This is a genomic window from Nitrospira sp. NS4 (assembly GCF_049546785.1).
Taxonomy (GTDB): Bacteria; Nitrospirota; Nitrospiria; order Nitrospirales; family Nitrospiraceae; genus Nitrospira_D.
The window spans coordinates 456996-918368 of the sequence record NZ_JBMWAN010000001.1 but is presented as its reverse complement, the minus strand read 5'-3'; the positions used below and the strand labels follow the sequence as shown (position 1 = coordinate 918368).

Sequence of the window (461373 nt, the reverse complement as noted above, 5' to 3'; positions counted from 1 at the left end):
CGACTATTTGGAGGGAAGCTCGTCTTTGGAAGATTTTCTGGAGGACTTCCCCTCGGTCTCTCGTGAAGCGGCTATCAAAGGAAAAGATTCCAGGGATTATTGAGCGCACTCTCTTCGGTCGAGCCCGTGCGGGCGGTCTGTTTACGGACAGGGTTTCTGTGGAAATAGGGCTATACGCTGGCGGTGCTGAGGGTCGATTCTGCGTAGGCTGAGACAGGGGCTTGATACGAGGGCATGGCTTCGACGAAATGCGTGACCCGTTCGCGATCTCCTTGGCGGTACCGAAGGAACTCAATTCCGAATTGGCCGTCTTTGCACCAGCGGACGACGGACACTTCTACGGCCAGCGGGGCTCGCTCCTGGGCCACTGCAATTTCCAACGCGAGATAGGTGCCCGCATCCAGCGTGATGTCGCTACGCATTCTGCAGCCTGTGGGCGAGAGATCGAGCAAGGTGCCTTCCCCCGCGCAGGTATCGCTTTGAATGTTGGCCGGATAGCCAACGGGAACTCGATGGCGGCCCCGTGACTGCATGGTATGGCCTCCTGTTAGATACGTATCGGCAGGGCTGGCGAAAACTTGATCTATGGACGTATTTGAGCTGGCTAGGCGGCTTACCTATGCCATCTTTTTGAATGATCGTCGAGGAGACTATCCGCGCCCGTCCTTGCTAGACTTCTGTTGCTCACGCCTGTATGTTTTGAGCCCTCACCAATCTGGAGAATGTTCGCATGACACAACCAGCCTATCCCCGCAGTCCCAAAGCCCTGCTTGGTGGCATTGCCCACTTGGGGCGGTTCATCGACAAGATCAAGCTCCGGAACGCCGGGCAGATTCAGGACTACAACTACATCACGGTCGGGTTCGATAAGTACCTGGTCGATTTTCTGGGGATCGATCCGAAGGCGTTTGAACAAAAAGTTTTAGCCGGTGGAACGGATGAGCAGTTGCTTGCCTGGGTCGTGGCTAATGGGAAGCCGCATTCGCACGAGGAGATCGCGCAATGGTCGCAGGGCCTGCTCTCCTCCGGTCCGAAGGATGACGCGGCTCGTGCGCGGTTTCAGGGGCGCCTGGATGAGATCGCGAAGAAGCGCGGCGTGCCGGTGAGCGCGCTCCCCAAGATCTCGACCTGGGCGGACGCGATCGAACTCGACGAAGGGCGGATGTAGCACCGCAATTGGGTTCAATGCCTGTCTAACCCTTTCCGTTCCATGAAGGGAGGCTATGGCGCGTCTGCTCATCGGCACGTCCGGTTGGGCCTACCCAAGCTGGAAGGGTTTCTTCTATCCCGAGGACCTGCCGGGCCGGCGCTACCTGGAGTTTTACTCCCGCTCGTTCGACAGCACCGAAGTCAATTACTCCTTCTACCATCTCCCCAAGCCCAGCACGTACGAGAAGTGGGCCGCACAGGTGCCCGAGGACTTTATCTTTGCTTTGAAGGCCAGCCGCTTCATTACCCATGTCAAACGTTTGGTTGATGTAGAGGAGGCCTGGACAACCTTCGTCCAAAATGCCCTGACGCTTGGTTCCCACCTTGGCCCGATTCTGCTCCAGTTTCCGCCGTCGTATCCGTGCGACCGAAAAAGGCTCGCCGCGTTTCTCAGGATTGCGCAGCGGTCTGTTCCCAAGTCTCATCCCTTGAGGCTGGTCTTTGAGTTTCGGCATGAGTCCTGGTTTTGCGAAGAAACCTCTGATCTCCTCCGACGGCATGGCGCTGCCCTGTGCATCGCGGATTCTCCCGGTTATCCCCGCTGTGAGGAAGTGACAGCCGATTTCGCCTATATGCGGTTTCACGGACGGACCGATCTATTTGCGTCATCCTATTCAGGTGCCGAGCTGGCCAGGGAGGCCAAGCTGATCAGGGGGTATCTTCGCAACGACCTGGACGTGTATGCCTACTTCAACAACGATGCGCTCGGCCATGCAGTGGCCAATGCCCGAACGCTCAATCAACTGCTCGAGAAGCAGGGGCGCGCCTGAGGCCGTGCGACGGTTGCAGGGAGGCAGGTCTGATAGTCTTCGACAGAACGCGAATATCCAGGGAGGTTTCTTATGCACATGGTGATGCTGACTTTTCGCTCGTCCCTCAAGGAGCGGATACATGCACTCCTGCATCAGTGCGATGTGAACGCGTTTACGGAAGTGCCCGAAACGGTCGGGTACGGCCAGACCGGTCCGGCTGAGGGGCTCTCGTTCTATCCCGGCACGAACTCGGTGATCCTCGTCGCGCTCGACGATGAGCACTTCGCCCGCGTCACGAAGGCGGTTACCGCATGGTGCGAGGATACTGCGAAACATCCCGGTTGGCGGAAGCCGTCTATCCGGGCCTTCTCCTGGCCCTGCGCGCAAATTGTGTAGGTGTATCGTTTCCCGTACTCCCTCTCTTGTGTGTGTCCCGGTATGAGGTGAGGCAATCTGGTCGGTCTGTAGCCGTATTGCTCTAAACCTCCGGTACAAAGTCCTAGAAAGATTGAGTGAATCCTTGGTGAATCATATGCATGCGCATTAACCGGATTCGATGGATTAATGGCATCGGGCTTGCTAGATTTCAGATTTCCTATACGCACTGTCCGGGGAAATACCCCGGGTGCACCATGATTCACTTCAATGCGGAGGATCAGCATGATTAAGACCGTTTCGACTGTCACCGCTGCGGCGGTGTTGTTGGCTTTCTCGAACTTGTTTGCCCAGGCTCCGGCGACGGAGCCGGCTCCTGCTCCCGCACCGCAGGCCACCACTCCGGCACCGACTCCCGCTCCGGCTCCGGCCGTCGAGGGTGAAAAGAAAGGCGAGAAGCACGAGGCAGGGGATGATGAGGGGAAGGGTAAAGGGAAGAAGAAAGGCAAAGGGAACGGCAAGGGGAAGAACAAGGACAAGAACAAGAATAAGAACAAGGATAAGAAGCACGGGCTCGATCGTGCCGATGAAGCAGCCGGCGAGCATGGCCAGCAGGGCCGGGACAACGCTCGCGAAAAGCAAGGCAAGGAATAAGACGAGTTTTCCGCTCCGAGGCGAGCGCACCAGGCGGCCGGCTCTTGTGAGCCGGCCGCCTGTGTTGTTTTAGGCCTTGAGGGGGGGGGGACCTGCCGCAGAGATATCAGACCCCGGAAAGGGTCAGCAGCTTTTTCATTTCGCAGTGGGCCATGACGACGTCAGGGGCCCGCTGGAGTGCCTCGTAGTAGCTTCGTTCAAACCCATCACCCGTCTCGGATGGCCGGATCATGCCTCTGACTTCGCTCAGGAGCACGGCCACTTCTTCGACGGTGAGGCGGTCCTCTTCCTCGAGCATCTCATCGATGCGCACCACCATATTCGACAGCGGATGGAGCCAGGTAAACCAGGGGTCGTTCATGACCAGTTGGAGCAGTTGTCCGGTGGAATCGACCCTTCCGTAAATCCGTTCAAAGGTCAGCTGTTCAGCGACAATCAGGGCTTTGTGGAGGCCCAAGAGGCCGTACCGGACACCCAAAAGGGTCTGGCGCAGAGGGGCGAATTTCTCCGTGGCCGGCTCTTTGGATGATGTTGCCATGAGGTCCTGCCTCCAAGTTGTACCAGCAGACCGGCGGTTCCAATGAACCTGCGATCGTGATCGGCATGGCTCTATTATCGGAAGGTATCTTACCAGACTGTAGCGCAGCCGGGGCGAAGACGGAGCTGTTCTGAACGAAGCTCATGGATGTGCCGGGATGGCGGGGGCTGTGTACTCAAGGCTGGAATAGGCGTCAAACAGACTGTCAGGGCGTGCCGTCTGAGCCGGGGAAGCGACATCGTGCTTGTGTCGAAAAAAGTCGTTTGTCCGGGGATCGTCTGTTCCGGCTTTGCCGGTGCAGTCACCGGCAGGCCTCTCCGAGGGTACCGTATCGTCTTCGTTCGTGACAAGGATCGGATGACCGGTCTCCGGCACTGTCTCCGGAAGGCTGTGAAGAAAGGCCGCCGGCGGCGTTCTCACGTAGCTTGGCACCTACGTGCTCGTGAGCAGGATGTGGCGATCGGAAGCAGCTATTCGTAGTAGACCACCACCGAGTCTTGTGCGCACTGTGCGCAGGTGCCCTGTTTCGTCATGGGCACTTTCCCTTCACTTTCCGCTGCTTTGACCAGTGCATCTTCGATGCGTCCCACCTTGTTGTAACAGTCACTGCAGTAGGCGGCGGTCTGTCCCATGGCAACTCCTTGGGTGAGGGTTAATTCGCGTAACCTGCTGCACTAAGTATAGCGGGTCGGGAGAAAGCTGCCGGTTGCCTGAAACATGATGGAATTCTGTAGGCTTATCAGGCGACGGGAATGGAAGACCGCACAGGATGCTTGATAGGAGTGTCCGGCGGTTCGGGAGAGGTTTCTGAGAGAGGGCCTTCCTCAGTTCTCCCGCTCACGGCTCACGAGACCGCCAGTGGTTCGTTGTCTCAGGTCCCTGCTACTGCCCCAATCTTGTTCCGTAGAAGGTGAACAGTTCACCGGTGAGGTGCCCCATGTCATCCGGGTCGCCGGGGCGTTTGCGGCGGATGTAGTCGTTCAACACGCGGCCGTCGGCGGTTTTGTGGACGTGGGGGAGGGCGAGGTTCATGTGGTGGCGTTCGATCGCATCGGCCACGCGGCTGATGAAGATGACCGTGCCATCGGGGTCGACCCGTTCGACCACACCGACATGGGTCAAGGGGTCGTTGAGCCTGCCGTCTCCGTTGAAATCCCAGGTGTTGTCGAAAAAGACCAGATCGCCTGGCTGGGGGACCGGGCTCTGGTGGACTGTTCCGTGCCGTCGAACATGGGCGAAGATAAGCCGGACCCCATTGGCGTTTGAATCGGCGGGACTGCCGTGGTACAGGTCGATGCCGTGTTCCAGGAAGATGGCGCGGGTTACGCCGGCGCAATCGTAGGCGATCCGCCGGCCGTTGCTCTGAAGCGTGGTGGCTCCAACGAGTTTGGCGGCTGTGCGGACGACGGCGGCTCTTGTGCGAGACAGTGCAGCGGGGGACTGTGCCGGGACGGTGTCGATTCGGGGGAGCGGCGCCTGTTCTACCGGGGCGGTCGCGCAGCCGACCAGCGTGAGCAGGGCGATGGTCGTTCCGATCACAAGCAGGCGCATCATATTCTTACCTGACACTCACAAAGCGGCCCTGGGCCGTTTCACGGAGGTGGTCGATGTCTTCCCGCCGCGTGACCGAGAGCGGAACCGTTTGGGTCAGCTCCTCGATCAACAATTCGGTCGTCAGGGCGGTCTTCTGATGCAGCGCTCGATAGAGGGCTGCGACGACCGCCTGTTCGATTTCCGATCCGCTGAATCCATCACTGGCGCTCACGACGTGCGTGAGGTTGATCGCCTTCACGTCCTGCTTGCGGAGTCCGAGATGAATTGTCCAGATGGCTTCCCGCTCCCGATCGTCCGGGAGGTCCACAAAAAAGATCTCATCGAACCGCCCCTTGCGGAGCAGCTCCGGCGGCAATGACGACAGGTCATTGGCCGTCGCCACGACGAAGACTTCTTCCTGCTTTTCCTGCAGCCAGGTGAGGAACGCGCCGAAGAGCCGGCGGCTGAGTCCCGCGTCGGCCTCGCCGTTGCCGCCGCCCGCCACCATGGCCTTCTCGATTTCGTCCACCCAGAGAATAATCGGGGCCAGGGATTCCGCCATCTCCACCGCTTTCCGAAAGTTCTTTTCCGATTCGCCGACGAATTTATCGAACAGCCGGCCGGCGTCGAGTTTCAGCAGCGGGAGCCGCCATTCGCGGGCGATCACTTTGGCCGCCAGCGACTTGCCGCAGCCCGGCACGCCGACCAGCAGAATGCCGCGGGGCGGTTGCAGGTTCAGCGCTTTGGCTTCCGGGGTGAAGCCCATCCTGGCGCGATCGAGCCAGCGCTGGAGATTGCCGAATCCGCCCAGCTCGAACCGATTGTCTTCGAGGGGGTAGTACTCCAGCAAGCCGCCGTCTTTGACCGCCTGCACCTTGCGGTCGAGGATCTTCTGCACGTCACCCGCCGAGAGGACGCCGTCGTCCATGACGCATTGCGTGATGACTTGCCGGGCCTGGTGCAGCGTCATGCCTTTGAGCGCCCGGAGAATGGCTGTGCGCTCCTGAGGCGGCAGGTTGTGCGTCTTGCCGTTGGTCCCCGTAATGGTTTCCGCAATGCTGTGCGCGAGGGTGGTGAAGCGGGGGCGGCCCTGGAGCCGCTGCCGGTTGAGCGACTGCAACACGCTGGTGAGCGTGGCGTCCAGCTCGTCCTGATCGGGCAGGCTCAGTTGATAGCGGACGGCGAGGCGTTCGAGATCCGGCGGCAGCGTGATTGGCTCTCCGGTGATCACGCAGGTTGCGTGGGATCGACTGTGGGCGGCGGCTACTTCACGGAGTTGGCGAGCGGCTGCGGCGTCTTGGAGATGAGGGGCCAGATCCTTGAGCCAGAAGATGCCTTCGACCGTCAGCCCTTGCAGATGCTGCAGCAGGGCGAGGGGGGTGGCGGTCATCTTGCTGAGCGTGGGGCCCTCTTCCTGGCGGGTCAAGCCCCGCGTTATGGACCACTCGAACAGGGGCATGCGTTCCTGGGCGCTCACCGATTGGAGCAGCGAGGCAATACGATCTTCCTCCACCGTTTCAATGACGATCAGCGGGTGGAATGACCGGATCAATGTGCGGAGGTCGTGGACGCTGGTTGAGAGTGCCATGTGGACGAAATGCTAACATGAGGCTCGCAGGGGACCAAGAAAAGGCCTCATTGCTGCGCGCAAGCTATGGCGGTGAGGGCGATTTCGCGCAGCGAAAGCCGATGGTGGGAGAGCGCTTCTCAGGCTCCGATCCGCTGCGCGTGGCGGTGCGCAGCATGATCACTTTGCTTTTCCACGATCCGCCGCGCACGCTGCGGTAGCGTCCGCTGGCCGGTCCCGGCGGATTCTTCTCCGGCATATAGGCGTAGTAGTCGAAGCCGAACCAGTCCTGCACCCATTCGGCCACGTTGCCCGCCATGTGGTGCAAGCCGAAGGGACTGCGTCCGTCATCGAGCGAATCCACTGCGGCAAGGATGGGGATCTCATGGACGTGGTGTTGGCCGAACATGGCGAGTTTCGAGTCGGGCATGGCGTTGCCCCATGGAAACAGGCCGCCGTCCGTTCCCCGCGCGGCCTTCTCCCATTCGGCTTCCGTCGGGAGGCGTTTCCCTTTGGACTGACAGAAATCCCGCGCCTCCGGCCAGGTCACGTAAAGAGCGGGCCAGCGGGTCAGCGTCTGGTCGGTGACGGAGTGGACGGTGATGACGTGCCAGATCAGCTTCTGCAGTTCATCCGACGGAGTGATCTTTTGCTGGGACAGGAACGCGAGATATTCGCCCAGGCTGACTTCGTCCCGATCCATCTCGAACGCGTCCAGCCACACACGATGTTGCGGGAGTTCCGTATCATCGAACTGCGTTCCGATGCCATAGGGGTCGTCGTCGATACGTTTGCTGCCGAGCAGGAATGTGCCGGCCGGCACCGTGAGCATCGGGGAGGGTTTGGCCAGGGCGGCGATGGCGGCGAGATGCCGCGCCAGGTCCTGTGACGGTTTGGGGTGGGACGGTTTCGCGGCCATAACGGGGTGCGAGGACAGTGCCCAGGTAGTGAGGGTAAGCAGAAGAGCGGAGACCCAGCGCAGGGATGGCATCAGGCTTTGCCCTGAGCCGTGAGGGCCTTGCGGATTTCTCCGATCAGCCGCTGCTCGATCTCCGCCGTTTCTTCCTGGCTCACACTGAGAATGCGCCCTCCCTGAGCCACTTTTTCAAATTCGGCCCGCACGCTGAGGGTGGTGGTCTTGTCGGGGCGCGTCTGGAGGGTGATGAGGTATTGGTTGCGGGAGCCGGTCGCTTCGAGTGAGGCCGGATTGGAAGTTTTCCGCTCCGTTACATAGACGGCCCGCTGCTCGCTTTTGAAGCTGACCTTGAGCTGGTACCCGTTTCTGGCCAGCGCCTCTTCCACCGCCTTGGCGATTGCCGTGAGGGGGTGGGGCAGGGTCTCGGACTGGGCGCCTTTTTCTTCGACCCGCAGCTGTTGGGCTGCCTGAGTCGCGGCGGCCTTGTGCGCATCGGCACTCAGGCGCTTGGCTTGGGCCAGCTGGGCGTTCAATTGGCCGGACAACACATTCATCTCGGCCTTGGCCGATTCCGTCGCCTTCTTGGCATCGCGCAGTTCCTGATTCAACAGATCGATCTGCTGCTGCATGACCTTGTTGCCGTCTTGTAGCGAGGAGAGCAGGGATTCCTGCCTGGCCACTTGCTTCTTCAGCGATTCGTTTTCGGCTTTAAAGGGCGAATCGTCCGGCTTGCAGCCGGCGGTGAGCAGGCAGCCGGCGAGGAGACCGATGCCCGCCATCTGAAAACAATGTCTTGTCACGCTGCGCTCCCGATGAGGTTTGTCCGCCGATTATCCACGGTTCGCCCGAGCTTGTCCACGCAGTATTTCCCGAATTGACCGGCCTCCGGCCTGGCGGCTATGCTCCACTCATGCGTAGTGTCATCAACCTCATCCTGCTTGTGGTCGGCGTTGTCACGGTCTGGTCGGCTCACGCGATTGAGCCGCAGTCGGTTGCTGCGGCATTTCCGGATGATGAATATCGCCTCTATGATGAGATCATCGCGAGCAAGTTCCTCACGTCGGAGACCTCCCTCGTGCTCATCGAGCGCATGACGACGACGCAGCTGTCGCCCAAGCAGGAGGGATTGCTGACGATGCCGCTGTTCCAGGAGCAGGGGTACTTCGATGGGGTCCTGCCGACGGATCTGGTGCGCGAGTTCGTAGCCGTGAACCAAACGGCGATCAGGCTTGAAGGGCGATTTCAATTCGGTACCCGCTACCGGTTTGTATCTGGCAACACCGTCGAAGAGCCGGAGGTGTCGCTCGCTCGGCCTGTCCGCTGGGAGCAGCGCAGACCCGTGCAGGCCTTGCCGGTGTTGGATCGGCTCGTATTCTCCCGGGTGGCGTACAATCTCCGCCAGGACCAGGCCCTGGTGTATGTCGGTAACCCGCGGCCCGACGGGAGCGGCGCAGGGTTTCTGGTGTGGTTCCGGCGGCAAGGCATGATCTGGGCGATCTATGACACCGAGGTGATCTGGACGGTCCGCATCGAGCCGGAATCCGACGGCGGGCCGCTGCTTGCACCCTGAGCCGGTTGAACGGTAGCATACGTGCTCCATGCCGACCTTGATCCGCAAAACGTTTTCCGTTCCGCCGCTCGGGTGCAATTGCTCCATCATCGGCGATCCCGTCACGAAGCAGGCCATCGTGGTCGATCCCGGCGGCGCGCCCGAACGGATTCTGCACGAAGTCCGGCAACTCGGGCTGACCGTCAGCTATATTTTTCACACCCACGCGCACTTCGATCATTTTCTCGCCGCCGGCGAAATGAAGAAGGCGACCGGCGCGACGCTCTGCCTCCACCAAGACGATCTCGACCTCTGGCAGAATCTTGACGTCCAATGCCGCATGTTCGGCGTGCCGTACGTCGCGGTGCCGATGCCGGACTATTGGCTTAAGGATGATGAGAAGGTGCTTGTGGGGCAGGTGCCGATCGTGGCCCTCCATACGCCGGGCCACACGCCCGGCTCGATGAGTTTTCACGTGCCGGCTGACCGGCTGGTGCTGGCCGGCGACACCCTGTTTCGCGGCAGCATCGGGCGCACCGATCTGTGGGGCGGGGACTTCGACGCGATCGAGCGGTCGATTCGTGAACGGCTCTATACGCTCGACGATGCGACCGCGGTGGTGACCGGGCATGGGCCCGAAACTGAAATTGGAATTGAAAAAGAATCGAATCAGTTTTTTCGCGTGGGGTGATGAGGCCGGACCGCGAGCGGGAGTATACATTCGACCATGCGACGGCCGTGGTGACCGGGCATGGGCCGGACACGGAGATCGGGGTGGAAAAAGAATCGAACCGGTTCTTCCGCGTGACGTAACGCGTCTTCGTCATCAGCCACGGAGGTCTTTATGACTCAGCTCAGCCGGTTGATGCTCCCGTGCGTGCCTCTGGTCTCTCTGCTCCTCACCTCCAGCCCATCGTTCAGTCAGCAGGCGCCGCCGGCTTCCCCCGAACAGGTTGTCATTACGATGGTGACGGTTCGCATGTCGGACCATGGGCCGGTTGTGCTGCTGCATGCGGAAAACCGGGTGATTCCGGTCTTCGTCGACATGACGGTGGCGTTGTCGATTCAGGGGGCGCTCAAGGGTGAGAAGCTCCCCCGCCCCATGTCCCACGATCTCATGCATACGATCCTGGAGGCCTATGGCGGACGGGTTGTACGCACCGTCATCACGCTGAAAGGGAGTACCTATTACGGGGCGCTGACCGTGGCGTTTCAGGATCAGGTAAAGACCTTTGATAGCCGGTCGTCCGACTCGATCGCGCTCGCCGTTCATTTCAAGGCGCCGATCCTGGTCGGGAGGGATCTGCTGGAGTCGGCGGGGACAGTGCTTGAGAAGGCCGGAGGAGCGGAGTTGTGATGGCTATTCTGCTGCCATGCGCTCTTTCAACCGTGTGAGGCGCTTGTCGGTCGACTGTTTGATGAAGGCCATGTTTTCGGCCAGATGCTGCTGGGCGTTGATCTTCCCTTCTTCGCGCCGCTTCTGCTGGTCGAGGCCGAATTGGGCGATCGTCTGGCCGTCCTCCTTGTTCAGCTCTTTCCATATCGTCACGCAGCGGGCCTGTTTTGCCTGGGGATAGGCGTCGCAGGGGGGATCGACGGCGGCCGCGGGGCCCACGAAGCACAACAGGCAGGCTGATGCGAGACAGGGGATTATCCATCGAGTCATGGCCATCCTCATTTCACGGCATAGATGAGCACGCGTCACGCCGGCACCATACCACAAGTCGCATCGTTGCGCCGACCATCGAGGTGTACGAGCAAGGGGCCGGCACGTTTCTGAAGCGATGGGGTGCTCGACGCAAGCGGCCGCCCGCGCTGCTGCTGGAGTGGATGGCCGGTCTCTCACGCGGCGCGGTTTTGCTCGACCTCGGGTGTGGAGGTGGCCAGGATGCGGAGGAGCTGCGGCGCAAGGGCTATCGAGTCGTGGGGATGGATCTGACGGCGGCATTCCTGCGCACTGCGCGCGAGGAGGCCCCGTTGCTTCCCCTCGTCCGCGCCGACATGCGCGAGCTCCCGTTTCGAGCGGCAAGTTTCGACGGTGTGTGGGCGGCGGCTTCCCTGATCCATCTTCCCAAGACCGACGCGGCGCGAGTGCTGAAAGTGCTCAGTCAGATTGCCGGGCCTGGGGCGACGCTCGCTGCGACGCTGACTTACGGCACGAAGAGCGGCGTGCTGACGAAGGGCTGGATGCCGGGCCGCTACTTCGCCCGCTGGCAGAAGCCCGAACTGGCTCGCGTGGTCGAGCGCAGCGGGTGGACGATCGAGTCGGTCCGCGTCGTGTCGAATCAAGAACGCAAAGGCCGGTGGATTAATCTGATTGCGAGGCGAGGATGATGGGGCATGGTCATGCTGAGTGGGAGCTGACGGAAGAATGTTGCAGCCGTGTCGGGACTGTCTGTCCACTCAGAAATCATATCCGGCCCGGGCATTGACCAAGAGAAGTTGCCCGTCCCGGTTTCTTCGCCTACAGGCTTGACGCCTGAGACGGGTGCTGCCCGCATCGTTTTTGCGAACCGTGCATCAGAACTTAACTCCCAGATCAAGCTTGAAGACGGTGAAACTCGGGGTACTGGTGTTCGGCAGATCGAGGAACTGCTGACGGAAGCCTCCCCGGACGACGAACAAGTTATTGATGTCCCACCGCAGGCCTCCCCCAAACCCGTAGGAGAGAACCGTATCGTATTTGGTCGGCTGTGCTGTCCCGCAGATATAGCCATACCACGGATCCCAGTAGCAGCCCGCAACGGGCGGGCCGGATGCGATATCCGTATTGATATAGGTTCCCGCAACCAAGGCATCTACGTAAGGAGTCAGCGGACCGGAGAGGATGTTGTAGGTCAGTACCATTCCAAAGGTGGTGGTTTCAAGGGTGCCGGAGATCGAACGTGTCGCATTCCCGGATGCGGGCTGAACGGCGGCGTTGTAATCGGGGCGGTTCCATGAAAGGAGGCCGCCGAGGCTCACATGCTCGTTGAAGTTGTAGTTCAGTTGCATGCCGAAGCCCCAGGTCTCATTCATGTTCGCGGTCGTGCCGCCCTGAAACCCGAGGTTTCTGGACAAGGTGTATTGCGGTGCGAGCAGCAGTTCCCAGCGGCCGCTCCGGGTAGGTTCGGCGGTTTGGGCCAGGGCGGAGGACCAGGACCCTAAGACCGGAAGCGCCACGATCGTGAGGAGTGTGAGCCGCATGATCGGTCCGAAACGATGAGTCATGATGAATCTCCCACACGAGAATGTTGGGGATGGTACCGTCGCGCCGGTTGGCGTGGGCAATCACATCAAAGAAGGCATCGGGGAGGTCAATATGCGCTTGTGAGCTGTGCAGAGGCGCCCACATGTGTCTGCGACGGTTTGAGCTCTGTCATAGTTCGCCGCAGCGGCGGAAACTGATTCTGCAGCAAGAGGAGGAACGAATCATAACTCAACCCTCTGTTGCTAGACGGCGAGTCGTTGTGGGGCAACTGCATGAGTGTCCGTTTATCGTGCTACGCTGACTTCCCTATGGTATCTCGAATCAAATCTTCATCGCCTCGTTCACCTCGGCCAGAGTTGCTTTCGCAACCTTCGCGGCTCGCTCACTGCCGTCGTGAATGATCTCGTCGATGCGTGATGGGGTGCTCGTCAGTGCGGCGCGGGCGTCCCACATGGGGGCCATGCGCTCAACCATCTTATCCGCCACCTGTTTCTTGCAGTCGATGCAGCCGATCGCGGCGGTACGGCAGTCTGTGTTGATCTGATCCTGCACCGCTTGCGGTGAATAGATTTTGTGAAACTCGTAAACCGGGCAGACCTCGGGATTGCCGGGATCCGTCCGCCGCACGCGCGCCGGGTCCGTGACCATCGTCTTCAGCTTCTGCCGGACCACCGGTTCCGTATCCGAGAGATTGATCGTGTTGCCGTAGCTCTTGCTCATTTTGCGCCCGTCGGTTCCCAGCACCTTGGGGAACTTGGTGAGGTACTCTTTGGGCTCGGGGAAGACGGACTTCTTGTAGATGTCGTTAAAACGCCGGGCCACTTCCCGCGTGAGCTCCAGGTGCGGCAGTTGGTCTTTTCCGACCGGCACGAAGTCCGGCTTGTACAACAAGATATCTGCGGCCTGGAGAACGGGATAGCCGAGAAAGCCATAGGTGCTGAGGTCTTTTTCTTTGATCTCTTCCTGCTTTTCCTTGTAGGTCGGATTGCGCTCCAGCCAGGAGACGGGGATCATCATCGAAAACAGGAGATGCAGCACAGCGTGCTCGGGGATGTGCGATTGGATGAACACGGTCGAGCGTTTCGGGTCGATGCCGGCGGCGAACCAATCGATCAACAATTCGCGCACGAATTCTTTCAATCGGCTGGTGTCGGCGTAGTTGGTCGAGAGGGCGTGCCAGTCGGCGACGAAGAAGAAGCAGTCGTGCTGCTCTTGCAGGAGCTTCCAGTTTTCCAGGGCGCCGAGATAGTTGCCGAGGTGCATCAAGCCGCTGGGCTGCATGCCGCTGAGGACGCGTTTCCGTGGTGCATTGGTCATTGGATGACTCCTGTACCGAAGCCCTTTGTGATCGAAAAACCGGTGCCGGAGAGGGCCTCGACAAATGTGCCGGTGATAAGAGGGATGAGCCCCGTCGAGATCTGCATGCCGCTGAGGAAAGGTCCCCTTAGTGCAGTGGTCATTGCATGGCTCCTGTGCCGAAGCCCAGTGCCGTGGAGAGAAGGGTGCCGGACAGGGCGTTGGCGAATGTCCCGGTGATCGTATGAATCACGCGGAGTTCTTTGTCGAAGACGATGAGTCCCATGAGGATCATCATGCCATACGGCTCCAGCTTCGCCAGCGCGAGGGCCGGTTGGGGAGGCAGCAGGCAGGTCAGGATGCGCCCGCCGTCGAGCGGCGGGATGGGAATCAAATTGAAGAGCGCCAGAAAGACGTTAATGAGGACGGAGTACAGCGCCATGACGGAGATCGGCAGCAGGATCATGGTGGCCGGGCTCGATGGTTCGGCCTCGCGATCGGCGGCCTGTTGCTGCAACAGGGTGGGATCGAAGGCCAGGAGTCCTGCGACGACCAGGGCGCTGAGTGTCGCCAGAAGGAGATTCATCCCCGGCCCTGCGGCGGCGACGAGGGCCATATCGCGCCGGGGTTGCCGCATGTTCCGCAGATCGATGGGGACGGGTTTGGCCCAGCCGAGAAGGAAGCTCCCGGGCAGGGCGAGGCAGAGCAGCGGCAGAATGATCGTGCCGAGCGGATCGATGTGCGCCACCGGGTTGAAGGTAAGCCGCCCCTGAAGCTTGGCCGTGGGGTCGCCGCATTTGTCGGCCACCCACCCGTGGGCATATTCATGGAACACCATGGCGAAGAGCAGGGGGAGCCCCATGTAGGAAATTTTATGAATGATCGGGGCGAGGGTGTCCATGTACGGTCCGGTTAGTCGAGCTGCACAAACTTACCGTGTTTGACTTGCAGGAGAAAGAGGGGGCGGTGCAAGGTGCCTTCCGGTCCGAAGCCGGCCGGTCCCAGGAGGGTGGGCAAATCTTGTTGAGCTGAGAGGAACGCTCGAACCGCCTCGCCCGATGTGGCGCCATGGCGCACGGCTTCGAGAACGAGTCTGGCTGCGTCGTAGCCTTGCATGGTAAAGAGCGTCGGGGTCCCTGAAAAACGTTTCTGGTATCGCTGCACGAAATCCTGCACGTTCGAATTCGGACTGTCAACGAAGAATCCGTCCACAAAGACAGCGCCGTCCACGGTGCGGTCCGCCGTGCGGAGAAAGTCCTGGGAGTTCCAGCCATTGGTGCCCAGGAGCGGGACCTTCACATCGTGAAAGGCGAGCTGGGCCGCCAGGAGGCCGATCTCGCTGGCGCGACTGGGGATAAAGATTGCATCGAATCCGGGGGTATAGAGAATCCGCTTATCGTTCTTGCCGATCGGCTTCCCAGCCGGTCGTGACGGGTCGTAGGGGACCGCGAGGCCGAATTTCTTGAGATCCGCTTCCTTCAGCCGTTTGATCTGCGGGGCAAAGTCGGTGTCGCCTTCCTTGAAGGACTCCATGGCGATGATTTCGCCGTCATGCTGCCGGATTTCCTGCGCAAAGAGGCGGGCCTGCTCGCGCCCGTAGACGGTATCGGGATAGAGGATACAGAAACGCCGGTATTCTTGTTCTTTCGTGGCGTAGTCCGCGATGCGTTTGGCCTGCAGCGCGTAGGTCAGTGTCGTGCTGAAGACATAACCGCCCAGGCGGCGGACGTTGGGGAAGGTCGCTGCCGGTGTGATCAAGGGGATCCTGGTGCGCTCGGCCATTTCCGCCATCACCGGAAGGTTCTTCGACAACACCGGACCGATCACGGCCAGGGGGCGGTCGTCGGTTAGGAGGGTGGAGAGATCGTCGAGGAACGAGGGACGATCGGATTCGTTGTCTTTCACGAGCAGGCCGACCGAGGGAACGCCGGTTTGTTCGCGGGCCCGTTCGACCGCCAGCTGGATGCCTTCAAGTATTTCGTTGGCGAAGGGAGCGAGACGGCCGGAGAGCGGCAGGACGGTGGCAATGAAGTATTGGTTTGCCTTAAGCCTGGCCTTCAGTTGGGCCAGGGTTTCCGTCGCCCTGGGCTCATAGGGATGATTGGGAAACTGTTTGAGGAATTGCTGGATCTGCCGTTCCGCGAGATGGTCTTCCCCCCGCATGCTGTAGATCTCAATCAGCCGGATCGATGCGAGGTCTCCGGGAAAGGTTCTCGGGTACAGGTCGCGTACGCGGATGAGCGCCTTCTTATCGAGCTTCTCAGTGAGAAGTTCCTGAATCTGGTCCCGGGTGTCGGCGGTCTGTTGTTCCGTCCCTTCCGCGATGTCTTCGAGAAGGACCTGAATCGCCCGCACGTAGTCTTTTTTCTGCGCCAGAAACTCGGCGGTGAGCTTGCGGGCTTCCCGCTTCGTGTCGCTATCGGCCGCGCCGGTCCGGAGTTGCGCGAGGAGAGGCAGCGCCAGATCGATGTTACCCATGGCGGCATGAGTCTGGGCGAGCAGCACCTTGCCCCGGTCGCTCAACTCCGAGGCGGGAAACTCGGTGGCGAGCTGGGTCAAAACCTTCAAGGCTTCGGGATATTCCTTCATGTTGAGGAGGGCGGCCCCCAGGAGCAGATAAGTATCGTCGAGGTATTCGGGGCGGGGCGAGGTCGCCAGATACCGGCGGAGCATGGTGGAGGCGGATTCCGCATCCCCCTTGTCGATGAGGCGCTTCGCCTGGGCCAGGACGGGAGGATCGCTTGCCGGAGATTTGGGATCAATCGCTGCGGCCGCGTGCGTAGAGACGAAGAAGAGGGTGCTGCAGAGGACGAGGAGCGCCCCCATGACGCAGAGAAGCAGATATCGTCGGTCTGTGAGCTGAACCGGCATGTGGGTGTTGAATACGTGGGTGATTGTTGTTGTGGTACCGAGTGACTAGTATCGGAAAGGGTGCGGGGTGTCAAGGAGAACTGCCGGTCGTTTCATTGAGTTCATCGGGGAGAGTTGGCTATAGTTTGTCGCGGATGCGGATAGCCGGTTCGATTCTTGGCAACTCGGTGTGCCGCCTGTGCTCACTCATCTATGGCAGAACTTCCCGAACAGGTGCTTGACCCGCTGGCCGAGCGCTATCTCAGCCACCTCCGTGTCGAGGGAGGTTTGGCGACCAACACGTTGGAGGCGTACCGGCGCGATCTGTCCAAACTGCAAGCGTTTCTGAGCCGGCATCGACTCCACATGAATGCGCCGGTTTCCCCGCCGCAATTGGTCGGGTTTCTGGCTTCATTGAAAGCGGAGGGCCTGTCTCCGGCTTCGATGGCCAGAACGCTGTCCGCGATGCGCGGGTGGTTCCGCTTTCTCGTGCGCGAGAGGATCGCCGACATCAATCCGACGCGTGATCTCGCCACGGCGCGGCGGGGGACCAGGTTGCCGAGTACCTTGACGATGCAGGAAGTGACGGCCTTGCTGGAGTTGCCGGCCGTGCAGACCGTTGAAGATGCTCGGGACCGGACGATGCTCGAACTGATGTATGCCTCGGGATTGCGGGTGTCGGAACTCGTGGCGCTGGAAGTCGTCCGGCTGGATCTGGCCGTCGGATGTTTGCGCGTGCACGGGAAAGGCTCGAAGGAGCGACTGGTGCCGATCGGAGAGGCCGCGCGCGATGCGCTGGTGCACTATCTCGATCATGTGCGGCCGGTGATCTTGCAGCGACGATCATCGCGCGCGCTCTTCGTCTCGCGGCGCGGCGGGCCGCTGACCAGGCAGGCCTTCTGGAAAATCGTCCGGCAACGGGCCAGGCGGGCGGGCATCACCAAGCCGATTTCCCCCCACATGCTGCGGCATTCGTTTGCGACCCATTTACTGGAGGGCGGCGCCGATCTTCGCGCCGTGCAGGCCATGCTGGGCCACGCGAACATCGCGACCACGCAAATCTACACGCACGTCGAGCGCGGACGACTCACGCAGGTGCATCGGCGATTTTTCCCCCGTCAGGCGCGGCGCTCAAAAGTCTGAGGGGATGCGCCGCGAAAAATATTTCTGTGCGCGCCGGAAAACTGCAAGAATAGTGCGAGAATCGGTTGACAAGCTCAGAGGGACTTGATAGCATCCGCCAAGCTTGTGAGGAATAGCGGGCGGATAGCTCAGTTGGGAGAGCGCTGCCCTTACAAGGCAGAGGTCACAGGTTCGATCCCTGTTCCGCCTACCAGGGTAGACTGGTTCGCGTGGGCAGGTCGAAGAAAGAAGATAGAGCCATTCTAAGTGTTGGAAGCGACCGACCGCTAAATATCGTCTTGTCGTTCCGATCATCCGCCAAATGTAGAGTCTCGAGGGGCCGTCGTTCAGCCTGGTTAGGACGCCAGATTGTCAATCTGGAGGTCGCGGGTTCAAATCCCGTCGGCCCCGCCATTTTCTCCAGAGTTTGGTACACTCCATCACACTACGGTGTGTCGTGATTAAAGGAGGGAGACGCTAGCGCCTTATGTTCCAGTCAGGTCCCATGGGTCTTCTCGGATCGCTGGGGGTGGTGTCGAAAGTTGTTCTTCTGCTCCTGTTCCTCTTGTCGGTCCTGTCCTGGGCGGTCATTCTCCTCAAATGGAAAGTGTTCCGGGCGGCTGATGCGGAAGATCACCGCTTCATGGCCGTGTTGGCGAAGTCCAAGGATGTGGACGAGGTTGCGCGCCACGCCCATCGTTCGGCCGGGAGCCCCTGCGCGAAAATTTTTCACGGCGTGGTGGATCGGCTCGGGAGTGGACAGGAAGCGCATGAAGGTGGAAGCGCGCCGGCATTGGATCGCCACGTCGTGGAGCGCACCGCACAGCATCTTGCCCAGGGCCAGCTCTCGCAGCTCGAAGCCTACCTGCCGTTCCTGGCCACAACGGGAAACATCAGCCCCTTCGTCGGGTTGCTGGGGACCGTCATGGGCATCATCGATTCATTCAGAGAAATCGGCTCCCAGGGGACAGCCAGCATTGCGGCGGTGGCGCCGGGTGTGTCTGAAGCGCTGGTCGCCACGGCGGCCGGGCTCTTCACAGCGATTCCCGCGGTGATCGCCTACAATTATTTTCTTTCGCGTATTCGCGGCACGGCATTCCGGATGGATTCTGTGACCGTGGAACTCCTTGCCATGTTAGCGTCCAAACCGAAGCCGGGATCCGGCGGAGCCAAGGGATGATCCTCGAAACCCGCCAGCGCCGTTTCATGGCGGAGATCAATGTGATTCCGCTGGTCGACGTGGTGCTGGTTTTGCTTGTCATCTTCATGGTGACGGCGCCTATGTTGTATCGCGGGATGGACATCACCTTGCCGAAGTCGGCGTCGAATACGATCAAGCCGGAGATCCGAGCCGTGCTCACGATTGAAAAAGATCAACGGCTGTATCTGGACAAGGATCAGGTCAGCGTCGTGCAGCTAGAGCGGAAGCTCAGGCTCCTCAAGGAAGAGCATGCCGATGTGTCGCTGTATCTGCGCGCCGATCGCGACGTGCCCTACGGAGTCGTGGTGCAAGTGATGGACGGGGTGAAGAAGGCGGGCATCGAGAAGCTTGGGATGGTGACGGATCCCACAGGGCCGGAGCGGGTGACGGACCCTTCATCCGTTCGTCGCAAGAACTAGAGTCTTGAATTGCTATGGTGCAGGCTTCGGCACAATCACGCCTGTGGCTGGATGAAGATGCTCAAGGGCAGATCACCCGTCATCTCCGGCGGGCGGTGGTCTGGTCCATGGTCCTTCATCTGGTTGTGCTGGTTGCGGTGACGTGGGTCCGGTGGCCCCGGCATGGAGAGCAGCCGCTGGCATCCATCGAAATCTCGCTCGCGTCGTTGCCGACTCCGCCGGTGAACGTGGTGGAGCCGGTGAAGCCCCCCGTCAAACAGGTCGAGGTTGCCAAGGCGCCTGCTCCGGCCCCGCCGGTAAAAACGGCGCCGGTTGCGCCGCCGCCAGTCAGGCCTGCACCCGTTGCTCCGGCGCGGCCGGCGCATGATCCGATGCGTGACTTGATGAAGGGGATTGAGCTGCCTCCGGACGCGCCCAAGCTTGGAGATTTCAGCCCGACCGACAGGCCGAAAAAATCTCAGGAACCGGCGGTGCCCGCGGTCGCGAAGCTGAAGTTGCCCGACGTCCCGCTCGCTCAAGAGACGAAGGAGCTTCCGAAGACGCCGGCCGAGGCGAGGCCCAAGGCTGCGTTGAGCGAAGAGGTCAACCGGGAGCTGGACGAGGAGCTGAATAAGATCAAGAAGGTTGAGTTGCCGAAGGAGCCGAAGCCGCTTCCGGCGGAGGCGCAGCCCAAGCCTGCGTCACCGCGTGAGGCCAAGATTCCGAGTGTAAAAGCGGTCGATACCACGCTCAAGGTTCCCGGTATCGCTCCGGGATCCAATGCCTATCTGGCACGGGTGCGGCAACGAATCAGCGCGGTCTGGTCCGCGCCGCCGGTCGATGTGACGGCTCAGGTCTATTCGGTCGTGGTCAAGTTCCGGTTGCACCGGAACGGGACCGTGAGCGGGGTCGCGGTCGAGCAGTCTTCGGGGAATGAATATTACGATCTGGCCGGGAAGCGCGCGGTCATCAATGCCGAGCCGTTGCCGGGGTTTCCACCCGAGCTGACGGAGTCTTATTTTGATGCCCACTTTACCTTCACGGTCGGGGAGCAGAACGGATAAGCCATGAGACTCAGAACCGCTCTTCTGCTGATGTGTTGTGCGCTGGTGGGGGTGATCGGCATTATCGAGTCCGGCGCCACGGATGTGTTTCTGGAGGCGACACGCCCCGATTTTCAAAAAATTCCCGTGGGGGTGATCGGCATTCAGAATACCGGGGGGCCCGAGTGGCTGGGTGGCCGGTTGGAAGAAGTATTGAAGTCCGATATCCGCCGCTCGCTGGTGTTTGCCTTGCTGGATGTGCCGAACCTCGGACTCAAAGACGTGGGCACGGTCCCGAATCCGGCTTTCAAGCAGGCGGTGGCGAATGGCGCGTCTGTCCTGGTATGGGGGAAAGCGGGCCTGAAGGCGGGAGACAAAGATGCTGATGTCAGCATGGACGGCTTTGTCTACGACGGGGGGAGTAATGAGGTGGTCGGAGGCAAGCGCTACGTCGGCTCCTCCTCCGTCGTCCGCTTGATGGCCCACCGTTTCGCGGACGAGCTGGTCTTCCGGTACACAGGAGAGCCCGGTATCGCCAGAACGAAAATCGCCTATGTGTCCGAACAGGGATCGGCGCGAGAACTATTCGTCATGGATTACGACGGGTATGAGCCGCGCCAGTTGACGGCCGACGGGTTTCTGAACCTGATGCCCCGCTGGTCGCCCGACCGCCGGTTTCTCGTCTTCACGGCCTATCGCAACCGGAACACGCAGGATATCGACATGATCGAGCTGGCGACGGGGAAGCGCTGGACACTGGTGTCGCTCAGCGGGCTCAACATTACGCCCGCCCTTTCGCCGGACGGAAACTTCCTCGCCTTTGCGTCCAGTTATGAAGGGAATTCGGAACTCTATCGGCTGGATACCAGGACCAAGGCGTTGCATCGGTTGACGACCCATGCATCGGGCGACCTCTCGCCTTCCTGGGCTCCTTCGGGAAGGGAGCTGGCGTTCGCTTCGGATCGCAGCGGCGGGCCGCAGATCTTCCTGATGAGCTCGGACGGCTCGAATGTCCGACGCCTGACCTTTGAAGGCGATTATAATGCCGCGCCGGCCTGGTCGCCGCGAGGGAATTGGATCGCCTATGTCTGCCGGACTCCCAAAAAGGAGTATAAACTCTGTCTGATCACGCCGGACGGGCAGAAGCGGGTGCAGCTCACGACCGGCCCGGGGGTTGATGATTCGCCCTCGTGGTCGCCGGATGGACGCCATCTGGTCTTTAGTTCAACGGCCGACGGCAAAAGCCAGATTTACATGATCAACGCGGACGGCAAAGATCTTGAGCGAGTGACATTCACTGGGGTACATAACAGTGCGCCGGCCTGGTCGCCGGCCTCATAATGCGCAAGCAACGGCCACAGAGTACAACTATTTATGATGACGTTCTGCTGGGGTGCCCAGGGGATGTCCTTTTCTAGATGGAGGAGAGACGACATGCGGACAACACGAGTGATCTGGTATCTGCCGATGGTGGCCGGTTTGTTGCTGATGGCCGTGCCAGGCTGTTCAAAGAAAGGCGTACAATCCGGCGGGGATACCCAATCCTCGCAGAAGGGAGCCCAGGGATCCGCCGGTACTGCCGGTCCTGAGGGAGGGCCGAGCGGGGGAGTCGGGTCGAACTTTCCCGACACGACGCTCTCCAACAGAGATGAGAATGCGTCCAGCGGACTTCGCGGGCTGGATTCTGTCGGGGGAGGGAAGAGTCCCGCCGAAGAGCATGTCACGAATGGGACCATGATGGCCAAGGTGGAACCATCCCAGAGCAGTCGCGAAATGGATGCCACCCGTGCCGCAGAACAAGCAGCCGCCGAGGCCGCAGGATTGCGGGATGTCTTTTTCGCGTTTGATAGTTTTGTCATCACGGAAGAGGGGCGGCAGGCATTGTCGCGCGATGCAGAGTGGATCAAGGCCAATTCCGGCGCGGGCCTGAAAATTGAAGGACATTGCGACGAGCGCGGAACTTCCGCCTATAACCTGGTGCTCGGGGAAAGGCGCGCGAAGGCCGTCCGGAATTACCTGGTCGAACTCGGGGTGAGCGCCAGCCGATTGAGCGTGGTGTCTTTCGGCAAGGAGCGACCGTTCTGCAAAGAACAGAACGAATCCTGCTATGCGCAGAATCGTCGCGGCCACGTGGTGATCAAGTCCGGGAAGTAAGCGGGGCCAGTCGTTCTGATGCTGGAGCACGCGGTTGTGGCTAGTCACATCGATCATTACCGGCAAGTGAGGTGTTCCGTGGCTATTGTTCTAGTCCTGTTCATGATGCTGCTGTCAGGGTGTGTCGCTCAACAGGCTGATCTGAAGAAAGCCGAACGTGATCTTCAACAGAAGATGCGGCAACAGGATGAGCAATATTCGCAGGCCAGGGCCCGGCAGAGCCAGGAGATTTCCTCGCTACGGGAACAGGAATTGCCACAACTGCATGGTGAGCTGGAAAAGGTGCGGCATGAGGCGCAGGAACTCCATGCCAAGCAGGAGGACCTCAAGCATCGGTCGGCACAACTTGAAGTGCAGACCAAGAAGCTGGAGCAGTTGGCTGCCAAGCTTGAAGCTGATTCGAATACCCGGTATGCGTGGCTTCAAAAGAGTCTCGATACCCAGGATGCGAAGGTGAATGCCCGGCTCGATAAGATGTCCGAGGATGTCTCGAAAGCGATTGATGGGATGAAAGAGCATCTGGCCGGCGTGGTGAAGAAGACCAACGAGGATATGGCCAGGCGGGTGGATCTGAAGCTCGATGAGCAGCAAAAGGGGGCTGTCGAGAGTCAGCACCGCCTCGATCAGGTCTCTCAGAAGTTCACCCAATTCAATCAGGCCCTGACCGGGTTCAAGGAAGCGTTGAACGGATTGAATGAGAGGGTCGGGCAGGAAGAGCAGGCTTCGAAGGGATTGGCGGCCAAGCTGGACGCCAGCAGCCGGGAGACGACTGCCTATGTAAATGAGGCGAATAAGTCGACGACGGCGTATGTGGAGACGGTCAAGAGGAGTGTGGATTCCGTCGCGCGAACTTTGGATGCGATGAATCAAAAGGTGGTTTCTCGCTTCGAGGATCAGGATCGCCGGCTTGATGCCCTCACACGATCGGTCGATCAGGTGAGTCAGAAAACCGGGGGGCGTCAGTCGAATCCGAAGCATGTCCTGCGATCTCAGCCGGCCCCATCGGCGGAAGTCAGCGGGGTTGAACGGGCGTCGCAGGAGTTCGAGCAGAGCGTCGCAACGAGCCAGTCCCCGGCCTCCTCGAATGAGGACTCAGCGGCGGCGGCCACGCCGCCCGCTGCGCTGGTTGCTCCTGTGGAGGCGCCACAGGCTGGCGAGCCGGCGCGAGCGTCGGTCGCAGCGGACCGTGAACAGTATGAGCAGGTGTTGGGGCTCTTTCGTGGGGGCGATCTCGACGGGGCCCGGAGGGGGTTTTCGGCGTTTCTGGCCAGCTATCCGAATTCAGACCTGGCTCCCAACGCGCGCTATTGGCTCGGCGAAGCCTATTACGGCACGAAAGATTATAAGAAGGCGATCGATGCCTATGACAAGGTGGAGTTGGATTATCCCCGCAGCGAGAAAGTTCCGGCGGCCATTCTGAAGAAAGGCTATGCCTATCTCGCCTTAAAGGATAAAAAGCGGGCCTCCTCCGCTTTCAAGCAAGTGGTCACGTTGTATCCCAGGACTCCGGAGGCCGGTAAAGCATCCGACAAGCTGGCTCAGTTGAAGGAGGGGCGGTAGAGATGATGTCTTCACGTGCGCAGTCCTGTGTGTGGACGATGGCAGTCGCCGGCCAGGTGCTGATGCTGGCGGGTTGCGCCAAGCATGCCGATTTCATTGAACTGAGAGATCAAGTTTCGACAGTGGCCCGCTCGCAGGAGCAAGACCACCAGCGGGTCGATGCGGCATTGCGCCGGATGGAGTCCCTCGAGCGCATGAAGGACGGTGAGTCGGGTAAGGCCCGGCTAGATGAGTTCGCCGCGCGGCTTCAAAAGATCGAGACGCGACTGGCGAAGTTTGAGGAGGGGCAAGGGCTCTCGTCTTCCAAGCTGGAGCCGGCTCCGCCCGAGGTCCAGAAGCCGGCCAAGCCGGCCAAGCCTCAGAGCCAGGCGGAAAGTCCGACGATCGTTCCCAATGTCCCGGGCATTACTCCGACGTCGGCCTTCAATCTGGCCTACAACGATTACCTGAACGGAAAATATGAGTTGGCGGTCGCGGGATTCCAACGGTTCATCAAGGATTTTCCCGGCACGTCGCTGACCCCGAATGCCCATTACTGGCTTGGGGAGTCCTATTACAATCAGAAAGACTACACGCGGGCGATTCAGGCCTTCGAATATCTGGTCACCGAATATCCGGGGAATGAAAAGGTCCCGGCTGCGTTGTACAAGCTCGGCCTTGCGACGGCGGAAACCGGCGATCTGGTGAAATCACGGAAATATCTCAAGCATGTGCTGGAAGACTTTCCCGCATCCGACGAAGCCAAGCTCGCAAAGAATAAACTCGCCGAACTTCGATGACCGTCGCAGATATGCGACGGCCCGCCCGAATCACTCAGCCGGGCCTCATTCTTCGCGGAGCCTGACACTGTGGTGACCACCGGCCTCAGCGGAAAGATTCACGTCCTGCCGGGCGACGTCATCAGCCGGATCGCCGCCGGAGAGGTCATCGAACGGCCCGCGGCGGTGGTCAAGGAACTCATCGAAAACAGTCTTGATGCCGGCAGCCGCACGATCGCGGTCGATGTGAAAGACGGCGGGATGGCGATGATCCGCGTAACGGACGACGGCGAAGGGATGACCAGGACCGATGTCCCGCAGGCCTTTGAACGGCATGCCACCAGCAAGCTCCGGTCGGACCGGGATCTCTGGTCGATCCGCACGATGGGATTCCGCGGGGAGGCACTTCCGAGCATCGCCTCGGTGTCCAAGGTCCGGCTCGTGACCGCCACCAAGCTCGATGCCGTCGGGACCGATCTGCACCTGGCCGGGGGCCGTATCCAGCAGGTGCTCGACGCGCCGCCGGTCGTCGGGACCCGCATCGAAGTCACAGAGCTGTTTTATAACCAGCCGGCCCGGAAGAAGTTTCTGAAGTCGATGCCCACGGAATGTTCCCACATTACCCATGTGGTGCAGCAGGCCGCGCTGGCCTGGCCGTCGGTCCATTTCAAGCTTACGAGCAACGGGCAGGAGGTGTTGAATTGCCCGGCCGTATCCACGGCCAAGGATCGAATCGGCCAGATCTATCGGCGGCTGTTTCTCGATCACGCGGTGGCGGTGCAGGGAGAACAGCCCGGGGCGGCGATCAGCGGGCTGATCATCGACGCCAACCATGCAAAAGCGTCACGGACGCCGCAAGAACTCTTCGTCAACAGCCGGCCGGTCCGCAACGCCGCGATCCTCCATGCGGTGGCGGAGGGCTACGGCTCTTTTTTACCCAAAGGGCACCAGCCCCAATTTGTCCTCTTTCTGGAGATCGATCCCGACGGCGTGGATGTGAATGTCCATCCGGCGAAGCGGGAAATCCGGTTTGCCGCAACCGAAGCCATCCATCAACTCGTCCGTCGCGCAGTTCGTCAGGCGTTGGGCCGCAGCGAGGGGGCTTCTTCCCATCCGCATGATACGGTGCGTGAGCGGGGGGCGGTGGAGCCAGCGGGTATTCCGTCCTGGTCGCAGGGGGTGTCCGTCGGTACGCCGGGGGCCGCCCTGCAGGTCGGCTCAGGCGGATCGGCGGAAAGCATTCCTCGCGTGGAGCAATTGGCCTTTGTCAGTGAGGCGGCAGAGCCCTATGTTCGTGTGCCCTCGTCCGAAGTGGTCGCGCTGGGACAACTCAACCGCACGTATCTCGTCGTCCAGCTTGGCGGGGCCCTGACCATCGTCGATCAACATACGGCCCATGAACGGGTGTTGTTTGAACGGCTCTATCGTGCCTGGCAATCTCGCGGGATGTCGTCGCAGCCCTTGCTCATCCCCGAGTCGGTCGAACTCACGGCTCCCCAGGCCGCGTTACTGCAACGCTATCAGGGTGATCTTGAACAGCTCGGCCTCGGTCTCGAACCGTTCGGGCCCGCCACTGTGCTGGTCCGGAGCGTCCCGCTTGGTATCGGCAAGGTTGACGCGGGGGCGTTTCTGCAGGATGTGCTCGACGATCTGAGCCAGTGGGACCGGGCGTCGAGCCTGGAGGATCGGGTGCGTCCGGTTTTGGCGTCGCTGGCCTGCCATGGCGCCGTCAGAGCGGGGCGTGCCATGGAACTGCCCGAGATCAAGCACCTTGCCGAGGATTGGCTGGCGGAGGGAAAGATCCAGACCTGCCCGCACGGCAGGCGAACAGTGTTCCATCTGGGTGCGGAAGAGCTCGAGAAAATCTTCGGGCGCGTTGGGTGGAAGGGGGACGGGTCCGTCTAACCGCCATGCGTGTGTTATCCGAGAACGTGCGCCGGCATCGTCCCGTGGTCGTGTTGCTGGGGCCCACCGCGGTGGGGAAAAGCGCAGCGGGAGTGCAGGTGGCCAAGCGGTACGGCACGGAGATTCTGACGGCGGACTCGCGGCAGGTGTATCGGGGGATGGATATCGGGACGGACAAGCCGTCCATTGATGAGCGTCACGGCGTGCCTCATCGCCTGATCGACCTCGTCGAACCAGACGAGGTCTTCAATACCGGACGGTATCGGCGGGAAGCGTTGATCGAGATCGAACGGGCGTTCGGGGAGGCCCGGCTTCCATTCGTCGTCGGCGGGACGGGGCTCTATATCCGGACGCTCGTCCGCGGAATCTGCGAGGCGCCGCAGGCCGATCCGGAGATCCGGAAGGAACTCTTCCGGATCGTTCAAGCGCAGGGCCGCGACGGGCTGTATGCCGAGCTGGTTCGTGTGGATCCGGTGACGGCGGCGAAGCTGCATCCGAACGATGAGTCCAAGGTCATCCGGGCATTGGAGGTCTATCGTCTGTCCGGGGTGCCCCTCTCAAGCCTGCAAACGCGGCATGCGTTTCAGGATACGGCGTTCGCCGTGTTGCTCATCGGACTCCAGCGGCCGAAAGAATGCCTGTATCACCGGATCGAGGCGCGCATCGATTGGCAGTTGTCGCACGGCATGATAGAAGAGACGCGCGCATTGTTGGCGAAGGGGTACGGCAGGGAACTTGGCTCCATGAAGGGGCTTGGCTATCGGCATATCGCCGCGCATCTGGCGGGCGAATATGATGATGCCGAGATGGTGCGGCGGTTCAAGCAGGACACGAGACACTTCGCCAAGCGGCAGCTCACCTGGTTTCGGAAAGAGCCGGGCATTGTCTGGCTGCCTGTCGAGGAGCATGAATCGACTGAGGGGATTGCCGACCGCGTGATCGGACAGATCGAGCAGTTCCTGACGGCGTTGGAATCCACGAAGCCGCTGGCGAAAGCGGTTGGCCAGGACACATGAGGGGTCTACGGGGCATGGCACGGAAGGCGAGTCGCGGACAGGTCTCATTGGGGGTGATCGGCGGAAGCGGGTTGTATGACATCGAAGGGCTGACGGCTGTTCGTGATGCGCGTATGCGCACGCCGTTCGGCGTGCCCTCTGATGCGATCCGGATCGGGACGCTGGATGGCGTCGCCATCGCGTTTCTGTCCCGCCATGGGCGGGGACACCGGCTGAATCCCGGCGAGATTAACTATCGCGCCAACATCTATGCGATGAAAGCGCTGGGAGTCCAGCGGATCATTTCGGTCAGCGCGGTCGGCAGTATGAAAGAATCCATTAGGCCCGGCGATGTGGTGCTCCCCGATCAGTTCATCGACCTGACCAAACGCAGAGCGTCGACCTTCTTCGAGGGCGGCGTGGTGGCGCATGTCGGGTTCGGGGAGCCGGTTTGCCCCACGGTGGCGCATGCCCTGGCGGGGGCCGGACAGCAGACCGGGGCCTCGCTTCATGAAGGTGGAACCTATATCTGTATGGAGGGGCCCCAGTTTTCGACCAAGGCGGAATCGAGGCTGTATCGTCAATGGGGCGTCGATGTGATCGGCATGACGAATATGCCGGAGGCGAAGCTGGCCCGGGAGGCGGAGATCTGTTATGCCACGATGGCGCTGGTGACCGACTACGATTGCTGGCATGAGACGGAAGAAGCCGTCACGGTCGAGGCGATTCTCGCGACGCTGCATCAGAACGTGGCGCTGGCCAAACGGATGCTGCGGACGGTGGTGCCGCGCCTCGGGGCCGCGGCGTCAACCTGCGGCTGTCAGCAGGCGCTGCAAACCGCCATCGTCACAGCGCCTGACCGGATTTCTCCTGCGAGTCGGAAGAAGTTGGGATTGTTCCTTGATCGCCTGGCCTTACCGAAGAAAGGGAAAAGGTAACTCCATGGGCAAGTTGTTGGTGGTCGGGTCTGTGGCGTTGGACACCGTGAAAACGCCCTTCGGCGAGGGGACGGACATTCTCGGCGGGTCCGCGACCTATTTTTCGACGTCGGCCAGTTTCTTTACTGGGGTCAGCCTGATTGCGGTGGTGGGCGACGATTTCCCCAAGCAGCATACGGCTTTTCTCAAAAGCCGGGGGATCGATCTCACCGGCTTGGAGCAGAGGCCCGGGGCGACGTTCCGGTGGAAAGGGGAGTACACCCACCAGTTGAACGAAGCGCATACGCTGGACACGCAACTCAACGTGTTTGAAACGTTCCGGCCGAAGATCCCCGAAGCGTACCGGTCCCCCGATGTGTTGTTTCTCGGCAATATCGATCCCGAGTTGCAGCTGGATGTGTTGCAGAAGGTGGAGCGGCCCGGCCTGGTTGCCTGCGACACCATGAATTTCTGGATCAACGGGAAGCGGGATGCCTTGTGGAAAGTGCTGGAGAAGGTGGATGTGCTCATCATCAACGACGGCGAAGCCCGCGCGCTCGGCCAGGACTCGAATCTGGTGAAGGTGGCGAAGCAAGTGCTGTCACGAGGCCCGAAACATCTCATCATCAAGCGGGGCGAATACGGCGTGTTGATGTTCAACGAGAACCAGGTGTTCGGGGCTCCGGCGTTTCCGCTGGAGGATGTGCGGGATCCCACGGGGGCCGGCGACACTTTTGCGGGCGGTTTCCTGGGCTATCTGGCCGCGACGGGCAACTATTCTTCCGAGGCGATGAAGCAGGCCATCATCTTCGGAAGCGTGATGGCGTCGTTTACGGTGGAAGCCTTTAGTCTTGACCGTTTGCGTATCCTGGATTACAAAGAGATTCAAGATCGGTTTCGTGAGTTTAAACGCCTGACGCATTTTGAGGACCTTCCGTGAGCATCCGGCAAAACCGCCGTACCATACCATTGTTCAACGCAGTGGCGTCTGTCGTGTGCGTGGTTGCGGGACTGTGCCTGCTGAATGCCTGCGCTACGAGCGAAGACGCCACGAAGAAGTCCCAGGGGTACTACCAGGAAGGGCTCGCCAGCCTCAATAGCGACCGGCAGAAGGCGTTCGTCGCCTTCCAGAAATCGGTGCAAGCCGATCCGAACAATAAAGAGGCGCACTACGGTCTCGGCCATATTTATGTGTTGCAAGGGAAGTTGCCCCAGGCCGAACGACAATTTCGCGCGGCGATCTCAATTGACGATACCTATTCAGAAGCGCATACCTATCTGGGGCAGGTCCTGGCCACTCAGGGGAAATGGGACGAGGCGATTCGATCGTATCGAGCCGCGTTAGCCAATCCGCTCTATGTGACACCCGATCTGGCCCGGTTTCATTTGGGCCTGGCGCTCGCACATCAGGGAGACTTGCAGGGGGCGATGGAGGTGTTGGAGGATGCAGTGGCGGTGAACCCTCCCAGCGTGGCGCCCGCGTTGACTCATCTTGAACTAGGGCGGGTTTATTGGAAGCTGGGCTATAACGCGAAAGCCCGCGAGGCGCTGAACAAGGTCGTGACGATGGACAAGGGTGGAGAATATGCCGCCGCCGCGACGGAACTCTTGGCTCGGATAAAGTAGTTGAGGGCGTATGGAATCAGTCGGTGAATTTTTTAAGCAGGTCCGGGAAACGAAGGGGCTCACGGTCGACGAAGTGGCCTCGAAAACCCGTATCCGGTCGGATTTTGTCAAGGCCCTGGAGGACGGCAACTTCGCCAAGTTGCCCGATCAGGTGTTTGCCAAGGGATTCGTTCGATCCTATGCCCGTTCGCTCGGCCTGGATGAAGAAGACGCGATTCACCGGTTTACCCAGTCAGCCGGGGCGTTCTACGACAAGCAGGATGAGCGCGAGCGCCTGAAAGTCCGCCAGGTTGAAGAAGAACGCAAACGGCGGGCGAACCGGAAAGCCGTTGCGGTGGCTATCGGGATTGCGGTGTTGACGCTCATCTTTCTGCTCAGCCGCGAACAGTCGTCGGTGCTGAAGCGGAGTACATCCGAGTTGAATACTCCCAAGCGCACAACGTCCGCTTCGACGGAATCCGCCGACTCCGCGGCCGTTCCAGGGCAGGAGGTCGCACGGGGCCCCGCCGTTTCCGGCGAGATCCCTCCGGCTCCGACCAAGCCGGTTCAGGAGGCCCGCTCGAATGAGCCGGTCTCAACCGCCGGGATCACGACCAAGCCGGAATCCGAGCCGGTCTCGACGGCTTCGCCCGGGGCGGACGGTCCGTTGGGGGGGATCTCGATCGATGGAGGCGCGGGCAACCTGGCGGAGGACCAATTGGTCCTTGATCTTGAAGCGGTCGAACTGACGTGGGTGGTGGTGCAGATCGATGGCGGAAGCCCCCAGGAAGCCCTCTTGCGGCCCGGTGAGAAGGCGCATTGGAAAGGTCAGGACCAATTTGTATTGACGCTGGGCAATGCGGGCGGTGTGCGGGCCACGCTCAATGGACAGCCGCAAAAACCTTTCGGGCCCAGCGGAAAAGTTGCGCATGATGTCGTGCTAAAGCGCTAATTCAGTTTCCCCCTTCCCTTCAAGCTATTTCCAGTCCGCCCCTCCCGCGCCCTCCTTTCTCTTCAATGCCTATCTGAATTGTGCAGTGGTAGGTAACGGCTGATCGCTGGCCGGGAAGGTCTGAACAGTGACGGGGGTGCCTGGGCGCAGATATGGGGCATCCGTGGAAGGCTTGTGGCGCAAAGGTGTCTCGTGTTGTCGGGGTGAGCCTCGAGGATTTTTTCAGTGGCTGTAAGTGGTTCATTTATCTCATGCCTCGCGCATGGGGTTGTGGCACGGCCTTTGATAGATCTTCCAGTACGTAGAGCACCCAAGGTCTCGTGATGATGAGACCAGAGGATGGATGGCAAGAGATTGCAGCGGGCGGCCAAATCGCCGGGTGGATAAAGAGCCTGAAGGTTTCTTGACAAGAAACAAATGTGATTGCTATAGTCCGCCCGTTTCATCGCAGTCATTTTTGATGTGGGAATCAACGAGCCAGCGGCCTTAGGCCGAGTTCACGTGCGGTGCGTTCAACACAAAGGAGGATGTGCAATGGGTTATTTTTCAAAGTTTCTGGGAATCAGTGCGGCCCTGATGCTTATGTCGGCCACGGTGGTGGGTGCGGCGGAAAAGGATCCTCTGAAGCCCCGCGTTCCTGCCGACCAGATGGGCGATGCCAAGGCCATGAAGAACCCGGTTGCTTCGACCCCCGAGAGCATCGCCAAGGGCAAGGCGTTGTTTGAGGGCAAGGGCACCTGTTTCAATTGCCACGGTAAGGAAGGCAAGGGCGATGGACCGGCCGGCGCGATTCTTGATCCGAGCCCCCGGGACTTCACCAATTGCAAGTTCCATAAGAAGCGGAAAGACGGTGAGTTGTTCTGGGTCATCAAGAACGGCAGCGCGGGAACGGGAATGGTATCGTTGATCCCGGCCGCGATCAACGAAGAAGAAGCCTGGAACATCATCAACTACGAGCGGAGCTTCTGCAAGGGCGAGTAATTTCTCAAGCAGACAGCGGTTTTCAGAAAGGGGCGGGGGGATTTCCCTCCGCTCCTTTCCTTTTTGTGCGGCGTTCCCACCCCAGCTTTTCTTCCCCGGCTACCCGGTACGCCGATGTCCCGACCGATGCCGTCGCCTGTCGGTAGCCATCAAGAGTGGTGCCGGGGCCTGCTGAGAAAATGGACTCATCGGAGGGGTTCTGACGACCTTGGAATAACCGGAATTACGGTATTTCCTCTCCTCGAATCCCAGCCGGTTTGCTGAGAACGAGCGTCGATGAGAGAGGGTCCGATTTCATCGGCGGGAATATGAACGGATGTTGGTTGCCGCCGAATTGGGATTTTGACGCCCACATGACTTTCTGGCTGACGTAGCCGGCAACTTCTCCCAGCGTCACCGCGCCATCCCGATTTGAATCCGCCTCTCCGCGCAAGGCCCGCAAGAGATAGTAGGTAAAGAGGCCATGACGATGCTTGTCGTCCTCAAGGCCGTTGCTCAGGGCATCGTTACTGATCAGCCGAACTGTGGAGGAGCCGCTGCCGCCCCAGCGGGGAGACGGGTTCCCGGCCTTGGGATTGCTGTGAAGCGGCGAGACCATACCGTCGAACAGCAGGATCGTGTGGTTGGCCTTGAGCCGGGAAAGGGCCGACTCCAAATCTTTCAGGGGATACAAGCGAGTCGCTGTCGCGGGGCTTCCTTCGTACGGGACAAGGAGTATCTCGCCGTCCTGATTTACCATGGCCTGGCCTGAAAAGTAGATGATGACCAGGGCGTCCTTCGTCACGTGCGCAGGCAGCCAGGTCAAGAGGGCTTCGTCGATATCCGCTCGCAAGGCGGTCTGATCTTGAAACAGGCGCACATTCGAGGCGGGGAGGCCCCCGAGCGACCGGAAGTAATTGGCGACCATTCCCGCGTCCAGGGAGGCGAACTTCCGCGGCAAGATCTGCTGATTGCGGTATGAGCCGACGCCGATTGAGATGAGGTAGGTGTCTGGCTGCTGAAAGTCAGTTGCCGATGCCGGAATCTGGTCCACGTCGTCGGCCTTGATCCCGGTCGGTTGTATGGTGACGGCCAGGGTCTGTGTCGGAGCTTTTGTGTGGAGGATGGACTCTTCGACGGTCACGTGCAGTTCGGCTTTCCTGTCCGGGAGGGCAGGCGGAAGTGTGGCCAGGAACTCGACGGATTTCATCTCGCCCGGTTGCAGAGTGGGAAGCGAAAGGGTGGTTGCGGAGAACAGGCTGAGCAGCATGTGTTGGCCCGAGAGTGACACGAGGGCCTGTTCAATCGGCACGATGCCGGTGTTCATCACGTCCACGCGCACGCGAAAGCGTTCGCCGCCTTCGAGAGTGAGGTTGCTGTTTTCGTCCAGCACCATGGATGTGAAGCGCACATTCGATGTACGCGCTGCCGGTGCGGCCTGACGCGGGTGAGCCGGGACCGTTGAGTCCGATGGATCCGGGGGTGGAAAGTGGGGCGCGCCGGTACAGCCGACCGTGAGGCCGGCCAGAAGGCCGAGGAGTGCTTGTGAGCAGCGCATGTGCCGATGGCTCTCAAATGATGGTTGCGGTGCTGCCGGTCTGCGGGATTCTCCCCGCCCGCTTGTTACTGTACTGGAAGAAACTCAAGAACATAACGCAAGAGCCGGAAGCGGTTGCCCCGATGGTGCCGGAACATGAAAGGCATATCAAATGGATTCGGTTTGGAAAAGGAGAGTTGTGAATCCAAAGGTGCCCGGCCTGTCCCGCAGAGATGTCTGGAGGGGAGGGACTATTCCCAGACGGGGAAAGAGGATCTGAGGGGGGAGGGCGAGTCGGGTGCCCGGGGAGGTGAATAGGAGCCGTTGGCGGCGTTGCGATGGATGACGGCCAGTTCGCGGAACAACGCAACCCCATCCCGGAATAACCGCGTTTTCGATCCCGGTTGATCGGACCAGTTGTCCGGCACTTCGTCCCGCACCGCTCGTGTCATCGGCGTGCCTCTCCGCGCATCTTTGGCGCCCAGGTTACGCTGAAGCAGTCTCAGGCCTCATTCAAGTGGCCATGACAGCCTGAGTACTTTCTGAATGATGTCACGATCGGTCGGCCAAACGGGACTTTTCCTCTTTGAAGCCCAGGGAAAGATTAGTGTAAGATGCACTGCTTGGCTGGCTCTCCGGATTCAACCGGGCCGGTGTAGCTGGTTTCTGGTTTTATGTCAGATCAACCGTCGGGAGGAACTGAGTATGGTCATTCGGCGTCAGCAGACGACCAAGTTCATCATTGGTTGCGGACTTGTGTTGGCGACCACGGTCGCGTGCGGGTTCATGGGGAGTCCCGTCGCAACAGCGGCTTCTCCGGCCTTGGCCCAGGGCTTCTCTGAAATTGTAAAGAAAGTGAATCCGGCGGTCGTCAATATTGCTGTGACCGGAGGCGGCGGGGAAGGCCGCCGCCGTGGTCTTCCACCCGGTCCGTTCGGAGGACCTCCGGGAGATGAGCCGGGCGGGGGAGAACTCCCGACGCCGCCTCCGATGCCGCCGGGGCCTCCGGGCGGGCACGGGCGTCCCGAGCAAAGCGCCGGATCAGGAGTCATCTTCGATTCGAACGGGTATATCGTGACGAACAATCACGTCGTGGAGGGCGCGACCCAGATTACGGTCACACTGAGTGATCGGCGGGAGTTCTCGGCCAAGACGGTGGGGACTGATCCCAAGACCGATCTGGCGGTCATCAAGATCGAAGCCAAGGATTTGCCTTCCCTCAAGTGGGCGGAGTACGAGAAGCTGCAGGTCGGCGACCTGGTCCTGGCCGTCGGCAGCCCCTTCGGGCTGAGTTCCACGGTGACGCTGGGCATCATCAGCGCCCTGGGCCGCGGCAACGTGGGTATTGCGGATTATGAAGATTTCATTCAGACGGATGCCGCGATCAATCCCGGAAACTCCGGCGGCGCGCTGGTGAACATGAACGGCGAGCTGATCGGGATCAATACGGCGATTTTCTCGCGGACCGGCGGTTCGGAGGGCATCGGATTCGCGATTCCCAGCAGTATTGCCGTGGACATCGTCGACAGTCTCCAGAAGACGGGGAAAGTCGTCCGGGGTTGGATGGGCGTCGCGATTCAGGAGATTACGCCGGCGCTGGCCAAATCATTCAAGCTGTCGGAGCAGCGCAAAGGCGTGCTGATCAGCGATGTGAATGAGAACGGCCCGTCGCATGCGGCCGGCATCAGGCGCGGCGATGTGGTGATTGCGTTCAACGGGAAGGAAGTGCAGAGCGTCAGCCAGCTCCGGAATCTCGTGGCGCGCACCATGGTGGGGAAAGATGCGCAGGTCAAGATCATGCGCGACGGCAAAGAGCAGACCATCGCGGTGAAGGTGGCGGAACGGCCATCCGACGAGCTGTTAGCCAAGAAGGAAGCGGTTCCACAGAAGGACCAGGGCGAAACCATCAAGCCGCCGGACAATGTGCTGGCGTCGGTGAAGATTCAGGCGCTGGACAACGCGCTGATGAGCCAGTTGAATATTCCGGCCAAGACGACCGGTGTGGTGATCACCGCGGTGGAAGCGGGCGGCCCGGCCGAAGCGGCGGGATTGCAGCGCGGCGACGTGATTCAGGAAGTCAATCACGAGACGGTGAAAACGGTGGATGACTATTTGAAAGCGGCCAACAAGATCAAGAAGGACGAACTGGCGGTGCTGCTGGTCAGCCGGCAGGGCAACAGCCTGTTCGTGGCCGTCAATCCGAAGTAGACCGAGTATGCCGCGTCCGGTGATGGATCCATCGCCGGCGCGGCGTCGTCTTGTGCGGGTGGGGGCGCGGTGCTGAACGATTTCAACCGGTGGCTGCAAGACTCGGTCTTTAAGCCGCTGGAAGATAAAAAGATGCCGGTCATGGAGCACCTGGTTGAACTCCAGGTCCGGCTGACCCGCGCCGTCATCATCACGGCGATCGTGTTCGTCGCCACGTTTTTCTATGCCGATACCCTCGTCAAGTGGCTGCGCATCCCGCTGCAGAACATGTTCGTGCCCAGCACGTTGTCCTGGGAGCCGACCGATCTTCCCTCCGTGCCCTTCGTCTTTCTCGCGCCGGCTGAAGCCCTGTGGCAGAACGTCAAAGTGGCCGGCCTCTTTGCCGTCGTGCTGGCCATGCCCTATATCCTGCTGGAGGTCTGGCAGTTTGTCGTGCCGGGGCTCCATGTGCAGGAGCGCCGGTTTGTCGGGCCGTTTGTGCTGCTCAGCACGCTGGCGTTTTTTGCGGGCGTCTTCTTCTCCTTTTTCTTCGTCCTGCCTTTCGCCTTGAATTTTCTCATTTCCTATGGCGTGAGCGCGGGCTTTATTCCGCAGTTATCCATTGCGCAATACGTCGGCTTTGCTCTGTGGTTTCTGCTCGTCTTCGGGCTGATTTTTGAAGTCCCGCTGGCGATCACCTTGATGGCCAAGCTGGGATGGGTGGATGCGCCGTTCCTGCGGCGCTACCGGAAATGGGCGCTGCTCGGAGCCTTCATCATCGCGGCCATTCTGACGCCGACGCCGGATCCATTTAACCAATGTTTGATGGCGCTGCCGATGTACATTTTTTATGAAGTCGGCATCGTGAGCGCGGGGTTCTTCAATAAGAAGAAGCCGGCGCAGGAAGAGCCTGCCGAGGCTCCCGCAGCCGCGCCGGGTCCCGCAGGACGCGGTCCAGGCGGAGCCGGGATGCCGAAGTCGGCCGAAGGCGACTATGTCGCCGTACCGAGCGGGAGCCCGCGCCGGTAACCGGCAAACCCTGCCGCCCGGAATCACGTTACACAGAAGGATATCTTATGCCTCGTGAGTTGAATATCATCCAGACACCGACCTCGGGCGGCAGCGACGCCTGTACCTATATGTGGGCCTGCGCCATTTGCGACGAAAACGAATCCTGCCAGAAGGACAAGGAAGGCCACAGCCGCTGGCTCGTGGCGAAGCGCATGGAGAGGATCGAATACAAAGTCCTCATCATGAGCAACAAAGGCGGGGTCGGCAAAAGCACCTGCACGACGAATATCGCCGTGAGCCTCGCGCTGAAGGGGTGGCATGTCGGGATCTGCGACATGGATATCCATGGGCCCAACATTCCGAAGATGGTCGGGGCGGAAGGGCAGAAGCTGAAGATCAGCACGTCGGGTGGAATCATCCCTTTTCAAGCCTACAACCTCAAAATCGCCTCGATGTCGTTCCTGCTTCAGAACCCTGATGATCCGATCATCTGGCGCGACGCGTACAAGTATGAATTCATCAATCAGTTGCTGGGCGGCGTCGAGTGGCAGGACCTCAATTTTCTGCTGATCGATCTCCCGCCGGGCACCGGCAACGAGTCGGTCACGACGATCGATCTGTTGGGCAATGTCAGCGGAGCCGTGATTATTACGACGCCGCAGGAAGTGGCGCTCTTGGACTCGCGCAAGTCGGTGACCTTCTGCAAAGACAGCGAAGTGCCGATCATCGGCATCGTCGAAAACATGAGCGGCCTGGAGTGTCCGCATTGTCACAACCATATCGAGGTCTTTCGCAAGGGCGGAGGGGAGGCGTCGGCGAACGACATGGGCGTGCCGTTCCTCGGCCGGATTCCGCTCGATCCCGAAGTCGTGACGCAGTCGGATGCAGGCGAGCCTTATGCCATGTTCAATTCGGACACGGCGACGGCCGAGTGCTACCACGAGATTGCGAACAAGGTCGAAGCGTTCTGTAAGAAGAGCGGGTCGTTGCTCAAGGTCGCGCCCCGCCAACAACATTGACAGGAGTGAGATCGTGAAAGCCGCTGACGTCACTACAGGGTTGACCCCGCTTCACGCCGCGCAGAAAGTCGTGCTCGATGCCACGCCGACCCTCGGCCTGGAGAAGATTTCCATTCTGGATTCGTTGGGCCGGGTGCTCGGTGAAGACATCGTGGCCGAACGCGACAATCCGCCGTGGGACAACAGCGCGATGGACGGGTTTGCCGTGCGCTGGGAAGACATCAAGCAGGAGCATGCCATTGGAAAGCCGGTCACGCTGACGGTGATCGAAGATGTCCCGGCCGGGAAGATGCCTTCCAGGACGGTCGGTCCAGGCCAGGCGATCCGGATCATGACCGGCGCGCCGATCCCGCGCGGGGCTGATACCGTGCTGAAAGTCGAGGATACGGAGCATACACCGGATTCGGTCCGCGTGTTCAAGCCGGAGCCGCGCGGGGCCAACATTCGCCCCAAGGGCGAGGATGTGAAAAAGGGCGAATGCATCATCGCCAAAGGCACGCAGATTCGTCCCGGCGATGCCGGCATGCTGGCCATCCTTGCCAAGTCCTTCGTCTTCGTCTACCAGCGCCCGCGCGTGGCCATCCTTTCGACGGGCGATGAGCTGGCTGATCTGGACGAGCGCTTCAGCGAAGAGAAAATCATCAATTCCAACAGCTACGGCATTGCGGCGGCGGTGCAGGAGGCCGGCGGGATTCCGTTTCTCCTGGGAATCGCGCGGGACACCCCCGACGCCTTGAAGGAGAAGATCTCGCACGGGCTCAACGCCGATATTCTGGTGCTATCAGGTGGCGTGTCGATGGGCGATTATGACTTCACCAAGGCGGTGTTTCGGGACCTGGGCGCCGAGATGAATTTCTGGAAGCTCGCGATCCGCCCCGGCCAGCCGCTGGCCTTCGGCAAAATCCAAGGCAAGCTGGCCTTCGGGCTGCCGGGTAATCCCGTCTCGTCGATGGTGACGTTCGAGCAGCTGGTCCGACCGGCCATGCTGAAAATGTGCGGCCACCCCGCCTACGGGCGTCCGGTCGTGCATGCGGTTTTCCAGGAAAAGTTTTCGAAGCGGACGGACCGGAGGCATTTCCTTCGCGGCGTGCTGACGCGCGAAGAGGGCCAGTTCAAGGTGCGGACGACGGGCGATCAGGGATCCGGGATTCTGACCTCCATGGTGAAGGCCAATTGCCTGATCGATATTCCGGTGGAGGTCGAGCGGCTGAATCCGGGTGATCTGGTGACCGTGCAGTTGCTGAGCGGAGCAGCCTGGAGCACGCAAGCGGGGCAGACTCACAGCGGCGGCCATAAGACGTCGTGTTGTTGAGTCAGGAAAGGGATTGAATTGATGGCCGTGCCCATTGTCTCCTTCGTTGGACGGTCCAACAGCGGCAAGACGACGTTGATCGAACGGGTCATTCCCGAGCTGGTCCGGGCTGGGTATCGCGTAGCCACGGTCAAGCATGCGGGGCACGGATTCGATCTCGATACCGAAGGCAAGGACAGCTGGCGGCACAAGCGGGCGGGGGCCAGCAGCGTCATCGTGATATCCCGCGGCAGCCTGGCGATGTTTGCCGACGTGCCGGAAGAAATGAAGGTGGAGGAAGTGCGGGACCGGTTTCTGGATTCCTCCTATGATCTCATCATCGCCGAAGGCTGGAAAAGCGAAGGCTATCACAAGATTGTGGTGATCCGGGAACAGGTCGGGGAAGTGCCGGTGTCTCCCGACGGGCTCCTGGCGGTCGTCTCCGATAAGCCGATCGACCTGCCCGTTCCGGTGCTCGATCTGAACGATGTCGCGGGCGTGGCCGCCATCATCATGAAGCAGTTTCCTCGCGTCGCGCATGAACTGGAACCGTAAAGCGACGATCGTCCTGGCCCTCGTCGCCGGAGCCTTCGCGTTCGGCGGTCTCGCAATTCCTCTGACGAATCATCCGAAGTTTTGCGCCGGTTGCCACACCATCACTCCGTCCTATGAAAGCTGGACGAAGTCGTCCCATAAAGACGTCACCTGCGTGGCCTGCCATGTCCGTCCCGGCGTCGAGGGCTGGCTGCACGACAAGGTATGGAACGGGACGAAGGATACGGTGATCTATCTGTTCGGCACACCGACCGAAGTTCACAATCTCAAGGCCAAGGTGGATTCGGATGTGTGTGTGAGTTGCCACCGGAACATTCTGCGGGTTTCCGAGATCGCAACGCGGGACCTGCCTCCACCCGTGAAGGACGTGGGCCTGGTGATGAGCCATCGCGCCCACATGGAGGCGTTCGGTGTCAGGGGGCAGGGAGAGGGTTGTACCACCTGCCATTCCGGGGTCGTGCACGAACGGCCGATCAAAGGCTATCCGATTGTGATTCCGCGCGGGCATGTGTCGGCGGACAGCAAGCCCTGGAATCCGGAGCACCCGGAGGGCTCCTATCTGCGCACCCGCGCCCTGTCCGATTGTTTCCGGTGCCATGACGGGAAGACCGAGCATCAGGGCAAGCCGATCAGCCGGAAGTGCGAGACCTGTCATCTCCCAGAAAAAATCAGCGCTGACTTGTTGTTTTAACCGATGCGCATGGCTTGCCAATGATGCCACCCGTTCTCGAGGTTCGCGATCTCACCAAACAGTTTGGTGCGTTCACGGCGGTGAACGGGATTTCCTTCACGATCAGGCCGGGGGAGATCCTCGGGGTATTGGGGCCGAACGGAGCGGGCAAGACGACGACCATTCAGATGTTGCTGGGCCTGGTCACGCCGACGGCGGGGTCGATCCGCATGTTCGGGTTGGATCTGGAGACGCATCGGGAGGAGATCCTGCAGCAGGTCAATTTTTCCTCCACCTATATCTCGATGCCGATGTCCCTGACGGTGGAGGAGAACCTCCGGGTCGTGGCGCGGCTCTATGGAGTGGCGGAGGCTGAGCGCAGGATCGACGAGATTGTGCGCAAACTGGAGATGGGGGAGTTTCGTCAGAAGGTAACCCGGAAGCTCTCCTCCGGGCAGATGACGCGGCTGACCCTGGCGAAGGCCTTTCTGACCGAGCCGAAGATTCTCTTCCTGGATGAGCCGACGGCGAGCCTGGACCCTGATATTGCGCACAAGATCCGGGCCTTGCTAAAGGACGCGCGGCGGGTATCCGGCCTCAGCATGCTCTACACCTCGCACAATATGCAGGAAATGGAAGACATGTCGGACCGGATCATTTTTTTGCAGCGGGGCAAGATTGTCGCCGAGGGGACCGCTGCAGAAATCGTCGCCCGGTTCGGGCAGTCGGACCTTGAAGAGGTGTTTTTGAAACTGGCGAGAGAGCAATAGCAGCGGCGCGCTGCGAGGAAGGATCGGTCTCAGGAGATCATGATGGATACAGCGGTGTCGTTTCTGCTCGGTCTGGTGCTCGGCGGGTTCGGGGTCAGCGCCTGCTGGGGGCTCTTTTGGCTGGCCCTCGCGATGGTGGGCGCTGTGCGCGGCACCAGCGGGTGGAAGGTCGTGCGAGCCAGTTTCGCAGCGGGAACGGTTCCCCTGCTGCTGGCGCTGACGCTGTTGTGGATGACGGATGCCGCGCGTGTCTCCACGTGGCCCTTTCTGGTCGGGGTGCCGGCGGTGCCGACGATCCTGCTCGGGCTGGGATTGAGAAAATTGCCGGACGGGACGCGGGTCGGTCAGCGGCTGGTCGGAGGCGCGCAGAGCATGATGGATACCATCCTGGGCCGGCATGGTGACTGCGGGGGGTGTGGAGGGTGCGGCGAGGAGCATCATCACTAATCTCGTATGAAATTTCATCGCATCGCCGCCCTCATCCTCCGTCATCTCTATCTCTATCGCCGGAGTTTGCCCCGGATGATGGAGATCTTTTACTGGCCGTTTTTGGATCTGGTCATCTGGGGCTTCATCACGCTCTATCTGGTCCGCTATCAGACTCAGGTGCCCGGGTTCGTGACCTTCTTTCTCGGCGCATTGATCCTCTGGGACATGTTGTTTCGCTCACAGCAGGGAGTGACGATTTCGTTTCTCGAAGAGCTGTGGGCGCGCAACCTGATGAATCTCTTTGCGAGCCCGCTGAAGCCGAGCGAGTTTCTTGCCGCGACCATGATGATGAGCGTGTTGAAGGTGACCTGCGTGTCGGTCGTGATGGCGGTCTGCGCCTGGCTGTTCTACGGGTACAACATTTTTCTGATCGGGGTCTGGCTGTTCCCGTTCGTGCTGAGTCTCGTGGTGACGGGCTGGATCATCGGGGTGTTCACCACCTCGCTTATCATGCGGTTCGGGCAGGAGGCCGAAGTGCTGGCCTGGAGCATGGTCTTTCTCTTTCAGCCGATTTCCTGCGTGTTCTATCCCATGGATGTGCTGCCGGTCTGGCTGAAGCCGGTCGCCTGGGCCAACCCCGCGGCCCATATCTTCGAGGGCATGCGGGCGGTCCTGACCCCCGGCTCCTCGCCGCTCCCCCATCTCGCCTGGGCCTGCGGACTGAACCTGGTGCTGCTCGCCACAGTGATTGCCTGGTTCCACAGGACGTTCGCCTACTGCAAGGAGCAGGGGCTATTGGTCCGCGTGGGTGAGTAGGGTCCGTCTTATCCATCTGAAGTTGCAAGTGAAGCGGAAGTGTGGGGCATGGACTTCCTCTTCAAATGGACGCGATTGAGGCCCTGCGCCTGATGATCTGTGGCGGTTTGAACGGCTAGGCCGGATTGGTCCGGCTGTTTGCTATTGGGGTAGGCCTGTGGTAGGGTGAGCTCACTTCGCCGCACGGGCCTCGCGGTGAATCGTTCGACTGAAGCAGGCCCGCAACGATGTTGCCTTGCCCGGGAAGTTCGTCGGAAGTCAGACCTAAGTCGCCGCGTTGTTCGCGTCTTCGGCCCGCTCCTTCCTCCGTCACTCGAGTTCAAGACAATGTCAATATTCTAAAGGAGGAACCCACATGGGTTCGAAGATTTACGTCGGTGGGTTGCCGTATGCGGCGACCGAGCAGCAACTGAGTGAACTGTTTGCGGCGCATGGCGCGGTGGAATCTGCCCGCGTCATTACAGACAAGTTCACGGGCCAATCGCGGGGCTTCGGCTTCGTGGAGATGGCCTCTGATTCAGAAGCCCAAGCGGCGATCACGGCGTTGAACGGCACCGATTTCGGCGGCCGGACCTTGACCGTCAATGAAGCGCGTCCCCAAGAGCCCCGCACCGGCGGCGGCGGTGGTGGACGTGGAGGATTTGGCGGCGGCGGGGGACGGAGCGGCGGGGGCGGAAAGCGCGATCGCTGGTAATCCCAACGATACCCGATGAGCCTCAAGGGGTTGCTATCGCAAGGTAGCAACCCCTTCTTATTTACCGTCGCTGCACCGTCTTGTCATGGGAATCAGGATGATGATAAGAGAGCTGCATCCGGTCGTTCAGACGAAGGGAGAGAGAGCGTGAGTTCCCAGGGGAAGGTGCAATCGTCATCCGTGGCGCTCGGGGATCTGCAATCATTTTCCTTCCGCACAAGCCCCGTGCTCGTGGTTGAAAACTTCTGGTCCGCGGAAGAACGCCGGTTCTTTCGCGATGCCATGAATCAAGCCGCCTGGAAGAGCCTCTCGGATCTGCCGAATGTGCGGGAGGATTTTCCCGATTCAGGTAACTGGGCGAAGGCGGAGATCGGCCCTGCCCAGGGGCAGCGCTTTCTCTCGCGGCTGCAATTGCCCTGTATCCAGGAGCATATGGAATCGTTCCCGAACATCATCGGGCGCCACATGGGCTTCAGCTACTATTCGTACTCCGCCGGCGACTGTCTGCTGACGCATGACGATACCGATCAGGGCCATCCTGTGAGCGGCCGACGGCCGCCGCAGCGCCGGATTGCGCTTGTCAGCTATTTCCATGAGGAGTGGCAATCGGATTGGGGGGGAGAGCTGATTGTCTACGCCACGCGGCCAACCCATACAGCAGAAAAACCGGCGTTGGATATCACGCACTGCATCGAGCCGCGTCCCGGATCGTTGGTCATGTTTACCGTGCCCCGGTTCCACCGGGTCTGTCGCGTCGACCAAACCGCCGGGCAACACCGCAGACTCTCCATTGCCGGCTGGTTCATGACGGAACACCCCTAGCCTTTTCGCGAAGCCAAGGGGGAGGTTCAGCCGTAGCCGCGCCCCCAGCCTATTCAGAAGCGTCAGTCAAACCAGTCAACCTCGTTCGCGGTTCGTTCCCGGTTCTCGTTGATCGTCGGCGGGGGACTCTGGAGCACATCGCGGATCAGCTGAATCAAGGCAGCTGGTTCGAAGGGTTTCTGCACAAACGGGAGTGTGCCCGGCTTGATCCCATGGCTGTCGAGCTCTGTGTCCGGATTGCCGGACATCAACACGATTCTCAGCCCCTCACGAATCCTGGCGGCGCGAACCGCTAACTCGTACCCATGCACATGAGGAAATTCGTTGGCGCCCGATGCCAGGTGAAATCCAGGGGGCGGGAGGATCAAGTCGGTCAGCAGCAAGTCAATCGGTCCCTCATGCCTCGTACAGATCTTGAGCGCTTCCGAACTGCCGTCGGCTTCAAGGATGGTGAACCCGGCTTGTTCCAGGACGGCATGGCACAGATTCACGATCGACGGTTCGTCGTCGACGACGAGAATCGTTGGCGATGCGGGCGGTGACTGGGCGTCGGGCATCGGTACACCCTTTCAGATCCCATCATAATGAGATTTCCCTAGGGTTGCGAGAGTTTCTTGTGTTTGTGGGCGGCCGGGGAGAGTCCTGTGCGGCGAAGACCTGATGGCCAGGCTCGTGGCCGGTCCATCCGAGGCCGCCCGGTGTATTGGAGGAGAGGGTTTGGTTATTGGAACAGCCTCCCGGATCGAGCTGCCGGTAGATTGCCGCGGTTGCCGACATGATGGAGCCCTGTACTTCCAATACGAGGTGTTCATAGTCCCGGCTGCTGGATAGAGGCCGTCACCCTCAGGCGGCCCGACATGACGGTCTCTGTGTCCCGTCTCAGGATCATGGCCCGGCCTCCGGTTGGCGAGGGGCGGAGGGGCCAGCATCTGCGGGAGAGGCGGCCGTCTGGTCTCGCTGGATGAAGACATCGACCTGCTGGCCTGCATAGACCGGAAAGGGTGGCCGCTCGAACCGGTAGATGATTTGAAGCACACGAGTATCGACCCGCTCACTGTTGTCGCCGGTGAGTGACTTCTTGGGGACGACGTAGGGCTCGATACGGACGAAGGACAGGGCGAACTGGGTGTCTCCCCGCGACTTCAACGACGCCACTGCGGCCGCACGCGGGGCGACGAGCGGCGCGTTCACTTCGTCCACGTCTGCCCGGACCTGCAGTTGCTGCATGTCCCCGAGGAGGAGCAGCGGCTCCGCTGCTCCGGGCATGGCATATTCGCCTGCCCGTATGTTGACCTGAAGGATCGTCCCCGCGCGGGGGGCCCGGACCAGGAGGCGATCCAGGAGGATGTGGAGTTCATCCCGCCGGACGATTGCCTCCTGTAGATTGGCCTGGAAGCGGACGAGGCTCCGTTTCGCCATTTCCAGCGCATACCAGGTGCGTTGCACCTCGTCATCGCTGACCGCGCGGTGATCTTGCACGGATTTGAGCCGCTTCAGCTGGGTGTTCAGGTCGCCGATCCGGTACTGTTGTTCCTGGATCTGCGCCTGGATCGGCGGAATCGCCGCCTCGCGCGTGAGCAATTGGGCGCGCAGGTCACGATCGTCCAGCTGAAAGAGTGGAGCCTGCTCCGTGATCTGCTCGCCGACCGCGACGAAGACTTTGGTGATCAATCCCGCCACCGGAGGGGCGATGCGCACGTTCTCATTCACCGCCTCGATGATTCCCGACGCGGCGACGCTCTCGGTATAAGGAGAGCGCGGGGGCTCGGCGACCGGTGTCGGCATCGGCTCTTTCTTCGCCGCGCCCATGAGGACCCAGGTCGTGAATCCGAGACCGAGCAGCGCCATCCAGATGCTGAGCCGTTTCAGGATAATCATGCGGTTCCCTCGCGAGAAATCGTTTCTATACTGTCGATCCGGCCGTCGGTGAGGTGTGCCATCCGGTCGCCGAAGTGGAAGATGCGGCTGTCATGGGTGACGACGATGACGCAGCGATCCGGCGATCGTCCGACTTCCCGGAGCAACTCCATGATTTTCTGTCCGTTCGGGCCATCCAGCGCCGCGGTAGGCTCATCGCAGATCAGGAGGCGTGGTTCGTTGACCAGGGCCCGCGCAATGGCCACGCGCTGCTGCTGGCCGCCGGAAAGATTCTTCGGCAGGAACTCCGTCCGGTCGCCGAGTCCCACACGCTCCAGCATGAGCCGCGCGCGGCGGACGGCTTCCCGGCGGCCGACGTTCTGAATCAGCAGCGGGACGGCGACATTCTCCGCCGCCGTCAGGGCGGGGAGGAGATTGAACTGCTGGTAGATGAATCCCATGGTCTGGCCGCGGAACTGCGTCCGGCGCCTGGCCGGCAGTGCGCTGAGCGGGACGCCCAGCACGTCGATGTCCCCTTCGTCGATGTCGAGGATGCCGGCCAGCGCCGAGAGAAGGGTGGTCTTGCCCCCGCCCGACTCTCCGGCCAGCAGCAGCATCTCGCCCAGATAGATGTCGAGGTTGATGCCCTTGAGCACCGTCACCTGGGTCTCGCCGCTCCCGAAGGATTTCACGATGCCGCGTGCGCGCACAGCGGCCGGTTGATCATGTCCGTCCATGGCGCTCACCGGAAAACGATCGCCGGCTCCAGCCGGGCGAGTTTGATAATGCTGATCAGCGCGGAAAATGTGCAGATGGTCAGCAGCGCGACGAGCACCAGGACCAGCAGCTGCCAGGTTTCAATAAAGGGCAGCCCTCCACTGCGTGCGGTGAAGTAGCCGAACAGCGAGGCCAGTCCCACGCCGAGCCCGTATCCTGTCACTCCGACGGTGTAGGCCTGGAGCAGAATCATTCTTGCCAGCGTGAATGTCGATGTGCCCATGGCTTTCAAGGCGCCGAACTGCCGAAGGTTTTCAACCGTGAAGAGATAAAAGGTCTGGCCGGCGATGGCCATGCCGACGATGAATCCCAGCAGAATGGTGGTGCCGAAGTTGATGCCGATGCCCGTGTTCTTGAGCACCCAGTTAATCGTTTTCCAGCCGAACTGGTCATCGGTGAACGCGCCGAGGCCGGTCTGTTCCTGAATGCGTTGCGTGACCTCCTCCGGCGGTAGCCCGTCCTTGGCTTTGGCCAGCACGTAGGAGAGGGTCCGGCGTTCGCGCGGGACATAGCGCAACGCCCGCTCGTACGTGGTGTAGACGACGGGAATGTTGGTGAAGCTTTTCTGGGTGTCGGCAATCGCGACGACCCGGGCCAGTTTGTCGTTCAGTTCGAAAATGGTGCCGACCTTGATGACCTCCGGTCCGCCCATCCGTTCGACCGTCCATTGATCCACCACCACCGCATCCGGTTGCCGCAAGTCTTCAATGCGGCCTTCCTGCACTTTTGCCGGCCGTCCGATCAGAGTCGAAGATTCCAGGCCGACCAGGGAGATCTGATGGTATTCGCCGTTGGAGAGCCTGGCGCGTAACAGCCCCTTGTAGAGCGGGACCGCCCACTCGACGCCCGGCACGCTCCGGACACGATCGACCGCCGTATCGGCGATGGGTTTCACTTCATCGACCTGCGCGATGCCGGGGTCGGTCACCCAGATCGGCACGTTGACATTGGTCACACCCGATTGAGACCAGGTCATGAGTCCCCAGAAGATCGATCCCTGCTGCACGATGAGCATCACGGCGAAGGTGAGGCCGCAGAGCAGCATCAGATACTTCGCGCGGTCGCCGAAGAGCATCTTGAGCGCAACGTAGTTCATGCCGGCTCCTCTGTGTCGAGAATCGGATGGTCGGGAGGATAGGCCTGGACATGCGGGAGTTCCGGCAGGGTCACCTGGTCGTGCCGGTGGACGAAGGAGGTGCAGAGCTTTGCCACGGGGCAGCCGTGTTGCAACGCCGTCGTCCAGAATCGCCGGATGTGTTGGCCGTTCGCCCGCTGCTCCTCGTCGAGCAGGCGAAAGGGGCCGGGAAAGGTTTGGCTGAAAGTAATCCCGATGGCGGCGAGCCGTTCCGTAAGCCCTTCAGTCAGGTAGTCGAATACCTCACCGCACCAGATGAATTGACGTCCGTCCTGCGTCCGGTCACCGGAGGAGGCAAGATGCGCGTGCCGTTCGGCGAAATATCGTTCAACTGATTGGCTGAGATCCCATGGTGTCATGTCGCGATGATTAAGCAGGGACGGTGCCGAGTATGACCCTCTGGGCGAGCCGGGATGGAAGTGTATGGATGATCAAAGAAAAACGAGACGTCGATCGAGCGGGCGCCGATGCGACCGAATCTCATCTATGCCCATATGCTGGCAGCTATTCGAGCGTATGCCGATATATGGGCAGAGGGCTACGAGAGGCGGGTCGGGCGGCGTATGCCGAGCTTTCTCATGCGGTGTTGGAGGGTGGAGCGCTTCATCCCCAGACGCATGGCCGCCCCGTGGCGACCGGCCAGGACCCAATTGGTCTGGCCGAGGATGTTGAGGATATGCGCGCGCTCTGCCTCGGCCATGGTTCCGGGAGCGGCGGGCTCATCGGAGGCGGGCTGGGGCAGCAATCCATCGATCGTCAGCACCGGCCCTTGCGATACGATCACGGCTCGCTCGATGACATGCTGGAGCTCCCGGATATTTCCCGGCCAGTCATAGAGTTGCAATGATTTAAGCGTGGAGGCGCCGATGCGGGTGACGGATTTCCGGTGCAGCGCGCTGTATTTCCTGGCAAAGTGTTTGGCCAGCAGAGGAATGTCGTTCCGCCGTTCGCGCAGTGACGGCAGACGCAACGGGAACACGTTCAACCGGTAGAAGAGGTCGGGGCGGAAGCGTCCGGCTTTCACGGCTCGTTCCAGGTCGACATTGGTGGCGGCGAGCACGCGCACATTGAGCTTGATGGGGTGGGTGCCGCCGACTCGCTCGAGTTCCTGGGCCTCCAGGACGCGCAAGAGTTTGGCCTGCAGCTCGATCGGGATCTCGCCGACTTCGTCGAGAAAAATCGTTCCGCCATTCGCGAGTTCAAACCGGCCGATCTTTCGGGCGGTCGCATTGGTGAACGCGCCTTTTTCATGGCCGAAGAGCTCGGACTCAATCAGGGTCGGGGGCAGCGCCGCGCAATTGACGCGGACCAGGGGCTTGGTTTTGCGGGGCGAGACATGGTGGATGGCCTGGGCCGCCAGCTCTTTCCCGGTTCCCGTCTCGCCGGTGATCAGGACGGTGGAATCGGTCGGCGCCACCTGTTCGATGGCTTTCAGCGTCTTTTGCAGGGCGGCGCTTTCGCCGATCAGCTCCTTGAAGTCGACCGAGGCGCCGATTTCTTCCCTGAGATAGATGTTCTCCCGCTCCAGTTGGTCTTTGAGGGAGTGAATTTCCTCATACGCCGTCAGGTTCGCGATGGCTTGCGACAGGTGATAGCCGAACTGCTCCGCCATGCTGAGATCCCGCTCGGAGAAGGCGTTGGGCCTTCTGCTGCCGATGGCCAGAAATCCATAAGAGGCTCCGCGAACGATCAGCGGGCAAAGCATGCAGGACATGATGCCGACCGATTCGATATAGGACCGTTCGGGAAATCGTTCCCGGTTCTGGCCGGTCAGGAGTAAGGGCTTGCCGGTCGCCAGCATTTCGGCGGGCGCCATGCGGTCGAAGGGAAATTGTTTGAGCTGATCGAGGTCGATGGCCACGCCGTCCACATGGACGATGTCGAACCAGTGTCCTTCAGGCGAGCGGACAAACCGGACCAGCCCCCGCATGTCATGCGGAATGGCCCGCTGCAGCAGATCGAGCGTGGCCGGCAGCAGGCTGTCGATGGTGAAGCTGCCGACGACGAGCCGGCTGTTGATCGCGCGCAAGGCATCACGCTCCTCGGTCGCCAGCACGTTTTGCAGCACGGGGGCGATGGTCGCGCTCAAGGTTTCGATCAAACTGCGGTCCTGTTCGGTAAAGGCGGCGTTCGAGAGGGCGCCTATGAACATCACGGCGATCGGACGGGGCGGGGCCGTCAGTGTGGTCAGCCGCAGCGGCGCCACGATGCCGGAAATAGTCGCCGAGATCTGCCGCAGCAACGACCCCTCGGTCCATCCCGCTGCGAGCAGGTCATCGCAGAGCAGGGTCTGTCCGGCTTTGATCGCCGCTTCTTTCGCGGTGCCGGCGGCAGGGAGCTGCGACACTTCGCAGGTGACGTTCGGGGCAGGAATGGCGTGAACGAGCGTGAAGGTATGGACGGACTGATTATACAGGTAGAGGCCGGCGGCATCGAGCCGGATCTGTTTCCTCAGGAGTTCGACCAGCCTGACGCCGAAGTCCTGCGACCCGTTCGATCGCGCGAGTTCCGTGACTGCATGGAGCAGAAATTCAGTGTGTGCAGGAGTGCCCATATATGGGCACTCTACCATGGCAGAATCATGAGGGGAAAGGCGTCTACCTATTAAAAGGCCCCTCGGCCATTTAAGCCGACCTCGTCTTTAATTGTTCGAGGCGGTGGCGATCCAGCGACACAAAGATCGATTTGTCCTGCGTGACGGTCACCGCTCCGGCTGTCTGTCCTTTCGCCTTCTTGACCCATTTTCGCTTCGTATAAATGACGTCGCCTTTCCCGCTCTTCTTCAGGTCACTATAGAGCAGTGCGAGCGTGGCGGCATCGCGCAATGATTCGGGGGGGACCTCAGCCCCTTTCTCTAATCGCACAACCACGTGCGACCCCGGCGTCCCGCGGGCGTGCAGCCACAGATCCTCGCTTTTGGCGAGTCCAAATGTAAGTTCGTCGTTCTCTCGCGCATTGCGCCCGACAAAAATAGGCAGCCCGTCCGACGAGGTGAAGCGGCGGAAGGGACCGGACTTCGCTGATGGCTGATGGCTCATAACCGGTTGCCCTTGGCGGCGGGAAGGAGAGGGATTTGGCGAAGCAGCTGGTTGCCAGGTGCCTTGCTCGATCGATGTCAGCTCTCGGCGGAGCGCATCGAATTCCTGTTCTCCTTGGGCAATCCGGGGCCCGAGTTCCCGCTGGGCCGTGTCATATTTGCGCTGCTTTCGGAAGTAGTCGTCCATATTGCCTTGAGCCGATTTGGTCGGATCGAGCGGGATGCTAACCTGAGGGAGAGCCTCATCGAAATAATCGACGACGGTCACAGTCTCCTGTCCTTTCTTGATGGTCCCAAGGTTGGCTTTGAGCAACTCGCCGTAGCGCGCATAGTCCCGATACTTGTCGGCCTTGGCGAGGTCCGCATGCCAGGCGTCGATGCGGCGGCGCTGCTTCTTGATCGCTTTCTTGAGATGGTGCGCGCGCGCCTCTTTCAGGGCGGCGAACGCATCCGTCGATTCCTTCTCGTGATAGCACGATTCAATGGCCGCGGACACACTGAAGACGGACTGCTCGACAGGCTTGAAGCGCGCTTCGTGTTGCCGGTGTCCCGAGGCCATCGGTGCAGAGGGAAGCTGATAGGGCTGGCCATACAAGTCTGTCGAGTGATTCAAATCTTTTAGGACCCGGCTCTCAGCGTCAAGCACCAGCAGATTGGCTTTGTGGCCGGTCAACGCCGCGATCAACCGGACCGGGCCCTCTTTGGAGGTCAGACCGATTGAGACGATGCGATCGCCTGCTTCCTGGCGGACGTGATCGATGCGTGCGCCCTGGAGATGGGCGCGCAGGTATTGGCAGAAGCCCGGCGGTGTCGGCGGATTCTGCAGGGGCTGCGTGACCAGGTGCAGGCGGGAAGCGGAGGGATGCGCCGACAACAGGAGACGATGCGTGTGGCCCGGCGCCCGAACCTCCAACACAATGCTGCGCGGGGTCGGTTGAAAGACTTTCTGGATCCAGCCTCCGGTCAAGGCCGGAGCCAGCTCATCTACCACCAGGCTGATTTCTGTCGCGGTCAGTGACATAGACTATCTGTGCCGGTCTCGGGTTTCAGGATGCGCGCAGCCGCCGGTGTCCTGGGCTGACAACGGTCCTTCTCCATTTCTGTCCCATGGGGCCAATTCGGTCACATTGCCACCGGGCGTACTGTGCTGCGAATGGCTCCCACTCTACGATTCGCCGTGGAAACCCGCAAGAGTGCTGGTGGAGAAATTGGCATCATGATTGCTCCTCTGTCGGGGCAAGCGCGAACCCGGAAACCTGCTAGGCTTTAAGCGGGACGGGGCGTGTGAGGCAGTGGGCGATCATCCATTATCAGGAGGGGCGCTATGACATGCACGAGATGTAACGGCCTCATGGTTGTCGATGATCTGGTCGATCTACAAGAAAGCTGTCTGCCGATGTGGATGTGCGGGTTGCGCTGTGTGTCCTGCGGGAACGTCGTCGATCCGCTCATCATGCGCAACCGGATGATTCAGCGGTCCGGCGGCTTACGGATGCTGAAAACCGGGGTGCCTGTGCCGGCATTTGCGGCGTCGTTGAAAGCCACGGCCTGATCGAGCCCGGTTGATCTGATGATGGGCTGACCGGTATGTCGCCCGTCGTCAGGTCCGGTTGCCCAAAAGCCGCACGGCAGGTCTGTTGCCTGGCCGTCCTCTCCAGTCCCTCTTCGTTCTCTCCTTGCAGGCGCGTTTCTCCTACGATACAGTCGCCTCTTCTCTCACGACACACCCGCGAGGTTCTCATGTCTTTACTTGATCCGCAGATTCTTACCCAACTCACGGCCGAGCTCCGTCTGTCGATGCGGAGGCTGCTCCAGGACCTCTGCCGGGAGTTGCAAGATGACTATCCGGAGATGGCTTCGCAATTGGCATTTCCGACCGGCTACGCGCAGTTCCTCAGCCGTGCCCTCAATACTGAGCATCTGTCTCATTGGAAAGTCGTGGGGTGGATCGAGGCGCTGAACGACTTGGTGTACTTTCTGGATATCTGGCAGCAGTGGCGAAGGGAATCCGACCGCCGGGAGTTTGCCGAACAGCTGTTTGCCGAATGTCAGGAAAAGTTTTTCGAGAACAGTTACCTCGACGAACTCTTTCCCAAAGGCCAACCACAGGTCGGCGGTTTGGATACGAGGCTGGCGCGTCTCTGCAAGCGATTGGCCCAGGAGATTGCACAAGAGTCGCTGTGGCTCGATCCTGCCGCGGCGGCGGCCTGGTGTCGTGCGCGCAAGTTGCCGCGATGGGACGTGCCGGCCAGCCTTGTGCAGAACTTTGAAAAAGCGGAAGAGGCTTCTGCGGTGCCCCTCGGTGTCGCGGGGGATCGATGCGAAGCGCCACTCGCTGTGAAACGTGCGCTGACGCAGGCCGGTGGTCGAGCGACGTTCCGAGTCCATGCGCAGGGGATTGCCCTGAAAGTCGGACGAATGCTCTCGCCGGTGTGGTCCGCTCCTGGCGGGCAGGGCCAGTGGCATTGGACGGTGCGTCCGACCGCCGAAGCGCTCTGCACGACGCATGGCCCGGTCACCGTCGGCTCGACATTGGCCTACGGGAAAGACCGCCAGCCACACAAGGTGGTTCGTACAGAGCCGAAGCAGGTGGAGCGGGTCCGGCGCGCCTGGGAGACGATTCACGCAGCCTGGCCCGAAGGGCACGAGGTGTTGGCGTTGCTCACCTCACGCATCGTGCCCCTCAAAGCCAAGGGCGTCGTCAGCTTCAGCTACCGGCACAGGCCGGGACTGTCGTTCATCAATTGCTTCGACCGCGACAATCTCGATCTGATCGACGACCTGATCCACGAAAACAGCCATCACCATTTGAATCTGCTGCTCCGCAAGCATGTCATGTATCGCGGAGACCACAACCAGAAGATTTTCTACTCGCCCTGGCGACGGAGCCTGCGCCCGTTGCGCGGGATTCTGCACGCGACCTTTACCTTCACGATGGGGGCGATGCTGTTTGAGCGGTTGTCAACCTGGGGCGAGAGGCATGAGGCGTCGTGGCGAGAGGCAGGATTGACGAAACGCGATTTGGCCAGAGCGCGTTTCCGTTGTCTGGAAGAAGTGGAGTCGGTCCGCTACTCGCTCCAAGACCTGCACTATGCCGACCATCATCTCGGCTGGCTCACCGGATCAGGACGCCGCATGGTCGGCCAACTGACAGAGGCCATCGATCAAGTGGAACGCAGCATCGCGCCTCAACGCAAGGCAGTGCTGCAATCCAAGTTCGGCCCCGCCCTCCGCAAGCATGTCAAAGAACTCCAGCAAGCGCGCCAAGTTTTTGGGCCGGTGAGATTGGGGGAGGTGTAGCCTAGCGCATTCTTGGAATTAGTATGTGGGTTGAAAGTTGGGCGTCTTGCATAACGCCTCTCGGGCATGTGTCGGCCCCGGCTTCTAAGACAATATATTCGTGCGCGGTTCGTCCTGGAGGCATGTGAATTCTAGCTGGGTCTCTGCCAATTATGACTTCGTATGGAAGTGGAAGTGAGTGAGGGCCTGCGAAGAACTGGGCAAAGGTCTTGATATGTCCCCCGCTGCGCTCGGCGGCCAAGATGTGCATCCAGTTCGTTGGGCGGTATCCTAGTTTGAAATTCGCAACAAACTGATCTTTAAGCTGAATCACATAGCGGGATGCTCGGCCTCCCTGCCATATGAATTCCTTGATTCCGTCGAATTCACGCTCTAATCCAGTTAGTTCCGGAAACATCTTTAGGGCATAATGAAAAGCTATCTTTGCTACGGCTCGGAAGTAAGTCTCGGTTATGGTCGCTGACACAATTAGCTCTATTCGTTGCTGATGGGCGTCAATGCTAGTCCACTCTTTAGGTGGTTGCTGGCCGAGGCTTATAACGAGTGATTGCATCCACGGAATCTCGTCTTCTGTTCCAAATACGTGGATAGCCTTGGCATTCTGAAGGCCTTCCTCTTGTAAGTGCTCTCGGAGTTTGTCCGGGTGATTTCGAAATCTTTCCAAAATAGGAATGGCACGGTAGCCGAGAAGTGGGTGGTCGAAGATGATTTGTCGCAATGGGCAAACGCTTTCGGTCCCAGGTTCTAGTTCCAAGAGAATTTCGAAGGGCCAGTCTGGCGCCTTACCAACCATATAAATCGGTTCTGCACCGCCGGCACCTCGGTGAAACGGTGAAGGTGGGAGGCCATCGCGCCCTTGTATTCCCACCAACCATCTGAAGAAACCAGTAGGTCCAGCTCTCAGGAATTGAGTCTCTACTCGATTGCCGAGCTCGTTATTGCATCGGGTGCAAAGTCTATTCTCTAAGAGCTCCATGCCCTCGAATCTTCCAAGAGCAATTGGGAGGTAATGTTCGGGCGAGAATTGCTGGTTGTGTGGTCCGGGGTAAATACAAGAGTTCATCACAGACTGCTCAAAAAGGCCATTTGGCAAGGCCGCAAGGAGTAGGGCGACTGAGGCGTACCCGAGGGGTACGTCGCAGGGAGAAACACGAATTAGAGCGCTGCTGGGGGGTGGCAGCCGCCGTTACGGCTCCACCACGACATCCACAAATGCCGGCAGACTATCCGCGCCTTTCTTATCCGTCACGCGGAGCTTGAAACGGTAGGTGCGTTTTTCGGAGACGGTTGGGGCGAGGAAGGAGGCTTCGGCGTTGTTCACATCCAGCAGGGGCACTTTGCTGCCGCGAATTTGGCTCCACGCGTAGTACAGGGCTTCGCCTTCCGGATCGCGACTTTTCAACCCATTCAATTTCACCTTCGTGCCGGCTTTCACTGTCTTGTTCGGTCCTGCATCTGCCATCGGCGGTTCGTTCGGCTCGTCGTTCACGGTCACGTTGATATCGAGCGAAGCCTGCTTGCCCCGATTGGTCACGGTCAGTGTCGCCTTGCCGTTGCCCACGATCTGCAACATGCCGTCGCTCAGGACTTTGATGACCGTGGAGTCGGAACTCTGGTAGCTGGTGCCGCTCGACGGCGTGGGGATCGGCCGCACGACTCCGTCGGCGAACTCGCCGACGACCGGCAGTTCGAAGATCTTGCCCATCGAATCGACATGGCCGAATGCCGATGATTGTCCGGCGCGCCCCAGTTGCAACGGCTTGTCGGTCTCGAAGTCGATCGTTTGCAGCGCCGCTTCCGGCTCGACCTTCACGATGACCTCGTCGAACACTGTCCGCGTTCCCAGGCGCCCGCGTGAGATTTCTGCTACGGCTAAGAGCCGCATCGGTCCCACGGCGTCTTTCGGGACTTTCAGGGCGCCGCCGAACGGCGGGGTCTGGTCGAATCCGGACGATAGGGCGGCGACTGCGACGACCGGCGCGCCGGTGATGCTGTCTTTGTGCGAATACTTATCGTCCGCCAGCTTGTCCTGTTGCGGCATGATCGAGGCGTCGGAGTCGTCCTGCTGCACGAGGGTCTCGGCCTGTTCTCCGTACCAGTAGTAGCGGACTTTCACGATGGCGGTGTCCGCGCCGAGATCGACGCTGGCTGTGACGGTCTGTCCGGATTGCACTGTGGCGCCGTCAGCCGGGGTGAGGATCTTGAAAGCCCATGCCTGACTGGCGCTGAAAAGGACAACCAGTGTGCAGAGACTGCTGCTCAGTCTGCGCGAGCACCGCTTCAGGTGTGACGTTTCACGAGCCATCGTTACCTCGTCAGATGGTAGGGGACGTCGGTGAGCACGACACGATCTTTGAACAGGAGCGAGGCCTTCAGCATCAGCGCGCGCTGATTGTGCAGGATGTTCTGCCACCAGCGGGCGGGGAGTATTTCAGGAACGACGACGGTGATCCAGCATTCCGGATCCTGCTGTCGCTGGTCCTCGATGTAGTCCAATAGCGATCCCAGGATGGAGCGATAGGGAGAGGGCACGACGATCAGCGGGATTCCTCCGCCCCACTGGGCCCATTTGATTTGGATCAGCGCGGTTTCCTCCTTGTCCACATCCACGAGGAGGGCGCGGATTTCTCCACCCCGGCTCCGCGCATAGTCCACGGCGCGGACGACGGAACGGTTCACGTTGCCGATGGGAATGATGACGATATTCCTGCGGGGACGGGGAGGCCTGACGTCCCGCGTCAGCGCGACCTGTTCGGACACGGCCTTATAATGTGTCCGGATCCCCCGGAACATGACAATCAACAGCGCCACCAGGAGGAAAACGATCCAGGCGCCCTGCATGAATTTGGTGCTGGCGATAATGACGGTGGCGATGCCGGTCGTCACCGCGCCGACTCCGTTGACCACCAGCTTTTTGCGCCAATGCAGCCCTCGCTTGGCGAGCCAGCGCCTGACCATGCCGGCTTGCGACAAGGTAAACGACACGAACACGCCGATGGCATAGAGCGGAATCAGCGCATGGGTATCGCCGTGAAAGATGACGAGGAGCAGGCAGGCAAGAAACCCGAGGATCAGGATGCCGTTGGAAAACACCAATCGGTCGCCGAATGAGGCCATCTGGTGCGGCATGAATCCGTCGCGGGCCAGGATCGACGATAGATGCGGGAAGCCCGCGAAGGCGCTATTGGCCGCCAGGACGAGGAGCAGCATCGTGCTGATCTGGACGGTGTAATAAATCGCGCCGGAGCCGAAGGTGAGGCGGGCGAGTTGCGACACCACCGTTTCATCGGCCTTGGCGAGAATCCCATAATGGTAGGCCATCCAGCTGATCCCCATAAAGAGAAAGGCCAGAATGCCGGACATCCAGATCATCGTGGTCGCGGCGTTTTTCGATTCCGGCGCACGGAAGGCTTTGACACCGTTGGAGATAACTTCCATGCCGGTTACGGCCGAGCAGCCGGCGGCAAAGGCGCGGAGGACCAGGAAGAGGGTGATCCCCTCCATGGTTCCGGCCGTCTCGGCTGGCGGGGTAGCGGGAGAGGCTCCCGGATTCATCAACGACTGTACGGTGCCCAGCACCACCAGCAGGCCCAGGGCCACGATCGCGAAGTAGGTCGGAATGGCGAAAAACTTTCCCGATTCCCGCACACCGCGCAGGTTCATGACCACGATAAACAGAATCGCGAACAAGCCCAGCGCTTCCCGGTGGGGAAAGAGAACGGGGATGGCTGAGGTGAGCGCCGCGACGCCGGCCGCCACGCTGACGGCCACGGTCAGGATGTAGTCGATCATCAAGGCTCCGGCAGCGATCAGTGCCGGCAGTTCCCCCAGGTTACTGCGTGCGACAATGTAGGCGCCGCCGCCCTCCGGGTACTCATAAATGATCTGGCGGTAGGAGATGGTCAGGACCACCACTAAGAAGAGGATGGCGAGGCTGACGGGAATGGACCAGGCTACGGCGGCAGTCCCCGCGAGGATGAGCACCAGCAGGATTTCTTCGGTGGCGTAAGCGACGGAGGATATGGCGTTGGAGGAAAAGATGGCCAGGGCCAGGGTCTTGGAAAGCCGTTCGTGCGCCGCTTGAGCGGTCTTCAGAGGGTCGCCGACCAGCCAACGTTTTACGATCATGCGCGCATTATCTCACAATCCAGGGAAGGAGGAAAAAGATGAGGGCCTAGTTCGGGGTAGGCCGAAATACCCAGGCGCCGTCTTTGGGAGATCCCCCTTCTCGTCAAGATGATGCGTGATGGCATGACCGGCCGGATTGACCGATGCCGGGCAGATTGGCCTGGCGGGAGATGAAGGTCGTGTGGTCCGTCTCCCTCGAGTCGGGCACCGTCATCGACCGACTGACGGGCGGGGGGTGCAATCTCGTTTGAGCCGGCAATCCATTGTGCCCGGCAGCGACGGGTGCGAGTGTCCAAAGGGGTTGACATAGACTTTTAAGTTCAGTATCGTGCGGCCTCCCTGAGGCGGAATCTGTCGTCTTCGCCTGTCATCTGGAGGACGGAGTGCCTATGTAAGCAGCGTTATCTTCACAACTCGTATTTCAATTTTTGTTTCCGCACCGTTCATCATAACAAGGAGGCCGGTCCATGTTATCTTGTACAGCACGGGTGAGTGTACCTACCCGTATGCTTGGCGTGATGGCAGCGGTAGCCCTATTCGGGGCTCCGCTGGCATCGGCTGAGACTGCCAGCCATGGCGGTCACGCGGCACCGCAAGTCGCGATGACCCATCAACTGCCCGCCTGGGCAGAACAACTCAAAGGTCAAACGATCGTCGAAGACGCGATGTCCGGAAAGGGCGAGCGCTCTGCGATGGTCGAGCAGCAGCACCAACGCATCATGGAGCATATGACCCATGATCCGCAGGTGCAGGGTGTCAACACGGGCATGTACAACACCCAGTCCATGATGCACCAGTACGGGGCGGGCGGGCAGGACATGCTGTTGGTGTCCGATCCGCGCGTCGAGCCGGTGGCCATGACAGGCGGCGGCAAGTGCCCCGCGACGGCGCCGGTCAAGCAGTACAACGTGTCCGCGATCAACGTCGAGATCACCTTGAATCAGTGGCTCGATTTCTATCCCGGCTACATGTACGTGCTCGATGAGAATCTCGACCAGGTGCGCGCGGAAGAATCGAAGAACAAGGAAGCGCGGGAGAAGGAAGGCTTCGATCCCGGAGCCGTCATTCCCGGCGTGCAGGCCCAGTGGATTCAGCCGTTGACCATTCGCGCCAACCAGGGCGATTGCGTCAAGATCAAGCTGAGCAATAAGCTCGAAGGCGGCGAGGAAGTCAGCCTTCATATCCATGGTTCAGCCACGGTGGTGAGCGCCACCGGCGCGGCCGCCACCACGACGAACCCAGACACGATCGCCACGAAGGACAAGGCGGTCGAGCTCGAGTGGTACATCCACCCGAACACCCAGGAAGGCGTCCGGCAGTTCCACACCTACAGCAACGATCGCGAGCTGACGGTGATGGGCATGTTCGGCTCCTTCGTCGTTGAGCCTCGCGGATCCTCCTACTGGGAGGCGCTGGGCAGCGGTGAAGCGACCCCGGCCAGCAGCGGCTGGCAGGTCATGATCAAGAACGGCACAGGACCGGACTTCCGCGAATTCGTGCTCTACTATCACGAAGTCGGCGACGAAGCCTTCCGCCCGCTCAATAAGAAGGGCGACTTCCTGCCGCAGCGCGATCCGCTGACCGATGCCTATCGTCCGGGTGGCCGCGCGATCAACTATCGCAGCGAACCGTTCGGCATCAATAATATGCACGTGCAGCACGAGTACTTCGGGTTCGAGGACGAGTCGATGGGCTACAGCTCCTATACCTTCGGCGATCCGTCGCCGACGATTCCTCGTTCCTACATGGGCGACCCGGCGAAGTTCCGCCTGGTCCACGGCGGTTCCGAAGTGTTCCACTCGCACCATCCGCACGGAGGGACGATCCGGTGGCCGCGCAGCCCGCGGGCGATCGACGATATGAACCTCTGGGCGACCAGCACCAACGGTCCGGTCAAGTATCCGGTCATCCGCGCCAAGACCGACCGCGTGGACGTCGAGGTCATCGGCCCGTCCGAGTCTCTCGACCTCGAAACCGAGTGCGGTTCCGGTCTCTGCCAGCAGCTGGCCGGCGACTTCCTCTTCCACTGCCACGTCGCGCACCATTATGTGGCGGGAATGTGGGGCTACTGGCGCGTGTACAACACGATTCAGCAGGGCGACCTGCGGAACGACGTGATGCCGGATCTCCGCGAGTTGCCGGATCGCAAGGGGCGTATCAAGGCTCCGATTTCGTCCGACAAGCTCGTCGGGCAGACCGTCGATTGGTTCGGCAAGCAGTTCACGATTACCGATAAGGGCAAGAGCAACTGGAAGACCAACCCGGCCGTGATCAACGTCAAGGATTGGGTGGCGATGCAGTTGCCGACGATGGGCAAGCCCGGTCACAAGGATGACGAGAAGGGGCAGACCCAGTCGTATGACGCCACGGTGCTGGATTGGACCTGGAACGGCAACGTGGCGATGAGCGAAAAGGAAAGCGAGATCGATAATCCCAAGTACAAGTCCACCCATCCGGGCAAGCGGCACCCGATCATGTTCGAGCCGTTGACCGGAAAGGTGGCCTGGCCGCATCTGACGCCGCACTTCGGTCGGCGCGTGATGTTCTCGCCGAACCACGTCGGCGCGCCCTGGTTGGAGATGATCCGCCGGGATGCCAACGGGGACGAGAGCGTCGATCAGGCGCTTCCCGGAGAAAACGGCGTATGGAGCCTCTGCCCGGAGAATGCCGGACGGAAGCACTACAACGTCCACTTCGTGAAGATGCCGATCAAGATTGCCAAGGCACAGGGGAAAGAGCCGCCCGTGATCGATCCGAACGGCTTGATCTATGTGCTGCATGAAGAAGAGGCGGCCATCCGTGCCAACGACGACCTGAAGTATCCGCTGGTCGTGCGCGGCAACATTTATGACTGTCTCGATTGGACGTTGACCAGCGAATGGGACGACGACGACTACACGAATTTCCAGTCGTCGAAGATCAATACCCATTGGCATTTCCTGCAGTTCGACAACCAGGCGTCGGACGGCGTCATCACCGGTTTCTCCTATGAGCAGTCGGTGCGGCCGTTCACGATGCTGGAGAAAAAGAATCCGAAGGGTCTTCCGGCCCCGATGAACACGGTGTTGACGGGCGCGGTCAAGAAGGGCGCGACCAGCATCTCCGTGAAGAACGCGAAGCAGTATCACGAGGGCACCCTCATCATGGTGGGCGCCGATAACGTGAAGGGCAATGAAATCTCCCGCATCAAGGCGATCAAGGGCAACCAGATCACCCTGGCGAAGGGGTTGAAGAACGATCATCCGGCGAACGACATCGTGACGGTGGAGTTCGTCCGGCAGCGGTTCTGGGTCGATGCGGACGTGGGGACCGTGTTCTGGCACGACCATGCGTTCGGCGCGACCACCTGGCCGCACGGCGGGTTCGGCACGTTCATCGCCGAGCCGGTCGGGTCGACCTATCATGATCCGAAGACCGGCAAGGAAGTGCGGAGCGGCCCCATCGCCGACATCCGGACCGTCGAGCCGGTGGGTTATGGCGTGAACAACAGCTTCCGTGAGTTGATGGTGCAGGTGCACGACACCGTGCCGCACACCGTCAACGTCGTGACCGCGGGCAATCCTCCAGGGCAGCCGATCGAAGTGGCGCTTGAGGCCGGAAAGACCGTGTCGTTCATGATGCCGGACAAGATCTACATGACGCCGATGCCGTTCTTGAATGGTGGTACGCACACCACCGGCAGCGGGTTGAACTTCAGGGCGGCCCCGATCGCGCAGCGGTTGGCGACCAATCCTGATTCGTCGCAGATCTTCAACAGCAACATTCACGGCGATCCGTACACGCCGACCTTGAGGGCCTACGTGGGGGACACGATGGTGTTCCGTCTCCTGCACACCCTCATGAACGAGTCGATGGTCTGGACGATCTCCGGCCATACGTTCCTGTCGGAGCGGTATGCCGGTGACGCCAATCGCAAGAACTCGATCCATATCGGTATCGCGGAGCGCTACGATCTCGTGGTGCCGCAGGCCGGCGGATCCCGTTTGCAGGCCGGCGACTATATCCACTTCAACGGCCGCTCCTCGAAGTTCTCCGAGGGCGGATGGGGTATCATTCGCGTGTACGACAAGGAGCAGGCGGATCTGAAGAAGCTTCCAGCCGGCTTCTCGAACAAGGGCGAAATTCCCCAGGCGTTGCCGGTCTGTCCGGCGGATGCCCCGGTGAAGTCGTTCAACGTGGTGGCTTTGGATTATCCGTCCATGAAGTTCAACGCGAAGGCGCCTGAGACCATCGAGGTGGACTTCGAGCGGAAGATCCTCATGACCAACCCGGAAGCGAAGATCTATGCCTTGGAGGAAGATACGGCCAAGGTGGCCAGCGGTGCGCAACCGATGCCGCTGACGCTTCGCGTCAACGTGGGCGATTGCGTGAAGGTGAATCTGAAGAACAAGATGAAGGCCAGCAAGGCCTCCTTCTCGGCCATCGGGTTGTCCTTTGACCCGAAGGAGTCGATGGGTGCCAACATCGGCATGAACCAGGGCGATCAGACGATCGCTCCGGGCGGCGAACGCACCTATACCTACTATGCGGATCCGTTCAATGGCGAGACGACCTCGTTGGTGTGGGATTGGGGCAACGCGATGACCAATCCGCGCAACGGGCTGTTCGGCGCCATCGTGGTGGGTCCGAAGGGTGCCAAGTATCGCGATCCGAAGACCGGTGCCGATTTGACGAACAAGAATGCCTGGGCGGCCGACGTGATCCTCGATCACTCGTTGCCCGGCATGGAAAACCGGCCGAACTATCGTGACGTGGCGTTGTTCTTCCAGGACGAAGACAACATCATCGGCACGAGCTTCATGCCCTATGTGCAGAACGTGGCGGGTCTCACCGGCGTGAACTACCGGTCGGAGCCGTACAAGTTCCGTGAAGAGCAGGGCTGCTCGCTGGGCAAGGTGTTCCAGCCTTGCAAGGCGGACAAGCCCGAGGATCCCGCGACGCCTCTCATCGAGGCGCATGCCGGCGATCCTGTGCGGATTCACGTGCTGGGTGTGAGCAACGAGCAGAACGGCATGTTTAGCGTCGAGAAGCACGAGTGGCCGATTGAGCCGTTCATGCGCGGCGCGGATCAGATCAGTGTCGTGGAGTTCTCCGGCTCTGAGACGATCGATGCCTTTATCCCCTCTGCGGGCGGTCCGTATCGTCTGCCGGGTGACTACGTGTACAGCAACCAGCGGTTGCCGTACTCCCAGTCCGGTCAGTGGGGCTATGTGCGGGTGTTGCCGTCCGGTGATCAGCGGTTGTTGCCGCTGCACGGCGCGGCAGCCGGGATGAAGAGCGCATCGGCTGACCAGCCGTCGCTGGCGATCCCGGTGTCAGCGAAGTAATCTCCTGCGTTCCGCCTTGCGGCGGGATGCACGGGCGATAGGGAAGGGGGAGGCCGAAAGGCTTCCCCCTTTTTCTTTCTGGCGGCCTTTTGATACGATGCGCCTGCTGAAAATGTTCACTTCCGCAGGGAGGTTCCTACGGTGAATGCTCATACGGGTCTGAAGCGCAAAAACAACGGGACGATGGCGGCCCTCTGGCTGCTGGTCATGGCCGTGGGTGTCACCCCGGCGCTGGCCTATGATGTAGTTGATGTACAGCATGGCGGATCGATCGAAGGGGTGGTGAAGCTGACTGGCGCGATTCCTGAACCTAAGGGCTTCAACCTGATTACGTTTCCCGATCCTGCCTATTGCGGACGCATCTCGAACGGTCGAGGGTGGCGCCTGCTTCGCGATTTTGTGGTAGGTCCCAACGCTGGCTTAAAGGACGCGATCGTCCTGCTAGAAGGGGTGGAGTCCGGAAAACCGTTTGAAATGTCGGTGCCGTTGATCGAGGCGCGGGATTGTCTGTTTCAGCCGTTCATGACCGTTGTGAGAAATGGCCATGCGGTGGAAGTCATCAACATGGATCCCGTCATGCACGACATTCAAGGCTATGAAACCTCGTTGGAAGCGGGAGCGAGGACCTTGTTCAATACTCCGTTGGTCATGAATCACCAGCATCACCGGGGCGATATTCATGCCCTGCATAATCATGCGCCTGGCGCTTCCCTGGTCGGTCCAGTGTATCTGAATAAAGGGCGCCGGACATTTTATATGCAGTGCGGGTTTCATGCTTATATGGAAAGTTGGGCGATGGCGGTGAACAACCCCTACTATGCGCTTACCGATAGCACGGGCGCTTTCAAAATCGAGAACATCCCGCCGGGGACCTATCAGATGGTGGTGTGGCATCCACAGACCGGTCCAGGTTTGACGAAGATGGTGACGGTTCAGGCGGACGGCAAGATCCAGGAGCAGTTCTCGCTGCAGGCCCCTCAAGGGAACCGTTCCGCCTACAAGGTGATGGATAATCCCCGTTTCGGTCCGGAGTCCTTGGGCTACTCGATCGATATCCAGCCGCTTGTGGAACATCAACATTGAGCGTTTTCCCCGTCACCCATCGCCTGTGGGGGCACGGACGATCGGTCTGCCTTGCGCTTTCGCTCCTGGCAGGCATCACCATCAGCCCTGCCTGGGGTGCTGACTCGGCGGCGCCGGCTGTCGAGTTCTCCGGCACCCTCATCAAGCAAGTCGAGGGCCGGCGGCACCAGGCGCAGGTATTTGTGAAGGGTGACCGGATCCGTCTGGAGTATAAGTACGCCATCAAGACCGATTACGGGTATGCCGCGATTGAGATTATTCGCCTGGACAAAGCCGAAACCTGGTATCTTCTCGCGCAGCGGAAGGAGCTGCTGGTCACGCCGGTGGATGTCGATGATGTGCTGCCGGTTCGACCCGCGCTGCCGGGCGAAAAAGAACGGGTGTTAGTCGGAGATGCGACGGCGGTGGGGCGCGCGGCGCAATTGTTCGAGGTCCGTACGGATCGGCACGGGCGTGTCGAGCGGTTCTTCGAATGGGTCGATGTGGAAGCGGGCATTGTCTTGAAGCTGGTGAGTCGCGACCGGGATTGGTCGGTCGAGTACGAACGGATTCGCCTCTCTCCTCAGCCGGACTACTATTTCGACGAACCACACGGATATAAAAGACGACCGAGCCCCGCAGGGCCCAGGGTTCAAGGGTAACGGGGCGGCAAGGAACATCGATGACACGAAGGATTCTGAAACAGGGCGGAATGGCGGTCGCGGGCCTTCTGTGGGTGCTCGCATGGATGAGCCCCCCCGCACCCATGGCGGGGGCGTCGGCCGTTCCAAGGGAGGCCCAGGCTGCGTTTGAGAAAAAGGCGTATCAGCAGGCGCTTGATGAACTGGCCAAGCTCGACAAGGAAAGAAGCGCCGCTCCTGATGTCAGGCGCCTTAAGATTCGGTCGCTGATCAACATTGGGAAGCCGAAAGAGGCGTTGGATGAGTACGGTCTGCTGACCCAGTCTCTCAAGCGCGATGATGAGCTGGTCCTGCGCGAGGTGGCGCTCGGCATGATCGTGGTCCTCGTGAAGGATATGCGCGAACAGATGCGCGGGGCTGCCTATACAGCTCTGAAGGAGATCGACTCGGCTGACGCGGTGCCGTTTTTTGAAGACGGGTTGAGCGATGGGTCTGCGCCAGTTCGCGCGTTGGCGGTCGAAGGGCTGGGCCGCACTGAGGCCGGACGTAAGTCGAAAAAGCTGCGCGGGGCACTGGAGGATCCGGCTGGCGAGGTGAAGGCGCGAGTTGTCAAAGCGCTCGGACGGTCAGGCGATCATTCGGTGCTCCCGCTTATCGAAACGGCGGCGAAGGATGAACTGTCCCCTGTGCGGATTGCCGCGTACGCGGCGCTTATCAGGTTGGGAAAGAAAGAGGCCTGGGAAGATTTGCGAAAGGCCGCTGATGCGGCCAACCCGGACGATCGAACCGATGCCATACGGGCGATGGCCGACCTCAAGGATCAGCGGGGCGCCCCATTATTTATGGAGTTGCTGACCTACAGCCAGCCGTCTGTGCGGGGAATCGCGGCCAGAGGGTTGGGGCAACTGGGAAGGAAAGAGGCCCGCGAGAAGATTGAGCTTTTATTGAAAGATCCGATTCCGGGGGTGCGTGAATCCGCCGTGTCGAGTCTGGCCGATCTGCACAGCGTCGAATCGGTGCCGGCCATCTCGCTGCTGTTGAGCGATGGGCAGATGACGGTACGGGCGGCGGCCGTGGCGTCGTTGCTTCAGCTCGGCCAACCCTTTGAGACGGTGGTCGAGACGGCCCGAGCGCTGGCGCAGCAGAGCGATACGGCGGCCCGTGCCTCGATTGCGTTTGCACTAGGGAAGGCGAGTAAGCCGAATGCGAAAGCGGCAGTCTCATTTCTGGGCAGCCTCACGGCGGATCCGCTTCCGGGCCCCAAGATCGTCGCCCTCCGTTCATTGGGTCACATCGGAGATCGCGAGCTGATTCCCCTGATGAAAGATAGTATGCAGGACACGAACGAGGCGGTTCGGGCAACCGCGGCAGGAGCGCTGTTGCATCTGCTTCAATTGAAACCGTAGCGGCAGTTGTGGGGGTGTGTGCCCTCTTGTTTACGATTGACAGCGTGCGGTAGACTTTTATATACATACTCGGTCCAGATCAGCCTCGCCAGCACGATAGCGACTGAGTACACCAGAGAGGAAACGATCCCCTCCATTTTCTCTCGCGAGGCCGGTGGGAGGAGGGAATACCCTTTGAAAAAACAGGGGCGGTTAGTTAATCACAAGGAGGCAGTCACATGAAGAAGGGTGCGTTATCAGTTGTGTTCGGTGCGGCCGCAGTGGCGTTCATTGCAGCGCCGTTGGCCGCAAATGCCGGCGGAACCATTGCCGGGAAGGTTACGTATGCCGGGAAGTCTGAGCAGAAGGAATTCTCCTTCGCGAAGTTCCCGAATCCGAAGTTCTGCCCGAAGAACCCCAACAAGAGCCTGATGGACGGCGATAAGCGCTTCTTGAAGACCATCGAGGTGGGCAAGGATGGTGGTCTGAAGGGTGCGGTTGTGGCTGTGGTCGATATCGAAGACAAGGCGTTCATGGACTCCTATGCGGGCACGGATGTCGTGGCCGAATTCTGCGAATTCCTCCCGTACACGGGCGTGGTGGTCAACAATAAGAACTTCCGCGCCGTGAACAACGATGCCGATCCTGACGACCCCAAGTCGGTTGCGGGCGTGCTTCACAACCCGCACAGCTTTACCGTGAAGGGCTCCACCTCGGCGACCGGTTTCAACATCGGTCTCGCCAAGAAGGGTGACAAGCTCGAGAAGCCGGTGACCTTCCGCGGCGGCGCCGAAAAGGAAGGCTATTATCGGTTGCAGTGCGACCAGCATGAGTTCATGCAGTCCTTCTTCCTCCCGGTGTCAAATGCGCACTACGCAGTGGTGAAGGAAGACGGTTCGTTCGAGATCAAGGATGTCCCGGCCGGCAAGCACAAAGTGGTCGCCTGGCACCCCTTTGCCGCCAAGGGCAAGAAGATTGAGTTTGAGGTGGAAGTGGCGGACGGCGGAACCGCGAACCTCAAGGCTGAGATCAAGTAAGTTTTCTTTTCCGTCGGCGAGGTCACTCGCCTCATAGAGGGCAGCGGAGCAATCCGCTGCCCTTTGTGTTTCTGCCGGTCGTTCACTGCACCCGGCTGCCTTGCCTTTCACTTTCTGAACTGGGTAAGATGCCTAAATTTTAAGCTCGTCAGGCTCAAGGGGATTGGTGTGTCACGGGAACTCTCGCTCGCGGAAATCTTTCAGCTCGGCTACTACTGGGAAACCAAAATCCTTCTGACGGCGGTCCGTCTGGACGTCTTTTCCGCGCTGGATGGCAAGCGGAAGACGGTCGGAGAGATTGCTGCCAGGCTTGGCGCGCACGAACAGACGCTGAGTCTCTTGCTCAACGCGTTGGTGGCGATGCGCCTTCTGAGCAAGGAAGGGGACATCTATGGGAATTCAGCGGCAGCTGCCACCCATTTGGTGCGCCATGCTCCCCAATATATCGGGCATCTTCTGTTGCTGCATGATGCAGAATGGGAGAACTGGGGCAAGCTGGAACAGACCATAAAGACCGGGCAGCGGGCAGTCGACCGTCATGTGTTTGAAACCGATCCCGAACTCGGCGGCAATGTGCTGGCCGTGTTGCATCGAATCGGCCAGCAGAGCGGACCCGATTTTGCCAAGCGTCTCCAGCTGACGGGGCCGGTGCGAATGTTGGACTTGGGAGGCGGGGCAGGGACTAATGCCATCGCCTTCTGCCGGGTCTATCCTGATTTGACGGCGACGGTGTTTGATCTGCCCGCTACTCTGCGACTGACCGAGCGAACGGTGAAAGAGGCGGGGCTGGAGTCGCGGATTTCGCTCCACCCCGGGAATTTCAACCAGGATCCATTGGGCGGGCCCTACGATGTCGCTCTCATGTCGGACATTCTGCATTATCAGGATTTCGAGACGAATGCGGCGCTGGTGAAAAGGGTTTTCACGCACCTTGCGCCGGGGGGACGGTTGGTGATTAAGGATCGCTTTCTTGATGAGGCGGGGACCGGTCCGGCCTGGACCACGGCCTTCGCGGTTCACATTTTGGTCAACACCCAGCAGGGCGGTTGCTATAAGACCGGCGATGCGATCCAGTGGATGACGACGGCCGGGTTTGCGTCTGCGACCGAGTTGGAACGGACTGCCGTGGTGCAGGGCATCAAAGGATAAAAGGTAACAGCATTCATGGACTGGTTACGCAATCCGGGCTTCTTCGGCACGCATGCCACCGTCGGCGCCGACCTGAGTCAGCTGATGGCCACGCTCTTCACGGCGCTCTTCGTGATCGGATGGATTCAGGCAAAGCAGAAACAGGCGCATGCCCATCACTGGCTGATGCTGGGCGGCATGATCGCGATGTTGAGTTTCTTCGTCGCCTATTATCTTTTCCGCCAGCTCGGGGTCCTGGCATTCGAAGGGAAGGAAGGGTTCGGCGGCTCGCAGGCGCTCTATGATTATGTCTTTATACCCATCCTGACGCTCCACATTATTCTTGTGATTATCGGGTTGGTGATGGCGGTCTACATGATCGTCCTCGGATTCCGGTCCCAGCAAGTGGTGGACGGGATGCGATCGCTCAAGGAGTCGCTCCTGCTGACATCCTGGCGGAAGGTGGGCGTCATCTTCGGGGCGGTGACGGCTGTGGTGGCGCTGTTATTCCTCTCCCGGGTGGCGACGGCTGGATTTTCAATGAGAAAGCTTGAGGTCTATCTCGGCCTGCTTGTCCTCGTGGCGTTTGTCTTTTCGATCGAGATGACGATCCAGCGGATCTGGCCGAACGGCGCGCGGCGGCATCGGGCACTCGGCCTGTTCACGATGATCATTTATTGCGTGTTGTTCATCACGGGGACCACCACCTACGCGATGCTCTATATCTTTTACCCCGGCAAGATCGGCTGAGCGATGTTGACGTGCGGCTGCGGGCGCTGGATGCACACCGAGGGAGTCGAGGAGCGAACCTACGAGGACGGCTTGCCGCAGTGGTTCGTGCGCTCCGAGTGCCGGGGCTGCGGGCTGAAAGTCGGGGTGGATTTGCCTGCCGGCCAGATGGGCGGGCTGATCGATCGGTTGACCTGGACGGATGAGGCGCTGCATCGGCTGGATCGGATGCCGCCGTATCTGGCCCCGCTTGTTCGGGAGGAAGTGGAGCAGGATGTGCGAGCGCGCGGCGAGCGCGTGGTCGCCTATGACACCTTGCTGCGCCCTCGGACCGGCGAGCGGATTGTGTGGGATCCTGAAGCCGAACGGCGTCTGGACAACGTGCCGGCTCCGGTACGGGCGATGGCCCGTGTGGAGCTGGAACGAACGGCCGCAGAACGGGGAAGCGCCAGAATCACCGTCTCCTTGATGGAAGAAGTGAAGGCGAAGTACTTTGGAATGGGCGCGCAGAAGGCGTGATGAGTGATCTGTGATTGGTGATGAGCGAAGAAGATTGCACGTCACTCGGCACGCATCACTGGTGTTGTAATGTTGCATCGGATGGCATTGCGAGTGTTGCCCAGTCTGGCGCTGGCCGTCACTGAGGAGTCGGTCCGTAAGACCAAGCGGATCGTCATGTTCGTCCCCGGTCTCGTGGCGTTCGGCGTGTACCGGCTGGCGAAGCATCTGCTGCCGTTGACGGAGCCGGTTGTGTTGTTGGCGGTCAGCGGTATAGTGGCGATGGTGACGGCGCTGCTGGCCTATCGGGTAGGACGTGGAACCGGTTGGCGGGACATTCTGCAAGCCGATAGCCGTCGTCTGCTCGGCTGGTTGGCCGGCTGGATCGGGTTTGTATACGGGATTCAGTTGTCGCTGCTCGTGCTGGCGCTGCTCTGGCTGGTCGGGTACGACTATCTGAAACATCCGGATGGCCCTGCCATGATGGCGATCATCATTTCCTGCACGGCGGTGGCACGGGATGCGTTTGAAATCGGGCATGTGCGGAAAGTGGCCGTGCTGGGGCGGCCGTTTCCGACGTTTCCTGATGGCACGGAGCTTCGCGCGATGTTGGGCCCTCAGGCGGCGCAACTCGGCCCGTGGGTTGCAGCCGGTCTGGTGATCGGCGCGATAGGGGCAGCGTTCGGCAGTTTTGCGTCGGATCACCAGGTGGCCGCAGTCATCCAGTTGGCCGGCGTGACGGTGCTGGGTGGTGCGGTGGCCCTCTGTGCCTATTTCGGCGGGCTCCGTCCTACCGCTTCGTGGGCGCAAGCGCTCATGCAGACGAAGCCCGGCGAGCTGTTGAAGTATTGGTGGTGGCCTGGGCTGGCCTTCGCGTCGACCTATTATCTGGTTGCGGCGGGATTCGTGATCTTTCTGATAAGGCAGCCGGGCTTGCCCGCTCCCTATGCGGTGGTGAGTGGCGGGGCCGTGACGGCCATGATGGCGTTGTATTGTTACTATCTCGGATACCGGCGTCATGTCGAGGAAGCCCAAGGGCAAGGGCTCTCATCCGCGTTGCTCCGTTGTCCGTTTGTCATGGGAATTCTGGGGAAGACTATCGGCGGCACGGCTCCGGTCTCTGCTGCCCCTGGTTCAAAGGCGTAAGGACATGCAATTAACACGATTCGTATCTCGATCAGCGGGGTTCTGGGCGGGCTTGCTGCTTTTGGTCTGTATCGTGGGATTGGGGTGGGGGACGCAGAGTCTCTCATTCGCCGAGAGTCCGACCGACTTGTACTTTGGCACTGAGGGAACGCCGCAAGGGCCTTCCGCTCCGGGACCCCATGAAACCGTCTATTCACGGATCGGTTCATTCGATAGCCGGTTGTTGGTCTGGTTCGTGACGCAGCAGCATACCTATTTCGGCGGATTTGTCCTCGCGCTGCCGCTGTTTTGCGCCTTGCTGGAGTTCGTCGGGCTGATCACGAAAAAGCCGGCCTTGTCGCTACGATACGACGGGTTGGCCAGAGACTTGGCGAAGGTCGCGTTGTTGGCGCTCTCGGTGACGGCGGTGGTCGGAAGCCTGATGTTGTCCATGTTCATCTACTTCTACCCGTCGTTCATGAAGTATATGGGCGGGACGTTTAAGTCATTCATGCCGGCCTACGCCATTGTGTTTGTCGGAGAGTCCCTGCTGCTGATTCTCTATTACTACAGCTGGAATCAGATGGCCGAACGCGGGTTGAAGTGGATCCACGCCGCGATTGGCATCCTGACGAATATTTTCGGCACCTCATTGTTGCTGCTGGCGAATGCCTGGTCGGCATTTATGATGGCTCCGGCCGGAGTGGATGCGCAGGGCCGGTTCCTGGGGAACGTGTGGCATTTGCTCCATTCATCCCTGTGGAATCCCCTCAACGTCCATCGGTTTCTTGCGGACATTATGTCAGGCGGTGCGGTGGTGTTGGCCTATGCCTGCTACCGGTTTTTTACCAGCAGGACCAGTGAAGAGCGGGCCTATTTCGATTGGGTGGGCTACGTCTTCCTGTTCGTGACGGTCTGTGCCCTGCTGCCGATGCCGATTGCCGGATATTGGTTGATGCGCTCGGTGTATGCCTTCAGCCAGAGTATGGGCGTCACCATGATGGGCGGGTTGTTGACCTGGCTCTTTGTCGTGCAGGCGTTGTTGATCGGGGCCCTGCTCCTGGGGATCAACTATTACATCTGGCAAAGCATGGCACGGATCAAGGGGGGGGAGCGGTACCAGCCGTACTACCAGTCCCTGCTCGGTGTCCTGACGCTGGCGCTGTTTATCTGGTTGACGCCGCACACGGTGATGATGTCGGCCGGCGAAGTGAAAGCCATGGGCGGGGCGCAGCATCCGGTGGTCGGGAACTACGGGGTCATGTCGGCAAAGAACGGCGCGGTGAATGTGATGATTCTCATCACAGCCCTCAGCTTTCTCTACTATCGTCGGGCGAACCGAACCATGACCGTGTCGTGGGTCAAGACAGGCAATACGCTGATCGGGATACTGTACACGGCGGGCCTTGTGAATGTGATTTGGTTATCGATCTATGGCTTCTACCTGCCTGCAAAGATCCGGGTCGGACTCTCCTCGCCGCAGGCATTTACCACGCTGACGGTGATTGTGGCAGGTGTGGTGATCAATCGCCTCATGTTGAGGGGCTCGATTGTGCACGGTCCTGTGCAATGGGGAAAGATTTCCGTTCGCGGCATGGTGGTGCTCTTTGGGTTGGCCGCAGCGTTCACCTGGGTCATGGGTTTGATGGGCTATATTCGATCCTCGGGGCGTCTGGCCTGGCATGTGAGCGAACTGATGGCGGATGTGTCGCCCTGGGCCTTTACGCCGGATCTGGAATTTGCCGCTAAAATGGTGACGCTAAACATGGTGGTCTTTTGGGGGGCGGTGTTGGGGTTGTTCTGGATGTGTCAGCGCGGGCAGCAGCCGGTGATGGGGGAGGAGTTTTTTGAGGAGAAGCCCCCGGCCCTGGCTCCGTCGTCTTCGCAAGAAGCGTAAGAAAGAGGAAAGGTGAGGGAGGATATGAAGCGCAGAGCGGTGTGGAGCGGAGTGGCTGTTTTCAGTGCGGTGTTGTGCTTAATCGTGATGATGGGCGAGCGGGTCTCGGCTGAAGGCCAGGTGCTGGTGCTCGAAGATTTTCAAGGGAAAGAGGCCGACGGGTTTCCTTCCGCCTGGGACCATGAGAATCAGCGCAGTCATTCCAAAGGGCGCGAAGCGTATAAAGTGCAGACTGAAAACGGCGTCAATTTCCTGTCGGCGAAAGATGCCGGCCAGCGCATCAAGAAGAAGAAAATCGATTGGGATCCCAAAGCCTATCCGGTCCTCACATGGCGGTGGCGGTTGCAGAAAGCGCCTGCAGGAACCGATCAGATCGCGGCCATTTATGCCTCGCTGGATACGGATCTCTTGTTCATTCCTGTTTTTACGAAATATGTGTGGAGCGGGGCGAAGCCCGAAGGCACCTTGACGGAGGGCGGGATGTTCAGCGGCGCCGAGATCGTCGTGCAAAGCGGGACGAAGGAGGTCGGCCAGTGGTTTGAGGAGCGGGTGAACGTCTACGAAGATTTCAAGCGCATCCATCAGCATGAGCCCGCGGCAAAGGCGTGGGGGATTTCGATTATCGCCGCGCCGGGGGTCGAGATCGATTTTGGCTCGCTGGTTGCGAGTCCTGCAAAGTAACCTGTCGTAGAAATGATGACCATGACCGAGGCCGGATCGGGTCGCACGCTGTCGACCACGAAATTAATCGACATCATATTTGGTGTCGTCGTGATGGGGACGGTGGGAACCCTGATCGGTCTTATCATGGGGGGCGGTCTCGTGCCGTTGGCTATCGGGATTGGCCTGGTCATGGGAGGGGTCGTGGGGTTTTTGGGCGGCCGCCGCTTTTTGATCAGTATCCTGATCGGAACGGTTCTGGGGGGAGCGCTGGCCTGGTTGGTGGCGGGGCCGGATCGTATTTCGGTGGGTGCCGGAGCCGGGGCGGCGATGGGTGGGTTTCTGGGAGTACAGATTTCCATGCTGCTGGATATGCGTGCCGCACGCAAGGCTGCCGCAATAGAGACTCCCGATGAAGGCGCGACTCCCGGAGCAGGGGCGCAATAAGGCCGCGGCGGTGTAGCCGCGGAGACACACGGAGACGTATGGAAAACAGGGGCGTGCTGATCGGGTCGATCGTGTTTGTCTTTGGGTCCTTTATCCTCCTGATCGTGGGGCTGGTCTACGAGTCCTATAAGGCCAAGCAGATGCGTGACTTGGCCATGAGCATCAAGACGGAGTCTCGTCCGGTCGCGGCGAAGACCGTGGCGCAAGATTATTCCATGTACAAAACGAGAGTCGGGGACGAAGGTCGGGAGATGGTCCAAATTCCCGAGGGTCCCTTTACGATGGGCAGCAATGACGGTGATCCGGATGAGGCCCCTGAACATCAGGTGTTTTTGAAGGGCTACTATATCGATCGGAATGAAGTCACGCAGGATGAGTATCTGCGTTTTGCGAAAATGACCAAGCGGCCCGTGCCGAGAATCGAAGTCTTTGAAGACGATCAGTCAAAGGTGTTGAAGCCGGAGCTGGCCGCGATGAGCGTGTCGTGGGAAGATGCCAAAGCCTATTGCAAGTGGGCGGGGAAGCGGTTGCCGACTGAGGCGGAGTGGGAAAAAGCCGGCCGTGGCGAGGGCAAACGGAAATACCCCTGGGGGGATAAGTTTGTGCCGGGCATGGCCAATGTCGATGGCCCGGAAGATGGCTACAAGTACCTCGCTCCTCCCGGGTCATTCGAGGCCGGGCGCAGCCCGTACGGGTTGCATGACATGACCGGAAATGTCGCCGAGTGGGTCGCGGACTCCTACGACGAACATTTCTATAAAAAGGGGATTTATCGTGACCCGAAAGGGCCTGATGATGGCGATCTCAAGGTGGTTCGCGGCGGCTCATGGAGAGAGACGGAGCAAAATGCAAGGCTGTCCAAGCGGTTTGCCGCCAAGTATTGGCGGAATGACATCACGATCGGAATCCGATGCGCGAGCGATCTGGATTCCGGGTTGGAATCGGCAGGACAGTAACGGTCATGCTTGAGACGCGATTCAAGGTTGTTTTTGGGCTCACCGTGCTTGCCTTTGCCTCTCTCCCGATTATCGCCATTCTGCGCGGGACCACGATAACGCCCTTTGAAGACTCGTCTGAGGAATCGCAGGAGTTGTCGAAGTCGTCCGACGGTCTCGGAGGGATATCAGAGGAGCCGATTAAGGACGAGATGGTGCTTATCCCCGGGGGCGTGTTTATTCGCGGCACGAATGCCGGCGGGTTGGACGAGCAACCGGCCAGAGAGATCGCGCTCGACCCTTTTCTGATCGATCGATATGAAGTGACGAACTACCACTATGGGAAATTTGCCGCTGCCACAGGCCATCGCAAGGCCGGTCCTCCTGCACGATACGCGAAGAACGTGGGCAAGATGCGCGGGCCTAACCAGCCGGCAGTCTATGTATCGTGGGACGATGCCCAGGCCTATTGCCAATGGAAGGGCAAGCGTCTTCCAACTGAGGCGGAATGGGAAAAGGCTATGAGGGGAGTGGATGGGCGCCTCTGGCCGTGGGGAAATGTTGAGCGGGCCAACGGGGCCAATTGGGCGCGCGTCAATGACGGGCATGAAGTGGCGGCTCCGGTCGGAGCATTTCAGGCCGATGTGAGCCCCTTTGGTGTGATGGACGGGGCCGGGAATGTGATGGAGTGGGTTGAGGACTGGTATTCCGAGAGCTATTTCAAGGAATCTCCGGGCCAGAATCCCCCCAGCCCAGAGCATGGTGTATACCGAGTGCTCCGTGGCGGGGGCTATACCACAACCGGGGCCGATATCAGGATTACGAGTCGCAGTAAAATGGTGCCGGATTTTCGTGATGAAACGATTGGATTTCGATGCGCCAAAGAAGCCAACAAGGCTGAGGCTGCAGCATCAGCTGACCGGGTTAAATTTACAGGAAATCAAAGTAGTACAGAATCAGAAACACGGCCAAAATGATGTTGACAACCATTCCGGCCAAAACTATAATGTCGAACAATTTTGAGTTTTTAGTCATGATTTTCCCTTTGTTTTTAAGCCACTTGCGATGAATTTTGAATAGCACACAGTTTTTTGCGTGTCAAGGAATTCACCGATTTCGATCAATTCACTCGATTTAGGGAGGGGGAAGTACGATGGCGACAGCAACAGCCGATAGTGATTTGAAAGTTAAGATTGGGAAGATGATTTTCTACATCACTTGCGCCGTAGGTTTGTGGTTTTTTTATTGGTTCGCCGGCATTCAGTGCCCTTGCTAGTCTTGCATTGTCAAGCGCGATGACGTTAACGGTTTAGTACTGATTTGAGGGAGGCGGCGCGATGGGGCAGACAATTTTCTACGCGATAGTTTCAGTGGCGATTTGTGTGGCGTACTTTCTGGCGGTGGACCATTTCCTGATGGACGCGCAAGGGTTGGATTTCTGGTACATGTTCAGGAAGTAGTCCGGCCGAGTGTGAGTATGGTCGTTCGAAGATTGGTTCATCATATTTTTGGAGTGCATCAAGGAGGTTTGCCATGGGTTTTTTAACCCGTAAGAAGATGATGTCGATCATGGCGCTGGGCGCGATGGTCGGCCTCCTCCTGCTTCCCATTGTCATGTCGTTGCCCTCTTTGGCATCCGGTGAAGAGGCTCCTGCGGCAGACGGGAAGAAGGATGAGTCGAAGGTTGAGAAGGGCAGGGACGTTTACTACAAGACAGAAGGTATTGTGGCCGGTGCTCCAGCCCCGAAGACGACGGATGGTGTGAAGGACTATCCGCGGTATAACTTCGAGAGCCGGGTCTTGCTGTGGTTCGCGAATCAGCAGCACCTCTACTACGGCAGCTTCGTGTTGGCCGTCCCGATCTTCTGTATGGTGGTCGAGTTTATGGGGGTGGTGACGAAGGATAAGGCGATGGCCAAGCGGTATGATCAGCTGGCTTATGACTTTATTAAGATTAGCTTGACGGCCTATTCGCTGACTGCGGTTCTTGGCGGTATCCTTATTTTTACCTTCCTGACTCTCTATCCAGCCTTCTTCGGCTACCTGTCCAGCATCTTCCGTCCCGTCATGCATATCTACGCATTGATGTTTGTGGCTGAGAGCGGGACCCTCTACATCTACTATTATGGTTGGGACAAGATGAAGGAGGGGTTCTTGAAGTGGATCCATCTGAGCATGTCGGTCATTCTCAATATTATCGGCACCTTGCTCATGTTCCTCGCGAATTCATGGATCGGCTTCATGATGTCGCCTGCCGGCGTTGACGAGCAGGGGCGGTATCTGGGAAACATCTGGCACGTGCTTCACACCGCGTTGTGGAATCCTCTTAATCTTCACCGCATCCTGGGTAACATGGCCTTCGGTGGCGGTGTGGTCGCGGCGTATGCGGCCTACAAGTTCCTCGCGTCGAAGACCGATGAAGAACGCGCCCACTATGACTGGATGGGTTACATCGCGATGGCCCTCGGTGTCGCGTTCTTGATTCCCTTGCCTTTTGCTGGCTACTGGCTCATGCGCGAGGTATACGCGTATCGGCAGCAGATGGGTATTACGCTCATGGGTGGATTGCTTGCCTGGCTCTTTATCATTCAGGCAACCATGATCGGCATCCTATTCTTGAGCACGAACTACTACCTCTGGCAGGCAATGGGCCGGATGCGTGGTGCGGAAAAGTATCAAAGGTACATCAAGTATCTGGTCTTTATCCTCGCCTGCGGGTATCTCGTGTTCATCACTCCGCACACCATGGTTATGACTCCGGCGGAATTGAAGGCCATGGGAGGGCAACAGCATCCTGTTCTGGGTAACTACGGCGTTATGTCGGCCAAGAACGGCGGCATCAACGTCATTATTACCACCACGGTGTTGAGTTTCGTGTGGTACATGCGCGGTAATAAGGTTTCGACTGTCTCCTGGTCGAAATTTGGAAACATCTTTATGGGATGTTTCTTTTTCTTTGCGTATATCAACATCATTGGATTGGCCATTTACGGCTACTATATTCCCGCAAACGTCCGTGTGGGATTGTCCGTACCACAGGTGGCCACTACGCTCTCCTGTCTCTTCTTCATGTTTGCGCTCAACAGCGTCATGATGAAGGGGGCCAAGCAGGTGGGGCCGATCGAGTGGGGGAAGATTTCTGCCCGCTCGCAATACGCTCTGATTATGTTGGCGACTGCCTTTACCTGGATGATGGGATTGATGGGCTACATCCGCTCATCGGTCCGCCTCTTCTGGCATGTGAATGAAATCATGCGCGACAACTCGCCGTGGGCCTATACCCATACGGTGGGATTCGCCGCAAACATGATCTCGTTCAACGTGTTGTTCTTCTGGGTAAGCATTCTCTTTGTGTTCTGGCTCGGCAGCCTGGCGGCCAAGAAGGCCCCGGTTGAGGCAAAAGCGGCGGTTCCCGGTAGTGCGCCGCAGCCAGCAGGTAGCCACTAACTATCTTATTGAGCAACTTGCTCTTGGAAGGGTGGCGTGACAAACGCCTCCCTTCCTGAGTAGGCGCAGGAGGTCAAAACCGTGGGCGATTTGATTAAACAGGCGCTTGATATGGGGTGGCCAGCGTTGGCGTTGTTGGCCGGCCTTTTAGTGTATTTTCAGGTTTCCATCAGTGATCCTGCCGCCAAAAAGCGGGCAACGTTTAAAACGTTTATCGGTATGATCGCCACACTGATGTTGTTCATGGCGATCGCTAACTACGCAGAGAATTTCTACGGCGAAAATCGGCTCTTGCCGGTGTCCCTCGTCATGATCACCGCGGCCTCCTTTATGATGGCGATCTATTTCGCCAATCTCGGGGCGTTGCTGAAGATCGGCGGCTTCATGTTCTTCGTGGCCGCCTTCCTTTCCGGCTATGGAAATTGGCTGCCGCAGGTCGAGGGCGGATTTCCTCCGAAGGAAGAAAAGCTCGACTTCAGTTCAATGACCGCTCAGCAGTTGGCTGATGAGGGTGAGAAGATCATTTTCGGCGGAATTGGAAAAAATAAAGAGCAGGGTGCCATCGGGAAGGGGCAATGCCCGCTCTGCCATGCGTTCCATGCCGGTATGCTCGGAGAGCGTGCGCCTAACTTGCAGGGATTACCCGAGCGCGCAGGTAAAGAACGCCTTGAGGATCCAAAATACAGTAAGGGCAAGCCGGCTGGTCGTGACTATGCCCAGAAGGAAGCTTTCCCGGGTTCAGGGACTGCTGAGAATGGCATTGAATACATTGCAGAGTCGCATGCCTGTCCCAACTGCTATGTAGTGGCAGGCTACGGTGTCAAGGGCACCAACGATAAGGAAAGCCCGATGCCGTCCATTCATAAGCCGCCGATCTCGCTTAGCATTGAGGAACTTGCCGCTGTTGATACCTGGTTGTATGTCCGGGAAGGTCGTGATGCTCCGTCGTTTGAAGAGATTACGAAGGCCTACGAAAAGTTCATCCCCGAGGCTGATCGGCCTAAGAAGCAGGAAGAGAAGGCTGGTCCTGCCAGTGCGTTGATGGCAGACGGGACCGAGCCTGTCGATCAGATCTTTGCCAAAGCCCAGTGTGTGTCGTGTCATACGATTCCAGGGATTCCCGGTGCCACTGGTACGATCGGTCCGAAGCTTGTCGAAGGGACCAATGCGCCGACTCGCTTTAAGGACAAGGACTATAAGGGTACAGCGAAAACGACACCCGATTACATTATGGAGTCGATTATTAACCCGAGTGCCTATGTCGTGAAGCCGTTCCCCGATAACACGATGCCGAAGGTATTTGGTCAAAAACTCAGTGCCGGGGCCCTTAAGAAGATTGTGGACTACCTCTCGCAAGTGTACGAGGGGAAAGAGCCGCCGAAAATTTCCTAGAACTGAGTTGTGAACTTTTAGACTAAAGGGAGTGAACCCATGAAAGCATTGATGTCAGTCGGCGCACTAATTGGAGCAATCGGATTGCTCCTCTTGGTGGGGATGATCCTCGACGTCGTCCCATCAAATACTGTGCGCTTAGTCGAAGGCTACATGCCGATGCAGATGCTCTTCGAGATGGCCTGCTTTGTGGCGGGCTTTACCGGATTGAGCTTTCTTTTGAATTCGATGGGCATGGCGATCCCCCGCTTCTGGCAGGGGATCAGTTTCTGGGCCTTTGTCCTCTTGTACCTCAAGTTCCGCGTGTATCCTCCTATTCCGTTCAGCGTGCGCGCCATGTATGGCACCGTGTCTCTTGTCGCGGTGTTTATGTGGGTGTCTGCCAGTGAAGAGGATTGGAAGAAGTTCAAGCAGCCTATTATGAACGTCCTCGATGCGCAGTCTGGATCAAATAAGATGCTTCGATATGCGTATCTGGTCCTCATCCCGGTTTTGATCGGCTGGACTTCATTCAATTCGATGAAGCCGAAGTCTGAGGAGCCCATTGAGTTACGCACCGTTCACCCGGCCCCTCCGGCCAGTACCAAGGTGCACGGCAAGACCTATACGCTGCAAACCTCACAGAATCCGTATCGTGTCAATCCTGAGGGGAAGTTTGATCAGGAGTACAGCAACAAGCTGATCGTCGAGCAGGGCATGGGTCGCTTGATGGCGCCCAATGCCAACCCCTGGGATGAGAAGAATGAAGGATATCTTAAGTATGTCAGAGAGGGCGGAGAGATCTTCTTCCAAAACTGCCATTTCTGCCACGGAGATAACCTGAACGGCCGTGGGTTGCATGCGTTCGCCTTCAATCCGATTCCCGCGAACTTCACGGATCCGGGAACAATCGCCCAGCTCCAGGAGACCTTCATTTTCTGGCGCGTCGCCAAGGGTGGTATCGGGTTGCCGAATGAAGGATTCCCCTGGGCTTCTGTTATGCCGCCATGGGAGCAGCATCTGACCGTGGATGAAATTTGGAAAGTGATTCTGTTCGAATACTGGCACACGGGTTACTACCCAAGGACCTGGGACTAATCGTCCACCGGTTTTACGGATCACCCATGGATTATGAGATGAGGAAAAACATGATGAATACGTCGATGGGCAGAAAAGCAGGGGTCGTCCTTGCCTCGGCCTTCGGATTGGCACTGTTTTCTGCCAGTCCATTGGTCCTGACGGCATCTGCAGAAGAAATTCCGCAGGGGTTCAAGAAGGGTGAACTGGCGCCTGAACCAGCCGCCGATATGATCGAGGCCGGGAAGCGAGTCTATTTTACCAAGTGTGTGTGGTGTCATGGCGTCGATGGGGCCGGCGATGGACCTGGCGCCGACCGCCTGTGGCCACGTCCGCGCAACTTCAATCAGGGCACATTCAAGATCCGCCACACGGCCAGTGGTGAGTTGCCTTTGTTTGATGCCAAGAAGCCCATTCCCGGTCAAAACGACCTCTATGAAACCGTTACGCACGGATTGCCCGGGTCTGCGATGCCTTCCTGGGAAGGTATCTTGACCGAAGAGCAGCGGCTTCAGGTACTTGCCTTCGTCACCACTCAGTTGGTGAAGGACCGGAAGTTCACTGATAAACAGTCGGAAACCCAGACGATTCTCCAGCTTGCTGAACTGAAGCCGAAAGAGGCGAACGATGAAAGCAAGAAGAGAGGGTCTGAGCTGATCGTCGAAAAGAAGTGCGTCGAGTGTCACGGCATGGAAGGCCGGGGGGACGGAAACGCCTTCAACCTGAAGGATGACTGGGGCTTTTCTATCCAGCCGGCAAACTGGCACAAGTGCTGGAACTTCAGAGGAAGCCGCCAGGATCCATACAACGTGAAGAACATTTTCCGTACCTTTTCGACCGGTGTGAACGGGACGCCGATGCCGTCGTTCGCCGACAGCACCAGCATCGACGATCGTTGGGACATTGCCAACTTCGTCAATTCACTGTGCGAACGGGATGATCAAGGTCAGCCGCTTCCGATTGATCCTTTGACTGATAAGCCGAAGATCAATTTCGTGGTGCCATCGAGTGTCGTGGAGGGCGAGATTCCTGCCGACATTGAAAATGAAGCCTGGCAGAAGACCCCGAAGCGCTATGTGGCAATGGGTGGACAGATCACCCACAAGCCCCGCAACTTTGTGAACCGTATCGACGACATCTGGGTCCGTTCGCTCTATAACGATAAGAGCGTGGTTTATCTCCTTGAGTGGGATGACCGGACCAAGAGCGTGGCAGAAGGGAAGTTGCCCTGGGCCCCGACGGAAGTGAACCTTGACATCAAGGAACAGGAACCGAAGACGGGCGAGGAAGGATCCATTGCGGCCCGTCAGAACAACTACGCGGTCTATAATGATGCGATCGCCATCGAGACTCCAGTGAAGTGGCAGGAGCTCCCCGCTCCGATTAAGCCGCGCTATCTCTTCGGGAGCAACGAACAGTTCCCGGTCGATATCGTGAAGTGGGAAGCCGATGGGTCAATCCGGGCCTTCAAAGGAACCGGATGGGACAAGGACTTTGAAGAGCGGGATAGCTACGAAGAGAACCTGAAGGTTCTGAAGTCCGAGTGGAAGAATGGTCGCTGGTACGTCATGATTCAACGTCCGCTTGGCAACAAGAAGGATCAGGATTATGACGAAGACACGATTTTTGAGATGGGGAAATACATCCCCACGGTGTTCTTCGCGTGGGACGGTCATAATGGAGATGCGGGTCGCAAGATGGCCGTGTCGGCCTTCTACTACACGTTCCTGCAGCCTCCGATTCCTCAGGAAGTCTACATCTATCCGTTCGTGATTGCCGGTGGCATCGTGGTCCTGGAAGCCTGGGTCCTGACACGCCGCGCAAACAAGCGGAAGGGCAAGGCTCTCTAGTCTCAGGTTGAGAGTGATGGTAGTTTAAATCGAAGGGGGTGGGGCAACCCACCCCCTTCGTGCTTTTTGAGGTGGGAGAGGAACGGGGTGCCAATTGGATGCAACAGGTGTCATCCTCGCCGGCGGGAAAAGCCGGCGAATGGGTGAAGATAAGCGTTTTTTGAAGGTCGGAGAGGCCACTCTCCTTGAGCGCTCAATCAAGGCGATGGCTCAGGTCTTTTCCGAAGTCCTGGTCGTGATTGCCCAGGATAGTCCCCCATTGGAAATGACGGGTTGCGAGGTGTATCGGGACCTGATTGCAGATTGCGGCAGCCTGGGAGGTCTCTATACGGGGCTGACGCGAGCGTCCCGGAGCCGAATTTTTGCCGTGGCCTGCGATATGCCCTTTCTGAACCCCGATATGATTCGATGGTTTCTTGCGCGTGATCAAGAAGCCGATATCGTCATGGCGAAGCTCGAGGCCGGCTTACAGCCGCTGCACGCGGTCTATGGAAAGCGAGCTCTTCCGTATCTCCAGCAGATGGCAGAGGAGCGGCGTCTGAAAATCCAAAGCATTGCCGCAGAGCCGTCGTTGAGAGTCACCATTGTCTATCCCTCAGAGTGGCGAACGATGGATCCCATGTCGCGCTCCTTTCAGAATGTCAATTCACCAGCCGAACTGCAAGCGGCCAGAGCGGCGGCATCCGGGACTCCCCTTTCATAGCGATGGGCAGCGTTTTGCGTAGCGTCCTGGTCGTTCACCCGGGCGGGTTGGGTGATGTGCTCCTTGCAGTTCCTGCTCTTCAGGCGATCCGTTCACGCTATCCGAAGCATGAGTTGGTCCTGCTTGCAGGAACAGAAGTGGGGCGCTTGCTGCAGGCATGCGGGATTATCGATCGTATCCTCTCGATAGAAGCCGGCCACCTGGCCACGCTGTTTGCCGGTCCTCAACAATTCTCGGCTCAGGTGGAGAAATTAATAACGCGCTGCGACCTCGCTGTTGCGTGGTTGAGCGATTCCGATGGATCGCTTCAGGCCGCCTTGCAGAGCCGAGGGATTTCACGGATTATTGTGCAGCAGCCTGAGAGGGGGACTGCGTGTCATCAAAGTGATCGGTTTCTCGCCTCAGTGCAGGATCTGCCCGTCGCTCACGACGAGGGTTCTCTCAGACTGAACTTGCCCGAGCCATTTTGTGAAGGCGGTCTTGCGGAGTTGAAAGGGGCCGGTCTTGAAAAGGGGGCTCCCTATGTTGTGTGCCACCCTGGAAGCGGGAGCCCGCATAAGTGCATAAGGCCGGACATCTTGGTTGATATTCTTACCGGGTGCGGAGAGCGAGCCCTCGCGCCGGTTATTGCCGTGGGGCCGGCAGACGAGCAGGCCCTTCAAGCATTGGATAAAGAAGGTTTGAGCGGGGTGCCTGTCGTTCGTCCACAGAGTCTGGTCACTCTCGCAGGCATCCTTGCCCGAGCCAGTGCGTATATTGGACACGATTCAGGCGTGACGCATCTTGCGGCACTCCTCGGGATCCCGACCCTGGCGATGTTTGGCCCGACCGATCCTTGCCGATGGGCACCTCGAGGGGCTCACATTTCGGTGGTTACAGGTGCGGCCTGTTCCTGTAACGGGTGGGATGCGGTTCGGGCCTGTCGGGAGAAGCCCTGTCTCCAAGTGCCAGCGACGGAGGTTTTTCCTGCGCTGGACCGTCTCCTTTCCCGCTACCGTCAGGTAACAAATTCCTGATCCCTCACCTTGTCTCCCACTATGCCGTATGCTACAGTGCCGAATTGTTTTTCTCTTTCTTCTCTAAGTACTTAGGAGATTTTGTGACGCAGGGGGTCGTGCAGGAAAAGGTTGCCAACGCGCTCCAGGGTGCGCTGTCAGACGCCAAGGCCAAAGGCCAACTGAAGATCGAGTCCTGGCCGACCGTGACGTTGGACGCACCCAAGCGCCCTGAATGGGGCGACCTTGCCACGACTGTGGCCATGGCGTTGGCGGCATCGGAGAAGCGGGCCCCTCACGATATTGCCCAGATCATTGCCGATAACCTTTCTACCCGCGATCAGTTGTTCGAGCGAGTGGAGATCGTGCGGCCGGGCTTTCTCAACCTGACCGTCAAACCTTCTGTCTGGCTGGAAGTTCTCCGGGAGATCGAACGCCGTGGTTCAGCCTACGGGACCTCCGCATCGGGAGTCGGGAAGCGGGTATTGGTCGAATACGTGAGTGCCAATCCCACCGGGCCGCTGCATGTGGGGCATGGCCGAGGGGCTGCAGTGGGGCAGGCATTGGCGCGACTTCTGAAGGCGGTGGGATACGACGTCGTCAGTGAATATTACATCAACGATGCAGGCCGGCAGATGAAGCTGCTGGGAGCGTCGGTTTCCGCCCGCGTACAGGAACTTGCCGGGAAGCCGGTGACATTTCCCGAAGACGGATACCATGGCGAGTACATACGTGAAGTCGCCGAGCGGATTCATCAGTCCGAAGGCGCGCAACTGGCGGGGTTGGCCCCGGCCGAGGCGGAACAGCGCTGCCGCGATCTGGCCTACCAATCCTTGCTGCAGCTCATTCGAGAGGATCTGGCGGCCTTAGGGATCGAATTCGAGTCCTGGTTCAGCGAGGCCTCGCTGCTCGCGTCCGGAGCAGTGGAGCGGGCCTTTGCCGATCTGAAACAGCAGGACCTGCTGTTTGAGAACGAAGGGGCGCTCTGGTTCCGGTCGTCGAAATTCGGCGACGAGAAAGACCGGGTCGTGCGCAAACAGGACGGTGAATGTACGTATCTTGCCTCCGATATCGCCTACCATCGCGACAAGCTGCAGCGGGGTTACGACCTTCTGATCGATGTCTGGGGAGCGGATCATCACGGCTACATCCCGCGCATGCAGGCGGTGATGCAGGCCTACGGTCACCCGAAAGAGCGGCTCCAGGTCGTGCTGGTGCAGTTGGTCAAACTGCTGCGGGGCGGCGAGGAAGTCAAGATGTCGAAGCGCTCCGGCGAATTCATCACCATGCGTGAAGTGCTGGACGAAGTCGGCGCCGATGCGGCCAAGTTCTTCTTCCTGATGCGCGATTCAAAAACCCATTTGGATTTCGACCTCGAACTGGCGAAGCAGCGGTCGGCGGATAATCCCGTCTACTATGTGCAGTATGCCCATGCCAGAATATCGAGCCTCTGGCGCGTGGCTGCGGCGCGAGGCATCGTGTGCCCGCCGGCCGCTGAAGCCGATCTGACCGTGCTGACAGACCATGATGAACTGGGGCTGATCCGGAAACTGTCGGTCTATCCGGAAATCCTTGAAGCGAGCGCCCTGGCGTTTGAGCCGCACCGTCTGACCTACTATTTGCAGCAACTGGCGTCGCTGCTCCACACCTTTTACAACAAGCATCGGATTCTGCCGCCGGCGGTGGATCAGGAAACCGGGGAGACGCCCGTGGCCGAAGAGGTGTCGCCGAAGACCACGGCTGCGCGCCTGGTGTTGATGCGGGCGGTCCAGCAGGTCATCAAAAACGGATTAGGCGTGCTGGGGATTTCCGCGCCCGAGCAGATGTAGCGACACACGATCACGACATGATTCAGTTCACGCTCAGACAGCAAGACAGGCAGACGAAGGCGCGCTTGGGACAGCTGCGTACCGCGCGGGGAGTGATCGACACTCCGGCGTTCATGCCGGTGGGCTCCTTGGGGCCGGTCAAGGGACTGGAGCCGGATGATCTCCACAACCTTGGCTTCAGGCTGATGCTCAACAACGCCTACCATTTGTATCTGCGCCCCGGACACAAGGTGGTTGCCGAACTGGGCGGACTGCATGCGTTTACCGGCTGGCCGGGTGCGATCCTCACGGATAGCGGCGGGTTTCAGATTTTCAGCCTCGCGAAACTGTGCAAGATCACGGATGACGGCGTGACGTTTCAGTCGCATATCGACGGCTCGACCCATTTCATCACCCCCGAAACCGCCATCGAGATCGAAGAGGCGCTGGGCGCTGATATCATCATGGCGTTCGATCAATGCGTCGCCCTGCCGGCCTCGCGCGAGGCCATTCAGGAAGGGGTGCGCCGCACGACGGCATGGGCGAAGCGTTGCCAGGAGAGTCGCCGGCGTGCCGATCAGGCCCTCTTCGGCATCGTGCAGGGCGGGCTGGAGGCCGATCTGAGAAGGCGCTCGGCCCAGGAACTGGTCGCGCTCGATTTTGAAGGCTACGCCATCGGCGGGTTGTCGGTAGGGGAAAGCAAGGCGGATATGTACGCCATGCTGGATATCACCGCCCCCGAACTGCCCGAGGGCAAGCCGCGCTATCTCATGGGTGTCGGTCTGCCGGAGGATTTGATCGAAGGGGTGGCCCGCGGCGTCGACTTGTTCGATTGCGTGGTGCCGTCCCGGCATGGACGTACCGGCTGGCTCTTTACGGGGTTCGGGCGCGTGTCGATCAAGCAGGCGCAATATACGCGGGATGAACGGCCCATCGATCCCGACTGCGGATGTCCGGTCTGCAAACGGTACTCGCGGGCGTATCTGCACCACCTGTTCAACGTGAAAGAAATGTTGGGATCAAGGCTGAATACCATCCACAATCTCTGGTACTTTGCAGATCTCATGCAGCGGGTCCGGTCGTCGATCGAGCGCGGGACCTTCCTCGCATTGCGCGACGAATTTTACCGGGCGCGCGCCGCAGAGGCGCCGAACGGCGAAACTCGAGAGGGTGCCAACGATGACCGTCGGACCGGATTGGATTAAGACGTGATGAAAAGGAGCGCAGCGACATGGTGATGGCTTCCGTAGCATGGGCGCAGGGATTAGGGGGCGGCGGCGGATCCAGTTCAGGGACCCTGTTGTCCCTGGTGCCGTTCGTCCTGATCTTTGTGATTTTTTATTTCCTGCTCATTCTGCCGCAGCAGAAACGGCAGAAGGCGCAGAAGGCGATGCTCGATGATTTGAAAAAAGGCGACAAGATCATCACGGCGTCCGGCATCTGGGGCACGATCACCAATCTCGGGAAATCGACCGTGACGCTGCAGGTGGCCGACAACACGAAGATCAAGATTCAGAAAGAGCATATTGCCAAGTTGCGGGCGGATGACGACGACAAAGAGTAGTTGAGTCCAAGACAAGAGAGGGTGACGGGGACATGAAAAAAGTGAGCGGACGGTTTGCGTTACTCGCGTTGGTGCTGGTGCTGTCGGTGGTGTTTTTTCTGCCATCATACAAGCCGCTGTATCAGGCGTTGCCTGATTGGGCGCGCAAGGTCTTGCCGGATAAGGGCATCACGCTGGGGCTGGACCTCCAGGGCGGCATTCACATGGTGATGGAGGTCGATGAGGATCGCGCGGTCGAAATTGCCGTGGAGCGATCCGTCAATTCCCTCCAAGATCTGTTGGTCGATAAGAAGATTCCGGCCGAGTCGATCAAGCGGACGGCTCCGCAGCAGGTCACCATTCAGTTCGCCAACGGGGAGCTCAAGGCGCAGGTGCAGAAGCTGCTCGATGAGTATCCGACCTTCTTCGAGGTCGAGGCGGCCGGTTCGGCCAATACAGTTGTCTGGGAGCTGCGCGATACCGAAATCAAGCGCATCAAGGATTCCGCGATCAACCAGGCGTTGGAAACCATCCGGAACCGCATCGATCAGTTCGGCGTCTCGGAACCGCTGGTTCAGCGGCAGGGCCTGAAGCAGATTGTGGTGCAGTTGCCGGGCGTGAAAGAACCGAAGCGGGCGAAGGATCTCATCAAGGAGACCGCCTTGCTCGAGTTCAAGATGCTCGACGAAGACAATCAGTTGAAGATGGATTTCCCTGCCCGGGTCCCGAAGGAAAAAGAAGCCGAGACCGTCAAGCAGTTCGAGGGCAAAATCCCCGAGGGCGATCAAATCCTTTTCGAGCGCGTTGTCGAAAAGGACACCGGGAGGGAATTCCGCGTTCCCTATCTCGTGAAGAAGCGGGTCATGCTGACCGGCGACGTGCTGAGCGATGCGCGCGTGTCCATCGGGCAGTTCAATGATCCCTATGTGTCGATTGAGTTTGATAGCAAAGGTGGGCGCGAATTCGAGCGCATCACCGCCGAGAACGTGAAGAAGCGGATGGCCGTGGTGCTGGATAACACGATCTATTCCGCTCCGGTGATTCAAGAGCGCATCAGCGGCGGACGGGCGCAGATCACGGGCACGTTCAGCACGCAGGAAGCCAGCGATCTGGCCATCGTGCTGCGCGCCGGTGCGCTGCCGGCGCCGCTCAAGATCATTCAGGACCTGACGGTCGGCCCGTCGCTCGGCCAGGACTCCATCGACAAGGGCGTGCAATCGACGCTCATTGCCGGCGCGATCGTCGTGGTCTTCATGATCGTGTATTACCGCGTGTCCGGCGCGATTGCAGATTTCGCGCTGGTGCTCAATCTCGTCTGTTTGTTGGGCGCGCTGTCGGCCTTGAACGCGACGCTGACGCTGCCGGGCATCGCCGGCATCGTCTTGACGATCGGCATGGGCGTCGATTCCAACGTGCTCATCTTTGAACGCATTCGTGAAGAGTTACGCCAGGGCAAGGGTGTGCGCCTCGCGGTGGACGGCGGGTATAACAAGGCCTTGCTGACGATCATCGACTCGCACGTGACCACCTTGATTACCGGGGTTGCCTTGTTCCTCTTCGGCACCGGGCCGATCAAAGGATTTGCCGTGACCCTCTGCCTGGGCATCGCCATTAACTTGTTTACAGCCTTGGTGGGTACGAAGGTCATCTTCGATGTCCGCAACCAACGGTCAAAAGTTGAGACTCTCAGCATTTAAGGAGCGCGCATGTTAGAGATCCTGGGGAAAACCAATTTCGATTTCATGGGGAAGCGCAACATCTCGTTTCTCTTTTCCGGCATCATGGTCTTGCTCGGGCTGATCGCGGTCGTGCAGATCAGCCGCGGCGCGGCCAACCTCGGCATCGATTTCGCCGGCGGCACCGCAGTGCAGCTCAAGTTCGAGCAGCCGATCCGGATCGAGGAAGCGCGGCAGGCGCTGGACGCGAACGGAGTGACGAACGCGGAATTGCAGGAGTTCGGGCAGGAGAACAAGCTGCTGGTCCGCGTGAAGGCCTCGACGACCATCGAAGAAAAGACGGCCGAGCGAGTGATGGCGGTCTTCACCAAAGACTTTCCCAACAATAAATTCGCCGTCGAGGCGACGACGGAGATCGGTCCGACCATCGGGAAGAAGTTGCAGGAAGATGCGCTGATCGCCGTGGTCATCTCGTTTGCCGGCATCATTCTCTACATCGCGGCGCGATTCGAACTGCGATTCGGCGTGGCGGCGGCGCTGGCGACGTTCCACGACGTGCTGGCTGTGCTGGGCACCTTCTATATACTCGACAAAGAAATTACCCTCTTGGTCGTGACGGCCCTGTTGACCCTGGCAGGGTACTCGCTCACCGATACAGTTGTGGTGTTTGACCGGATTCGTGAAAACCTCCGTCTGCGCCGCCGGGAATCGGAAGAGGCCACGATCAACGGGGCGGTGAATCAGGTGTTGAGTCGGACGATTGTGACCAGCTTGACCGTCGTCCTGGTCTTGATTCCCTTGACGCTGGCTGGCGGGGAGGTGTTGCACGATTTCTCGTTGGCGTTGTTGTGGGGCGTCATCTTCGGCACCTTTTCGTCGGTGTTTGTCGCCAGCCCGTTGCTGTTGCTCTGGCCCGGCGCGAGCGGACGCATGATGAAGCGGGGCTAGAGTGGTCATTCTCAGGCACCCTGACACGATGACAGGGCAACCCAGGTAAGTCATCACGCGGCCCGGATGGGCACACCTCATGGCACTCTGGAGTCGGTCTCACAGTCTCCAGCAGAAGATCATCACGGCGATTGTGATGGTCGGCCTGCTCCCGCTCACTCTCTCCCTGTTTCTGAGCTATCTCGAAGAGCGGCGCGCATTGCGAGAGACGATCGGCGGCAACTTCAAGGAAGTGGCCGTCGAAGCCTCGCGCCGCATCGAGATGCATGTCACGCGCGGTATCAACGAGGCCCAGCAGCTCGCCACCACGCCCTTTCTCCGCACCGCCGTCACGGAATCCAATCGTACCTACGAGGGCAAAGACGAGCGCGCCATTGAGGAGATCATCAAGGATTGGCAGCAGCGGTGGCGGCAGCGCGACAAGCGGAGCGAGTTCCCGCTGTTCATCAACCGCATCGTGACGAACTATCTCATCCGCTGGCACGATATCCGCAAATCGGACTATGTGGGGATTCTCGTCACGGACGCGCGCGGGGCGCTGGTGGTGAGCTCCATTCCCCAGGTCGAGTATTACTACGGCAAGACGTCGTGGTGGACGGCGGTGGTGAAGTCGCAGGGGGCCAAGCCCTATGTGGGCGAGATTGCCTTCGATCCGGCGTTCGGCACCCACGTCGTGGTGGTGGCCGTGCCGATTCTGGACGACGGGAAGCGCGGCGTCATCGGCACTGCCACGATTCTGCTCCGGCGCGACACCCTGTTCCACTCGATTTCCGAAGTGTCGATCGGGTCATCCGGTCATGCCATGCTCTTTAGCACGGACGGGGCTCCGCTCATCTGCCCCATTCTCTCGCCGGAGGAACATACGGTCAAACCGGAGCTGATCCGCACGATCACTCAGGAGAAAGCGGGCTGGGCGCTGACACAGGACGACTCGCACGGCAGCCGCGATGCGCTGATCGGCTTTTCCCCCGTCCGCTTCAGCGAGCCGCTTGCGGCGGGCAGCATGGGCGGTAAGCAGTGGGTGACGGTCGTCCGGCAGGATCCGGAAGAGACCTATGCACCGCTGACCCGTCTCGTCGGCAAGACCCTGCTCTACGGAGTCCTGGTCTTCGCCGTATTGTGGGGGACGGGGTTGATCGTGGCCCGGAGGATCGCCCGACCGATCAAGGCCTTGCACGACGGCGTGCAGGAAATCGGCAGCGGCCGGCTCGACCAGCGGTTGGAGATCAGGACCGGGGACGAGATTGAGGATCTCGCTGAGGCCTTCAACCGCATGGCGGGGAATCTCAAGTTGTCCTTCGCGCAGATCGAGGCGCGGATGGGCGACGTGCGCCGTTTGGAGGAGAAGTACCGGGATCTGATCGAACACTCGCCGGAAATGATTTATCAGCTGGATCGGACCGGCCGCTTCGTCCACGTAAACCAGACAGGGCTCGACAAGCTGGGCTACACCCTGGACGAGATGCTGACGATGCGGTTGTGGGAACTGGTGCCGGAAGATCAGGGGGGGCATGTTCTGAGTTATCTCGAACGATTGATGGCGAAAGGGCGCAACACGATCGAAACCGTCTTCCTCGCCAAGGATGGCCGGTTGATCGACGTGGAGATCCATGCCACGGCACTGTTCGATCAGGAAAGCGGGGAGGTCGTTCATACGCGCGCCTTCGTCCGCGATGTGACGGAGCGGCATCAGTTGGAGCGGCAACTGCATCAGTACACCAGCAAGCTGGAAGTGGCCGTGTCCGAGCGGACCGAACAGCTGGTCGCGTCACAGGCGCGCTACAAGGCCCTCTTCGACCTGGTCGCCGATTCGGTCTTTATGGTGGACCGGCAGGGAACGGTGGTGGCCGTCAACAAACGGGAGGAGCAGGCGCTCGGCTATTCCGAATCGTCGGTGGTCGGGCGGAGCATTTTCGAGGTGGTGTTGCCCGCGTTTCATGATGGGGTGCGCGCGCTGCTGTTGGACCTGGCGGGAGGCCAGCGACAGGTGCCCACGCACGAAATCGCCGTCAGGAACGCAGCCGGCGTCGAAATGCCGGTGGAGATGGATTTGATTCGCGTCGGCTCCGACGAAACGCCGTTGGCCATGGTGCAGCTGCGCGATATTACCGACCGGAAGCGGATGGAACGGCAGCTCCAGTCGTACCGCGAGGAATTGGAACTGAAGGTGCGGGAGCGCACCAAGGAAATCGAAGAGACCAAGCAGTATCTGGAGAATCTGCTCGAAAATGCCAACGATGTCATCTATACCCTGGACAATGAGCAGCGCTTTACCTACGTCAACAGCAAGATCGAGGCGTGGGGCTACCGGAAAGAGGATTTGCTCGGGCGGCCTTATCTGGCGCTGCTGTCGAAGCGCCATCGCGGCCGCCGCCTCAAGAGCACGCTCGATATTGGCGCGAAACAGGTCTATGAAGTGGAGGTCCTGACGCGCATCGGGGAGGCCCGTTCTGTTATGGTGAGCGTGTCCCCGCTGCACGGAGCGGACGGGGAGATTCTGGGCGTGCTCGGCATCGCGCGCGATATGACGGACACGAAGAAGCTGGAGCAGCAGATCAGGAATTCAGAGAAACTGGCTTCAGTGGGGAAACTGGCCGCCGGCGTGGCGCACGAGATCAACAATCCGCTCGGGGGCATTTTGAACTGCCTGTACAACCTCGGCAAGGGGACGATTTCGCCTGCCCGGCGCGAGGAATATCTCGCCTCGATGGAGGACGGGCTGCGCCGTGTCCAGAAAATCGTGCGGCAGCTCCTCGATTTCTCACAACAGCATCAGCCGGAGTTCGCCTTGGCCGACATCAATGCCGTGATCGAGCGGGTTCTCGTGTTGACGAACCACCTGTTCGCTCCCAACCGGATTGCCCTTGAGACGAAGCTGGGGAAGACTCTGCCGAGCCTCATGATCGACCGGCATATGATCGAACAGGTGCTGATGAATCTGATTCTGAATGCGGTGCAGGCAATGAAGGACGGCGGCGTGCTCTCCATCCGGACGTGGGTGGAAGAGGGCATTTGCATGGTCGAGGTCCGGGATACGGGGGCCGGGATTCCGGCGTCGGTCCTGCCGAAAATATTCGACCCGTTCTTTACGACCAAGGGGCAGGGCGAAGGGACGGGGCTGGGGCTTTCGGTCAGTCTCGGTATTGTCGAGCGGCACGGCGGCAGGATCCTGGTGGAGAGCGAAGTCGGGAAGGGCACGGTCTTTACCCTCTGTCTGCCCGTCTCGCGCGAACGGCAGCCGGTGGAGCGGGTATCATGATGCCGATGACGATCCTCATTGTTGATGACGAACCCTTGATGCGGCTGTCCATCGTGGATGCGCTCGAAGCGGTCGGGCACGACGTCAGCGCGGCGGCATCCGGCACCGAAGGGATCGAGCAGGTGCGGCAGCGCGAGTTTGATCTTGTCATCACGGATCTTCGGCTCCCCGGCGCCGACGGACTATCGGTGCTCAAGGCCGCGAAAGAGGCCCGCGCGCAGACGGAAGTGGTGGTGATTACCGCGCACGGTTCCGTGGAGACGGCGGTGGGCGCCATGAAATTGGGGGCGTTCGATTACATCACCAAGCCGTTCAATATGGATGAGCTGCTGTTGATCGTGGAGCGGGCGGGGACCGTGGTGGCGTTGCGCAAAGAGAATCAGGATCTCAAGGCCACGCTGGAAAACAGATTCAGCTTCGGCGGGATTCTCGGGGCGAATACGCGGATGCGGGCCGTGCTGGAGAAGATCAAGTTGGTGGCGGCGACGGATTCCACGGTGCTGATCCTCGGCGAAAGCGGCACGGGAAAAGAGCTGGCCGCCAACGCGGTGCATCAGAACAGCCCGCGCCGCGACTATCCGCTGATCAAGGTGAGCTGTGCCGCGCTGCCCGAAACCCTCCTGGAGGCGGAACTGTTCGGCCATGAAAAGGGCGCCTTCACGGGCGCGTTGCGCCAGCGGCGGGGCCGGTTCGAGATGGCGAATCGCGGGACGCTCTTTCTCGATGAAATCGGGGAGATTTCGCCTGTCGTGCAGGTCAAGCTGCTGCGGGTGCTGCAAGAGCGGAAGTTCGAGCGGGTCGGCAGCAATCAAACCATCGATGTCGATGTGCGGCTGGTCTGCGCCACGCAGAAGGATTTGCGGAAAGAAGTCGCGGCAGGGCGTTTCCGCGACGATCTGTTCTACCGGTTGAATGTGGTCCAGGTCGTGATTCCGCCGCTGCGCGCACGGCAGGAAGACATCACCGTGATCGCGGATCACGTGTTGCAGACCTGCTCAGAGAAGATGAACAAGAAACTTCGAGGATTTTCTCAGCCGGCCCGGGAGCTGCTGTTGCGGTATTCCTATCCCGGGAACGTCCGGGAACTGGAGAATATGGTCGAACGGGCCGTGGCGCTGGGGCGCGACCGGGAGCCGATCCAGCCGGCCGATCTCTGCGGGTTTCAATCCTGCCCGTACTTGGGCGGCGAACCGCAAGAGTCCTGCGGGTTTTGCCAGGAAGGGCTGACCGGAGGCGGGAAGAAGAAAGAGGTGCCGCTCACCGCTCTTTCGACTGCGCGGGAAGGGTTTGAGAAGGAATACATCCTCTCCGTGCTGGAGCGCGTGGAGGGGAGTCGGACGACGGCTGCCAAAATTCTCGGCCTCTCCCGTAAAGCGCTCTGGGAGAAGTGCAAACGCTACGGCATTCCCTCCGCTCGCGATGAAAGCGAAGAGGACGAGGGATAGCGCGGCTGATTGCAGCGGCGCCCCCGGCGCCCGACTTCTCGTCGTTCGCAGGCCGGGCCCCCCATCAGATACGAGCGCGCACCTCGTGCCATGCACCATCGGCGCGGTGTGTCTCAGGCCCTTCCCCAAGGGCATTCGCCTTAGCCCGGGCAGTTTGCAATCGTGGCATCATGGCAGTAGCATGACCGGTAGGGATTAGGTCATGTGGTCGCTCAGTCCGCCCTAAGCGGCCGGAGAGGTCGGGTCACCGGTCGCCACGGTTATAACAGGCTCCACGATGCTTCGCCCTCCACTCCAAGATAACGAGACGGTCAGCCTCAACGCGCGCTTTAATTTCGCGGTGCTTGTTTCGCCTCCGCAGACACACGTAGACGATCTGATGTTGCGGGCCTCCCTGTTCGGGGAGTCGGGCAGAAGGATCGGATGATGAAAGCGGCCTCGCCCTTGAGAAGGCTTCTGGTCATTGATGATGACCACGGCATTCGGTATATCCTCGGAGAACTCCTGCGCTGGATGGGATATGAGGTTTCCCTGGCGGCTTCAGGGACCGATGCGCTGACCATGTTGTCGGACGGTCTGTTTGATGGCGTGTTGTTGGACCTTGTGATGCCGGGCATGTCCGGTAAAGAGGTGCTGCACGAAATACGAACCAGGGGATTCACGATGCCTGTCATTATTATCAGCGGGTATGAAGCGCTGGCTTCCGACATGCTGCGCGAAGGGGCGCAGGCCTTCCTTGTTAAGCCGATAGATACCGTGCGACTTCGGGATACCCTTGCCCTCCATCTGGGATAGCCGGACGGTACACAGCAGTCACGTGCATGATTGCCGGCGCCATCTGCTACCGCCCAAGGCAACGAAGCGATATCGGGAGCCTGTTGTCAGGCCTGTACCCACCGTAATCCGACCTGGCGCCCCACTTGTTCAAAAACCGGGCTGAAGTCGAATATGTGAGCTGCTCTTCAGGCGGAGAAAGGCGGAGGGGGGAGAATCGTTATGATTTGAATCATCCGCTGAACGCCTGGTAACGAATTCATCTCATCCAGGTCCTCTGTCCGGCTGATCGTTTTGGGCGAGGCCGGCGTTTTTTCGTCCGGTGGAGCAGGTGTAATCCCGATGAGGGGGCGCTACGAAGGAGATCGGCGCGCCCTGCAGGGGTTGCCACGCAGGGCGCGCGTAAGACAGTTTACTCTGCGGCTTGTTCTGCTCCGCCTTCCCACAGCTTGATCGTGCGATCCCAGGAGGCGCTGGCGAGGCGTTTTCCGTCCGGAGAGAAGGCGATGCAGCGGACGCCGGCGGTGTGGCCCTTCACGGTTTTGAAGTGGCGGCCCGCGGCGATGTCCCAGAACTTGATGGTGTTGTCGTCGCTGGCGCTGGCCAGCACTTTCCCGTCGGGCGAGACCGCCAGCGAACGGACCCAGCCGGCGTGGCCGGTCAGACATTTCTGCTCGACGACCTTCGGCATCTCAAAGAACTTGATGGTTTTGTCACGGCTGCCGGTGATGAGGGTCTTGCCGTCCGGCGTGTAGGTCATGGCGCCGATCCAGTAATCCATCGGCTTTTGGAATCCGCCGTCGTCTTCGATGAAGTATCCGCGCGTTTCAGTGGAGTCTTCGTTATCGCGCTGCCAATGTCCGTCGTGCAGGACTTTTTCTTCGCCGCTCGGCAGCACTTCCCAGACTTTGATCTTTCCGATGTCGGTGCCGCTGGCCAGGTGGATGCCGTCGGGCGAGAAGGCGACGCAGACCGACCAGTGGTGGTCATATTGATCTTTTCCCAGCAGCGTCATCAGTTCAGTGCCGGTGGTGACTTCCCAGATTTTAATGTCCTTATTGTGGCTGCCGCGCGCGAGCATGAGGCCGTCGGGAGACAGCGAGAGGCTGCACACGTTGTGATCGTAGCGGGTGAAGAGGAGTTTCGTGGGCTCGCCGGTCTTCGGGTTCCACAAGCGGATGGTCCGGTCTTCGCTTGCCGTCGCGAGGGTCTGGCCGTCCGGCGTATAGACGATGGCGCGGATGTCGTTGGTATGGCCGCGAAGGGAACGCAGGAGCCGGCCGGTTTCGATGTCCCAGATGCGGACGAGGCGTTCGGCGCCGCCGCTGGCGAGCGTCAACCCGTCCGGTGAGAAGGCCACGGCCCAGACGCCATGCGAATGGCCGCGAAAGGTTTTGATCTCGCGGCAATCGGTTTTCCAATAATCCAGAAAATCGATCGGCGCGGTCGGTGGCGTGTTCGGCTGCGTTCCGGGGGCGGCACTCGGCATCGGTGGCGTCATCGTGTGTTCAGGCATAAGATCTCCAGTAGCCGGGGCCGCGCTCACGGTCCCCCTTGATTGCAAATCGGCTTTTCGGGCCAGTATACTTCGATCGAATCTGAGAGATCGTAAGAGATGCTCAGCAGCCAAGTCAAGGTGGCTCCGGCTGCCGGCGAGAAGGATCTGAAGGACTCGACCGGTTCTCCAGTTTGATCTGACGCAACCCCAACTCTTCGAGGCTTCCAATGGAAATCAGGTTTCAGCCCGCATTGCTCCAAGAGGTCATTGACTCCTTTGTGGAAAAGACGGAACGCGAGGGCGATCCGACCTATTATAAGGAGTTTCATGAGTATGCCGACCCGATCTACGAGAAGTTTATCCTGGAGGATCGGGAAGGAGAGTTTAAGAAGCTCTACCAATACCTGTTCGGTACGTGGGGGTTTTCGGACATCATTCGCGATTCCTTCAACGAGTATCCGCTGCTGAAGGACAAGGTCGGCATCGTGCTGGTCAAGGGTGTGCTGAAGGAAGACCAGGAAGGTGTGGACATTCTTCGCAAGTGGGGCTCGGTCGAGCAGGAGCTGGCCAAGCAGTTCGAGGAAAAGGGGCTGAAAGGCGTGGGCATCAAGCTGATCCCCCGCCGGTTCTACGATCCCGCCCTGACGCGCTATTGCCGCCATGAGCTTATGCATATCTCCGATATGCTGGACCCGGTGTTCGGCTATGACCCCGATACGAAGGTCGGGCAGAACCCCGGAGAAGAAACGCTGATTCTTCAGCGCTACCGCGTGCTCTGGAGCTTGAGCGTCGATAGCCGGCTCAGTACCGCGGGCAAAGAGCCGATGCTCAGCAAGGAAGACCGTTTCAAGGAGTTCCGGTCCTGGTATCGGAAGATTCCGCCGCCCCAGTTGAAATCGGTGTTCGAGGGGTTGTGGCAGACATCCTACTTCACCCATTCCGAGCTGATTGAAATGTCGACCGATACCTTGCGCGTCATGGATCGCGCGGTCGATGTCGAGGGCGGAGAGCTCCCGGAATCAGAAAACAAAGTCATGCTCATGCCGGGATTCCCCTGTCCGTTGTGCCGTTTCCCGACCTACTCCTGGGTGGAGGATATGGGCACGAAACTGGAGCCCTACGTGTTGGACTTCATCCGGGAAAATCATCCGGGCTGGGACATCGAGTACGGCGCCTGTGATCGCTGCGTCGAAGTGTATAAGCTCCGCGCCGACGGCGTCATGTAGGTGCAGGTGGTGAAAACGCCGGCCAACTTCGTTCTCGCGTCGTTCAGGGCCTCCACGTACCACGAGCGTACGCGCCGGCTTTTCACTCGCTGCGGCCTCGTTGCACAAACGTTTTGACCATCTGCGAGAGCGACGAATACCATGGCTTCCAATCCATCATATGGGCGGCGGGATTTTCTGAAGGACTCCGTTCTGTCCGTAGCCAAGGCCGCCCAGGAATTTTCCAGGCAGACCGAGGAGGCCAAGCCGGAAGCGCCCGCCCCGGTTCTGCGGACGGATTGGTTGCGCCCGCCCGGTGCGGTTGAAGAGGCGCTGTTTCTGGATCGCTGCACAAAGTGCGGTGATTGCGTGAAGGCCTGCGATCCTGGCGCGATCGTGTGCCATCCGTCGGATGGTTCGCCGGTGTTGTACGCCGACCAGTCTCCCTGTCTTCTTTGCGAGGATCTGCCGTGTATTGCCGCCTGCGCGGCAGAGGCGTTGGAGCCGGTGGAGCAGGCGCGAGATATCCGGATGGGCAGCGCCGTCGTGACGCATCGGCTCTGTACCGCCGGACAGGGCTGTCACGCCTGCGTCTCCAAGTGTCCGGTCGATGCGTTGGCGATGGATTTCGGCGACATGCGTCTAATAGTGTCTTCAGAGCGCTGCGTCGGCTGCGGCATCTGCGAGCACGTGTGCAAGACGGTCAACGATCATGTCGCGATTCGGGTGACCCCCGTCCGGCAGTTGGCCGGCTTGTGGTGAAAAGTCAAGATGACGCCCGGTCGTGACCGGTAAAAAATGGTAGAATTCGCGAGATTGAAAGAGGAAATCAGGTCGTTCGATTTCGGTGTTTCGTGCAGGAGTTCTTGCTTGACATCCAGAGGGGCTTTACCTATCATACGCAGGCCCGTGAAGGAACGTGTTTGGTTGACGCGGGACTTGTGTGAGTTGTGAGGCCTGGGTTGAGTCCGACATCCAGGAGACAATTGCCATGACGAGTAAACAACCGGTGCAGAGCGCAACATCCACCACTGCCGCCGTTATTCCTACTGCCCCGACCATCAAAGATTCCCCCGCAGTCGAGCGAGCCCTTAATCGCAGCAAAATGTATCTCCTGATCTCCTGGAGTCTTTTGTACCCGGAGGATGAGGAGTTTCTTGACTATCTCCAATGCGGAGAGTTTGTCGAGGATGGCCGTGCCGCGCTGGACGCCCTGCAGGCTGCGTTGGAAGCGAATCAAGGGAGCGACCGAGCCAGGCAGAAGCTGGCGGCTCTCAAGAAGCAGCTCGATCATGTCGAAAAGCTGATTGCCTCCGAGTGCGTGAACTGGCAGCTGAGCGATCTCCAGTCGGAGCACCGGCGGGTGTTTAGCAATGTCATTACGCTCGATTGCCCACCCTACGAGACCCTTTTTGGTAACGATCACGTCTTTGCCCAATCGCACGTCATGGGCGATATTGCGGGCTTCTATAAAGCGTTCGGTGTCGAGCTGTCGAAGGATATCCACGAGCGTCTCGATCACCTGAGCGTTGAATTCGAGTTCATGCATTTTCTTGCCTATAAAGAATCGTATTCGCGCTGCCACGACGGGGCCGAAAAGACGCAGATCGTCGTCGATGCGCAGAAAAAGTTTGTCAAAAACCATATTGGGAGATGGGTTCCCCTCTTCTGTCGCATGTTGACGAAGAAGTCGGATTCCGGTCTCTTTAAAATCGTCGCCGATATGACGTCTGACTGGATGGAGTTTGAAACTGCGTTCCTGGGCGTGACCCCTCAACCCTACACGGAAACCGACTATCGTCCGGCCACCTTCAACTCACCGGAAGGCCAGACGTATGAGTGTGGCGCGCAAGACCAGGGCAATGAGTTGAGCATGCTGTTGAACGAAGTCGGGGCGCAATCGTTCATGGATGTGAAGGAAAAGGAGAAGGACAAAGAGGAGGGGGGACCGGTCGGAACCGCATAGGTTTCGAGCAATTATTTTCAGTTTTCTCGTCGGCAGTCTTATTGGGCGATGTCATTAATCTTTAATTGAGAGGAGGGATTAGTCGTATGAGAGTTGTGCAGACGACCAACAAGAAATTGGTGTTTGGCATTCTTCTCTCTGCCCTCGTCGTCGGCGTGATGCTGACGATTGGGCAAGTACCATTGGCCGTAAGCCAGCCGGTGACGATCCCGGCGAAGGCGGTCAAGGGACCGATTCCCATGGACGGCGCAAACCCTGTGTGGGAGAGCGTGCCTGGTGTGATCGTTCCGTTGAGCGGCCAGCTGATCACCACCCCGATGCACCCGAACATCTCTGTGAAGTCGATGTTCGTCAAGGCCATGAGCAATGGCAAGGAACTTGGGTTGCGGGTGGAGTGGAGCGATCAGACCAAGAATGATACGGCCATCGGTCCGCAGGATTTCCGTGACCAGGCTGCGATCATGTTCCCGGTGAACACCGCAGGGGCGCCGCCGTTCCAGTGCATGGGCCAGTCCGGCGGGACCACCAACATCTGGCGGTGGAACGCGGAATGGCAGAAGGACCTTGGTAAGGACAGCGCCGGTATGTGGGACGTGGACGATCAGTATCCCGGCATTTTCTGGGACTACTACTTTGAAGAGCCGGCCGGCGGCGTGACCTATCCTGACCGGATCGGTCGGAGCCTTGGGCCATTCAACTCAGGCATCTGGTCCGGCAACATCATGTCCGATCCGACGCTCCGCGTGAGCTCGGTTGAAGACCTGAATGCCAACGGATTCAGCACCTTGACCACGCAGGCCCATCAGGATGTGATCGGGAATGGCGTGTGGGAGCCGTCGGGTTCCGTCAAGGGCGGTGGGTACACTGGTCCGACCTGGCGCGTGGTCATCAAGCGCAGCCTGGAGACCGGCGATGCCAACGATACGCAATTCAAGGCGGGGATGTCTGTGCCCATCGCGTTTGCCGTGTGGGATGGGAACAACATTGAACGCAATGGTATGAAGGCGCTCTCCACCTGGTTTACGCTCAAGCTTCCGTGAGCCGACCGGTCTCCGGAGAGACCAACGCTCCTCGCGAATAGCGTCGAGTGTCGTGAGATAGAAAAGGCCCCGGGTCAGCGTCGCGAGAGCGACGAAGTGACCCGGGGCTTTTTCTTTCCGTCCATCTCCGAGTGTCAAGATATTCTTCCTGCCCGGGTTGAGATCCGATCGGGCGAGGGTTGCAAATGGGAAATGGGGGAGTGTATAAACGAACCATTGATTTACTCGAAACTATCTGATTTTCCGAAGATATTAGAAAGTGTCTTCCATGAAAGTTTCGTTGCTTTTCCCTCCGACGTGGCATCCTTCACAGCCCTATCTCAGTCTTCCCTCACTCACCGGATTTCTGCATCAGGCCGGAGTGACGAATGTCTCTCAGCGGGATCTAGGCATTGAATTGCTGGACCAGGTGCTGACGAGATCTTTCGGTGAAGAAGTTCATCAGCAGCTGTTGGACAAGCAGCGCGATCTTGAGAGAACTCAGTCCGGGGATGTCGGTCCTGGAAGCCGTGAGCATTATGCCAAGGTGGTCGAATCGCTGGATCGGTTTTCCTATTTGATCGATCGCGTAGAGCTGGCCAAGGAAACGCTGCGGGGTGAAGGATTTTACGATCTGGATGCCTATCGTGGCAGCCTCTTCATGATTGATAAGTGGCTGGAGCTCATCTCTTCGGTGTACTTCCCTACCCGCCTGACCGTCGTCGATAATCAGTTCAGCAACTATTCCATCTATTCCTCGAAAGATCTCATGAAGGTCATTCGGGATGAGGCGCAGAATCCCTACATCAGTCTGTTCCGTGACAGATTTATCCCTTCGATTGTCGGCGATCGTCCGGACATCATCGGGGTGTCGATTACCGCGACCTCGCAGATCATACCGGGGCTGACTTTGTGCCGTCTGATCAAGGAAACCGCGCCTGATCTGCATGTGACGATCGGCGGCAGCATTTTCACGCGTCTTGTCGATAATATCCGCCGCTGTCCCAGCCTGTTCGATATCACCGACGACATCGTGGTTTTTGAAGGAGAGACGGCTTTGCTGGAACTGGTCAATCAGATGGCCGGCAAGAAGGATTTCAGCAAGGTGCCGAATCTGATTTATCGTCAGAACGGCAAGATTACGGTCAATCAACCGTTCTACTCTGAAAATGTCAATCAGTTGCCCGCGCCGAATTACGACGGGTTTCCGCTCGACAAGTATCTGTCGCCTGAACCGGTCCTGCCCGTGCAGTTTTCCCGCGGGTGCTACTATAAAGACTGCGCGTTCTGCGCGCTCACGCTCGACCACCAGAATTTCAGGCAGAAAGATCCGGGGCGGACCATCGAAGAATTGGAGTGGCTCAAGCAGCGGTATGGCGCGCAGTATTTCTTCTTCACCGACGAATGTTTTGCCCTGGCTCCGACCAAGCGGCTCTGTCAGCAAATGATCGAGCGGAAGCTGGACATCAAATGGACCTGCGAGATGCGGTTTGAGAAGAACCTGTCGCGCGAGTTGCTGACGTCGATGCGGGATGCCGGCTGTCTTAAGATCGTGTTCGGGCTGGAGTCGTTCAATCAGCGCATCATGGATTTCATGAAGAAGGGCATCAAGCAGGAGTGGGTGCGGCGCATCGCCGACGACTGCGTGGATCTGGGAATAGCCGTCCACTGCTACATTATCGTGGGCTTCCCCACCGAAAAGGAGGAAGAAGCCCTCGAAACGATGAATTTCGTCGTGGAGAACAAGAAGCTGCACGACTCGTTCGGCTTCTCCTGCCAGCCCTGTCTGTTCGATCTCGAAAAAGAAGCCCCGATCATGAGCGATCCGGGCGGCTACGGAATCCGGCGCATCATGCGGCCGTCGGCGGAGGATCTCAGCCTGGGATTTTTCTACGAGGTGCAGGAAGGGATGACGCCGGAGCAGTCGGAGAAGCTGTATCAGTATGTGTACGAACGGATCAGCGAAGTCGTGTGCGAACTGCCCTTCAATTACTCGATGGCGGACGGATTGCTGTATATCGCCAGAGAAAAAGCTCAGGCAGGCCGGGCGCCTCAACCGATCGGCTCCGCGTAGGCGAGAGAGCCCGCGTAGGTGGTCGGGGCGGCATTGACCCCGTTTTTTTTCGACGGCTATAATCCGGTCTGATTCAGTCGGAGCACATGCGATGAAGATTGCGGCGATGGGAGAGCGGCTCACGGGCAGGATCAGCGATTACGGCCCGCTCTTCGAATACACGATCAAGCTCGTCCTCCTGACCTCCTTCCTTGAGCTGGTGCTGTATCGCCTGGTTTCGCGGTTGGGCATGCACCTCAGCAAATTGGCCGCGACGCACCCGTGGATTACCCCGACCTTCAGTACGCTGACCGAAATCGGAACCTGGCTGTTGAACATCGTCGCCATCCTCCTGTTTCTTGGCTTGATCGTGACCATGGTCAATCGGGGATCGGCGCCGGACACCGGCCGGGTAACCAAGGTGGCGATGGCCTGTGCCGTGCTCCTGCTGCTCCTTACGGCGGGGTTTTTGGTGGTCCCCCCGGGCATGGTGGGCTCCCTTGTGTATAACGGGATCGCGTTCGTGACGCTGGTCCTGTTGATGTTCGAGTACCTCGCGACCCATCACGGCCGGGCGCAACGGCTGTTGGGCATGACGTTCGCCGTCGGGATCTCGGGCTGGTTGTATTATCAGATCACCTCGACGGCCTACAGCGTGGCGGGCACGGTGGCGGCGCCGCCCTTCGTCTATGAAGCGCATCGCATCGGCGAAGGGTTGATGGTCCTGGCCAGTTATCTCACCTTTGTCGCCTATGGCCAGGGGCTGTCGCTCCGGACCAAGAATCGCCGCCAGCGCAACCGGGCCATCTGGTTCTGGGCGACGACCGGGACGATCTTTACCACGCTGATCTTTACCGACTATCTCCTCGGCCTGTATGATCCGGCCCTGGCCTCGGCGGTGCGTCAGGCCTCGCAGGGGATCGGGTGGATTTTCCAGTTCGGCATGGGCTATACCTTCTATCTCCCGTTTGCGATTTACATGGGGGGGTTGCTCTGCTGGTCCTACACGGTGATCAAGTTGCTCAATATGGGGCGGCTGGCCGGGTATGGCATCGGACTCATGTTCATCGCGGGGTATGCGTTGCTGTTTTCCAATCTCACCCTGATGGTGATTCTCGGGGTGATGTTATTGACGCTTGATCGGGCGAAGCCGGTGGCTGCCGAAACGGCAGTGCCGACTGAAAGCCCGTTGATGGGCGCATCGGATGCACTGGTCACGGAACAGGTATAACCCTCAGCACAGACACACAAGGTACATGTATGGACACAACGAAACCGACATCTGAGCCGACACCGACCGCTACTGCGCTTGATCCCGGAGATCAGCCGCTCTCTCCGGACGAAGAGATCGCCGAGATCGAGAAGCATCTGACCGCCGAGTCCGATGACTTTCAAGCCCGCTGCCGTCTGGGCGAATTATATTTCAGCAAGGGGCGCCTCGACGACGCGCTGGTCGAAGTGAAAAAATCGATCGAGATGGCCGAGGCGTTGCGGGCCGAGATGAATCGCTCCCTGGCGATGTACTACTCGAATCTCGGGACGATCTACGCGACCAAGAACATGGCGGACGAGGCCGAAACCGAGTTCAAGCATGCCCTCGACGTCTTCGCCCATGATGTGCTGGCCCTGTTCAATCTCGGCCGCCTCTGCGCGGACAAAAAGAAGTACATGGAAGCCAAGGACTACTATGAGCGGCTCGTCGAGATCACGCCGGACGACCCGATCGCCTGGTACAATCTGGCGGGTGTGTATATCGAACTGGATAATCCGCAGGTATCGGACTACAACACCATCGATATGGGCATTCAGTGCTACCTCCGGACACTGGAGCTTGAGCCCAAGCATTTGGAAGCCAGCTTCAAGCTGATGGAAATCGCGCTCAACCACAAGAAGACGGACCTGGCGATCAAGGTCATGGAAAGCGCGGTCGAGCACAATCCCGATGAACCGTTGGCGTATTACAACCTCATCAGCGTGTACGACAAGTGCAAGATGTTCGAGCAGGCCGAAGAGGCCCGCAAGCGGTTGAAAGAGCGGTTCGCGAAGAAAGCCAAAGAGAGTTCCGCATCCTGATTTACCCTTTACGAAGGAGTCCATCATGTTTGGGAGTCTTGGATTTACAGAGCTGATTCTCATCCTTGTGATCGTGTTGATTATTTTCGGCGCGGGCAAGTTGCCGCAGCTCGGAGAAGGATTGGGCAAGGCCATCAAGGGCTTCAAGAAGTCCGTACACGAAGCCGATGCCATTGAGGCGGAAGCGCAGGCGCAGGCCCAGGCGGCGCAGCAGCAAGCGGCGGCACCGGCTCAAGCCATCACCGCTGCTCCCGCGCAGGCAATGACCGTCGAGCAGCCGGCCGTGGTGGCCCAGCCGGCGACACGCGCGTAATCGACAGCAATACGGCGGCGGCCAGACGCACGAAGGATGGGCATGGACACAGAACTGCAGTTGGCAGGCGGGTACATCGAAACGTTTGCGGGCAACGGGAAGGCCCGCAGCACCGGTGACGGCAAGCGGGCGGTGAAGGCCGGGATTCCGCTGCCCCACCACGTGGCGCTCGACAAGGACGAAAAGTGGCTCTACTTCGCCGAGTCCGGGTCCGATCGCATCCGCCGCATCAATCTGCAGGAAGGCACGCTGCACAATTTCGCCGGGATCGGCGAAACGTGCTACAGCGGGGACGAGGGGCCTTGCGGAGAAGCCGGCTTGTATCTGCCGCTCGATGTCGCCTTCGATTCACAGAATCATCTCTATATTTGCGATTCCGGCAGCAACCGGATCCGGAAAGTGGATCGGGACACCGGCATCATCACGACCGTAGTCGGCACAGGCCAGCACGGGTTCAACGGGGATGGCCCGGCGCTCGAAGTCAATCTCACGTGGCCCGCCGCGATCGCCTTCGACCGTGACGACGTCATGTACATCGCCGATACCCAGGCGCATAAAGTCCGGCGCTACGATGCGAAGACCGGGATGGTGACGACCATCGCCGGAACCTGGACCGCCGAGGACGACGCGCGCGAACAGCCCTTGGTCGCCCGCAACCTCGTGGTGCTCTCCGGGGATGCCATCGGCATCGATTTCAGCGACGACCATGGCTGGCTCATGCCGGTCTGTTCGGACGGCCTGGACATGTCGATGTATCTGGACGACGGAAAGCCGGCGATGGAGGCGCGCCTCTACGACGTCGTCGGGATTGCGGTGAACAGCCAGGGCGATGTGCACATCGTCGATAAGGGGAGCAATCGCGTGCGGAAGATCGACGGCCGCACCGGGATCATCTCGACCGTGGCCGGAGTCTGCCGCTACGGATTCGACGGCGACGACAAGCCGGCCATCCGGGCCATGCTGCATGCCCCGGAAGCGGTGGTGTTCGACCAGCAGGATAATCTGTACGTGTCCGATACGATGAACCACCGGGTGCGGAAGGTCGATGCGCAGACCGGCATCATCACGACCGTCGCCGGAAACGGGGACAGCGGCTACGAAGACAAGAACATGGGGGGCTGTGGCGCCGCCCGCTTCGTGGCAAAAGAATCCGCCGGGACGCTCAAGCATGGCGACGGCTTGCTGGGGGTGGAGGCCGTGGTGAATTCACCCGTCGGCCTGGCGCTGGATTCCCAGGGGCATCTGTATATCTGCGAGCGGGGCGAAAACAAGATTCGCCGGGTGAAGCTGCCGTAAGTTCTGTTGGTCGCGCTCAACGCATCTGTCTCGTGCGGGTCTTGTGGTAGTGGGCAACCATCTCGACGGCCGCCGTCGACTTACTGATCTCCTGCATGGTGCGAATGACGAATCTCAATCGTTCCCGTCCTCTCCTCTTTTCTTTCCTCGCTTGTCTCCTGGTGATCGGTAGTGTGCTGGGCGGATCGGGCATCCCCTTGGTCAGTTCAGAGGGGATGATTATCCGTTCCCATCTGGTCGAGGGCGAGCTGCCTTCGGCGCCGGAAGATGCGGCCTGGGCGAAAGTCTCTCCGATGACCTTGCCGCTCAGCGGTCAGGTGATCACCCGTCCGGTCTGGCCTGAGCCGACGGCGCGGGCATTGGTCGTCCGGTCCGTCCATAACGGCACGGAGATCGCCTTTCTGCTGGAATGGCAGGACAACACGAAAAACGACCGTCTGACGCCGGGCACCTTCCGTGACGGCGTGGCGATCGGCCTCCCGCTCGGCGATGCGCCGGCTTTCTTCTGCATGGGGCAGCTGGATCACTACATCAACATCTGGCATTGGAAAGCGGACTGGCAGAGCGATCTCGACCGGCGCGCCGCGCGCCAATCGGAAAAGAAAGAGGGCGGCGTGCGCACGTTCGAAGTCATTCCCCGCCGGGTGTCCTCGGTGGAGGACCTGATCGGCGGCGGATTCAGCACGCTGACGACCAAGGAAAAGCAGGGGCGTATCCAGGGGAAAGCCCAATGGAAAGACGGCGTCTGGCACGTGGTCATGCGCCGGCCGCTCTCGAGCGAAGAGCAGGAGAATGAAGCCAAGCTCGTACCGGGCCGGATCCAGACGGTGTCGTTCGCCGTGTGGAACGGGGAGAACAAGGAGCGCAACGGGCAGAAATCCGTCGCGCCGTGGTTCCAGTTGCTGATCGATCCCGTTGCCAAGCTGTAGGCGTTCCGATTCGATCACGTCCGGGCCGGGTTGAGTCGGATTTCAGCCAAAGGGGGCGCCCATTCGAACCACAGGATTCGCAGAATCAGCCCTCCGGTGCGGGCGCGTAGTATGTCTGGCGGTCGGGCTCCTGACCCTCCTGCCGGGCGGGATGAAGGGAGTCGTCGCGGCGGCCGACGCCGGCGCGATGACCGACGAGGAAGCGGCGCGGTTGGGGGAAGAGTTCGGCGTAGTCGTCGGCGCGGTCGACGAAGAAATTCAGAAAGAGCTGAAGCTGCAGCAGCCCCAGGGCGTGGCGGTGTTCGAAGTCATCGGGAATTCCCGCGCGGATTATGCGGGCATCAAGGTGCGGTCGGTCATCAAGGAAATCGACAAACACGAGATCCGGACCATGATCGATTTCGGGCAGGCGATCAAGAGGGCCATGAAGGAATGCAATTTTACCGTCGGCACGTATGAGCCGGCCGATCCCGGCGATCCGGTCGGGTGGGGTGTGAATTTTCATTTCGTGGGCTGTAAACGGGACTAAGGGCGAACGATGCCGACACGACGACTGGCAATAGGGCTCTTCTTGCTGCTGGTGATCGGGCTGCAGGCGCTGGCTCACGAGCGGGCGATTGCGCAGAAGGCCGACGGGCAGGCCCCGGCCGATTGGGTCGCGGAGATCGAGAAGGTCTTCATCCGGTCCGAGGATTGTAAGCAATGTCATGACCGCCACTATGAAGAGTGGAAAGGGGTGCGCGAGCAGACGCCGGATCTGAAAACGTTCGGCCGGGTCGATGCGGCCCTCTTGCATGGCACCGCGCTGGAGTCGCCGGTGTTTCGTACCGTGTTGGGTGTCTGGATGCAGACCAATCCTACGCCGGACGAGCGCCGGCGTTGTCTTTCCTGCCATGTGCCCTCGACGACGGTGTTCCCGCAGCATGTCGAAAAGATCACCGCGCAGGTGCTGGCCGGGAAGCCGCAGGTCGAAGGGATCGGCTGCGCCTCCTGCCACATGATCAATGCCGTGGAGAAGACGCCGGGCCCCCCGCCGACCTTCAAGCTGTCGCCGGGGACCGCCATGTACGGCCCCTTTGCGGATCCGGAGGAGAATCTGGTCCATGCGGGCGTCCAATCGGAATTGTTCCGGGGCGCGAACTTCTGCGCCTCCTGCCACTTCGACAAAGTCAAAGACGTCACCCAGAAGGACCTGCCGGGAGAGATTCTACAGGGCACCATCTGCCAGGATTGCCACATGGAGCCCTCGACCGGCAGCTCGACCTCCCGGCGCGGGTCGATGACCCGGGCGATCGGCCGCCACTGGTTCAGAGGCGTCGTCATTCCGGGGACGCTCCTGAAGAACCGGAACCTGCAGGCTGAATGGATGCCGCGCGTCGATATCGATGTCGCCAAGTCGAGCGGCGCGGTGGAAGGCACGGCGCTGGTCAAGGTCGGCAGTCTGCCGCACAGTTTCCCGGACGGCGATCCGGTGTTGAAGCAGTTCATGCTGACCATTACGGTCAAGGACGCGCAGGGCAAGGTCCTGGGCGAAGAGACGAAACGCTTCGGCTTGCCCTATGACAAGATTCTCCGCGGTCCGATCCCCGATCCCTTCATCAAGGGCGGCAACACCCGCAAAGTGCCCTTCACGCTGCCGCTGGCGGCGGGGGTGACGCCGGCGACGGTCGAGGCCGTGCTGAACTATGCGCTGATCCCCACGCCGGAACCGGCGTTGCGCGACAGGTATCTCGCGACCCTGGCGAACGACAAGGAGCGGGACGAGGCCAAGAAAGTGCTCGACGAATATACTCAGCCGCGTCTCCTGACCTATCGGGCCAAGACTCTGTAGTTCAGTAAGTCGTGATGGGTGATGCGTGACTGGCTGGATGATAAGGAAACCGGAATGAAACAGGTGGTGAAGGCCGGCAAGAGATGGACCCTGTTTGCGGGGTTGCTGTCGATGGCTGTGATAGGACTGGGCCTCCTGTTTGTCGATGCACCATCGGCGCAGGATGCGAAGTCGCAGGCGGTCATCGAAAAGGCCTTCCCCAACTCCGGTAAGTGCAAGCGCTGCCATGAGCGCGTGTTCGAAGAGTGGGACACCTCGCCCCTCTCGAAGTCGATCCATTCCGCCGCCTTCCGGGCCTCGCTCGACGCCTATCTCAATTCATCGGCGGGCAAGGACAAAGCGCTCTGCTTCCGGTGCCACGCGCCGCACGTGCGCGAGTTTCCCGATCAGGCACAGCTCTTCGTCGATCAAGCGAAGTCGGGCGAGCCTTCGCTGGATGGCGTGGCCTGCGCGCAATGTCATTTGATCAAGCAGGTGGATCGCGCCAAGCATCCGCCGGAGCCGAAATACGAACTCGGTAGCAAGACCCTCTACGGTCCCTACAAGGACTTCGTGCAGAACCTGGCGCACCAGTCGATGGAGTTGGGTCTGTTTCAGAAGTCCGATCTCTGCCTGAATTGCCACCAGTCCGTGCCGTCAGCGGCGAATCTCGGCAAGAGCAACGATCTATTGGGCAACTGGGATCAGAGCAAGGCCGTGAAGTCCGGCAAGGAATGCCAGAGCTGCCACATGCCGGAGCAGGTCGGCGAATCGGCCAACGGCGAGAAGAAGCGGAAAACGGCGAACCATACCTTCCCCGGCCGCATCGGCAAGCTGCGTCAGGAAGCAGCCAAGCTGGACGTGCAAACGAAGGTCGAGGGAGAGAAGACCACGGTGACTGTGACGGTGCAGAGCCTCGTGCCGCACAACCTGCCTACGACCCATCCGGCCTGGGCCGGCGTCGCGCTGGATCTGGACATCAAGGGCAAGAACCTGAAGACGGTCTATACCGACAAGCGCGTGTACGGGCGGGTCTATCAGGACGCCAAGGGGCAGAAGACCAATTTCGACTTCGAGGCCGTCAAAGTGCTGGAAGATACGGTCCTGAAGCCGGAAGAAACCCGCGTCGAAACCTTCACCTTCCCCACGCCGAAAGACACCAGGACCTTCGACGTCGAAGTGACCCTCAACTATGCCCCGATCACCGGCCCGGCGCCGTTCCTCCAGCGGGTCGAAGCCGAGTCCTCCAAGGGGTCACAAGATCCCGTCTTCCAACCCATCGAAATCGTCAAGCGGACGGACAATATTCCGGTCAATAAGTGACCGTATCTCGTCGTTCGTGAAGCGTATCTCGTAGGATGAGACTGAATGGTCTCCGGTCATGCGAGAGACGAACGACGCTTCACGAGATACGATTTGGCTTATTCGAACACGATCCGCGAGCCAGGCGACTTCATCTTGAAGATCTGGAGGGCGCTGTAGATGCCCTTGGCGGGGTGGTTGAGGATGAGGCGTGAGTTCGTGATATGGGTATCGAGGAGTTCATACTGCCCGCCGCTGTAGTAGAGATCGCAGTCGTCGATCTGGCAATTCTTGTACACGTGATTGTCCAGCGACAACTTCGCCTTGCTGAAGGTCTGCCCGTCGATCACGATATAGTTCGGTTCCAGTCCCATAGAGCCCTCCGTGCGTCGCAGGGCAATATAGCAAAGCCCCATGTTTTCGTAAACCAGCCGGGAACCCTCTAGCCTATGAATCTGCAATCGGAAAAGTTGTGCGAGGTTCTTTGTTGAAGGAATGATTGTAAGCAAAAACGGCAGGTCTCACAGCGATTGGTGCCGAAGCTGGGATTTGATTTGATGCTAGTCACACAGCTTCAGCAATAACGAGGGTTTTGCAAACTTCCCTATCATCTTCAATTAATTACGGAGAGATTCCGAGTGAGACACAGAGAGACGGAATTTGCGGAAAGTAGCGCTGCTCTACGACCGTTTCACGACCGCCTTTCTTTTCTGGTTCGAGTTCTGCTCGGCTCACCACGTTGGACAGAAGACAGAATCTTCAAAACAGCCTTCAGCCTCTTCCCGTCTGCGTAATCGTTTTGGGCATCTTGTCCAAAACCCCATTTCACGGTGGAGTGCGAAGAAGTCGATTTTCCCGGTGGTTTGCCGTATTCTTCCGCCTGGCTCAAAACAAAGGATTTTGGCTATTCAAACCGAAAGCCTCTCAAGAACACATCGATCGGGACAATTCCCAAAAGACAAGAATTGATTTATGCAGATAATCTTACAGCGTCGAGCGGAAATAGCGCTCCGTTCTCTTAGCCCTCCAGAGCAGGGCAGCATTTACCGCGCCTTTGACAAACTCTCGAAACAACGCATGGAGCTGCTGCGGACTGATCCGAAGTTACACACGCTCCGTATGGGAGTACATCCCCAAAAGCTTTTTATATACAAAGGCAGTCCACGGATCAGAATTATATTTTCGATTGATAAGGACATTTGCACGATCGAGGACATAGTTCACCACGATCGCTTGGAGCGCCTGCTAAGCAAGCGGGAGCAGCAATGAAAAGGCTGCAGCCACACGTTCTCGATCCTGCAAGATGCCGCAAGGAATGGAATGAATACTCAGCACTTCTTGCATCGAAATCGGTTCTGTCGGAACGGCGAGATATTCTGCCATTTTTTAAGGATCGTCAAAATCTTTCGTTGCTAATATGCAGCTACTTTCCGCGGATCAAGACGCCAGATTTATTCGCTCATGAATATCAAATCGATGGAGACTTTGTTGCTGATCTCGTTGTAGGCGACTCGTCGGTTCAACATTATTTATTAATAGAATTCGAAAACGGTGCACCGGATAGTATCTTCAAGAAAAGGGCAAGTAAGGCAACTCCTGACTGGGCTTCCCGTTTCGAAGGCGCTCATTCTCAATTGATTGATTGGCTTTGGAAACTTGAGGATAAACGAAGTACCGGTGACTTCTTAAACACCTTCGGCAGCCGGCAGGCAAGTTTTCAGGGCCTCATCATTGTTGGGAAAGATATGCAACTTCTTCCACAAGAGAAGGCTCGTCTGAAATGGCGAATGAACCGCACAATGATCGATTCTAATGCTATCGCTTGTGTCTCATTTAACGAATTAAGCGATGACTTAGACCATTGGCTAAAGGCGTTTTATAACGTGTAGCCATTAGCTTCCATGGCATACCTTCGATGAGCATCCATGATTTAAGAATTGCTCTCTTTTCTGAAGCTTGATAATTGCGACTACCCCTACAGACAAGTAAGGGACTATCGATGCGATGTATTGCCAACTACGAGATCGAGTCAGAAATGTCGGTTACATCCGATAATATCCGGCTAGAACTTCAACATCCAAAGTGCGACTTCCAGGCGAGGATTAGAAATATAGTGCGTAACGATTATTCGGCGCCATTTCTCTTGTCCTTGGAGCTTATCTTCGAAGCGCCGAGTCTAAAGGAAGCCCCAGACATCGCGGACGAAAGATTAGCTGAGTGTCTCAATATGATAGCCCTTGTAACTGGCGCGGGGATACGTCGACATCGAATCAAGCAGATTGTTGATTGCACACCTGTGTCAGGAATGAGGGAATGTCTTGTATGGGTGGATTCAGCGGGGCATGAGGACCCTCAGCCGTTCCTAGACCAAAATATTATGGGGTCAATGGAGCGCTTGCTGCAGTCTGATTTACCCTCAGCAGTTCGCCGTGCAATGCGGTGGTATCGAATTGGCCTTCACGAGTCTATAGCAGATGATCAATTCCAATATTTTTGGTTTGCTCTGGAGATACTTGCTGAGCACCAGAAATCCACCGAAAAGGTGGCAGATAAATGTCCTCAGTGCAAATCTCCCCTTTATTGTGAAAACTGCAAGACGCATCCAACGCATAGGCCATATGCGAAGCAAGCAATCCGGGACTTGATTCAGGCGGCTGACAAGACCTGCAAGGAGGAAACTATAGAGGCACTAGATAAGACTAGAAACGCGCTTATGCATGGACGAACTTTAGCGGAGATCGAGGCAGACCGATTCAACACGGGTCAACACATCGTTGATGTGCTAGGTGAAATCGTGTTTAAGGCTCTAGTAAATCAGTTTCCCAAGGAAACATTCAAAGAGACGATCACTTTTGGCCGTCCAAACACCTATGTTCATTGGACTAGGACGGGATTTGTCCATATTAGTACGATCGTTCCTCAGGGCGAGGATGGCGAATTAGACCTGAGCTTCAAGGGGCTTACGGTAACCACGGTAACCGATGATCCACCTCAGAGTGGCCGGCCCAGCATCATTCCTATGACCCCTGCACAGCACAACCAACTAGAGCTCCTTTCGCGCAAGCAGGGTGATCATCAGGAGCTGTGTAAGCGCGTATGTAAGAGGGTGAAAGTGCAAGATGAAAAGAGGGTAACTCTAATACTCGCAACGGACATGGCGAGAATCCAGGGTGCACTCAAACGCGCTGAGACAGGAGACTGGCAAGACCTCTTCCGCGAGATCTTAAGCGCCAATGCCTCCGGAGGCATGCCCAAGGAGGGGAAGTAAGGTGACGGTTGCACATTACTCCCAGATACGGCGCATTGAAACACTACCCACCAGCGCCTCCCTCGAAGATTGTCCTCATTTTGTGCTCAACTTACTCTGACCCCATTCCAGCGTTCTTCAGGCGAACATTGAGTTGGGGTAAAACTCGCTGAATAGGCAAGAGTGAGCTTGGTATATGCGCGACTTGGGTAGCGGGATGGCTTTCCTAAACCAATGGCCCTACGACTGGATTTGTCCCTCAACCATCTGATTGATGGAAAGCGAAGGCGCTGTCTTGGATGCTTCATTGTTCAGGGTTTGGAGATTGGATTTGTTGAGGGGAGACACAAGTAGGAAAGATAAAGGTGCCACAAACCATTTTTTTCTGCTGGCATTGTTAGAGCCCTCGAATTCGCCGTCGTACAATTCCGAGAACAGAAAAGATGCGGGATGTCTTTTCTAGCAACCCAATAGCAATCTGCTGGTTTCCTTGAACGTTCTCCCGGTGCGCGTTCCTTCCCATTGCCCTTGAACAACTTTTCCCACACGATCCACCCATGGCTTCGGGGCAGGAGGCGGCGCTATGATGTTTAGGGGCTGTCTGGCCTCCGGACTGCTACGAATAACTCTGGGTTGAAGGCATCAGGAGGTGCTGACAGCCGCGAGGCCACCCTGATTGGAAGACAGGAGGTGAGCCATGAGTGTTGCAACTTACACAAGCATGACGGAAGCCATAGAGGAGTTACGGAAGAGAGGATTCACCGCGAATTTTGAGTTTCTCGATCAGGCGTTCCGGGACGTCGACAGCGGGAGAACCTTTAAGGCTGACGAGCTGACGATCGTGGAACACTACCGGTTCGAGGGAGCCAGCGATCCGGAGGACATGTCGGTCGTCTATGCCATCGAGAGTAGCGACGGCACCCGAGGGGTCATCGTGGACGCCTTTGGGACCTATGCCAATCCAGAGCTCGGCGGGTTTCTCAACAACGTGGTCCTTCATGAAGATCTGTGAGCCTGAGTGAACTCGATGGAGTCCCCCAGCTCGACGTTGCTGGTCAAACCGGCAAAGGATTCGTCTGATCAAAAGCCGATAGATCCTGCGTGCCGCGTGCGCGAACGACTGACAAGCCGCCCGTAGCCCCTCTTTTCATCTTGATCCATTTCCACCACCTCTATAGAATGGCCCAGTTTTTCGGCTAGTTAGCGACATAGCGGCACCTGCACCACCCTGCGGACTTCTCCTTTCAGGTTTGTCCTTCGGTTGGGTTGAAGGCCACGGGGAATTGAGCGACATCAACGGTCGTTTAACCACTAGGAGGGTATCCCGTGAGCGACTCAGCCATTGTTTCCTTTGCATTGATTGCGGCAGTAGCGGGCATTGCCTATGGCCTGTATCTGGCGATGTGGGTGTTCAAGCTGAACGCCGGCAACGCCAAGATGCAGGAAATTGCCAAGGCCATTCAGGAAGGGGCCGGCGCCTACATGAACCGTCAATACAAGACGGTGGGTGTGGTGGCGGCCGTCCTGTTCGTGGTGCTCCTGGGAGCCGGTGCGGTCTCCGATAAATTCGGATTGTTGACGGCGATCGGCTTCCTGGTCGGCGCCGGCGCGTCCTCACTGGCCGGCTATGTCGGCATGATCATCGCGGTGCGCGCCAACGTGCGGACGGCGCAGGCCGCGCACAATGGCATGAATGCCGCGTTGACGGTCGCCTTTCGCGGCGGCGCGGTGACGGGGCTCTTGTTGATAGGGTTGGGGCTGCTGGCGATCACCGGCTTCTATACGATTGCCATGTCGATGGCCGGTCAGGAGAAGGCGATTCATGCGCTGCTCAGCCTGGGATTCGGCGGCAGCTTGATTTCGGTCTTTGCCCGTGTGGGCGGCGGTATTTATACGAAAGCGGCGGACGTGGGCGCGGACCTCGTGGGCAAGGTCGAGGCGGGGATTCCGGAAGACGATCCACGCAACCCGGCGGTGATCGCGGACAATGTGGGCGACAACGTCGGCGACTGCGCCGGTATGGCGGCCGACCTCTTTGAAACCTATGCGGTGACGACCGTGGCGGCGATGGTGCTGGCCTTCACGCTGTTCAAGGGCGCGAGTGCGCCGATTCTCTATCCGCTCGCGTTGGGCGCGGTGACGATTTTCGCCACGATCATTGGAGTGCTATTCGTGAAAGTCAGCCCGGGCGGCGAGATCATGACGGCGCTGTATAAGGGCCTGTTCGTGGCCGGCGGGATCGCGGCGGTCGCGTTCTTTCCGATCACGAATATGATTATGGAAGGTGTTGGTGGTGTCAGCGGCATGAGCTACTACATCGCGGCGTTGATCGGATTGGCCGTGACGCTGGCGCTGGTGTTCATCACCGATTACTACACCTCCAAGAGCTATGCCCCGGTGAAGGCCATTGCCAAGGCCAGCGAAACGGGTCATGCGACGAACATCATAGCCGGTCTGGCGGTAGGCATGCAGTCCACGGCCGCCCCGGTGGTGGTTATCGGGGCTGCAATTCTGAGTAGTTACTGGATTTGTGGCGGTGCGGCTTCGGGTGGTTTGTACGGCGTGGCGGTGGCGGCGGTGTCGATGTTGTCGATGGCGGGGATCGTCGTGGCCATCGATGCCTTCGGCCCGATCACCGACAATGCCGGCGGCATTGCTGAAATGTCGCATCTCGGGAAAGAGGTGCGGGACATTACCGATCCGCTGGATGCCGTGGGGAACACGACCAAGGCCGTGACCAAAGGGTATGCGATCGGGTCGGCCGGGCTGGCGGCGGTGGTGCTGTTTGCCGAATACGCGCGCGAGGTCGGGAAAGGGAGCGGGGCGAGCACGTTCGACCTGTCGAACCCTTCCGTGCTGGTCGGACTCTTCCTGGGCGGGATGTTGCCGTTTATTTTCGGCGCTCTCTGTATGAAAGCGGTCGGTGAGGCAGCCGGTCTTGTCGTGGAAGAGGTGCGCAGACAGTTCAGGACAATCAAAGGGATCATGGAAGGCACCGGCAAGCCCGAATACGGCACCTGTGTCGATATCGTGACCCAGGCGGCCATCAAGAAGATGATGATACCGGGACTCATTCCGGTGATCTCACCGATCCTGGTCGGTGTGATCCTCGGGCCGCAGGCGCTCGGCGGCGTGTTGGTCGGCAGCATCGTGACCGGCCTCTTTGTCGCCATCTCGATGACGAGCGGCGGCGGCGCCTGGGATAATGCGAAGAAGTTCATCGAAGAACAGGGCCTGAAAGGCACTGATACGCATAAGGCGGCGGTCACGGGCGACACGGTCGGCGATCCGTACAAAGACACGGCCGGCCCGGCGATCAACCCGATGATCAAGGTCATCAACATCGTGGCCTTGTTGATCGTGTCGTTGATTGTGAAATAGCGTCGTTCGTGAAGCGTGAAGCGTATTTCGCAAGCGAGGAAGTTCGTTGGCCTACGAACGACGCGAGACGAGTGACGAGATACGGTTTTGCGCTCGGCTTGACGGCTGAAAGAACCCTGGGGTAAGGTGATCGCAGGGATCACGCTGGTGGCTGATCCACGAGAGTTTCCCTGATACACGGGAGGTGCTCGGATGGAGAAACAAGAGCGTAAGCAGGAGCCCAAACGAGAGCCCCAGTCCAAGGACGAGGTCAAGGCGAACCCCAAGGTCGTCGAGGCCGGCAAGAAGCTCAAAGAAGATATCGATAAGCTCGTGGACGAAATCGACGACGTGCTCGAAAAGAACGCCGAAGAATTCGTCAAGAACTACGTGCAAAAGGGAGGGGAGTAGCGGACCGTCGGTCCGCGCTCCCCTTTCTGTTTCCCGCCCGTTCCTCCGTCTTCATACCTCCGTCGTTCGTTCGTCGATTGGTCCCAACTCCCTTCCGCTGTCCGTTTTTGTGCGGTTTGACAAAGGGATAGGGAGCCATTACCATCCCGTTTCATCCGATTAGTCGGCTCATTTCAAGGCAGAGACCTGCACGAAGGCGAGGATGATGTCGAAGCTCTGGGTCTTTCGTGATATCGATCCCGGCCGGCGAGCCGCTCTCGCCCAGGCCCTCTCCATCGCTCCGGCCACGGCCTCGCTGTTGCTCGCGAGGGGCGTGACCACGGCGGACGAAGCGACGGCCTGGATGGCTCCGCTGCGCACCCATGACCCCTTTTTGATTCCTGACATCGAGGTGGCGATCGATCGCTTGCGCCATGCCATGCAGCAGGGCGAGCGCGTCTGTTTCTACGGCGACTATGACGTGGACGGCATGTCTGCGACGAGCATCTATCTCTCGTTTTTTCGCGGGCTGGGGGCCGATGTCCGGGCCTATGTGCCGCACCGGATACGCGAAGGCTATGGGTTGAACGAAGGGGCGATTCGCTCGCTGGCTGCCGACGGCGTGACGCTCCTGGTGACCTCCGATTGCGGCACGACATCTCATCGTGAAATTGCCTTGGCCAGGCAGCTTGGGATGGACGTCCTGGTCACGGACCACCATCAAACCGACGAGCACATGCCGCCCGCGTTGGCGGTGATGAATCCCCATCGGCGCGACGCGCGCTATCCCTTTCGCGGGCTCTGTTCCGGTGGACTGGCCTATAAGGTGGCCGACGCCTATCAGCAGCGTTATGGGCCCGGTTCGGTGGCGCTGGAGTCGCTGCTGGATCTCGTGGCCCTTTCGACGATCGCCGATGTGGTGCCGTTGCAGGACGAGAATCGCGGGTTTGTCCGTGCGGGCTTGCAGCAACTCTCGCGCGGGTCCCGGTGCGGCATTCGCGCGCTCAAGCTGGTGGCGGGCATCACGCGTGACTGTTCGGCGGAGACCGTCGGCTTCAAGCTGGGTCCCAGGCTCAATGCGGCCGGACGCATGGACCACGCGATCAAGGGGGTGCAGCTCCTGACGACCGAGTCCGAGGTGGAAGCCAGGATGCTGGCGCAGGAGCTTGATCAGCTGAACCGCCAGCGGCAGGATCTGGAAGCGGAGATCATGCGCGAGGGGTTGGCGTTATTGGGCGATGGCGAGATTCCCCCGGCGATTGTGCTGGGATCCCGCCGATGGCATCTGGGGGTGGTCGGCATTGTGGCGGCGCGGCTGGTCGAACGATTCCACCGTCCGGCCATCGTCATGGCGATCAATGAGCAGGGCATCGGCAAGGGGTCGGCCAGGACGATCCCCGGGTTCGATTTGTACCAGGCGCTGGCGGCTTGCAAGGATCTCCTGGTGGCGTTCGGCGGGCATCCGAGCGCGGCCGGGATGACGATTGAGGAAGCCCGCCTGCCGGAGTTTCAGGCCCGCTTTGCGGCGGTGGCCGGGGAATGGGCCTTGACGGGAAATGTGACCCCGACCTTACACGTGGATTCCGAAGTCGCGCTGGAGGAAGTGAATCTCCGGCTGATTCAGGAAATCGGCAGCCTCCATCCGTTCGGAGCCGGGAATCCCGAGCCGATGTTTGCGGTGAAAGGGCTGGCGATCATGGAGGCACGGGTCGTGGGCGAGAAGCATTTGAAGATGACGGTGCGGCAGGGGCGGTCGCTCCCGTTCGACAGCATCGGATTCGGGATGAAATCGCTCGCGGAGCAGGGGCTGTCGCTCAAGACGCCCGTCGATCTGGCCTTCACGCCCGAGCTCAACCATTGGAACGGGTACGACCGGATTCAGTTGCGCATCAGGGACATGCGCGCGACCTCCACCGGGTAGGACGACGATGGTCTACGAAACCGTCACCGACATCGATCAATTGCTCGAACGCGTTCGCGGCTACCAGCCGGATGCCGATCTGGGATTGGTGCGGAAAGCCTATGACTTTTCCGCGAAAGCGCATGCCGGACAAACGCGCCGATCGGGGGAGCCGTATGTGCAGCACCCCGTGGCGGTCGCGGGGGTCCTGACGCTGCTCAAAACCGACGTGGCGGCCGTCGTGGCCGGCCTGCTTCACGACACCCTGGAAGATACGGTGGCGACGCCGGACGAACTTGAACGCGAGTTCGGCAAGGAAGTCGTGCATCTCGTCGATGGCGTGACGAAGATCGGCAAGATCACGTTCCGCAGCTCCGAAGAAAAACAGGCGGAGAATTTCCGCAAGATGGTCTTGTCGATGGCGGACGATATCCGCGTCGTCATCATCAAGCTGGCCGACCGTCTCCACAATATGCGGACGCTTGAATACATGAGCGAGGCCAAGCGCCAGGAAATCGCGCAGGAAACGTTGGAGATCTATGCGCCGTTGGCGAACCGAATCGGCATCGGGTGGGTGAAGAACGAGTTGGAGGACCTGTGCCTGAAGCATCTCAAGCCCGACGTCTATGAGATGTTGCGCGTGCGCGTCGCGAAACGGGATGAGGACCGGCAGCAATATATTCAGGAAGTGCGGGAAGTGGTCGAAAAGGCGCTGGCCGAAGCCGGATTGCCGGGCACGGTGTATGGCCGTCCGAAGCATCTGTACGGCATCTACCAGAAAATGAACAAGCAGGATATTACCTTCGAGGAAGTGTACGATCTGACGGCCTTGCGGATCATCACCGACACGAAGATGAGTTGCTATGCGCTGCTCGGGGTCATCCATTCGTTGTGGCGTCCGCTGCCCGGACGGTTCAAAGACTACATCGCCATCCCGAAATCCAACCTCTATCAATCGCTGCACACGACGGTGGTGGGACCGAAGGGCGAGCATGTGGAGTTCCAGATCCGGACGGATGAGATGCATCGGGTGGCTGAATACGGGATTGCGGCCCATTGGAAGTACAAGGAGCAGGGCCGGGTGGCGGAGAAAGACAGCAAGGCCTTCGGCTGGCTCCACCAGTTCGTCGAATGGCACCAGGATCTGCCGGATAACCGGCAGTTCATGGATTCGGTTAAGCTGGATCTCTTCCATGACGTGGTCTACATCTTCACGCCGAAGGGCACCGTAAAGGAACTGCCGAAAGGCTCCACGCCGATCGACTTTGCCTATGCCATTCACACGGAAGTCGGCGATCACTGTGTGGGCGCGAAGGTCAACGGCAAGATTGTCCCCTTAAAGCATCAGGTCGAGAGCGGCGACACGGTCGAAATTCTCACCTCTCCCAATCAGACCCCGCACAAAGACTGGCTCAAGTTCGTCCGCACCTCGCGCGCGAAGACCAAGATCAAACATTGGATCAAATCCGAGGAGCAGGCGAGGAGCCTCGAAATCGGGCGTCGCCTCCTGGAGTCCGAACTGCGCCGGCACGGGCTCGCTCCGGCCCAGATGTTGAAGTCGGAGCAGTGGGCGGAGGTCGCTCGTCAATCGGGGTATGACACGGTCGACGAATTAACTGCCGCCGTGGGATTCGGTCATGTGGCCACCGCGGAGATCGTCGCCAGGCTCGCCTCGCCGGGAACGGGTGCGGCCGCGCCGGTGGCGGCACCGGCTCCGGCTCACAAGGTTCCGGGGGGGAAAGCGGACGACAAGGGTGTGCGAGTGAAAGGCGCGCGGGACCTGTTGATGCATCTGTCGCGCTGCTGCAATCCTGTGCCGGGGGATCGGATTCTCGGCTACATTACGAGAGGACGCGGCCTTACGATTCACTCGGTGGATTGTCCGAACCTCGAAGCCCTCGACTACGATCGGGAACGGCTGGTGGAGGTGGATTGGGACACGGGCACGCCGGGCCTCCATCCCGTGAAAGTGTCGGTGATGGCGGTGGACAAGACGGGCGTGCTGGCCAACGTCTCATCGGCGATTGCCGAATGTCATGCCAACATCAGCCGGGCGGAGATCACCACCCGCGAAGATCGGAAAGCGGTGCTGGATTTCGTCGTCGAGGTGAACGACACGAAGCACATCAATCAGGTGCTCAAGACGATTGAACGGATCGACGGGGTGATTTCAGCGCGGCGTATTCGGGCGTGGCAGGAAAAGTAAGGTCCGGCCTATCGACGAATCTTACGGATTCGGAAACTGCAGCTTCGTTCCCTTCTCGATCTTCAACCCGTCTACAGTCCCGGCGGCAATCTCCAGCACGAACATCGCGCCTTCGTTCGGGCGGTACTGGGGGCAGGAGTCGTCCGTTCTGGTGCAGATCGGCACGTTGCGTTCGATGTGGATGACGCGCTTCTTGGCGTCCATCCAAATCAGATCGAGCGCGATCTTGGTGTTCTTCATCCAGAAGGTCCACTCCTGGGCCTGATCGAAGAAGAACAGCATCCCGTGGTCCTTCTCCAGGTGGTCGCGGTACATGAGGCCCGTGGCGCGCTTTTGCGGGGTGTCGGCAACCTCGGCGTGGATCACAGTGCCGGACGGCGTTTGGACTCGAATCAGCTGTGAGGCGGCCGGCGCAGACATCGCTTCTCTGCCCCCTAGAGTGGTCAGAGCCAAGAGAAGGAGGCCGACGATGAGAGTGCGGGACATCATGGGGGCATGGTACTGGCCGGCATGACGGCAGTCAAGGCATGGTCGCATGCTGTTAATACGGGGAGAAATCAGGTTTTGCCTGCCTTGCATTCCCGGAGAGACCTGTGCGATTCTCGGCCATATCAGCCAGGAGGCCCGTATGAAAGAAGTTCGGAAGGTCCATTACGTCAAGGGTGTGTTTGTGTGCCCGAATTGCCGCCAGTCCTATGTCCAGGAAAAATGGATCGAAGCCTGGCGTGTTCGTTGCCACAAGTGCGACTACCGCGGGGCGCTCACGGACGTCTCCGTCGAAGAGCGGATGGAAGAGGAAACGTTTCGTCGGTGACCCGGCGCCCGCCTTGCGCGCCCGGTCCTGCTCCCTGTGAGCCGATGTTGCCTGCGCTCAGCTCCAGTCCACGATTCCGCTCCATTGTCTCCCTGTGTTTCTGCGTCTTTTTTGTGATATCGGGTGGCGGCTCCGGCGAGACCTTCGCCGAAGAGCCGACCCCCTTGGTGAAGGTGCTGGTCACCTACCATTCGCGCTCCGGCAATACCGAGCGGATGGCCGAAGCGGTGACGGAAGGGGCGAAGAGCGTCCCCGGGACGGAGGTCATGCTGAAGCGAGTCGGCCAGGTGACGGCGGAGGACTTGTTTTCCTCCGATGCGGTCGTGGTCGGTTCACCGGTTTATTGGTCCAATATGGCCGGTGAAGTGAAGACGTTTTTCGATAACTGGCAGTTCAAGTTCGGCGTCTTCCCCGAGTTCAAAATGAAGAATAAGGTCGGCGCGGCCTTTGCCACCGGAGGACAACTCTCCAGCGGCAAAGAAGTCACGATGCTGACTATCCTTGCGGCGATGCTCGGCAATCAGATGATCGTCGTCAGCGGAGGAGGGGCGTTCGGCGCGTCCGCCACCACGGAAGGCGACAGTCCCGGCATCGACAACAAGGAGCTGGCCGATGCCCGTACGCTAGGTCAGCGGGTGGCCGAAGTCGCGAAGCTCGTTCGGGGCCATTCGGCTCGATAGTCCGTTCTCACTTCTTTTTAGAACCACAAAGAAATGAATGAGGTATTCCCGATGTTGCGGGCATCGGCGCCAGCGGGTTTCTCTCTGTCACTTAAGCCAGGTGGCAGGAGCGTCGCAAACGGGAGGCGGCGTGCGACGCGGGTTAGCCGGAAGGAGAAGCGATCGAACACCCCTTTTGCGCGATGGCAACAAATTCCTGGACGTTCTTGGCGCAGCGGCCGCAACATCCTTTCTTCTTCAGCCCGAACTTCGCTTTGAGCTGGCAGGGGGTGACCAGGCCGGAACGCCCTGCTTCTCGAACTTCTGACTCGGTGATGCCGTTACAGAGACAGATGTACATCGTGGCGAATCCTCCGTCGTTGTCCGACTAGATCGATTCTGATAACTGTTCTCAACTTCAATGAGTATACGCTCGCCTCCGGATGCTGTCAAGCCATCGCTAAAAGGTTTTATCCGCGATCTTCCCGGAGCCGGAGAAGGAAGGTTTGGGTCAGGCCATGGTCTGTTCCAGCTCCCGCACCATATCCCGGATCGTGTCAAAGCCTGATTGCCAGAACCGTTCGGCTGTCATGTCGACGCCGACTTTGGCCAGGATGTCCCGGGGCGACTGCGATCCGCCGGTGGCAAGGAGATCAAGGTATTTGGGGACGAAGGCGGCGCCTTCCTCCTTGTACATCCGGTAGAGGGCCAGCACCAGCAGATTGCCAAAGCTGTAGGCGTAGCAATAGAAAGGGCTGGCGAAGAGGTGGGGAATCGAGAGCCATTCCCAGCGAAACTCGTCCGGCACTTTGACGGCCTTGCCGAATTGCTGCCGCAGCTCCGCGAGGTAGGTCTGAGAAAGGTCGTCGACCGTGGCGCCGTTTGCGATCATGCCATGGGCCTGATTTTCAAACCGGACAAAGTAGGATTGGCGCAGGACGGTCGCGTAGATGTCATCGAGCTGGCCGAGCAGCAGGCCCTGCCGGACCCGCTTGTCCTGCTCCTGCGCCATGAGGGCGTCGGAGAGAATGCGTTCGCCGAATACCGAGGCGGTTTCCGCCAGCGGGAGCGTGGAGTGGAAGGTATAGACCGAGTGATGTTCGGCGAGCATGCCGTGGACGGCGTGGCCGAGCTCGTGGGCCATCGTCGCGATATCGCGAGCTTCGCCGGTGAAGTTGAGGAGAACATAGGGCGTCATGCCGGGGACGACGCTATAGCAATAGGCGCCTCCGATTTTTCCCGGTCTTGTCGGGGCATCAATGTGCTGCTCGTGAAAGACCCGTTCCGCCAGCTCGGCGAGACGCGGAGAAAACCCGCGATAGGCCTCCAGCACCATCCGGACGGCATCGGCGTATCGGTAGGATTTCTGCTCGGTTCGATGCGGGGCATAGATATGGTACCGGTTCATCGGCTTAATCCTGCACAACCGGGCCTTCAGCTTGAAATACTGCTGAAAGACGTCAGCATTGTTCCGGCAGACCTCGAGCAGGACGTCGACCGCCCGATCCGGAATATCGTTGCCGAGATTTCTGGTGGCAATGGGAGACGTGAAGTGCCGCAGATGCAGATTCTCGGATTTCCAATCGTTGACCAGCGTCTTATAGATTTCTCCCAACAGGTCGTGATGGGACGAATAGACCCGGTAGAGTTCGCGATAGGCGGCCTCTCTGACACGCGGGTTTTGGCTGTGGACATACGGCGTGAGTTCCTCCCGTGAGAGCTGCTTCTTTTTGCCCTTCACGGTGAGGGTAAAGGTGAATCCGTTCGTGACCACGTCGTAAAGCGTATGAACCGCGCTGCGGCCGGTGACATTTTTCACATTAATGATCTTCTCTTCCGGTTCCGTCAGCGTATGGGGCTTGAAGCGGCGAATCGTTTCGAGGTGGTATCGCAGGTCGCCGGAGCTGTTCATAAGGCGTTCGGCGTTTGCCTGATCGACCGTCTGCCACCAGAGATCGAAAAAGAGAAGCCGATTGCTGAGCTCCGTGAGGCGTTCCTCGATTTTGGTTTTGAACGAGCGGGCCTGCAGATTTTTCGTGTTTTCGGAAAACCAGAGATAGGCATAGGCGCTCAGTCGGGAGGACTGTTGGGTAATCGATTGGCTGAGGTCGAGCAAGGATTGAAACGCGGCCACGTCCATTGTCGGGCTCAAGGCCGGGCGGCTCGATTCGAAATCCGTGACGAGGCGTTCGATCGCGCCCAGATGGGTGTCGACCGTGCGAACCGGATCTTCCGCCAGGTGGCTCAAGTTCCAACGGTCTGGAATTGCGGATTTCGCCGGGCGGGTCGTCTTTTTATGGGCTGTGCGTTTTGAGGAAGTTTTTGTTGCCATTGGTCTCTGCTCCTTCGCGAGTTGAATGCCGGCGATCATACCATTGCCGCGTTTTGGAAAGAGAGAAAAACTGAACTGTAGCTGGAGCCGTCCGTCACGCTATAATCCGGTAGGTTGTAAGAGGGGAACATGACGGAACAAGAAATCAATCGGGCGATCCAATATGTGACCGCCAGCACATCCTATGGGCGGGATACGGTCGCGGGAATTGTCAAAACCGGTCTGGGTGAGTTGGCCGATTTTGCGACCCACAGTTCGCAACGCTTCGACCGGAGTATCCTGCTGGAGTATGTCTGCCAGTGGACGATGAAGAGGACCGGCCAGCCCGAGCCGCTGGTACGTGAAATCCTCGGTTGCGCCGGGCGGTGGCTGGACGAAGTCTACGAAGAACTGGACAGGCAGAAGGCAGAGCCGCAGGGCGACACCTCCACGGATGACGAGGGGGCTGAGCCGGTTTAGAGCCCGGTGTTCGTGAAGCGTCGCTCGTTCCTCGCAATCTGAGGGGTGAACCGTGCCAGCTTTCCGGGCATGGTCCTTTCGGGCGAGGTGCGTTTCACGAGAGACGAATGACGGAAGTTACTATGGCGCGATTTCGCCCGCGAAAGACCGTCAAGCTGGTGTCCCATTTGCGGGAAGGGCTGCGCGCGCCCATCCCTGCCTGGAAGCGGGAAGAGCAGGGGCTTTCGCGCGAGCTCGAAGACCGGTGGTCGTCCCTGCATCGGCATTGTGCCGATCAATCGAGCCATCTCCGGCTCGGTCGTCTCGTGGATCGTCTGCTGCATTACGACTATGGGGTGCGGGAATCTGCCCTGGCGGAACTTGAACTCGCCACGCAGTTGATCCGCGTGGGGGTGCGCGTCAACTTCCTGCCGGAGTCGCAGGCGAGGACCGCTGACCTGGAATGCCGCCTGGGGGCGGAACGTTTCTTCGTAGAAGTGACGGCCATGGTGGGGTCGGCCGAGCGGCAGCGGCTTCCCCTGCGTGGCTTGATAGCGGACGAAGCGCTCGGAGACGAAGAGGATCGCGGTGTTATCCTCATCCATCGGATTCTCGCCCGCATTCAGCAGAAGGCCAAACAGCTCGCCGATTACTGCGACCCCGTGATCCTGAGCATTTCCATCCCACGGGCCGACCTGCAGGGCGAGAAAACCACCCGGCCTGACGCCATCTGGCTGGATCTCAAGACCCTCGCCGGATCGGTGACGGTCTTGCTCACGCGGCTGCGCTCGCTCAGCGCCGTGATGATTTCTCTTTGGGATGTCGAGCCGTTGCCGTCGAAGGCGGGGACGAGACTGGCGAATGTCGAGTTGGTCGAGCGGCCCAAGCATCGACGCAGCGAACCGCGCGCCCGGTTGTTGATTCGCAATCCCGGCACGATCGCTCCGCTCAGTGCAAGACAAGACGAGGCGTTTTACCAGGTCCTGTGAGCCGTGAACGGGAGCGTGATAGGATCGCTACGCCAGAGTTCCCCTCAACATCTCCAGATTCTTCGTCACCATCGCGTCGCCGTTTTTTGTGGAGACGTCGATGCCGGTTGCACAGATCGTCCGGCATTCGTCAATGCGACTCAGTTTCTGGAGCGATTGGGCGAGCGCATAGTAGGCCGCAGAGTAGGTGGGTTTCACCGTGATGCATTGCTGCAGGGCCTTGGCCGCTTCCTCGAAGTTTCCATCTTCCATATAGGCTTTGCCGAGACCGAACCAGGCCACGTCGTCGGTCGGTTCGATCGCGAGCACTCTCTTCAGCGGTTCGATGCGTGGATTGGGCATGTCGTCCTCCAGTTGAATCGACGATAGCAGCGGCGAACGCTCGTTGTCTATGCTCTTGGCTGCGTGCTAATCTGACGGCGTCGTTCGTCTCTCGTGAAGCGGGTCTCGTTGATTGCGAGCGACGCTTCACGTTTCACGCTTCACGGATTCTGTCATGGGCAAAACCGGCCTCGTTTATCATCCGGCCTACCTCGAGCACGATATGGGCCTGGGCCATCCCGAATCGCCCAGCCGGCTGCGAGCCATTATGCAGCAGCTGGAGCAGAGCGGAACCATGGCCCGGCTGACCAAGATCGAACCGAGAAAAGCTGAAAACGAGTGGATCACGCAGGTTCACACCTCAAGCTATGTCGCGTCGCTGGCAAAACATGCCCCTGCCAGCGGTCGGGTCTCGCTCGATCCCGATACCTCGATGTCCCCGGGCTCGTTGACCGCGGCCTATCTGGCGGCCGGCGGGGCGTTGGCGGCGGTCGATGCCATTGTGCAGCAGCAGGTCGATCATGTTTTTTGTGCCGTGCGGCCGCCCGGCCACCATGCCGAAGCCAACCGTGCCATGGGGTTCTGTCTCTTCAACAATGTGGCGATCGCCGCACGCTATGCGCAGAAGAAGCATGGGCTCGCCAGGGTTTTGATCGTCGATTGGGATGTCCATCATGGGAACGGCACCCAGCACAGTTTTGAGGATGATCCCTCGGTGCTCTTTTTCAGCACCCATCAATATCCGCACTATCCGGGCAGCGGTCGTGAATCGGAACGAGGGCAAGGGGCCGGCGAAGGCCACACGATCAATGTGCCGATGGAGGCGGGCGAGGGAGACGAGGAGTACCGCAGGATCTTTCAGGATGTCCTGGTGCCGGCGGCAGATGAGTTCAAGCCGGACTTCGTGATTATCTCAGCCGGTTTTGACGCGCACAAAGACGATCCCCTGGCCGGCATGGGACTGACCGAGGAGGGGTACCGCGATCTCACGGGGATTGTAACCGGGATCGCGAAGCGGCATGCGCAGGGGCGCGTGCTCTCGTCGCTTGAAGGCGGGTACAACCTCACGGCCTTGGCGGCTTCTGTTGAGGCCCACATCCAGGCCCTGTTGGACGCATGAACCGCGGAATCAAAATCGCCCTCGGCCTCGTGATACTTGCGGCGGCGATCTATGTCTACTACACCGAAATCAAGCCGGTCGTGATCTTCGGGCTACGCGATGAGTATGCCCATGCCATTCCTTTCCAAAAAATACCCGAGGGGCTGACAAGCCTCAGCGCGGAATCCTGCGGCCAGTGCCATCGCGAGATCTATGAGGAATGGAAGACCAGCATCCATGCCCATGCCTATGAAGATCCGTTTTTCCAGGCCTACTGGAAGAAGGACAAAAATATCTGGGTCTGTCTGAACTGCCACACGCCTCTTGAAAATCAACAGCCCACCCTGGTCAAAGAGATCCCGAGAGGACGCGTTGAAAAAGCCGTCCAGGAACCCAACCCGCACTACGATCCCGCCTATCAAAAAGAGGCAATCACCTGTGCGGCCTGCCATGTGCGGGATGGCGTCATCTATGGCCCGTTTGAAGATTCAGCGGCCCCCCATCCGACCAAGTTCGATCCTAATTTTCGCACCACGCAGGTCTGTCAGCGCTGCCACAATGTGGTGTCGGGCCCGGCGCAGTTCTACAATGTTGGACCCTGCGGGACCTATGCCGAGTACGAAGGCAAGTTTTTTATGCAGGAGCGGGGGTTCATCTGCCAGAGTTGTCATATGCCCGAGATCGACCGGCCGGTGGCGACGGACAGCCCGATCCGCCGGGGCCGCCAGCATCTGTGGCGCGGGGGGCACGATCCGGACATGATTCAGCGGGCGGTGGCCGTGCAGGTGAAGGCCGACCCGCCTGATCCGAAGCCGGGTGAGCCGGTGGCCTTTACCCTCACGCTGATCAACGCGGGCGCCGGCCATAAGATTCCCACGGGCGATCCCGACCGGCATTTCACCGTGGAGTTTTCGGTGGAGGACTCGCAGAAGAAGGTCCTGAAGGAGCAGCGCTCGACGATGGGCCGCTGGATTCTCTGGCAGCCGGCCATCATCGAACTCTATGACAACCGCCTCTTGCCGCTGGCGAGCCGGGAATACCGGTTTGATTATCAGGTGCCGGCCGCATCAGAGGGCTTGATTCTCAAGGCGCGGGTGCAGTACCACATTCTCACGGACGGCCAGCACAAGATGCTCGAAACCAAGTATGGTCTGACCGGGAACGATCCCTATCGGTTCGTGATTTATGAACGGGACTTCCCGTTGTCCGGCGCGCTCGCAGCGGCGCTGAGCGAGAGCAATCGACAATCGGCAACCAGCCGTCAGCAGGACGGAGGAAGTTGCAAAGCGAGCTGACGGTAAACGGTTCATTACACAAGGAACATCATGACACATCCACTGCTCATCGACACCGAAACCTTGCAGCAGCGTCTGGACCAGCCGGGCCTCGTGATTCTGGACGTCCGCGGCCGGTCGGCCTACGAATTCGGCGGCCATATTCCGGGGGCGGTCCATTCCACCTGGCATGAATACAGCGATCCCAACGCCATCCCCAAAGGGCTCCTCAATCCCGACGTCGCGCAGATCGAGCAGCGGCTGCGCGCGCTGGGGATCAGCAACGACAGCGAGGTCATCATCTACTCCAATCCCTTCGACAACTGGGGCGACGAGGGCCGCATGTTCTGGATGCTCGAATATCTCGGCCATCAGAACCTCAAGGTCCTCGACGGCGGGTGGGTGAAGTGGACGGCGGAGAAGCGCCCCTTCAGCCACGGCCTTGAGAAGCCCAAGCCCGGCACCTTCACGGCAGCGCCGGTCAAGCGGGTGATGATGACCAAAGACGAATTGAAACTGATCGTCCGGCAACCGCACCCGCAGACGGCTGTGCTCGATGCGCGCAGTCTGGAGGAATATCTCGGGAAGGAAATCTCGGGTATTCCGAGGCCCGGGCACATTCCCTCCGCGATCCTTGTGCCGTGGAACACGTTTCTCAACAAGGATGCGACGGTGAAGGATCTGGCAGTGATTCGAGAGTCGCTGGAAGACAAGGGCGTGCAGCCGTCGCAGGAGGTGGTGTGTTACTGCACCGGCGGCGTTCGGTCGGCGTGGCTCTACTTCATTTTGAAATTGGCCGGCTATGAAACGATCCGGAATTATCCCGGATCCTGGTGGGAGTGGAGCCGGGACTTTGCCTGTCCTGTAGAAAAGGACATTCAGGGATTGCAGAAGATTCTGGGATTCAATGAGGCGGCCCGGCCTTCTTGACAGGCAAAAACACGCTATGTAAGGTGAGTTCAGCAAAGCAATTATTTATAGCCGTATTTTTGTGCGACGACATCCAACCCTCAGGGAGGCCATTATGAACAGCACGTTTCGTTACGGGGTACTGGTTATGGCGGCAGTGGGCGCGCTGGTTGCCGGTCCGATGATGACCGGGCTTGCGCTGGCCGACAATAAGCACGTGGCTGAAGCCATTGAACATGCGAAGGAAGCCGTCGCCCATGGCAAGCAGGGGCATGGCGATGCCTTGGTGAAGCATGCGGAAGGCGCGCTTCATCATGCCGAAGCGGCACAGAAGGATGTGAAAGATCCGCATCTGGATGAAGGGGTCAAGCACCTGAAGGAAGCCGTCGAGCATGGGAAGGCCGGTCATGTCGAGGTGGCCACCAAGCATGCTGAAGGGGCTGTGACGCATCTGTCCGAAGTGAAGTAAGTTTGCAGGCGATGGGCAAGAGGCGAGGGGCAGGTAGAAGTGCCGCCCGTTGCCTCCTGCCCTTGCTGTTTTTCCCCCGGCCTCTTGCCTCGTACCTCTTGCCTGAATTACATGCGGATTGGATACTATCAATACGAGCCGGAGTTCGGCACGGTGGCCAAGAACCTGGAAGCGGTTCGCGCCAGGCTTGAACAGGCCGACGCCGATTTGATGGTGCTGCCGGAACTGTTCGCGTCCGGGTATCAGTTCGTCTCAGCGGAAGAGGCCCTGCGCCTGTCTGAGCCGGTGCCGGACGGGCCCACGACGCGGATGTTGGTCGAACTCGCTCAGCGCCGCCGGATGCACATTGTGGCCGGATTACCGGAGCGGGCCGGGTCGCAGGTGTACAATTCGGCCGTCGTGGTAGGGCCCTCCGGGTTTCTGGGGTGCTATCGCAAGAGCCATCTGTTTTTCGAGGAGACGCTCTGTTTCAGCCCGGGCGACAGCGGGTTTCAGGTGTGGGACATCGGCCAGGCCAGGATCGGCGTGATGATCTGCTTCGATTGGTACTATCCGGAATCCGCGCGGACGCTGGCGTTGATGGGGGCCGAGATCATCTGTCATCCGTCGAATCTGGTCTTGCCGAACTGTCCCGATTCCATGCCGGTGCGGTGCCTCGAAAATCGTGTCTTTGCCATTACGAGTAACCGCATCGGCACCGAGGCCCGTGGCGGCAAGGAGCCGCTTACCTTTATCGGCAACAGCGAAGTAGTCAGCCCTCGCGGCGTCATTCTGCGTCGCGCGCCGCGGGACGGCGAAGAGCTTGCGATTGTGGATATCGATCCGGCCGAGGCGCGGAGCAAGACCCTCAATCCCTACAATGATCTCCTGCGCGACCGGCGACCGGATCTGTACCATCAATAATAATTCAGGGAGCCGTCGGACGCCCTATACCCCTCAGGTGGAGGCTTGCGCCAGGGCAGGGGGCACGGTAGGATCTGCCTATGAATGTCGAACTGGGCAAAGGAATCTTTCTGGTCGCGGCTCCGAGTTTGCGCGATCCCAATTTCCGTCAGACGGTGGTCTTGCTCTGCGAGCACGGCGCCGAAGGGGCGTTGGGTGTCGTCGTGAACCGGCCCACCGCCATGTCCATCTCCGAAGCCCTGCCGCAGGTGCCGATCATCGAAGGCGCGGGCCATGTGCTCTACGCCGGCGGGCCGGTGCAGACCAATCAGGTCATGCTGCTCTATCGGGGGGATCAGCTCCCGGAGAACTCCCACCATGTCTTCGATGGGGTGTGTCTCGGCGGGGATATCGGGATGGTCGAGCGCATCCTGACCGGTTCTCCGACGAAAGAGTCGTTCCGTGCCTACCTCGGATACTCAGGGTGGGGGCCGGGCCAGCTGGAGTCGGAAATGAAAACCGGCTCCTGGATCACCTTGCCGGCCGATTCCCACATCGTGTTCGAAAAAGATCCGGCGCACGTCTGGCAGGAGATTCTGCTGACTCTCGGCGATGCCTACCGGCATTACGCCGATATGCCGTTCGATCCATCGTGTAATTAGCCAGGTACGAGGAGAGAGGTTCGATAACACGTTCACTCCCTCCTCCAGCCTCTGACCCCGCACCCCTTGCCATGATCCTCGGATAACTCCATTGAAGCCTTGGTCTAGCGGTGTTAGGCTCTGCTCATGGGACGCCTCTTCCCGGGCCGCCTGAACCTTCGCCGGATTGTGACGTTCATCAGTCTTCTGCTCGCCTCGATGTTGTCCTCCCATTGCGGAGTGGCCTACACCGTCTACAAATCTGAGTCGAAGCTGGATCGGCTCGCCGTTCCCATGACCAAAACGCAAATTCTCGATGAGATCGGCCGTCCGGATCGTGTGCTGCGCGACGACGGGCGGATGCTGGTGTGGGAATATTCTCTGACGGCGCGCCATCAATGGCTCTATGAACTCGGCCTCTGTCCGATTTCGGTCTGGATCGGCGGCTGCGTCATCTACCCGTTTACCAACGTGGCCATGGAGCGGCAGCGCGAATATCCCCAGCATGTCGTGCTTGTGAATGAGGAACTCTGTGCCTGGGGGCCACCGATTGCCATCTTGCAGCGGCGGCGGTCCTGTGAAGTGGCCGGCGTGCCACACGGCCGTCCGGGGGCTCTTCCGGGCAGGCCCGAGCCGGTGGTAACGGGGTTGGGCCCGATCGGCCGCGAGACGATCGATCGCTACCGCACGATGGCGGTCATGCTATTTGAGGATGCGCCGGGGGCGCAGGGATCGGGGGCGCGGGTAGCCGGGATTATGACGACCTTGTTGCTGGACCTCGATATGCAGATGGTGGAGCGGGCGAAGCTCGACGAAGTGCTGAAAGAGCAGGTGATTCAACTGACCCATGCCGACGATGCCAACGTCTTGAAAGTCGGCAAACTGGTTGGCGCGCAGGCCATCATCGTGGGCGGGGTGCAGCAATGGGAGCAGCAGGTCGAAGCCCGGAGCAATAGCGTGGCGCTCTCCATGCGCATGATCGATGTGGAAACCGGCCAGCTCCTCTTTAACGGCGAAGGCCACCTGACCGATCCGACGACCGACGATCCGGAGAGTTCGGCCCGCATCATCGTCCATCGCATTCTCGCCCGCTTCGGCTCGCAGACCGGCCTCTTGGGCTCCGGTCGCATCGGCGTGAACTGGGAATTACAGGAGACTGCGGGGGCACGCTACTACCTGGTGCGCGAGTTACGGAGCGGTCTCCCGGCTGAAAGGGCCGGACTGCATGTCGGGGATCAGGTCGTAGGCTGCAACGGGTCTGCACTGGCAGGAGTCAAATCCGAACGCGAAGCCAAGCGGCTCTGCCAGGTCGAAGCAGGCCAGGCCTTGAAGCTCGACATCCGACGCATTGGCTCCCCGCTAGAACTCGGCATCGTGGCGGAACTGAGACCGGGGTTGTAGCCTTACGAGAATAGCTTTGCGAGAAATCGTCCTGTATGAGATCCCGCCACCTTCGCCACCTGTTCCGGCCTGCCCTCCGCCACAATTTGACCGCCTGCTTCTCCTCCTTCGGGACCGAGATCGATAATCCAGTCTGCTGTTTTGATCACGTCGAGGTTGTGTTCGACGACGATGAGGGTGTTGCCGGCATTGACCAGCTTGTGCAGGACGGCGAGGAGTTTCTTGATGTCGTCGAAGTGCAAGCCGGTGGTCGGCTCATCCATGATGTAGAGCAGATCCTTCGCCGTCCCGTCCTTCAGCTCCGCCGCAACTTTCAGCCGTTGGGCTTCGCCGCCTGACAGGGTCGTGGCGGATTGTCCGAGGCGCAGATAGCCCAGTCCGATTGAAGAAAGGAGATGCAGCTTCTCGGAGAGTTTAGGTGTGCCGGAAAAGAATGCAAAGGCTTCATCGACGGTCATCGCCAGCACGTCGGCAATCGACTTTCCTTGGTAGCGAATGGCCAGCACTTCGGGTTTGAATCGCTTCCCCTCGCAGACTTCGCAGGGGACGTACATGTCTTCGAAGAAATACATCTCCAGCTTTTCGACGCCGGCTCCTTCGCATCGCTCGCAACGCCCGCCGGCGGCGTTGAAGGAGAAATGGCCGGAGGTCAGGCCTTGACGGAGCGCGGTGCGTTCCGACGCGAACAGTTGGCGGATCTCGTCGAAGGCTTTCAGGTAGGTGATGGGGTTCGATCTCGGCGTGCGCCCGATCGGCTGCTGATTGATGAGCCGGACGCCCTTGAGGTGCTCCAATCCCTTGATGGCTTTGAAGCGGCCTAAGGGTAGGGATTCGATACGGAATGCGCGAGCGATGGCGCGATAGAGCGTGTCTTCCACCAGCGTGCTCTTGCCTGATCCCGATACGCCGGTGACGCAGATGAACATGCCGAGCGGAAGGCGCACGACAAGGTCTTTCAGGTTGTGTTCGTTCGCTCCGGCCACCACGAGCACCTTTCCGGTTCCGGAGCGGCGCGACTTTGGCAGCGGGATGGACTCTTCACCACGCAGATAGCGGGCGGTGAGGGAACGGCGGTCCTGGAGAAATTCCTTCCGCGGTGCGGCGCAGACGATCTCGCCGCCTTTCTCACCTGAGCCGGGGCCCAGTTCCACGATGTGGTCGGCCGATTCGATCATCCGGCGATCGTGCTCGACGACGACGACCGTGTTGCCCACGGCGGCGAGATCGTTAAGGATGCCGGCCAGCAGATCGGTGTCTCTCGCATGCAGGCCGATCGTGGGCTCGTCGAGGACGTAGAGGGTGCCGACCAGGCGGGCGCCAAGTTGATTGGCGAGCGAGGCGCGCTGGGCTTCGCCGCCGGAGAGGGTTTTCGTCTGCCGCGACAGCGTGAGATAGCCGAGGCCGACGCGGAGCAGAAACCCCAGCTTGGCTGTCAGCATGCGCAGAATATCGGCCGCGATATCGCGCTCAAAGGAGCTGAGCGTCAGGGTATCGATCCAGCGTGCCGCTGCCTCCACTGTCAGGTCTGAGACTTCGTGGATGTCCTGCCCAACGATCTTCACATGCCGGGCCTCCGGCTTTAGGCGGCTGCCTTGGCAGCTTGGGCAGGGGATGGGCGTGCGGTAGCGGCTCAAGAGGACACGCACATGGAGCTTGTACCGTTTGCCTTCCAGGTATTCGAAGAAGTCATTGATGCCCTCGAACGACTGGTCTCCTTCCCAGAGCAGTTGCTGCGTTTTCTTCGACAGACTTCTGAATGGAGCGGTGATGTCGATGCCCTGTCGCTTCGCCGCCAGGAGCAGCTGTTTCTGCCACCACTCGGCGCTGGGTTTGCTCCAGGGCTCGATGGCGCCTTCGGCGAGCGACTTGGACTGGTCTGGAATCACCAGCTCGGGGTCATAGCGCAACACGTTGCCGAAGCCTTTGCATTCAGGACAGGCGCCGAGCGGGTGGTTGAAGGAAAAGAGGATGGGCCGGAGCGGCTCGAACGTGCGTCCGCATTGTTGACAGAGGAAGTGGGTGCTGTAGGGTCTCGTGCCCTGGCCGATGATGTCGATGCTGCAGCGGCCGTCGCCTTCGCGAAACGCCGTCTCGATGGCTTCGACGAGCCTGGTGCGGTTGTCCTCGCGGATCACCAGGCGGTCGAGCACCACGTGGAGTGCCCGGGCTTTAAGTGCGGCGGGCTTGATGGTCTCATGCAGCTCCAGGATGTCGTCCCCGGCCTTGATGCGGGAGAAGCCTCTCGTGAGCAGGGATTGCAGGAACGGCTGTTCCTGCTTGGCCGCCGGAGAGGCGACGGGAAAGAGGACCATGGCACGGGCATCGGGATAGCGCTCCAGGAGATCCTGCGCGACGCTCTGCGGCTGAAAGCTGCGGGCTTCGACGTGACAGTCCGGGCAGACCGGCCGGCCGATTTTCGCGAAGAGCAGGCGCAGAAGATCGGCGATTTCCGTGGTGGTTCCGACGGTCGAGCGGGCGGTGCGGACCTGGTTCTTCTGCTCGATGGCAATCGCCGGGCGCACATTGAGAATGCGATCCACATCCGGCCTCGCCACCTTCTCCAGAAACATCCGGGCGTAGGTGGAGAGGGACTCGACATAGCGCCACTGGCCTTCCGCGAAGAGCGTGTCGAAGGCGAGCGACGACTTGCCCGATCCTGACACACCGGTGATCGCCGTGACCCGGTTGTGCGGGATGCGGAGGGAGATGTTCTTGAGGTTATTCTGGCGCGCCCCCTCGACGACGAGGTCGGTGATGCGAGCGGGGGGCAGAGGGGTGGAGTCCACGATGCGCGCTCCGGGAATGCAAAGGCGCGATCCTATCAGTCGATACCGTAGGCTTCAACGGGGATTGGGGAAATACTTGGCGAATAATTCCGGAGATGAGAGGATGGCCTATCCACAAAGGAGGCGGTATGACTCTCTCCACGACACCGACGATCGAAGGCAAAAAGGCGGTCAAGTACTTGGGGCTCATCAGCGGCGATGCCATTCTCGGAGCCAACATCTTTCGTGACTTGTTCGCCTCGATTCGGGACATCGTGGGCGGCCGTTCGGCCGCCTATGAAGCGGAGCTCCGCAAGGCCAAGGACATTGCGTTGGGGGAGATGCGCGAGCAGGCCAGGCATCTGGGCGCAAACGCGATTGTCGGGATCGACATCGACTATGAAACTATCGGCGCCAGCAGCAGCATGCTCATGGTGAGTGCCAGCGGCACGGCTGTGGTCATCGAATAACAGGCGTCCCATGACACTCCTGTCGAATACGGAATATCTCAGTCTGGGCCGTCAGATCGCGCGGCTCTTGGGTTCCGCGTTAGAAGGGGCCTCAGCCGAGGCTCTCCGTGAGCTTGCCCGGGCCTACGATCCCTCCGCGAACGATGCGCGCATCAGCGCCGAAGTGTTTCTCTTCCACAAGTATTTGCTCATGCAGGCCTGCGTCGGCGTCTTCCCTGAGTCGCAGGTCGATCACATCGTCGGGGGATTTGTCGCGGCGCTCAACGAGCAGGCGAAAGGGTTGGAGATGACCCCCGAGCGGCAACGCGCCATGGAGCAGATGTGGCAGCTGCGGGCGGGCCAATTCGAGGGACCGTTCTCCAACGACCGGGCCCATTTTCTTGATGAGGCGCCGGGCGCCTACCATTGGAAGCAGACCATCTCACGCTTTTGTCAGAACGTGTGCGAGATCGCCAACCCGCCCGACATCTGGATTGGGGCCAACGGGCCTTCCCAAACCGCCAGCCGCTCAGTGACTTCGGCGCTCGATCAGATGGTGTCGGCGCTCGGTGAAATCAACCGGCTGCATTGCAGCGGCGCGGCCTGACGACGTGCTCTCAGGCACGGCCAACTTAGCGAAGCCACAATTTCAAGGCGCCTACGCAGCCCATATAGAGCGTCAGCGAGCCGATCATGGCCGGCCAGAAGCCGAAGCGCGGGATGCCGACGATCATAGACACGACATAGACCATCCAGGGCGGCACGAACCACAAGAGATTTTTTGCGTAGCCGACGATGGCGTCGTTGCCGCCGTTCAGATAGATCAGCACGAACGTGGCGCCGGTGATCGCGGGAAAGGTGCTGGCAAAGGCGGCAAGAAACGATTTGCCCTGAGAGCCGAGATAGGTCGAGACGCTCACGATCGTCCCTCCCAGCAGAAAATACAGGGCATACTTCACGAAGTCATTCACGTCACGTCCTCCTCAGGTTCCTTGAAATGCGTCCATCGCCTCCCGCTCCAGGGCCTCACCCTGCCCTGTATACCGCGGCGAGAAATGAAATACTACGAGGTCGCGTACCTGCGCTTTGCGCGCCATGAGGCCCGCTTGCCCGGCGGTGAGGTGATAGCGGTTGCGGGCTTTTTCGGCATCAACATCCAGGTAGGGCGACTCACAATAGAATACGTCTGCCCCATTGGCGAGGGCGACGATCTTTTCTTCGTTCTCTGCATCGTAGCGGGCGTCGACCACGTACGCGATCTTTTGCCCCCGTGAGATGGTCAGAAACCGCTCCCTCACCTCTCCCAACACAAACTCGCGCACGTCGCGGCGATGTTCGTCGTAGATCGTGGCCGTGAAGCGGAAGTCGTCCGGTTGGCCCTGCCAGATGTATTGCTTGACGTCTTTGAGCCACGCGCCGACCGGCAGGCCTGCCTCATGCAGCTTTTGCTTATTGACGTTAATGTGAAACTGCTCCTCCAGGGAGTAGGCCAACGAGGGGATGCGATGATTCAGAGCCACGGCCTTCACGGTGAACATGGGATCTTCCAGCACCGTGAAGAGCTGACCGTGGGATTGCTGCGCAGGCGGACGGGCCGGTTGTTCGGATAATTGGAAGCCGGTGTTGGCGTGAAAGCAGGCCTGTCTGGTTTCCTGCTGATGAAACTCCCGGACTTCGATGGTGAGGGGATACCCATCGACGAGATTCCAGGTGTAGCCGCGCAGCTTCCCCTGCACATTGTCGATCAGCCCCGGCGGGCCGAACAGGCGAAGGGTCTTGCCTCGTCCCAGGGCGACACGCAGCACGGCGTCGAATCCGATGAAGTGGTCCATGTGCGTGTGGGACACGAAGATCTCGCTGGCCCTCAGCAGCCTGGTCGGCCCCAATCCGTCGTTGTGCCCGAGGTCGAAGAGCAGAGCCCGCTTGGACCAGCGGATTTCCACATAGACGCCGGGGTCGCCGAAGACGTCATTGACGAGATAGCTGGAAAAGGACGGGTTCATCGGTGCGCTGCCGATCTAGGGTTGCTTAACTCAGAGCTGTCCGGACCGCCAGGTACAGCACGATGACTTCGACGGCATGCGCGACGATGGTGCTGTACAGATTACGCGTGCGCAGCCAGATCATCCCCCAGATCATGCCGTCCCACAGGGCAATCCAGTGGAGATGGCGGAAAGTATTCACCATGAAGGGGTCAAATGCAAATACCAGGGCGCTGACGATGAGCGCGAGAGGCGAGGGGCATGCGGCGAGGCCGGATTTCCAAACGCGGGACTCAAGCATTGCGAGCCGGCCCAGAACAAATCCCCGGAAGTTCACTTCGACGAAGAGGGCGATCCCGCAGATGAACCAGGGCATCATGATCGCGAGCGGGATGTGCGCGTGGGGCGTGTCTTGCAGGAAGGTGAGGTCATAACCCAGCGCGGGAACGATTTTCAGGATGACGAGGGCATTGCTCGCTCCGAGCATGATTCCGACGAGGAGGCCCCACCGCAGGCCATTGCGGAGTCCGGCCGTGTCTAGTCCCAGACGCGAAATAGCCGGATGATTCTGTGCCGCCCATAGGGTCAATGCAAGGTACGCGAGGAGTTGCGGCGCGAACTGCGCCGGCGTCTGCGCTTGGAGCGAAGCGGGGAGCACGTAGTAGGCGAGGGTTGCGGCGATGGGGAGCAGCGCCAAGGCTGCTCCCCGTTCCGGGACCTGAGGTGAACTGAGATGAGCCGGCCCCTGCGCCATGGCGGGCGGCTACTGCACTTGGAGATTGTAGCGGTCCAGCGTCGTGGCTTTATGGCGCGCCAGGTTTGACAGCGACTTGTTGTAATCGACGGTCGCGCGCAGTTCGTTGCCTTGCGCGGTGGCGAGGTCGCGCTGGAAGTCGAGCACGAAGCGGGTGGTGCTCAAGCCCACTTTCAAGCGCTCTTGCTCGGCCTGCAATTGTTTTTCGGCCATGATTCTGGCTGAGCGGGTGGTTTCGATGCGCTTGAAATCAGTTTGCACGCGGCGGACGGCTTCGCGCACGCCGATGATGATTTGCTGGCGGACGCTGGCGAGCGTGGTTTCGGCATTGCGGGATTCGAGCTGACGCTTATTGTACGTGCTGACGGCGGAGCGGTTGCCGAGCGGATAACTGAGGACAAGACCGGCGCCGTAGTTATAGTAATCGCCGCTCAGGTTCCGTTGGACCGACTGGGGGTAGTCTCCCCCTAGTCCTGCCAGCCCCATGGTTCCCTGAAACGACAATGTCGGGAGTAATTGATTCTTGGCGAATTGCTTGTTGAGCTCGCCCGACTCGACGTTTTTCTTCGCCTGCACGATTTCGGGGCGTTGCTCGATGGCGATGTCGATGGCCTCCTGGAGGCTCAGGGGCTCCAGGACGGTGACGGGAGCATCGGTGGGGGTGAGCCGCATGTCTTGCCGGAGGTCCTCCTCCCCAGGGTTCAGAAGGCGGCGCAGCTGATCTTCCTGGTCGCGGATGGATTTCTCCGCCACCAGCACCTGCTCGACACGCGAGGCGACGGCGGCTTCGGCTTGCAGGACATCGACAATGGACATGACGCCGGCTTTGGCCTTGGCCCGATTGGTGGCCAGCAATTCTTCGGCCGCTTTGAGGGCGGCCTGCGCCACTTGCAAGTTCTCGTTTGCAAACACGACTTCCCAGTACGTCTGCTCGACAGTCGCTAACACGGTGAGCACGCGATCGCGGAACACGTGCTGCTCCACGTCGGCATTGTTCTGGGCCACTTTGATGAAGGTCTTGGTCACGTCGATACCGGCGTTCCGGAGCAACGGCTGCGTGATGGTGAGCGCCAGGCCTCCGGTATAGGCCGGATTATACAAAAATCCCCGCGCCACGTCCGGATTCACGTTTGACCGGGCGGGGCTATAATTCAAGTCGATGTTACCGCCGGTGATGAGGTTTTGTGTCGCATCGACGGTGACGGAGGTGTTGCGCTGATCGAAAATCTGGATGTCCGTCAGGTTGGGAATGGTTCCTCCGAACACGGGTCGATTCAAGGGATTCACGGTGCGATTGTACTGGCCGTTGACGCTCAACGTCGGGTCGAACTTGGCCTGCTCGACGGTGATATCGAACAAACGGCTTTCTTTTGTCTGGCGGCTGATGGAAATGTCGAGGTTGCTTTGCAGCGCACGGACGGCGGCCTCAGCCAGGGAGATGGTCTGATGTCGCTCTCCCGACGGGGCGGGGTTTGATGGGGTCTGACTCCAGCAGGGGGTGGAGACCAGTAGCAGAACGGCTAAGGTCAGGCAACCTCCCCATGAGGGGAGGATAGGATAGTGGATGCGCATAGATCCTCCTTGATCGCCAGCGTCGAACGGCTCATATTATACTGGGCGCGGGGAGCTTGTCATGAATCAAGTCGTTAGACAGCGAGGGCGTAGAGGTCGAGTGATCACCGCGAGTGCCTGTCTCGGCAGTCTATTGTGTGTCAGCATCATGATCGGCGGATCGTCCGTCGCGCTCGCTCAAAGTGTGTCCGGTGTCCGCTCGTTTGACGGCGGCGTGGGTCCGCTCTTCAATCTGACCGGTCCGGGCAATCTCTACCTCGATGGGCAGGGGACACAGGGGTATATTTATACGCCCGGCGGCAATCTCGAAACCTACAGCTTCAGAAATCCGACGACCGGCCAAGCTTGGAGCGGCGCGGTGATGACCTTCGGGCCGCAGCTTTCCATCGGCCTCATCCAGGGCGCTGTCCAAAGCGGAACCTCAGTGGTTTTGCCCGGTCCGCCGCGTCAGACTGCTCCGCTTCCCTCCATCCAATCCACGATCCTCGACGACATCCCGTTTTAAGCTGCTGGTCAGAAGACGTGCCCCTGCCGCCATCTCTGGCTAGGGGAAGGTGGCGAGTTGCCATGCGAGGGTGAGCACGTACCGGGCCACGATCCGGAGAATATCCGGATTGATCGTTTCGGGGGTGTCGGTGGGCTGGTGGTAGTGGGGATGAATCCCGCCGCTGACCACCGTGATAGTCGGGACGCCCGATTCTTTGAACGGCACGTGATCGCCTCCGGGAAAGAATCCGAAGACATCGAGTTGTGATCCAAGGTCTGCAGTCTCTCCCGCCTGCTGTGCCACGCGCTTGTCGAGTCCCGTCACCCCGACGGTCAGCCGTCCAGTTCCGATGCCCGCGTGGTCGATATTGATCATCGCCTTGGTTGAGTCGAGCGGGACGATGGGTCGGGACGTGTACAGGCGAGATCCCAGCAAATCTTCTTCTTCACCGCTAAAGGACACGAATAGAATGGTGCGTTGCGGACGCAACCCGGTCTTGACCAGGGCGCGAGCCACTTCCAGCATGACAGCGGTGCCCGAGGCATTGTCATCTGCGCCGGGGAAGAGGAGTCCCGCCGGTCGTCCGAAGTGATCCCGATGGGCCCCGATGATGATGGTGTCCGGTCCTGTTCCGGGAATCAGCCCCACCACGTTTGTCAGCAGGCCTTCCTGGGTCGTGCTCTTCCAGTGAAGCCCGGCATAGCGATCGGTGTGATTCGACCCTGTCGCAGGGGTGGTATTGAGTTGCTCCTGGAGTATGCGAAGGCGGTCAGGGCTTGTCCCGTTCGGTCCGCTGAGGATGCGCTCCGCGAGGGCGGTGCTGATCCAGGCGCCGGGGATGGCCCGGCCAGGGGGCAGTTGTCCGTAAAAAGCACTGGGCCTGCCCGTGATTCCGCGCCGGGTTTCGTAGGGATGGAGAATCGGTCCTGTCGCAGTCAGATAGGCCAGGGCTCCGCGGTCGCGCGCAAAGCGCACTTTGTCGGCATGGCTGACGGGACGCTGGTAATGAGCCGGCTTGCCGCGCAGGAAGAGCACGACGCTGTTGGTCACATCGATCCCGGCGTAGTCGTCGATCCCCTGGGCGGCATCGACGATGCCGTAGCCCACGAAGACGACGGGTCCCTGGACATCAGCGGTCGGCGAATCAAAGACAGGGAGATAATCGGTTCCCAACTGTGCGGCGGCAAACTGATCCGCTGTTCCCGTGTGAAGCGCCGGGTTAGGGGCGATCAAGGGTGTGGAAACCATTGAGGCCATGACGCCTGGAGGTACTTCCTCTGTTGTGCCGGCGGGGAACATCAGAGGGCCGTTGGGAATGAGCGGTAGGCGTACCCCCGCCGCCGTCATCTCCTGCGCGAGCCATTGGGCCGATCGCAGATCATCGGCTGTCCCGGCTTGTCGCCCATTGAACGAAGGGGCACTGAGGGTACGAATATCCGCGAGCATCCGTTCCGGAGACAGAGACTCGATGGCCGTCTGAATAGCAGCGTCGGATGCTTGTGCGTGCGCGGGTTCCGTGTGAAGAAGGAGCCCGGCGGTGGCGCAGAGGACGATACGGTAGATCCAGAAAATTACAATGGTTGAGACACGATGCATGTCGATATCCGTCTGAATGTGAGACGCTGGTTGCGATGATAACACAGGGGGGAAGGCGGGTTGCAGAGCAGGTTTGGGCTAGGTACTATTTGCAGCGGAAGGATTGTACGTAACGACGATGACGCAGACCGATTCGTTTCCCAACCGTCTCATCACGGAATCCAGTCCCTACCTGAGGCAACACGCATTGAACCCCGTGGAATGGTATCCCTGGGGGACGGAGGCGCTGTCAAAGGCCAGGGCGGAGAATAAGCCTATCTTGCTGTCGATCGGTTATTCGGCCTGCCACTGGTGTCATGTGATGTCGCACGAATGTTTTGAGAGTCGCGAGATCGCCGCGCTGATGAACGAGCACTTCATCAATGTCAAAGTGGATCGTGAGGAGCGTCCGGATCTGGACGATCTCTACCAGAAGGCTGCGCAGGTGTTTCTCGGACGAGGCGGCGGATGGCCGTTGACGATGTTTCTCACGCCGGACCAGGAGCCATTTTATGGCGGAACCTATTTCCCTCCGGTGCCGCGTCACAATCTGCCGGGATTTCCGCAAGTGCTGCTCGGTGTGGTGGAAGCCTATCGGAACCATCGTGAAGATGTGGCCAAGAACGTCGAGCGGGTGAAGGCCGGACTGGTCCGGGTCAGTTCGCATCAGCCGTCCTCTGAACCGCTATCGGATGTCTTGTTGGATGACGGGGTGAAGGATCTGGGAATGTTTTTCGATACTGTGCACGGCGGGTTCGGGGAAGGGCCCAAATTCCCCACGGTGCCGCCGCTCAGTCTGCTATTGCGGCAAACCTATCGGACGAAAGAGGCCGGCCATCAGGAGAAGGTGCTGCATCAACTGCGGACGATGGCGGCCGGGGGGATCTACGACCATCTCGGCGGCGGGTTCCACCGCTATTCGGTCGACGGGCAATGGCTCATCCCGCATTTCGAGAAGATGCTCTATGACAATGCGCAATTGGTGCGGATCTACCTCGATGGCTGGCGCCTCACCAAAGATCCGGGATTTCGTCAGGTCGTGGAAGAGACGCTCGACTATGTGCGCCGTGAACTGACGCATCCTGACGGGGCCCTGTTCGCGGCGCAGGATGCGGACAGTGAAGGCGAAGAAGGGCGGTTTTTCCTGTGGGACCCCGGCGAGATCCTGGCTGTGCTCGGGCAGGACCTTGGCCAGGCGTTTTGCCAGGCCTATGGCGTGACGGAAGGCGGCAATTTCGAAGGCAAGACGGTCTTGAATCGTTTGGGCGGCCCCCCGCTGTCCGGAGACGACTATGAAGGGTTTGAGGCGCTGTTCCGTCCGGCGAGGAAAAAGCTTCTGGCAGCCCGCGAGCAACGGGTCAAGCCGCAGCGCGACGAGAATATCCTCACGAGTTGGAATGCGCTGGCGGTGTCGGCCTTGCTCGACGCCTACCGGACGTTCGGCACGCCGTGGTATCTGTCGTCTGCCGAGCAGGCGTTGACCTTCCTGATCGACTATGCCGTTGCCGATGGGCGGGTGTTCCGCACGGTGACCGGCGGGAGCGGACGGATCGCCGGCTATCTCGACGACCATGCGTACCTGGCCGCGGCGCTGCTCGATGCCTTCGAGACGACCTCGCACGGCTGGTATCTGGAGCAGGCCCAGGTTGTGACGGACCGGATGCTGGCGCAGTTCTGGGACGATGCGGTCGGCGGATTGTTCTTTACGGCCAAGGATCATGAGCCCCTCATTCACCGGATGAAGACGGGCACGGACAGTGCCATGCCCTCGGGTAATGCCGTGGCTGTGCAGCTGCTGATCAGGCTCTTCTCTTTGACGGGTGTGCGATTGTATGATGAGCGGGCGGAGCAGACGTTGCGCGTGTTTCGCAAGCTGATGGATCAGAACGCGTACGGGGCCTCGGCGTTGCTCTGTGGCTTGGATTTGTACCTGTCGCGGCCGCAAGAGGTCGTGATAGTGGGGGAGCGCGGCCATCCTGTGACGGAGTCGTTGCTGGCCACGGTGCATCAGCGGTATGTGCCGAACAAGGTGCTTCTGGTGATCGACGAGTCCTGCGGCGGCAGGGAATGTGAACTGCCCATGGCTGCGGGGAAGACGAGTGTGAACGGTCAGCCGACCGCGTATGTCTGTCGGCGCTCGACCTGTTCGACGCCGGTCACGGACCCTGCGCAGTTGGCGTGGTTGCTGTAGAAAGGAGTCTCTGTGGCTGCAGGTGGATCCGGTAATGGATTGTACGATCATCTCTACACGCGTTTCTTCGCCAATCGCGAGCGCCACCAGGGCTATGACTTTCAGCATGCGCCCGGCGGGAGTGCTGCGCCTCCGACCGTGACCTTTGCGCAGAAGCTCCGATGGTGGACGTGGGATCGCTGGCAGCGGCGGAAGCGAATTCTGGCTGAGCGCGACCGTTTGCAGCAGGACATTATCAATATCCGGAAAACCCCCAAGCCGGGTTCTCGGACCTAGATAGAATATTCGAACTCAGAGAGGGAGTGGGACATGGTTCGTACAGGTATTCGGATGCCTCTAATCCATAGATCGCTGCTTGTGTGCGGCTTCTGTGCGGTGGCGGTGTTGCTGGCCGCCGCACAGCCGGTTTCTGCCGTTCCTTTGGAAAGCCATGAGGAGAAGGAATCGAATCTGAAGAAGCAAGCGACCGGCGGGCTGTTTAAGAAGTGGACCTTCGATACGGATTCCGCGAACGCTGTCCCGGCAGGGTTCTCTCCCCTTTCGTTAGAAGAGGCATCTCAGGCGGCCTGGGCGGTTGCGTCTGATGCGACGGCTCCGTCGGTTCCCAACGTAGTGGCGGTCACGTCGGGTTGTGACGACACGTCCTGTTTCCGATTACTGGTTGCGCAGGGGCTTGAGTACGAGTATCCCGACCTGACGGTGCGGTTTCGAGCTGCCGACGGGTCGGACGGCATAGGTGGGATGGTGTTCGGTGTGAAGGATGCCAGGAATTTCTATGCGGCGCTCGTCGATGTGGGGCGCCGGTCTGCCCAAGTAATCCGGATGGTTGATGGAGCCATCGTGGTGTTGGGACAGACTCCTGTCACGCTCAAGGCGATTGATTGGCACAGTCTTCGGGTTCAGCGGAATACCATCATCAGCAAAGACTTCATCGAGACGTTTGTCGATGGGGTGCTGGTGCTGTCGGTCGAAGACCAGGCCCTTGGGACGGGTCAGGTCGGGCTGTTGACTCAGGGAAAAACATCCTTGTTTTTCGACACGTTCCACGCGGTACCCTTGTTCTCCCATCGCCCCCTGTCCGCACCGGCCGCTTATTGAATGAGGTAGGATGGCGAAAAGAACGATTCTAAGCTTGCCTTTTCCTGCAAGGCTGGAGTAGCATCAATTTGCTTGATTGCGAGAGGCCTGGTGATCGAGCATTGAGAGTGACAAGGCCTGAACCGATGTTGTTTTGGTCCTGCCCGGGAATCTGATCGGAAGCCAGAGCTAAGCGCCGCTGTGTTGACGTCTTCGCCCCATTCCTTCCTCACTTCGTTCTCGAGTCCAAGACAACACCATTTTCTCAAAGGAGGAACCCAATGGGTTCGAAGATCTACGTTGGTGGATTGCCTTATTCAACAACCGAGCAGCAACTGAGCGATCTGTTCGCTGCGCACGGAGCCGTGACGTCGGCGCGCATTATCACGGACAAGTTCACGGGTCAGTCCCGTGGGTTCGGGTTCGTTGAAATGTCGGCTGACTCTGAGGCACAGGCGGCGATTACCGCGTTGAACGGCACCCAGCTGGGCGGCCGGACATTGACTGTGAATGAAGCCCGTCCTCAAGAGCCGCGGACTGGTGGCGGCGGCGGAGGTCGCGGCGGATTTGGTGGCGGCCGGCGCTAAGCCGCTCGCTGCATGTTCGTCATCGGGAGGGCTGCCGGACACTCCGGCAGCCCTCTTTTTTTCGCGTCCGGCTTCATGTGGGGCAAGATCGTGTTGACGCAGTGCCTTTGGTAAGATGACGGTCGGAGGTACCAGTGCCAGCCTTTACGCTTGAAGCTCCCTTCAAACCCTGCGGTCATCAGGCTGAGGCGATTGCCAAGCTGACGGCCGGTATTCATGCAGGCAAGAAACATCAAGTTCTGCTTGGGGTGACGGGATCAGGGAAGACCTTTACGATGGCTAACCTGATCGAGAAGGTGCAAAAGCCTACCCTAGTTCTCGTCCACAATAAGACGCTGGCCGGGCAGCTGTATCAGGAGTTTAAACAGTTTTTCCCCCGCAACGCCGTCGAGTATTTCATCAGTTATTACGACTACTACCAGCCCGAGGCCTACATTCCCCAGAGCGATACCTACATTGCCAAGGACGCGTCCATCAATGACGCCATCGATCAAATGCGCCACTCGGCGACCAGGTCGCTGCTTGAGCGCAACGACGTGGTAATCGTGTCCTCCGTGTCTTGTATCTACGGCCTGGGCTCGCCGGAGATTTATCACGGCATGTTGCTCTATCTGGAAGAGGGCATGGAGATTCGTCGCGAGAAGATGCTGGCCAAGCTGGTCGAGATTCAATATGCCCGGAACGACGTCGATTTTCATCGCGGGACCTTTCGCGCGCGCGGCGATGTGATCGAGATTTTCCCGGCCTCCAATGAGGCGGTCTCCGTCAGAGTCGAGTTGTTCGGCGATGTGATTGACGCCATTCATGAGATCGATCCCTTGACCGGGAAGTCGTTGGGTAGGTTGCCCAAAGTTCCGATCTATCCGAATACGCACTACCTGATCGCCCCCGACCGGTATGAGCGAGCCATCACAGGGATTGAGGAGGAGTTGGAGGAACGAGTCCTCTATTTCAAGAAACACAATCAGCTGGTTGAAGCTCAGCGGATCGCGCAGCGCACGAAGTTTGACCTCGAGATGATTCGGGCGATGGGCTATTGCCACGGGATTGAAAACTATTCCCGCCATTTGAGCGGGCGGGCTCCCGGCGAGGCGCCTCCGACGCTGATGGACTATTTTCCCAAAGACTTTTTGATGATTATCGATGAGTCGCATGCGACTGTGTCGCAGGTCGGCGGGATGTATGAAGGCGACTACTCACGCAAGCGCACGTTGGTGGACTATGGCTTTCGATTGCCGTCAGCCGTGGACAATCGTCCGCTCAAGTTTCAGGAGTTTGAAAAGATTCTGAACCAGGTCGTCTATGTTTCGGCTACCCCCGGAAATTATGAGCTTGAGCATGCAGCGGGCGAGGTGGTCGAACAAATCATTCGACCGACCGGCTTGATGGACCCCTGTATCGAGATGCAGCCCGCAAAAGGGCAGGTTGATCATTTATTGGGGGAGGTTCGCAAGGAGGTGGCCAAAGGGGGACGGGTGTTGGTAACGACTCTGACGAAGCGGATGGCCGAGGATCTCACGGAGTATTATCACGACCTGGGCGTGAAGGTACGCTATCTCCATTCCGATATTAAGACGCTGGAGCGGGCGGAGATCATTCGCGATCTGCGCAGAGCGGTGTTCGATGTGTTGGTCGGGATCAATCTCTTGCGCGAGGGCCTGGATTTGCCGGAAGTGAGCCTGGTGGCCATTCTGGATGCCGACAAGGAAGGCTACCTGAGGTCCTACCGGTCGTTGATTCAGACGGCCGGGCGTGCGGCTCGAAACGTCGAAGGGCGGGTCATTTTTTACGGTGATACCGTGACGCAATCCATGAAAGTCGCGATGGAGGAGACCGATCGGAGGCGTCGTATTCAGGCCGAATACAATCAGGCGCATGGCATTACTCCGGAAAGCATCAAGAAAGACATTCCTGCCTTGGAATATGCCGTGGCTGAACTGGATTATGTCCAGCTGGATCTGGCCGCGGAATCAACCGAGCGCTATGGCAAGGAAGAGCCGTCCGATGAGTTGATCCAGCGATTGGAGAAGGAGATGAAGGTGGCGGCCAAAGAGCTGGCCTTCGAGCGCGCGGCGGAGTTGCGGAATCGAATCAGGGCGTTGAGGCTGAAGGACTTGGAGTTGCCGAGTCAGGCAGGTTGAGCCCCAGGTCAAGGTAGAGCGAACGAGTTAATTCGTCTCAGGTTTCGCCTGAACCTTCCAGGCAAGCCGTCGGACGTTTCTGGCATCCTGCTAGACGTTCTTGTAGAGGTAGACGCCGATGAACATGCCGAGGATGCTCAATAAATTGACCTTGATGGTAAAGCCAAGCGTGAGCTTCAGGAGCACAAGGTCAATGGTCAGGGGAGGGCTGATCCCAGGGGTGAAATGAGTGGAGAAAATGCTCTGAATATTCCCTTGCGGGGCCATCACGTGGAGAATTTCCCCAAGAATTCCGCCCATCAAGCCACCAATGAGCACGAAGATCAGAAGGACCCAAGGGGATTTTCTCACGCGTTCTCCGCAGCTCCTAGGTACGTCAGGTTATCAGGATATTCCGGCCACCATATCGAAAGGTTCCTGGTCTGTCAATAAATCCCATAGCTTCGCTGTCGCTTGACAGCCCATGGCCCATTTCTATACACTGCCCGATGCTCTTTTGCTAGATTTTTCGAGGCGATCGGAGATCTGGGATGGAACTTCGGTTGCCTTTTTATTTGTGATGTTATGCTGGACGCGCTGAGCGATAAATTCGAGAAGATTCTGAAGAAACTTCGCGGGCAGGGTGTGCTCACGGAGCAGAACATTACCGAGGCTTTGAAGGAAGTCCGGCTGGCTCTGCTCGAAGCGGACGTGAACTTCAAGATCGTCAAGGATTTTACCGAGCGCGTCCGTCAAAAAGCGGTCGGGCAGGAAGTGCTCCAAAGCCTGACGCCCGGGCATCAGGTCGTCAAGGTCGTGTGGGACGAATTATGTGAAATGATGGGCCGCGAGTGCGCCGGCCTTGCACTCCACTCGACACCACCGACCGTTGTGATGATGGTCGGGCTGCAAGGTGCCGGGAAGACGACCACGTGCGGAAAGCTGGCGAGGCTCTTCAAAGGCCAAGGGAAGCGGGTCCTGTTAGTTGCAGCCGATCCGCGAAGGCCGGCGGCGGGCGATCAGTTGAGCAGTCTCGGCCGGGATCTCGGGGTCGACGTCCATCGGATCGACAATGCGCAGGCCACGCAGGCCGATGTGGTGCGAATCTGTCAGGCGGGCGTGGAGCGAGGGCGGGAGCAAGGTTTTGATCTCGTCGTGCTCGATACGGGCGGCCGGCTCCACATCGACGATGAATTGATGGGGGAACTCGTCGCGGTCAAGACGGCGGTGATGCCTCAGGAAGTGCTGCTCGTTGCCGACGCCATGACAGGCCAGGATGCGGTCACGATGGCCAGCCAGTTTGATCAGAAGGTGGGCCTGACCGGGGTCATTCTGACGAAGGTGGAAGGCGATGCGCGCGGGGGCGCGGTCCTGTCCATCCGTGCGGTGACCGGCAAGCCGATCAAGTTTTTGGGGGTGGGCGAAAAACTGGATGCCTTGGAGGTGTTCCATCCGGACCGGATGGCGTCGCGAATCCTCGGGATGGGCGATGTCCTGTCATTGATCGAAAAGGCGCAGGCAACGTTTTCTCAGGAGCAGGCCGAGGAGGCACAGCAGCGGCTGACCAGCAATACCTTTACGCTGGAAGACTTTCGCAAGCAACTGGGCCAGATGAACAAGTTGGGTTCGCTGGAGCAGATCCTGGGCATGTTGCCCGGCGGACAAAAGTTAAAGAGCGCGCTCGAGAATGAAAAGCCTGAGCGTGAAATGAAGCGGGTGGCGGCGATGATCGATTCGATGACGACGCGCGAGCGGCGTGATCATACGATCATCAACGGCAGCCGGAAGAAACGGATTGCACGAGGCAGCGGGGCGAGCGTGCAGGATGTGAATCGTTTGATCAAGCAGTTCTTGTCAGCCAAAAAACTGGCGAAAGCCATGACAGGCACAGGTGGGCGCCGGCAGTTGGCCCAACTGATGCGTTCCATGTAGCGATCGAATAAAGTCAACGCGGTTAACGGATTTTCTCACAAGGAGGCAGTCGTGGCAGTTCATCTTAGACTCGCTCGGACAGGTAGACATAAGCGGCCGATGTATCGGCTGGTGGCGGCGGATTCCCGCAAAGCCCGTGATGGCCGGTTTCTGGAAATCCTCGGGATCTTTGATCCGCTCAAGGAGCAAGGCCTTCCGGAGTTGAAGCAGGAGCGGGTGCTCACATGGCTGCATCAGGGTGCCCAGCCGTCCGTCACGGTGCGCACACTGTTGCGACGTGCCGGGGTCTGGAAACAGTTTGAGGCCGAGAAGGCAGCCAAGAAGAAGGCCTAGGACGTCCTATGGTCGGGCAGGCCGAGACGGTGACAGTTGGGCGGATTGAACGGCCTTTCGGTGTGAAGGGTGAGGTCAAGGTTCGTTCGCTCAGTGATGTTCCCCGCCGGATTGAGACGCTGGACCAGGTGAGCCTGCTGGCCACCAGCGGAAAGGTCTGGGAAACCCGCGTGACCCATGTGCGTCGCACGGGAACGGGGTTCATCGTCGGACTGGACGGACTGACAACGCCCGAGGATGCCGCGATGTGGCGAGGGGGATTGATCCAAATCCCCCGCGGCACGGCTCCGATGCTGCCTGACGGGCAGTATTATGAGTGCGACCTGATCGGGCTCCGCGTGCAGGATGAGCAGGGTCATGGGATTGGCCGGCTCGACGATATCTGGGAGTTGCCGGGCAATCATGTCTTTGTCGTGCACGAAGGGACGAAGGAAACACTCATACCTGCTGCCAAGGATCTCATCGCAGGGGTCGATCTTGAGCAGGGTGTGATGACGGTGCGGATGGTCGAAGGATTGGGAGCCTGAGATGCTTCGTGTCGATGTGCTGACACTGTTCCCCGAGATGATTGTGCAAGCGGTGGGGCACAGCATGCTCAAGCGGGCGCAGGAGAAGGGATTGCTGACCGTCCAGGTGCATAATCTTCGCGACTATACGCTGGATCGGCACAAAGTGGCCGACGACGTGCCTTATGGTGGTGGCGCGGGCATGGTCATGAAGGCAGAGCCGATTCTGCGGGCCGTCGATGCGCTTCGCGGGCAAGCCCGGACGGATGGCGACGAGATCCGGCTGTTGTTTCCATCGCCGCAAGGCCGTCCCTTTACTCAGGATCAGGCCCGCACGCTGGCGGCAGAGCGGCGCCGGATCGTCATTCTTTGCGGGCATTATGAGGGCGTGGACGAGCGCGTGCGCGAAGCGCTGCAGCCGGAAGAAGTCTCAGTGGGCGATTATGTATTGACGGGCGGTGAGTTGCCGGCATTGATCTTGATCGATGCCGCAACGCGATTGGTGCCTGGTGTGCTGGGAGATCCCGAGTCGGTGGTGGAGGAATCCTTTTCCGACTCGCTGCTTGAATATCCGCATTACACCAGACCGGCAGAGGTCCGAGGGATGACCGTCCCTGAGGTGCTGCTGTCCGGCCACCATGAAGCGATTCGCCTTTGGCGACGGAAACAGGCGTTACGCCGGACGTATGTCTGGCGTCCGGATCTCATTCGGGATCGAAGCCTGAGCAGTGAGGATCAACGGTTATTGAACGAGATTATTAGCGAGGGTGTTTCGTCGACGCCCGTTCGATGTGGGGAGGAGGGGTAGAAGCATGAATCGGTTGGAACGCATTCAGCAGTCGCTTACGAAGAAGGTGATGCCCAAGTTTGAAATCGGGGATACCGTTCGCGTTCACGTGAAAGTTGTGGAAGGCGAAAAGGAACGGATTCAGGTCTACGAAGGGGCGGTCATTGCCCGCAAAGGGACGTTAAATACGGAAATGTTCACTGTACGCAAGGTGTCGTACGGTGTCGGCGTCGAGCGTATGTTCCCAGTGCACTCTCCGATCGTGACGAAGGTCGATGTGGTCAGGCAAGGGCGTGTCCGCCGTGCCAAGCTCTATTATCTTCGTTCCAAGAAGGGCAAGTTCGCCAAGCTCGAAGAGCGTGAGTTTGTCGGCGCGGGGAAGGCTGCGGCGGCAAAGACTGAAGCGGTCGAGGCCTAAGTCTCTCTGCGGCCTGACGGCGCGGGCACACGCAAGACCTCTGAGCCGGTAGCACTAATCGGAGGGCATGCCGGGTGGGACCCACCGAGGAGTTTGAGCAAGAAGCCAGGCGATGCGGCTTTCGCCGCATCGCCGGTGTGGATGAAGCCGGACGGGGCCCCTTGGCCGGTCCGGTCGTTGCAGCGGCCGTGGTTCTGCCGGTTCGCTGCCGTCTTGCCGGAGTCGATGATTCCAAACAGCTCTCTGCCAGCGAGCGCGACCTTCTCTATTCCATCATCCTGGAGCGGGCTGTTGGAGTAGGGGTGGGCTCTGCCACGTCTCAAGAAGTCGACCGGATGAATATTCTGGAGGCGACCAGGCTGGCGATGCGTCGCGCCGTCGCGGATCTCCATCCCGCTCCCGACTATGTACTCATCGATGCAGTGACGCTTCCACATCTGGATCTGCCGGTCCGCCCCATTATAAAGGGAGACGCATTGTCTCTTTCGATCTCGGCGGCCTCTATTGTCGCTAAAGTGACGCGGGATCGGCTGATGACGGAATACCACCAAGCCTATCCGCTCTATAATTTTCTCTCGCACAAGGGCTACGGAACGGAAGAGCATCTGGATCGTCTGGCTCGGTATGGCCCCTGCCCGATCCACCGCCGGACCTTTGCTCCCGTTGTTGATGCCATAAGCAGGATGAGCGCGGTTCTTGATAACGAGCCCGTCATCAAGGCTCTTCAATAATGGGAGTGGTGATGACGACGATCGATCCCCGCCATCAATTCGGCCAGGCCAGCGAAGCGCGGGCCGAACAGTTTCTGCGCCAGAAAGGGTATCGGATTCTCGAACGGAACTTGCGCACGTCGTTGGGGGAGTTGGATCTGGTTGCAGACGATGCGGGCGTGCTCGTCTTCGTCGAGGTGAAGGCGCGAACGACAGAGGCCTTCGGGGGCGCGTTGCTGGCCGTGGATCGCCGCAAACAAGCCAAGCTGATCCGCCTCGCCTCGCAGTATCTGGCCCGGCGTCATTTGACGGAGCGGGCGTGCCGATTTGATGTGGTCCTGGTTCAGGGGAACGGCGATTCCTCCTCCGTGATCGAGCATGTCGAGAATGCGTTCGATGTGTCCGATGGAGCCGTGTGGTAGCAGGCCGGTTGATGTGATATGGATGCCATGATTCAGCTCATCCATGTGTCGAAGTCCTACGATCGCCGGCCGGCGCTTTCGGATATCACCTTTGAAGTGGAGAAGGGCGAATGTGTTCTGCTCATGGGGCCGAGCGGAGCCGGAAAGTCCACGTTGCTGCGGATGCTGATCGGGGCCGAGCATCCGGATGACGGCCAGATCTTTGTCCAGGGGAAGAATGTCACCAAGCTCAAACGGTCGGAAGTGCCCTACCTGCGGAGAAAAGTCGGATCGGTGTTTCAGGACTTTCGCCTGCTGCCGAAGAAATCCGTCTTTGACAATGTTGCCTTGCCGCTGATTGTCCAGGGTCTGCCGTCCGTTGATATCCGGCGAAAGGTGGCGGAGGCGTTGCGGGCCGTCGGCGTTGAACACAAGAAGGACCAGTGGCCCACCAGCCTGTCTGCCGGTGAACAGCAGCGAGTGTGCATTGCCCGGGCGATCGTCAACGGTCCTGTCGTGCTCTTGGCGGACGAGCCGACCGGGAATCTTGATCCGGAATTGACGGGCGAAATCGTCGAGCTCTTTAAATTGATCAATGCGCGGGGAACGACGGTCATTGTGTCGACGCACGATCCTCATGTTATGGGGCTGGTGAATCGGCGCGTGATCACGCTTCAACAGGGGGTGATGGTGCCGGCACCCGAACTGCGGGTGGGGGTATGAGGCCATTGTTGTATCTGTTCTGCGAAGCCTGGGCGAATATGCGGATGAACCGGACGACGACGGTAGTGGCGATCCTGACGACCGCCTTTACGCTGGCCTGTGTGGGAATATTTCTCCTCTTGTACGTCAATCTTCGGAGTGCCGCCGGGTGGCTGCAAGACGATATTAAAATCATGGTGTATCTCGATGATCGCTTGACGCGCGAGGCGGTCGTTGAACTCGAAGGCCGTCTCAAGGCCGATCGGATGGTGGCGGGTTCTCTCTACATTTCAAAGGAGCAGGCACTGAGGGAATTTCGGGCGCAGTTCCCCGCCGACTCCCATCTGCTCGAAGGACTTGGTGAAAACCCGCTTCCGGCGTCGTTTGTTGTGACGCTGGCCTCGCAGTATCGCTCTCCTGATGCGGTTCAGCGCTGGACGGAGCGAGTCCGAACCATGCCGGGGGTGGCGAAGATCGACTATAATCAGGAATGGATCGACGCGCTGGCCGGATTGATCCACTACATCGAGCTGATCGCGATCGGGGTTGGCGTCATTCTGTCGGCGGCGGCCGTGACGATCATCGGCAACACCATCCGGCTGACGTTGTTTTCACGCCGGGAGGAGATTGAAATCTTGCGGCTGATCGGGGCGACCCAGTCGTTTATCCGGATTCCCTATTTGTTGGAGGGAGCGGTCCTGGGGGCCTGCGGCAGCGCGTTATCCCTCGCCATCCTCAAGGGCGGGTTCGAACTCTTTCGTCAGCAGCTCAGGGCAACGGGCCCGTTGCGCGGAATCGAGGCCATGATCGCGTTCTTCCCGGCATCGGTCTGTCTGGCACTCGTCCTGGTCGGGATCGGGCTGGGGGTTGCGGGCAGTTTTGTGTCGCTTCGGCGATTCGGAGATGGGCGGACATGATCCTGCGGCTTCTTCCGGTCATTGCATGGGGGGTTGTTTTGTGGGGATCGGGAATTCCCCCGGTGTCTGCGGCGAGCGATCCCATTTCGGAGAAGATCGAGCGGGAACGGAAGACGCTGGAGCAGCTCAAGGACAAGATCGAAGAAAAGCGGAAGCGAGCGGTCGAGGCTGAGAAGAAGCGCGAGTCGGTGCTCCAGGGGATTCAATCGCTCGACGAACGGCTGGTGCGCACCAGACAGGAGCATCAGGAGATCAACAAGAAGCTCCGGAAGAAGGATCGAGAGATCGAGACCATTACCGAGCAGCTCAGGATCATGCGGGGCGGAATTCAAGAGCGCCGCGATGCCATCCTGGCGAGGCTGAGGGTCCAGTATATGGAAGGCCGCGGGGGCTATCTGAAAACACTGTTGGCCTCGGACTCGTATGGCGATGTTCAGCGGCGGATGCAGTACCTCTCGGCCGTCTCTCAGAAGGACTTCGAATTGCTTTCGTCCTTTCGCGCCGATGTCGCCAGTATGGAGCAGGCTGAGCGGCAGCGGGCTGAGGCGAGAGCGGGGATGTTGGCCTACAAAGAAAGTACCGAGAAGAAGCTCGCCGACATCCGTGGGCTCCAGAAGGAAAAGAAGGTATACCTCACTAAGATCACGCAAGAAAAAGAGTCGTTCAGCCGGGCGGCCGAAGAATTGGAGCGGTCTGCTGCCAGAGTCGATAGCCTCTTGAATGAGTTGGAGACTCGGCGGCGGGCGCTTGCGATGCGGCCTCCGACCGCGCCGAATGTTCCGCGGGGAGCGAAGGGGGCCTTGCCCTGGCCGGCCGATGGGCCGGTGGTGTCTTTTTTCGGCAGGCAGAAGCATCCCACCTTCAACACCTACGTGCAGCGCAAGGGTATTGAGATCCGGACGACCGAGGGTAGTTTTATTCATTCGGTCATGCCGGGAACTGTGGTGTATGCAGACTGGTTGAAAGGCTATGGACTCGTTATAATTGTGGATCATGCCAACGGGTTCTTCTCGCTCTATGCCCATGCGGCGAAGATCCTGGCGAAAGTAGGCGAGCAGGTGGGTCAGGGGCATCCGATCGGAGAAACAGGAGATACGGGCATGATCGGCGAAAATACTTTATACTTTGAACTGCGGGAAGGGGCTGACGCGGTCGATCCGCTGCAGTGGCTGGCAAAGCGATAACCGCCCTCAGGCAGTTCTCATTCGTGGGAGCATCCGGAAAGCCGGTTCGGGAATCGGAAGGAAAGGATAGACGCACTATGGAACAGCAGCCGCGACGAAAGTCTTGGGTCATCGGGCCGATGATACTGGTGGCCCTGCTGGGCGGGGTGCTCATCGGCAAGGGGTGGGAGCGAACCGGTCATGCGAGCGAGACCTATGAGGAACTCAAGACCTTTTCGGAGGTGTTGAATCAAGTGCAGCGGCACTACGTTGATGAAACCAAAACCAAGGATCTGGTGCAAGGCGCGATCCGAGGCATGCTGTCCACGCTCGATCCGCACTCCGCCTATATGACGCCCGAGATGTACAAGGAAATGCAGGTCGAGACCAAGGGAGAGTTCGGCGGCGTGGGCATTCAGATCGGGGTGAAGGATAGCCGGTTGGCGGTCATTGCGCCGATCGAAGGCACGCCGGCTCAGCGGGCGGGCATCAAGGCCGGCGACTTCATCGTGAAAGTGAATGACGAGACGACCAAGGATCTGACGCTCATGGATGCCGTGGCGAAGATGCGCGGCCCCAAGGGGACCAAGGTGAACCTCACGATTCAGCGCGAGGGCATTCCCGATCCGCTCGTGTTTACACTGGTCCGCGATACGATCAAGATTGAGAGTGTGAAGTCGAAGGTGATTGAGAACCTTGGCTACGTGCGCCTCACGCAATTCCAGGAAGCCACGGGTCGCGACCTTGCCAAAGCGATCAAGCAATTCCGCGATCAGAAGGTTCAGGGGGCGATTCTCGATTTACGGAACAATCCCGGCGGGTTGCTGACGGCGGCGGTTGACGTGTCGGAGCAGTTCCTCCCGAACGGCAAGCTGGTGGTGTTTACCAAGAGCCGGGAAGGGAAGAAGGACGAATGGTTTGCGAAGTCCAAGGATACGCTGGAGGAGTTGCCGGTCATCGTCATGGTGAATGAAGGGTCGGCCAGCGCGTCGGAAATTGTGGCCGGTGCGCTGCAGGATTATGGGCGTGCCGTCATTGTCGGGACCACGTCGTTCGGGAAGGGCTCAGTGCAGACTATTCTGCCGCTGGGCGACGGGTCAGGCCTCAGGCTGACCACGGCGAAGTATTACACACCGAAGGGCCGGTCGATTCAGTCCACCGGGATCACTCCGGATATCGTGGTGAAACTGCCCGCGCCTTCTGCTGGGAAGGACGGGAAGCCCGCTGAGAAAGAGCCGGACCCCAAGGCTGTGAAGCCGCCGGTCGGAAAAGACAAAGAGACGGTCCCTCATTCCAACGGAAAGACCCCGGATGACACAGGGGCCAAGGGGGGCCCCGCGCCGCAAACGCCCCCGCTCGATAGCGCCGGCGATCCCTCGCTTGAGCAGGACGTGCAACTGCAAAAAGCCGTGGAACTGCTCAAGAGCTGGAAGATCTTTAAGGAAATGAAGGTGTCCTAGCTCGGGGGCGTGTCGTTCTGTTGTCGAATGGCCTGGAGCAGCGCCTCTTCCGATCCTGTGAAGCCCGGAATGGTTCGCAGGAGATGGGATTGGACAAGCTGTTCCAGGTCTGCGAGAGTCCGGATTCCCAGCCTGACGTAGAGATAGCTCACCAGAGAGTCGGATAATCCCGGCAGCTGGGCCCAGCTCTTCACCCCCGGCGGAAGCGGGGTTTTCAGCTCTTCGTAGGCGCGGATTTTCCCCGTCTCCAGGAATTCCCTGATCTTGCCTGCCAGATCCTTCCCGATCCCCTCGATATCTTCCACTGCGTTGCGCCGTGCCACCTCTCCGATATCCTCTTCGAGTGCCAGGATAGACTCCGCGGCCTGGCGATAGGCGCGCACGCGATAGGGATTGGCCCGTTGCGTGGCCAGGAGTGTGGCCATCGACTGGAAGAGGTGGGCCAATTGTTGGTTACGGGTGTGCAACAGCGATGACTCCGGTCCTGAGTGACGCGATATTGTGCGACGCGAGACCCTCTGGAGACAAGGGGGCTTTGTTGACAAGGCGAATTCCGGTTTCATAGGATGACGGACGATGTCAAACGGGATACAGATTCATGTGAATGGCGAAGCGCGCGGGTGGCGGATCGGCGGCACGGTCGCGGATTTGCTGAACGAACTCGCCATTAAGAATGAGCGCGTCGCGGTGGAATTGAATCTCGAAATTCTCGACCGGAAGGACTTCGGCCATCGCAGCTTGAAGGATGGCGATCGGGTGGAGATTCTGAGTTTCATCGGCGGCGGGCGCTGATCGAAGAGGAGTGCATCAATGGGGATGAACGATATATTGACGATTGCCGGCCACGAGTTCCGCTCGCGTCTCTGGGTCGGCACGGGGAAATACAAAGATTTCGCGGAGACGAAAAAGGCCATTGAAGCCTCCGGGGCGGACGTGGTCACCGTCGCGGTGCGGCGGGTGAACATCACGGACCGGTCCAAAGAGAATCTTCTCGACTACATCGATCCCAAGAAGTACACGATTCTTCCGAATACGGCCGGCTGCTATACGGTGGAAGACGCCGTGCGCTATGCGCGTCTGGCCCGGGCCGCCGGGGTGTCGGATCTGGTCAAGCTGGAGGTTCTTGGTGACGAAAAGACACTGTTCCCTGACACGGCCGGGTTGATCGAGGCGGCCAGGATTCTGATCAAGGAAGGATTCATCGTCTTGCCCTATACGAACGATGATCCGATCGTCGCCAAGAAACTCGTCGATATCGGCTGCCCCGCTGTTATGCCCTTGGCGGCGCCCATTGGCTCCGGACTGGGCATCCGCAATCCCTACAACCTCAAGATCATCATGGAAACGGTGAAGGTGCCGATTATCGTCGATGCCGGCGTCGGCACGGCGTCGGATGCCGCGCTGGCGATGGAATATGGCGCCGATGCGGTCTTAATGAATACGGCGATTGCGGGAGCGCAAGACCCTATTGCGATGGCCGAGGCCATGAAGTACGCGGTGTATGCCGGACGGTTGGCCTACAAGGCCGGCCGGATTCCGCGAAAGCTCTATGCAACCGCCAGCAGCCCGATCGAAGGGATGCTCTAAGATACTGTGACGGGTGAGGAGTGTGGAGAGTGGAGAGTGGAGAGTGGAAGGAGTCTCCTCACTGATCACCCATCACCGATCACAATCTTATGCCTCCTATTGATTTTCGACTGATTCTCGTCACCGATAGGAGCCAGGTTTCCGACCAATCGCTTCCTGTGGCTGTGCAGCAAGCCGTTCAGGCTGGCTTGCCGGCCGTTCAGCTGCGTGAACGCGATCTGCCGACCCGCGATCTGCTGGAGTTGGCCAGAAGGATTCACGACATCACGAAGCTGCAAGGAGTGCCGCTCCTCATCAACGACCGTGTCGATCTCGTGCTGGCCTTGGATCTTGACGGGGTTCACTTGCGGGCCAATAGTCTGCCTGTGTCAGTAGCGCGACGCATCTTGGGTGAACGCTGTTTTGTGGGTGTCTCGACCCATTCCCCTGATGAGGTGCGGCGTGCGAATGATGACGGCGCCGACTATGTGATCGTCGGGCCGGTTTTCGATACGCCGTCGAAGCGGGCGTATGGAGAGCCGTTGGGATTGGAGCGGTTCGCGGAAGCCTGTTGCGGCTCCTCGATTCCGGTGTTCGCCATCGGCGGGATCACCCGCGAACGGATCAGTGAGGTGCGGCGAGCAGGCGCGTACGGGGTGGCCATGATCGGCGGCATTCTTGGCCGACGGGATATCGGGATGGCGACGGAAGAGATGTGTGTCGCGCTGCAATCGCCTTTGTGATCGCCCGCGCGGGTTGCGGTGGTCTAGTTGACCACCCCTAGGTCGGGTGTTAGAATCCGATCACTGGCTTGAAGGTGCGATTGCTCGCGGGTTTCAGCGTTGCAGCGAGTCAACCAATGGCAGAGAAGAAGAGCAATTCGAGCCGGCTCCGGTCCCTCCGAGATTCCGTGAAGAAGATCACGAAGCGGCTGTCAGAGGGGAATGCGGACGTGATTCACAAGAACGACGACCATGCCCGCGAAGTCGACAAGCTTCGCGTTCAGATTCAGTCGATGGAGGAAGAGCTCCGTCGGCTGTACCAATCCCGCTACCAGCTCGATCAAGCCACAAAACAGAACGACAAGCTCGTTGCGACTTTGCAGGAAGCGAAGGAGCAAATCGAAGCGTTGCGCGCGGAAGTGGAAAAGTTGACGGCGCCGCCGTCGACCTACGCCATCTTCTCCTCGATGAACGAGGACGGAACGGGGAATGTGTTCGTCTCCGGTCGCAAAATGAAGGTGAGCCTGCACCCGGCCATCAAGAGCAAAGAACTGCGCCGGGGACAGGAAGTCGTCCTCAACGAAGCGCTCAATGTGATCGAGGTGAAGGGCTTCGAGGTACAGGGCGAGGTGGTCCGGCTGAAGGATATGCTGGAGGGGAACCGCGCGCTCGTCACCTTGCATTTCGATGAAGAAAAAGTCGCGGAACTGGCCGATCCCCTCCTGGTCGAGCGGCTCAGCGTCGGCGACCATCTGCTCTACGATCCGCGTTCCGGCTATGTGATCGAAAAGCTGCCCAAGTCTGAGGCAGAGGAATTGGTCCTCGAAGAAGTGCCGGATGTGGACTACGAGCACATCGGCGGGCTGCAAAAAGAGCTTGAGCATGTGCGAGATGCCGTGGAGCTGCCGTTTCTCCACGCGGAGTTGTTTGCGGAATTCAAGCTGAGCGCTCCCAAAGGCGTGTTGCTCTATGGCCCGCCCGGCTGCGGAAAGACCTTGATCGCAAAGGCCGTGGCGAATTCGATCGCCAAGAAGCTGGGCCATCTCACCGGCAAGCAGATCCGGAGCTACTTCCTGCACGTGAAGGGGCCGGAGTTGCTCAACAAGTATGTCGGTGAGTCAGAACGGCAGGTGCGTGAAGTCTTCAAGAAGGCGAAGGAGCGGGCGGCGGACGGTAACCCGGTCATCGTGTTCTTCGACGAAATGGATGCGCTGTTCAGGACGCGCGGAACCGGCATTTCCTCCGACATCGAATCGACCATCGTGCCGCAGTTTCTCTCCGAGATCGACGGAGTAGAGAGTCTGCGGAACGTGATCGTGATCGGCGCAAGCAATAGGCAGGATCTCATCGATCCAGCCGTCCTGCGGGCGGGGCGTCTCGACGTCAAAGTCAAAGTCGGCCGTCCGGATGCGGCCGCCGCCAGGGATATTTTCTCGAAGTACCTCTCCGTCGAGTTGCCTTTCGCGCCGGAGGAGTTGGCGCAGCATGGCGGGGACCGGAAGGCTCTGGTGGAGAAGTTTACATCACTGACGGTCGATGCCATGTATGCTTCGACCGAAGAGAACAAGTTCATCGAAGTCACCTATGCCAACGGAGAAAAGGAAATTCTCTACTTCAAGGATTTCGCCAGCGGCGCGCTGATCGAGGGCATCGTCTCCCGCGCGAAGAAGTATGCGGTGAAGCGGGCGATTGCCAATGAAGGAGTCGGTCTGCGGTCTGAGGATCTTATCCGCGCGATCCGCGAGGAATTCAAGGAGCACGAGGATCTCCCGAATACGACGAATCCCGACGACTGGGCGAAGGTGGCCGGCAAGAAGGGTGAGAAGATCGTGCATATCCGGACCATCAGCGGAGGCCCGGCGGAATCACGGCAGATCGAAACGGTTACCACGGGCCACTATCTCTAGCAGCCCATCAATCTATGCAAGACCAGCCATCGACCAGCCTCCCCCGCATCATCGGCACAGAAACGGAGTTTGGGATCGCCCCGAAGGAAGCGGCCGTCGCCGACCCTGTCGCTGGATCCATCGCCGTGATCGGCCATTACACCGGCCTGCCGGCTCCCGATGCCATTTGGGACTATGAAAATGAAAATCCGCTGCTGGATGCCCGCGGGTTCGAGGTGGAGGGGGAGCGGGAGCGGCCGAATCCGGACTACAACCGCCAGCTGAACAAGGTGTTGGCGAACGGCGGGCGACTTTATGTCGATGGGGCGCACCCGGAGTATTCCATCCCCGAATGTTCCAGCCCCAGAGAAGTCGTCGCGTTCGAACGGATCGGGGAGCGCATCCTTGCCCAGAGCCTTCAGGAACTGACGCGGGTGCGCGGGCGCGAACAATACGTCCTCTACAAGAACAACTCCGACGGCAAGGGTAACAGTTACGGCTATCATGAGAATTATCTGGTGTCGCGGTCGGTGTCGTTCGACCAGATCGCCCGCGCGCTGGCGCCCTTCTTCGTGACCAGGCCGATTATTGCGGGCGCCGGGAAGGTCGGCGCGGAGAACCAGACAAGCCCTGCCGAGTACCAGATTTCGCAGCGGGCCGATTTTTTCGAATGCCTCCTCGACCTCAATACGATGGTCAAGCGGCCCATCATCAATACCAGGGATGAGCCGCACGCGGAATACGGCAAGTATCGGCGCCTGCACGTCATCGTGGGTGATGCCAACATGGCGGAGATCTCGACCTATCTGAAGGTCGGGACCTTGAGCACGGTGCTGGAGTTGCTGGAGGCCGGAGCCGAGCTCCCGCAGATTGAATTAGATGAGCCGGTTCGGGCGATCAAACAGGTCTCCCGCGATCTGGACATGAAGCAGACGCTAAAGCTTTCCGGAGGGCGGCCGACGACGGCCTTGGCGATCCAGCGGGCCTATCTCGATGCGGCGAAGAAGTTTTACGCCACGCACCGGATCGATGAGGTGCAGCAGGATGTCTTGCGTCGCTGGGAATCGGTGCTGGATCGTTTGGAGAAGGATCCGCGGCTTCTCGTGAGGGAGCTGGATTGGGTTGCCAAGCGCCACATGATCGAATCGTACATGGAACGAAAGGGCTGTGGCTGGACCGATCCGCGCGCCAAGCTCATGGATCTCCAATATCATGACGTTCGTCCGGAGAAGGGCCTGTTCTATACGTTGGAGCGGGGAAATTTGATCGAGCGGATCGTGAGCGAGGAAGAGATCGTTCGCGCCGAGCATATGCCCCCGCCTGGCACGCGGGCCTATTTCCGTGGTCGCTGTGCGAGCAAGTTTGCCAAGTCGCTGTATGGCGCGAGCTGGACCTCGGTGCTCTTCGATTTCGGGAATGCGACGCTGACGAGGATTCCGCTCATGGACCCGAACCGGGGAACCGCCGCCCTGACGGGGCATCTGCTGGAGAGCGCAGACAGCGCCGCCGCATTACTGGAAAAACTCAAAGCCTAATTATCCGAAGCGCCGGCACACCGATTATGAAACTTCCCTATCTGCCGAATCACGATGAGCCGAGTTTCTTCGACTTTCTCTCACAGCACTATCCGGGGTTGACGCTGGGGCGGACGGGAGCGGGGGCGTTGGCGAACCTGCAAGACCCCTCGCGCACCGGGAGCCCCCTCTCGGTTCCCCACGCGACGACCGTGCTGGCCATCAAGTACCAGCAGGGGGTGGTGATTGCGGGCGACCGACGGGCGACCGAGGGATTTCAAATCGCCGATCGCCGGATCGAGAAGGTGTTTAAGATCGACGACTATTCAGCCATGGCTATTGCCGGGGCGGCCGGGCCCTGTATTGAGATGGCCAAGCTCTTTCAAACGGAACTGGAACATTACGAAAAGCTGGAAGGGATGCCCCTCTCGTGCGAAGGCAAGGCCAACAAGCTCGGCCAGATGGTGAAGGCGAATCTCCCGATGGTGTTCCAGGGGCTTGTGGTCATGCCCTTATACGTGGGCTATGACCTGAAGCGTGCCGAGGGACGCATTTTCAAGTACGACATCACAGGCGGGCGGTACGAGGAGTCCGACTACCATGCCATCGGCTCGGGAGGGAAAGATGCGCGCAATACGATGCGTGAGCATTTCCAACGCCAGCTTCCGGAGGCCGAGGCTCTGAAGCTGGCGCTGATGTCGCTCTATAATGCCGCCGATGACGATGTGGGGACGGGCGGACCCGATCTGGTGCGAGGCATCTATCCCACCGCCAAGTACGTCACCGCGCAGGGCATCGCCGATGTGCCGGATGACCGGATTCGCGCCGTGTTCGACGGATTGATCGCGACGCGCCGCTCGAAGGAGACCTAGTCATGCCGATGCCGTATTACGTGTCTCCCGAGCAGATGATGCAGGACAAGGCGGAGTATGCCAAGAAGGGCATCGCCAAAGGTCGCTCCAGCATCGCCATGGAATATGCCGACGGGGTGCTCTTTACGGCGGACAATCCCAGTGCCTCGCTCCACAAGATTTCCGAAGTGTACGACAACATCGCCTTTGCCGGGGCCGGGAAGTACAGCGAGTTTGAGAACCTCCGCAAAGCCGGCATTCGCCATGCCGATCTCAAGGGCTTCATGTACAGCCGGGAAGATGTCACCGCCCGGTCGCTGGCCAACGGCTATTCCCAAAGCCTGGGCACCATCTTCAGCCAGGAGATGAAGCCGCTCGAAGTGGAGATTCTCGTGGTGCAAGTGGGCACCAACGGGCAGTCGAACGAAATCTACCGGATTTCCTTTGACGGCAGCATCATTGACGAGAAATCGGTCGCGGTCATCGGCGGCAAGTCCGAGGCGGTGCTCGCCGCGCTCAAAGAGAAAGCGACCGGCCAGCTGCCGTCGCTTAAGGCGGCATTGGGGTTCTGTGTATCCGCTCTGGATCAGACGCCCAATCAGAAGCTCACCCCGGAAGGGCTGGAAGTGGCCGTGCTCGAACGGTCCCGCTCCGGCCGCAAGTTCAGACGATTGGCGCCTGCGGAAGTCCGTCAACTGTTATCTGCATAGTAGTCCACTAAAAAGGCAGTCATCTTCGTTCCCGTCGTTCGTCTCTCGTCCCTCGTCGTTCGCGAGCGACGTTTCACGGTTCCAAGCCGCGCTGTATTCTCCGCGCAAGTTGAAGATCCTCCGATGGGCGTGTATTCTGTCCTTACCCCACATGCTATCTCCAGGCCCCATGAAGCGCAGGATCTTCGGTCTCGAAAACGAGTACGGCCTGATCTTTTCGCCGAACGGGCGCATTTACCTGCCGATGGAAAAAGTCCTCGGCTACATCTTCGAAGGTCTCATCCCCAATAGCTGGCCGTCCAACGCGTTTCTGGTGAACGGCGCGCGCTTCTACCAGGACACCGGCTGCCATCCTGAATATTCCACGCCTGAATGCGACAACGTGCTCGACCTCGTGACCCACGACAAGGCCGGGGAGCGCTTGCTGGAAGCCTGTTTGCCGGCCGCGGAAGAGCGGCTGCGCGAAGAAGGCCTGTCCGGCGAAATCTATATTTTCAAGAACAACACGGACTCGCTGGGGAATACCTATGGCTGCCATGAAAACTTTCTGATGCGGCGGGACGTAGATTTCTGGAAGGTGACGGAGCAGTTGATTCCCTTCTTCGTCACCAGGCAGGTCTACGGCGGCGCGGGCAAGGTCTTGAAAGTCTCGGGCAAGCCGCAGTATTTCATCTCGCAACGGGCCCAGCATATTCACGAAAAGACCTCGTCCTCGACGACGTCCTCTCGCAGCATCATCAACACGAGAGATGAGCCGCATGCCGATGCCGAGCGCTATCGCCGCCTGCACATCATCGTCGGCGACTCCAACATGTCGGAGTACGTCACGTATGTGAAAGTGGGCACGGCCGCGCTGGTGCTCTCCATGATTGAAGAGGGCTATGCGGTCCACGGCATGGAGCTCGAAGATCCGGTCAAGGCGATTCGCGAGATCTCCCGCGATCCCACGCTGAAGAAGAAGGTGAAGCTGGACGACGGCCGCCAACTGACGGCCATCGAAATCCAGCGCGTCTATCTCGATCGCGCCCAGCATTACCTGGCCCAACAGGAGCACGACCCGGTGCACGATGACGTGTTTCACAAATGGGCCACGCTGCTGGACAAGCTGGAAGACGACCCTATGCAGCTGGTGCATCAGGTAGACTGGGTGACCAAGAAGCATCTCATCCAGTCCTATACCGACAAGAAGGGTTGCGGCTGGGACGATCCCCGCGTGTACCTGCTCGATTTGCAATACCATGATGTGAAGCGGACCAGGGGGTTGTATTATTTGATGGAGTCCAAGGGGCTCATCGACCGGGTGGTGGAGGAGGAGGTCGTGCAGCGGGCGATGTCCACTCCGCCGCAGACGACGAGGGCGAAAGTACGCGGGGACTTTATCCGGTTCGCCAGAGCCAAGAACCGGTCCTACACAGTCGATTGGACCTATCTCAAATTGAACGGCTACTGGGAAGAAACGATTTTGTGCATGGACCCGTTCAGTTCCAGCAATCGGCGGGTGGATGAGTTGCTTTCACAGGTTTCCGGCGTGAGGTTGTTCCGATGAACGCGATAGTGCGGGCAGAGCCACAGCGATCAGTGTCCCTTGAGCGGATGATCTTGGTGGTGATCATCCTGCTGTCCAGCATCTTCCCCGTCGATCTGTTTCCCGGTTCGTTGCCCACCCCCCAAGGGGCGGACGGGCAATATAGCGGGAAGCAAGGGCAGATCATCGTGGTGAAGGTGCCGGGCGATGACCCGCAGGCGGATGTGCAGGGGAAATTCCTGGGCCGGACCGTCGCCTTCTTTGCCGACCCGCGTCCGGGAGAAGCGCCGGGGTATGTCGGCCTGCTTGGGCTTGATCTACAGGATGAGCCGGGCACCCACGAGCTGGCGGTCGACATTAAGTCCGGCGAGCAGGCCAGGCATGCCAGTTACAACATCCTGGTGGTGAAAGAAAGGTTTCGCGTTGAGCATTTGAAGCTGCCCAAAGATAAAGTCGATCTGGATGAGAAGGCGGTCGCGAGATGGAAATCCGAGCAAGAGCAAGTGAAGACCGCGCTGGCGACCGACTCGCGCATGAAGCTCTGGCAGGGAACGTTCATTGAACCGGTCGGCGGCAAGCGGACCGGCATCTTCGGCAGCGTGCGGATCATGAACGGCCAGCCGAGAAATCCCCACAACGGCGAAGACATCGGCGCCCCACTGGGAACTGACGTCGTCTCGACCAATGATGGCATCGTGCGGCTGACCGTGGATCACATCTTCTCCGGCAAAGGCGTGTTTGTAGACCACGGCCTCGGGTTCTACTCCATGTATTTCCACTTGTCCGAAGTGTCGGTAAAGGACGGGGATCTGGTGAAGGCGGGGCAGGTGGTCGGTAAAGTCGGCGCCACCGGACGGGCCACCGGCCCGCATCTCCACTGGGGCGTGAAGCTCAACGGAGCCCGCGTGAATCCCTACGCCCTGCTCGATCTGCCCTTCAAAGGCGCGGTACAGTCGGCGACTCCCGCGCCGGTGGCTGAGCCGACATCTGGTGCAGGTTCGCCGGCGCAGTAAGTGCGCTTTCTCGCGAGTGCCTTAGCATAGCTTGCCATCACCTATAAGCTACCCGTTAGCAGTATTAGTTGTTTGACTGAGCAGGCTGTTGAAAAACTATTCTGAGCCCTGTGCAATCCAGATCCGCCCGGGGTTACGGACCGAATCAGGATCGCCCGCAGGCCGTTCAAAAAGGCCGCAGTGAGCGAAGAGGTACACACCGCACTTCGTGCGATCCGTTCGCCTTTCCGATTGGTCATGGCGAACGGAGAATCCCCTTCCGTCCGTACCTCCGAGGCGCCATCTTCACGGTGAGCCTCTGAGCGACGCGAGAGCGGCGCTGGCAGACCTTTCAGCATCCTGCTAGTAGTTCGATTCGAGGCTGGACGGCGTTTTATTCAGGACGGTGGCGGCGGCGCGGGAGAGGGCGGCGTCGTGGCGGTGGTCGAGGCTGTAGATTCTGAACTGCACGAGACGAGTCGGCAGGAGATCCAGGAATTCTTCCAGCGGTTCGGTTGAGACCTGCCTGGTGCCGGGGTCATACACATACAGGGGGTTGCCGCGGCGGTCTTTGGGGTCCGGCCGGGGGTCGAGCGGGGCCATGTCCACGCGAAACTCGACGCTTGTCAATTCCTTCGGCAGCTCTCTGGCGATCTGTTCTTCAAAGAGGGTGTGGCTTGGAATCGCCATCCCGCGCTCCTGCCCCTTCTCCTTGAGAGCCGTGCTGTAGGCCATTTTCCACTTCACGTCGCGATCCAGAATCCGTCCCCACTCATGCCCCAGATGACGACGGGCTTTCTGGCGCGCCTTCTTCCAGCTGCGGACCTCCTCCAGGAGCGACCAGTCGGTGAGGGTGAGATAGTCCTCCATGTGTTTGCGCGGATCGCGGGGAAAGAGCAGCTTCATCGTGTCGCCGAAAATGTCGCGCAAGTGGATGTCGATGGCTCTGGTCGTCCGGTGAAAATAGACGTTGGAGTAGAGATACATTCTCGTGTTGAGGAACATCTGCAGGGCCGGGAGGCCGGTCTTATGGATCGTAAATCCTTTCTCGGTGATGATGGTGTAGTGGATGAGCCGGGTGAGATCGACGGGGCCGACCGCCACGCCGCACATGTAGGAGTCGCGCAGCACATAGTCGAGATTGTCTCCCGTATAGCTGCCCGAGATCACGGGCTGGAGCATGTTGAGCCAGCGCGGGATGCGGGAATTGTCTTTACCCTTTTCCTTCAGAATCAGATGGGCGATCTGATCGGGGTTCAATTCTTCGCCCTTGGCGAACGGCCCGGATGGGCTCCGGCGGATTTTCCGGATGAGCGGACCGAGATGTTCGCGGATGATGATCTGGCCCAGCTTTTCATGCGTGAGATGGAAGCCGTGGAGATAGTTGTCGTCGAAGAAATGGCAAAACGGGCCATGGCCGATGTCGTGAACGAGCGCCGTGATGCGCAGCAGCTCTTCGACATAGTTCGCCGAGGGCACATCTTTAACGGCTTTTTTCAGAAACGGGTAGAGATGCCGGGCGAAGCGTCCGGCGACGTGCATGGTCCCGAGCGAATGCACGAAGCGGGTATGTTCCGCCGAGGGGTAGACCCAGCGCGCGCTTTGAAGCTGGTAGATGTAGCGAAGCCGCTGCACCCAGGGGGAATCGATCAGGTCCTTCTCGGTGCGTTCATGGGGATCGGGATTGGCGAAGGGCACCGTGAAGGAGACATATTTATGGATCGGATCGGCAATGAGGGCGGAGCCGTCATAGGGCGCATTGACTGATTCGTCGGCTTGGTGCATGGCAGGCCGCATCTTAGCTCATGGGGTCTTGAGGCGGCAATGGCGCTGCGTCTGACGCCCGCTCGGGGCGGCGATATTTGGTGATGAAGAAATAGGCGACCGGATAGGCGAGGGCTGCGCCCAGTACACTCAGAAACATGCCGCCGAGGGTAAAAGGGACGGCGTAGGGCAGAATTTGCTGGTAGAGCGCGGCGAAGCTGAGGTCGTGCCAGTCGAACGCGGGGCTGTCGGCCCGGCCCAGCAGGAGCGCGCCGCTCCAGTAGGTGGCGCCGAGAATCGGCACGACGGTCCAGGGATTGTTGATGAGCGATCCTGCGAGCAGGGCGATAAAGTTAAGGCCGAACAGCCACGTGCACAATCCCACCAGAATCATGTGCAATCCATAGGCGGGCGAGAAGGCAATGAAGACGCCGAGCGCAAAGGCGAAGGCGGTTCGCTGCGGCGGTTCCTGGAGATGCAGGACCTGCCGGAGCAGCGATCGAAAGGACGGGGACAATGCCACGCGGACCTTCCTTCCGTTACCGGAAATGTTGATAGCTCGTGACCGGAAGCGGCCCGGTTCCTCCGCCGGATGTGACCGCCTGTATGCCGAATCGACCGGGGCGCATGATGCCCACCTTCGTGATCTGAAATCCTCTTGAGCGAGCCTGGCGTTCGAGTGACCGCTCGTTGTGCGAAGCCACGGTAAAGAGCAATTCATAGTCTTCGCCGCCGGCCAGCGCGAGCGTGACGGGATCGATCCCCTGTGTCCCGGCATAGGCCCGGCAGGCTTGCGAGATCGGAAGCGCTGACACATCGACTGCCGCCCCGACATGGCTGGCCTCGCAGATATGTCGAAGATCGCCGGACAGGCCGTCGGAGAGGTCGATAGCCGAGGTGGCGAAACCGGCACGATTCAGCCAGAGCCCCTCCCGCACGCGAGCCGTCGGGTGCAGATGGCGGTTCACCAAAAATCGCCGGTCTACAGGCTTAAGGCGTGACTGTCTGGCGGTTTGCCGTCTCTGCGTCAAGAGCTGCAGGCCGGCGAGCGAGTCTCCCAGGGTGCCGGTGACGTAGAGGCTGTCGCCGACCTTGGCGCCATGGCGGAAGAGCGCCTTGCCCTCTGCGGTGGTGCCGAGCAGGGTGATGCTGAGAAAGAGTCCCTGGTGAGAGGCGGAGGTATCTCCGCCGATCAGATGGACTCCGTACCCTCCACAGGCTTGCATGAGGCCACGGTACAGTCGGGTCACATCGGCGGCCTGCAGAGTTTTCGGAACGGCGATGGAGATCAGGAGAAAGCGGGGGGTCGCGCCCATGGCGGCGACGTCGCTGAGATTCGCCATGGCTGCCCGGTAGCCGACCGATGCAAAATCGGCGGTGCGCAAGTCAAAATGCACGCCCTCGGCGAGGAGGTCGGTGGTGAGGACGGTCCAGTTGCCTGAGGGGATTGAGACGACGGCCGCATCGTCTCCGATGCCTTTGAGAACCGACGGGCTCTTCCGCTCAAACCGGCGCTGTAACTGCCGGATGAGCGGAAATTCCTGGATGGGTGTGGCGGCCTTCCGACGGGCCATAGATGACACGTTACGGCAAGGGGTTGGGCGGCAAGGCCATGAGCGTCGCCTGGGCCGAGCGCGCTCCGCCGGCTCGCCGGGTCTTATTCGCGCGGGACGTGCGCGTTCGAGAGGCGGCCGGCGGCGCGGATTCCTTCTTGGACGCCGTCTTGGCGGCCGGCTTGCGCCGGAGCGCGATTTTCATGACATCGTCCACGGTGTCGGCGAACGCCAATTGAATGCCTTTCAGGAGATGTTTCGGGATTTCCTCCAGATCTTTCTTGTTGCGCTTCGGGAGGAGCACCATCGCCAGCTTGGCCCGCTTGGCCGCCAGAATCTTTTCTTTGAGTCCACCGATCGGCAGCACGCGGCCGCGCAGAGTGATTTCTCCGGTCATGGCCAGGTCCCGGCGGACGGGAATGCCGGACAGGGCCGAGGCGATCGCCGTGGCCATAGTGATGCCGGCCGACGGGCCGTCTTTCGGAATGGCGCCGGCGGGGACATGGATGTGGAGATCCTGCTTGCTGAACATGTCGGGATTGATGTGCAGGGTCTTCTCCCGTGACCGCACATAGCTGAGCGCCGCTTGCGCGGACTCTTTCATGACGTCGCCGAGATGGCCGGTCAGAGTGAGGTGGCCCTTGCCCTTCATGACCGTGGCTTCGATGTAGAGGACATCGCCGCCCGATTCGGTCCAGGCGAGCCCGGTGGCGACGCCGATCTCGTCCTTTTCCAATTCCGCTTCCGGCACGTACTTCGTGACGCCGAGGTATTTGTGGAGATTGGCCGGTGTGATGGGGAAGCCCTGGCCTTTTCCTTCGGCGACTTTCTTCGCCACTTTCCGCATGACGTTGGCGATTTCGCGCTCGAGGTTGCGGACGCCGGCTTCGCGCGTGTAGTTGGCGATGATCATGCGCAGCGCCGGTTCCGTGATCTTGACGTGCTTGTCCGTAATGCCGTGCTCGGTGAGCTGGCGGGGGATCAAGTAGGCTTGCGCGATGCCGAGCTTTTCCTCTTCCGTATAGCCCGGGATTTCGATGATTTCCATCCGGTCGCGGAGGGCCGGCAGGATCGGATCCATCAGGTTCGCCGTCGTGACGAACATGACTTCGGTGAGGTCGAAGGGCACTCCGAGGTAATGGTCGGTGAAGGCGCTGTTCTGTTCCGGATCAAGCACTTCGAGGAGCGCGGCCGAGGGATCTCCGCGGAAGTCCATGCCGACCTTGTCCACTTCGTCGAGCATGAAGACGGGATTGGCGGTCCCGGCCTGTTTCATGCCCTGGATCAGGCGGCCCGGAAGGGCGCCGACGTAGGTGCGGCGATGGCCGCGGATTTCAGCTTCGTCGCGGACGCCGCCGAGACTGATGCGGACGAATTCGCGCCCCAGCGCCTTGGCGATCGACTTGCCCAGCGAGGTTTTCCCCACGCCCGGCGGACCGACGAAACAGAGGATCGGGCCCTTCATCTTCTCTTTCAGTTTCCGGACGGCCAGGTACTCCAGAATCCGCTCTTTCACTTTTTCGAGATCGTAGTGATCTTCGTTGAGCACCCGGGCGGCGGCCTTCAGGTCGAGATTGTCTTTCGACTTCTTGGACCAGGGCAGCTCCACCATCCACTCCAGGTAGGTGCGCACCGTGGCTGACTCCGCCGTGTCCGGGTGCATCTTCTCCAGGCGCTTGAGTTGTTTCTCCGCTTCCTTGAGGACCTTCTCCGGCATCTTGGCGTCTTTGATGCGCGCGCGGAATTCGGCCACTTCTTCGGTGCGTTCGTCGAGTTCGCCCAGTTCTTTCTGGATGGCTTTGAGTTGTTCGCGCAGGAAATACTCGCGCTGCGTCTTGTCCATCTCGCCCTTGGCCTGCGCCTGAATCTTCTGCTGCATCGAGAGCACTTCGATTTCTTTGCCGAGGATGTCGCTGACCTGGCGGAGCCGCTGGATCGGATCGGAAATCTCGAGGACACTTTGGGTGACCTCTACCTTCAGGCCGAGGTTCGACGCGACCATATCGGCGAGCCGGCCCGGTTCCTCCAGGTTCTCGATGACCACCATGACGTCGGGGATCAGCACTTTGCCCAGGCTCACGATGCGCTCGATCTGCTCCTTGACGGTGCGCATCACCGCTTCGGACTCCAGCATGGTGGCGGTGATCTTGGTGTCCGGCAGCTTGTCGATGCGCACGGAGTAATAGGGGTCGGATTGGATGAAATTGCTGATTTTCGCTTTGGCGATGCCCTGGACCAGGATCTTGATCCGCTCGTCGGGCAGCTTCAGCATGCGCATGATGATCCCGACCGTGCCGATGGTATGAATGTCTTCGGGTTTTGGGTTTTCCAGGTCGAGCGCCTTTTGCGTCGCGAGGAAGATCATGCGGTTGCCCGCCAGCGCGGCTTCGATCGCTCTAATGGACATGTCCCGCCCGACGAACAGCGGCAGCACCATATAGGGGAAGACCACGATGTCGCGGACCGGCAACAGCGGCAGCTGGTCCGGCACCTCGACGTTTTGCGGCGGCTGGAGATCTTGTTCGATCGAGTCAGTCATGGGATATCTGCCCTTCTGTCACGGTAGTGTCGTCACCGAGCGGCGGTTCATCCAGCCTTGCGGAGGCACTGGGTCTGCTGTCAGGTACGACGAGTGCCTGTAGCCGTCCGCATTTTGTTTGAGAGGTATTCGTGAAAGTCCGGTCCGAGCGAAGGGTTCTTGAGAGCAAATTCTACCGTCGCGATTAAGAATCCCAACTTGTCTCCCGCGTCGTGGCGCTGTCCCACCACCTCGTGGGCATACATGGGTGATTGTCTCGCCAGTTCCTTCAAGGCATCGGTCAACTGGATCTCTCCGTTTTTCCCGGGTTTCGTTTTTCTCAGGATCGGGAAAATCTCCGGCGGAAGGATATAGCGTCCGATCACGGCGAGGTTGGACGGCGCCTCCGCCGGTGACGGCTTTTCGACGAGGTCCGCCACGCGGTGCAGGCCTTTGCCGACCCGTTTGGGCGTGACGATGCCGTAGCGGCCGACGTCCTGTTTGGGGACCTCTTGCACTCCCAGCACGGCCCCGTGGCGTTTCTTGTACACGTGGATGAGCTGGGCGAGCGCCGGGACGGAGGCGTCGATAATTTCGTCCCCGAGGATGACTGCGAAGGGTTCATCGCCGATCAGATGCTGGGCGCACAGGACGGCATGGCCGAGTCCGAGCGCTTCCGACTGACGGACGTAGCAAAAATTCGCCAGCGTCGAAATCTGGCGGATCTGGTTGAGCATCTGGGATTTGCCCGTGCCCTTGAGATTTTCTTCGAGTTCGACGGAGCGGTCGAAGTGATCTTCGATGGCGCGCTTCCCTCGGCCGGTGATGACGATAATGTCTTCGATGCCCGAGGCGACGGCCTCTTCGACCGTGTATTGAATCAACGGTTTGTCGACCAGCGGCAGCATCTCTTTGGGGGATGCTTTTGTGGCGGGAAGGAAGCGGGTACCGAGGCCTGCGGCGGGGATGACAGCTTTTCTGACGGTATACGATGGCATCGCTGGGATAGTAAGTTATGGGTCAGGTGAAGTCAAGAAACAGGCGAACTCCGCGACGGGGGTGCGATGATGGTGAACGTTCGCAGGCCCATAATCCTTTACATCATCTGAGGGCATCAATATAATCCGGAAGTTTCGCGCTCGTGGGCTGGCGCCGTGTGTCGTGGTCTGCGATCTTCTCCCGGCGCGAGGCGACAGGCGGGTTGGCCGTCGTTCATTGTGGTCTGTTGAACAGGACCGCGAGTGACATGAATTCTGCTTGTATGATGCGGGCGCGGGACATACGGTCCCGGGACATCACGATTATCCTGATTGGGGTGGGGGCGTCTTCGTTTGTGGCTGTGATCTGGTGTCGAAAATCCCAATGGGTCGTGCTGGTGCTGGTGCTGTTCTCCGTGCTGACCGCCCTGGGGGACGTCTTGGCGCAGGCGGTCGCTCCCAAGGTTAAAGCGATCGACATTCGCGGCAATAAACGGATCGAGTTGCCGGCGATTGCGGGACGGCTGACGCTCAAAGTGGATGATCCGTATACCCCGGAAACGGTGCGCGGCCAGGTGAAGATTCTCTACGATACGGGGTTTTTTGAGGATGTGCAGGTCGAAACCGAGTCGGTGGCCGGCGGGACGGCGGTTGTGTTCGTCGTTCGGGAAAAGCCGTTCATCACCGAGATCGTGTATGACGGCAATGTGAACTTGAGCGACGACAAGCTCAAGGAGAAAACCACGATCAAAGGCCAGTCGTTCCTGGATCAGCAGCAAGCCAAGGAAAGCGCGGAAAAAATTCGCCTGGCCTATCAGGACGACGGGTACTACAACGCGCAAGTGGTGCCTGTCATCCAAACGCTGGATGAGGAGCGGAAGCGGCTCACCTTCTTCGTGAAGGAAGGCGAGAAGGCACGTGTGAAGACCGTGATCTTCGACGGCATGCGGGCGGCGACCAAGGATGAAATCTTCCGGGTCACGGCGGTCCGGGAATGGGTTCCCTGGTACGGGCTCTTTACGCAATTGAAATTGCCGTCACTCGTGTCGGATGCCGGGGTCTTGAAGCAAGATGAGCTGGCCAACGATGTCGAGCGGATCAAGGAAGTGCTGCTGAACAAAGGTTATCTCACCGCGCAGGTCAGCCTGCCGCAGGTTGAGTTGAGCGAGGATAAACAGTGGTTCACTGTGACCTATAACGTCTCCGAGGGAGAGCCGTTTACCGTCTCCGAGGTGGGATTCCGCGGCTACACCGTGTTTGAGGAGGCGGAGCTCCGGGAGAACCTCAAGATCAAGGAAGGCGAAATCTTTCAGCGGGCCAAGATCCGCGACGAAGTCACGCGGCTGACCGACCTGTACGGCAGCCGGGGCTATGCCTTCGCCGACGTCGCACCGAACGTCAATCCGAATAACGAAGAGCGCACGGCGAGCATCATTCTCCATATTAAAGAGGGAGAGATGATGCGGATTCGCCAGATCAACATCACCGGGAACGACAAGACGCGCGACCATGTCATCCGGCGGGAAATACGTGTTGATGAGCAGGATACGATCGACACCGTGTCGATGAAGCGGAGTTACCAGCGGCTGAACAATTTGAACTTTTTCGAAACGGTCGAAATCATTCCCGAGCAGGTGGCCGCGGATAAGGTCGACCTCAATGTTCGAGTCAAGGAAAAGCCCACGGGGCAGTTCAGCATCGGCGGCGGTTTCAGTACGCTCGATCAGTTGGTGGCCATTGCCGACATCACGGAGGGCAACCTCTTTGGGGAGGGCTACATGGGCCGTATCCGCGGTCAGCTCGGTCAACGGCGATCGATCGGGTTGATCACCTTCCGCAACCCCTACTTGAACGACGGACTGACGTCTCTCCAGCTCGATATTTACTCAAGTATGACGAACTACATCTCGTATATGGAAAGGAAGGCCGGCGCCAGTGTGATGTTCGGCCGGTGGCTCTCCGAGTATGTGTCAGGGAGCATCAGTATATTCGGCGAACAGCTCGATTACAGCGACCCGCAAGCAGGGCTTTGTCCGAATCTGCTGCCTCTGATCTGCGGCCAGCTGGGCACCCAGTCGACGACGGGGTTCCGGACCACGCTGTTCCGGGACACCCGGGACTACTACCTCGATCCCCGCTCGGGGTGGCGGCTCGGGGGAGGCTTCGATCTCGGCACACCGATGCTCGGGGGCACCAACGACTTCTACAAATATAATATCGATGTCATGAAGTATACGCCGTTGCCGTTCGACACCCGCTTCTCGGTGCGCGCCCGCTATGGAGCGGTCGAGCCGCGCAATGGGACGGAAATTCCATTGACCGAGCGATTCTTCGTCGGCGGTATCAATACGGTGCGCGGGTTCGTGTTCGGTCGGGCGGGTCCTGTGGTGCCGACGTACTACACGATCTACGGCGCGGCGAAACAGTTGATCTTCAACTTCGACTATATTTTTACGGTGTCGGCCGACGCGAAGCTCAACGGCGTGATCTTCTTCGACTACGGGAAAGGATTCGACGATCATGAGCCGGTCACGCTGAGTTTGCGACCGGCAGCGGGAGTTGAAGCCCGGTGGATCTCCCCGTTCGGGCCGTTGCGTGTGGCCTACGGGATCAACCTTGACCCGAAGGAAGGCGAACGGAAGGGCGTCTTTGAGTTCACCATCGGATCGATATTCTAAGTGTGATGACGCAAGGAGCGCGGTGAGAAGGGAAGCTGCGAACACGTGGTCATGGCGGGGGAGGGGCCGGAGGCTGGCGCCCATTCTGGCCGTACTGATGGCGGTTGTGACGGGCTGCGCGGGAGCCGGGCCCAAGATTGAGGGGAAGGTCGGGGTCCTGGATCCCGCGCGCATTCTCGCGGAGACGAACTCGGGGAAGAAAGCCAAGGAGACCCTTGCGGCGTTCTCGAAAAACCGGCAGGTGCTGATCGAATTGGATGAAAAGGAACTTCGCCGGATGGAAGAGGATTTCGTGAAGCAGGCCAGCATCCTCAGCCCTGCGGCGAAGCGCGAGCGGGAAGAGATGTTTCGCCGGCGCATGCAGGAGTATCAGCAGAAGGTGACGGAGCTTAATCGGGAGGTTCAGGAAAAGCAAAAAGATGTGATGGACGGGTTTCGCGAAAGGATCGAGCTGATCGCCGCCAGGGTGGCGAAACGCCTGGGCCTCCAGGTGGTGCTCGACAAGGGCAAGGGCGGCCCGACCTTCTACCATGAAGACACGCTCGATATTTCGAATCAGGTGATCGAGGAATTCAATCGAGAATATCCCTAGCAGGAGGGGAGGCACGGTATGAAACAACGTGGGATAGCGGGGCTGCTTGGTCTGTTGGCGGGGCTTCTGTGGCTGGCTCAATCTGCGCCGGCGGCGGAGCCGGTCAAAGTGGGCGTGATGGACCAGCAGGCGGTGATGGAGCGATCGATTGCGGGAAAGCGGGCGCTGGAGGAGATGAAGAGCTACTCGCAGACCAGGCAGAAGATCATTAATGCGGATGACCAGGAATTGAAGGATTTTGAGCAGTCCATTCAGGATCCCAACAGCAAGCTCAGCGATCAGGCCAAGCAGGAGAAGCAGGACCAGTTCAGGGTCAAACTCGAAGCCTATCAGCGCCGCCTGGCGGATTTTAACCGCGAGGTGCAGCAGAAGCAGCGGGAGATGGTGATGGAGTACTCGAAGAAGATTGCCGAGGCGGCCCAAGCGGTGGCGCAAAAGGAAGGGTATCTGGCCATTCTCGACAAGGGGGGCAACGCGTCGGTCCGGATCGTCCTTTATCATCAGCCGGCGCTGGATGTCACCGATCAAGTCGTCAAAGAGTTTGATCGCCAGCACAAGTAATGGCAGACGGGCGCAACGGGGAGAGGAGGCAATGGCAATGGCAGTGATGGAACAGGCAGAAATTCAGGCGTTACTCCCGCACCGGTATCCGTTTTTGCTGGTCGACCGGATCAAAGAATTGGAGCCCGATCGCCGCATCGTCGGGATCAAGAATGTCACGGTCAATGAGCCGTTCTTTCAAGGGCATTTCCCCGGCCGGCCGGTCATGCCGGGGGTGTTGATCATCGAGGCGATGGCCCAGGTCGGCGGCGTGCTGGCGTTCAAGTCCTTCGGACCAGGGGTGAAGCTCTCCGTCTATCTGACGGGGATCGACGGCGCCAAGTTCAGGAAGCCGGTGGTGCCCGGGGACCAGTTGCGATTCGAAGTGGAGCTCGTGCGGAAGCGTCCCCCGTTCTGGAAGATGGAAGCCAAGGCCTATGTCGACGACGATGTGGTATGCGAGGCCGAGGTGACGGCGATGGTGACGGAAGAAAAGCAGTGACACGGTGATGTGTGATGCCTGACCGGCCGGACTGGAACCCATCGGAGCCCATCGCCACTTACTCATCACGTGGAGGTTACGCGTGCAGATTCATGCGACAGCGATAGTCCATCCCCATGCGAAGCTGGCGGACGATGTGGTCATCGGCCCGTTCTGTCTGGTCGGCGAGCATGTCACGATCGGGCGGGGAACCCGGCTGCTTTCCCACGTGACGGTGGAGGGATGGACCGAGATCGGAGAGCGGAATGAATTGCATCCCTTTTCGTCGATCGGCGGCCCTCCGCAGCATTTGGGATACAAAGGAGAGCCCACCAAGGTGGTGATCGGCGATGACAATATTCTTCGTGAATATGTGACGGTCAATCGCGCGACGGTGCAGGGCGGGGGCGTCACCTCGATCGGCAACAGGAATTTTCTGATGGCCTATGTGCATGTGGCCCACGATTGCCGGCTGGGCAGCCATCTGATTCTCGCGAATGCGGCCAGCCTGGCCGGGCATATTACCATCGGCGATCATGCGATCATCGGCGGCTTGACCGGGATCCACCAGTTTGTTCGGGTCGGGGCCTATGCCATGGTGGGCGGGTGCTGCGCCATCGGACAGGATGTGCCGCCGTTTACGCGGGCGGCCGGCGGGTATCGCGCCCATCTCTACGGATTGAACTCCGTCGGCCTCCGGCGCCATGGATTTTCGGCGGACCGGATCGCGGCCCTCAAGAGGGCCTACGATCTCCTGTTCCGATCGGGCCATAAAGTCGCAGAGGCGATCAAGCTCGCCAAGGTCGAGTTCAAGGACCAGTCCGATGTGGCGCAGGTGGTGGCGTTTATGGAGGGGACCAAGCGCGGCGTCTCCCGTTCCATCGCGAAGGACCAGGAGGGTGAGGACTAACCGGCGTGACCACGTCGACTGCTACCCACGGCGGCCGCATCGGTTTGATCGCCGGGAACGGCCGATTTCCCCTCATCTTCGCGGATAATGCCCGCAAGCTGGGCTATCACGTCTCGGCCGTCGCGCACGAAGGAGAGACGGATCCCGAGTTGGAGCGCCACGTCGATCGCATCCATTGGATCAAGATCGGCCAGCTCAACAAACTGATTCATGCGTTCAAAGAGGACGGGATCCAGCAGGCGGTGATGCTGGGGGGCATCAAGAAAACCCATGTGTTCACCACCGTCCGCCCCGATTTCCGCACGCTGGCTCTGGCCGCGCGGGTGGCCCTGTGGAAGGATGACGATATCCTGCGGGAATTCGCGGCCGAGTTGGAGCGGGAGGGGATTCGCATCTGCGAATCGACGTTCGGGCTCGAGGGAATTCTGGTTGAAGAGGGTACGCTGACGTCCCGCACGCCGACCAAGAAAGAATGGGACGATATCCGGTACGGGTGGCACGTGGCCGAAGCCATCGGGCGTCTCGATATCGGCCAGTGCGTGGTGATCAAGGACAAGGTCGTCGTCGCGGTCGAGGCGGTGGAAGGCACCGACGGCGCCATCAAGCGGGGCGGCGAATTGGCCAAAGACGGGGCTGTGGTAGTCAAGCGGTGCAAGCCGCAACAGGATCTGCGGTTCGATCTGCCCGCGATCGGGCCGCGCACGATCGATGTGATGGCTTCGGTGAAAGCCAGCGTGCTGGCGGTCGAGGCCGGCCGGACCGTGATGCTTGATCGCGAACTGGTTCTGGAGAAAGCCCGGAGCTTCGGAATCGCTGTCGTCGGGCTCAAACAGGTTGAGCCGATCAACGGGTAACCCAAAGGGACGCGAGGCTGTCAGGTGGAAAACATGCGTGCCGGAGTCATCGGAGTGGGGCATCTCGGGCAGCACCATGCGAGGCTCTATGCCTCGATTCCCGGGGTCACACTCGCGGGTGTGACGGACCAGAGCCCCGATCGTGCGAAGGAGATTGCCGGGCGGCATGGTGCACAGGTGTATGGCACTCCGTCCGATCTCCTGCCGCATGTCGACCTGGTGAGCGTGGCCGTCCCGACCTCGGCGCATTACGCCGTCGCCAAGATGTGTCTGGAGGCGGGCAAGCACGTGCTGGTCGAAAAACCGATTGCCGTGCGGCCGGCCGAGGCGCATGAACTGGTTGCGCTGGCAAAGGCCAAGGGGTGCCGCCTCCAGGTCGGGCATAGCGAGCGATTCAACCCGATCATGCGGGTCATGCGGCCCCACATTCAGCGGCCGGTCTTTATCGAGGCCCATCGCCTGAGTGCCTACAGCGAACGGGGGACGGATGTCGATGTCGTGCTCGATCTGATGATTCACGATCTTGATCTGGTACTGTCCTTCAACCCCGGTCCGGTCGAAGAGGTGCGGGCGTCCGGGGTCGCGGTGCTCTCCCCGACCATTGATATCGCGAACGCGCGCATTCAGTTCAGCGGGGGGTGCGTTGCCAATCTGACTGCCAGCCGGATTTCTACCAATAAGATGCGCCGCCTGCGTCTTTTTCAGCGCGAGGGCTATGTGTCCATCGATTTTCAGACCCGGATGGGCATCATCTCCCGCCGGGTTTCGCCGCCCGGCGAACGGCCGACGATCGATACGGAGCAGTTCCAGGGAAATACCGATGAACCGTTGAAGCTGCAACTGGAGTCCTTTGTCCAGGCCATTCGAACCGGGTCACGTCCGGAGGTGTCCGGCGAGGACGGGGCGGCGGCCTTGGATGTCGCCCATCTTGTGCTCAAGGCGATCGCCGAGTTCGCCGCGCGCCAATCCTAAAGCTGCCGTCATGCGCCGGTCGTCAAGCGTCAATAGGCGAAGACGCATACCTTGATCTGGGGCAGCGGGTTCACGTCTGACGAATGACGGGTGACGAGTGACAAAGGTTCTGATCATCAGCGGTGAGGCTTCGGGCGACCTGCATGGAGCGAATCTGGCGCGGGCCCTGAAAGAGCTTGATCCTGCCGTGACGTTGGTCGGCGTCGGGGGGGCGGCCATGAAGGCGGCGGGCGTGCGGCTGGTGGAGGGCTTCGGCCATCTCGATATTATGGGGATGATCGGCCTGTCGGCTCTTCGCGCCGTCATTAAGCGCTTTGCGGCGATGCGTCGTCTGCTCAGGTCGGAACCGTGGGATGCCGTGGTCTTTATCGACAATCCGGGATTGAACCTCCGCTATGCCTGGTTTGCCAAGGCGGCGGGGCTGCGCGTGATCTACTATATTGCACCCCAAGTCTGGGCCTGGCGGCCGGGCCGGATGAAATATATTCAACAGCGTGTGGATCACGTCATGGTCATTCTTCCGTTCGAACCCGAGCTGTATCACCGGGTCGGACTGCCCTGCACCTTTGTCGGACATCCGCTGCTCGACGCGGTGGCGCCGCATTATGACCGGCCCAGCCTGCGGGTGCGGTTCAGGCTCAAGTCGGGGGGGACGGTCGTTGCCTTGCTGCCGGGAAGCCGGGCGCGTGAAGTGCAGTCCCTGCTGCCGACGTTGCTGGAGGCTGCGGAGCGGCTGGCGCGCGATCGTCCCGACACCCAGTTTATCCTGGCGCAGGCCTCCACAATTTCCGATGATCTTCTCCAGCCGCTCTTGCAGCAGAGTGCCGTACCGGTGACGGTCGTGAAGGAGCAGGCGAGCGAAGTGATGGCCGTGTCGGATCTTGTCCTGGTGGCGTCAGGAACCGCCACCTTGCAAGCGGCCGTCGTCGGGACCCCGATGGTCTTGCTCTACCGTACCGATCGGTTGACCTATCGGCTGGCCCGCCTGTTGATTCGCGTACAATGGATCGGGCTGGTGAATCTGGTCGCCGGGCGGTCGGTCGTGCCCGAACTCATTCAGGATGAGGCCACGGGAGAGCGGCTCTACGAAGAGGCCCGCCGACTCTTGGAAGACCGTGCGGCCTATGATGAAATGAAGCGGGCCCTGGCGGCTGTCAAAGCCAGTCTTGGAGAGCCCGGCGCGTCCTCTCGAGCGGCGCAGGTGGTGTTGAACGCATGTCGAGCCTAGAGCGCTATAGCCGTCTGATTCGCTATATCCGTCCGTACCGGGTACGGTTTGCGGCCGCGATTGTCTGCTCGGGAGCGGTCGCGGGCCTGACCGGCCTGTATGCCTGGTTAGTCAAGCCGGTGCTCGACGGGATCTTTATCGAGAAGAATGAGAGCCTGTTGCTGGTCTTGCCGCTGGCGCTGTTCGCGGTCTCGGTCGTGAAGGCATTCTTCAGCTACGGGCAAACCTATTTAATGAGCTACGTCGGGAATCGCGTGGTTGCCGACATCCGTCAGAAGCTCTTCCAGCATCTCATGCAATTGCCGGTGGGATACCATGACGCGAATACATCCGGCCGGCTGGTGTCGCGGGTCGTGAACGATGTGAGTTTGATGGCCAGCGCGGTGTCCAATGTCCTGAGGGATCTGTTCCAGCATAGCCTCACGTTCCTTGTGATGATTGGCGTGGTGTTCTATCAGAATTGGAAGCTGGCCAGTCTGTCGATCGTGGTCATCCCGCTGTCGGTGGTCACGATGTCGCGGATGGGCCGGCGCCTTCGAGCGCTGGCGACAAAGGGGCAGGAGCGGATGGGGGACATGTCCTCCACCATTCAAGAGGTCCTGAGCGGGATCCGGATGGTGAAAGCGTACAAGCGGGAAGAGGCGGAAGCCAAGCGGTTCGCCGCCAGCAATCAGGCCTTTCTCTCGACGACGCTCAAGTCGAATCAGGTCTGGTCTATCAGCTCCTCCTATATGGAGGTGATCGGCGTGGTCGGCGTGGCGGTCATCATCTGGTATGGCGGCTATCTCGTCATCCATGAAACCCTGACGCCGGGGGCGTTCTTCTCGTTTCTGACGGCCATGTTCATGGCGTTTACGCCGATTCGAAAATTGGCCGGAGCGAACAATTTGATTCAACAGGCGCTGGCGGCGGCCGAGCGGGTGTACGAAGTCCTCGATATCGCCACCGAGGGGGATCAGGATCGAGGGACCATCGAATGCCAAGGCATCCGCCAGGGGCTTGAATTGCAGGGCGTGTCACTGAGTTATGCCGGGCAGACCGCCGCCGCATTGTCGGGGGTCGATCTGTCGATCCGTGCCGGCGAAGTCGTGGCGCTGGTCGGCAGCAGCGGGAGCGGGAAGAGCACGCTGGTGAGCCTCCTGCCGCGGTTCTATCAGCCGACGAGCGGGCGGATTCTGCTCGACGGTACGCCGCTCGAATCCTATTCACTGCCGTCGTTGCGGGCCCGGATCGGGATTGTGTCTCAGGACGTCGTCTTGTTCGACGATACCGTGGCGAATAATATTGCCTTCGGACGTCCCGGCGCGACTGCGCAGGATGTCGAACGGGCGGCTGTGCAGGCCTATGCCCATGACTTTATCACCCGCCTGCCGGAGGGCTATGCCACGATGATCGGCGAGCGAGGCGTGAAACTATCGGGAGGCGAGCGTCAGCGGCTGGCTATCGCGCGGGCCATTCTGCGCGACCCGCCGTTGCTGATCCTCGACGAAGCCACGTCCGCGCTCGACACGGAGTCCGAGCGCATTGTCCAAATGGCCTTGGCCAATCTGATGAAGAACCGGACGACGGTGGTCATTGCCCATCGTCTCTCGACGGTGCAGAATGCCAATCGAATTGTGGTGTTGGATCGCGGCACGATTGCCGAAATCGGGTCGCACGAGGAGTTGCTGCGTCGGAACGGTCTCTACCGGCGTTTGCACGCGATGCAGTTTCAGGACGTGACGAATGTATGAAGGCAGCGTGACAGGTGACATGTGATCGGTGACGAGAGCCGGAGGACTGCCGGTCTGAAAAAGCGGCTGGAGCAGTGGGTCAAGTTTACCCTGCTGCCCCCGCTCGGGGCGTGGGTGATCCGCGCGATCAAGGGGACGATGCGGCTGGAGCAGCGCGGCCATGAGCCGGTGGATGCCTTGTATCGCGAGGGGCGGTCGATCATTCTCGCGTTCTGGCATGCGCAGCAGTTGATGATCCCCTTCGGCTATCGCGGACCGGGGTCGCATGTCTTGATCAGCCAGCACGGAGACGGGGAGATTATCGCCAGAATTATTGCCCGGTTCGGCCACGAAGCGGTGCGCGGGTCGAGCACCAGGGGCGGGGCCGGGGCGCTGCGTTCGCTGATCAAGCTGGGACGGTCGGGGAAAGATGTCGTGGTGACGCCGGACGGTCCGAAGGGGCCCCGACAGGTGGCCAAGCTCGGCGTGATTCAACTGGCGAAAGCCACGGGCTTGCCGATTGTCCCCCTGGGGTTTGGCTGCTCAAAAAAAAACTCTTCTCGAGCTGGGATCGCTTCATGGTGCCGCATCCCTTCTCGCGGGGTCTGTTCCTCTGGGGCGCGCCGATCTGGGTCTCGCGCGAGGCGGATGAGGCCGCGCTTGAAGCCGCGCGTGTCGAACTGGAGTCGGCTCTGAACCGGCTGACGGCTGAGGCTGAAGCGGAGGTGAATGTCAGGCGTGAAAGGCGTGACTAGCGGGAAAGGCGAGAGTTATCTGGAGGGCGCGGGTCAGAATCATGCCGGTAATGCGGTTTCCGCTCCTCTCGCCCGTCGCGGGTTTCTTGCCTGTCTCGCGATCTCGTGAACCACATGTGGCGACTGCTCTACAATACGCTTCTCATTCTGGCCACGCCGATCATTGTCTGCATCCTGCTCGCCAAGAAACGGTGCCGGAGGGGATTGCGCGACCGGTTGGGGTTGCGCATCAGGCCGGTTCTGGAACCATCCGGAGAGCGGCGCCCCTTGATCTGGATTCATGCGGTTTCTCTCGGTGAAGTCGTGGCGGTGACGCCACTGGTGAAGGAGCTGCACCGCAACCATCCCGATCACCGGCTCATCGTTTCGACGGTGACGGAAACCGGCCGGGAAGCGGTCGAGCAGCGCCTGGCCGGCGTGGCGGAACATCGCTATGCTCCGCTCGATGTTCCCTGGGCCGTGTCCCGTGCCATCGCGCAGTGGCAACCGGTCCTCTATGTGTTCGTCGAGACCGAACTCTGGCCCAATCTGCTCTGGACCTTGCGGGACCGGCAGGTTCCGGCCGTTCTGGTGAATGGACGGTTGTCCTCGCGGTCGTTTGCCAGGCAGCACGTCTTCGGCCTCATGTCGTTCTATCGTTCCGTGTTGCGGTCGCTCACGCTGTGTCTCATGCAGTCGGAGCGTGATGTGCAGCGGATCGTGGCCTTGGGGGCCGATGCGGACCGGGTTTGCAGGACCGGAAATATCAAGTTCGATCAGCCCATGCCGGCGACGGCGGTCGATGCGTCGCTGCGCGCCGGGTTAGGAGTGCATGAAGGCGAATCGCTCATTCTCGCCGGCAGCACGCACACGGGCGAGGAAGAGGCGCTGGTTGCGGCCTATCGGAAAATCGTAACCCCTCATCCCAATGCCGTTCTCATGCTTGCTCCGCGGCATATCGAACGAGTGGCCGATGTCGTCACGATGATCCAGACGGCCGGCATGACAGTGCAGCGCAGGAGCCGGCTCGATCGTGCGGTGACCGGACCGCGGGTGATCGTGCTTGATACCCGGGGAGAATTGGCGCGGGCCTATTGCGAAGCGGCGGTCGGGTTTGTCGGCGGCACCCTGGTTCCTGTGGGGGGGCACAATCTACTGGAGCCCGCGGTGTGGGGCAAGCCGGTGCTGTTCGGCCCCTATACGGACCATTGCGCGGAGATCGCCGCGCTGTTGCTGGAGGCGGGCGGAGGAGTGCGGGTGTCGAGTGCCGATGATCTTGCGCGGCAGATCGGTCACTGGTTGACGGATGAGACGGCGCGCCGCCGCGCGGGCGAGGCGGCGCGCCAGATGGTCCTCGATAATCAGGGTGCGTTAAAGCGGAGTCTTGACCTGATTGAAGGCTGTTTCCGTGATTCGCGTCCTTCTTCTCCCAGCGCTGTCGGTCAATCGCCGCAGCCTGTGATGGCTAGGCGGTAATCGTGGCGTTGTTGCGACCTGGGGCTCCGGTTCGAGCCTGGTTGGGGTGGGCGGCCTTTCTGTACGGGCTGGTGGTCAAAGTACGGATGGGGGCCTATGATCGGGGATGGTGCGGGCAAACCCGGTTACCCTGTCGAGTGATCAGTGTGGGGAATCTCACTGTCGGGGGCACCGGCAAGACGCCGATGGTGATTCTTCTGACGGAATGGCTGCAGGCGCAGGGTCAGCGGGTGGCGATACTCAGCCGGGGATACAAGCGAGCATCGACGTCCCCTCGCATGCTGGTCTCAGACGGCCGGCGATTGCTGGCAGGGCCGGGCGAAGCAGGAGACGAGCCGTATCTGATTGCGCGCCGTTGCCCGAAGGCCGTCGTGGCCGTGGGGGCTGATCGTGCGGCGCTGGGCCGCTGGTTGTTGGGGCACGAGCCGGTAGATTGCGTCATTCTTGACGACGGGTTTCAGCATCGGGCTCTGTATCGCGATTGCGACCTGGTGCTGATCGACGCGATGGACGCCACAGGATTGGATGGGCTGTTGCCGGCCGGGCGGCTCCGTGAGCCGTTGACCGGGCTGCGGCGCGCTACGGCGGCGGTGATTACTCGCGCCGATTCAGAACGGGATGTGTCGGCGGTCCGCAGCCGGCTGCAGAGGGTCCTTCCTGCCGAAGCGCTGGCGGTCGAAGTGCGGTTCAAATCCGACGAGATGGTGTCGGTGATGACGGAAGAACATCGTCCTGTCGATTGGGCGGTCGGGAAAAAGGCCTGGCTGGTCAGCGGGATCGGCAACAGCGAGGCCTTCCGCCGATTGGCCATGGATCTTGGGATTCAGGTGCTCGGCGAGACGGCCTATATCGATCACCATGGTTATGGGCCGGAGGATCTTATCCGCATCCGGGCGCATGTGCAGCGAGTCGGGGCGGAGATGGTGCTGACGACGGAAAAGGATGCCGGGAAACTCGCGCCGCTGCTGTCGTCCGATGACCGCTGGTGGGCGTTGCGGCTGCGCGCGGATGTGGTGCGCGGGGAAGAATGGCTGCGCAGGCTGATCCAGGGTGAGGGGCAAGAGGCAAGGGGTAGGGGCAGGCTCGATGAGTGAAGCTTCGGGGTATTGAATGGTGAAGCATCCGGACAGGGCATCATGAGTACCGAGCGAATTGCAGGGGCTCGCGCCTCCGGGCCAACGACTCACGCGGCGTTTCGCCGCATTTTAGTGCGGGCGCCGAATTGGATCGGCGATGCCGTGATGTGCGAACCGGCGCTCCGCGGCCTCCGGTCGCTTTTCCCTCAGGCCGAGCTGACGCTGCTCGCCAAGCCGGCGATCGCCGAACTCTTTGTGGCCTACCCGGGGCTGAATCGGGTGTTGGTGTATGAGGACAAGGGCCCTCACGCGGGGCTTTCAGGGAAGTGGACGCTGGCCGGTACCTTGCGCCGGCATCATTTCGACCTTGCCGTCCTGTTCCAGAACGCATTCGAGGCCGCCTTGCTCAGCTGGCTGGCCGGCATCCCGCGTCGCTACGGCTATGCCACCGACGGGCGGGTGTTTTTTCTGACCGATCCTGTCGCGGTTCCTGATCGGGACACTCTTCGCCACCAGGTCCACTACTATTGGGACCTGCTGCGCCCGTTGGGGCTCACCGGCGATCCGGCCTCCCCGATGCTGACCCTGTCTCACGACGAAGAGCGTGCCATCGATCGCCGGTTGGCGGAAGCCGGGATCGCCGCCACCGACCTCGTCCTCGGGATCAATCCTGGCTCGACCTATGGCGGAGCCAAACGCTGGCTCCCTGAACGATTTGCCGAGACGGCTGCGAGATGGTGCCGGGAGATTGAACAGCGGCAGGGGCGAACGGTGTCCGTGATCATCCTGGGGGCCAAAGGCGAGGAGGCCTTGGGGCAGGCGGTGGCGGACCGGCTTGCGGTGCGCGCCCTGTCGTTATCCGGCCGGACGACGATTCGTGAATTAATGGCAGCCACGAAGCGCTGTGCTCTGCTGCTGACCAACGACACGGGCCCGATGCACATTGCGGCGGCGTTTGGAGTGCCGGTTGTGGCCGTATTCGGTCCGACCGACTGGCGCACGACGGCGCCCTATGGCCAGGAGGAGGGGATTGTCCGGCAGCCGGTCGAGTGCGCGCCTTGTCTGCTGCGGGAGTGTCCCATCGATCATCGCTGCATGACGGGCGTGACGGTGGAGCAGGTATATGAAACGGCGATCAAACGATTTGCAGGGCAAGGGGCGCGAGGCGAGGGGCGGGAGGGTATGCATGCGGATCCCGCGCCTGTGGCAGGGCAAGCCCCGCTGGCCGGCGTGACCGTCTTTTTAGACCGCGATGGGACGTTGAATCCGGACCCGGGCTATATTCGTTCCCCGGAGCAGTTCGAACTGTTTCCTGGTGTGCCGGAGGCGCTGGCCAGATTGACGCGGGCCGGCGCGCGGTTGGTCCTGGTCACGAATCAGTCGGGGATCGGGAGAGGCTACTTTTCGGTTGCCGATCTGGAGCAGATCCACGCCAAGCTCCGCCGGCTGGTCGGCGAGGCGGGTGTGTCCTTTGAGGGCATCTACTTCTGCCCGCACCACCCGGATGAAGCCTGCCATTGCCGAAAGCCCGAGCCCGGAATGGTCGAGCAGGCGGTGAAGGACTTGGACATCGATCTCTCGCGCGCCTATCTCGTCGGGGATCATGCCAAGGATATGGAGCTGGCAAGGCGCATCGGCGCCAGGCGGGTGCTGGTTGAGACCAAAGTCCATGGGTCGCCTGAAGAGGATGGGGAACGAGGGGAGGCCGATGTCACCGTGTCCTCCCTCTCCGATGCGGCCGGATGGATTCTCGCCGATGCGCAGACCCGTGATCGGTGACTGGCGATGGATGACGGGCAAAGAAAACTGAGCCGTTCACTCATGGGGGCGAGTTCTTACCGGTCGGCGCGCATCGTTTGTCGCGCGTCACCTGTCACGGTCCTGAATCATGGCTGACTTCCGGCGCATCCTTCTCATCAAGCCCAGTTCTCTCGGGGATATCATCCATGCGCTGCCCGCATTGTCGGCATTGCGCCGGCGTTTTCCGCAGGCGCACATCACCTGGCTGGTGAAGCGCGAATGGGCTCAGATTGTGGAGGGGCATCCCGACCTGAACGAGGTGATCGCGGCGGACCTTCGCTGGCCTTCCTGGCCGCGGCTCGTGGCGCGGTTGCGTCGCGCCCAGTACGATCTCGTGATCGATCTTCAAGGCCTGCTGAGAAGCGGCCTGTTAACGCAACTCACCGGCGCTTCCGTGCGCATCGGGTTTGCGGCCGGGCGGGAAGGCAGCCGATGGTGTTATACCGATCGGGTGGTCTTAGCGGGGTCGGAATCGCTGGCGTGGCGATTGATTCCTGTGCATGCCGTGGATCGCAATTTGGCGCTCGTGGCGCATGTCGGCGCCGATGTGACCCGGCCTCGATTCGTCTTCCCCGATCTGACGCAAGAGGATCGCCGGGTCACACAGATGCTCGGCGATCATGGGATTCGTCCTGGGGATCGGATGATCGCCGTGGCACCGGTCGACCGTCATCGGGTGCGCAGCTGGCCGCTGGAGCGATTTGCCGAGGCTGCCGCGCAGCTGGCCGCTCTGTGGCAGGTCAAGGTGGTGGTGCTCGGGACTTCCGGGCAGCGAGAAATTGTTCAGCCGTTTGTGCGGCGGATGTCCTCCGGGGTTGTGGATCTGGTAGGCAAGACGACCATCAGAGAACTCGCGGCCATGCTCCGGCGCGCAACCCTGCTGCTCGCCAACGACTCCGCGCCGCTGCACCTCGCGTCTGCGCTGGGGGTTCCAGTGGTGGGATTGTTCGGCCCGACCAGCGTCGTCCGTGCCCGTCCGTATGGAGACCGCCATCGGATTGTGCGGATTGACTTGCCGTGCAGCCCTTGTGACCGGCGGATTTGTTCAAATGCAATCCAATATGAATGTCTGACGGGTATCGAGGTCGCGCAGGTTGTGGCTGCGGCGCGGACTTTGGTGGAGTCCAGCGGAGCAGATCACTAATCGTGCGGCCTGGGGAGGTAGAGTGTGGAGATCGATTCCTGTGGGTCGCACCGTTCGTGCTCGGGCTTATGTGTCGGGCGGAACCTATGAGGGCGATGGACGCTGAACGTACACGATACGACGGGGACTTGTCCGTGAGATCGTCGCCATGCCTCTGACGATTGTGCATACGGAACCTTCAGGTGGACTCGGCGGGCAGGAGTTTCGCACGTTAGCGGAAGCGCGCGGAATGGCCTCGCGAGGACATCGGGTGATCCTGGCCCTCCGTCCTGACAGCGCGTTGCGTCCGTTGGCCGAGCAGGCGGGTCTTCTTGTTGAACCGCTGGTCTTTGCGCGGTCCCGGTTCGGCCCGCTGGTCGTGGAGTGCTTTCGCCTGATCTCCCGCCATGCTCCGGATATCGTCAACACGCACGGTTCGATCGACAGCTGGACCGCTTCGATTGCGGCTCGCTTGTCTCCGGTGCATCCGGTCATCGTCAGAACGAGACACAAAGTGACCCCCGTGTCGCGTTCCCCGCTCAACCGGTTGCTGTACCGTGTCCTTCCCCACGGGATCATCACGACGGGCGTGGCGGTGCGCGAGTATTTGATGGAACGATTCCGGCTCGACGCCGACAGGATCGTGTCGATTCCCAGCGGTGTCGATCTTCGTGTGTTTCAGGCGGGCGCCGGGTCAGGGGTGCTGCGGAAGGAACTCGGCATACAGCCTGCGCAGCCGCTTATCGGGGTCGTCTCGTTTCTGCGCGCCGCCAAAGGGATTCGTGAGTTTGTGGCGGCGGCGGCTCTCGTGTCCCGGGCCTATCCCGATGCGCGGTTCGTCATCGCGGGCGATGGGCATGAACGGGCGGGCCTGGTCAGGCAGATTGAGGAGTCGGGGCTGACGGGCACGTGTTTCATGATCGGTCACCGGAATGACGTGCCGCAGGTTCTCGCGGAGCTAGACATTTTTGTCCTGCCCACTCTGGATGACGCCATGCCGCAATCGCTCACGCAGGCCATGGCCATGAAGCGGCCGGTGGTGGCGACAGCGGTCGGAGGGATTCCTGAGGTCATTCGGGATGGCGTCACGGGGCTTCTGGTTCCCCCTGGTGATCCGGTGAGCCTGGCAAGAGCGATCGAGCGGTTTGTCGGCGATCCGGGGCTTCGACATACAGTGGCCGAAGAGGGATACCGGTTGATACAAGAGCGGTACACCTTCGAACAGATGCTCGATGTGACGGAATCGTTCTATCAGCACCTGCGGGCCTGTTCCTAGCCCTGCATCCCGTCAGGCATTGCCCCATGCGCGGTTGAACGGGCAGAGGGGCGTCGAGTCTTCTGCGCAGGTGCATGCGCTTGTCACATTCACCTCGGGATGATCTTTCTCAAGAGGCTTCGAGCCGTGCTATCGCGACGGCTCCGTATGTGCAACAGATGAGCGGTGTGGCGCCACGATGAATGTACTGATCGCAAGACCGGACGGCATCGGCGACCTGGTGCTGGCCCTTCCGGTTGCAGCGCAACTTCGAGAGCTCATCCCCGGCGTCCATATCGGCCTGCTCGCCAGCCCTGTTGCCGCGCCGCTGCTTGATCATCATCCCGACGTCGACTATGTGCGGGCTGTTTCGTTACAGGCTCCCGTGCGTGATTTGGTCAAGACGTTGTCGGGTGAGATCGACGCGGTCATTTTTCTTAAGCCCTTTCGACGCCTGATGTGGGCCGCATGGCTGGCCAGGGTGCCGATACGGGTTGCCACGGGGTTTCGCTGGCAGAGCGTGCTGGCCAATCGCTGGATCAATGAACATCGGAGCGGGTTTGCCAGACACGAGTCCGAATACAATGTCGGGATGGTGAAGGGACTGGGACTGACGCCCATCGAGGCGAGCCGCCCCAGGCTCGTGGTCACCGACAGTGAGCGCGCCCAGGGAGACCGGCAGTGGGGGGGCAAGGCGGGGCGGCGGGTGATCATCCATCCGGGGGGAGTGTCGGCCCGCCGCTGGAAGCCGGAACACTATCGCGACCTTGCCAATCTGCTCGCGCGGCAGGGATACCCGGTCATCCTGACCGGCAGCGAGGCCGAGCGGGTTCAATTTCAGCGGGAGGTGCTGGACGGGGTCTCCCTCGACGAAGGAATCAGAAATGTCATGGGCCGATTGTCGGTGCGGGAACTCATGGGCCTGATTGCCACGTCGCAGGTCGTCGTGTCCGGAGCGACCGGACCGGCGCATATGGCGGCAGCGCTCGCTGTGCCGAATGTGAGCCTGTTCGACCCCCGCCGTAATAATCTGCCAACGAGGTGGAAGCCGCTTGGCCGCGGCGTGCTGCTTCGTCCGGATGTGCCGACCTGTGAAATCTGCGTCGGTGAGGCCTGCTCCTACTGGGATTGCATGGATCGGCTGACGGTTTCCAACGTGTCGATGCAGGTGGCGCAGGTGATTCAATCGACCGCTCCGCTCTCGATTCTCCATCTGTAGATCCTATCGACGGCAATAGGCGGCGAGGCTCCTCTAACCGATTGAAACATCTATCTATTGGGGAGTTTTGGCTTGACTCACTCTGCTTATTGTGTTCATATCGTGAACATATTGGTTGGTGACCGTTAGTTTTTCATGAATCTGCAAGGACAGCGAGATCTTATCCTTCTGACGGAGTTGGAGCGGGACGGTGCGGTGACGCAGCGTTCGCTTGCCACGAAATTAGGTGTGGCGCTGGGTCTGACAAATTTGTATCTCAAGCGACTCGCGAGGAAGGGCTACGTCAAGGTCACCACGATTCCTTCTCACCGGATTCGCTACCTGCTGACGCCGCAAGGATTTGCCGAGAAGTCCCGTCTGACTTATCTCTATATGCAATATTCTCTGACCCACTACCGGGAGATGCGCGCCCGGCTACGTGAGGTCTTGTCCCGAATGACGGAGGAGGGTGGAACGCGGGTCGTCATTTTCGGGACGAACGAATTGGCGGAGCTGGCCTACCTCTCGCTGAAGGAAATGGATTTGGTGCTTGTGGGCTTTGTTGACGACGGCAAGGTTGAGACCTTTCTGTCTCATCCGGTTTCGACGCCTGAGGCCTTGAAGGGCTGGGAGTTCGATGCCGTCTTGCTCGCGGATCTTAATCGGTTGCGCGAACATCGCGAGATCTTGCGGACCTATCAGGTGCCGGACGGAAAGGTCCTCGATTTCGGACCGTTGGTCTGAGGTGCCGACTCTAGGCGGTTTTTTGTGTTCACTGTAAGTGAGAGGGCGAAGCTGTGCCTGATCCCGCAATCCAATCTCACTGGTATGCTCTACGGACCAAATCCCGGCATGAGAAACTGGTACGGGACCAGTTGGAGAAACAGGGGATTGAGCCGTTGCTGCCGACGGTGAAACGGCTCAGTCAGTGGAAGGATCGCAGGAAGGAGATCGCAGTCCCGCTCTTTTCAGGCTATTGCTTCGTCCGGTTCTCACCGCGGGACAGACTTCCGGTTCAAAAGGTTTCGGGCGTGGTAGAAATTGTGGGGAGCGGGCGCCATCCTGAGCCGATTCCCGACGCGGAGATTGAGGCATTGAAGACCCTCATGACCAGTGTGTTGCCCTACGACCCTCATCCGTATCTCCACGAAGGCATGCAGGTCGAAGTGGTGCGTGGTCCACTGCAAGGCGTGCGGGGACTTCTTCTTCGTAAAGAGAAGCGCCATCGATTGGTGATCGGAGTCCGGCTGATTCAGCAGGCGGCAGTGGTGGAAATTGATGTGGCCGACGTCATTTCTGCCTGACCCTCGGATTAATATTTCTAGCAAGGGGGATCCATCGACCTCATTAGCCCTTCTTCTGTCCGTGGGCATGTCAGTGGAAACCTACCAGAAGCTAAGGAAAGCAACGTCGCAATGAGTGGAATTTGTTGGAGGGGCGAAGATGAGCATGTCTAGTGCACATGGTGAAAGAATGCCGCAAGTGGCTGTGGTCGGGGCTGGTTATTGGGGGAAAAATCTCGTGCGCAACTTTCATGGCCTGAACGCGCTGGGAGCTATTTGCGATAGCGACCCAGAGCGGTTGGAGTCGTTCAAGCAGCAATATCCCTCAGCCAACATGTTCAACGCTTATTCGGACGTCCTGAGAGATACGACGATACAAGCCGTGGCGATCGCGACGCCGGCGGAGGCGCACGCAGATGCCGTAAGAGAGGCGTTGCTGGCCGGTAAAGACGTATTCGTGGAAAAGCCGCTCTGTCTCTCTGTTGAGGAAGGGGAGGGGCTTGTTGCTCTTGCCAAAAAGAAAGACCGTATCCTGATGGTAGGACATCTCCTCTGGTATCACCCGGCGGTGCTCAAACTGAAGGACCTCATTGCTGCGGGAGAGTTGGGGAAAATCCAATACATTTACTCCAATCGTCTGAATCTGGGGAAAATTCGGCGAGAAGAAAACATTCTGTGGTCGTTCGCACCCCATGATATATCGGTCATCCTGGGGCTGCTGAACGAAATGCCGGAGACAGTCAGGGCGCAAGGAGGGAACTATCTTCACCACCAGATCGCCGATGTCACGATCAGTCTCCTGTCGTTTGCAAGCGGGGTCAGGGCGCATATCTTCGTCTCTTGGCTACACCCGTTCAAAGAGCAGAAATTGATCGTTGTGGGTGATCGCAAAATGGCTGTGTTCGACGACATGGAGAAGAAGGACAAGTTACTGCTCTACCCGCACTCCATTGACTGGAAAAACAATATTCCAATTGCGAACAAGGCGGACGCTCAGGTGGTTGAACTTGATCAGGGCGAGCCCCTTCGCAATGAGTGTCTCCATTTTCTAGATTGTGTCGCCACAAGAACGCCGCCGAGAACCAGTGGGGATGAGGGCCTGCGCGTGCTTTCCGTGCTGCATCGCTGTCAGGAGGCCCTGGAGAAAGAAGCGCACCGCCAAGAGCTACAAGTCCAGCCGGCGCAGAGAAAGTATTTTGCCCACGAGTCAGCGTTTGTGGATGATGGAGTTGAAATTGGCGAGGGCACAAGCATTTGGCACACGTCGCACATTCTCAAGGGATCTCAGATCGGTAAGAACTGCAAGATCGGCCAGAATGTGGTGATCGGTCCTCACGTGATGATCGGCAACGGAGTCAAAATCCAGAATAACGTATCAGTCTATGAAGGCGTCACGCTGGAAGACTATGTCTTTTGCGGGCCCTCGATGGTGTTTACGAACGTCTTCAATCCCCGGAGCGAGATCCCGAGGATGAATGAATTGCGTAAGACGCTCGTGAAAAGAGGCGCGACACTGGGGGCGAACTCAACGATTCTCTGCGGAATCACAATCGGGCAGTATGCCCTGATTGGAGCCGGCACGGTGGTGACGAAAGATGTGCCGGACCATGCGCTCGTCGTCGGGAATCCCGGCCGGGTCACGGGTTGGATGTGTCACTGCGGCGTGAAGCTTCTCGTCAAGGGCAAAAAGGCGACCTGCCCGACCTGTGGGAAGCAATATCTATCCGGCAAGGCCGGGATGAAGGCGGTCTAGCAAAACCGAAGGAGATCTTCATGGGTGTTCCACTACTCGATCTGAAAGCGCATCACGAGCCGCTCCACAAGGAAATTATGGCGGTGCTGGAGCAAACATTTCGGAGTCAGGCGTTCATTCTCGGACCGGAAGTGGCGAAGTTGGAAGAGCGGGTGGCCGCATATTCACAAACAAGGTATGGAATCGGCGTATCGTCCGGCACCGATGCGCTCCTCCTCGCGCTGATGGCTATTGGGGTGAGCCCTGGAGACGAAGTAATCACGACACCCTATTCATTTTTTGCGACTGCGGGAGCGGTGGCTCGCCTCGGCGCCAAGCCGGTTCTCGTCGATATTGTCCCCAGGACATACAACATCGACCCCTCAAAAATCGCCAAAGCGATTACAGCAAGAACCAAAGCCATCATTCCGGTACATCTCTACGGACAGTGCGCAGATATGGGGCCGATTCTTGATCTCGCGCAACGGCACAATTTGAAAGTCATTGAAGATGCGGCGCAGGCAATCGGCGCGGAGTACCGTGATGGCCGGAGGGCCGGCAGCATGGGGACGGTCGGGTGCCTCTCCTTCTTTCCGAGCAAGAACCTTGGCTGTCTGGGTGATGGAGGGATGGTGGTCACGAGCGATGCCGACCTTGCCGAGCGCATGAAAGTCATGCGCGTTCACGGGGGCAAGCCGAAGTACTATCACAAGATGATTGGTGGAAACTTCCGTCTCGATACGATCCAGGCCGCGGTACTTAATGTAAAGCTCAATTACTTGGATGACTGGACGCAGCGGCGCCAGGAAAATGCTCGACGCTATGAAACGCTGTTTCAGCAGAGCGGACTGGTGCGGAAAGGGAACGTTCGGTTGCCTGACCCGGTCTATCGCGACTCAGGAGCCAAGCACTACCACATTTATAATCAGTTCGTGCTCCGTGTCGAGCGGCGGGATGAACTGATGGCGTATCTTAAGCAAAAAGGGATCGGGACAGAGATTTATTATCCGGTTCCGTTCCATCTACAGGAGTGTTTTCGTTATCTCGGTTACAAGGAGGGAGACTTCCCCGAGTCGGAGGGTGCCGCCAAAGACACTGTGGCGATTCCGATCTATCCCGAATTGACAGCAGCGCAGCAGACCGAGGTGGTTGAGGCCGTCACGTCATTTTACGCGTAGCGTAGTAACCCCAACGTGTTTGCGAGAGGAGTAGCCACGTGGATCTCAAGGGCAAGAAAGTTCTGGTAATCGGAGGAGCCGGGCTGATCGGGTCACACGCAGTGGATGAGCTCGTCAAAGAGGATGTGGCAGAGATCCGGATCTACGACAACTTTGTGCGCGGCACGGAAGAGAATCTCGTGGATGCGCTGAAAGATTCGCGTGTGAAGATCTTTGACATCGGAGGGGACATCTGTCAGGCGGACATTTTGGATGTCGCCATGAAGGGGATGGACGGGGTGTTTCACTTCGCGGCATTATGGCTTCTCCAATGTCATGAGTTTCCACGGTCAGCCTTCGACGTGAACGTTCGGGGGACGTTTAATGTCCTGGAAGCTTGTGTCGCAAACAAGATTAAGCGACTGGTGTACTCTTCATCCGCTTCAGTCTATGGTGACGCGGTTGAGGAGCCGATGACCGAAGACCATCCGTTCAACAACAAGAACTTCTATGGCGCCACAAAAATCTGTGGCGAAGCGATGGCGCGGTCATTCCACTATCGATACGGCCTCGATTTCGTCGGGCTGAGATATATGAATGTTTACGGTCCCAGGCAGGATTATCGTGGGGCTTATATTGCGGTTATCATGAAGATGCTGGACGCCATCGACCGTGGGGAGGGGCCGACAATTCTCGGGGATGGCAGCGAAGCCTTCGATTTCGTCGCGGTCGCTGACTGCGGCCGGGCCAACGTCTGCGCGATGAAAGCTGAAACGACCGACCGGTTCTACAATGTCGGGACTGGCAAGCGAACGTCGCTCAAGGAACTGGCCGAAATGGTCACGGCCCTCACAAGCTGTAAACAGCCGATCAAGTATGCTCCCCGCAGCCAGGCCACATTGGTTCGTAATAGGATTGGTTCCCCGAATCGAGCAAAAGCCGAGATAGGGTTTGAGGCAAAGGTAGAACTCCGTGAGGGACTGGAGAAACTGATCGCGTGGAGATCGGCCCATAAGGAAGAGGTAGCGGCTCGCAGAGCCGCTGCAGGATTGTGAGGATGGCAGGATGAGCCAGCGACGACAAATTCAGATCGCGACGCCGAGTTTGGGAGAGGAAGAGTGGCAGGCTTTGCGGGAGCCGATTGAGAGCGGATGGCTCACGCAAGGACCCAAGGTCGCTGCCTTTGAAAAGGCGTTCGCTCAACGTCATCAAGTGAAGCATGCCGTTGCCGTCACCTCGGCGACAACGGGACTCCATCTTGCGCTGGCCGCGCTCCACATTGGACCAGGCGACGAGGTCATTGTGCCGGCTTTTACCTGGATTGCGACGGCCAACGCGGTGTTGTATTGCGGAGGAACACCGGTGTTTGTGGATGTTGATCGAATGACGTACAACATCGATATCAAGGACGTGGCTCGTCGGATCACGCCCCGCACCAAGGCTGTCATCCCGGTACACCTCTTCGGGCTGTGTGCGGATATCGATGCCTTGCGGGCAGTTCTTCCTCCTGGGATTGCGATCGTCGAAGATGCCGCCTGTGCGGCGGGCGCCGCATTCCATGGCCGACCAGCCGGGTCTTTGGGAGAACTAGGAGTCTTTTCCTTCCATCCACGGAAATCGATCACGACGGGTGAAGGGGGGATGATCACGACCAACGACGACGATTGTGCCGAACAGGTTAGGAGAATGCGGAACCATGGGGCTTCTATTTCGGAGGAAGAACGTCATAGAGGGCCGCGTCCCTATCTCCTCCCTGACTTTGAGCTCTTGGGGTTTAACTACCGGATGACCGATTTGCAGGGGGCAGTCGGCCTGGTTCAGCTTGGCAAGCTCGATCGGTTTATCGATGAGCGCGCAAAGATGGCGGCGGAGTATCGGAAGGATCTCGCAGGTTTGTCGTGGCTGCGAATGCCTGAGGAGCCATGCGAAGGGAGGCATGCGTGGCAGGCGTGTGTGACGTACGTTGATCCTCAAACCGCCCCGATGCCGAGGAACAGGATGATGGAACTACTGCAACAACAAGGGGTGGCTACCAGACCGGGAACGCATGCCGTCCACATGCTGAAGTACTATCAACAACGATTTGGGCTTCGGCCTGAGGATTATCCGGGTGCCCGAGATTGTGACCAGAATACGATGGCTATTCCCCTTCACAACAAACTCGCGCCCGACGACTATGAGTACGTCGTCACAGCCTTAAGGCAACTCCGGTAAAACGAATGTGTGGAATCGCCGGCATATTGCATCTTGACGGTGCACCAGCATCTCCGGTGCTTTTAAAACGTATGACTGACGCGATCGCCCACAGGGGGCCTGATGGCGAAGGTCAGTACGTTGAAGGCCCGGTAGGTCTTGGCCATCGGCGCCTGGCCATTATCGATCTGTCCCCGGCAGGCCATCAACCGATGATCACTCGAGACGGACGATATGGACTTACCTATAACGGAGAAATTTACAATTTTCAGGAGATTCGAACTGAGCTGGAAAGTCTACGATACCAGTTCCGCTCCAAGACCGATTCCGAGGTTCTATTGTACGCGTTTGCTGAATGGGGGCTGAAGGCCCTCGAGCGTTTCAACGGCATGTTCGCTTTCGCACTGTGGGACAAGATGGAGAAGACCCTGACCCTCGCGCGGGACCGGTACGGCATCAAGCCGTTGTACTATACGTTTGCAGGAAACACCCTGCTGTTCGGCTCCGAGATCAAGGCGATTCTCGCGAATCCGGCGTATCGCATGGATCTCGATCGCGAGGCGCTTCTGGAATACTTCACCTTTCAAAACTTCTTCACCGATCGGACACTCTATAGGAACGTAATCCTACTGCCTCAGGGCAGTCACGCGGTCATCCGTATCGGTGACCGCGCTTCGACGACCACGCGCTACTGGGACTACCACTTCACCGAGCCGGAAGTCGTGCGCGACGAGCGGGAGTATGTCGAGGAACTCGACCGGCTTTTCCGGCAGGCCGTGAACCGTCAACTGGTGAGCGACGTTGAGTTGGGCTCATATCTCAGCAGCGGAATGGATTCCGGATCCATAACGGCGATCGCGGCCACTCAGCTCCCCTATATCAAAACATTCACTACCGGCTTCGATCTCAATTCCGCCTCGGGCGTGGAACTCGGTTTCGACGAGCGCGAGAAAGCCGAGTATATGTCATATCTGTTCAAGACCGAGCATTACGAAATGGTGCTCAAGGCCGGTGACATGGAACGCGTCATGCCGCGCCTGGTCCGCCATCTTGAAGAGCCGCGCGTCGGGCAGAGTTACCCGAACTTCTATACCGCGCAGCTTGCCAGCAAGTTTGTCAAAGTAACGTTATCGGGAGCCGGTGGTGACGAGTTGTTCGGGGGGTATCCGTGGCGGTACTACCGGGCCGTGGTCAACGACGATTTCGAGCACTATATCGACAAGTATTATCTGTTCTGGCAACGATTGATTCCGAACAGCCAACTTAAGCAGGTATTTTCGCCTATATGGAGCGAAGTTAAGCATGTCTGGACCCGCGACATTTTCCGGGATGTATTCCAGAAGCATGCAGAAACCTTTACCCGTCCTGAGGACTATGTGGGGCACTCCATGTATTTCGAAGCTCGGACGTTCCTGCATGGACTCTTGGTGGTGGAAGACAAGCTGTCGATGGCGCATGGACTTGAAACCCGGGTGCCGTTCCTGGACAACGAGCTGGTCGACTTTGCTCAGCGGCTTCCAGTGCGATTGAAGCTCGGCAATCTCGACCATGTTGTCGAGCTCAACGAAAACGAGCCTGGCGCCAAGACCAAGAAATACTTCGAGCGCACTCGAGATGGGAAACTGTTACTCAGGAAGGCAATGGAGCGGTACATCCCGGAATCAGTAACAAAGGCGGAGAAGCAGGGGTTCTCCGCGCCCGACGCGAGCTGGTTCCGTGGCGAGAGCATCGACTATGTTCGCAGGCTTCTGTTCCAGGGCTCTCCCAGGATCTATCAGTTCTTCGACCGCAAGGCGACTCAGCATCTTGTCAACGAACACCTCGATGGACGCCAGAACCGCCGGCTATTGATCTGGTCACTGGTGTATTTCGAGGAATGGTGCCGAAACTTCCTAGAGGGTACGGCTGCCGATGACAGCATACGGCGACATGGAGCCTCGCGGTGAAGCCGAAGCTTTCTGTTTTGGTTCCGGAGGACGAGCCGGCCTACAATGCTTTCCTGCTTGGGATCGAGGATTCCTTGCTCTATTACTCTGTCCGGTACAAATCCTTTCTGCAGGACTTGTTGGGGTGTGAAGCCCAATATTGGCTCGCCTGGGAAGGTGAACGGGTGACCGGCGTGCTGCCTGTCATGTGGCGCGACGGACCTTACGGAAGGATCCTGAACTCGCTTCCGTACTATGGAAGTAACGGAGGCGTCCTTGCAACATTCCCCGACGCTTCTTCTGTGCTTATGGAGAAATACAACGAGCTTGCTTCTGCGCCGGGCGTGGCGGCCGCGACATGGGTCTGCCACCCGCTACGCAGGACTGATGTGCCGCCCGCTCACACGCTGGTCGACGAACGGATCGGGCAGTTCACGTCACTGGACTGGGGGCAGGTAGACGTCGAGTCCGCCATGCGGGCTGCGATGGACGGCTCCGCGCGACGGAATATCCGCAAGGCGGAGACAAGCGGCGTCAAGGTTCTAGTCGCCAACGATCGGCTCGACTTTATCCGCGACGTCCACTGGGAAAACATGGGCGAGATCGGTGGCAAGGGGAAGACCGCCGATTTCTTCGCGAAAGTGCCCCAGCACTTCACGGCCGGTGATGATTACCGCGTCTATATCGCCGAGCGCAACGGAACATTGATCTCGGGATTGCTGCTGTTCTATTTCAACCGGACGGTTGAATACTTCACGCCGGTCACCGTCTCGAACGAGCGCGAGAGTCAGCCCATGGCGCTCATCCTTGCGCAAGCAATGGTCGATGCCGCACGGGAAGGATTCCTTCGCTGGAACTGGGGAGGAACCTGGCTAAGCCAAGAGGGCGTGTGGCGTTTCAAGCGCAAGTGGGGCGCCCAGGATCACGCATATCAGTACTTCATCCAGTTGAACGACCCGGCTCTGCTGAACTGCACGAAGTCGGAGCTTCTCCGCGCCTATCCGGATTTCTTTGTCGTCCCTTTTGGAAACCTCAAGACCGAAGAGCGGGCAAATGGATAAACCCGCCATTATTTTTGGAACTGGCAGTCTCGCCGAAGTCGTCGATTTCTATCTGACTCACGACAGCCCATACCGAGTTGTCGCATTCACGGCTACCGGCGAATCCGTCAAAGAGTCGAATTACCTAGGCCGACCGGTCGTCGCATTCGAGGACGTGGCGAAGGAGTTTCCTGCCGGGTCGCATGAGATGTTCGTGGCAATCGGCTACAGAAAGCTCAATCAATTGCGGGAACAGTACTGCGCCGAGGCGCGCGCCAGAGGATACAGGCTCTTGAGCTACCTCTGCTCCAAGACGACGCACTGGGGAGAGACCCAGTTGGGGGACAACACTTTCGTCTTCGAAGACAATACGCTCCAGCCTTTCGTGCAGATCGGGAGCGGCACAATTTTGTGGAGCGGAAATCACATCGGCCACCACACCTCGATTGGCGCGAATTGTTTCATCACAAGCCATGTCGTCATCTCGGGGCATTGCAGGGTTGGGGATCGTTGCTTTGTGGGTGTGAATGCCACGATAGCCGATAGCATTTCCATTGGCGACGATAATATTATTGGACCCGGAGTGTTGATACAGAAGGATACTGCGGCAGGCGAAGTGTATGTCGCGGAGCGTACAAAGAAATTTCCCAAGGACAGCAGCAGGTTTTTCCGATGAACGACGACAAGAATGCCGATCTCACGCCAATTGCCAAGTTATATGAGGATAGCCTGGAACAGCACGGGGTCAAGCCGCTGGGAGTGGGGTGGCGTGACGAAGGTTCCCACCGGCTCAGGTTTGACAAGCTTGCTTCGGTCATTGAAGGAGGCGACCCGGTCAGCATCAATGATCTCGGATGCGGGTACGGTGCGTTCTACGACTATCTTGTCGGAAAGGGCGTCAAGGTGTCGCTGTTCCGGGGTTACGACATCAGCGAAAGAATGCTCGATGAGGCCAGGGCGCGTGTACCTCACGGCCAATTTCTCAATGGCAGATTCCTTGACAAGACGGCTGACTATGGCTTTGCGAGCGGCATCTTCAATGTTCGGCTGCAGGAAACCGAAGAGATATGGCGAGCCCATGTCGAACGGACACTCGATAATCTGTTCGAATATTGCAGTCGAGGGTTCGCCTTCAATGTCTTATCCACCTATGTCGACTATCGTGAACCGCATTTGTTCTACGGCGACCCATTGCATTTCTTTGACCTTTGTAAAAGACGATACTCCCGTCGCGTGTCGCTGCTCCACGACTATCCACTATTTGAGTGGACGATGGTGGTGAAGAAATAGGCATGGCTGGGTGGAGAAAACTAGGGCGGGTCTTTAAGGCAGAAGGGCAGCGACCCTGGATGGCAAGCCACACTGCCTGTCCCATTCCCCTTGTACTGGGTGGAGGGCTGGTACGCGTCTACTTTGGCACCCGCGATACAGATCAAAGGCCACGAATCGGTTACGTGGTCCTCGATATGGCCGAGCCAACGAAAATTCTTGAACTCAGCGCCGATCCGGTTCTCGAGCCAGGCCCTTGGGGACATTTTGACGACAATGGTGTCTATCCTGGCTGTCTCGTAAATGAATCCGGAAGGTTGTTGATGTATTACATTGGGCGGAGCAATGGACGTGGGCCGCTGTACTCTATGGCGATCGGACTTGCCGAGAGTGTTGATGCTGGGCTGACCTTCAAGAAGACCATCCCGTGTCCGCTGGTCGATCGTGGGCCTTTCGATCCTTGGATGGTGTCGACACCTTGGGTCTTGCACGAGCCTGGAGCCGGATGGCGAATGTGGTACCTCTCGGGCATCGGTTGGGAAAGCCTCGAGAACGACCTGTCCCTTTATCACATCAAGTACGCTGAATCCCGCAATGGGCGGGAGTGGACGCGGGATGGCCGTGTGGCACTCGACATAGAAGGCGACGAAACCAACATAGCATCACCATGCGTGTGGCGCGAGAGTGCCGGCTATCGTGCCCTGTACTGTGTAGCCAGCCGTCATGGAGGCTACCGTCTGGGCGAGGCGCGTTCGGACGATGGTATACGGTGGCGCAAGCTGGGAGTGCCCGATGGCCTTGCCCGATCTGGCGAGGGGTGGGATTCGGCGTGCATGGCCTATCCTGCCACTTTCATGCACGAAGGCCGGCGATATCTTCTCTACAGCGGCAATGAGAACGGGCGCGGGGGGGTCGGAATAGCAGTTGAGGAGAGTTTCGGATGAGCCAACAGCGCTTCGGCCTCACCCTGGACGTTGATTGGGCACCGGATTGCGTCATTGACGCGGTTGCCCAGCGCCTTGAGGCGCACGCCGTCAGAGCCACCTGGTTTATCACGCATCTCAGCCCGGCAGTCGAGCGGCTGCGAGCACGGAGGGATCTCTTCGAACTCGGCATCCATCCGAACTTCTTACCCGGATCGACGCACGGCTGTACGCACGAAGAGGTTCTGCGACATTGTATGCACCTCGTGCCTGAGGCAGTCAGCATGCGCAGCCACTCCGTGTATCAGAGCGGATCTTTGTACGCTTGCGTTTTGCGTGATACGCCTATAAGAGTGGATAGCAGTACATTCCTCCCAGAAATGGCATACATCCGTCCACTGGAACAACCGCTTCCCGGAGGTGTCCTGAAGCGGATACCATTCATCTGGGGCGATGACTACGAGTTGTGCAAGGTATCGCCTTGCTGGGACTTTAGTCGGCTGCGCGACCTGCCGGGATTGCAGATCTTCCTGTTCCATCCAATCCACGTGTATCTCAACACCGTTTCATTCGCAGAGTACGAGGCGGTCAAGCGGCGGACGGGGCCATTGAGCGAGGCAACAGCGGAGCGTTTACAGGCACAAATCAAGTCAGGACTTGGGATTGCCAGCCTGTTCGACGAAGCCATCGATATCGTCGCCTCGGCTGGAGGCGGTGCCGTAATGCGGGAGTTTTTGTAGATGGAGTGCGGCGCATGGGCTCCCCGGGCGAGTTGGGATGAGACCTCGAAGCGGCGCGCCCATGCGCTGCTTAACGGCCTGATCCGAGAGCTTAACCTGGACCTTCACGGGCTCACAGTTTATACCGAGGCAGCCTCCGGCGCTTATTTGCTCACGCCTTGTCTGGCAGCCTGCGCCGGCGCCGCAATGGTCTATGCGCAGACCAGAGACTCCCGTTATGGATCGGCAGAGGACGTGCGTAGATTGACAATGGAGGCAGCGAGGGCGCTTGGGATAGCTGACCGCATTCAAGTGATCGAACAGCGCTGCCAAGAGCGTCTGAGCCAAAGCGACATCGTGACCAACAGCGGTTTTGTTCGCCCCATTGATGCGGAACTGGTTGCTGCGCTGAAACCTACTGCCGTCATACCCCTGATGTGGGAAACTTGGGAGTATCGAGCGGAGGATTTCGACCTCGCTGCTTGTAGGCAGCGAGGCATCCTCGTCCTCGGCACTCAGGAGAACGCTCCTCCCTGCGACATGGTTCCGTATTGCGGTTTCATTGCCTTGAAGCTCTTGTTCGAGCTCGGATTCGATGGATCGAAAGTGCTCGTCTTAGGTAATCCACCCTATCCAGGCGGCGCCATAGTCCGGCAGATTCGTGGTGCGGGCATAGAAGTCGCCTGGTTTTCGGCCACCGAGGAAAGCGATTACCATTACCGTCACCTGGCAGATTTCTTCGAGGCGCAAGGCCACTGCTATCCCTTTATGCTTGTCGCGGAGCACAAGCACGCGGGATTGCTGCTCGGGCCAGGAGGGTACCTCAGCTTGGAAACGGTCCAAACTCATAACCCGGATGCCGCTATCGGGATCATCACTGGCAACGTGGATGCTCCAGCACTCAAGGCGTCGGGGTTACGCTCTTTGCCGGATCATATCGCGCCATTCGGTTTTATGAGTTACCAGCCCTACGTCCTTGGACCGCGACCGGTCTTGCAGCTTTATGGAGCCGGACTGAAAGTTGGGGAGGTGATGGCTCGTGCCCGGTTGGCCGGCATGGGCATCAGGCAGGCTGCGGTAACGGCGTTGCAGTTCAGTCCAGCGATGGATTTTGAAGGAGACCTTGCATGGCTTTGAACCCACGTCTCCAGGAACTTTGGCAGGACCTTCGCGATTTGCATCACTATTTGCGCAGCGAGACATATCGTAAGTACAAGCGGATCAATCCTTTCTACGAAGATCTTTTTGATTGGAAGGAACGGGGTGAGTTCTGGGTTCACGAGAACCGATCCATTACGATCTACAACTCTGCTTCGATCGTAGGAGATGTAGAAATCGGGGAGCGCTCCTGGATCGGACCGTTCACCTCGCTCGACGGAACGGGTGGGCTCAAGATAGGGCGCAACTGCTCGATCTCTGTCGGGTGTCAGCTTGTAAGCCACGATTCGGTGAAGTGGGCGCTATCCGGGGGGAAACAAGCCTATGAGTATGCGCCGATCGTGATTGGGGACTGCTGCTTTCTCGGCTCCCATGTCGTGATTGGCAAAGGCGTGACCATCGGTGACCATTGCCTTATCGCGGCCGGAGCAGTGGTGACAAGAAATGTTGTTTCCTCCTCTATCATGGCAGGCGTGCCTGCTCGTCTCATCGGCAAAGTGCACCTTGCCGACGATGGAACGGTAGGTCTTGAGTACTTCAGGCGTACCCTTGATGACGAGTAGTTTTCTTGTTTGTGTCGGCGCTGCTGCAGGAGCAGCCGTCGTCAGCCTATGCATGAAACTCATTATCCTGCGTCGCATTGGCAAGGCGCCATTTGGCAGCGACACCTATTTTTATCTTTCCTTAACCGACCAGATGCGCCGTAATGATCACACGATACCGTTGAACGCCGATTTCCTGTTCGGCGGAACGGGCAAGAACTGGGCCTTGCCGTCGCTAGTCCCCTTGCTGTGTTCCTACGTGCCACGCGCGTGGCTTGATCGGAATCAGGCGCTTATCCCCATCGGGGCAAAAGTTGCTGCTGTATTTGCGCTGGCGTTTTTTACGGGCTGGTTGTGCTTTCATAGCGGGCTAAGTGCCACATCCGCGGCGATGGCGGCCCTGACTGCGGGTTTACTGTATGCTCTCTCGCCGATCAACTGGAATGCAAATCGTGCCAACCTATCGGATTTTACTTTCAGTCCGCGCGCAGTCGCTACCTTGTTCTCTGTCCTGGCCGGCCTCTTAGCGTTGATAGCCGTTGCCCTGGGCGACTGGCTTATCACCGGGCTCGCGGTTGGTGCGGTCGCGGGGAGTATCCTCACGGCCAAGTTCTCTGCGCAGGTGTGCGCCTTTATTCTTCCGCTCACCGCGCTATTCACGGGCGAGTCGCGTTACCTGGAAGTGGCCGTCGGCGGCTTTGCTGCGGCCATCCTGCTTTCGCGCGGACACATCTGGCGTTCCCTGAACACTCAGATTCGACATCTGGCTTTTTACGCGCGCAAGTTGGTGCATGAGAACGCCCCTTACCGGTCTCCTTTCGGAAGCCTGGATGTGTTGCGCATCCCCCTGTTTCTGATCCAATGGCGTTGGGCAGAACTGCGGGCCCTGCTGATGTCCAACATCATGTTTCGCGGCTTGGTGTTATACCCTGTTCATCTTGCGTTAGGCGCAATTCTCTTAATCGACTACGCCGGTCACGGAAGCTTCGTCGTCGGAATGAACGCGGTAGAGCGGCACACGGTATGGCTTTGGATCGCTGCGCTAACAGTTTTCCTGCTTACGTCCCTACGCCCGCTCCACTTCTTGGGGGAAGCGGACCGCTATTTAGACTATTTCGGCTTCGCGCCAGCCACGGCAATACTGGCCATCTGGCTTGTCAGTGTTCCAACGCCAACCGGGCTCGCGGTGCTAGCTGCCCTTGTGGCCGCTACGGCAGTCATCGCCGCACGGCCTCTGGCTCAGCCGCCTCGGCAGGCGCATGATCCCGATCTAACTGCGGCCTGTGCCTTCCTTGTTGCAGTTGGCCGTCGAGAGACACGCATCTTAACGGTACCAATCACTCTCGGCTTCGAAGTCCACTACAAGACGGGCCTGCCCTGCTTCTTTCCACTTCCTTTAGATGAAAGTTCTCGTGACCTTATTCTACGCTACCCGATTCCGCTTATGGATCTTTCAGCCATGCGCGCCCGCTTTGGCGTCACGCATTTGCTTACTGCGAGGGACATCGAGCAGCGGGAGTTGGAGGTAGCCGCCGCCGTCAGCGGGCTCCAACCCATGCTCGACAATAGCACCTACCGGGTCTATGCCCTTGCCGACCGGACCAGCGCGCAGGGCCTGCCTTCGGGGGAGATCAAGCATGCGTGAGTCCTTAGTCGCGCCGCACCCGACAGCGAGCATACTGCTGTGGAGGTCTAAGATGGTTCGCTGGCAAAGCTATCTGACTCTGCGGCCGTCGGTATATGTCCGCACGTCCCTTGGCTGCGATATTAGTGGATCATTTGACTCATGCCGGAGCCTCTGCGTTTGGCCGTCGACCGGCTTCATGGACAACCGATGACCGGGATGCGACGTCCAGCCTGGTTGTCCAATGCGATCCCGGAGTTGGGTATTGCGCTTATGGTGCAGTCTCTCTCCCACCTGCGGGCTTTTCTTCGCTTGCGACCCCTCGCGCTCGGGACCACCGTATTACTTGGGATTGGCCTCCTCTTCGTGGAATTGATCGGAATAGGCGTCCTCGTGCCTTTGATTTCTCTCGGCACTGGGGAAACCCAAGCAGGCGTCGTATCAGGCGTACCTGTGATGGGTGCACTCGAACGAGTGCTTCGGGAGTTTGAGCCGGCGTTGCGGGTGTTAATCATTGCGGGCATCGTCGCGGTGGTTGGAGTTGTCCGGAGCCTTCTGCTGTTTTGGAAAAACTACATTCATTATTGGGTGTTGTATCGGGTTACTCAGGACGTGCACGCGCTCTGCTATCGTCAGTTCACGCACTTGCCTCTGGCATGTGTATCCAGGGTTGAAACCGGAACACACATAAACCTTCTGGTGCAGTTTCCCAAGGAGTTGGGGATGGTAGTCATGGCGGTTTCAACGCTAAGCATTGGTGTGCTCCAACTCGCGGTCTATCTGGTGGTTATCGTTTCCATCTCCTGGAAGATGGGTTTAGTTGCACTCGCAGTCCTGGCCTCGGCGCTGTTATTGGTAAGCTTGCTCGTCATGCCACGCATAGAAGCCAGCGGCAGGGTGCTGAACGAACGGTCCACCGCCTTTCACCAGTGGATCATAGAGACGATCAGAGGCCGTAGCGTTCTCGATGGGCTTGGCCTGTCCGAGTTCTCGGGTAGACGCTTTGGTGACCGCAGCGAGGCGTTTTTCTCTGCAAATGCCGCCCGCGAGCGCTTGAAGGCGCTTGTGGAGCCATTGATCGGCGGTTTTGCTCTTCTAATGATTAGCGCGGTGCTTGCCGTCGTGGCACTAACGCCCGGCGACTTGGCGACCGAGGTAGTGCAGGCAACTCTGCTGGTGGTTTGCCTCACCCGACTGCTATCGCCGCTTTCGATGGTCAGCTCGGCGCTTACGACGGTTCGCGGTTATGCGAATAGCGTCGCACAAGTGGGAGCTTTCCTGCAGGAGTTCTCGCGGGCGCCAGGTGTAGGCGATGCCTTTCCCGGTTTTCGACAGTCTGTGGAGTTGCGAAAGGTATCACTGACCTACCCCGGTACAAGCGCAGCTGCCGTGCAGGAGGTATCGCTGAGCCTTCGCCCCAACCGGATGGTCGCCCTGGTAGGGCCGTCGGGTGCAGGTAAGAGCAGCATTGTAAGCTTGCTTCTGCGGTTCTTTGAGCCGAATTCAGGGACGATCGAAGCCGATGGCATAGACATCCGCCGCTACAGCGAGGACAGCTGGCTACGCAAAGTCGCATTTGTTCCCCAGGAGTCATACCTTTTCAACGAGAGCATAGAAGAGAACATTCGCTTCGGCCTCGATGCGATTGGTCACGCAGAAGTCCTGAACGCGGCGCGCCTCGCCCATGCCCACGAGTTCGTCCTCGCACAGCCTTCGGGCTACGGCACCGTTGTAGGGGATAACGGTATTCGGCTGTCCGGTGGTCAGAAGCAGCGGATAGCTATCGCGCGGGCTGTCCTGCGAAGTCCCCAGTTACTGATCCTCGATGAAGCGACGAGTCATCTGGACAGCGAGTCGGAGCGGGAGATTCAGGGCGCCTTGCGGGAGCTGCGCTCGCGCTGTGCCTTGTTGGTCGTTGCCCATCGGCTCTCTACCGTTGTAGACGCGGACGAGATCGTGGTTATGGAGCAAGGGCATGTGGTCGAGCGCGGGACGCATCCTGAACTGATATCGCGGCCAGGGCTGTATGCACGCCTTTGGGCGCTGCAAGCATATCATGCCTCAGAGCATGTGCCAGCGGACGGTTTGCCATGAGGGAAACGTCTTCGGGCGCCTGCATGACTGCGCGAGCCGGTGCCGCCGCCGTTGCGGGGGAGAGCGCGGGGCGAGGTGCGGTGGCAGTCGTGGGCGACGCGCAAAGTGTCCATGTGCGCGTGCGTGCTGCCGCTCTGCAAATGCTCGGCTATCGAGTGACCCTGATCACTCCCCGCAAGGGAGAGGTCGTCGCCTGCCCGCAAGTATCTCCGGAAGACTGTCTGGTCTCTGCGGGGCTGTGGGGCAAGCTGGGTACACGGCTCGCCAAGCTTCGGGCGGTGCATACGATCTTTGCCCGGTATCGGGGGGATGCCACTCATATCCATTTCGCGCAAGGACTCTGGGCCGGCTTGGGTATGCTATTCGGAGCGAAACCGCTGATTGTGACGGTGATGGGGGGGGATGTACTGTTCAGAGAACAGGGCCGCTCTTCCTGGGCCGATCGGATGCTCACCCGGCTCATGCTGCGAAGCGCGGAGCTCGTTACAGCAAAATCCGAGCATTTGGCATCGGTCATCAGATCTTTGGGGGTGCATAACGACCGCATCCTAGTGATGTACTGGGGAGTCGACAGGCAGCACTTTAAGCCTTCTCAGGGGGGCGAAATGAGGCGTGCTCTGGGGTTGGCACCGGACAGCTTCGTGCTGCTAAGCTCAAGGTTCTTACAGCCTTTATATAACGTAGACAAGATTGTCGAAGCGTTCCCGCTGATCCTGCGCCGAGTCGGGCATGCGCAGCTCCTGATCCTGGATTGCCAGGCGGAGCCGAACTATCGCATGGCAATCATACGGCGCATCTCGGAGCTCCGCCTAGAAGGGAAGGTGCGGATCGTGCCGCCCGTTCCGCACGAGCGCATGCCGGAGATCTACGCCGCATCAGATGTTGTGATCGGCGTCCCGTCATCGGACGGCATGCCGATGACGGTCCTGGAGGCGATGGCATGCGGAAAACCAAATGTCGTGAGCGATCTTCCCCACTACCAGGAGCTACTGACGAACGGAAAGAACGTTCTGGTCTGCCCGCCCCTTTCGGCAAGCATCGCAGAGGCGGTATGCCAGCTGGCGAGTGAACCAGAGCTGCAGGCTCGGCTGGTGGAAAATGGGTTTCGCACAGTCGAGCAGCGAGCCGACTTGGCAAAAGATCTGGTCCGTCTTGATGAGCGGCTGACTCCGCTGCTCGATGGTCGTCCCCGAATGCAACCGATCCATGTGCGTCTACAGGTTGCAGCGCTGCTCGCCCTTGCTGCGTTGACTCAGCGTCCGGGTCCTTCCCTTTGAAGGCTAGAGCCGGGCATCGTGCCGGGCTCACAACGACTGAGCGGTTGTAAGGGCGCTGACTCACGGGGTTTCGTCGCTAGAACTCCGTGACTCCCGCAGTCCCCCTCATTTTATTCACTGATCTGAAGCGGGATCCGCGTGTTCACCGGAAGATCGAAGCCCTCCGGACCAACCATGCAGCGATTGCTGCGAGCGCTGGCGACCTCGAGTTGCCAGGTGTGCGCTTCATCCGTTGGGAGTACCGCCAGCGGAGCATTTCGGAAAAGATCAATGCAGCTGTTGCGCTTCTCCTGAGGCGGCATGAATCCTATTATTGGAAGATGGCTCATGTGGATGAATTAGACAACAAGCTCGAAGGACTTCGATTTGACAGCGTGATCCCCGATAATATTGAGTCATTGCCTCTCGCATTGAAGGTGGCAAGAGAGCGTCCGGTGATTATAGACGCACATGAATATTCTCCCCTTGAGTTTGAAGACCACCGGGTTTGGCGAGTGTTCTTCGGTCATTGTAAAGACGATATATGTCGATGGCGGCGGCAGTCACTACCGTGTGCCAAGGGATTGCAGATCGCTACGCACAATCAAAGCATGCTCCCACCGAGCAGCACAGATGCACACTGTGGAAAACAACGCCGAGAAGCTCCGGGAAGTTGTGTCATCTGTGCTTAAGGAGTTCTGACAATGTGCGGTATTGCGGTGCTCTTCTCCTCAGAACCACGCCCATTGGACGATCATATCCGTGCGATGACTGCGGCGGTTCGCCATCGTGGCCCGGATGATGAGGGGATCGCGCTTTTCTCAGCCAAGGGGCTCGAAACGACAGCTCTCGGTGGTGTCGATACACCTGCAGGCACATACGACGCTCGGATGACCTATGCTCCCAGGCGCAAGGCTGAACCCGTTGCTGATGCCGTTGTTGCGCTCGGCCACCGACGTCTGTCCATTGTTGACCTCAGCCCAGCCGGTCATCAGCCGATGTGCACGGCAGATCGCCGTTTCTGGATCGTGTATAACGGCGAGATCTACAATTACGTTGAGCTCCGTACTGAGCTCGAACTTCTCGGACACTCATTCGTTTCGCACAGCGACACGGAAGTGATCCTTGCCGCTTATCGTGAGTGGGGCGAACAGTGTCTCGGACGATTCAATGGGATGTTCGCCTTTGTGCTCGTCGATCGAACCGCCAGGCGGGTGTTCGCCGCGCGCGACAGATTCGGGGTGAAACCGCTGTACCTTTGGCGTTCGTCTCGAGGGTTAGTTGCCATGGCCTCCGAGATCAAGCAGTTCTCGGTCTTGCCGGGGTGGTCACCGGTAATGAACGGGCAACGCGCATACGAATTTCTGAACTGGGGTCTGCTTGACCATACGGAGGAGACGCTCTTCAATGGCGTTCGCCAACTTCGTGGAGGCGAATGTCTCCATTGCCCCCTGGAGGAGTTGCCGGTTAGCTTTCCCATCAAGCGGTGGTATCAGATGACGCCGCGCTCATTCCAAGGCGATAGAAAGGCTGCAGCGGATGAATTCTGCGCGCTCTTCACGGATGCGGTTCGTCTCCGGCTTCGAGCCGATGTTCCGGTGGGTTCTTGTTTGTCCGGTGGTCTTGATTCATCTTCGATCGTATGCGTTGCAAATAATTTACTCCGGTCTGCTGGTGCGGCGTCCCAACAGAACACCTTTTCAGCTTGCGCCAAAGTGAAACGGTATGACGAGCGCAAGTATATTGATATCGTTGTCGATCGCACTGGTGTTCATGCGCACTACGTCTACCCAGATCTCGGTGAATTGTTCGAGACGCTTGATGTCCTGACCTGGCATCAGGATGAGCCATTCGGGTCGACCAGCATTTATGCGCAATGGCACGTGTTCAAGCTTGCAGCACAGGCGCGCGTCAAGGTTCTGTTGGACGGACAAGGAGCTGATGAGTTGCTTGGCGGTTATCATGGGTTTTTTGCTCCGCACTTTGCAGGTTTGTTTGCGACCGGGCGCTGGGGGGCGCTTTTGCGAGAGATTCGCGCGGCAAACCGGTTGCATGGCTTAGGCTTTGCCGGCGCCTCCAAGTATCTTGCGAACGCGGTATTGCCTGAACTGCTGCGCCGGCCCTTGCGACGGCTTGCAGGAAAGTCCTCCTCCGCACCGACCTGGTTTGATCGGGGCCGTCTCGCAATTGACGACCGTGACCCTTTCCCTGCCTACGGGTTCAAGACAACGTCGGTCGACCAGATGGCCCATACGCTCCTGACTGCTACCAGCGTGCCGATGCTCCTTCATTGGGAGGATCGCGACTCCATGGCACATTCTGTCGAGTCGAGACTGCCTTTTCTCGACTTCAGGGTAGCGGAATTTCTTATGGGTCTGCCTGCTGAGATGAAGTTGTGGGATGCCACCACGAAACAAGTGCTTCGGGAGTCAATGCGGGGGATTTTGCCTGAGCCAATCCGTATGCGCATGGACAAGATGGGCTTTGTGACCCCGGAAGAACCTTGGGTTCGGCAGGAAGCTCCCGAACGATTTCGTGTCGAACTGCGCCGAGCCGTGGACGCATCGCAAGGCGTCATCAATGACGCCATCCTCGATCACTTCGATGCCATCGTCGCTGGTCGCGCGCCGTTCAATTTTCTCATCTGGCGGATGATCAGCTTCGGACGATGGATGGATCGATTTGGTGTTCGGGTGGTGGCATGATTCGGATGACGGGTTTGTGTTGGCCAGGATTCTGAGTGGCGTGTCGGTCCCGTATCTGCATCCGATTCAGGCGTTTAGAGGCGCGTCCACGAGCCTGCTGGAGTTCCTGCGGGCATTCCCGCAACGAACGCTTGGGCGATCTTTGTCCGGTTCGAATTCTATAAAGTCGGAACCCGGATTTCTTGGCGCTGCTCCGTTAGTCAACATACTACGGTTCCCTCTCCGCAACCTTCGCTATCCTTATGGAGGGAGAGGATGATTTCCGGCGGCATACTGTCGGTTCCATTCGTATACAATTACTTGGCCGGTCTGCGGCAGGCACAGAGCCGTCATTATGCATGTCTTGCATGTCTGTAAGTTCCGCGCGGCGGGAGCATCCCGTGTGCAGATGCAGCTCAAATGGGACCGTGGCTCTGTGATGGACGTGGATAGCGAGCCTCCGGCCAGGCAGCAGCGCTATCCGCTTTCTTATCGATCGCTTTTTGCGTTGCTCAGGAAGCGGCACTTCTCTGCCGTTGTTTTTCACATGCAGTCTTCGGTTCCCTACATTCTATTCGCCCTCATGGTGAGGTTCTTGCTGAGGTCACGAGTCGTGTTTGTGTATGACATCCATGATCTCAATGAGTGGCCGTCGGCAGCCGCGGCATATATGCGGTTCAGGTTCTGCGTTTTTTGGGTATTGGAGCGCATTGCTATTCGTCGCGCGGACAAAGTTGTAACCGTGTCGCGCGGCCTAGCTCAGATCTACTACAGGCGGTACGGGCGCTCGCTGATTGTCGTATACAATGCGCCCGCCATTCATGCGGATTCGTCCGGCAGCCCGGCCGGATCCCGCGCGGGGCTCGTCTACTTCGGTCTGATCAACAAGTTGAGGCTGCCCCGGCATGTCATCAATGCCATCGCGGAGGCAGGGATGACGGTGGATGTCTATGGCGTTATGTTCGAGAAGGATCCTGAGTATTTGGTGTGGCTAAATGAGAAAGTGAAAGATGGTTGCGTCCGATTGATGGGGCCCTACAGCCCGAATAACCTGGAGTTCTTGTCGGATTACTCGTTTGCCCTCCTCGTATTTGAAGAGGGCGAGCTGAATGTCAGGTACTGTCTTCCTAATAAACTGTTTCAAGCGATCTTGCAGGGGCTTCCATGCATCCTCTCGCATGGTTTGGTAGAGAGCCGTATCAAGTTCAAGCGGTTTCCTGAGTTTGTATCTACATGGCCTGCCAACAAGAAGGAGCTGGCGGGCTTCTTCGCCCTGCCGCGCTCGCTGAGGAGTCACATGGATGTTCTGGAGTTTGTCGGCGCACTGCACGAGAAGTCTTGTCAGAGATACATGCACTGCTTACTGGGCGGCGTATGAATGTGCCAGTGTTTGATCGGCTGATGCGGGGGGCGGCCACTTGCTCTGATTTGGACCAACGTAAGGCCTGGAGTACCCTTCCCGGCTATCGGCGGGTCAGCGCGGTGCACACCGTGGCTAATGTTAGGGTGGTTCCAGCAATCCGCCGATTGATTTCGCCTGAGGAGATTGCCACCTTCGTGGAGTGATCGGTGCGTCCTCGGCTGTATGTGCGATTCGGGGCGGGGTGGGACGGGGATTGGGAAATTTCTGACGGGCTAACGGTCTGTCTCCAGGCTCAATTGTCCGGAAAGGATTTGCCCGAATCGTCATGAATGCCTTGGTGAATCTGATCGGTCATCGGCTCCTGAGGAATCTCGAGAGCCTGGGGACGCATTCGTGAGTCGACTGTCAGGAGAATGGTGCGGTGAAATCAGAAAAGCCGTCTTTGGATGCTGGCGGTCCTGTTGCTTTGAAGCGAGAGATGTCGATTCGTGCTTTACACGTGGTAGAAGACTTTTCCTCCGGTAACACCGGAGTGACCTCTGTTGTCCGCCAAATAGCGCAATGGCAGGCAAAACACTGTGAGTGGGTTGGCGTTTACGCGGCTGGGCCAGTTGACCTTCCCCCGCCAAACGGGGTTTATGTTGAAGCTGCGGATCTGGATGCGGCGTATCGTTCGTGGCGGTATCCGGCCGGCGGTCTGGCCGGCCTTCTGCGTCTTATCGAGGCGAAGGATGCGACCGTCCTGCATCTTCACGGCCTGTGGCGGGCAGCTTCATTGCTGGGGGTTAAGGCGGCCGCCGTGTCTGGAGTGCCCGTGGTTCTGAGCGTTCACGGACAAACATCCCCATGGGCGCTGAAGGGGCAAGGGGTACCGAAACAACTCAAGAAATGGCTCTACTGGAACTGCCTTGCTCGTAGACAGTTCGAGACGGTAAATGCCTTACATGCCATTACGCCGCTTGAGGGTGAACATATCGCCCGTTTTTTTAAACGTGATGACTATGTGGTTATACCGAATGCCATTGACCTGGATTCGTATGAACAAAGTGTGTCGGCAGGAATACCGCCGACGCGTAGCTTTGTATTTTTGGGGCGCCTGCACCCGGTAAAAGGTGTGGATATCCTGATCGAAGCATTCTCTTCTGCCGATCTGGGGTCGGAAGACTGGCGATTGATACTGGCAGGCCCGGAGGAGGTTCCAGGGTATGTAGAACACTTACGAGATCTGGTAACCCACAGCACACGCGGAACTCGAATAGAGTTCGTCGGCCCGGTTTTTAACCGAGACAAACAGTCCTTGTTGAGGCAGGCATGGGTATTGGTCGCCCCATCACACACCGAGGTGATCGGCATGGTCAACCTTGAGGCGGCAGCTCAAGGTACGCCATCCTTAACGACCCACCAAACAGGGTTGACTGACTGGGCGGATGGGGGAGGGATATTGGTCACCCCGGAGGTGGGTGCACTGAGGACTGCGTTGGAACGCGCATCCCGCTGGTCAATGGCGGAACGATTAGAACGTGGTCGCGCTAGCCGGGATTTGGTGCAAAGTCGCTATAGTCAGGAAGCGGTCGGACCGCGTTGGATTGATTTATACAAGAAGCTCCAAGGTGGAGTGAATTGAAGTTGCTGATTGTCAGCCAGTATTTCTGGCCGGAAAACTTTCGGGTCAATGATCTCGCCAGGGAGTTTAGCACGCGAGGACATGCAGTGACGGTTCTGACGGGATTGCCGAACTACCCGGCGGGATATTTCTCCCCGGGATATAGCCTCAGAGGGCCATATCGAGAACAGTACGAGGGCGTGGACGTGATCCGCTGTCCCCTGATTCCACGCGGTAGCGGGAGCGGACTGCGGCTTGTTCTAAATTATCTCTCTTTTGCGGTGGCGGCCACGGTCAGAGCATTGCTGGCCTGCCGAAAGGGATATGACGTAATTTTTGTGTATGAACCCTCTCCTATCACGGTCGGACTTCCGGCGGTTGCACTGGCACTTGTGACGCGGGTGCCCGTGATGCTGTGGGTGCTGGATTTGTGGCCCGAGAGTGTTTCGGCCACGCAAGCGATTCGGTCGTCACGCCTGCTGCGTTGGATTGAACGTATGGTGCGGTTCATCTATAGGCATTGCGATCGGATCCTTGTGCAATCACGAGCCTTTTTTTCTCATGTCGAACAACAGCGCGTTCCGTCGGAGAAAATCCTGTATTTTCCGAGTTGGGCGGAAGGCCTTTATGAGACCGCCAGTGGTCGATCGCCTGTGCCGGAGAGTGTCCATTTGCCGGAAGGGTTTCGAGTCATGTTCGCAGGGAATGTGGGCGCCGCGCAGGACTTTGACACGATCTTGACGGCAGCGGAACGTCTGCAATCAAGACCCGACATTCACTGGATCATTGTCGGCGACGGACGCATGTTGAGCTGGGTTCAGGCTGAAGTGGAGCGACGCCGGTTACGCAATACCGTGCATCTCCTGGGCCGTCATCCGCTTGAAACCATGCCGGCGTTCTTTGCGCAGGCCGATGCCCTGCTGGTGACGCTCCGACGTGAGCCGATCTTCGCGTTGACGATCCCGGGGAAGGTACAGTCTTACCTGGCCTCGGGGCGCCCGATCGTCGCGGCGCTCGACGGGGAAGGGGCGCGGATTATTGAGGAGGCGGGCGCGGGCATTGTGGCCCCGGCCGAGCATCCGGAGGCATTAGCTGATGCTGTTGTGAGACTAGCAGAGACTCCGAACGAAGCCAGGGATCTGATGGGGAAACGGGGAGCGGCGTACTACGCGACTCATTTTAACCGGACCGTGCTGTTCGATCAGCTCGAACGGTGGATGCGGGAATTGGCAGATAGGCAAGGGGGCACACGATCGTCGCCCGAATCCGAGCTGTTGTTGTCGAGCGAAAGGGGAAAGCTTTCATGAGCGATGTCCTGAAGGGGAAAACGGTTCTGATCACCGGTGGGACCGGGTCATTCGGCAGGGCGTTGGTGGATGTACTCCGGCCCCGTGCAGTGAAAGAGATCCGTATTTTCAGTCGAGACGAACTGAAGCAGGAATTGATGCGGATTGAGTTGAACGAGCCCCGGCTGAAGTTTCATATCGGCGACGTTCGAAGCCGTGAGAGTGTTGATGCGGTGATGCAAGGCGTTGACTTCGTGTTTCACGCCGCTGCATTGAAGCAAGTGCCGTCGTGCGATTTCTTTCCCATGGAGGCCGTGTATACCAATGTGAACGGCAGCCACAACGTGGTCGATTCCGCTATCAAGCACGGGGTCATGAAAGTAATTTGTCTCAGCACCGATAAGGCGGTCTATCCGATCAACGCAATGGGAATGACGAAAGCGTTGATGGAGAAGGTGGCTCAGGCGGCCGCACGTACGACCGGCGACGGACCTACGGTGGTCAGTGTTGTGCGGTATGGGAATGTGATGTACTCACGCGGTTCGGTCATTCCCCTCTTTGTCCAGCAGATGAAGGATCGTAAGCCCCTGACGATTACCGAGCCTCGCATGACGCGATTCTTGTTGCCCCTCTCTGAGGCAGTGGACCTCGTCCTGTTTGCCTTTGAACATGGACGGCAGGGAGATATCTTGATCCGGAAGGCGCCCGCTTGCACGGTGGCGGATCTTGTCGCTGCAATGAAGGGGCTGTTTCGTTCGGAGGTTCCGGTGAAAGTCATCGGCGTTCGTCACGGTGAGAAGCTCTATGAAACGCTGGCGACCCGTGAGGAGCTCCGCCGTGCGGATGACATGAAGGATTACTATCGTGTGGCCATGGATTCGCGGGATCTCAATTACAGCAAGTATTTTACAGAGGGGGACTTGCAGGAAGCTGAAGTGGATGACTATACGTCCCACAACACGAAGCGGCTGAACGCGAAGGAAGTTGAGGCGCTGTTACGAACATTGCCGGAAATTCAGCAGGCGCTTGCAGGTCAATAATGTTATCGGTGTCCCGCTCAATTACCGGCTGCGTGATCAGGTGTTTTCTATGAAGACGATCGCCGTCACTGGGGTAGAGGGCTTTCTCGGATGGCATTTGCGAGTCCATTGTCATGCCAGACCGGAATTGAAGATCCTTAAGATTGACCGATCCATTTTCGCAGACCCTGGCCGTTTGCAAGGGATCATGTGCCAGGCGGATGCTGTCGTCCACCTGGCGGGGATGAATCGTGGCGACGAAGAGGAAATCGAACGCATCAATATCGGGCTCACGAGACAACTCATTGCAGCTTTTCAACAGACCAATGCGCGCCCCCAGGTTCTCCTGGCAAACTCAACCCACAGGGATCGGGAAACGGTATATGGCCGATCAAAGCGGCAGAGTGCCGACCTGCTTGCGGGCTGGGCGTCGGAGGCAGGCGCCATCTTTACCGATCTCGTCCTTCCCAACGTCTACGGTGAAGGCGGGCGTCCTTTCTATAACTCTGCGGTGGCAACCTTTTGCCACCAGCTTGCATCAGGGGAGGAGCCGAAGATCATCCAGGACAGCCAGCTTGAGCTAGTTCATGCTCAGACTGTGGCAGGCGCGATCATCGCAGCGATCGAGAATCGAATGTCCGGTGAGGTGCGCGTCCAAGGTGATCGGTTGTCTGTCTCGGAGTGTCTCCGGAAGCTGCAAGGGTTCGATCGTTCCTACCGGGGACATCTCATTCCCGAGCTGAAGACCGCCGTGGACTTGGATCTTTTCAATACCTATCGATCCTACCTCTATCCGCGTTACTACCCGGTTACCCTCCAGCTACACAGCGATTCGAGAGGACATCTATTCGAGGCTGTCAAAAGTTTACATGGCGGACAGTGCTTTATCTCTACCACAAAACCTGGCATCACCAGGGGGAACCATTACCACACGAGGAAGTTCGAGCGATTTGTGGTGCTGAACGGGGATGCCGTGATTCGAATTCGTAAGCTCTTGACCGGGGATATCGTGGAATTTAAGGTCTCCGGCTCAGTTCCTCAATATATCGATATGCCCACATTCTGTACCCACGATATCACCAATACGGGACTTAGCGATCTCACGACATTATTCTGGGCTCATGAGATTTTCGACCCGCAACGATCCGATACGATTCGGGAGCCAGTGGACATATGAGAAAGCTCAAAGTCATGACTGTGGTGGGGACACGCCCCGAGATCATCAGGCTCTCGCGAGTGCTGGCCTGCCTCGATCGTCATACGGACCATTGTCTGGTGCATACCGGTCAAAACTACGACTACGAATTGAATGAGATCTTCTTCAAGGAACTGGAACTGCGAAAGCCGGACTATGTCTTGGAGGCCGCGGGGCAGTCGGTAGCGGAGACGATCGGGACCATTCTCATTAAGATCGATCCGATCCTGGCAAAAGAGAAGCCTGATGCGCTCTTAGTCTTGGGCGATACCAATAGTTGTTTGGCCGTGATTGTTGCCAAGCGCAGGAAGATTCCTGTGTTTCATATGGAGGCAGGGAATCGATGCTTTGATCAGCGCGTTCCAGAAGAATTGAATCGAAAGGTCGTCGATCACCTCAGTGACATCAACCTGACCTACAGCGAGTTGGCTCGCGAGTATCTGCTCAGGGAGGGATTGCCCCCGGAGCGTGTGATCAAGACTGGCAGCCCGATGTACGAAGTGTTATCCCACTACCGATCGAAGATCGAACAATCGGACGTGCTGAGCAGGTTGGGTCTGCAAGCCGCCGACTACTTCGTCGTCAGCGTCCATCGGGAAGAGAACGTCGATTCCCCCGCTCAATTCGACAAGCTCGTCGACCTGCTCAACGGGCTGGCCGATGGGTATCACCGGCGCCTTATCGTCTCAGCCCATCCAAGGACCCGGGCGCGGATTGACTCTTCCGGGGTCCGTTTGCCTGAGTTGGTAGAATTGCATAAGCCTTTCGGGTTGTTTGACTATGTCCATCTGGAGATGAAGGCCAGGGCTGTGCTTTCCGATAGCGGGACGATCACCGAAGAGTCCTCCATCCTGAATTTCCCTGCCGTGAATATCCGCGAAGCGCACGAGCGGCCGGAGGGTATGGAAGAAGGAGCGGTCATGATGACGGGACTCGACCAAAACCGGGTCCTGCTCGCATTGTCGATCCTGGAGAAACAGCCTCGTGGAGAACAGCGTGGGTTGCGGATGGTCCGGGATTACGATGTTCCCAACGTGTCCGAGAAAGTGATCCGCATTATCCTGAGTTATACGGATTATGTGAATCGACTTGTTTGGCACAAGTGACCCGGTATTTAACAAGCTGTGGGCGACCGAATATTGGTAACAGGAGCAAACGGGTTTGTGGGCGACGCTCTCTGTCGCCGCCTTCAGGAGTCTGGTCTCCTCGTGAGGGGGACGGTGCGAGATCCGGGGAAGCTGCCGCCGGGGGGACCTTCGGCATTCAACGGTTTCGAGCGGGTGGTGCTGCATGATCGCTCCACAGAGAGCGAGACGAAACAAGCTCTGCAGGGTGTGCGGGCGATTGTGCACCTGGCTGCGCGGGTCCATGTTATGGCCGACCATGCGGCTGACCCCCTTCGTGAGTTTCGCCTGGTCAACACAAACTGGACGGAACGGTTGGCTCGAGCTGCCGTTTCGCAAGGTGTTCGCCGATTTGTGTACATGAGTTCGATCAAAGTGAATGGTGAGCAGAGCTTTGTGCCGTTCACGGAACAGGATCCTGCAAATCCCCGGGACCCCTACGGGGTTTCGAAGTGGGAGGCCGAGCAGGTCCTTGCGCAGGTTTCGTCCCAGACGGGCATGGAGACCGTCGTCGTCCGGTCACCGCTCGTGTACGGCCCCGGCGTCGGAGGAAATTTTCTCCAACTGCTGAAGATCCTGCGCCGGGGAGTTCCATTGCCGTTTGCCTGCGTCCAAAATCGTCGTAGTCTCATCTATCGGGGGAATTTGGTCGATGCGCTAGTTTGTTGCGTGCGGGACATACGGGCGGCCGGACAGACCTATTTGCTCAGTGACGGGGAAGATCTCTCCACCCCTGATTTGATCCGGCGGCTTGGCAAAGCGCTGGGAGCGCCCGTGCGACTGTGGCCATTGCCTCTATGGGCACTCCGTTGGATCGCCCAGGTTGCCGGAAAACAGGCGGTCATCGACCGGCTGCTCGGATCTCTCACCGTCAACTCGTCGAAAATCAGGCGGGAGTTGGACTGGCATCCCCCTTTCCCCGTGGATCAGGGGCTTGCTGAAACAGCGGCCTGGTACTGCGGGCAATCGCCCCGATGAAAGACTACCTCGTGACGGCCAGGTTCTTTTCTGCGATGATATGCGCATTCCTCCCATGACCGGATCGTTTGTATTTGATGGCTTCGGAGCTCCAGTTGCGTCCTTTGCTGTCACTTGGACGGTCATTGCGATACTCCTTCGGACCTTCTCCGACCGAATCCTCGACCATCCCAACGAACGCTCTCTTCACCAGCGGCCTGTTCCGAGAACGGGAGGAATCGGGGTAACCGCCGGCATCGCCGTGAGTATTCCCTTGGTCTCACCGGCTGAGTGGTGGCCGCTCTGGCTCGGCGCCGCGCTCCTCGTGGGGATTTCCTTCCTTGAAGATCTCGTCGGTCTTCCCATTGTCGGGCGGCTTATCATGCATTTTGCGGCGGCCAGTACTTTTGTGATCGGTTTGCTATTCGATCAGATCGGGCTAGGAGGGGCTGTTATCGCGATTGTGGCAGTGGTCTGGATGACGAATCTCTATAACTTCATGGATGGAATGGATGGACTGGCCGGTGGCATGTCTGCGTTCGGGTTTGCCTTTCTTGCGATTGCGGCCTGGCTTGCCAAAAGTCACGCTCTCGCTCTCATGAGTCTTTCGGTTGCAGCCGCAGCGGGGGCGTTCCTGTTGTTTAACTTTCATCCTGCCCGCATATTTCTGGGAGATGCCGGTTCGACCACGTTGGGGTTTCTAGCGGCGGGGTTGGGCCTGATCGGTTGGCGGCAGGGCGTCTGGTCGATCTGGCTTCCCGTGTTGGTCTTTTCTCCATTCATCGGTGATGCCACTGTAACTCTGGTAAGGAGAGTCTTTCGGGGCGAACGTTTTTGGCAGGCGCATCGCGCTCATTATTATCAACGGTTGGTGCTCAGCGGGTGGAGCCATCGGAAAACCGCGTTGGTCGAATATGGCCTCATGATGTCTTGCGGCATCGGTGCGCTCGCTTTTCAGAAGGCTTCAGACAGCGCACAATTAGGAATTATGGGGTTCTGGGTGCTTACTTTCCTGGGGTTGGGGTATGGTGTATCGCTGGTGGAACAGGGAAGGGGCAGACAGGGAGCCTGAGATGGACAGTGAGGCTATTCAGCCGGTTTTGAACGCAAGGCATCTATGTCTCCGTCCGGTTGTGGAGTTCTTCGCCGGGCACAGGCATTTCCCATGGACTTGGTGTCAAGCCGAGCCTGCCGGTAGCGCGATGTTTCGATCATCGGCTGTCCCGTCAGGTGCTGAAAACGTTCACCTGACCGATGTGCACCGCTTCTGTGGTGAAGCCTGAGCCTCGGTGGATATGATGTGGCTTCGGGATATAGGTGCCGTATGAGAATAATCGGTTTGTCAGTCTAAAGTACCCATTCAATTTCTAGCGATGGCTTGCGCTGATCACAATGAAGGTGGACTGCTGCCGCTTGACGGGATCCTCATCATCAACCCCAGGGATTTCGTGGATCGGCGGCAGAGCATCGAACGGCAACTACAGGCACTGGGTCTGAAGTATGAATTTATCCATTCGTTCGATGCCGGCGATCTGGATACAACCATTACGAGCAAGTACATTACGAGCGCATTTCTTAGTCCAGGGCAGCAGTCATGCGCATTGAAGCATCTCCAGGCGCTGCGCCTCATTGTGGAGCGAAATTGGCAGCGTGCGCTGGTATTGGAAGATGATGCCATTCTCGCTTCTCGGTTCGTCCAGGGGCTTCAGGCGGCTCTCGAAGAGTCTGCTCCGTTGGAAGCTCCTTATGTGCTATTAGTGGGCAGCGGCGGGAATCAATACACCCCTCGAAGGAGACGTGTTCCGGGGCAGTGCTTATACCGGGCGGACAGAGGCCGCTTAACAGAGGCCTACGTGCTCGGCAGCCAGACTGCCCGGTTGAGAGTCGACTGGATTGAACGGCACGGCATTTCGTTGCCGATCGACAATCTCTTTGATCGAATGGATCGGGAGCTGAATATTGCGCGCTACTGGCTAGAGCCGCCTATCGTGGAACAGGGGAGTAAGAACGGACAATTTCGCTCCGTCTTGGAGCCGGCCCCTCCCAATTTCGTCCGGCGGGTGACTTCTGTATTGCAGAAACTACGCCGGAAGTATCTCTACTAGCTCATTCTAAAAGTATGGCATTCATTTCCTCCCAGCGGCTCATTGATCTCGCGAGAATTGCGGCGATCGTTGCCTGTGTAGGGCTCTTGTATTCCCCCTCGGTGGGTACAATTGGTCTGGTCGTCACCTACGTGGCCTTCCTTGCGAGTGGCCAGGCTGTTTCACGCTTCAAGGCGGTGCTGGTGCGGCCGTTGGTCTATTGGGGGGTGGCATTCCTAGGGGTGGTCCTGTTGGGGATGGTGTATGCCTCCGTGCCCTGGCATGACCGGTGGACTGATTTTTATAAATGGCGCACAATCCTCTGGTTTTGTGTCGCATTGGCCATTTTTGACGAGGAGTGCTGGAAAGAGCGATTGCTGGTCATATTCTTGATCGGGACGGCGGTCGCGGTGGTGGGGTCTTTTGTGTCAGCCGCCGGGTGGGTCACCTTCCGGCGTGGCCCGCACGAATTATTGCGGAATAACGGCACGCAGGGGATGGCGTTTGCCTGTGCGGCGCTGGTCTGTGCCTGGGTGATGCTGGAAAAGAAGACGCTGGGCCTGGTCAGCTGGATCTGGCCTGTGTTCGCGGCTTTGTATATCGTGAATGTGATCTTTATTACGGATGCGAGAAGCGGGTATGCCGTACTTGGAGTGGGGCTTTTCATGTTGTTGTGCTGGAAGGCGTCATGGAGCCAGCGGGTGTTGATTGTGGTTGGTTTCATTGTCGCAGGCGGGCTGGTTTTTGCAGTCTCTCCACGGATGCAGGGCAAAGTCAGGGCTGCGGTGGTTGAGTGGACCACTGAATCGAAATTGGAACGTGAGACGAGCTTCGGTCTCCGCCGGGTATTCTATACCAATAGTGTGGAGATTCTGCGGGACCATTGGCTCCTGGGTCTTGGCACCGGAGGATTCGCGCAGGCCTATGGCGATCATGTATCGAAGAAATACGAGGCGTCGGACTGGCGTGCGGTGCATACGACGGATCCGCATAACCAATATCTGGCTGTAGCGATTCAACAGGGCATCGGAGGGGTGGTGGTTTTTCTGGTCTGGATTGCGGCCGTCGCCCGTGAACGCGAGTCTCGCGGGGACTATCATCGGCTGGCGGTCGCCATTCTCGCCGGTTGGTGCGTGACGAGTCTCTTCAGCTCGCACTTCAGAACGTTTGCGGAGGGACATTTGCTCGCCACGTTTCTTGGTGTGCTTCTTGCCGTCGAGCCACGATCCATTCAGGCGAAGCCGGTCGCTGCGATGTCAAAGGAAGCGTAGGAACTCACCATGCAAAAAGTCTCCGTCTACATCATCGCCTATAACGAGGCAGGCAAGATTGCTGATACGATCAACAGTGTGTTGTGGGCGGATGAGATTGTCTTGGCGGATTCGGCCAGCACGGACGGGACGGATCGGATTGCGGCTGAGATGGGGGCGCGTGTTGTGCAGATTCCTTTTGAAGGATTCGGCCATTTGCGCAATCGTGCGATCGCCGCCTGCACGCACGAGTGGATTCTGAGCATCGACACCGATGAACAGTGCACGCCGGAGGTCCGGGATGAAATTCTCGCCCTCCTTGCCGGAACTCCCGCTCACGATGCCTATCTTGTGCCGCGGCAGAATTATTTCATGGGACAATGGATCAGGCACTCCGGCTGGTACCCGAATTTCAGGCAGCCGCAATTCTTTCGGAAGGGAGCCATGAGGTATGGGGAGTCTCCCGTTCATGAAGGCTACGAACTTCTGACGTCCAAGCCGGCGGGGCGATTGGAGCATGCGATCTGGCAGATTCCTTTCCGGAACTTCGAGGAAGTCGTGAAGAAAGCAAACCGGTACTCGACTCTGGGTGCGCTCAAGCTTTCGGGACGACGGGTGTCCATGGGGCAGGCGCTCTTCCATGGCAGCTGGGCCTTCATCAAGCATTATTTATTCAAAAGGGGATTCTTGGACGGGTGGCCCGGGTTTGTCATTGCACTGGGAAACTTTGAAGGTACGTTTTATCGCTACGCAAAGCAGTATGAAGCACAAGCAAAATGGCCACTTCCTACACAGCCGCCGCTGCACCGGCCCGGCGGGTCTCCATCGGCATGAAGACCGCGGTGATTGTCACGACGTATAACCGGCCCGATGCGCTGGCGATTGTTCTCGCCGGGTATGAAGCCCAGACGGACCGGGACTTCGAACTGGTGGTTGCCGATGATGGCTCGACCGCTGAGACCGCGATGGTAGTGCGGGAGCATCAGCGCCGGAGCCATGGGCCTGTCCGGCATGTGTGGCAGGAGGATCGGGGCTTTCGTGCGGCGGCCATTCGCAATCGAGCGGCGGCCGCGACCACGTCCGCCGACTATATTATCTTTACGGATGGAGACTGTATTCCGTCCCGACAGTTTGTCCAGGCGCACAAGCGCTTAGCGGAGCCGGGGTATTTTCTCGGGGCGAACCGGGTTCTGCTCTCTCCGCGCGGCACACAGCGAGCCTTGGAGGGGCGGCTCCCGGTCCACGATTGGCGGTGGGCGCAATGGGGGTGGGCTTGGGCCAGGCGTGATGTGAATCGTCTTTTGCCGCTGTTTGAGTTGCCCGATGGTCCCTTTCGCAGGTGGGAACCGGGACGGTGGAAGGGAATCAAGACCTGTAATGTCTCCCTCTGGCGGAGCGATCTGATACGCGTGAACGGGCTGGATGAGTCCTATGAAGGGTGGGGATTGGAGGATACCGATTTGGTCATTCGTCTTCTGCGGAGCGGAGTCAAGCACAAGACTGCTCGGTATGCCGCACCGGTGTTTCATTTGTGGCATCAGGAGCATTCGCGAAGCGGACTGGATGAGAACCGGAGGCGCTTAGAGTGTCTGCTGAGTTCCCATGACACGCGGGCTGCGGTTGGTCTTGACCGGTATATGGTGAATACATGATGCGGGATTCTGGCTCGGGCACTGGCGGGTCTGTGGCAGCCGAGAGACTGATCGAACATTGTCCGATCGGGTGTGAGGGGAAGTTGGTCGAGACCGCGATCGTCTTACCGGAGGGCCCGTTGCGCCGGTGCGGGGACTGCGGGCAATTGGTGAGTCAGATTACGGCGCGCGCCTACGCGAGTTCGATGAAAGAGTTCGACACCCCGAGAGGAACGCTTCCGACCCGCCGCACGCAACGGAGGCATGATGCTCGGGCCGCCAAGCTGTTCGGGGTAGTAAGGACGCTCGTTCATTCAAACCCGGGAGCGGCTGTGAAGCTTCTCGACATCGGATGCTCCAGCGGGGCGCTCCTCAAGAGCGCCGTGCAGCACGGGTTCGATGCCGAGGGGGTCGAACCTGCGGCGCAAGCCGCCGAGTTTGCCAGGGAGACAGGATTGAAAGTCTTCCACGGGTATCTCCAGGAGGCGCACTACCCGGCGTCGAGTTTTGATGTGGTGACATTGATGGAGGTCATCGAACATCTTCCGGATCCCGGGGCGCTGTTGAGAGAGGTGTGGCGGGTGCTCAAGCCGAACGGCGTGCTCGTTGTGGGGACGGGCAATGGCGCCAGTTGGACAGTCGGGCTGGTTGGCGCACGGTGGGGATATTTTCAGGTGTCGGCGCACGGCGGGCATATCAGCTTCTTCAATCCGAATTCGCTGGGGATTCTGGCGCAGCGGTGCGGGTTTCAAGTGGAACGGAGCGAGACCCGGCGGGTCTCATTGGCGGAGCCGCAGGAGACCGGTCGAGTCACGTACCGGCTGCTCAAAGTTGCGGCTGAAATGCTGGCGATGCCGGCTCGACTGTTCGGCAAAGGCCATGACATGCTGACCTTTCTTCGAAAGCTCCCGGCGTAGATGCTGTCGATGCCGGAAGCCCAATCCCGACTCAAAGTTGCCATCTTGATCAAGCGGTTTCTGCGGACCGGCGGCGCGGAAAAGTATGCGATGGAGGTGGTGCGGCGGCTGGCGGTGGACCATGAGGTGCATGTGTTCGCGCATGAGTGGGCCTTTGACGGCCCCGAGCCCGTTACGTTTCACAAGATTCCCAGAGTCTGCCGCAAACCGGCATGGGTGAATCAGCTGTTTTTTTCGTATTTCTGTCGCAAGGCGGTGGGGGGGGCATTTGATGTGGTGCACTCCTTTGAAAAAGTGCCGACGTTTGACGTCATGACGGTGCAGTCGCCGTGTTTTAAGCCTCCGCATCTCGAATTGCAGGGACGCTGGAGGCGGGTCCTGGATTGGGTGCGGATGGCGCTCAGTCCCCGAAAGTTCGCCTGGCGATGGCTGGAGGCCAGGCAGTTTGCCGACGACGGGATGCGGCTGATTATCGCCGTGTCCGAGAACGTGAAACGGAATGTGCAGGCCTGCTATCGGCTACACGACGGGTACTTCAGGCTGGCCTATACCGGGGTGGAGGTGCCGAAGATCACGCGGGTGTATTCGCGGCAGGAGCTGGACGACGTCCGCTCTCAGCTGGGGCTGTCTGCCGATGATATCGTGGTGTTATTCGTAGGGACTGAGTTCAAACGGAAAGGATTGGATGGCCTGTTAGAGGGGCTGGCCCTGGCGCCGCGCGAGAAGTTCAAGCTGCTGATCGCGGGCGGCGGCGGAGGCAAGCTGGACCATTATACGCGTCTCACGGAAACAATGGGATTGGGTTCTGAGGTGCGGTTTCTCGGACTGGTTCAGGACATTGAACGGATCTATCCGATCGCCGATATGTATGTCTTGCCCACATTGGCCGATCCCTGTCCGCTCGCTCCGCTTGAAGCCATGGCGGCCGGGGTGGCGACGATTATGAGTGGACCTGATTTTAACGGGAGCGCCGAATTGATCCGAAACGGAGAGGCCTTGCTCCTGTCCGACCCTCGTGACCCGCACGAAATCGCCCAAGCGCTGAAGACCCTGATGGATAGCCGAGTTCGGCAGGAACTGGCTGAAAAGGGGCGTCAGGTGGTGCGTCAATTCACGTGGGACAAGACGGCTGCGGAAACTCTGTCGGCGTATCGGGACGTTATGCGGCGCAAACGTCTGCACCGGGAGGCGGTGGGATCGTGCCGCGCGACAGGAATATGATAGGCAGGTGCGGGGTGGTTCCCGTTTGGAAGCGACCGGTGGTGCATCGAGCGGCCAAAGCGGCCGTGTTGACGCCGGGAGTGTAGCCCGAAGATGCAAGGAGCCTTGTGAAAAGCACTGCCAGTCACATCTTTCACACAGTGGCAGGAAAGTACGGCCAATTGGTCCTGCGTTTCCGATCGCTTCTTGTCGTCGCAACCCACCTGGCTCTGATTGTGGCGGCGCACCTGACGGCGTTTACGTTGCGCTTCGAGGGCGATATTCATGCGCCATACGATCGGATGATGTGGCGCTATCTGCCGGCTGTATTGGCGATCTATTGGGGCGGGCTGCGGGTGTTCGGTATCCAACGGGGGTTGTGGCGCTATGTCGGGCTGCATGACCTGGGGCGTATCTTCTGGGCCTCTCTTGCCGGTTCAGCCGCGTTTTTCGTGGTGGTTCACCTTGTCTTTGGATTAGCCGAGTATCCGCGCTCGATCATTATTCTCACAGGCCTCCTGAGCGGGCTCTATATTGCCGGCATCCGGATGGCCGTTCGCTGGTTTCGGGAGTGGCTTCAGATCGTCGCGCCGACGGCGAGACGCGTGCTGATCGTCGGTGCCGGCCGTGCCGGGGAATTGCTTGTGAGGGATATGTTGTCCGATCCGAGCTACCACAGCCGTCCCGTCGGATTTATCGATGACGATCCCGTGAAGCGGAAGATGAAGATTCACGGCATTCCCGTGGTCGGGACGATCGGCGAGATCAAGCAGGTTGCGGATCGTTTGGAGGTGCGGGAAATCATCGTGGCGCTGCCCTCCGCTTCGACCGTCACGAAACAGAAAATCCTGGCGGCATCAGAAGGCTGCACCGCGCCGATCAAAATCCTGCCCAATGTGAAGGAGTTGTTGGGCGACCCCGTGTCTCTGCAACAAGTGCGGCCTATGAGCCTGGAAGATCTGCTCCAGCGGGAGCCGGTCCAGACGGATCGGCAGGAGTTGCATCCCCTCATTGAAGGAAAGACGGTATTGGTGACGGGGGCCGGTGGGTCGATCGGATCGGAGTTGTGCAGGCAGATCGCCTTCTATAAGCCCGAATCGCTGGTGCTCTTCGAGCGGTACGAAAATTCCTTGCATTCGTTGTTGCTGGAGTTGCGCGCGGCGTTTCCAGCTGTCGGCGTCCTGCCCGTGATCGGGGACGTCACCAGTTCCGAGCGCGTCACGGAAGTGTTTCGGCAGACGAGCCCGGATCTGGTTTTCCATGCGGCCGCGCATAAGCATGTGCCGTTGATGGAACTCAATCCCAAGGAAGCGGTACGGAACAATGTGTTGGGCACGCGCACTGTTGCCCAGGCGGCGCTGGAGGCAGGGGTTGATCGGTTCGTATTGATTTCGACCGATAAGGCCGTGAATCCCACCAGCGTCATGGGGGTGAGCAAGCGGATTGCGGAGCAGGTGATTCAGGGGTTCAATCGTCGGGGGAAAACCAAATTTACCGTGGTGCGGTTCGGGAATGTCCTGGGGAGCAACGGGAGCGTCGTTCCATTGTTTTCCGAGCAGATTCGGAGGGGCGGCCCGATCACGGTGACGGATCCTGAGATCAAACGGTTTTTCATGACGATTCCCGAAGCCGTTCAGTTGGTCTTGCAGGCGAGTGTGCTCGGGCAAGGCGGCGAGGTGTTTGTGCTCGATATGGGAGAACAGATTCGGATCGTCGATTTAGCGAGGAATATGATCGTCTTGTCGGGGTTGGTACCGGGAAAAGACATCGAGATTGTGTTCACGGGTTTACGGCCCGGCGAGAAACTCTATGAGGAGTTGTTTGACGAGCATGAGCAGGTGGAGCCGACGGCTCATGCCAAAATCAATCGAGCCGTTGGTCCCCCACGGCCGGACGATCTCGATCAATGGGTCGATAATCTGGAGACGAGTCTGTCCCGTTGGAATGAAGCGGCGGTATTGCAGCAGTTGCGAGCGCGTATTCCGAGTTTCACCCCGACGGCTCCTCAGCAGGTTTCCTGATTTTATCGGATCGCCCCTTTCTCCCCGTATTCATAAATGCAATATAGTCGCCAAGTTACTCGGGCTGGGCCGGGGACAACATTTGCGGGGGCGATGGGGTCCTGCTGCGCGCCAATCAACTGGTCAGCCAAACCGGGGCGAATCATCTCGGATAGTCAATGAATATTCTTCTGACCGGCGGAGCCGGATTCATCGGATCCCATCTCGTGCATCGGCTGCTTTCTCGTTCTGAACATCATATTGTCACGCTCGATGCCCTTCGGTACTCCGGCAACCTTGCGAATCTTGGGGATTTGGACGGACATGGCCGCCATGCTTTTGTGCGGGGGGATATCTGCGACCAGCCGCTGGTCGAGGCGCTCATCCGGGAGCACCGGATTGAAGGGATCATCAATTGTGCAGCCGAGACGCATGTCGACCGGTCTCTCCTCGATCCGGCAAGTTTTGTGCGGACCAATGTCGTGGGGACGGGGGTGTTGCTTGAGGCCGGACGTCGCGCAGGTGTGCGGCGATTTCTCCAGGTGAGCACCGACGAGGTCTATGGGAGTGTGGAGACCGGGATGTCGAACGAAGGGGATCTGTTGGCACCGCGCAGCCCGTATTCGGCCAGCAAAGCAGGAGGCGATGTGTTGGCGCTCAGCTATTGGGCAACCTATCGGTTTCCCGTCGTCGTGACACGGGGGACCAATACCTACGGGCCTAACCAGTATCCGGAAAAATTCATTCCGCTGTTTGTGACGAATGCGATCGATGATCAGTTGCTGCCGTTGTACGGGGATGGCCGGCAATGCCGCGATTGGCTGGCCGTCGAAGACCATTGTGCAGGTATCGAACAGGTGCTTCTGCATGGTGAGGCGGGTACGGTCTACAATGTGGGAGGCGGGAATGAACGGGAGAATCTTACGGTGGCCGAGCAGATTCTGGCGTGCCTGGGTAAATCAAAAGATCTCTTGCGCTTTGTAACGGATCGCCCCGGGCATGACCGGCGCTGCGCGGTGGACTGCAGCCGGCTGCGTGGTCTTGGCTGGAGCCCGCAGATCCCATTTGAGGAGGGGTTACGCGCGACGCTGCGGTGGTATCAAGAGCATGAAAGCTGGTGGCGCCGGATCAAGTCCGGCGAATTCAGGCAGTACTACGAGGAACAATATCGCCGTCGCTTGGAAGAAGGGACCGCATGCGGATCCTGATGCCAGCCGGCGCCAATGGGCGGCTAGGGAGCCAGTTGTGGCGAAACATTCCCTCCCATACGGACAGCCCCAAGAATCGTCCCGATTTCGACCTGATGCAACAGACCCCGGGCGGGACATAATAGAGGCCACATCCGATCTCATCATTCATGCCGTCGTCTATGCCGATGTCGATGGCGCCGAGCGAGGGCCGGGTCGAGTCATGGCGATCAATGTGTCGAAAACAGAACAGGTCGCAGGCGCCCTGGTCGGAGTTCGAGGGATTTGCACTTCGACCGACCGCGTCTTTTCTGGTTGGAAGCAGAGCCCCTACGATGAACAAGATTCTCCGGCCCCCCAGCTCTGGTCTTTCCAAGCAGCGCGCCGATTGGCTCGGCCTCCAGGCTATTCGGTGCTGAGGCTCGATCTGCTTCACTCTTGGGGGATCAGGGGGCGTCCCTGGCGCGAACCCCTGAGGGCCTTTATGAAAGCCGAGCAGCCTCTTTTCACAGCCCACCGGCAGCATCGAGTTGCCTGTCTTCTGTCGCGTCATTTTTCTTTGTAAAGTCTGCGCAGATCGGTAAGATGGGCTCCTGATAGGGGTTCTTCCCTAGCGCCAGGTTCATGATGAGGGTGAGATGGTAAAGCGAAAAGCAAAAGTGGTACCGGTTCGTAGCAGGTCTTTACAGGGCCGTTTACGGGCTATCCGGCTCTTTGCCACCGATGTGGATGGGGTGCTCACCGATGCCGGGATGTACTATGCGGAGTCGGGAGACGAGTGGAAGAAGTTCAACACCCGCGATGGGATGGGAATCAAACTTCTGCAAAAGGCCGGGTTCATCACGGCGATTGTGACGCAGGAGCGGACGAAGATCGTCGCACGGCGGGCCGAGAAGCTGGCGATTTCTGAGGTGCACCAGGGGGTCATGGACAAGCTGACCCTGATTCGTGAGATGGCCGGCCGGCATGGTCTGTCTCTCGGGGAAGTTGCCTATATCGGCGACGACGTGAACGATCTGGAATCGTTGCGCGCCGTCGGGTTTTCCGCGGCGCCGGCCGATGGCATGCCGGTGGTGTGTGCTGCGGTCGATTACGTGTGCCGGAAAAAAGGCGGAGAGGGGGCCGTTCGGGAAATTGTGGAGTTGCTGCTCCAAGCCCGCACCCTTCCCGAGTCCGCTTCCGGATCGAAACGGTGAGGTTGCATGATACGCAAAGGTAAGACCGGGTTGTATCCTGTCATTATGGCCGGGGGCAGCGGGACCCGTTTTTGGCCGCTAAGCCGGCATTTGTTTCCGAAGCAGTTGCTCAAGATCGGCGGGGACCGGACGCTGATTCAGCAAACGATGCAGCGGGTGTGCGGGTGCGCGCCCTCCTCCCAGGTTCTGATCTCCACGAACGCCGCACAGGCGGAGTTGATTCGTGTTCAGCTCGCCGATTGGAAGCACGACCTCACCCAGGGATTTGTGCTGGAGCCGGAAGGGCGTAATACGGCGCCGGCCATTGCGCTGGCCGCGCTCGAAGTTCTGCGGCGCGATCCGGAAGGGCTCATGTTGGTGGTGCCGGCGGATCATGTGGTGACCGGGCAGCGGGACTTCCAGTCCGCGGTGTCATTGGCGGTGCAGCTTGCAGAGCAGGGTTATCTGGTCACCTTCGGGATAAAGCCGATCAGGCCCGAGACGGGGTATGGCTATATCAAGCCCAACGGGCGAGCGATTCTTGGGAAACAGGGGAAGCTGAAGGGCTACCGCGTGCAGCAGTTTGTTGAAAAACCAAATGCGGCGAAGGCGGCTCAGTATCTTAAGGCGGGAAATTATTATTGGAACAGCGGCATGTTCGTCTGGCGCGCGGCGACGATTCTCGATGAAATCCGCCGACACCAGCCTGAATTGGGCAAAGTCGCGGATCGTATCGGAGCGCTGAAGGCTGCCGGGGCTTCCCAGACGACGATCGATGACATCTATCGCCAGGCCCTGTCTGTGTCCATCGATAACGGGGTCATGGAATTGTCCTCCAAGGCGGCGGTGGTCCCTGTGACGTTCCGTTGGTCCGATGTGGGCAGTTGGGGGAGTCTGGACGAGGTCGCAAAGAAAGATAAGTCCGGGAATGTCATGACCGGGCGCGTGGTCGATCTTGAAAGCGCACGGTCGATTGTCTATGCGGATCAGCGGGTGGTCGCTACCATCGGACTTCAGGACATGGTGGTGGTGGATACGCCCGATGCCACCTTGGTCTGTCCCAAGTCGCGCGCGCAGGATGTGAAGAAGATCGTGGAGGTGCTGAAGCGGCAAAAAGCGCCGGAGCATCTGGAGCATCTGACGGTCTTTCGGCCTTGGGGATCCTATACGATTTTGGAAGAGGGCCCCGGTTTCAAAGTGAAACGGGTGACGGTCAATCCCGGCGGGCGGTTGTCGCTCCAGCTCCATCACAAGCGCAGTGAGCACTGGGTGGTCATCGCCGGAACGGCGCGGGTGACCAGAGGGGGGGACGTGTTCGATCTCCAAGTAGGACAGAGTACGGCGATCCCGGTCGAAACCCAACACCGGTTGGAAAATCCCGGCCAGGAGACGTTGCATATTATTGAAGTGCAGAATGGCCCGTATTTGGGCGAGGACGACATCGTGCGGTTCAAAGACGATTACGGGCGGAACGTAGATTTGCCGGGCGCGAGGCGCGAGGCATGAGGCAAGGGCATGGACCTCTCGCCCATCGCCACGAGCCTCTCGCCTAGAAGGAGAGAGATGGGATTATTCCGCGAATACGATTTACGAGGAATTGTCGGGAAGGAACTGACCGAAGACATTGCCGAGCTGGTCGGGCGGGCCTACTGCACACATGTCCAGGGGCGCGGGGTGAAGACGGTGAGTGTGGGGCGTGATGGCCGCCTGAGTTCGCCCCAACTGCATCAGGCGCTGGTCAAGGGGTTGCTGGCCGGCGGCTTGAATGTCATCGACATCGGCATCTGTCCCTCTCCGTTGGTCTACTTCTCGCTGTTTCAACTGCCGGTGGACGGCGGCATCATGATTACCGGCAGCCACAACGCCGCCGAGTACAACGGGTTCAAGATTTGTGTGGGGAAAGAGGCGATTCATGGCGAGGAAATTCAGGAGCTTCGCCGGGTCATGGAGAAGGGGGAGTTCGTGTCCGGCCAGGGTACTCGGTCGGAGCACCCGATCATTCCCGATTATCTGGCCTATCTCAAGCGAAGTTTCGCCGGGGTGAAGGCCGGCCATCTCCATGTGGTGATGGATTGTGGCAATGGCGCCGCCGCCTTGGTTGCAAAGGAGGCGCTGGAGTTGTTGGGCTGCAAGGTGACGGGGTTGTATTGCGATTTGGACGGCCGGTTCCCCAACCACCATCCCGATCCCACCGTCCTGGAGAATTTGGCCGACCTCATGCAGGCCGTGAAGGATCACAAGGCGGATGTGGGCATCGGTTATGACGGTGATGCCGATCGCATCGGTACGGTCGATGAGCAGGGGAACGTTCTGTGGGGCGACCGCCTGATGGTGATCTACTCGCGGGACATTCTGGCGGCACAACCCGGCAGCACGATCATTTCCGAGGTGAAGGCGTCACAGAGCTTGTACGACGATATTGCCAGACATGGCGGTCGTCCCGTGATGTGGAAAACCGGCCATTCCTTGATCAAAGCCAAGATGAAGGAGGAAAAAGCGGTCTTGGCGGGAGAAATGTCGGGCCATATGTTTTTTGCCGATCGCTATTTCGGGTACGACGATGCCGTCTATGCCTCCTGCCGTCTGGTCGAAATTCTGGCGAAGCGGGCGATTCCACTGTCCGGCCTGGTTGCCGATCTGCCAGATACGACCGTGACGCCGGAAATTCGTGTCGATCTTCCCGATACGATCAAGTTCGACGTCGTCAAGCGGGTCCGCAGCCGGTTCGAGGAATACGTCACATCCAAACAGGGGCTGGGGCCCGATCAGCGTCGCGTCAGGGAGCTGGTGACGATCGACGGAGTCCGCGCGATTTTCGACGACGGGTGGGGCCTGATTCGGGCGTCCAATACTCAACCGGCGCTGGTCTTGCGGTTCGAGGCTCTCTCCCCCGAAAAACTCACCGCGATTCGCGCGATCGTGGAGGCTGAGTTGGCGGACGCGCGCCGGTTTCTGGGACACTAGTGTGGATGCTTCGCTGTTCAGGCTCCTCCGAGTCTTGTACCGGTACGAAAACTAGTTTTCACGCTTGGAGCGATGCCTGTCGGCCTACATCGTCCCCCTCCTTCGTAAGGAGGGGCAAGGGGAGGTCGAAGCCTGGGGGTGGCTACGTGGGCAGGCCGAGTCTTCCCGATTATGCCGCCGCCACTGGGCACTCGACTCCGCTCCTCCTCCCCTTACAAAGGGGAGGCAGTGGAGAGAATGCATACTGCGATACACTGAAGAGTCAAGTTTCTGTCCCGCTCGATTTCCTCAAAACCCGTTTCTCCATACCGGCGCTCTTCTCCATCGCCCTCCTGCCCCTTATCTTGGGTATTCCGGTCCTGAGCCTTGGGGCCGATGGTCTTGCGCAGGCCGCGCGGCCCTTCCAGGTCGGCGAACGGTTGACCTACGACATTTCATTCTTAAATATCAGTGCGGGAACAGCGGTCATGGAGGTCAAGGCGGGGGAGAGCGCCGGCGATCGGGTGATGGGGACGTTCGTGACGACCGCCGTGTCGAGTCCTATGGTCACCAGGTTCTTCCCTGTCGATAACCGCGTCGAATCGCTGACGGATCTGACGGCTCTTCTCCCGGAACATATGACCTTCCGCAGGCGGGAAGGGAAAAAGAAGGAAGATATCGAGTACACGTTTCATCGGAAGGACGGCACGGTGACTGCCGTGCGAGGGGGGACCACCGAAACGGTGCCGATCCCTGTCGGGACCCAGGACCTGATCTCCTGTCTCTATTATGTGCGCAGTCAGCTGCCGTTCAAGCAGGGGGCTTCGCTGGGCTTAAATGTGTATCACGATAAGAAAGTCCGTCAGATCGAAGTACGGGTTGAAGATATCGATACATTAGAAGGGCCCTGGGGCAGGCTTGAAACGGCCCAGGTGCTCGTGATCATGCCGTTCCAGGGCATTTTTCTGAACCAGGGCAATATTCGCGTGTGGTTTACGACCGATGCCCGTCGCATTCCTCTGAGAATGAAGGCGAAAGTCGTCATCGGATCGATTGTGGCGGATCTTATCGAGGGAATTCCCGAAGTGGCGAAGCTGCAATGAGGGGAGGAACTTTCATTGCCGGGCGCACGTAAACCCGCTATACTGACGGCACTATGGGACAATTTCCCCTTACATTAGGCCGCTTTATCATTCGCAGCCAGTCGCAGCACCCCGGTGCGACCGGAGAGTTTTCCGGTCTGCTGAGCCAGATCGGTCTGGTCGGGAAAGTCATTGCCCATGACCTCCGGCGCGCGGGCCTCATCAACATCCTTGGGACGACAGGCGAGACGAATGTCCAGGGTGAGACGGTGAAGAAACTGGACGAAATTGCCAACGGCACCTTCTTGCGCGCCTTTCAACAGCATGGACTGGTGTGTGCCCTGGCGTCCGAGGAAATGGAACGGATGGTGTCGTTGCCGGAGAACTGGCCGCAGGGGAAATACATGCTGCTCTTCGACCCGCTGGACGGGTCGTCCAATACCGATTGCAATATGCCGCTTGGCGCTATTTTTTCCGTCCTCCGGTACGAGAACAACGACCGTCAGCCGGTCGAGAGCGATATGTTGAAAAAAGGGCTGGAACAGGTCGCGGCAGGCTATCTGCTGTTCGGTTCCAGCACGATGCTCGTCTATACGGCAGGGCACGGCGTCCACGGGTTTACCCTTGAGCCCAGCATTGGAGAATATCTGCTCTCGCATGAACAGATCCGGATCCCTGACCGGGGGAAGGTCTACGCCGCGAATGAGGGCAACTACCACAAATGGGCGCCGGGCATGCAGAAGTATGTGGACTATCTGAAGGTCTCTGATAAGGCTACAGGACGGCCCTATAGCGGGCGCTACTCAGGTTGTCTGGTTGCCGACGTCCATCGCGTCCTGCTCGGCGGCGGGGTGTACTTTTATCCCGGCGAGACGGATAAGCCGGAGGGAAAACTCCGGCTCATGTATGAAGCCAATCCGCTGGCCATGGTTGTGGAGCAGGCGGGGGGGCGGGCGTCCACCGGGACGATGCGCATCCTTGAGGTGGAGCCGAAAAAGCTGCACCAGCGTGTTCCGTTGATGATCGGCAGCAAGCAGGATGTTGAAACCATCGAAGCGTTTATTCAAGGCCGGTCGTAACCGGCGTCATTCACGTCATTCTGTTCGGGAGGAGCGACATGGCAGATCGGGTGCAGGAAATTCTGAGCTGGTACGAAAGCGACAATGCAGGCACCAAGGCGAATCTGGCGCGCATGCTGCGACATGGCAAATTGGCAGGGACCGGGAAGCTCGTGATATTGCCCGTCGACCAGGGATTCGAACATGGCCCGGCCCGCAGCTTTGCCCCCAATCCGGCCGGCTACAATCCGCACTATCACTTTCAACTGGGCATCGATGCGGGATGCAATGCCTACGCGGCTCCGTTGGGATTCCTCGAAGCGGGAGCCAGCCACTTCGCGGGGCAGATTCCGCTGATTTTGAAATTGAACAACCATGATGTGCTCCACGATGAGAAAGATCCGCTGCCGTCGGTGACGAGCAGTGTCCGGGACGCCTTGCGGTTAGGCTGCGTCGCGGTGGGATTTACGATTTATCCTGGTTCGGCCCATTGCCAGACGATGTATGAACAATTGCGAGCCATCACCGAAGAAGCCAAGGCATCCGGTCTGGCGGTCGTCGTCTGGTCTTATCCCCGCGGGTCCTCTCTCAGCAAAGAAGGTGAGACGGCGATCGATGTCGGGGCCTATGCCGCACAGATTGCGGCGCAATTGGGCGCCCATATCATCAAGGTGAAGCTTCCGACCGCCCATCTGGAGCAAGCCGCCGCCAAGAAGGTCTATGATTCGACGCAGATTCCTATCAAGACCCTGGCGGAGCGGGTCAGGCACGTGGTGCAGAGTTCCTTCGACGGCCGACGGATCGTGATCTTCTCCGGCGGCGCGAAGAGCGAAGACCAGAACGTGTTCGACGAAGCACGGGCCATCAGGGATGGCGGAGGATTTGGCTCCATCATCGGACGGAATTCCTTCCAGCGCCCCAAGGCCGAAGCGGTCAAGTTCCTGCACACGATCATGGGCATCTATGCCGGCGAGGTTCAATAGCACGTCCGTCCACAGAGACAAGGAAGAGGCGGCATAACACATGGAACGTCATTATCGGAACTCCGGATCAGGTCGCAGCTGGATCCTGGCCGCGGTGCTGCTCACCGCGGGGATGATCATTGGCTTTGTGGTGGCGTCAGATCTGGGGTGGCTGCCGACGGGTCATGCCGTGCCCGAAAGCCCCGCTCCCCAGGTGAGACCCGTCTCCACGGCACCGCAGCCGATTCTGCCGGGGATGGGAACCCAAAGCTTTGTGGAGATTGCCAAGGCGGTGAAACCGGCGGTCGTCAATATTTATGCGGCCAAGACCGGCAAGGCCGAAGGGTCCCATGCCACGCCGTTCGACGATCCCTTCTTTCGCAAGTTTTTCGGCGAGGAATTCTTCCGCCGCTTCGAGCAGCAGCAGCCGAAGGAGCGCAAGGAGCGAGGCCTGGGATCGGGTGTGATCGTCGAGTCGAACGGCCTGATCATCACGAACAATCACGTGGTCGGCAAGGCCGATGAAATTCGCGTTACCTTGTCGGATAAGCGGGAGTTTAAAGCCAAGCTCATCGGGACCGATCCCAAGACGGACATTGCCGTCGTCAAGATCGAGGCGACCGGGTTGCCGACGGTGGCCTGGGCGGATTCCGACCTGCTTGAAGTGGGAGAGTTCGTCCTGGCCGTCGGCAATCCGTTCGGGCTCACCCAAACCGTGACGTTGGGCATCGTCAGCGCCTTGGGACGGGCGGCGGGCATTGCCGAGTACGAAGACTTTATCCAGACCGATGCGGCGATCAATCCCGGCAATTCCGGCGGCGCGCTGGTGAATGTGCGCGGCGAGCTGGCCGGCATCAATACCGCGATCTTCAGTCAGAGCGGCGGCAACATGGGGATCGGGTTTGCGGTGCCCAGCAACATGGCGCGTTCGATCATGGATCAGCTGGTGAAGACCGGAAAGGTCGTTCGTGGCTGGCTGGGCGTCTCGATTCAGGAGCTGACGCCGGAATTGGCCGCGCAATTCGGTGTGAACGATACCAAGGGCGTGCTGGTCAGCGATGTGATGGATGAGAGCCCGGCCAAGAAAGCGGGCTTGGAGCGGGCCGACGTGATTCTGGAGTATGACGGGAAGCCGATGGATTCGCCCACGCATCTGCGGAACGCGGTGGCGCAAACTCCGGTCGGGAAGAAGGTGGCGGTGAAGCTTCTGCGCGAAAAGAAGCCGAAGACGCTGGATGTGACGATCGTCGAACAGCCCAAATCCATGGCGCAAGCCGGTGAAGAAGAGGCGGCTGAATCGGCCGCGCCGACCGGCGTCCTGGCCGACCTGGATGTCCGTGAGTTGACGGAAGATCTTGCCGGCCGCTACGGGATCAAGTCCGGTGAGCGTGGAGTGGTCGTGGCTCGGGTCAAACCCGGGAGCGCGGCCGAAGAAACCGGGGTGCGGGAAGGAGATATGATCGTCGAGATTAACCGGCAAGCGGTGGGGTCGATGAAAGCCTATGAACGGATCGCCGCCAAGCTCCCGAGCGATCAGGCGGTGCTGCTGTTATTGAAGCGGCAGGGACGGACGATTTATCTGACGCTCCGGCCGTGACGCGGTAAGAGGATGTCCCTCACAGGGGCATCCATGTGAGAGGAGGGCCCGGTATGGTATCGCGAGCCATATTCATCCTTCTCAGTGCGCTGGCGGGAATGACCCTGTTTTTGAGGGCCGAGAATGCCAGCGGAGCGTTCTGGTTGTACGGGTTCGCAATCGGCGCTGTCACGGGCGGGCTCATCGTCGCCGGCGAATATGCGTTACGGACGTTTTCATTCGGGATCATCGTAGGCGGGACGGCGGGGCTCGCCGCCGGGTTGCTGATGACGGGACTGGTCGAGTGGGTCGGCGGGGAAATCTTCGACGTGGAGACGTTCCTGTTTCATATCGGCGGGCTGGTGTTTCTGCTGGGGTTTCCGTATCTGGGGTTGGTCATGGGAGCGCGGTTCGGGCAGGAGGGATTGCCCGGCCCCAAGCAGCGGCCGACGGACCTGTCCGGGAGTTCGACCAGCCTGAAAGTGTTGGATACGAGCGTGATCATCGACGGCCGCGTGGCGGACCTCTGCGAGACCGGGTTTCTCGAAGGCGCCTTCCTGGTTCCCCATTTTATTCTGAACGAATTGCAGCACATCGCCGATTCATCCGATTCGCTCAAGCGTGCGCGCGGCCGCCGCGGCCTCGATGTCCTCAACAAGATTCAAAAAATGGTCGATGTGGACGTGCGGATTGTGGACGAGGACTTCCCCAACGTGAAGGAAGTCGATGCGAAGCTGGTGGTGCTGGCCAAGAAAGTGGGCGCCCGCATCATGACGAACGATTTGAATCTGAACAAAGTGGCCGAGTTGCAAGGGGTGCGCGTGCTGAACATCAACGAGCTGTGCAATGCCTTGCGGCCTGTCGTGTTGCCGGGGGAGACGATCCGTGTGTTTGTGTTGAAGGAAGGCAAGGAAGCGGGGCAGGGCGTCGCGTACCTCGATGACGGGACCATGATTGTGGTGGACAATGCGCGCCGGTGCATCGGGCGGAATGTCGATGTCGTCGTGACCAGTGTGTTGCAGACGACGGCCGGCCGGATGATCTTTACCCGGTTGAAAGAAGAGACCGAGCGAGAGGAGTTGCAGGTCGCTCGTGGCTAGGAGTCTGACGGAGGAGGCGATTCGGCTGCGGTGGACGATCCACGGCCATCTGCTTCGTTCTCGGCATGAAAAGATCTTCAACGTATCGCAAAGAATACGCCTCAGATCTTTTCAATGCCTGCGGTCTTGCTTATGACCATGGCTCATCCCCCTCGCTTCGAACCGCTCCCCCGCCAGACTCCTCGTGTGGTTGCCGTGGTGCCTGCAGCCGGTAAGGGGCTGCGGATGGGGGGGGCCGTTCCCAAGCAGTTTCTGTCCCTGGGGGGTGAACCCATCGTCGTCCATTCGCTTCGTGCCCTTCAGTCTGCCGCCTGTGTCCACGAGATCATCCTGGCCGTTCCTCAAGCCGACCTCGACTATTGCGTGAACGATCTCGCGATCCGGTACGGATTCTCCAAAATCACCAAAGTGGTCCCGGGCGGGAAAGAGCGGCAGGACTCCGTCCGCCATGCGCTCGAACATGTGGCGGACGAGACAGAGATCGTGGTCGTGCACGACGCGGTGCGGCCCTTTCTGACGGTGAAGATGCTGGAGGACGTCGTGGCGGCAGCGCGCCAGGTGGGCGGCGCCATCGTGGCCCTGCCGATGCGCGATACGGTCAAAGAGGTCGGGGCCGGGCATCGTATCCGTCGGACGATCGATCGGCAACCCTTGTGGCTGGCGCAGACGCCACAGGCCTTTCGACGGACCTGGTTGCAGGACGCGCACAGGAAGGCGCATGCCGAAAACGTGCATGCGACGGACGATGCCTTTCTGTTTGAATGGGCCGGCCATCCTGTCGTTGTGGTCGAGGGGAGCGGGGAGAACATTAAGGTGACGAGGCCTGAGGATATGATTATCGGGGAGGCGATTTTAGGAGCCCGCAGGGGCGGACAGCCTGGAGGTCGGTAATGGCAACGAAGATTCGGGTGGGATGCGGGTATGATGTGCATCCCCTGGGCAGTGGGCGCAAATTGATTCTCGGCGGGATCGAGGTACCGCATTCCAAAGGGTTGCTGGGCCATTCGGATTCGGATGTGCTGGTGCATGCGGTGTGTGATGCGCTGCTGGGCGCGATGGGGGAAGGCGATCTGGGCCGGCATTATCCCAGCTCGGATCAGAAGTACAAGGGGATTTCCAGCCTGAAGCTGCTCGAAGATGTCATGGGCAAACTCACGAAGAAGGGCTATCGGGTCGTCAATGTCGATACGATCATCGTGGCCCAGGCGCCGCGATTGAGCGCCTTTCTCTCCGCCATGCAGAAGCAGATGGCGCAGACGATGGGCATCGACCCCGATCTCGTGAATGTCAAGGTGAAGAGCGGGGAAGGGTTGGATGCGGTGGGGCGTGAGGAAGGCATGCACGCCCATGCGGTCTGTTTGATTGAAGCCCTCTGAGCATCGTAGGATAGCACCATGTTGAGCGCGATCCGGCAGGATCTGAAAGCCATTTTCGATCGGGACCCTGCGGCCACCAGCCGCCTGGAGGTCATCCTGACCTATGCGGGTTTTCACGCCCTGCTCATCTATCGAATCGCCCATTGGCTCAAAATCCATGGGGTGCCGTTCTTTCCGCGGGCCCTGTCCCAACTGGCCCGTTGGCTGACCGGCATTGAAATCCATCCCTCCGCCAAGATCGGCACGGGGTTTTTTATCGACCATGGCATGGGGGTTGTGATCGGCGAGACGGCCGAAATCGGCGACTATGTGACCCTCTTTCAAGGCGTGACCTTGGGCGGCACCGGTAAAGAACGCGGAAAGCGCCATCCGACGCTGGGCAATCACGTCGTGGTCGGCGCCGGGGCCAAGATTCTCGGCGGGATCAAGATCGGCGACAACGTCAAGATCGGTGCGAATTCCGTCGTCATCAAAAACGTTCCGCCCAACTCCACCGTCATCGGCGTGCCGGCCCGCGTCATCAAGACGCAGGGCGAGCGGCTTCCCGATGTGACGATGGATCAAACGAACCTCCCTGATCCCATCAACGACCGGTTCGCCGCGCTTGAACAGGAGTTGATCGAACTCCGCAAGAAGCTCGAGAACCGCGACTCCCAACTGCCGTTCTAGTTTTACTCCCTCCTCAATCCGTATCCATCCTCCCTGCAATCAGTCTTCCCCTATTCTTGAATATCGTTTGCCGAATTCAGTTCATTGAGTTCGAGGGATCGCACAGAGTTTGCCAGCAGCCGCTAGAGGGCGTATAGCGCTGACTATTTTCAATCGTGAATGAAAGCGGCAGCAAGTTAGTCGTAGTCCACCCGTACGAGGTACAGGCCCTGGGGTGGGGCGGTCTTGCCGGCCATTGAGCGATTGCGGGCGGCGAGGATGTCTTGCATGCCGGCTGCCGTACGCTTTCCGGTCCCGACTTCGACCAGGGTGCCGACGATGCTCCGGACCATTTGTTTGAGAAAGCGGTCGGCATACACGTCGACGCGGAGCTCCCTGTCTTCACGGGTCACGGTGAGTTGCCGGATATGACAGATCGGGTCTTCGTTTTCCGTGGGTTGGGTCTCGAACGATGAAAAGTCATGGGCGCCGATCAGGTGCAGCGCCGCCTGGTTCATCGCCTCGTCATATAACGGCCTGTGGACATGCCAGACTCCGAGCCGTTCGAGCGCAGGCCGTTCGGAGCGATTCAGAATACGGTACCGGTACAGTTTCCCTTTGGCCTTGTGGCGGGCGTGAAACTCGGCTGAGGGCAGTTCCACGGCGCGGACGGAGATGTCGGGGGGGAGATGGGCATTGAGCGCTCTGGTCCATTCATAGGGCGTCATCTCCCGATCGATCCGGAAGCTGGCAACTTGTCCGAGCGCATGGACGCCGGCATCGGTGCGTCCGGCGGCAACGACCGAGATCTGCTGCTGTGTGACCTTGGCAATGGCCGTCTCGACCGCTTCCTGAATCGTGGGTTGGTTGAGTTGGCGCTGCCAACCGGCGTACCGGGTGCCCTCGTATTCCAGTGTGAGCTTGATCGTAGGCATGGCGGGGGCAGAGAGCGTGGTGTGTGGGTTATCGGGCCGTCAATTTGCCGGATGCCAGGAATGACTTTACGCCGTGCAACAGCGCTTCGGCCACATCCCGGACGAAGGTGTTCTTGCGCAGCAGCGATTCTTCCGAGGGATTGGAGATGTAGGCGATTTCAGCCAGGATGCTGGGCATGCTGGTATAGCGTAAGACATAGAACGGCGCAGTCTTGACCCCATGGTCGGTCATATCGTAGTGGCCGTTCATGCGGGCGACCATGGATTCTTTGGTGTTCCAGGCCAGATCTTGCGACTCTTCGATCTTTTTCGTCGTGAGCAGGTCGGCGAGTAGATATTCCACTCCCACACCCGTGCTGTTGAGAGGGGTGCCGTTTTCTCTGGCGGCCACCTCCAGGGCCCGTTGATCCTTCGCCTGTCCGAAGTGGTAAATCTCGATCCCTTTGACGGAACGGGAGGGATGGGAATTCACGTGAATGGAGACGAACAGATCGGCCTCATGGCGGTTGGCGAACTTGGCGCGCTCTTCTAATTCCACAAAGACGTCGTGGTCGCGGGTCATCAGGACGCGCACGCCAGGCTGCTGGCTCAGCAGGTCTCTCAGGGTCAACGCGACTTTGAGCGTGATGTCCTTTTCCTCGGTCCCATGGAGGCCGCGCGCGCCAGGGTCTTTGCCCCCGTGCCCGGCGTCCACTACGATGGTTTTGTACGGTTTCGCCTGCGGTACGGCCGGCTGCGGAGGCGGTTCAAAGGCTGCCGGCGATAGCTCTCGGCTATCCGGGGTGGTGATCGCCGGGACTGGCCCGGGTGGCGAGGAGGATGCGGGTGTGACATCCACCACAAGCCGTGGAGGGTTTTCGAGCGCAAAATGCTTGTACCGGCTGATGGTCCCGGTCGGGAGGGCGACGGTGATGGACCGGGCGCTGTCTTGTGTAACCAGAAAGGGAGCCGGTACCACGCCGCGTTCGAGTCTGCTCCGCGCGGATCGGCTCATCGTCGCATTGGGCAGAGAAATCAGAAGGTCATGTGAGGAAGAGAGCTGGTGTTCAACGACCTTGGTGTGCCGATCCAGATCGATCACCAGCCTGGTGCGCCCGGGACTGGAAAATACACGGAAGTTCTGTACTGTGGCGGGCATGAGAGACGCCGGAGTCCCTTTGGCCCTGCCCTTGTGCGGGCGGTGGGACCGGTCGTCGGAGGCGGCTGCGAAGGCGCTGTCCGACGAGGTGTGGAACGGAGCCGGCAGGAGACTGCAGAGACAGAGCAAGCCTGCCAGTAGCAGAGTATGGGTCGAGAGGAAAGACCGTCGTCGCATGTTCCTACCAAATGCTGTGAGGGATAAAAAACATTCTCAGATGTCTCCCTGCTTGTCAAGGGCTTGTCCATGTTACTTCCATGCATTGACAGAGGGGAAATCTTCCCGGTAGCGTGAAACCACCATGGCCACGCACCTCATTATCGATGGGTATAACCTCCTCGGGGGTGGCTTCTCGTCCAGATCGGAGATGGCGCGGGAATCCCTTCTGCAGGATTTGGCCGCCTACCGCCATCGAAAAGGGCATGCCTTGACCGTGGTGTTCGACGGGTGGCAGCAGGGCCATCCGGTGGAGCAGCGCGAGCACCGGGCCGGCGTGCTGGTCGTGTATTCGCGGCGGGGGGAGAAGGCCGATCAGGTGATTCAGCGCCTGGTGCGCGAGTACGGCTCGGACTGCGCCGTCGTGAGCTCTGATCATGAGATCATGGCGACGGCCAGGGCCCATGGGGCCATGACGCTGACCGCGGCCTTGTTCATGAGCAAGCTGGCGGGGAGTCCCGGCTCATCAGGAGCGGTGAGGGGGAAGGAATTAGATCCCGGAGAGGATGAAATTCCTCGTCGGGGGCCGGATAAAAAGGGGAACCCCAGGAAACTTCCGAAGGCCTTGCGCCAGCGCAATCGGCATCTCAAGCGATTTTGAAGAGCCGCTTGGCGTTGCGTGTCGTGGCCAGGGCGACTTTCTCGGGCGACATGCCGGCTTCGTCGGAGCGAATGGCCGCCAGTTGCGTTGCCACATGGGTGACAAATGCCGGCTCGTTGCGTTTTCCCCGGTGCGGGACCGGCGTGAGGTAGGGGCAATCGGTTTCGATCAGGACGCGATCCAGCGGAGCCGTCCTGGCGATCTCGCGCAGGGCGGACGCATTCTGGAACGTGAGAATCCCTGAGAACGAGAGGTAGAAGCCCAGATCCAGCGCGTCCTTCGCCAGCCTGGCATCTCCTGAAAAGCAGTGAAACACCCCGCCGATTTCTGACGCGCGCTCGTCCTTCAATATCGCGATGGTATCGTCCTGGGCCTCCCTTGTATGGATAATGACTGGGAGCCGGAGTTCGCGCGCAAGCTGGATCTGCTCGCGGAACCGTTCGCGCTGTTCTTTCGGTGACGAGTGGTTGTAGTGGTAGTCCAATCCGATTTCCCCGTAGGCCACGACTTTATTGCTCTTCGCCAGCCGGCGGAATTCGTGGTACCAGCCGTCCTGGATGTGCTTCACTTCATGCGGATGCACGCCGATCGAGGCGTGGACAAACGGGTATCGATCAGCGAGTGCCACAGCGGATTCACTCGTGGCAAGGTCGCAGCCGATGGTGACGAATTGTTCCACGCCGGCTTCGCGCGCGCGCGCGATTATCGCGTCCCGGTCGTCGTTGTAGCGGGCGTCGTAGAGATGCGTGTGGGTGTCGATCAGCATGGCGGCCGCATCCTAGCACGGGGATCTGGACCTCACCAAGGGGTGAGGCATCGGGCACATGGCGGAAGACCTTCCTCTGACAGGTCTTTCTGAATGACTTGCGTCAGGCCGGGCGGGTGATGATGGAGTCGGCCAATTCGTTCAACAGGGCTTCTGTCTCGTCCCAGCCCAGACAGGCGTCGGTGATGGAGACGCCGTGAGCCAGGGCGATGCCTTGCTTCCAGGTCTGCTTGCCGGGGTTCAGGTTGCTTTCCAGCATCAGGCCCATGATGGAGTGGCGTCCCTCGCGGAACTGGCGAACCACATCGCGCGCGACGAGGCCCTGACGGCGGTGGTCCTTATTGGAGTTGTCGTGCGAGCAGTCGATCATGATCGGGCGTGCGATTCCTTCGCCGGCGACGGCCGCCTCGGCCTTCGCGACATGTTCTGCTTCATAGTTGGTCTTGCCGCCGCCGCCCCGGAGAACGATGTGGCGGTCGGGGTTGCCCGCGGTTCGAATGATCGAGATCTGGCCCTCGGCGTTGATGCCGATAAAGTGATGAGGGGTGCGGGCCGACGTCATGGCGTTCACGGCGACTTGCAGACTCCCTTCGGTGCCGTTCTTGAAGCCGACCGGCATGGAGACGCCGCTGGCCATCTCGCGGTGCGTCTGGCTTTCCGTGGTGCGGGCGCCGATGGCGGTCCAGCTGATCAGATCGGCAATATATTGCGGTGAGATGGGGTCGAGTAACTCGGTGGCGCAGGGGACACCCGATTGATTGATCTTGAGCAGGATCGTCCGCGCCAGTTCCATGCCGGTGGCAATGTCGCAGGTGCCGTCGAGATGGGGGTCGTTGATCAAGCCTTTCCATCCGACCGTGGTCCGGGGTTTCTCAAAGTAGGTGCGCATGACGATCAGCAGGCGATCCCCCAAGGTATCGGCGACCGGTTTCAGCTTGGCGGCGTATTCGTAGGCGGCCTCGGGGTCATGGATGGAACAGGGGCCGACAATGACGAGGAGCCGATCGCGATCCTGACCGTGCAGAATCCGGCGGATGGCCTCTCGTGTGTCGACCACCAGGGCTGCGGCCTGATCGGTAATCGGGATCTTGATTTTGATCGCGCGGGGTGAGGGCAGCGCATTGATCTCTAAAATATGCTGGTTGTCGATCGGTCTGTTCATGATACCTGTCCGCGAGCGGATCGCGGCCTTATCCACCAGGGTGTGTAAATGTCGACTCGACTGGGATGCTCTAACATATGCGAAAATGCCTGAAAAAGTCCATACGGCTTGACAGGGGCTGGCGGCAATCGATAGGTTAGTCGCGTTTTTGCCATAAGGCCTCGATGCGCCTGACGGATTCTCAATGGTGTTTGTGAAGTCCACAGTCCATAGTTCGCCGGTTCTGCTCCGTGCGGTCCTCGCGCTCGGGATGGTTTTCATCCTCCTCGGGCTGGCCCCGTTTGCCGTCGCGCAGGATGTCCACCACGAGTTGGCCGCCGCCGATCACGACGGTCACGAGCACTCCGATACCGACCTCTGTCAGTGGGTTCAGCACCATACGGCCGGGTCGCTGGATGTGGGCGTGCCGATTCTGACCGCCTGCGAACTGGTCAGCGTCGTCGAGCATCCGGCCGAATCGATTCTGCTGTCGGTCGAGACTTCTTCGCTCGGTCCCTCCCGCGCGCCTCCGCGTCGCTAGGTTCCTCTTCAACGATCGATGACGGTTCGGCGCCTTTTGGCGCCGGACTGTGGCCTATTTCCAATCCATCTGTTGAATGGGCGGGAGGACTTCATGCGATGTGCGGGGCCGTGTGCGTGGGCAGTGATGGGCTTCAGTATGGGGATCGGGATACTGCTGTCGATGGCATCCATCGCCGATGCCGCAGAGAGTGACGGGCAAGTCGTGATCCGGGGGGCGGTGCAGAATCAGGATCTTCGCCGGGTCGGACAGGCGGTGGTGGAGGTCAAGGATCAGGAAGGCACTTCCGTGGCGACGGCGGTCTCGAATGACGCCGGCGAATTTTCGGTCTCGGTCCCTGCCAATGCGACGTATTCCGTGAGTGCCGTGCAAGACACCTATCGAAGCGAATATGTCGTGCTGGTGTTGGGCTCCGATGAACCCAAGCCGGTCGCGCTCACGCTGTCACAAACGAGGGAGATTGCGCTGGAGGTGGTTTCTCTTTTAGCGCCGATCCAATACAAGGCGTCGAGCGAAACCTATTCGGTGAGCCGCAAGGATATCGAAGTGCTGCCGCGTGGCAACAATAACACGGTCGCCGAGGTCTTGCAGACGGTTCCCGGCGTGGTCTACGGAGGCTTGGGGCAGACCCACATCCGTCAGGATCATGCGAACCAACAGTTCCGGATCGACGGCGTGCCGATTCCGGAAGGCGTCAGCTCGACTTTCACCGATATCATTTCGCCTCGTATGTGGGAGCGAGCGGATATTACTCTCGGCGGAATGGAGGCGCAGTATGGCAACAAAAGCGCGATCGTGGTCGATATCACCAGCAAGAGCGGCACGAAACCAGGCTTCGGGTCGCTGCAGGGATATGGCGGCTCCAATCAGGAGGTGACGCCATCGTTCGAGTACGGAGGCACGATCGGAGAAAAGTTCCGCTATTACATCCTCAACAGCTATACGTCGACGAATCGCGGTATTGAGCCGCCGACCTTCGACCGGCCGCCGTTCCATGATCAATCCGAGCGCAACCAGACGTATCTGCGAGGTGATTACCAGCACGACAACCGGAACAGCGTCAGCTGGATTTTCTTGAACGCGGTTGCGAAGTATCAGATCCCCACGATCAACAACCTGGAGGCAAACCCGGATGTGCTGGGGCTGCTTCAAGCGCAGGATCCCACGTTCTTGCCGGCGCCATCCCAGGCGGTCAACCAGAACCAGAAAGAGAACTCCCAATACACCCACATGGTCTGGCGCCATGACGTGAACGCCGAAAATTTTTTCCAGCTCGCCGGATTTTTGCGCAGCTCCTACGCGAATTTCACCACAGACCCGCTCAACGCACTGACCTATACGCCTGATGCGGCGGAACCCTTCTCGACGGCGAACCAGAAGCGGAAGGCCTACTCACTGGGCACCAGGCTTGACTATACGTGGACTCCCGACAAGCACCACCTCGTCAAGTCGGGTTTTCAATTCCAGTACACCGACGCACATAATACGGCCCAGTTGTTTGACTTCGCCCGGGACCCCGGCACCGGCCTCCCGATCGGACCGGTCATCACCCAGACCGGCTCCAAGACGAACGTGCAGGTGCGTGAGGAGGTGTGGATTCAAGACCAATGGAGTCTCAACGACCAATGGACGCTCAATCTCGGATTACGGGGCGATCTCATTCAAGGGTTCTACAATGAAGGACAGGTGAGCCCGCGCATCGGTGTGGCCTACAAGTTCAATCAGGCGAACGTATTTCACGCCTACTATGGCCGGCTGTTTACGCCGCCGAATGTTGAGCAGATTGCGTTTGGCAATTTGAATCTCCAGGGCACTACGGCAGAGCCGGACAATCCGACCGGCTTCAATCCCCGCGCGGAGCGGTCGCACTACTTCGAGGTGGGCAGCTATCACGCCCTCAGCAGCTGGGCGACGCTGGAATTGGCGGCCTATTACAAGCGGAATCATTTTCAGTCCGATGCGGGTCAGTTCGGCTCGACACCCATGCTTAACTTCTTCGCCTTCGAATGGGGCTATCAAATGGGGATCGACGGAGCTCTGAAACTGCACATCACAGACAGCCTCAGTGCCCGCGGCAGCGTGGCATGGGGCCGGTGCAAAGGCAATGGCTTACAATCCGGGCACTACCTGCTGGAGACGAAGGAGATTACGGACATCAATACACCGGGGGGCGTGTTCTGCGACCACTCCCAAACCATGACCAGCTCGGCAGTTGTCGCCTACCGGTTCCCGTCCAACACAACTCTCTCGGGTCAAATGCTGTATGGGTCTGGGCTGCGGACTGCGTCGAGCGATGAAGCCCTCACAAACTCCTCGCACTTTCCGTCATGGACCACGTACAATGCGTCGATTACGCACGTGTTCGAACTGCCGTGGGACAAGCAGAAGCTTCTGGTGGGAGTTGATGCCATCAACTTGTTCAATTACAAATACTTCTACAATCAAGGCGAGGGCAGTATCGGGCTGGGAGTGCCGCACACCGGCATGCAACGGTCCTTTTTCTTCCGCGCCCAATGGTTTTTCTAAACCCGGGTGAAGCGATGAACATGGTGAAGCGATTCGTTTGGCTTGTTGTCGTCACGATCTGTTTCTCGCCGGTTTCCTCGATGGCGGCGGTCGGGGATGAGGCCACGCACGAAGCGGATCATCAGGAGGATATCCTTGAATTGCCCGAAGTGCATGTTCACGGGTTGTCCCTCAACAAGGATCAGCAGTTGGGGCCGGTCGCGAAATCGACGCCCTGGCCGGGCATTCCTTCGTCGCTGGACGGCAAAGAACTCGACGATTGGATGAAGGCGCGGCTGCTCGTCTCGAAAGAGGCCAAGGTGACAGTCGTGGTGCTGGAACCCGCTAAGCATCGGGAGTTGACCGCCGCCGGCCTCGCAGCCTTAAGCAAATGGACCTTCGAGCCCCAGATGAAGGGCGACGACGCCGTCGACGGGGAACTCACCGTTCGTATTCATTTTCGGACCCGGTGAGCGGAAGCTTAGGGGCATGAGGCACGTGATGAGGGGAAAGCGAGCTGTGCAGGTCGCACCCCGTGCGTTTGGCTTCTCGCCCCACCCCATGGGTGCCTCGTGAGCCTCGACGAGTCCCTCTTTCTCGCCATCAACGGACTCGCCGGCCGCTCTGAGATCTTCGACCAGCTGTTCCTCCGTCTCAGCGCCACCAGCACGTTGTATTTTCCTGTCGGGTGTGCGGTCGCCTATTGGATCTGGCGTCGTCGGTGGGAGGCCTTGCTCGGGAGTCCGTTTCTCGCCGGCGCCATCGGCCTGTCCGATTTTCTTGGCGGGCAGCTCAAATGGCTGGTGGCGCGGGTGCGCCCCTGTCACGCTGTTCACGAAGCCATCGTGGTCGGGGGAGGCGCATGCGGCCGGTTGTTCAGCTTTCCCTCCAACCATGCGATGAACACGGCAGCCGCAGCGGCGTTTCTCCAGGTGCTCTATCCAAAAACCGGCTGGATCAGCTGGCCGATCGTGGGCTTCGTGGGATTCGCCCGCGTCTATGTCGGTGCGCACTATGCGACTGATGTGCTCGGCGGGTGGGTGCTCGGAGGACTCATCGGCAGCGGAACCGCCTGGGCGCTCCTGCATTGGCCGAGGTTTAGAACCCCGGCTGTTCGTCAGATTACGTGAGCCACGAGAGCTGTTGCGCGGTGTCTGAGTTCGTTTCCGGGGTGTCGAGCACGGTGCGGATTTTTTGCAGCAGGACTTCCTGGGTGAAGGGCTTCTGGATGAACGGCGTCGTATCGGCCAGGTTGTCCGCGATGCTGAAGCCGCGATCGATGTAGCCGGACATCAGCAAGACTTTAATGCTGGAACGTTGATTGCGCAGATGTTTGGCGAGGAGCGGGCCGCCGCCGGTGGGCAGGACCACATCGGACAGCAATAAATGAATGGTGTTGTCATAACCGTTGCTCAAAAAAAGCCCCTCCTCGGCGGTCGCCGCTTCCAGCACGGCGTATCCGTGGTCCGTCAGGACCTGGCGGGCAAAAGCTCTCACGATCGGTTCATCTTCGACCAGTAACACGGTCTCGGTGCCTTTGACGGCCGCTTGCGGGGAGCCGGTCTTGGCGACCGGCTGGATCGCGGCCGTGACGCGCGGAAAATAAATCTGAAATCGCGTGCCCTGCCCAAGCTGGCTGGACACGGTGATCAATCCGTTGCTCTGCTGCACAATCCCATGCACGGTGGCCAGGCCGAGCCCCGTGCCTTTTCCGGGGCCCTTGGTCGTGAAAAACGGTTCGAAGATCCGCATGAGCGTGACGTCGTCCATGCCGATGCCGGTATCCTCTATCGCCAGCAGAACATAGGGGCCGGGAGACAGCGTCGGCGCCTGAGTGGAGAGAAAGGCGTCGTCCAGTTCCACGTGCTGGGTTTCGATGATCAGTTGTCCGCCGTTCGGCATGGCATCGCGCGCGTTGACGGCCAAATTCATCACGATTTGTTCAATTTGTCCGGGATCGGCCTTGATGCGTCCGATCTTCTCGTCCAGCCGGCAGATCAACTTGATGTTTTCGCCGATCAGGCGGCGTAACAGCTTCTCCATGTTGACCACAACGGAGTTGATATTCAGCACCTGCGGTTGCATGACCTGCTGGCGGCTGAAGGCCAGCAATTGATGCGTCAGCGAGGCGGCGCGATGGCCGGCATTCAGAATCTGCTGCAGTCCGTTCTGCACGCGCGGCGGGATGTTGCGGTTTGCGAGCGCCAGATCGCTGTATCCGTTGATGACCGTCAATAAATTATTGAAGTCGTGGGCGATGCCCCCCGCGAGGCGTCCGATGGCATCCATCTTCTGGGCGTGATGGAATTGTTGTTCCAGCCGCACTTGTCCGGATAAATCCTGGATTAGCGACATGATCGAGACGACCGCCCCGCGCTCGTCCGTCAGGACCGAGTTGTGCCAGACGCAATGCACGACGCCGCCGGCTTTGGTGTACTGGCGGCCCCGATAGACGTTCTGGCGCTCGCGGCCCTTCATCAGCCGGTCGATGACGCCGTGCAGGGCCTCCGTATCGTCGGTGAAGACGAACCGCCATTCGTGAGAATATTTCCCCTCTACCTCCTCAGACCGCCATCCGAAAATCTTTTCTGCCTGCGGGGACCAGCGTTGCAGACGCATATCCGCGGTCCATTCGATGACCGCCAGAGGCGTGTTTTCAATATGGAAGCTGAGCTGTTGGTAGGCCGATTGCAGGGCTTTCTCGGCGCGTTTGCGCTCGGTAATATCGCGGATGGCCACGAGATGCATGTCGTGGCCTTTATACCGGTAGGGCTTGACGATGACTTCTTCCGAGAATGTGGAGCCGTCTTTGCGCCGGCCTACGGACTCGTAAGGGGGTTGTTCACCGGCCTGCATAGCGGCAACGACCTTCTCCCGGCATTCGTCGGCCACCAGGTTGAGGAGGGCTGTCCCGATCAACTCGCCGGGAGCATATCCGAACATCCGCTCCAGTCCGGGGTTGGCTTCGACAATGATGCCTTGATTGTGGATGGCGATGCCGTCGAAGGTGGCATCGGCCAGAAGGCGGTAGCGCTCCTCGCCCTCGCGCAAGGCGGTGTTGATGGTCACGAGTTCCGCGGTGCGCTCCCGGACGCGGCGCTCTAAGTCTGCACGGGATTGGTGGAGATCCTGCTCGCCTTGCTTGCGTGCCGTGATGTCGATCATCGATGCCAGGTAGTGCGTGCCGGAGGGGAGTGTGACCGGGTTGAGGCCGATCTCGATGGGGAATTCGGAGCCGTCTTTACGCCGGCCGTACAAATCGCGGCCGACACCCATGGCGCGAGCCGACGGAGCCTGGTTCAAGGTCTGTCGGTGGCGGGCATGTTCCGGAGAGAAGCGTGGCGGCATCAACAGTTCAACGGATTGGCCGACGAGTTCCTCGCGCCGGTACCCGAACATCTGTTCCACCTGCTGGTTGAGCAGGATGATGAGGCCTTCCCGGTTGGTCAGGAGAAGTCCGGTCGGCGCGGCATCGACAATGAGCCGGTACAGGTCGTTGGTCTGTTGGTCAGGGGTGTGGGCGTGAGGGTCTGTCATCGGGCTGTCCTTTATGTCGCGCGTGTTTTGGCTTCAATCAGCGCGGCCTGACCCTGATGGGCGTGCATCCTACCACTGCGTTCCGCGGGAGACAATTCAAAATCGGTCGAACGCGTGCGTCCCGCGGTCAGGTCGCGCTACGGACCTGTGCTCAGGGGGCAAGGATGTGTCGGTGGGTTGTCTTCGCAGGCTGGCCACCGCGGCCGAGCAGTAAGGTCCCAACGGCGAGTCTGCCCGCGTTGCACGTCACCTTTGACTCATCATGATGCGGCGCATCATCCAGGATTGATGCGAGGCTGCTGCTGGCGAACTTGTCCAACAGCTGGCTAGCGCGGGGCGAGGCAGGCGAGCAGTTGCGCCTGGCATTGCTCGCGATCGAAACCGCGCCCGATGAGCACGATTGCCGGATCCGGTTCGTCCAGCAGCATAACGGGCGCAATCGTTGCCTGTCCCGGCGGGGCATACTGGAATTCCTGCAGCTCCGGTTCATGCTCAAAACGAAAGAATCCTTTGGCGCGTTCGAGTTCCTTGGGCAGCGTCTCGGTCCAGGCCAGAAATCGCGCGCGATTCAAGGGGCCGGGGAGGCGCACGGTGGTGGCAATGGGATGATAATCCGCTCGCTGGTGTGAGCCTGAGGGGCGGGGTGCGCCAAACGTCACATTCGTCCTGGAGGCTGGCCGGGTGGTCTGTACGGGCGACAGCAAGGCGGTGGGGTCGATGCGGGCGTGGGCGGTTTCCCAGAGACGGGCATAGGGATTCTGTTTCACGATCCCGCTTTTGAAATCTTCCCAATGGCCCGGCACATAGAGGTCCTGCTTATTCAGGATCAACTCGTCCGCGCAGCGAATGGCCTGGGTCGTGACATAGTGACTGGAGCTGCTGGTTTCGCTGGGGATCGGATGCAGCAGGGCGATCACCCGCTCCAGCGTGGTGAGACGGGCGGTGTAGAGGTCCGTGACCGCGTCGATCACCTCCGCCGGGTCGGCCAGCCCCGAACATTCGAGAATCAACACATCCGACTCCGCATCGTTCACCAGCTGCGCGATGCCCCAGGACAGATCTTCCTTGGTGTCGCAACAGACGCAGCCCCCGGCGAGATTCATGACCTGCTCGGCGATGGTCCCGGCGCGCGGCCCGTCGATGCTGATCTCGCCGGCTTCGTTCATCAGCACGCCCACCCGTCGCCCCTCCTGTTTCCAATGTTCCAGCAGCCGCATCAGCAGCGTGGTCTTGCCCGCGCCGAGCGAGCCGCAGAGAAGATAGAAGGGAACGGGCATAGACATTCCTCATTAGTCGATTGCGATAGGTGGTATCGGGATGACGATTCGTATTCTATCGGGTGGGACGGCCGGTGAAAAGCTCAATGATGATGGGGGTGGGCGAGGGATTCGACGGGTTGGTTGCGTGCCGGAAGTTTGGAGAGGTCGCAGTGGACGGTGTCAGGTTCGCAGCAGTGGGTGCCCATTTGAATGGTCATGTGATGAATGCCGAACCCGGATGACACGCGGTCGCGGATGGTGTGAAGCAAGGCGTTCGTCAGTACCTCGTCATCCCCGTCCACCAGTACATGGCAGGTGAGTATGATGAGGCGCGGTTCCACGGCCCAGATATGGAGGTCGTGGACGTTTTTCACGCCAGGGATGCTTTCGATCATGGCGGCGATGTGAGTCGGGCTGATCGTGGGCGGAGTGGATTCCAGCAGGACATCCAGCGATTCCTTGAAGAGCGGCCAGGCTCCGTGGAGAATGGCGCCGACGACCAGCAGGCTGATCAAGGGGTCCAGAATCGTCCAACCGGTCAGGAGAATCGCCCCGCCGCTGACGACCACCCCCAACGATACCCACGCATCTCCCAGCATATGCCAGAAGGCGCTGCGGATGTTCAGATCATCTTTCGCGCCGTGCTGAAGCAACAACGCGATGCTCAAGTTCGCCGCGAAGCTCAGCGCGGCGATGGCCATCATCCAGCCCCCGTCGACCGTAACCGGGTGGAGGAGGCGCTTGAGTCCGACGAGGGTAATGCCCAGGGCGGTCAGCAACAGCACGAATGAATTCAAGAAGGCCGCGATCACCCCAGCCCGGTGGTATCCGAAGGTACGGGTGGCACTCGCCGGTCTGGCGGTCAGCAGATGCGCATAGAGGGCGAGGAAGAGCGAGCCCTGGTCCACGAGATTGTGCCCGGCGTCGCTCATGAGGCCCATGCTGTCGAGCAGAAACCCGCCGATGAATTCGGCGGTGATGACGATGGCATTCAGGCCAAGCGCCAGGTGCAGACGCGAGCGGAGCCGTTCATAGGAGGCCAAGGCGGTCATAGCTGACAGTCTCGCACGGCCGCGCGGAGGGAGCAAGATTTCCTTGGAGCGGAAGGCGCGACTATCGGGGAGATTTCGGGGGAAGCCGCTCGCTCAAGACGGGGAATTTGGCTTCGCCGATGCCGAAGTTGCCGCTGGAGGGGTCGGCCGCGACGACGCGAAGGGTGATGCCGTCCGGGGCGTCTTTGGGGAGCGGGACGAAGAAGGGGGCTTCGAAGCCGGCCTTGTCCCCGCTGTAGAAGAGTTGGAGACGCTCGACCACGCGTGCCCCGATGAGGAGTTCGCCGTAAATGTGGACTCGCCGGGAGTCCCAGTCGCCATGGGGGCGGACGAGCGCGCCGGACAGGGTGCGCACCGAAGCGCGGAGCATGACGTCGTCTTTGGCGATGAGGCCTGCGCCGCCGGCTTTCGGATGTTCGATCTGGACAATGTAGCCGTAGAGCGTCAGCACGATTCCGTCGCTGGTCAGGTCGTGGCCGGGAATCAGCCAGGTGCGTGTGGTCACGCGCTGGGTCGCCGCCGGAAAGGCCAACGGCCCTTCGGCTGCAATGTCGACGAGGATGGGCCGGACGAGGTCGAGGGTGGCGGTGAAGGCCGCCGACGGGCGCGTGCTGTAGTGCGCCTCTTCCATCAGGCGCGGGGTGCGCATGATCTGGTTCTGGTCTCCCGCGTCCCCTTGCTGGAGGCCGGATGCGAGGATCTGCCCGCTGGCCACGTCGGTGATGGTGACGCGCGCGCCACCGACTTCCTTCCCCAGTACCATCGAGCCATGGGCGACGACGCGCACCAGCACGGTGGTGGGTTTCGGATCGTTCAGATGCAGGTCATGAGACGAATCCTCTTCAGCGGGGAGGGCGAGGCAGGGGAGTGGTGTAGAAAGAATTGCGGCGATGCACAACAGACGGACAAATGTGCGCACGGGGATCATTTGACCTTGGTGCCTGGTTCCACGTCTTCCAGGATGGTTGCCAGGCCGCGCACTTCGGTATCACCGGCGGCGAGGACCATGCCCTGCGATTCGATGCCCATAAGCTTAGCCGGTTTCAGATTGGCCACGATGACGATGGTCTTGCCGACTAAGGTTTCCGGTTCATACTTCTTGCCGATGCCCGCCACGATCTGCCGCTGTTCCGTGCCGAGCGAGACCTGCAGTTTCAGCAGCTTGTCCGACTTCGGCACGCGTTCCGCGCTGAGCACCTTCGCCGTCTTCAACTGAATTTTCAGGAATTCGTCGATGGTGATCTGTGCCGGAGCAGGGGCTTGTGGCGTGGGGCTAGAGGCGGTGGGCGTCGGAGATGGTGGTATGGAAGTTGTCGCTGGTGCGGCGGGGGTTGGCTGAGGGGGCGCTGGAGTGTCGCTCACGGGTTTCGCTCCTTGTGGTTTTGTTTCGATACGCGGGAAGAGGCCCGGGCCTTTGCAGATTCGTACGCCGGGCAGCGGCGTCTCCCAGTCATAGGCTGATGGCGGAAGCGGTCGGGACAAATCGAGGGAGAGGCCCAGTTGTTTCACGAGTTGCTGTGCGGTGTGGGGCATGTAGGGATAGAGGAGCACTGACAGCAAGCGCAGGGCTTTGGTCGTTGTATTCAAGACGGTGTTCAGGCGCGGGAGGTGTTCAGGATTCTTGGCCAGTTGCCAGGGCGCGGCCTTATCGATGTATTCGTCGCAGAGGCCGACGAGTTCCCAGATGGCCTGGAGGTTGTCTCGAAACGCAAGTGCGCCGAATCCATGTTCGACGGTTGCCGGGAGTGTTGCTGCGGCTGCGGCGATCCGGGTTTCGATCTCGGGGATGGCCGGACTGCCGGCCGTAGGAATGGCGCCACCAGCGAATCGCTCGATCATGGTGAGGGTGCGGCTGAGCAGATTTCCGACTCCGTTGGCCAGGTCGCTGTTGATGCTCGCGACCATGGCCGATTGAGAAAAGTCGCCGTCCTGTCCGAAGGGTACTTCACGGAGCAGGAAATAGCGGAATGCATCGGCCCCGAATGCATCGACCATCTTGTTCGGATCCACGACGTTGCCGCGGCTCTTTGACATCTTTTCGCCGTCGACGGTCCACCACCCGTGCGCGAAGATGGTCTCCGGTAGTGGCAGGTTGAGCGCCATCAACATGGTGGACCAGTAGACGGCGTGGGTGGTCAGAATATCTTTCCCGACCAAATGGACCGAAGCGGGCCAGAACTGGTCGAGCGCCGGATTTTTCGGCAGATATTCCAGGGCCGAGACGTAATTGACGAGCGCGTCGAACCAGACGTAGGTGACGTAGTCCCTGTCGAACGGCAGTTCGATGCCCCAGGAGAGGCGGGACTTCGGGCGCGAGATCGAGAGATCGCCGAGTTTCTGTGTCTGCAAGAAGCCGAGGACTTCGTTGCGCCGCGATTCGGGGCGGATGAAGGTCGGATGTTGCTTGATGTGGTCGATCAGGCGGTCCTGATACTGCCCCATCTTGAAGAAGTAGTTATGTTCGCTGAGCTTCTCGACGGGGCGTTTACAGTCCGGGCAGAGTCCATCCGCCACATCCTTTTCGGTCCAGAATCGTTCGTCGAAGGTGCAGTACCAGCCTGTGTAAGAGTCCTGATAAATCAGCTGCTTGTCGTACAGCTCTTGGAGGTAGCGTTGAACCACGGATTTGTGTGGGGCATCGGTGGTTCTGATGAAGGCGTCGTTCGAAATATTGAGGCGCTTCCAGAGATCCTGAAACTGCGGGGCGAGTTTGTCGCAATGGGCTTGGGGATCGATCCCGGACTTCGCAGCCGCCTGCTGGACTTTTTGTCCATGCTCATCGAGACCGGTCAGAAAGAAGACGTCGCGTCCGCGCAACCGCCAATAGCGCGCGAGGACGTCGGCGGCGACAGTCGTGTAGGCATGGCCGATGTGGGGGACATCGTTGACGTAATAGATCGGCGTCGTGATGTAGAAGCTGTTTGCGTCGCGCATGGCGAACGGGAAGATACCAGGTTGTCAGCAAATATTTCTAGGCAGGCGTTCCTGCGGGAGCCAGAGCCAGGGCCTCGCGGAGCCGGAGCAGGCACGACTCCAGCGCCATATGGAGATTCAAGTGGCGGGTGGCGCTTTGTTCGAGCTTCTCGATGTCTTTCTGGAGGTTGAGGAGCTGGGTGAGGTCGGCCCGTTGGGCATAGTCTTGCAGTTGCGCGAGCTGTTCGAGATGGAGGATCTGGTCCTGATCGCCGCCGACATGGATGAGCATGAGATCCCGGATCCAGCGGCTGATCCAGGTGAGGGTTTCCAGTCCGCGGTCGGCTTTGGCCAGACTTTCTGCCGCGATGAGAATAGCCGATGTGGAGCGGAGCGTTTGCGGCGCCAGCAGCTCGAGGCATTCCTGTTGGCGTTCGCGCAGGGCGGCGAGATCCAGCGTGAGCGCGTCGCCGATGCGTCCGTCCGTGACGAGCGCCAGCAGGCGGGCATCGGCCGGAGGGACGTCGCGTTTCAAAATCACCGCGGCCTCGACTTGTGTGCGGGCCGGAGTGGTAAAGCGCAGGAGCTGGCAGCGTGAGCGAATGGTGATGGGGAGCGCATTGGGTCTGCTGGTGATGAGGAGAAAGAGGGCATGGCCCGGTGGTTCTTCGAGCGTCTTGAGGAGGGCATTGGCGGCGCCGAGGGTCATGCGGTCCGCATCATCAATCAGGCAGATTTTTCGCTCGCCCATGAGCGGGCGATAAATAAACTGCTGCTCGATTTCCCGTACCTGTTCAATCTTGATTTGCGGTGTGGCCAATTCACGGTCCGGCTCGATGACGATGAAGTCCGGATGGGTGTGCGCGGCGATCTGCTGACAGGCGCGGCAGCTTCCGCAGCCGTCGAGCGACTCAGGGGCCGAGGGGCGTTCGCAGTTCAACGCTTGAGCGAGATGAATGGCGGTGAGGCGTTTGCCGATGGCGTCTTCCCCATGGAAGAGATAGGCATGTCCGAGTCGCTCGTGTGACAGCGCGGCCTGAAGAATGGCGATCGGACGTTCATGGCCGCTGATGTCCCGAAAAGGCATGGGCAGGTCGCAGTCTGCTGTGTGTATGTGACGAAGTGGACGACTGGAAGGGATTGTAGGTGGGAAGGGAGCGTCGATTCAAGAGCGCACAGCAGTCGGCGCATGTCGAGTCTGCTTATGCGGCATGCGGGGTCAGCGTCTTGTGAACCAGAACAAGTAGTTCTTCAGTGTTAAATGGTTTGAGGAGATATGCCACGGCTCCAAGTTTGATGGCGTCCTGGGCCGATTGGACCGTGCCCGCGCCGCTGATGACAATGACTTTGGTATCAGTGAGGGGTTGCAAATCGCGTAACAGCTCGATGCCGTTGCGATCGGGCAGTCCGATATCTTGAATGATCAGATCGATGCGGTGATCTTGAACGATACGGAGGGCGGCCGTCGCGCTGTCGGCGCTATGGACGCGATAGTGAGGACGCAGCAGGGTTGCCAGTACCTCTCGCGGGCCGTCCTGGTCCTCAACGATGAGGATGGTCAGTACATGTGGCGGTGCAGGGCTCATGCGTTGCTCGACCTGGCGTGAAGAGTCATTTTCCGTTCGGCCAGTCCTTATTGCATAAGTGTTTGCAATGTGTGGGTATTTATCTCGTCCATGCGGAGCAGTCAATGAAGGTAATCATCCCGGCCTGTTAGGCCCTATCACCTAGGGCCTACCGGCTGATGTATAGCAAGGATAATGACGAGACCGGCTGGCGGGCGCTTACGGGAGGCGCGAGATGGTCTGTGTCACTCGATCGTCCAGCGACAAGACATCCCGTCCCAGGTGGTAGACTGTGGCAGAAATCCGTTCATCGTGACAGAGGCCGACGATCAAAGTGTGGATATGTTCGATGTAGGCGTCATGGAGCGCGGCTTTTCCCGGTTCGGGAACCAGAGGAATGCCCGGGGGGACAATAATCAAGGTGGAAAAGAACCGGTTGGTTTTTTCGATGCAGTCCGTGAGGTATTGTCTGAACGCCGTCTCATTGATCGCGGTGGTGCCGTGAATGTCCGCCAGTGTATACGCGGCCATATCCAGCGGGGTTCGATCACTGATGAAGTTATTCGTTTCCTGCAGCCACACGGTTTCTCCGGCAGCTAAGATCTCTTGTTGAATCGCCAGCCTGGTCTCGAAGGCCATGGGTTTGGCCGGATCAAGGCCGTGTTGTTGGAAGATGTGGCTTGTATGGGTTTTGAGAAACGGGATGCCCGTGGCTTGACTGACAGCTTGCGCCAGCGTGGTTTTTCCGACTCTGTGCGCTCCGCAGAGACCAATGCCTGATTTCATAGGAGGTTTCTCGTGCAACGGATGCGGGTCTCTCTGGCCCAGGGGGAGAAAGTGGCGTTCAAAGCGCCCGCACAATGGGGCGGGATCCTATGCCAAGGCCAGGTGAATAGCAAGAATCGGATCCGGCGTAGAAGGTAGAGTGCGTCGCTCAGTGGTTCGCGCGCCGGGGCTCGACATCTCGTGGCCTGACAGGTCTCATCCCGAATGGGCTTGTGGAGAAACTATTTCCGGCTGTAAAGCTATCTAACTCGTTGAAATTAGCAAGAAAAGGCTTGCGACGACTCGAATAAACTCTGTATTATGAACCACCACAATATAGGGGCCTCTTCCAGCGTCTGAATCTATGCTCAAAACCGCTTTAAAACGGTACTTTTTAACCGGGGTGCTCGTCGTCACTCCGATCTGGGGAACGATTCTTATCCTGAAGACGTTGTTTGTCACGGTGGACGGGATCCTCGGGAACGTCCTCGCTCAGATGGTGCCGGCTTATTACGTGCCGGGACTCGGTATTGTGACCTTACTGATCTTGATTTTCTCTGTCGGGCTTTTTGCCGCGAATTTCATGGGGCGACAGATCGTCCGGATGTGGGAGGATTGGCTCAATCGTCTGCCGCTCGTGCGCGGAATATATTCCACGCTGAAGTCGATGATGGACATTCTCTCGTTTTCGGATCGCGGGTCGTATCATCGTGTCGTGCTCATTCAATTCCCCAAGAACGGCCATTATTGCTTTGCGTTTGTCACAGGGGTGACGAAATCCGAGACGGCGGCCTTGGGCCAGGATCCGTTGATTCACGTCTATGTTCCCACGTCGCCGAATCCGACCTCCGGCTATTTTTTGCTGGTGCCTGAGCGGGAAGTGACGTCGGTGGATATCAGCGTTGAGGAGGCCATGAAGCTGATTGTATCGGGCGGGTTGTATGTTCCTTCGACGTCGATGGCGTCAGTGCTTGCCGCCGATGCCAAGTGGAGCGGCGTGAAGCAGCCGGCGGCGGGAGTGCCGATCGGATGACAGCGACGACGCATGCGGCATCGATGGCTCGTTTGGGCGTGGTGGTGATGGCGGCGGGCCGCGGCACGCGCATGCGGTCAAAGCAGGCAAAAGTGCTGCATCGCATTGCCGGACGCCCCATGATTCGCTACGCGCTTGATTTGGCCCGCCGTCTGGCGGGGCACTCCGTGGCTGTGGTGGTCGGGCATCAGGCTGACCAGGTGCGAGAGGTTGTGGAATCCGCGTTGGCAGGACAGCGCGACGGGGCACCGGTCCATATCGTCGAGCAGAAGCAGCAATTGGGCACCGGTCATGCGGTGTTGCAGGCCAGACCGGTGTTTGTGTCCGGCAGGGGTAAGGAGCCGGCGGCCTATCTTATTCTCAATGGCGATACGCCGTTGCTGCAGGAGGCGACTGTGCAGGAGCTGCTGCGTGTCCATCGTTCGTCCGGCGCGACGGTGACGATGCTGACGGCGATGCTCGAGGATCCAAGCGGCTACGGCCGGGTCGTGCGCCGGACTGCCGGCGGAGCGCAGAGTGGCGCGCCCGCATCTGCCGATGTGTTGAAGATCGTCGAACATCGGGACGCGACGCCGGAGGAGCGAGCCATTCGGGAAATCAACGTCGGGACCTATGTCGTCGATGGAGGGTTTCTGTTTGCGGCGTTGGAGAAGGTCGAGCCGCATAACGCCCAAGGCGAGTATTACCTCACGGACATCGTCGATATGGCGGTAAAGCAGGGGCAGCGGGTGTCGGCGATGCCGCTGAGCGATCCGGATGAAGGGCTCGGCGTGAATACGAGGCAACAGTTGGCCGAAGCCGAAGCGGTAATCCGGCAGCAGATTCGCGGGCGATGGCTGGAGGCGGGCGTGACGATGGTCGATCCCTCGTCAACCTGGATCGAGGCCGACGTGGCTATCGGCAAAGACACGATCTTGTATCCGAACGTGACGCTTGAGGGCCGGACGGTGATCGGTGAGGACACGACAGTGTATTCCGGCGTGCGGATGACCGACTGTGTCGTCGGCAACCGCGTGGAGATTTTGGATCACTGTGTCTTGCGGGAGGCACAGATCGATGACGAGGCGCATATCGGGCCCTTCGTGCATCTGCGGCCCGGCGTGCTGGTGCGCAAGAACGCCAAGGTGGGCAATTTTGTCGAGATGAAGAAGACGGATCTCGGCGAGGGAGCCAAGGCGAATCACCTCAGCTATCTGGGCGACGCGACGATCGGCAAGGGCGTGAACATCGGCGCGGGCACCATCACCTGTAATTATGACGGGACGAACAAGCACCGGACGGTCATCGGCGATCATGTGTTTATCGGGAGCGATACGCAGTTGGTCGCGCCGGTGACGATTGGCGCGGGGACGGTGATTGCCGCGGGGACGACGGTGACGCAGGACGTGCCGTCCGATTCACTGGTCATCGCGCGCGTGCCGCAGGTGAACCGCGCCGGGTGGGCGGCCAAGCGGCGGGCTCTGTTGTCGAACGGCGTGCCGGCGGGAGACACCCCGTCGAAGAGCCGAAAGGCTTCGACCGCGTTGTCCGGGAAAAAGAAGAAGAGGTAACGCTCGATGTGCGGCATTGTTGGCTATGTCGGAAATCAGGAGGCGGTCCCCATTCTCATCGGCGGGCTGGCCAAGCTGGAATATCGCGGGTACGACTCGGCCGGAGTCGCGGTGCTTCAAGGGCAGAAGATTGAAGTACGCCGTAGCGTCGGCAAGTTGGCCAATCTCCAGAAGTCGCTCAAGGAAAAAGACCTGAACGGGACGGTGGGGATCGGTCATACGCGCTGGGCGACCCACGGCAAACCGTCGGAGCAAAATGCGCATCCCCATCGCTCAAAGGGCTGCGTGTTGGTGCACAACGGCATTATCGAGAACTATCAGCCGCTCAAGCAGCAGCTGGAAAAAGAGGGCTACAAGTTTCAATCCGAAACCGACACCGAAGTGGTGGCGCATCTCATCGACAAGTACCTCCAAAAGGGGAAGGGACTGGCCGACGCGGTTCGCGCGGCGACGCAGGATGTGCGCGGGAGTTACGCGTTGGCCGTCATCTCCGAAAAAGAGCCGGGGACGCTGATTGCGGCCCGATCCGGCTGCCCGTTGGTGATCGGCCGGACGAAGGATGCCTCGTTTGTGGCCTCCGATGTCATGGCCATGCTTGCCCATACCCGGGACGTCACCTATCTCGAAGAAGGTGACATGGCGGTGGTGACCCAGCACGATGCGCAGTTAACCGATGCCGAGGGAAATCCGGTGTTTCGGAAACCGGCCAAGATTACCTGGGATGCGTCGGCGGCCGAAAAGAGCGGCTATCCCCACTTCATGCTGAAAGAGATCCATGAGCAGCCGCAAACGATTCTCGACACGATGCGCGGACGGTATTCGTACGAAACCGGTGAAGCGGATCTCCCCGATATCGGGCTCACACCGAAGGAGTTTGCGGCGGTGGACCGGATCTGGATCGTCGCCTGCGGCACGTCCTGGCATGCGGGCCTGGTGGGAAAGTACTTGCTGGAGGAAATGGTTCGCACGCCGGTCCAGGTCGATATCGGGAGCGAGTTCCGTTATCGCGATCCGCTGGTGGGGAAGAACGATCTCTTCGTGACGATTTCACAATCTGGTGAAACGGCCGATACCCTGGCCGCGGCTCGCGAAGCGAAAGGCAAAGGCGCGAAGGTCGTATCGATCGTGAACGTCGTGGGCAGTACGCTTGCGCGCGAGTCGGACGGCGTCTTGTACACCCACTGCGGGCCGGAAATCGGGGTGGCTTCGACGAAGGCGTTCACTGCGCAGCTCACCGCGCTCTATTTGCTGGCGCTGCATCTTGCGCGGGTGCGGAGAGTCATGACGGCCGCCGACGGCAAGGCCTGGCTGGACCGGCTGGTCCGGTTGCCGGCTTTAGTGGAGCGTGTGTTGGGGCGTGAGGCGGAGATCGTGGCCATTGCCAAGCGCTACTACAAGAAGCGGAATTTCCTCTATCTCGGCCGCGGGATCAATTTCCCCATTGCGCTCGAAGGCGCGCTGAAGCTGAAAGAAATCTCCTATATCCATGCCGAGGGCTACGCGGCCGGCGAAATGAAGCACGGCCCGATCGCCTTGATCGATAAGGATATGCCGGTGGTGGTGCTGGCGCCGAAAGACCGGTTGTATGAAAAAACCGTGAGCAATCTGATGGAAGTGAAGGCCCGGCGTGCGCCGGTGATCGCGTTTGTGGCCGAAGGGGAGCGCGAACTCGGGAAAACCGCCGATGCGGTGTTTACGATTCCGGAGACGCATCCGTTGTTGTCGCCGATTCTCTTTACGATTCCGTTGCAGTTGCTCGCGTACCACATTGCCGTGTTACGGGGAGCCGATGTGGATCAGCCGAGAAACCTGGCAAAGAGTGTCACGGTAGAATGATTGGACGTTGAAAATGGCTTTCAGCGGCGTTCTCGGTCGTCCGTCTCCCTGCGACCTACCCCGGAGGGTACGCCTCGGTTGACGGACTTCCTGCGGCCTTGCTGAAAGACCATTTTGAACATCCGCTGAGAGAGGGAAGGAAAGAAGCAGTGGAGATCACCAGGCAGGACGTTGAGAAAGTGGCCAAGCTGGCCAGGCTGGATGTGTCGCAGTCGGAGACGGAGGCGTTTGCCAAGCAGTTGAGCCAGATCCTGACCCACGTCGAAAAATTAAAGCAGTACAATACGGACGGGGTTGAGCCGACGGCGACGGTCTTGGGGCAGGTGAATGTCTTTCGTGACGATGTGGTGCGGCCGTCCTTGCAGGTCGACAAGGCGTTGGCGAATGCGCCGGAGCGTGAGGCCGACGGGTTCTGCGTGCCGAAGATCATCGAGTAAGTCCCCGGCGTATCGGGGCGGAAATAGAGGAGTGCTATGTTTCGACAAATGCTGCGGTCAAAAATTCATCGTGCCACGGTCACGGGAGCGCACTTGGAGTATGAGGGGAGTTTGACGGTCGATGAGGATTTGCTCGATGCCGCAGGGATTCTTCCCTATGAAGCGGTCGTGTGCTCGAATCTGAACAACGGCGAACGGTTCATGACCTACGCGATCAACGGCAAGCGCGGCGGCGGCGAGATTGTGCTGAACGGTCCGACGGCCCGCAAAGGGGCGGTGGGCGATCAAATTATCATCTTCTGCTACGAGTACTACAGCGAAGAGGAAATCAAGCGGCATGCCCCCAGGATCGTGCGGGTGAACGAGAAGAATCAAATGATCGACGCGTCGGCCAAACGATGAGCCTCCACAAACTTACACTCTGCGAATTGCAGCGCAAGTTCACTGCGGGCGAAGTCACCGCGTCGGAAATCGTCCGCGCCTATTTTCTGCGTATCAGCCAGGTCGAACCCAAGGTGAAGGCCTATGTCACGCAGCAAAAGGAACAGGCGGCGGCGCAGGCGGCGGCCCTCGATGAGAAGCTGAAAGGGTGGCGGAAGACGCAGCCGATGAGCGGCATGCCGCTGGCGATCAAGGACAATCTCTGCACCGAGGGCGTGGCGACGACCTGCTCCTCGCGTATGCTGCAGAATTTTGTGCCCCCGTACGACGCGACCGTCATCGGGAAGCTGCGAGCGCAGGATTATCTCCTGCTGGGCAAGACCAATCTCGATGAGTTTGCGATGGGTTCGTCCACGGAAAATTCGGCGTTCGGTGCCAGCCGGAATCCCTGGAATCTTCAGTATGTGCCGGGCGGATCGAGCGGCGGATCGGCCGCCGCGGTGGCGGCGGATGAATGCGCCGCCGCGCTAGGGTCCGACACCGGCGGATCGATCCGGCAACCGGCCGCGTTTTGCGGAGTGGTCGGGCTGAAGCCCACCTATGGGCGCGTGTCGCGCTACGGATTGATCGCCTTCGCGTCGTCGCTCGATCAAATCGGCCCGATTACGAAGGATGTGGCGGACGCCGCATTCTTGTTGGGCGTGATTGCCGGTTACGATCCGATGGATTCCACGTCGGCCGATGTGCCTGTGCCCGACTACACGAAGGCGCTCAAGAAAAAAGACCTGAAGAAGCTGAAGGTTGGAATTCCCGCGGAGTTCTTTGCCGAGGGGCTCGATCCGGAGGTCGAGCAGGCGGTGCGGGCGGCGATTGAGGAGTTGAAGAGCCTCGGCGGCGAGATCAAGGAAATTCAGTTGCCGAGAACCGATGCGGCGGTGGCTGTCTATTACGTCATTGCGACGGCGGAAGCGAGTTCGAATTTGGCCCGGTATGACGGGGTCAAGTTCGGTCTTCGGGCAAAAGAGACCAAAGACCTGTTGGAGTTGTACACGAAAACGCGACAGGAAGGGTTCGGGCCCGAGGTAAAGCGCCGGATCATGCTCGGCACCTATGCGCTCAGTTCAGGCTACTATGACGCCTATTACGGCAAAGCCCAAGCGGTGCGGACGCTGATTCGGCAGGATTTCGATGCGGCCTTCAAAGAGGTCGATCTCATCGTCACGCCGGTCACGCCGACAACGGCCTTCAAGCTGGGTGAAAAGAGCGACGATCCGTTGCAGATGTATCTGTCGGATATCTTCACCATCTCGGTCAACCTGGCCGGTTTGCCGGCCATTGCGCTGCCTTGCGGATTCAGCAAGGCGGGCATGCCGATCGGCTTGCAGATGATCGGCCGCGCGTTTCAGGAGGAGACGTTGTTGCGGGCGGCGCATGCCTATGAGCAATCGACCCAGTGGCGGACGAAGAAGCCGGCGGTGCGATGAAACCGGCGAGGGCCGGAACCGGCTGGTCTAGCACCTCTGGTCTTGGGTCTCTAGTCTGGAGGTTTATATGACAATTGTTGAAATGGCCGCCATCTTGATTGCCGTCGCATTTGCGGTGTTGGTGGGCTATCTGGTTCCGGTCCTGATCCAAGTTCGGAAGACGGTGGCCGAGTCCGAACAGTTGTTGGCGAAAATGAATGCGGAGATGCCGCCGCTGATCGCCGACCTGCGCGCCATGAGCCAGAATCTCAACGACCTGGCCGATCAGGCGCGGGGCGGTGTCGAACATGCCGCGGTGTTGCTTCATGCCGTCGGCGAAGTGGGTGAGTCTGTGCAGTATGTGCACGATGTGGTGCGCGGCTCGGGGGGGACTCTGTTGACCAACGTGGCGAGCATGGTCGCGGGATTCAAGGCCGCGTCGCAGGTGGTGCGTGAACGATGGAGAGAAGAAGGAGGACATCACAATGGCGGATGATCGCGGATCCTCAGCAGCGACAGTGATACTGGCATTTGTGAGCGGCGCCGCCCTGGGAGCGGTCGCGGCGCTTTTGTTGGCCCCGCAGTCAGGACGGGAGTCCCGCGAGCAACTCCGGGGTTATGCCCGGCGGGCAGAGGAGAATCTGCGCGGCCTGGCGGACCAGGCCGGCGAGACCTTCGAAGAGGTCGTTGGTCAGGGAAAAGAATTTGTCGAATCGAAAAAGTCGATGCTGCGCGAGGCATTCGAGGCCGGCCGTGAGGCGATGAAGCGCGAGCGGGATCGCGCGCGTGGCGAGGAACAGGGCCGAGGATGAAGTACGAAGTTGTCATCGGTGTGGAAGTGCATGCGCAGTTGCGGACGAAGTCCAAGATGTTCTGCGGGTGCGGCACGACCTTCGGGTTGTCCCCGAACAGCCAGACCTGCCCGGTCTGTCTGGGGCTGCCGGGAACCTTGCCCGTCATCAATCGCGCGGCGGTTGAGATGGCGGTCCGTGCCGGACTGGCGCTGAACTGCACGATCGGGACGAACAACCGGTTTGCCCGGAAGAACTACTTCTACCCCGACCTGCCCAAGGGCTATCAGATTTCCCAGTACGAAGCGCCGATCTGCGAACACGGCTGGATCGAGATCGCCGTGGGCGACGACAGGAAGCGTGTGCGGATCCGCCGCGCGCATCTTGAGGAAGACGCCGGAAAGAATGTGCACGAGACGGGCACGAGCGGCAGCCGTGTGGACCTCAATCGCGCCGGGACGCCGCTCCTGGAAATCGTCACCGAGCCGGATATGAACTCGGCGGACGAAGTGGTGGCCTATCTCAAGGGTCTTCGCGATATTCTGATGTATCTCGACGTATGCGACGGCAACATGGACGAAGGCAGCTTCCGCTGCGAGCCGAATCTCTCGCTCCGTCCGGTGGGCCAAAAGGAATTTGGCACCAAGGTCGAGCTGAAGAACATCAATTCCTTTAAGTTTGTGAAAGATGCGATCGAGTATGAAGTGAAGCGGCATACCAAAGTGTTGAACGAGGGGGGCAAGATCCGGCAGGAAACGCGCCTCTGGAATCTCGATCGGGGCGAAACCGCTGTCATGCGCTCGAAGGAAGAAGCGCACGACTATCGCTATTTCCCGGATCCCGACCTTGTTCCGCTGAAGCTTGATCCGGAGTGGATCGAGAGTTTCCGGAGTTCGGTTCCGGAAATGCCGGCCGCCCGCTTGAAGCGTTTTGTGAGCGACTTTGGCTTGCCGGACTACGACGCCGGTCTGCTGACCGCCTCCAAGGGCCTCGCCGACTATTTTGAGGCCTGCGTGAAGTTGTTCAACCAGCCCAAGACGGTCAGCAATTGGGTGATGGGGGAGCTGACGCGGGAGTTGAACACGTCCGGAACGGACGTGAGCGCTTCACCGGTCTCCCCCGAGCGGCTTGTCAGTCTGTTGGAATTAGTGGAGAAAGGCACAATCAGCCTGAAAGTGGCGCGAGAGATTTTTCCTGAACTGTACAGCAGCGGGAAGACGCCGGAGCAGATCGTCCAGGAGAAGGGGCTCACGCAAGTCTCGGATGAAGGCGCGTTGGAAAAGATCATCGACGATGTGCTGGCCAAAAGCCCTGGGCAGGTGGCGCAGTTCAAAGAGGGCAAGCAGCAAGTCGTCGGTTTCCTGGTCGGGCAGGTGATGAAGGCAAGCGGCGGAAAAGCCAATCCGGGGAAGGTCAACGAATTGCTGAAGAAGAAGTTGAGCAGTTAGGCATTGGTACTTACTAAGGAGTGTGACGACGTATGAGCGCGATTCGAGACATTAAGGGCAGGCAGATTGTCGATTCACGGGGGAACCCCACGGTTGAGGCGGAGGTCACGCTGGAGAGCGGCGCGGTGGGCCGGGCGGCGGTGCCGTCCGGAGCGTCCACCGGTGAAAAGGAAGCGATCGAACTGCGTGATGGCGACAAGAAGCGCTGGATGGGCAAAGGGGTCTCCAAAGCCGTGGCCAATATCAGTAAGGTGATCGCCCCCGAGCTCTTGGGGAAAGAGGCGCTCAACCAGGCCGGTATTGACCATGCCATGATTGCGCTGGACGGGACAAAGACGAAGGGCAGGCTTGGCGCGAACGCGATCCTGGGCGTGTCCCTGGCAGTGGCGAAGGCCGCGGCGAACGAAACCGGGCAACCTCTCTATCGGTATCTGGGCGGGACGAATGCCAGGGTGTTGCCGGTGCCGCTGATGAATATCATCAACGGCGGCGCGCACGCCGACAACCGGCTCGATCTCCAAGAGTTTATGATCATGCCGGTTGGAGCGAAGACGTTCAGCGACGCGTTGCGGATGGCGACGGAAGTGTTTCATACGCTGAAGGGCATCTTGAAGAAAAAGAGCCTCAATACGGCGGTAGGCGATGAAGGCGGATTCGCGCCGGATTTGCAGTCGAACGAAGAAGCCCTGAGCCTGATCATGCAGGCCATCGCCGATGCGGGCTACAAGACGGGACGGGACATTGCTCTCGCATTGGATTGCGCCGCCAGTGAGCTGTACGAGAAGGGACGCTATGTCCTCGAAGCAGAAAAGAATCCGGAGCGGTCGTCGGAGGAAATGGTCGGCTACTACGGGAAGCTGTTGGACCGCTATCCCATCCTCTCGATCGAAGACGGGTTGAGCGAGCTGGATTGGAAGGGGTGGAAGGTGCTCACCGAGAAGCTGGGGAAGCGGGTGCAGCTGGTCGGCGACGATATTTTCGTGACGAACGTCGAGATTTTCTCCAAGGGTATCAAGGAGGGCATCGGCAACTCGATTCTCATCAAGTTGAACCAGATCGGGACGTTGACCGAAACATTGGACGCGATCGAGTTGGCCAAGCGGTCGGGCTACACGGCGATCATCTCGCATCGATCCGGCGAGACCGAGGATACGACCATTGCCGATGTGGCGGTGGCGATGAATACGGGCTTGATCAAGACCGGCTCGTTGTCCCGCACCGACCGGATTGCAAAGTACAACCAGTTGTTGCGCATCGAAGAAGAACTGGGGAGCACCGCGGTGTATTTGGGTCGCGATGCAGTGCCGGGGCGCGCGTAGCGGAAGAATTCGCTGGCATGATCATTAAGCAAAACCGCGGACGGCAGTGGCTGGATTGGCAGCGGCGCATGGTGACCGTGGCCCAGGTGATCGGGGCGGGGGCTTGCGTCTGGCTGCTGGTGGCGCTGTTCTTCGGTGAGATGGGGCTGCCCCGCTATCTGGCGATGCGCGGTCATGCGGCCCAATTGGATCGCGAGATTCTGGCGTTGCGGCAGGAGAATGGCGGGTTGCGCGGAGAGATCACGCGGTTACAGCACGATCCGGCCAAGATCGAGCAATTGGCTCGAGAGCGGTTGGGATATGTCCGAAAGGGGGAGACGGTGTATCAGCTTTCACCGGAGTCAGCGAAAGAGCGGCTCCTTCCGGAGGGTCGATGAAGTTCGGGACGGTGGCGATCATCGGCCGCTCCAACGTCGGGAAGTCGACGTTGATGAATCGGCTGTTGGGCGAAAAGATTGCGATTGTCTCGGAGAAGCCGCAGACGACGCGCACGAGAATCCTTGGCGTCGCCCATGTGCCGGGCGCGCAGATTGCGTTTCTCGACACGCCGGGTCTGCACAAGCCCGACCATCTGTTGAATCGCCGGATGGTGCGGACGACAGTGGAAACGCTGGACGACGCCGATGTGTTGTATGTGATCATGGAGGCCATTCATCTGCCGGGGCCCGGCGATCTGGCGGCGATCGGCCATGTGAAAACCGCGCTGGCTGCCCATCCTCGGCCGGTCATCCTGGTCATCAACAAGGTCGATCTGGTCAATAAACTGAAGCTGCTCCCCGTCATTGAGGCTTACGCCAGGTTGTTTGACTGGACGGAAGTCGTGCCGGTGTCCGCGGAAACGGGGGACAATGTTGATCGGTTGCTGGCCGTGACGGTGGCGCACCTTCCCGAAGGCGAAGGGGTGTACGGGGAGGATATGATCACCGATCAGTCCATGCGCACGCTGGCGGCGGAGATGATCCGTGAGAAGATTCTCCAGGCGACGGAGCAGGAAGTGCCCTATTCGGTGGCGGTGGAGATCGAGCAGTTTGTGGAAGAAGGCAAGCTGGCCCGTATTCATGCCGTGATTCTGGTGGAGCGTGAAACCCAGAAGGGGATTCTCATCGGGAAACATGGGGACCGGTTGAAGGCGATCAGCACGCAGGCGCGGCTGGATATGGAGCGGCTGTTTCGGATGAAGGTGTTTCTGGAAGTGTGGGTTAAGGTGCGGGAATCCTGGCGGGAAGACGAGCAGACGCTGGCCGAATTGGGCTATTGATAGATCTGTGATGCAGCCAACCGAAAAACCACTCGAAGTGAAGCCCGGCGAAGCGCGCCCGCGTTCGTCTGAACGGGATGTGATTCGTGAGACCTTCCGCGATCAGGCGGAGCGCGGGCAGACGAAGTCGGATATCGTCCTGCTCTCCGTACAGCGGCTGCTCCGCCGCGGCGCGATCACGAATTTGGCGAAGATGCTGGGCCGCATGCACCCGGCGGATGTCGCGAAGGTTATCACCCACCTCTCGTCCCCTAAAGAAAAGCGAGAAGTGTTCGAGCTGGTTCGCGGAGAAATGAAGCGCGGGCAGGTGCTGAGCGAGCTCGACGGCGACAGCATCCAGCAAGTGCTGGCCGATCTGCTGCATTCCGACATCGCGTGGCTCCTCAAAGATTTGGGGCCGGACGACGTGGCCTACATTCTCGGGTTCCTCCCTGAAGAGCGGGGCAAGGAAATCCTGGCCCTGATGAAGACGGAGGATTCGACCGAAGTCGCCGATATTCTCAAGTATCCGAAGGATACGGCCGGCGGCATCATGACCACCGAGTTCTTCTCGCTGCCCGAGGACGCGACCGCGCAGGAGGCGATCCGGCGACTGCAGCAGGCGACCGATGCCGAGATGGTCTTTTACATCTATGTCACCGACAAGGAAGAGCACTTGGTCGGCGTGCTCTCGCTCCGCCAGTTGCTGACGGTTCCGCCGGCGACGCCGCTTAAGAATCTGATGGCGCGCGACGTGATCAGCGTGGCCGTCGATATGGATCAGGAGGAAGTGGCGCGGCAGGTGGCCAGCTACAATCTGCTCGCGATTCCGGTGGTCGAGAAAGACGGGACCCTGGTCGGGATCATTACGGTGGATGACGTGGTGGACGTGATCCGTGAAGAGGCCACCGAAGACATGCTCAAGATGGCAGGTGCGATCGAGGAGGACTCGGTCTCCAAGTCGTCGAGCTTCGGAGCCGCGAAAGTCCGGCTGCCGTGGCTCTTTACGAATCTCATCGGCAGCCTCCTGTCAGGGGCCATTCTGTGGTATTTCCGTTTGACGATTCAGGAAGTGGTCGCCATTGTCAGCTTCATTCCCGTCATTGCGGCGATGGGCGGCAACGTGGGATTACAATCGTCGACGCTGATTATTCGCGGGATGGCGACCGGCCTGGTCGAACTGACCGATGTCCGGTCGGTGTTTTTTCGCGAGGTCAAGATCGGCTTACTCATGGGGCTTGCGTGCGGCATCATTCTGACGGTCGTCGGGTGGGCCTGGCATCAGGCCTTTTTGGGCATGGTCGTGGGAGCGTCTCTGATCATTGCCTTTCTCGTATCGACCAGTATGGCCACCATCATGCCGGTGATCCTGAAGCGCATGGGTGTGGATCCGGCTGTTGCCGCCGGTCCGTTTGTGACGACGGCCAACGATATTACCGGCATCACGATTTATCTCACGCTGGCCACCCTGTTCTTGGAACATCTCCGGTGACGCGCGGCGCGATCGCGGCATCCGGTGTATTGGTCCCGCGAAAGGGCTTTGGGCAATGCCTCTCGTAAAGACCGCCGCGATCATTCTCAAGAGCCGGAAATGGGGTGAGGCCGACCGGATCGTCACGTTCTATACGAAAGAACTGGGAAAGATTCGCGGCGTGGCCCGGGGAGCCAGACGGTTGAAAAGCCGCTTCGGGGCGTCGCTCGAGCCGTTCACGCGGTGCCATCTGAATTTGTTTGAGAAGCCCGGCGATTCGCTCTATCGTATTTCTCATGTCGATGTGCTGGAGTCCTGTCAGTCGTTGCGAGAAGAGCTGGCACTGATCGCCTGCGCGGCTCGTATGGTTAATGTCGTGGGGGCGGTGACGCCGGACGGGGATCCGGATCCGCATCTCTTCGACACTCTGGCGCAGGGGCTGAGCTCCTTGAAGGACAGCCGTGATCCGGTCTTGACGGCGCTGCTGTTCCAAATCAGGCTTTTGGGCCTGACAGGATTTCGCCCCCAAACCGATCATTGCGCCGCCTGCGGAAAGGCGCGCCTGATGGGTGAGCCGCAGTTTTCCCCTCTGGCGGGCGGGTTCGTCTGTCTCGGCTGCGCGGCGCGGCAGGTGGCCCGTTGTGTGGCGATGTCGCGGGGGAGTCTCTCCTTTCTGCAGCAGGCCATTCGTATGGCGCCTGCGCTGGTGACACGTCTGAAGGCAACCGGCCAGGTGCGGGCCGAAGTGGAGCAGGCGATTGAAGGGTATGTGACGGTAGTGGCCGGACGGCGGCTGCCGCCGGTCGACTTCCTGGCTTCCGTTTCATCAGTCTAACGTGAGCATGAAGGGTGTAGACGTGAGCACGGGCGCAGAGCTGTATCCCAAGGACATGCAGTGGCTTGATAAGGGTGTATTGGGCATCGAGTGGAGCGATGGGCACAAAGGGGTCTATCCCGTGCGCGTGCTTCGCCTTCATTGCCCTTGCGCCGCTTGTGTTGATGAATGGTCCGGCGAGCGCCGTCTGAAGCCCGATGATGTGCCGTTGTTTATCATGGTGCAGGACATTCAGCCGGTGGGGCGGTATGCGCTGCAGTTCTCATGGAGTGACGGCCATGATACAGGCATTTACTCCTATGCGCTCTTGCGGCAGCTGTGTCAGTGCGATGTGTGTCAGCCGGTGAAACCGGTGGAGCCGAAGAGCCGCCGATTGTTATAAACTGAAAAAAGGATGTCGGCGTCATGAAGAGCGTAGTCAAACAGTCGAGGGACGGCATGCGGACGGTCAGCGCCGTGCCGGTATTCCTCGCACTCCTGATCATGATCGGATGTCAGAGCATGCCGCCGCTTGAGCAGCAGGAGCGGTTGGTGGAGAGTCGCCAATTGACCGTCCTCCAAATCACTCCCAAGGCTGTGGTAAATGTCTGGGGCAAGCCGGTCTACCACCATAGTGAGTTCACGCAGTTCTTCGTCATGCCGGATAAATCGATGATTCCTCGCTCCCGGGTCGCTGTCGGCGAAGCTCCGGTCGGATGGGAAGCGGGCTTCGAAGCCGGAGAAGGTGTGTTTCTGGGCTATCCGGATCAGGGCTGGCTCCTGGTGTTTTTTGATGATCAGCTCGTGTATCGCGAAGAGCTCAAGGCAGAAGAGGTTCACACGCTTGGGAAAGTGTGGCAGCACGAGGAGCGCTTCAAAACCCGTCTTGACGGGGCGCCACCCCGCTAGAGTTGTTCGGCTTCTATGAGCATGTCCGCACCTCACGATACAGATTCTCTTAAAATTGTAATGGCCGCATCGGAAGCGGTGCCCTATGCCAAGACCGGCGGGCTGGCGGACGTGGCCGGTGTCCTGCCTGGCGAATTGGCGAGGCTTGGGCACGAGGTCACACTGGTTCTTCCGCGCTACCGGAGCTTTCACACGAGGAGCCACTCTCTTCGAATCGTCGGCACGATTCCCGTGCGGACGGCTGAAGGGTTGATCGATGCAACGCTCGAAGAGGATCTCCTTCCCGCTGGGCCTGGCAGCCGACCGGTGCGGGTCTTGGCCGTCCGGCATGATCCCTATTTTGATCGGGAGGGGCTCTATCAAGGGCGGGAGGGCGACTATCCGGATAACCTCGCGCGCTTCGTGTTTTTCAGCCGGGCCATTATTGAGGTGTTGGAGTTCCTTGTCCGCACCGGGCGTCAGCTGACGCAGGTGGTGCATCTGCATGATTGGCAGACGGCTCTCTGCGCGATGTATTTGAAAACCGAAGCGGGCGATCGTGGGGAGCTTCAGAAGATGAAGACGTTGCTCACGTTGCACAACGTCGGATATCAGGGACTCTTTCCCGGCGATCAGTTTCCGACAACGGGGTTGCCGGCGTCACTCTTCACCCCCGCGGGCCTGGAGTTCTACGGTTCGGTGAATCTGTTGAAGGGCGGGATTCTGTTTTCCGATGCGGTGTCGACCGTAAGCCCGACCTACGCGAAAGAAATCATGACTCCCGCCTATGGGTTTGGGCTGGAAGGAGTGCTGGCCGGGCGCAAAGACGGGGTGTTCGGGATTACGAACGGGATCGATGTGGATTCCTGGAATCCTGAAACAGACCAGTATCTTCCTGCTCGATATTCAGGGGGCGACCTGTCCGGCAAGCTGGTATGTAAGCGGGAATTGCAGCGTGAGTTGGGTCTGCCGAATTCGGAAGTTCCCCTGATCGGGGCGATCGGGCGGCTGACCTCGCAGAAGGGGTTTGATCTTCTCGCTGAGGTCATCCCTGAGTTGATGGCTCTCGGGGTGCAACTGGTTATTCTTGGAACGGGCGATCGGGATCTCGAAGAACGGTTCCGGGAAGCGCAGGCACGTTATCCACGGCAGATCGGTGTAGCGATTGGCTTTGATGAAGGGCGTGCGCATCGCGTGGAAGCCGGGGCGGATATGTTGGTCATGCCCTCACGCTATGAGCCATGCGGGCTGAGTCAGCTCTATAGTTTGCGGTATGGGACGGTGCCCATTGTTCGAAAAACAGGAGGACTTGCCGATACGGTGGTGCCTTATAAGCCCCGCACCGTGCAGGAAGGGAAGGCGACGGGGTTTCACTTTGATGAATTATCCGCAGATTCCTTGCTCTCAACCATCCTCTTAGCGGTAAAGGTATACGAGGATTCGGAAGCGTGGGATTCTCTTAGAAAAGCGGGGATGGCTGTCGACAGCTCATGGGCACGGGCAGCAAAGGAGTATGCCGCGGTTTTTCGACGCCTGGTGGCGAGACGTTGAATGTGCACGTGGGGATGTTAAGGAGTCTTCAAGGAGATCTGAACGCCATTCTCGATTTCAGCAAGGAAGTTCTTGGCTTGAGCGAGATAGAACGATGAAGTTTCGTCCTGAGTATGAAGCGTGAGGACTTCTGAAAAGGCCTCGCGCGCAAGATCGACCCGTCCTTGTCCCATGGCAACTTGTCCTGCATGGAGAGAACAGGATGCGGCCATGGCCCGTACATCGACGGAAAGGCGCGTGGCCGGAGCCGTAACAAGGCGTTCCAGCTTCACCGGCATGGGGAGCACGAATCCTTCATATTGGTGATCCGTCAAGGCTGCTTCCTTCAGCGTGCCCATATCAAGGCGGGTTGCACTAAGGTCCGAAGTGGATTTGCAGTGGGTATAAGTTTCCCACAGTGTCATAAATCGGGAGTTGTCCAACCCGGATGTTTGGATAGGTGCCCCTGTCTGGCAGCCCGATGCCAGAAGCAGGACCCCGATAAGTCCTCCGATCATCTGGTTTTTGAGAGAGACAGTCACGATGGGCTCCATATGAGAAGACTAAAATCTATCTACTGCATAACTAAGTGCAATCAATGGGCCGTGCTAAATTTCATTTAAGTTATTGAATGTATTGAGAATGCTTGCTGTTATACGGATTGGAGTGTTGTGCTAATCGCTCACTGTTGTGTCTTTGCAACAGATGACCGGTGGGTGGGTTAAGAATTAAAAATCTGAACGAGAATTCCGGTCCTTGTAGTCGCCGTTGTTTTGCGCATGATGTGCTTGATGTGTTCCTTAACTGTTTGCTCCGTGATTTGAAGAGCGTTGGCAATCTCCTTGTTTGTCCAGCCCTTAGCCAGATGTTCCACGACGGCTTGCTCACGGTTCGTGAGTTGAAACTTCTCCCTGGCCAAATCTGTATTGAGGTTTTGTTTCCTGCCTAATTCCTCCATCGTGACAACGAGGCGGGCATGATCCACTCCTCCACGATCGGGAAGGCCAAATCCTCGAAGTAACACAGGCTGATTCGGATCACCCGTGACACGCTTTATTTCAAACTGCTCCCAATCCTTGGCCTCGGTTCGCACATGTAGCGCTTTGATGATCTCTCCGCACAGTTCCGTGAGTGCTGCTGGAAGGACTCCATGGGCAGATCTCGCTGCATTTCCGGTCTGTTCCGCGGCATTGATTTTTTTGGCGAGTTCGGATGCCTGGCGGTTCATATGGAGCAGTTGCATGGAGGCCGTGAGCACCACAATCCCCGATCCTGCCCGTTGATCGGCAAGCCCATCTGATTGATCGGTCTGGTGAATGGCGTCAGACATGGAGTAGTCAGCGGGTTTAGTCGGATAGAACAGTTAAGCTAGACAACGCAGTGAACTTTGATAGAGTCCCGATAGAGGCCAACGCTAGAAAGAGTACCTAACCCTTTCGAGGGAGTCAACACCTACATTAGAGAAAGGCAGCCTACCTCATTGGTATTGTTCAGGCCGATCGGGTCATCTATAGTTCTACGTATTGTCGGAGGGAAAAGTGGTAGAAAGCGCACATGCCTCGCATGCTATCGTTGGCGCCTTGGGCGAGATGGCCAGTGAGGTCCTCCAGGAGAGAGTGCTCGGCTAATTGTTCGAAAGCAACGATATTCTTACAGAGGAGGCATCCAGTGGCACAGGGAGCGTGGGAGTGGTCAACGATCGATTGTCAGAAGAGTCACAGCGAGCGGGTGGCCTTATTGAGACCGATTCCCTACGAGATGACGTCTCCGGTCGAACGTTCTTCTGTGGCACCATCGGATGGGCGGGCATTATCGCTCAATATCAGCAGCGGGGGGATGTTGTTGCTGATGGATCAGGCGCCGGAGGTTGAACAGGTGTTGAAGGTCTACGTTCCGACGCCGATCAGTGTGGCGGAGACACCAACGCTTGCTGAAGTGCGGTGGACAAGGCAATTACCATTCGGAAAGACCAACGGTAATTGTCCGCACTTTGTCGGGCTTAAATTTATTTTTTAGCGGAACGCTTCTTGCTCGGTGCTTTTGAGGCTATGGTTATCGTGTTGTTGTCGGGGGGGGCCAGGTTTATCTGAGGGAGGATGGTACGGCGCTAGCTCGTTTTTCTTATAGGTTTCGTCCGGGCACATTCTCGGGGCTGAGTATGAGGGATGCGATGAATATTGTGACTGTACTGGCGTTAGTAGCGAGCGTTGTCATGTTTGAGGCTGAGGCGAATGCTCAAAGTCCCGGCAAGGCGCCCATGGCGGCTCCAAGCGATCACGCAATTGAAAAGTCCTCGTTAATCGTCACAACCGATTATATCCTTGGGCCCGAAGACGTATTGGAAATTACTGTTTGGAGAAATACGGATCTTTCAAAGACTGTGACGGTACGTCCCGACGGGAAAATCTCACTTCCACTCATCGGCGATGTGTCTGCAGTCGGAAGAACGACGGTTCAGTTAGCCGAAGATATCTCCGCCAAGTTGAAAGAGTATAAGGAAAATCCCCAGGTATCCATTCTTGTGAAAGAGGTAAATAGTTACGCGATTTATGTGTTGGGCGAAGTAGCACACCCAGGGAAATTTCCCCTCAAGAGCAAGACCACCCTGCTGCAGGGGATTACAGTTGCTGGCGGTTTTACACCCACAGCCGCGAGAAACAAGATGGTTGTGTTTCGATTCGCAAAGGATGGCGCGGGCCAAATCAAGATCAAGGCCAGTTACGATGACATTGTGTTGAGAGACGGATCGAATCAAAACATTGAGCTGAAACCCGGTGATCAAATCGTGGTGCCGTCGGAAACGATGGTCTTAGTCCCATGAAGGTTCAGAGGAGAGACGGAATGTCGTCAGGTGTGTGTGCGGATCAGGCGCGGCAGTCTATAAGCATGTGCCTGGTGATTGGTTTTGCGGTGATGCTTTTAGCGGCTTGTGCGGAGATTCCACGTGAGGCGGTGGAGGAAGTGAATCGGCCTCTTCCCAAGGAATTTCTTTTGGGGCCTGAAGACCTTGTGGAAGTGACCGTCTGGAGAAATCAGGATTTGTCCCGGACAGTGGTCGTGCGGCCGGATGGCATGATTTCTCTGCCGCTGATCGGGGATGTGCAAGCGAGTGGCCTGACAGCGGCACAGGTGGGCGAACGGATCTCGAAACGATTGTCTGAGTTTAAGGAAAACCCTTCCGTGTCAGTAAGCGTGAAGGAGATCAATAGCTATTTTGTGTATGTCGTGGGAGAAGTTATGCGCCCTGGAAAGTACCCGCTGAAGTCTTATGCCACCGTGCTCCAGGCGATCTCTCTGGCCGGAGGGTTTACCCAGTATGCTTCGAAAAACAAGCTGGCGGTTATGAGGTCCACCCGGAATAGCTCCGGCGATGATCGTCAAATACGTATTCCCGTTCGCTACGACGACCTGGTGATGGGGAAAGGGCAAGTAGGGAACTTCAGGCTTTTATCGGGCGATACGATTGTTGTGCCCTAGCGGTTGGATGGGCATGATGTCGTTGTCTCGCTTGTGGATTCTCTGTGGGGGTATTTCCCTGTTTTTAGCTTGCCCGGGTACCGCAATGGCGCAAACTCAAAGCCAGGGGAGTGGACAAACACAAGAGCCTCCCCCGAGTGGGGGCAGCCAACCGCCCGGGCAGGCAGGTGCATCTGGCGCATCTGACGTTGTAAGAGGCTCCTCTGGCGGTTCCTTCAGCCGGGTGGTGCCCTTAGTCACATTTTCCGAGCGCTATGATACCAATGTATTTTTTTCTCCGGCTAAAATATCCGATTTCGTGACGAGCATTCGTCCCGGCGCTCGTATGGAGTATCGGGACGATTTGGTTGACGGGAGCCTAACCGGAGGCGCTGTGGCAGAGTTCTACGCGAGAAACCCTGAATTGAATTATGTCGGAGGGAATGCCATTTTGTCTGGATCATTCGACAACCTCGTTGGAAGAATGGTCCGGGGCCTTGGGCTCAGAATCCTGGACTCGTTTATATATACTCCTCAGCCCATGGCGTTTGTGACGCCACAGGCGCCGGAAACAAGCTTTCTTCGAGGAATCCAGACCGTTCGAAATAACTACCTCTCAAATTCGGCCAACATAATGAGCACCTATGCGATGACACCGGTCACGCTGGTCAATGCCTCCTATTCGAATCAGATCATGCGATTTTTCAATCAAACCTTCCCTAGCGCTCCCGGAACCACTCCGCCTGCGCTTTTCAATACTAACGTCAACGTCTTTTCCGCAGGACCTCAATATCTCCTCTCGGCTACCGAATCGATAGGGGCGTCCTATATGTATCAAAAGATGGATTTTGAACCGAATACCGGTGTGGGGGCAGGCTATGGCGTGGCCACTCACGGAGTGATGGCGACATGGAAATCATCATTCACTCGCGAGTGGACGATAGAGCTTTCTCCCGGGGTGACAGTTCTGAATACTCTTCCGGACACGCTCATTTGGACCATGCGTGCGATGCTGGGGTGGACCGATGGCAGAACATCCGCAGGGCTTACGTATTCACGGGGTGTGTATCCGAGTTTTTTCGTGTCCGCAACGGCTTTAATCAGCAATGTAGTGAACGCGACATTCTCTCAGAATCTCAGTAGTGACTGGAGCCTCTCGGCACAAGCGAATTATGGGTACAACGAGTCAACTGGAGGCGTGCAAGGTCTACGATTCGAGTCTTACGATTTCTCGGGGGCAGTGAATTACAGGGTTTATCAAGGGATGGTTGCGAGCTTGACCCTAACGCAGGGCAACTACAGCTACGGCCAGGCCGGTTCTCCTGATGTTAAATTTGATCGTCAGACGGCAGTGTTGTATCTCACGGCAGAATGGAACTAACGATGAACTCGTCGAGCGAATTGCGCATCCAAGACTATATCGGCATGGTCCGTCGCCGGAAATGGCTGATTGTTTCCAGTGTGACAGTTTCACTGGCCATCGCCGTCGCCTTGTGTTTTCTGTTGCCCAAGAGTTTTCGCTCCACCACAACTGTTCTCGTTGAGAGCCAGAAAATTCCTGAGAGCTACGTGAAATCAGGGGTCGAGGGGTCGATTGAAGGGCGCCTGAGTGCCATTCAGCAACTGGTGATGAGTCGGTCATTGTTAACCCAGATTGCCGAGGACTTCAAATTGTTCCGTCCTGAGATGTCTTCCGAGCAACGGGAGACTGTCATAGAGGGGATGCGGAAAAAAATAAATGTCACCAAATCCAAGGTTGGGCATGCGAAGGGACCAGATACCATCGAAGGGTTTTCTATCTCGTTTGCTCACGAAGACCCGGTCACGGCCATGAAAGTGACGGAGAGATTTGCCTCGCAATTTATTGAGGAAAATCTAAAGATTCGTGAGCAAATGCTTGAGGGGGCTTCCACCTTTCTCGAGCAGGAATTGCACATGGCTGAAGCGAAGCTCGAAGATCAGGAACGGTCGATCAGCGACTTCAAGAAGAAATATATGGGCGAATTGCCTCAACAAACGGAGGCGAATCTTCGGAGCCTGGACCGCCTGCAAATGGATGTGAATGCGACGCGTGAAGGCATTCAGGGGGCAATCAATAAAGTCGCAATTCTCGAAAAACAAGTCAGCGAGGCAGTCAGTAGCGCAAACACTCAGGTTGCAGGCGCGACAACATCCACAAATCAGGGGCGGGGGGGAGATCCCCTCATCGTACGACTCGGAGAGCTCGAACGTACCTTGGCGACACTTTCCGCTGAATATCGTGAAACGTATCCGGATATCATCCAGACGCGTCAGGAAATAGAGTCGATCAAGTCTCAGCTGGCTGTTAAGTATGGAGTCACGAAGGATGAAGTGAAGCCTGGATCAGCGAAGCTGTTGGATCCAGTGCTCCGAGATTTAATGAGGCAGAGAGATGAAGCGAAGAATGAAGTGGAGGCTCTGAAAGAGCGGCTCCGCCGGCTGCTTGAGCAGGTCAAACAGTATGAAGGGCGGGTAGAGCGGGCACCGGCTCGTGAGCAGGAACTCATGATTTTGGTTCGTGACTATGACAATATGCAGAAGAATTATCAATCGCTACTCGAGAAAAGATTGAACGCCCGGCTTGCGGAGAATTTAGAGAAAAGGCAAAAGGGGGAGCAGTTTCGTATCCTCGACCCAGCCAATCTCCCCGCCACTCCTGAGTCGCCGAATCGACCGCTCATTCTCCTTGGCGGGCTGGTCGTTGGATGCGGACTCGGTTTCGGTGGGGTTTTTGCCCTCGAAATGCTGAGACCGGCGTTCCGCCGTTCGGACGAAGCGGAGACGATGTTGGGTGTTTCTGTGCTGGCCTCTATTCCTGATTTTTCTTCCGTCTTTGGCGGGAGGGAAAATGTACGGCAGGTCACCGATCGAACAGCGGGGGGGAGGCGATTACTGGCAGGGGCTCTAGCCGCGGGTGATCTGGGGCAAGTCGTCGGGAAAGTGGGTGACGTTCAGTACCCTTCCTGGAACTTGGTGGCGAAATGGTCGCCCCGATCCATGGTTGCCGAACAATTCCGTGTTGCCGCCACGCGGTTTACGCTGATGACATCCGACCAAAAAAGCACCGTGGCTGTAATCACCAGCGCGGTCGTCGGAGAAGGGAAAACCTCAACGGCTGTGAACTTGAGCTACATTCTGGCTCAGGAATTGGATAAAAAGACACTCTTAATAGACTGCGATTTGAAGCGTCCGATGGTGCACGCTTACACGGATGCTCCCACTAGTCCGGGGCTCGTGGATTATCTGCTCGGAGATGAGGTGCTTGACGCTTGCATGCATCAAATGGAGGACCTGCCGCTGTGGATTCTCCCGGCGGGCTCTTCAACTAAAAACATGCTGGAGCTGTCGAAGATCAAGCAACTTTCCCAGGTACTTCATGTCCTCCGGTCGCGTTTTGATTACATCATAATCGATGCCCCGCCGATATTCCCCTTGGCAGATGTCAACGTTCTGTCGAGTATGGCTGACAGAATGATCCTTGTTATACGGGCGGGAAGGACAGGGCGCGAGGTGGTGGGGGATGCCTATAAGACTTTGGGCGCCCGCTGCCCGGCCAATATCGTGCTGACCGGTGTTGATGCCGTCAGCACTCCCTATTACATGTATCAATACGGCAACTATGGCACGGGGACGACCAAGCATGCCTAGTACGATGCAGCAACAAGCGAAGCTTGCTCCGATTCCAATATCTTCTGAGAGCCCGTCATTTTTCAGGGGACTCAAAAAGAGAGTGCTCATCGTGGGGACAGGCTTGCTAGCGATGGAGTTGGGCAAGACGCTCGTATCCAACCGTAGAACCGTTGAGGTGGTGGGGTTTCTCGATCGGGATCATAACGGGAATCCCAAAGTATTGGGGACGTACGATAATTTGCGAGAAATTGTTGAGCAGTATCAGGTGGGTATGATCGCAGTCTGCGTTGAGGATCGTCGGGCCGTTCTTCCTGTTCAAGCCCTCCTCGACTGCAAGACGGTCGGCATCGAGGTGATAGACGGACACCAAATGTACGAGGAAGAGCTGGGGCGTTTATCGATCGACCAGCTCCGGCCAAGCGCTCTCATTTTCTCAACCGGCTTTAAGCGGCGTGCCATCACGACGGCACTGAAGCGGGCTGTTGATGTGTCCATTGCTTCGGTGGGAATCGTGTTGTCTCTACCGCTGTGTATTCTAATCGGGTTTCTAATCAAGGCAGATTCGCCCGGCGCGATCTTTTACAGGCAGATGCGTGTCGGCTTACGCGGACAACCGTTCATGATCTGGAAGTTTCGGTCCATGCATCAGGATGCGGAAAAGAGTGGTCCGCGCTGGGCCGAAAAGTATGATCCTCGGGTGTCGCGGGTAGGGCGCATTCTCCGGAAGCTGCGGCTGGATGAATTGCCGCAGTTGTATAACGTGTTGAAGGGAGAGATGAGTCTCGTCGGGCCGCGCCCTGAAAGGCCGGTGTTTGTAGAGGAACTGAGGAAAGCGATTCCCTACTACGACATCCGGCACACTGTTCGACCCGGAGTGACAGGATGGGCGCAAACGAAGTTTCGTTATGGCTCCTCAACGGAGGATTCACACACCAAGCTACAGTACGATTTGTATTACGTGAAGAACATGACGTTCGCCTTAGATGTCCGCATCCTCATTGAGACCGCCAGAGTCGTTATCTTAGGCGAGGGGGCTCGTTAAGCGGAATGAATACGGATTCTGCGAGGGTGCATGCGCTTTCATTCGACGTAGAAGAGCATTTTCAAGTTGCCGCATTCTGGTCGGAGGAGAGAAGGCGCGGGTGGGATCATTGCGAAAGCCGGGTTGAGCAGAATGTCAATAAAATTCTGGCCCTCCTTTCCGTCCACGGAATTCATGCCACCTTTTTTCTCCTTGGCTGGGTTGCGTTAAAACATCAGAGCCTTGTAACGGCCATTGCTCGTCATGGACATGAAATCGCCTCTCATGGATTTGGCCATGAAATGATTACAACCCAACAGCCCCGTCAGTTTCGTGAGGATGTCAGGAAGAGCAAGGGCATCCTCGAGGATATCATCGGGAAGCCTGTTCATGGATATCGGGCGCCGTCTTTTACGATTACCCCGAAAACGCAATGGGCCCTCCCGATTCTTGTGGAAGAAGGGTACCTGTATGATTCAAGCATTTTCCCGGTTCAGCATGACCGGTACGGTATGCCCGGAGCTAATCCCCGGTGCCATCGGATAGAGACTGCAAGTGGCCCCTTGTGGGAAGTGCCTCCTTCCACCGTCCTGATGGGACCTGTTCGTCTTCCGATCGCGGGGGGCGGATATTTTCGATTGTACCCCTATCCGGTCTTGCGTCGTTTGCTCACCCGTGCAGCGGCTGACGGGCATCCCTTAATTATGTATCTGCATCCGTGGGAGCTTGACCCTGATCAGCCGAGGATGGAGGGCTCACTCGTGTCCCGATTCCGCCACTACCTGAATCTGAGAAAAACGGAAGCGCGCCTGCATCGGCTGGTAACGGATTTTAGGTTTACATCGATAAGGGAAGCGGTTGAACCGGTTGGTGCCGCTTGTGCATCGAGGGAAGGTCTGCTGGAGCCTGTTGTCGGCGGAACTGAGCGGTGATGGGCATTGTCAGGGAGAGAGAGAAGGTTTTCATGGCTGAGCCTTCGGTGATGGAGTGGCATGTGGTGCGGACGAAGCCGCACCAGGAGTACCTGGCTGAGGCGAGCCTTTCGCGAGCCGGGATTGAGACGCTCTATCCACGGATCAGTGAACATAAAATGATCAGGCGAAAGATGGAGTCGGTCGTCAGCCCGCTTTTCCCGGGGTATTTGTTTGCGAAGTTCATCCTCTCGCAGTCACGAATGGTCCAGTATGCGGTCGGTGTCAGAAATGTAGTCTCTTTCGGACCTGGCCCCGCCGTGGTCAGTAGTGACATCATCGACGGGATTCGGCAGAGGCTTCAAGGGGGAGTGGCTGTACTCCAGAGGGCAAGATTTGCTCATGGCGATGTAGTTCGTATTCAAGAAGGCCCCCTGTGCGGGTTAGAAGCGGTCTTCGAGAGGGAGATGATCGGACAGCAGCGGGCGATGCTTCTGCTGAAAATGCTGGTAGGCCAAGTGCGGGTTGTTTTAGACCTGAAATCCATTGTCAATTCGTGAGTTTGGGATAGGATCGAATGCTGTGGGGAGCAGGATTACTCTTCTGGATGGATTGACTAAGGAATGGATGCCCTGCAAGCTCTCAATTCCTCCCCCTACTAAACGCTCGGTTCCTGTGTGCGGTTGAGCGGTTACGTGTTAAGCTGGCAAGGTTGTAATGTCTCAAGAGAACTTTCTGGTCATGTACCGGGTCGGCGGTAGCTTGTCAATTTACCCTCCTTTCAGACGTATTGCCGGTTCTCAGTTGAATAATTACAGGGGTTGACGGATTTCCAGGGGAAGTTGTCGCTCCGATAAGCGCTGGATAACGCTATGTGTGGCATTGCAGGAATCGTAAAGCAGAATAGCGCTCCCGTTGAAAGACCGCTGCTTCAGCGCATGATCGGCATGGTCAATCACCGGGGGCCCGATGCCGCAGGATTCCATTTGTCAGGATCGGTCGGGCTCGCCCATGCAAGGCTCAGCATTATTGACCTTGGCGGGGGGCATCAGCCGATGCATAACGAGGATAAGACCGTCTGGATCACCTTCAACGGCGAGATCTTCAATTATGTGGAGTTGCGTGAAGATCTTCTCAAAAAGGGACACCGCTTTCAAACCCAATCGGATACAGAAGTCATCATCCACCTGTACGAAGAGAAGGGCGAAGATTGCGTCCAATATCTGAACGGGCAGTGGGCGTTTGCAATTTGGGACTCCAGGAGTGCGCGGTTGTTTCTTTCCCGCGACCGGGTCGGGGTTCGCCCCCTGTTTTATGCCACAACTCCTGAGGGATTTGCGTTTGCTTCAGAAATCAAATCGTTGTTGGCTGTTCCCTCCATGCGGCGGGCGATCGATATGGAGGCGCTCGACGAGTTATTTACTTTTTGGGTGACTCTCCCCCCCCGGACAATCTTTGCCGGGGTGTCAGAGCTCCCCCCTGGCCATTCTTTGGTACTGGAACGCGGCAATCTGCGCGTCCAGCCCTATTGGACACTTGATTACAACCCTTCAAAGGGCCTCGAAAATGAGGAGGAGGCTCGAGAAGCGCTGCTCGAGTTACTCCTGGATGCGACGCGCATTCGCTTGCGGTCGGATGTGCCCGTTGGGGCATACCTGAGCGGGGGGCTCGATTCGACCGTAATCGCGGCCTTGGTGAACAAGCTGGGGAAAACCCATCTGAAAACATTCTCGGTTGCTTTTGAGGATAAAGAGTTTGATGAAAGCAGTTTCCAAAACGAGGCGAGCGCGTTCCTGAAGACGGATCACCAGGGCGTTCTCTGTTCATCCCAGGATATCGGGCGGGTGTTCCCCGAAGTGATTTGGCATACGGAGAAACCGGTCCTGAGGACTGCTCCGGCTCCGCTCTTTCTCTTGTCCAGGCTGGTTCGAGATCAGGGATATAAAGTTGTTCTTACGGGGGAGGGGTCCGACGAAGTGCTTGGGGGGTACGATATTTTCAAAGAGGCTAAAATCCGGCGATTCTGGGCAAAATACCCGGGCTCAAAATTTCGCCCGATTCTCCTGAGGCGGCTCTATCCCTATATGAAGAACCTCCAGTCTCAATCCGATTCATACCTGCGGGCATTCTTCCACGTGAGAAAGGAAGACCTGGAAAGCCCCTTTTTCTCGCACTTGCCTCGATGGGATACCACGTCCAAGCTTAAAGTATTCTTTTCGAAAGAGGCGAGGGATACGCTCAAGGGCTGTAACGCCATGACGGTGCTCGAGGGGCTTCTGCCCGCTCGCTATAAACAGTGGGATAGCTTTTCGCAGTCGCAGTATCTTGAAGCGGCCTATCTTCTTCCGGGCTATATCTTGTCATCGCAAGGTGACCGGATGGCGATGGCGCATTCTATTGAGGGGAGGTTTCCATTTCTCGATTATCGCGTCGTAGAGTTTGCGTCCCGTCTTTCTCCCCAGCTCAAAATGAAAGTCTTGAACGAAAAGTATCTGTTGAAGCAAGCCGTCGGAGATCTGATACCACGTGCCATCAGAAACAGGCATAAACAGCCGTATCGCGCACCCGATAGTCAGAGTTTTCTTGCGGGGGGCAAGGCGGGCAGGTTATTTGAGTATGTAGAAGAACTGCTTGCGCCTCGAGCGATCTCGGAGGGCGGCGTCTTTGACGCCGGATCTGTCGGGAAACTCTCGGAGAAGGCGAGGCAGGGCCAGATCATCAGTGTGAAAGACAATATGGCATTGGTCGGAATACTTTCGACGCAGTTAGTGGTGGATCAGTTTATCAAGAACTTTCCAAGGAGTGCATGAGATGACATCAATCGAGGCAGAGGTGCGGCAGTATGTGTTGGATAAATTTCTCTTTGGACGGACAGAGGTCGAGCTAAGCGGTGACACCTCCTTTCTGGATTCGGGCATCATCGATTCAACGGGCGTGCTGGAATTGGTGGCATTCCTGGAGGAGAAGTTCCAAGTCAAGGTTGAGGACGAGGACCTCATTCCGGCCAATTTGGATTCAGTCAATGCGGTCACTCGGTTTGTGGAGCGGAAGGGCTCGATGTCGGTGAATCACCGGAGATAACCCGCATGCAAGTTGAGGAGTTTTTAGAAAACAGCGCAGCTCGTTTCCCGGAGAAACCGGCGCTCGTTGTGGGAAGCCGGAGGATGACCTACCGGGACCTTGAGGAACAGGCGAATCGTCTCGCCTATTCGCTCGCGGAACTTGGTGTGCGTCGGGGAGATCGGGTGGCGATCTGGACGGAAAACTCCGTGGAGGCGGTGGTCGCGCTATTTGCGGCCTTGAAGGCGGGCGGGGTGTTTGTCCTCCTCAGTCCAAGCTCGAAGCCGGATAAAGTGCTCTATAAGTTGAACAACTGTCGAGCCTCGACGATCCTGTGTTCCCCCGCAGCCGTCACGCAGTTGCGGGAGCAGGTGAATCGTTTGCCGCATCTTAAGCTGGCAATTGTCACGGGACAATTCCTGAAGGGACAGCCTCAAGATTCACTGACGGTGGTCACGTTTGAACAGTGCCTGGCCGGAAGAGGTGAGTCCTGCTGCCCGCCCCCCAAACAGAATATCGATCTGGATCTCGCAGCGCTCATCTATACATCCGCATCTACGGGCGTGCCAAAGGCGGTGATGCTGACCCACCTGAATATAGTCTCGGCGGCGACGTCCATTACGACCTATTTGGAAAACCGGCCGGACGACGTCATTCTCAGCATGCTGCCGTTGTCGTTCGATTACGGCCTGTATCAGGTGCTGATGGGCTTTAAGATCGGAGGCACGGTGGTCCTTGAGCGGTCTTTTTCCTATCCCCACACGGTGCTGGGGAAAATTGCGCAGGAAAAAGTGACGGGACTTCCGCTTGTTCCGACGAGCATTGCGCTGCTCCTTGAGATGGATCTCACAAGATATGATTGTTCGTCGCTCAGATATCTTACGAGTACCGCTGCGGTCTTGCCCACGCATCATATCGAAAAATTGCGGGGGCTGTTTCCTCAGGCCAAAATTTTCTCGATGTACGGTCTCACGGAGTGCAAGCGCGTGTCATATCTGCCGCCGGATCAGCTGGATAAAAGACCGGCTTCGATCGGGAAGGGAATGCCGAATCAAGAGATGTATCTCGTTGATGATCGCGGGAACAGAGTCGGCCCGGGCCTGATCGGAGAGCTTGTGGTAAGAGGGTCCCATGTCATGGCGGGTTATTGGGAAATGCCCGAAGAGACCGCGCAAGTGCTGAGACCCGGTGTCTGGCCGCACGAAAGGGTGCTCCATACAGGGGACTTGTTCTTTACGGATGAAGAGGGGTTCTATTATTTTGTCGGGCGCAGGGATGATTTGATTAAGACCAAAGGGCACAAAGTCAGCCCGCGCGAAGTCGAAAACGTGTTGTGTGCAATGACAGGGATTGCAGAGGCTGCGGTGGTCGGCATCCCAGATCCGACACTTGGTCAATTCGTGAAAGCGGTAGTTCGGGTGCAGGAGGGGGTGGCGATAGAGTTGCAGGAAATTCGTCGTCACTGCGCTATGCGTTTAGAAGACTATATGGTTCCCAAGGTTATCGAGATCGTCAAAGAGCTGCCAAAGACCGATACCGGCAAGGTGGACAAGAGACGGCTTCGGAGGCTTCCGGCAACTACGTCGCCCAATATGCATAATCAAGGGACGGCAGCGGCTCGGGCCCTGGAGCAAACAGGGTTGGTGGGGGAAAACAGGAGGGATATGCGGTTAGAGCAGGTCATCGCTCATACGATGGATTCCTGGCCTCAGAGGGTGGCGGTAGTCCATAGGGGGCGGCAGTGGAGTTATGCGGAATTAAAAGGTCTCGTTGCGTCGGTGAAGAGTCGGCTGAGCCATGCGGGCTTGTCGGCGGGAGATCGGGCGATTGTCTGGATGGAAAATTCGCCTGAATATATTGCGACGTATCTGGCGGTGCTTGAAGTCGGGGGCGTCGTGGTGGCCATTCATCCGCAGGTGCCGCTTCAGGAAGTGATGCGCATTCTTTCCCATGTCGGTGCAACGGGACTGGTTGTCTCCCCGACAATCAAACAGTGGACCCCCCGGGATCTGGAGTCAACCGGCTTGCGATTCATCCTGAAGGCGGACGAAGTCATCGCGTGTCATCAAGGCAAGGGGGCCGTAAAGGCTGCCGGCGACCTGGCCCAGATCATATACACGTCCGGTTCAACCGGACAACCGAAAGGCGTCATGCTGACGCACAAGAATCTGATCGCCAACACCAGATCGATTCTCGAGTATCTGCGTCTTACCAGGGATGATTCGGTGATGGCGGTGCTTCCGTTCGCCTTTGCCTATGGCAATTCGGTCATGCTGACGCATTTGTTTGTCGGTGGGACGCTCGTGATTGAGAACAGCCTGGTCTATCCCCACGTTGTGCTGGAAAGCATGATGAAGACGGGGGTCACCGGGTTATCCGGAGTGTCTACGACGTATGCGATCATGCTGAATCAATCCAATCTCAAGTCCTATTCATTTCCGTCCCTGCGCTATATCACGCATGCAGGTGGCCCCATGCCATCTGAATTGCTGAATCGCCTGCGGTCGGTTTTCCCAGGGAAAAGCATTTTCCTCATGTATGGCCAGACTGAAGCCGCTGCCCGGTTAACGTACCTTCCGCCTGATTTGTTGGATGTGAAAAAGGGGTCTGTTGGTCGAGCCGTTCCCGGGGTCACCTTGAAGATCGTGAAGGAAGGCGGCGAGACGGCGCGGCCCGGTGAAATCGGCGAGGTGTGCGCATCGGGTGACAATATCATGCAGGGGTACTGGCAGGATCCGAAGACGACGGCGGACGTGTTGCAAGATGGGTGGCTTCACACCGGGGATATGGGACGATTGGACGAAGATAACTATTTGACGATTGAGGGGCGCAACAGTGAGATGATCAAGTCGGGGGCGTATCGCATCAGCCCCACTGAGATTGAAGACGTGCTCCTGCAGCACCATCAGGTTCAGGAGGCAGGAGTGGTCGGGATCGACGATCCCATTTTGGGGCAGAAGATATGTGCGGTGGTGGTGCTCAAGGAAGCCGGTTGCGCGACTGATCAGGATCTGCTCGCGTTCTGTGCGCAGCGACTGGTCCAGTATAAACGGCCCAAGGGAATTATCATCGTAGCGGCTTTGCCCAAGTCTCCTTCCGGCAAGATATTACGGCAGGGTCTGCGTGATATCAGTCTGGGATTCGCCCAATCACCCGTGTAGACCATACCTGACTCCGTGAGTGGTTTCTCGCTTCCCGGCCACCCGCTCGAATCCGGCATGGAGTGTGATCGGGCTCCAACCAAAAGGTTGATGCCCCCTGGTGCATCCAAGAAGTGTGAACGTGTGCTTTGAATTGCAACGGGAGTTTTCGAGGAGGTTGATGATGAACAAGGAACAAGATGTATTTTCGGCCGATCAGCTGAAGCTTGACGCGGGAAAAGAGGCGGATCGGATCGGCGCGTTCATTCGCGAGGGGGTATTCAAGCAGCTCAGACGCAAAGGAGTTGTGGTGGGGTTATCGGGCGGCATCGACAGCAGTGCCGTCGCGGCTCTTTCCGTCCATGCCTTGGGAGCGGATCGTGTGATAGGGATCTTTATGCCGGAATCCGATTCCTCGGACGAGAGCCTGCGCCTGGGGCAATTGCTTGCGAAGAAGCTCGGGATCAGAACGTTCAAGGAGGATATCTCGGGCATCCTCCAGGGGGCAGACTGTTATCGCCGGCGCGACGAGGCGATTCGAGCCGTGGTGCCGGCGTATCATGCGGGTTACAAATCCAAGCTGGTCCTGTCCTCTCTCGAAAGCACGGAGTTCAGAATCTCATATGTGGTGGTGGAGGACCCGAGCGGGAAGCAGACGAAGGTGCGCCTGACAGCCGATGCATTTCTGGCGCTGGTTGCCGCGACAAACTTCAAACAGCGTACGAGAAAGATGATGGAGTATTACTACGCCGATCGCTTTCTGTACGCGGTGGCTGGTACTCCCAATCGTCTTGAGTACGATCAGGGGTTTTTTGTGAAAAATGGCGACGGGTCGGCGGACATCAAACCCATCGCACACTTGTACAAATCTCAGGTGTACGAGATGGCGCGGTTTCTCGGCGTTCCGGACGAAATTCTGGGCCGCCTTCCGACCACCGATACCTATTCACTGGCGCAGTCGCAGGAGGAGTTCTATTTTTCGCTGCCGTACGACAAGATGGATCTTTGCCTCTATGCAAAGGACCGGCAGATTCCGGCCGGAGCGGTGGCCGGGGCGATCGGCTTGACGGAGACACAGGTCGAACGGGTTTACCGCGACATTGATGCCAAGCGGTCGGTTGCGCGGTATTTGCATATGGAGCCGTTGCTCATCGAAGCGATCGGTAAAAGCAGCCCATGTTCCTAGGGATCTCTCGCCTGCGATGAAGCCCTCAACTCTTTCTATGGTGGGCCGACCAGCTCCGGATCCAGGGGGTCCCGACCGCCGGGTCTGGGCTCTAGGGGCGTGTGTGCTCATTGCACTCCTCTTTTGCTATGCACCGGTTCTGGTCGGCATGGTGGGGCAGTGGTGGAACATTTCTTTTTATTCGTACGCTTTTTTGATTCCGGTCGTGAGCGCCTATCTTGTGTGGATCAGGCGAGACCAAGTGCTGGCGATCATGCCTCGACCGCACTACGCGGGCGGGGCTATCCTCATGGCGGCGGGGCTCCTGGCCCTTGTGGTCGGTCAGGCAGGCGGTGTTCAGGCATTTCAACAGATTTCTCTCCTGATCACTCTGACGGGCATGATTGTGTTTCTGTTCGGGAAAGCGGTTCTCAAAGCCGTGTGGCTTCCACTGACGTTTTTATGGTTCATGCTCCCAATCTGGGAGGTCGTGACCGATCCCCTTCATTTTCCTTTCCAGGCGTTCTCCGCAAATGCGGGGGTGATGCTCCTGCGTGCCGCGGGTATTCCCGTCTTTCAGGACGGTGTCTTTATCTACCTCCCCAACATTACTCTTGAGGTCGCCCGTTCATGCAGCGGCGTCAACTATCTGATTGCCGTGCTGGCGACCTCGATTCCTCTGGCAACGATTGTCCTGACCGATGTGCGGAAACGGATCCTCCTTGTCTTGCTGGCAATGGCTGTGTCGGCGTTGGCCAACAGCTTGCGTGTGGCCCTCATCGGGGCACTCGCCTACTATGACTTGAGCGGCGACCTGCATGGTCCCTACCACACCCTGCATGGAATCTTTGTCTCGTTGATCGGCTATGTGATGATCTTCGGAGGATTGTGGGTGCTGTCACGAGGACAGCAAGACAGCGGCTCGAAACCGGTCGCGTCTGCCGGTTCAGGGAGGATGTGGAATATCGGGTGGGAGCACGTCCGGGCTTCCTGGACGATTCTCACCCTTGTCCTCGTGCTCGTCGGAGCGCTTCGGTACGTCGATCGGTCTCAGCCGGTCCCGCTGAGGCAGAATCTGGGTGAGTTGTCTTTGGAGAGCACGGGTTGGAACGGAAGAGATGTGCCGTTTGCTGAAAAACACCACGGTGCTGACCGGAGTCTCTCTCGAGTATACCGGGCGGCGACCGGAGAGGAAGTGTATCTGTCTATCTGGTATTTTGAGGCGCAAACGCAGGGGAAGGAGTTGGTCAGCGCCGGCACGGCCAAGCTTCATGCAAGTGCCGTGAAGGTCAAGGCGCATCTTGGGCAGCGGGGCGACGTAGAAGTGAACCGGGTGTTTCGGCAAGAGGGAGATAAAGCGCAGATGGTTCTCTTCTGGTATGACCTCAATGGGCGCATAGTAGCCGGGCGGCATCTGGCGAAGTTCAACACGGTTGTTGACGCCTTGTTGCATGGGCGCACCAACGGGGCGCTGGTGCGGGTGGCAGCCAACCTTTCGTCCGAAGATCAGGCAGGGAAGGAGCAGGCAATGGCGATGCTCACGGAATTTATTTCAACGCTCTACCCCGCGCTCGATCACTATCTCCCAAATCCCGCTGAATGAACCTCCTGCTCTCGGGTGAGCGAGGCGCCATGAAAGATGTACGGTTTGCTTGAGCTATGACTGTGTCCTGGGAGCAACTTGCACGGAAACGGGTGTGTTTCGGCCACCAGTCGGTCGGAGCAGACGTGATGAACGCGCTTTCAGGACTGAGCGGCCGGCGCCTCGACATCGTTGAGAGCAGCGACCCGGAGATCTTCCGGCGCCCGGTGTTCGCTCATTTTCGAGTAGGGAGGAACGGCGATCCGGTTTCGAAATGCCGGGCCTTTGCCCATGTGATCGACTCCGGGGTGGGGAAACGGGTTGATATCGCATTGTTTAAGTTTTGTTACGTCGATATCACGGCTCAGACCGATGTCAATGGACTGTTCGACGCATATCAAGGCGTGATGGATTCCCTCAGCGAGCACTATCCGAAGGTGATGTTTCTGCACGTTACCGTGCCGCTCAGGCGGGTCGGTAGGGGCGTGCTGGGATGGCTGCGTGAAAAGAGCGGAAGTTTTGACCGGGAGCGGGAGGATCAAGCCCGCCGTCATGCGTTCAACCAGTTATTGCGCGGAGGATATGGAAGGTCCGGGCGGTTCTTTGATCTTGCCGAGGCCGAAGCGACGTTTCCGGACGGGACGCCGTCCTATGTGCATTATCGCGGCGAGCAGGTTCCGAATCTTGTGTCTGAGTATACCCATGACGGGGGCCACTTAAGCCGGCAAGCCGCTGAGCGTATAGCAGGGCGATTGTTGGCGTGTCTGAGTGTGACGGGGGCAGCGTCTGGATCATCAGGAGAGAGGCAAGGACATTCACGATGAACATTATCCATTGCGACGAGAGTTATGCGCAGGCCTGGGACGAGTATCTGTCTCACCATGAGCAGGCCTCGTTTTACCATTTATTCGGCTGGAAGCGGGTGAATGAAGCGTCTTTTGGACACCAGACCTTTTATCTGGCGGCGGTGGACGAAGGGCGGATCAGAGGCGTGTTTCCGCTCGTGTCTCTGAAGAGCAGAATATTTGGGAACATTCTGTGCTCCCTCCCGTTTGTGAACTACGGGGGGCCTTGTGCCGACGAGGCGGAGATAGAACAGCTGCTCCTCAATGAAGCCGGAGCAATCGTCGAGCGACACCGGTTCGATTATCTTGAAATTCGCAGCCAGCGGAAGCTGGGAGGTGATCTCCCAACGTCCGAACACAAGGTCAGCATCACGCTGACCCTCGACAAGAACCCCGATACGTTGTGGAATGCCTTTAAGACGGGTCATCGGAACAATATCCGCCGGGCATACAAGCGAGGCCTGAGTGTTCGGAGCGGGGGGATCGAACTCCTTGATACGTTCTACGACATTCTGAGCGAAAGCTGGCGCAATTTGGGGACGCCCTTGTATCAGAAGGAGTATTTCGAGTGTCTGATGAAGACCTTTCCTCAAGAGACCAGGATTTTCGTCCTCGATCATGACGGGGTTCCCGTGTCCTCTGCCCTCAATGGACATTTTCATGGCGTTGTCGAAGGGATGTGGCTGGGCGCCTTGCCGAAAGCCCGGGAGGTGGAGTCGAGTTACGTGCTCTATTGGGAGATGATGAAGGATGCCTGCGAACGAGGTTTTCAATTGTATCATCTCGGCCGGTCGACGGTTGATTCCGGCGGCGAGGCCTTTAAGAAAAAGTGGAATACGTATCCGACGCAACTCTATTGGCAGTACATCGTCCAGAGCGGTCGGCCTATACCTCAACTGAATGTCGGTAATCCAAAATTCCAGTTGGCCATGAGTGTCTGGAGGATGCTTCCGTTGCCGCTGACCCGCGTGATTGGGCCGGTCGTGGCCAAGGGGATTCCATGACGGCGACATGCGGCGCGCATGTGTGGGGCGTGGTCGGCCGGCCGAAAGGACCGGGCGTATGATGGATGCGTTGCGATTTGTCCCGCCGGCCGGCACACCGCTAGGCCTCGCCGACGTCTTGTGCAGTGTCGCACAGGCCTTAACCCGGGCTGACACGCTGCAGCGATTTAAGGAAGACGTTCGTATGCGCGCGGGCGTGCGATATTGTGACTTCGTCTCCACCGGTCGTGCCGCGTTGACGTTGGCTCTTCTTGCGCTGAAGACGCTGGACGGCGGAGGACGTGATGAGGTGGTCATTCCCTCATACACATGTTTCTCGGTGCCGTCTTCCGTCGTAAAAGCCGGGTTGAAGGTGCGTCTCGCCGACGTCGATCCAATGACGCTGGATTTTGCGCCTGGCGCGCTTGAGCGGCTTGACGGGTCGCGAGTGTTGGCGGTTGTCGCCACGAATCTGTACGGGCTGCCGAGCGATCTCCCGTCGATTACCCGGTGGGCGCGTGAGCGTGGCGTGTATGTGGTGGACGATGCGGCTCAGTGTCTTGGCGGATCGATCGGGGGGCGACCGTCCGGCACCTGGGGGGATGTCGGCCTCTATAGCTTCGATAAAGGGAAGAACGTGACGTCGATCGACGGCGGCGTGCTCGTGACGAGTTCCGAGCGCGTCGCAGAGGCGATCACGGAGCAAGTTCGTGTTCTCCCGTCGTGCACAATGGTTGAATCCGCGACCCATCTGGCCAAGTTGATGGTCTATGCCGCGCTGCTGCACCCGCGGGGCTATTGGCTGCCTAATTCGCTCCCGTTTCTCGGGCTGGGAACCACCGCCTATCGTACGGATTATCCGTTGGCACAATACGATGCCTGGATGGCGCCGGTGGGGTGTCGGCTGTTCGCTCGTCTGGATGCCATCACTGCGCAGCGCCGTGCGAATGCCGATCGGTTGAACCGCATGTTGCCATGGGGACCGAAGCTTGAATCCGTCCCGCCCAGGCCTGGGGCGGAGCCTGCGTATCTTCGTTTCCCGGTCCTGGTGGACCCCGAATACAGGGATGTGGTGCTGGCGGCACTCCGTGCACATGGCATTGGCGCTACGGCGTCATATCCGACGGCGATCAGCGATGTGCCTGAATTGCGTGGCCATCTTCAGAGCGATGATCGGGAAACCAGGGGAGGGAGGTGGCCAGACGCATCATGACTCTTCCGACGCATGGGTATGTCACCGTACGGGATCAGGATCGGATTGTCGAAGCGGTCGCAGATGTGCTGAGGGCGTGAAGGCGAGGTCCCTTTTTCCAAATGATTCCCGCGAGATTCTGCTCAACGATCGATGCGCTCGGGCTTGATCAAAAAGCCTGGAATGATTTGGCGGCCGGAAGTGCGACCAACAGCATATTCCAGACGTATCAGTGGGTGTCGAGTTGGGAGAAGGTGTTTGGGGACCAGTATGAGCCATGGTTTATCTCCGCGGGGGAGCCTGCAGGGGTTGTAGGGGTGGCCCCCCTCATGGTGAAGCAAGGATTCCGTGGCGAGCGGCGCGTCATGTTTCTGGGGGACGGGAAGGCCGATTATTGTGATTTCCTGACGACAGGGGACAGAGGTAGGGTGCTGGAAGCAATGTGTAATGCATTGTTTGCGGCACGTGATCGATGGGATGTCATTGAGCTGAATAATATTCCTGCTGGATCGTCAACCGTTGAGCTGGTGCAAGAGGTCTCTCTCCGTGCGGGCTATCGTACCCTACAGCGGACGCTCTATCAGAGTCCCACTCTGCTGATCAGCGGACACGAAGATGAAGCGCTGAGGGTTTTCAATAAGCCCGGTTTACGCCGGCGCCAGAATTACTTTGAGCGCAATGGACGCCTCACGATCACGCATCTGACCGGTGCGGCAGTCCTGCCGCATCTGGATGGGTTGTTTGATCAGCATGTCATGCGATGGGCGGATAGTGGGACTCCCAGTCTCTTTCTCAAGGACTCCAACCGGACGTTCTATCGGGAGCTGGCCCGTGCCATGGCCGACAAAGGATGGGTTCTGCTTTCCGTGGTCGAGTTCGACGACCGGCCACTGGCCATGCATTTTGGATTTGACTACAACGGCAGGGTCTTGTGGTACAAACCCTCGTTCGACAGGGCTCACGCAAAACATTCGCCGGGCCTTGTGTTGCTCCGGTATTTGATCGGGTATGCCCTGGACCACAAACGGGAGGAATTCGACTTTACAATCGGGGACGAGCCGTTCAAAAGTCGGTTCAGCAATCATGTGCGAAAGACTGTCAGTCTTGAGATCTTTCGAGATCCTGCCCGCTATTATCTGGCCTGGTCGACGCAGACGCTGAGTGCTGCAAAGAAAAGGCTCTTGTGAACATGAGTCAGAGCGGCAGGCAATCCGGCCCGGTCGATGTCAGTGTGATTATCCCTACTTATAACCGAGGTTCCTTCATTGTCGAGGCAGTTGAAAGCGTTCTTGCCCAAACCTATCAAAGTTTCGAAGTCATTGTCGTCGATGATGGTTCGACTGATGACACGCTTGAACGTCTTGGGCCGTATCAGTCGAACATTGCAATCCTCAAGACGAACCATGGTGGTGCGCCGCATGCAAGAAATGCGGGGATGAAAGTCGCCAGGGGAAAATATGTGGCATTCCTGGATTCCGACGATCGGTACCTCCCGCACAAGCTTGCGTTGCAGGTTCAGATTCTGGAGAAATTTCCAGATGTCGGTATGGTGTATTCCGAGTTCTCCGGATTTGGCGACGGAGTAGAAGAGGAGTTTCATCTCAAAACATATCACAGCGCCGCGTTTCGCAATGGCGAGACGTACGGCCACTATTTCGAGCAGGTCGTGTCGTTGAGAGAGGCCGGACTCGACTGTTCTCCATGGTCAGACCGGAAGATTTATATCGGGCAGATCTTCGATCGGTACCTGAAGGTACTGTTTGTATTTACCAACTCGTTGATGGTGCGTCGTTCCGTGCTTGATATGGTCGGGGGGCAAGACGAGAGCTTCCCCTTATTTGAGGAATATGAGTTTGTCCTTCGAATAGCAAAACGATATCCCATCGCATTTGTCGATCTGCCGACATACCATCTTCGGTATCACGCCGGTCAGATTTCGACTACCCACGGGGATGGTGGGGCGGCAGTGTTTGTCGAGAAGCAGCGTCAATTGCTTCGGGTTGTGGAGCGTCATGGGGTTCAGGATCATCACTATTATCTGCGACACAAGGCGGCAATCGATGCCACAATGGGAAAGCTCCATCGGGCTCTCGGAGTCGCGCTGATGTGTCACCCGGGGCATGACGCAGAAGCGCGGCAACAGTTTCTTGCGAGCGCTCGTTATGGCCTTCCGGTTCAAGGCTTCTGGCTTCTGACGTTTGTGCCCGGCATATTTCGTCGGGTAGTGATGAAACTGCATCGGTTGGTGCAGCGAATGTGTGCGGGCGTCTAAATGGTGGAGGCGGAAATTATCCATGGGCGAGCTATTCTCGGCCGGTTGAGAGCGGACTGGGACCGGCTCATGGAGCGAGGGAATTACGAGCCCTCGGTATCCTTCGAATGGACGGCGGCATTAATGGAATCTCATGTCCAGGAGAGTGATAGCATCGCGACCATCATTCTGAAACGAGGCGGTGCCGTTATTGGAATCATGCCGTTGGTGTTGCGGCCGATGAAAAAGCTTGGACATAGGTTGATCGCCGCCTTCCCGGTTTCGGAGTTATCCAACACCCATAGCGACGTGTTGCTTGAAGAAGTTTCGGAACCTGTTCTGGCTGCCGTTGTTGATACGCTGTATCGACCGGACCTGGGTTGGGACGTGTTCAGCATGACGCGGCTTCTCGAGGCTCGCCCGCTTGGCGGGCTCTTGTGCGAGCTTGTGCGCCGGCGTCGGAGTCGGTATGAGTGTGCCAGAGTGCAGCCGTCGTTTTTCTTGACATTGGACGGCACGTTTGACGGTTATCTTCGCCGACGGTCTGGAAGTTTCCGGAATGCGCTGAAGCGGATTGAACGAAAACTGATGAGTCGAGGGCGTGTGGAGATCAGGGCGCAGGACGATTTCCCCGGCATCGAGGAGGCCTATGATACCCTCCTGTCCATCGAACATCGTTCGTGGAAACAGGCCCACGGGACATCCATTTCCGCCGTTTCTCGTCAAACAACCTTTTACCGGCATCTGTGTGCCGTGGCGTCCCAGAAAGGCTGGCTTCATTTGGGATTCTTGTATCTCGATGGTCGGCCGGTTGCCTATAATCTCGGCCTTATATTGAATGATACGTATTTTTACCTGAAGACAAGCTATGACTACGCGGAACGTCCCTTGAGCCCCGCGACGCTGCTCAGGGCAAAACTCCTGGAGGAACTCATTGGACGGGGCGTGAAACAGTTTGATTTTCCCGGCGAGCCGTATGAGTGGGAGCGCCAGTGGACCGATGAGATGCGCTGGCATCAGGCTCTCGTCCTGTATGCTCCTTCAGCCAGAGGGATTGCGTATGGTCTGTATCGAAGAGTCAAAGCGATTGTTCGCGGGGACCGAGGTGGACAGCTGGAGTATGTCAACCCGCGGGATCTAAAGCCCGGTCTCCCGTAACCTGTGCGCTGGCGGTAAGATGGACGCACATTGCTACGATGCAGAGGTTCTTACGCGGTTTGACGAAATCCGATCTGTGGTGCCCGATTGGGAGAAGCTTGCGCTACGGTTTGAGAGTCCACTGCTTGGCGCCAACTGGTTTCTGGCATGTGCGCAGACGCTTTGTAGCGAGTCCGATCTTCGCGTTGTGGTCGTGCGATCGAAAGGGGTGCTATGCGCTGTGGCGCCGCTCGTTGTGGCCAGGCGCGACGGAGTTGAGCGGCTGGAGGTGCTCGGGGTATCGGTGCTCTATGAACCGACCGGGTTTCTCTACGATGGCGTTGAGTCGCTTCGGTGCCTAGTCAGCAAGATTATCGCCCTTCGTATGCCGATGGTCCTGGCTAGAATACCCCTCGATTCACCAATTGAAACCACATTCAGAGAGCTGGTTCGGCGTAGGGGAGTTGTGCTAGGTAGAAGGACTGCAAGTGCTGCGTACGTCAATGTCAGCGGGAGCTGGGAGGACTACTTTCAAGCAATCTCAGGGTCTCGTCGGAAACGGTATCGGTACCAGCGTAAGCTTGCAGAACGGTCGGGGCAGGTGACCATGAGGGTCGCGCGTCCCCGTTCCCGAGAGGGTCTTTCCGTGATCCTCGAACAGGTTTTCAGAGTCGAGGGGGCCGGGTGGAAAGGACGCTCAGGCTCTTCGTTGCTCTCCAACGAACGTGTTCGACGATTCTTTACCCGGTACAGTGAGATGGCGTGTGAAAGCGGGACACTGCTGGTCTGTTTCCTGGAGGTGAACGGGAGTCCGATTGCCACGATTCTCGGGATCGAGTACGGGCAACGGTTGTGGGTCCTTAAAATCGGATATGACGAGCAATGGGCCCCATGCTCACCGGGGATTCAACTGACGATGGAGACAATCCGGTACGCATTCGAGCAGGGACTTAAGGGGTATGAGTTTCTCGGGTCAGAGGAGCCGTGGCAGGCGATATGGCCGCGCAGTCGCCATGAGTTAACCTCCTTGGTGCTGTACCCGATGTCTGTCCCGGGTTTCCTGAGCCTCTGCGGAGATCTCCAATATTTTCTCATGAAGCGAGCGCACCAAACTCTTGGGAATATCGCGTTTTGGAAGCGTGCAGATGTTTCGGCATGACCAGATCAGTGCCCGGTTCTGCAAGGGGGCAGGAGCCGGTCGTTGCCGGCTGGGGGTAAGCGCGATCGCTGATCGCATAAGACTGGGAATCCCGTGGTGGATGGGCCTCCTTATCCTGGCAGTGCTGTTGGTATTGCCGAACGTCATGGCAGGAAAACTGTCGAAGGTCTGGTTGCAGTTTCCCGGACTGGATAAACCGACTCATTGTTTCGCCTTCATTGCGGTATTTGCCATTGTGTATGGCGTGTGGCGCAGTCGGCCCTGGCCTGCCACCGACCGGGGGAAATTGACCGCGGCAGCGGTGCTATCCCTTCTCATTGCGGTTGTGGACGAAGCGCAGCAGGCTATTCTTGGCCGGGGGCGGACGGCTGAGTACGGGGATTTGGTGGCGGATGCGGCGGGAATTCTCATCGGGTTGACTTGTGTCAATATAGGGCGGCTTGGAATGAGGCGGGCCACATCTATATCTATTGTGGCGCTCCTGCTCGTGCCGGTTGTTGCGGTGACTGCCAAAACATACCATGATCTCAAACATTTCAACCGTGGAATGGTGTACGAACGGGAGCATGACTATCAGCGAGCCAGGGCCGAATACATGCTGGCCTTGGACAGCGGTTTTCAGTCCCCGGAAATATACAACACGATTGCATGGCTGGACATTGAGTTCCTGGACGCGAATCCGGTCGAGGCGGAGCAATATGCGGCTCGGGCGTTCGCAATGGATTCGGACAACCCGGATATTATGGACACCTATGGGTGGGTGTTGGTCAAGGCGGGCCGGGCTCGCGAGGGGCTCCCGCTGCTGGAGAGGGCGAAGACGTTGAAGCCGAATATGTACTGCATCGATCTCCATCTGGGGGTGGCGTATCGCGAGGCAGGCAGGTGGGATCGTGCAGTCGAACATCTGAAACGTCAGATCGGGCGAAATTCGTCCGACCGCTGGGGGCAATCCGCAAGAGTCGCGTTGGATCAGATGGAAGGGCAAGCACGATGATGGCGGGTGGCAGGATGAAACATGCGATCAAGTATGCCGTATCGCACATGCTCTATGCGGTGGGGTTGCTTCAGCTCTGGCAGTTCGTCGTCTTGCGCCGGAGAGCGGTAATTCTTATGTATCATCGCGTCTTGACGCCGGAGCAAATGTGCCGAAGCGGCTCGCACCCGGCAATTATGGTTGATTGCGAGACATTCGCTGAACAGATGGCGGTTGTGAAGCGGCGATTCAAGGTTCTCTCGATTGAGGAATTTGCCGACCGGATGGAGCGGAAAAGCCCGTTTGAAAGTTCATCCTGCCTGATCACATTCGACGACGGGTGGCAGGACAACTTTACTAATGCGCTGCCGGTTCTGCGGCGGTATGAATTGCCGGCGCTGGTGTTTCTTCCGGTCAACTTCATCGGCAGGAACCGGCTCTTTTGGCAAGAGGCTCTCGTGCATCTCCTGGTGCTTGCCGTGAGGACGGTGAGAAGGGAGCCGGCAAGGGAAGTGAGAATTCGCGAGGCGCTGGATCCTATCGGTCTCGCGGAGGTGTTGGATCTGAACGATAGCGATCCGCGGTCCCGAATTATAGAGACGATCAGCCGGAATAGAGCGGGGTTGACTCCTTCTTTAGTGGACACAGCATTGGCTAACTTGAGAAGCGAATTCGGTGTCGAGAATGGCGATGTGGAGGGGACGGACAGTTTCATGAATTGGGAGCAGATTGCCGAGATGTCGCGGCATGGAATCGCATTCGGGGGGCACGGTTCGGAGCATCGTCTACTCAGTGAGATGCCAATTGAAGAGGCTCGGGAAGATATACGGATGTCAAAAGAGGTGTTCGATGTTCGCTGTAAGGGAATGTTCCCTACATTTAGTTACCCAAGAGGGTATTGGACACCTCAGGTGGCCGAGTCGGTCAGGGCAGCGGGATTCCGATTGGCTTTTTTGGCTAAGGGCGGGAGCGTGAGCTGCGAGGACGATCCGTTCACTATTCGACGGGTCAATATCTGCCAAGCTGCGACAGAGAGTATGCCAATGTTTTTGGCACGGGTTGTGGGGCTGTTTTGAAAATTCTTGTTACCGATGGTGAGACGAGGCCGGCGCTGGCGATTACTCGCTCGCTGGGGAGCAAAGGCCATTGGGTGATCGTCGGGGCAAAGACCCAGCCGTCCCTGGCCCAGGCGTCGCGCTATTGTCACGAGAGTTTCACGTACCCCGACCCGGCACGGGACAGTGCCGGGTTCGTGGAGACTCTTCTTCGGACGGTCCGTGAGCGGGGCATTGATGTGGTGCTGCCGGTTACGGAAGTCACGACGGCGCTGGTCGTTCAGAGAAGGGCCGAGGTGGAACGGCATAGCCGGGTCCCGCTTCCAGCGGCTGCCACCTTCAACCGGGCGGCAAATAAGGTGGAGGTGCTGGCACTTGCAGAAAAGTTGTCCATTCCCATTCCAACGGGTGTCGTCCTGGCGCGGCCCGGCGAGCGGCTTCGGTGGCCGGATGGACTCCGCTTTCCGGTTGTTGTCAAACCGCACCGGTCCCGCATTGCGATCAACGGCAGGTGGCGATCGACGTCCGTGACGTACGCTGAAAATGAGCGTGAACTTGAAGCGATTCTTGCGGCCAAGGACCCGAGCGAATATCCGATTCTGCTGCAGCAGCGGGTTGTGGGGCCCGGCGTCGGGGTGTTCATGTGCTATCAGCGCGGCAACCTGGTGGCGCAGTTCAGTCATCGGCGACTCCGTGAAAAGCCTCCCTCCGGGGGCGTGAGCGTGCTGTGTGAGAGTGCTCCGGTTTCTCCTCAAGCCAGGCGCTATGCCCAGATGTTGCTCGATGAGTTGGGGTGGGAAGGGGTGGCGATGGTGGAATTTAAGCAGGATGAGGCCGATCAGACCTTGAAGTTGATGGAGATTAACGGGCGGTTTTGGGGATCGTTGCAATTGGCGATCGATGCCGGGGTGGATTTCCCCGATCTTCTGGTTCAGACATTGTCAGATGCGCCGATGAAGCCGATCGACACCTATCGAGTCGGGGTGCGAAGTCGATGGTTTATGGGCGATCTCGATGCATTATTAATGCGGCTTTTCAAACATGACAATGAACTCCATCTTCCTCCCGGCCATGCAGGAAAACTGACTTCCATTTTCCGTTTCATGAAACTGTGGGAGAAAGATACGTACCACGAGGTCTTCCGGCTCTCAGATCCGAATCCCGGATTCCACGAGGTCAAGCGATGGTTCGCTCACCATGACTGACGGGAGTACTGCTGTGACCGCGATGGAAGGGCTGTTTTGGCTTTCGGTGTTCGGGATCGTGTACCCCTATCTCGGGTATCCGGCCGTCTTGTGGGTGTTGGGCCGTTTCTCAAGGCGGCAGGGGAAGACAGAGGGGGGCGATGCCTCTTTTTATCCCCCGGTATCAATGATTATCCCGGTCTGCAACGAGGAGAGGCGGATTGAGCGGAAGATAGTTAATACGGAGGCCCTCCGTTATCCGGCCGACCGGCTTCAAGTGTTGTTCGTTTCGGATGGGTCCACCGACCGGACGGTGGAATTGATCCGGACGCGGGCTCACGGAGGCATGACTCTGGTCGAATGTCCTGTCAGGCGGGGAAAGGCGGCGGCACTGAATGCCGGGCTTGAGCAGGCGAAGCATGATATTCTCGTTTTTTCTGATGCCGCGATCGAACTGGAGCCGGATGCGTTACGCAACATTGTACGGCGCTTTCGTGACCCTGCCATCGGATGTGTTTCCGGCGAGGACAAGATCGCCGAGTCAGGCGGAGAGGCCTGGTATGGGCGGTATGAGTTGCTCGTCCGGCGTCTTGAGTCCAAGGTGCATTCCATTGTGGGAGCGAGCGGTTCCTTCTATGCCCAGCGACGTAATCTTTGCGTGCCCTTTGTGGAGGGAATGGCGCCGGATTTTCTGTCCGTCCTCAGGACGGTCGAGCAGGGGTATCGCGCTGTCAGCGAGCCGGACGCGGTGGGCACGATGACCAGTGTCAAAGATTCCAGACAGGAATTCGAACGGAAGGTTCGCACGTTGATTCGGGGAATGACGGCGCTGTTTTCATATGCGCGGGTGCTGAACCCGGCCCGCTTCGGGGTATTTGCCCTAGAGATGCTGTCACATAAGGTCTTGCGATGGGCGGTGCCGTTTTTTCTGATCACAGCATTACTCAGCTCTGTGCTGTTAATGGATTCACCATGGTTCCTCTTTTTCTCAACCGTTCAGATCGCGTTCTATCTCGTTGCGCTGTTGGCATTTTCCGGATGGCATTTCCTTCGACACTCATTGCCCGGCAAGGTGGCGCTCTACTTTTCAATGGTTAATGCGGCAATTCTGGTTGCCTGGCTGAAGTATGCAACAGGTGTGAGGCAGGAACTGTGGACACCCTCTCAGAGATGACGCCCCCAGTGATCGAAACGCCGATGTTTTTTGAGAACGGGTCTTATCGGCTCTTCGGCATTGTGCATCAGCCTGTCGGAACTCCGTCGGGGGCCGGCTGGGTATTTTGTCATCCGTTTGCGGAGGAGAAGTTGTGGGCGCAACGCGTGTATGTCTCTTTTGCCAGGATGCTGGCCGCCCGCGGTGCATGGGTGCTTCGGTTTGACGCGATGGGGAATGGCGACAGCGAGGGGGAGTTCTCGGCGGCATCAGTGGAAACGATGCTCTCCGATATCGACTGTGCGGTCCGCCTGCTGGAGCGGTCGAGCGGGATCGCTCAGGGGATCGGGTTGTTGGGGCTGCGATTTGGCGCGACTCTGGCTGCTCTTGCCGCCGAGCGGTCGACGAAGGTCGGGAGGCTGGTGTTATGGGAGCCGGTTGTCGATGGAGGGAAATATATGCAGGAGTTGCTCCGCATCAATTTGACCACCCAAACGGCAGTGTATAAGGAAATCCGTCGCAACCGTGAGGCCCTGGTCAGGACGATGCGGGAAGGCAGCACAGTGAATATCGATGGATATGAGCTGGCCTATCCCTGTTATGAGCAAGCGTCGGCGGTGAACTTGAAAGAAGGGAGCAGGCGGTTTGCAGGCTCGTGTCTGATCGTTCAGATCGGAAGGGAAGGCCAGCCGTTCCACCCGGACCTCAAGGCTTTGCAAGAGGCCTATCCCTCTTCCGACCTTCAAGGAGCGGTGGAGGAGCCGTTTTGGAAAGAAATCAAACGATGGTACAGGACAGCCCCGAATTTGTTCGATCTGACATTGGGATGGATGGCCGCACGATGACGAGCGAAGTCCTTCCGGTTACATTTCCGAACAAGGCAGGCAATCGTCTGTTCGGTATGTTGCACCGGCCTGCGGATCCGTCTGCGTCCGGTGCCGCGATCATCCTATTGTCTCCCGGGGTCAAGATGCGGGTCGCTCCACACCGGCTGTACATCAGTATGGCAGAGCGATTCGTGGCGCTTGGGTATCCTGTTTTGCGATTCGACTTTTATGGGCTGGGTGATTCGGAGGGAGAGGTACAAGAGGAATATTTAGCTGATCTCTACGGGGCGATCCAGGTCGGCCGTTATGTCGATGATACCATTGCGGCAATGGACTGGATGCAGCGCACCTATGGAACGTCGCAGTTCATCGTCTCAGGGCTGTGCGGAGGGGCGATCACCGGCCTTCTCACTGCCGCACGGGACTTGAGGATCACCTGCCTGCTCGGGCTGGCCATCCCCGTCATTCTGGACGGCTCGCATATCGACTTCACAAAATATATGACAGACACTCAGATGAAGGGGACGCGTGACGGGTATCTTCGGAAGCTGTGGGACCTGGGCGCGTGGCGCTCCTGGGTCCGTTTTCTCACATTCCAAAGCGATTATAAGCTGATTGCCCGTTCACTCTTCAAGCCGTTACTCGTGAAGCTGCGAGGAAAGGTGCCGGTCTCTGCGGGAGCCGCTCAACAGGAAGGAACAGACAACACCAACCCCTATTTTGCCCCGTCATTTTTCAAGATGGTCTCTACGTCGCGGCCTGTCTATCTGATTTTCGCGGGGATGGATCGCCTCTACTACGAGTTCGAGAAGAAATTCGTGGAGCGGAAGCAAGCCGAATTGGAATCGTACACCGCCTGGCACGAGATTCACGTGACGAAGGATGCCAATCATATCTTTTCATTCCGTGAGTGGGAGGAGGACATGTTGGCTCAGTGCGGCAGGTGGCTTCGTCGTTTCGACGGCGATCATGCAGGGATGGCAGGTAATTGTAATGTGGGAAAAGTTAAATGAGAGCAGTCGCACGACAGCTTAAGAGAGGCGTGGTCGATCTGTATTGGACATTTCGAGGCCCATGTATCCGTGTGCCTGCGATCCCTGCCAATCCCCGGTCTGTCCTGTTTGTCTGCAAGGGGAACATCTGTCGCAGTCCTTTTGCGGAGCACCTTGCGTCGAACCTGCAGAGGCAGGGGCGTACTCCTGAAATCAAGTTCGGTTCTGCGGGGCTCCACGTGTCTAAACCGCTATCTTCGCCGGAGCACGCAATCCAGGTTGCAAGAAGTTTCGGCGTCGACCTTGAGCGCCATCGTTCTCAATCGATGTCCCTGGAACTTGTGGAGTCATACGATATGATTATTGCCATGGAGGCGTGGCAATATGCAGAGCTTCGGTCATCCTATGACCAGCATCAGGAAAAGTTGTTTCTCCTGCCGCTGCTTGATTCCAATGGGCCGGGCAAGGAGCGGGGCTATGCCGCTTTTAATATACAGGACCCGTACGGAGGTCCAGCCGGAGCGTTCGAAAAGTGCTTCGAGCGCATCAGTCAGTGTGTCGAGAAATGGTTTGAATCGATTGGACGATAGCCCTGCATCCGGGCTCGGCGTCCGGAGCACATTCTTCGGACCTTCACTCGAACGTAATCCGTCGAAATAATGTCTGCCTCAACCGCTCGGGACTAGCCGCCTGCGGCTCTCCCCCCAACGGAGATTATTGATGGACGGTTATCGTGTGGCTGCAAGGGTCATCTCTAACGTGCCTGGAAAAGGTAAGCTGTAGTCGTGACATTTCTGAAAAGAGTGGTGCAATTTCTTGATCGGGCAGACGGCTCTCTGCAGCGCAAGGCCGTCCGTTCCGGCATATGGGTCGGCCTGTCCAGCGCCGGGGTAGCGGTGCTGTCCTTTGCGCGCTCAATCATTCTCGCGAGGTTGCTGACTCCGGAGATTTTCGGGTTGATGGCCGTGTGCTCGATGGCCGTCCGTATGATCGAGATTTTTACCGAAACCGGATTCGGGGCGGCGTTGATTCACCGGCAGCAGCGCTTTGAGGATGCGCGGGACACGGCATTCACCCTCATGGTATTGCGCGGCGCGGGGCTTTCAGTGCTGGCATTCTTCATCGCGCCCTGGGCGGCGGCCTTCTATGAACAGCCGATCTTGGATTCGCTTGTGGCGATCGTGGGAATCAGTTTTGTCTTCACCGGTTGTCAGAATGTGAACGCGATTGCACTGCAGAAGGAATTGGATTTCAAGCGGTTGACCTATCTCGAGCAGGCGGGGACCGCGTTGAATTTCCTTGTGTCGGTGGGATTGGCATACACGCTTCGGAGTGTATGGGCGTTGGTATATGCGCAGATTGCCTCCGCCGCAATCAACAGCATCCTCTCGTTCGTCATTGTGCCGGGGCGGGTGCGTTTCCGTTTCGACTTTGCCATCGCGAAGGAACTGTTTCAATACGGGCGATTCATCACCGGACTGGTGATTGTCGTGTTTCTTACCCGTGAGTTGGACAATGCCGTGATCGGCAAGCTCTTGGGGATGGAGGCACTCGGTTACTATGTGATCGCCTATACCCTTGCAAATATTCCGTCGACATATATATCGAAACTGCTGGCGAAAGTGCTTTTCCCAATGTTTAGTAAGCTCCAGTCCGATAAGATCGGGCTTGCAGTCGAATATGGCCGCGGAATCCGCCTCGTCATCGGGGTGGTGGTTCCCGTGTCGGTCGGCATTGCGGTGCTGGCACCGGAGATCGTGGCAGCTTTGTACGGGCCCCAATGGGCGCCGGCTGTGGCACCCTTGCAGATCCTTGCGGTGTTCGGTTGTTTCAGGGCCCTCTGGATGCTCAATGGCTATCTCTACAACGCCATCGGTCAACCGCAGATCGATTTCTATGTCAGCCTGGCACGCTTGATCGTGATGGGAGCATTGATCTACCCGCTCGCGGTTTCCTATGGCATCGTCGGTGCGAGCTTGGCGGTGACCGTGCCTATGGTAATGCAGTTCATTGTCGGAGTCTTTCTCTCCCGGCGTCTGATCGGCGTGCCGGTCGCCACAAGCGCCCGTCCGTTTGCCGTTGCTGTTCTTCAGGGAGGGATACTTGGAGCGGTGTTGGTAAGTGCAAAGTTGTTCGTGACGAGCGATCCCATCATCGGCCTAGCCGTGCTCATCGGCTTGGGCGGCGTTGCGTTTGTAATTCTTCATGCTCAGGAGGTTCTGGCAGCCTGGCGAGCTCGAAAGACGCACGCTGTGTTTGCCCGAGATTCCCGGTGAAAATGGATGACACTGTGAAGCCAGATCCCCCCGTAGAGGTCTTGTACTGCGAGAATAACGTTGACGGCACTATCGGCGGCTCATACTACAGCCTGCTCTACCTTGTGAAAAACCTGGATCGTCAACGGTATCATCCCATTGTCATCTTTTACACCGAGCACGCACTGTTGCCCGCCTACCAGGAGGCGGGCGTCGAGACCTATGTATGGGAGAAGGCTAAGACCTTTACTTTCGGGAGCCTGAATCACCGATTCTGGAGATGGTTGCGTCCGATCCGCCCAATCGCGTTGCTGCTTCAAAAAGCATTGAATTTCGTGCACGAGTTTTTGGTTCCGGCCGTCGTGCGGGCCTGGTACATCAAGCGCAAGGGCGTAAAGATCGTCCATCTCAACAATTCAATTCTGTATAACCATGACTGGATGTTTGCGGCGAAGCTTGCCGGTGCGAGGTGTGTGACGCATGAGCGAGGGATCAATGACAGGTTTACGGCATCGGCAAAATACTTTGGGAAACGCTTGGACGCAGTGATCTGCATATCGGAGGCGGTACGACGAAATATGCACGATCGCGGCGCGGATTTCGGGAACCTTGTCGTCGTTCATAATGGATTGGATCCCGATAGTATGAAGATGAAGATCCGTCCTGATGCGTTACGGGCTGTCTATGAGATCGAGCCTGAAACTGTCGTGGTCGGAATGGTCGGAAATATCAAGTCATGGAAGGGACAGGACACGGTGGTTCGCGCAATCGACCGTGTTCGGCGCGCCTTCCCATCAGTCCGCTGTGTGCTTGTTGGAGACACGTCTCCCTCTGATAAGGATTATGAGCGGTCGCTTCACGAGTTGGTGGCCTCGTTAGGGCTGGAAAAGCATGTCATTTTTACAGGATTTCAACGACATGTGGGTGATTTTCTCATGATGTTCGACGTAGTCGTTCATGCTTCGGTGCTTCCGGAACCGTTCGGGAGGGTGATTCTTGAAGCCATGGCCTGTAAGAAACCGGTTATCGGGGCGCGAGCCGGCGCGATTCCGGAGATTGTCGAAGAAGGGAAGACGGGGCTGACCTTTCCCCCGGGAGACGCCGAGTGCCTGGCCGAAGCCATTATGATGTTGGCCGGCGATCGTGAGAAGGGGCAACGCTTCGGTGAGAACGGCTTCAATCGTCTGGTCAACGAGTTTCACATCGCGCGGAATATCGAGGCCACGCAGCGCCTCTACGAAAGGATTCTCGGTGCGGCCAGTTAACGTCCTTCACTTGCGGGACACCTATGAAATCGGCGGGCCGGGCAAGACAATCCTGGAGACCCATCGGGCGATCGATCGCAACCGCTTCCGGCTGCATCTTGGTGTGTTTGTAAGGCATGGAGAATCAGGCGATTCCCCTTTTACCGCTGAAGCGCTGCGTCTTGATATGCCGGTCCACTTTGTCAGGGGCGGGCATGCATACGATCCGCGTATGATCGGGCAGGTGAACGAACTCGTGAAGGCCCTTCAGATTGATATTGTGCATGCGCATGAGGTGAAGTCGGATGTGATCACCTATCTGGCCGCGCGGCTTCATGCTGTTCCGATCGTGACGACCCTGCATGGGTGGATCGGGAACGGCCTCAGACAACGGCTTCTCATCGCGCTGGATAAGCGCATCGTTCGCGGGTTCGACCGGGTGATCGCCGTCTCGCGTCAGATTGAGAAGGAAGTGCTTGCCGCGGGGGTGTCTCGTGACAGGCTACGGTTGGTGCACAACGCGATTGTCGTGGAGCGGTATCGTCGAAACGGTCGACGAGGCGCGCTTGCTGAGGTTCTCGGGCGTCCGGTTGAGAATCCGGTGGTTGCGAGTATCGGGCGGTTGAGCCACGAGAAGGGCCATGCGGATCTTATCGATGCCATTGATATTGTGAGCCGCCGCGGACAAAAGGTTTCCCTGGTTCTGATCGGGGACGGGCCGGAGCGTCCGAAGTTGATTCAACAGATCAATGCCCTTGGACTTCAAGGGACGGTTCACTTGCCGGGATATATTCAGGAACCTCAGCGACTCTTCGAAGAGCTCGACCTCATGGTGCTCCCATCACACACCGAAGGGCTCCCCAATGCAGCGTTGGAGGCGTTGCTCATGGAGGTGCCCGTCCTGGCGACCAGGGTAGGAGGCACCCCGGAGGTCATCACGGATGGGGAAACCGGACGGTTGGTTCCCGCGCATTCGCCCGAAGCCCTCGCAGGGGGTATACTCGACTATATTGCTGATCCGGCGTCATGGAAAAGCATGGCGAGCCGCGGGAAGGAAATCGTGCAGGCGAACTTTGATTTCAGGGCAAGGACTCGTAAATTGCAGGCGATCTACGACGAGTTAATGACAGGGCGGGCTTAGACAATATGCTGTACTACGGGTTGCTGCTGTTTTTCCTGTTGGAGTATGTGAGGCCGACAAGCTATGTGCCGGCTCTCAGCGCTCTTCACCTGAATTCGATCGTCCCCTTGACCGTGTTTGCGGGATCCATGCTGAGCAACGGGACGGTAAAAACCATCGAGGTGTTGCGCAGTGCCAATACTCGCTGGTTGATGTTCTTTCTAGTGCTCTTTGTCGTCTCCGGCCTGACTTGCGATGTCAAGCTGTACGTGTATAACACGTTCATGGTGGTAATCGGTTATGTTCTCATATATTTCGTGATTAAGAAGGAAGTCTACGATCTCGACAGGATGAAGGGTGTATTCGCGACATTGATTCTGATTCATGTGATTGTCGCGGCCTTGACCCCGGAAATGTTTTCGGGTGATGGGCAGAGGCACTATATCGCGTCAGGTTCATTCCTTGGTGACGGCAACGATTTTGCTCTTTCGGTGGTTATTGTTATTCCTCTGTGCCTGTTTCTGATGTTGGAGTCTACGGCCAAGATGAAAAAGCTGGTCTACGCGGGTATCCTGGTCGCTCTGGTCCTTGCCGTCGTGGTTACGCAATCGAGAGGAGGCGTGATCGCCTTGGCTTGCGTGGGGCTGTACTATTGGCTCAAGAGCGACAAGAAGATGATAGGAGCCGTTGGAATTGTGGCCATCGTTGTAGTCGCGGTTGCTTTTGCACCGACAGAACTATCCCAACGAATGGGAACGCTCACGGGTGAACAGTTGGATGGTTCGGCGCAAGGGAGGCTCCTGGCGTGGGGATCGGCGATTCGGATGGCGGCAGATAATCCCATTCTTGGGGTCGGAGTTGGTCATTTCCCCGTCAAGTTCGGGGTGGAATACAGGCCGGCGGGAGTCGGGACTGACGAAATGCCATGGCTGACTGCTCACTCCTCTTATTTTCTGATTCTGGGAGAATTGGGCCTCCCGGGCATTATCTTTTTTGTCGGACTCATCGTCACTAATTTCAGGTCCGGTGAACGGATGCTTCGAGCGATGAAAATGCACTCTGCGGAGAGGCTCGCCACCAATCGGCGTCTGATGATCGCCCTTAATGCGAGCCTCGTTGGTTTCGCGGTTGGCGGCGCCTTTCTCTCGGCAGTGTACTACCCGCACATTTATTTTCTGGCCGCGCTCTTGGAGTGCGGGCGAGAAATCTGCAGGAAGTCGACCGGATTGGAGGTGGTGGCGCAAGGATCGGGGGAAGAGGCTCCTTTGGCATATCGGGGGGTCGCGATATGAGGGCGAAGGGCCGCCTGTCTGGTTGTATGCATGGCACTCTCCTGATTGCCTCGATTGAAGCTGATCACCTGGGTTAGCAAGGATCGGGTATGCTGAGGAGAGGACTGATCTGGGCTATAGTACTCCTGCCTGCAATGATCGCAGGTGGATTGCTTCTCTTGATCGCCAGCGCAGTCCTGGTGATCCACATCACCGGTGATGCCGAGGCCTTTAGCAGGACGGCCGTGTCCGTTCAAACCCTCGCGAGGGACGTTTACGAGAGGCAACGAGCAATCTGGCAGGCACAGATCGGCTGCATCGAGTTCGACGAGGTGCTGTTTTACAAGCCGCGACCGGGTAAGTGCGTGTTTGACAACATTGAATATTCAACCGTGCTCACATTTGATACTCATGGGTTCAGACAAACCTCCTTCCCCGAGTGGCGGGGCGACGATAGCCCTACCCGTGGCCGTATTGTTGTACTTGGGGACTCGCAAGCCATGGGATGGGGGGTTCAGGATGAGGAAACTTTTGGGAGTATCTTGGCAAAGGAATATGGGTTCGAAGTTTTCAATTTGGCCGTGGCGAGTTATGGAACGGCACGGGAGCTTTTGAGACTGCGAAAAGAGTTCGATCTCCGGAAAGGCGATGTGGTGGTCATTCAGTATCACCCGAACGATTTGCGAGAGAACCTCGCCTTTCTTAAGTCGGGAAAGTTGCCCGCTCGCGCTCCGTCCGACCTTGCGCGTCTTGCGCACACACCTCAGAGCTACGGAGTCCTTCAGGTGTCGGCATCGATCGCATTCATTCTTAAGGGCAAGCTCATGAACACATTGTTCGGCGATACCGGCGGCGAGGTCGCAAGCGGGAAAAATCAGGCGGAGATATTTCTTGACGTAATCGATCACTTCCCGGAACTGGCACAGGCCAGGTTAGTGGTGTGCGAAGTGGCGAGCTTCGGTGAGGCAACCGCATTTGCCAAAGATCTCAAGCGTCTGACAGAGGGTCGTATGAGCGTGCTGAATCCGGCGTGGGAGAGCTCAGATTTTTACAGGCTGGACGATCATCTTAATGCGAAGGGGCATCGCAGGCTCGCCAATGTAATTGCGGCCACGATCTTGTCAGACTGAGTCGCCGGCAATCCTGTGCTGCATTGAACGGCCAGTTAGCTGAGAACGAGGCCACAGTCGAGCAGGTGAATCACGCATGAACCGCAGAATACTTGTCATTATTCCCTACGATATTACCATAGGTTTTGCGTTTAGCAGGTTGATCGGAGTGTTCTTGGAGGCCTGCGCGCAGGCCGCTGGCACGGTCAGTAACGTCCATTTCGCGTTCTCTACGGTAGGAGAAGAGGGCTCATCGGCGCTCCCTCCCGGGTTCTCCAATCTGCTCGAGTTTAATTCACGGAAGCATGACGGGAACGATGTTGCCAGGTTGTGTGCCTACGTAGGGCGGCACGGCATAGAAGCGGCATTTATCGTTGACGTCGGGGTGGAGGCCGGCTATTTACGAGATATTCGCCGGGCGGGTGTCAGGACCATCATCGCCTATTGGGGGGCACCTCTCAGTTCACTGAATCATGGGTTCAAACTGGCCCTTAAACGTCTTGAGGTGAGATACCTGCGACCTTCAAAGCCGGACCATTTCATTGTGGAGTCGAGGTCGATGCAGCAGACGGCGACAAACGGACGCGGGATTCCTGTCCACATGACAACAATCGTGCCGACTGGAGTGGACGAAGCACGGTTCCGCCCTCGCCCCGAAAGTCATAAACATGTCTATGACAGATTCGCGATTCCAGCGCATCGATCGATCGTTGTTTTTATGGGGCATCTCCACCGCCGCAAAGGGGTGCATGTTCTGCTGCAGGCGGCCGATCATATCGTGAGGGAGCGCCATCGGTCCGATATGCATTTCCTGTTTCTAGGCAATCAACCCGGAGAGGCGGAGGTATTTCGTGGCTCATATGATGAGGGCGCCACTGCCCCTTTCATCACATTCGGGGGCTATCAGTCCGATGTTCCTGCGTTGCTGGCCGGCTGCCATATCGGATGTGTCCCTACTACAGGGTGGGATTCCTTTCCGCTGTCTCCGTTAGAAATGCAGGCGTCCGGACTGCCAGTGGTCGTGAGCGATTGCCAGGGGCTTCCCGAAAGCGTATCCGACGGTGTAACCGGTTTAGTCGTGCCGGCCGGCGATGTTGTTGCGCTGTCAACAGCGCTTCAGCGCATGACCGACGATCGGGAGTTGCGCGACAGGATGAGTGTTGCCGCAATGCAGAGAATCCGCGCCTCGTTTACGCGCGCGCGGCAGGTCGAAGGCCTCCGGGATGTGGTCTGCCGTGTCGCCGGCTGGCTGCCGTTGGCCCCCAGCGCGATTCAAACCGAGCATAATAGGAAATAAACAACGGCGTGGTGCTTGCGCCGGGCGGACGAGCGCGTCAGGGTGACGATCGAGTATCGAAGCAGGTGAATTCCGTAGGTTTAAGGTGTGCTGGATGAATCAATCAGCGACGATTGAGCCGTTCATCCGTGAGGTTGAATATGCAATCTGCAGATTGTGAAGACGGTAGGGCTTCTTCAGGATCATCCTGTCGAAAAGTCAATCTTATGATTGTGGCATCGACTCTGTGGATTGGCGGGGCCGAGACGGTCATGCGCCATCTGGCGCATGCGATCAATCCCCGGCGGTTTATGGTGACAGTATGCCATCTGAAGCAGCGCGGCGTTGTTGGAGATGAGCTTTGCCGTGAGGGGGTTAACATTATCGGGCTGCCTATGGGCGCTCGTTCTGAGGTTGATTATCTGTCGTTCCTGAAGCTTCTGAAAGTGATTCGAGCGGAAAAGATCGAGGTCCTGCATACTCACACGACCCACGGGTTGGTTGATTCATGCCTCTGTAAGCTGGTGATGCCCCGATTGCGCGTCGTTCATACCTTCCACTTCGGGAACTATCCGCATACGCGTGCCAGCATCATATGGATGGAGCGGATCTTTTCCCGACTCGCAGACAGGCTGATCGCCGTGGGGGATATACAGAGGCGGCAGCTCCAGGACCTGTTTGGCTTCTCCGACCGACGGATACGTACAATCTGGAATGGTGTGAGAATTCGATCGGGTGCGGGCGATCCCTCGTTCCGGCGTAAGCTCGGAGCAGAGAATTGTGTCCTCATTGGAACGATAGCGACGCTGATACAGCAAAAGGGGTTGAGCGATCTGCTCGACGTGGCGAAGGTGATCCGGGACTCCGGGCGCAAGGCCGTGTTTGTGATCGTAGGAGAGGGGCATCTGCGCGCGGAGCTTGAGGCCAAACAACGGGAACTCGGCCTTGAGGGAACCGTTGTGCTGACCGGATGGGTCACGAATGCTGCAGATGTGGCGCTCCCGACCTTCGACATTTTCTTCCAGCCATCCTTGTGGGAGGCCATGTCAATGGTAATCCTTGAGGCGATGGCGGCCGGAAAGCCGGTTGTCGCCACGCGTGTCGGTGAGAACGGTCAGGTCATTGAGGATGGTGTTGACGGATTGCTCGTACAGCCGAGGAATGTCGGCGAGATGGCGGCGGCCCTCGGTCGTCTGATTGACGATGCGGCGTTGCGCGTCAGGCTCGGAGAAGCGGCACGGTTGAAGGTGGAGCAACGTTTTACGGTGGAGCATATGACAAATGCCTACGAAGCGGTCTATTCAGAGCTGCTGCGATGAAGGTGTTATTTCTGTCTCAAATCGTCCCCTATCCCCCTCACGGTGGCGTCCTGCAGCGAGGCTATAATCTCGTGCGCGAACTGGGGCGCGAGGCCCGCGTGCATCTGCTGGCGTTCGTGCATCCCGATGTGTTACCCACCGAGGCGGCCTGCTGCGAAAGCCGGGCAGCGCTCGAAAAGTTTTGTGAAGCGGTGGAGTATTTCCCGTTGTGGCCCAAGGCCTCTCCGCTTCATCGCGTCGCGGGGTTGGCCGTCGGCGCCCTTTCTCCGCGCCCCTTCAGCGTGCTGGCGCACCGATCGGCGGCGTTTCATCGGCGTGTGTCCGAGCTGATCGCTACGAAGAACTTTGATGTGATCCACGTCGATACCATCGCGCTGGCCCGGTTTCTCGACAAGAGGTGGTCGATTCCTGCGGTGTTGACCCATCACAACATCGAATCGCAGTTGATGGAGCGCCGGGCCGGGGCGGAGCGCGGCTTGCTCGCGAGACTGTATCTGCGACGAGAAACCCAAAAGTTGCTGGCTTACGAAGCCAAGATGTCCGGTTCGTTTGATGTCAACGTGTTTGTGTCAAAAACGGACGAGAAGACCCTCTTGGAGCGGGTCCCGGGCCTGCGCACAGCGATTGTGCCCAACGGCGTCGATGTCGAGTATTTCACGCCGAATCAGGGGAAGGACATGCCGGCGCTGATTTATACAGGCGGCATGAATATGTTCGCGAATCGCGATGCCGTCATGTTTTTCCTCAACGAGATCTGGCCATTGATCAGGAAGCAGGTGCCGGATGTACGATTCTTTGCCGTCGGCCAGGATCCGCCGAAGGAGCTTCTCGATCTGGCCGCGCGTGATCCTCATGTGGTGGTCACGGGATATGTGACCGATGTCCGTCCCCTGGTGTGTGATGCGTCCGTGTATGTGGTGCCTTTGCGTGTGGGAGGAGGGACCCGCTTGAAGGTGCTGGACGCGATGGCGATGGGCAAGGCGATGGTATCGACCTCGATCGGCTGCGAGGGCCTTGATGTTCGCCCGGACGAACACTTGCTGGTGGCCGACAGTCCGGAGCAGTTTGCCGAAAAGACTGTCAGGTTGCTGCAAGATCCGGGTCGCCGGCTTACCTTGGGGCGCACCGCTCGTGAGTTGGTGGAGCGCCGCTACTCCTGGCGGACGATCGGCGGACAATTGTTGGAAGCCTATCGCATCGCCATAGAGAACAGAAGGCAGGCGCGATGAATCGTTACGCGGCCGCGCTCTACAACCTGGCTCCGGTCTGGGGACAGAATCTGATCCTGACGGGCTACAGTACGCTGCTTGATCGTGAGCGATACGGGGGGCGTTTCGGAGAATTCCGGGATCTGTTAGCCAAAGCCGAGTGGTTTTCGGAGAGCGAGTTGGCGGCCTATCAGGATGAACGGTTGTGCGCGACCGTGAAACATGCCTACGAGACGGTGCCGTTCTACCGGCGCCGGTTCGACGAGTGCAAACTGAAACCATCCGATATTCGAGCGCAGAGCGATCTGCCGAAGGTTCCTCTGCTGACCCGCGACGATGTGCGCGCCCACTTTGATGAGCTGCGCTCCCGCGACGTATCCCGCAGTTCGATGCGGACCGGTCATACGAGCGGGACGACCGGCACTCCATTGACGGTGGGGTATGACGCCGACACGGTGTGGATGGCCTACGCGGCGCTCGATCGCCACTATCGCTGGGCAGGTTGTCGTTTGGCCAGGGATGGTGATCGAATCGCCGTGGCTCGCGGTAATGTAATTGTGCCGCTGGATCAGAAACAGCCGCCATTCTGGCGGATGAACCGGCGCCACAACCAATTATTGCTGTCGTCCTTTCACCTTTCGAAGCAGAATCTTCCCGCCTATTTCGACGCGCTGGCCCGCTTCAAGCCTGCGGTCCTCGACGGGTATCCCTCCACGCTGTACGTGCTGGCCAAGTTTCTGCAAAGCCGTGGTGAAACGTTTCCCCTCCGGGCGGCGATTACCTCATCAGAAACGTTGTACGACTTTCAGCGTGAGGTGATTGAGGAGCGGTTCGCGTGCCGCGTCTTCGATTATTACGCCCTGGCTGAGCGGGTGGTGTTTTCCAGCGAGTGCGAGCGGCATGAGGGGCATCACCTGGCGATGGAATACGGCGTGGCGGAGGTCGTGGACGGTCAGGGACATCCTGTGCCCGTCGGCACTGTAGGCAAGCTGGTTGGGACGAGTTTGCACAACAAGGCGATGCCGCTGATCCGCTATGTCACGAACGATATGACGAGCCTGCGGGAAAAGCCCTGCTCATGCGGGCGCGGGTTGAAGATCATGGATGATGTGACGACGAAGGCCGAGGACGTGCTGACGCTGAAAGACGGGCGGCTCATTTCGCCCTCCGTCCTGACGCATCCCTTCAAACCGTTGGATTGCATCGAGGGATCGCAGATCGTACAGACGGATCCACAGACCGTCATTGTGCGGCTTATTCCCGGGCCCGCGTATACGCCCGCCCATACCCGCCATCTGATTACCGAGTTATCGGCCCGTTTAGGACAGGATGTCAGGGTCGAGGTTCAGATGGTGGATCGGCTGGAACAGAAAGCGAGCGGCAAATTCAAATGGGTCATTTCTCACGTTCCGCTCGGCATCTGACCGAGCCGATTCTTCCGTCGATTTCGAAGAAAGGGAAACAAGACCTATGTGCGGGATAGTCGGGTTGGTCTATACGGACCCTGCAAGGCGCTGCGAACGCGATGTCGTCACGAAGATGCGGGACACCTTTGCCTATCGGGGGCCGGATGATGCCGGCCTGTATCTCGATGGACCTGTGGGACTCGGGCATCGCAGGCTCAGTATTATCGATCTGGGCGGCGGGCATCAGCCGATGTCCACGGAAGACGGAGCCCTCTCGATCGTGTTCAACGGGGAGATCTATAACTACCGGACGTTACGAGAAGAGTTGATCGCAAAGGGGTACCACTTTCAGAGCCAGAGTGACACCGAAGTCATTCTCAAGTTGTATGCCGAGCGCGGAGAGGCCTGTGTGCATGCGCTCAATGGCATGTTTGCGTTTGCCATCTGGGATGCCCGGCGGCGGGTCCTCTTTCTGGCCCGCGATCGGATGGGCGTGAAGCCGCTGTATTACGCGGTCACGCCCGGCGCCTTTCTGTTTGCATCCGAGATCAAAGCGATTCTGGCGAGCGGGGCGGTCTCCGCGCGATGCCGGGACGAGGCGGTGGCCGAGTACATGCTGTTTCGCCAGGTGGCCGGTCCCGAGAGTCTGTTTCGGGACGTGCTGAGCCTCCCTCCCGGGTGCACCCTCACACTGTACGACGGAAAACCGCGGATCGCGCGGTACTGGTCTCCAAGACCGGCCGCCGACCGGCCGCCGATTACCTATGAGGACGCGCGCCGGACCCTGGCGGACCTGCTTGAAGATTCCGTGAAGATGCGGCTCATCAGCGACGTGCCGGTGGGGACGTTTTGCAGCGGCGGGGTCGATTCCAGTCTCGTCACAGCCCTGGCGTCGAGGATCAAGGGGGATCCGGTCAACACCTTCTCAATCGGATTTGATGAACCGGAATATGACGAGAGCGCCTATGCGGCGATGGTGTCCAGGCAGTACGGCACCATTCATCATCAGCTCACGATCGGCAATGCCGAGTTCAGTGACTTATTCCCTCAAATGGTGTGGCAGAACGACGAGCCGCTCAACTTCGCCAATTCGGTCCAGATTTTTGCCTTGAGCCGATTGGCAAAACAGCACGTTACGGTCGTCCTCACCGGCGAAGGCTCGGACGAGTTATTCGCCGGGTATCCCCGCTATCGGATCCCGGGGATGGCAGCGGTTTATCGTCGTGTTCCCGCCGCGCTCAGGAGTGTGGTGAAGCTGTGGGGGAGTGTGACCCGCGATCATCGTGTCGCCAAGCTCGATCGCTATGCCTCCTGTTCTGCCGATGAAGCGCTGCTCTATAATTCGAGCATGCTGCGTCCGGATGTGGTGGCTGCGGTGTATCCACGGGTGATGGAGGGCCATCTCGACTATCGTCTATCCTGCCTCAAAGGCACGGAGCATCTCGGGTTAGACGAGGTGTCTCGTGTCTCTCTCCTCGATCAGGAGTGTTTCCTCGTGTCTATCCTCAATCGGCAGGATAAGATGAGCATGGCGGCGAGCATCGAGTCGCGTGTTCCGTTCATGGATTATCGGATCGTGGAATTCGCGAACCGGCTGCCGTCTGTCTACAAGCTGCGTGGCGGGATCGGCAAGGCCATTGTAAAGGATGTGGCGCGAGCGTTCTTGCCGGCCGAAACCGTCGATCGCCGAAAGTCCGGTTTCGGGGTTCCCTTGGACCGGTGGTTTCGGTCGAACAAAGGCATGGGGGAACGGGTTGCCGCACTTCCTGGACAGGCCGCTTCAGACCTGTTCGATCGCGGGGCTCTTCGCCGCCTCGTCGAAGAACATCGCGCCGGCAGGCATGACCACTCCGAGTTATTGTGGACGGTGCTCAACTTTCAGACGTGGAAAGAAGCGTTCCATTGCTAGAGTCGTGTGAGGAAATGCATTAGAGTGGAGCTGCGGGGTGGATTGAAGCATTCCAACCGTTCGTCATAACCAGGGAAGCGATCAAGAATGGGACAACAAGGTAACGCAATGACGCCGGTGAATGTCGCCCTCATTGGCTGTGGCAAGATGGGTGTGCATCATGCCAAAGCGATCAAGGCGCACGGGGCTGGTCGTATTATCGCACTGGCCGATCCGTCCGGGGACCGCTCGAAATTGGATGGCCTGGTATCGAAGGATGTGCCGTTTTTCAACTCGGCATCCGACATGCTGAAGGCAACCAAGCCGACAGTGGTCCATATCGCGACGCCACCCGCGACCCATGCGGACCTCGCGCAGTTGTGTCTGTCGCACGGCGCGCATGTCTATGTCGAAAAGCCCTTCACGCTCCGATTGGCCGATGTCGACGCGGTGCTTGAGGCTGCTCGGAAAGCCGGCCGATCGGTCTGCGCCGGGCATCAGTTGTTGTATGAGGCGCCGGCCCGGGCGTTGACGGCCTCGCTGCCGCTCATCGGGCGCGTGGTCCATGTGGAAAGTTACTTCTCGTTTAAGACGGTGAGAAAATCCAACGACGGGCGGTCGTTGATGTCCCCGATCGATCAATTGCTGGATATCTTGCCACATCCCGTCTACACCCTCCTGGACGCATTGGGTGGAGTAGCCGGGACAGCCCCGCAACTTCAGTCGCTGTATGTCAGACCCGAAGGGGAAGTGCATGCCATTGTGCAGGCCGGCGAAACAACCGGCATCTTGGTCGTGACGCTGCGGGGGAGGCCGATCGATTCGTACCTTCGGGTGGTGGGGACCAGCGGGTCCCTTCGCGCGGACTTTGTCCGCGGCGCGCTCACGAAACTGCCGGGTCCGGGTACGTCGGCCGTGGCGATTCTCTCCAACCCTTACCGGGAAGCGATGCAGATTCTGATCGGATCAACCCGGGGGTTCGCCTCGCGCATCCTGAATAAGGGGAAGGGCTATCCGGGTCTGGCCGAGTTAATCGAAGCCTTTTATAACAGCATCCGGCAAGGCACACCGCCTCCGCTTTCTCCTTCATCTATCCGTGAGACGGTCCGGCTTTGTGAGCAGGTCGGGGAGCGGCTCCGTGCAGCCAAGGCGGAATATGAAGCGCGGGCGGAAGCCGAACTGGCCGTACGCGAACGGCAGCTCCCTCCGACGGAAGCGGCCAAGGGGCTGGTTCTCGTCACCGGCGGGAGCGGGATGCTGGGCCGAGCGGTCGTTGCCGAACTTCGGCGGGGAGGATGGCCGGTTCGCTCGCTCGGACGCCGTGTTCCCCCTCCTTCGGAACGGGAAGCGGGGGTCGAATATGTTATGGCGGATCTCGGAGGGGACTTCGACGAATCTGTCTTGTCCGGAGTCGCGACGGTCGTCCATTGTGCGGCGGAGACCGCAGGGGGCAAGGAGGCGCACGAACGGAACTCGGTGCAGGCGACGCGTAATCTTCTGCGGAGCGCCGCCAAGGCGTCGGCTCAGCGGTTTATCCATATAAGCAGTCTTGCCGTGTTGAAGACCAGCAAGGAGATGGGCGGGCCGCTCGACGAGCGGACGCCGGTGGATATCGGCAATCTTGGTCGGGGGCCTTACGTTTGGGGCAAGGCTGAGTCGGAGCGCGACGTGGTGGAGCAGGGGCCGGCCCTTGGTTTAAAGGTCAAAGTGATCAGGCCGGGCCCACTGGTCGACTTTTCGGACTTTGAACCGCCCGGCCGGCTAGGACGTGAGCTGGGGCCGCTTTATGTTGCGGTGGGGCCCCGGTCGAGTCGAATCAACCTGTGCGATGTCGGCACTGCCGCACAAGTCATTCGGGCGACGGTGGAGGACATCGAGGACGCACCATCCGTCGTGAATCTTGTCGAGCCGACGGCGCCGACGCGTGATGAGTTGCTCGCCCGCTGGCTCAGGAAACGCCCCGATCTGAAGGCCCTGTGGTTGCCGGCCTTTGTCCTATCTGTGCTTTCGCCGTTGCTTATTCTGCTCCAGCGGATCATTCTGCGTGGCAAGACGCCGATCGATATTGCCGCCGCGTTTGCTTCAGAGCGCTATGACACGACCCTCGCCGCGCAGGTAGTGCAGCGGGCGCGAATAGCCGCTGATTCGAGGATGAAATGAAATAAGTGAGCAGAAAGTCGAGTGCCGCACAGGCGGCGACCGCAATTCATCAAAATAGCTCGCGAACTGCCTGACGGCTGGAGGCAGACATTTTATGCCAAGGCATTCGACGTGGGTGCTGAGCGGCTGAAGCTTCCCCCTGATTCGACGAATTGTGACCAAGGGTTCAAGAATCTGAGCGCGGCGGTGCGTCGGGTTACTAAGTTATGAAGGAGCCACGGTGTGTGGATGAGTCCAATACGACGATTTGGATCAGTGATGGTGTTGACGGCGATGGGTTTGCTGTTCTCGATGCACGGGCTGGAGGGTGAAGTGGCTGCCTCAGAGGGCCAAATGAAGATGGACAAGGTAGAGGCTGGATCAAAAACTATTGTGTTGATCGGGGCTTCCTATGCCGGTGGGTGGCCTTCGGAAAAACCACTCGCCGGGTACCGAATGATAAACAAGGGCGTGAGCGGGCAACAGTCGTTCGAGATGTTGGCCCGCTTCGAGAGCGACGTGTGTGCTCTAAATCCGGATGCAGTCATCATCTGGGGATTTATCAATGACGTGTTCCGATCCGATCGATCGCAGATCGACCAGACCCTGAGGCGGACGCGCGAAAGTATCATCGCCATGGTGGAACTGGCCAGACGAACCGGAATCACGCCTGTCCTTGCCACCGAGGTAACTATACGGGGTAAGGCAGGGTGGTCAGAAAGGTTCGAGTCGATGATCGGGAGAATTCTGGGGAAGTCGAGTTATCAGGATTACGTAAACGGGCATGTCATCGAGACAAATCGCTGGATCCGGGACCTGGCGACCCGTGAAGGGGTCCTGCTTCTTGATCTGGAAACCGTCCTTGCCGATCAGCAGAGTGTGAGGCGAAAAGAATTTGCTCTCCCCGATGGCAGTCACATTTCTCCGCAAGGGTATGAAGCTTTGATGCGGTATTCCGAGGATAAGATCAGAAGCGCGCCCGGCTCAAGATAGGGGGGCGTTTTGTTGCAACTGCGTGGATATGGAAACGGTCGTTAAGTATCTTGTGCTCCCGTCTAATCTGATCACGCTCAGTGCGATTTTCGGGATTTTACTGTTTGCCCTCCGCAGCACGCGTAAATGGGGGGGGGCGCTCTGTATTATCGCGTTCGCCTGCTACCTGTTTTTTGGAGCCGGACCGGTGGCCTTCTGGCTCTTGGGCAATCTTGAGTACCGGATCGCGCCGGCATCGGCATCCCAGCGCGAAGGGGTCCGAAAGGTTGTTGTCCTTGCGGCACACGCAGAATCTGATCCAAACGTTCCATTAAGCAGTCGCATTAGCGGCGAGACAGCGTTTCGGCTGCTTGAGGTGATCAGTATATTTCGGGCAGCACAGGACTCGCTGGTCATTATTAGCGGGGGAGGTCCGGCTCCGGCCATTATGCGCGAGGTGCTGGTTTCTGCGGGTATTCCTTCCGATCATCTTGTGATCGACGGGGATGCATTCAGCACTTTCGAAAGTGCTCACCATCTCAGTCCCACGATAGGAACGTCACCGTTCCTGCTTGTGACCTCCGCAGGTCATATGCCGAGAGCCATAGGAGTGTTTCAAAAGGCGGGGACTGTTCCCCTTGCCGCACCGACGCATTATCTAGCGAAGCGGAATTGGCTGGCTATTCAATACCTTCCGTCGCCAGTCCATCTCGCCTACTCAGATTTGGCCGTATCCGAATATGCAGCGCTAAGTTGGTATCGTCTCAAGGGATGGTTATGAGCCGGGCACACTACTGCCCGCCGTCAGGCTGGCGCTCAAGTTTTACGCGGTTTGATCTGGTTGTAACCAAATGCGACGGACTCAGGAGGAACGTCCTTGCTGATCACCGCATTGGCTCCAACAATGGCATGACGGCCAATGGTGATACTGCCCATGATCACTGCGCCGGCATAGACGGTAACATGGTCCTGCAGCGTTGGATAGCTGGTGGTCTCGGCGAGTCCCTGTCGCTGTCGGCCGATCGACACATTCTGATAAATCGTGACGTTACGCCCGATCCTCACCTCACTGCCAATGACAACACCGACAGGATGAGGGAAATAGACGGTGTTAAGGTAGCGGAATGGAATTTGACAACAGATCAACTTCTGCAGGAAGGCTCGCAGGATTGCCAGTTGTGTCTTCAAGCAGCTATAGACTCCTTCCGGATTGCGGTGTTCTCATGGCAGACCGCAATGTGGCCATTCGAGTGGCGGGTCCAGGCGGTGTCGACTGAATCAGGGGGCAAAATTGAAAGCACGACCTTGCTGGAAAGACCTATAGCATGAACCGCGCACTCATGGAAGCTCTGTTTAACCTGAGACCGGTCCGCTGGGCTGCTGCGGGGACATTCTTGCTCCGCGGAACATTGTTTCTTTTGGTGGGGAACTATTATCGAGGGATGAGCGACCTCTGTTGGGTTTCTCGCGTTTCCGGGGTGGACGTTTTGAAAACGGTGTCAGATGCGGTGATTCAGAGGGTGATCGAGAGAGTCCGGCGTGAGGGGAAAAATGTGTTGGTCGACTCGTTTCTTTCTGACAAGGCTGCTACGGCCTGTGCGTCACTGTATTCGCTTACGGGGTTAAGTGCCGGCGATATTTTTCGAGATGTGATCGTGTTGAAGTCCTCAACTTCAGGGGAAAAAGGCGTTATCCTGATCAAGTATGCCCGTACGTTTGAAGCGGTGATCGCTCTCTTTGACCTGCCCAGATTGCTTGACCGGTACGTGTTTGTTCTCGAGCCCTGTTGGGCCGGGTATTGTGATCCCAGTATCCTGATGTTCATCGCGCCGGGTCATCCCGTGATCGTGCAGTGTTTCACTGAGGAGGACCATCGTTTCATATCGAGCATCGGTGCGCCTTTCGTTCCGATTCGACTGGGACCGGCCGATTGGGTGGATGCTGACCTCTTTGCTACTGTTCATTCGGACGCAAAGCAATATGACCTTGTGATGGTGGCGAACTGGGAACCTCACAAGCGGCATGCGCAACTATTCCGAGCTTTGAGCGAGATCAAGGGGCGAAACATTCGAGTGCTGCTAGTGGGGTTTCAGTTGGGCGGACGGACGGCCGATGATATAAGAAAAGAGGCGGATATCATACGGAACCCTTTGATTGAGATAGAGATTCTGGAGAAGCTTCCGCCGCGGGAGCTTGCACGCGTTGTCGGCCAGTGTAAGGCGTTCGTGTTTCTCTCGAAGAAAGAGGGCGACAATAAAGCTCTTGTCGAAGCAATGTTCGTCGATGTGCCCGCCGTTGTATTTGACAGGACTATCGGCGGGGCGCGGAGTCGCATTAATCCGTCAACAGGCATTCTGGCATCGGACGAGCAATTAGCCGAAAAGATCATCTACATGTTGGACCATTATAAAGAATTTAGGCCCAGAGCCTGGGCGCTTCAGCACACGGGCAGTTCAATCGCAACGCGGGTTTTGAATGAGGAGATCAAACGCATTGCGATCGAGTCAGGCGGGAGGTGTACGGAGAGCATCGCGGAGAAAACCAACTCTCCCAACCTGACCTATAAAGATCCATCCCGGCGGGATTATTTTAAGAAAGATTATGAATTCATCCTCTCGTGCCAACGCCGTTCTCTAAGGTCGGAATTGTTGACGCGTTAGGGACGGTTGCCCAATATGGTCGCCGCGGGAAGCCCGATTATTAGCAAAGTGCCAACGTGTCGAGGGAGTCAACAGAATGCAACATATCGATATTCTAGGAATCTCAGCCTTTTATCACGACAGCGCCGCCTGTCTCATCCGTGATGGGGAAATCATCGCGGCTGCGCAGGAAGAGAGGTTTACCAGGAAAAAGCACGATCCAGGTTTTCCCGGGGAGGCCGTGCGGTACTGCCTGAAGGCGGGAAATATCTCGCTGCCGAATCTTAAGTACATCGTCTTCTATGATAAGCCTTTGGTCAAGTTTGAGCGCCTGCTCGAAACCTATCTGGCCTTTGCTCCCAAAGGCCTGCAGTCTTTTGTCGCGGCCATGCCTGTATGGCTGAAGGAAAAGCTCTTCCTGAAGACCCTGCTTCAGAAGGAGTTTCTTGCCCTGTTGCCGGAGGGAAAGAAGTCGGACTTGCCGCCGATCCTGTTTTCGGAGCATCACGAGTCGCATGCGGCGTCGGCATTCTATCCGTCTCCGTTTGATACGGCGGTCGTGCTCTGCATGGATGGAGTAGGGGAGTGGGCCACAACGTCGGCTTGGCTCGGCGAAGGGCGATCCTTGAAGCCGTTATGGGAGATTCCGTTTCCTCATTCCCTGGGGCTGTTGTACTCCGCCTTCACCTACTACACAGGATTCAAGGTCAATTCAGGCGAGTATAAGGTCATGGGGCTCGCTCCGTATGGCGAGCCCAAATATGTAAAGGCCATCTACGAACACTTGATCGATCTGAAGCCGGACGGCACCTTCAGGCTCAACATGGATTACTTCAATTATTGTACGGGTCTCACAATGACCGGGCCGAAGTTCGACGAAATCTTCGGCGGGCCGCCTCGGAAACCGGAAAGCAAATTAGGCCAGCGTGAAATGGATCTTGCCCGATCGGTTCAAGAAGTCACGGAAGAAGTCATGCTTCGCGTCAGCCGGACGCTGCATCGTGAGACCGGCGTCGAGAATCTCTGCCTCGCGGGCGGTGTGGCGCTGAATTGCGTCGGGAACGGTCGCATTCTGCGCGAGGGGCCGTTCAAGAATCTGTGGATTCAGCCCGCCGCCGGGGATGCCGGGGGGGCGGTCGGGGCGGCCCTCGCCGCGTGGCATCAATATGATGAGCAGCCTCGGCCCGGCCGGAACGGCAGCGACAGGATGAAGGGGAGCTATTTAGGCCCTTCGTTTACCAACGAGGAAGTGGAGCAGTTTTTAAGGAAGCAGGATGCCCCGTATGTTCGGCTCAATGGCGACGACCTCTTCAACCGGGTCGCGGAGGAACTTGCTGCTGAGAAAGTGGTCGGCTGGCTCCAGGGCAGAATGGAGTTCGGGCCGAGGTCGCTCGGGGGACGAAGCATCCTTGGCGATGCCCGGAGCCCGAAAATGCAGTCCGTGATGAACCTCAAGATCAAATACCGGGAATCGTTCCGGCCGTTCGCCCCTTCCGTTTTGAGAGAGCGGGTGTCGGAGTATTTCGATTTGAGTTCGGACAGCCCCTATATGTTGATTGTCGCTCCCGTTCTTGAGAGGCGGCGGATTCCCTTGCGGACAGAGGATAAGGCGCTCTGGGGTATCGACCTGCTCAACGTCCCGCGCTCCGATATCCCGGCCATCACCCATATCGACTACTCGGCGCGCATACAAACAGTTCATCGTGAAACGAATCCAAGTTACTACAACTTGTTGAAAGCCTTTGAAGCAAAGACCGGCTACAGTGTCCTTGTGAATACCTCTTTTAACGTGCGTGGCGAGCCGATTGTCTGCACGCCGGAAGACGCCTATCGCTGTTTTATGCGGACAGAAATGGATGTGCTCGTGCTGGAGAACTGTGTTCTGCTGAAGACGGAGCAGAAGCCATTGGAGGGGGACACGGATTGGAAGAAGGAGTTCGAGTTAGATTAGGAAGGAAAGAATTCCATGACCAGGCAAAGTGAAACCAAAGAACTGCGCACATTCGGCCTAATGGTCGGAGGAATTTTCTCGATCATTGGATTGTGGCCGGTCCTTTTTCGAGGGGACTCGCCAAGGATATGGGCGATCTCCGTCGGGGGGGCGCTCGTCGGGCTTGGCCTGGCCCTGCCGTCAAGCCTCAAGCACATTCATCGCATCTGGATGAAAATCGGGCATGGTCTTGGCTATATCAACACCAGGATTCTCCTGGGAGTGATTTTCTACGGGCTGATCACCCCGATGGGGGTCATCATGCGACTCTTCGGGAAAGATTCCATGCACCGGGTGCTCGTGCCGGGGGCCGATACCTATCGGGTAATTCGTCCGGCACGGTCCCGGTTGCACATGAAGAATCAGTTCTAGTTGAAGGAGGAGTGACGATGGGTGAGTTCGTCCTGGAATTGTGGGCCTTTATGAAGGAGCGCAAGAAGTTCTGGCTGCTCCCGATCATTGTGGTACTGCTCCTATTGGGGGCGTTGATTGTCCTCACGCAGGGTTCTGCTGTCGCCCCATTTATTTATACTCTGTTTTAGGGGGGGCAGGCCTGATCGCAAACGGTGATGTGACCCGTGTTTCTCCGGTTGCACGTGGTTTGTTCCCTGGAGATCGAAGACGATAATGGAATCCGCCGTTTCCAGTTCTCGCGTTCAAAGGGAGTGGGTGATACGCATCGTTTTGCTGACGACATCCTGCATGGTGGCGCTGCTGCTTGCCGAGGTAATCGCACGGATGTTCTTCCCGATTTCTGACGGACGGGACAACGTGACGCTCGATGGAAAGCCGGTAAAGGGGTGGTTCGAACCGGGCAGCGTGTACCGGCAGGTTTCTAACGAATATGACGCACTGACCACCATTACTGAAAAGGGGCACCGGGTGCCAGGTGCCGAGGGCAATCCCGATGTCATATTCATCGGCGATTCCTTCACGTATGGGTATGGGCTCAGTGACGACGAGACGTTCGCGAGCATCTATTGCCGGCAGCTCCACCGTACCTGTGTAAACCTCGGTATACCGGGTAGTGGTACATTGAAGCAGGTTGAGCGACTTGAGCAATTCATCAACGAGTGGCGATGGAAACCCAAAGAAGTAAAATTGTTCTTCTTCGGGATGAGCGGCAGCTTCTCAGCCGGTAACGACTTCGTCGACAACTATGACCGGTACATTCGGGAACACGCGGCCCGGGCGGACGGCGACCAAATTGCGCCGGGCCAAGCAGTTAGAGAGCAGCCAACGATCGGCCTCGTCGAGCGCATGATCCGCTTACAGGAGTCCGTTCTGGGGCACTCGATGTTGCTGCGCCTCGCCAAGTTCCACTGGGGGCCGATGCTCAAGAGTATGCTGGTGGCGGACCCCGGCGAAGGACGCATGGCGATCGCCGAAGCGGCGACCAGGGAAAGCCTTGCCAAGCTGGACGACTTGAGCCGTCGAGTCGGCTTTGACTACAAGATTTATCTCCTGGTGCCGGTGCAGGATATTATTCGCGGCACATACGGGGAAACCCTGGCGACCCTTAATCGGCTTTCCCCGAAGCCTGTTGTTCCCACGGCAGACTTGTTTCTCGACTCCCCCCAACATTTCTACTTCGCATTCGACGGACACCTCAATGCGAAAGGAAGTCGGCGTATCGCGGAACTCCTGGTATCAAGCGACTAATCACGGTCCGAATTTTTATTCCATCTTGCGGTCAGGAAAAAGGTCCAACGGCGATGCGAGGAATAGCGAAGAGTATCGTCCTGATCCTCCTAATTCTGGCCGGAACCCTCGCCTACTTCCTGTATCCTCCTGAGCCGCGGGCCGTGACCTTCCCCGGTGGCAAGCGGTTCGCGTTTTCAATTGTCGACGACACCGACATGGCTACGCTTGAGCGGGTGAAGCCGCTTTATGAATTGTTGCACCGATATGGTTTCCGTACGACCAAAACGGTCTGGGTGCTGGAATCCAATGAACCCTCCCATCCGCCGAACCGGGGGGATACGCTACAGGATCCTGCCTATCGGGCATTTATCCTCGACCTTAAAAAGCGGGGATTTGAAATCGCCTTGCACGGTGTCCGTGGCGGCAGCAGTCAGCGGCAGGACATTATCGATGGGCTCAAGGAATTTAACGGGATTCTTGGGGAATATCCTAAGATACACATAAATCACTCTCTCAATCGGGACAACGTGTACTGGGGTGAACTCCGTTGGTCCTTTGCCCCATTTCAGTGGGGCTACGGCTTGATCGGGAAACACAAGTTCTTCGGGCAGGATAGCGCATCGGCTCATTTTTGGGGGGATCTCGTCAAACAACATGTACGGTACGTGAATCAATTCACGTATGGGGATATCAACCTTCTTACGATAAACCCCTCGATGCCGTACCGGCTCTCGGATAAGCCGTATGTGAATTATTGGTTCCCGACCGCGGATGGAGATAATCTTGACTGGTTCGATGAGCTACTCCGGCCTGAGAATCTCGACCGGCTTGAACGTGAGGGAGGCGTGTGTCTGGTTTATACTCATATGGGGGCAGGCAGCTTCAATAAAGACGGGGGGCCGCACCCCAGGTTCGAGGCTCGATTGAAAGACCTGGCTTCACGAAACGGGTGGTTTGCGCCTGCATCAGAAATACTCGACTATCTGAGAGAGCAGCCTGGTTGGACGCCTGATCTGAGCTTTAGAGAAGAGGTGCGACTTGAAATACTGTTTCTCTGGAACGCGATTCTTCGTGGTCTCCTGCCCGCACCCATCCACAGTTAGAACGTTAGTGCGTGCGAAAACCGTAAGTTTCCCAGTCAAGGATTCAGTACCAGCAGCATGCGACGATCAACACGGAAGGACGCACTACCTGCAAGCCCGGTAGAGTTGACGCAGTCAATAGCGATAGCCTTGAGTCCTTCGATAATTTGGGGCTAGGCTAAACCCAACTGCTAGAAATCTTTTGTCCGGGGGCGGATGATAACTACAGCGCATTTTTCAGATTGTCAATCACGGCCTTGTCTGTCTCCAATATCCATTTGCCGTCTTTAAAATAGACGGGGCCCTTTGGTGACCAACGGAAATATCTATTGTCGGGTGGAGTAGTCTTTGTGATTATTCTTGCTTGAGAAGATACGACTACTGAGTTATCTGGAATGTCTGAAGCTACTGTGCAATTAGCCCCGATCCGACAGTTATGTCCGATTTTAACGGCTCCGATGATCACGGCGCCGACACCGATGTAGCAATTATCTCCGATCGTTGGAATACCCGTTGTCTTGGAAAACGGCGTGGGGTTTGCGCCAATTGTCACATGATGAAAAATGACACAATTTTCTCCAATTTTCGTACCGCCAGCGATGAAGACCCCGTGAAATCCATGGGGGAAACAAGGCCTCGTGGAAAACTTCACCGTATGACCAATAAAACTTCCGAACTTTCGAAGGTATAGATAATAAAGCAATAAGTACAATTGCCTTAGCGGTTCGAACTTGCAACCAGCGATCCTCTCCCTCAGCTTCCAAAACCCCCCGCATAGCCACACGACAAGTTCCGCAATCCCCTCAATCATATCTCTGCCTCCCCCCCCCAGAGGGGCGTGTATGGCGTAACATCTCTGCTGTGTGTCCCATGGCTCATTATGCGTTTCCGCCTGGCTCGATTGTAGTGCTTCTCAAAGGCGTCACCGTTAAGAGGGTAAGTTCCCCCCCAATCTCACCTGCCGAACAGCCCCCCACTGCTCAAGCTGGCAGGGGCGGGGAGGGTTTCGCCGGTGGCATTCAGTTGATATCCGCGCGTTCCCACATAGGACGAATAAGCCGAGGTCAAGTTGAGGCCCTGATCGATGATATTTTGAGACGGTGCGCCAACTAAATTGTCGGTCGCAACTATCCTTGAGGGATCAGATACATTGTCGTAATAGATATGACTCCCCGGATCGTTGTTAATGATAACGTTAGTTGAGAAGGTGAATGGCCCGTCGCTGGAGTCGGTGTTTCTTACGGAAACCCGACCGACAAAGGTGTTCCGATAGATGTGGACGTTGTTTGCCAAGCCATCTTGGTTCATTTCGACAGCAGTCCCGGTTCCATACGCATATTTGCCGAAGTTTGTAACGTTATATACCCGATTGAACAAGATCTCGGCGCTGCTCAGGGGATGCATATTGCCACCGATGCCCTTGTGCACAAAATCATAAACAATGTTGTGGCGAACAGTGATTCTGTCCAGCGGTCCTCCCTTAATGGCAATTCCTTCCGTATTACTGCCGCCGGTTGAGTCATAGGCGGTTCGGCAAATGTTGTCCTCGATAAGGGTACGCTGGGTTGAGTACAGCTTAATAAAAGCTCCCCGGTCGACGTCCTCAAAAATATTATCCTGGATCGTCATATAAGACCCCATCTCCGCACTGCGACTGGAGATGGTCGTGATCCAGCCCTCATTGACGCCCGGCTCTGTTGGTCCCAGCCGATTAAAGTGGTTGCGCCGAAAGACCTGATAGTGACCTGTCCCTCCGACACGGAACGCATGGTACGCCATGTTCACCACTCGAAACCCGTCGATGTAGGTATTATTCGCGGTGTCGTAAAATGAAATATGATTGCTCTTGTTACAGGGGCGCGCGCCGATTTGCGGATCTGCCGCGAAACATTGGCCGTCAATGGTCGGTGTTTCGCCAGGGTAGGCCAGCCAGGCGACGGGCTTGAATGCGTCGAGGACCGCCATGCGCCCCATCCCAAGGCTCCCGTAGCGTTCAATGGTCCCATCAATATGATAAGTGCCTTCACGGAAGTACGCGATTTTGTTTACATGGCTTTTCCGCCGTTTGGATTCATAGATGTCTCCCTCCCACATATCACGAATTCTCTTGAGAGGGTTTGATACAGTCCCTGTGCCAGGATTAGTAACGTCCCATTCCCTTCCATTGACTGCATCAATAAAAATGAATCGGCTGGCATCGACGGTGATTGTCCAGCTTGCACTCACGGTTGAGTTCTCAGCATCCCGTACGGTGATGGTAGGGGTTACGCTATTGCCATTCTGGGGGTTGGGCCATGAGATTTCGCCGGTCGTCGAATTAATGGTCATCCCGGAAGGTGCATTGGTCAGTGAGAAAGAGTAGGGGTACGTCCCACCTATAACAGATGCACGGATGTTGTATTCTATTCCCGGATAGGCCCAGAAAATCCTGTGGTTCGGACTGATCGCCGGCTGTCCCTCCGTAGGAGCGCTTCCGGCAGCACGCGGAAACGCTAATTCCAGCGGATAAATCGCGCCGAGTGCTATTTCTGTAAAGGCTAACGTCGCTGTTGCTGTGCACAGGCACAGTATGGTGAGTGCGTGCTTGATTCGCATCATGTTGGCGCTCCTGGCTAGAGCAATGACGGTATCACAATGTTTCCTCTGCTTGTAAGAGGAAGCTCCGGAAGTTCGGCCAGTGTGCTACGTGGTGGCCATGCTTCACCAGGGCCACCGGGAGGTGACATATCAGATCAAAGGAGCGGCGACTCTGACGTAGCCTTGCCGGCCGTTCGATTTGCAGTGGGCCGCATGGCAATCCATATAGGGCCGACTAGCTGGTTTCAGTCGACACGGGGATGCTCATATTGCCGGGATGCGAGCGGTGGAGTCGTCCGGCAATCTGTTCAGGCGAACAGCCCTGACGGAGGTGGGGCGGGAGATACTAGCAGAGCCAGGGCTTGAGGAGTGTGCACTGCTGCCGTGGCTGACGGGCCTGATCCAGCGGCTAGGTCTGTGTCGTGCAGGCCCTACCTATAGGAACGGGACCTGCACGGTATTGCGAGCCGCCTTGTGCGGCTCAGAGTGCCGGGGGGATGGGCCCAAGAGCTGCGCCAGTACGCGCAATGGTAGCCCTTGGGCCAGTCCCGGGCTTACAGTCTCACGTACTTCGGCCCTCAGAAAAGTTGTACGTTTTGAGGTGCCGCAGGAGGTGTCGTGTCCGTCCCGCCGCTTGTCGCGGTACCCGCCAATTCAAACCCGCGTTGACCGATCCAGGTGGTGCGGTAGCTGCCTTGAAGCAGCCCATTTGCATCCACGATCCCATCACCGGGAGCTCCCTGGAGATTATTGGTCTGGAGGTTGATGCGGCTATAGTCTGTTACGTAGTAGCAGCTTAACCTCCGGGCGCATGAGCCACCCGTTCCGCCGGTACTATTCACAATAACATTATTGTAGAAGTAGTAGGGACCATCTGTCGATGTAGTCCTGGACACGGTGACTTGACCGATGAAGGTATTGCGATACACCTGGGTTAGGGCGATCGAGGAGATCTTTGCGACGCCGATTGTGATCGTGCCAGTCACGTCATTCGTGCCCGACGCCCGCGATAAATTATGATAGATCTCCCCGCCCGTCGGAACGGAAGCCGTGTCCATGTTGCCGCCGACGCCCGTTATTACGTCGGACGCAAACGTATTGGCCCGCACGGTGTAATTAGGCACGGTGCCCTTGAGAGCAATGGTCGCCTCATTATAGGTGGTCCTGGAATAGGCGCTGGTCTCAAAGATCCCGCGCTGAACCCCGTAGACCTTCAATGAGCAGCCATCGCTCAACACATTGGCGAAATAACTGTTTTGGACCGTATCAAACCACGTCGGGCAATTGTCGCAACGGGTCCACAGGAAGAAGGAGGAATTACTCCCATCCAATCCAGCCCTGAGATCATGGGCATTGACGTTGCGGACCACGGCCCCGTAACCGCCGCTTCGCAAGTTCAGCTTGAAACCGATGCTTCCCACGTTGCGGATTTCCAGGCCATCAATCCAGATATTCTCTCCCTGCATCTGAAAGCAGGGCTGGATGTTGCCCGTCGACTCGAAATCGATCACGGGGGTCTGGCCTGGATAGGCCAGCCAAGTCACTCCTCGACTTGGCTCATACCACAAGACGCGCCGGCCGCAGTCACCGGGGTTGCTGCCGTCCTCAATGGATGGATCAATGGTATAGGTCCCCGCACGGAAATAGATAATCGACCGTGCTCCGCAGGCTGCATAGGCTCTGGCAATGGATCGAAACGGTGCGGCCAGCGAGCCAGTGCCGCTGCTATCGTTCCCGTTGTTCGCATCGAGAAAGCAAAACCCGTCGGCTCCAATCCTGGTGGAAACGTTGATCGACCAGGTCCCCGTGACGGACCGGCCATCGGCATCACGAATCGTGACGGTAATAGGGTTGGTCGTCCCGGTTGTCGGATTTGACCAGGTGATTGTTCCAGCCGTACAACCCCGTGGCCCGATGTTGGTGCAGGGCCCCGGCTCAATGGTCATGCCGGTCGGCGCCCCGCTCAGACTATAGGTATAGGGCCAGCGACCTCCGACGGCATCGGCATGAATCTGGTACGGGATGCCGGCATAGGCGCGATAAATGCGGTTGCTGGCGTGAAGGCCCGTGCCTGCTGTGCCGACCCCGACCGGCCGCGCGATCTGAAAGGGCTGGTAAGTCTGTGCGAAGGAAGGCGCTGCCAGGGACAATACGAAACACAATGCAAGAAGCAGTTTCATTGTTGTAGCCTCAATCGTTAACCGAAAATCCGAGCATTTGCCGCCACCGGGTTGATCGGAGCAACCATTTGCCCGGCTGTGAAGGTTTTGGGCGAAAGCGGGTGTTGCAAGAGCTCTCATTCCCGCCAACCTCGAGATTGCATGTATCATGGTTCTTTCCTTTCTAACGGTTCCAGGCCAACGCCAGTTGTCCGACCGCATCTTGCGCGCACTCACAAGCGCCTGGGAATTGTGTTACCGCACGACCTAGACACGACCTTGAATGGTCTTTCCGCCTTGTGGTCTTTCTACTCGCGCAATGGATCAAGCAAGTGTGGTGCCACAATGGAGTGCGATTTGTTTGTGCTGAGGTCTCTTCAAGAGGCGGTGTAAGTACACCTTTAAAAACAACGGGTAGGACGAATCTCCGGCCTCCCAACTTGCCTGGCTAACGAGTCATAGAGATCTTGGGAAAGCGTAGGCTGTTTGGAAATTATTGTACATATAACCTTTTAGTTTAAGGATGCCATAGAAACTATTTGAATCATTTGAACGCTATCTAATGCCTAACCGTATATATTTCATCCAGTTGCATTGTTTTATTAAATGTTCACGCCTTGTTCGAATGATGTAGGTAAACTCCTGCAGTCTGAAGCTCGTACCGGCAGTAAGAATCGAGGCGCTATTTCAATACGTCTCAATGCCTCTTGTGTCGAGCAGACCTGACTCAAGAAGTTCACGCCCGGTGTGCTTGACGTAAGAGGACTTCTCAGAGGCGGTATATTTTGCATTGCTGCTACCACTAGATTAAAAGAGGATTCATTTCTCAGATTATGGATGCTCAAGGGGAATCATTCGGGTCAATGTCTACCCGGCGTGGCAATCTTATTTCCCGGAAATAGCATGATCGTTCCTGCGTGGTACCCGATGGTGGCATTTCTCACGGCGGCTCTCGCTGGCGGGTTGGCTTGCCTGCTGTTTGTCAGGAGGAAGGCCAGCTCCTCATATCCAAGTCTCGCCGCACTCTTCGGGGCGATCGCGCTCACGCACATAGCACAGGGATCAGGAGTGCTGGACGATGCGCAGGCGCTCTTCTGGCAACGGCTTGCTCTGGCAACCGAATTGGTCCAGCCGGCGGCCCTGCTCTATGCCGGGATTGCGTTCTTTCATCCTGCGGAAGGGGGAAAGGATGCGTCTGCTCTTTGGCGAACTCGAATCGTTGCTGTGCTCGGCCTGCTTCTGGCGTTGCTGACACTGACAGATCAGGTGCTTGAGCGGAGGGCGTTCGACGACGGAACCTCCGCAATCGCATTAGCCTCATGGGGGTACGTGCCCTATCTGTTCCTGGTGGTCACGATGGCGGTGGGGCTGGCCCAGCTGGAGATGGTCTTACGGGCGAGCCATGAACCTGTCCGCTACCGATTGAAATTCATTGTCATTGGTCTGGGTGGGCTGGCGGGCTATCAAATTTACCAAGCCGGTCAGATGCTCCTCGTCCCGATTTGGCTGCCGGAATATGTCCTGGTCTCCAGCCTCGCCACAGCCATTGCGCTGTCCTTAATCGCCTATGGATTGGCGCGCAGTCGATTGCGGGAAGTCTTGGTCAACGCCTATGTGTCTCAGCAGGCTCTTTTGGGGTCTGTGAGCTTCATTCTTATCGGGCTTTACCTGATCGCAGTAGGGGCCATTGGAGAGTGGCTCCGGCAAACCGATCAATCGCTGGGAGTCGGTCTCAGTGTGATCGTGGTGTTCGGGGCCCTGGTCGGGCTGGCGATCGCCGTGTTCTCAAAAACGCTGCGCGCGGAAATTCGCGGGTTTCTCTCGCGGAATTTTTATCGATCGAAATATGACTATCGTGCCCAATGGCTTCAAGTCACCGACGCTTTTCAGCAGGCGGCCAGCAAAGACGCCATTATGGATCGCCTGCTGGATCTCTTGATTAAGACCTTTTCCACCACCACCATCGCCATATGGGCGTTCCGTGATGCGGATCGGCGCTTTTCTCAGATCAGACCGGTCATGGCTGAGACGGAGCCGTTCCTCCTCGATCTCACGCATCCGGTCATTGCGGAGCTATCGAAGAAAGATGAGCCGGTCATCATTAAGGGAGGAAGGAACGGAGAAGGCACCGGGACTGATGCCCTGGACGATCCCTTGGCGAGGTCGGGCACGGTGCTGTGTTTCCCGATCCGGACAGAGGGCAGGCTCAGCGCCTTTGTTGCCCTGGGGCAACAGCCCCACGGCGAGGACTATGGAACGGAGGATTGCGATTTACTTCGCGGGATTTCCCATCACGTCGGGGCCTTGCTCTCCAACGCGAGGTGGGCGGAAGAGCGCCAGGCATCGGCAGAGCTGGAAGCGCTGCACCGGTTTTCGGTTTTCTGTCTCCATGACTTGAAAAATCTGGCGTCGAGATTGTCGCTGGTGGCTCAGAACGCCCAACATCATGGCCGGGATCCTGCGTTCCAGGAATCGGCGATGAGGACGGTGACGGACACCGCTCAAAAAATGACCGCGCTTCTGAGCAAGCTCTCGCTCGCATCCTTTAATTCTCCGTGCGCGGGAACGCCTGAAGCGGTGGAACTCTTCGCTCTCGTCGAGGAGATCGTGGCCCCTCTCAGGGGAGAGGGGATGGTGCGGTTGCACGTTGCAGGGGAGGCGGTTCAACCGGTCATGGCCGTGCGAGAACAGATTCAACAAGTCTTGCTCAATGTCGTATTGAACGCCAAACAAGCCATCGGCCATGAGGGGGATATCTCGATTGCAATCGAGCAATTGAGCGCCGCCGTCGTCATTATGGTCGAGGATACGGGGTGTGGAATCCCTTCCGGCATGCTTGAGACGTTGTTCCAACCGTCTCAATCCAGCAGGCCCGGAGGCCTTGGTATCGGGCTCTACCAATGCAAGCAGATCGTGGAGGCGCATCAGGGGACGATTCAGATTCGAAGTCAGGTGGGGAAGGGGACTCAAGTCCGGATTGAATTCCCGCTGTCTCGCCCGTTCGGCGATCGCGAAAAAGCGTTCATTACGCATTGAACTGTGCCATCTTAGCGATGGAAGCCGTGGATATGTGAGGCCATGATGCATACCCGCCCTGCCCTGCTGCTTGTCGATGACGATGCCGAGATTCGGGACCAAATGAAGTGGGCCCTTGCCCCGGAGTACCAGCTGCTGGAGGCGTCTGATCGTGTGACGGCGCTGGCGCAAGTCCGGCAGGCGATGCCGCGATTGGTTCTGCTGGACCTGGGATTGCCGCCGGATACCGACGGGGCCTCGGAAGGCCTGGCTATCTTGCGCGAGCTCCTCAAGCTCAATCCCGGGGCGAAAGTGATCGTGGTTACGGGCAATAGCGACCGGGCGAACGCCGTCGCGGCCATCGAAAGCGGTGCCTGCGATTTCATTGAGAAACCCGTCCAGCTCGATGTCTTGAAGATTGTGCTGCAGCGCGCGAACTATCTCTCCGGTTTGGAGCGGGACAACCGTGCCTTGCAGGAGCAGGCCTGGCAGAGCGAGTTCGAAGGGCTGATCGGAGGCAGCGAGCGTATGCAAGAGGTGTTTCGCATGATCCGGCGTGTCGGACCGTCAGATGTGCCGGTCTTGATTACCGGGGAAAGCGGGACAGGGAAAGAGCTGGTCGCCAGAGCCATTCACCGTCAGAGCGCCAGAAAGGCCCAGCCTTTCGTCGCCATTAACTGCGGGGCGATTCCGGACACGCTGCTTGAGAGTGAACTGTTCGGGTATGAGAAAGGCGCGTTTACCGGAGCCGCGCAGCAACGAAAGGGACGCATCGAAAGCGCGCAGGGCGGCACGCTGTTTCTCGACGAAATCGGCGACATCCCGTTGCCACTCCAGGTGAAACTCCTGCGGTTCTTGCAGGAGCATGAGATTCAGCGGCTGGGTGGGAAAGACTCCATTGTCGTCGATGCAAGGATCATTGCCGCGACACATGTTGATCTCCAGAGCGCGATCGGCAGCGCACGCTTTCGGGAGGATTTGTACTACCGGCTGTGCGTCGTCACTATTCCCATGCCGCGGCTGAGTGAACGCCGCGCCGATATCCCCTTGCTGGCGCGTGCCTTCTTGCGGCGGTTTGCCGAAGAGCAGCGCAAGCCGCTCGCAGGATTCACTCCCGAGGCGATGGCCGCATTAACCGCGCACCATTGGCCCGGCAACGTGCGTGAAGTGGAGAACCGGATCAAGCGGGCGGTGCTCATGGCAGAAGGGAGATATGTCACCCCCTCAAACCTGGAGTTGCAACCCACTGCTGGCACGGAGGGAGAGGCTTCGACCCTCAGGGAATCACGCGAGAGCCGGGAAAAGGATCTGGTTCGGCTCGCCATGGAGAAGGCCGGCGGAAATATCTCTCGCGCGGCGGCTGAGCTTGGGATCAGTCGCCCGACGCTCTACCAACTGCTGGCCCGGTATGGGTTGAAGAAGTAAACGTTTGAAGAGCTCAAGGAAGAAGAGTCGGGCGCCTGTTAAAAAAACTATGCGCGTTGGTTTGTAAATTACTGACATTCTGAAAGTTCCAGTTCCTGTAAATACATTTGACGGTAGACGCTGCCACGCAAGGCGTTGAAATGCTTATGATCTCATATGTTTGACTTATCCAGTCTCGTTGTCTCTGTAAAAAAAGCTTACAAGTGATTATCTCCTGATCCATTACGCGGACATTTGATCCTATAATTTCAAGTATTTACGAAAAAATATAGGGTGGCATGTATCGTGCTCTCTTAGGCCCCAGACAGTTCATGTTGCACCATTTCACGAGAGGATCAAGAACCATGAATAATCAGTGTCGGAATGGCCTATCGGGTTTTCTGAGCGGCCTCACATTGTTCGGGTTGTTAGCGGTCGGAGCGCCTGCTGCACATGCCGTGCCCTCCTTACAACTCGATATTGCGGGAGGCTGGTACGACACTGCTACCCAGACAGTGATGACTCAACGCGATACCTTTACAGTGTATGCGTTAATCGATACAACGGCTCGCCCCGGGAGTGCGCCATCCCTGACCGATACGTACTATCTTTCGGTCGCGTTGGAACCTCTCACATCGGCGGCAGCGGACTTGGGCTCATTTAGTGTGAACGGGACCCTGGTTAATGTGACGAGCGGGATGACATTTGGCACTCCGCCAATTGAAGGTCTAACGGCTACCTTCGACCAGGGGGATCTTGCCCCGCATGGAATGTATCCCACGTTTTTCCGTGAGTTTGCATTTACATTTGGTTCATTGAATACGGCCGGCATCTATAACACAGCGGTAAATCCCGGCGGCATTACCTCCCATCTAGGGGGAACCGGGTTGCTTTATGCGGCGTTTCAGGTAGACCGCAGTCTGATGAATTCCGCATATTCACTGCATTTTGACTTGTATAGTGAAAAGTTCAGAAGCGGTGATATTGATGCGAACTATTACGCCCCTTTCACGAACGATGCAGGCACTACGGTGAGAGGCGTGCCTGAGCCAAGCACCGCGTTGCTGATGGGAGCCGGGTTGCTGGGCGTTGGGTTGTGGCAGCGGCGGCGTGCATCTCAGTCAGTGTAAGCTGACTGAGGTAAATAATAGAGAGCCCCTGTTTTCTGAGGGCCGGCGATCACCGATCGACCGGCCCTCTTTATTTGGTCGAGGCCTCCATTCCCGGGCGTATCCTGTTTCCTTACCTTCTTCCCTTTGCAGGGGAGGCACCTCTACGACATGGTCTTGTATGGTCTGCGCATGTGGATGGTGGATCCGCCTTGGCAGCATGAACAATTCCGAAATCGGATGTCCGTGATGCCAGAGGGGAGCACCTGTAGTTGGCCTGTGCCGCTCGCTTCCAAATTGTGGAGGCCCTTGAGCAAGAGCGAAGGGCGGTACTCTCCATGGATTTGCCATTGTTTGTAGGCAATCTTCACTGTTTTCTATAGGCGTTGTCCGTTTCTCCTCGATATTACCCCTCTAAAGCAGAATATCCTCATCATGTGGGTTTCGTGCATGATGCGCACGCTTTCCCGGTGGTTTACGACCAGTGAAGGCCATACATAAGCTATTACAACCCGGATCCGTTCTGGAGGAAACCTTCATGAATACAAACAGGTCTCTGGCCATGATGCACCGCAGTTCCCCCCCGTATCGGCATGTTTGGCGTGGCATCGCTTCGAGCTTGGGGGTTGTGGCCTTAAGCATCGGCAGTCTGACGCTGGCAGGTTGTGGAAGCGGAGGCGATAGCGGCGGAGGCGGCACTAGCGGAGCAGTCGGGGCAGTCGTGGCCAGCGGATCGAACGAGTCGGATGGCAGTAGTGGCGGGACTGTCCCGCGGTTCGCCTATGTCACGAACGAGAACGAGAACACGATCTCGGTCTATGCCGTGAATGCGACAAGCGGCCAGTTGCGTTCGCTCGGGTATGTCCTCACCGGGAATGGGCCCAGCCAGGTTGCCGTGGACCCAAGCAGACGGTTTGCCTATACGGCGAACGGGGGGGCCAACAGCGTGTCGGCGTTCACGATCAATGGGACGACGGGGGCGCTGACAGCCGTGGGTCCTGCGGTAGCCACCGGGGCTCTTCCTACTGCCGTGACGGTGGAGCCGAGCGGGCGGTTTGTCTACGTGGTGAACCAAGGCGCCAGCACAATGTCGGCCTATGCGATTAATAGCACCACCGGGGGTCTGACTGCGGTAGGTAGTCCTGTGGCGACGGGCACAACGCCCGTGGCCATCATGGTGGAGCCGGCCGGGCGGTGGGCCTATGTGGCGAACCAAGGCTCCAACAACGTGTCGGCGTTTGCGATCGATGGGACGACCGGCGCGCTGACGCCGGTGGCGGGGAGTCCCTTCACTGCCGGGTCAATGCCACGTGCTGTCACGGTGGACCCGAGCGGACGGTTTGTCTATGTGGCGAACCGGTCGTCCAACAATGTGTCGGTGTATGCGATTGATGGGACGACAGGGGCGTTGACGGCGGTAGGCACTCCGGTGGCCACAGGGGGCAATCCCCGTGCGATTGCGGTGGAGCCGAGCGGGCGGTTTGTGTATGTGGCAAACAACGGCGGCAACAGCGTGTCGGCGTTCGCGATCAACAGCAACACGGGGGCGCTCACGGCCGTGGGCCCAGATGTGGCCGCGGGGACGAAGCCCCTCTTTGTTACTGTGGATCTGACTGGGCGGTTTGCCTATGTGGCGAACAACGGTGGGAACAGCCTGTCGGTATTTGCAATCGATGGGACGACGGGTGCGCTGACGCCTTTGGCCACGTCGGCGACGGTGGCCACCCGCAGCGGTCCGAGCTCCGTCGCGATGGTTCATGGCACGACGGCGGTCCAATTCACGCCGAAGTTTGCCTATGTGGCAAATCAGGGCTTCAATAACGTGTCAGCGACCACGATCGATAGCACGACCGGAGCGCTGATGGCGGTGCCGGGGAGTCCGTTTACCGCAGGGACGGCCCCTCGTGACGTTGCCGTGGACCTGAGTGAGCGGTGGGCGTATGTGGCAAACGAAGGCTCCAACAATGTGTCGGTATTTACGATTGATAGCACGAGCGGGGCGCTGACGGTAGTGCCGGGGAGCCCGGTTGCCGTGGGGACGGCCCCGCGCAGCGTGGCGGTGGACTCGAGCGGGCGGTTTGCGTATGTGGCGAATGCCGGCTCCAGCAATGTGTCGGTATTCACGATCAATAACACGAGCGGGGCGTTGACGGCTGTGGGGAGTCCGGTTGCCGTGGGGACGACGCCGCGGGGCGTGACGGTCGATCCGACCGGGCGGTTTACCTATGTGGCGAACGCCGGCTCCAATACCGTGTCGGCCTTCACGATCAATCGGCTGGACGGGAGGCTGACGGCGGTGTCGGGGAGTCCGTTTGCTGCGGGGACGATGCCGCGTGCGGTCACCGTGCATCCGACGGGCCGGTTCGTCTATGTGGTCAACGAGACCTCCAATGACGTGTCGGTCTATACGATCAACAGTGCGACCGGGGCTCTCGCGCCTGTCGGTGGTTCAGTTCCCGCAGGGGCGAGCCCCGTGTCCATCACCGTGGATCCGACGGGGCGGGTGGCCTATGTGGTAAACCAGGGCTCCAATGACGTGTCGGTGTTCGCGATCAATGGCACGACCGGGGCGCTGACGGCGGCGAGCGCTCCGATTGCGACGGGAGCTCTCCCGGTCTCAGTCAGCGTGGACCCGAGCGGGCGGTTCGCCTATGTGGATTATGGTAACAACAGCGTCTCAGTTTTCACGCTCGATGGCATCACCGGGGCATTGACGGCAGCGGGCACCTTCGGGGATGTGCCTGCAGGCGGGGTTACCCCGCCTGCGATCAGCCTCAGTCCAGCAACCTTGTCCTTTACTGCGCGGGAGGGAGGCGGTAATCCGTCGTCACAAACGCTCAATATCAGTAATGTCGGCGGTGGTACCCTCGACTGGTCGGCAAGTGTCAATGGCGCCTGGCTCACGGTCAGTCCCACCTCCGGGACCGGCAATGGTGCGTTGACTGTCACTGTGGCAACCGGGGCTCTGACTGCCGGCACATACAACGGTTCCATCACTCTGAGTGCGCCTGAAGCGACGGCGGTTACGGTGCCGGTAACATTTACTATTAGGGCTGCCCCTGCCTCGGGCGGGACGGTGCCGCGGTTTATCTATGCAAGTAATGAGAACGATAGCACGATCTCCATCTATGCGGTGGATGCGGCGAACGGCCAGTTGCGGACACTGGGGTATGTCAATACCGGGAGAGGGCCTATTCAGGTGGCGGCGGACCCGACCGGGCGGTTTGCCTACACAGTGAATGGAGGTGCCAATACCGTATCGGCGTTTGCGATCAACAGCGCGACCGGGGCGTTGACGTCGGTGGGCCCGGCGGCGGCTACTGTAACGTACCCTGATGCTGTCGAGGTGGAGCCGAACGGGCGGTTTGTGTACGTGACGAGCCGCGCCGATAGCAGTCTGTCGGCATACGTCATCGATAATACAACCGGAGCTCTGACGGCGGTGGGCAGCCCACTGGCGACCGGCGCCATTCCCATGGCCATGGCGGTGGATCCGAGCGGGCGGTTTGTGTACGTGGCGAACCAAGGGTCCAACAATGTGTCGGCGTTTGCGATCGACGGGACGACCGGCGCACTGACGCCGGTGGTAGGCAGTCCCTTTGCTGCGGGATCAATGGCACGGGCTATTGCGGTGGATCCCACTGGCCGGTTTGCGTATGTGGTGAATCGGACATCCAACAACCTGTCGGCTTATACGATTGATGGGACGACGGGGGCACTGACACCGGTGGCGGGGAGCCCCTTTGCCGGCCTGTCTGACCCTCGTGGTGTCACGGTGGATCCGAGCGGGCGATTTGTCTATGCAGTGAATAACGGTGCCAACAGCGTGTCGGTGTATGCGATCAACGGGACGACCGGCGCCTTGACGCCGGTGGCGGGCAGTCCCTTCGCCACAGGGACGAAACCCCTTTCTGTGGTAGTGGATCCGAGTGGGCGGGTCGCCTACGTGACGAACATGGGCGCCAACAGCCTGTCGGCCTACACGATCGATGGGACGACCGGGGCATTGACTCCTCTGGCGACGGCGGCGACCGTGGCCGCCCGGAGCGGGCCGAGCTCTCTGGCAATGGTCCGTGGCACGGCGGCGGTGCAGTTCACGCCGAAGTTTGCCTTTACAGCCAATCAAGCTTCCAATAACGTCTCGGCCTACACGGTTGACGGGACGACCGGAGCGGTAACCACCGTTGCCGGCAGTCCGTTCGCGGCGGGGACGACCCCGCGGAGCGTGACGGTGGAGCCGGGTGGCCGGTTTGCCTATGTGGCGAATGCCGGCTCGAATAATGTATCTGCATACACGATCGAGAGCGCAAGCGGAGCCTTGACGGCCGTGGGCAGTCCCGTGGTAACGGGAACCACCCCGCGGAGTGTGACAGTGGAGCCGAGCGGCCGGTTTGCCTATGTGGCGAACGAATCCTCGAACAACGTTTCGGTGTATGCGCTCAATGGGACGACGGGGGCGTTGACGGTGGTGAGCGGCGGTCCGTATGTGGCAGGGACCATGCCGCGGGGCGTGACGGTGGATCCGACCGGACGCTGGGCGTATGTCGCAAATGCGGGCTCCAATAACATATCAGCATTTACGATCAATCGGCTGGATGGCAGGTTGACGGCAGTGACGGGGAGTCCGTTTGCTGCGGGGGCCAGCCCACGGAGTGTGACGGTCGATCCGACCGGGCGGTTTGCCTATGTGGCGAACGAGACCTCTAATAACGTGTCTGTCTTCACAATCAGCAGCACCACGGGGGCCTTGACGGCGGTCGGCAGCCCGGTGGCCAGCGGGATCAATCCGGTCTCGGTCACGGTGGAGCAGACCGGGCGGTTTGCCTATGTGGTCAATCAGGGGTCCAATACGGTTGTGGCCTATACCATCAACGGCACGACGGGGGCGTTGACGGCCGTGGGGAGTCCGGTGACGACAGGAATTCTTCCGGCCTCCGCCACCGTGGATATCAGCGGCCGGTGGCTCTATGTGGCGAATCTTAATTCCAACGATGTCTCGGTGTTTACGGTTGATGGGACGACGGGGGCATTGACGGCCGCAGGCACCTTTGTCGGTGCGCCTCCGGTAATCGGTCCCTTCAGTATTGCCGGTAGCGGCGCGGTGCAGTAGTAGATCGGGAGTTGCCGTCCTATGAGGCGGCAGGGAAAAATTGAGGGGGCAAGACCGATGCGGTGGGTGTCGGTCTTGCCCCTTTTTCTTTTATTGGCATGTAGTTTCAGTTCATCGGGGTCTATGGGCACAGATCCGGATTCTGTCGGCTAGGGGAGAGGGCTTTGTCCGCCTTGCTCTGTCCGGCATTAGCTGTAAAGGTCGGTGCCGCGAGGTGTAAAGTCTGTTTACGCAAGTAGGGATGCGTAACTGTTTGAAAATGTTATGAGTATGTGGTGATTGTTTCTGTCCAGTGGTGCTCATTTGTAAAGAGTTCTTACGGTTTCATTGGGATCGGATAAGGAGCAGGGAAAATATGTTTAGTAATATCAGTTGTTTGCGATTGTTATCCCGTCTGGCATTTCTTATGCTTAAGTACGAGTGCAAGAAAGCCTTCGAATAGAATGCCGCGGTAGGCTAAACAAGGGAGTGTAATCATGATGAATAGGCTCAAAAAGTTTTCTCTCCTGATGGGAGTAGCAGTCCTTGCGATCGGGTTGGCCGGTGCGCCGGCCTATGCATTGGACCTTAGCCCATCCACATCGGGGGTGGTTCTGGGGAGTTCTCTAACTCCGGCAACCGGCCCAGCGAATTGTGAACCAGGCTGTGTGTATCGCGCCTTTGGCTTGCCAAATGACGGCTCGTTGTCCCTGCTGTACAAGGCGACTCCAGGTACGACTGTATCGGAAACCGGAACTTTTGCGGCGAATTACAGCACGGTATTTAATTCATCTACTGATGCTTCGGGTGGAACCATTAGCTTTACAGGAGGTTCTTCAATTTCCTGCCCGTCCTGCTATCTGGCCGTGAAGGACGGGAATCATGCCCCTACCTATTATTTCTTCAATCTGAACACCTGGAACGGCACGGAGACCATTAACCTCAGCGGTTTCTGGCCTGGCGCTGGTTCGATCTCCCATGTGTCGATCTGGGGTGCCAGTTCTTCTGGCGTGCCAGAACCGTCGTCTTTGCTCCTGCTCGGTTCCGGGTTAGCCGGCATCGGCATCTGGAGACGGAAGTTCGCGAAAGCCTAATTCTCTCAATCGTGTGGATACCGGAAGGCCAGTCCTCCTTCACCGGATGGCTGGCCTTCTCGTTTTTCCACCGTCCTGCCTCGCCGTGAGTTCTATCAGCCGACTGTTAAACTGGTGGTCAGGTTGTGTAAAGTTATTTGACACACCTGTGTATGGGGAATGAGTTTCAGCAATAAGCAAAGACGGTAAACCCTCTACCAAGACGACCACCGTTGGGACGTAGTAGACCCTGCCGAAGCGCTCCCCAGTGAGCCCTTGTGCTGGAGAGGCTGTCAATCGTCTTAACAGTCTCCACTGGTTTCAGATCCAGAATATTCAAATAAGCTCAATTTGTCATAAACTTCGATAAGTCCCCCTCATTGGCATGCTCCGTGCTGTATTCGAGGCCAGGAACCTTGTGAAGAATCCTCGGTCAACAAAAAGGAGCAGCATCATGATGGGAAAGAAGCTTGGGAAGTTATACATCTTGTTCGGCGTCGCGGCCCTGGGGATCGGGTTGGCCGGTGGGCCGGCCCATGCGTTGGGCATCACCCCAAGTACATCGGGGGTGATTCCCGGGAGTAGCCTTACTCCCGCGACCGGCCCTGCCAATTGTGAGCCAGGTTGTGTGTATCGCGCCTTTGGTTTGCCGAATGATGGATCGTTGAGCCTGCTCTACAAGGCGGGGCAGGGTACAATTGTTTCGGAGACGGGACTCTTTGCGACCAGTTACACCACGAAGTTTAATAGTGATGCCTCTGGTGCATCCATTACTTTTGACGGTACCGGGTTGGCCATTTCCTGTCCCTCTTGTTACCTGGCCGTCAAGGACGGGATTCACGCTCCGACTTATTACTTCTTTAACTTGAGTAGTTGGAACGGGACCGAGACTATTAACCTCAGCGGGTTCTGGCCTGGCGCTGGTTCGATTTCTCAGGTTTCGATCTGGGGGACGCGCACGGCGGGGGTCCCTGAACCGTCGTCTTTACTCTTGCTTGGTTCTGGCCTGGCCGGGATCGGGATGTGGAGACGGAAGGCTTCCAAGATTTAAATCTCCCGTGAATGTGACAATAGAAGGCCAGTCCTCCTTCACCGGAGGGCTGGCCTTCTCACTTTGTCTTGAGGCCAGCCCTCCGAACTAGGTACATTCCCGAAATGGCATCTCGTCTATCAACGCGCCTCTTTGCCGGACCGGCTCTGGTCCTCTTCTCTGTATTGACGGCCTGTGTCTCCCCCCGGCAGGAGGTTCGTTCTGGTCCCGATCAGGGAGATACCGTCTCGATGCTGGCGCGTGTGCAGGATGTGGCGTTTCCTCTCTTACTGACATCGGCCGACTGGTGCCCGTTTGACCAGGAGCCGACATACGGATTTCTCCTCGCAGACGGGCCGGAGTCCATGATCGGCGAGGGGGATGCGGCGGGGAGGGGAGTCGTCGTCTCCCATGTCCACCCCCGGTCGCCTGCCGCGTCGGCTGACCTTCGGCCGGGAGATCACATCGTGGAGATCAATACGCAGAATGTGACGGACTCTGTTGCTGACGACGTGACGGGGTTGGTGCGCCGACTGACGCGGGCGCGGATTCAGCCGCTGCAACTGGACATCCTGCGATCAGGGCGCCGCCATCTGGTGCATCTCGCGGCAGTCCCCGCATGCCAATTTTCACTGCGAGTTCTTCAGACGGATCAGATTAACGGCCTGTCCGATGGGCGTCAGATCTGGGTGACGACGGGACTGCTGCGGTTTGTGCGTTCGGATGATGAACTGGCCTGTGTGCTGGCGCATGAGATTGCCCACAATGTGTTGGGTCATGTTCAAGAGGCCAAGTTACAGGCCATGCTGAACGCCCTGCTGGGTGCCACTGTGGGCGAGGCCGCGCCTTCCTCTGCCCCGCCCCGGTCTCTCGAAGCGCAGGCTGATTATATCGGCTCCTATATCATGGCCCGGGCCGGGTACGATTTGCAGGCTGTCCGGCGCGTGTGGCAGAGGCTGCGGGAAATAGAGGTTCCGCAAGACGGCTCCGGTCAATCGTTGGGGCGATCCCATCCTGCGACCGATGAGCGGCTGGCCGCATTTGAAGCCACTGTCATGGAGATTGAAGGCAAACGTGTTCGAGGCGAGCTGCTTGAGCCGGCGATGGGAAAGCGCTGATCCTCTCTGCTCGGCGGTCTACGCCAACTACCGCATTCAAAGCTCCGACAAGATCTTGCGGGCTTCTTCAGATCCGGCGAAATCCTGACCTAACTTGAGGGCGCGTTGGAGTGATTGTTTCGCTGCCGCATGGTCTCCATTCTTATATTGCGCCATGCCAAGATGAAACTGGACGATGGGGTTGTTCGGTAGTTTTTCGACGGCCTCCTTTAGAAGGCTGCTCGCGAGGAGATAGGCGTTCTTTTTGTAATAGAGCCATCCCATCGTATCGGCGATATACGGATCATCCGGCTTTTGTTCGCGCGCTATTTGGGCATAGTTCAGCGCCACATCGAGGTTCCCGCCCTGTTCGACGAGAAGCCAGGCCAAATTATTGGCTGCCGGTGCAAACTTAGGATCGAGCCTGAGGCTTTCTTCATAACGCGACTTGGCCTGATCGTACTCTTTTCGGTTGGCATGGATGATCCCGAGCATCATATGGGCTTGGATGGCCTGGGGATCCTTGGCAAGGACGGCTTCGTATTCTTTGACGGCCTGATCCGTCTTGCCGGCTTGGAAGTAGGTTTGCCCCAGGTTCATATAGGCCGAGAGAAGAGAGTTGTCGAGATCGAGGGCTTTCTTGAAGGCCGCTTCAGCCCGCCCCGTGTCTTTTTCGGCATTCCAAAGCTGGCCAAGCAGATTATGGAGAAACGGGCTGGTTGGAACTGCTTCAATCTGTCGCATTACCCGTTCCCGTGCCTCGTTCGGCTTGCCCTGTGCGATCTTGATCCACACGATCTGGGTCACCGGCTCAATGGCTGCCGGCTTTATGGCAAGCGCCTCCTCGAAGTAGGCCAGCGCTTTTGTGTCATTCTTTTCGGCATGGGCCACAAGTCCAAGGCGATAGGGCCCGAGGGGTTCCTTCGGAAGCGCCTTGGCGATGGCTTCATACACCTTTTTGCTCTTGGCCAAGTCGCCTTTGCGGAGATAGACATCTCCGGCAATGACTGCGGCCTGGACGTTTCGCGGATTGAGCTGAATAGCGGCCTGAGCATGTTCCAGCGCCAGGTCCAGCGAGCCTTCGGCCAGGAGCAGTTCTGCCAGTGACGTGCGGGCCTCCGGCATGGTCGGGTTGAGTTTCACGGCCTGGGTAAAGGCTCCTCGCGCCTGAGAGGGCTGGCGCTTTTTCAGAAAGGCCACACCCTGGAAATAATGAGCCGGGGCAAATTGAGGCTCATCTTTGATCAGGGCTTGGAACTGGGAGATCGCCTCGTCGATATTGCCTTTGGCAATGAGAATTCGCGCATTGAAGAAGCGGCCGACCAGGTCGCTGGAATTCTTGTCGAGAATCACTTTGACCCTGGTTTCAGCCTCGCTCAAGTTTCCGGTATCAAGATACAGTGAGATCAACTTGTCGCGGGCTATCACGGAATTGGCGTTCAGTTCTTCGGCGTGCCGATAGCTGGTGAGGGCCTTGTCTCGATTGCCCAGCCAGTGATAGAAGTCACCCAAGTGGATGTGGGGCTTGTCGTCCTGGGGGTACGCGGTCGCCCATTTTTGCAGAGTGGTTTCAGCTTCGGCTAGCTGGTTGGTCCGCTGATAGAAACCGGCGAGACGCATCTGGGCTTCTTCATTTGCAGGCGCCGTTTCGACAATTTGTCGATACGCGGCCTCTGCGAGATCCGGCTTTCCTGTCGCCAGGCGGAAATCTCCCATGGCAATCATGATTTCCGTGGAGGCAGGGCTGGCTGTCAGGCCCTGCTGCAGGATATCTTCCGCTGCCGCCGGATCCTTTAACAAGAAATAGGCGCGTGACAGCTCCAGGTAGATGCCCGCATTCTTGGGATCTAGGGCGAGTGCTTTCTTCAGTTCCGTCACCCCGTCCTGGTAACGCTTTTCATTGATCAGGCTGCGTCCCCGAATGACCAGCGCGTCTTTATCTTGAGGTGCCGACGCCAGAATGATATCGGCCTGTTCGCGAGCCTTTGCCGCATCGTTTCCCAGGAGATAGAGTTCGCCCAGTTTGACCCGGGCGTCACGGTTGGTGCTGTTCAGTTCAAGAGACTGCTTGAGCTCGGCAAAGGCCTTCTGGATATTCATCAGGCCCCCAAGCTTCAAATGAATGACAGCCATACGGTAGTAGGCGTCGGCATCGTTGGGGTCGGCCTGGATTACATTGCGGTATTCAATGAGTGCTTCCTGAAGCTGGCCTTTCTCCATGTAAGTGGCGGCCCGCTCCTGGTGTTTTGCCTTTTTGGCTTCCGGGGAGATTCCGTCGCATCCCAGACACGCAAGCACGAGAAGGGCACAAGATTGCCTCAGGAGAGGACTGGAAAAAGCCGACATGGTGTATTGTCCTTGCGAATGTGTGCGATGCGTCCTGCCGATGGAGGGATTATCGGGCGGGGGACATGCAGAGTCAATGATGTTCCAGTTTCGTGCGGCATAACCGCCGCTTCGTGATGGTCCCGGAGTCCTCCTCCAAACGGATGAAGGGAAGGGTTCTCTTCCTTGACGGATAATTTGGCTTCTGCCATTGTTGCCTCTGGCTAATTGTAAATACCCGGGAGTGTTATGAAACAAGACAATTCTCGTCGAGTAGCCGTTGTTGGGTTGGGGTACGTCGGTCTTCCGATTGCCGTGGCGTTTGGCAAACAGGCGCCCGTGATCGGGTTTGATGTCAATCAAGTCAAAGTCGAGGAGTTGAGGAAAGGGCTCGATCGAACGGGCGAAGTGTCGGAGAAGGATCTCGCCGAGACCCGGATTACCTATACCTGGGAGCCGGCGGATCTGAAGGCGGCGGATTTCATCATCGTGGCGGTTCCCACGCCCATCGATGAAGCACTGCAGCCTGATTTGCGGGCGCTTCGGATGTGTTCGGAGACAATCGGCGCCAATCTGGCGCGCGGGACGATTGTGGTCTATGAGTCGACCGTCTACCCCGGCGTCACAGAGGAGGTGTGTCTGCCGATCCTTGAGAAGAAATCGGGGATGAAGGCCGGTGTGGATTTCAAGGTCGGGTATTCGCCGGAGCGCATTAATCCGGGAGACAAAGAGCATACGCTTGAGAGGATCGTGAAGGTCGTCTCGGCTCAAGATGCAGAATCGCTGGATATTGTGGCCGAGACGTACGGGAAAGTCGTCAAAGCCGGGATTCATCGGGCTTCCAGTATCAAGGTCGCCGAAGCGGCCAAAGTGATCGAAAACACTCAGCGGGATTTGAACATTGCGCTCATGAACGAGCTGTCGTTGATCTTCCATCGTCTTGGTATCGACACCAAATCGGTCTTGGACGCGGCCGGGACCAAGTGGAACTTTCTGAAGTTTGCGCCCGGACTGGTCGGCGGCCATTGTATCGGAGTCGACCCTTACTATCTGACGTCGAAAGCCGAATCCGTGGGCTATCATCCGCAAGTCATTCTTGCCGGGCGGCGGATCAACAACGGTATGGGCAAGTATGTCGCAGAGCAGACGATGAAGCTGTTGGGCCGGGTATCGCGTCCCGTCTCTGATCTCAAGGTGGCAGTGCTAGGGTTGACGTTCAAGGAGAATGTTCCCGACCTGCGCAACAGCAAGGTGCCAGACATCATCGCTGAGCTTCGCGAATACGGCATTCAGGTGGTGGTGCACGATGCGATCGCAGAATCGAAAGAGGCGGAGCATGAATACGGCATCACGCTCGTCGATTGGAAGGACATTCAAGATGTCGATGGGGTGATTGTGGCAGTCGCGCATCGGGCCTACCTCGACATGGGGCTCAATGAAGTGCTGAAGCCGTTGCGGAGTCAGCAAGGCGGCGTGCTGATCGATGTGAAAAGTATCTTCGATCCGGCGAAGGTGCCGGGCACGATCACGTACTGGCGTCTCTAACCGGATGCGGACAGCGTTTCTCGCTGTCCGCTCACCCGCTCATGGGCTCACGGCAAGCGCGCGGTCGCTCGCGGCCGTCGATACTCAGGGGCTCTCCTCCTGAACTCCCTATGGTTCTTATCCCATAGTTACTACGAATACTTCATGTAAGCGGGTTGCATGAATCCCGCCGTTCCCCTACAGTACGCGCCAGCAACAGGCGTTGCGCCTGCTATCGTGTGAAGAAAGGAATCTCATGAGAATACTGGTGACCGGCGGAGCAGGATTTCTAGGCAGCCATTTATGCGAGGCTCTGATTGAGCAAGGCCATACGGTTGTCTGCATGGATAATCTTGTGACCGGCCGGGTGGAAAACGTGGCGGACCTGCTGGGGAACGAACGGTTTTCCTTTATGAAATACAATGTATGCGACTACCTCCACATAGAGGGGCCGCTGGATGCCATTTTGCATTTTGCGTCACCCGCCAGTCCGCAGGATTATCTTGAGTTGCCGATCGCGACGCTAAAGGTGGGGGCCCTGGGGACGCACAAGGCCCTCGGCTTGGCCAAGGCGAAGGGGGCCAGATTGCTCTTGGCCAGTACCTCGGAAGTCTATGGCGATCCGCTGGTGAACCCGCAGCCGGAGTCGTATTGGGGTAACGTCAATCCGATCAGTCCGCGCGGCGTCTACGACGAAGCGAAGCGATTTGCCGAGGCGCTCACGATGGCCTATCACCGGTATCACGGGGTCGATACCAGGATCGTGCGCATTTTTAATACCTTTGGGCCTCGCATGCGGCCGCACGACGGGCGCGTCGTGTCGAATTTCATTGTCCAGGCGTTACAGGGCAAGCCGCTGAGCGTCTTTGGCGATGGCTCTCAGACGCGGAGCTTCTGTTACGTGGACGATCTGGTGAGGGGGATTCTTGCCTTGCTCATGATCGAGTCGGACAGGAGTGTCGAGCAACGCACAGACCGCAAGTTCCTCCACGCCAAGCAGGACGATGAGGCAAGTGAAAGCATCCATAATCCGGTGAATATCGGCAACCCTCGCGAGCTGACGGTGCTGGAAATTGCCAAGCTGGTGATCGAGCTGACACGGTCCTCCAGCCAGATTACCTACCACCCGCTGCCGGCCGATGATCCCAAGGTGCGGCGGCCTGACATCCAGCGAGCCCGCACCCTGCTACAGTGGGAGCCCAACGTTCCGCTCGAGGATGCCCTTCTGAGAACGATTGAGTATTTCCGGAAAGTCCTGGCCTAGTTGAAGCGGGAGCCTGCGGCCGGCACAGACTGTCTTTGGGCGTGCCGGCGACCAGGTTTGTGCCTTGACCCCCTTCAAACTCGCACGGTATCCTGTCCCCCACGCAACATCTCACAGAGAAGGTTACTGCATGTCATCTGATCTCGAACCGCAGCGCGACACGGCCTTAGTCTCTGCCGAATCAAAGGATCTTCAAGAGGTTCCGCTTCAGCCCATCCCGGAGTATGTCCAAGAGTTGGTCATGCGGGCCAAGCAGGCGGCCGGCCGGCTGGCGACCTTGTCCACGGCGGTGAAGAATCGCGCGCTGGAGGCGATGGCCGATGCCCTGGAAGAAAAGAAAGAGCAGCTGCTGGAAGCGAACGAAAAGGATGTCGAGGCCTTTGGCTCAACACCGGAGAAAAAGGCGATGGCCGACCGGCTTCGCCTCACGGATAAGCGGATTGAGGAGATGTCGGCCGGTATCAGGGAAGTGGCGAAACTGCCGGATCCGTTGGGCGATATGTCGAAGATGTGGACCAGGCCGAACGGCATGCAGGTGGGGCGTGTGCGGGTGCCGATCGGCGTGATTGGCATCATCTACGAATCCCGCCCGAACGTCACGGCCGATTCCGCCGCGCTCTGCCTAAAGTCGGGCAATGTCTGCGTCCTGCGCGGAGGCAGCGAAGCCATTCATTCGAACACGGCTATCGCAGCGGTGCTGGCGGAAGCGGCGGAGAAGGCCGGCGTGCCTCCCGGAGCCATCACCTTTGTGGAGCGGCCTGATCGTGAAGTGGTGCCCGTGTTGCTGAAAAAGGATCGGTACATCGATGTGATCATCCCGCGCGGCGGGCCGTCGCTCATGCGGACGATTGCCGAACATGCCACGATTCCGGTCGTCAAGCACGATGCCGGCGTCTGTCACATTTATGTGGATGCGGACGCCGACCAGGCGCAGGCCGAAGCGATCTGTGTGAACGCCAAGGCCCAGCGGCCGTCGACGTGCAATGCGATGGAAACCCTGCTGGTCCATCAATCGATTGCCAGAACCTTTCTCCCTCGTCTGATGGAAAAGCTGCAGGCCGCCAAGGTGGAAGTGCGCGGCTGTCCGAAGACCTGTCAACTGCTGCCGGAGGCCAAACCCGCCGCCGAGGACGATTACGGCAAGGAATTTCTGGATCTGATCCTGGCGGTGAAGGTGGTGAAGCACATGGATGAGGCGATGGAGCACATCGCCAAGTACGGATCCCAACACACCGAAGCGATTCTGACCACCGATTATCAGCGGGCCATGCGGTTTCTCCGCGAGGTCGATGCGGGGGCGGTGCTGGTGAACGCCTCGACGCGGCTCAATGACGGCTATCAATTCGGTCTCGGCGCTGAAATCGGGATCAGCACCTCCCGCATCCATGCCCGGGGGCCGATGGGGTTGGAAGAGCTGACCTGCTCGAAGTTTGTGGTCCTGGGGAGCGGTCAGATCCGCGAGTAAATGTCTGGCGATCCCCTTCGTACCGCCTTCTCTTTTCCCGGAGCCATCCAATTCCCCGATAATCGTGATTTGGCACAACGGTTCGATCAGGCCGGCGGGCGGGTCGTCCGCCGGGCGACGGGCCAGCTCGTGTTCTATCGACCGGATGGACGGCGCATGCTGGCCACCGATCCGGCGGGGCACCCGCTTCATGAATGCGAGTGGGGGCAGGATGCCAAGGGTGCGGTAATCTTGCGGCGCGCCCGCTTGCGGCTCGATTGGGGCCGGTGGGTGGGGCTGAAGCCGGGCGGGCTGGTGAATGAGACGCGGCTCAATCTGGCGACCAAGCCGGGCTGGCAGCGGCTGAAGGCGGAAGATCTGCGGCAGATGGCGGCGCAGGCGATGCGGGTGCCCATCGAAGAAGTCCGGTTCTTCTACGGGGATGAGGATCTGGTCATCGACGCGCACGGCCAGGCGACCATTCGGCATCGCAAGGACGCGTTTTATGTGCTGGAAGATGGCTCTTTCGACAAAGCCCGTTTCATGTCCTGCATGGGGGCCATGCATTGGGACCGGATCGATTTCCTTCCCGTGGTCGAACTCTTCAAATCCTTGCTGCCCGGCACCGGCTCCGCCGCGTTCGAATTGATTCGCGGGCTGTATGATGATCAGAACGAGGGCCAGCCGGCCCCGCGGCCCTTGCGCTATCGGGGCATTCCCACCTATCCCTCTGAAGCGGCGTTCGGACTGTTCAGCAGCTTTTTCACGGCGCAGGCCCCTGGTGGGGGAGATCCCGTCGCGATCTTCATGGATCCTTCTCGCGCCCATCAGTTGACGTGGCTTCCGTCACATACGTGGCCGCTGCGCTATTTCGACGAAGCCCAGCGTTTCTGTATGACGGTGCGGGGCGGCCAGTTGGTGAAGGTCACTTGCGCCGACGATCCGGCGGGAATGTCCTACGTCAGTCCCAAGGGGCGGCGGGTGGCGGCCTGGGATCGCTCGGCTATGATCGTGGAGGGGCGTCTTCGGTTGAAGGATCGGGATCGTACGGCAGACCTGAGCCTGCCGCAGGATGTCGGCAGGACTCTGGCATCCGCATCTGAAGGGGCACCGGCTGTCAGTCCCGTAGACTGGCGCTCGGTGTTCGTGCCTGGCGTTCCGACCGTCCAACCCGGTGAGGTCTTCGGGGCTGTCCTCTTGTACGCCCAGGATGAAACGCCGATCGGAGAGTTGGCGGCGCAACCCTTTGTCGCCGACTATCTGCAGGATCTGGCAGAACAGGACCGGGAAATCGGCCAGATTCTTCTGCGGGCGGAGCGGATTTTGATCGAGAACGGCGACGCCGTCATCTCGACCTGTATCCCGTTCGACCGTCCTCGTGAAGTGGTCGCCACTGTCTGCCATCCGGCTTTTGCCTTCAAGCAGGCGCAGCATCTCTGGACCGTGTGCGCCGAACTCCAACGGTGGGACTGGCTCCAGCGGACACAGTTTATCCTCTCGACAGGCCTGTCCCCGGCGATGCCCGTCGGCGCATCCCATGACCTTGCCTATGTCTGGCTTCCCTATGAGGAATTTGACCGGGTGAGTCTGCTCGCGGCCCGCCTGCGAATGCTTGCCCAGCGGATCAAGGCCGGTGGCCATGCCTTTCTCGTCGGCCCTGCGCGTCTGGGGGACGAGCTGGCGAAGGCCGGATTTCATCTTTATTGGGAAGAAGCCGTCGAGAGACTGCCGACGTTTGCCATGCACAGGACGATTTTGCCGAAGGCGAAATTACGTAGCGGGCTGACCATGTTTCACGTCCGCCGTTCATAGCCTCTTGCACCGGTCAGCCTCCTTCGATTACTGTCATTCACATGAGCGAGCCGACCCAAGAACCGATGTCCGCCGAAGAGGCGGGCGACAAGATCATCATCTACTGGGAGCGGGAGTACTCCACCGCCTTTGCGCCGGAACGGCTCAAGCTCGATTTCAATCCCCATCGCCCCATGTTAAACAACATGACGCTGGACGAGCAGCGGGCGCTGGCCGCCAGCGGGTACAAGGTGGTGCCGGACGACTGCGGGCCGGTGCGCACTGTCGGCAGCTACGGCTGGCTCATCCGCTGCCCGGCGGATATCAAATTGCGCCGGACGGCCGACGGGGTGCGGTGGCAATCCCCGCCGATCCTGCCGGAAGAGCGGCTGCTTGGCTACAAGACATTTTCGGGCATGTATGTTGATCTGATCTTGAACAGCGGCTATCCCAAACTCTGCTGCGGGATTCGCTTCTACTATCCCAAACATGTCGGCCTGATGATGAAGGATCTCCCCAACCCCTTCTACCATCTCCCCGATCGGACCTTCAGCATCTGGGAGGGGATTAAGACGCAGGAGTACAAGCGGACACCGAACCAGTATGAGTGGCTGCCGGACTACGAAGCCTTCACCGCGAATTTTCTCCTCCAACTCCACAAGCCCACGGCCATCAAGCGCGGTGATCCGATCGGATTGGTGCTCCCTGTTCTGCTCCCGAAGCAATTCGCCCTCGAAGAGATCAAGCACCCCTAGCCTTTTCCTGCCTCCATCTCCAGAGTCTGCTGGAGAGACCGAAACAGGTATTGGTTCAGCACGCCCTTGACGCGCGCATGGGGCTTCAGGCCTTGCTGGCCTCCGACAAGGTCCGCAAAGTCGTCATCAATCTGAACAACCTCCCCAGTCCGCCGGCGTCCTACAAAGAGCTAAAGAGTTGATGGACGAGGGGATCCCCTGCGGGACTCCTGAATCCTAGCCTTGACAGCCCTCTGGCCCATCAGTAAGATGACCAACACCTTTAACGCTCATCCTGCGAGGTGAGCAAGGAGCCAAGATGAACGCAATTTCCGGCCATGGCCGGTTCAGACAACCCAACCTTCTTGCCGGCCACGGCGAGAGGGTTTTTTTATGCCCTCGGCATGCGTGAGAGGTGATGGGCGATGGGCGGGGGAAATCCAGTAGGTGGAGCGCCGAAAGTGAACGGTGACAAGCAGAACGAGCGGTTGATCATGGATGCCGGAGATATGGGCAGGGCGCTGACGCGTATTGCCCATGAAATCCTGGAGCGCAACAAAGGCGTACAGGATCTGGCGCTCGTCGGGATCAGAACGGGCGGGGTGCATCTCGCGCACCGGTTGGCGAAGCGGATTCAGGATATCGAACAGGTGCCGGTGCCGATCGGGGACCTCGACATCACGCTTTACCGCGACGACTTGTCCCTGCGGAAGGAACAGCCGGTGTTACGCACGACATCGGTGCCGTTCGATGTGTCGGACAAGATCATCGTGCTGGTGGATGATGTGCTGTTTACGGGGCGCACGATTCGCGCGGCGATGGACGGGTTGATGGATCTGGGGCGTCCGGCGGAAATCCAGCTGGCGGTGCTCGTGGATCGCGGCCACCGGCAATTGCCGATCAAGGCGACCTATATCGGGAAGAATCTTCCGACTTCACGCGAAGAAAATGTGCAGGTGTTGTTGGAAGAATTGGGCGAGGATGACCGGGTGGTTATTCTCAAGGCAGCATGTTGAAAATGTCCGCCAGCGGCGTTCTCGGTTTCCGTCTTCCTGCGACGTGCTTCAGAGAGGACGTCTCGGTCGCCGGAATCCCTGCGGCCTTGCTGGATGGCCATGTTGAGCATCCTGAAAGGGGTGCGTGCATGTTATCGGAATGTGAGCGGAGGTTGCCATGAGCCTCAAGCACAAACATCTTCTCAGTCTGGCGTCCCTGTCGGTGGACGAGATTACGCTCATTCTGGAGACGGCGGATTCCTTCAAGGAAGTGAGCGGCCGCGAGATCAAGAAGGTGCCGGCGCTTCGCGGACGGACTGTCGTCAATCTGTTCTTCGAGCCGAGCACGAGAACACGGACCTCGTTCGAATTGGCCGCCAAGCGACTGAGCGCGGACGTCATCAATTTTTCCCCTTCGTCGAGCAGCGTCGTCAAAGGCGAAACCCTGCTTGATACGGCGCGGAATATCGAGGCGATGCAGGCGGATATCATCGTGCTGCGCCATTCTTCGGCCGGTGCCGCCGAAACCCTGGCCCGCGGGGTGAAGTCATCGGTGATCAATGCCGGCGACGGCTGGCACGAGCATCCGACGCAGGGGTTGCTCGATCTCTACACGATTCGCGAGCGGGGGTTGTCGTTCGAGGGGTTGCGGGTGGCGATTGTCGGCGACGTGGCGCACAGCCGGGTGGCCCGCTCGAACATTTTGGCCCTGACGAAACTCGGCGCCGAGGTGCGGGTCGTGGGCCCGCCCACGATGATCCCGTTCGGGATCGAGAAGCTGGGCGTGAAAGTGTTCCACCATCTCGACGAGGGTTTGCGGGATGTGCAGGTGATCATGATGCTGCGGCTGCAGTTGGAGCGGCAGGGGAAAGCGCTGTTCCCGACCATTCGGGAATATGCGCGGCTGTACGGGCTCACGGCGGAACGGGTGAAGCTGGCAGATCCGAAAGCGATCATCATGCATCCGGGGCCGATTAATCGTGGCGTGGAGATTGCGCCGGATGTGGCGGATAGCTTGTCGTCGGTGATTCTGGATCAGGTGACGAACGGCGTGGCAGTTCGTATGGGCGTCTTATATTTAATGTCTGGAGCAAGCTAAATCGTGGCGATCTTGATTAAGGGCGGACAGGTCATCGATCCCGGGTGTGTGAACGGTGTGGCGGATGTGTTGATCGACCAGGGCAAGATCGTGGCGGTCGGTGCAACACTTCAGGCTCCGGCCGGATGCACAACGATCGAAGCCAAGGGGCTTCTTGTGCTGCCCGGCTTTGTGGATTTGCACGTCCATTTTCGGGAGCCGGGATTTGAGTACAAGGAAACGATCCAAAGCGGCAGCGCGTCGGCGGTAGCGGGCGGATTCACGACGGTCTGCGCAATGCCGAACACCAAGCCGGTCAACGACAATCAGGCCGTGACGGAGTTCATGCTGGATCGGGCGCGGACGGCGGGTCTGGCCAATGTGCTGCCGATCGGGGCCATTACCAAAGGCTCGGAGGGGAAGGAACTGGCCGAGATCGGCGACCTGCGACGGTCCGGCTGCGTGGCGATTTCGGACGACGGCAAACCGGTGATGAACAGCCTCGTGATGCGGCGGGCGATGGAATATGCGCTGGCTTTCGACCTGACGGTGGTGGATCACTGCGAGGATCTTCATCTGGCTGAGGGCGGCTGCATGAACGAAGGGATGATCTCCACCGAGCTGGGCTTACCCGGCATTCCTGCCGCGGCGGAAGACGTGATGGTGGCGCGGAATCTGTCCTTGTCCGAACTGACCGGCGCGCGGCTGCACCTGGCCCATATCAGCACGGCCGGGTCGGTGCGCATGGTGCGTGAAGCGAAGGCGCGCGGCATCAAGGTGACGGCGGAAGCCTGTCCGCATCATTTCACGCTGACGGAGGACGTGGTGCGAGGTTACAATACTCTGGCCAAAATGAATCCTCCGCTCAGGACCGGTGAGGATGTGCAGGCGATCAAAGAGGGTCTGCGCGACGGCACGATCGACGTCATTGCCACCGACCATGCGCCGCATGCGACGCAGGAGAAGCAGCAGGATTTCACCGAGGCGCCGTTCGGGATTGTGGGGCTGGAAACCGCGCTTCCCCTCACGCTGGCACTGGTGGAGGAAGGCGTGCTGACCTTGGAGCAGGCGGTGGACAAATTGACCAGGGCTCCCGCCGTGGCGTTCGGGCTGAAGAAGGGAACCCTGGCGGTCGGCGCCGATGCGGATGTGGCGATCGTCGATCCCAACGAACAGTGGCAGGTCGATCCCGGCAAGTTCAAGTCGAAGAGCCGGAATACCCCCTTTGCCGGATGGAAAGTGAAGGGGCGGGTGAAGACGACGATTGTCGGCGGACGAGTCGTGTTTGAGTCTGCCGCTGCGGACCTGGCGTGACGGATGGAGGGCCGTGCCTTTCTCTGGACCTCACGAATCTGTCTGACGCTCGAGTGGCTGGCCTTGGGACTATGGGTGGGCGGATTGGTGATTCTTGTGGCAGCGGTGATTCCCGCCGTGTTTAACACGTTCGGAGGACAGGATTCCGGGGGATTTTTCCTCACGAGAGCCTTTGAGGGATTCAATCGCGTCGTGCTGGGCGCGATGGCGGTGCTCGTGGCCGGTCTGGGCTGGCGTTACTGGGTCCGGCATCCGGTCGCGCGGCCGACTGTCGCTGAGATGGTTGTGCTTGGTACGATGGTGCTGATTGCGGGGATCATCATCGGGGTCTTGCACCCTCAAGCCGCCGCGCTGCAGGCCTCGGCGTTCGCGATCAAGGATGAAGCGGCGAGGAAGGCGGCCTTTGCCGCGTTTTTTAAGATTCATATGCCGGTGCGGGCTCTGTACATGGTGAATTTGTGTTTAGGGATTGTGCTCATGGGGATCCGGGTCAACCACACACTTCGACTGGGTAAGGGGCAGGCATGAAAAAGGCGCTCTTGGCATTGGCGGACGGCACGGTCTTCGAAGGGCGCGCGCTCGGCTACGAAGGCGAAACGGTCGGCGAAGTCGTGTTCAATACCGCCATGACCGGTTATCAGGAGGTGCTCACGGATCCGTCGTACAAGGGGCAGATCATTACGATGACGAGTCCCCACATCGGCAACTACGGGGTGACGCCGGAGGATATCGAGTCGCGGAAGATCTGGGCGGAAGGGTTTGTGGTAATGGAGGCCAGCCGGCTGGCCAGCAACTGGCGCAGCAAGGGGCTGATCCAGGATTATTTGGCGAAGGCCAAGGTGGTGGCAATCGAGGGGTTGGATACGCGGGCCTTGACCCGGCATCTGCGCGAGCATGGGTCGCAGCAGGGCGTGATCACACATCTGGAGCTGGATCCTGCGCGGGCGGTGCAGAAAGCCAAGACCGCTCCCGGCATTGTCGGGCGCGATCTGGTGGCGGAGGTGACGTCAACGCGGTCGTATGCATGGACGAGTGATTCCGGTGAATGGGCGCCCGATGCCGGCATGAACGCCCCTCAATCGGCTACGCGCAAGTCCCGGCGGGTGGTGGCGTATGATTTCGGCGTGAAAGAGAACATCTTGCGGCGTCTGGTGGATGTGGGCTGCGAGGTGACGGTGGTGCCGGCTTCGACATCGGCGGCTGAGGTCGCGGCCTTGAAGCCTGACGGGGTGTTCCTTTCGAACGGCCCCGGTGATCCGGAGGGTGTGCCTTACGCGATGGACGCGGTGCGGGCGCTGATCGGCCGCTATCCGATCTTCGGCATCTGCCTGGGTCATCAAATTCTCGGGTTGGCGTTCGGCCTCAAGACCTACAAGCTCAAATTCGGGCATCATGGATCGAATCATCCGGTGATCGATCTCCGGACGAGAAAGGTGGAGATCACCTCCCAGAATCACAATTTCGCGGTTCAGATTCCCGCCCGGCTCAGTGGTGTGCCCGACCGCCCGCTGACGGTGGACACGAAGCTCGGCAAGGTGTCCATCACGCACGTCAGCCTGAATGATCACTCGATTGAAGGGATGGCCTGCCTCGATCAGCCGGTGTTCTCGGTGCAGTACCATCCGGAAGCGTCGCCCGGTCCGCACGACTCGGCCTATCTCTTTGAGGAATTCGTCCAATTAATGGAGAAACATCATGCATAGCCGGCTTCTGATTGTGTTGTCGATCGGGCTGCTGCTCTCCGGGTGCACCTTCAACTTTCCCTTGTTCCCCGGTCCTGGGCCTCTCCAGGAAACGCAGGTCAGCGGCAAGGGAGAGGCGAAGGTGTTGCTCATCGAGATCTCCGGGATGATCAGTTCCCAGGACGGGGACGGGCTCGTGCCGACTCCCAGTCTCATCGCGAGCGTCAAAGAGCAGCTGACGAGGGCCATGCAGGACGAGAAGGTGCGGGCCGTCGTGCTCCGTATCAATACGCCGGGCGGGACGGTGACGGCGTCGGATATCATCCACCACGAGCTCAAGATGTTCAAAGCCTCCCGGAAGATTCCCATCGTCGCGTCGATCATGGACGTGGGCGCATCGGGGGGCTACTATATCGCGGCGGCAGCGGATTCCGTGTTGGCGCATCCCTCCTCCGTCACGGGCAGCATCGGCGTGATCATGCTGACGGTCAATGCGCGCGGGTTGCTGGAGAAAGTGGGCCTTGAAGCGACGGCGGTGACGTCGGGCCCCCGCAAGGACATGGGTTCGCCGTTCCGGACGATGACGACGGAAGAACGGGCCATCTTCCAGGGCCTGATCGATTCCTTCTATCAGCGCTTTTTGAGCGTCGTGCAGGAAGGCCGCCCGCAGCTCCAGATGGAGCAGATCAAGAAGCTGGCCGATGGACGGATTTATACCGGGGAGCAGGCGAAGGAGGCCGGCCTGGTCGACGAGATCGGCTACCTGGAAGACGCGGTTGATCTGGCGAAGAAGCAAGCGGGGCTGACGCAAGCCCGGGTGGTGATGTACAGGCGGCCCGGTGAGTATTCGAACAACGTGTACTCGAAGCTGGTGGCGCCCGGTCCGTTGACCAGTCTCGGCAATCTCGACCTGATGTCGTTTGTCCGGGGCGGGACACCGCAGTTCATGTATCTGTGGATGCCGTGACGGATGGAATGGATGACTGGGCGGTGTAGTGATTTGGTGAATGGATGATCGAATAACTTATTTTCTTGTGTGTCCCGTATGTCAACCACACATTCGCCAGATCGCCAGATCGCCAAATTCTTCACGGCTTCCGTCAGTCGCCGTGCCATGCTGGCGCTCGGGGCGCGGGGAGTGGCCGGAATCTATACGGCCTTGGGAGCCTGCACGGCCCTGAGTGTGTTGTCGTCGCTCACCGGGTGTTATCGGGCTCCGGGGACGGCGCGCGATCAGCTGATTTTCTTCTCGGAGGAGAAGGAAATGGAGTACGGGCTGCAGGCCTACCGGGAAGTGTTGCGGCAGGCCAGGCTCAGCGAAAATGCGGAAATCAATGAACTGGTGCAGCGGGTCGGGCAACGGATTGCCACGGCGGCCAAGAAGCCTGAGTATCAGTGGGAGTTTGCCGTCATTCAGGACGACAAGATGGTGAACGCGTTTGCGCTTCCCGGCGGCAAGGTGGCGGTGTTCACCGGTATTCTGAAACACACCAAGAACGAGGCCGGATTGGCCACCGTCATGGGGCACGAAGTGGCGCATGCCCTCCAGCGGCATGGCGTCGAACGGATGAGCCGCAGCATCGTCGATCAAATCGCGCAACTCGGCGCGATCGGCGCGGCGGTGGGCGGACATGGGAGCGGCGGGGCGGTGGCGGGAGTGCTGGGCGCCTATGGGATGAACGTGTCGTTGCCGTTCAACCGGAAGCAGGAGTCGGAGGCTGACTATATCGGTCTGCGCTTGATGGCCGAAGCGGGGTACGATCCCCGGGAAGCGGTGCCGTTCTGGGAACGGATGAGCGGCTGTCCGCGGCAGATGATCGGGAAGGTCTGCTTCCGTGCGCAGCAGGCGATCCCGGAGTTTCTCTCCACGCATCCATCGGATGCCACGCGCATCAATCAGATCGAAGCGTGGCTTCCCGAGGCCCTGCAGCATTACCATGGCGCCGCCACGACTCCGCCGCCGCCCGCGCCCTTTCGGCCATTGATCGGACCGATGCCGGGAACCAGTTAGTTTTCAACGAGAGGATTCATGCCCAGACGTACAGACATCACATCGATCCTGTTGATTGGCTCCGGTCCGATCGTGATCGGACAGGCCTGTGAATTCGATTATTCCGGCACGCAAGCCTGCAAGGCCCTGCGGGAAGAAGGGTTCAAGGTCATCCTCATCAACAGCAATCCCGCGACCATCATGACCGATCCGGAACTGGCCGACCGGACTTATGTCGAGCCGATTACGCTGGATGTGGTTGAGAAAGTCATTGAGCGGGAGCGGCCCGACGCGTTGCTTCCGACCATGGGGGGGCAGACGGCGCTGAATGCCACCATGGGGCTGGTGAAACGCGGGGTGCTGGAAAAGTACGGTGTCAAATTGATCGGGGCGTCGGCGGAGGCCATCCATAAGGCCGAAGACCGGGAAGCCTTTAAACAGGCGATGGAACGAATCGGGTTGAAAGTCCCGGAGAGCGGCACCGCGCACACTCGCGACGAGGCGACCAGGATTCTGGAGAAAGTCGGGTTCCCCGCCATCATCCGTCCGTCCTTTACGATGGGCGGCACCGGCGGCAACATTGCCTACAACCGGGAAGAATTCGAAAAGCTGATCGACTGGGCGTTGGCGATGAGTCCGGTCAGTCAGGTGTTGATTGAGCGGTCGTTGATCGGCTGGAAAGAATACGAACTTGAGGTCATGCGCGATCTCAAGGACAACGTGGTCATTATCTGCCCGATTGAAAATCTCGATCCGATGGGCGTGCACACGGGAGACAGCATTACCGTGGCGCCGGCCATGACCCTGACCGACAAAGAGTATCAACGCATGCGCGATGCGGCCTTGCGGATCATTCGCGAAATCGGCGTCGACACGGGCGGCTCCAACATTCAGTTCGGCTTGAACCCCGACAACGGGGAGATGATCATCATTGAGATGAATCCGCGTGTGTCGCGGAGTTCGGCGCTGGCTTCGAAGGCGACGGGATTCCCGATTGCCAAAATTGCCGCGAAGCTGGCGGTGGGCTATACGCTGGATGAAATCACCAACGACATCACGGGTGTGACGAAAGCCTCCTTCGAGCCGACGATCGATTATGTGGTGGTCAAGATCCCGCGTTTCGCCTTCCAGAAATTCAAAGGCGCCGATCCCACGCTGACTACGCAAATGAAATCGGTGGGTGAGGTGATGGCCATCGGCAGAACCTTCAAGGAATCGCTCCAGAAAGCGATCCGCTCGCTTGAGCTGGACCTCAACGGGTTGGCGTCCCGCTTGGGGATCGATCGGGGCATTCCTGCGGATTTCAATCGTGTTGAGGCGTTGGAAAAGATCCGGAGAACCCTGAAGACCCCGTTGCCTGAACGGCTCTGGTATCTCGCTGACGGGATCCGGCTTGGGCTGACGAATGAGGAACTCTTTGCCATCACCAAGATCGATCCCTGGTTTCTCGAGCAGATCCGCGATCTGATCGGCTTTGAACAGCGGCTGCTCGGACAGGCAGGTCAGGCGTCTGAGGCTTTGGCCGGGGGCCTGTTGTGGGAGGCCAAGGAGTGGGGGTTTTCAGATGACCGGATCGGCCAGTTGCTCGGGGTCGAGGCATCGGTCGTCCGTAAGGCCCGGATGGGTTCGGGGCAGGCCGGAGCAGGTTCCCGCGGGGTTACCTACAAGCGCGTGGATACCTGCGCGGCGGAGTTTGAGGCGCACACCCCGTATCTCTATTCGACTTACGGCAGCGAGTGCGAATCGCGCCCGTCCGACCGGAAGAAGGTCGTGATCCTAGGAGGCGGCCCGAACCGGATCGGGCAGGGGATCGAGTTCGACTACTGTTGTGTGCATGCGGCGATGGCGCTGCGCGACGAAGGTGTCGAGACGATCATGGTCAACTGCAATCCCGAAACCGTCAGCACCGACTATGACACCTCCGATCGCCTGTACTTTGAGCCGTTGACGGAAGAGGATGTGCTGAACATCGTCCATCGTGAGCAGCCGATCGGCGTGGTCTTACAATTCGGCGGGCAGACGCCGCTGAAGCTGGCGTTGCCGTTGTTCAAGGCCGGAGTAAAGATTCTGGGCACGAGTCCGGACGCGATCGATCGGGCGGAGGACCGCGAACGGTTCCGCGACTTATTGGATAAGCTGGGACTGCGTCAGGCCGACAGCGGCATGGCCCGTTCGGTCGAGGAGGCCGTCCAGATTGCCGGAAAGATCAGTTACCCGGTCATGGTGCGGCCCTCCTATGTGCTGGGCGGCCGGTCGATGCAGATTGTCTATGATGAAAGCGGGTTGTTGGAATACATGCGTTCGGCGGTCAAGGCCTCGCCGAAGCATCCGGTCTTGATCGATAAGTATCTTGCGGACGCGATCGAAATCGATGCCGATGCCATTTCGGACGGCAAGACGGTGGTGGTGGCCGGCATCATGGAACATATCGAAGAAGCGGGCGTGCATTCCGGCGATTCTGCCTGTTCCCTGCCGCCTTATACCCTGGATAAGCACCTCGTCGCCGAGATCGAACGGCAGATGAAAGCCTTGGCCATCGAACTGGGGGTGGTGGGGTTGATGAATGCCCAGTTTGCGGTGAAGGGCAAGGCCGTCTATGTCCTTGAAGTGAATCCGCGCGGGTCGCGCACGGTGCCGTTCGTCAGCAAAGCGATCGGCGTCCCGCTGGCCAAGCTGGCGATGAAAGTGATGCTCGGGAAAGCCCTGCCCGAATTGGGATTCACGACGGCGCCGCAGCCGGAGCATTTGTCGGTCAAGGAAGCGGTCTTTCCGTTCAACAAGTTTCCGGGGGTCGATGTGCTCCTTGGCCCGGAAATGAAGTCCACCGGGGAGGTCATGGGCATCGACAGCGATTTCGGCTGGGCCTTTGCCAAGTCTCAGGCGGGGGCGGGGTCGAGCCTGCCGAAAAGCGGGACCGCGTTCATCAGCGTGAAGGATACCGATCGTCCGGCAGCCTGGGATGTGGCCACGCGTTTGCGGAAGCTGGGGTTTCAAATCCAGGCGACGAGCGGAACGGCCTTGTTCCTGAAGGAACAAGGGGTGGACGTTGAAGTCGTTCATAAGGTCAAAGAAGGACGCCCGCATGTCGTCGACCACATCAAGAACGGGATGGTCGCCCTGGTGGTGAATACGGTGAGCACGGCGTCGGCCCATACCGATTCGCTATCGATCCGCCGCGAGGCCCTCCAGAAGGGGGTCCCCTATTTCACGACCATGCGGGGAGCCTTGGCGGCGGTGATGGGGATTGAGGCCCTGGCGAAGAAGGAATTGTCGATCAGGTCATTACAGGAATATCATCGGCGCTAGCTTGGGAGGAGCACACACAGACCATGCCCACACCGATTACGAAAAAGGGATTTGAGGCGCTCAAGGCGGAGTTGGATCGCTTGCGGAAAGTCGAGCGGCCCAATGTGATCGAAGCGATTGCCGAAGCGCGCGCCCACGGTGATTTGAGCGAGAATGCCGAATACGACGCGGCCAAAGAGCGGCAGGGCTTTATCGAGTCGCGCATCATCGAGATCGAATCGAAGCTGGCCGACGCGCGGGTGGTCGAGATTACCGCCGGCCGGACGACCGAGACGGTGGTGTTCGGGGCCACGGTGCTCGTGGTCGAGCAGGAATCGCAATCCAAGAAGCAATATACGCTGGTGGGGCAGGACGAAGCCGACATGAAGTTCAACAAGATTTCCATCCAGTCGCCGGTGGGCCGTGCGTTGATCGGGAAGCGCGTCGGTGACTTTGTGGAAGTGAAGACGCCGGTGAAGATGGTCGAATACGAAGTCGTGGAGATCAAGTTCGAGGAATTGTGACGTGCCTCCGGCACTCCCCCTTATTACCCTCCTGACTGATTTCGGTGACCGCGATTGGTTCGTCGCCAGCATGAAAGGGGTGATCCTCACGATCAACCCCGTAGCCCGTATCGTCGACCTCTCCCATCAGATCACCCCGCATCGAATCGAAGAAGCCGCCTATTGTTTGCAATCCTGTTACCGGTATTTCCCCGAAGGGACCGTGCATGTGGCGGTGGTCGATCCAGGAGTCGGGAGCAACCGGCGCCCTATTCTTGTGAAGACGGCACGGTACTATTTTGTGGCACCGGACAATGGCCTCCTGACGCCGGTTCTTCACGAGGAGTCCGACGTCGAGATCCGGCAATTGGAGAATCCTCAGTACAGGCTTGAGTCACCGGGGAACACGTTTCACGGCCGGGATGTGTTTGCCCCGGCTGCGGCCCGGTTAACCACAGGAACGGCGGCGGAAGCGTTCGGACGCCCGGTGTCCGATCCGGTCATGATCAATTGGCCCCAGCCGACGATGAAAGAAACCGGGGTGCGGGGGCAGATTGTGTACGTCGATCGCTTCGGAAATCTGATTTCCAATATCGGGGCGACCCAGCTCGGCGGGATGCGATCGGATCCGATGCATGACCGGCTGCGCATTTGTGTCGGGGCGCATTACATTCATGGATTAGTGACAAGTTATAGCGAGGGCGATCCGGGCGTTCCTCACGCGTTGATCAACAGCAACGGCCTGCTCGAAGTATTCGTGAGAGAACAGCGGGCCACTGATCTTCTCCGGGCAGCTGTCGGGGCGACGATCGACGTCGCTTTCTAATCGTGTAAGGACCTGATGTCGATCGACATATCGATGAGCCGGTGCGGAGGAGACCGGTGGCGGAAGAGACGGAGTCGGTCCGGGGGCAGCAGCTGTTCGGTCCCTATTGTTGTTGACCCAGGTTTTCCGGTAGGGTCAAATGCTACAGGATATGGAAGAGTTTTCTGGCTATGCCCGGTTGCGAAAGGAGCAAACAGTTGTGATGACACACAGGTGCCGGCGGACTCGAGGAATTGGGGGATTGTGGATGTGGGCGATGGGTCTCGCGTTGTTGGCCGGTTTGTGGGGGACTGAGTCGGTCCTCGCCGCGACGGCCAAGGAGATCGACGTCAGCGTGGATGTGGCGCTGGAGAAGTTCGAAAATGAAGTAGGCGGAGCCAAGCAGTTGCTGGCCAGCGCCAAGGGTGTGCTGGTGTTTCCGAAAGTGATCAAAGCCGGGTTCGGTTGGGGCGGCGAATACGGGGAAGGCTCGATGCGCATCGGCGGCAAGACGGTCGATTATTACAATACCATTGCCGGATCGTTCGGGTTGCAGTTCGGCGCACAGGCCAAGACCATCATGCTCGTGTTCCTGGATGAGGGGGCGCTCAAACAATTCCGGATGAGTGAGGGATGGAAAGCAGGGGTCGATGGGTCGGTGGCGGTCATTGCTGTCGGGGCAGGGACCTCCCTCGACAGCACGAAACTCAACAATCCTATCGTCGGCTTCGTGCTCGACCAGAAGGGCTTGATGTACAATCTTACGCTGGAAGGTTCCAAGTTTACGAAGATCAACAAGTAGGCAGTCCGTGAATTCTATGTAGGGATGGATGAACCCTGGAAACAGTGGAGGATGATGATGAAGCGATTCAAGCGTTTGATGCGGTCGGTTGCGGTGGTTGCGGCATTGTCGGTGGTCGCCCTGATGGGGGTCGCACAGGCGGAAGAGGGCACCGTTAAGGCGACGGCTTCCTGGGAAGGCCAGGGCTACGCATTTCCGGTCGGCGAAGATCAGGTGTATATGGTCGCCGTCTATGCCGGCGTCATGTTCGTGGATGACGGGAAGGGATCGTTGGATGCGGCCTCCATCGTGTGCCCCGGCACGATTGACGGCAACCTCGCAAAGGGAACCAAGACGGGAGACGGGCGTTGTGTCATCACGGATCGGGACGGGGATCGCGTGTTCGCGCGGTTTACCTGCTCAGGGGATCTGCAGGGATGCCGGGGGCCGTTCACCATCGTCGGCGGGACGGGGAAATTCGCCGGTATTACCGGAGAGGGCGAGATGATTTCGCGCATCCAGGCGCGCCAGCTCACGATGTACGCAGGAGTCGATGACGTGCAGCAGCAGGGCGCCGGGTTGGCGATCTGGCCTGCGTTACACTACAAGATTCCTGACACAGCCAAGTAGTTTCTGAGGTAGTCGTATCAGTCAGCAGCACGCGCTCGTGTTCCTGGGACGAGGGCACGCGATGACGTTCGATTGAACAGGAGTCTTGAGCATTCTCAATTTGGAGGTGCGACATGAAGCAGATTCTGACGGTCGGCCTGTTGGCCGCCTTCACTGTAGTCAGCGTTGGTTCCGTGGAGGCTGACATGTTCGTGTATCCCAAGAAGGGGCAGAGCAAGGATCAGCAGCAGAAGGACCAGTATGAATGTCACCTCTGGGCGGTGGAGCAAACGGGCGTGGACCCGATGAAACCGGCACAGCCGGCCCCGGCGACGGCACAATCCGGAGGAGGCGAAGTGGTGCACGGCGCGGCGAAAGGCGCCGCCCTTGGCGCGATCGGGGGCGCGGTTGCCGGCGATGCAGGGAAGGGGGCGGCCGTCGGGGCGGCGGTCGGCGGCGGGGCCGGAGCGATGAAGCGGCGCGGCCATCAGAAGCAACAACAGCAGGCCCAACAACAAACCGCCCAGAAGCAGCAGACGGATGTACAGGCCTACCAGCGTGCGCTCGGGGTCTGCATGGAAGGACGCGGGTATCAAGTCGGATAACAGTCGGAGAAGGAGTCAGGCCTGCGTCCGGACGTCCTGTGAATGAGAAGCCTGCTAAGGGCTTCGGACACGGTATCCGTCTTTTCAGGGGAGCGAGGCGACACATCATTCGGCTTCGTGCGTGAGGTTCCGTGTTCGCAAGAGGTATGTCTATGAGGGGGCGGCGTGGTCTGCCGCTGGTGCTGGCATTTCTCATCCTGGCCTGGGGATGTGGGGGGCCGACGGTGCGTACGGACTTCGATCCGGCAGCGGACTTTACGACCTTCCGGACCTACGCATTTTCCGGCATGACCGATTTGAACCAGGGCGGCGTGTTGGACAACTCCCTTATCCGTAAACGTCTTGAACAGATGGTGGGGGAGCAACTTGCCGGCAAGGGGCTTCAGCAGGTCGGTGTGGACGACAAACCGGATCTCCTCGTGCATTATTGGATCGGCATGAAAGAAAAGCAACGGGTCGAGAGTACGGGGCCCGCTGTCGGAATGTATGGGCGGAGAGGTCCCTATGGGTATGGGGCCGGGTACAGCGGAGTCACCACCTACGAATATACTGAAGGCACGCTCATCATCGACCTCGTGACGCCGGTGAAGAATGAGTTGGTCTGGCGGGGCAATATCGTGGGCACCTTGGCGGATTCGAAAGAGAAAAACCTGCAAATGGCCGCCGAGGGGATTGCCAAAGCCTTTGCAGAATACCCGCCGAAACGGGTGAATCCATAACGAAGACGGGTGGCGGGACGATCGTGCTGACGGCGGCGAGCCCGTGATACGGTCTTCATGGAATGCAGGCACCTCATGACGGAGTACTCAAGATGAAACGGTTCCGGTGTGGGAAATCAATAACCGGCGCGAGCCTCGTGCTGCTGTGCCTGTGGATGACGGGCTGTACCACGTCGATCTACAACTGGCAGGTTCGCACGAATTCTACGCCGGTCGCTCCGTCATTTGATCGGCTGTCCGTCGAGGAGAAGCCGGTGGCGATTTTGCCGGCGCTCTCGATGCCTGCCCTCCGTGGGACAGAGGTGGGCTTCTCGCACAATCTGGCTCAAGTTCTCAGGAAACTGATCCCGAACTGGAATGTGGTGGGCGAGCAAGCAGCCCTCACGGCCATCAATCGGCAAGGACTGGGGACGGAATATGCCAGGATGCGGAGGGATGCTGAGGACACACATCTCCTGGATCGCGAATCACTCAGGAAGATCGGGGCCGCGCTCGGGGTACGCTACCTCTTTCAGCCTCGCCTGGCATCGTTCACCCAGACCATGACGGAGCGGTGGAAAGTCCCGGGAGTTGAGCTCCGAGTCGTGGAGACTCGTTCAAGCGTGATACGGCTCTCGCTGCAGTTATGGGAGGCCGAGACCGGCGAATTGATCTGGTTCTCTACAGCCGAAACGATCCTGGCGAACGAAGGGGTCTCACAAGACCCGGTGTTTCTCGAGGATGCCACACGGGTGACGTTGGGCAGCCTCGTGGCGGACTTTCTCAACCGGCGGACATCCTCAAGATATACCCCTCTGGATGAGACCCTTAACCAACTGATTGGTTCGTCCGCTCCGGCAGAGCAGAAGAATGGCAACAACGGGGAGGGGGCCAAAAAGTAATAGCGTCATGCCGGTCTGACCAGCCTCACCTGACGTTGTGCTGTGTGATCTCCGAGGCGCGCGTCACTGTCGCATTTTGCAACAGTCGCTCTTAGCGACCTGTCCTATCGAGCTACAGCCCTCTCTGGTTCTCTCCTCAGCTTGTCCTCACCATCTGCGTAACCTCACGATACTTTGACAGTAACTTCTCCTGTCCTGATGTCCCAAGGTGGTACTTAACCTGCATTGAGTCTCCAGTGGAGGCGTGCAGGCGCAGATCGTCTGCTGCTCAGGGGGGGCGGGATCAGGTGATGGACGATTGTTCCGTCCCCAGGAAGGATTCATGACGCAGGTATTATCAAAGCTCCCATTCATCAAGTCTTTGCCGGTCATATTTCTGTGTTTCCATCCATCGGCCGCACCAACTACGAGCGTTCAGATTGCGCGAGGTTCAGCGCGAACCGGTGGGGCGAAGGGTGGGCCGTCTAGCCGTTCGAGTCTGTGCCGTTGGGAAGGGAGATATTTCCAATGATTACAGCTACCGCAGTGATCAAGCGAAGCCTTGTGGCAGGCCTCCTGCTGGTCCTCGTCGGAGTCAGCGGATGGTCAGTGGTCGTTGCGGCGGATACGCCTGTTGCCGGGCCGACGATGAAGAAGGCGTTGGAGACGAGGGCGCAGATCATCACGCCTGAAACGATCGCGGGCGTGCCCGAAGACGAATTCAATCGGGGCACCCCGAGGACGAGCGTCCTCGGATTTCTCCAGGCCACGCGTGAACGGGACTACGAGCGAGGGGCTCAGTACCTGGACCTTTCGGCGGGGGTGGGAGCGCGCGGCCCTGAATTGGCGCGGCAATTGAGGATTGTGTTGGGACGAGAACTCTGGGTGGATGTGGACACGCTCAGCGCAAGTCCGGAAGGAGACCTGAACGACCGACTGGCGGGTGAGCGAGACCGGATCGGACGCATTACCGGCCGGACGAAAAGCTATGACATCGTGGTGCAACGGGTCCCGCGTGAAGACGGCGTGTCCATCTGGAAGTTCGCCGGTTCAACGGTCGCCGAGATCCCGCAGCTCTATGAGGAGTTTGGATACGGCCGTTTGGAAACGCTTCTGCCGCCCTGGTTGTTCGACTACCGGATCATGGGGATCGAGGTCGTGTTGTGGGTGGAGTTCATCCTCATTGCCGCGGCCGCCTTTCCGGTGGCGATGCTGCTCACGGCCGGTATCATGCGGCTTCTGCGCCGGTACAAGAGCGATCTGGCGCCTGAGGTCGAACGATTTTTTACGGGCCCCATCCGAATGTTGTTGTGGGTTCTGCTGACCCGTTTGCTGATGCAGGCGATTCGGACCTCGGTCGTGGTCGAGGCGGTCAGCCAGGGCCGGACGCTGCTGGTCGTGGCCGTGGCCTGGATGGGCCTGCGATGTCTGGATCTCGCCTCCCAGCGGATCGCCGGACGGCTGGAGTCCTCCGGCTTGACCGGTTCAAGCGTGCTTCTGAGACCCATCACCAGGTTGATGAAGGTCCTCCTCATCATCGGCGCCATCCTGTTGTGGCTCGAAAACCTCGGATATCAGATCACCACGCTTCTCGCGGGCCTCAGCATCAGCGGCGTGGCGGTCGCGCTGGCTTCCCAGAAAACGCTGGAAAACCTGTTCGGGGCCATCACCCTCTATACCTCTCACCCTGTCAGGGTCGGCGACTTTTGCCGGTTCGGGAATAGCGTGGGCACGGTGGAGGAGATCGGGCTGCGGGCCACCCTAATCCGGACCCTGGATCGCAGTGTCATCAGCGTGCCGAATGCCGAATTCGCGCATATGCACTTGGACAATCTCTCGCGGCGCGACCGGTTTTGGTACCATCCCCGCCTCAAGCTGAGAATGGAGACGACACCGGATCAGATCCGCTACGTGTTGGTCCAGGTCCGGACGATGCTGTATGCCCATCCCAAGGTGCTCCCCGAAGGGCTCTGGGTGAGGTTCGTCGCATTCGGCGACATGTCGCTGGACGTCGATGTCTTTGCCTACATGGGAGTCAAGGAGTACAGCGAGTCGCTTGCGGTGGCGGAGGATCTCAACCTTCGAATTATGGACATCATCGCGCAGGCCGGCACAGAACTGGCCGTACCGTCACAGATCCAATATGAGGTGCCGGGTCGGCCGCTGGATGAAGAGCGCGCGCGGAAGGCCGAGGCCCACGTCAGGGAATGGCGAGAACAGCGGTCGTTGTACCTGCCGAACTTTCCGCCCGACAAAATTACTGAACTGAAGGGATCGTTGGATTATCCACCGGCCGGTTCTCCATGAAAGCGAAGTATAGCCGGATGGGGCATTGGTCATTCATCAGGCAACAGTGGAGGGAAAGGCATGAAAGTTATCATTGTTGGGGGAGTGGCAGGCGGGGCCTCTTGTGCGGCGCGGCTCCGCCGGTTGGACGAAACGGCGGAAATTATCATGGTAGAGCGAGGCCCGTATGTCTCGTACGCGAACTGTGGACTGCCATACCATGTCGGAGGGGTGATTCCAAATGAAGCGAGCCTGCTCGTCGCGAGCGAAAGGACCTTCCGCGAGCAGTTCAACGTCGATTGCCGGGTGAATTGCGAGGCGATCAAGATCTCGCCGGACAAAAAGACTGTGGACCTGTGCAATGTCGCAACCGGTAATGTGACGACCGAGTCCTATGACAAGCTCGTGCTGTCCCCGGGAGCCCCGTCGGTCCGTCCGCCCCTGTCCGGCATCGACCTCCCCGGAATCTTCCAGGTGAGGACCGTGCCCGACGCGAGGGCGATCCGCGAGTGGATCGAAAAGGGTTCCTTGTTCCTCTCCGGGATGCACAGCTACTCGGGTTTCCAGACGGTGAGACCCAAGACCCGTGCAGTCGTCATCGGGGGCGGATTCATCGGTCTCGAGACGGCCGAGAACCTGGTTCATCGCGGGTTCGATGTCACGCTCGTTGAGATGCTCGATCAGGTCCTGGCGCCGCTCGATCAGGAAATGGCGCGCATTGTGGAGGGCTACGTCGAGAAGCAGGGGATCCACCTGGCACTCAACGATGGCGTGGCCGGATTCAAGCAGACCGCAAGCGGCTCGCTCGAAGTGCTCACGAAATCCGGCAAGACGCATCCGGCAGACATCGTGATCCTTGCGCTCGGCGTGCGTCCGGAGACCGCGCTGGCAAAGACGGCCGGCCTCACAATCGGCGAACGTGGGGGGATCCGCGTCGACGACCAGATGCGCACGAGCAATCCGGATATCTTCGCCGTCGGCGATGCCATTGAAGTCAAGGACTTCGTGACCGGCGAGTGGAGCCTCATCGCGCTCGCCGGCCCGGCGAACCGCCAGGGCCGCATCGCGGCCGACGTGATCGCCGGGCGCGACTCCCGTTTTCGGGGCAGCCAGGGCACCTCAATCATCGGACTCTTCGGCGCAGCGGCCGCCTGGACCGGTGCCAGTGAAAAGACGCTCAACCGGATCGGCGACAAGGACTACGAGAAGATCTATCTCTATCCGAACTCACACGCAGGCTACTATCCGGGTGCCAGGCCGATCGCGATGAAGGTGTTGTTCCGGAAGTCGGACGGACGTCTTCTCGGTGCGCAGGCGCTTGGTTTGGATAACGTGGACAAACGGATCAGTGCGCTTGCGGTGGCGATCCAGATGGGCGCGACGATCTATGACTTAGAGGAAGCCGAGCTGTGTTACGCGCCCCAGTTCGGCAGCGCGAAGGATCCGGTCAACTTCGCGGGAATGGTCGCGGCGGACGTCTTGCGCGGCGATATGCCGATCAGCCACTGGGACGACGCCGGAAAGGGATTCCTCCTCGACGTGCGCGAGCCGGTGGAGCTGGCCGTGGAGAATGCACCGGGCGCGGTCAATATCCCGATTGGTCAACTCCGGGCGCGTCTCGGCGAGCTGCCCCGTGATCGGGAGATTCTCGTCATCTGCCGCTCCGGCCAGCGCGCCTATATTGCGACGCGGATGCTGTTGCAGAAAGGGTTCAAGGCCAGAACCCTCGCCGGAGGCATGCTGTCGCGCGCTCACGTAACGACCTTCTGGGAACATTGAAATAGTGGAAGACCCGGGATGCTGCTGAAGAGAGAAAAATGGATGTGACGCTCGGAGGTAAGAGCCAACATCAGGTTGACAGATAGTTAATCGAGTTCATCCAGGGGGCCGGGCCAGTCAGGAGAACCGCCATCGCCGCCTGCCGGGTGATGCACAGGGATCAATGACCCTCAGGCTGCCGACATGTTATACATCAACACCCTTGCCGCGCCGTTTACGGTCAGGACGGTGTCCGGGGATGTCGTGATCGCTCTCGTCAGGCACACGAGGCTGAGGTCGCCATGGCGGAAGACGGCGACGACTGCGAGGAGTTTTGACCAAGGCTGGTAAGGAAGCGAAAGGAGTCCGTGCATGACCGCACCTGTCGCGCCGCTTACGGAACGTCGGGCTTGGAAGGCCCTGACCGCCCACCATCGGACGATCCGCGACCTGCATCTGCGCAAGCTCTTTGCGGATGATCCGGCGCGCGGCGAGCGCATGACGGTCGAGGCGGCGGGGCTCTACCTGGATTACTCGAAGCATCGCGTCACCGCCGACACCCTCACGCTTCTCCTGCAACTGGCGGAGGAATCCTGCCTGCGCGAGCGGATCGACGCCCTGTTCCGCGGCGAGAAAATCAATCTGACGGAAAACCGTGCCGTCTTGCATGTGGCTCTGCGCGCGCCGCGAGGGGCGACGCTTGTCGTCGGCGGCGAGAATGTCGTGCCCCAAGTCCACGATGTTCTCGACAAGATGACGAACTGTGCCGACCGCATCAGGAACGGAACGTGGAAAGGTCACACGGGCAAACGCATTCGTAATATTGTGAACATCGGCATCGGCGGATCCGACCTGGGACCGGTGATGGCCTATGAGGCGCTCAAACATTATAGCGACCGGGCCCTCACCTTCCGGTTCGTGTCCAACATCGACGGGACCGACTTCGCGGAGGCGGTCCGCGATCTCGATCCGGCAGAAACGCTCTTCATTGTCTCATCGAAGACCTTCACGACCATGGAGACGATGACGAACGCGCAGAGCGCGCGAGCCTGGTCCCTCGCCGGTCTCGGCGGCGCCGCCGCATCGGTCGCCAGGCACTTCGTCGCGGTTTCGACGAACGCGGCGGAGGTGGCGAAGTTCGGCATCGACCCCGCCAATATGTTCGGGTTCTGGGACTGGGTCGGCGGGCGTTATTCCATGGAATCGGCGATCGGCCTTTCCACGATGCTGGCCATCGGACCGGAGCAGTTCCGTGCCATGCTCGCCGGCTTTCACCAGATGGACGAGCACTTCCGCACCGCGCCGTTTGGACGGAACCTGCCGGTTCTCATGGGGCTGTTGGCCGTCTGGAACAACAACTTCCTCGGGGCGCAGACCGTCGCGGTTCTTCCGTATGAGCAGTATTTGAAGCGATTTCCGGCCTACCTCCAGCAGTTGACGATGGAGAGCAACGGAAAGCGGGTGACGCGTGACGGAGTTGAGGTGACCTACCAGACCGGCCCGATCTACTGGGGCGAGCCCGGCACCAACGGCCAACATTCCTTCTATCAGTTGATCCATCAAGGCACCAGGCTCATCCCGTCTGATTTTATTGCGTTTCATGAGTCGCTCAATCCGCTCGGCCGCCACCATGACCTGCTGTTGGCCAATGTATTTGCCCAGACCGAGGCGCTCGCCTTCGGCAAGACTGCGGAGGAGGTCAGGCGGGAGGGGACACCGGATTGGCTGGTCCCCCACCGGGTGTTCGAGGGCAACCGGCCGTCGAACACCATTCTCGCGGAGTGCCTCACGCCCGAGACGCTCGGCAGGCTGGTGGCCCTCTACGAGCACGCGGTGTTTACGCAGGGGGTGATCTGGGACATCGATTCATTCGACCAGTGGGGCGTTGAACTGGGCAAAGTGTTGGCCCAGCGTATTGTCCCGGAACTCGAGAGCGAGGCGGAACCCACGCTCACCCATGATAGCTCGACGAACAACCTGATCCGTCGCTGCCGGAGGCATAAACAGTCTTCGTAAGGCCTGTCTGGTTGCCAGGACCGACCGATCAGTTCAGAGGAGGAACCTTATCATGCAGCTTGGAATGATCGGCCTCGGCCGGATGGGCGCGAATATGGTGAAGCGGCTGCTCAAGGGCGGTCATCACTGCGTGGCTTACGACATGTCACCGAAAGCGGTCGAGGAGCTGGTTCGTGAAAAAGCCGTCGGGGCCTCATCGCTGGCCGACCTCGTGAAGAAGATGCAGAAGCCGAGGGCGGTCTGGCTGATGGTTCCGGCGGCGGTCACGGACCGGACGATCGCCGACCTGCTGCCGCATCTCGAGGCGGGCGACAGCCTCATCGACGGCGGAAACTCGTACTACATCGATGATATCCGGCGGGCGAAAGAACTGGCGCCGAAGCAGATTCACTATGTGGATGTCGGGACCAGCGGGGGTGTCTGGGGGCTCGAACGCGGGTACTGCATGATGATCGGTGGCGAGAAGGACGTAGTGAGGCGCCTTGATCCCATCTTCGCGACGCTGGCCCCGGGCAAGGGCGGCATCTCCCGTACTCCGGGACGCGAAACAACCGGCGGCACCGCCGAACAGGGGTATCTGCACTGCGGACCCAACGGCGCCGGCCACTTCGTCAAGATGGTGCACAACGGGATCGAGTACGGTCTCATGGCCGCCTACGCCGAGGGATTCGGCGTCTTGCGCGCGGCCAATGTCGGCCGGCAGGACCACGCCATCGATGCCGAGACGACACCGCTGCGGGACCCCGAGCACTACCGGTATGACTTCAATCTGCCTGACATCGCGGAGGTCTGGCGGCGCGGCAGTGTCGTCGCCTCCTGGCTGCTGGACCTGACCGCGTCGGCGTTGAGCAAGGATCCGGCACTCGCTCACTTCTCCGGCCGAGTGTCGGATTCCGGGGAGGGGCGTTGGACGATCAAGGCCGCCGTCGACGAGGCCGTGCCGGCGCCCGTGCTCACCGCGGCGCTGTATCAACGTTTCAACTCACGGGGCGAGGCGGATTTTCAGAATAAGCTGCTCTCGGCCCTGCGCTATGAGTTCGGCGGGCACCACGAAAAACCGGCGAAATAGGGAGCATCCGCCCCCGCCGACAGGCATCCTCCGGTCGTGACGGTGATTGAGGATTGAAGACGGTTTCATGAACATCGAAGTGTTAGCCGATGCGGAAGCAGTCGCGCGGGAGGCGGCCGCCGTCATTGCGGCGGAGGCGCGAGCTTCCGTGGCAGCGCGCGGCAAGTTTGTCATGGCAATCAGCGGCGGCCAGACGCCGTGGATGATGTTGCGGGCGCTGTCGACTGAGGACATTCCCTGGGACAAGGTCCATGTCTTTCAGGTGGACGAGCGTGTCGCCCCCGCAGGTCACCCGGACCGCAATCTCACGCACCTGCGCGACAGCCTGCGCTCACAGGAGCCGGTATTGCAGGATCGCCTGTATGCCATGCCGGTGGAAGACTTGGATCTGGACGCGGCCGCTGTGCGCTATGCCCTGACGCTCCGGGAGATCGCCGGCTCGCCGCCGGTGCTCGACCTGGCGCACCTGGGCCTGGGATCTGACGGCCATACGGCGTCGCTGGTGCCGGGCGACTCCGCGCGTGATGTGACCGACCGCGATGTCGCACTGACCGGGATCTATCAGGGCCGGCGCCGCATGACCTTGACCGTTCCGATCCTCAATCGTTCACGATTCGTCCTTTGGCTGGTGACAGGGAGCGGAAAGAGTGCCATGCTGTCCCGCCTGCGCGATGGAGACCGATCGATCCCGGCCGGCCTGGTGTGTCGCGATCACGCCTTGGTGCTGGCCGATCGCGCCGCCGCCGGGGCGTAAGATGAGCGAGTCATTGCCGGCAGCCGGCTTGTCACGGTGGCGACGGGGCCTATGGGATCCAGGGGCATAAAGTCTGGCCTTGAAAAGCCGCGGAAAGACCGGTATGAACGGCGGGAGCGGCGGCGGAGCATTCCGCCGGATCGGAAGCCATGAATATGGAATATGAGATGCGCAAGTACCGGGGCCGCCCGGCCACAGTTGCGTTGCTGAAGTCAGGAAACGGTCATTCAAACGGATAAGGGGTATTCGATGACGGACAAGGACATGGTTCAACTAGCTATCAACACGATCCGTACGCTGTCGATGGATGCGGTTCAGCAGGCCAAATCAGGACATCCCGGCACGCCGATGAGCATGGCGCCGGTCATGTATTGCCTGTGGCAGCGCTTTCTCCGGTATGATCCCGGCGATCCGATCTGGCCGAATCGCGATCGGTTCGTGCTGTCCGCGGGCCATGCCTCGATGCTGCTCTATTCGATGCTGCACCTCACCGGTGTGAAGGCCGTGGATCCGGATTACGAGGTTCTCGGCAATCCCTCCGTCTCCCTCGATGACATCAAGAGCTTCCGGCAGATCGACAGTCGCTGCCCCGGCCACCCGGAATACCGCTGGACCTCCGGTGTGGAAACCACGACGGGGCCGCTCGGCCAGGGGGTGGCGAATACGGTCGGGATGGCCATCGCGTCCAAGTGGCTGGCGGCGCGGTACAACCGCCCGGACTTCGAGTTGTTTACCAACGACGTCTACGCGCTGGCCGGAGACGGGTGCATGATGGAGGGGGTGAGCGGCGAAGCCGCGTCGCTTGCGGGCCACCTGCAGCTCGACAACCTCTGTTGGATCTACGACAGCAACCGCATCACCATCGAAGGGCGCACGGATCTCGCGTTTCGCGAGGATGTCGCCGCGCGGTTTCAGGCCTACGGCTGGACCGTCACCCGCGTGGCCGACGCGAATGATCTGGACACGTTCGCGCAGGCGCTTCGCGTGTTCAAGGCTACCAAGGGGAGGCCCACGCTCATCATTGTGGAGAGCCACATCGGCTATGGCGCGCCGACGAAGCAGGGAACAGCCGCGGCCCACGGCGAACCCCTCGGAGAAGAAGAGGTCAAAGCGACGAAGCGTTTTTACGGCTGGCCGGAGGACGCGAAGTTCCTGGTTCCCGAGGGAGTGTATGAACACTTCCAAAACGAAATCGGCAAACGGGGACACGAGTTGCGCACGGCGTGGGAGCGTCAATTCCAGGAATACACACGCCGGTTTCCCCAAGAGGCGGACGAGATTGAACGGATGCAGCGGCGCGCGCTGCCTGAAGGCTGGGACAAGGATCTTCCGGTCTTTCCGGCCGACCAGAAGGGGATGGCCGGACGCGAAGCCTCGGGCAAGGCGCTCAATGCCGTCGCTAAAAATGTTCCGTGGCTCATCGGCGGCTCGGCGGATCTCACGCCGTCCACGAAGACCCGGATCGATCTCGCTGGGGCCGGTGATTTTCAGGCCGACAATTACGGCGGTCGCAATCTGCATTTCGGCGTTCGTGAGCATGCGATGGCGGCCGTGCTGAACGGCATGAGTCTCGTGAAGGTGCGGCCCTACGGCTCGGGTTTCTTCATCTTCAGCGACTACGCCCGCGGAGCCATTCGACTCGGCGCCCTGATGGAACTGCCGGTCATCCACATTTTCACGCACGATTCCATCGGGGTCGGCGAGGACGGCCCGACGCACCAGCCGGTCGAGCATCTGGCCTCCTTGCGCGCGATCCCGGGGCTGGTCGTGCTGCGGCCCGGTGACGCCAATGAGGTCGTCGAGGCCTATCGCTATCTCATGCAGCTGCATCACGAGCCGGCCGTCCTGGTGCTCTCGCGCCAGCCCTTGCCCACGCTGGATCGCAGCAAATACGCCCCGGCCTCCGGCGTCGCGAAGGGCGCCTATGTGCTCGCCGACGCGCCGGGTGGAAAGCCGGAGGTGATCCTCATTGCCACGGGCAGCGAGGTGAGCCTCGCCGTGCAGGCCCATGAGACCTTGCTCGCCGAGGGGATCCGCTCGCGGGTGGTGTCCATGCCGTCCTGGGACATCTTCGACCATCAGACGCAGGAGTATCGCGACAGTGTGTTGCCTCCCGGCGTGTCGGCGCGCGTCGCGGTGGAGAAGGCCTCGACGTTCGGGTGGGAGCGTTACGTGGGCACGTCGGGCCTGATTATCGGGATGCATACGTTCGGCGCGTCGGCCCCGCTCAAGGCACTCCAGAAGAAGTTCGGGTTTGAGCCGGAGAAGGTCGTGGCGGCGGCGAAGAAGGTGCTCGGCAGGAAGTAACCCGGATGGGGCCTCCCCGGTGTAAGGCCGGCTGCTTGGTGGGCAAGCCCGCAGCCTGTGCCCGGGTTCGAACAGCCTACGACATTCTCAGGAGGTTTCTCCATGACCCAACCCGACGAGCCTGGTTCGAAGCCGGGGGATTTCGTCAGTCTCGGCGACGAAAAAAAGGTGATCGAGGTGGTGTCGGCCTCCATCTTGAGCTTGTGGGAGGCGGTCAATAATCTCACCAGGCTGAAACCCACCACGCGCGAGCGCTATCGTGTGACCATCTTCGGGTCAGCCCGGGTTCCCAAAGACCATTGGGTATATCTGGCGGTGCGGGATCTGGCGGCGGAACTCACCCGGCTGGATTGCGACATCATCACGGGCGGCGGGCCCGGATTGATGGAGGCGGCCAACGAGGGAGCCCGCCTTGCCGATCCGGACAGCACTACGCGTTCAACGGGGATCCGCGTCGCGCTTCCCTTCGAGCAGAACGTGAACGCATTCGTGTCGCAAACATACGAGCATCGCACGTTCTTCACACGCCTCCACCAGTTCGTCATCATGTCGGACGCGTTCGTCGTGGTCCCCGGCGGAATCGGGACCGTGCTCGAAACGATGATGGTCTGGCAGCTCCTGCAGGTCCGCCAACTGCAGAACACCCCGCTGATCCTGGCCGGGAAAATGTATGAGGATCTCGTCGCCTGGGCCCGCACCTCTATGCTCAGGCCGGACGTTCCGCTTGCCGGCCCCGAGGACTTGACCATTCCACAGTGCGTGGAGGACGGCCCGGGGATTCTGCGGATCATCCGCGCACACCATGCCGATTGGGTGAAGGTGAAGAAGAAGACCGCCTGAACATCCCCCGGGGGTGATGGAATGCCAGCCGGCATATCGGCGGCGAACACCACGAAAGAGGCGAAAGGCCGCCGGCTGTTCTCTCCTGGTAGTCCGCTTGATTGATTCGGTGACCCTGGAAGGAGACTGTGGATGAACCCCGAACAATCCCGCCTTGAAGAAGCCCGGGCAAAGACAGCTGAATGGAAGAAGTGGGGCCCGTACCTGAGCGAGCGGCAGTGGGGCACAGTCCGGGAAGACTATAGCGAAGGCGGGGATGCCTGGAACTACTTCCCGCATGATCATGCGCGCTCCCGGGCCTATCGCTGGGGCGAGGATGGCCTGGCGGGCATCTCCGATGACAAGCAGCGGCTGTGCTTCGCGTTGTCTCTGTGGAACGGCAAGGACCCGATCCTGAAAGAGCGCCTGTTCGGGCTGAGCAATGCCGAAGGGAACCACGGCGAGGACGTCAAAGAATATTACTTCTACCTCGACAGCACGCCAACGCATTCCTACATGAAGTATCTCTACAAGTACCCGCAGGCCGCCTTCCCCTACGACGACCTGGTTCGCACGAACCACCTGCGGGGCAAGAATCAGTCCGAGTATGAGTTGATCGACACCGGTGTGTTCAACCAGGACCGCTACTTCGACGTGTTTGTCGAGTACGCCAAGGTCTCCCCCGAGGATGTCCTGATCCGCTACGCGGTGCACAACCGCGGGCCGGAATCTGCCACCGTGGACCTGCTGCCGAGGCTATGGTTCCGCAACGAGTGGTCCTGGCAGGCCGATGGGACGCGCCCGACGCTCGCGCTGGTCGCGACACGCCAGGGCCGGGGCGTCGTCCGGGCTGTCCATCCGCGCCTCGGCGAGCGCAACCTCTATTGCGAAGGGGACGTCCCGCTGCTGTTCACCGAGAACGAGACGAACAGTCAGCGGATCTTCGGCACCCCGAATCAGTCGACCTACGTCAAGGACGGGATCAACGACTACATCGTCCATGGCCGCGACGGCGCGGTCAACCCGGAGAAGACCGGAACCATGGTCGCGGCCCACTACCGGCTCACTCTCGGTCCGGGTGAGTCCCGGGTGGTGCGCCTGCGGCTGTCGGATCTGGCGCCTGCCGCGCTCGCAGGGACCAAACGCGCGCAAGACAGTCTGTTCGGCAGCGCGTTCGATCGGGTGGTCGAAGGCCGTCGGAAGGAAGCGGACGAGTTCTACGCGGCGATCATTCCGGCCTCGATGAGCGCCGACGGCGCGAATGTCATGCGCCAGGCCCTGGCCGGCATGCTGTGGTCCAAGCAGCACTACCGTTATGACGTGCACCAGTGGCTCAAAGAGCGCGGGTCCGACCCGTTCCGTCCGATGCAAAAGCCGGCGCCGCGCAATGACCACTGGCACCACATGTACAACGCGGATATCGTCTCGATGCCGGACAAGTGGGAGTACCCCTGGTACGCCACCTGGGACCTCGCGTTCCACGTGTTGGCGTTGAGCCTCGTGGACTCCGACTTCGGTAAGCAGCAGCTCGAGCTTATGCTGCAAGACCACTACATGCACCCCAACGGGCAGCTGCCTGCCTACGAGTGGAACTTCGGCGACGTCAATCCCCCGGTGCATGCCTGGGGCACGATCTTCGCGTACCGCCTCGACGAAATCCAAAACGGAGTAGGCGACACAGAGTGGCTGAAGAGCTGCTTTCATAAGCTGCTGTTGAACTTCACCTGGTGGGTCAACCGCAAGGACCGGTCCGGACGTAACGTATTCGAGGGCGGCTTCCTGGGCCTCGACAACATCAGCCCGTTCGATCGCAGCGCTCCGTTGCCGAACGGCGGCTACCTGGAGCAATCGGACGGCACGGCCTGGATGACGCTCTTCAGCCAGAACATGGTGGAGATCGCCGCGGAGCTGGCGATGAGCGATCCGAGCTACGCCGCGATGACCCTCAAGTTCATCGAACACTACATGTGGATTGCCTCGGCGATGGATAACCTGGGCGACGGCGCGGGCATGTGGGATGAAGAAGACGGCTTTTTCTACGACGTGCTGCGGCTGCCCGACGGCCGAGCCCGGCGGCTCAAGGTCCGATCGATGGTGGGTCTGCTGCCCCTGTGCGCAGCCACCACGCTTGAGGCGGAACAGTGCGACAAGTTCCCTGAAATCCAGGAGCGGTTCAGATGGTTCCTCGAGGCTCGCCCCGAGCTCTGCTCCTCGATCCATGATCCGAGGCAGATCGGCGTCGCCGGCCGGCGGCTCATGTCGATCATGAACGAAAGCAGACTGCGCCGGGTCCTCGCGAAGATGCTCGACGAGCAGGAGTTTCTGAGCCCGTATGGCCTGCGTTCCGTCTCGCGCTATCACGCGGACCATCCGTATGTCGTCTCTACCGGCGGCCAGGTCAACCAGGTCTCCTATGCGCCCGCGGAGTCCGACAGCGGACTATTCGGCGGCAACTCGAACTGGCGCGGTCCGGTCTGGATGCCGGTCAATGCCCTGATCATCCGGGCGCTCCTGCGGTACCACGAGTATTACGGCAACGAGTTCACGGTCGAATGCCCGACGGGCTCGGGCCGGCAGATGAATCTGCTGCAGGTGGCAGAGGAGATCGGTCGCCGGTTGACGAGCATCTTTCTGCAAGATGAAACGGGCCGGCGGCCGCTGTACGGGGGGATCGAGAAGTTCCAGACGGACCCGCAGTGGCGGGACTGCATCCTGTTCCATGAGTACTTCCATGGTGACAACGGGACCGGCCTCGGAGCCAGTCACCAAACCGGCTGGACGGGTGTCATTGCCAGGCTGATGCAGTTGTTTAGCAACCTCAACGCGGACCGGCTCCACGCGGGCGACAAGGCAGCGCTCTTTGGCAAATCCCGGGGCGGTGGCGGGGGAAACGGGCTGAAGGTCAAGTCAACGAAGGCGAAGCGGCGATGAACCGAACCGTGACGGCGATGGTGCTGGGGCTGGGATTGCTCATGCCCCACGCTCAGTCCGTCGCGGGGGACGGTGTGGTCGCGCTAGGCGCGACAGTGGAGAGGCTGGCCGACGGCTTCCAGTTCACCGAGGGGCCGACCTGCGACGCGGAGGGCAACCTCTTTTTCACCGACCAGCCTAATGATCGCATCTTGAAGTGGGGCGTGGAGGGCGGACTCTCGACCTTTCTGCAACCGGCTGGCCGCGCCAACGGCATGTATTTCGACCCGCAGGGCAATCTGATTGCCTGCGCCGATGAAAGGACCGCGCTCTGGTCCATTGCGCCGGACCGCCAGGTGACCGTACTCGTCAGCGAATACAACGGCAAGCCCCTGAACGGCCCGAACGATGTCTGGGTACGGCCAGACGGGGCGCTCTATTTCACTGACCCGTTCTACCCACGGTCCTGGTGGACGCACGACGCGATGCCGCAGGACGGTCAGCACGTCTACTTTCTCTCCGCCGACCGACGGCAGCTGGTGCGCGTGGCGGATGATCTGGAGAAGCCTAACGGCATCATCGGCACGTCGGACGGGAAGACGCTCTACGTGGCGGACATCGGCGCGGGGAAGACCTACCGGTTCGACATTGAGCCGGATGGCCGCCTTGCCCGTAAAACACTCCTCATCGAGCAAGGCTCGGATGGCCTGACGCTGGACAACGAAGGCAATCTCTATCTGACCGGCAAGGGCGTGCTGGTGTTCGACAAGACAGGCCGGCAGATTGAGCAGATCCAAGTACCTGAGGAAGAGTGGACGGCCAACGTCAGCTTTTGCGCCAGGGATAAACGCATGTTGTTCATAACGGCCGGCAAGGGACTCTATGGAATCAAGATGCGCGTCAAAGGGGCCAACGCGGCGAAGTGACGGCAGGCGGCCAGGAGCAGGAGACTGCCTTCTTGTGCCATATCAATAGGAGTTGAAATGAAAGCCATCACCGTAGAACCACACAAGCCGGGGACCGGACGCCTGCAGGACGTTCCGGAGCCGGATGCCCGTGACGGGTCGGTTCTTGTGGAAGCCATCGCTGTCGGCGTCTGCGGGACCGATGTCGAGATTGTGCAGGGCAAGTACGGCTGGGCCCCTCGCGGCAAGACCCGCCTCGTGCTCGGCCACGAGTCCCTCGGCCGGGTGCTGGATCCGGGCCAAAGCAGTTCCCTTAAGAAGGGTGATCTCGTGGCCGGCATCGTCCGGCGCCCCGATCCCGTGCCCTGCCCCAACTGTGCGGTGGGGGAGTGGGACATGTGCCGGAACGGTCAGTACACCGAGCGCGGCATCAAGGAGATCGACGGTTTCATGTCCGAGCGCTGGCGGATCGAGCCGGAGTACGTCATGAAGATCGATCCATCACTCGGACTCCTCGGCGTGCTGCTCGAGCCCACGACCGTGGTGACCAAGGCCTGGGAGCAAGTCTTTGCCGTGGGCCAGCGCGCCTTTTGGGAGCCGCGAACCGTGCTTGTGACCGGCGCCGGTCCGATCGGTCTGCTTGCCGCCCTCGTCGGAAAGCAACATGGGCTCGAGGTCCATGTCCTCGATCGGACGGAATCAGGGCCCAAGCCGGAACTTGTTCGCGCCCTCGGAGCGACCTACCATGCCGGGGCCGTCGCAGACGTGGGATTTGAGCCGGATGTGATCGTCGAGTGCACCGGCGTCGGACAGGTGATCTCCGACTCGATTCAGGCGGTCAGTGCCGGCGGTGTGGTTTGTCTCACCGGGGTGGGCAGCGGAGGCAGAACGGCCGGGCTCCCCGTTGCCGATGTGGCGGCCGAGGTGGTGTTGCGGAACAACATCATCGTCGGCAGCGTCAACGCCAACAAGCGGCATTGGTACAAGGCCGGAGAAGTGCTGGCTCGCGCAGACCGCTCCTGGCTGGCACGACTGGTGACGCGGCGCGAGCGTCCGGAGGACTTCGCCAAGGCCCTTGAACGGAGGCCCGACGATATCAAGGTCGTCATTCAATTTGCCGGGGCCTGACCTCGGGGAGCCGGCCGGACGCGGATAACCTGGAGCGTGGCACAAATATGGCGAAGATCATGGAAATCGAAAACCATGATTTTCCCCCTCTTACGTAAACTGCATGCTGGGGCATTCTGCCCCTCGTGTCATCTGGCACTCTGTCGCAATCCTCCACTAAATACGTGCGATATACCTTCGCATTCGTTCAGTGGACTGTGATCTAAGTCATTGAATTAACTCGCCTACGTATTTCTCTACCCTGCTTTTCTCTTTGCCGCAATCGTGTGACACGACTATTGCAGTGGGTATTTTGTCTGCTTTCGTCTGGAAGCCACTGACCAGAGAAGAAGGTGGAAAGGAAGAGAGAAAACCAAAACCCTTCCGCCTGACCGGTGAGCCGGTCTCGTACCATGAACATATGCATACCCATAGCCTGTCACGTGAGAAAGGACCCTTCCTATGAAAACTGCTGAACATCTCCGGCTTGAAGAAGCTCGCCAGAAGGAAAAGCTGTGGAAAAAATGGGGCCCCTACCTGACCGAGCGGCAATGGGGAACCGTGCGAGAGGATTACAGCGATAACGGTGACGCCTGGAATTTCTTTACCCACGATCATGCCCGTTCGCGAGCCTACCGCTGGGGCGAGGATGGTCTGGGGGGCATCTGCGACGAAAAGCAGCATCTCTGTCTTGCGCTCGCCCTCTGGAACGGGAAAGACCCGATTCTCAAAGAACGGCTCTTCGGGCTGACCAACAGCGAAGGCAACCATGGCGAGGACGTCAAAGAATATTATTTCTACCTCGACAGCACGCCGACGCATTCCTACATGAAGTATCTCTACAAATACCCGCAGGCGGCCTTCCCCTACGGTGATCTCGTGGAGACGAATAGGCGGCGGAGCCGGGAGGAGATGGAGTACGAACTGCTCGATACGGGTGTCTTTCATCAGGATCGCTACTTTGATGTCTTCATGGAATACGCCAAGGACGGCCCGGACGACATCCTGGTGAAGATCACCGCGATCAACCGGGGCCCTGAGCAGGCCGAGCTGCATCTGTTGCCGACCCTGTGGTTCCGCAACGACTGGGCCTCATGGATTGCCGGACCTGCCGAGAAGCCGATCCTCAAGCAGACTCAGGGACCGGCCGGCACGAGCGCAATCGTGGCGCAGCATGCGACGCTGGGCACGTTCCACCTCTATTGCGACGGCGAGGTGCCGCTGCTGTTTGCCGAGAATGAAACGAACAACGCCCGGCTCTTTCCCCAGTATCCGAACCCCGCCCCCTACGTGAAAGACGGCATCAACGACTACGTGGTGCAAGGCCGCAAGGAGGCGGTGAATCCTGCACACCAGGGGACGAAGGCCTCGGCGCACTACCGGCAGATGGTCGGGCCAGGCCAGTCGATGACCGTGCGCCTGCGTCTCACCAGCCAGGGCCCAGGCGAGCAGGGCAAGGGCAAGAAAGGGGCTGTGGCCCCCTTCGGGCCGGCATTTGCGGAGACCTTCGCGGCCCGCTTGAAGGAGGCGGACGAGTTCTACCGTGCCGTCACGCCGCCTTCCGTCTCCCCGGACGCAGCCAACGTGATGCGCCAGGCCCTGGCTGGGATGCTCTGGTCCAAGCAGTATTATTACTTCGATGGCGATCGTTGGCTGGAGGAACACCACTCCAACCCCCTCCATGCCGGCTATCATATTTCCCGGAACTCGGAGTGGTTCCACATGATTAACGAGGACATCATCTCGATGCCCGACAAGTGGGAATATCCCTGGTATGCGGCCTGGGACCTAGCCTTCCACACGCTGCCGCTTTCGATCGTGGACCCCGATTTCGCGAAGCAGCAGATGCACCTCATGCTGCATGGGCTCTACCTGCACCCCAACGGGCAGATTCCCGCCTACGAATGGAACTTCAGCGACGTGAACCCTCCGGTCCATGCCTTTGCGACCCTCTTCCTCCACCGCACCGAGCAGGCACTGCGCGGGGAGACGGACGTCGAGTTCCTCCGAATGGCCTTCAACAAGCTCTTGCTGAACTTCACCTGGTGGGTGAACCGCAAGGACCGGCTGGGCAAGAACGTGTTCGAAGGAGGGTTCCTCGGCCTCGACAACATCGGCATCTTCGACCGCAGCGCCCCCTTGCCGACCGGCGGTCACCTTGAGCAGGCGGACGGCACAGCCTGGATGGCCCTGTTCAGCCAGAACATGTGCGAGCTCGCGGTGGAGTTGGCGGCCCATGATCCCACGTACGGGGACATGGTGACAAAATTTATCGAACACTTCCTCTACATCGCCGGGGGCATGAACAGACCAGGGCCGGAGGGCATGTGGGACGAGGAGGACGGCTTCTATTACGATCTGCTGCGGCTCCCGGACGGCAGCGCCCAGCGGCTTAAGGTACGCTCGATGGTGGGGCTGTTGCCTTTGTGCGCGACCACGGTGGTCGAGTCGTGGCAGCGTGATATCGTTCCGCAGGTAGTCACTGCGCTTCAGGCGCGCAGGGGCCAGATGCCGGAACTCTTTAAGGCCATGCACCCTATGGGCCCGGAGCATTGGGGGGTGAACCAGCGGGGGCTCATTGCTCTGCTCAATCCTGAGCGGCTCCGCAAGATCCTCTCGAAGATGCTCGACGAGAATGAATTTCTGGGTCCCTACGGCCTCCGCGCGCTCTCCAAGTTTCACGAGAGGAACCCCTATATCTTCCACGTCGGCGGCCAGGAGTATCGGGTGGACTACCTGCCGGCGGAATCCAATACCGGCATGTTCGGCGGCAACTCCAACTGGCGGGGGCCGGTCTGGATGCCCGTGAATGTCATGATTATCCGGGCGCTGCTGAATTTCTATGCCTATTACGGCGACAATTTTAAAATTGAATGCCCGACCGGGTCCGGCAAGATGATGAACCTCTTCGAGGTCTCCAAGGAGCTTGCGGACCGGCTCACCCGGACCTTTTTGCGCAATGAACAGGACCGGCGTCCTGTCTATGGCGGAACGGAGACGTTCCAATCCGATCCCCACTGGCGGGATCTCATCCTGTTCTATGAATACTTTCACGGCGACAATGGAGCGGGATTGGGCGCGAGTCATCAGACCGGCTGGACCGGGTGTGTGGCGAAAATCATTCAGCTCTACGGCCTGCTGGATGCCAAGAAGGCATTGGAAGGGGGCAAGAAGGCTGTGTTTAAGAAAGGTGACGCATGAACGGCTGGCGGAAATATCCGGTCATCTATGAGATCAACACCTGGGTCTGGCTGAGTGAGTTGAGCCGGACCTATGGGAAGCCTGTGACCCTCGCCACGGTTCCCGATCAGCAATGGGATGCCCTTGCCATGCATGGCTTTGACGCGGTCTGGTTCATGGGCGTGTGGGAACGGAGCCCTGCCGGCATCGCCATTTCGATGAAGAACGAGGGACTACTGACGGATTTCCGCCGGGCCCTTCCCGACTTTTCGCCGGAGGACAATGTCGGTTCGCCTTACTGCGTCCGGCGTTACGTCGTGGATGAGCACCTGGGAGGGCCGGAGGGGCTTGCCGCCGCCAGAAAGCATCTGGCCAAGCGGGGCCTGCGACTGATCCTGGATTTCGTCCCGAATCACGTGGCACCGGATCATCCCTGGGTCACGGAGCATCCGGACTATTTCGTCCAGGGCAGCAGCGACGATCTGGCACAGAAGCCGGGCGAATTTTTCCAGGCCGGCGGCAAAGTTCTGGCCCTGGGAAGAGATCCGTTCTTCGCGCCCTGGCCTGATGTGATCCAGTTCAACGGATTTCATCCAGGTCTTCGGAAGGCGATCATCGAAACCGTGGGATCGATTGCCGCGCAATGCGACGGGATGCGCTGCGACATGGCAATGCTGCTCATGACGCCAATTTTTGAGCGCACCTGGGGCCACCGCGCAGGGCCGCGTCCGGAGAAAGAATATTGGTCGGAAGTAATTCAGGGAGTGCGGAAGCGTTACCCCGATGTCCTCTTCATCGCTGAGGCCTATTGGGACAAGGAATGGGAGCTGCAGCAGCAGGGGTTTAATTACTGCTACGACAAGCGGCTGTACGATCGTCTTGAGCATGATCCGGCCGAGACCGTACGACTGCATCTTTGCGCCGATCTGCCTTACCAGGAGAAGCTGGTCCGTTTCATCGAGAATCACGACGAACCGCGTGCTGCCGCGACGTTCGGGGAGAAGCAGGCGCGGGCTGCCGCGGTGACGTTCGCGACTCTGCCGGGCGCCAGGCTGTTTCACGAAGGGCAATTCGAGGGACGCCGCGTGAGACTCCCGGTGTTCCTGCGCCGCCGCCCTGATGAAGCCACGGACAAGAATCTTCAAGCCTTCTACCACTCCCTGCTTCAGGCTCTCCGGAGCAACGAGGTCAGGGACGGGGAGTGGAAGCTCTGCGAGCGGACCGGCTGGCCGGACAATCAGAGCTATCTGAATGTCGTCGCCTGGTGCTGGCAACAAGGGGCCGATCGCCACCTGATCGTCGTCAATCTGTCCGGGGTCCGTTCCCAGGCCCAGGTCAAATTGCCCTGGGGTGATCTCGCGGGCCGGCCCTGGCGGTTGAGCGATCCGCTGCAAAAGACGGTGTATGACCGGGCGGGCGACGAACTTCAGTCATCAGGCTTGTATGTGGACCTGGAGCCCTGGGGCTATCACGTCTTCAAGGTGAGCATCGGGACCTGAGTTGGTCACGTGGGGGTACGTGTGGTTTCTTCCAAGAGAGTTCAGTGGCTTGGTGTGTTGTTCATCGTGATCATCCTTGCGGGCTGTGCGGAATTAGCCCTGCCCGATGAGGAGAGCCTGTTATTTCCAGGCTTTCAACGGTCTGAAGTCGTCGGCTTAGTGGCGGGATTCGGAACGACCTTTGCGGCCCTGCCGGATTTGATCGGGATGCTTAAGAGGAGGTCCAGCAAAGGCATGAATCCGACGATGGCGGGCATCATGGGCGTGTTTCAAATCCTGTGGGTGTATTACGGTCTCTTGATCATCTCACGGCCGGTGATTGTCTGGAATATCGTCGCGGTGTTGATCAATTCCCTCATGGTGGGCGCGTTTTTTTACTTTGTCCGTAACGAGAAAATGGGCGGCGCGAAGGTCGGAGGTGGCGGCTAACAAGCCGATGACACCCGACTCCGGGACTGCGGTGTGTGGCGACCCCGGATCGGTGAATTGCATTTTCGAAGCGTCCAATCTATCGTGCGAGGCCTGATGCCGAAAGATTTCCCCGCTGGCTCCAACGCTCCCACCTCATTTTCGTTATTCGAAGGCGGCCCGGTCTACCGGTTGGAGGAGAAACTCGGTCTCGTACGCGATGGACAGAAGCGCCGCGGTTCTTGCCTGCTGTTCGCCTTGCTGGTCGCCTGGGTTCCGATGCTGCTCCTCGCAGCGGCGCAAGGCCTTGCGATCGGGCCGACACGGTTGGAATCCTTCCTGATGGATTTTGCCGTCAATGCCCGCTTCTTGATCACCGTGCCGGTGTTTTTGCTGGGAGAACCGATCTGTCTGGAGAAACTCACCACCGTGGTCCGGCAATTCCTCGAAGCGGGCCTGGTGAAGGACGAGTCCCGTGAACAGTTTAACGCCATGGTCGGGGAGACGGTCAGGCTGAGCCAGTCCGGAAGGACGGACGCGTTGTTGGTATGCCTGGCGTATCTTCATAGTGCAGCCACCTTGGCGGTGGTGTTGTTCGGGCTGCAGGACTCGACGTGGCGCACTCCGATGAGCAACGGCCATGCCGTCCTTTCGCTGGCGGGAGGCTGGTTCTTCCTGGTGGCCCTTCCGCTCTACTTCGCTCTCATGTGGCGTTGGTTGTTGCGAATCGCGTTATGGTGGCGGTTTCTGTGGCAGGTCTCAGGACTCGACTTGCGGATCAGCCCCGCCCATCGAGACGGTGCGGGAGGATTGGAATTTCTGGGCAACTCCGTGGAAGCGTTTGCCCCATTCGTATTCGGTGTCATGTCGTTCTCCGCCGCTCTCGTGGCCGATTTCGTCGTCTATGAAGGAGATTCGCCGCTTCAATATCAATGGCATGTCGTCGGCCTTGTGGTCTTCCTGCTCATTCTGATTGCCGGCCCCTCCCTGTTCTTCGCGCGGGCACTCTATAAGGCTCGAGAGGAAGCCATCTTCCGCTATGGAGCGCTGGCCAGCCGGCAGGTTCGGCGTATCGAAGCGATGTTTCCGGAGGGACCTGTTCAGGAGGATCGCGAATGGAGCCTGCCCGATTTTCGCCCAATCACCCACCTCGGGCATTCGGTGACCACGGTGCACAAGATGGCGCTCGTCCCGCTGACGAAAGAGCGGGTTCTTTTACTGGTGGCCGTGGCCCTGGTTCCATTCATTCCGGTGCTGGCCACGCAGGTTCCGATCGGGGAGATGGTTTCTGTGCTGCTGAAGGTGCTGGGGTGATCAGGCTCACAATGCGCGAGGTCCACCCTGTTGCATTTGGCGACAGTCGCTCGTAGTGATCTGTCCTCTGAGGCCACAGTGCTCCGGTGCTCTTTCCAGAGGTGCCTAGGGTTTCCTGCCTAACCTCTCGATACTTCGATACTTATTCCTCATTTTTTGACGAGGTGAAGATGGTACTCAACCTGCATAAATTGATTTGCAGCGAGTAGACGGACAAGGGTATCTTGCGCCCGCATGTTGAGCGCAGGTTATCGAGTGATTGCTCAACCACAAGGAGGACTCCATGACGCAGGTATTATCGAAATCCCCTTCCACCATAATCCGGCTTTCTTTGATGGCTGCGGCTCTGCTCGGAACGATGATTGCGGTGAGCGGTATGCCTACCGTGGCGTCCGCCTTTACGGAGCAGCAGCAACTGGTGGACAAAGCCAAGATGACGATCGAGTCCTTTGCTGCCGATCCCAGCGCGGGGGGAGCGGTCCGCGATTTGAAGCATGAGGCTAAAGCCCTGTTCATCGTGCCGCAATTCATGCGGGGGGCCTTTGTGTTCGGCGGGGCCGGAGGCAGCGGCGTCCTGATCGTCCGCGACGAGAAGACCAACAAGTGGTCCGAGCCCGTGTTCTACAACATCGGTTCCGCCAGCTTCGGCCTGCAAATCGGGGGCGATGTGTCGGAGATGATCTTTGTGGTGCGGAACCAGAAGGGGTTGGAAGAGTTCTATCGCAACGATTTCAAACTCGGGGCTGATGTCACCATGGCAGTAGGACCGGTCGGCGAAGGGGCGTCTGTGAAAGGCATTGCGGGTGACATGGTCGCCTACGCCAAAAAGAAGGGCGCGTTTGTAGGGTTTTCAGCGGATGGCTCCACCATCACGGTGTCGGACGACTCCAATCACGCCTATTACGGGAAACTCGTGCGTCCGACGGACATCATTGTGAAGCAGAGCGTCAGCAATCCGAAATCCGCCGATCTGCGCAACGCGGCGGCGAAGTTGATGCAGTAGCATCCGGGGCTGTTCTGAAGGGCGGGTGCATGCATCGATCGGTCATGTGAACGGTGAGGAGGGAAAAGGGGCAGTGATGGTGAGCAGAACGCTTTTTGCAATCGTCGCGATGGCTGTTGCGTCGCTCCTTCCTGATTTTGTGCAGGCCGGCGGTCTTTCTCTCTATGAGATAGCGACGTCGGATGTCGGTCTCGCGAGCGCCGGCTGGGCGGCGCGCGCGCAGGACCCGGCCACACTGTTGAAGAATCCCGCCGGGATGAGTCTGCTGGAGGGGAATCAGTTCCAGGGCGGGGCGCAGCTGCTGCACGCCAGCATCGGGTTCAGCCCCGGCCCGGGAACAAGTGTCTCCGGCAACGACGGGGGCAATCCCATCGGCACCCTGCCCGCACTCAGTCTCTTTTATGTCCACGGACTAGGCCAGGACGTCAAAGTAGGACTCGGCCTATTTTCCAATTTCGGACTCGGGATGAATTACGACTCCGGGTGGGTCGGCCGCTACTATGCGATCAATAACACCCTGCTGGGCCTCAGCGTCATGCCGGCGCTCAGCTATCGTATCAACGAGAAGTTGTCCATCGGGGTCGCGGCCAATGTCATGGCCGGGTACTTGGACTACAGCGCCGCCATCAATAACAATGTCCTCGCCATCGCCAACCGGCCCGATGGAAAAATGGCCATGAACGACACCACCGTCGGAGCGGGCGGGAATGTCGGACTGCTTTACGAACCCAGGAAGGGCACCAGATTCGGCGTCACTTACTATTCCCAGGTGAAGCTCGACTTCGGAACCACCCCCACCTTCACCGGTTTGTCCAATCCGGTCCTGAGCGCCCTGCAAAATCAGGGGAGCTTGAATAAAGCCCTGGACCTGGGGGTCACCGTGCCGCAATCGGTGATGGTGAGTTCCTATCACGAGCTCACCGATCGCTGGGCCATGATGCTGGATTTCGGCTGGCAGGACTGGAGCCAATTCGGCAAGGTCGAAATCGGTTTGACAGGTTCCTCCCCTGCGACTTTGACTACGACGACCAACCTCGATTACCAGGATACCTATCATGTGGCACTGGGAAACCGGTATCGCCTGAACCAGGCCTGGCTTCTCAATACGGGCTTTGCCTGGGACAGCTCGATGATCAAGAACCAGAACTATACCGTGTCGCTGCCGGTCGGGCAGATCTACCGGTTCGGCCTCGGCGCCGAATGGCAGGCCAGTCCTAAATTGAATGTGGCGTTCAGCTACGAACTGGCGTACGGGGGCGATCTGCCGGTCAACCAGAACCGGGGTCCCCTGGCGGGCAGTGTCGTCGGGCAGTTCCCCGGCGTCTATACCAACTTCTTTCAAGTGAGCTTTATTTGGGGATCAGTCGCAAAAGGATAGGGAGTCGATCGCCCTGCCTAGAGTCTGGCTGCGTCAAGAGCAGATAAAGGGGGGTAACGGGAGGGCGGGCGTCGGTCGCCGGCTTAAGGAGACGGGCATATGAGGAAACGCATGATTGCCGGGGTAGTTTTCGCCTTGATTGCCGCCAGCGGCTTCGCCGGCATCACGACTGCCTGGGGTGAGGCAACAGAGGAATCCGCTTCGCAGCGCGTGACGCTCCAACTTCCCAGTGAGAAGCAGACGACCCTGGGGCTTTATGTAACGGCCAAGGAGGCCTATGAGAAGTGGAAAGCCGAGCCGGACACAATTAAGCTCATCGACGTGCGCACTCCGGAGGAATACCTTTTCGTCGGCCACCCGACTATGGCCTGGAAAATACCCTTCGCTATGCAGGTCTATGAGTGGGACGCCGAGAAGAAGCAGTTTCCGATGAAGCCCCTGCCTGATTTTGTCTCCCGGGTGAGTGAAGTGGCCAAGCCCGATGACACGATCATGGTGATGTGCCGGTCTGGAAGCCGCAGTGCCATGGCGGTCAACCTGCTCGCCAAGGCCGGTTTCACCCGCGTGTACAACATCACCGATGGGATGGAGGGAGATGCGGTCAAGGATTCCAACAGTGTCTTTGTGGGCCAGCGGTTGGTGAACGGGTGGAAGAACTCAGGGTTGCCATGGACCTACCAGCTCACTCCCGACCGGATGGTGCTGCCCAAGGACCGGTAGGTGGTTTAGCAAGAGGGAAACCGCTATACCCAGCTCTCTGAGGAAAGAACTCGGGCGAGATTTTATGGCATATCAGCGAAGGCGAGTGGGCTGCTTGAAGCTCCCTATTCAAAGAGACGTGACCAATGGATTTGACAGGCGGCAGTTTTTAAAAGGCACGGTAGGGATGGCCGCTGCCCTCACTGTGGCAGACGACAGTAAGGAGGACATGGTAATGGCTGAGGAAGCGAAGGCATCAACTACGGCTCCACAAAAGAGAGTCAGCACCACAGTACCGTTGAACTGGAAAGAGGTGTGGTTTACCAACTGCCCCATGGTGTCCGCCAACAACGTGGACCAGGAGTTGGGGTGGTGCCGCGAGGAGTTCAAGAAGATCGGCGTTGAGTACGCCTATTTCCGTCACGCGCCGGAGAACAACTGGTATCCGCACTATATCCACAACCTTGACAACCTGATCCGCTTCGGCGGCCTGTATCCTCCCATCCATGTTCATGCGGACATCCGCCGCACCCGGCTGCTGGGGGCGACCTGGGTATACGAAGGTGGTTGTATGGCGGTGCGCGCCACGGACAAGATCTATCGGATGAAAGATCTGAAAGGCAAGAAGATCGGCCTCTCGAAGAGCCTCAACACCATCAAGAATGACTGGTGGCGCATCCAGGAGCACATGGGCATCGAGAACATGCTGAGGCTGAACGACATGACCATGAAGGATGTGGAGATCGTCGAATTCCCCTACCCGGATGACTGGTATGACAAACCCGAGATGCTGGTCCCGCCGATGAACAACCCGTCCGAGCTATGGATGCGCCGCGACCACAAGCACGATCTGGCTTTCCGTCCCCTGGAGACGGCGCTATTGAAAGGCACCGTCGATGCCATCTACACCCAGAGCAAGGTCTTCCAGCATCTCCAGGAGGCGACAGGCCGGATCAAGATGATCGAGGACCTGTCCAGGTACCCGGACTGGACCGTGCAGGTGGCCAACACCCCCGCCGTCATCACCTGCACTGACGTGATGGCCAAGGAGCACCCCGAGCTCGTCATCGCCTACATGAAGGCTATGATCAAGGTCGGCCGCTGGGCGAACGAGCATAAGCGCGCCGCCGGGGCGATCCTCAACCGGCAAACCTTTTACCTGGATGCCGAGGATACGTACGAGGGCATCAAGCACGTTGACATGGTGCCGAGCTTGAGTGCGCAGAACCTGCAATGCATTAAGATCGGCAAGGACTTCATGCTAAGCCACGGCTACATCAAGAACGACTTCGATGTGGACAAGTGGGCGGCGCCGGAATTCCTGGAGCAGGCGGCCATAGAGGTGCTCAAGGAGGAATGGCAGAGAAGGAGTTGGAGCAAGCTTCCTCAGGGAGGCGGACTCGAGGCAGAGGGCACGAGGCTCGGGTAGTTGGGAGGAAGCTCGCCGGAAGGCGTGCACATGCGCTCCAGGGGACATTGCTCGCTGACCGATGGATCTGGATATCGGTAGCCATGGGGATGGGGCAAGATCATGAGGGAGATAGGGGGGGCCGTTATCATGCGCATACCGTTTTATGACCGCATCCGGATGTCTGCAGCACTGTGTCTTGCCATTGGGCTTACCGCATCGGGATGTGTGACCTCTCCCGTCTATATGATCAAACAGCACGATGGACCGCCGGTTTGTGCGCAGCAGTCTCCTGACCGCGAGTTGCTGCTCGGCCTGGCGGTGTCCGGGGGAGGGAGCCGGGCCGCCCTGTTTGCGGCCAGCGCCTACGAGGCGCTGGGTCAAATGCGGGTCGGGCCCGGGAACCATTCGTTGCTGGAGCAGGTCTCGCACATCTCCAGCGTGTCGGGCGGGAGCCTGGCCTCTGCCTATTATGTCGTGGAGAAGCCCGCGCGTGAGGTGCCGATCCTGACGCCGGACGGCCGGCTGACAGAGGAGTACCAGGCGTTTTTCGCCCGATTCAAGGAAACCATGGCGCGCGACTATGAGAAACCGCTGTTCTGGAAGAATATGTTTCGTCTGCGGTGGGTCAATCCGGCCTGGACAGCCGTGTCGCTGAGAGATGTCTTGCAGGATACCTACCTCGGGGATATGAAGCTTCAAGATCTCGCCCCGCGGCAGGCGCGCGGCGACAGTCCGTATTTTCTGATCAACACCACGCTGTATAACGACGGGCGGCGGCTGGTGTGGAGCACACTGGAGCGCGAGGCCCTGCGGTACGACTTCGTTCACGATCTCCAGCAGAAGCCCGACTGGGAAAGGATGACTCCGGAATCGGAGCAGATTCTGCGCGCCCGCTGGGAAGACCTGCAGAGTCGCACGCCCGAGGATCTGAAGCTCGATCCATGTCAGCTGAAAGTCGCGATGGCCGTTGCGGCCTCCATGTCCTTTCCCCCCATCATCGGACCGGTTACGGCGGGTATCGAAGGGGAAGACCAGTATTGGCATATCGGGGATGGGGGCATGTCGGACAATACCGGCGCCGAGTCTCTCCTCATGGCCTTCCTGCACCAGTTGCAGCAGGGGCGAGCCAAACGGGCCGTGATCCTCGCGCTGGATAGCTCGTTCCCGTTCGATGTCGGCGGCGCCAGCCTGAACCATCGCAATGAAGGGTTTTCGTTCTTCGACGCGGACTATTCGCGGATCCCCAGCATCATGGAAGAGCGGTCGCTCGCCTATCGCGCCATGTTTTTCCGGGTCGCCCAACATCAGAATCTGTTTCCGGCCTCTGTGGAGGTGGTGGTCATCCGCCTGAAGCATACCGACGCCCAATGGAAGGAGGATCTGAGCGACCTCCCGGAGTCATGCCGCAAGGAAGGCGTTGACTGGAAGTCTCCGCGCGACGTCACCCAGCATGTGTCCGGGGTCGTGACGCGGCTCTTTTTGAAGTCCACCTGCGACCGCGATCTGGTGATCCAGTCGGCCCAGAAAGTGATCGCTCAGAGCGAGCCTGCAATCAGGAAGGCAATGGAGCGGTAAGCACCGATCGGTGACAGACCGGTGGCAGCGCGGCCCGGATCGATGAACGCATGGAGGGGGCGCCGAACGGCGGAGAGGCGCGGCCCTGAGAGCAGTCATTCTAGTGATGTGACGGTCACAAGCAGAAAGGAGGGTGGAACCATGAATACCAGTGGCGCACGTGTTTCGCTCACGCTCTTCGTGTTATTGGGCAGCATACTGTTCTTGTCGGCCTGCACGGTGACTGATACCGTGAAAGATATCCTGTCCAGCACGACGCCGGGTGATTGGTATCACGACGGTTTGCTCAAGGAGGAATACAAGGCCCTGGCCTTTGCGACCATGAACCGCGAGAACCTGCTGCAGGATATGGCCAGGGGACGGGGCGAGTATTTGGAGTCGATGGGGACGCTGCTCGGAGTCCCACCGTCCCGTAAGCAGGATTTTTTCGGACGTGCCCAGCGGCACATGGGCGAGTTCACGCTGTCCGAACCGCCGAAACCGGGGGAGATCGTGACAGCACTTCGCTCTGACCTGTCAGCTGTCTTGCAGGCTGATCTGGAAGGTGTGCACGCGCGATAGCACATCGGCGGCTCATCCCGGTTTCGGGGATGATGTGAGCACTGTGATGCGGGGCCGGTGAAGGCCCGCCGCATTCACAGTGCTCTCAAGCCATCAGGCCGTTAATTGAGTTCGTCGTCCTTCCAGTATTTCGTCCCGTAGAGCATGGCCTGTGCCATCACCCCGTTCTTGGTCATCTGATACACTTCGACATTCTGAAGCATCTGAACATCGTCCGCCCCGGCCCCGGCGGCTTTTATCTCCTGGCGGGCGGCCATCCCCTGGTCACCGGACTGGGCCTCGGCGCTGGCCTTGCCGGAGAACTCCATGCCGGTCTCAATGAAGTTCTTGAACGTTTGCTTGTCATGGAAAATCATAACGGCTCTGAGATCAGACACGCCGAGACCGAAGCCGCCCCCCAGTTCCGCCATCCGCATGAAGGTCTCCTTCCTGGTCGCATTGTCCACCGCCACGCCGTACCCCTGGCCGCTGGCCATCGCCAAGATCTTGACGTTCACATCACTGAAGACCGCATAGCCGACGGCTTTATTCAGACGGTCCTTCACCCCGGGCTTTTCCTTGATCAATTCAGCGAGCGTCGCATGCTGCATGGTCCGAATGAAGGTACGTTTGTCCTCCGCGGATTCACCCTTGGCCTTGTAACAGCCTGTCAGTATGAGCAGGCTGAGAGCTGCGCAGGCCACGGGCAGTGAGTGCTTGATCCATTGTCGCATCTGTTCCCTCCTTCAGTGTAGTTGGAAATAGGCCCCCTCCGCTTACTCAAATCACCCCGAACCGCTGACATTCCGGTTCATCTTGGATCAGCGTCGTCGCAAGCAATATCACGCAATCAATTTGCCTATCCACCTCAACAACCGTCTCCAGGCTGTTGCCGCCTGAAAATGACCTCATGACGAACAGGCCGCCGGAATTTCCCTTTTCCGAAGAGGCCCGGTGAGCGACTCGCTCTATTGCGGATCCCATTGTGGCCAAGGGCTCATTCCTTCAGCTGCTCCGGCTGCGGGATCTGAACCAATTGCTCGATATATTTGTTGAGCGGACTATAGACCGGCGCTGTCTTGCCGGTTAGGAAATCCACCCAGGCGACTCACAGAAATTCCGCTACTGTGCATGCTGCTATCAGCGGGCCGCGTGACGGCTCCTTTATGGAGCCATGCGCGTACTGTCATGGTCATGGGATTCAGCTCCACTCCCCCATGTGCCCTAACAGTACTGCGAACGTCATGCCGGGTGCCGTCAATGTCTGTTGGGCATGAAACCACTGGATTGAAACGATGGTTTAGAGGAGGCAGAGCGATGATCAAGACAAAGCTGTCGCATGAATCAACAGATTGTTTTCAAGGGCTGGGGCGAAACACCCCAGAGGGAACCGTGCAGCTACCGATGCCTTACGTCATCGGATCACACCCATGGGCTGGTGGGAGGGAGGGTAATACCTATGGGGCGTATCATTAAGAATTCGCGCGGCTTGTCGGGGGCCTCGCGAACCGCCTCGCGGTTCTCTGCGCGCAATCGTCTCCTTAGAAGGGGGAGCCCTCTACATAGAAAGGCGAGGGTATGCAGGCGGTAGAGTCTTGGATTAGGATCGGATCGTGCCGAGAGACCCGGCTACTTCTTGGGGTCCAACTCAGCCAAATATTGCACTCCATCTTTCGCTGCCCCTATGACCTTCAGCATTCGCCGTCCGCCCTCTTCGTAAAGCGTGGCCTCGATCCATCCCCGTTCACTCTCCGCTCTGAGCTTGCCGTCGGTGAGCGTGAAGGTCCCTTGCCCATGCATGATGCCGATGGTCCGCACGGTCTCAAAGGCATAGGCCCCGTCCTCGCGGATGATCAACGTGACCCAATCATCCTCCCGTGACCGGGGTGTCGCCCTCATGATTCCGGCCCACTTTCCTGCGGCGCCCTGGAATGTGGAAAGGGAAACCTGGATAGACGGGGGTGGAGGGGCCGGTGTGACCGGCGCGCAAGCGAGAGAGGCGGCGCACCCCCACAGTACGATTCCACAGCAGACCGCGCGAAACCATTCCTTCATCATCGTCTCCTCTTCGGAATCAGCATATCGTGAAGGCCGCCCTCATGGGCGGCGATCCCCCTATTTACCTTAGTTGCCCCAGGACTGTCCATGTGATGACTGACTGACTGCTGTTTCTTGCTCAGACCAGCGTCGTGAGTAGTTTCAGCAACATGTCCTTCACCGGTATTTGGATCGCAAACACGGGAATCATCGGGAGCAACGCCGGCAGGACGATGGCCAGCAACGCCCGCTTCCCGATCGGGGTTGGGCGGATGCCCGCGACCACTTCATACATGGACACGGTATCAATCACCGGGCCCAATTCGCCTGCCTGGAGTAGCGGCGATTCTACAACCGGTTCCTGTGCAATCCACCGCTTTCTGACGAGACGGCCGTGCCGGCCCACGAGGGCCCCGTACTCCAGCAAACCCTGTCGCTTGAGAGGGAGCAAGCTGCGGAAAAACAAGGCGAGAGGCCCCAGGTAGAGCACCAGCATCGCGACAACAAACAGCGCGAGCGGAATCATGAGCGAATGGACATCCACCTCGTGATAGAGGACCTCATGCCCCCAACGGGACGCAATGACTGCCGACATGGCAAAGACCACGGGACTGAAGATGAAGGTCATTTCTTCCAGGAATCCGAGGCCTCCTGCCCGGTCAGGATGAGTGGGGACCAGTTGGAGAGGCAGGCGCGCAATCTGCCGGAGCAAGTGGGCATACACCACGAGCCGCCACACCCATGCCAGGAGCAACATGATAAACACCGGCCGGACCACAAAGAGAAACCACCAGCTGCCGAACTCGAACCAGGCGGTTCCTGCGTTGCCCGCGCTGGCCCAGACCAGCTCGTGCAGATGGCCGGGATCACGTTCGACTGTCACGAAGAGCAGTGTGGAGGCCGCCATTCCGGCCCACACCGGCCAGGCATCGCGCAACCGTTCAGCGGCCCGCACGATCTGAACGAACCGTGGCCTGGTCTCATCCGTCACAAGGCCCGAGCTGACGAAATAGGCGATGACCCGTTGCGGAATGAGGTCGCCGACCAGCTCGGCGATGATAAACAACGGAATGGCGATCAGGCAACGCACGTGCACCCCGAAGTGGCGGAGCAAGGGCTCTTCCACTTCTCCGGGAAAGGCTCGCTGCCAGAGGAGGGCCCAGATGGCCAGCGGGAGCCATGTGACCAGCGCAAAGACGAGGCATCGCCGGATGATGCCCAATCCCGTGGGGGGGACGAGCCCGATCGCCCGTTGAAGGCGAAACCAGGGGTCCCCACGGACCAGTGATAGGCTCAGGTCATCGGCGCGTGGTTCCTGCTGACTCATAGGTGACCTCCTGAAAGGGCGGTGACATTCGAATGCGCCCAGGCACCGCACCAAAGGATGAGACTCGCACTTCTGTGCAAACCACTAGGTATCCGGACCTGCGGTCTGGTGGCATCTATAGCACAGACGGGAGAATTAAACGGGGCCATTCTACGCAGTCGGGTCGGCCGGATCTATTACGACTTCTTGACATCCCACCCTGATCAAGTTGACGAACCGGCTGGCAAGAAAGTAAGCCGGCTCAGGAGTCTTGTCTTGAGAAGATCGTAGCGGTTTCTGTAGAAGACCGCCCATGCCATACCCTCCGCGCCTCGTTGCGAAGATCTCTCCTATCATGTCTTCAACCTCCGGGTCGGGCGACTCCCCCTGTTTGCAAGCCCTCTGATTGCGCCCTGATGGAGTGTATCCTGAAAACAAGTGGCGAGAACCATATCGCGCCGCATGGCGGGGATCCGGTTCATCCGGATTCTTTGATGGTTCTCGTTTCTGTGGTTCGACGACCGAGCGAGGCAGGACAGACCAGCGCACCAACGTGAAGGTTTCTGATTCGGCTTCCCGTCACATGAGGGTTCCTCAATTCAGAGTCACATTCATACATACGCGACGAAGACATGAAGCGCGATAGATAAAGATTCCGCGAACATATTCCTCACAGGGCTTAGTTTTCAGGCTCAACGCAAGCATTGCCATCGCTGGTGAGTCCCATGATCACGCCATTAGGTGCGATCGTGATCATCGTCGTGAATGACGCTACTACGACTGTCGCACTTAGCTACAGTGCGGCTCTGGCTAAATGGCCTGGAATACCCCACCTGCCTTGTGCCCCTGTCATTGTTATCAGAGGGGCTTCCTACATAATCCTTGATAAGTAAACTCCGCGGCCACGCCGATGCGATCGATCCAGTGGCATGGTCCATGCTCTCACACAGATCTCGTCTCTCTGGTCCATTTTCCGATTGGCGAACGGGAACGCCTGCGATGTGGATCGCATTGACTACCATTCGCGAGCCCAACGATGCGCATGAGGAACCCACCCCATCCAGGACTGTCGGTGCGACATGACCGCCTCGACCCAATGAGACCCGCCGTGGCAGAAGGGGCGAAGGCGCCGGGTGTCACGCGCCAGGCCATGAATAATTCAGGCAGCCGGAAAGCTGGGATCTCAGCTGCAATGTCGTCCCATCTGGAAAAGTCATTTGGAGGCCGCGCCGAACCATGTCTGCGGGTGCAGACCGCCTATGACCTCAGCAGATGGAATCACTCGCTGGAAAGATAAAAGTCCAATGCGTCAAAGACGCGGTGATATCGGCCTGAGCCCGATCAGATCAGGGATCGCGGGGCTCCCTGTCGGTCCGAGAATGGGTAACCGCGAGAAATGTGTGATGGCAAGACTTGTTTCCGAAAGACGTCCAATGACACGAAGGGGATTGAGGGGTCTTTGAAAGCCGCCTCGGCACACACCTCGCCGATCAAGGCACGGCATGACCAAGGCGGGACAATTCCTCACATACAAGGAGGCAAGATCATGGCTCGAAGAGACGGATTGATCGGTGTGCTGTTAGTCATGGTGGTATCGGCCGGCTGCGCGGCGACGCGCGGGGAGTACGGCCTCATGACATCCGACCTCCCGAACGACGGCTTCCTGGGTGAGTATTCCCAACGGCTGAAGGCTGGTGATGAGTCGCAGGGTCAAGCCGCCCACTTCTATAATGATCCGGACTTGCGGGAAGTCGGCCCCCGGTACACCAAGGCAATGATAGACCCCGTGATGTTTTTCCGGGATGAGAGCGGCATTGCAACAGGCATGAACCAGAAAGACGCCCAGATTCTGGCGAACTATTTGCACAACACCATGTACAAGGTACTGAAGGAGCACTTCGAAATCGTGGATCAACCGGGACCCGATACGATGCGGTTCAAGTTTGCGATGAGCAATACGGAGTCGCGATGGGTCGGGCTCGACGTCGTCTCCACCATCGTGCCGCAGTTGCGGGCCGTGGCGGAATTGCAAGGCTTCACGACCGGCAAGCCGAGTTTCGTCGGTTCCGCAGTCCTCCAGTACAAAGCGGTGGACGCACAAACCGGCAAGGTGCTGGTGGCGGGGATTGACCCGCGTGTCGGCGGCAAGACTCTCGCGAAGGGGTTCGACAAGTGGGCCGATGTCATCCATATCGTGGACTTTTGGGGGGAGTTGGGCAAATTTCGGATATGTAAGCTCAAATCACAGCCGAACTGTCAGCAGCCGAAGCCCTGAGCATTCCTCGAAGCGAGGTTCGGAGTTGCCGCCAACGGAATCAATAGGAGGGGGCTCCGCGGCATTTGTGGACGAGAAAAAGGGGCAGCTTAGCCTTGTATCTTGGCTCTTTTCTTTGGCCACCCCAAGCCGCTTGAAGACGCACAGCACAGTCTCCTGCTCCCTGCGCGAGTTGGTGCGGGCAGGACGTTCCGTATGAAGGTCGCGGCGTGCTACGGCGGATCAACAGGAAGGCGGCAGGCTCTCGGCTCGCACGGTCATGTTTGAAGAACCCGTGACAAGCAAGGAATCCCGAGGTCCTGCGCTTCTGCGGCTCCTCCTCCGCATCGGCCTGCTGGCAGTGATCGCCTGGGGGTGTGCCGCGCTTTGGGTAGACGGCCCATCCTCGCGGCCGCTGGCAGGTCTCCTGGCGGCGATGTTTGCGCTCACCTCGTCCTGGCTACTGTTTTTCGTCAGGCCCTTCCTGCGCGGCGCCCTGACGTGCCTCCTCCTGTTCCTGCTTCTCCTTGGATGGTGGCTTCACATCGCTCCGGGCAACGACCGGCATTGGCAGCCGGACGTGGCCGTGTCTCCGACCGCGGAGATCAGCGGGGACCGGCTGACGGTGCGCAATGTGCGGAACTTCGAGTATCGTTCAGAAACCGACTACACCCCTCGATGGGAAACCCGCACCTACGATCTGGCGAAGCTGCAGGGCCTCGATCTCTTTCTCTCCTATTGGGGGCCGCGAGCCATCGCGCACACGATTCTCAGCTGGCAGTTTGAAGACTCAGAACCCCTCGCGATCTCGATTGAAACCAGGAAAGAGGCAGGGGAGGAGTATTCGGCCGTACTTGGCTTCTTCCGGCAATTCGAGTTGTATTACGTGGTGGCGGATGAACGGGATCTCATCCGGCTTCGGACCAATGTTCGCGGTGAGGAGGTCTACCTCTATCGGCTCCGCCCCCCGCCAGCACGCGCTCGTGCGTTGCTCCTGAGCTACTTGGCTGCGGTCAACCGGCTTGCGACGACGCCGGACTGGTACAACGCCTTCACCCACAACTGTACGACCACGATTGTTCTACATATTCGCGATTTGGGCCTGCCGATCGTCCCGCACTGGAAGATGTTTTTGAACGGCTATCTCGATGAGAGCCTGTACGAGCAGGGCTTCATCAATCGTTCCCTCGCGTTCAATCACCTGCGGGAACAGAGCGCCATCACCCCGGTCGCCCGGACACTCGATCCTCGCGCCGAATTCTCGAAGGCGATTCGTATCGGACTTCCTGACCGTCCGCCTCCCCCTGATGGGATTGGCCTTCGTTAGCCTGATCCGACCGGTCTGGGTGAAAATGCCTGTTGAGGGTCAGGTTGAGGTGGCGCCGGGCTGTCCATACGACGACGGACCGGCGGATACGCGCCTCAGAATGAGGTCCCGGCACCGCCTGGTTTTGCGAAATGCAGGATATCCCCATTGGAATAACCTCCCCAAGACCGGGTAAGAGGTCTGACGAGAGTACCGTGAGGGGATCACTGTGCGCGGGAATGATCGAGAAGGATGCGCCGTATCTCCTCGATGGCCTCCGGATGCCCCTGGACAGAATGGCCCGACTGAATCACCTTTTCCGAAACCGCCTCCATCATGTGAGCGCTTGGGTAGGCCACGACCCCGTCATCATCCTCTTCCAGCGGTTTGTTCCCGGACACGGCAATGATGGAGTGAAGCGTGACAGCCGGATTCATCGGGATCGAGGACAGGATTTTGGTGAAGGGGCGCCCCGGGTCCATACTCTGCACGCTGCGCGGAATGTCTCGTAGTACGTCCGTTTCGAGCACCTGTGCGGCTTCCAGCCCCGTCGATACGATCGAAGCCGGCAGCGTGATGAGATTGGCCAGCCAACGCGCAATTCCTCCGGCAGCGACATAGCTTCCCCTGTGAGGGGTGGCCATGAAAATGACTTCGGACACGAAGGGAAGCGGCGTAAAAAAGAGCGACCGGCGAAGCGCCTCCCTGGTTTCCGGCTTTACATCCACCTCGTCAATCGGTTTCTTGCTCACGTAATCCCAGAAACGCGTGCCGCTGTCGATGGTCATGAGCCTGGCCAGAAGGCCCCCTTGGCTATGTCCGATCACCACCATGTGCCGGAGCGCAGGGTCCTGACCTTCCGGATCGAACATCTGAACGGCATCTTGAAGCGATTGGTGCAAGATCCCGGCGCTGAAGAGAATGGGGTCACCCGTGTTGTAGGTGAAGATCCACAGCTGGTACCGTCGCACGAACCTGGGATCCGCCATCAGTTCGTTGATGAGTTCAGCCCACCGGACAGGGCTCGACGCTGTTCCATGTACGAGCACAAGTGGTATCTTCCCTCGCCGGTAGGGCTCGACGGTCCCAAGATGGCTCAACCTGGTCCGAAAGAGTTGTGGCCGAATTCCGAAGAACCCTCGGATTTCGAAGTCAAAGACCGGCATATCGTTGAGCGTATAGGCAATGGTCGAAGTCGACTCGAACTCAAGCGGGACATCGAAACCGGAGAGGCGCACGGTCCTCTGGCCGTCGAGGGTATAGAGTTCCAGAGTTCCACGAACATGCCCGTCGGCGAGACGGCGCTGGACCCCTTTGAGCCGAAGCAAAGCGGTTGCGGTCACCTTGCTGGCAGGGAAGATCAATTCACTGCCTGGTTGGGTATTTCCTTCCACCTGGCCGAGAGTCGCAATAAGCGGAGCGCCCACGCCTGGCTGCCGGTATCGGTTCCGGAGCCCGTACACATTAAATTGCACCGCAGGAAAGAATCGATCCAGCTTGTAGCCGGCCCAGGTGAATTGCTCCGGGGCCTCGATCACCAGTTCACCGAACGGCAGCGGGTAGGGTCCAGCGCGCAATGCGACTTCCTCCACCTCGCTGTCGCGATTCACCAGCAAACCTTTGGCCAGCGCCGCGTTATAAATATCCGCGAGGATCCGGTTTCGGGGATCGAGCGGAACCGGCTTGAGCGCGCCCTCGTCGGGATCCATCAAGGCATAGGCATAGACCGCAGCAGCCAGGTAATGGGGCGCGGATCCAGTGCGGCGGGCATGGAGCATGGAGAGTTCCGCCAGCGCGAAAAGACGTGCCTCGTCCCCTGTCGGTGCCAGTCCTCGATGTAGATCGGCGAGCGCCCTCTCCGGATCCTGCTTGAATCGCTCGTAGAGGTTGAGCCGAAGCAACGTCTGAACGGTAAACGACGTGGGGCGGTCGGCGGAGAGCGCGTTCGCATAGCTCTCCTGGTAGGCCTCATCGAGGCTCCAGCGCTTCACGCCCACAGGCGAAGCGCAGGCAGTCAAGAGCAGAATGAAGCAGACTGCTAGCGCCGTGTGCGGCATTTGTCGTTCGATCCCCCTCATCACGCCGCTCCGTTATGGCTATACCGTCGAACGTCCAATGGGCTCCGCTGTATGAGTTGCTCCCGATGAGCAGGCATAGGTCCACCCCGGATGCCTCGCGCACCTGTTCCGCTTAGACTGGGAGGCCCCTTATGTCATGCGCAAGACAGATGCCATCAGGCAATTTCCAGAAGAAGAACGACCTTCAAGTGTTCCGGCAAATTCATTTGGTGAGGTTTGGTCATGTTATGAGGCATGTCGCTACAGGAGCTCGATCGTGTGTTGTCGCATAATTCCCCAGAAGCGCATGGCCTCTTTCGCCGCCGCTGCGTTTTGGCCCGGCTCCTTCGGCCGGCGTGAAGACGGATACTCAAGAGGCAATGGCTCAGGGAGGCCGGGCCGGCGGCTTCCGTGACCTGCGCATGTCAATGGAACTACTGGCATGGACCTGGCAGTAGGAATTGTTGCTGGCGGACAGCTCGCGTCGAGGTCCGTTCTTCGTATCAGGCGCGATCGGAAGAGGACCTGGAATGATCGGAGTTCAGTGACTGCTTATGACAGGATCTGATGTGCGCTGATAGAGATCCCGTCTCGATTGAGGCAACATGCCGGCGCGCAAGTCGATGAACCGGAGGATGGCAGGAGGGAGATGCTATGGAACGATGGGGACGCACAACGTGGCAGACCGGCACCATATGTGTGCTTGGGAGTTGTCTCGCGGCGATCGTGGGCTGCGCATCGTTGGATTTCTGGTCTCCTGCGCCGTTCATCCCTGTCGCGATCGAGCGTTTGAACGATGTCGAGGGCCGATGGGAGGGCAGGGTCAAGGCCGAACAGGGTTTTGATAGCGCCTGGGTCACGGCAGACATCACCAACCACGAGAGCTACGCGACTTATACCTTTGTCAGGACTGGTATCAGGACGCCTTTTCTTGGGGCAGGGAATCTGCAGTTGCTGGACGGGCGGCTTCTCACGGAGGGGGAGGGCAGGTCGCTGACGTTTACGCTTGCCGAACAGGGAGGAGTCCGGGTGCTGCTGGTTACCGGTATCGGGAAAGACGGCCAGTCCTATCATGCGGAATTGAAACGAGCGAAGTAGGCCGGGGGGATCAAGCTAGACCTGTCGCAGGGGGAGCGGTCCTCATTTCCTGCGCAGGAGCGAAAAAGTCCGGCGGATGGCTTCATCCATGCCTATGCGAAGAGGACCGGAAATGAGCAGGCCTCTGTTGCCGGACTCTTCAGGAGCCGGCAGCCAACGCACGCGCGGCTGCCGATATCCCGCTTCAATGCCGAAGAGCGCGGTTCCCGTGAACGGAGGCCATAGTTCCTAACCGTGAGAACGACCGGTCCCGTCATGGCTAAAGTAATTGCCCGTGTGACATACTCCGCCGCTATGAAGTCGCTCACGGCAACGTTCCTCGCGTGCCTCCTGACGACGGCCGGTATCGGCTGCAAGCAGGAGGCTTCATCCACATCCTCCCAAACCGCACCAGAAGTCCAAGTCGTGGAAGTGGTCCAGAAGGATGTGCCGATCCATACCGTGTGGGTCGGGACCACCGACGGCTCCGTCAATGCCGTCATCCGGGCCCAGGTCACGGGATATCTCCTGAAGCAGCACTATACAGAAGGATCGTTCGTGAAGGAGGGCGCGCTCTTATTCGAGTTGGATCCCAGCAAGTTCCGGGCGGCAGTGAACCAGGCCGAGGGAGATCTGGCGAAGGCCCGAGCGCAGCTCTTGAAAGCCAGACTGGATGTGGAGCGCGATACGCCGCTTGCCAAGCAAGGCGCGATCAGTCAGAAAGAACTGGATGATTCCATCCAATCGTATGCAGCCGCCCAAGGTATGACCGCCGCCGCCAAGGCCGCGGTGGAGCAGGCGAAGCTCAATCTCAGTTGGACCAGGATCGTGGCGCCGATCGACGGGGTCGCGGGTATCGCCAAGGCTCAGATCGGCGATCTTATCGATGCCAACACCGAACTGACATCCATGTCGACGGTCGACCCGATCAGGGTCTATTTCCCGATCAGCGAGCAGGAATATCTCGCGGCCGCGGAGAAAGTTCAGCAACGCTACGATGAACGGGAAAAGGGTGAAGAGTACCGCGGAGTGGAGCTCGAGTTGATCCTGGGAGGCGACAAAGTCTATCCGCACAAGGGACGGTTTTATCTGGTTGATCGCCAGGTGGATGTCAAGACCGGCACCATTCGCGTCGCGGCGATCTTCCCCAATCCCGGCAATCTCCTGAGGCCCGGCCAATTCGCTCGCGTACGGGCAGTCACGAGAACGCGGGAGAAGGCGCTGTTGGTTCCTCAGCGCGCGGTGACGGAAATGCAAGGGAGTTATCAGGTCGCGGTGGTGACGCCGGAGAACACAGTCGAGATCCGCCCCGTCAAAGTCGGGGAGCGAACCGGCCATCTCTGGATCATCGACCGGGGACTGAATCCGGGCGAGCGCGTGGTCGTCGAAGGGTTGCAAAAGATCAAAGCCGGCATGACCGTAGAGCCCAAACCCTTCCAAGAGACCACCGATCAAAAGGCCTCGTGATGCAGGTGCGGATCTGACGGTCCTGCGCGGCCTTCGTTGAAACAGTGTTCTGATTCCTATGGCCAAATTCTTCATCAATCGTCCGATCGTCGCAATGGTGATTTCGATCATCATGGTGATTCTCGGCATCGTCGCGATGGTTCAGCTGCCGATCGCGCTGTTTCCGGACATCGCTCCCCCGGAAATCCAGCTGGCGGCCACGTACGTGGGGGCCGATGCCGTGACGCTTGAAAAGTCGGTGGCCACCCCCATCGAGCAGATGATGAGCGGGGTGGACAACATGATTTACATGTACTCGGTGAACGCGAACAACGGGCAGATGACTCTGCGGGTGGATTTCGACATCAAGACGAGGCCCAACGACGACCAGATCCTGACCCAGATGCGCTATACCCAGGCTGAATCTCAGTTGCCGCAGGAAGTGCGGAACTTCGGGGTCACGATCAAGAAGTCCGCGACCAGCCCTCTCGCCCTGTTCTCATTGTATTCACCGAACGGCACCTACGACGAGATCTTCCTGGCGAACTACGCCTATGTGAACATCAATGATCCCATGACCCGCGTGCCGGGCATCGGCCAGGTGACGATCTTCGGGGCGGGCCAGTATGCGATGCGGTTCTGGGTGCGGCCCGATCAGCTCGCCAAGCTCGGCATCACGGTAACCGAAATTACCAACGCCATTAAGGCCCAGAACACCGTGAACCCCGCGGGTCAGATCGGCGCCGAGCCGGTGCCCCCAGGACAGGAGTTCACCTACAGTGTCCGCGCCCAGGGCCGGCTCGAGACAGAAGAAGAATTCGGAAATATCGTCATCCGTGCCAATCCGGACGGCTCGATGGTTCGATTGAAGGACGTGGCCAGGGCCGAACTGGGCGCGCAGATGTATAACATCATCGGCCGGATGAACGGGAAACCATCGGCGATCATCGCCATTTATCAGCTTCCGGGATCCAACGCGATCCAGACCATGGACGCCGCGACAAAGTTGATGGAGGAGATGAAGGCCCGCTTCCCGGGTGACCTGGATTACGTCACCTCGCTCGATACCACCCAGGCAGTCCGGGAAGGCATCAACGAGATCGTCCACACCCTCTTCGAGGCGCTCGTCCTCGTGATCATCGTCGTCTATATCTTCCTCCAGGGCTGGCGGGCGACCCTCATTCCGCTCCTGGCTGTGCCGGTCTCGCTGGTCGGGACATTCATGCTCTTCCCGTTGCTTGGTTTTTCGATCAATACACTGTCGCTGTTCGGCCTCGTGCTGGCCATCGGGCTGGTCGTGGACGATGCCATCGTGGTGGTCGAGGCAGTCGAGCATCACATCGAACAGGGCCTGTCGCCCAAAGAGGCCAGTCTCAAGGCCATGGAGCAGGTCTCGGGACCGGTGGTGGCCATCGCGCTGATCCTGGCCGCGGTCTTCATCCCGACCGCGTTTATTCCCGGTATCACCGGCCGGTTGTATCAGCAATTTGCCGTCACCATCGCCCTCTCCGTGGTCATCTCGGCTTTTAACGCGCTCACGCTCAGCCCTGCTCTCTCGGCCCTGTTGCTCCGGCCGAAGAAACCGGCGAGAGGCCCGCTGGGACGTTTCTTCGGCTGGTTCAATAGATGGTTCGGGCGCGCGACCGATGGCTATGTAAGTCTCTGCGGCCACTTGATACGAAAGGCCGGCCTCTCGATGCTGCTCCTCCTTGCGATTGCCCTCATGTCCGGCTGGCTCGGAACGCAATTGCCGACCGGCTTCCTCCCGATGGAGGACCAGGGTTATGTGTATTTGAACGTCCAGCTTCCTGAGGCGTCTTCTCTGCAGCGGACGGACCAGTTGTGCAAGCAAATAGAAACCATCCTGAAAGACACGCCTGGCGTCCGGTATGCGACGACCGTCGTCGGGTTCAGCCTTTTGAGCCAGGTGAGCACCACCTACAACGCGTTTTTCTTTGTCACGCTCCAACCCTGGGAAGAGCGCAAGAAACCGGAGGAACAGCTCCTCGCGATTTTCAAGAACGTCAACGAACGACTCGGCGGGCTCCCGGAGGCCAAAGCCTTCCTGTTTCCGCCGCCCGCCATCCCGGGTGTCGGCACCTCCGGTGGCGTGACCTTTGTTCTGGAAGACCGGGCCGGGAAGGATATTGCCTTCTTGGCGAACAATACCCAGAAGTTCATGGAAGCCGCCAAAGCGCGTCCGGAGATTGCAAGAATCGATACCACCTTCATCCCCGACGTGCCTCAGGTGTTCGCCAGAGTGGACCGCGATAAGGTGCTCAAGCAGGGGGTGAGTCTCTCCGATGTGTACCAGACGCTCCAGTCGTTTATGGGCGGGGTAATGGTCAATTTCTTCAACCGATTCGGTCGCGTCTGGCAGGTATATGTCCAGGCGGAGGGAGAGTTCCGCACTCAAGCGGAAAACGTCGGACAATTTTATGTGCGGAACAGCGACGGAGCGATGGTCCCGCTTTCCGCGCTTGTGACGATGGAGACCTTCCACGGCCCCGAGTTCACGATGCGCTACAACGAATACCGTTCCGCGCAGCTCCTTGTGGGGTTGGCCCCAGGCTACAGTTCCGGCCAGGCGATGAAGGCCTTGGAGGAGATCTTCGCGGAATCGATGCCGGCCGGAATGGGCTTCGATTACATGGGCATGTCGTTCCAGGAAAAGGCGGCGGCCGAAGGTGTGCCGGCCGGCGTGATTTTCGGATTCTCCCTGCTCTTTGTGTTCCTGATCCTCTCCGCGCAATATGAAAGCTGGGCCTTGCCCTTCAGCGTGCTCCTCGGTACGCCGGTTGCCGTCTTCGGCGCGTTCGGCGCCTTGTGGCTGCTCAAGCTTGTGGCTCCTCAGGCCAGCGAGAATGATGTGTTCACCCAGATCGGGCTGGTGATGCTGATCGGCCTGACGGCCAAGAACGCGATCCTCATCGTGGAATTCGCAAAGGTCGAATATGAGGGAGGGAAGCCCTTGATCGATGCCGCGCTGGCCGCCGCCAGGGTGCGGCTCCGTCCCATCCTCATGACCGCGTTCGCATTTATTCTCGGGGTGGTGCCCCTGGTGCTCGCCACGGGAGCCGGCGCGCACGGACGAGTGCTGCTCGGTCTCGCCGTCTTCGGCGGTATGTTGGCCGCGAGCGTGATTGGGATCTTCCTCATTCCGGTCACGTTCCACATGGTGGAAACGCTTGTGCATCGAGGCGAACAGCCCGCGAAACCAATGCCTGGCGGGCCTGTTCCCGGTGCGCCGGACCGATCAGGCGACGGACATCCGTCCCTGCCGGTCACGCAACCGACGCTGTCCCCGACCCACGAACGGCAGAGCGGGGGGGAGGGAGGAGGGCGATAAGATGGATCGTGAGCGAGATGCGCGGGAACAGCGAAAGGAGCGAGATTTGCCAGGAATGAGACGGCGAAGAAGATACCTTGCCCGTCCCGTGCTTCTCGCGAGCTTCGCCTGTCTCGCGTTGATGCTGTCATCCTGCAAGATGGGCCCCGATTACACCAGGCCGGAACCCCCGAAGGGTGACTCCTGGCGTATGACGGCCGCGACTGCCGAGTCCATCGCCAATCTGCCCTGGTGGGAACTGCTGAAGGACCAGGAACTCCAGAAACTGGTGCGCGCTGCAATCCTGGAAAACCTGGATCTGCGGATCGCCGCAGCCAACATCGAGGAGTTCCGGGCTCAGCTCGTGATCGCCAAATTCGACCTGGCCCCGTCGCTGTCGTATTCGGGAAATGCGTTCGGCCTTCGTAACACGAACAGCGACGTGATTCCGATCGGCGGTCTTGGCGTCCCGGCAGGGGGCAAAAGTGATGGACTGACCCTCGGGTACGAAGGCGTCTCTGCCGGTCTCAAGTGGGAAGCCGATCTGTGGGGCCGTCTTAGACGGTCTATCGAAGCAGCCCAGGCGCAATTGTTGTCGCAAGAGGAACATCAACGCGCGGTGATCCTCGGCTTGGTCAGCAACGTGGCCGAGGCCTACTTCGACCTGCGCGGTCTGGACTACGAGGCGGAAGTTGCCAGGCGCACCCTGAGAGCCTGGGAGGAAACGGTTCGGCTGTCCGAGCTCCGGTACAGGCATGGGGATGTCTCCAAACTCGACCTCGATCGGTTCGAGGCTGAACGGGCCGGAACCGCAGCTCAGTTGGCGGATCTTGAGCGGCAAGTGGTTCAGACGGAAAATCGGCTCAGCATCCTGCTCGGCCGGAAGCCGGAGGTCGTGTCCAGAGGGTTGGGTCTCAACGATCAGCCCATGCCGCCGGCGGTTCCCCCGGGCCTCCCGTCGGATCTGCTCCAGCGGCGCCCGGACATTTTGGAAGTCGAGCAGAAACTGGCGGAGGCGACCGCCAACATCGGCATCGCCCAGGCGAACCGCTTTCCGCAATTGGCCCTCACAGGCTCGGCCGGGGGAGGCGGGTTCCAGTTGTCCGGAGCATCGGCGGGACCCTTCGCCGTCTTTAGCGGCTCGGCTTCCCTGAGCGGTCCGCTCCTCAATGCCACGGCGCTGGGCTATCAGGTGAGGGTCACGGAGGCCAAGGCTGAGGCTGCGTTGGCTCAGTACAAGAAGACCGTGCTGACGGCCTTCAAGGAAGTCGAAGACGCACTCATTGCCGTCCAGAAGGCCGGGGAGCAGCGAACAGCTCAGGAACAGCAAGTAGCGGCTCTGCAATCAGCGTTTCGCTTCTCCGATCTGCGGTACCAGGGTGGGCGGGCCAGCTACCTCGATGTCTTGACGGCCCAGCGGAGTCTCTTTGAAGCGGAGCTCGGGCTCGCCCGCACCCGCCGGACGCAGCTCAAATCGGTCGTCCAGCTCTATAAGGCGTTGGGCGGAGGATGGGCTCCGGACGGTTCAACCGATCGTCGCCTGGTTTCCAGTCCTGTGGCCCCCGGTGTTGGACAACCCGACCCTGCCGCGATTACCCGTTGATAGAGGCTTGCCGGCGCTGGCGGGATCACGGGGGGCGCATCGCGGGGCAGGCGATTCGTGATAAAGGACTCGCGCAGGCCGCTGTATATATAAACTATCTCACGTGGGGAGACGTATGCCTACAGTCGAATCTTCCGCTGTTCCTGTTCTGCAGACCGTGTGCCACCCGACCGATTTCAGCCCGGCCAGCCACACGGCGTTCGCCCACGCACTGACCGCGGCGCTGATCGCGGAGGCCAAACTGACGATCCTCCATGTGTCGCCGCAAGGGGGAGAGGAGTGGACGGATTTTCCGCGGGTCCGGGAGACGCTTGAGCGATGGGGCCTGCTGCCGAAAAACAGCGAACGATCCGCCGTCGCGAAACTGGGCATCCAGGTCGAAAAGGTCCAAACTGTCCACACGGATCCGGTGGAATCCATCACAGCCTACCTGGACAACCACAATGCCGACCTCATCGTGTTGGCCACGGATCAGGAGAAAGGGAGGATTCAGTGGCTCAACCGCTCCGTTGCGACGGGGGTTGCCCGCAAGTCGCGCCAGATGACGCTCTTCATTCCGAATGGCGTGGACGGCTTCGTCTCCCTCAAGGACGGCTCCATCTCGCTCAAACACATCCTGATCCCCGTCGCCTCCGACCCGCCGCCGCAGCCGGCCGTTCAGGCCGCGGTTCGGATGGCCTCACGGCTCCGTTGTCCCTCCGGCCTCTTCACCCTGCTCCACGTCGGAGAACAGGGTGCGATGCCCGATGTCCGCTGTCCGGAACTGGCGGGCTGGCGTTGGGAAAAGGTCACCAGAAGCGGCGGTGTGGTTGATGTAATCGACCAGACCGCCCGAGAAACCCGAGCGGACCTCCTCGTGCTGTGCACGGAAGGGCGGAACGGGTTTCTGGATGCCCTGCGTGGGAGCCATAGCGAGCGCGTCCTGCGGCAGTCCCCCTGTCCGGTCCTGGCCGTTCCAGCGGGCGGATTCATCGGATCGGTCTTATAGGTCGAGCCGGCGCCGCCTCCGTCGCTCCTGATCACCAGGCGCTCGAACCAGTCATCCGGGGAGCAACCCGTTGCATCACTATCTGCCCTTGCCGGACCTCATCCTGGCTATGACGGTGCTGCTCACGATCAGCGCCGTGATGATTACCGTCGCCCGTCGGCTCGGCATGGGCCCGCAGCTTGGTCTGTTGCTGTCCGGAGTCATTCTGGGGTCGTCGCAGGTGCTGAGTCCGCCGCAGGTGGAACGGATGCGCGAGGTCTCGGAACTCGGAGTGGTCTTCTTCCTCTTCGTGATCGGGCTTGAGCTCGATCTCTGGAGAGCGTGGTCGTTGAGACGGTATGCCATGGACGGAGCGGAGAGCATGCCCAATCGGTCAGAGAGATCGGGTTATTTCAGGGCTTCAGCGCCACCCACAATATCCATGAGTTCCTTGGTGATGACCCCTTGTCTGGTCTTGTTATAGTAAGTCGTCAGGTTCTTGATGAGTTCACCCGCGTTCCGCGTTGCACCGTCCATTGCCGCCATGCGTGCGCCTTGCTCGGCGGCCGAAGATTCCAGCAGCACGCGGTACGCCTGGACGTGGAAGTTACGGTGCAGAAGGTGCTCAAGCAGTTCGTCCTCACTCGGTTCGTAGAAATAGCCTCCTGGGACTGTCTCGGTTGCTTGGTCGAGATCCTTCCTATCGGTGATTTCAACGACCCAGTCGATCGGAAGGAGCCGTTCGACAACCACCCGTTGCGCGATGGCGGATTTGAACTCATTGTAGATGATATAGACCGCATCGATGCTCCCTGCCACATACTCGTCGAGCGCCGGGAACTCTTCTCCCATCACCATCCCGTGCTCGAACGTCAATTTGTCGAAGACGTCCACCACTTCCCGACGCACCGTCCAACCGCGTCTCCGGAAAAAGTCGCGGCCTTTCCGACCCACCACCGCCACCTCAACCTGCACACCGCGGGATTCAAGTTCCTTCAGTGCAGTGACCGCCGTGCGGAGAATGTTCGCGTTAAACGCTCCGCATAATCCGCGGTCGCTCGTCACGACCGTCACGATCACGCGACGGTGTTCGCCTTCCCGCTTACGGAGCAACGGATGAGCGTCTCGATTGACCCTCAGGCTGAGGTTGCGGATGGTATCCCGCATCTTCAGGGCGTAGGGCCGTGCTGCGAGAATGCGGTTCTGCGTGCGTTTGAGTTTCGCCGCCGCCACCATTTTCATGGCCTTCGTGATTTTCTGCGTTTTTTTGACGGAGGCGATCTTTCGTCTGACGGATTGAAGGCTGGGCATGCTAGTTACTCCAAGGTGGTCATGGAAGCCGACTATACATGGTGACTCAGCGACAGCAGGCGTCGGAGCCTAGCATCGGTGGTCAAAGACGTCAACATAGTGGATAGCATGAATGTGGTCACGTGGTCTGATCATGTGCAACCACGGAGGCAAACCGTTCCCGGAACGTCTCAGCTGCCAGTCCGACTACTGCGGCACAGCGAGTCAGCCGCTCGCTCTGCTCGAAGTCGCCGGGCTCCAGGCGAATCATGTGGCGCCGGGCGATCCGATAGGTCCCGGCAGTGACATCCACCATTCGCACTCTCGTCCGCTGCGTGAGCGGATCGAGAATGGTGTTGAAGGGCATCGGCGAAAATTCTCCGTTGACGATCGAGACCATTGCGCCGCTGCCCCCGCCGATCAAGAATTCGGCGGCACAAGCGCCTAATTCCCGGCAATACTCCATGTCGAACGGGATGGGATCCGCGCAGCGTAATTCAAAGCCGAGATCTTTGAGCCGGATGATCGGGGTGATGCCGTAGGGTTTCAACCGTTTGAGCACTTCCTCTTTCAAGACCCGGCCCAGATCGAGATCGGCCAGCGCGGGATGGCCATGGTCGTCGCGGGCGACGGAAGCCAGGGCCGTGAGATCATCCGGGTCCATGATTTCAGCCAGACCCTCCGCAAGCACGGCCACGCCGTCTTCATGCCCCTGGCTCAGCCGTTTGATCATCGCGCCGGCGAGAATATCGGCGACCTTCGCGAGTCTGACCGGTCGCTCCGGGAACTCTTCCGGAATCAGCGTGAGCGTCGCACCGGCGGCATTGCCGATCCCTAATGCGAGATGGCCGGCCTTGCGCCCCATGGCCACGACAAAGAACCAGTGAGAGGTGGTCCGTGCGTCCTCCAGGATGCTTTGGACCGCATAGGTGCCGAGGTGCCGGGCTGTCTGAAAGCCGAACGTGGGCACGCCTCGCGGAAGATCGAGGTCGTTATCGATGGTCTTCGGAACGTGGACGACCCGCAATCGCCCTTGTGCGGCCCGTTCGAGGGTGAGCGCCGAAAAGCACGTGTCATCCCCCCCGATCGTGATCAGCCCCGTGACGCCGAGTTGCTCGAGGCTTTTCAAGACCTGGGTAACGTGTGCGGAGTTCCTGGTCGGGTTTGCTCGCGCGGTCTTGAGGATCGATCCTCCTCGAAAATGCAGCCGGCTGACTTGGTCGATCGTCAGCGGCGTGATCTTGCTCACATCGCCCTGCATGATCCACTTGAAGCCTTGCTCGATGCCTAGAACCTTTCTGCCTTCATCGAGACACCGGATCGTGGCGGCGCTGATCACTCCGTTGATGCCCGGCGCCGGCCCTCCCCCGACCAATATGGCGACTGTTTCGGCCATCGGGATTTCTCCTTTGCAGTCCGTATTGTATTGAGCGCATGGCGAGCGTCGAGCCCTCCCGTGGATGTATGCGAGGAATATGCCTGTCATTCCAGAACCTGGGAAAAGGAAATGACCGTGTCATCTCAGCCATCAGGATAGTGCAATGTAATTCCACCGAGACGACGGCTTTCATGAGCTGGGGGCATTGGGGCTTATCGGGGCAATCCGCGGAATTCCTCCTGTAGCCAATCGCTACAGGAAAGGGCTCCAACCTTGATCTGATTGTTTCGTGGCGAAGAAACGAACCGATAGGAGTGGGTTTTAGCAATCTTTTGTGAAAGGTATTGAGCTTGCAAACACGTCTAGCAGGTGAAGCGGCAACGAGTCGTGAACGGCGGCGAACCTTCTGCAATGGCCGTAAGGCCGATGCAGGTTCCTAGTAGTCAGACGATTCTCGCTGACATGTCGTTGGGTTTGTCCCTTCTGGGAGAAGTCAGGCGGCTGAATCAGCATTGCGGGAAAAGGAGCTTGCATTGATGGCAAGACAAGACCTGGAGCAGACGGCGAGAGCGCTGGTCGCCGAGGGAAAAGGCATCCTGGCGGCAGACGAAACGGTCCCCACCGTCACGAAGCGATTGAGCGCGCTCCACATCGAATCCACCGCCGACAGCCGGCGGACCTATCGCGAAATGTTTTTTACGACACCGGGCGCCGGAGAGTTCATCAGCGGTGCCATCTTATACGACGAAACCATCCGTCAGAACAGCTCCTCCGGCATCCCCCTTACCGAGGTGCTGACGAAGCAAGGCATCATCCCGGGGATCAAGGTGGATACGGGGGCCAAGCCGCTGGCCGGTGCCTCCGACGAGACCGTTACGGAAGGGCTGGACGGGTTGCGCGACCGCCTGAAGGAATACTACGGCCTGGGCGCCCGCTTTGCCAAGTGGCGTGCGGTCATTCGGGTTACGGAGCAGCTCCCGAGCTCCACGTGCATCAACGTGAACGCCCACGCGCTGGGCCGTTATGCGGCACTGTGCCAGGAAGCGGGCCTTGTGCCCATCGTTGAGCCCGAAGTGCTCATGGACGGTGGTCATACGATCGAACGGTGCGAGGAGGTGACCGGTTGCGTCCTTCACGCGGTCTTCAACGCGCTCTACGATCAGCGGATAGTCCTGGAGCAGATGCTGCTCAAGCCCAGCATGATCATCTCAGGAAAGTCCTGTCCGAACCAGGCTTCGGTCGACGAGGTTGCCACAGCGACATTGCGTTGCCTGCGCCGGCATGTTCCGGCCGCGGTTCCCGGTATCGTGTTCCTGTCCGGCGGTCAAAGCGATGTCCTCGCGACCAAGCATCTCAACGCCATCAATAGGCTGGATCTGCCGCGCCCCTGGAAAGTCAGCTTTTCCTACGGTCGGGCGCTTCAGGACCAGGCGCTGCAGGCGTGGCAGGGCAAGGCGGAGCAGTTTCAGGCAGGCCAGCAGTCGTTCTATCATCGGGCCAAGTGCAACGGTGCCGCCGCGCTTGGACGATATACCGCCGCGCTGGAGGGGGCAGTTGCACGATGACTAACCTGTGCGGATTCCGTCTCTAATCGGCAGCTGCAACATGCACGTTCTTGTCGTCAACAGCGGAAGTTCGTCGATCAAATTTCGGCTCGTGGACGTGGCTGAAGAGTCGGGCGGCGTTCTGAGGGTTCAGCCGGCGTTGATCGAGGGCCACGTCAAAGGCATCGGGGGCGTCGCAACGATCGATGTGACCGGGCAGGGTGGAGAGCGTTCGACGGCCGCCTTGGAGATCGGCAACCATGCCGGGGCGTTGCGCGAGGTGTTTGATCGGCTGGCCGGGTCACTCGGCCAGATCGAAGCGGTCGGGCATCGGGTGGTGCATGGAGGAGAGCAGTACGTGACCCCTACGTTGATCACCGGGGAGGTTGAGGCCGGAATCGACGCATTGTCCGAGTTGGCGCCGTTGCACAATCCTTCCTGTCTTGCAGGGATACGCGGGGCCAGAGCGTTGTTGGGCCCTGCGCTTCCGATGGTGGCCGTTTTCGACACGGCTTTTCATCGGAACATGCCTGAAGTGGCCAGACGGTATGCGCTTCCCACGGAATTGGCTGACCGGCACCGCATCCGCCGTTACGGGTTTCACGGGATTGCCCACGCGTCGCTCTCGCATGGCTACGCGGCCTGCACGGGACATCCGCTCGAGCAGGCGCGTCTCATCACCCTGCAGTTGGGCAATGGCTGCTCCGTCGCGGCGATCGCCCAAGGCCGGTCGGTCGATACCTCGATGGGGTTCACGCCGTTGGAGGGATTGGTGATGGGGACCCGCTCGGGCGATGTGGATGCCTCCATCGTCAGTTACCTGTCCGGGCGGGAGAGGGTGGAGGCGGCTGAAGTTGAGCGTTGGCTCAACGAGCGGTCAGGCCTTCTCGGGTTGTCTGGTTTCTCGAATGATATGCGGGAGTTGCTCCGCGCGGCAGAACAGGAACGGGACCAACGGGCGGAGTTTGCTATCGAGCTCTTCTGCTATCGGGTGCGCAAGTATCTCGGCGCATACCTGGCTGTCTTGGGTGGCGCGGATGCCCTCGTGTTCGGCGGCGGCATCGGGGAACACGCGCCGGAAATTCGGCGGCGGATTTGTGATGGGATGGAGTGGTGCGGCCTGAGGCTCAGTCCTGAGCGTAATCGTGCGGCGGTGGGGCTGGCGCCAGGCGGGGCGGCGCAGATCAGCGCGGATGGATCGCCGCTTGCGGCCTATGTGGTCGCGGCGGATGAGGAAACCTGGATCGCCAGGGAAACGGTCAGATGTGTGAACGGTCTGCAGTCATAAGCCATCGGCGCTCGATGCAAGTTGAGCCCTGGCAATAACCGGGAAGGGAGCACGGCATGGCAAAGGCGTTGGCGGACAAGGAACTCAAGCTCATTGATGCCTACTGGCGCGCAGCCAACTATCTGTCGGTGGGGCAGATTTATCTCTATGACAACCCCTTGCTGAAAAAGCCGTTGAAGAAAGAGCACATAAAACCCCGCCTGCTCGGTCATTGGGGCACTACACCGGGATTGAATTTCGTCTATGCCCATCTGAACCGTGCGATCAAGCAGCGGGACCTCAGCATGATCTACATTATCGGTCCGGGCCACGGCGGTCCCGGCATTGTCGCCAATGCCTATATGGAAGGCACCTACTCGGAGGTCTATCCGAACATCGCGCAAGACGAAGAGGGCTTGAAGCGGCTGTTTAAGCAGTTCTCGTTCCCCGGAGGCATTCCCAGCCACGTGGCGCCCGAGACTCCCGGCTCAATACACGAAGGCGGCGAACTGGGGTATGCGGTCTCGCACGCGTACGGGGCTGCGTATGACAATCCCGACCTGATCGTCGCCTGTGTCGTCGGCGACGGCGAGGCCGAAACCGGACCATTGGCGACGTCCTGGCACTCCAACAAGTTCCTCAACCCGGCGACCGACGGAGCCGTGCTGCCGATCCTGCATCTGAACGGGTACAAGATCGCCAATCCCTGCGTGCTGGCTCGTATCAGCCACGAAGAATTGGATCACCTCTTTCGCGGCTACGGCTACATGCCCCATTTTGTCGAGGGCAGTGATCCGGCCAAGATGCATCAGCTCATGGCTGCCACAGTCGATACCTGCTTGGACGAAATACGCCGCATCCAAAATCAGGCCAGGAAGAACGGTGTCAAGGAGAGACCTCGCTGGCCGATGATCATCCTTCGTTCGCCCAAGGGGTGGACCTGCCCGAAGGAAATCGACGGCAAACGGACCGAGGGCTACTGGCGCAGCCACCAGGTGCCGATGGGGGAAATGCATGAAAAGCCCGCGCATGTGAAGATTCTTGAGAAGTGGATGAAGAGCTACAAGCCGGAGGAGCTGTTCGATAAAACCGGGCGATTAACATCCGAACTGGCTGAACTCGCGCCCAAGGGCGAGCGTCGGATGAGCGCCAATCCACACGCCAACGGTGGCCTGCTGCTGAGGGATCTGCGGTTGCCCGATTTCCGCGACTATGCCGTCAAGGTGGCGAAACCCGGTGCTGTCGCAGCCGAGTCCACCAGGCTGATGGGTAAGTTTCTGCGCGATACGATGAAACTCAATATGGACAGCCGGAACTTCCGCCTCTTCAGTCCGGATGAGAACAATTCAAATCGCTGGCAGGATGCGCTGGAGGTCACGAATCGCGCCTGGATGGCGGACAGGTTTCCTTATGACGACCACTTGGCGCCTGACGGCCGGGTGATGGAGATGCTCAGCGAGCACCAGTGTCAGGGTTGGCTGGAAGGCTATCTCTTAACCGGCCGGCACGGGTTCTTTTCCTGCTATGAGGCATTCATCCATATTATCGACTCGATGTTCAATCAGCACGCCAAGTGGCTGAAGGTCTGTCATGACATTCCCTGGCGGCGGCCGATCGCCTCCCTCAATTATCTGTTGTCCTCCCACGTCTGGCGGCAGGATCACAACGGATTTAGTCACCAGGACCCAGGATTTATCGATCACGTGGTGAACAAGAAGGCGGAGGTCGTGCGCGTGTATCTCCCGCCGGATGCGAACACGCTCCTGTCAGTCACCGATCACTGCCTACGCAGCCGCAATTACGTCAATGTGATCGTCGCCGGCAAGCAGCCGGCCCCGCAATGGTTGACGATGGACGAGGCGATCAGGCACTGCAGCGCGGGCATCGGAATTTGGGAATGGGCCAGCAATGACAAGGGGGGAGACCCCGATGTCGTCATGGCCTGCTGCGGCGATGTGCCGACGCTGGAGACGCTGGCTGCTGTGGACTTATTCCGCCAGTATCTCCCGACATTGAAGATCCGCGTCATCAACATCGTCAATCTGATGAAACTGCAACCGAAGAGCGAGCACCCGCATGGGCTCTCGGACGGGGACTTCGATGCGCTCTTTACCAAGGATAAGCCGATCGTGTTTGCCTTCCACGGCTACCCGTGGTTGATCCACCGGCTCACGTACCGGCGGACAAATCACAAGAATCTGCACGTGCGCGGCTACAAGGAAGAAGGCACGACGAGCACGCCATTCGACATGGTGGTAATGAACGATCTCGACCGCTTTCACCTCGCCGGGGACGTCATTGACCGGCTGCCGCAGCTCGGGTCCCGCGCTGCATATGCCAAGCAGGCCATTCGCGACAAGCTGCTCGAGCACAAAGAATACATCTCCACATATGGGGAAGATATGCCCGAAATCACCGACTGGCAATGGGGACGGCGCGCGCCGTCGAAGCGGCGAGGGGGCTCTACGGAAGCGGACAACGTCTGAGGGCAAGGAGCATCATCGGGATGAAACCCGCGATGATCGATTCGGGGAAAAGTTTTCCGCTCGGAGCGACCGTGTCCCCTCAGGGGGGCAACTTCAGCGTGTTTTCGAAGAGCAGCACACTGGTGGAATTGCTGCTGTTCGATCACGTGGATGATGCGAAGCCGGCCGCCGTCATTTCCCTCGATCCTTGGAGGAATCTGACCTATCACTACTGGCACGTCTTCGTTCCCGGGCTGCAAGCGGGTCAGATCTATGGTTACCGTGTGCACGGGCCGTCCGAACCGCAGCGAGGATTGAGATTTGACCCGCAAAAAGTATTGATCGATCCCTATGGCAGGGCCGTGGCAGTGCCGAAACAGTACGGCCGGATCGCGGCATCCAAGCCTGGGGATAATTGCGCATCCGCCATGAAGAGCGTGGTGGTCGATACGGCCCTGTACAATTGGGAGGGTGACGCGCCGCTCAAACAGCCGTCCGCGAGAACCATCGTGTACGAAATGCATCTGCGGGGCTTCACGCGCCATCCCAGTTCCGGCGTGGGTGAAACAACACGCGGCACGTATGCCGGTCTGATCGAGAAGATTCCATACCTTCAGGAACTCGGCATCACCGCGGTTGAACTGCTGCCGGTGTTCCAATTCGACCCTCAGGATTGCCCGCCGGGACGTGTCAATTACTGGGGCTATGCGCCGGTCTCGTTCTTCGCACCTCATCAGGCATACAGCTCGCGTCAGGATCCGCTCGGCGCAGTGGACGAATTCCGCGACATGGTCAAGGCTCTGCATCGGGCGGGCATCGAGGTCATCCTTGACGTCGTCTATAACCATACCGCCGAATCACACCAGGACGGCCCCACGTTCTGCTATCGGGGTCTCGAAAACAGTGCCTACTACCTCCTCGAGGAGGACCGGGCCCGGTACAGCAATTACACCGGAACCGGCAACACCTTGAACGCGAATCAACCGATTGTCCGCCGGTTGATCATGGATAGCCTCCGGTACTGGGTGGAGGAGATGCACGTCGACGGTTTTCGGTTCGACCTGGCTTCGATCCTTGCCCGCGACGAAGCCGGTCAGCCGATGCAGAATCCTCCTATCCTCTGGGATATCGAATCAGACCCCGCCCTGGCCGGGACGAAACTTATCGCGGAAGCCTGGGACGCCGCAGGACTGTACCAGGTTGGCTCGTTTATCGGGGATAGTTGGAAAGAGTGGAACGGACGCTTCCGTGACGACGCCCGTGACTTCTTCCGCGGCGCAGAAGGCTCGGTAAGCCGCTTCGCCGACCGCTTCATGGGCAGCCAGGAAATCTATGGCCACAAGGAACGGGAGCCCGAGCAAAGCGTGAATTTCGTCACCTGTCACGACGGTTTCACGCTCAACGACCTGGTCTCCTACAATAGCAAGCACAATGAGGCCAACGGGGAAGACAACCGAGACGGGACTAACGATAACAAAAGCTGGAACTGCGGCGTTGAAGGACCTACCGACGATCCGGTCATCGAGCGGCTTCGGAACCGCCAGGTGAAGAATTTCCTGGCCGTGACGTTGCTTTCGGTGGGGATGCCCATGATTCTCATGGGTGATGAAGTGCGGCGCACGCAGCGTGGCAACAACAACGCCTATTGCCTGGACGACGAAACGAATTGGCTCGATTGGACCTTGGTCGCCAAACATGCCGACGTCCATCGGTTTGTGACGCTGCTGAATGCCCGACGGCTCTTGCGCGACATTGAACACGAGCGCCAACGGATGAGCCTCACTCAGCTGATCCGGCAGGCGACGAAGGCGTGGCACGGCGTGAAGCTGCATCAACCGGACTGGGGCCCTCATTCCCACAGCATTGCCGCTACCGTGGAGCTGCGCCGGGAAAAGCTCCTCTCTCACTTTATTCTGAATGCCTATTGGGAGCCGCTGGAATTTGAACTGCCGCCGCTGCACGAAGGGAGCGGAGACCAGTGGTGCCGATGGATCGATACCGCCCTCGACTCGCCGCACGACATCGTTCCCTGGAAGACCGCGCCTTCGCTTCCCGGTCATACCTACCGGGCTGAGGCGCGTTCCGTCGTGGTCCTGTTGGCGCGCGTCGAACCGGGGAAGAGTTCAGCGTCGTCCGCTGGGTAACAATACGGTGAGCAAACCCTATGGAGGTAGGGCTGCATTTTCGGCGCAGATGAGCCGGGGGCGCAATCTCGCTGTCCGGGCCGACGACAACATACACTCGTGACGCGTTCGTGGAGGTGATATGAAAGACCGTCTGAACGACCTTCTTGAACAATACGGATGCGGCCCTATCCAGTTTACCGGCACCAGAGACGCGCTTTATGAACGGCATCTGATCTTCGACCATGTGATCGATCCCAAGAAGGCCGACCCGCGCGAACAGTTTGAGGCTGCGGCTCGTGCCCTCCGCGATGTAATTTCGCAGCGCTGGCTCAAGACGGAACGAACGTACGAGCAGAAGAATCCCAAACGGGTATATTACCTGTCGTTGGAGTTCCTGCTCGGCCGGTCGCTTGCCAACAATGTTACCAACTCGCTCCTGGGTTCGTTGGCGTTTGAGGCCATGAAAATGAGGGGAGTGGACCCCCTGGCTCTTGTCGAGATGGAGCCGGATGCCGGGTTGGGGAACGGCGGGCTTGGCCGGTTGGCGGCGTGCTTCATCGATTCGATGGCGACGTTGCAAATTCCCGGCATGGGTTACGGACTCCGTTACGAATACGGGATCTTCAAGCAAGCGATCGAGGACGGCTGGCAATGCGAACAGCCGGACAATTGGTTGCGGCGTCCTGATCCCTGGGAAGTGCCCCGGCTCGAGGAAGCCGTGGAGGTGAAATTCAACTGTTCGGTCGAGATGCGGGAGGGGGACTTGCGCTTGGTCCCCGGCCGGCCGTCCAGCCTCATCGGCATTCCCTTCGATCGTCCAGTCGTCGGGTACGGCGGCAAGACCATCAATACCCTCCGGCTCTGGGCTGCGTCCGTCCCGAAGTACTTCGACTTTCAGCGGTTCAGCAGCGGTGATTTCACAGCAGCATTTGCCGGCACACTGGGGGCCGAGTCGCTCACCCGCGTGCTGTATCCGGACGATTCCACGGTTCGCGGTCAGGGGTTGCGGTTCATGCAGGAGTATTTCCTGGTCGCCTGCTCGCTCGCGGATCTCGTGCGACGTTTTCGTCGCGGCAACACCGACTGGAATGCGCTTCCCGGGAAAGTCGCCATCCAGTTGAACGACACGCATCCCGCGATGGCCGTCCCCGAACTCATGCGGATTCTGCTCGATGACGCGCACCTTGGCTGGGACCAGGCCTGGGATCTGACGCAACGATCGCTCGCGTACACCAACCACACGCTGCTGCCCGAAGCCCTCGAAAAATGGCCGCATCAGTGGTTCGAAATCATGCTCCCTCGTCATCTGGAAATTATTCATGAGATCAATCGCCGCCTGCTCGATGCGGTGCGGACCCGCTTCCCAGGGGACGAAGGACGCCTGGCACGGATCAGCCTGGTGGAAGAGGGAGGCGCCCGCAAGATCCGCATGGCTAATCTGGCCATTGTCGGATCGCACAGCACCAACGGCGTGGCTGCCATTCACTCCGGGCTCCTGCGATCGATGACGGTCAAGGATCTGGCCGAGATGTATCCTGAGCGTTTCAACAACAAGACCAACGGCGTCACGCCGAGACGATGGCTGTTGCTGGCCAATCCCGCGCTCTCGCACACGATTACCGAGGCTATCGGCGACGGCTGGATTACTGATCTCAGTCAACTGGGCAAGCTCAAGAAGCTGGCCGACGAGAAAGCGGTGCGCGCCGCGTTCCGAAAGGCGAAGCGCGAAGCAAAGGCCAGCTTTGCCCAGTGGCTGAAGACGACCTCCGGACAGACCGTTGATCCGGACACCATCTTTGATTGTCATGTGAAGCGCATCCACGAATACAAACGCCAGCTCCTCAATGCGCTGCGCGTCGTCGTCCTGTATAACCGGCTGCGGGACAATCCGGACCTCAAGATGGTTCCGCGGACATTCTTCTTTGCCGGCAAAGCGGCACCGGCCTATCACTTGGCCAAAGTGGTCATTAAATTCCTGAATAATCTGGCCGGCACCATCGATGGAGATCCTGTCGTACGCGGAAGACTCAAGGTCGTCTTCCTGCCGGAGTATTGCGTGTCCCTTGCGGAACGGCTGATTCCGGCCTCCGATGTCTCCAACCAGATTTCCACCGCCGGCTATGAAGCCAGCGGCACGAGCAACATGAAATTCATGATGAACGGAGCGCTGACGCTGGGTACACGCGACGGCGCGACCATTGAGATGGCGGAAGAAGCCGGGGAAGAGAATTTCTTTCTGTTCGGCCTGACCGCGGAGCAGGTGGCAGGCATCCGGGGCTGGTACAGCCCGCACTGGCACTATGAGCACGAGGCTGAGACCAGGGCGGCGTTGGACCTGATCTCCTCCGACTACTTCAGCCGGAACGAGCCGGGTGTGTTCGCGCCGCTTCTGCATGCGCTGCTCACCGGCGGAGATCACTACATGCACCTGGCCGACCTCACCTCCTATCTCGAGGCTGACCGGCGGCTCTGCGACCTCTATGCCGACCCGGACGGGTGGACGCGCAAGGTGATTCTGAACGTCGCCGGATCTGGAGAGTTCTCCAGCGACCGCACTATCGCCGAATACGCGTCCGACATCTGGAATGTGAAGGCTTGCCCGGTGGACTAGCAAATGAGCGCGGTATGTGCGCGAATCCATATTGGAGGTTGACGCATCATGTCGAAGGATAAGGACAAAAAAGAGAATGGAGCGAAGCTGAAACGCAAGCAGTATGAGGAAGAGCTGCGCAGGCTTCAGGCCGAGCTGTGTATTCTCCAGGACTGGGTCAAACAGAAGGGCCTGCGGATCATGGTGGTATTTGAGGGGCGCGACGGAGCCGGGAAGGGCGGCACCATTCGCGCCATCACCGAACGCGTCAGCCCGCGCGTGTTCCGCGTGGTGGCGCTCCCAGCCCCCTCGGATCGCGAGAAAACCCAGATGCATCTTCAGCGCTACATGCCTCACTTTCCAGCGGCCGGTGAAATCATCATTTGGGATCGCAGTTGGTACAACCGTGCCGGAGTCGAGCACGTTATGGGCTTCTGTTCCAAGGATCTATACGAACGGTTCCTCGAACTCTGTCCGATATCTGAGAAATACGTCGTGGACGCCGGGATTATACTCATCAAATATTGGCTCGAAGTGAGCCACGAGGAGCAGCGGCGGCGTTTCCAGGCCCGTGTTGAAGACCCGTTGCGCCAGTGGAAACTCAGCCCGATGGACCTGCCGTCACTCGAGAAGTGGTACGAGTATTCGCGGGCTCGCGACCGGATGCTGGAGGCGACGCACACGAAACATGCTCCCTGGTACATCGTGCGGTCTGACGACAAGAAGCGTGCTCGCCTCAACTGCATCAGCCATCTGCTCAGTCTGATTCCTTATAAGAAGGTGAAGCGCGACAAAGTGACACTGCCCGATCGATCGATGAAATACAAATACGACGACCAGGCGACGTTGAAGGGCAGGACCTTCATTCCGGAGAAATACTGAGCGGGTGTGTGAAACGACGGGCATCGCGAACGGCCACAGAAGCCATGATGCAGCAGATGAAACCAGGGAGGTAGGGGGTGCGTGTCGCCATCGGATCCGATCACGCAGGTTTTCAGTTGAAAGAGATCCTGAAGACCTATCTTACCGGTCTGCGGCACAGCGTGCTGGATCTGGGAACTCACAGTACTGCCCCGGTCGACTACCCGGACTTCGCGGAAGCCGTTGGCCTCGCCGTGCGTCAGGGAGACGCGGATCGAGGCATCATGATCTGCGGCAGCGGCGTGGGCGCGTCCATCGCCGCCAATAAGATTCCGAAGATTCGCGCGGGGGTCTGTCATGACACCTACTCGGCGCGCCAGGGGGTGGAGCATGACGACATGAACGTGCTGGTCATGGGCGGCCGCGTGATCGGGGAAGAGGTGGCGCATGAGCTGGTGCGCGCCTTTCTGAAGGCCAAGTTCACGCACGATGAACGGCACCTTCGGCGGCTGGCCAAGGTAGAGGCCATTGAGAGGCGTTACCTCCAGAAGAACAGGCGGAAGGCTCGCCCGAAGTCGGCCGATCGTTCGTCGCGCTGAAGGTCGTGGCCTCGCAGAATATCCCGCTCACAGCCCAATGTCCGTGAATGGTTTCATTGACTAAGATGTGACGAGGAGCCGGGATGAAGAGATTGCTGGTGCAGGATTGTTCGGGACCGCAACTCGCGTGGAGGTTTCATCGAGCTTTGTGCGCCATGGCGATCCTGATTCCCGTCCTGGGAGGCAACCTGTCTGTCGCGTCCGCGTCCCCGGCCGCAACCGATCCGAGGGAGGCAGCCTATTGGATCGGGCAGGAACTCGTGAGTCTGGCCGCGGGGAGGTCCGAGAAGGAAGCTGTGCCGGGCTCCACGATGACGGTTGTGACGATTCTGGTCGAAGAGCCTGTGTCGGGGGACCTCAACGGAGACGGTGTGGAGGATGCGGCCGTGTGGCTCCTGCAGCAACCGGGCGGCACGGGGAGTTTTCTGTACGTGGCGGTCGCGCTCAATATCGAAGGGCGCTTCGTGGGAACCAACGCGGTGTTCGTGGGAGACCGGATTGTCCCGCAAGCCATGCGCATTCGGAACGGCGTACTCTCCGTTACCTATGTTGATCGTCATATGGGTGAGCCGATGGCTGCGCGCCCGTCGGTCGGGGTGACAAAGAATCTGACGGTCAGCGGCGGCGCCCTGGCTGAGGTGCCATAAGGAGGGGAAGGCGAGCGGGGCTGAGAGGCCTCTCGACTTCATGGAGGCGTATCCTTAGAATGGCGGCCGATGCGGATCAATCATGCCGCCTGTGCCCTTCATAGAGGGTCGGCATTGCAACGTTCACTGCGTCTCACGCAGACCATGTCGGTCGAAATCAGACTCACAGAATTACGTAATAATGGGCTTTATGATCTGCACCGCTGGACCGGCGATGTGGATACATTAATGTATGAGGAGGATGTATGAACGCGTTTGGGAAAGATCACTCGATGCGCAGGCTCCACCGGCAGCGCTGGCTCCTTTCGGGTTTGTTGCTGGCAGGCCTGCAGGCCACGGCTTGCTCGATCAATCCGGTCAGCGGACTGCCCGAGGTCACGCTGATTTCGGTTGAACAGGAAAAGAAGATCGGCGAAGAGGAGGCCAAGAAGGTCGAGGCGCAGATGGGCCTGCTGAAGGATGAGCAATTCCTCCCCTATCTGGATGCACTCGGTCAGCGGCTGGCGAAGGAGTCTCCGCGCCAGGACCTCACGTATCGGTTTCACCTCGCGGATATGGCGGAGCCGAACGCCTTCGCCCTTCCCGGCGGCTACGTGTATGTGACTCGCGGCCTGCTCGCCCTGGTGAACTCCGAAGATGAACTCGCCGGCGTCGTGGGACATGAGATCGGGCACGTCGCGGCCCGGCACACCGTCCAGAAAATCTCCAAGCAGGGCCCCTTCGCGGTGGTCTTCGGGATCGCGTCGGGGATCACCGGCATGGTCAGTCCACTCGTAGGACATATCATCGGGGGCGTCGGCGATTTGACCCAGGGCGTGCTGTTTTCGCCCTACAGCCGCAGTCAGGAGACGGAGGCGGACCGGGTGGGACAGGACATGGCCGCGAACGCCGGGTGGAACCCGGCCGCCTTATCCGTCTTCTTAAACACACTCGGCCGTGAAGTCGAACTCATGAGCAAGGAGCCGCGGAAGCCTAGTTTCTTTGACTCGCACCCTGCGACTCCCGATCGGGTGACAAAGACCGCGGCGCATGCCAGGGAACTGACGCAAGCGAGCCAGGCGCCGATCAGCGCGACGAACGAAGCGTTTCTGGCCCGATTGGACGGCATGGTGTATGGCCAGCGGGCCGCGAACGGTGTCTTCGAGGGCCGCACGTTCCTCCATCCCGACATGAATTTCTTCCTGGAGTTCCCGGAGAAATGGAACAACGACAATACACCCGAGAGGATTGTGTCGGCCGCGCCCAATAAAGATGCGGCCGTCGTCGTGGGGGCTGTGGCGGAAGGGAGCGATCCCCTGGAGGGCGCTCGCCAACTCGAGAACAAGGCCAAGATCGACGTGGTGTCGAAGACGGAGAAGACGACCATCAATCAGCTCCCTGCGGCCTTCACGCAGATCAAGGCGAACGGCGACGTGACACTCCACATCACCTGGATTGCGCATGGCGGGCTCATTTATCAGGTGGTCGGCATGGCCCCGACGAGAAATTTCGAAGCCTTGCAGGCCCTCTTCTGGTCGGTCGCTCACAGTTTCAGGCCCCTGTCGGCATCCGAACGGACCGGGGTCAAGGAGAAGCGCATCCGTTTGGTGAAGGCGCAGGCAGGAGAGTCGATCGAGGCCCTGGCGGCTCGCACCAACTCGGCCTGGAAGAAGGAACAGATCGCGGTCGTCAACAATCTCGCGGTAGGGGATCAGCTCAAGGAGGGGCAGCTCGTCAAGGTGGCCATCGCCGAACTGTATGAACCGAAGAAGTCCCGATAGCAGGGAGGAGCCCATGCCATGGCACGTCCGATAAGGGGCCGAAGGCCGTTCGCTTTGTTCGCGCTGTTGGTCGTGTTTGGCCTGCTCCAGGGCTGCTCGTACGTGCGTCCCACCCCGAACCAGCCGTTGGATCAGTGGGACCCGGAGGGCGGGTACCGGTTCCGCAACCTCGCCCCGCCTGATGCCGATAATACGGATGGTCTGCTGATCATCGCAGCCTTTTCCGGCGGGGGCACCAGGGCTTCCACGCTCGCCTTCGGGGCGTTACGGGAGCTCGCCAGTCAGCAGATCACCTGGGAAGGGAAGCGCAAGCGCCTGCTCGATGAGCTCGATCTCATCTTCGCCTTGTCCGGAGGCACCTTTACCGCCGGGTACTACGTGCTGCATGGCGATCGGATATTTCACGATTTTGAATCCCGCTTCTTACGGAAGGACTGGGAAAGCGAACTGAAGGCCAGAGTGTTCACATCTCCCGGCAATTGGATCAGGCTCTGGTCTCCCTATTTTGGTCGCGCGCATCTCATGGCGGAACTACTGGACGAGTCGCTCTTCGAGGGGGCCACCTATGGAGATCTGATCAAGCGCAATCAACGTCCCTGGCTCCTTATCCATGCGTCAGATATGGCCACGCTCTCGCGCTTCGAATTCGTTCAGTATCAATTCGATATGATCTGCTCGGATCTGAGCCGGCTGCCGATCGCCTGGGCCTCCGCCTCGTCCGCGGCGTTGCCGTTGGTGCTCAGTCCCATCAGCTTGAAGAATTATGCCGGGCAATGCGGCTATCCTATGCCACCATGGCTGAGCGAAGCCAAAAACAAAGGCGGTATCGCCGGTCAGCGAGCGAACGAGTTGCTCTCCTACCAGGATATCGAGAAGCGTCCTAACATCCATCTCCTCGATGGCGGCCTGTCGGACAATTTGGCCCTCCGTGGTTTGCTCGAATCATCCAGTGTCATGGGTGGGCTGGAGCGATTCTTAAAGGAGGGCAACCTGAAGCAGGTCCGGAAGCTGGTGGTGCTGTCGGTGAACGCCGAAACCAGTCCCGATGTGCTCGAGTACCGGAGCGATCATATCCCGGCCATTACCAGCGCGATGGGTTCTATGGTTGACCTGCCGATCAATCGTTATTCGTTCGATACGATCACGCTGCTGCGGATGGGCGTAGAAAAGGTGCGGTTGCAGCTTCGTGCCTCACCACGAGCGGCCGACAGCCCGTTCGCCTCCGACGCCGACGTCTATTTCATCAACGCCGGTTTGAGCGAAGTGGCTGATCCGGACAAACGGCGCTCCCTCATGAAGATTCCGACCACACTGTATCTCACGGACCCGCAAATAGACCAACTGCTTCTGGCCGCCTCGCGCCTGATCCGCGACGATCCTGAATTTCAGCGGTTGATGCGGGACCTGGAAACGTCCCAGTGAAGCGGGAAGGAGCGAACCAGGAGGTGAGGGAGCGTCCGGTCATTATTCGGCAAGGGGAAAGGAAGGAACGCGCGAGATGATAGTGAGGCAATGTTTAAGGATGATAGCGCTGGTGGCGGTGCTGGTCATGGCGATGACCGGTTGTGCAGGTGGCCTGGTCGGGAGCAAGGAAGAGAAGCTCGCGTATTTCGATAGTCTGGAAAAGGACACGCTGACCCGGCTTGTTAACGAGCAGCCCGGAACGGAACAGGAATTGGCGCGATCGGTCGGGTATGCTGTCATTGAAAAGAAGGTCGTGAAAGTCCCCGTGGTCGGCGCCGGAGGCGGGGCCGGGGTGGTGGTGGACAAGGCGAGCGGAAAGAAGAGCTATCTGCGTGTGCCTGAGCTGCAGTTCGGCTGGGGATGGGGCGGACGAGCCGAGAGAGTGATCCTGATCTTCCGGGATGCCGAGATGCTTCGGGATCTCGCCGCCGGCACGTGGAATACGGGGAGTGAGGCCGAACTGGCGGTTAAGGCAGGAGACATGGGCGCCGCAGGCGCGATCGGCGCGGCCGAGAGTGATGCCATGGCAGATCTCATGAGGCGGCGCGTGAGGACCTATGTGCTGACCGATGCAGGTATTTCCGCGACCGTTACGATCGGTGTGCTTCGGGCGCAGCCCTATTCCATCGAGTAGAAAGAGGAAAGAGCGAGGTTCGTTCCTCGCCAGGTCAGGCAGTTGCTCGTTTCAGATCAAGGAAGAACACGATGAGGCAGCGAATCGTGGGCATGATTCCGGCCGGACACCTGTGGGTCTGGCTGTTGTGTACGACCGCCGGACTGGCAGGTTGTTATCCTTCAGACAGACTCCCCGCCGTGCCCCCGGAGCTGCAGGTGCAGGCAGAGGTGGCGGGTCTGCCAGGGGTCCGGTACGTCCCGGCGACCCTGCCAGAACTTTTGCGGGAGGCGGAGGAGTCTGCCCGGCGCGAGTTGGAGCAGCGGGCGAAAGCCGGCGAAACCGGTCCGCTGCCGCCTGTCCATTTCCTGGCGGTGTCGGGAGGCGGCGATAACGGCGCCTTTGGCACAGGGCTATTGAACGGATGGACGGCTTCAGGCACCAGGCCGGAATTCAAACTGGTCACCGGGGTCAGCACCGGAGCTTTGATTGCGCCGTTCGCCTTTCTCGGCCGGCAATACGATCCGGTGATCAAAGAGATCTATACCGGCATCTCAAGCAAGGATATTCTCGAGGAGCGAAACTTTCTTGCCGCGGTCCTGGCTGATGCCATGGCGGACAACGCGCCGCTCTGGAAACTCACCAAGAAATATGTCACAGAACAACTGCTGCAGGAGATCGCGGCGGAATATGTGAAGGGGCGCCTGCTGTTTGTCGGCACGACCAACCTTGATGCCCGCCAGCCGGTCATCTGGAATTTAGGCAAGATCGCCGCCAGCGGACATCCGGATGCCCTGCACCTCTTTCGCAGCATTCTGATCGCCTCGGCGGCTCTGCCGGCGGCGTTCCCGCCGGTCTTTATCGACGTGGAAGCCAATGGGCAGCGGTATCAGGAAATGCATGTGGACGGCGGGGCCTCGGCTCAGGTGTTCGTGTACCCGCCGCAGCTCCAGCTGGCGGAGCGTGCGGCCGCTGCCGGTATGCAGCGTGAGCGCCACCTCTACGTGATCCGGAATGCGCGGTTGGATCCGGATTGGGCGCAGGTGGAACGGCGAACGATGTCGATCGCGGCCCGCGCCATCACCTCACTGATCCAGACGCAGGGCAGAGGCGACCTCTTCCGGATTTTTGCGGTCGCCCAGCGGGACCAGGTGGATTTCAATCTCGCCTATATCCCGGACACCTTCAAGGCTTCGCATAAGGAAGAGTTCGACAACCCCTATATGCGGCAACTGTTCCAGCTCGGGTATGACCTGGCAAAGAACGGGTACGACTGGACCAAGCAGCCGCCTGGATTTTAACCCGCATTCAAGAACGGTATGTTCAGGCGTGAGCGTATGGTGTCGCACATCTCTGGAAACCAGATCGTGGGACGTTTCACGTCTGTCGGGGGGCTGTCTTCGCGCTGTCTCTGGTGCGGTAGCCTTCTTCACGCTGCTCTGTGCCGGGGTCGCCCGGGCTGAAGACAAGACTCCTGTCTCGTCGAATTGGCACTATGGCGCCTACCTCGACGGCAGTTATCCTCTCAATTTCAATTTTCCGGAAAACCACAAGTGGCGGAGCAAAATCACCACGCCGCGAACGAACGAGTTCGCGCCAAACATGGCGATGGGGTATGTGCGTAAGGATGCGACGCCGGATTCGAGATGGGGCCTGGAAGCGGGGGGACAGGGAGGTTATGACACCAGCCTGCTGGTGCCTTCAACGACCCCGCAGGGCGACAAGCCCGTGCCGGGAGCGGACGTCTTGCGCTATGTCCACCGGGCGAATGTGTCCTACCTGGCGCCGCTAGGGAATGGTCTGAAGCTGACAGCAGGACTGTTTAACAGCTTTATCGGGTACGAGTCGTTCTTAAGCCGGAACAACTCCAACTACACCAGATCCTATATGGCCGACAATGCTCCTTATTTCATGACCGGCCTGGCCGCCCAATATCCCGTCACTGAGACGTTGCAGCTTGCCGTCTATGTCATCAACGGATACAACAACCTTTCACGACCGAATCTGGTTCCCAGCTACGGCACCCAAGTGATGTGGAAGCCGGCGCCTTCCTGGACGCTCACGCAGAACTTTTACTATGGTCCGGATCAATTCGACACGTCTCTGACATTTTGGCGGTTTTTCTCGGATAGCATCATTGAGTGGAAAGATGACGCCTGGACGGTGGCGCTCGCTTATGATGCGGGCACGGAGAATGCTGTAGAGCAGGCCGGCCATCCGAGACTTTTTTGGACCAGCGCGGCGCTCTTTGTCCGGCGTCATGTCAGTGGGCCCTGGAGCGTGGCCTTCCGCCCGGAGCTGTATTGGGATCGAAACGGGCGATTGACCGGAGCAGAGCAGCTCATCACGGCGGTGACGTCCACCCTTGAATACCGCATCGCCATTGGACGCCAGACCGGCCTCTTGCGCCTGGAATACCGGTTCGACCGATCGACCGGCTCTCAGGGCGGCTTCTATACGGGAGGGGAGGTCGCGCCCGGTGTCGCCGGGCTGACCCCGAATCAGAATCTCGTCATCCTCGGCCTGCTGTGGGCCTTTGATTCATAATGGTGGAGACATTTCAGGTGAGACCATTGCCTGTGCCACGACGAAGGTTTGTCGGTCATGCCCATGGTCTTGTGTGGGTGTGTGTCTGCGCCCTCCTGGTTGCCTGTTCCGTGACCAAAGAGCGGGAGGGGCTACCCCCGCCGCCGGAGCCGGGACCGCTTGAGTGGGAAGTTCCTCCGCCCCTGTCCGCGCAGGCGCTGTTGCCGGCGGACTGGCTCAAGGGACCACAGCACATGGTTCAGGACGAAGTCGTCAACGATGGCGCCCAGCACCATTTTGTCGTGACCTCCGACTTCGGGACCTTTCCCGCCACCGGCGTGGCCATGCTTCGGACCCGCATCGGAGAAAGCGAGGCCATCGCGGCGCTGAGGGAGGTGCGCAAATCGAAGGTGTTCGTCGATGCCCTCCAGTTTCAGGTTCTCCATCCCTTGCGCGGTGTGAAGATGCTGATCATGGAGCCCGGACGGGTCGGGAGTAGTGTTGCCGGGGGACTCCTGGAGTTTCTTGCCATGCCCGGACGCGCGAGCACGTTTGAATCGAGCGAGCGGGAAGATTCTGTGACGAAGTCGACGATCGGTTTTTCGTATCTGAAGCGCAAACTCGCGTTTGAGTTGGGTGTGGATCCCTATTCGTCCAATCCCGTCCTGCAGGACGAGTTGAACGAACTGACCTGGATCGCCTTCACCGCCGATCTGGCTCCTCAGTTCGGGTATTTCTTTATACCGGGAGGCGGCATCCTCTGGTTTAGCTTCAGCGCGACCCGCTGGACCTCGTACCTCGATGAGCAGGTCCGCGACTATTCACCGGGCGATCTGCGCGCCATCGATCGGGACAAATTGGAGAAGATGGGAGTCAGTGAGGAGGACATCCACCGGTTCTTCCTCAATCCGGTGTATTCTCCGCGACACTCGACCATCATCACCACGGTGCTCGATGAACTGGCCGGCGTCGAGGACCGTGAGGCGTTCCTTGCGGTCGCGAGGGAGGCGCCTTCCGAGGACCTGGCGCTGTTTTACCAGCACGTGGCGGAGATGATGCGCGGGTATCACCTGCATGTCGGCGCCGTTGACCGGCTGCTGGCGCTGCCGCGTATCCCGGCTCTCTATGCCAGGGATCAGACGCTTGTCGTGATGCTGCCGGTCGATTACCTGTTTTGGACCTCGCGCGTTGCGCGTGTCGCACAGGCCCTGACGGCCCATGTGCCCAGCCGGCCGCGTATCGCCCGGCGCGAACTCTGGATCGCGGGAAATGTCTCGCCTCGCGCCAGGCAGGAATTGGAAGCGCTGGGATGGACGGTGTATGAGCAGGTATTTGTACGGCTGAATCCGCCGAAGTGAGACAGGAAACGCATAATGACCTGTTGTGGGAATGAGCCGGTTGAGGTCGTACATGATGTTGACGTTCGCGAGAGCCGCCTTTGCCGGCTGCCCCGGATGGCGAGTTCAGGAACCGCTCTCGCCCGGGTAGGCGGCTGGGTGCTGGCACTCATCCTCGCCAGCCCCCTGGTCGGGCTGGGACAGGAACCAAGGTCCGAGCCGCCGGTGCGGAGCGCCCCGGAATCGGGCCCGAAACTGGAGATGGACGAGCCGGCGGAAGAGCCCGATGTCGTTCCCCCGAAACGCCGCCTCTTCAAAAGGCTGGGGCCGCAGCCGGTGACGCCGGAGCAGCGGGAAGAAGCCGAGCGGCTCAGAATACTGGCGGCTAAGTATGGGACCGACCCCACCGCCATCGTGGGCCGCATGCAACTGTCTTCCGCCTACAACGACCTGGCTCAGGGAGCGCGAGCCAGCGATACCATTGCCCGGGTCGATCTGCCGTTCCGGAAGGATTTCTTGCTCCGCGTGGATGCGCCGTTCCTGAAATGGAGCGACCCAGATCGGCCCGGCGCCACCAGCATGCAAGGCTTCAGCGACCTCGCCGTCACAGCCGGGTGGCGTGCCTATAACACGCCCGAATACGCCCTCCTCGTCGGGGTGGTCTCAACGATGCCGACCGCCGCCGAGACCGGTTTGGGCCTCGGCAAGTACACGGTGGGCCCCACCATTGCCACGGCCCGGTTTCTTCCCCAATGGGAGTCCTTCCTGATCGGGTTGTTCACGCAACAAGTTTCCATTGGGGGCGATCCGGCTCGAAAGGCGTTGAATCTCTCGCGGCTCACCGCACAAATCAATTCGTTCTGGGCCGGGCGTTGGTGGAGCATCGCGCAGACGGTGTGGCAGATCGATTGGGAGCGGAACGCGAAAGGCAGCCTGACTCTGGAACTAGAAGTCGGGCGGAGTGTCGTGGGACGCTGGGGGGTGTACGCCAGGCCGGGGATCGGAGTGTTCGGGCGGGATCTGATCGGGGCCTATGACTGGAATGTCGAGGCCGGCGTGCGTTATATGTTCCCCAGTTTCTAGCAAGAGGCTGTCACCCGTTGGGTTGCGGTAAGTCCGCGATGGCCTGCACATCCGGGGGCTGGGTCGATGACGTTGGCAGGCGTAATCAAGCGCCTGCTTGCTCCTATCTTTGGGGGCAAGGCTAATCTATCCGAGGAGGACGCAATGATGACAAGAACAGCAGGGCTCGTCACGGTCTTCACGGTGACCATGGCGGCAGCGGGTCTTAGCGCGCCGCTTCAAGCAGTTCTCCATGCCGAAGGGCGTGATTCCGGCTCGGATGTCGAGTTGTTGCGCGCGGACGTCCGGACGAAGAAGATGGAGATGATTGCAGAGCGGATGCAATTCACCGGCAAGGAAGCCGATGCCTTCTGGCCTCTGTACCGGCAATATGAGGTGGAACTGGCCGCCATCAACGACAAGAAGATCGCCGTGATCCGGGATTATATGGCCTCACACGACAACCTTGACGGCGCGCGCGCGAAGGAGTTGGCGCAGAGCGTGTTCGAAGTGGATCAGATGACGCTCGATCTGCGGAAGAAATACTTTCAAGAGCTGACGGGGGTGTTGTCTCCCAAGACGGCGGTACGGTTTCTCCAAATTGAACGCCGGCTTCAGCAACTGGTGGATGTCCAACTAGCGGAGGGTTTTCCGCTGATCAAGAAGTAATGGGACGCGTCGGGGCGTAGATCAGGGGCGCGGAACGGCCGCATAACAGATTCGCGGCCGGCCACCGTCATCCGGCGGATGGGGAATAGCGTGTGCCGTGGGCCCGGACGAAGGGTGGCAACTTCGTGTCGTGGAGGTGCCGGCAAAGGATGAATAGAACGGCCCGGGTCCATACAATTGTTCCAGCCATCATCGGGGGAGTGTGATGATCACTGAAGTTCGGACCGGCACGAGGGGCTTTCGAGGCCGCTCGTATCTATGGACGATCGGGCTCCTGCTCTGCGTCGTGACCGCGACAGGCTGTCCCAGGATGGTGTCCCTCGATTATCAGCCGAGTAATCCGCTCAGAGGACAAGGCACGGTCGGGACCGCGCCGTTCCACTATCAAGCATCCGATGAGCATCGCGTGCGTCCGCGTCAGGTCGAAAGCAACCCGTCATCCAAGACCGAATTATTCCTCACCAAGGAAATCGGGGTGTTCTTCTCGGACGCGCTCAGGCTGGAACTCGGCCGGTCGGGGTACACCGTGAGTGATTCGAGTGATCGCGTCGTGTCCGGGACCATCACGCGGTTTTATCTCGACTGGAGAAGCGATGAGGACCGGTCGTTCGAACTAGCGGCGGACTATACGGTGCAGTCGGGCGAGCGGACCCTCTTTTCCTGGCGCTGTTCCGCGGTTGAGACGGGGCCGAACAGACTCGTTCAAGACGGGATTCTGATTCGCAAGGGAGTCGCAGACTGCATGCGCCGGTTCATCGAAGCCGCGCAGGCCGAGCGGATCCTCTGATCGATCCGGTTGCCGTTTCTCAACCGCCTGTGGAGAGGGAGAGGCGCGGGACGGCTAGCTCTCGAGTTCTTTCAATCGGGCGCGGGCGTTCTCAATGCGCTGGTGGGTGTCGGGCGTATCCTTCTCCTTGGCCAGATAGTCCCGCAGCGCCGCTGCGGCCTCTTTGCGCAGTCCCTTCTGTGCCGAGAGTTCTCCCAGCGCATAGAAGCCGGGCGCATAGTCCGGCCGCAGATTCACGAGCGTTCGATATTGTTCAAGGGCCGCATCCGGGTCGCCTTTGGCCTGGAGTGCGACGCCCAGGTTATAACGGGCGCGCGCGCGTTCCGGCTGCACGCTGAGGAGTTGACGGTAGGTGGCAATCGCTCCGTCGAGATCGCCGTTCGCCTGTAAGGCCGCGCCCAGGTTCAACAGCGCGGCGGCATGAGTCGGCTGGAGGCGAAGCACGGTCCGATACTCCGCCATCGCGGCAGTGAGATCGCCCTTTTCCTGAAGCGCGTCGGCAAGACCTTGGTGCGCGTTTACGTAATCGGGCTGGAGCTTGATCGCCTGACGGAACGAGGCGATCGCTCCATCCAGATCGTGGGCTTCGTGCTGCGCGATGCCCAGATTGTAATGGGCTTTGACGTGGTCGGGCTTGAGGGAGATCGCCGCCTGATACTGGGCGATGGCGCCCGCGAAGTCACCCGTTGATTGCAGGGCGATGCCCAGGTTGTTGTGGGCTGCGACGTGAGCCGGTTGAAGCCGGATGACGGTCCGGTACTCCGCAATGGCCCCCTCAAGATCGTTTTTTGTGTGGAGCGCGGTGCCGAGGCTGTAATGGGCGTTGACATGATTAGGTTGCACCCGGACCGCTTCGCGGTACTGCTCGATCGCCTCATCGGTCAAACCCTTGCTCTGGAGCAGGATGCCTAAATTATTCCGGGCGCTCACGTCCTCGGGCTGCACCCTGATCGCTTCGCGGTATTCCGCGATGGCGCCGTCCAGATCCCCTTTGGCCCGCAACGCGATGGCCAGATTGTAGTGGATGTTGGGGTGGTCGGGATCCAGCCTGAGCGCGGTGCGGTAGGCTTCGACGGCCGCATCCAGGTTTCCCTTGGACTTCAGCGCGTTGCCGAGGTTCCCGTATACATCCGGTTCGTCCGGCGTCAGCTTCAGCACCGCGCGGTATTGCGCGATGGCGCCGTCCAGATCGCCTTTGGCCTGGAGGGCCACACCCAGGTTATACATCGCCTCAGGAAAGTCGGGCTTGAGCTTCAATGCCTCGCGATAGTTTTCAATGGCGCCGTCCAGATCGCCTTTGCTCTGCTGCACGACGCCCATGTCGTTGTAGGCCGTCGCATCCATGAGGAGGGCATCAGAGCCGGTGGGGAGCGACCAGAGGCAGAGGCTCAGCAGAACCAGAAGGCCGGCAGACTGAAGCCGGTGTCGAATTGTCGGACGGGGGAGTGCTGACATCGTCTCTCTCATGTCCGGTTGCGGCTGGATATCTCGTCGTGGGCATCGGCCCCGGATTACGCACAACGCAAGTATATGTCGCACCATACATCGAAAGCGGTCGGGAAATCGAGAGGCCGCGCCGGGCGCCTCCCTTCTTCTATTGCGATTCTCTCAGGCCCATGGTATCCGTCATCCGCTTCTGTGGGGCATTATGGTCCACCTCATCCGGGCATATGAGACGCAATCCCACATCTCCGAGCAGACAGAATGGGCGGCCGGCTGCGGTGAGCCTGGCGCTCTTCATCCTTCTTTCAATCGCGCACGCGCTGCCGGTCCTCGCTCAGGACCTGGAACTGGACTTGCCCGAGGAGTCCGGTCCGGCAGTCGTCCAACCGGCGCAGCCTCCCCCCGGGAAGCCGGAGGCAGCAGCGCCGAAGGAGAAGGAACCGGCGGCGGAGGAAGAACGCGAGGCGCCACAAGAAGCCCCTCAGGTGCAATACGAGCGCCGCCCCGCGAAAGACCTGCTCAGCGACATCTCCAACCGTCTCCTGAACGTCCTCTCGGGGGACAACGGGACCAACAGAACCGCGGTCATCGGTCGTTTCCAAGTCTCCGGAGAATACCGTGAGCGGCGAGACGGCTCTTTCCAGTTGGAAAACGTGGAGCGGCTTGATCTTCCACTGGGCGACCGGTTGATTTTCAGGGCGGATGTTCCCTTTCGAGGAATCGACCCGCAGGCGTCCGGAAGCACATCCGTGTCCGGGTTGGGTGATGTCTCGGCGAGACTTGGAGGCCAGATATGGACGCGGCCTGCGTTCACCGCCTTTCTCGATACTCAGGTGGTGTTTCCCACGGCGAGCGATCCGAACCTGGGACGAGGCAAATACCTGGTCGCTCCCGAGCTGACGTTTTCCATCCCGATTCAGGCACTGAATACGGTGTTTCTCCCGGCGGTGCAGCAAACTGTCTCAATCGGGGGAGATCCGAGCCGGAAAGACGTGAACACCACAAAAATGGGTTTGGAGTTCACGACAACCTGGGCGAACAACCTCTGGTGGACGACGATGGAACCAGGTCTGTATGTGGATTGGAACCAAAAAGGCAAGACCGCGATGAACCTGGAGTTCGAAGTGGGGAGAAGACTGGGGGACCACTTCCGCGCCTGGTGCCGACCGGCAGTGGGCTTGTGGGGCAATGGCGTTCCCGGGGCCTACGATTGGTTTACGCAAGTCGGCATTCGTTATATGTTCTGACCCTACGGTGTCGGCACAGGATTCCATTACGGGATCAGCCCGATCACCATTTGTAAGTAATGAGCATTTCCCATAGAATCGCGCGCCGTTGCGACCGGCGCGCGATCGGCGGGGTCATCACGGGAGCGATCGGGGTGAATCGGCGCTTCTGCCGCATCGCCTGCAGGGGATCGTAGGGTTCCAGGTGCCGTTGCCGAAATCGAAGCCCACCTATTGACCTGATGGGAGAAAGCCACCGTGGTCCAGAGGCAGCGTCCTGCAACGAAAACGCCGCGTACGGTCGTCCTCATACTCGGATCGGGGTTGTTCTCCGGTCTCGTGCTGGGTGCCTGGTGGTACAGCTCCGGTAAGACCTCTCCGTCGGTCACCCCATCGCCGGCGTCCGGCATGACCTGCGACATGGGCGTATCCGCTGCGAAGGCCGGTCGAGGCGCCGTAGCCCCTGTCACCGTCCAACCGGTTGCGGCAACTGTCCAAACAGCCCAGCCGGTCAGCAACTCGCCAGGCACGAAGGTTCAGCCTCCACCAGGCCCGGCACCGGAGGGGATGGCCTGGATTCCCGGCGGGGAGTTCTGGATGGGGGCGGACGAGTTTCCGGATGCGCAGCCGTGGCATCGGGTATCCCTGGACGGATTCTGGATGGACAAGACGGAAGTCACGAATGACCAGTTCGAGAAGTTCGTGACAGCCACCAAGTATGTGACGGTCGCCGAGCGGACGCTGCGCGCGGAGGATTTCCCCGGCGCGCCGCCGGACAATCTCGTGGCCGGGTCCGTCGTCTTCTCGCCGCCCGATCATCCGGTGAAATTGAACGATTACTTCCAATGGTGGTCCTACGTCGACGGGGCAAGTTGGCGACACCCGGAAGGTCCCAAGAGCAATCTCAAGGGCCGTGGGAATTATCCTGTGGTCCACATCGCGTATGAAGATGCGCTGGCCTATGCGAAATGGGCCGGCAAACGGCTGCCCACCGAAGCCGAATTTGAGTTTGCCGCACGTGGTGGCCTCGACCGCAAACCCTACGCATGGGGCGACGAGTTGAAACCCGACGGCAGGTTCATGGCGAACACCTTCCAGGGACATTTCCCGGACAAGAATACAAACGAAGACGGCTATGAGCGCGCCGCGCCTGTGGGCTCGTTTCCGCCCAATAACTACGGGCTCTATGACATGGCGGGCAACGTGTGGGAGTGGACGAGCGATTGGTACCGGCCTGACTATTATCAGCAACTGGCCGCCGCCGGTGCCATCACACGAAACCCCCAGGGTCCCACGAGCAGCATTGATCCGAGTGAACCGGGGGTGAAGAAGAAAGTCCATAAGGGCGGCTCCTTCCTCTGCACCGACCAGTATTGCGCGCGCTATATCGCGGGCGGTCGCGGCAAGGGGGAGCCTGACACGGGGACGAACCATGTCGGCTTCCGGCTCGTGCGCGATGCGCGTTGATCGACTGACAGTTACAAAATCATCAAGGAGGCGAACGATGAAGCAACGCACTCCCATCATCCTTACGCTGGCCGTCGGGCTGGTGTTAGGGGGCGTCACGGCGGGTCATGCTGCGGACAAGCTCGACCGGACGGTGTTGCCGATTCCGGAGCCCAGGGTCAAGCCGGCCAGCGAACTCGATGTCCGCAAGGCCACACCGCCGCCCCATTTCCAGGTGAAGGCGCCGGAGGGAGCGCCGAACGTGCTCGTGGTCCTTGTCGACGACCTCGGCTTTGCCGGCACCAGCACCTTCGGCGGGCCGGTCGGCACGCCGACCTTCGAGCAGATTGCCCGCGAAGGTTTGTTCTACAACAACTTCCACACCACGGCTGTGTGTTCGCCGACGCGCGCCGCACTCAAGAGCGGACGGAACCACCACGTCAATAACATGGGTGCGATCATCGAGATGGGCACGGCATTCCCCGGGAACACGGGCCAGATTCCTAACGAGGTCGCCCCGTTGGCCGAGATGCTGCGCTTGAACGGGTACAGCACCGGCGCGTTCGGCAAGTGGCATGAACTCGCGGCCTGGGAAGCGAGCGTCGCCGGCCCCTTCGATCGCTGGCCGACCCGCCAAGGTTTCGACAAGTTCTATGGTTTCCTCGGCGGCGAGACCAACCAGTGGGCGCCGTTCGTCTATGACGGAACCCATCAGGTCGAGCTGCCGGACGATCCGAACTACCACTTCCTGACCGACATGACCGATCAAGCGGTGGCCTGGATCAAGTACCAGAAGGCGCTGACGCCGGACAAGCCTTTCTTCGCCTACTTCGCACCGGGCGCCACCCACGCACCGCACCATGTGCCGAAGGAATGGATTGCCCGCTGGAAAGGCAAGTTCGACCAGGGCTGGGATAGGCTGCGGGAAGAGATTCTGGCGCGCCAGATTGAGCGTGGCGTCGTGCCCAAGGGGACGACGCTCGCGCCCAAGCCTGAGGCGATCCGGGCTTGGAACGCGCTGAACGATGACGAGAAGAGGCTGTTCGCGCGCCAGGCCGAGGTGTTTGCCGCCTTCGTGGAGATGACTGACCACGAGATCGGTCGGGTCATCGAGGGCATCAGGGAAACCGGGCAGCTCGACAACACCATCGTCGTCCTGATCTACGGCGACAACGGCACCAGCGCCGAGGGCGGCATGAACGGCATGTTCAGTGAGATGACCTACTTCAACGGGGTCCAGGAGCAGGTTGCGGACATGCTCAAACACCTCGACCAGTGGGGTGGCCCCCAGACCTACCCGCACATGGCGGCCGGCTGGGCGGTGGCGTTTGACACCCCTTACCAATGGACCAAGCAGATGGGATCCGACTTCGGCGGGACCAAGGTCGGCATGGCCATCCGCTGGCCCAAAGGCATCAAGACCAGGGGCGAACTGCGCACACAGTTCAGCCATGTGATCGACGTTGCGCCGACCATCCTCGAAGCAGCCGGTCTGCCTGAGCCCAAAGTGGTCAACGGCACGCCGCAGCGACCGATGGATGGCGTGAGCATGGTCTATTCCTTCGACAACGCCAAGGCGAAGGATCGGCATACCACCCAGTACTTCGAGATGTTCGGGAATCGCGCCATCTATCAGGACGGCTGGCTGGCCAGGACCATCCATCGGGCGCCCTGGGAACCCAAGCCCCGGCGGCCGCTCACCGAGGATATTTGGGAACTGTACGACACGCGTAACGACTTCAGTCTGGTGCACGACTTGTCGGCGAAATATCCGGAGAGGCTCGCGGAGCTGCAGGTCCTGTTCATGTCCGAGGCGGAGAAGAACCATGCGCTCCCGATCGACGACCGGGTGTTCGAACGGATCGTCCCTTCCATGGTGAACCGTCCTGATTTGATGGCAGGACGCACCTCGCTGACCCTGGCCGACGGCATGACCGGCATGACGGAAAACGTGTTTCTCAATATCAAGAGTCAGTCCAAGACCATCACGGCGACAGTGGAAGTCCCCGAAGGGACCAAGGCTCATGGAGCCATCATGGTGCAGGGCGGTCGCTTCGGAGGCTGGGCCTTGTACGTGAAGGACGGGATTCCTGCCTATGACTATAACTTCCTCGGCCTGCAACGATTTACGGTCGCATCCAACGAAGCGCTGAAGCCCGGCAAGTCCACCATCCGCTTCGAGTTCGCTTACGACGGTGGCGGCTTGGGCAAGGGCGGAACGGGCACGCTGTACGTGAACGACCATAAGGTGGGGGAAGGGCGCATCGAGCGGACTCAGCCGATGATCTTTTCGGCCGACGAGACCGCTGATGTTGGCATAGATCTGGCCACGCCGGTGGTCGAGGCGATCGGATCGGAAGCGAAGTCGAGGTTCACCGGGAAGATCCACAGCGTCACAATCGAGCTGAAGGAGAAGAAAGCGGCCGCCTCCGAGGCGGAGCAGCAGGCCCTCCGCGAGGCTCGCGCGCACAAGGCGCTCGCGGAGTGATCGGGCGGGGATCGGTCATTCCGTGCCTGGATTGTGTTTCTTGGCGGTCTTTGTGGGATTGAGACGATAATCGAACAATGCCTAGGTTGGACGGCAAAGCTTAGGAGGACATTATGAGGAAAACAGTGTCTGGCAAGGCCACCGAACGTCAGCATGAGGTTGAGTTGCTGGCCCGGTTCACGACGCCGATGCCATCGGTGGAGGCGCGCAAAGCTGCGGGCAAAGCCCTGCGCGCGAAGGTACCCCATGAACAGCATGCGGAATACCGGCCGGCGCCGAAGCGGGCCGATCCGGTTGCGATTCTCGAAGAACAGGCCAAGACGCGCCTTCCGGCCCTGGTTCCTATCCGCTACGCCCGGATGCTTGCGAGCCCCTTTGCCTTCCTGCGGGGTTCGGCGGCGGTCATGGCGGCTGACCTGGCGCAGACCCCCGTGACCGGCCTGACCGTTCAGGCCGGCGGGGACATGCATGTCGCCAATTTCGGCTTCTTCGCTTCGGCCGAGCGCCACCTTGTGTTCGGGATCAACGATTTCGACGAGACTCTGCCGGGAGCCTGGGAGTGGGACCTGAAGCGTCTGGCCGCGAGCGCCGTCGTGGCGGGCCGCTTCCTGGGCGCGGACAAGGTCCTCTGCGAAGATGCGGCCCGCGCCGCGGTGAGAAGTTACCGGAAGCGGATGCGTGAATACGCGGAAATGGGGAATCTGGCTGTCTGGTACTCGCGCCTCGACGAGCAGAGCGTCCTGGCCGCGCTCCCGCCGGAGCCGCGGATGGGAGCTGAGCGAATCATGGCCAAGGCTAAGGCGCAGGGCCACATGCAGGTGCTCGCGAAGATGGCGGAACTCGTGGACGACCGGCAGCGCATCGTCGAGGACAGACCCCTCATTGTCCGGGAGACGCACACACCGGATGGCCGTCCCATCGGGGCGGTGCTCGCCGAGACGTTTGAGCGCTACGTCGCGTCCCTTCCTGAGGAGCGCAGGACCCTCTTTGCCCGGTACCGGGTCGTGGATGTCGCCAGAAAGGTCGTGGGCGTGGGGAGCGTCGGGACCCGCTGCTGGGTCATCCTGATGAGCGGCAACGGCTCTGACGATCCTCTGTTCCTCCAGTACAAGGAGGCCCAACCCTCGGTTCTCGCCCCCTACTCGAAGACGCCCCGCTGGGATTGCGAGGGTCGGCGTGTCGTGGTAGGACAGCGGCTGATTCAGGGAGCGCCGGACATTTTCCTGGGTTGGGGTATTCAGAAGAGCGGTATCCATTTTTATATGCGCCAGCTCCGGGACATGAAGGGCGGTGTGGAGTTTGACCCGAACCAAGTACGCGTGAGGAACATTCCCGAGTATTGCAAGCTCTGCGGGTGGGCCCTCGCCCTGGCCCACGCCAAGTCGGGCGACCCTGCCCTCATCGCCGGCTACCTCGGCAAGAGCGACGGCATGGACGAGGCTGTCGCCCGCTTCGCCGCTGCCTATGCCGGGCAGACCGACCGCGATTACGATGCCCTCGTCAAGGCGGCCAAGAGCAAGCGGGTTCCCGTCGCGAAAGTGTCGTGAGGTGGCGTGAAGCAATTTTGACGGGTGGAGGTCCGCTGTCACAGGCTCCGGTTCATTGAGCGGAAACGTGGGCGTCGACGGATGAGCCGGCGGCGAAGCTCGTCCATGTAGCGGAGGTTCTGCCGTCGAGTGGTCGCCGGGAGTCTTTTCGGGCGGCACGTTTTACATAACGCGAAGGAGGGCGGAATGAAGAGACTCACCATGATGGTCGGATTTGCCTTGTGTATGGCAGTTCCGTTGGTGGTCGGATCCGCGCAGGCGGCCGACAAAAAGCCGAACATCCTCGTCATCTGGGGCGACGACGTCGGCGGCTTCAACGTCAGCGTTTACAATATGGGCATGATGGGCTACCAGACGCCCAACATCGACCGTATCGGAAAGGAGGGCGCGCTCTTCACCGACTGGTACGGTCAGCAGAGCTGCACCGCCGGCCGCGCCGCCTTCATCACCGGGCAGTCACCCATCCGGACGGGTCTTACCAAGGTCGGCCTTCCGGGCGCGCCCGAGGGCATGAAAAAGGAAGATCCGACCATCGCCACGCTCCTCAGGGCGCAGGGCTACATGACCGGGCAGTTCGGCAAGAACCACCTCGGGGACCGTG

General features: G+C 59.1%; 405 protein-coding genes and 2 tRNA genes (2 of these 407 running past the window's edge). 338 read left to right on the top strand and 69 right to left on the bottom strand.

Translation table 11 applies throughout. The features are described from left to right. A protein-coding gene (locus ACO9S2_RS04085) for a DUF433 domain-containing protein (RefSeq protein WP_423720642.1) crosses the window boundary here: on the top strand, positions 1-103 show its 3' portion. The gene continues 89 nt to the left of window position 1, outside the view; 103 of the gene's 192 nt are visible here — the last part of the coding sequence; its start codon lies off the left edge, out of view; the stop codon is at positions 101-103. A gap of 67 nt (positions 104-170) precedes the next feature. Here the strand turns inward: ACO9S2_RS04085 and ACO9S2_RS04080 are convergent, their stop codons facing one another. Next, complete coding sequence (locus tag ACO9S2_RS04080; protein WP_423720641.1) at positions 171-533, bottom strand: PilZ domain-containing protein; 363 nt, start codon at positions 531-533, stop codon at positions 171-173. A 197-nt stretch (positions 534-730) separates the two neighbouring features. Between ACO9S2_RS04080 and ACO9S2_RS04075 the strand changes: the two genes are divergently transcribed. The 4 genes from ACO9S2_RS04075 to ACO9S2_RS04060 all read left to right on the top strand — a co-directional run bounded on the left by ACO9S2_RS04075 (position 731) and on the right by ACO9S2_RS04060 (position 2990). Then, on the top strand, positions 731-1168 hold the full coding sequence (locus ACO9S2_RS04075; protein ID WP_423720640.1) for a DUF5069 domain-containing protein: 438 nt from the start codon (positions 731-733) through the stop codon (positions 1166-1168). A gap of 55 nt (positions 1169-1223) precedes the next feature. Further along, entirely contained in the window at positions 1224-1979 is a 756-nt protein-coding gene (locus ACO9S2_RS04070) for a DUF72 domain-containing protein (protein ID WP_423720639.1), read from the top strand. Between the two features lie 72 nt (positions 1980-2051). After that, positions 2052-2357, top strand: a complete 306-nt coding sequence (locus ACO9S2_RS04065; RefSeq protein WP_423720638.1) for a hypothetical protein — start codon at positions 2052-2054, stop codon at positions 2355-2357. Positions 2358-2621: 264 nt separating this feature from the next. Continuing rightward, positions 2622-2990 carry a hypothetical protein gene (locus ACO9S2_RS04060; protein WP_423720637.1) on the top strand — a complete coding sequence of 123 codons (369 nt, stop codon included), beginning with the start codon at positions 2622-2624 and terminating at the stop codon, positions 2988-2990. A gap of 106 nt (positions 2991-3096) precedes the next feature. Here the strand turns inward: ACO9S2_RS04060 and ACO9S2_RS04055 are convergent, their stop codons facing one another. From ACO9S2_RS04055 to ACO9S2_RS04030, 6 genes are all read right to left on the bottom strand, one after another. Further along, positions 3097-3528: a hypothetical protein gene (locus ACO9S2_RS04055; protein ID WP_423720636.1), complete on the bottom strand. Its 432-nt coding sequence runs from the start codon at positions 3526-3528 to the stop codon at positions 3097-3099. Between the two features lie 470 nt (positions 3529-3998). Next, positions 3999-4160, bottom strand: coding sequence for a hypothetical protein (locus ACO9S2_RS04050; RefSeq protein ID WP_423720635.1), 162 nt, complete (start codon positions 4158-4160; stop codon positions 3999-4001). 250 nt (positions 4161-4410) lie between these two features. Continuing rightward, complete coding sequence (locus ACO9S2_RS04045) at positions 4411-5082, bottom strand: CHAP domain-containing protein (protein ID WP_423720634.1); 672 nt, start codon at positions 5080-5082, stop codon at positions 4411-4413. 4 nt (positions 5083-5086) lie between these two features. After that, positions 5087-6649, bottom strand: a complete 1563-nt coding sequence (locus ACO9S2_RS04040; RefSeq protein ID WP_423720633.1) for an AAA family ATPase — start codon at positions 6647-6649, stop codon at positions 5087-5089. Positions 6650-6713: 64 nt separating this feature from the next. Further along, on the bottom strand, positions 6714-7547 hold the full coding sequence (locus ACO9S2_RS04035) for a formylglycine-generating enzyme family protein (RefSeq protein ID WP_423720632.1): 834 nt from the start codon (positions 7545-7547) through the stop codon (positions 6714-6716). 71 nt (positions 7548-7618) lie between these two features. Further along, entirely contained in the window at positions 7619-8344 is a 726-nt protein-coding gene (locus tag ACO9S2_RS04030) for a hypothetical protein (protein WP_423720631.1), read from the bottom strand. Between the two features lie 110 nt (positions 8345-8454). Between ACO9S2_RS04030 and ACO9S2_RS04025 the strand changes: the two genes are divergently transcribed. The 4 genes from ACO9S2_RS04025 to ACO9S2_RS04010 are packed head-to-tail and all read left to right on the top strand — an operon-like array spanning position 8455 to position 10450. Continuing rightward, positions 8455-9114 carry a hypothetical protein gene (locus ACO9S2_RS04025; RefSeq protein ID WP_423720630.1) on the top strand — a complete coding sequence of 220 codons (660 nt, stop codon included), beginning with the start codon at positions 8455-8457 and terminating at the stop codon, positions 9112-9114. 28 nt (positions 9115-9142) lie between these two features. Beyond that, positions 9143-9784, top strand: a complete 642-nt coding sequence (locus ACO9S2_RS04020; RefSeq protein ID WP_423720629.1) for an MBL fold metallo-hydrolase — start codon at positions 9143-9145, stop codon at positions 9782-9784. Continuing rightward, the gene (locus ACO9S2_RS04015; RefSeq protein ID WP_423720628.1) at positions 9784-9906 is read left to right on the top strand and encodes a hypothetical protein; all 123 of its coding nucleotides are present in this window, start codon (positions 9784-9786) and stop codon (positions 9904-9906) included. The genes ACO9S2_RS04020 and ACO9S2_RS04015 overlap by 1 nt, the downstream gene beginning before the upstream one ends. Positions 9907-9937: 31 nt before the next feature. Beyond that, the gene (locus tag ACO9S2_RS04010; protein WP_423720627.1) at positions 9938-10450 is read left to right on the top strand and encodes a bifunctional nuclease family protein; all 513 of its coding nucleotides are present in this window, start codon (positions 9938-9940) and stop codon (positions 10448-10450) included. A gap of 3 nt (positions 10451-10453) precedes the next feature. On the opposite strand, the gene ACO9S2_RS04005 is transcribed toward ACO9S2_RS04010, so the two are convergent. Further along, complete coding sequence (locus tag ACO9S2_RS04005; protein ID WP_423720626.1) at positions 10454-10759, bottom strand: hypothetical protein; 306 nt, start codon at positions 10757-10759, stop codon at positions 10454-10456. Positions 10760-10842: 83 nt separating this feature from the next. Here ACO9S2_RS04005 and ACO9S2_RS04000 point away from each other — a divergent pair, with 83 nt between their 5' ends. Then, entirely contained in the window at positions 10843-11427 is a 585-nt protein-coding gene (locus ACO9S2_RS04000; RefSeq protein ID WP_423720625.1) for a class I SAM-dependent methyltransferase, read from the top strand. 186 nt (positions 11428-11613) lie between these two features. Here the strand turns inward: ACO9S2_RS04000 and ACO9S2_RS03995 are convergent, their stop codons facing one another. From ACO9S2_RS03995 to ACO9S2_RS03975, 5 genes are all read right to left on the bottom strand, one after another. Then, positions 11614-12303 carry an outer membrane beta-barrel protein gene (locus ACO9S2_RS03995; protein ID WP_423720624.1) on the bottom strand — a complete coding sequence of 230 codons (690 nt, stop codon included), beginning with the start codon at positions 12301-12303 and terminating at the stop codon, positions 11614-11616. Between the two features lie 301 nt (positions 12304-12604). Beyond that, entirely contained in the window at positions 12605-13600 is a 996-nt protein-coding gene (gene trpS, locus ACO9S2_RS03990; RefSeq protein ID WP_423720623.1) for a tryptophan--tRNA ligase, read from the bottom strand. Continuing rightward, a complete protein-coding gene (locus ACO9S2_RS03985; RefSeq protein ID WP_423720622.1) occupies positions 13597-13743 on the bottom strand; it encodes a hypothetical protein in 147 nt (48 codons plus the stop codon). Before ACO9S2_RS03985 ends, trpS begins: the two co-directional genes overlap by 4 nt. After that, positions 13740-14480: a site-2 protease family protein gene (locus ACO9S2_RS03980; RefSeq protein ID WP_423720621.1), complete on the bottom strand. Its 741-nt coding sequence runs from the start codon at positions 14478-14480 to the stop codon at positions 13740-13742. The genes ACO9S2_RS03985 and ACO9S2_RS03980 overlap by 4 nt, the downstream gene beginning before the upstream one ends. A gap of 11 nt (positions 14481-14491) precedes the next feature. Then, a complete protein-coding gene (locus ACO9S2_RS03975) occupies positions 14492-16450 on the bottom strand; it encodes a penicillin-binding protein activator (protein WP_423720620.1) in 1959 nt (652 codons plus the stop codon). Positions 16451-16642: 192 nt separating this feature from the next. On the opposite strand from ACO9S2_RS03975, the gene xerD reads away from it, so the two are divergent. The 17 genes from xerD (at position 16643) to ACO9S2_RS03890 (ending at position 32020) form a co-directional block, all read left to right on the top strand. Continuing rightward, a complete protein-coding gene (xerD, locus tag ACO9S2_RS03970; RefSeq protein ID WP_423720619.1) occupies positions 16643-17572 on the top strand; it encodes a site-specific tyrosine recombinase XerD in 930 nt (309 codons plus the stop codon). Positions 17573-17689: 117 nt separating this feature from the next. Beyond that, positions 17690-17765 (top strand) — tRNA-Val (locus tag ACO9S2_RS03965). A 122-nt stretch (positions 17766-17887) separates the two neighbouring features. Beyond that, positions 17888-17965, top strand: a tRNA-Asp gene (locus tag ACO9S2_RS03960). A gap of 91 nt (positions 17966-18056) precedes the next feature. After that, the gene (locus ACO9S2_RS03955) at positions 18057-18731 is read left to right on the top strand and encodes a MotA/TolQ/ExbB proton channel family protein (RefSeq protein ID WP_423720618.1); all 675 of its coding nucleotides are present in this window, start codon (positions 18057-18059) and stop codon (positions 18729-18731) included. Further along, the gene (locus ACO9S2_RS03950; RefSeq protein WP_423720617.1) at positions 18728-19171 is read left to right on the top strand and encodes a biopolymer transporter ExbD; all 444 of its coding nucleotides are present in this window, start codon (positions 18728-18730) and stop codon (positions 19169-19171) included. Before ACO9S2_RS03955 ends, ACO9S2_RS03950 begins: the two co-directional genes overlap by 4 nt. Positions 19172-19185: 14 nt before the next feature. Beyond that, positions 19186-20214 (top strand): energy transducer TonB, encoded by a 1029-nt coding sequence (locus tag ACO9S2_RS03945; protein ID WP_423720616.1) that lies wholly within the window; start codon positions 19186-19188, stop codon positions 20212-20214. A gap of 3 nt (positions 20215-20217) precedes the next feature. Then, entirely contained in the window at positions 20218-21534 is a 1317-nt protein-coding gene (tolB, locus tag ACO9S2_RS03940; protein ID WP_423720615.1) for a Tol-Pal system beta propeller repeat protein TolB, read from the top strand. A 93-nt stretch (positions 21535-21627) separates the two neighbouring features. After that, positions 21628-22347 (top strand): peptidoglycan-associated lipoprotein Pal, encoded by a 720-nt coding sequence (gene pal / locus ACO9S2_RS03935; protein WP_423720614.1) that lies wholly within the window; start codon positions 21628-21630, stop codon positions 22345-22347. Between the two features lie 78 nt (positions 22348-22425). After that, positions 22426-23907: a tol-pal system protein YbgF gene (gene ybgF / locus ACO9S2_RS03930; RefSeq protein WP_423720613.1), complete on the top strand. Its 1482-nt coding sequence runs from the start codon at positions 22426-22428 to the stop codon at positions 23905-23907. Positions 23908-23909: 2 nt separating this feature from the next. Continuing rightward, entirely contained in the window at positions 23910-24686 is a 777-nt protein-coding gene (ybgF, locus tag ACO9S2_RS03925; protein WP_423720612.1) for a tol-pal system protein YbgF, read from the top strand. Positions 24687-24755: 69 nt separating this feature from the next. Beyond that, the gene (gene mutL, locus ACO9S2_RS03920) at positions 24756-26570 is read left to right on the top strand and encodes a DNA mismatch repair endonuclease MutL (protein ID WP_423720611.1); all 1815 of its coding nucleotides are present in this window, start codon (positions 24756-24758) and stop codon (positions 26568-26570) included. Positions 26571-26575: 5 nt separating this feature from the next. Beyond that, positions 26576-27586 carry a tRNA (adenosine(37)-N6)-dimethylallyltransferase MiaA gene (gene miaA / locus ACO9S2_RS03915; RefSeq protein WP_423720610.1) on the top strand — a complete coding sequence of 337 codons (1011 nt, stop codon included), beginning with the start codon at positions 26576-26578 and terminating at the stop codon, positions 27584-27586. A 14-nt stretch (positions 27587-27600) separates the two neighbouring features. Next, complete coding sequence (gene mtnP / locus ACO9S2_RS03910; protein ID WP_423720609.1) at positions 27601-28503, top strand: S-methyl-5'-thioadenosine phosphorylase; 903 nt, start codon at positions 27601-27603, stop codon at positions 28501-28503. Positions 28504-28507: 4 nt separating this feature from the next. Next, positions 28508-29422, top strand: a complete 915-nt coding sequence (locus ACO9S2_RS03905) for a PfkB family carbohydrate kinase (protein ID WP_423720608.1) — start codon at positions 28508-28510, stop codon at positions 29420-29422. Further along, positions 29419-30108 (top strand): tetratricopeptide repeat protein, encoded by a 690-nt coding sequence (locus ACO9S2_RS03900; RefSeq protein WP_423720607.1) that lies wholly within the window; start codon positions 29419-29421, stop codon positions 30106-30108. The genes ACO9S2_RS03905 and ACO9S2_RS03900 overlap by 4 nt, the downstream gene beginning before the upstream one ends. A 10-nt stretch (positions 30109-30118) precedes the next feature. Then, on the top strand, positions 30119-31039 hold the full coding sequence (locus tag ACO9S2_RS03895; RefSeq protein ID WP_423720606.1) for a RodZ domain-containing protein: 921 nt from the start codon (positions 30119-30121) through the stop codon (positions 31037-31039). A 534-nt stretch (positions 31040-31573) separates the two neighbouring features. Then, on the top strand, positions 31574-32020 hold the full coding sequence (locus tag ACO9S2_RS03890) for a c-type cytochrome (RefSeq protein WP_423720605.1): 447 nt from the start codon (positions 31574-31576) through the stop codon (positions 32018-32020). Between the two features lie 223 nt (positions 32021-32243). On the opposite strand, the gene ACO9S2_RS03885 is transcribed toward ACO9S2_RS03890, so the two are convergent. Further along, positions 32244-33557, bottom strand: coding sequence for a caspase family protein (locus ACO9S2_RS03885; RefSeq protein ID WP_423720604.1), 1314 nt, complete (start codon positions 33555-33557; stop codon positions 32244-32246). Between ACO9S2_RS03885 and ACO9S2_RS03880 the strand changes: the two genes are divergently transcribed. Continuing rightward, a complete protein-coding gene (locus ACO9S2_RS03880) occupies positions 33545-33739 on the top strand; it encodes a hypothetical protein (RefSeq protein WP_423720603.1) in 195 nt (64 codons plus the stop codon). The genes ACO9S2_RS03885 and ACO9S2_RS03880 overlap by 13 nt on opposite strands. A 48-nt stretch (positions 33740-33787) precedes the next feature. Here ACO9S2_RS03880 and ACO9S2_RS03875 read toward each other — a convergent pair whose 3' ends face one another. Further along, positions 33788-33988, bottom strand: coding sequence for a hypothetical protein (locus tag ACO9S2_RS03875; RefSeq protein ID WP_423720602.1), 201 nt, complete (start codon positions 33986-33988; stop codon positions 33788-33790). 253 nt (positions 33989-34241) lie between these two features. On the opposite strand from ACO9S2_RS03875, the gene ACO9S2_RS03870 reads away from it, so the two are divergent. The 11 genes from ACO9S2_RS03870 (at position 34242) to ACO9S2_RS03820 (ending at position 43800) form a co-directional block, all read left to right on the top strand. After that, on the top strand, positions 34242-35744 hold the full coding sequence (locus ACO9S2_RS03870) for a Do family serine endopeptidase (RefSeq protein WP_423720601.1): 1503 nt from the start codon (positions 34242-34244) through the stop codon (positions 35742-35744). 69 nt (positions 35745-35813) lie between these two features. Next, positions 35814-36752, top strand: a complete 939-nt coding sequence (gene tatC, locus ACO9S2_RS03865) for a twin-arginine translocase subunit TatC (RefSeq protein ID WP_423720600.1) — start codon at positions 35814-35816, stop codon at positions 36750-36752. Positions 36753-36799: 47 nt separating this feature from the next. Next, entirely contained in the window at positions 36800-37753 is a 954-nt protein-coding gene (locus ACO9S2_RS03860) for an Mrp/NBP35 family ATP-binding protein (RefSeq protein WP_423720599.1), read from the top strand. Positions 37754-37766: 13 nt separating this feature from the next. Continuing rightward, the gene (gene glp / locus ACO9S2_RS03855; protein ID WP_423720598.1) at positions 37767-39065 is read left to right on the top strand and encodes a gephyrin-like molybdotransferase Glp; all 1299 of its coding nucleotides are present in this window, start codon (positions 37767-37769) and stop codon (positions 39063-39065) included. A 21-nt stretch (positions 39066-39086) separates the two neighbouring features. Further along, on the top strand, positions 39087-39599 hold the full coding sequence (gene mobB / locus ACO9S2_RS03850; protein WP_423720597.1) for a molybdopterin-guanine dinucleotide biosynthesis protein B: 513 nt from the start codon (positions 39087-39089) through the stop codon (positions 39597-39599). Next, on the top strand, positions 39583-40290 hold the full coding sequence (locus ACO9S2_RS03845) for a cytochrome c3 family protein (RefSeq protein ID WP_423720596.1): 708 nt from the start codon (positions 39583-39585) through the stop codon (positions 40288-40290). Before mobB ends, ACO9S2_RS03845 begins: the two co-directional genes overlap by 17 nt. Positions 40291-40310: 20 nt before the next feature. Continuing rightward, complete coding sequence (locus tag ACO9S2_RS03840; protein WP_423720595.1) at positions 40311-41039, top strand: ABC transporter ATP-binding protein; 729 nt, start codon at positions 40311-40313, stop codon at positions 41037-41039. Between the two features lie 39 nt (positions 41040-41078). After that, positions 41079-41486 carry a hypothetical protein gene (locus tag ACO9S2_RS03835; protein WP_423720594.1) on the top strand — a complete coding sequence of 136 codons (408 nt, stop codon included), beginning with the start codon at positions 41079-41081 and terminating at the stop codon, positions 41484-41486. A 6-nt stretch (positions 41487-41492) separates the two neighbouring features. Further along, positions 41493-42284, top strand: a complete 792-nt coding sequence (locus tag ACO9S2_RS03830; RefSeq protein ID WP_423720593.1) for an ABC transporter permease — start codon at positions 41493-41495, stop codon at positions 42282-42284. Between the two features lie 355 nt (positions 42285-42639). Then, positions 42640-42978, top strand: coding sequence for an RNA recognition motif domain-containing protein (locus ACO9S2_RS03825; RefSeq protein WP_423720592.1), 339 nt, complete (start codon positions 42640-42642; stop codon positions 42976-42978). Positions 42979-43125: 147 nt separating this feature from the next. Then, complete coding sequence (locus tag ACO9S2_RS03820; RefSeq protein ID WP_423720591.1) at positions 43126-43800, top strand: 2OG-Fe(II) oxygenase; 675 nt, start codon at positions 43126-43128, stop codon at positions 43798-43800. Between the two features lie 62 nt (positions 43801-43862). Here the strand turns inward: ACO9S2_RS03820 and ACO9S2_RS03815 are convergent, their stop codons facing one another. From ACO9S2_RS03815 to ACO9S2_RS03785, 7 genes are all read right to left on the bottom strand, one after another. Then, positions 43863-44357: a response regulator gene (locus tag ACO9S2_RS03815; protein ID WP_423720590.1), complete on the bottom strand. Its 495-nt coding sequence runs from the start codon at positions 44355-44357 to the stop codon at positions 43863-43865. A 328-nt stretch (positions 44358-44685) separates the two neighbouring features. Beyond that, complete coding sequence (locus ACO9S2_RS03810) at positions 44686-45678, bottom strand: efflux RND transporter periplasmic adaptor subunit (protein ID WP_423720589.1); 993 nt, start codon at positions 45676-45678, stop codon at positions 44686-44688. Then, a complete protein-coding gene (locus ACO9S2_RS03805) occupies positions 45675-46394 on the bottom strand; it encodes an ABC transporter ATP-binding protein (protein ID WP_423720587.1) in 720 nt (239 codons plus the stop codon). Before ACO9S2_RS03805 ends, ACO9S2_RS03810 begins: the two co-directional genes overlap by 4 nt. Before the next feature lie 5 nt (positions 46395-46399). After that, positions 46400-47530 carry an ABC transporter permease gene (locus tag ACO9S2_RS03800; RefSeq protein WP_423720585.1) on the bottom strand — a complete coding sequence of 377 codons (1131 nt, stop codon included), beginning with the start codon at positions 47528-47530 and terminating at the stop codon, positions 46400-46402. After that, positions 47527-47928 carry a hypothetical protein gene (locus tag ACO9S2_RS03795; RefSeq protein WP_423720584.1) on the bottom strand — a complete coding sequence of 134 codons (402 nt, stop codon included), beginning with the start codon at positions 47926-47928 and terminating at the stop codon, positions 47527-47529. The genes ACO9S2_RS03800 and ACO9S2_RS03795 overlap by 4 nt, the downstream gene beginning before the upstream one ends. A 179-nt stretch (positions 47929-48107) precedes the next feature. Continuing rightward, a complete protein-coding gene (locus ACO9S2_RS03790; protein WP_423720583.1) occupies positions 48108-50123 on the bottom strand; it encodes a sigma 54-interacting transcriptional regulator in 2016 nt (671 codons plus the stop codon). 70 nt (positions 50124-50193) lie between these two features. Then, a complete protein-coding gene (locus ACO9S2_RS03785) occupies positions 50194-51627 on the bottom strand; it encodes an Rqc2 family fibronectin-binding protein (protein WP_423720582.1) in 1434 nt (477 codons plus the stop codon). A 303-nt stretch (positions 51628-51930) separates the two neighbouring features. Between ACO9S2_RS03785 and ACO9S2_RS03780 the strand changes: the two genes are divergently transcribed. After that, on the top strand, positions 51931-52158 hold the full coding sequence (locus tag ACO9S2_RS03780; protein WP_423720581.1) for a hypothetical protein: 228 nt from the start codon (positions 51931-51933) through the stop codon (positions 52156-52158). Between the two features lie 188 nt (positions 52159-52346). Next, a complete protein-coding gene (locus ACO9S2_RS03775) occupies positions 52347-53906 on the top strand; it encodes an aKG-HExxH-type peptide beta-hydroxylase (protein WP_423720576.1) in 1560 nt (519 codons plus the stop codon). Positions 53907-55092: 1186 nt separating this feature from the next. Here ACO9S2_RS03775 and ACO9S2_RS03770 read toward each other — a convergent pair. Continuing rightward, positions 55093-56211: a PKD domain-containing protein gene (locus ACO9S2_RS03770; RefSeq protein ID WP_423720575.1), complete on the bottom strand. Its 1119-nt coding sequence runs from the start codon at positions 56209-56211 to the stop codon at positions 55093-55095. A gap of 2 nt (positions 56212-56213) precedes the next feature. After that, complete coding sequence (locus tag ACO9S2_RS03765; protein ID WP_423720574.1) at positions 56214-58034, bottom strand: APC family permease; 1821 nt, start codon at positions 58032-58034, stop codon at positions 56214-56216. Positions 58035-58552: 518 nt separating this feature from the next. Here ACO9S2_RS03765 and ACO9S2_RS03760 point away from each other — a divergent pair. From ACO9S2_RS03760 to ACO9S2_RS03620, 29 genes are all read left to right on the top strand, one after another. Beyond that, complete coding sequence (locus tag ACO9S2_RS03760; RefSeq protein ID WP_423720573.1) at positions 58553-63361, top strand: multicopper oxidase domain-containing protein; 4809 nt, start codon at positions 58553-58555, stop codon at positions 63359-63361. Between the two features lie 141 nt (positions 63362-63502). Further along, a complete protein-coding gene (locus tag ACO9S2_RS03755; RefSeq protein ID WP_423720572.1) occupies positions 63503-64444 on the top strand; it encodes a carboxypeptidase regulatory-like domain-containing protein in 942 nt (313 codons plus the stop codon). Next, entirely contained in the window at positions 64441-65085 is a 645-nt protein-coding gene (locus ACO9S2_RS03750) for a hypothetical protein (protein WP_423720571.1), read from the top strand. Before ACO9S2_RS03755 ends, ACO9S2_RS03750 begins: the two co-directional genes overlap by 4 nt. A gap of 20 nt (positions 65086-65105) precedes the next feature. Then, positions 65106-66470 (top strand): HEAT repeat domain-containing protein, encoded by a 1365-nt coding sequence (locus ACO9S2_RS03745; RefSeq protein WP_423720570.1) that lies wholly within the window; start codon positions 65106-65108, stop codon positions 66468-66470. Positions 66471-66688: 218 nt separating this feature from the next. Continuing rightward, complete coding sequence (locus tag ACO9S2_RS03740; protein WP_423720569.1) at positions 66689-67486, top strand: hypothetical protein; 798 nt, start codon at positions 66689-66691, stop codon at positions 67484-67486. 168 nt (positions 67487-67654) lie between these two features. After that, entirely contained in the window at positions 67655-68635 is a 981-nt protein-coding gene (locus ACO9S2_RS03735) for a methyltransferase (RefSeq protein WP_423720567.1), read from the top strand. Between the two features lie 15 nt (positions 68636-68650). Further along, positions 68651-69364 (top strand): DUF420 domain-containing protein, encoded by a 714-nt coding sequence (locus tag ACO9S2_RS03730; protein WP_423720566.1) that lies wholly within the window; start codon positions 68651-68653, stop codon positions 69362-69364. Positions 69365-69394: 30 nt separating this feature from the next. Continuing rightward, positions 69395-69862, top strand: a complete 468-nt coding sequence (locus ACO9S2_RS03725; protein WP_423720565.1) for a PCP reductase family protein — start codon at positions 69395-69397, stop codon at positions 69860-69862. Between the two features lie 81 nt (positions 69863-69943). Continuing rightward, a complete protein-coding gene (locus tag ACO9S2_RS03720; RefSeq protein WP_423720563.1) occupies positions 69944-70987 on the top strand; it encodes a hypothetical protein in 1044 nt (347 codons plus the stop codon). Positions 70988-70991: 4 nt separating this feature from the next. After that, the gene (locus ACO9S2_RS03715; protein ID WP_423720562.1) at positions 70992-72863 is read left to right on the top strand and encodes a cytochrome ubiquinol oxidase subunit I; all 1872 of its coding nucleotides are present in this window, start codon (positions 70992-70994) and stop codon (positions 72861-72863) included. Between the two features lie 24 nt (positions 72864-72887). Beyond that, positions 72888-73544, top strand: a complete 657-nt coding sequence (locus ACO9S2_RS03710) for a DUF3047 domain-containing protein (RefSeq protein ID WP_423720560.1) — start codon at positions 72888-72890, stop codon at positions 73542-73544. Between the two features lie 21 nt (positions 73545-73565). Then, positions 73566-73970, top strand: coding sequence for a hypothetical protein (locus ACO9S2_RS03705; RefSeq protein WP_423720558.1), 405 nt, complete (start codon positions 73566-73568; stop codon positions 73968-73970). A gap of 38 nt (positions 73971-74008) precedes the next feature. Next, entirely contained in the window at positions 74009-74926 is a 918-nt protein-coding gene (locus ACO9S2_RS03700; protein ID WP_423720557.1) for a formylglycine-generating enzyme family protein, read from the top strand. A 5-nt stretch (positions 74927-74931) separates the two neighbouring features. Next, the gene (locus ACO9S2_RS03695) at positions 74932-75882 is read left to right on the top strand and encodes a formylglycine-generating enzyme family protein (RefSeq protein ID WP_423720555.1); all 951 of its coding nucleotides are present in this window, start codon (positions 74932-74934) and stop codon (positions 75880-75882) included. Positions 75883-76242: 360 nt separating this feature from the next. Then, positions 76243-76365, top strand: a complete 123-nt coding sequence (locus ACO9S2_RS03690) for a hypothetical protein (RefSeq protein WP_423720554.1) — start codon at positions 76243-76245, stop codon at positions 76363-76365. Positions 76366-76438: 73 nt separating this feature from the next. Continuing rightward, positions 76439-78352: a cytochrome ubiquinol oxidase subunit I gene (locus tag ACO9S2_RS03685; protein WP_423720553.1), complete on the top strand. Its 1914-nt coding sequence runs from the start codon at positions 76439-76441 to the stop codon at positions 78350-78352. Positions 78353-78433: 81 nt separating this feature from the next. Continuing rightward, complete coding sequence (locus tag ACO9S2_RS03680; RefSeq protein ID WP_423720551.1) at positions 78434-79744, top strand: nitric oxide reductase; 1311 nt, start codon at positions 78434-78436, stop codon at positions 79742-79744. Positions 79745-79783: 39 nt separating this feature from the next. Further along, complete coding sequence (locus ACO9S2_RS03675) at positions 79784-80821, top strand: c-type cytochrome (RefSeq protein WP_423720550.1); 1038 nt, start codon at positions 79784-79786, stop codon at positions 80819-80821. A 50-nt stretch (positions 80822-80871) separates the two neighbouring features. Next, on the top strand, positions 80872-82650 hold the full coding sequence (locus tag ACO9S2_RS03670; protein WP_423720548.1) for a c-type cytochrome: 1779 nt from the start codon (positions 80872-80874) through the stop codon (positions 82648-82650). A gap of 94 nt (positions 82651-82744) precedes the next feature. Then, positions 82745-83353: a molybdenum cofactor guanylyltransferase gene (locus tag ACO9S2_RS03665; protein ID WP_423720547.1), complete on the top strand. Its 609-nt coding sequence runs from the start codon at positions 82745-82747 to the stop codon at positions 83351-83353. Between the two features lie 2 nt (positions 83354-83355). After that, positions 83356-84369, top strand: coding sequence for a glycosyltransferase family 9 protein (locus ACO9S2_RS03660; protein WP_423720546.1), 1014 nt, complete (start codon positions 83356-83358; stop codon positions 84367-84369). Between the two features lie 134 nt (positions 84370-84503). Further along, positions 84504-86177, top strand: coding sequence for an arginine--tRNA ligase (gene argS, locus ACO9S2_RS03655; RefSeq protein ID WP_423720707.1), 1674 nt, complete (start codon positions 84504-84506; stop codon positions 86175-86177). A gap of 17 nt (positions 86178-86194) precedes the next feature. Next, positions 86195-87361: a tRNA guanosine(34) transglycosylase Tgt gene (gene tgt, locus ACO9S2_RS03650; protein WP_423720545.1), complete on the top strand. Its 1167-nt coding sequence runs from the start codon at positions 86195-86197 to the stop codon at positions 87359-87361. 32 nt (positions 87362-87393) lie between these two features. Then, entirely contained in the window at positions 87394-87720 is a 327-nt protein-coding gene (gene yajC / locus ACO9S2_RS03645) for a preprotein translocase subunit YajC (protein WP_423720544.1), read from the top strand. A gap of 32 nt (positions 87721-87752) precedes the next feature. Beyond that, a complete protein-coding gene (gene secD, locus ACO9S2_RS03640) occupies positions 87753-89396 on the top strand; it encodes a protein translocase subunit SecD (protein WP_423720543.1) in 1644 nt (547 codons plus the stop codon). Between the two features lie 9 nt (positions 89397-89405). After that, positions 89406-90323 carry a protein translocase subunit SecF gene (gene secF / locus ACO9S2_RS03635; RefSeq protein WP_423720542.1) on the top strand — a complete coding sequence of 306 codons (918 nt, stop codon included), beginning with the start codon at positions 89406-89408 and terminating at the stop codon, positions 90321-90323. Positions 90324-90402: 79 nt separating this feature from the next. Further along, positions 90403-93582, top strand: coding sequence for a PAS domain S-box protein (locus ACO9S2_RS03630; RefSeq protein ID WP_423720540.1), 3180 nt, complete (start codon positions 90403-90405; stop codon positions 93580-93582). Further along, on the top strand, positions 93579-95027 hold the full coding sequence (locus tag ACO9S2_RS03625) for a sigma-54-dependent transcriptional regulator (RefSeq protein WP_423720539.1): 1449 nt from the start codon (positions 93579-93581) through the stop codon (positions 95025-95027). The genes ACO9S2_RS03630 and ACO9S2_RS03625 overlap by 4 nt, the downstream gene beginning before the upstream one ends. Positions 95028-95450: 423 nt before the next feature. Beyond that, complete coding sequence (locus ACO9S2_RS03620) at positions 95451-95822, top strand: response regulator (RefSeq protein WP_423720538.1); 372 nt, start codon at positions 95451-95453, stop codon at positions 95820-95822. A gap of 391 nt (positions 95823-96213) precedes the next feature. Here ACO9S2_RS03620 and ACO9S2_RS03615 read toward each other — a convergent pair whose 3' ends face one another. Beyond that, the gene (locus ACO9S2_RS03615; protein WP_423720536.1) at positions 96214-97317 is read right to left on the bottom strand and encodes a WD40 repeat domain-containing protein; all 1104 of its coding nucleotides are present in this window, start codon (positions 97315-97317) and stop codon (positions 96214-96216) included. Between the two features lie 209 nt (positions 97318-97526). Between ACO9S2_RS03615 and ACO9S2_RS03610 the strand changes: the two genes are divergently transcribed. The 13 genes from ACO9S2_RS03610 (at position 97527) to ACO9S2_RS03550 (ending at position 111286) form a co-directional block, all read left to right on the top strand. After that, the gene (locus tag ACO9S2_RS03610; RefSeq protein ID WP_423720535.1) at positions 97527-98525 is read left to right on the top strand and encodes a hypothetical protein; all 999 of its coding nucleotides are present in this window, start codon (positions 97527-97529) and stop codon (positions 98523-98525) included. Positions 98526-98666: 141 nt separating this feature from the next. After that, positions 98667-99266: a 4Fe-4S dicluster domain-containing protein gene (locus ACO9S2_RS03605; RefSeq protein WP_423720533.1), complete on the top strand. Its 600-nt coding sequence runs from the start codon at positions 98667-98669 to the stop codon at positions 99264-99266. 229 nt (positions 99267-99495) lie between these two features. Continuing rightward, positions 99496-100470: a TorD/DmsD family molecular chaperone gene (locus tag ACO9S2_RS03600; protein ID WP_423720532.1), complete on the top strand. Its 975-nt coding sequence runs from the start codon at positions 99496-99498 to the stop codon at positions 100468-100470. Between the two features lie 86 nt (positions 100471-100556). Further along, positions 100557-101510: an ethylbenzene dehydrogenase-related protein gene (locus ACO9S2_RS03595; protein ID WP_423720531.1), complete on the top strand. Its 954-nt coding sequence runs from the start codon at positions 100557-100559 to the stop codon at positions 101508-101510. 268 nt (positions 101511-101778) lie between these two features. Further along, a complete protein-coding gene (locus ACO9S2_RS03590; protein WP_423720530.1) occupies positions 101779-103563 on the top strand; it encodes a B12-binding domain-containing radical SAM protein in 1785 nt (594 codons plus the stop codon). 91 nt (positions 103564-103654) lie between these two features. Beyond that, entirely contained in the window at positions 103655-104773 is a 1119-nt protein-coding gene (locus ACO9S2_RS03585) for a hypothetical protein (RefSeq protein ID WP_423720529.1), read from the top strand. Positions 104774-104802: 29 nt separating this feature from the next. Continuing rightward, complete coding sequence (locus tag ACO9S2_RS03580) at positions 104803-105615, top strand: tetratricopeptide repeat protein (RefSeq protein WP_423720528.1); 813 nt, start codon at positions 104803-104805, stop codon at positions 105613-105615. 25 nt (positions 105616-105640) lie between these two features. After that, the gene (gene tatA, locus ACO9S2_RS03575; RefSeq protein WP_423720527.1) at positions 105641-105928 is read left to right on the top strand and encodes a twin-arginine translocase TatA/TatE family subunit; all 288 of its coding nucleotides are present in this window, start codon (positions 105641-105643) and stop codon (positions 105926-105928) included. Positions 105929-105970: 42 nt separating this feature from the next. Then, on the top strand, positions 105971-107224 hold the full coding sequence (locus ACO9S2_RS03570; protein WP_423720526.1) for a hypothetical protein: 1254 nt from the start codon (positions 105971-105973) through the stop codon (positions 107222-107224). Between the two features lie 95 nt (positions 107225-107319). After that, the gene (locus ACO9S2_RS03565) at positions 107320-108153 is read left to right on the top strand and encodes an ethylbenzene dehydrogenase-related protein (protein WP_423720524.1); all 834 of its coding nucleotides are present in this window, start codon (positions 107320-107322) and stop codon (positions 108151-108153) included. 151 nt (positions 108154-108304) lie between these two features. Continuing rightward, positions 108305-108682 (top strand): hypothetical protein, encoded by a 378-nt coding sequence (locus tag ACO9S2_RS03560; RefSeq protein WP_423720523.1) that lies wholly within the window; start codon positions 108305-108307, stop codon positions 108680-108682. A gap of 9 nt (positions 108683-108691) precedes the next feature. Next, positions 108692-109984: a multiheme c-type cytochrome gene (locus ACO9S2_RS03555; protein ID WP_423720522.1), complete on the top strand. Its 1293-nt coding sequence runs from the start codon at positions 108692-108694 to the stop codon at positions 109982-109984. A gap of 21 nt (positions 109985-110005) precedes the next feature. Continuing rightward, positions 110006-111286, top strand: coding sequence for a multiheme c-type cytochrome (locus ACO9S2_RS03550; RefSeq protein WP_423720520.1), 1281 nt, complete (start codon positions 110006-110008; stop codon positions 111284-111286). A 98-nt stretch (positions 111287-111384) separates the two neighbouring features. Here ACO9S2_RS03550 and ACO9S2_RS03545 read toward each other — a convergent pair whose 3' ends face one another. Beyond that, positions 111385-111639, bottom strand: a complete 255-nt coding sequence (locus ACO9S2_RS03545; RefSeq protein ID WP_423720519.1) for a hypothetical protein — start codon at positions 111637-111639, stop codon at positions 111385-111387. Positions 111640-112530: 891 nt separating this feature from the next. On the opposite strand from ACO9S2_RS03545, the gene ACO9S2_RS03540 reads away from it, so the two are divergent. The 7 genes from ACO9S2_RS03540 (at position 112531) to ACO9S2_RS03510 (ending at position 122368) form a co-directional block, all read left to right on the top strand. Next, the gene (locus ACO9S2_RS03540) at positions 112531-113154 is read left to right on the top strand and encodes a Shedu immune nuclease family protein (protein ID WP_423720518.1); all 624 of its coding nucleotides are present in this window, start codon (positions 112531-112533) and stop codon (positions 113152-113154) included. A gap of 146 nt (positions 113155-113300) precedes the next feature. Then, complete coding sequence (gene mauJ, locus ACO9S2_RS03535) at positions 113301-114533, top strand: methylamine utilization protein MauJ (RefSeq protein WP_423720516.1); 1233 nt, start codon at positions 113301-113303, stop codon at positions 114531-114533. 676 nt (positions 114534-115209) lie between these two features. Then, positions 115210-115524: a phosphoribosylpyrophosphate synthetase gene (locus tag ACO9S2_RS03530; protein ID WP_423720515.1), complete on the top strand. Its 315-nt coding sequence runs from the start codon at positions 115210-115212 to the stop codon at positions 115522-115524. 314 nt (positions 115525-115838) lie between these two features. Continuing rightward, the gene (locus tag ACO9S2_RS03525; protein WP_423720514.1) at positions 115839-117893 is read left to right on the top strand and encodes a sodium-translocating pyrophosphatase; all 2055 of its coding nucleotides are present in this window, start codon (positions 115839-115841) and stop codon (positions 117891-117893) included. A 192-nt stretch (positions 117894-118085) separates the two neighbouring features. Next, complete coding sequence (locus ACO9S2_RS03520) at positions 118086-118283, top strand: ubiquitin-like protein Pup (RefSeq protein WP_423720513.1); 198 nt, start codon at positions 118086-118088, stop codon at positions 118281-118283. A 202-nt stretch (positions 118284-118485) separates the two neighbouring features. Continuing rightward, positions 118486-120183: a single-stranded-DNA-specific exonuclease RecJ gene (gene recJ, locus ACO9S2_RS03515; protein ID WP_423720512.1), complete on the top strand. Its 1698-nt coding sequence runs from the start codon at positions 118486-118488 to the stop codon at positions 120181-120183. Between the two features lie 7 nt (positions 120184-120190). After that, a complete protein-coding gene (locus ACO9S2_RS03510) occupies positions 120191-122368 on the top strand; it encodes a RelA/SpoT family protein (RefSeq protein ID WP_423720511.1) in 2178 nt (725 codons plus the stop codon). Positions 122369-122389: 21 nt separating this feature from the next. Here the strand turns inward: ACO9S2_RS03510 and ACO9S2_RS03505 are convergent, their stop codons facing one another. Beyond that, complete coding sequence (locus tag ACO9S2_RS03505; RefSeq protein WP_423720510.1) at positions 122390-122788, bottom strand: DUF192 domain-containing protein; 399 nt, start codon at positions 122786-122788, stop codon at positions 122390-122392. Between the two features lie 208 nt (positions 122789-122996). Here ACO9S2_RS03505 and ACO9S2_RS03500 point away from each other — a divergent pair, with 208 nt between their 5' ends. Together ACO9S2_RS03500 and ACO9S2_RS03495 are read left to right on the top strand one after the other, a co-directional pair. Continuing rightward, complete coding sequence (locus ACO9S2_RS03500) at positions 122997-123182, top strand: hypothetical protein (RefSeq protein WP_423720508.1); 186 nt, start codon at positions 122997-122999, stop codon at positions 123180-123182. 44 nt (positions 123183-123226) lie between these two features. Beyond that, the gene (locus ACO9S2_RS03495; RefSeq protein ID WP_423720507.1) at positions 123227-123862 is read left to right on the top strand and encodes a flavodoxin family protein; all 636 of its coding nucleotides are present in this window, start codon (positions 123227-123229) and stop codon (positions 123860-123862) included. Positions 123863-124004: 142 nt separating this feature from the next. On the opposite strand, the gene ACO9S2_RS03490 is transcribed toward ACO9S2_RS03495, so the two are convergent. Together ACO9S2_RS03490 and ACO9S2_RS03485 are read right to left on the bottom strand one after the other, a co-directional pair. Next, complete coding sequence (locus tag ACO9S2_RS03490; RefSeq protein ID WP_423720506.1) at positions 124005-124202, bottom strand: (2Fe-2S)-binding protein; 198 nt, start codon at positions 124200-124202, stop codon at positions 124005-124007. A gap of 150 nt (positions 124203-124352) precedes the next feature. After that, a complete protein-coding gene (locus tag ACO9S2_RS03485; protein ID WP_423720505.1) occupies positions 124353-126173 on the bottom strand; it encodes a M3 family oligoendopeptidase in 1821 nt (606 codons plus the stop codon). A gap of 129 nt (positions 126174-126302) precedes the next feature. Here ACO9S2_RS03485 and ACO9S2_RS03480 point away from each other — a divergent pair, with 129 nt between their 5' ends. Together ACO9S2_RS03480 and ACO9S2_RS03475 are read left to right on the top strand one after the other, a co-directional pair. Further along, entirely contained in the window at positions 126303-126632 is a 330-nt protein-coding gene (locus ACO9S2_RS03480; RefSeq protein ID WP_423720504.1) for a hypothetical protein, read from the top strand. 107 nt (positions 126633-126739) lie between these two features. After that, positions 126740-127600: a hypothetical protein gene (locus tag ACO9S2_RS03475; protein WP_423720502.1), complete on the top strand. Its 861-nt coding sequence runs from the start codon at positions 126740-126742 to the stop codon at positions 127598-127600. Between the two features lie 27 nt (positions 127601-127627). On the opposite strand, the gene ACO9S2_RS03470 is transcribed toward ACO9S2_RS03475, so the two are convergent. After that, positions 127628-127942 carry a tetratricopeptide repeat protein gene (locus ACO9S2_RS03470; protein WP_423720501.1) on the bottom strand — a complete coding sequence of 105 codons (315 nt, stop codon included), beginning with the start codon at positions 127940-127942 and terminating at the stop codon, positions 127628-127630. A 154-nt stretch (positions 127943-128096) separates the two neighbouring features. Between ACO9S2_RS03470 and ACO9S2_RS03465 the strand changes: the two genes are divergently transcribed. The 7 genes from ACO9S2_RS03465 to ACO9S2_RS03435 all read left to right on the top strand — a co-directional run bounded on the left by ACO9S2_RS03465 (position 128097) and on the right by ACO9S2_RS03435 (position 134596). Next, positions 128097-129041, top strand: a complete 945-nt coding sequence (locus tag ACO9S2_RS03465) for a histone deacetylase family protein (protein WP_423720500.1) — start codon at positions 128097-128099, stop codon at positions 129039-129041. Further along, complete coding sequence (locus ACO9S2_RS03460) at positions 129038-130315, top strand: hypothetical protein (protein ID WP_423720499.1); 1278 nt, start codon at positions 129038-129040, stop codon at positions 130313-130315. Before ACO9S2_RS03465 ends, ACO9S2_RS03460 begins: the two co-directional genes overlap by 4 nt. Before the next feature lie 30 nt (positions 130316-130345). Beyond that, positions 130346-131224, top strand: coding sequence for a sulfurtransferase (locus tag ACO9S2_RS03455; protein WP_423720498.1), 879 nt, complete (start codon positions 130346-130348; stop codon positions 131222-131224). Between the two features lie 94 nt (positions 131225-131318). After that, entirely contained in the window at positions 131319-131672 is a 354-nt protein-coding gene (smbP, locus tag ACO9S2_RS03450) for a small metal-binding protein SmbP (RefSeq protein ID WP_423720497.1), read from the top strand. Between the two features lie 111 nt (positions 131673-131783). Further along, positions 131784-132575, top strand: coding sequence for a nitrilase-related carbon-nitrogen hydrolase (locus tag ACO9S2_RS03445; protein WP_423720495.1), 792 nt, complete (start codon positions 131784-131786; stop codon positions 132573-132575). An 80-nt stretch (positions 132576-132655) separates the two neighbouring features. Beyond that, on the top strand, positions 132656-133216 hold the full coding sequence (locus tag ACO9S2_RS03440) for a YqgE/AlgH family protein (RefSeq protein ID WP_423720493.1): 561 nt from the start codon (positions 132656-132658) through the stop codon (positions 133214-133216). A gap of 126 nt (positions 133217-133342) precedes the next feature. Then, a complete protein-coding gene (locus ACO9S2_RS03435; RefSeq protein WP_423720492.1) occupies positions 133343-134596 on the top strand; it encodes a CsgG/HfaB family protein in 1254 nt (417 codons plus the stop codon). A gap of 2 nt (positions 134597-134598) precedes the next feature. Here ACO9S2_RS03435 and uvrA read toward each other — a convergent pair whose 3' ends face one another. Then, positions 134599-137382, bottom strand: coding sequence for an excinuclease ABC subunit UvrA (gene uvrA / locus ACO9S2_RS03430; RefSeq protein WP_423720487.1), 2784 nt, complete (start codon positions 137380-137382; stop codon positions 134599-134601). 128 nt (positions 137383-137510) lie between these two features. Between uvrA and ACO9S2_RS03425 the strand changes: the two genes are divergently transcribed. After that, positions 137511-137831, top strand: a complete 321-nt coding sequence (locus ACO9S2_RS03425) for a heavy metal-binding domain-containing protein (RefSeq protein WP_423720481.1) — start codon at positions 137511-137513, stop codon at positions 137829-137831. 10 nt (positions 137832-137841) lie between these two features. Continuing rightward, the gene (locus tag ACO9S2_RS03420; RefSeq protein WP_423720480.1) at positions 137842-138417 is read left to right on the top strand and encodes a hypothetical protein; all 576 of its coding nucleotides are present in this window, start codon (positions 137842-137844) and stop codon (positions 138415-138417) included. Between the two features lie 25 nt (positions 138418-138442). Here ACO9S2_RS03420 and ACO9S2_RS03415 read toward each other — a convergent pair whose 3' ends face one another. The 4 genes from ACO9S2_RS03415 to ACO9S2_RS03400 all read right to left on the bottom strand — a co-directional run bounded on the left by ACO9S2_RS03415 (position 138443) and on the right by ACO9S2_RS03400 (position 142118). Beyond that, positions 138443-138781 carry a DUF3147 domain-containing protein gene (locus tag ACO9S2_RS03415; RefSeq protein WP_423720478.1) on the bottom strand — a complete coding sequence of 113 codons (339 nt, stop codon included), beginning with the start codon at positions 138779-138781 and terminating at the stop codon, positions 138443-138445. A 12-nt stretch (positions 138782-138793) separates the two neighbouring features. Beyond that, on the bottom strand, positions 138794-139813 hold the full coding sequence (locus ACO9S2_RS03410) for a ribonuclease Z (RefSeq protein WP_423720477.1): 1020 nt from the start codon (positions 139811-139813) through the stop codon (positions 138794-138796). Between the two features lie 25 nt (positions 139814-139838). Further along, positions 139839-140489, bottom strand: coding sequence for a type II CAAX prenyl endopeptidase Rce1 family protein (locus ACO9S2_RS03405; protein ID WP_423720476.1), 651 nt, complete (start codon positions 140487-140489; stop codon positions 139839-139841). Positions 140490-140555: 66 nt separating this feature from the next. Beyond that, positions 140556-142118 carry a TolC family protein gene (locus ACO9S2_RS03400; protein WP_423720475.1) on the bottom strand — a complete coding sequence of 521 codons (1563 nt, stop codon included), beginning with the start codon at positions 142116-142118 and terminating at the stop codon, positions 140556-140558. A 61-nt stretch (positions 142119-142179) separates the two neighbouring features. On the opposite strand from ACO9S2_RS03400, the gene ACO9S2_RS03395 reads away from it, so the two are divergent. Continuing rightward, on the top strand, positions 142180-142623 hold the full coding sequence (locus ACO9S2_RS03395) for a hypothetical protein (protein ID WP_423720474.1): 444 nt from the start codon (positions 142180-142182) through the stop codon (positions 142621-142623). A 39-nt stretch (positions 142624-142662) separates the two neighbouring features. Here ACO9S2_RS03395 and ACO9S2_RS03390 read toward each other — a convergent pair whose 3' ends face one another. Then, complete coding sequence (locus ACO9S2_RS03390; protein ID WP_423720472.1) at positions 142663-144201, bottom strand: M28 family peptidase; 1539 nt, start codon at positions 144199-144201, stop codon at positions 142663-142665. Positions 144202-144319: 118 nt separating this feature from the next. Here ACO9S2_RS03390 and ACO9S2_RS03385 point away from each other — a divergent pair, with 118 nt between their 5' ends. The 5 genes from ACO9S2_RS03385 (at position 144320) to uvrB (ending at position 150176) form a co-directional block, all read left to right on the top strand. Then, positions 144320-146371 (top strand): thioredoxin domain-containing protein, encoded by a 2052-nt coding sequence (locus ACO9S2_RS03385; RefSeq protein WP_423720471.1) that lies wholly within the window; start codon positions 144320-144322, stop codon positions 146369-146371. Between the two features lie 12 nt (positions 146372-146383). Beyond that, on the top strand, positions 146384-146647 hold the full coding sequence (locus ACO9S2_RS03380) for a hypothetical protein (protein WP_423720469.1): 264 nt from the start codon (positions 146384-146386) through the stop codon (positions 146645-146647). A 33-nt stretch (positions 146648-146680) separates the two neighbouring features. Beyond that, entirely contained in the window at positions 146681-147469 is a 789-nt protein-coding gene (locus ACO9S2_RS03375) for a hypothetical protein (RefSeq protein ID WP_423720467.1), read from the top strand. A gap of 260 nt (positions 147470-147729) precedes the next feature. Beyond that, positions 147730-148035 carry an RNA recognition motif domain-containing protein gene (locus ACO9S2_RS03370; protein ID WP_423720465.1) on the top strand — a complete coding sequence of 102 codons (306 nt, stop codon included), beginning with the start codon at positions 147730-147732 and terminating at the stop codon, positions 148033-148035. A gap of 134 nt (positions 148036-148169) precedes the next feature. Beyond that, positions 148170-150176, top strand: coding sequence for an excinuclease ABC subunit UvrB (gene uvrB, locus ACO9S2_RS03365; RefSeq protein WP_423720464.1), 2007 nt, complete (start codon positions 148170-148172; stop codon positions 150174-150176). A 90-nt stretch (positions 150177-150266) separates the two neighbouring features. Here uvrB and ACO9S2_RS03360 read toward each other — a convergent pair whose 3' ends face one another. Then, the gene (locus tag ACO9S2_RS03360) at positions 150267-150527 is read right to left on the bottom strand and encodes a DUF4321 domain-containing protein (protein WP_423720462.1); all 261 of its coding nucleotides are present in this window, start codon (positions 150525-150527) and stop codon (positions 150267-150269) included. 213 nt (positions 150528-150740) lie between these two features. Here ACO9S2_RS03360 and ffh point away from each other — a divergent pair, with 213 nt between their 5' ends. The 11 genes from ffh to ACO9S2_RS03305 all read left to right on the top strand — a co-directional run bounded on the left by ffh (position 150741) and on the right by ACO9S2_RS03305 (position 159484). Beyond that, on the top strand, positions 150741-152087 hold the full coding sequence (gene ffh / locus ACO9S2_RS03355) for a signal recognition particle protein (RefSeq protein ID WP_423720461.1): 1347 nt from the start codon (positions 150741-150743) through the stop codon (positions 152085-152087). A 51-nt stretch (positions 152088-152138) separates the two neighbouring features. Then, positions 152139-152420 carry a 30S ribosomal protein S16 gene (gene rpsP / locus ACO9S2_RS03350; RefSeq protein ID WP_423720460.1) on the top strand — a complete coding sequence of 94 codons (282 nt, stop codon included), beginning with the start codon at positions 152139-152141 and terminating at the stop codon, positions 152418-152420. An 8-nt stretch (positions 152421-152428) separates the two neighbouring features. After that, positions 152429-152947 (top strand): ribosome maturation factor RimM, encoded by a 519-nt coding sequence (rimM, locus tag ACO9S2_RS03345; protein ID WP_423720459.1) that lies wholly within the window; start codon positions 152429-152431, stop codon positions 152945-152947. A 1-nt stretch (position 152948) separates the two neighbouring features. Continuing rightward, positions 152949-153734 carry a tRNA (guanosine(37)-N1)-methyltransferase TrmD gene (gene trmD / locus ACO9S2_RS03340; RefSeq protein WP_423720458.1) on the top strand — a complete coding sequence of 262 codons (786 nt, stop codon included), beginning with the start codon at positions 152949-152951 and terminating at the stop codon, positions 153732-153734. A gap of 4 nt (positions 153735-153738) precedes the next feature. After that, positions 153739-154131 carry a 50S ribosomal protein L19 gene (gene rplS / locus ACO9S2_RS03335; protein WP_423720456.1) on the top strand — a complete coding sequence of 131 codons (393 nt, stop codon included), beginning with the start codon at positions 153739-153741 and terminating at the stop codon, positions 154129-154131. Between the two features lie 74 nt (positions 154132-154205). After that, positions 154206-154862, top strand: a complete 657-nt coding sequence (locus tag ACO9S2_RS03330) for a ribonuclease HII (RefSeq protein ID WP_423720455.1) — start codon at positions 154206-154208, stop codon at positions 154860-154862. Positions 154863-154873: 11 nt separating this feature from the next. Then, positions 154874-155263 carry a YraN family protein gene (locus ACO9S2_RS03325; RefSeq protein ID WP_423720454.1) on the top strand — a complete coding sequence of 130 codons (390 nt, stop codon included), beginning with the start codon at positions 154874-154876 and terminating at the stop codon, positions 155261-155263. Positions 155264-155290: 27 nt separating this feature from the next. Then, positions 155291-155965, top strand: coding sequence for a cell division ATP-binding protein FtsE (gene ftsE / locus ACO9S2_RS03320; protein WP_423720706.1), 675 nt, complete (start codon positions 155291-155293; stop codon positions 155963-155965). Continuing rightward, entirely contained in the window at positions 155962-156861 is a 900-nt protein-coding gene (gene ftsX / locus ACO9S2_RS03315; RefSeq protein ID WP_423720452.1) for a permease-like cell division protein FtsX, read from the top strand. Before ftsE ends, ftsX begins: the two co-directional genes overlap by 4 nt. Further along, a complete protein-coding gene (locus ACO9S2_RS03310; RefSeq protein WP_423720450.1) occupies positions 156858-158045 on the top strand; it encodes a murein hydrolase activator EnvC family protein in 1188 nt (395 codons plus the stop codon). The genes ftsX and ACO9S2_RS03310 overlap by 4 nt, the downstream gene beginning before the upstream one ends. 77 nt (positions 158046-158122) lie before the next feature. Further along, positions 158123-159484, top strand: a complete 1362-nt coding sequence (locus tag ACO9S2_RS03305; RefSeq protein WP_423720449.1) for a S41 family peptidase — start codon at positions 158123-158125, stop codon at positions 159482-159484. Here the strand turns inward: ACO9S2_RS03305 and ACO9S2_RS03300 are convergent. After that, complete coding sequence (locus ACO9S2_RS03300) at positions 159481-159951, bottom strand: histidinol-phosphatase (RefSeq protein ID WP_423720448.1); 471 nt, start codon at positions 159949-159951, stop codon at positions 159481-159483. The two genes, ACO9S2_RS03305 and ACO9S2_RS03300, sit on opposite strands and share 4 nt — an antisense overlap. Positions 159952-160060: 109 nt before the next feature. On the opposite strand from ACO9S2_RS03300, the gene thiS reads away from it, so the two are divergent. From thiS to ACO9S2_RS03255, 9 genes are all read left to right on the top strand, one after another. Further along, positions 160061-160276, top strand: a complete 216-nt coding sequence (thiS, locus tag ACO9S2_RS03295) for a sulfur carrier protein ThiS (protein ID WP_423720446.1) — start codon at positions 160061-160063, stop codon at positions 160274-160276. 24 nt (positions 160277-160300) lie between these two features. Further along, positions 160301-161071, top strand: coding sequence for a thiazole synthase (locus ACO9S2_RS03290; protein ID WP_423720445.1), 771 nt, complete (start codon positions 160301-160303; stop codon positions 161069-161071). An 89-nt stretch (positions 161072-161160) separates the two neighbouring features. After that, complete coding sequence (gene thiE / locus ACO9S2_RS03285; RefSeq protein WP_423720444.1) at positions 161161-161793, top strand: thiamine phosphate synthase; 633 nt, start codon at positions 161161-161163, stop codon at positions 161791-161793. Positions 161794-162065: 272 nt separating this feature from the next. Beyond that, the gene (arc, locus tag ACO9S2_RS03280) at positions 162066-163679 is read left to right on the top strand and encodes a proteasome ATPase (protein WP_423720705.1); all 1614 of its coding nucleotides are present in this window, start codon (positions 162066-162068) and stop codon (positions 163677-163679) included. Positions 163680-163693: 14 nt separating this feature from the next. Continuing rightward, on the top strand, positions 163694-165193 hold the full coding sequence (gene dop, locus ACO9S2_RS03275; RefSeq protein WP_423720443.1) for a depupylase/deamidase Dop: 1500 nt from the start codon (positions 163694-163696) through the stop codon (positions 165191-165193). Between the two features lie 26 nt (positions 165194-165219). Continuing rightward, positions 165220-166044 carry a proteasome subunit beta gene (prcB, locus tag ACO9S2_RS03270; protein ID WP_423720442.1) on the top strand — a complete coding sequence of 275 codons (825 nt, stop codon included), beginning with the start codon at positions 165220-165222 and terminating at the stop codon, positions 166042-166044. Positions 166045-166046: 2 nt separating this feature from the next. Beyond that, positions 166047-166733, top strand: coding sequence for a proteasome subunit alpha (prcA, locus tag ACO9S2_RS03265; protein ID WP_423720441.1), 687 nt, complete (start codon positions 166047-166049; stop codon positions 166731-166733). A gap of 169 nt (positions 166734-166902) precedes the next feature. After that, positions 166903-168279, top strand: coding sequence for a Pup--protein ligase (pafA, locus tag ACO9S2_RS03260; RefSeq protein WP_423720440.1), 1377 nt, complete (start codon positions 166903-166905; stop codon positions 168277-168279). After that, positions 168276-169271: a M23 family metallopeptidase gene (locus ACO9S2_RS03255; protein ID WP_423720439.1), complete on the top strand. Its 996-nt coding sequence runs from the start codon at positions 168276-168278 to the stop codon at positions 169269-169271. The genes pafA and ACO9S2_RS03255 overlap by 4 nt, the downstream gene beginning before the upstream one ends. Positions 169272-169613: 342 nt before the next feature. On the opposite strand, the gene ACO9S2_RS03250 is transcribed toward ACO9S2_RS03255, so the two are convergent. The 5 genes from ACO9S2_RS03250 to galU all read right to left on the bottom strand — a co-directional run bounded on the left by ACO9S2_RS03250 (position 169614) and on the right by galU (position 176083). Beyond that, positions 169614-171047 (bottom strand): HD domain-containing protein, encoded by a 1434-nt coding sequence (locus ACO9S2_RS03250; protein WP_423720438.1) that lies wholly within the window; start codon positions 171045-171047, stop codon positions 169614-169616. Between the two features lies 1 nt (position 171048). Then, entirely contained in the window at positions 171049-171537 is a 489-nt protein-coding gene (locus ACO9S2_RS03245; RefSeq protein WP_423720437.1) for a DUF2062 domain-containing protein, read from the bottom strand. A gap of 16 nt (positions 171538-171553) precedes the next feature. Beyond that, the gene (gene thiL, locus ACO9S2_RS03240) at positions 171554-172588 is read right to left on the bottom strand and encodes a thiamine-phosphate kinase (RefSeq protein WP_423720435.1); all 1035 of its coding nucleotides are present in this window, start codon (positions 172586-172588) and stop codon (positions 171554-171556) included. A 10-nt stretch (positions 172589-172598) separates the two neighbouring features. Continuing rightward, positions 172599-175106, bottom strand: a complete 2508-nt coding sequence (lon, locus tag ACO9S2_RS03235; RefSeq protein ID WP_423720434.1) for an endopeptidase La — start codon at positions 175104-175106, stop codon at positions 172599-172601. A gap of 80 nt (positions 175107-175186) precedes the next feature. Next, entirely contained in the window at positions 175187-176083 is an 897-nt protein-coding gene (gene galU / locus ACO9S2_RS03230; protein WP_423720432.1) for a UTP--glucose-1-phosphate uridylyltransferase GalU, read from the bottom strand. A gap of 248 nt (positions 176084-176331) precedes the next feature. Between galU and bamA the strand changes: the two genes are divergently transcribed. The 63 genes from bamA to cysE all read left to right on the top strand — a co-directional run bounded on the left by bamA (position 176332) and on the right by cysE (position 247047). Then, positions 176332-178740 carry an outer membrane protein assembly factor BamA gene (gene bamA, locus ACO9S2_RS03225; protein ID WP_423720431.1) on the top strand — a complete coding sequence of 803 codons (2409 nt, stop codon included), beginning with the start codon at positions 176332-176334 and terminating at the stop codon, positions 178738-178740. A gap of 22 nt (positions 178741-178762) precedes the next feature. Beyond that, complete coding sequence (locus ACO9S2_RS03220) at positions 178763-179332, top strand: OmpH family outer membrane protein (protein WP_423720429.1); 570 nt, start codon at positions 178763-178765, stop codon at positions 179330-179332. Positions 179333-179350: 18 nt separating this feature from the next. Further along, the gene (locus ACO9S2_RS03215; protein ID WP_423720427.1) at positions 179351-179893 is read left to right on the top strand and encodes an OmpH family outer membrane protein; all 543 of its coding nucleotides are present in this window, start codon (positions 179351-179353) and stop codon (positions 179891-179893) included. A 37-nt stretch (positions 179894-179930) separates the two neighbouring features. Next, positions 179931-180374: a 3-hydroxyacyl-ACP dehydratase FabZ gene (gene fabZ / locus ACO9S2_RS03210; RefSeq protein ID WP_423720426.1), complete on the top strand. Its 444-nt coding sequence runs from the start codon at positions 179931-179933 to the stop codon at positions 180372-180374. Between the two features lie 82 nt (positions 180375-180456). After that, a complete protein-coding gene (lpxA, locus tag ACO9S2_RS03205; protein WP_423720425.1) occupies positions 180457-181263 on the top strand; it encodes an acyl-ACP--UDP-N-acetylglucosamine O-acyltransferase in 807 nt (268 codons plus the stop codon). Positions 181264-181268: 5 nt separating this feature from the next. Continuing rightward, positions 181269-182117: an LpxI family protein gene (locus tag ACO9S2_RS03200; RefSeq protein WP_423720424.1), complete on the top strand. Its 849-nt coding sequence runs from the start codon at positions 181269-181271 to the stop codon at positions 182115-182117. A 33-nt stretch (positions 182118-182150) separates the two neighbouring features. Beyond that, a complete protein-coding gene (locus ACO9S2_RS03195; protein ID WP_423720423.1) occupies positions 182151-183089 on the top strand; it encodes a Gfo/Idh/MocA family protein in 939 nt (312 codons plus the stop codon). A 97-nt stretch (positions 183090-183186) separates the two neighbouring features. Beyond that, positions 183187-184317 carry a lipid-A-disaccharide synthase gene (lpxB, locus tag ACO9S2_RS03190; RefSeq protein WP_423720422.1) on the top strand — a complete coding sequence of 377 codons (1131 nt, stop codon included), beginning with the start codon at positions 183187-183189 and terminating at the stop codon, positions 184315-184317. Continuing rightward, positions 184305-186050, top strand: a complete 1746-nt coding sequence (msbA, locus tag ACO9S2_RS03185) for a lipid A export permease/ATP-binding protein MsbA (protein WP_423720420.1) — start codon at positions 184305-184307, stop codon at positions 186048-186050. The genes lpxB and msbA overlap by 13 nt, the downstream gene beginning before the upstream one ends. Before the next feature lie 21 nt (positions 186051-186071). After that, the gene (locus ACO9S2_RS03180; RefSeq protein WP_423720419.1) at positions 186072-186725 is read left to right on the top strand and encodes a lysophospholipid acyltransferase family protein; all 654 of its coding nucleotides are present in this window, start codon (positions 186072-186074) and stop codon (positions 186723-186725) included. Between the two features lie 173 nt (positions 186726-186898). After that, the gene (locus ACO9S2_RS03175) at positions 186899-188239 is read left to right on the top strand and encodes a 3-deoxy-D-manno-octulosonic acid transferase (protein ID WP_423720418.1); all 1341 of its coding nucleotides are present in this window, start codon (positions 186899-186901) and stop codon (positions 188237-188239) included. Between the two features lie 2 nt (positions 188240-188241). Next, the gene (lpxK, locus tag ACO9S2_RS03170; RefSeq protein ID WP_423720416.1) at positions 188242-189333 is read left to right on the top strand and encodes a tetraacyldisaccharide 4'-kinase; all 1092 of its coding nucleotides are present in this window, start codon (positions 188242-188244) and stop codon (positions 189331-189333) included. Between the two features lie 42 nt (positions 189334-189375). Continuing rightward, positions 189376-191094 carry a lipopolysaccharide heptosyltransferase II gene (gene waaF / locus ACO9S2_RS03165; protein WP_423720415.1) on the top strand — a complete coding sequence of 573 codons (1719 nt, stop codon included), beginning with the start codon at positions 189376-189378 and terminating at the stop codon, positions 191092-191094. Positions 191095-191203: 109 nt separating this feature from the next. Further along, the gene (gene waaF, locus ACO9S2_RS03160) at positions 191204-192259 is read left to right on the top strand and encodes a lipopolysaccharide heptosyltransferase II (RefSeq protein ID WP_423720414.1); all 1056 of its coding nucleotides are present in this window, start codon (positions 191204-191206) and stop codon (positions 192257-192259) included. Between the two features lie 148 nt (positions 192260-192407). Beyond that, the gene (locus ACO9S2_RS03155) at positions 192408-193514 is read left to right on the top strand and encodes a glycosyltransferase (protein ID WP_423720413.1); all 1107 of its coding nucleotides are present in this window, start codon (positions 192408-192410) and stop codon (positions 193512-193514) included. Between the two features lie 178 nt (positions 193515-193692). Continuing rightward, positions 193693-194712, top strand: coding sequence for a glycosyltransferase family 9 protein (locus tag ACO9S2_RS03150; protein ID WP_423720412.1), 1020 nt, complete (start codon positions 193693-193695; stop codon positions 194710-194712). A 135-nt stretch (positions 194713-194847) separates the two neighbouring features. Beyond that, positions 194848-195435, top strand: a complete 588-nt coding sequence (locus tag ACO9S2_RS03145) for a winged helix-turn-helix transcriptional regulator (protein ID WP_423720411.1) — start codon at positions 194848-194850, stop codon at positions 195433-195435. A gap of 53 nt (positions 195436-195488) precedes the next feature. After that, a complete protein-coding gene (locus ACO9S2_RS03140; RefSeq protein ID WP_423720410.1) occupies positions 195489-195995 on the top strand; it encodes a UpxY family transcription antiterminator in 507 nt (168 codons plus the stop codon). 169 nt (positions 195996-196164) lie between these two features. Next, the gene (locus tag ACO9S2_RS03135) at positions 196165-197727 is read left to right on the top strand and encodes a Gfo/Idh/MocA family oxidoreductase (RefSeq protein WP_423720408.1); all 1563 of its coding nucleotides are present in this window, start codon (positions 196165-196167) and stop codon (positions 197725-197727) included. A 20-nt stretch (positions 197728-197747) separates the two neighbouring features. Next, the gene (locus ACO9S2_RS03130) at positions 197748-198884 is read left to right on the top strand and encodes a DegT/DnrJ/EryC1/StrS family aminotransferase (protein WP_423720407.1); all 1137 of its coding nucleotides are present in this window, start codon (positions 197748-197750) and stop codon (positions 198882-198884) included. A 38-nt stretch (positions 198885-198922) separates the two neighbouring features. After that, positions 198923-199918, top strand: a complete 996-nt coding sequence (locus ACO9S2_RS03125) for an NAD-dependent epimerase/dehydratase family protein (protein WP_423720406.1) — start codon at positions 198923-198925, stop codon at positions 199916-199918. Between the two features lie 10 nt (positions 199919-199928). Beyond that, positions 199929-201077 (top strand): DegT/DnrJ/EryC1/StrS family aminotransferase, encoded by a 1149-nt coding sequence (locus ACO9S2_RS03120; RefSeq protein ID WP_423720405.1) that lies wholly within the window; start codon positions 199929-199931, stop codon positions 201075-201077. A gap of 5 nt (positions 201078-201082) precedes the next feature. After that, entirely contained in the window at positions 201083-203002 is a 1920-nt protein-coding gene (asnB, locus tag ACO9S2_RS03115; RefSeq protein ID WP_423720404.1) for an asparagine synthase (glutamine-hydrolyzing), read from the top strand. After that, entirely contained in the window at positions 202999-204042 is a 1044-nt protein-coding gene (locus ACO9S2_RS03110; protein WP_423720403.1) for a GNAT family N-acetyltransferase, read from the top strand. Before asnB (ACO9S2_RS03115) ends, ACO9S2_RS03110 begins: the two co-directional genes overlap by 4 nt. Next, the gene (locus ACO9S2_RS03105; protein WP_423720401.1) at positions 204035-204697 is read left to right on the top strand and encodes an acetyltransferase; all 663 of its coding nucleotides are present in this window, start codon (positions 204035-204037) and stop codon (positions 204695-204697) included. Before ACO9S2_RS03110 ends, ACO9S2_RS03105 begins: the two co-directional genes overlap by 8 nt. Beyond that, on the top strand, positions 204694-205311 hold the full coding sequence (locus ACO9S2_RS03100; RefSeq protein ID WP_423720400.1) for a class I SAM-dependent methyltransferase: 618 nt from the start codon (positions 204694-204696) through the stop codon (positions 205309-205311). The genes ACO9S2_RS03105 and ACO9S2_RS03100 overlap by 4 nt, the downstream gene beginning before the upstream one ends. A gap of 59 nt (positions 205312-205370) precedes the next feature. After that, positions 205371-206234 (top strand): hypothetical protein, encoded by an 864-nt coding sequence (locus ACO9S2_RS03095; RefSeq protein WP_423720399.1) that lies wholly within the window; start codon positions 205371-205373, stop codon positions 206232-206234. Further along, entirely contained in the window at positions 206231-206953 is a 723-nt protein-coding gene (locus ACO9S2_RS03090) for a hypothetical protein (RefSeq protein WP_423720397.1), read from the top strand. The genes ACO9S2_RS03095 and ACO9S2_RS03090 overlap by 4 nt, the downstream gene beginning before the upstream one ends. Further along, entirely contained in the window at positions 206954-208069 is a 1116-nt protein-coding gene (locus ACO9S2_RS03085; protein WP_423720396.1) for a hypothetical protein, read from the top strand. Further along, entirely contained in the window at positions 208060-208653 is a 594-nt protein-coding gene (locus ACO9S2_RS03080; protein ID WP_423720395.1) for an acyltransferase, read from the top strand. The genes ACO9S2_RS03085 and ACO9S2_RS03080 overlap by 10 nt, the downstream gene beginning before the upstream one ends. Positions 208654-208705: 52 nt before the next feature. Continuing rightward, complete coding sequence (locus tag ACO9S2_RS03075) at positions 208706-210277, top strand: hypothetical protein (protein ID WP_423720394.1); 1572 nt, start codon at positions 208706-208708, stop codon at positions 210275-210277. Positions 210278-210436: 159 nt separating this feature from the next. Next, complete coding sequence (locus tag ACO9S2_RS03070) at positions 210437-212350, top strand: ABC transporter ATP-binding protein (protein ID WP_423720393.1); 1914 nt, start codon at positions 210437-210439, stop codon at positions 212348-212350. Positions 212351-212439: 89 nt separating this feature from the next. Continuing rightward, positions 212440-213627, top strand: coding sequence for a glycosyltransferase family 4 protein (locus tag ACO9S2_RS03065; RefSeq protein WP_423720392.1), 1188 nt, complete (start codon positions 212440-212442; stop codon positions 213625-213627). Positions 213628-214310: 683 nt separating this feature from the next. Continuing rightward, positions 214311-216311 carry an asparagine synthase (glutamine-hydrolyzing) gene (gene asnB / locus ACO9S2_RS03060; protein ID WP_423720390.1) on the top strand — a complete coding sequence of 667 codons (2001 nt, stop codon included), beginning with the start codon at positions 214311-214313 and terminating at the stop codon, positions 216309-216311. 334 nt (positions 216312-216645) lie between these two features. After that, positions 216646-217668, top strand: coding sequence for a glycosyltransferase (locus tag ACO9S2_RS03055; protein ID WP_423720388.1), 1023 nt, complete (start codon positions 216646-216648; stop codon positions 217666-217668). 406 nt (positions 217669-218074) lie between these two features. Next, on the top strand, positions 218075-219277 hold the full coding sequence (locus ACO9S2_RS03050) for a glycosyltransferase (RefSeq protein WP_423720387.1): 1203 nt from the start codon (positions 218075-218077) through the stop codon (positions 219275-219277). Continuing rightward, positions 219274-220563: a glycosyltransferase family 4 protein gene (locus tag ACO9S2_RS03045; protein ID WP_423720386.1), complete on the top strand. Its 1290-nt coding sequence runs from the start codon at positions 219274-219276 to the stop codon at positions 220561-220563. The genes ACO9S2_RS03050 and ACO9S2_RS03045 overlap by 4 nt, the downstream gene beginning before the upstream one ends. Then, on the top strand, positions 220560-221582 hold the full coding sequence (locus ACO9S2_RS03040; RefSeq protein WP_423720384.1) for a polysaccharide biosynthesis protein: 1023 nt from the start codon (positions 220560-220562) through the stop codon (positions 221580-221582). The genes ACO9S2_RS03045 and ACO9S2_RS03040 overlap by 4 nt, the downstream gene beginning before the upstream one ends. 49 nt (positions 221583-221631) lie before the next feature. After that, positions 221632-222738: an NAD-dependent epimerase/dehydratase family protein gene (locus ACO9S2_RS03035; protein WP_423720383.1), complete on the top strand. Its 1107-nt coding sequence runs from the start codon at positions 221632-221634 to the stop codon at positions 222736-222738. Further along, entirely contained in the window at positions 222735-223862 is a 1128-nt protein-coding gene (wecB, locus tag ACO9S2_RS03030; RefSeq protein WP_423720381.1) for a non-hydrolyzing UDP-N-acetylglucosamine 2-epimerase, read from the top strand. Before ACO9S2_RS03035 ends, wecB begins: the two co-directional genes overlap by 4 nt. A gap of 18 nt (positions 223863-223880) precedes the next feature. Next, positions 223881-224858: a UDP-glucose 4-epimerase family protein gene (locus ACO9S2_RS03025; RefSeq protein ID WP_423720379.1), complete on the top strand. Its 978-nt coding sequence runs from the start codon at positions 223881-223883 to the stop codon at positions 224856-224858. 241 nt (positions 224859-225099) lie between these two features. After that, a complete protein-coding gene (locus ACO9S2_RS03020; RefSeq protein ID WP_423720377.1) occupies positions 225100-225909 on the top strand; it encodes an MraY family glycosyltransferase in 810 nt (269 codons plus the stop codon). 301 nt (positions 225910-226210) lie between these two features. Then, complete coding sequence (locus tag ACO9S2_RS03015; protein ID WP_423720375.1) at positions 226211-226942, top strand: glycosyltransferase family 25 protein; 732 nt, start codon at positions 226211-226213, stop codon at positions 226940-226942. Between the two features lie 14 nt (positions 226943-226956). Then, positions 226957-228192, top strand: a complete 1236-nt coding sequence (locus tag ACO9S2_RS03010; protein WP_423720374.1) for an O-antigen ligase family protein — start codon at positions 226957-226959, stop codon at positions 228190-228192. Between the two features lie 9 nt (positions 228193-228201). Then, positions 228202-229005 (top strand): glycosyltransferase family 2 protein, encoded by an 804-nt coding sequence (locus ACO9S2_RS03005; protein WP_423720373.1) that lies wholly within the window; start codon positions 228202-228204, stop codon positions 229003-229005. Beyond that, positions 228948-229823 carry a glycosyltransferase family 2 protein gene (locus tag ACO9S2_RS03000; protein ID WP_423720371.1) on the top strand — a complete coding sequence of 292 codons (876 nt, stop codon included), beginning with the start codon at positions 228948-228950 and terminating at the stop codon, positions 229821-229823. Before ACO9S2_RS03005 ends, ACO9S2_RS03000 begins: the two co-directional genes overlap by 58 nt. A gap of 32 nt (positions 229824-229855) precedes the next feature. After that, positions 229856-230719 (top strand): class I SAM-dependent methyltransferase, encoded by an 864-nt coding sequence (locus ACO9S2_RS02995; RefSeq protein ID WP_423720370.1) that lies wholly within the window; start codon positions 229856-229858, stop codon positions 230717-230719. Between the two features lie 9 nt (positions 230720-230728). After that, the gene (locus tag ACO9S2_RS02990) at positions 230729-231940 is read left to right on the top strand and encodes a glycosyltransferase family 4 protein (protein WP_423720369.1); all 1212 of its coding nucleotides are present in this window, start codon (positions 230729-230731) and stop codon (positions 231938-231940) included. 107 nt (positions 231941-232047) lie between these two features. Beyond that, entirely contained in the window at positions 232048-233940 is a 1893-nt protein-coding gene (locus ACO9S2_RS02985; RefSeq protein ID WP_423720368.1) for a polysaccharide biosynthesis protein, read from the top strand. Positions 233941-234098: 158 nt separating this feature from the next. Beyond that, positions 234099-235127 (top strand): dTDP-glucose 4,6-dehydratase, encoded by a 1029-nt coding sequence (gene rfbB / locus ACO9S2_RS02980; protein WP_423720367.1) that lies wholly within the window; start codon positions 234099-234101, stop codon positions 235125-235127. After that, positions 235115-235249 (top strand): hypothetical protein, encoded by a 135-nt coding sequence (locus ACO9S2_RS02975; RefSeq protein ID WP_423720711.1) that lies wholly within the window; start codon positions 235115-235117, stop codon positions 235247-235249. Before rfbB ends, ACO9S2_RS02975 begins: the two co-directional genes overlap by 13 nt. After that, positions 235246-235671 (top strand): sugar nucleotide-binding protein, encoded by a 426-nt coding sequence (locus ACO9S2_RS02970; protein WP_423720704.1) that lies wholly within the window; start codon positions 235246-235248, stop codon positions 235669-235671. The genes ACO9S2_RS02975 and ACO9S2_RS02970 overlap by 4 nt, the downstream gene beginning before the upstream one ends. Before the next feature lie 73 nt (positions 235672-235744). Further along, on the top strand, positions 235745-236302 hold the full coding sequence (locus tag ACO9S2_RS02965; RefSeq protein WP_423720365.1) for a KdsC family phosphatase: 558 nt from the start codon (positions 235745-235747) through the stop codon (positions 236300-236302). Positions 236303-236308: 6 nt separating this feature from the next. After that, positions 236309-237787, top strand: a complete 1479-nt coding sequence (locus tag ACO9S2_RS02960; RefSeq protein ID WP_423720363.1) for a mannose-1-phosphate guanylyltransferase/mannose-6-phosphate isomerase — start codon at positions 236309-236311, stop codon at positions 237785-237787. A 57-nt stretch (positions 237788-237844) separates the two neighbouring features. Beyond that, positions 237845-239245 carry a phosphomannomutase/phosphoglucomutase gene (locus tag ACO9S2_RS02955; RefSeq protein ID WP_423720362.1) on the top strand — a complete coding sequence of 467 codons (1401 nt, stop codon included), beginning with the start codon at positions 237845-237847 and terminating at the stop codon, positions 239243-239245. Between the two features lie 146 nt (positions 239246-239391). Continuing rightward, a complete protein-coding gene (locus tag ACO9S2_RS02950; RefSeq protein WP_423720361.1) occupies positions 239392-240327 on the top strand; it encodes a DUF3108 domain-containing protein in 936 nt (311 codons plus the stop codon). A gap of 53 nt (positions 240328-240380) precedes the next feature. Beyond that, positions 240381-241385, top strand: a complete 1005-nt coding sequence (gene fbp, locus ACO9S2_RS02945) for a class 1 fructose-bisphosphatase (protein ID WP_423720360.1) — start codon at positions 240381-240383, stop codon at positions 241383-241385. A 38-nt stretch (positions 241386-241423) separates the two neighbouring features. Continuing rightward, entirely contained in the window at positions 241424-242347 is a 924-nt protein-coding gene (locus ACO9S2_RS02940) for a class I fructose-bisphosphate aldolase (protein ID WP_423720358.1), read from the top strand. Positions 242348-242387: 40 nt separating this feature from the next. Further along, positions 242388-243923: a DegQ family serine endoprotease gene (locus tag ACO9S2_RS02935; RefSeq protein WP_423720357.1), complete on the top strand. Its 1536-nt coding sequence runs from the start codon at positions 242388-242390 to the stop codon at positions 243921-243923. Between the two features lie 53 nt (positions 243924-243976). Next, entirely contained in the window at positions 243977-245002 is a 1026-nt protein-coding gene (locus tag ACO9S2_RS02930) for a PIN/TRAM domain-containing protein (protein WP_423720355.1), read from the top strand. 114 nt (positions 245003-245116) lie between these two features. After that, positions 245117-245893 carry a 2-C-methyl-D-erythritol 4-phosphate cytidylyltransferase gene (gene ispD, locus ACO9S2_RS02925; RefSeq protein ID WP_423720354.1) on the top strand — a complete coding sequence of 259 codons (777 nt, stop codon included), beginning with the start codon at positions 245117-245119 and terminating at the stop codon, positions 245891-245893. Then, entirely contained in the window at positions 245893-246378 is a 486-nt protein-coding gene (gene ispF, locus ACO9S2_RS02920) for a 2-C-methyl-D-erythritol 2,4-cyclodiphosphate synthase (protein WP_423720353.1), read from the top strand. The genes ispD and ispF overlap by 1 nt, the downstream gene beginning before the upstream one ends. 18 nt (positions 246379-246396) lie before the next feature. Beyond that, a complete protein-coding gene (gene cysE, locus ACO9S2_RS02915; RefSeq protein WP_423720352.1) occupies positions 246397-247047 on the top strand; it encodes a serine O-acetyltransferase in 651 nt (216 codons plus the stop codon). Positions 247048-247223: 176 nt separating this feature from the next. Here the strand turns inward: cysE and truA are convergent, their stop codons facing one another. Then, positions 247224-247961 carry a tRNA pseudouridine(38-40) synthase TruA gene (truA, locus tag ACO9S2_RS02910; RefSeq protein WP_423720351.1) on the bottom strand — a complete coding sequence of 246 codons (738 nt, stop codon included), beginning with the start codon at positions 247959-247961 and terminating at the stop codon, positions 247224-247226. 28 nt (positions 247962-247989) lie between these two features. Further along, positions 247990-249276: an N-acetylmuramoyl-L-alanine amidase family protein gene (locus tag ACO9S2_RS02905; protein ID WP_423720349.1), complete on the bottom strand. Its 1287-nt coding sequence runs from the start codon at positions 249274-249276 to the stop codon at positions 247990-247992. 124 nt (positions 249277-249400) lie between these two features. Here ACO9S2_RS02905 and ACO9S2_RS02900 point away from each other — a divergent pair, with 124 nt between their 5' ends. Beyond that, positions 249401-249916 carry an NYN domain-containing protein gene (locus ACO9S2_RS02900; RefSeq protein WP_423720348.1) on the top strand — a complete coding sequence of 172 codons (516 nt, stop codon included), beginning with the start codon at positions 249401-249403 and terminating at the stop codon, positions 249914-249916. On the opposite strand, the gene ACO9S2_RS02895 is transcribed toward ACO9S2_RS02900, so the two are convergent. Further along, positions 249903-250682, bottom strand: coding sequence for a TatD family hydrolase (locus ACO9S2_RS02895; protein ID WP_423720347.1), 780 nt, complete (start codon positions 250680-250682; stop codon positions 249903-249905). The two genes, ACO9S2_RS02900 and ACO9S2_RS02895, sit on opposite strands and share 14 nt — an antisense overlap. Positions 250683-250785: 103 nt before the next feature. After that, on the bottom strand, positions 250786-251844 hold the full coding sequence (locus ACO9S2_RS02890) for a 3-deoxy-7-phosphoheptulonate synthase (RefSeq protein WP_423720345.1): 1059 nt from the start codon (positions 251842-251844) through the stop codon (positions 250786-250788). Positions 251845-252028: 184 nt separating this feature from the next. Between ACO9S2_RS02890 and ACO9S2_RS02885 the strand changes: the two genes are divergently transcribed. The 4 genes from ACO9S2_RS02885 (at position 252029) to ACO9S2_RS02870 (ending at position 255999) form a co-directional block, all read left to right on the top strand. Continuing rightward, positions 252029-252364 (top strand): hypothetical protein, encoded by a 336-nt coding sequence (locus ACO9S2_RS02885; RefSeq protein WP_423720344.1) that lies wholly within the window; start codon positions 252029-252031, stop codon positions 252362-252364. Positions 252365-252502: 138 nt separating this feature from the next. Then, entirely contained in the window at positions 252503-254890 is a 2388-nt protein-coding gene (locus ACO9S2_RS02880; protein ID WP_423720343.1) for a TonB-dependent receptor, read from the top strand. Between the two features lie 20 nt (positions 254891-254910). Beyond that, positions 254911-255342, top strand: a complete 432-nt coding sequence (locus tag ACO9S2_RS02875; RefSeq protein ID WP_423720342.1) for an energy transducer TonB — start codon at positions 254911-254913, stop codon at positions 255340-255342. A 99-nt stretch (positions 255343-255441) separates the two neighbouring features. Then, positions 255442-255999: a phosphatase PAP2 family protein gene (locus tag ACO9S2_RS02870; RefSeq protein ID WP_423720341.1), complete on the top strand. Its 558-nt coding sequence runs from the start codon at positions 255442-255444 to the stop codon at positions 255997-255999. Here ACO9S2_RS02870 and ACO9S2_RS02865 read toward each other — a convergent pair. The 8 genes from ACO9S2_RS02865 to ACO9S2_RS02830 all read right to left on the bottom strand — a co-directional run bounded on the left by ACO9S2_RS02865 (position 255992) and on the right by ACO9S2_RS02830 (position 265981). Then, positions 255992-258406 (bottom strand): PAS domain S-box protein, encoded by a 2415-nt coding sequence (locus ACO9S2_RS02865; RefSeq protein WP_423720339.1) that lies wholly within the window; start codon positions 258404-258406, stop codon positions 255992-255994. The two genes, ACO9S2_RS02870 and ACO9S2_RS02865, sit on opposite strands and share 8 nt — an antisense overlap. Before the next feature lie 326 nt (positions 258407-258732). Further along, positions 258733-259683 carry a CobW family GTP-binding protein gene (locus tag ACO9S2_RS02860; protein WP_423720338.1) on the bottom strand — a complete coding sequence of 317 codons (951 nt, stop codon included), beginning with the start codon at positions 259681-259683 and terminating at the stop codon, positions 258733-258735. 83 nt (positions 259684-259766) lie between these two features. Then, a complete protein-coding gene (locus ACO9S2_RS02855; RefSeq protein WP_423720337.1) occupies positions 259767-260717 on the bottom strand; it encodes a cation diffusion facilitator family transporter in 951 nt (316 codons plus the stop codon). 61 nt (positions 260718-260778) lie between these two features. Next, positions 260779-261636 carry a hypothetical protein gene (locus ACO9S2_RS02850; protein ID WP_423720335.1) on the bottom strand — a complete coding sequence of 286 codons (858 nt, stop codon included), beginning with the start codon at positions 261634-261636 and terminating at the stop codon, positions 260779-260781. 5 nt (positions 261637-261641) lie between these two features. Next, positions 261642-263651 (bottom strand): methionine--tRNA ligase, encoded by a 2010-nt coding sequence (gene metG, locus ACO9S2_RS02845; RefSeq protein ID WP_423720334.1) that lies wholly within the window; start codon positions 263649-263651, stop codon positions 261642-261644. Between the two features lie 37 nt (positions 263652-263688). Further along, on the bottom strand, positions 263689-264717 hold the full coding sequence (gene holB / locus ACO9S2_RS02840; protein ID WP_423720333.1) for a DNA polymerase III subunit delta': 1029 nt from the start codon (positions 264715-264717) through the stop codon (positions 263689-263691). Between the two features lie 115 nt (positions 264718-264832). Further along, entirely contained in the window at positions 264833-265216 is a 384-nt protein-coding gene (locus tag ACO9S2_RS02835; RefSeq protein ID WP_423720332.1) for a response regulator, read from the bottom strand. A gap of 198 nt (positions 265217-265414) precedes the next feature. After that, positions 265415-265981, bottom strand: coding sequence for an AAA family ATPase (locus ACO9S2_RS02830; protein WP_423720331.1), 567 nt, complete (start codon positions 265979-265981; stop codon positions 265415-265417). Positions 265982-266324: 343 nt separating this feature from the next. On the opposite strand from ACO9S2_RS02830, the gene ACO9S2_RS02825 reads away from it, so the two are divergent. The 17 genes from ACO9S2_RS02825 to glgA all read left to right on the top strand — a co-directional run bounded on the left by ACO9S2_RS02825 (position 266325) and on the right by glgA (position 282179). Beyond that, positions 266325-266993, top strand: coding sequence for a DUF502 domain-containing protein (locus tag ACO9S2_RS02825; RefSeq protein ID WP_423720329.1), 669 nt, complete (start codon positions 266325-266327; stop codon positions 266991-266993). 23 nt (positions 266994-267016) lie between these two features. Next, positions 267017-268543, top strand: a complete 1527-nt coding sequence (gene glmU, locus ACO9S2_RS02820) for a bifunctional UDP-N-acetylglucosamine diphosphorylase/glucosamine-1-phosphate N-acetyltransferase GlmU (RefSeq protein ID WP_423720703.1) — start codon at positions 267017-267019, stop codon at positions 268541-268543. A gap of 6 nt (positions 268544-268549) precedes the next feature. Next, positions 268550-270379: a glutamine--fructose-6-phosphate transaminase (isomerizing) gene (glmS, locus tag ACO9S2_RS02815; protein ID WP_423720327.1), complete on the top strand. Its 1830-nt coding sequence runs from the start codon at positions 268550-268552 to the stop codon at positions 270377-270379. A 149-nt stretch (positions 270380-270528) separates the two neighbouring features. Continuing rightward, positions 270529-270816: an Asp-tRNA(Asn)/Glu-tRNA(Gln) amidotransferase subunit GatC gene (gatC, locus tag ACO9S2_RS02810; RefSeq protein ID WP_423720326.1), complete on the top strand. Its 288-nt coding sequence runs from the start codon at positions 270529-270531 to the stop codon at positions 270814-270816. A gap of 36 nt (positions 270817-270852) precedes the next feature. Then, on the top strand, positions 270853-271218 hold the full coding sequence (gene panD, locus ACO9S2_RS02805) for an aspartate 1-decarboxylase (protein WP_423720324.1): 366 nt from the start codon (positions 270853-270855) through the stop codon (positions 271216-271218). Then, entirely contained in the window at positions 271215-272681 is a 1467-nt protein-coding gene (gene gatA / locus ACO9S2_RS02800; protein WP_423720323.1) for an Asp-tRNA(Asn)/Glu-tRNA(Gln) amidotransferase subunit GatA, read from the top strand. Before panD ends, gatA begins: the two co-directional genes overlap by 4 nt. Before the next feature lie 67 nt (positions 272682-272748). Beyond that, on the top strand, positions 272749-273156 hold the full coding sequence (locus tag ACO9S2_RS02795) for a DUF948 domain-containing protein (protein WP_423720322.1): 408 nt from the start codon (positions 272749-272751) through the stop codon (positions 273154-273156). Continuing rightward, on the top strand, positions 273146-273472 hold the full coding sequence (locus ACO9S2_RS02790; protein WP_423720321.1) for a YtxH domain-containing protein: 327 nt from the start codon (positions 273146-273148) through the stop codon (positions 273470-273472). The genes ACO9S2_RS02795 and ACO9S2_RS02790 overlap by 11 nt, the downstream gene beginning before the upstream one ends. Next, on the top strand, positions 273469-274899 hold the full coding sequence (gene gatB, locus ACO9S2_RS02785; RefSeq protein WP_423720320.1) for an Asp-tRNA(Asn)/Glu-tRNA(Gln) amidotransferase subunit GatB: 1431 nt from the start codon (positions 273469-273471) through the stop codon (positions 274897-274899). Before ACO9S2_RS02790 ends, gatB begins: the two co-directional genes overlap by 4 nt. A gap of 32 nt (positions 274900-274931) precedes the next feature. Continuing rightward, on the top strand, positions 274932-276218 hold the full coding sequence (gene eno, locus ACO9S2_RS02780) for a phosphopyruvate hydratase (protein WP_423720319.1): 1287 nt from the start codon (positions 274932-274934) through the stop codon (positions 276216-276218). A 17-nt stretch (positions 276219-276235) separates the two neighbouring features. Next, positions 276236-276595 carry an FtsB family cell division protein gene (locus tag ACO9S2_RS02775; protein WP_423720318.1) on the top strand — a complete coding sequence of 120 codons (360 nt, stop codon included), beginning with the start codon at positions 276236-276238 and terminating at the stop codon, positions 276593-276595. Then, entirely contained in the window at positions 276592-277476 is an 885-nt protein-coding gene (gene era, locus ACO9S2_RS02770) for a GTPase Era (protein ID WP_423720316.1), read from the top strand. The genes ACO9S2_RS02775 and era overlap by 4 nt, the downstream gene beginning before the upstream one ends. 10 nt (positions 277477-277486) lie before the next feature. Beyond that, the gene (gene mgtE / locus ACO9S2_RS02765; RefSeq protein WP_423720702.1) at positions 277487-278947 is read left to right on the top strand and encodes a magnesium transporter; all 1461 of its coding nucleotides are present in this window, start codon (positions 277487-277489) and stop codon (positions 278945-278947) included. A gap of 55 nt (positions 278948-279002) precedes the next feature. Beyond that, the gene (gene recO / locus ACO9S2_RS02760; protein WP_423720315.1) at positions 279003-279761 is read left to right on the top strand and encodes a DNA repair protein RecO; all 759 of its coding nucleotides are present in this window, start codon (positions 279003-279005) and stop codon (positions 279759-279761) included. 22 nt (positions 279762-279783) lie between these two features. Continuing rightward, positions 279784-280143 carry a gamma-butyrobetaine hydroxylase-like domain-containing protein gene (locus tag ACO9S2_RS02755; protein ID WP_423720314.1) on the top strand — a complete coding sequence of 120 codons (360 nt, stop codon included), beginning with the start codon at positions 279784-279786 and terminating at the stop codon, positions 280141-280143. Positions 280144-280166: 23 nt separating this feature from the next. After that, entirely contained in the window at positions 280167-280649 is a 483-nt protein-coding gene (locus ACO9S2_RS02750; RefSeq protein ID WP_423720313.1) for a hypothetical protein, read from the top strand. A 60-nt stretch (positions 280650-280709) separates the two neighbouring features. Next, entirely contained in the window at positions 280710-282179 is a 1470-nt protein-coding gene (gene glgA, locus ACO9S2_RS02745; RefSeq protein ID WP_423720312.1) for a glycogen synthase GlgA, read from the top strand. Between the two features lie 17 nt (positions 282180-282196). On the opposite strand, the gene ACO9S2_RS02740 is transcribed toward glgA, so the two are convergent. Both ACO9S2_RS02740 and ACO9S2_RS02735 read right to left on the bottom strand, forming a co-directional pair. Continuing rightward, the gene (locus ACO9S2_RS02740; RefSeq protein ID WP_423720311.1) at positions 282197-282493 is read right to left on the bottom strand and encodes a hypothetical protein; all 297 of its coding nucleotides are present in this window, start codon (positions 282491-282493) and stop codon (positions 282197-282199) included. A 386-nt stretch (positions 282494-282879) separates the two neighbouring features. After that, positions 282880-283488 carry a response regulator transcription factor gene (locus ACO9S2_RS02735; protein ID WP_423720310.1) on the bottom strand — a complete coding sequence of 203 codons (609 nt, stop codon included), beginning with the start codon at positions 283486-283488 and terminating at the stop codon, positions 282880-282882. A gap of 338 nt (positions 283489-283826) precedes the next feature. Here ACO9S2_RS02735 and ACO9S2_RS02730 point away from each other — a divergent pair, with 338 nt between their 5' ends. From ACO9S2_RS02730 to ACO9S2_RS02535, 40 genes are all read left to right on the top strand, one after another. Next, positions 283827-284174, top strand: coding sequence for a PilZ domain-containing protein (locus ACO9S2_RS02730; protein ID WP_423720309.1), 348 nt, complete (start codon positions 283827-283829; stop codon positions 284172-284174). A 154-nt stretch (positions 284175-284328) separates the two neighbouring features. After that, positions 284329-284979 carry a polysaccharide biosynthesis/export family protein gene (locus tag ACO9S2_RS02725; protein WP_423720307.1) on the top strand — a complete coding sequence of 217 codons (651 nt, stop codon included), beginning with the start codon at positions 284329-284331 and terminating at the stop codon, positions 284977-284979. Between the two features lie 65 nt (positions 284980-285044). Then, on the top strand, positions 285045-285635 hold the full coding sequence (locus ACO9S2_RS02720) for a polysaccharide biosynthesis/export family protein (RefSeq protein ID WP_423720306.1): 591 nt from the start codon (positions 285045-285047) through the stop codon (positions 285633-285635). Positions 285636-285648: 13 nt separating this feature from the next. Next, a complete protein-coding gene (locus tag ACO9S2_RS02715; RefSeq protein ID WP_423720305.1) occupies positions 285649-286995 on the top strand; it encodes a hypothetical protein in 1347 nt (448 codons plus the stop codon). A 2-nt stretch (positions 286996-286997) separates the two neighbouring features. Further along, positions 286998-289283: an XrtA system polysaccharide chain length determinant gene (locus ACO9S2_RS02710; RefSeq protein ID WP_423720304.1), complete on the top strand. Its 2286-nt coding sequence runs from the start codon at positions 286998-287000 to the stop codon at positions 289281-289283. After that, complete coding sequence (locus ACO9S2_RS02705; RefSeq protein WP_423720303.1) at positions 289213-290307, top strand: TIGR03013 family XrtA/PEP-CTERM system glycosyltransferase; 1095 nt, start codon at positions 289213-289215, stop codon at positions 290305-290307. Before ACO9S2_RS02710 ends, ACO9S2_RS02705 begins: the two co-directional genes overlap by 71 nt. A 5-nt stretch (positions 290308-290312) precedes the next feature. Continuing rightward, positions 290313-291218, top strand: coding sequence for an XrtA system polysaccharide deacetylase (locus ACO9S2_RS02700; protein WP_423720301.1), 906 nt, complete (start codon positions 290313-290315; stop codon positions 291216-291218). Positions 291219-291250: 32 nt separating this feature from the next. Continuing rightward, the gene (locus tag ACO9S2_RS02695) at positions 291251-291757 is read left to right on the top strand and encodes a transcription termination/antitermination NusG family protein (RefSeq protein WP_423720299.1); all 507 of its coding nucleotides are present in this window, start codon (positions 291251-291253) and stop codon (positions 291755-291757) included. Positions 291758-292069: 312 nt separating this feature from the next. After that, a complete protein-coding gene (asnB, locus tag ACO9S2_RS02690; protein ID WP_423720298.1) occupies positions 292070-294007 on the top strand; it encodes an asparagine synthase (glutamine-hydrolyzing) in 1938 nt (645 codons plus the stop codon). Between the two features lies 1 nt (position 294008). Next, positions 294009-294278, top strand: a complete 270-nt coding sequence (locus ACO9S2_RS02685; RefSeq protein ID WP_423720297.1) for an acyl carrier protein — start codon at positions 294009-294011, stop codon at positions 294276-294278. Positions 294279-294283: 5 nt separating this feature from the next. Then, on the top strand, positions 294284-297418 hold the full coding sequence (locus tag ACO9S2_RS02680; protein WP_423720295.1) for a class I adenylate-forming enzyme family protein: 3135 nt from the start codon (positions 294284-294286) through the stop codon (positions 297416-297418). A gap of 163 nt (positions 297419-297581) precedes the next feature. Further along, positions 297582-298583: an NAD(+) synthase gene (nadE, locus tag ACO9S2_RS02675; RefSeq protein ID WP_423720294.1), complete on the top strand. Its 1002-nt coding sequence runs from the start codon at positions 297582-297584 to the stop codon at positions 298581-298583. Then, on the top strand, positions 298501-300165 hold the full coding sequence (xrtW, locus tag ACO9S2_RS02670) for an exosortase W (protein WP_423720293.1): 1665 nt from the start codon (positions 298501-298503) through the stop codon (positions 300163-300165). The genes nadE and xrtW overlap by 83 nt, the downstream gene beginning before the upstream one ends. A 128-nt stretch (positions 300166-300293) precedes the next feature. Continuing rightward, a complete protein-coding gene (locus tag ACO9S2_RS02665; protein ID WP_423720291.1) occupies positions 300294-300968 on the top strand; it encodes a hypothetical protein in 675 nt (224 codons plus the stop codon). Beyond that, the gene (locus ACO9S2_RS02660; RefSeq protein WP_423720290.1) at positions 300965-301993 is read left to right on the top strand and encodes a FemAB family XrtA/PEP-CTERM system-associated protein; all 1029 of its coding nucleotides are present in this window, start codon (positions 300965-300967) and stop codon (positions 301991-301993) included. The genes ACO9S2_RS02665 and ACO9S2_RS02660 overlap by 4 nt, the downstream gene beginning before the upstream one ends. 58 nt (positions 301994-302051) lie before the next feature. After that, on the top strand, positions 302052-303185 hold the full coding sequence (locus tag ACO9S2_RS02655; protein ID WP_423720289.1) for a DegT/DnrJ/EryC1/StrS family aminotransferase: 1134 nt from the start codon (positions 302052-302054) through the stop codon (positions 303183-303185). A gap of 101 nt (positions 303186-303286) precedes the next feature. Then, positions 303287-304351, top strand: a complete 1065-nt coding sequence (locus tag ACO9S2_RS02650) for a GNAT family N-acetyltransferase (protein ID WP_423720287.1) — start codon at positions 303287-303289, stop codon at positions 304349-304351. 2 nt (positions 304352-304353) lie between these two features. Continuing rightward, on the top strand, positions 304354-305436 hold the full coding sequence (locus ACO9S2_RS02645) for a glycosyltransferase family 2 protein (RefSeq protein ID WP_423720701.1): 1083 nt from the start codon (positions 304354-304356) through the stop codon (positions 305434-305436). A 123-nt stretch (positions 305437-305559) separates the two neighbouring features. After that, positions 305560-306573 carry a GNAT family N-acetyltransferase gene (locus ACO9S2_RS02640; RefSeq protein WP_423720286.1) on the top strand — a complete coding sequence of 338 codons (1014 nt, stop codon included), beginning with the start codon at positions 305560-305562 and terminating at the stop codon, positions 306571-306573. Positions 306574-306793: 220 nt separating this feature from the next. Then, complete coding sequence (locus tag ACO9S2_RS02635) at positions 306794-307711, top strand: GNAT family N-acetyltransferase (protein ID WP_423720284.1); 918 nt, start codon at positions 306794-306796, stop codon at positions 307709-307711. Between the two features lie 100 nt (positions 307712-307811). Continuing rightward, complete coding sequence (locus tag ACO9S2_RS02630) at positions 307812-308705, top strand: VanZ family protein (RefSeq protein ID WP_423720283.1); 894 nt, start codon at positions 307812-307814, stop codon at positions 308703-308705. 14 nt (positions 308706-308719) lie between these two features. Further along, positions 308720-309760 carry a polysaccharide deacetylase family protein gene (locus ACO9S2_RS02625; protein ID WP_423720282.1) on the top strand — a complete coding sequence of 347 codons (1041 nt, stop codon included), beginning with the start codon at positions 308720-308722 and terminating at the stop codon, positions 309758-309760. Continuing rightward, positions 309757-310944 carry an ATP-grasp domain-containing protein gene (locus ACO9S2_RS02620; protein ID WP_423720281.1) on the top strand — a complete coding sequence of 396 codons (1188 nt, stop codon included), beginning with the start codon at positions 309757-309759 and terminating at the stop codon, positions 310942-310944. Before ACO9S2_RS02625 ends, ACO9S2_RS02620 begins: the two co-directional genes overlap by 4 nt. A gap of 22 nt (positions 310945-310966) precedes the next feature. Next, positions 310967-312097 carry a glycosyltransferase family 2 protein gene (locus tag ACO9S2_RS02615; RefSeq protein WP_423720700.1) on the top strand — a complete coding sequence of 377 codons (1131 nt, stop codon included), beginning with the start codon at positions 310967-310969 and terminating at the stop codon, positions 312095-312097. Further along, a complete protein-coding gene (locus tag ACO9S2_RS02610; protein WP_423720280.1) occupies positions 312094-312921 on the top strand; it encodes a serine aminopeptidase domain-containing protein in 828 nt (275 codons plus the stop codon). The genes ACO9S2_RS02615 and ACO9S2_RS02610 overlap by 4 nt, the downstream gene beginning before the upstream one ends. Continuing rightward, a complete protein-coding gene (locus ACO9S2_RS02605) occupies positions 312918-313916 on the top strand; it encodes a hypothetical protein (protein WP_423720279.1) in 999 nt (332 codons plus the stop codon). Before ACO9S2_RS02610 ends, ACO9S2_RS02605 begins: the two co-directional genes overlap by 4 nt. Continuing rightward, complete coding sequence (locus ACO9S2_RS02600; RefSeq protein ID WP_423720277.1) at positions 313913-314485, top strand: low molecular weight protein-tyrosine-phosphatase; 573 nt, start codon at positions 313913-313915, stop codon at positions 314483-314485. Before ACO9S2_RS02605 ends, ACO9S2_RS02600 begins: the two co-directional genes overlap by 4 nt. Positions 314486-314680: 195 nt before the next feature. Next, positions 314681-316171 (top strand): lipopolysaccharide biosynthesis protein, encoded by a 1491-nt coding sequence (locus ACO9S2_RS02595; protein WP_423720276.1) that lies wholly within the window; start codon positions 314681-314683, stop codon positions 316169-316171. Positions 316172-316185: 14 nt separating this feature from the next. After that, complete coding sequence (locus ACO9S2_RS02590) at positions 316186-317415, top strand: glycosyltransferase family 4 protein (protein ID WP_423720275.1); 1230 nt, start codon at positions 316186-316188, stop codon at positions 317413-317415. Further along, positions 317402-318535, top strand: a complete 1134-nt coding sequence (locus ACO9S2_RS02585) for a glycosyltransferase (protein WP_423720274.1) — start codon at positions 317402-317404, stop codon at positions 318533-318535. Before ACO9S2_RS02590 ends, ACO9S2_RS02585 begins: the two co-directional genes overlap by 14 nt. A gap of 5 nt (positions 318536-318540) precedes the next feature. Further along, the gene (locus tag ACO9S2_RS02580; protein ID WP_423720273.1) at positions 318541-319806 is read left to right on the top strand and encodes an O-antigen ligase family protein; all 1266 of its coding nucleotides are present in this window, start codon (positions 318541-318543) and stop codon (positions 319804-319806) included. An 89-nt stretch (positions 319807-319895) separates the two neighbouring features. After that, positions 319896-320915 carry an SGNH/GDSL hydrolase family protein gene (locus ACO9S2_RS02575; protein ID WP_423720272.1) on the top strand — a complete coding sequence of 340 codons (1020 nt, stop codon included), beginning with the start codon at positions 319896-319898 and terminating at the stop codon, positions 320913-320915. 76 nt (positions 320916-320991) lie between these two features. Continuing rightward, complete coding sequence (locus ACO9S2_RS02570; RefSeq protein WP_423720270.1) at positions 320992-322191, top strand: glycosyltransferase family 4 protein; 1200 nt, start codon at positions 320992-320994, stop codon at positions 322189-322191. 206 nt (positions 322192-322397) lie between these two features. Further along, complete coding sequence (locus tag ACO9S2_RS02565; RefSeq protein ID WP_423720269.1) at positions 322398-323489, top strand: glycosyltransferase family 4 protein; 1092 nt, start codon at positions 322398-322400, stop codon at positions 323487-323489. After that, positions 323486-324718: a glycosyltransferase gene (locus ACO9S2_RS02560; RefSeq protein WP_423720267.1), complete on the top strand. Its 1233-nt coding sequence runs from the start codon at positions 323486-323488 to the stop codon at positions 324716-324718. The genes ACO9S2_RS02565 and ACO9S2_RS02560 overlap by 4 nt, the downstream gene beginning before the upstream one ends. Continuing rightward, positions 324715-326121, top strand: coding sequence for a phenylacetate--CoA ligase family protein (locus ACO9S2_RS02555; RefSeq protein ID WP_423720266.1), 1407 nt, complete (start codon positions 324715-324717; stop codon positions 326119-326121). The genes ACO9S2_RS02560 and ACO9S2_RS02555 overlap by 4 nt, the downstream gene beginning before the upstream one ends. A 46-nt stretch (positions 326122-326167) precedes the next feature. After that, positions 326168-328012 (top strand): asparagine synthase (glutamine-hydrolyzing), encoded by a 1845-nt coding sequence (gene asnB, locus ACO9S2_RS02550; protein WP_423720265.1) that lies wholly within the window; start codon positions 326168-326170, stop codon positions 328010-328012. An 87-nt stretch (positions 328013-328099) separates the two neighbouring features. Continuing rightward, positions 328100-330151, top strand: a complete 2052-nt coding sequence (locus ACO9S2_RS02545) for a Gfo/Idh/MocA family oxidoreductase (protein WP_423720264.1) — start codon at positions 328100-328102, stop codon at positions 330149-330151. Between the two features lie 228 nt (positions 330152-330379). Then, a complete protein-coding gene (locus ACO9S2_RS02540) occupies positions 330380-331123 on the top strand; it encodes a GDSL-type esterase/lipase family protein (protein ID WP_423720263.1) in 744 nt (247 codons plus the stop codon). Between the two features lie 28 nt (positions 331124-331151). After that, the gene (locus ACO9S2_RS02535) at positions 331152-331883 is read left to right on the top strand and encodes a YdcF family protein (protein ID WP_423720256.1); all 732 of its coding nucleotides are present in this window, start codon (positions 331152-331154) and stop codon (positions 331881-331883) included. A 35-nt stretch (positions 331884-331918) separates the two neighbouring features. Here ACO9S2_RS02535 and ACO9S2_RS02530 read toward each other — a convergent pair whose 3' ends face one another. Next, positions 331919-332290 (bottom strand): serine acetyltransferase, encoded by a 372-nt coding sequence (locus ACO9S2_RS02530; RefSeq protein ID WP_423720255.1) that lies wholly within the window; start codon positions 332288-332290, stop codon positions 331919-331921. A 152-nt stretch (positions 332291-332442) separates the two neighbouring features. Between ACO9S2_RS02530 and ACO9S2_RS02525 the strand changes: the two genes are divergently transcribed. The 6 genes from ACO9S2_RS02525 to ACO9S2_RS02500 all read left to right on the top strand — a co-directional run bounded on the left by ACO9S2_RS02525 (position 332443) and on the right by ACO9S2_RS02500 (position 338478). Next, positions 332443-333762 (top strand): glycosyltransferase, encoded by a 1320-nt coding sequence (locus ACO9S2_RS02525; RefSeq protein WP_423720253.1) that lies wholly within the window; start codon positions 332443-332445, stop codon positions 333760-333762. 76 nt (positions 333763-333838) lie between these two features. Continuing rightward, positions 333839-335692, top strand: a complete 1854-nt coding sequence (locus tag ACO9S2_RS02520; RefSeq protein ID WP_423720251.1) for a carbamoyltransferase family protein — start codon at positions 333839-333841, stop codon at positions 335690-335692. Between the two features lie 15 nt (positions 335693-335707). After that, positions 335708-336103: an SxtJ family membrane protein gene (locus tag ACO9S2_RS02515; RefSeq protein WP_423720250.1), complete on the top strand. Its 396-nt coding sequence runs from the start codon at positions 335708-335710 to the stop codon at positions 336101-336103. Between the two features lie 17 nt (positions 336104-336120). Beyond that, a complete protein-coding gene (locus tag ACO9S2_RS02510; RefSeq protein ID WP_423720249.1) occupies positions 336121-336273 on the top strand; it encodes a DUF5989 family protein in 153 nt (50 codons plus the stop codon). 127 nt (positions 336274-336400) lie between these two features. Then, the gene (locus ACO9S2_RS02505) at positions 336401-337393 is read left to right on the top strand and encodes an SGNH/GDSL hydrolase family protein (protein WP_423720247.1); all 993 of its coding nucleotides are present in this window, start codon (positions 336401-336403) and stop codon (positions 337391-337393) included. Between the two features lie 53 nt (positions 337394-337446). Continuing rightward, complete coding sequence (locus tag ACO9S2_RS02500) at positions 337447-338478, top strand: hypothetical protein (protein ID WP_423720246.1); 1032 nt, start codon at positions 337447-337449, stop codon at positions 338476-338478. Positions 338479-338680: 202 nt separating this feature from the next. Here the strand turns inward: ACO9S2_RS02500 and ACO9S2_RS02495 are convergent, their stop codons facing one another. The 3 genes from ACO9S2_RS02495 to ACO9S2_RS02485 all read right to left on the bottom strand — a co-directional run bounded on the left by ACO9S2_RS02495 (position 338681) and on the right by ACO9S2_RS02485 (position 343214). Next, positions 338681-339268: a DapH/DapD/GlmU-related protein gene (locus tag ACO9S2_RS02495; RefSeq protein WP_423720245.1), complete on the bottom strand. Its 588-nt coding sequence runs from the start codon at positions 339266-339268 to the stop codon at positions 338681-338683. 143 nt (positions 339269-339411) lie between these two features. Further along, positions 339412-341055 (bottom strand): putative Ig domain-containing protein, encoded by a 1644-nt coding sequence (locus ACO9S2_RS02490; RefSeq protein WP_423720244.1) that lies wholly within the window; start codon positions 341053-341055, stop codon positions 339412-339414. Between the two features lie 557 nt (positions 341056-341612). Further along, complete coding sequence (locus ACO9S2_RS02485; RefSeq protein WP_423720243.1) at positions 341613-343214, bottom strand: hypothetical protein; 1602 nt, start codon at positions 343212-343214, stop codon at positions 341613-341615. 882 nt (positions 343215-344096) lie between these two features. On the opposite strand from ACO9S2_RS02485, the gene prsK reads away from it, so the two are divergent. The 7 genes from prsK to ACO9S2_RS02450 all read left to right on the top strand — a co-directional run bounded on the left by prsK (position 344097) and on the right by ACO9S2_RS02450 (position 357031). Beyond that, positions 344097-346229, top strand: coding sequence for an XrtA/PEP-CTERM system histidine kinase PrsK (prsK, locus tag ACO9S2_RS02480; protein WP_423720242.1), 2133 nt, complete (start codon positions 344097-344099; stop codon positions 346227-346229). Between the two features lie 45 nt (positions 346230-346274). After that, complete coding sequence (prsR, locus tag ACO9S2_RS02475; protein ID WP_423720699.1) at positions 346275-347633, top strand: PEP-CTERM-box response regulator transcription factor; 1359 nt, start codon at positions 346275-346277, stop codon at positions 347631-347633. Positions 347634-347977: 344 nt separating this feature from the next. Continuing rightward, positions 347978-348742 carry a choice-of-anchor N protein gene (locus ACO9S2_RS02470; RefSeq protein WP_423720241.1) on the top strand — a complete coding sequence of 255 codons (765 nt, stop codon included), beginning with the start codon at positions 347978-347980 and terminating at the stop codon, positions 348740-348742. Between the two features lie 517 nt (positions 348743-349259). Then, entirely contained in the window at positions 349260-353831 is a 4572-nt protein-coding gene (locus ACO9S2_RS02465) for a beta-propeller fold lactonase family protein (RefSeq protein WP_423720240.1), read from the top strand. Between the two features lie 476 nt (positions 353832-354307). Next, positions 354308-354904, top strand: a complete 597-nt coding sequence (locus ACO9S2_RS02460) for a PEP-CTERM sorting domain-containing protein (RefSeq protein ID WP_423720239.1) — start codon at positions 354308-354310, stop codon at positions 354902-354904. 433 nt (positions 354905-355337) lie between these two features. Next, positions 355338-355934 (top strand): PEP-CTERM sorting domain-containing protein, encoded by a 597-nt coding sequence (locus ACO9S2_RS02455; protein ID WP_423720238.1) that lies wholly within the window; start codon positions 355338-355340, stop codon positions 355932-355934. Between the two features lie 104 nt (positions 355935-356038). After that, positions 356039-357031 (top strand): M48 family metalloprotease, encoded by a 993-nt coding sequence (locus ACO9S2_RS02450; protein ID WP_423720237.1) that lies wholly within the window; start codon positions 356039-356041, stop codon positions 357029-357031. A gap of 36 nt (positions 357032-357067) precedes the next feature. On the opposite strand, the gene ACO9S2_RS02445 is transcribed toward ACO9S2_RS02450, so the two are convergent. After that, the gene (locus ACO9S2_RS02445) at positions 357068-359230 is read right to left on the bottom strand and encodes a tetratricopeptide repeat protein (protein ID WP_423720236.1); all 2163 of its coding nucleotides are present in this window, start codon (positions 359228-359230) and stop codon (positions 357068-357070) included. Between the two features lie 354 nt (positions 359231-359584). Here ACO9S2_RS02445 and ACO9S2_RS02440 point away from each other — a divergent pair, with 354 nt between their 5' ends. The 40 genes from ACO9S2_RS02440 to ACO9S2_RS02245 all read left to right on the top strand — a co-directional run bounded on the left by ACO9S2_RS02440 (position 359585) and on the right by ACO9S2_RS02245 (position 410277). Continuing rightward, the gene (locus ACO9S2_RS02440) at positions 359585-360880 is read left to right on the top strand and encodes a nucleotide sugar dehydrogenase (protein WP_423720235.1); all 1296 of its coding nucleotides are present in this window, start codon (positions 359585-359587) and stop codon (positions 360878-360880) included. A gap of 235 nt (positions 360881-361115) precedes the next feature. Beyond that, entirely contained in the window at positions 361116-362123 is a 1008-nt protein-coding gene (locus ACO9S2_RS02435) for a UDP-glucuronic acid decarboxylase family protein (protein ID WP_423720234.1), read from the top strand. A gap of 130 nt (positions 362124-362253) precedes the next feature. Further along, positions 362254-363588: a glutamate-5-semialdehyde dehydrogenase gene (locus ACO9S2_RS02430; protein WP_423720233.1), complete on the top strand. Its 1335-nt coding sequence runs from the start codon at positions 362254-362256 to the stop codon at positions 363586-363588. Next, the gene (locus tag ACO9S2_RS02425; protein WP_423720232.1) at positions 363589-365379 is read left to right on the top strand and encodes a hypothetical protein; all 1791 of its coding nucleotides are present in this window, start codon (positions 363589-363591) and stop codon (positions 365377-365379) included. A 41-nt stretch (positions 365380-365420) separates the two neighbouring features. Next, the gene (locus ACO9S2_RS02420; RefSeq protein WP_423720231.1) at positions 365421-366113 is read left to right on the top strand and encodes a hypothetical protein; all 693 of its coding nucleotides are present in this window, start codon (positions 365421-365423) and stop codon (positions 366111-366113) included. Positions 366114-366553: 440 nt separating this feature from the next. Further along, complete coding sequence (gene pyrR, locus ACO9S2_RS02415) at positions 366554-367108, top strand: bifunctional pyr operon transcriptional regulator/uracil phosphoribosyltransferase PyrR (protein WP_423720230.1); 555 nt, start codon at positions 366554-366556, stop codon at positions 367106-367108. 157 nt (positions 367109-367265) lie between these two features. After that, complete coding sequence (locus ACO9S2_RS02410; RefSeq protein ID WP_423720229.1) at positions 367266-368186, top strand: aspartate carbamoyltransferase catalytic subunit; 921 nt, start codon at positions 367266-367268, stop codon at positions 368184-368186. 3 nt (positions 368187-368189) lie between these two features. Then, on the top strand, positions 368190-369479 hold the full coding sequence (locus tag ACO9S2_RS02405) for a dihydroorotase (protein ID WP_423720228.1): 1290 nt from the start codon (positions 368190-368192) through the stop codon (positions 369477-369479). Between the two features lie 3 nt (positions 369480-369482). Beyond that, positions 369483-370007 carry a DUF4149 domain-containing protein gene (locus ACO9S2_RS02400; protein WP_423720227.1) on the top strand — a complete coding sequence of 175 codons (525 nt, stop codon included), beginning with the start codon at positions 369483-369485 and terminating at the stop codon, positions 370005-370007. After that, positions 370004-371182, top strand: a complete 1179-nt coding sequence (gene carA / locus ACO9S2_RS02395; protein WP_423720226.1) for a glutamine-hydrolyzing carbamoyl-phosphate synthase small subunit — start codon at positions 370004-370006, stop codon at positions 371180-371182. Before ACO9S2_RS02400 ends, carA begins: the two co-directional genes overlap by 4 nt. Beyond that, entirely contained in the window at positions 371175-372128 is a 954-nt protein-coding gene (sppA, locus tag ACO9S2_RS02390) for a signal peptide peptidase SppA (protein WP_423720225.1), read from the top strand. Before carA ends, sppA begins: the two co-directional genes overlap by 8 nt. A gap of 78 nt (positions 372129-372206) precedes the next feature. Next, positions 372207-373172 (top strand): M48 family metallopeptidase, encoded by a 966-nt coding sequence (locus ACO9S2_RS02385; protein ID WP_423720224.1) that lies wholly within the window; start codon positions 372207-372209, stop codon positions 373170-373172. 18 nt (positions 373173-373190) lie between these two features. Next, positions 373191-376457 (top strand): carbamoyl-phosphate synthase large subunit, encoded by a 3267-nt coding sequence (carB, locus tag ACO9S2_RS02380; protein WP_423720223.1) that lies wholly within the window; start codon positions 373191-373193, stop codon positions 376455-376457. Between the two features lie 23 nt (positions 376458-376480). Next, positions 376481-376960: a transcription elongation factor GreA gene (gene greA / locus ACO9S2_RS02375; RefSeq protein ID WP_423720222.1), complete on the top strand. Its 480-nt coding sequence runs from the start codon at positions 376481-376483 to the stop codon at positions 376958-376960. 1 nt (position 376961) lies between these two features. Continuing rightward, positions 376962-377765: an SAM hydrolase/SAM-dependent halogenase family protein gene (locus tag ACO9S2_RS02370; protein ID WP_423720221.1), complete on the top strand. Its 804-nt coding sequence runs from the start codon at positions 376962-376964 to the stop codon at positions 377763-377765. 256 nt (positions 377766-378021) lie between these two features. Further along, positions 378022-378546 (top strand): YSC84-related protein, encoded by a 525-nt coding sequence (locus ACO9S2_RS02365; protein ID WP_423720220.1) that lies wholly within the window; start codon positions 378022-378024, stop codon positions 378544-378546. Positions 378547-378603: 57 nt separating this feature from the next. Further along, complete coding sequence (locus ACO9S2_RS02360) at positions 378604-379155, top strand: hypothetical protein (RefSeq protein ID WP_423720219.1); 552 nt, start codon at positions 378604-378606, stop codon at positions 379153-379155. A gap of 113 nt (positions 379156-379268) precedes the next feature. After that, positions 379269-379739 carry a glycine zipper domain-containing protein gene (locus ACO9S2_RS02355; protein WP_423720218.1) on the top strand — a complete coding sequence of 157 codons (471 nt, stop codon included), beginning with the start codon at positions 379269-379271 and terminating at the stop codon, positions 379737-379739. Positions 379740-379891: 152 nt separating this feature from the next. Further along, the gene (locus ACO9S2_RS02350; RefSeq protein ID WP_423720217.1) at positions 379892-380458 is read left to right on the top strand and encodes a DUF4136 domain-containing protein; all 567 of its coding nucleotides are present in this window, start codon (positions 379892-379894) and stop codon (positions 380456-380458) included. 92 nt (positions 380459-380550) lie between these two features. Further along, positions 380551-381339: a hypothetical protein gene (locus tag ACO9S2_RS02345; RefSeq protein WP_423720216.1), complete on the top strand. Its 789-nt coding sequence runs from the start codon at positions 380551-380553 to the stop codon at positions 381337-381339. 507 nt (positions 381340-381846) lie between these two features. Further along, a complete protein-coding gene (locus ACO9S2_RS02340; protein ID WP_423720215.1) occupies positions 381847-383625 on the top strand; it encodes a mechanosensitive ion channel family protein in 1779 nt (592 codons plus the stop codon). Positions 383626-383685: 60 nt separating this feature from the next. Further along, complete coding sequence (locus tag ACO9S2_RS02335; RefSeq protein WP_423720214.1) at positions 383686-385383, top strand: FAD-dependent oxidoreductase; 1698 nt, start codon at positions 383686-383688, stop codon at positions 385381-385383. A gap of 351 nt (positions 385384-385734) precedes the next feature. Continuing rightward, positions 385735-387378: a glucose-6-phosphate isomerase gene (gene pgi / locus ACO9S2_RS02330; RefSeq protein WP_423720213.1), complete on the top strand. Its 1644-nt coding sequence runs from the start codon at positions 385735-385737 to the stop codon at positions 387376-387378. 52 nt (positions 387379-387430) lie between these two features. Then, complete coding sequence (gnd, locus tag ACO9S2_RS02325) at positions 387431-388447, top strand: phosphogluconate dehydrogenase (NAD(+)-dependent, decarboxylating) (protein ID WP_423720212.1); 1017 nt, start codon at positions 387431-387433, stop codon at positions 388445-388447. 67 nt (positions 388448-388514) lie between these two features. Then, positions 388515-389201 (top strand): 6-phosphogluconolactonase, encoded by a 687-nt coding sequence (pgl, locus tag ACO9S2_RS02320; protein ID WP_423720211.1) that lies wholly within the window; start codon positions 388515-388517, stop codon positions 389199-389201. Between the two features lie 249 nt (positions 389202-389450). Continuing rightward, complete coding sequence (gene tkt, locus ACO9S2_RS02315; RefSeq protein WP_423720210.1) at positions 389451-391508, top strand: transketolase; 2058 nt, start codon at positions 389451-389453, stop codon at positions 391506-391508. A 102-nt stretch (positions 391509-391610) separates the two neighbouring features. Continuing rightward, the gene (locus ACO9S2_RS02310) at positions 391611-392348 is read left to right on the top strand and encodes an LOG family protein (protein ID WP_423720209.1); all 738 of its coding nucleotides are present in this window, start codon (positions 391611-391613) and stop codon (positions 392346-392348) included. A 132-nt stretch (positions 392349-392480) separates the two neighbouring features. Next, the gene (locus ACO9S2_RS02305) at positions 392481-395258 is read left to right on the top strand and encodes an MGH1-like glycoside hydrolase domain-containing protein (RefSeq protein WP_423720208.1); all 2778 of its coding nucleotides are present in this window, start codon (positions 392481-392483) and stop codon (positions 395256-395258) included. After that, positions 395255-396163, top strand: a complete 909-nt coding sequence (locus ACO9S2_RS02300; RefSeq protein WP_423720207.1) for an SMP-30/gluconolactonase/LRE family protein — start codon at positions 395255-395257, stop codon at positions 396161-396163. Before ACO9S2_RS02305 ends, ACO9S2_RS02300 begins: the two co-directional genes overlap by 4 nt. 57 nt (positions 396164-396220) lie before the next feature. Next, the gene (locus ACO9S2_RS02295; RefSeq protein ID WP_423720206.1) at positions 396221-397270 is read left to right on the top strand and encodes a glucose 1-dehydrogenase; all 1050 of its coding nucleotides are present in this window, start codon (positions 396221-396223) and stop codon (positions 397268-397270) included. A 441-nt stretch (positions 397271-397711) separates the two neighbouring features. Beyond that, positions 397712-400450 (top strand): MGH1-like glycoside hydrolase domain-containing protein, encoded by a 2739-nt coding sequence (locus ACO9S2_RS02290; RefSeq protein ID WP_423720204.1) that lies wholly within the window; start codon positions 397712-397714, stop codon positions 400448-400450. Further along, positions 400447-401928: an alpha-amylase family glycosyl hydrolase gene (locus ACO9S2_RS02285; protein WP_423720203.1), complete on the top strand. Its 1482-nt coding sequence runs from the start codon at positions 400447-400449 to the stop codon at positions 401926-401928. Before ACO9S2_RS02290 ends, ACO9S2_RS02285 begins: the two co-directional genes overlap by 4 nt. A gap of 21 nt (positions 401929-401949) precedes the next feature. Then, positions 401950-402357 (top strand): SemiSWEET family sugar transporter, encoded by a 408-nt coding sequence (locus tag ACO9S2_RS02280; protein WP_423720202.1) that lies wholly within the window; start codon positions 401950-401952, stop codon positions 402355-402357. Between the two features lie 96 nt (positions 402358-402453). Continuing rightward, positions 402454-403650 (top strand): hypothetical protein, encoded by a 1197-nt coding sequence (locus tag ACO9S2_RS02275; protein ID WP_423720200.1) that lies wholly within the window; start codon positions 402454-402456, stop codon positions 403648-403650. A gap of 283 nt (positions 403651-403933) precedes the next feature. Next, entirely contained in the window at positions 403934-404653 is a 720-nt protein-coding gene (locus ACO9S2_RS02270) for a lipid-binding SYLF domain-containing protein (RefSeq protein WP_423720199.1), read from the top strand. A gap of 76 nt (positions 404654-404729) precedes the next feature. Next, positions 404730-406031 carry an OmpP1/FadL family transporter gene (locus tag ACO9S2_RS02265; protein WP_423720198.1) on the top strand — a complete coding sequence of 434 codons (1302 nt, stop codon included), beginning with the start codon at positions 404730-404732 and terminating at the stop codon, positions 406029-406031. 99 nt (positions 406032-406130) lie between these two features. After that, positions 406131-406751, top strand: a complete 621-nt coding sequence (locus tag ACO9S2_RS02260) for a rhodanese-like domain-containing protein (protein WP_423720196.1) — start codon at positions 406131-406133, stop codon at positions 406749-406751. A gap of 214 nt (positions 406752-406965) precedes the next feature. Further along, positions 406966-408159 (top strand): ABC transporter substrate-binding protein, encoded by a 1194-nt coding sequence (locus ACO9S2_RS02255; RefSeq protein WP_423720195.1) that lies wholly within the window; start codon positions 406966-406968, stop codon positions 408157-408159. A gap of 129 nt (positions 408160-408288) precedes the next feature. Continuing rightward, positions 408289-409716: a patatin-like phospholipase family protein gene (locus ACO9S2_RS02250; RefSeq protein ID WP_423720193.1), complete on the top strand. Its 1428-nt coding sequence runs from the start codon at positions 408289-408291 to the stop codon at positions 409714-409716. Positions 409717-409857: 141 nt separating this feature from the next. Next, positions 409858-410277 (top strand): DUF3015 family protein, encoded by a 420-nt coding sequence (locus tag ACO9S2_RS02245; protein ID WP_423720191.1) that lies wholly within the window; start codon positions 409858-409860, stop codon positions 410275-410277. A 101-nt stretch (positions 410278-410378) separates the two neighbouring features. Here ACO9S2_RS02245 and ACO9S2_RS02240 read toward each other — a convergent pair whose 3' ends face one another. The 3 genes from ACO9S2_RS02240 to ACO9S2_RS02230 form a co-directional block, all read right to left on the bottom strand. Further along, the gene (locus ACO9S2_RS02240; protein WP_423720189.1) at positions 410379-410990 is read right to left on the bottom strand and encodes a hypothetical protein; all 612 of its coding nucleotides are present in this window, start codon (positions 410988-410990) and stop codon (positions 410379-410381) included. Positions 410991-411885: 895 nt separating this feature from the next. Beyond that, positions 411886-412155 (bottom strand): hypothetical protein, encoded by a 270-nt coding sequence (locus ACO9S2_RS02235; protein ID WP_423720187.1) that lies wholly within the window; start codon positions 412153-412155, stop codon positions 411886-411888. A gap of 277 nt (positions 412156-412432) precedes the next feature. Beyond that, the gene (locus tag ACO9S2_RS02230) at positions 412433-413620 is read right to left on the bottom strand and encodes a hypothetical protein (RefSeq protein WP_423720186.1); all 1188 of its coding nucleotides are present in this window, start codon (positions 413618-413620) and stop codon (positions 412433-412435) included. A gap of 1015 nt (positions 413621-414635) precedes the next feature. On the opposite strand from ACO9S2_RS02230, the gene ACO9S2_RS02225 reads away from it, so the two are divergent. The 3 genes from ACO9S2_RS02225 to ACO9S2_RS02215 all read left to right on the top strand — a co-directional run bounded on the left by ACO9S2_RS02225 (position 414636) and on the right by ACO9S2_RS02215 (position 417180). Further along, positions 414636-414896: a HigA family addiction module antitoxin gene (locus tag ACO9S2_RS02225; protein ID WP_423720185.1), complete on the top strand. Its 261-nt coding sequence runs from the start codon at positions 414636-414638 to the stop codon at positions 414894-414896. 249 nt (positions 414897-415145) lie between these two features. Beyond that, a complete protein-coding gene (locus ACO9S2_RS02220; protein WP_423720183.1) occupies positions 415146-415874 on the top strand; it encodes a DUF3313 domain-containing protein in 729 nt (242 codons plus the stop codon). A 259-nt stretch (positions 415875-416133) separates the two neighbouring features. Then, on the top strand, positions 416134-417180 hold the full coding sequence (locus tag ACO9S2_RS02215; RefSeq protein ID WP_423720182.1) for a DUF4105 domain-containing protein: 1047 nt from the start codon (positions 416134-416136) through the stop codon (positions 417178-417180). A 203-nt stretch (positions 417181-417383) separates the two neighbouring features. Here ACO9S2_RS02215 and ACO9S2_RS02210 read toward each other — a convergent pair whose 3' ends face one another. Next, complete coding sequence (locus tag ACO9S2_RS02210) at positions 417384-419237, bottom strand: esterase/lipase family protein (RefSeq protein WP_423720180.1); 1854 nt, start codon at positions 419235-419237, stop codon at positions 417384-417386. Positions 419238-419870: 633 nt separating this feature from the next. Here ACO9S2_RS02210 and ACO9S2_RS02205 point away from each other — a divergent pair. From ACO9S2_RS02205 to ACO9S2_RS02180, 6 genes are all read left to right on the top strand, one after another. Further along, positions 419871-420314 (top strand): hypothetical protein, encoded by a 444-nt coding sequence (locus ACO9S2_RS02205; RefSeq protein WP_423720178.1) that lies wholly within the window; start codon positions 419871-419873, stop codon positions 420312-420314. Positions 420315-420569: 255 nt separating this feature from the next. Then, the gene (locus ACO9S2_RS02200; RefSeq protein WP_423720176.1) at positions 420570-421760 is read left to right on the top strand and encodes an efflux RND transporter periplasmic adaptor subunit; all 1191 of its coding nucleotides are present in this window, start codon (positions 420570-420572) and stop codon (positions 421758-421760) included. 58 nt (positions 421761-421818) lie between these two features. Beyond that, complete coding sequence (locus ACO9S2_RS02195) at positions 421819-425088, top strand: efflux RND transporter permease subunit (RefSeq protein WP_423720174.1); 3270 nt, start codon at positions 421819-421821, stop codon at positions 425086-425088. A gap of 1 nt (position 425089) precedes the next feature. Beyond that, positions 425090-426670 (top strand): efflux transporter outer membrane subunit, encoded by a 1581-nt coding sequence (locus tag ACO9S2_RS02190; protein WP_423720172.1) that lies wholly within the window; start codon positions 425090-425092, stop codon positions 426668-426670. A gap of 115 nt (positions 426671-426785) precedes the next feature. Next, on the top strand, positions 426786-427658 hold the full coding sequence (locus ACO9S2_RS02185; protein ID WP_423720171.1) for a universal stress protein: 873 nt from the start codon (positions 426786-426788) through the stop codon (positions 427656-427658). Positions 427659-427767: 109 nt separating this feature from the next. Beyond that, positions 427768-428121 carry a cation:proton antiporter gene (locus ACO9S2_RS02180; RefSeq protein ID WP_423720698.1) on the top strand — a complete coding sequence of 118 codons (354 nt, stop codon included), beginning with the start codon at positions 427768-427770 and terminating at the stop codon, positions 428119-428121. Here the strand turns inward: ACO9S2_RS02180 and atpG are convergent. Together atpG and pfp are read right to left on the bottom strand one after the other, a co-directional pair. Beyond that, a complete protein-coding gene (gene atpG / locus ACO9S2_RS02175; RefSeq protein ID WP_423720170.1) occupies positions 428046-428948 on the bottom strand; it encodes an ATP synthase F1 subunit gamma in 903 nt (300 codons plus the stop codon). The genes ACO9S2_RS02180 and atpG overlap by 76 nt on opposite strands. 118 nt (positions 428949-429066) lie before the next feature. Next, positions 429067-430323 carry a diphosphate--fructose-6-phosphate 1-phosphotransferase gene (pfp, locus tag ACO9S2_RS02170; protein ID WP_423720168.1) on the bottom strand — a complete coding sequence of 419 codons (1257 nt, stop codon included), beginning with the start codon at positions 430321-430323 and terminating at the stop codon, positions 429067-429069. A gap of 518 nt (positions 430324-430841) precedes the next feature. On the opposite strand from pfp, the gene ACO9S2_RS02165 reads away from it, so the two are divergent. The 17 genes from ACO9S2_RS02165 (at position 430842) to ACO9S2_RS02085 (ending at position 452622) form a co-directional block, all read left to right on the top strand. After that, positions 430842-431870 (top strand): class I fructose-bisphosphate aldolase, encoded by a 1029-nt coding sequence (locus tag ACO9S2_RS02165; protein ID WP_423720166.1) that lies wholly within the window; start codon positions 430842-430844, stop codon positions 431868-431870. A gap of 40 nt (positions 431871-431910) precedes the next feature. Then, positions 431911-433137: an acetate/propionate family kinase gene (locus ACO9S2_RS02160; protein WP_423720165.1), complete on the top strand. Its 1227-nt coding sequence runs from the start codon at positions 431911-431913 to the stop codon at positions 433135-433137. Between the two features lie 56 nt (positions 433138-433193). After that, positions 433194-435602 carry a phosphoketolase family protein gene (locus tag ACO9S2_RS02155; RefSeq protein ID WP_423720163.1) on the top strand — a complete coding sequence of 803 codons (2409 nt, stop codon included), beginning with the start codon at positions 433194-433196 and terminating at the stop codon, positions 435600-435602. 20 nt (positions 435603-435622) lie between these two features. Then, positions 435623-437725, top strand: a complete 2103-nt coding sequence (gene glgX, locus ACO9S2_RS02150; RefSeq protein ID WP_423720162.1) for a glycogen debranching protein GlgX — start codon at positions 435623-435625, stop codon at positions 437723-437725. A gap of 121 nt (positions 437726-437846) precedes the next feature. Next, a complete protein-coding gene (locus tag ACO9S2_RS02145) occupies positions 437847-440318 on the top strand; it encodes a glycogen/starch/alpha-glucan phosphorylase (RefSeq protein WP_423720161.1) in 2472 nt (823 codons plus the stop codon). A 48-nt stretch (positions 440319-440366) separates the two neighbouring features. Next, positions 440367-441179: a polyphosphate kinase 2 gene (ppk2, locus tag ACO9S2_RS02140; protein ID WP_423720160.1), complete on the top strand. Its 813-nt coding sequence runs from the start codon at positions 440367-440369 to the stop codon at positions 441177-441179. Positions 441180-441256: 77 nt separating this feature from the next. After that, positions 441257-441757 (top strand): ribose 5-phosphate isomerase B, encoded by a 501-nt coding sequence (gene rpiB / locus ACO9S2_RS02135; protein ID WP_423720159.1) that lies wholly within the window; start codon positions 441257-441259, stop codon positions 441755-441757. Between the two features lie 83 nt (positions 441758-441840). Next, positions 441841-442404 (top strand): hypothetical protein, encoded by a 564-nt coding sequence (locus ACO9S2_RS02130; protein WP_423720158.1) that lies wholly within the window; start codon positions 441841-441843, stop codon positions 442402-442404. Between the two features lie 245 nt (positions 442405-442649). Further along, positions 442650-444164: a M48 family metalloprotease gene (locus ACO9S2_RS02125; protein WP_423720156.1), complete on the top strand. Its 1515-nt coding sequence runs from the start codon at positions 442650-442652 to the stop codon at positions 444162-444164. Positions 444165-444182: 18 nt separating this feature from the next. Beyond that, a complete protein-coding gene (locus ACO9S2_RS02120; protein WP_423720154.1) occupies positions 444183-445586 on the top strand; it encodes a patatin-like phospholipase family protein in 1404 nt (467 codons plus the stop codon). Positions 445587-445686: 100 nt separating this feature from the next. After that, a complete protein-coding gene (locus ACO9S2_RS02115) occupies positions 445687-446262 on the top strand; it encodes a hypothetical protein (RefSeq protein ID WP_423720153.1) in 576 nt (191 codons plus the stop codon). Between the two features lie 71 nt (positions 446263-446333). Further along, positions 446334-447542 carry a patatin-like phospholipase family protein gene (locus ACO9S2_RS02110; protein ID WP_423720152.1) on the top strand — a complete coding sequence of 403 codons (1209 nt, stop codon included), beginning with the start codon at positions 446334-446336 and terminating at the stop codon, positions 447540-447542. Positions 447543-447570: 28 nt separating this feature from the next. After that, positions 447571-448788, top strand: coding sequence for an outer membrane beta-barrel protein (locus tag ACO9S2_RS02105; RefSeq protein WP_423720151.1), 1218 nt, complete (start codon positions 447571-447573; stop codon positions 448786-448788). A gap of 32 nt (positions 448789-448820) precedes the next feature. Continuing rightward, entirely contained in the window at positions 448821-450125 is a 1305-nt protein-coding gene (locus ACO9S2_RS02100; RefSeq protein ID WP_423720150.1) for a hypothetical protein, read from the top strand. 96 nt (positions 450126-450221) lie between these two features. Further along, positions 450222-451187, top strand: a complete 966-nt coding sequence (locus ACO9S2_RS02095) for a hypothetical protein (RefSeq protein WP_423720149.1) — start codon at positions 450222-450224, stop codon at positions 451185-451187. 144 nt (positions 451188-451331) lie between these two features. Next, positions 451332-451835 carry a hypothetical protein gene (locus tag ACO9S2_RS02090; RefSeq protein WP_423720148.1) on the top strand — a complete coding sequence of 168 codons (504 nt, stop codon included), beginning with the start codon at positions 451332-451334 and terminating at the stop codon, positions 451833-451835. A 205-nt stretch (positions 451836-452040) separates the two neighbouring features. Continuing rightward, positions 452041-452622 (top strand): hypothetical protein, encoded by a 582-nt coding sequence (locus ACO9S2_RS02085; RefSeq protein WP_423720147.1) that lies wholly within the window; start codon positions 452041-452043, stop codon positions 452620-452622. Positions 452623-452676: 54 nt separating this feature from the next. On the opposite strand, the gene ACO9S2_RS02080 is transcribed toward ACO9S2_RS02085, so the two are convergent. Continuing rightward, positions 452677-454077 carry a tetratricopeptide repeat protein gene (locus ACO9S2_RS02080; RefSeq protein ID WP_423720146.1) on the bottom strand — a complete coding sequence of 467 codons (1401 nt, stop codon included), beginning with the start codon at positions 454075-454077 and terminating at the stop codon, positions 452677-452679. 266 nt (positions 454078-454343) lie between these two features. Here ACO9S2_RS02080 and ACO9S2_RS02075 point away from each other — a divergent pair, with 266 nt between their 5' ends. From ACO9S2_RS02075 to ACO9S2_RS02055, 5 genes are all read left to right on the top strand, one after another. Next, positions 454344-455312, top strand: a complete 969-nt coding sequence (locus tag ACO9S2_RS02075) for a hypothetical protein (protein ID WP_423720145.1) — start codon at positions 454344-454346, stop codon at positions 455310-455312. A gap of 237 nt (positions 455313-455549) precedes the next feature. Continuing rightward, positions 455550-456758, top strand: coding sequence for a formylglycine-generating enzyme family protein (locus tag ACO9S2_RS02070; RefSeq protein WP_423720144.1), 1209 nt, complete (start codon positions 455550-455552; stop codon positions 456756-456758). 37 nt (positions 456759-456795) lie between these two features. Continuing rightward, entirely contained in the window at positions 456796-459225 is a 2430-nt protein-coding gene (locus ACO9S2_RS02065; protein WP_423720143.1) for an arylsulfatase, read from the top strand. 113 nt (positions 459226-459338) lie between these two features. Continuing rightward, complete coding sequence (locus tag ACO9S2_RS02060) at positions 459339-460772, top strand: DUF2252 domain-containing protein (protein WP_423720142.1); 1434 nt, start codon at positions 459339-459341, stop codon at positions 460770-460772. A 201-nt stretch (positions 460773-460973) separates the two neighbouring features. Beyond that, on the top strand, positions 460974-461373 hold the start of the coding sequence (locus ACO9S2_RS02055; RefSeq protein ID WP_423720141.1) for an arylsulfatase. The gene runs 1139 nt beyond the window's last position; 400 of the gene's 1539 nt are visible here — the first part of the coding sequence; its start codon is at positions 460974-460976; the stop codon falls past the right edge of the window.

Bases quoted from the DNA above. Each gene is read 5' to 3' on its own strand.
- ACO9S2_RS04080 (WP_423720641.1), bottom strand. From the start codon at position 533: ATGCAGTCACGGGGCCGCCATCGAGTTCCCGTTGGCTATCCGGCCAAC.
- ACO9S2_RS04075 (WP_423720640.1), top strand. From the start codon at position 731: ATGACACAACCAGCCTATCCCCGCAGTCCCAAAGCCCTGCTTGGTGGC.
- ACO9S2_RS04070 (WP_423720639.1), top strand. From the start codon at position 1,224: ATGGCGCGTCTGCTCATCGGCACGTCCGGTTGGGCCTACCCAAGCTGG.
- ACO9S2_RS04065 (WP_423720638.1), top strand. From the start codon at position 2,052: ATGCACATGGTGATGCTGACTTTTCGCTCGTCCCTCAAGGAGCGGATA.
- ACO9S2_RS04060 (WP_423720637.1), top strand. From the start codon at position 2,622: ATGATTAAGACCGTTTCGACTGTCACCGCTGCGGCGGTGTTGTTGGCT.
- ACO9S2_RS04055 (WP_423720636.1), bottom strand. From the start codon at position 3,528: ATGGCAACATCATCCAAAGAGCCGGCCACGGAGAAATTCGCCCCTCTG.
- ACO9S2_RS04050 (WP_423720635.1), bottom strand. From the start codon at position 4,160: ATGGGACAGACCGCCGCCTACTGCAGTGACTGTTACAACAAGGTGGGA.
- ACO9S2_RS04045 (WP_423720634.1), bottom strand. From the start codon at position 5,082: ATGATGCGCCTGCTTGTGATCGGAACGACCATCGCCCTGCTCACGCTG.
- ACO9S2_RS04040 (WP_423720633.1), bottom strand. From the start codon at position 6,649: ATGGCACTCTCAACCAGCGTCCACGACCTCCGCACATTGATCCGGTCA.
- ACO9S2_RS04035 (WP_423720632.1), bottom strand. From the start codon at position 7,547: ATGGCCGCGAAACCGTCCCACCCCAAACCGTCACAGGACCTGGCGCGG.
- ACO9S2_RS04025 (WP_423720630.1), top strand. From the start codon at position 8,455: ATGCGTAGTGTCATCAACCTCATCCTGCTTGTGGTCGGCGTTGTCACG.
- ACO9S2_RS04020 (WP_423720629.1), top strand. From the start codon at position 9,143: ATGCCGACCTTGATCCGCAAAACGTTTTCCGTTCCGCCGCTCGGGTGC.
- ACO9S2_RS04015 (WP_423720628.1), top strand. From the start codon at position 9,784: ATGAGGCCGGACCGCGAGCGGGAGTATACATTCGACCATGCGACGGCC.
- ACO9S2_RS04010 (WP_423720627.1), top strand. From the start codon at position 9,938: ATGACTCAGCTCAGCCGGTTGATGCTCCCGTGCGTGCCTCTGGTCTCT.
- ACO9S2_RS04005 (WP_423720626.1), bottom strand. From the start codon at position 10,759: ATGACTCGATGGATAATCCCCTGTCTCGCATCAGCCTGCCTGTTGTGC.
- ACO9S2_RS03995 (WP_423720624.1), bottom strand. From the start codon at position 12,303: ATGACTCATCGTTTCGGACCGATCATGCGGCTCACACTCCTCACGATC.
- trpS (WP_423720623.1), bottom strand. From the start codon at position 13,600: ATGACCAATGCACCACGGAAACGCGTCCTCAGCGGCATGCAGCCCAGC.
- ACO9S2_RS03985 (WP_423720622.1), bottom strand. From the start codon at position 13,743: ATGACCACTGCACTAAGGGGACCTTTCCTCAGCGGCATGCAGATCTCG.
- ACO9S2_RS03980 (WP_423720621.1), bottom strand. From the start codon at position 14,480: ATGGACACCCTCGCCCCGATCATTCATAAAATTTCCTACATGGGGCTC.
- ACO9S2_RS03975 (WP_423720620.1), bottom strand. From the start codon at position 16,450: ATGCCGGTTCAGCTCACAGACCGACGATATCTGCTTCTCTGCGTCATG.
- xerD (WP_423720619.1), top strand. From the start codon at position 16,643: ATGGCAGAACTTCCCGAACAGGTGCTTGACCCGCTGGCCGAGCGCTAT.
- ACO9S2_RS03955 (WP_423720618.1), top strand. From the start codon at position 18,057: ATGGGTCTTCTCGGATCGCTGGGGGTGGTGTCGAAAGTTGTTCTTCTG.
- ACO9S2_RS03950 (WP_423720617.1), top strand. From the start codon at position 18,728: ATGATCCTCGAAACCCGCCAGCGCCGTTTCATGGCGGAGATCAATGTG.
- ACO9S2_RS03945 (WP_423720616.1), top strand. From the start codon at position 19,186: ATGGTGCAGGCTTCGGCACAATCACGCCTGTGGCTGGATGAAGATGCT.
- tolB (WP_423720615.1), top strand. From the start codon at position 20,218: ATGAGACTCAGAACCGCTCTTCTGCTGATGTGTTGTGCGCTGGTGGGG.
- pal (WP_423720614.1), top strand. From the start codon at position 21,628: ATGCGGACAACACGAGTGATCTGGTATCTGCCGATGGTGGCCGGTTTG.
- ybgF (WP_423720612.1), top strand. From the start codon at position 23,910: ATGATGTCTTCACGTGCGCAGTCCTGTGTGTGGACGATGGCAGTCGCC.
- miaA (WP_423720610.1), top strand. From the start codon at position 26,576: ATGCGTGTGTTATCCGAGAACGTGCGCCGGCATCGTCCCGTGGTCGTG.
- mtnP (WP_423720609.1), top strand. From the start codon at position 27,601: ATGGCACGGAAGGCGAGTCGCGGACAGGTCTCATTGGGGGTGATCGGC.
- ACO9S2_RS03905 (WP_423720608.1), top strand. From the start codon at position 28,508: ATGGGCAAGTTGTTGGTGGTCGGGTCTGTGGCGTTGGACACCGTGAAA.
- ACO9S2_RS03895 (WP_423720606.1), top strand. From the start codon at position 30,119: ATGGAATCAGTCGGTGAATTTTTTAAGCAGGTCCGGGAAACGAAGGGG.
- ACO9S2_RS03890 (WP_423720605.1), top strand. From the start codon at position 31,574: ATGGGTTATTTTTCAAAGTTTCTGGGAATCAGTGCGGCCCTGATGCTT.
- ACO9S2_RS03885 (WP_423720604.1), bottom strand. From the start codon at position 33,557: ATGCGCTGCTCACAAGCACTCCTCGGCCTTCTGGCCGGCCTCACGGTC.
- ACO9S2_RS03875 (WP_423720602.1), bottom strand. From the start codon at position 33,988: ATGACACGAGCGGTGCGGGACGAAGTGCCGGACAACTGGTCCGATCAA.
- ACO9S2_RS03870 (WP_423720601.1), top strand. From the start codon at position 34,242: ATGGTCATTCGGCGTCAGCAGACGACCAAGTTCATCATTGGTTGCGGA.
- ACO9S2_RS03860 (WP_423720599.1), top strand. From the start codon at position 36,800: ATGCCTCGTGAGTTGAATATCATCCAGACACCGACCTCGGGCGGCAGC.
- mobB (WP_423720597.1), top strand. From the start codon at position 39,087: ATGGCCGTGCCCATTGTCTCCTTCGTTGGACGGTCCAACAGCGGCAAG.
- ACO9S2_RS03845 (WP_423720596.1), top strand. From the start codon at position 39,583: ATGAACTGGAACCGTAAAGCGACGATCGTCCTGGCCCTCGTCGCCGGA.
- ACO9S2_RS03840 (WP_423720595.1), top strand. From the start codon at position 40,311: ATGATGCCACCCGTTCTCGAGGTTCGCGATCTCACCAAACAGTTTGGT.
- ACO9S2_RS03835 (WP_423720594.1), top strand. From the start codon at position 41,079: ATGATGGATACAGCGGTGTCGTTTCTGCTCGGTCTGGTGCTCGGCGGG.
- ACO9S2_RS03830 (WP_423720593.1), top strand. From the start codon at position 41,493: ATGAAATTTCATCGCATCGCCGCCCTCATCCTCCGTCATCTCTATCTC.
- ACO9S2_RS03825 (WP_423720592.1), top strand. From the start codon at position 42,640: ATGGGTTCGAAGATTTACGTCGGTGGGTTGCCGTATGCGGCGACCGAG.
- ACO9S2_RS03815 (WP_423720590.1), bottom strand. From the start codon at position 44,357: ATGCCCGACGCCCAGTCACCGCCCGCATCGCCAACGATTCTCGTCGTC.
- ACO9S2_RS03810 (WP_423720589.1), bottom strand. From the start codon at position 45,678: ATGATTATCCTGAAACGGCTCAGCATCTGGATGGCGCTGCTCGGTCTC.
- ACO9S2_RS03805 (WP_423720587.1), bottom strand. From the start codon at position 46,394: ATGGACGGACATGATCAACCGGCCGCTGTGCGCGCACGCGGCATCGTG.
- ACO9S2_RS03800 (WP_423720585.1), bottom strand. From the start codon at position 47,530: ATGAACTACGTTGCGCTCAAGATGCTCTTCGGCGACCGCGCGAAGTAT.
- ACO9S2_RS03795 (WP_423720584.1), bottom strand. From the start codon at position 47,928: ATGACACCATGGGATCTCAGCCAATCAGTTGAACGATATTTCGCCGAA.
- ACO9S2_RS03790 (WP_423720583.1), bottom strand. From the start codon at position 50,123: ATGGGCACTCCTGCACACACTGAATTTCTGCTCCATGCAGTCACGGAA.
- ACO9S2_RS03785 (WP_423720582.1), bottom strand. From the start codon at position 51,627: ATGTCACTGACCGCGACAGAAATCAGCCTGGTGGTAGATGAGCTGGCT.
- ACO9S2_RS03780 (WP_423720581.1), top strand. From the start codon at position 51,931: ATGACATGCACGAGATGTAACGGCCTCATGGTTGTCGATGATCTGGTC.
- ACO9S2_RS03775 (WP_423720576.1), top strand. From the start codon at position 52,347: ATGTCTTTACTTGATCCGCAGATTCTTACCCAACTCACGGCCGAGCTC.
- ACO9S2_RS03770 (WP_423720575.1), bottom strand. From the start codon at position 56,211: ATGGCTCGTGAAACGTCACACCTGAAGCGGTGCTCGCGCAGACTGAGC.
- ACO9S2_RS03765 (WP_423720574.1), bottom strand. From the start codon at position 58,034: ATGATCGTAAAACGTTGGCTGGTCGGCGACCCTCTGAAGACCGCTCAA.
- ACO9S2_RS03760 (WP_423720573.1), top strand. From the start codon at position 58,553: ATGGCAGCGGTAGCCCTATTCGGGGCTCCGCTGGCATCGGCTGAGACT.
- ACO9S2_RS03745 (WP_423720570.1), top strand. From the start codon at position 65,106: ATGACACGAAGGATTCTGAAACAGGGCGGAATGGCGGTCGCGGGCCTT.
- ACO9S2_RS03740 (WP_423720569.1), top strand. From the start codon at position 66,689: ATGAAGAAGGGTGCGTTATCAGTTGTGTTCGGTGCGGCCGCAGTGGCG.
- ACO9S2_RS03730 (WP_423720566.1), top strand. From the start codon at position 68,651: ATGGACTGGTTACGCAATCCGGGCTTCTTCGGCACGCATGCCACCGTC.
- ACO9S2_RS03725 (WP_423720565.1), top strand. From the start codon at position 69,395: ATGCACACCGAGGGAGTCGAGGAGCGAACCTACGAGGACGGCTTGCCG.
- ACO9S2_RS03720 (WP_423720563.1), top strand. From the start codon at position 69,944: ATGGCATTGCGAGTGTTGCCCAGTCTGGCGCTGGCCGTCACTGAGGAG.
- ACO9S2_RS03715 (WP_423720562.1), top strand. From the start codon at position 70,992: ATGCAATTAACACGATTCGTATCTCGATCAGCGGGGTTCTGGGCGGGC.
- ACO9S2_RS03710 (WP_423720560.1), top strand. From the start codon at position 72,888: ATGAAGCGCAGAGCGGTGTGGAGCGGAGTGGCTGTTTTCAGTGCGGTG.
- ACO9S2_RS03705 (WP_423720558.1), top strand. From the start codon at position 73,566: ATGACCGAGGCCGGATCGGGTCGCACGCTGTCGACCACGAAATTAATC.
- ACO9S2_RS03700 (WP_423720557.1), top strand. From the start codon at position 74,009: ATGGAAAACAGGGGCGTGCTGATCGGGTCGATCGTGTTTGTCTTTGGG.
- ACO9S2_RS03695 (WP_423720555.1), top strand. From the start codon at position 74,932: ATGCTTGAGACGCGATTCAAGGTTGTTTTTGGGCTCACCGTGCTTGCC.
- ACO9S2_RS03690 (WP_423720554.1), top strand. From the start codon at position 76,243: ATGGGGCAGACAATTTTCTACGCGATAGTTTCAGTGGCGATTTGTGTG.
- ACO9S2_RS03685 (WP_423720553.1), top strand. From the start codon at position 76,439: ATGGGTTTTTTAACCCGTAAGAAGATGATGTCGATCATGGCGCTGGGC.
- ACO9S2_RS03675 (WP_423720550.1), top strand. From the start codon at position 79,784: ATGAAAGCATTGATGTCAGTCGGCGCACTAATTGGAGCAATCGGATTG.
- ACO9S2_RS03670 (WP_423720548.1), top strand. From the start codon at position 80,872: ATGATGAATACGTCGATGGGCAGAAAAGCAGGGGTCGTCCTTGCCTCG.
- ACO9S2_RS03660 (WP_423720546.1), top strand. From the start codon at position 83,356: ATGGGCAGCGTTTTGCGTAGCGTCCTGGTCGTTCACCCGGGCGGGTTG.
- tgt (WP_423720545.1), top strand. From the start codon at position 86,195: ATGATTCAGTTCACGCTCAGACAGCAAGACAGGCAGACGAAGGCGCGC.
- yajC (WP_423720544.1), top strand. From the start codon at position 87,394: ATGGCTTCCGTAGCATGGGCGCAGGGATTAGGGGGCGGCGGCGGATCC.
- secD (WP_423720543.1), top strand. From the start codon at position 87,753: ATGAAAAAAGTGAGCGGACGGTTTGCGTTACTCGCGTTGGTGCTGGTG.
- secF (WP_423720542.1), top strand. From the start codon at position 89,406: ATGTTAGAGATCCTGGGGAAAACCAATTTCGATTTCATGGGGAAGCGC.
- ACO9S2_RS03630 (WP_423720540.1), top strand. From the start codon at position 90,403: ATGGCACTCTGGAGTCGGTCTCACAGTCTCCAGCAGAAGATCATCACG.
- ACO9S2_RS03625 (WP_423720539.1), top strand. From the start codon at position 93,579: ATGATGCCGATGACGATCCTCATTGTTGATGACGAACCCTTGATGCGG.
- ACO9S2_RS03620 (WP_423720538.1), top strand. From the start codon at position 95,451: ATGATGAAAGCGGCCTCGCCCTTGAGAAGGCTTCTGGTCATTGATGAT.
- ACO9S2_RS03615 (WP_423720536.1), bottom strand. From the start codon at position 97,317: ATGCCTGAACACACGATGACGCCACCGATGCCGAGTGCCGCCCCCGGA.
- ACO9S2_RS03610 (WP_423720535.1), top strand. From the start codon at position 97,527: ATGGAAATCAGGTTTCAGCCCGCATTGCTCCAAGAGGTCATTGACTCC.
- ACO9S2_RS03605 (WP_423720533.1), top strand. From the start codon at position 98,667: ATGGCTTCCAATCCATCATATGGGCGGCGGGATTTTCTGAAGGACTCC.
- ACO9S2_RS03600 (WP_423720532.1), top strand. From the start codon at position 99,496: ATGACGAGTAAACAACCGGTGCAGAGCGCAACATCCACCACTGCCGCC.
- ACO9S2_RS03595 (WP_423720531.1), top strand. From the start codon at position 100,557: ATGAGAGTTGTGCAGACGACCAACAAGAAATTGGTGTTTGGCATTCTT.
- ACO9S2_RS03590 (WP_423720530.1), top strand. From the start codon at position 101,779: ATGAAAGTTTCGTTGCTTTTCCCTCCGACGTGGCATCCTTCACAGCCC.
- ACO9S2_RS03585 (WP_423720529.1), top strand. From the start codon at position 103,655: ATGAAGATTGCGGCGATGGGAGAGCGGCTCACGGGCAGGATCAGCGAT.
- ACO9S2_RS03580 (WP_423720528.1), top strand. From the start codon at position 104,803: ATGGACACAACGAAACCGACATCTGAGCCGACACCGACCGCTACTGCG.
- tatA (WP_423720527.1), top strand. From the start codon at position 105,641: ATGTTTGGGAGTCTTGGATTTACAGAGCTGATTCTCATCCTTGTGATC.
- ACO9S2_RS03570 (WP_423720526.1), top strand. From the start codon at position 105,971: ATGGACACAGAACTGCAGTTGGCAGGCGGGTACATCGAAACGTTTGCG.
- ACO9S2_RS03565 (WP_423720524.1), top strand. From the start codon at position 107,320: ATGGTGCGAATGACGAATCTCAATCGTTCCCGTCCTCTCCTCTTTTCT.
- ACO9S2_RS03560 (WP_423720523.1), top strand. From the start codon at position 108,305: ATGAAGGGAGTCGTCGCGGCGGCCGACGCCGGCGCGATGACCGACGAG.
- ACO9S2_RS03555 (WP_423720522.1), top strand. From the start codon at position 108,692: ATGCCGACACGACGACTGGCAATAGGGCTCTTCTTGCTGCTGGTGATC.
- ACO9S2_RS03550 (WP_423720520.1), top strand. From the start codon at position 110,006: ATGCGTGACTGGCTGGATGATAAGGAAACCGGAATGAAACAGGTGGTG.
- ACO9S2_RS03545 (WP_423720519.1), bottom strand. From the start codon at position 111,639: ATGGGACTGGAACCGAACTATATCGTGATCGACGGGCAGACCTTCAGC.
- ACO9S2_RS03540 (WP_423720518.1), top strand. From the start codon at position 112,531: ATGAAAAGGCTGCAGCCACACGTTCTCGATCCTGCAAGATGCCGCAAG.
- mauJ (WP_423720516.1), top strand. From the start codon at position 113,301: ATGTCGGTTACATCCGATAATATCCGGCTAGAACTTCAACATCCAAAG.
- ACO9S2_RS03530 (WP_423720515.1), top strand. From the start codon at position 115,210: ATGAGTGTTGCAACTTACACAAGCATGACGGAAGCCATAGAGGAGTTA.
- ACO9S2_RS03520 (WP_423720513.1), top strand. From the start codon at position 118,086: ATGGAGAAACAAGAGCGTAAGCAGGAGCCCAAACGAGAGCCCCAGTCC.
- recJ (WP_423720512.1), top strand. From the start codon at position 118,486: ATGATGTCGAAGCTCTGGGTCTTTCGTGATATCGATCCCGGCCGGCGA.
- ACO9S2_RS03510 (WP_423720511.1), top strand. From the start codon at position 120,191: ATGGTCTACGAAACCGTCACCGACATCGATCAATTGCTCGAACGCGTT.
- ACO9S2_RS03505 (WP_423720510.1), bottom strand. From the start codon at position 122,788: ATGTCTGCGCCGGCCGCCTCACAGCTGATTCGAGTCCAAACGCCGTCC.
- ACO9S2_RS03500 (WP_423720508.1), top strand. From the start codon at position 122,997: ATGAAAGAAGTTCGGAAGGTCCATTACGTCAAGGGTGTGTTTGTGTGC.
- ACO9S2_RS03495 (WP_423720507.1), top strand. From the start codon at position 123,227: ATGTTGCCTGCGCTCAGCTCCAGTCCACGATTCCGCTCCATTGTCTCC.
- ACO9S2_RS03490 (WP_423720506.1), bottom strand. From the start codon at position 124,202: ATGTACATCTGTCTCTGTAACGGCATCACCGAGTCAGAAGTTCGAGAA.
- ACO9S2_RS03485 (WP_423720505.1), bottom strand. From the start codon at position 126,173: ATGGCAACAAAAACTTCCTCAAAACGCACAGCCCATAAAAAGACGACC.
- ACO9S2_RS03480 (WP_423720504.1), top strand. From the start codon at position 126,303: ATGACGGAACAAGAAATCAATCGGGCGATCCAATATGTGACCGCCAGC.
- ACO9S2_RS03475 (WP_423720502.1), top strand. From the start codon at position 126,740: ATGACGGAAGTTACTATGGCGCGATTTCGCCCGCGAAAGACCGTCAAG.
- ACO9S2_RS03470 (WP_423720501.1), bottom strand. From the start codon at position 127,942: ATGCCCAATCCACGCATCGAACCGCTGAAGAGAGTGCTCGCGATCGAA.
- ACO9S2_RS03465 (WP_423720500.1), top strand. From the start codon at position 128,097: ATGGGCAAAACCGGCCTCGTTTATCATCCGGCCTACCTCGAGCACGAT.
- ACO9S2_RS03460 (WP_423720499.1), top strand. From the start codon at position 129,038: ATGAACCGCGGAATCAAAATCGCCCTCGGCCTCGTGATACTTGCGGCG.
- ACO9S2_RS03455 (WP_423720498.1), top strand. From the start codon at position 130,346: ATGACACATCCACTGCTCATCGACACCGAAACCTTGCAGCAGCGTCTG.
- smbP (WP_423720497.1), top strand. From the start codon at position 131,319: ATGAACAGCACGTTTCGTTACGGGGTACTGGTTATGGCGGCAGTGGGC.
- ACO9S2_RS03445 (WP_423720495.1), top strand. From the start codon at position 131,784: ATGCGGATTGGATACTATCAATACGAGCCGGAGTTCGGCACGGTGGCC.
- ACO9S2_RS03440 (WP_423720493.1), top strand. From the start codon at position 132,656: ATGAATGTCGAACTGGGCAAAGGAATCTTTCTGGTCGCGGCTCCGAGT.
- ACO9S2_RS03435 (WP_423720492.1), top strand. From the start codon at position 133,343: ATGGGACGCCTCTTCCCGGGCCGCCTGAACCTTCGCCGGATTGTGACG.
- ACO9S2_RS03425 (WP_423720481.1), top strand. From the start codon at position 137,511: ATGACTCTCTCCACGACACCGACGATCGAAGGCAAAAAGGCGGTCAAG.
- ACO9S2_RS03420 (WP_423720480.1), top strand. From the start codon at position 137,842: ATGACACTCCTGTCGAATACGGAATATCTCAGTCTGGGCCGTCAGATC.
- ACO9S2_RS03410 (WP_423720477.1), bottom strand. From the start codon at position 139,813: ATGAACCCGTCCTTTTCCAGCTATCTCGTCAATGACGTCTTCGGCGAC.
- ACO9S2_RS03400 (WP_423720475.1), bottom strand. From the start codon at position 142,118: ATGCGCATCCACTATCCTATCCTCCCCTCATGGGGAGGTTGCCTGACC.
- ACO9S2_RS03395 (WP_423720474.1), top strand. From the start codon at position 142,180: ATGAATCAAGTCGTTAGACAGCGAGGGCGTAGAGGTCGAGTGATCACC.
- ACO9S2_RS03390 (WP_423720472.1), bottom strand. From the start codon at position 144,201: ATGCATCGTGTCTCAACCATTGTAATTTTCTGGATCTACCGTATCGTC.
- ACO9S2_RS03385 (WP_423720471.1), top strand. From the start codon at position 144,320: ATGACGCAGACCGATTCGTTTCCCAACCGTCTCATCACGGAATCCAGT.
- ACO9S2_RS03375 (WP_423720467.1), top strand. From the start codon at position 146,681: ATGGTTCGTACAGGTATTCGGATGCCTCTAATCCATAGATCGCTGCTT.
- ACO9S2_RS03370 (WP_423720465.1), top strand. From the start codon at position 147,730: ATGGGTTCGAAGATCTACGTTGGTGGATTGCCTTATTCAACAACCGAG.
- ffh (WP_423720461.1), top strand. From the start codon at position 150,741: ATGCTGGACGCGCTGAGCGATAAATTCGAGAAGATTCTGAAGAAACTT.
- rimM (WP_423720459.1), top strand. From the start codon at position 152,429: ATGGTCGGGCAGGCCGAGACGGTGACAGTTGGGCGGATTGAACGGCCT.
- trmD (WP_423720458.1), top strand. From the start codon at position 152,949: ATGCTTCGTGTCGATGTGCTGACACTGTTCCCCGAGATGATTGTGCAA.
- rplS (WP_423720456.1), top strand. From the start codon at position 153,739: ATGAATCGGTTGGAACGCATTCAGCAGTCGCTTACGAAGAAGGTGATG.
- ACO9S2_RS03325 (WP_423720454.1), top strand. From the start codon at position 154,874: ATGACGACGATCGATCCCCGCCATCAATTCGGCCAGGCCAGCGAAGCG.
- ftsE (WP_423720706.1), top strand. From the start codon at position 155,291: ATGATTCAGCTCATCCATGTGTCGAAGTCCTACGATCGCCGGCCGGCG.
- ftsX (WP_423720452.1), top strand. From the start codon at position 155,962: ATGAGGCCATTGTTGTATCTGTTCTGCGAAGCCTGGGCGAATATGCGG.
- ACO9S2_RS03310 (WP_423720450.1), top strand. From the start codon at position 156,858: ATGATCCTGCGGCTTCTTCCGGTCATTGCATGGGGGGTTGTTTTGTGG.
- ACO9S2_RS03305 (WP_423720449.1), top strand. From the start codon at position 158,123: ATGGAACAGCAGCCGCGACGAAAGTCTTGGGTCATCGGGCCGATGATA.
- thiS (WP_423720446.1), top strand. From the start codon at position 160,061: ATGTCAAACGGGATACAGATTCATGTGAATGGCGAAGCGCGCGGGTGG.
- ACO9S2_RS03290 (WP_423720445.1), top strand. From the start codon at position 160,301: ATGAACGATATATTGACGATTGCCGGCCACGAGTTCCGCTCGCGTCTC.
- thiE (WP_423720444.1), top strand. From the start codon at position 161,161: ATGCCTCCTATTGATTTTCGACTGATTCTCGTCACCGATAGGAGCCAG.
- arc (WP_423720705.1), top strand. From the start codon at position 162,066: ATGGAGGAAGAGCTCCGTCGGCTGTACCAATCCCGCTACCAGCTCGAT.
- dop (WP_423720443.1), top strand. From the start codon at position 163,694: ATGCAAGACCAGCCATCGACCAGCCTCCCCCGCATCATCGGCACAGAA.
- prcB (WP_423720442.1), top strand. From the start codon at position 165,220: ATGAAACTTCCCTATCTGCCGAATCACGATGAGCCGAGTTTCTTCGAC.
- prcA (WP_423720441.1), top strand. From the start codon at position 166,047: ATGCCGATGCCGTATTACGTGTCTCCCGAGCAGATGATGCAGGACAAG.
- pafA (WP_423720440.1), top strand. From the start codon at position 166,903: ATGAAGCGCAGGATCTTCGGTCTCGAAAACGAGTACGGCCTGATCTTT.
- ACO9S2_RS03255 (WP_423720439.1), top strand. From the start codon at position 168,276: ATGAACGCGATAGTGCGGGCAGAGCCACAGCGATCAGTGTCCCTTGAG.
- ACO9S2_RS03250 (WP_423720438.1), bottom strand. From the start codon at position 171,047: ATGCGGCCTGCCATGCACCAAGCCGACGAATCAGTCAATGCGCCCTAT.
- thiL (WP_423720435.1), bottom strand. From the start codon at position 172,588: ATGGCCCGTCGGAAGGCCGCCACACCCATCCAGGAATTTCCGCTCATC.
- lon (WP_423720434.1), bottom strand. From the start codon at position 175,106: ATGACTGACTCGATCGAACAAGATCTCCAGCCGCCGCAAAACGTCGAG.
- galU (WP_423720432.1), bottom strand. From the start codon at position 176,083: ATGCCATCGTATACCGTCAGAAAAGCTGTCATCCCCGCCGCAGGCCTC.
- bamA (WP_423720431.1), top strand. From the start codon at position 176,332: ATGAATTCTGCTTGTATGATGCGGGCGCGGGACATACGGTCCCGGGAC.
- ACO9S2_RS03215 (WP_423720427.1), top strand. From the start codon at position 179,351: ATGAAACAACGTGGGATAGCGGGGCTGCTTGGTCTGTTGGCGGGGCTT.
- fabZ (WP_423720426.1), top strand. From the start codon at position 179,931: ATGGCAGTGATGGAACAGGCAGAAATTCAGGCGTTACTCCCGCACCGG.
- ACO9S2_RS03195 (WP_423720423.1), top strand. From the start codon at position 182,151: ATGCGTGCCGGAGTCATCGGAGTGGGGCATCTCGGGCAGCACCATGCG.
- msbA (WP_423720420.1), top strand. From the start codon at position 184,305: ATGTCGAGCCTAGAGCGCTATAGCCGTCTGATTCGCTATATCCGTCCG.
- ACO9S2_RS03175 (WP_423720418.1), top strand. From the start codon at position 186,899: ATGTGGCGACTGCTCTACAATACGCTTCTCATTCTGGCCACGCCGATC.
- waaF (WP_423720415.1), top strand. From the start codon at position 189,376: ATGAGTACCGAGCGAATTGCAGGGGCTCGCGCCTCCGGGCCAACGACT.
- waaF (WP_423720414.1), top strand. From the start codon at position 191,204: ATGGCTGACTTCCGGCGCATCCTTCTCATCAAGCCCAGTTCTCTCGGG.
- ACO9S2_RS03155 (WP_423720413.1), top strand. From the start codon at position 192,408: ATGCCTCTGACGATTGTGCATACGGAACCTTCAGGTGGACTCGGCGGG.
- ACO9S2_RS03150 (WP_423720412.1), top strand. From the start codon at position 193,693: ATGAATGTACTGATCGCAAGACCGGACGGCATCGGCGACCTGGTGCTG.
- ACO9S2_RS03145 (WP_423720411.1), top strand. From the start codon at position 194,848: ATGAATCTGCAAGGACAGCGAGATCTTATCCTTCTGACGGAGTTGGAG.
- ACO9S2_RS03135 (WP_423720408.1), top strand. From the start codon at position 196,165: ATGCCGCAAGTGGCTGTGGTCGGGGCTGGTTATTGGGGGAAAAATCTC.
- ACO9S2_RS03130 (WP_423720407.1), top strand. From the start codon at position 197,748: ATGGGTGTTCCACTACTCGATCTGAAAGCGCATCACGAGCCGCTCCAC.
- ACO9S2_RS03120 (WP_423720405.1), top strand. From the start codon at position 199,929: ATGAGCCAGCGACGACAAATTCAGATCGCGACGCCGAGTTTGGGAGAG.
- asnB (WP_423720404.1), top strand. From the start codon at position 201,083: ATGTGTGGAATCGCCGGCATATTGCATCTTGACGGTGCACCAGCATCT.
- ACO9S2_RS03105 (WP_423720401.1), top strand. From the start codon at position 204,035: ATGGATAAACCCGCCATTATTTTTGGAACTGGCAGTCTCGCCGAAGTC.
- ACO9S2_RS03100 (WP_423720400.1), top strand. From the start codon at position 204,694: ATGAACGACGACAAGAATGCCGATCTCACGCCAATTGCCAAGTTATAT.
- ACO9S2_RS03095 (WP_423720399.1), top strand. From the start codon at position 205,371: ATGGCAAGCCACACTGCCTGTCCCATTCCCCTTGTACTGGGTGGAGGG.
- ACO9S2_RS03090 (WP_423720397.1), top strand. From the start codon at position 206,231: ATGAGCCAACAGCGCTTCGGCCTCACCCTGGACGTTGATTGGGCACCG.
- ACO9S2_RS03085 (WP_423720396.1), top strand. From the start codon at position 206,954: ATGGAGTGCGGCGCATGGGCTCCCCGGGCGAGTTGGGATGAGACCTCG.
- ACO9S2_RS03080 (WP_423720395.1), top strand. From the start codon at position 208,060: ATGGCTTTGAACCCACGTCTCCAGGAACTTTGGCAGGACCTTCGCGAT.
- ACO9S2_RS03075 (WP_423720394.1), top strand. From the start codon at position 208,706: ATGAAACTCATTATCCTGCGTCGCATTGGCAAGGCGCCATTTGGCAGC.
- asnB (WP_423720390.1), top strand. From the start codon at position 214,311: ATGTGCGGTATTGCGGTGCTCTTCTCCTCAGAACCACGCCCATTGGAC.
- ACO9S2_RS03055 (WP_423720388.1), top strand. From the start codon at position 216,646: ATGCATGTCTTGCATGTCTGTAAGTTCCGCGCGGCGGGAGCATCCCGT.
- ACO9S2_RS03040 (WP_423720384.1), top strand. From the start codon at position 220,560: ATGAGCGATGTCCTGAAGGGGAAAACGGTTCTGATCACCGGTGGGACC.
- ACO9S2_RS03035 (WP_423720383.1), top strand. From the start codon at position 221,632: ATGAAGACGATCGCCGTCACTGGGGTAGAGGGCTTTCTCGGATGGCAT.
- wecB (WP_423720381.1), top strand. From the start codon at position 222,735: ATGAGAAAGCTCAAAGTCATGACTGTGGTGGGGACACGCCCCGAGATC.
- ACO9S2_RS03015 (WP_423720375.1), top strand. From the start codon at position 226,211: ATGGCTTGCGCTGATCACAATGAAGGTGGACTGCTGCCGCTTGACGGG.
- ACO9S2_RS03010 (WP_423720374.1), top strand. From the start codon at position 226,957: ATGGCATTCATTTCCTCCCAGCGGCTCATTGATCTCGCGAGAATTGCG.
- ACO9S2_RS03005 (WP_423720373.1), top strand. From the start codon at position 228,202: ATGCAAAAAGTCTCCGTCTACATCATCGCCTATAACGAGGCAGGCAAG.
- ACO9S2_RS03000 (WP_423720371.1), top strand. From the start codon at position 228,948: ATGGCCACTTCCTACACAGCCGCCGCTGCACCGGCCCGGCGGGTCTCC.
- ACO9S2_RS02990 (WP_423720369.1), top strand. From the start codon at position 230,729: ATGCCGGAAGCCCAATCCCGACTCAAAGTTGCCATCTTGATCAAGCGG.
- rfbB (WP_423720367.1), top strand. From the start codon at position 234,099: ATGAATATTCTTCTGACCGGCGGAGCCGGATTCATCGGATCCCATCTC.
- ACO9S2_RS02975 (WP_423720711.1), top strand. From the start codon at position 235,115: ATGCGGATCCTGATGCCAGCCGGCGCCAATGGGCGGCTAGGGAGCCAG.
- ACO9S2_RS02965 (WP_423720365.1), top strand. From the start codon at position 235,745: ATGGTAAAGCGAAAAGCAAAAGTGGTACCGGTTCGTAGCAGGTCTTTA.
- ACO9S2_RS02960 (WP_423720363.1), top strand. From the start codon at position 236,309: ATGATACGCAAAGGTAAGACCGGGTTGTATCCTGTCATTATGGCCGGG.
- ACO9S2_RS02955 (WP_423720362.1), top strand. From the start codon at position 237,845: ATGGGATTATTCCGCGAATACGATTTACGAGGAATTGTCGGGAAGGAA.
- fbp (WP_423720360.1), top strand. From the start codon at position 240,381: ATGGGACAATTTCCCCTTACATTAGGCCGCTTTATCATTCGCAGCCAG.
- ACO9S2_RS02940 (WP_423720358.1), top strand. From the start codon at position 241,424: ATGGCAGATCGGGTGCAGGAAATTCTGAGCTGGTACGAAAGCGACAAT.
- ACO9S2_RS02935 (WP_423720357.1), top strand. From the start codon at position 242,388: ATGGAACGTCATTATCGGAACTCCGGATCAGGTCGCAGCTGGATCCTG.
- ACO9S2_RS02930 (WP_423720355.1), top strand. From the start codon at position 243,977: ATGGTATCGCGAGCCATATTCATCCTTCTCAGTGCGCTGGCGGGAATG.
- ispD (WP_423720354.1), top strand. From the start codon at position 245,117: ATGCCTGCGGTCTTGCTTATGACCATGGCTCATCCCCCTCGCTTCGAA.
- ispF (WP_423720353.1), top strand. From the start codon at position 245,893: ATGGCAACGAAGATTCGGGTGGGATGCGGGTATGATGTGCATCCCCTG.
- cysE (WP_423720352.1), top strand. From the start codon at position 246,397: ATGTTGAGCGCGATCCGGCAGGATCTGAAAGCCATTTTCGATCGGGAC.
- truA (WP_423720351.1), bottom strand. From the start codon at position 247,961: ATGCCTACGATCAAGCTCACACTGGAATACGAGGGCACCCGGTACGCC.
- ACO9S2_RS02905 (WP_423720349.1), bottom strand. From the start codon at position 249,276: ATGCGACGACGGTCTTTCCTCTCGACCCATACTCTGCTACTGGCAGGC.
- ACO9S2_RS02900 (WP_423720348.1), top strand. From the start codon at position 249,401: ATGGCCACGCACCTCATTATCGATGGGTATAACCTCCTCGGGGGTGGC.
- ACO9S2_RS02895 (WP_423720347.1), bottom strand. From the start codon at position 250,682: ATGCTGATCGACACCCACACGCATCTCTACGACGCCCGCTACAACGAC.
- ACO9S2_RS02890 (WP_423720345.1), bottom strand. From the start codon at position 251,844: ATGAACAGACCGATCGACAACCAGCATATTTTAGAGATCAATGCGCTG.
- ACO9S2_RS02885 (WP_423720344.1), top strand. From the start codon at position 252,029: ATGGTGTTTGTGAAGTCCACAGTCCATAGTTCGCCGGTTCTGCTCCGT.
- ACO9S2_RS02880 (WP_423720343.1), top strand. From the start codon at position 252,503: ATGGGGATCGGGATACTGCTGTCGATGGCATCCATCGCCGATGCCGCA.
- ACO9S2_RS02875 (WP_423720342.1), top strand. From the start codon at position 254,911: ATGGTGAAGCGATTCGTTTGGCTTGTTGTCGTCACGATCTGTTTCTCG.
- ACO9S2_RS02865 (WP_423720339.1), bottom strand. From the start codon at position 258,406: ATGACAGACCCTCACGCCCACACCCCTGACCAACAGACCAACGACCTG.
- ACO9S2_RS02860 (WP_423720338.1), bottom strand. From the start codon at position 259,683: ATGCCCGTTCCCTTCTATCTTCTCTGCGGCTCGCTCGGCGCGGGCAAG.
- ACO9S2_RS02855 (WP_423720337.1), bottom strand. From the start codon at position 260,717: ATGACCGCCTTGGCCTCCTATGAACGGCTCCGCTCGCGTCTGCACCTG.
- metG (WP_423720334.1), bottom strand. From the start codon at position 263,651: ATGCGCGACGCAAACAGCTTCTACATCACGACGCCGATCTATTACGTC.
- holB (WP_423720333.1), bottom strand. From the start codon at position 264,717: ATGCCTTTTCGGGACATCAGCGGCCATGAACGTCCGATCGCCATTCTT.
- ACO9S2_RS02835 (WP_423720332.1), bottom strand. From the start codon at position 265,216: ATGAGCCCTGCACCGCCACATGTACTGACCATCCTCATCGTTGAGGAC.
- ACO9S2_RS02830 (WP_423720331.1), bottom strand. From the start codon at position 265,981: ATGAAATCAGGCATTGGTCTCTGCGGAGCGCACAGAGTCGGAAAAACC.
- ACO9S2_RS02825 (WP_423720329.1), top strand. From the start codon at position 266,325: ATGCTCAAAACCGCTTTAAAACGGTACTTTTTAACCGGGGTGCTCGTC.
- glmU (WP_423720703.1), top strand. From the start codon at position 267,017: ATGGCTCGTTTGGGCGTGGTGGTGATGGCGGCGGGCCGCGGCACGCGC.
- glmS (WP_423720327.1), top strand. From the start codon at position 268,550: ATGTGCGGCATTGTTGGCTATGTCGGAAATCAGGAGGCGGTCCCCATT.
- panD (WP_423720324.1), top strand. From the start codon at position 270,853: ATGTTTCGACAAATGCTGCGGTCAAAAATTCATCGTGCCACGGTCACG.
- gatA (WP_423720323.1), top strand. From the start codon at position 271,215: ATGAGCCTCCACAAACTTACACTCTGCGAATTGCAGCGCAAGTTCACT.
- ACO9S2_RS02795 (WP_423720322.1), top strand. From the start codon at position 272,749: ATGACAATTGTTGAAATGGCCGCCATCTTGATTGCCGTCGCATTTGCG.
- ACO9S2_RS02790 (WP_423720321.1), top strand. From the start codon at position 273,146: ATGGCGGATGATCGCGGATCCTCAGCAGCGACAGTGATACTGGCATTT.
- gatB (WP_423720320.1), top strand. From the start codon at position 273,469: ATGAAGTACGAAGTTGTCATCGGTGTGGAAGTGCATGCGCAGTTGCGG.
- eno (WP_423720319.1), top strand. From the start codon at position 274,932: ATGAGCGCGATTCGAGACATTAAGGGCAGGCAGATTGTCGATTCACGG.
- ACO9S2_RS02775 (WP_423720318.1), top strand. From the start codon at position 276,236: ATGATCATTAAGCAAAACCGCGGACGGCAGTGGCTGGATTGGCAGCGG.
- era (WP_423720316.1), top strand. From the start codon at position 276,592: ATGAAGTTCGGGACGGTGGCGATCATCGGCCGCTCCAACGTCGGGAAG.
- mgtE (WP_423720702.1), top strand. From the start codon at position 277,487: ATGCAGCCAACCGAAAAACCACTCGAAGTGAAGCCCGGCGAAGCGCGC.
- recO (WP_423720315.1), top strand. From the start codon at position 279,003: ATGCCTCTCGTAAAGACCGCCGCGATCATTCTCAAGAGCCGGAAATGG.
- ACO9S2_RS02750 (WP_423720313.1), top strand. From the start codon at position 280,167: ATGAAGAGCGTAGTCAAACAGTCGAGGGACGGCATGCGGACGGTCAGC.
- glgA (WP_423720312.1), top strand. From the start codon at position 280,710: ATGGCCGCATCGGAAGCGGTGCCCTATGCCAAGACCGGCGGGCTGGCG.
- ACO9S2_RS02735 (WP_423720310.1), bottom strand. From the start codon at position 283,488: ATGTCTGACGCCATTCACCAGACCGATCAATCAGATGGGCTTGCCGAT.
- ACO9S2_RS02725 (WP_423720307.1), top strand. From the start codon at position 284,329: ATGAATATTGTGACTGTACTGGCGTTAGTAGCGAGCGTTGTCATGTTT.
- ACO9S2_RS02720 (WP_423720306.1), top strand. From the start codon at position 285,045: ATGTGCCTGGTGATTGGTTTTGCGGTGATGCTTTTAGCGGCTTGTGCG.
- ACO9S2_RS02715 (WP_423720305.1), top strand. From the start codon at position 285,649: ATGATGTCGTTGTCTCGCTTGTGGATTCTCTGTGGGGGTATTTCCCTG.
- ACO9S2_RS02710 (WP_423720304.1), top strand. From the start codon at position 286,998: ATGAACTCGTCGAGCGAATTGCGCATCCAAGACTATATCGGCATGGTC.
- ACO9S2_RS02705 (WP_423720303.1), top strand. From the start codon at position 289,213: ATGCCGTCAGCACTCCCTATTACATGTATCAATACGGCAACTATGGCA.
- ACO9S2_RS02700 (WP_423720301.1), top strand. From the start codon at position 290,313: ATGAATACGGATTCTGCGAGGGTGCATGCGCTTTCATTCGACGTAGAA.
- ACO9S2_RS02695 (WP_423720299.1), top strand. From the start codon at position 291,251: ATGGCTGAGCCTTCGGTGATGGAGTGGCATGTGGTGCGGACGAAGCCG.
- asnB (WP_423720298.1), top strand. From the start codon at position 292,070: ATGTGTGGCATTGCAGGAATCGTAAAGCAGAATAGCGCTCCCGTTGAA.
- ACO9S2_RS02685 (WP_423720297.1), top strand. From the start codon at position 294,009: ATGACATCAATCGAGGCAGAGGTGCGGCAGTATGTGTTGGATAAATTT.
- ACO9S2_RS02680 (WP_423720295.1), top strand. From the start codon at position 294,284: ATGCAAGTTGAGGAGTTTTTAGAAAACAGCGCAGCTCGTTTCCCGGAG.
- nadE (WP_423720294.1), top strand. From the start codon at position 297,582: ATGAACAAGGAACAAGATGTATTTTCGGCCGATCAGCTGAAGCTTGAC.
- xrtW (WP_423720293.1), top strand. From the start codon at position 298,501: ATGCCAAGCGGTCGGTTGCGCGGTATTTGCATATGGAGCCGTTGCTCA.
- ACO9S2_RS02665 (WP_423720291.1), top strand. From the start codon at position 300,294: ATGAACGCGCTTTCAGGACTGAGCGGCCGGCGCCTCGACATCGTTGAG.
- ACO9S2_RS02660 (WP_423720290.1), top strand. From the start codon at position 300,965: ATGAACATTATCCATTGCGACGAGAGTTATGCGCAGGCCTGGGACGAG.
- ACO9S2_RS02655 (WP_423720289.1), top strand. From the start codon at position 302,052: ATGATGGATGCGTTGCGATTTGTCCCGCCGGCCGGCACACCGCTAGGC.
- ACO9S2_RS02650 (WP_423720287.1), top strand. From the start codon at position 303,287: ATGATTCCCGCGAGATTCTGCTCAACGATCGATGCGCTCGGGCTTGAT.
- ACO9S2_RS02645 (WP_423720701.1), top strand. From the start codon at position 304,354: ATGAGTCAGAGCGGCAGGCAATCCGGCCCGGTCGATGTCAGTGTGATT.
- ACO9S2_RS02640 (WP_423720286.1), top strand. From the start codon at position 305,560: ATGGAATCTCATGTCCAGGAGAGTGATAGCATCGCGACCATCATTCTG.
- ACO9S2_RS02630 (WP_423720283.1), top strand. From the start codon at position 307,812: ATGGGCCTCCTTATCCTGGCAGTGCTGTTGGTATTGCCGAACGTCATG.
- ACO9S2_RS02625 (WP_423720282.1), top strand. From the start codon at position 308,720: ATGAAACATGCGATCAAGTATGCCGTATCGCACATGCTCTATGCGGTG.
- ACO9S2_RS02615 (WP_423720700.1), top strand. From the start codon at position 310,967: ATGGAAGGGCTGTTTTGGCTTTCGGTGTTCGGGATCGTGTACCCCTAT.
- ACO9S2_RS02610 (WP_423720280.1), top strand. From the start codon at position 312,094: ATGACGCCCCCAGTGATCGAAACGCCGATGTTTTTTGAGAACGGGTCT.
- ACO9S2_RS02605 (WP_423720279.1), top strand. From the start codon at position 312,918: ATGACGAGCGAAGTCCTTCCGGTTACATTTCCGAACAAGGCAGGCAAT.
- ACO9S2_RS02600 (WP_423720277.1), top strand. From the start codon at position 313,913: ATGAGAGCAGTCGCACGACAGCTTAAGAGAGGCGTGGTCGATCTGTAT.
- ACO9S2_RS02580 (WP_423720273.1), top strand. From the start codon at position 318,541: ATGCTGTACTACGGGTTGCTGCTGTTTTTCCTGTTGGAGTATGTGAGG.
- ACO9S2_RS02575 (WP_423720272.1), top strand. From the start codon at position 319,896: ATGCTGAGGAGAGGACTGATCTGGGCTATAGTACTCCTGCCTGCAATG.
- ACO9S2_RS02570 (WP_423720270.1), top strand. From the start codon at position 320,992: ATGAACCGCAGAATACTTGTCATTATTCCCTACGATATTACCATAGGT.
- ACO9S2_RS02565 (WP_423720269.1), top strand. From the start codon at position 322,398: ATGATTGTGGCATCGACTCTGTGGATTGGCGGGGCCGAGACGGTCATG.
- ACO9S2_RS02560 (WP_423720267.1), top strand. From the start codon at position 323,486: ATGAAGGTGTTATTTCTGTCTCAAATCGTCCCCTATCCCCCTCACGGT.
- ACO9S2_RS02555 (WP_423720266.1), top strand. From the start codon at position 324,715: ATGAATCGTTACGCGGCCGCGCTCTACAACCTGGCTCCGGTCTGGGGA.
- asnB (WP_423720265.1), top strand. From the start codon at position 326,168: ATGTGCGGGATAGTCGGGTTGGTCTATACGGACCCTGCAAGGCGCTGC.
- ACO9S2_RS02545 (WP_423720264.1), top strand. From the start codon at position 328,100: ATGGGACAACAAGGTAACGCAATGACGCCGGTGAATGTCGCCCTCATT.
- ACO9S2_RS02540 (WP_423720263.1), top strand. From the start codon at position 330,380: ATGAGTCCAATACGACGATTTGGATCAGTGATGGTGTTGACGGCGATG.
- ACO9S2_RS02535 (WP_423720256.1), top strand. From the start codon at position 331,152: ATGGAAACGGTCGTTAAGTATCTTGTGCTCCCGTCTAATCTGATCACG.
- ACO9S2_RS02525 (WP_423720253.1), top strand. From the start codon at position 332,443: ATGGAAGCTCTGTTTAACCTGAGACCGGTCCGCTGGGCTGCTGCGGGG.
- ACO9S2_RS02520 (WP_423720251.1), top strand. From the start codon at position 333,839: ATGCAACATATCGATATTCTAGGAATCTCAGCCTTTTATCACGACAGC.
- ACO9S2_RS02515 (WP_423720250.1), top strand. From the start codon at position 335,708: ATGACCAGGCAAAGTGAAACCAAAGAACTGCGCACATTCGGCCTAATG.
- ACO9S2_RS02510 (WP_423720249.1), top strand. From the start codon at position 336,121: ATGGGTGAGTTCGTCCTGGAATTGTGGGCCTTTATGAAGGAGCGCAAG.
- ACO9S2_RS02500 (WP_423720246.1), top strand. From the start codon at position 337,447: ATGCGAGGAATAGCGAAGAGTATCGTCCTGATCCTCCTAATTCTGGCC.
- ACO9S2_RS02495 (WP_423720245.1), bottom strand. From the start codon at position 339,268: ATGATTGAGGGGATTGCGGAACTTGTCGTGTGGCTATGCGGGGGGTTT.
- ACO9S2_RS02490 (WP_423720244.1), bottom strand. From the start codon at position 341,055: ATGATGCGAATCAAGCACGCACTCACCATACTGTGCCTGTGCACAGCA.
- ACO9S2_RS02485 (WP_423720243.1), bottom strand. From the start codon at position 343,214: ATGAAACTGCTTCTTGCATTGTGTTTCGTATTGTCCCTGGCAGCGCCT.
- prsK (WP_423720242.1), top strand. From the start codon at position 344,097: ATGATCGTTCCTGCGTGGTACCCGATGGTGGCATTTCTCACGGCGGCT.
- prsR (WP_423720699.1), top strand. From the start codon at position 346,275: ATGCATACCCGCCCTGCCCTGCTGCTTGTCGATGACGATGCCGAGATT.
- ACO9S2_RS02470 (WP_423720241.1), top strand. From the start codon at position 347,978: ATGAATAATCAGTGTCGGAATGGCCTATCGGGTTTTCTGAGCGGCCTC.
- ACO9S2_RS02465 (WP_423720240.1), top strand. From the start codon at position 349,260: ATGAATACAAACAGGTCTCTGGCCATGATGCACCGCAGTTCCCCCCCG.
- ACO9S2_RS02460 (WP_423720239.1), top strand. From the start codon at position 354,308: ATGATGAATAGGCTCAAAAAGTTTTCTCTCCTGATGGGAGTAGCAGTC.
- ACO9S2_RS02455 (WP_423720238.1), top strand. From the start codon at position 355,338: ATGATGGGAAAGAAGCTTGGGAAGTTATACATCTTGTTCGGCGTCGCG.
- ACO9S2_RS02450 (WP_423720237.1), top strand. From the start codon at position 356,039: ATGGCATCTCGTCTATCAACGCGCCTCTTTGCCGGACCGGCTCTGGTC.
- ACO9S2_RS02445 (WP_423720236.1), bottom strand. From the start codon at position 359,230: ATGGAGAAAGGCCAGCTTCAGGAAGCACTCATTGAATACCGCAATGTA.
- ACO9S2_RS02440 (WP_423720235.1), top strand. From the start codon at position 359,585: ATGAAACAAGACAATTCTCGTCGAGTAGCCGTTGTTGGGTTGGGGTAC.
- ACO9S2_RS02435 (WP_423720234.1), top strand. From the start codon at position 361,116: ATGAGAATACTGGTGACCGGCGGAGCAGGATTTCTAGGCAGCCATTTA.
- ACO9S2_RS02430 (WP_423720233.1), top strand. From the start codon at position 362,254: ATGTCATCTGATCTCGAACCGCAGCGCGACACGGCCTTAGTCTCTGCC.
- ACO9S2_RS02425 (WP_423720232.1), top strand. From the start codon at position 363,589: ATGTCTGGCGATCCCCTTCGTACCGCCTTCTCTTTTCCCGGAGCCATC.
- ACO9S2_RS02420 (WP_423720231.1), top strand. From the start codon at position 365,421: ATGAGCGAGCCGACCCAAGAACCGATGTCCGCCGAAGAGGCGGGCGAC.
- ACO9S2_RS02410 (WP_423720229.1), top strand. From the start codon at position 367,266: ATGAGCCTCAAGCACAAACATCTTCTCAGTCTGGCGTCCCTGTCGGTG.
- ACO9S2_RS02400 (WP_423720227.1), top strand. From the start codon at position 369,483: ATGGAGGGCCGTGCCTTTCTCTGGACCTCACGAATCTGTCTGACGCTC.
- carA (WP_423720226.1), top strand. From the start codon at position 370,004: ATGAAAAAGGCGCTCTTGGCATTGGCGGACGGCACGGTCTTCGAAGGG.
- sppA (WP_423720225.1), top strand. From the start codon at position 371,175: ATGCATAGCCGGCTTCTGATTGTGTTGTCGATCGGGCTGCTGCTCTCC.
- ACO9S2_RS02385 (WP_423720224.1), top strand. From the start codon at position 372,207: ATGTCAACCACACATTCGCCAGATCGCCAGATCGCCAAATTCTTCACG.
- carB (WP_423720223.1), top strand. From the start codon at position 373,191: ATGCCCAGACGTACAGACATCACATCGATCCTGTTGATTGGCTCCGGT.
- greA (WP_423720222.1), top strand. From the start codon at position 376,481: ATGCCCACACCGATTACGAAAAAGGGATTTGAGGCGCTCAAGGCGGAG.
- ACO9S2_RS02365 (WP_423720220.1), top strand. From the start codon at position 378,022: ATGGGTCTCGCGTTGTTGGCCGGTTTGTGGGGGACTGAGTCGGTCCTC.
- ACO9S2_RS02360 (WP_423720219.1), top strand. From the start codon at position 378,604: ATGAAGCGATTCAAGCGTTTGATGCGGTCGGTTGCGGTGGTTGCGGCA.
- ACO9S2_RS02355 (WP_423720218.1), top strand. From the start codon at position 379,269: ATGAAGCAGATTCTGACGGTCGGCCTGTTGGCCGCCTTCACTGTAGTC.
- ACO9S2_RS02350 (WP_423720217.1), top strand. From the start codon at position 379,892: ATGAGGGGGCGGCGTGGTCTGCCGCTGGTGCTGGCATTTCTCATCCTG.
- ACO9S2_RS02345 (WP_423720216.1), top strand. From the start codon at position 380,551: ATGAAACGGTTCCGGTGTGGGAAATCAATAACCGGCGCGAGCCTCGTG.
- ACO9S2_RS02340 (WP_423720215.1), top strand. From the start codon at position 381,847: ATGATTACAGCTACCGCAGTGATCAAGCGAAGCCTTGTGGCAGGCCTC.
- ACO9S2_RS02335 (WP_423720214.1), top strand. From the start codon at position 383,686: ATGAAAGTTATCATTGTTGGGGGAGTGGCAGGCGGGGCCTCTTGTGCG.
- pgi (WP_423720213.1), top strand. From the start codon at position 385,735: ATGACCGCACCTGTCGCGCCGCTTACGGAACGTCGGGCTTGGAAGGCC.
- gnd (WP_423720212.1), top strand. From the start codon at position 387,431: ATGCAGCTTGGAATGATCGGCCTCGGCCGGATGGGCGCGAATATGGTG.
- pgl (WP_423720211.1), top strand. From the start codon at position 388,515: ATGAACATCGAAGTGTTAGCCGATGCGGAAGCAGTCGCGCGGGAGGCG.
- tkt (WP_423720210.1), top strand. From the start codon at position 389,451: ATGACGGACAAGGACATGGTTCAACTAGCTATCAACACGATCCGTACG.
- ACO9S2_RS02310 (WP_423720209.1), top strand. From the start codon at position 391,611: ATGACCCAACCCGACGAGCCTGGTTCGAAGCCGGGGGATTTCGTCAGT.
- ACO9S2_RS02305 (WP_423720208.1), top strand. From the start codon at position 392,481: ATGAACCCCGAACAATCCCGCCTTGAAGAAGCCCGGGCAAAGACAGCT.
- ACO9S2_RS02300 (WP_423720207.1), top strand. From the start codon at position 395,255: ATGAACCGAACCGTGACGGCGATGGTGCTGGGGCTGGGATTGCTCATG.
- ACO9S2_RS02295 (WP_423720206.1), top strand. From the start codon at position 396,221: ATGAAAGCCATCACCGTAGAACCACACAAGCCGGGGACCGGACGCCTG.
- ACO9S2_RS02290 (WP_423720204.1), top strand. From the start codon at position 397,712: ATGAAAACTGCTGAACATCTCCGGCTTGAAGAAGCTCGCCAGAAGGAA.
- ACO9S2_RS02285 (WP_423720203.1), top strand. From the start codon at position 400,447: ATGAACGGCTGGCGGAAATATCCGGTCATCTATGAGATCAACACCTGG.
- ACO9S2_RS02275 (WP_423720200.1), top strand. From the start codon at position 402,454: ATGCCGAAAGATTTCCCCGCTGGCTCCAACGCTCCCACCTCATTTTCG.
- ACO9S2_RS02270 (WP_423720199.1), top strand. From the start codon at position 403,934: ATGACGCAGGTATTATCGAAATCCCCTTCCACCATAATCCGGCTTTCT.
- ACO9S2_RS02265 (WP_423720198.1), top strand. From the start codon at position 404,730: ATGGTGAGCAGAACGCTTTTTGCAATCGTCGCGATGGCTGTTGCGTCG.
- ACO9S2_RS02260 (WP_423720196.1), top strand. From the start codon at position 406,131: ATGAGGAAACGCATGATTGCCGGGGTAGTTTTCGCCTTGATTGCCGCC.
- ACO9S2_RS02255 (WP_423720195.1), top strand. From the start codon at position 406,966: ATGGCTGAGGAAGCGAAGGCATCAACTACGGCTCCACAAAAGAGAGTC.
- ACO9S2_RS02250 (WP_423720193.1), top strand. From the start codon at position 408,289: ATGCGCATACCGTTTTATGACCGCATCCGGATGTCTGCAGCACTGTGT.
- ACO9S2_RS02245 (WP_423720191.1), top strand. From the start codon at position 409,858: ATGAATACCAGTGGCGCACGTGTTTCGCTCACGCTCTTCGTGTTATTG.
- ACO9S2_RS02240 (WP_423720189.1), bottom strand. From the start codon at position 410,990: ATGCGACAATGGATCAAGCACTCACTGCCCGTGGCCTGCGCAGCTCTC.
- ACO9S2_RS02235 (WP_423720187.1), bottom strand. From the start codon at position 412,155: ATGAGGGCGACACCCCGGTCACGGGAGGATGATTGGGTCACGTTGATC.
- ACO9S2_RS02230 (WP_423720186.1), bottom strand. From the start codon at position 413,620: ATGAGTCAGCAGGAACCACGCGCCGATGACCTGAGCCTATCACTGGTC.
- ACO9S2_RS02225 (WP_423720185.1), top strand. From the start codon at position 414,636: ATGCGCATGAGGAACCCACCCCATCCAGGACTGTCGGTGCGACATGAC.
- ACO9S2_RS02220 (WP_423720183.1), top strand. From the start codon at position 415,146: ATGGCTCGAAGAGACGGATTGATCGGTGTGCTGTTAGTCATGGTGGTA.
- ACO9S2_RS02215 (WP_423720182.1), top strand. From the start codon at position 416,134: ATGTTTGAAGAACCCGTGACAAGCAAGGAATCCCGAGGTCCTGCGCTT.
- ACO9S2_RS02210 (WP_423720180.1), bottom strand. From the start codon at position 419,237: ATGAGGGGGATCGAACGACAAATGCCGCACACGGCGCTAGCAGTCTGC.
- ACO9S2_RS02205 (WP_423720178.1), top strand. From the start codon at position 419,871: ATGGAACGATGGGGACGCACAACGTGGCAGACCGGCACCATATGTGTG.
- ACO9S2_RS02200 (WP_423720176.1), top strand. From the start codon at position 420,570: ATGGCTAAAGTAATTGCCCGTGTGACATACTCCGCCGCTATGAAGTCG.
- ACO9S2_RS02195 (WP_423720174.1), top strand. From the start codon at position 421,819: ATGGCCAAATTCTTCATCAATCGTCCGATCGTCGCAATGGTGATTTCG.
- ACO9S2_RS02190 (WP_423720172.1), top strand. From the start codon at position 425,090: ATGGATCGTGAGCGAGATGCGCGGGAACAGCGAAAGGAGCGAGATTTG.
- ACO9S2_RS02185 (WP_423720171.1), top strand. From the start codon at position 426,786: ATGCCTACAGTCGAATCTTCCGCTGTTCCTGTTCTGCAGACCGTGTGC.
- ACO9S2_RS02180 (WP_423720698.1), top strand. From the start codon at position 427,768: ATGACGGTGCTGCTCACGATCAGCGCCGTGATGATTACCGTCGCCCGT.
- atpG (WP_423720170.1), bottom strand. From the start codon at position 428,948: ATGCCCAGCCTTCAATCCGTCAGACGAAAGATCGCCTCCGTCAAAAAA.
- pfp (WP_423720168.1), bottom strand. From the start codon at position 430,323: ATGGCCGAAACAGTCGCCATATTGGTCGGGGGAGGGCCGGCGCCGGGC.
- ACO9S2_RS02165 (WP_423720166.1), top strand. From the start codon at position 430,842: ATGGCAAGACAAGACCTGGAGCAGACGGCGAGAGCGCTGGTCGCCGAG.
- ACO9S2_RS02160 (WP_423720165.1), top strand. From the start codon at position 431,911: ATGCACGTTCTTGTCGTCAACAGCGGAAGTTCGTCGATCAAATTTCGG.
- ACO9S2_RS02155 (WP_423720163.1), top strand. From the start codon at position 433,194: ATGGCAAAGGCGTTGGCGGACAAGGAACTCAAGCTCATTGATGCCTAC.
- glgX (WP_423720162.1), top strand. From the start codon at position 435,623: ATGAAACCCGCGATGATCGATTCGGGGAAAAGTTTTCCGCTCGGAGCG.
- ACO9S2_RS02145 (WP_423720161.1), top strand. From the start codon at position 437,847: ATGAAAGACCGTCTGAACGACCTTCTTGAACAATACGGATGCGGCCCT.
- ppk2 (WP_423720160.1), top strand. From the start codon at position 440,367: ATGTCGAAGGATAAGGACAAAAAAGAGAATGGAGCGAAGCTGAAACGC.
- ACO9S2_RS02130 (WP_423720158.1), top strand. From the start codon at position 441,841: ATGAAGAGATTGCTGGTGCAGGATTGTTCGGGACCGCAACTCGCGTGG.
- ACO9S2_RS02125 (WP_423720156.1), top strand. From the start codon at position 442,650: ATGAACGCGTTTGGGAAAGATCACTCGATGCGCAGGCTCCACCGGCAG.
- ACO9S2_RS02120 (WP_423720154.1), top strand. From the start codon at position 444,183: ATGGCACGTCCGATAAGGGGCCGAAGGCCGTTCGCTTTGTTCGCGCTG.
- ACO9S2_RS02115 (WP_423720153.1), top strand. From the start codon at position 445,687: ATGATAGCGCTGGTGGCGGTGCTGGTCATGGCGATGACCGGTTGTGCA.
- ACO9S2_RS02110 (WP_423720152.1), top strand. From the start codon at position 446,334: ATGAGGCAGCGAATCGTGGGCATGATTCCGGCCGGACACCTGTGGGTC.
- ACO9S2_RS02095 (WP_423720149.1), top strand. From the start codon at position 450,222: ATGGCGAGTTCAGGAACCGCTCTCGCCCGGGTAGGCGGCTGGGTGCTG.
- ACO9S2_RS02090 (WP_423720148.1), top strand. From the start codon at position 451,332: ATGATGACAAGAACAGCAGGGCTCGTCACGGTCTTCACGGTGACCATG.
- ACO9S2_RS02085 (WP_423720147.1), top strand. From the start codon at position 452,041: ATGATCACTGAAGTTCGGACCGGCACGAGGGGCTTTCGAGGCCGCTCG.
- ACO9S2_RS02080 (WP_423720146.1), bottom strand. From the start codon at position 454,077: ATGTCAGCACTCCCCCGTCCGACAATTCGACACCGGCTTCAGTCTGCC.
- ACO9S2_RS02065 (WP_423720143.1), top strand. From the start codon at position 456,796: ATGAAGCAACGCACTCCCATCATCCTTACGCTGGCCGTCGGGCTGGTG.
- ACO9S2_RS02060 (WP_423720142.1), top strand. From the start codon at position 459,339: ATGAGGAAAACAGTGTCTGGCAAGGCCACCGAACGTCAGCATGAGGTT.